Annotated in this window: 440 protein-coding genes, 2 tRNA genes, 1 other RNA gene and 1 riboswitch (2 of these 444 only partly in view); of the genes, 239 read left to right on the top strand and 204 right to left on the bottom strand. The window is 64.1% G+C overall.

Going from position 1 to position 446,222, the window contains the following annotated elements; all coding sequences use genetic code 11:
* Nucleotides 1–147: the 5' end (the start) of a quinone-dependent dihydroorotate dehydrogenase gene (locus BLQ85_RS03540; protein WP_074574819.1), read on the bottom strand. The gene continues 906 nt to the left of window position 1, outside the view; 147 of the gene's 1,053 nt are visible here — the first part of the coding sequence; it begins with the start codon at nt 145–147; the stop codon falls past the left edge of the window.
* Nucleotides 148–256: 109 nt separating this feature from the next.
* Between BLQ85_RS03540 and rpiA the strand changes: the two genes are divergently transcribed.
* On the top strand, nt 257–928 hold the full coding sequence (rpiA, locus tag BLQ85_RS03535) for a ribose-5-phosphate isomerase RpiA (RefSeq protein WP_074574818.1): 672 nt from the start codon (nt 257–259) through the stop codon (nt 926–928).
* Between the two features lie 69 nt (nt 929–997).
* On the opposite strand, the gene BLQ85_RS03530 is transcribed toward rpiA, so the two are convergent.
* The 3 genes from BLQ85_RS03530 to BLQ85_RS03520 form a co-directional block, all read right to left on the bottom strand.
* Nucleotides 998–1,672, bottom strand: coding sequence for a glutaredoxin family protein (locus tag BLQ85_RS03530; protein ID WP_074574816.1), 675 nt, complete (start codon nt 1,670–1,672; stop codon nt 998–1,000).
* A gap of 107 nt (nt 1,673–1,779) precedes the next feature.
* Nucleotides 1,780–3,840, bottom strand: a complete 2,061-nt coding sequence (locus BLQ85_RS03525) for a M3 family metallopeptidase (protein ID WP_074574815.1) — start codon at nt 3,838–3,840, stop codon at nt 1,780–1,782.
* Between the two features lie 118 nt (nt 3,841–3,958).
* The gene (locus BLQ85_RS03520; protein ID WP_074574813.1) at nt 3,959–4,435 is read right to left on the bottom strand and encodes a YhbY family RNA-binding protein; all 477 of its coding nucleotides are present in this window, start codon (nt 4,433–4,435) and stop codon (nt 3,959–3,961) included.
* 42 nt (nt 4,436–4,477) lie between these two features.
* On the opposite strand from BLQ85_RS03520, the gene BLQ85_RS03515 reads away from it, so the two are divergent.
* The 4 genes from BLQ85_RS03515 to glmM all read left to right on the top strand — a co-directional run bounded on the left by BLQ85_RS03515 (nt 4,478) and on the right by glmM (nt 9,645).
* A complete protein-coding gene (locus BLQ85_RS03515; RefSeq protein ID WP_083336721.1) occupies nt 4,478–5,233 on the top strand; it encodes an RlmE family RNA methyltransferase in 756 nt (251 codons plus the stop codon).
* 122 nt (nt 5,234–5,355) lie between these two features.
* Nucleotides 5,356–7,278 carry an ATP-dependent zinc metalloprotease FtsH gene (ftsH, locus tag BLQ85_RS03510; protein WP_074574812.1) on the top strand — a complete coding sequence of 641 codons (1,923 nt, stop codon included), beginning with the start codon at nt 5,356–5,358 and terminating at the stop codon, nt 7,276–7,278.
* 84 nt (nt 7,279–7,362) lie between these two features.
* Nucleotides 7,363–8,220, top strand: a complete 858-nt coding sequence (folP, locus tag BLQ85_RS03505; RefSeq protein ID WP_074574810.1) for a dihydropteroate synthase — start codon at nt 7,363–7,365, stop codon at nt 8,218–8,220.
* A gap of 93 nt (nt 8,221–8,313) precedes the next feature.
* Nucleotides 8,314–9,645 carry a phosphoglucosamine mutase gene (glmM, locus tag BLQ85_RS03500; protein WP_074574809.1) on the top strand — a complete coding sequence of 444 codons (1,332 nt, stop codon included), beginning with the start codon at nt 8,314–8,316 and terminating at the stop codon, nt 9,643–9,645.
* 266 nt (nt 9,646–9,911) lie between these two features.
* Here the strand turns inward: glmM and BLQ85_RS03495 are convergent, their stop codons facing one another.
* Both BLQ85_RS03495 and BLQ85_RS03490 read right to left on the bottom strand, forming a co-directional pair.
* Entirely contained in the window at nt 9,912–10,508 is a 597-nt protein-coding gene (locus BLQ85_RS03495) for a DUF6151 family protein (protein WP_074574806.1), read from the bottom strand.
* Nucleotides 10,509–10,585: 77 nt separating this feature from the next.
* Nucleotides 10,586–11,065: a MarR family winged helix-turn-helix transcriptional regulator gene (locus BLQ85_RS03490; RefSeq protein ID WP_083336720.1), complete on the bottom strand. Its 480-nt coding sequence runs from the start codon at nt 11,063–11,065 to the stop codon at nt 10,586–10,588.
* A 291-nt stretch (nt 11,066–11,356) separates the two neighbouring features.
* Here BLQ85_RS03490 and BLQ85_RS03485 point away from each other — a divergent pair, with 291 nt between their 5' ends.
* Nucleotides 11,357–12,247, top strand: coding sequence for an alpha/beta fold hydrolase (locus BLQ85_RS03485; RefSeq protein WP_074575153.1), 891 nt, complete (start codon nt 11,357–11,359; stop codon nt 12,245–12,247).
* A 92-nt stretch (nt 12,248–12,339) separates the two neighbouring features.
* A complete protein-coding gene (locus BLQ85_RS03480; RefSeq protein ID WP_074574804.1) occupies nt 12,340–13,332 on the top strand; it encodes a Bug family tripartite tricarboxylate transporter substrate binding protein in 993 nt (330 codons plus the stop codon).
* Between the two features lie 58 nt (nt 13,333–13,390).
* Here the strand turns inward: BLQ85_RS03480 and BLQ85_RS03475 are convergent, their stop codons facing one another.
* Together BLQ85_RS03475 and BLQ85_RS03470 are read right to left on the bottom strand one after the other, a co-directional pair.
* Nucleotides 13,391–13,945 carry a hypothetical protein gene (locus tag BLQ85_RS03475; RefSeq protein ID WP_139200875.1) on the bottom strand — a complete coding sequence of 185 codons (555 nt, stop codon included), beginning with the start codon at nt 13,943–13,945 and terminating at the stop codon, nt 13,391–13,393.
* Nucleotides 13,946–14,017: 72 nt separating this feature from the next.
* Entirely contained in the window at nt 14,018–14,449 is a 432-nt protein-coding gene (locus BLQ85_RS03470) for a hypothetical protein (protein ID WP_074574801.1), read from the bottom strand.
* Nucleotides 14,450–14,677: 228 nt separating this feature from the next.
* Between BLQ85_RS03470 and BLQ85_RS03465 the strand changes: the two genes are divergently transcribed.
* Nucleotides 14,678–15,991 (top strand): glycosyltransferase, encoded by a 1,314-nt coding sequence (locus tag BLQ85_RS03465; RefSeq protein ID WP_254779675.1) that lies wholly within the window; start codon nt 14,678–14,680, stop codon nt 15,989–15,991.
* Here the strand turns inward: BLQ85_RS03465 and BLQ85_RS03460 are convergent.
* The 7 genes from BLQ85_RS03460 to BLQ85_RS03430 form a co-directional block, all read right to left on the bottom strand.
* On the bottom strand, nt 15,976–17,427 hold the full coding sequence (locus tag BLQ85_RS03460) for an aldehyde dehydrogenase family protein (RefSeq protein ID WP_074574799.1): 1,452 nt from the start codon (nt 17,425–17,427) through the stop codon (nt 15,976–15,978). The genes BLQ85_RS03465 and BLQ85_RS03460 overlap by 16 nt on opposite strands.
* An 82-nt stretch (nt 17,428–17,509) precedes the next feature.
* A complete protein-coding gene (locus tag BLQ85_RS03455) occupies nt 17,510–18,433 on the bottom strand; it encodes an amidohydrolase family protein (protein ID WP_074574798.1) in 924 nt (307 codons plus the stop codon).
* 4 nt (nt 18,434–18,437) lie between these two features.
* Nucleotides 18,438–19,382 carry a YncE family protein gene (locus BLQ85_RS03450; RefSeq protein WP_074574797.1) on the bottom strand — a complete coding sequence of 315 codons (945 nt, stop codon included), beginning with the start codon at nt 19,380–19,382 and terminating at the stop codon, nt 18,438–18,440.
* Nucleotides 19,383–19,448: 66 nt separating this feature from the next.
* The gene (locus tag BLQ85_RS03445; RefSeq protein ID WP_074575151.1) at nt 19,449–20,366 is read right to left on the bottom strand and encodes a dihydrodipicolinate synthase family protein; all 918 of its coding nucleotides are present in this window, start codon (nt 20,364–20,366) and stop codon (nt 19,449–19,451) included.
* Between the two features lie 5 nt (nt 20,367–20,371).
* Nucleotides 20,372–21,544, bottom strand: a complete 1,173-nt coding sequence (locus tag BLQ85_RS03440; RefSeq protein WP_074574794.1) for an L-rhamnonate dehydratase — start codon at nt 21,542–21,544, stop codon at nt 20,372–20,374.
* A 30-nt stretch (nt 21,545–21,574) separates the two neighbouring features.
* Nucleotides 21,575–22,603, bottom strand: coding sequence for a 4-hydroxythreonine-4-phosphate dehydrogenase PdxA (locus BLQ85_RS03435; RefSeq protein WP_074574792.1), 1,029 nt, complete (start codon nt 22,601–22,603; stop codon nt 21,575–21,577).
* 12 nt (nt 22,604–22,615) lie between these two features.
* Nucleotides 22,616–23,596, bottom strand: a complete 981-nt coding sequence (locus BLQ85_RS03430) for a Bug family tripartite tricarboxylate transporter substrate binding protein (RefSeq protein WP_139200874.1) — start codon at nt 23,594–23,596, stop codon at nt 22,616–22,618.
* Nucleotides 23,597–23,745: 149 nt separating this feature from the next.
* Here BLQ85_RS03430 and BLQ85_RS03425 point away from each other — a divergent pair, with 149 nt between their 5' ends.
* Nucleotides 23,746–24,711, top strand: coding sequence for a LysR family transcriptional regulator (locus tag BLQ85_RS03425; RefSeq protein WP_074574790.1), 966 nt, complete (start codon nt 23,746–23,748; stop codon nt 24,709–24,711).
* Nucleotides 24,712–24,818: 107 nt separating this feature from the next.
* Nucleotides 24,819–25,316 carry a hemerythrin domain-containing protein gene (locus tag BLQ85_RS03420; protein WP_074574787.1) on the top strand — a complete coding sequence of 166 codons (498 nt, stop codon included), beginning with the start codon at nt 24,819–24,821 and terminating at the stop codon, nt 25,314–25,316.
* Between the two features lie 37 nt (nt 25,317–25,353).
* Here the strand turns inward: BLQ85_RS03420 and BLQ85_RS03415 are convergent, their stop codons facing one another.
* The 11 genes from BLQ85_RS03415 to BLQ85_RS03365 all read right to left on the bottom strand — a co-directional run bounded on the left by BLQ85_RS03415 (nt 25,354) and on the right by BLQ85_RS03365 (nt 41,174).
* Nucleotides 25,354–26,784 carry an efflux transporter outer membrane subunit gene (locus tag BLQ85_RS03415; protein WP_074575149.1) on the bottom strand — a complete coding sequence of 477 codons (1,431 nt, stop codon included), beginning with the start codon at nt 26,782–26,784 and terminating at the stop codon, nt 25,354–25,356.
* 11 nt (nt 26,785–26,795) lie between these two features.
* The gene (locus BLQ85_RS03410; RefSeq protein ID WP_074574785.1) at nt 26,796–30,143 is read right to left on the bottom strand and encodes an efflux RND transporter permease subunit; all 3,348 of its coding nucleotides are present in this window, start codon (nt 30,141–30,143) and stop codon (nt 26,796–26,798) included.
* Between the two features lie 334 nt (nt 30,144–30,477).
* Nucleotides 30,478–33,567: an efflux RND transporter permease subunit gene (locus BLQ85_RS03405; RefSeq protein WP_074574783.1), complete on the bottom strand. Its 3,090-nt coding sequence runs from the start codon at nt 33,565–33,567 to the stop codon at nt 30,478–30,480.
* A gap of 12 nt (nt 33,568–33,579) precedes the next feature.
* A complete protein-coding gene (locus BLQ85_RS03400; RefSeq protein WP_074575148.1) occupies nt 33,580–35,070 on the bottom strand; it encodes an efflux RND transporter periplasmic adaptor subunit in 1,491 nt (496 codons plus the stop codon).
* 216 nt (nt 35,071–35,286) lie between these two features.
* Nucleotides 35,287–36,198 (bottom strand): ribokinase, encoded by a 912-nt coding sequence (locus tag BLQ85_RS03395; RefSeq protein ID WP_074574781.1) that lies wholly within the window; start codon nt 36,196–36,198, stop codon nt 35,287–35,289.
* Nucleotides 36,199–36,206: 8 nt separating this feature from the next.
* Nucleotides 36,207–37,505 carry a TRAP transporter large permease gene (locus tag BLQ85_RS03390; RefSeq protein WP_074574779.1) on the bottom strand — a complete coding sequence of 433 codons (1,299 nt, stop codon included), beginning with the start codon at nt 37,503–37,505 and terminating at the stop codon, nt 36,207–36,209.
* Complete coding sequence (locus tag BLQ85_RS03385; RefSeq protein WP_074574777.1) at nt 37,502–37,981, bottom strand: TRAP transporter small permease; 480 nt, start codon at nt 37,979–37,981, stop codon at nt 37,502–37,504. The genes BLQ85_RS03390 and BLQ85_RS03385 overlap by 4 nt, the downstream gene beginning before the upstream one ends.
* Nucleotides 37,982–38,007: 26 nt before the next feature.
* The gene (locus tag BLQ85_RS03380; protein WP_074574775.1) at nt 38,008–39,024 is read right to left on the bottom strand and encodes a sialic acid TRAP transporter substrate-binding protein SiaP; all 1,017 of its coding nucleotides are present in this window, start codon (nt 39,022–39,024) and stop codon (nt 38,008–38,010) included.
* A gap of 62 nt (nt 39,025–39,086) precedes the next feature.
* Nucleotides 39,087–40,019 carry a dihydrodipicolinate synthase family protein gene (locus BLQ85_RS03375; RefSeq protein WP_074574773.1) on the bottom strand — a complete coding sequence of 311 codons (933 nt, stop codon included), beginning with the start codon at nt 40,017–40,019 and terminating at the stop codon, nt 39,087–39,089.
* Nucleotides 40,016–40,723, bottom strand: a complete 708-nt coding sequence (locus tag BLQ85_RS03370) for a GntR family transcriptional regulator (RefSeq protein ID WP_074574767.1) — start codon at nt 40,721–40,723, stop codon at nt 40,016–40,018. Before BLQ85_RS03370 ends, BLQ85_RS03375 begins: the two co-directional genes overlap by 4 nt.
* A 4-nt stretch (nt 40,724–40,727) precedes the next feature.
* Nucleotides 40,728–41,174, bottom strand: a complete 447-nt coding sequence (locus BLQ85_RS03365) for an RbsD/FucU family protein (protein WP_074574765.1) — start codon at nt 41,172–41,174, stop codon at nt 40,728–40,730.
* Nucleotides 41,175–41,305: 131 nt separating this feature from the next.
* Here BLQ85_RS03365 and BLQ85_RS03360 point away from each other — a divergent pair, with 131 nt between their 5' ends.
* Genes BLQ85_RS03360 through BLQ85_RS03350 form a run of 3 tightly spaced genes read left to right on the top strand, consistent with a single transcriptional unit; the run spans nt 41,306 to nt 43,700 of the window.
* On the top strand, nt 41,306–42,325 hold the full coding sequence (locus BLQ85_RS03360) for an aldo/keto reductase (RefSeq protein WP_217631796.1): 1,020 nt from the start codon (nt 41,306–41,308) through the stop codon (nt 42,323–42,325).
* Nucleotides 42,322–43,188: an amidohydrolase family protein gene (locus BLQ85_RS03355; protein ID WP_074574763.1), complete on the top strand. Its 867-nt coding sequence runs from the start codon at nt 42,322–42,324 to the stop codon at nt 43,186–43,188. Before BLQ85_RS03360 ends, BLQ85_RS03355 begins: the two co-directional genes overlap by 4 nt.
* A complete protein-coding gene (locus tag BLQ85_RS03350; protein ID WP_074574761.1) occupies nt 43,185–43,700 on the top strand; it encodes a GNAT family N-acetyltransferase in 516 nt (171 codons plus the stop codon). The genes BLQ85_RS03355 and BLQ85_RS03350 overlap by 4 nt, the downstream gene beginning before the upstream one ends.
* Before the next feature lie 37 nt (nt 43,701–43,737).
* On the opposite strand, the gene BLQ85_RS03345 is transcribed toward BLQ85_RS03350, so the two are convergent.
* From BLQ85_RS03345 to BLQ85_RS03325, 5 genes are all read right to left on the bottom strand, one after another.
* Nucleotides 43,738–44,457 (bottom strand): TetR/AcrR family transcriptional regulator, encoded by a 720-nt coding sequence (locus BLQ85_RS03345; RefSeq protein WP_083336718.1) that lies wholly within the window; start codon nt 44,455–44,457, stop codon nt 43,738–43,740.
* 94 nt (nt 44,458–44,551) lie between these two features.
* The gene (locus BLQ85_RS03340; protein ID WP_074574758.1) at nt 44,552–45,763 is read right to left on the bottom strand and encodes an MFS transporter; all 1,212 of its coding nucleotides are present in this window, start codon (nt 45,761–45,763) and stop codon (nt 44,552–44,554) included.
* Nucleotides 45,764–45,795: 32 nt separating this feature from the next.
* Nucleotides 45,796–46,506, bottom strand: coding sequence for an aquaporin (locus BLQ85_RS03335; RefSeq protein ID WP_074575145.1), 711 nt, complete (start codon nt 46,504–46,506; stop codon nt 45,796–45,798).
* A complete protein-coding gene (locus tag BLQ85_RS03330) occupies nt 46,500–46,958 on the bottom strand; it encodes an ArsI/CadI family heavy metal resistance metalloenzyme (protein ID WP_074574756.1) in 459 nt (152 codons plus the stop codon). The genes BLQ85_RS03335 and BLQ85_RS03330 overlap by 7 nt, the downstream gene beginning before the upstream one ends.
* 45 nt (nt 46,959–47,003) lie before the next feature.
* Nucleotides 47,004–47,354, bottom strand: a complete 351-nt coding sequence (locus BLQ85_RS03325; protein WP_074574754.1) for an ArsR/SmtB family transcription factor — start codon at nt 47,352–47,354, stop codon at nt 47,004–47,006.
* Nucleotides 47,355–47,474: 120 nt separating this feature from the next.
* Between BLQ85_RS03325 and arsC the strand changes: the two genes are divergently transcribed.
* The 7 genes from arsC (at nt 47,475) to BLQ85_RS03290 (ending at nt 54,058) form a co-directional block, all read left to right on the top strand.
* A complete protein-coding gene (arsC, locus tag BLQ85_RS03320; RefSeq protein WP_074574751.1) occupies nt 47,475–47,909 on the top strand; it encodes an arsenate reductase (glutaredoxin) in 435 nt (144 codons plus the stop codon).
* 184 nt (nt 47,910–48,093) lie between these two features.
* Nucleotides 48,094–48,369 (top strand): hypothetical protein, encoded by a 276-nt coding sequence (locus BLQ85_RS03315; RefSeq protein ID WP_074574749.1) that lies wholly within the window; start codon nt 48,094–48,096, stop codon nt 48,367–48,369.
* Between the two features lie 111 nt (nt 48,370–48,480).
* Nucleotides 48,481–49,347, top strand: coding sequence for a GNAT family N-acetyltransferase (locus BLQ85_RS03310; protein WP_074574746.1), 867 nt, complete (start codon nt 48,481–48,483; stop codon nt 49,345–49,347).
* A complete protein-coding gene (locus tag BLQ85_RS03305; RefSeq protein WP_254779673.1) occupies nt 49,347–50,333 on the top strand; it encodes a UDP-2,3-diacylglucosamine diphosphatase in 987 nt (328 codons plus the stop codon). The genes BLQ85_RS03310 and BLQ85_RS03305 overlap by 1 nt, the downstream gene beginning before the upstream one ends.
* A complete protein-coding gene (locus BLQ85_RS03300) occupies nt 50,330–51,436 on the top strand; it encodes a glycosyltransferase family 4 protein (RefSeq protein WP_074574744.1) in 1,107 nt (368 codons plus the stop codon). The genes BLQ85_RS03305 and BLQ85_RS03300 overlap by 4 nt, the downstream gene beginning before the upstream one ends.
* 50 nt (nt 51,437–51,486) lie before the next feature.
* The gene (gene ppk1 / locus BLQ85_RS03295; protein WP_074574742.1) at nt 51,487–53,583 is read left to right on the top strand and encodes a polyphosphate kinase 1; all 2,097 of its coding nucleotides are present in this window, start codon (nt 51,487–51,489) and stop codon (nt 53,581–53,583) included.
* Between the two features lies 1 nt (nt 53,584).
* On the top strand, nt 53,585–54,058 hold the full coding sequence (locus BLQ85_RS03290) for a SixA phosphatase family protein (protein WP_074574741.1): 474 nt from the start codon (nt 53,585–53,587) through the stop codon (nt 54,056–54,058).
* A gap of 439 nt (nt 54,059–54,497) precedes the next feature.
* Here BLQ85_RS03290 and BLQ85_RS24105 read toward each other — a convergent pair whose 3' ends face one another.
* Nucleotides 54,498–54,776 carry a hypothetical protein gene (locus tag BLQ85_RS24105; protein ID WP_139200872.1) on the bottom strand — a complete coding sequence of 93 codons (279 nt, stop codon included), beginning with the start codon at nt 54,774–54,776 and terminating at the stop codon, nt 54,498–54,500.
* 13 nt (nt 54,777–54,789) lie between these two features.
* Here BLQ85_RS24105 and BLQ85_RS24515 point away from each other — a divergent pair, with 13 nt between their 5' ends.
* The 8 genes from BLQ85_RS24515 to BLQ85_RS03255 all read left to right on the top strand — a co-directional run bounded on the left by BLQ85_RS24515 (nt 54,790) and on the right by BLQ85_RS03255 (nt 60,770).
* Complete coding sequence (locus tag BLQ85_RS24515) at nt 54,790–55,194, top strand: hypothetical protein (protein ID WP_175456036.1); 405 nt, start codon at nt 54,790–54,792, stop codon at nt 55,192–55,194.
* Nucleotides 55,175–55,903, top strand: coding sequence for a TonB C-terminal domain-containing protein (locus BLQ85_RS03280; RefSeq protein WP_175456035.1), 729 nt, complete (start codon nt 55,175–55,177; stop codon nt 55,901–55,903). Before BLQ85_RS24515 ends, BLQ85_RS03280 begins: the two co-directional genes overlap by 20 nt.
* Nucleotides 55,904–56,529: 626 nt before the next feature.
* Entirely contained in the window at nt 56,530–56,940 is a 411-nt protein-coding gene (locus tag BLQ85_RS24100) for a hypothetical protein (protein ID WP_139200871.1), read from the top strand.
* A 138-nt stretch (nt 56,941–57,078) separates the two neighbouring features.
* Nucleotides 57,079–57,474, top strand: a complete 396-nt coding sequence (locus BLQ85_RS03275) for a hypothetical protein (RefSeq protein WP_074574736.1) — start codon at nt 57,079–57,081, stop codon at nt 57,472–57,474.
* Nucleotides 57,475–58,547: 1,073 nt separating this feature from the next.
* A complete protein-coding gene (locus BLQ85_RS03270; RefSeq protein ID WP_074574735.1) occupies nt 58,548–58,910 on the top strand; it encodes a hypothetical protein in 363 nt (120 codons plus the stop codon).
* A 1-nt stretch (nt 58,911) separates the two neighbouring features.
* Nucleotides 58,912–59,298: a hypothetical protein gene (locus BLQ85_RS03265; protein ID WP_074574733.1), complete on the top strand. Its 387-nt coding sequence runs from the start codon at nt 58,912–58,914 to the stop codon at nt 59,296–59,298.
* Between the two features lie 24 nt (nt 59,299–59,322).
* On the top strand, nt 59,323–59,859 hold the full coding sequence (locus tag BLQ85_RS03260) for an SLOG cluster 4 domain-containing protein (RefSeq protein ID WP_074574731.1): 537 nt from the start codon (nt 59,323–59,325) through the stop codon (nt 59,857–59,859).
* Between the two features lie 68 nt (nt 59,860–59,927).
* Nucleotides 59,928–60,770, top strand: coding sequence for a dienelactone hydrolase family protein (locus BLQ85_RS03255; protein WP_074574729.1), 843 nt, complete (start codon nt 59,928–59,930; stop codon nt 60,768–60,770).
* Between the two features lie 126 nt (nt 60,771–60,896).
* Here the strand turns inward: BLQ85_RS03255 and BLQ85_RS03250 are convergent, their stop codons facing one another.
* The 4 genes from BLQ85_RS03250 to BLQ85_RS03235 form a co-directional block, all read right to left on the bottom strand.
* On the bottom strand, nt 60,897–61,349 hold the full coding sequence (locus BLQ85_RS03250; RefSeq protein WP_074574727.1) for a hypothetical protein: 453 nt from the start codon (nt 61,347–61,349) through the stop codon (nt 60,897–60,899).
* Nucleotides 61,350–61,473: 124 nt separating this feature from the next.
* Nucleotides 61,474–62,973, bottom strand: a complete 1,500-nt coding sequence (gene ppx / locus BLQ85_RS03245) for an exopolyphosphatase (RefSeq protein ID WP_074574726.1) — start codon at nt 62,971–62,973, stop codon at nt 61,474–61,476.
* 57 nt (nt 62,974–63,030) lie between these two features.
* Nucleotides 63,031–64,173, bottom strand: a complete 1,143-nt coding sequence (locus tag BLQ85_RS03240; protein WP_074575144.1) for an ABC transporter substrate-binding protein — start codon at nt 64,171–64,173, stop codon at nt 63,031–63,033.
* 136 nt (nt 64,174–64,309) lie between these two features.
* Nucleotides 64,310–64,792, bottom strand: a complete 483-nt coding sequence (locus BLQ85_RS03235; RefSeq protein ID WP_074574724.1) for a fasciclin domain-containing protein — start codon at nt 64,790–64,792, stop codon at nt 64,310–64,312.
* A gap of 324 nt (nt 64,793–65,116) precedes the next feature.
* On the opposite strand from BLQ85_RS03235, the gene pstS reads away from it, so the two are divergent.
* The 7 genes from pstS to phoR all read left to right on the top strand — a co-directional run bounded on the left by pstS (nt 65,117) and on the right by phoR (nt 71,698).
* Nucleotides 65,117–66,124 (top strand): phosphate ABC transporter substrate-binding protein PstS, encoded by a 1,008-nt coding sequence (gene pstS / locus BLQ85_RS03230; protein WP_139200890.1) that lies wholly within the window; start codon nt 65,117–65,119, stop codon nt 66,122–66,124.
* Between the two features lie 118 nt (nt 66,125–66,242).
* On the top strand, nt 66,243–67,208 hold the full coding sequence (gene pstC, locus BLQ85_RS03225; protein WP_074574721.1) for a phosphate ABC transporter permease subunit PstC: 966 nt from the start codon (nt 66,243–66,245) through the stop codon (nt 67,206–67,208).
* Nucleotides 67,205–68,089: a phosphate ABC transporter permease PstA gene (pstA, locus tag BLQ85_RS03220; RefSeq protein WP_074574719.1), complete on the top strand. Its 885-nt coding sequence runs from the start codon at nt 67,205–67,207 to the stop codon at nt 68,087–68,089. Before pstC ends, pstA begins: the two co-directional genes overlap by 4 nt.
* 11 nt (nt 68,090–68,100) lie before the next feature.
* Nucleotides 68,101–68,883, top strand: coding sequence for a phosphate ABC transporter ATP-binding protein PstB (gene pstB / locus BLQ85_RS03215; RefSeq protein WP_074574717.1), 783 nt, complete (start codon nt 68,101–68,103; stop codon nt 68,881–68,883).
* A 19-nt stretch (nt 68,884–68,902) separates the two neighbouring features.
* Nucleotides 68,903–69,604 (top strand): phosphate signaling complex protein PhoU, encoded by a 702-nt coding sequence (phoU, locus tag BLQ85_RS03210; protein WP_074574716.1) that lies wholly within the window; start codon nt 68,903–68,905, stop codon nt 69,602–69,604.
* A gap of 7 nt (nt 69,605–69,611) precedes the next feature.
* Nucleotides 69,612–70,337, top strand: coding sequence for a phosphate regulon transcriptional regulator PhoB (gene phoB, locus BLQ85_RS03205; RefSeq protein ID WP_074574714.1), 726 nt, complete (start codon nt 69,612–69,614; stop codon nt 70,335–70,337).
* Nucleotides 70,334–71,698, top strand: a complete 1,365-nt coding sequence (phoR, locus tag BLQ85_RS03200; protein WP_175456034.1) for a phosphate regulon sensor histidine kinase PhoR — start codon at nt 70,334–70,336, stop codon at nt 71,696–71,698. The genes phoB and phoR overlap by 4 nt, the downstream gene beginning before the upstream one ends.
* Here the strand turns inward: phoR and BLQ85_RS03195 are convergent.
* The 5 genes from BLQ85_RS03195 to trxA form a co-directional block, all read right to left on the bottom strand.
* Entirely contained in the window at nt 71,686–73,041 is a 1,356-nt protein-coding gene (locus tag BLQ85_RS03195; RefSeq protein ID WP_074574712.1) for an MATE family efflux transporter, read from the bottom strand. The genes phoR and BLQ85_RS03195 overlap by 13 nt on opposite strands.
* Complete coding sequence (locus tag BLQ85_RS03190; RefSeq protein ID WP_074574711.1) at nt 73,038–74,819, bottom strand: hypothetical protein; 1,782 nt, start codon at nt 74,817–74,819, stop codon at nt 73,038–73,040. Before BLQ85_RS03190 ends, BLQ85_RS03195 begins: the two co-directional genes overlap by 4 nt.
* 183 nt (nt 74,820–75,002) lie before the next feature.
* Entirely contained in the window at nt 75,003–75,290 is a 288-nt protein-coding gene (locus tag BLQ85_RS03185) for a type B 50S ribosomal protein L31 (RefSeq protein ID WP_074574709.1), read from the bottom strand.
* Between the two features lie 267 nt (nt 75,291–75,557).
* Nucleotides 75,558–76,820 (bottom strand): transcription termination factor Rho, encoded by a 1,263-nt coding sequence (rho, locus tag BLQ85_RS03180; protein WP_007875125.1) that lies wholly within the window; start codon nt 76,818–76,820, stop codon nt 75,558–75,560.
* A gap of 247 nt (nt 76,821–77,067) precedes the next feature.
* Complete coding sequence (gene trxA, locus BLQ85_RS03175; RefSeq protein WP_007875124.1) at nt 77,068–77,400, bottom strand: thioredoxin TrxA; 333 nt, start codon at nt 77,398–77,400, stop codon at nt 77,068–77,070.
* Nucleotides 77,401–77,579: 179 nt separating this feature from the next.
* Between trxA and BLQ85_RS03170 the strand changes: the two genes are divergently transcribed.
* The 8 genes from BLQ85_RS03170 (at nt 77,580) to BLQ85_RS03135 (ending at nt 88,474) form a co-directional block, all read left to right on the top strand.
* Nucleotides 77,580–80,180 (top strand): PD-(D/E)XK nuclease family protein, encoded by a 2,601-nt coding sequence (locus tag BLQ85_RS03170; RefSeq protein WP_083336716.1) that lies wholly within the window; start codon nt 77,580–77,582, stop codon nt 80,178–80,180.
* Nucleotides 80,177–83,476: a UvrD-helicase domain-containing protein gene (locus tag BLQ85_RS03165; protein ID WP_074574707.1), complete on the top strand. Its 3,300-nt coding sequence runs from the start codon at nt 80,177–80,179 to the stop codon at nt 83,474–83,476. The genes BLQ85_RS03170 and BLQ85_RS03165 overlap by 4 nt, the downstream gene beginning before the upstream one ends.
* 58 nt (nt 83,477–83,534) lie before the next feature.
* The gene (locus BLQ85_RS03160; protein WP_083336715.1) at nt 83,535–84,167 is read left to right on the top strand and encodes a hypothetical protein; all 633 of its coding nucleotides are present in this window, start codon (nt 83,535–83,537) and stop codon (nt 84,165–84,167) included.
* 163 nt (nt 84,168–84,330) lie between these two features.
* Nucleotides 84,331–85,734, top strand: a complete 1,404-nt coding sequence (locus BLQ85_RS03155; RefSeq protein WP_256375419.1) for a TIGR03862 family flavoprotein — start codon at nt 84,331–84,333, stop codon at nt 85,732–85,734.
* A 15-nt stretch (nt 85,735–85,749) separates the two neighbouring features.
* The gene (locus BLQ85_RS03150; protein WP_074574703.1) at nt 85,750–86,031 is read left to right on the top strand and encodes a hypothetical protein; all 282 of its coding nucleotides are present in this window, start codon (nt 85,750–85,752) and stop codon (nt 86,029–86,031) included.
* 150 nt (nt 86,032–86,181) lie between these two features.
* Entirely contained in the window at nt 86,182–86,898 is a 717-nt protein-coding gene (locus BLQ85_RS03145) for a Crp/Fnr family transcriptional regulator (RefSeq protein WP_074575140.1), read from the top strand.
* A gap of 148 nt (nt 86,899–87,046) precedes the next feature.
* Entirely contained in the window at nt 87,047–87,739 is a 693-nt protein-coding gene (locus BLQ85_RS03140) for a Crp/Fnr family transcriptional regulator (RefSeq protein WP_074574702.1), read from the top strand.
* Between the two features lie 198 nt (nt 87,740–87,937).
* Entirely contained in the window at nt 87,938–88,474 is a 537-nt protein-coding gene (locus BLQ85_RS03135) for a hypothetical protein (RefSeq protein ID WP_074574700.1), read from the top strand.
* On the opposite strand, the gene BLQ85_RS03130 is transcribed toward BLQ85_RS03135, so the two are convergent.
* Nucleotides 88,460–88,732, bottom strand: coding sequence for a hypothetical protein (locus BLQ85_RS03130; protein WP_074574698.1), 273 nt, complete (start codon nt 88,730–88,732; stop codon nt 88,460–88,462). The two genes, BLQ85_RS03135 and BLQ85_RS03130, sit on opposite strands and share 15 nt — an antisense overlap.
* 178 nt (nt 88,733–88,910) lie before the next feature.
* On the opposite strand from BLQ85_RS03130, the gene BLQ85_RS03125 reads away from it, so the two are divergent.
* On the top strand, nt 88,911–89,387 hold the full coding sequence (locus BLQ85_RS03125; protein ID WP_074574697.1) for a low molecular weight protein-tyrosine-phosphatase: 477 nt from the start codon (nt 88,911–88,913) through the stop codon (nt 89,385–89,387).
* A gap of 106 nt (nt 89,388–89,493) precedes the next feature.
* On the top strand, nt 89,494–90,669 hold the full coding sequence (locus BLQ85_RS24095) for a hypothetical protein (protein WP_139200870.1): 1,176 nt from the start codon (nt 89,494–89,496) through the stop codon (nt 90,667–90,669).
* Between the two features lie 309 nt (nt 90,670–90,978).
* Here BLQ85_RS24095 and ffs read toward each other — a convergent pair.
* Nucleotides 90,979–91,075: signal recognition particle sRNA small type (ffs, locus tag BLQ85_RS03115), an RNA gene on the bottom strand.
* Nucleotides 91,076–91,178: 103 nt separating this feature from the next.
* Here ffs and dnaX point away from each other — a divergent pair.
* From dnaX to BLQ85_RS03075, 8 genes are all read left to right on the top strand, one after another.
* Nucleotides 91,179–93,035, top strand: a complete 1,857-nt coding sequence (gene dnaX / locus BLQ85_RS03110) for a DNA polymerase III subunit gamma/tau (protein ID WP_074574693.1) — start codon at nt 91,179–91,181, stop codon at nt 93,033–93,035.
* A 72-nt stretch (nt 93,036–93,107) separates the two neighbouring features.
* Nucleotides 93,108–93,431 carry a YbaB/EbfC family nucleoid-associated protein gene (locus BLQ85_RS03105; RefSeq protein ID WP_074574691.1) on the top strand — a complete coding sequence of 108 codons (324 nt, stop codon included), beginning with the start codon at nt 93,108–93,110 and terminating at the stop codon, nt 93,429–93,431.
* 117 nt (nt 93,432–93,548) lie between these two features.
* Nucleotides 93,549–94,175 (top strand): recombination mediator RecR, encoded by a 627-nt coding sequence (gene recR, locus BLQ85_RS03100; protein WP_074574689.1) that lies wholly within the window; start codon nt 93,549–93,551, stop codon nt 94,173–94,175.
* A 44-nt stretch (nt 94,176–94,219) separates the two neighbouring features.
* Nucleotides 94,220–94,633 carry an MAPEG family protein gene (locus BLQ85_RS03095; RefSeq protein WP_074574687.1) on the top strand — a complete coding sequence of 138 codons (414 nt, stop codon included), beginning with the start codon at nt 94,220–94,222 and terminating at the stop codon, nt 94,631–94,633.
* Between the two features lie 138 nt (nt 94,634–94,771).
* Entirely contained in the window at nt 94,772–95,821 is a 1,050-nt protein-coding gene (locus BLQ85_RS03090) for an ABC transporter substrate-binding protein (protein WP_254779671.1), read from the top strand.
* Nucleotides 95,822–96,045: 224 nt separating this feature from the next.
* Nucleotides 96,046–96,873, top strand: coding sequence for an ABC transporter ATP-binding protein (locus BLQ85_RS03085; RefSeq protein WP_074574685.1), 828 nt, complete (start codon nt 96,046–96,048; stop codon nt 96,871–96,873).
* 2 nt (nt 96,874–96,875) lie between these two features.
* Nucleotides 96,876–97,715, top strand: a complete 840-nt coding sequence (locus tag BLQ85_RS03080) for an ABC transporter permease (protein WP_074574684.1) — start codon at nt 96,876–96,878, stop codon at nt 97,713–97,715.
* Between the two features lie 165 nt (nt 97,716–97,880).
* Nucleotides 97,881–98,033: a DUF3096 domain-containing protein gene (locus BLQ85_RS03075; RefSeq protein ID WP_007871478.1), complete on the top strand. Its 153-nt coding sequence runs from the start codon at nt 97,881–97,883 to the stop codon at nt 98,031–98,033.
* Between the two features lie 25 nt (nt 98,034–98,058).
* Here BLQ85_RS03075 and BLQ85_RS03070 read toward each other — a convergent pair whose 3' ends face one another.
* Nucleotides 98,059–99,633 (bottom strand): transglycosylase SLT domain-containing protein, encoded by a 1,575-nt coding sequence (locus BLQ85_RS03070; protein WP_083336714.1) that lies wholly within the window; start codon nt 99,631–99,633, stop codon nt 98,059–98,061.
* Entirely contained in the window at nt 99,630–100,400 is a 771-nt protein-coding gene (gene gloB / locus BLQ85_RS03065) for a hydroxyacylglutathione hydrolase (protein WP_074574682.1), read from the bottom strand. The genes BLQ85_RS03070 and gloB overlap by 4 nt, the downstream gene beginning before the upstream one ends.
* A gap of 31 nt (nt 100,401–100,431) precedes the next feature.
* Here gloB and BLQ85_RS03060 point away from each other — a divergent pair, with 31 nt between their 5' ends.
* From BLQ85_RS03060 to BLQ85_RS03040, 5 genes are all read left to right on the top strand, one after another.
* Complete coding sequence (locus tag BLQ85_RS03060; RefSeq protein ID WP_175456033.1) at nt 100,432–101,250, top strand: class I SAM-dependent methyltransferase; 819 nt, start codon at nt 100,432–100,434, stop codon at nt 101,248–101,250.
* A 75-nt stretch (nt 101,251–101,325) separates the two neighbouring features.
* Nucleotides 101,326–101,808 (top strand): ribonuclease HI, encoded by a 483-nt coding sequence (gene rnhA, locus BLQ85_RS03055; RefSeq protein ID WP_074574680.1) that lies wholly within the window; start codon nt 101,326–101,328, stop codon nt 101,806–101,808.
* Between the two features lie 264 nt (nt 101,809–102,072).
* Nucleotides 102,073–103,455, top strand: a complete 1,383-nt coding sequence (locus BLQ85_RS03050) for an efflux RND transporter periplasmic adaptor subunit (protein WP_074574678.1) — start codon at nt 102,073–102,075, stop codon at nt 103,453–103,455.
* A 28-nt stretch (nt 103,456–103,483) separates the two neighbouring features.
* Nucleotides 103,484–106,657 carry an efflux RND transporter permease subunit gene (locus BLQ85_RS03045; RefSeq protein WP_074574676.1) on the top strand — a complete coding sequence of 1,058 codons (3,174 nt, stop codon included), beginning with the start codon at nt 103,484–103,486 and terminating at the stop codon, nt 106,655–106,657.
* 228 nt (nt 106,658–106,885) lie between these two features.
* Nucleotides 106,886–107,953: a hypothetical protein gene (locus BLQ85_RS03040; protein ID WP_139200868.1), complete on the top strand. Its 1,068-nt coding sequence runs from the start codon at nt 106,886–106,888 to the stop codon at nt 107,951–107,953.
* A 28-nt stretch (nt 107,954–107,981) separates the two neighbouring features.
* Here BLQ85_RS03040 and glp read toward each other — a convergent pair whose 3' ends face one another.
* The 5 genes from glp to BLQ85_RS03015 all read right to left on the bottom strand — a co-directional run bounded on the left by glp (nt 107,982) and on the right by BLQ85_RS03015 (nt 113,460).
* The gene (gene glp, locus BLQ85_RS03035; protein WP_074574671.1) at nt 107,982–109,286 is read right to left on the bottom strand and encodes a molybdopterin molybdotransferase MoeA; all 1,305 of its coding nucleotides are present in this window, start codon (nt 109,284–109,286) and stop codon (nt 107,982–107,984) included.
* Nucleotides 109,283–109,930: a molybdenum cofactor guanylyltransferase MobA gene (mobA, locus tag BLQ85_RS03030; RefSeq protein WP_074574669.1), complete on the bottom strand. Its 648-nt coding sequence runs from the start codon at nt 109,928–109,930 to the stop codon at nt 109,283–109,285. Before mobA ends, glp begins: the two co-directional genes overlap by 4 nt.
* Before the next feature lies 1 nt (nt 109,931).
* Entirely contained in the window at nt 109,932–111,059 is a 1,128-nt protein-coding gene (moaA, locus tag BLQ85_RS03025; RefSeq protein WP_074574668.1) for a GTP 3',8-cyclase MoaA, read from the bottom strand.
* Between the two features lie 104 nt (nt 111,060–111,163).
* Nucleotides 111,164–111,925 carry an SDR family oxidoreductase gene (locus BLQ85_RS03020; RefSeq protein WP_074574666.1) on the bottom strand — a complete coding sequence of 254 codons (762 nt, stop codon included), beginning with the start codon at nt 111,923–111,925 and terminating at the stop codon, nt 111,164–111,166.
* 101 nt (nt 111,926–112,026) lie between these two features.
* Nucleotides 112,027–113,460, bottom strand: coding sequence for an aldehyde dehydrogenase family protein (locus tag BLQ85_RS03015; RefSeq protein WP_074574664.1), 1,434 nt, complete (start codon nt 113,458–113,460; stop codon nt 112,027–112,029).
* Between the two features lie 284 nt (nt 113,461–113,744).
* Between BLQ85_RS03015 and BLQ85_RS03010 the strand changes: the two genes are divergently transcribed.
* Entirely contained in the window at nt 113,745–115,889 is a 2,145-nt protein-coding gene (locus BLQ85_RS03010; protein WP_074574663.1) for an AAA family ATPase, read from the top strand.
* Between the two features lie 88 nt (nt 115,890–115,977).
* Here the strand turns inward: BLQ85_RS03010 and BLQ85_RS03005 are convergent, their stop codons facing one another.
* Nucleotides 115,978–118,209 carry a sodium-translocating pyrophosphatase gene (locus tag BLQ85_RS03005; RefSeq protein WP_074574660.1) on the bottom strand — a complete coding sequence of 744 codons (2,232 nt, stop codon included), beginning with the start codon at nt 118,207–118,209 and terminating at the stop codon, nt 115,978–115,980.
* Nucleotides 118,210–118,517: 308 nt separating this feature from the next.
* Here BLQ85_RS03005 and ppa point away from each other — a divergent pair, with 308 nt between their 5' ends.
* Nucleotides 118,518–119,051, top strand: a complete 534-nt coding sequence (gene ppa, locus BLQ85_RS03000; protein WP_074574658.1) for an inorganic diphosphatase — start codon at nt 118,518–118,520, stop codon at nt 119,049–119,051.
* Between the two features lie 69 nt (nt 119,052–119,120).
* Here the strand turns inward: ppa and BLQ85_RS02995 are convergent, their stop codons facing one another.
* The 6 genes from BLQ85_RS02995 to BLQ85_RS02970 all read right to left on the bottom strand — a co-directional run bounded on the left by BLQ85_RS02995 (nt 119,121) and on the right by BLQ85_RS02970 (nt 124,924).
* Nucleotides 119,121–119,957, bottom strand: a complete 837-nt coding sequence (locus BLQ85_RS02995; protein ID WP_083336739.1) for a lipase family protein — start codon at nt 119,955–119,957, stop codon at nt 119,121–119,123.
* 91 nt (nt 119,958–120,048) lie between these two features.
* A complete protein-coding gene (locus BLQ85_RS02990; RefSeq protein ID WP_074574657.1) occupies nt 120,049–121,647 on the bottom strand; it encodes a wax ester/triacylglycerol synthase family O-acyltransferase in 1,599 nt (532 codons plus the stop codon).
* A 111-nt stretch (nt 121,648–121,758) separates the two neighbouring features.
* Nucleotides 121,759–122,565, bottom strand: coding sequence for a hypothetical protein (locus BLQ85_RS02985; protein ID WP_083336713.1), 807 nt, complete (start codon nt 122,563–122,565; stop codon nt 121,759–121,761).
* A 26-nt stretch (nt 122,566–122,591) separates the two neighbouring features.
* On the bottom strand, nt 122,592–122,900 hold the full coding sequence (locus BLQ85_RS02980; protein WP_074574655.1) for a hypothetical protein: 309 nt from the start codon (nt 122,898–122,900) through the stop codon (nt 122,592–122,594).
* Nucleotides 122,901–122,994: 94 nt separating this feature from the next.
* The gene (locus BLQ85_RS02975) at nt 122,995–123,591 is read right to left on the bottom strand and encodes an outer membrane beta-barrel protein (protein WP_074574652.1); all 597 of its coding nucleotides are present in this window, start codon (nt 123,589–123,591) and stop codon (nt 122,995–122,997) included.
* 115 nt (nt 123,592–123,706) lie between these two features.
* The gene (locus tag BLQ85_RS02970) at nt 123,707–124,924 is read right to left on the bottom strand and encodes a GNAT family N-acetyltransferase (RefSeq protein WP_074574650.1); all 1,218 of its coding nucleotides are present in this window, start codon (nt 124,922–124,924) and stop codon (nt 123,707–123,709) included.
* Between the two features lie 24 nt (nt 124,925–124,948).
* On the opposite strand from BLQ85_RS02970, the gene BLQ85_RS02965 reads away from it, so the two are divergent.
* Together BLQ85_RS02965 and BLQ85_RS02960 are read left to right on the top strand one after the other, a co-directional pair.
* Entirely contained in the window at nt 124,949–126,637 is a 1,689-nt protein-coding gene (locus tag BLQ85_RS02965) for an NAD+ synthase (protein WP_074575134.1), read from the top strand.
* Between the two features lie 147 nt (nt 126,638–126,784).
* Nucleotides 126,785–127,123 carry a P-II family nitrogen regulator gene (locus BLQ85_RS02960; RefSeq protein ID WP_007869659.1) on the top strand — a complete coding sequence of 113 codons (339 nt, stop codon included), beginning with the start codon at nt 126,785–126,787 and terminating at the stop codon, nt 127,121–127,123.
* Nucleotides 127,124–127,138: 15 nt separating this feature from the next.
* Here the strand turns inward: BLQ85_RS02960 and BLQ85_RS02955 are convergent, their stop codons facing one another.
* The 6 genes from BLQ85_RS02955 to BLQ85_RS02930 all read right to left on the bottom strand — a co-directional run bounded on the left by BLQ85_RS02955 (nt 127,139) and on the right by BLQ85_RS02930 (nt 130,597).
* Nucleotides 127,139–127,759, bottom strand: coding sequence for an LOG family protein (locus tag BLQ85_RS02955; RefSeq protein WP_074574649.1), 621 nt, complete (start codon nt 127,757–127,759; stop codon nt 127,139–127,141).
* Nucleotides 127,756–128,208 (bottom strand): diacylglycerol kinase, encoded by a 453-nt coding sequence (locus BLQ85_RS02950; protein ID WP_254779669.1) that lies wholly within the window; start codon nt 128,206–128,208, stop codon nt 127,756–127,758. Before BLQ85_RS02950 ends, BLQ85_RS02955 begins: the two co-directional genes overlap by 4 nt.
* 36 nt (nt 128,209–128,244) lie before the next feature.
* A complete protein-coding gene (locus BLQ85_RS02945; RefSeq protein ID WP_074574646.1) occupies nt 128,245–128,784 on the bottom strand; it encodes an RDD family protein in 540 nt (179 codons plus the stop codon).
* 78 nt (nt 128,785–128,862) lie between these two features.
* Entirely contained in the window at nt 128,863–129,534 is a 672-nt protein-coding gene (locus BLQ85_RS02940; RefSeq protein WP_254779667.1) for a DUF3106 domain-containing protein, read from the bottom strand.
* 53 nt (nt 129,535–129,587) lie between these two features.
* On the bottom strand, nt 129,588–130,034 hold the full coding sequence (locus BLQ85_RS02935) for a DUF3619 family protein (RefSeq protein ID WP_074574643.1): 447 nt from the start codon (nt 130,032–130,034) through the stop codon (nt 129,588–129,590).
* Entirely contained in the window at nt 130,031–130,597 is a 567-nt protein-coding gene (locus tag BLQ85_RS02930) for an RNA polymerase sigma factor (protein WP_074575132.1), read from the bottom strand. The genes BLQ85_RS02935 and BLQ85_RS02930 overlap by 4 nt, the downstream gene beginning before the upstream one ends.
* A 323-nt stretch (nt 130,598–130,920) precedes the next feature.
* Between BLQ85_RS02930 and BLQ85_RS02925 the strand changes: the two genes are divergently transcribed.
* The 7 genes from BLQ85_RS02925 to pbpG all read left to right on the top strand — a co-directional run bounded on the left by BLQ85_RS02925 (nt 130,921) and on the right by pbpG (nt 140,211).
* On the top strand, nt 130,921–132,699 hold the full coding sequence (locus BLQ85_RS02925) for an acetolactate synthase 3 catalytic subunit (RefSeq protein WP_074574641.1): 1,779 nt from the start codon (nt 130,921–130,923) through the stop codon (nt 132,697–132,699).
* A 111-nt stretch (nt 132,700–132,810) separates the two neighbouring features.
* A complete protein-coding gene (gene ilvN, locus BLQ85_RS02920; protein ID WP_007869681.1) occupies nt 132,811–133,302 on the top strand; it encodes an acetolactate synthase small subunit in 492 nt (163 codons plus the stop codon).
* Nucleotides 133,303–133,429: 127 nt separating this feature from the next.
* The gene (ilvC, locus tag BLQ85_RS02915) at nt 133,430–134,446 is read left to right on the top strand and encodes a ketol-acid reductoisomerase (protein WP_074574639.1); all 1,017 of its coding nucleotides are present in this window, start codon (nt 133,430–133,432) and stop codon (nt 134,444–134,446) included.
* Between the two features lie 245 nt (nt 134,447–134,691).
* Nucleotides 134,692–135,504 (top strand): CDP-diacylglycerol--serine O-phosphatidyltransferase, encoded by an 813-nt coding sequence (gene pssA, locus BLQ85_RS02910; protein WP_074574637.1) that lies wholly within the window; start codon nt 134,692–134,694, stop codon nt 135,502–135,504.
* Nucleotides 135,505–135,676: 172 nt separating this feature from the next.
* Nucleotides 135,677–137,377 (top strand): 2-isopropylmalate synthase, encoded by a 1,701-nt coding sequence (leuA, locus tag BLQ85_RS02905; RefSeq protein WP_074574635.1) that lies wholly within the window; start codon nt 135,677–135,679, stop codon nt 137,375–137,377.
* 27 nt (nt 137,378–137,404) lie between these two features.
* Nucleotides 137,405–138,943, top strand: a complete 1,539-nt coding sequence (locus tag BLQ85_RS02900) for a 2-isopropylmalate synthase (protein WP_074574633.1) — start codon at nt 137,405–137,407, stop codon at nt 138,941–138,943.
* 203 nt (nt 138,944–139,146) lie between these two features.
* Nucleotides 139,147–140,211 carry a D-alanyl-D-alanine endopeptidase gene (gene pbpG / locus BLQ85_RS02895; protein WP_074574631.1) on the top strand — a complete coding sequence of 355 codons (1,065 nt, stop codon included), beginning with the start codon at nt 139,147–139,149 and terminating at the stop codon, nt 140,209–140,211.
* Between the two features lie 54 nt (nt 140,212–140,265).
* Here the strand turns inward: pbpG and BLQ85_RS02890 are convergent, their stop codons facing one another.
* From BLQ85_RS02890 to BLQ85_RS02875, 4 genes are all read right to left on the bottom strand, one after another.
* On the bottom strand, nt 140,266–141,045 hold the full coding sequence (locus BLQ85_RS02890; protein WP_007869695.1) for an IclR family transcriptional regulator: 780 nt from the start codon (nt 141,043–141,045) through the stop codon (nt 140,266–140,268).
* Nucleotides 141,046–141,118: 73 nt separating this feature from the next.
* Nucleotides 141,119–141,904, bottom strand: a complete 786-nt coding sequence (locus tag BLQ85_RS02885; protein WP_074574629.1) for an arginyltransferase — start codon at nt 141,902–141,904, stop codon at nt 141,119–141,121.
* Entirely contained in the window at nt 141,901–142,668 is a 768-nt protein-coding gene (gene aat, locus BLQ85_RS02880) for a leucyl/phenylalanyl-tRNA--protein transferase (RefSeq protein ID WP_074574627.1), read from the bottom strand. The genes BLQ85_RS02885 and aat overlap by 4 nt, the downstream gene beginning before the upstream one ends.
* A 186-nt stretch (nt 142,669–142,854) precedes the next feature.
* Nucleotides 142,855–142,930, bottom strand: a tRNA-Asn gene (locus BLQ85_RS02875).
* A gap of 207 nt (nt 142,931–143,137) precedes the next feature.
* Here BLQ85_RS02875 and BLQ85_RS02870 point away from each other — a divergent pair.
* Nucleotides 143,138–144,181, top strand: coding sequence for a glycosyltransferase (locus BLQ85_RS02870; RefSeq protein ID WP_083336710.1), 1,044 nt, complete (start codon nt 143,138–143,140; stop codon nt 144,179–144,181).
* A 33-nt stretch (nt 144,182–144,214) separates the two neighbouring features.
* On the opposite strand, the gene BLQ85_RS02865 is transcribed toward BLQ85_RS02870, so the two are convergent.
* The gene (locus tag BLQ85_RS02865) at nt 144,215–144,976 is read right to left on the bottom strand and encodes a class I SAM-dependent methyltransferase (protein ID WP_083336709.1); all 762 of its coding nucleotides are present in this window, start codon (nt 144,974–144,976) and stop codon (nt 144,215–144,217) included.
* A 213-nt stretch (nt 144,977–145,189) separates the two neighbouring features.
* Here BLQ85_RS02865 and thiM point away from each other — a divergent pair, with 213 nt between their 5' ends.
* The 3 genes from thiM to thiD are packed head-to-tail and all read left to right on the top strand — an operon-like array spanning nt 145,190 to nt 147,536.
* Nucleotides 145,190–146,023, top strand: a complete 834-nt coding sequence (thiM, locus tag BLQ85_RS02860; RefSeq protein ID WP_074574621.1) for a hydroxyethylthiazole kinase — start codon at nt 145,190–145,192, stop codon at nt 146,021–146,023.
* A gap of 11 nt (nt 146,024–146,034) precedes the next feature.
* Complete coding sequence (gene thiE, locus BLQ85_RS02855) at nt 146,035–146,694, top strand: thiamine phosphate synthase (RefSeq protein ID WP_074574619.1); 660 nt, start codon at nt 146,035–146,037, stop codon at nt 146,692–146,694.
* Complete coding sequence (thiD, locus tag BLQ85_RS02850; RefSeq protein WP_074574616.1) at nt 146,691–147,536, top strand: bifunctional hydroxymethylpyrimidine kinase/phosphomethylpyrimidine kinase; 846 nt, start codon at nt 146,691–146,693, stop codon at nt 147,534–147,536. The genes thiE and thiD overlap by 4 nt, the downstream gene beginning before the upstream one ends.
* Here the strand turns inward: thiD and BLQ85_RS02845 are convergent.
* The 9 genes from BLQ85_RS02845 to BLQ85_RS02805 all read right to left on the bottom strand — a co-directional run bounded on the left by BLQ85_RS02845 (nt 147,520) and on the right by BLQ85_RS02805 (nt 156,720).
* Complete coding sequence (locus tag BLQ85_RS02845) at nt 147,520–148,833, bottom strand: purine-cytosine permease family protein (protein ID WP_074574614.1); 1,314 nt, start codon at nt 148,831–148,833, stop codon at nt 147,520–147,522. The two genes, thiD and BLQ85_RS02845, sit on opposite strands and share 17 nt — an antisense overlap.
* Before the next feature lie 56 nt (nt 148,834–148,889).
* Nucleotides 148,890–149,003: riboswitch (TPP riboswitch) on the bottom strand.
* A gap of 107 nt (nt 149,004–149,110) precedes the next feature.
* The gene (locus tag BLQ85_RS02840) at nt 149,111–150,214 is read right to left on the bottom strand and encodes an NAD(P)/FAD-dependent oxidoreductase (protein ID WP_074574612.1); all 1,104 of its coding nucleotides are present in this window, start codon (nt 150,212–150,214) and stop codon (nt 149,111–149,113) included.
* A 72-nt stretch (nt 150,215–150,286) separates the two neighbouring features.
* Nucleotides 150,287–150,616, bottom strand: coding sequence for a ferredoxin FdxA (gene fdxA / locus BLQ85_RS02835; RefSeq protein ID WP_007869720.1), 330 nt, complete (start codon nt 150,614–150,616; stop codon nt 150,287–150,289).
* 103 nt (nt 150,617–150,719) lie between these two features.
* Nucleotides 150,720–152,030, bottom strand: a complete 1,311-nt coding sequence (locus BLQ85_RS02830) for a sulfate adenylyltransferase subunit 1 (protein WP_074574610.1) — start codon at nt 152,028–152,030, stop codon at nt 150,720–150,722.
* Nucleotides 152,030–152,986 carry a sulfate adenylyltransferase subunit CysD gene (gene cysD, locus BLQ85_RS02825; protein ID WP_074574607.1) on the bottom strand — a complete coding sequence of 319 codons (957 nt, stop codon included), beginning with the start codon at nt 152,984–152,986 and terminating at the stop codon, nt 152,030–152,032. The genes BLQ85_RS02830 and cysD overlap by 1 nt, the downstream gene beginning before the upstream one ends.
* Before the next feature lie 42 nt (nt 152,987–153,028).
* Nucleotides 153,029–153,649 (bottom strand): phosphoadenosine phosphosulfate reductase domain-containing protein, encoded by a 621-nt coding sequence (locus tag BLQ85_RS02820; protein WP_007869726.1) that lies wholly within the window; start codon nt 153,647–153,649, stop codon nt 153,029–153,031.
* Nucleotides 153,650–153,654: 5 nt separating this feature from the next.
* Nucleotides 153,655–154,050 (bottom strand): DUF934 domain-containing protein, encoded by a 396-nt coding sequence (locus tag BLQ85_RS02815; RefSeq protein ID WP_074575131.1) that lies wholly within the window; start codon nt 154,048–154,050, stop codon nt 153,655–153,657.
* 11 nt (nt 154,051–154,061) lie between these two features.
* Nucleotides 154,062–155,873, bottom strand: a complete 1,812-nt coding sequence (locus tag BLQ85_RS02810; RefSeq protein ID WP_074574605.1) for a nitrite/sulfite reductase — start codon at nt 155,871–155,873, stop codon at nt 154,062–154,064.
* 55 nt (nt 155,874–155,928) lie between these two features.
* A complete protein-coding gene (locus BLQ85_RS02805; protein ID WP_074574603.1) occupies nt 155,929–156,720 on the bottom strand; it encodes a sulfite exporter TauE/SafE family protein in 792 nt (263 codons plus the stop codon).
* Between the two features lie 255 nt (nt 156,721–156,975).
* Between BLQ85_RS02805 and BLQ85_RS02800 the strand changes: the two genes are divergently transcribed.
* Nucleotides 156,976–158,196, top strand: coding sequence for an ABC transporter substrate-binding protein (locus BLQ85_RS02800; RefSeq protein WP_074575130.1), 1,221 nt, complete (start codon nt 156,976–156,978; stop codon nt 158,194–158,196).
* Between the two features lie 129 nt (nt 158,197–158,325).
* Nucleotides 158,326–159,111: a response regulator transcription factor gene (locus tag BLQ85_RS02795; protein ID WP_254779665.1), complete on the top strand. Its 786-nt coding sequence runs from the start codon at nt 158,326–158,328 to the stop codon at nt 159,109–159,111.
* A gap of 3 nt (nt 159,112–159,114) precedes the next feature.
* Here the strand turns inward: BLQ85_RS02795 and mnmC are convergent, their stop codons facing one another.
* Together mnmC and BLQ85_RS02785 are read right to left on the bottom strand one after the other, a co-directional pair.
* Nucleotides 159,115–161,007 (bottom strand): bifunctional tRNA (5-methylaminomethyl-2-thiouridine)(34)-methyltransferase MnmC2/FAD-dependent 5-carboxymethylaminomethyl-2-thiouridine(34) oxidoreductase MnmC1, encoded by a 1,893-nt coding sequence (gene mnmC, locus BLQ85_RS02790; RefSeq protein WP_074574599.1) that lies wholly within the window; start codon nt 161,005–161,007, stop codon nt 159,115–159,117.
* Nucleotides 161,008–161,016: 9 nt separating this feature from the next.
* On the bottom strand, nt 161,017–161,289 hold the full coding sequence (locus BLQ85_RS02785) for an oxidative damage protection protein (RefSeq protein WP_074574597.1): 273 nt from the start codon (nt 161,287–161,289) through the stop codon (nt 161,017–161,019).
* 178 nt (nt 161,290–161,467) lie between these two features.
* Between BLQ85_RS02785 and BLQ85_RS02780 the strand changes: the two genes are divergently transcribed.
* From BLQ85_RS02780 to BLQ85_RS02745, 8 genes are all read left to right on the top strand, one after another.
* The gene (locus tag BLQ85_RS02780; protein WP_139200867.1) at nt 161,468–162,517 is read left to right on the top strand and encodes a sulfate ABC transporter substrate-binding protein; all 1,050 of its coding nucleotides are present in this window, start codon (nt 161,468–161,470) and stop codon (nt 162,515–162,517) included.
* Between the two features lie 140 nt (nt 162,518–162,657).
* Nucleotides 162,658–163,257, top strand: a complete 600-nt coding sequence (ssuE, locus tag BLQ85_RS02775; protein ID WP_074574595.1) for an NADPH-dependent FMN reductase — start codon at nt 162,658–162,660, stop codon at nt 163,255–163,257.
* A 144-nt stretch (nt 163,258–163,401) separates the two neighbouring features.
* Nucleotides 163,402–164,421: a sulfonate ABC transporter substrate-binding protein gene (locus BLQ85_RS02770; RefSeq protein WP_083336708.1), complete on the top strand. Its 1,020-nt coding sequence runs from the start codon at nt 163,402–163,404 to the stop codon at nt 164,419–164,421.
* Nucleotides 164,422–164,438: 17 nt separating this feature from the next.
* Entirely contained in the window at nt 164,439–165,449 is a 1,011-nt protein-coding gene (locus BLQ85_RS02765) for a sulfonate ABC transporter substrate-binding protein (RefSeq protein ID WP_074574593.1), read from the top strand.
* 36 nt (nt 165,450–165,485) lie between these two features.
* Nucleotides 165,486–166,649, top strand: a complete 1,164-nt coding sequence (gene ssuD, locus BLQ85_RS02760; protein WP_074574591.1) for an FMNH2-dependent alkanesulfonate monooxygenase — start codon at nt 165,486–165,488, stop codon at nt 166,647–166,649.
* 15 nt (nt 166,650–166,664) lie between these two features.
* Complete coding sequence (gene ssuC, locus BLQ85_RS02755; RefSeq protein ID WP_074574589.1) at nt 166,665–167,561, top strand: aliphatic sulfonate ABC transporter permease SsuC; 897 nt, start codon at nt 166,665–166,667, stop codon at nt 167,559–167,561.
* Nucleotides 167,562–167,580: 19 nt separating this feature from the next.
* Complete coding sequence (locus BLQ85_RS02750; protein ID WP_083336707.1) at nt 167,581–168,480, top strand: ATP-binding cassette domain-containing protein; 900 nt, start codon at nt 167,581–167,583, stop codon at nt 168,478–168,480.
* Between the two features lie 47 nt (nt 168,481–168,527).
* Nucleotides 168,528–168,743, top strand: coding sequence for a TOBE domain-containing protein (locus BLQ85_RS02745; RefSeq protein WP_074574586.1), 216 nt, complete (start codon nt 168,528–168,530; stop codon nt 168,741–168,743).
* 2 nt (nt 168,744–168,745) lie between these two features.
* Here the strand turns inward: BLQ85_RS02745 and BLQ85_RS02740 are convergent, their stop codons facing one another.
* From BLQ85_RS02740 to BLQ85_RS02730, 3 genes are read right to left on the bottom strand one after another with little or no spacing between them, the layout of a single operon-like run.
* Nucleotides 168,746–169,765 carry a tripartite tricarboxylate transporter substrate binding protein gene (locus BLQ85_RS02740; RefSeq protein ID WP_074574584.1) on the bottom strand — a complete coding sequence of 340 codons (1,020 nt, stop codon included), beginning with the start codon at nt 169,763–169,765 and terminating at the stop codon, nt 168,746–168,748.
* A gap of 41 nt (nt 169,766–169,806) precedes the next feature.
* Nucleotides 169,807–171,015, bottom strand: a complete 1,209-nt coding sequence (locus BLQ85_RS02735) for a CaiB/BaiF CoA transferase family protein (protein WP_074574582.1) — start codon at nt 171,013–171,015, stop codon at nt 169,807–169,809.
* Between the two features lie 52 nt (nt 171,016–171,067).
* A complete protein-coding gene (locus tag BLQ85_RS02730) occupies nt 171,068–172,030 on the bottom strand; it encodes a hydroxymethylglutaryl-CoA lyase (RefSeq protein WP_175456044.1) in 963 nt (320 codons plus the stop codon).
* Between the two features lie 124 nt (nt 172,031–172,154).
* Between BLQ85_RS02730 and BLQ85_RS02725 the strand changes: the two genes are divergently transcribed.
* From BLQ85_RS02725 to BLQ85_RS02710, 4 genes are all read left to right on the top strand, one after another.
* Nucleotides 172,155–173,057 carry a LysR family transcriptional regulator gene (locus tag BLQ85_RS02725; RefSeq protein WP_074574580.1) on the top strand — a complete coding sequence of 301 codons (903 nt, stop codon included), beginning with the start codon at nt 172,155–172,157 and terminating at the stop codon, nt 173,055–173,057.
* 240 nt (nt 173,058–173,297) lie between these two features.
* Nucleotides 173,298–173,663: a hypothetical protein gene (locus tag BLQ85_RS02720; RefSeq protein ID WP_074574578.1), complete on the top strand. Its 366-nt coding sequence runs from the start codon at nt 173,298–173,300 to the stop codon at nt 173,661–173,663.
* Complete coding sequence (locus BLQ85_RS02715; RefSeq protein ID WP_074574576.1) at nt 173,650–173,898, top strand: hypothetical protein; 249 nt, start codon at nt 173,650–173,652, stop codon at nt 173,896–173,898. Before BLQ85_RS02720 ends, BLQ85_RS02715 begins: the two co-directional genes overlap by 14 nt.
* 117 nt (nt 173,899–174,015) lie before the next feature.
* Nucleotides 174,016–174,564, top strand: coding sequence for a DsbA family protein (locus BLQ85_RS02710; protein WP_074574574.1), 549 nt, complete (start codon nt 174,016–174,018; stop codon nt 174,562–174,564).
* Nucleotides 174,565–174,573: 9 nt separating this feature from the next.
* Here the strand turns inward: BLQ85_RS02710 and BLQ85_RS02705 are convergent, their stop codons facing one another.
* A complete protein-coding gene (locus BLQ85_RS02705) occupies nt 174,574–175,095 on the bottom strand; it encodes a GNAT family N-acetyltransferase (RefSeq protein ID WP_074574571.1) in 522 nt (173 codons plus the stop codon).
* A 97-nt stretch (nt 175,096–175,192) separates the two neighbouring features.
* Here BLQ85_RS02705 and BLQ85_RS02700 point away from each other — a divergent pair, with 97 nt between their 5' ends.
* Entirely contained in the window at nt 175,193–175,750 is a 558-nt protein-coding gene (locus BLQ85_RS02700) for a helix-turn-helix domain-containing protein (protein WP_074574569.1), read from the top strand.
* A 28-nt stretch (nt 175,751–175,778) separates the two neighbouring features.
* On the opposite strand, the gene BLQ85_RS02695 is transcribed toward BLQ85_RS02700, so the two are convergent.
* Nucleotides 175,779–176,303, bottom strand: coding sequence for a hypothetical protein (locus BLQ85_RS02695; RefSeq protein WP_074574566.1), 525 nt, complete (start codon nt 176,301–176,303; stop codon nt 175,779–175,781).
* A gap of 194 nt (nt 176,304–176,497) precedes the next feature.
* Here BLQ85_RS02695 and BLQ85_RS02690 point away from each other — a divergent pair, with 194 nt between their 5' ends.
* The 5 genes from BLQ85_RS02690 (at nt 176,498) to BLQ85_RS02675 (ending at nt 179,258) form a co-directional block, all read left to right on the top strand.
* A complete protein-coding gene (locus tag BLQ85_RS02690; RefSeq protein ID WP_074574564.1) occupies nt 176,498–176,821 on the top strand; it encodes a DUF6172 family protein in 324 nt (107 codons plus the stop codon).
* A gap of 32 nt (nt 176,822–176,853) precedes the next feature.
* Nucleotides 176,854–177,354, top strand: coding sequence for a PDDEXK-like family protein (locus BLQ85_RS02685; RefSeq protein WP_074574562.1), 501 nt, complete (start codon nt 176,854–176,856; stop codon nt 177,352–177,354).
* A gap of 61 nt (nt 177,355–177,415) precedes the next feature.
* Nucleotides 177,416–178,105 (top strand): hypothetical protein, encoded by a 690-nt coding sequence (locus tag BLQ85_RS24085; protein WP_139200866.1) that lies wholly within the window; start codon nt 177,416–177,418, stop codon nt 178,103–178,105.
* 94 nt (nt 178,106–178,199) lie between these two features.
* On the top strand, nt 178,200–178,595 hold the full coding sequence (locus BLQ85_RS02680; RefSeq protein ID WP_074575125.1) for a type II toxin-antitoxin system PemK/MazF family toxin: 396 nt from the start codon (nt 178,200–178,202) through the stop codon (nt 178,593–178,595).
* Nucleotides 178,596–178,664: 69 nt separating this feature from the next.
* On the top strand, nt 178,665–179,258 hold the full coding sequence (locus BLQ85_RS02675; protein WP_074574559.1) for a CcdC protein domain-containing protein: 594 nt from the start codon (nt 178,665–178,667) through the stop codon (nt 179,256–179,258).
* 89 nt (nt 179,259–179,347) lie between these two features.
* Here BLQ85_RS02675 and BLQ85_RS02670 read toward each other — a convergent pair whose 3' ends face one another.
* The 3 genes from BLQ85_RS02670 to BLQ85_RS02660 form a co-directional block, all read right to left on the bottom strand.
* Nucleotides 179,348–180,934, bottom strand: coding sequence for an ATP-dependent nuclease (locus BLQ85_RS02670; protein ID WP_083336706.1), 1,587 nt, complete (start codon nt 180,932–180,934; stop codon nt 179,348–179,350).
* A 109-nt stretch (nt 180,935–181,043) separates the two neighbouring features.
* The gene (locus BLQ85_RS02665; protein ID WP_074574554.1) at nt 181,044–182,321 is read right to left on the bottom strand and encodes a DEAD/DEAH box helicase; all 1,278 of its coding nucleotides are present in this window, start codon (nt 182,319–182,321) and stop codon (nt 181,044–181,046) included.
* A 79-nt stretch (nt 182,322–182,400) separates the two neighbouring features.
* Nucleotides 182,401–183,876, bottom strand: a complete 1,476-nt coding sequence (locus tag BLQ85_RS02660) for a DHA2 family efflux MFS transporter permease subunit (protein ID WP_074574552.1) — start codon at nt 183,874–183,876, stop codon at nt 182,401–182,403.
* 76 nt (nt 183,877–183,952) lie between these two features.
* On the opposite strand from BLQ85_RS02660, the gene BLQ85_RS02655 reads away from it, so the two are divergent.
* The 4 genes from BLQ85_RS02655 (at nt 183,953) to BLQ85_RS02640 (ending at nt 188,248) form a co-directional block, all read left to right on the top strand.
* Nucleotides 183,953–184,996, top strand: coding sequence for an ornithine cyclodeaminase family protein (locus tag BLQ85_RS02655; RefSeq protein ID WP_254779661.1), 1,044 nt, complete (start codon nt 183,953–183,955; stop codon nt 184,994–184,996).
* Nucleotides 184,997–185,031: 35 nt separating this feature from the next.
* On the top strand, nt 185,032–186,183 hold the full coding sequence (locus BLQ85_RS02650; protein ID WP_074574549.1) for a DSD1 family PLP-dependent enzyme: 1,152 nt from the start codon (nt 185,032–185,034) through the stop codon (nt 186,181–186,183).
* Nucleotides 186,184–186,269: 86 nt separating this feature from the next.
* Nucleotides 186,270–187,976 carry an FAD-dependent oxidoreductase gene (locus tag BLQ85_RS02645; RefSeq protein ID WP_074575123.1) on the top strand — a complete coding sequence of 569 codons (1,707 nt, stop codon included), beginning with the start codon at nt 186,270–186,272 and terminating at the stop codon, nt 187,974–187,976.
* A gap of 11 nt (nt 187,977–187,987) precedes the next feature.
* Nucleotides 187,988–188,248 carry a UBP-type zinc finger domain-containing protein gene (locus BLQ85_RS02640; protein ID WP_083336705.1) on the top strand — a complete coding sequence of 87 codons (261 nt, stop codon included), beginning with the start codon at nt 187,988–187,990 and terminating at the stop codon, nt 188,246–188,248.
* A 113-nt stretch (nt 188,249–188,361) separates the two neighbouring features.
* On the opposite strand, the gene BLQ85_RS02635 is transcribed toward BLQ85_RS02640, so the two are convergent.
* From BLQ85_RS02635 to BLQ85_RS02620, 4 genes are all read right to left on the bottom strand, one after another.
* Nucleotides 188,362–188,619 (bottom strand): hypothetical protein, encoded by a 258-nt coding sequence (locus tag BLQ85_RS02635; protein WP_074574547.1) that lies wholly within the window; start codon nt 188,617–188,619, stop codon nt 188,362–188,364.
* A 98-nt stretch (nt 188,620–188,717) separates the two neighbouring features.
* The gene (locus BLQ85_RS02630; RefSeq protein WP_074574544.1) at nt 188,718–189,500 is read right to left on the bottom strand and encodes a hypothetical protein; all 783 of its coding nucleotides are present in this window, start codon (nt 189,498–189,500) and stop codon (nt 188,718–188,720) included.
* On the bottom strand, nt 189,497–190,141 hold the full coding sequence (locus BLQ85_RS02625; RefSeq protein ID WP_074574542.1) for a glutathione S-transferase: 645 nt from the start codon (nt 190,139–190,141) through the stop codon (nt 189,497–189,499). The genes BLQ85_RS02630 and BLQ85_RS02625 overlap by 4 nt, the downstream gene beginning before the upstream one ends.
* A gap of 26 nt (nt 190,142–190,167) precedes the next feature.
* On the bottom strand, nt 190,168–190,632 hold the full coding sequence (locus BLQ85_RS02620; RefSeq protein WP_074574540.1) for a hypothetical protein: 465 nt from the start codon (nt 190,630–190,632) through the stop codon (nt 190,168–190,170).
* A 193-nt stretch (nt 190,633–190,825) separates the two neighbouring features.
* On the opposite strand from BLQ85_RS02620, the gene BLQ85_RS02615 reads away from it, so the two are divergent.
* Nucleotides 190,826–192,148: an OmpA family protein gene (locus BLQ85_RS02615; protein ID WP_074574538.1), complete on the top strand. Its 1,323-nt coding sequence runs from the start codon at nt 190,826–190,828 to the stop codon at nt 192,146–192,148.
* Nucleotides 192,149–192,177: 29 nt separating this feature from the next.
* Here the strand turns inward: BLQ85_RS02615 and BLQ85_RS02610 are convergent, their stop codons facing one another.
* Entirely contained in the window at nt 192,178–193,281 is a 1,104-nt protein-coding gene (locus tag BLQ85_RS02610; protein WP_074574535.1) for an acyltransferase family protein, read from the bottom strand.
* Nucleotides 193,282–193,609: 328 nt separating this feature from the next.
* On the opposite strand from BLQ85_RS02610, the gene BLQ85_RS02605 reads away from it, so the two are divergent.
* Nucleotides 193,610–194,029, top strand: coding sequence for a hypothetical protein (locus tag BLQ85_RS02605; protein ID WP_074574532.1), 420 nt, complete (start codon nt 193,610–193,612; stop codon nt 194,027–194,029).
* Nucleotides 194,030–194,056: 27 nt separating this feature from the next.
* On the opposite strand, the gene BLQ85_RS02600 is transcribed toward BLQ85_RS02605, so the two are convergent.
* A complete protein-coding gene (locus BLQ85_RS02600; protein ID WP_074574530.1) occupies nt 194,057–195,430 on the bottom strand; it encodes an MATE family efflux transporter in 1,374 nt (457 codons plus the stop codon).
* A complete protein-coding gene (locus tag BLQ85_RS02595) occupies nt 195,427–196,014 on the bottom strand; it encodes a DUF2239 family protein (protein ID WP_139200865.1) in 588 nt (195 codons plus the stop codon). Before BLQ85_RS02595 ends, BLQ85_RS02600 begins: the two co-directional genes overlap by 4 nt.
* A gap of 257 nt (nt 196,015–196,271) precedes the next feature.
* On the opposite strand from BLQ85_RS02595, the gene BLQ85_RS02590 reads away from it, so the two are divergent.
* The 6 genes from BLQ85_RS02590 (at nt 196,272) to BLQ85_RS02565 (ending at nt 203,053) form a co-directional block, all read left to right on the top strand.
* Nucleotides 196,272–197,339 carry a methionine ABC transporter ATP-binding protein gene (locus BLQ85_RS02590; RefSeq protein ID WP_074574528.1) on the top strand — a complete coding sequence of 356 codons (1,068 nt, stop codon included), beginning with the start codon at nt 196,272–196,274 and terminating at the stop codon, nt 197,337–197,339.
* The gene (locus tag BLQ85_RS02585) at nt 197,329–197,994 is read left to right on the top strand and encodes a methionine ABC transporter permease (protein ID WP_074574525.1); all 666 of its coding nucleotides are present in this window, start codon (nt 197,329–197,331) and stop codon (nt 197,992–197,994) included. The genes BLQ85_RS02590 and BLQ85_RS02585 overlap by 11 nt, the downstream gene beginning before the upstream one ends.
* A gap of 104 nt (nt 197,995–198,098) precedes the next feature.
* Nucleotides 198,099–198,893, top strand: a complete 795-nt coding sequence (locus BLQ85_RS02580) for a MetQ/NlpA family ABC transporter substrate-binding protein (protein ID WP_074574522.1) — start codon at nt 198,099–198,101, stop codon at nt 198,891–198,893.
* A gap of 29 nt (nt 198,894–198,922) precedes the next feature.
* Complete coding sequence (locus BLQ85_RS02575) at nt 198,923–200,056, top strand: sigma-54 interaction domain-containing protein (RefSeq protein ID WP_074574520.1); 1,134 nt, start codon at nt 198,923–198,925, stop codon at nt 200,054–200,056.
* A gap of 226 nt (nt 200,057–200,282) precedes the next feature.
* Entirely contained in the window at nt 200,283–202,073 is a 1,791-nt protein-coding gene (locus BLQ85_RS02570) for a phosphatase PAP2 family protein (protein ID WP_074574518.1), read from the top strand.
* Nucleotides 202,074–202,123: 50 nt separating this feature from the next.
* The gene (locus tag BLQ85_RS02565; RefSeq protein WP_074574516.1) at nt 202,124–203,053 is read left to right on the top strand and encodes a TauD/TfdA dioxygenase family protein; all 930 of its coding nucleotides are present in this window, start codon (nt 202,124–202,126) and stop codon (nt 203,051–203,053) included.
* Between the two features lie 89 nt (nt 203,054–203,142).
* Here the strand turns inward: BLQ85_RS02565 and BLQ85_RS02560 are convergent, their stop codons facing one another.
* Genes BLQ85_RS02560 through BLQ85_RS02545 form a run of 4 tightly spaced genes read right to left on the bottom strand, consistent with a single transcriptional unit; the run spans nt 203,143 to nt 207,242 of the window.
* On the bottom strand, nt 203,143–204,495 hold the full coding sequence (locus BLQ85_RS02560; protein ID WP_074574514.1) for an LLM class flavin-dependent oxidoreductase: 1,353 nt from the start codon (nt 204,493–204,495) through the stop codon (nt 203,143–203,145).
* 23 nt (nt 204,496–204,518) lie between these two features.
* The gene (locus tag BLQ85_RS02555) at nt 204,519–205,379 is read right to left on the bottom strand and encodes an ABC transporter permease (protein WP_083336703.1); all 861 of its coding nucleotides are present in this window, start codon (nt 205,377–205,379) and stop codon (nt 204,519–204,521) included.
* Nucleotides 205,372–206,226, bottom strand: a complete 855-nt coding sequence (locus BLQ85_RS02550) for an ABC transporter ATP-binding protein (RefSeq protein WP_074574512.1) — start codon at nt 206,224–206,226, stop codon at nt 205,372–205,374. Before BLQ85_RS02550 ends, BLQ85_RS02555 begins: the two co-directional genes overlap by 8 nt.
* Entirely contained in the window at nt 206,223–207,242 is a 1,020-nt protein-coding gene (locus BLQ85_RS02545) for an ABC transporter substrate-binding protein (protein WP_074574510.1), read from the bottom strand. The genes BLQ85_RS02550 and BLQ85_RS02545 overlap by 4 nt, the downstream gene beginning before the upstream one ends.
* A 326-nt stretch (nt 207,243–207,568) precedes the next feature.
* Here BLQ85_RS02545 and BLQ85_RS02540 point away from each other — a divergent pair, with 326 nt between their 5' ends.
* The 6 genes from BLQ85_RS02540 to BLQ85_RS02515 all read left to right on the top strand — a co-directional run bounded on the left by BLQ85_RS02540 (nt 207,569) and on the right by BLQ85_RS02515 (nt 212,935).
* Nucleotides 207,569–208,039, top strand: a complete 471-nt coding sequence (locus BLQ85_RS02540; RefSeq protein WP_074574508.1) for a rhodanese-like domain-containing protein — start codon at nt 207,569–207,571, stop codon at nt 208,037–208,039.
* A gap of 11 nt (nt 208,040–208,050) precedes the next feature.
* Nucleotides 208,051–208,992, top strand: coding sequence for a serine O-acetyltransferase EpsC (epsC, locus tag BLQ85_RS02535; protein ID WP_074574505.1), 942 nt, complete (start codon nt 208,051–208,053; stop codon nt 208,990–208,992).
* On the top strand, nt 208,989–209,258 hold the full coding sequence (locus BLQ85_RS02530; protein ID WP_074574503.1) for a helix-turn-helix domain-containing protein: 270 nt from the start codon (nt 208,989–208,991) through the stop codon (nt 209,256–209,258). Before epsC ends, BLQ85_RS02530 begins: the two co-directional genes overlap by 4 nt.
* An 86-nt stretch (nt 209,259–209,344) precedes the next feature.
* Nucleotides 209,345–210,277: a family 2A encapsulin nanocompartment shell protein gene (locus tag BLQ85_RS02525; RefSeq protein ID WP_074574500.1), complete on the top strand. Its 933-nt coding sequence runs from the start codon at nt 209,345–209,347 to the stop codon at nt 210,275–210,277.
* Between the two features lie 12 nt (nt 210,278–210,289).
* Nucleotides 210,290–212,233, top strand: a complete 1,944-nt coding sequence (locus BLQ85_RS02520; RefSeq protein WP_139200864.1) for a family 2A encapsulin nanocompartment cargo protein cysteine desulfurase — start codon at nt 210,290–210,292, stop codon at nt 212,231–212,233.
* Nucleotides 212,234–212,386: 153 nt separating this feature from the next.
* Entirely contained in the window at nt 212,387–212,935 is a 549-nt protein-coding gene (locus tag BLQ85_RS02515; RefSeq protein WP_074574498.1) for an NADPH-dependent FMN reductase, read from the top strand.
* A gap of 322 nt (nt 212,936–213,257) precedes the next feature.
* Here BLQ85_RS02515 and BLQ85_RS02510 read toward each other — a convergent pair whose 3' ends face one another.
* Nucleotides 213,258–214,181 carry a TauD/TfdA dioxygenase family protein gene (locus tag BLQ85_RS02510; RefSeq protein ID WP_074574496.1) on the bottom strand — a complete coding sequence of 308 codons (924 nt, stop codon included), beginning with the start codon at nt 214,179–214,181 and terminating at the stop codon, nt 213,258–213,260.
* A gap of 153 nt (nt 214,182–214,334) precedes the next feature.
* A complete protein-coding gene (locus BLQ85_RS02505) occupies nt 214,335–214,988 on the bottom strand; it encodes an FMN-dependent NADH-azoreductase (RefSeq protein ID WP_007873448.1) in 654 nt (217 codons plus the stop codon).
* Between the two features lie 193 nt (nt 214,989–215,181).
* Here BLQ85_RS02505 and BLQ85_RS02500 point away from each other — a divergent pair, with 193 nt between their 5' ends.
* The 7 genes from BLQ85_RS02500 to BLQ85_RS02470 all read left to right on the top strand — a co-directional run bounded on the left by BLQ85_RS02500 (nt 215,182) and on the right by BLQ85_RS02470 (nt 222,053).
* Entirely contained in the window at nt 215,182–216,087 is a 906-nt protein-coding gene (locus BLQ85_RS02500; protein WP_074574494.1) for a LysR substrate-binding domain-containing protein, read from the top strand.
* Nucleotides 216,088–216,853: 766 nt separating this feature from the next.
* On the top strand, nt 216,854–217,504 hold the full coding sequence (locus tag BLQ85_RS02495; protein ID WP_074574492.1) for a peroxiredoxin: 651 nt from the start codon (nt 216,854–216,856) through the stop codon (nt 217,502–217,504).
* A 20-nt stretch (nt 217,505–217,524) separates the two neighbouring features.
* Entirely contained in the window at nt 217,525–218,124 is a 600-nt protein-coding gene (locus BLQ85_RS02490; RefSeq protein WP_074574490.1) for an RBBP9/YdeN family alpha/beta hydrolase, read from the top strand.
* On the top strand, nt 218,121–219,116 hold the full coding sequence (locus BLQ85_RS02485) for a sulfate ABC transporter substrate-binding protein (protein ID WP_074574489.1): 996 nt from the start codon (nt 218,121–218,123) through the stop codon (nt 219,114–219,116). Before BLQ85_RS02490 ends, BLQ85_RS02485 begins: the two co-directional genes overlap by 4 nt.
* An 8-nt stretch (nt 219,117–219,124) precedes the next feature.
* Complete coding sequence (gene cysT, locus BLQ85_RS02480) at nt 219,125–220,018, top strand: sulfate ABC transporter permease subunit CysT (RefSeq protein WP_074574487.1); 894 nt, start codon at nt 219,125–219,127, stop codon at nt 220,016–220,018.
* Complete coding sequence (cysW, locus tag BLQ85_RS02475) at nt 220,015–220,923, top strand: sulfate ABC transporter permease subunit CysW (RefSeq protein WP_074574485.1); 909 nt, start codon at nt 220,015–220,017, stop codon at nt 220,921–220,923. The genes cysT and cysW overlap by 4 nt, the downstream gene beginning before the upstream one ends.
* 11 nt (nt 220,924–220,934) lie before the next feature.
* Entirely contained in the window at nt 220,935–222,053 is a 1,119-nt protein-coding gene (locus BLQ85_RS02470) for a sulfate/molybdate ABC transporter ATP-binding protein (protein WP_074574484.1), read from the top strand.
* On the opposite strand, the gene BLQ85_RS02465 is transcribed toward BLQ85_RS02470, so the two are convergent.
* Nucleotides 222,039–222,326 (bottom strand): DUF2277 domain-containing protein, encoded by a 288-nt coding sequence (locus BLQ85_RS02465; protein ID WP_074574483.1) that lies wholly within the window; start codon nt 222,324–222,326, stop codon nt 222,039–222,041. The genes BLQ85_RS02470 and BLQ85_RS02465 overlap by 15 nt on opposite strands.
* Before the next feature lie 47 nt (nt 222,327–222,373).
* The gene (locus BLQ85_RS02460) at nt 222,374–222,784 is read right to left on the bottom strand and encodes a VOC family protein (protein ID WP_007865284.1); all 411 of its coding nucleotides are present in this window, start codon (nt 222,782–222,784) and stop codon (nt 222,374–222,376) included.
* A gap of 231 nt (nt 222,785–223,015) precedes the next feature.
* On the opposite strand from BLQ85_RS02460, the gene BLQ85_RS02455 reads away from it, so the two are divergent.
* Entirely contained in the window at nt 223,016–223,522 is a 507-nt protein-coding gene (locus tag BLQ85_RS02455) for a disulfide bond formation protein B (protein ID WP_074574481.1), read from the top strand.
* 51 nt (nt 223,523–223,573) lie between these two features.
* On the opposite strand, the gene BLQ85_RS02450 is transcribed toward BLQ85_RS02455, so the two are convergent.
* Nucleotides 223,574–224,587, bottom strand: a complete 1,014-nt coding sequence (locus tag BLQ85_RS02450) for a Bug family tripartite tricarboxylate transporter substrate binding protein (protein ID WP_254779659.1) — start codon at nt 224,585–224,587, stop codon at nt 223,574–223,576.
* Between the two features lie 181 nt (nt 224,588–224,768).
* On the opposite strand from BLQ85_RS02450, the gene BLQ85_RS02445 reads away from it, so the two are divergent.
* The 5 genes from BLQ85_RS02445 (at nt 224,769) to BLQ85_RS02425 (ending at nt 232,321) form a co-directional block, all read left to right on the top strand.
* Entirely contained in the window at nt 224,769–225,452 is a 684-nt protein-coding gene (locus BLQ85_RS02445; RefSeq protein WP_254779657.1) for an IclR family transcriptional regulator, read from the top strand.
* A gap of 93 nt (nt 225,453–225,545) precedes the next feature.
* A complete protein-coding gene (locus tag BLQ85_RS02440) occupies nt 225,546–226,760 on the top strand; it encodes an alpha-hydroxy acid oxidase (protein ID WP_074574477.1) in 1,215 nt (404 codons plus the stop codon).
* Nucleotides 226,761–226,888: 128 nt separating this feature from the next.
* Nucleotides 226,889–227,713, top strand: coding sequence for a translesion DNA synthesis-associated protein ImuA (gene imuA / locus BLQ85_RS02435; RefSeq protein WP_074574475.1), 825 nt, complete (start codon nt 226,889–226,891; stop codon nt 227,711–227,713).
* Nucleotides 227,673–229,136, top strand: a complete 1,464-nt coding sequence (locus BLQ85_RS02430) for a Y-family DNA polymerase (protein ID WP_074574474.1) — start codon at nt 227,673–227,675, stop codon at nt 229,134–229,136. Before imuA ends, BLQ85_RS02430 begins: the two co-directional genes overlap by 41 nt.
* An 11-nt stretch (nt 229,137–229,147) precedes the next feature.
* Complete coding sequence (locus BLQ85_RS02425) at nt 229,148–232,321, top strand: error-prone DNA polymerase (RefSeq protein ID WP_074574472.1); 3,174 nt, start codon at nt 229,148–229,150, stop codon at nt 232,319–232,321.
* Here BLQ85_RS02425 and BLQ85_RS02420 read toward each other — a convergent pair.
* The 6 genes from BLQ85_RS02420 to argA form a co-directional block, all read right to left on the bottom strand.
* The gene (locus tag BLQ85_RS02420; RefSeq protein WP_074574470.1) at nt 232,315–232,989 is read right to left on the bottom strand and encodes a phosphoribosyltransferase; all 675 of its coding nucleotides are present in this window, start codon (nt 232,987–232,989) and stop codon (nt 232,315–232,317) included. The two genes, BLQ85_RS02425 and BLQ85_RS02420, sit on opposite strands and share 7 nt — an antisense overlap.
* A gap of 118 nt (nt 232,990–233,107) precedes the next feature.
* Nucleotides 233,108–233,587, bottom strand: a complete 480-nt coding sequence (locus BLQ85_RS02415; protein ID WP_074574469.1) for a response regulator — start codon at nt 233,585–233,587, stop codon at nt 233,108–233,110.
* On the bottom strand, nt 233,584–235,290 hold the full coding sequence (locus BLQ85_RS02410) for a PAS domain-containing hybrid sensor histidine kinase/response regulator (RefSeq protein WP_083336701.1): 1,707 nt from the start codon (nt 235,288–235,290) through the stop codon (nt 233,584–233,586). Before BLQ85_RS02410 ends, BLQ85_RS02415 begins: the two co-directional genes overlap by 4 nt.
* 177 nt (nt 235,291–235,467) lie before the next feature.
* A complete protein-coding gene (locus tag BLQ85_RS02405; RefSeq protein WP_074574466.1) occupies nt 235,468–236,100 on the bottom strand; it encodes a LysE family translocator in 633 nt (210 codons plus the stop codon).
* Complete coding sequence (locus tag BLQ85_RS02400; protein WP_074574465.1) at nt 236,097–236,345, bottom strand: DUF1272 domain-containing protein; 249 nt, start codon at nt 236,343–236,345, stop codon at nt 236,097–236,099. Before BLQ85_RS02400 ends, BLQ85_RS02405 begins: the two co-directional genes overlap by 4 nt.
* A gap of 72 nt (nt 236,346–236,417) precedes the next feature.
* Nucleotides 236,418–237,767, bottom strand: coding sequence for an amino-acid N-acetyltransferase (argA, locus tag BLQ85_RS02395; RefSeq protein WP_007865306.1), 1,350 nt, complete (start codon nt 237,765–237,767; stop codon nt 236,418–236,420).
* A 215-nt stretch (nt 237,768–237,982) separates the two neighbouring features.
* Here argA and BLQ85_RS02390 point away from each other — a divergent pair, with 215 nt between their 5' ends.
* Entirely contained in the window at nt 237,983–239,203 is a 1,221-nt protein-coding gene (locus BLQ85_RS02390) for a GGDEF domain-containing protein (protein ID WP_074574463.1), read from the top strand.
* 101 nt (nt 239,204–239,304) lie between these two features.
* On the top strand, nt 239,305–243,192 hold the full coding sequence (gene hrpA, locus BLQ85_RS02385) for an ATP-dependent RNA helicase HrpA (RefSeq protein ID WP_074574462.1): 3,888 nt from the start codon (nt 239,305–239,307) through the stop codon (nt 243,190–243,192).
* Nucleotides 243,193–243,347: 155 nt separating this feature from the next.
* Here the strand turns inward: hrpA and BLQ85_RS02380 are convergent, their stop codons facing one another.
* From BLQ85_RS02380 to lptF, 6 genes are all read right to left on the bottom strand, one after another.
* A complete protein-coding gene (locus BLQ85_RS02380; RefSeq protein WP_007856361.1) occupies nt 243,348–243,506 on the bottom strand; it encodes a DUF3309 family protein in 159 nt (52 codons plus the stop codon).
* A gap of 104 nt (nt 243,507–243,610) precedes the next feature.
* Complete coding sequence (locus BLQ85_RS02375; RefSeq protein WP_074574461.1) at nt 243,611–244,786, bottom strand: pyridoxal phosphate-dependent aminotransferase; 1,176 nt, start codon at nt 244,784–244,786, stop codon at nt 243,611–243,613.
* A 26-nt stretch (nt 244,787–244,812) separates the two neighbouring features.
* Nucleotides 244,813–245,757 (bottom strand): CysB family HTH-type transcriptional regulator, encoded by a 945-nt coding sequence (locus BLQ85_RS02370; RefSeq protein ID WP_074574459.1) that lies wholly within the window; start codon nt 245,755–245,757, stop codon nt 244,813–244,815.
* A gap of 79 nt (nt 245,758–245,836) precedes the next feature.
* Entirely contained in the window at nt 245,837–246,214 is a 378-nt protein-coding gene (locus BLQ85_RS02365; RefSeq protein ID WP_074574457.1) for a sirohydrochlorin chelatase, read from the bottom strand.
* Nucleotides 246,215–246,232: 18 nt separating this feature from the next.
* Nucleotides 246,233–247,372, bottom strand: coding sequence for an LPS export ABC transporter permease LptG (gene lptG, locus BLQ85_RS02360; protein ID WP_074574456.1), 1,140 nt, complete (start codon nt 247,370–247,372; stop codon nt 246,233–246,235).
* Nucleotides 247,369–248,496 carry an LPS export ABC transporter permease LptF gene (lptF, locus tag BLQ85_RS02355; protein ID WP_074574455.1) on the bottom strand — a complete coding sequence of 376 codons (1,128 nt, stop codon included), beginning with the start codon at nt 248,494–248,496 and terminating at the stop codon, nt 247,369–247,371. Before lptF ends, lptG begins: the two co-directional genes overlap by 4 nt.
* A 65-nt stretch (nt 248,497–248,561) precedes the next feature.
* Here lptF and BLQ85_RS02350 point away from each other — a divergent pair, with 65 nt between their 5' ends.
* The 5 genes from BLQ85_RS02350 (at nt 248,562) to BLQ85_RS02330 (ending at nt 252,862) form a co-directional block, all read left to right on the top strand.
* Nucleotides 248,562–250,070, top strand: coding sequence for a leucyl aminopeptidase (locus BLQ85_RS02350; protein WP_074574453.1), 1,509 nt, complete (start codon nt 248,562–248,564; stop codon nt 250,068–250,070).
* Entirely contained in the window at nt 250,067–250,504 is a 438-nt protein-coding gene (locus tag BLQ85_RS02345) for a DNA polymerase III subunit chi (protein WP_074574452.1), read from the top strand. Before BLQ85_RS02350 ends, BLQ85_RS02345 begins: the two co-directional genes overlap by 4 nt.
* Nucleotides 250,501–250,854, top strand: a complete 354-nt coding sequence (locus BLQ85_RS02340) for a hypothetical protein (RefSeq protein ID WP_074574450.1) — start codon at nt 250,501–250,503, stop codon at nt 250,852–250,854. The genes BLQ85_RS02345 and BLQ85_RS02340 overlap by 4 nt, the downstream gene beginning before the upstream one ends.
* A gap of 235 nt (nt 250,855–251,089) precedes the next feature.
* Nucleotides 251,090–252,220, top strand: coding sequence for a branched-chain amino acid ABC transporter substrate-binding protein (locus BLQ85_RS02335; protein ID WP_074575116.1), 1,131 nt, complete (start codon nt 251,090–251,092; stop codon nt 252,218–252,220).
* Nucleotides 252,221–252,472: 252 nt separating this feature from the next.
* Complete coding sequence (locus tag BLQ85_RS02330) at nt 252,473–252,862, top strand: hypothetical protein (protein WP_074574449.1); 390 nt, start codon at nt 252,473–252,475, stop codon at nt 252,860–252,862.
* Nucleotides 252,863–252,943: 81 nt separating this feature from the next.
* Here BLQ85_RS02330 and BLQ85_RS02325 read toward each other — a convergent pair.
* The 4 genes from BLQ85_RS02325 to BLQ85_RS02310 all read right to left on the bottom strand — a co-directional run bounded on the left by BLQ85_RS02325 (nt 252,944) and on the right by BLQ85_RS02310 (nt 254,853).
* Nucleotides 252,944–253,033 (bottom strand) — tRNA-Ser (locus BLQ85_RS02325).
* 66 nt (nt 253,034–253,099) lie between these two features.
* Nucleotides 253,100–253,474, bottom strand: coding sequence for a DUF2237 family protein (locus BLQ85_RS02320; RefSeq protein WP_074574448.1), 375 nt, complete (start codon nt 253,472–253,474; stop codon nt 253,100–253,102).
* Between the two features lie 25 nt (nt 253,475–253,499).
* Nucleotides 253,500–254,417: an SPFH domain-containing protein gene (locus tag BLQ85_RS02315; RefSeq protein WP_007865341.1), complete on the bottom strand. Its 918-nt coding sequence runs from the start codon at nt 254,415–254,417 to the stop codon at nt 253,500–253,502.
* A 10-nt stretch (nt 254,418–254,427) separates the two neighbouring features.
* Nucleotides 254,428–254,853: an NfeD family protein gene (locus tag BLQ85_RS02310; protein WP_074574446.1), complete on the bottom strand. Its 426-nt coding sequence runs from the start codon at nt 254,851–254,853 to the stop codon at nt 254,428–254,430.
* Between the two features lie 201 nt (nt 254,854–255,054).
* Here BLQ85_RS02310 and BLQ85_RS02305 point away from each other — a divergent pair, with 201 nt between their 5' ends.
* On the top strand, nt 255,055–257,343 hold the full coding sequence (locus tag BLQ85_RS02305; RefSeq protein ID WP_007865348.1) for an arginine/lysine/ornithine decarboxylase: 2,289 nt from the start codon (nt 255,055–255,057) through the stop codon (nt 257,341–257,343).
* 24 nt (nt 257,344–257,367) lie between these two features.
* Here BLQ85_RS02305 and BLQ85_RS02300 read toward each other — a convergent pair whose 3' ends face one another.
* Nucleotides 257,368–258,261 (bottom strand): DNA ligase, encoded by an 894-nt coding sequence (locus BLQ85_RS02300; protein WP_254779655.1) that lies wholly within the window; start codon nt 258,259–258,261, stop codon nt 257,368–257,370.
* Nucleotides 258,262–258,450: 189 nt separating this feature from the next.
* Between BLQ85_RS02300 and BLQ85_RS02295 the strand changes: the two genes are divergently transcribed.
* Both BLQ85_RS02295 and BLQ85_RS02290 read left to right on the top strand, forming a co-directional pair.
* Nucleotides 258,451–258,798, top strand: a complete 348-nt coding sequence (locus BLQ85_RS02295; protein ID WP_074575115.1) for a GFA family protein — start codon at nt 258,451–258,453, stop codon at nt 258,796–258,798.
* Nucleotides 258,795–259,535, top strand: coding sequence for a GNAT family N-acetyltransferase (locus tag BLQ85_RS02290; protein ID WP_074574443.1), 741 nt, complete (start codon nt 258,795–258,797; stop codon nt 259,533–259,535). Before BLQ85_RS02295 ends, BLQ85_RS02290 begins: the two co-directional genes overlap by 4 nt.
* Before the next feature lie 14 nt (nt 259,536–259,549).
* Here BLQ85_RS02290 and fabI read toward each other — a convergent pair whose 3' ends face one another.
* Nucleotides 259,550–260,359 carry an enoyl-ACP reductase FabI gene (gene fabI / locus BLQ85_RS02285; protein ID WP_007865360.1) on the bottom strand — a complete coding sequence of 270 codons (810 nt, stop codon included), beginning with the start codon at nt 260,357–260,359 and terminating at the stop codon, nt 259,550–259,552.
* Between the two features lie 96 nt (nt 260,360–260,455).
* On the opposite strand from fabI, the gene BLQ85_RS02280 reads away from it, so the two are divergent.
* From BLQ85_RS02280 to BLQ85_RS02225, 12 genes are all read left to right on the top strand, one after another.
* On the top strand, nt 260,456–262,255 hold the full coding sequence (locus tag BLQ85_RS02280; RefSeq protein ID WP_074574440.1) for an extracellular solute-binding protein: 1,800 nt from the start codon (nt 260,456–260,458) through the stop codon (nt 262,253–262,255).
* Between the two features lie 129 nt (nt 262,256–262,384).
* Nucleotides 262,385–263,413, top strand: a complete 1,029-nt coding sequence (locus BLQ85_RS02275) for a microcin C ABC transporter permease YejB (RefSeq protein ID WP_074574438.1) — start codon at nt 262,385–262,387, stop codon at nt 263,411–263,413.
* Complete coding sequence (locus BLQ85_RS02270; RefSeq protein ID WP_074574437.1) at nt 263,379–264,533, top strand: ABC transporter permease; 1,155 nt, start codon at nt 263,379–263,381, stop codon at nt 264,531–264,533. The genes BLQ85_RS02275 and BLQ85_RS02270 overlap by 35 nt, the downstream gene beginning before the upstream one ends.
* Nucleotides 264,533–266,173, top strand: a complete 1,641-nt coding sequence (locus BLQ85_RS02265; protein WP_074574435.1) for an ABC transporter ATP-binding protein — start codon at nt 264,533–264,535, stop codon at nt 266,171–266,173. Before BLQ85_RS02270 ends, BLQ85_RS02265 begins: the two co-directional genes overlap by 1 nt.
* 370 nt (nt 266,174–266,543) lie before the next feature.
* Entirely contained in the window at nt 266,544–267,131 is a 588-nt protein-coding gene (gene rimP / locus BLQ85_RS02260) for a ribosome maturation factor RimP (RefSeq protein WP_074574433.1), read from the top strand.
* 33 nt (nt 267,132–267,164) lie between these two features.
* Nucleotides 267,165–268,691 (top strand): transcription termination factor NusA, encoded by a 1,527-nt coding sequence (nusA, locus tag BLQ85_RS02255; protein WP_007865395.1) that lies wholly within the window; start codon nt 267,165–267,167, stop codon nt 268,689–268,691.
* Nucleotides 268,692–268,719: 28 nt separating this feature from the next.
* Nucleotides 268,720–271,620: a translation initiation factor IF-2 gene (gene infB / locus BLQ85_RS02250; RefSeq protein ID WP_074575114.1), complete on the top strand. Its 2,901-nt coding sequence runs from the start codon at nt 268,720–268,722 to the stop codon at nt 271,618–271,620.
* A 69-nt stretch (nt 271,621–271,689) separates the two neighbouring features.
* Entirely contained in the window at nt 271,690–272,058 is a 369-nt protein-coding gene (gene rbfA, locus BLQ85_RS02245) for a 30S ribosome-binding factor RbfA (protein WP_007865402.1), read from the top strand.
* A gap of 90 nt (nt 272,059–272,148) precedes the next feature.
* On the top strand, nt 272,149–273,183 hold the full coding sequence (gene truB / locus BLQ85_RS02240) for a tRNA pseudouridine(55) synthase TruB (RefSeq protein WP_074574430.1): 1,035 nt from the start codon (nt 272,149–272,151) through the stop codon (nt 273,181–273,183).
* 47 nt (nt 273,184–273,230) lie between these two features.
* Entirely contained in the window at nt 273,231–275,057 is a 1,827-nt protein-coding gene (gene typA, locus BLQ85_RS02235) for a translational GTPase TypA (RefSeq protein WP_074574429.1), read from the top strand.
* Between the two features lie 190 nt (nt 275,058–275,247).
* Entirely contained in the window at nt 275,248–276,123 is an 876-nt protein-coding gene (locus BLQ85_RS02230) for a DMT family transporter (protein ID WP_074574427.1), read from the top strand.
* Entirely contained in the window at nt 276,120–277,247 is a 1,128-nt protein-coding gene (locus BLQ85_RS02225; protein WP_083336736.1) for an enoyl-CoA hydratase/isomerase family protein, read from the top strand. The genes BLQ85_RS02230 and BLQ85_RS02225 overlap by 4 nt, the downstream gene beginning before the upstream one ends.
* A 12-nt stretch (nt 277,248–277,259) precedes the next feature.
* Here BLQ85_RS02225 and BLQ85_RS02220 read toward each other — a convergent pair whose 3' ends face one another.
* From BLQ85_RS02220 to smpB, 4 genes are all read right to left on the bottom strand, one after another.
* On the bottom strand, nt 277,260–278,093 hold the full coding sequence (locus BLQ85_RS02220) for an anti-sigma factor family protein (RefSeq protein WP_074574425.1): 834 nt from the start codon (nt 278,091–278,093) through the stop codon (nt 277,260–277,262).
* A gap of 13 nt (nt 278,094–278,106) precedes the next feature.
* Nucleotides 278,107–278,631: an RNA polymerase sigma factor gene (locus tag BLQ85_RS02215; protein WP_074574423.1), complete on the bottom strand. Its 525-nt coding sequence runs from the start codon at nt 278,629–278,631 to the stop codon at nt 278,107–278,109.
* 69 nt (nt 278,632–278,700) lie between these two features.
* A complete protein-coding gene (locus tag BLQ85_RS02210) occupies nt 278,701–279,075 on the bottom strand; it encodes a COG4315 family predicted lipoprotein (protein ID WP_074574421.1) in 375 nt (124 codons plus the stop codon).
* Between the two features lie 123 nt (nt 279,076–279,198).
* The gene (gene smpB / locus BLQ85_RS02205; RefSeq protein ID WP_254779651.1) at nt 279,199–279,732 is read right to left on the bottom strand and encodes an SsrA-binding protein SmpB; all 534 of its coding nucleotides are present in this window, start codon (nt 279,730–279,732) and stop codon (nt 279,199–279,201) included.
* 56 nt (nt 279,733–279,788) lie between these two features.
* On the opposite strand from smpB, the gene BLQ85_RS02200 reads away from it, so the two are divergent.
* Both BLQ85_RS02200 and BLQ85_RS02195 read left to right on the top strand, forming a co-directional pair.
* Nucleotides 279,789–280,235 (top strand): type II toxin-antitoxin system RatA family toxin, encoded by a 447-nt coding sequence (locus BLQ85_RS02200; protein WP_074574418.1) that lies wholly within the window; start codon nt 279,789–279,791, stop codon nt 280,233–280,235.
* Nucleotides 280,222–280,578, top strand: a complete 357-nt coding sequence (locus tag BLQ85_RS02195) for an RnfH family protein (protein WP_074574417.1) — start codon at nt 280,222–280,224, stop codon at nt 280,576–280,578. Before BLQ85_RS02200 ends, BLQ85_RS02195 begins: the two co-directional genes overlap by 14 nt.
* Nucleotides 280,579–280,613: 35 nt before the next feature.
* Here the strand turns inward: BLQ85_RS02195 and BLQ85_RS02190 are convergent, their stop codons facing one another.
* A complete protein-coding gene (locus BLQ85_RS02190) occupies nt 280,614–281,150 on the bottom strand; it encodes a DUF4124 domain-containing protein (protein WP_074574415.1) in 537 nt (178 codons plus the stop codon).
* Nucleotides 281,151–281,339: 189 nt separating this feature from the next.
* Between BLQ85_RS02190 and guaB the strand changes: the two genes are divergently transcribed.
* From guaB to tadA, 6 genes are all read left to right on the top strand, one after another.
* On the top strand, nt 281,340–282,809 hold the full coding sequence (gene guaB / locus BLQ85_RS02185) for an IMP dehydrogenase (RefSeq protein WP_074574413.1): 1,470 nt from the start codon (nt 281,340–281,342) through the stop codon (nt 282,807–282,809).
* 67 nt (nt 282,810–282,876) lie between these two features.
* Entirely contained in the window at nt 282,877–284,496 is a 1,620-nt protein-coding gene (gene guaA, locus BLQ85_RS02180) for a glutamine-hydrolyzing GMP synthase (protein WP_074575112.1), read from the top strand.
* A gap of 20 nt (nt 284,497–284,516) precedes the next feature.
* Nucleotides 284,517–285,101, top strand: coding sequence for a 2'-5' RNA ligase family protein (locus BLQ85_RS02175; protein WP_074574410.1), 585 nt, complete (start codon nt 284,517–284,519; stop codon nt 285,099–285,101).
* Nucleotides 285,102–285,165: 64 nt separating this feature from the next.
* Nucleotides 285,166–285,804 carry an FMN-binding negative transcriptional regulator gene (locus BLQ85_RS02170; protein ID WP_074574408.1) on the top strand — a complete coding sequence of 213 codons (639 nt, stop codon included), beginning with the start codon at nt 285,166–285,168 and terminating at the stop codon, nt 285,802–285,804.
* A gap of 1 nt (nt 285,805) precedes the next feature.
* Nucleotides 285,806–286,033 carry a hypothetical protein gene (locus BLQ85_RS02165; RefSeq protein ID WP_074574406.1) on the top strand — a complete coding sequence of 76 codons (228 nt, stop codon included), beginning with the start codon at nt 285,806–285,808 and terminating at the stop codon, nt 286,031–286,033.
* Nucleotides 286,034–286,059: 26 nt separating this feature from the next.
* On the top strand, nt 286,060–287,451 hold the full coding sequence (gene tadA, locus BLQ85_RS02160) for a tRNA adenosine(34) deaminase TadA (protein ID WP_074574403.1): 1,392 nt from the start codon (nt 286,060–286,062) through the stop codon (nt 287,449–287,451).
* On the opposite strand, the gene BLQ85_RS02155 is transcribed toward tadA, so the two are convergent.
* Nucleotides 287,435–288,070 carry a trimeric intracellular cation channel family protein gene (locus BLQ85_RS02155; RefSeq protein ID WP_371327255.1) on the bottom strand — a complete coding sequence of 212 codons (636 nt, stop codon included), beginning with the start codon at nt 288,068–288,070 and terminating at the stop codon, nt 287,435–287,437. The genes tadA and BLQ85_RS02155 overlap by 17 nt on opposite strands.
* Nucleotides 288,071–288,112: 42 nt before the next feature.
* Here BLQ85_RS02155 and BLQ85_RS02150 point away from each other — a divergent pair, with 42 nt between their 5' ends.
* Entirely contained in the window at nt 288,113–289,036 is a 924-nt protein-coding gene (locus BLQ85_RS02150; protein ID WP_074574401.1) for an LD-carboxypeptidase, read from the top strand.
* A 143-nt stretch (nt 289,037–289,179) separates the two neighbouring features.
* On the opposite strand, the gene BLQ85_RS02145 is transcribed toward BLQ85_RS02150, so the two are convergent.
* Entirely contained in the window at nt 289,180–289,521 is a 342-nt protein-coding gene (locus BLQ85_RS02145; RefSeq protein ID WP_074574400.1) for a hypothetical protein, read from the bottom strand.
* A gap of 305 nt (nt 289,522–289,826) precedes the next feature.
* On the opposite strand from BLQ85_RS02145, the gene BLQ85_RS02140 reads away from it, so the two are divergent.
* From BLQ85_RS02140 to BLQ85_RS02130, 3 genes are all read left to right on the top strand, one after another.
* The gene (locus BLQ85_RS02140; protein ID WP_083336699.1) at nt 289,827–291,266 is read left to right on the top strand and encodes an aldehyde dehydrogenase family protein; all 1,440 of its coding nucleotides are present in this window, start codon (nt 289,827–289,829) and stop codon (nt 291,264–291,266) included.
* Nucleotides 291,267–291,400: 134 nt separating this feature from the next.
* Nucleotides 291,401–292,336, top strand: coding sequence for an adenylate/guanylate cyclase domain-containing protein (locus BLQ85_RS02135; RefSeq protein WP_074574398.1), 936 nt, complete (start codon nt 291,401–291,403; stop codon nt 292,334–292,336).
* Nucleotides 292,337–292,435: 99 nt separating this feature from the next.
* Entirely contained in the window at nt 292,436–294,943 is a 2,508-nt protein-coding gene (locus BLQ85_RS02130) for a penicillin acylase family protein (protein ID WP_175456032.1), read from the top strand.
* Between the two features lie 13 nt (nt 294,944–294,956).
* Here the strand turns inward: BLQ85_RS02130 and BLQ85_RS02125 are convergent, their stop codons facing one another.
* Both BLQ85_RS02125 and BLQ85_RS02120 read right to left on the bottom strand, forming a co-directional pair.
* A complete protein-coding gene (locus tag BLQ85_RS02125; protein ID WP_074575109.1) occupies nt 294,957–297,131 on the bottom strand; it encodes a catalase in 2,175 nt (724 codons plus the stop codon).
* A gap of 110 nt (nt 297,132–297,241) precedes the next feature.
* The gene (locus tag BLQ85_RS02120; protein WP_007865479.1) at nt 297,242–297,511 is read right to left on the bottom strand and encodes a hypothetical protein; all 270 of its coding nucleotides are present in this window, start codon (nt 297,509–297,511) and stop codon (nt 297,242–297,244) included.
* 349 nt (nt 297,512–297,860) lie between these two features.
* Here BLQ85_RS02120 and BLQ85_RS02115 point away from each other — a divergent pair, with 349 nt between their 5' ends.
* The 3 genes from BLQ85_RS02115 to BLQ85_RS02105 are packed head-to-tail and all read left to right on the top strand — an operon-like array spanning nt 297,861 to nt 298,904.
* Nucleotides 297,861–298,295 carry a response regulator gene (locus BLQ85_RS02115; RefSeq protein ID WP_074574397.1) on the top strand — a complete coding sequence of 145 codons (435 nt, stop codon included), beginning with the start codon at nt 297,861–297,863 and terminating at the stop codon, nt 298,293–298,295.
* A gap of 31 nt (nt 298,296–298,326) precedes the next feature.
* Nucleotides 298,327–298,662, top strand: a complete 336-nt coding sequence (locus BLQ85_RS02110) for a hypothetical protein (protein ID WP_139200862.1) — start codon at nt 298,327–298,329, stop codon at nt 298,660–298,662.
* Nucleotides 298,663–298,694: 32 nt separating this feature from the next.
* Nucleotides 298,695–298,904 (top strand): hypothetical protein, encoded by a 210-nt coding sequence (locus BLQ85_RS02105; RefSeq protein WP_139200861.1) that lies wholly within the window; start codon nt 298,695–298,697, stop codon nt 298,902–298,904.
* 22 nt (nt 298,905–298,926) lie between these two features.
* On the opposite strand, the gene BLQ85_RS02100 is transcribed toward BLQ85_RS02105, so the two are convergent.
* Nucleotides 298,927–299,838, bottom strand: a complete 912-nt coding sequence (locus BLQ85_RS02100; protein ID WP_254779647.1) for a hypothetical protein — start codon at nt 299,836–299,838, stop codon at nt 298,927–298,929.
* A 90-nt stretch (nt 299,839–299,928) separates the two neighbouring features.
* Nucleotides 299,929–300,657, bottom strand: a complete 729-nt coding sequence (locus tag BLQ85_RS02095) for a hypothetical protein (protein ID WP_074574393.1) — start codon at nt 300,655–300,657, stop codon at nt 299,929–299,931.
* Nucleotides 300,658–300,952: 295 nt separating this feature from the next.
* Here BLQ85_RS02095 and BLQ85_RS02090 point away from each other — a divergent pair, with 295 nt between their 5' ends.
* Nucleotides 300,953–306,985, top strand: a complete 6,033-nt coding sequence (locus tag BLQ85_RS02090; protein ID WP_083336735.1) for a hybrid sensor histidine kinase/response regulator — start codon at nt 300,953–300,955, stop codon at nt 306,983–306,985.
* The gene (locus tag BLQ85_RS02085) at nt 306,982–309,153 is read left to right on the top strand and encodes a hybrid sensor histidine kinase/response regulator (RefSeq protein ID WP_254779646.1); all 2,172 of its coding nucleotides are present in this window, start codon (nt 306,982–306,984) and stop codon (nt 309,151–309,153) included. The genes BLQ85_RS02090 and BLQ85_RS02085 overlap by 4 nt, the downstream gene beginning before the upstream one ends.
* Before the next feature lie 658 nt (nt 309,154–309,811).
* Here BLQ85_RS02085 and BLQ85_RS02080 read toward each other — a convergent pair.
* On the bottom strand, nt 309,812–310,738 hold the full coding sequence (locus BLQ85_RS02080) for a LysR family transcriptional regulator (protein ID WP_074574392.1): 927 nt from the start codon (nt 310,736–310,738) through the stop codon (nt 309,812–309,814).
* Between the two features lie 126 nt (nt 310,739–310,864).
* Here BLQ85_RS02080 and BLQ85_RS02075 point away from each other — a divergent pair, with 126 nt between their 5' ends.
* From BLQ85_RS02075 to BLQ85_RS02060, 4 genes are all read left to right on the top strand, one after another.
* Complete coding sequence (locus BLQ85_RS02075) at nt 310,865–311,449, top strand: NADPH-dependent FMN reductase (protein WP_074574391.1); 585 nt, start codon at nt 310,865–310,867, stop codon at nt 311,447–311,449.
* Nucleotides 311,446–312,300 (top strand): pirin family protein, encoded by an 855-nt coding sequence (locus BLQ85_RS02070; protein WP_074574390.1) that lies wholly within the window; start codon nt 311,446–311,448, stop codon nt 312,298–312,300. Before BLQ85_RS02075 ends, BLQ85_RS02070 begins: the two co-directional genes overlap by 4 nt.
* A gap of 199 nt (nt 312,301–312,499) precedes the next feature.
* Nucleotides 312,500–312,907 carry a BLUF domain-containing protein gene (locus BLQ85_RS02065; protein ID WP_074574389.1) on the top strand — a complete coding sequence of 136 codons (408 nt, stop codon included), beginning with the start codon at nt 312,500–312,502 and terminating at the stop codon, nt 312,905–312,907.
* A gap of 302 nt (nt 312,908–313,209) precedes the next feature.
* Nucleotides 313,210–314,022: a hypothetical protein gene (locus BLQ85_RS02060; protein WP_217631795.1), complete on the top strand. Its 813-nt coding sequence runs from the start codon at nt 313,210–313,212 to the stop codon at nt 314,020–314,022.
* Nucleotides 314,023–314,091: 69 nt separating this feature from the next.
* Here BLQ85_RS02060 and BLQ85_RS02055 read toward each other — a convergent pair whose 3' ends face one another.
* The 6 genes from BLQ85_RS02055 to BLQ85_RS24075 all read right to left on the bottom strand — a co-directional run bounded on the left by BLQ85_RS02055 (nt 314,092) and on the right by BLQ85_RS24075 (nt 317,049).
* On the bottom strand, nt 314,092–314,616 hold the full coding sequence (locus BLQ85_RS02055) for an SRPBCC family protein (protein WP_074574387.1): 525 nt from the start codon (nt 314,614–314,616) through the stop codon (nt 314,092–314,094).
* 4 nt (nt 314,617–314,620) lie between these two features.
* The gene (locus tag BLQ85_RS02050) at nt 314,621–315,271 is read right to left on the bottom strand and encodes a methyltransferase family protein (protein WP_074574386.1); all 651 of its coding nucleotides are present in this window, start codon (nt 315,269–315,271) and stop codon (nt 314,621–314,623) included.
* Nucleotides 315,268–315,564, bottom strand: coding sequence for a DUF2933 domain-containing protein (locus BLQ85_RS02045; protein WP_074574385.1), 297 nt, complete (start codon nt 315,562–315,564; stop codon nt 315,268–315,270). Before BLQ85_RS02045 ends, BLQ85_RS02050 begins: the two co-directional genes overlap by 4 nt.
* 63 nt (nt 315,565–315,627) lie before the next feature.
* Entirely contained in the window at nt 315,628–316,122 is a 495-nt protein-coding gene (locus BLQ85_RS02040) for a hypothetical protein (RefSeq protein WP_074574384.1), read from the bottom strand.
* Between the two features lie 138 nt (nt 316,123–316,260).
* Nucleotides 316,261–316,668, bottom strand: a complete 408-nt coding sequence (locus BLQ85_RS02035; protein WP_074574383.1) for a hypothetical protein — start codon at nt 316,666–316,668, stop codon at nt 316,261–316,263.
* An 84-nt stretch (nt 316,669–316,752) separates the two neighbouring features.
* Nucleotides 316,753–317,049, bottom strand: coding sequence for a hypothetical protein (locus BLQ85_RS24075; RefSeq protein ID WP_139200859.1), 297 nt, complete (start codon nt 317,047–317,049; stop codon nt 316,753–316,755).
* A gap of 33 nt (nt 317,050–317,082) precedes the next feature.
* Here BLQ85_RS24075 and BLQ85_RS02030 point away from each other — a divergent pair, with 33 nt between their 5' ends.
* On the top strand, nt 317,083–317,328 hold the full coding sequence (locus BLQ85_RS02030) for a hypothetical protein (protein WP_074574382.1): 246 nt from the start codon (nt 317,083–317,085) through the stop codon (nt 317,326–317,328).
* A gap of 59 nt (nt 317,329–317,387) precedes the next feature.
* Here BLQ85_RS02030 and BLQ85_RS02025 read toward each other — a convergent pair whose 3' ends face one another.
* Complete coding sequence (locus tag BLQ85_RS02025) at nt 317,388–317,735, bottom strand: hypothetical protein (protein WP_074574381.1); 348 nt, start codon at nt 317,733–317,735, stop codon at nt 317,388–317,390.
* A 521-nt stretch (nt 317,736–318,256) separates the two neighbouring features.
* On the opposite strand from BLQ85_RS02025, the gene BLQ85_RS24740 reads away from it, so the two are divergent.
* The 3 genes from BLQ85_RS24740 (at nt 318,257) to BLQ85_RS02005 (ending at nt 320,550) form a co-directional block, all read left to right on the top strand.
* Nucleotides 318,257–318,673, top strand: a complete 417-nt coding sequence (locus BLQ85_RS24740) for a toll/interleukin-1 receptor domain-containing protein (protein WP_254779644.1) — start codon at nt 318,257–318,259, stop codon at nt 318,671–318,673.
* Nucleotides 318,674–318,822: 149 nt separating this feature from the next.
* On the top strand, nt 318,823–319,125 hold the full coding sequence (locus BLQ85_RS24070; protein ID WP_139200858.1) for a hypothetical protein: 303 nt from the start codon (nt 318,823–318,825) through the stop codon (nt 319,123–319,125).
* 633 nt (nt 319,126–319,758) lie between these two features.
* Complete coding sequence (locus BLQ85_RS02005) at nt 319,759–320,550, top strand: endonuclease NucS domain-containing protein (RefSeq protein WP_074574378.1); 792 nt, start codon at nt 319,759–319,761, stop codon at nt 320,548–320,550.
* A gap of 72 nt (nt 320,551–320,622) precedes the next feature.
* Here BLQ85_RS02005 and BLQ85_RS02000 read toward each other — a convergent pair whose 3' ends face one another.
* From BLQ85_RS02000 to BLQ85_RS01975, 6 genes are all read right to left on the bottom strand, one after another.
* Nucleotides 320,623–321,096 (bottom strand): universal stress protein, encoded by a 474-nt coding sequence (locus BLQ85_RS02000; RefSeq protein ID WP_074574377.1) that lies wholly within the window; start codon nt 321,094–321,096, stop codon nt 320,623–320,625.
* A gap of 72 nt (nt 321,097–321,168) precedes the next feature.
* Complete coding sequence (locus BLQ85_RS01995) at nt 321,169–322,530, bottom strand: MBL fold metallo-hydrolase RNA specificity domain-containing protein (protein ID WP_074574376.1); 1,362 nt, start codon at nt 322,528–322,530, stop codon at nt 321,169–321,171.
* A 59-nt stretch (nt 322,531–322,589) separates the two neighbouring features.
* Nucleotides 322,590–323,495, bottom strand: a complete 906-nt coding sequence (locus BLQ85_RS01990; protein ID WP_074574375.1) for a ribose-phosphate pyrophosphokinase — start codon at nt 323,493–323,495, stop codon at nt 322,590–322,592.
* The gene (locus BLQ85_RS01985; protein ID WP_074574374.1) at nt 323,492–325,021 is read right to left on the bottom strand and encodes a thymidine phosphorylase family protein; all 1,530 of its coding nucleotides are present in this window, start codon (nt 325,019–325,021) and stop codon (nt 323,492–323,494) included. The genes BLQ85_RS01990 and BLQ85_RS01985 overlap by 4 nt, the downstream gene beginning before the upstream one ends.
* 49 nt (nt 325,022–325,070) lie before the next feature.
* Nucleotides 325,071–325,550 carry a universal stress protein gene (locus BLQ85_RS01980; protein WP_074574373.1) on the bottom strand — a complete coding sequence of 160 codons (480 nt, stop codon included), beginning with the start codon at nt 325,548–325,550 and terminating at the stop codon, nt 325,071–325,073.
* Between the two features lie 82 nt (nt 325,551–325,632).
* Complete coding sequence (locus BLQ85_RS01975) at nt 325,633–326,007, bottom strand: TraR/DksA family transcriptional regulator (protein WP_074574372.1); 375 nt, start codon at nt 326,005–326,007, stop codon at nt 325,633–325,635.
* Nucleotides 326,008–326,196: 189 nt separating this feature from the next.
* Here BLQ85_RS01975 and BLQ85_RS24065 point away from each other — a divergent pair, with 189 nt between their 5' ends.
* The 4 genes from BLQ85_RS24065 (at nt 326,197) to BLQ85_RS01955 (ending at nt 330,461) form a co-directional block, all read left to right on the top strand.
* A complete protein-coding gene (locus BLQ85_RS24065; RefSeq protein WP_139200857.1) occupies nt 326,197–326,802 on the top strand; it encodes a hypothetical protein in 606 nt (201 codons plus the stop codon).
* 33 nt (nt 326,803–326,835) lie between these two features.
* Nucleotides 326,836–329,361 (top strand): cation-translocating P-type ATPase, encoded by a 2,526-nt coding sequence (locus BLQ85_RS01965; protein ID WP_074574370.1) that lies wholly within the window; start codon nt 326,836–326,838, stop codon nt 329,359–329,361.
* Between the two features lie 115 nt (nt 329,362–329,476).
* Nucleotides 329,477–330,007 (top strand): flavodoxin family protein, encoded by a 531-nt coding sequence (locus BLQ85_RS01960; protein ID WP_074574369.1) that lies wholly within the window; start codon nt 329,477–329,479, stop codon nt 330,005–330,007.
* A 4-nt stretch (nt 330,008–330,011) separates the two neighbouring features.
* On the top strand, nt 330,012–330,461 hold the full coding sequence (locus BLQ85_RS01955) for a universal stress protein (RefSeq protein WP_074574368.1): 450 nt from the start codon (nt 330,012–330,014) through the stop codon (nt 330,459–330,461).
* Between the two features lie 29 nt (nt 330,462–330,490).
* On the opposite strand, the gene BLQ85_RS01950 is transcribed toward BLQ85_RS01955, so the two are convergent.
* From BLQ85_RS01950 to BLQ85_RS01920, 7 genes are all read right to left on the bottom strand, one after another.
* Nucleotides 330,491–331,144, bottom strand: coding sequence for a BON domain-containing protein (locus BLQ85_RS01950; RefSeq protein ID WP_074574367.1), 654 nt, complete (start codon nt 331,142–331,144; stop codon nt 330,491–330,493).
* Between the two features lie 149 nt (nt 331,145–331,293).
* A complete protein-coding gene (gene arcC, locus BLQ85_RS01945; protein ID WP_074574366.1) occupies nt 331,294–332,220 on the bottom strand; it encodes a carbamate kinase in 927 nt (308 codons plus the stop codon).
* Entirely contained in the window at nt 332,217–333,215 is a 999-nt protein-coding gene (argF, locus tag BLQ85_RS01940) for an ornithine carbamoyltransferase (protein WP_074574365.1), read from the bottom strand. Before argF ends, arcC begins: the two co-directional genes overlap by 4 nt.
* 32 nt (nt 333,216–333,247) lie before the next feature.
* Complete coding sequence (locus BLQ85_RS01935) at nt 333,248–334,456, bottom strand: arginine deiminase (protein ID WP_074574364.1); 1,209 nt, start codon at nt 334,454–334,456, stop codon at nt 333,248–333,250.
* Nucleotides 334,456–335,925 carry an arginine-ornithine antiporter gene (gene arcD / locus BLQ85_RS01930; protein WP_074574363.1) on the bottom strand — a complete coding sequence of 490 codons (1,470 nt, stop codon included), beginning with the start codon at nt 335,923–335,925 and terminating at the stop codon, nt 334,456–334,458. The genes BLQ85_RS01935 and arcD overlap by 1 nt, the downstream gene beginning before the upstream one ends.
* 22 nt (nt 335,926–335,947) lie before the next feature.
* Nucleotides 335,948–336,370 (bottom strand): universal stress protein, encoded by a 423-nt coding sequence (locus BLQ85_RS01925; protein WP_074574362.1) that lies wholly within the window; start codon nt 336,368–336,370, stop codon nt 335,948–335,950.
* A gap of 38 nt (nt 336,371–336,408) precedes the next feature.
* On the bottom strand, nt 336,409–336,852 hold the full coding sequence (locus BLQ85_RS01920; protein ID WP_074574361.1) for a universal stress protein: 444 nt from the start codon (nt 336,850–336,852) through the stop codon (nt 336,409–336,411).
* 320 nt (nt 336,853–337,172) lie between these two features.
* Between BLQ85_RS01920 and BLQ85_RS01915 the strand changes: the two genes are divergently transcribed.
* The 11 genes from BLQ85_RS01915 (at nt 337,173) to BLQ85_RS01865 (ending at nt 346,938) form a co-directional block, all read left to right on the top strand.
* Nucleotides 337,173–339,488 carry a heavy metal translocating P-type ATPase gene (locus BLQ85_RS01915; RefSeq protein WP_074574360.1) on the top strand — a complete coding sequence of 772 codons (2,316 nt, stop codon included), beginning with the start codon at nt 337,173–337,175 and terminating at the stop codon, nt 339,486–339,488.
* Entirely contained in the window at nt 339,489–339,626 is a 138-nt protein-coding gene (ccoS, locus tag BLQ85_RS01910) for a cbb3-type cytochrome oxidase assembly protein CcoS (RefSeq protein WP_074574359.1), read from the top strand.
* A gap of 65 nt (nt 339,627–339,691) precedes the next feature.
* A complete protein-coding gene (gene ccoN, locus BLQ85_RS01905; protein ID WP_074574358.1) occupies nt 339,692–341,125 on the top strand; it encodes a cytochrome-c oxidase, cbb3-type subunit I in 1,434 nt (477 codons plus the stop codon).
* An 18-nt stretch (nt 341,126–341,143) separates the two neighbouring features.
* On the top strand, nt 341,144–341,773 hold the full coding sequence (ccoO, locus tag BLQ85_RS01900) for a cytochrome-c oxidase, cbb3-type subunit II (RefSeq protein WP_074574357.1): 630 nt from the start codon (nt 341,144–341,146) through the stop codon (nt 341,771–341,773).
* 11 nt (nt 341,774–341,784) lie between these two features.
* The gene (locus tag BLQ85_RS01895) at nt 341,785–341,922 is read left to right on the top strand and encodes a CcoQ/FixQ family Cbb3-type cytochrome c oxidase assembly chaperone (RefSeq protein ID WP_074574356.1); all 138 of its coding nucleotides are present in this window, start codon (nt 341,785–341,787) and stop codon (nt 341,920–341,922) included.
* Between the two features lie 66 nt (nt 341,923–341,988).
* The gene (gene ccoP / locus BLQ85_RS01890; protein WP_074574355.1) at nt 341,989–342,906 is read left to right on the top strand and encodes a cytochrome-c oxidase, cbb3-type subunit III; all 918 of its coding nucleotides are present in this window, start codon (nt 341,989–341,991) and stop codon (nt 342,904–342,906) included.
* Between the two features lie 7 nt (nt 342,907–342,913).
* The gene (gene ccoG / locus BLQ85_RS01885) at nt 342,914–344,341 is read left to right on the top strand and encodes a cytochrome c oxidase accessory protein CcoG (RefSeq protein WP_074574354.1); all 1,428 of its coding nucleotides are present in this window, start codon (nt 342,914–342,916) and stop codon (nt 344,339–344,341) included.
* 20 nt (nt 344,342–344,361) lie between these two features.
* The gene (locus tag BLQ85_RS01880; RefSeq protein WP_074575105.1) at nt 344,362–344,619 is read left to right on the top strand and encodes a nitrogen fixation protein FixH; all 258 of its coding nucleotides are present in this window, start codon (nt 344,362–344,364) and stop codon (nt 344,617–344,619) included.
* 57 nt (nt 344,620–344,676) lie between these two features.
* Entirely contained in the window at nt 344,677–344,964 is a 288-nt protein-coding gene (locus BLQ85_RS01875; protein ID WP_074574353.1) for a hypothetical protein, read from the top strand.
* Nucleotides 344,965–345,016: 52 nt separating this feature from the next.
* Nucleotides 345,017–346,306, top strand: coding sequence for a PAS domain-containing sensor histidine kinase (locus tag BLQ85_RS01870; protein ID WP_074574352.1), 1,290 nt, complete (start codon nt 345,017–345,019; stop codon nt 346,304–346,306).
* The gene (locus tag BLQ85_RS01865; RefSeq protein ID WP_074574351.1) at nt 346,303–346,938 is read left to right on the top strand and encodes a response regulator; all 636 of its coding nucleotides are present in this window, start codon (nt 346,303–346,305) and stop codon (nt 346,936–346,938) included. Before BLQ85_RS01870 ends, BLQ85_RS01865 begins: the two co-directional genes overlap by 4 nt.
* A gap of 25 nt (nt 346,939–346,963) precedes the next feature.
* Here BLQ85_RS01865 and BLQ85_RS01860 read toward each other — a convergent pair whose 3' ends face one another.
* The 4 genes from BLQ85_RS01860 to BLQ85_RS01845 all read right to left on the bottom strand — a co-directional run bounded on the left by BLQ85_RS01860 (nt 346,964) and on the right by BLQ85_RS01845 (nt 351,575).
* Complete coding sequence (locus BLQ85_RS01860; RefSeq protein WP_254779698.1) at nt 346,964–347,908, bottom strand: Bug family tripartite tricarboxylate transporter substrate binding protein; 945 nt, start codon at nt 347,906–347,908, stop codon at nt 346,964–346,966.
* Between the two features lie 68 nt (nt 347,909–347,976).
* Nucleotides 347,977–349,161: a tricarballylate utilization 4Fe-4S protein TcuB gene (gene tcuB, locus BLQ85_RS01855; RefSeq protein ID WP_074574349.1), complete on the bottom strand. Its 1,185-nt coding sequence runs from the start codon at nt 349,159–349,161 to the stop codon at nt 347,977–347,979.
* On the bottom strand, nt 349,148–350,572 hold the full coding sequence (tcuA, locus tag BLQ85_RS01850) for an FAD-dependent tricarballylate dehydrogenase TcuA (protein WP_074574348.1): 1,425 nt from the start codon (nt 350,570–350,572) through the stop codon (nt 349,148–349,150). The genes tcuB and tcuA overlap by 14 nt, the downstream gene beginning before the upstream one ends.
* Nucleotides 350,573–350,648: 76 nt before the next feature.
* Complete coding sequence (locus tag BLQ85_RS01845; RefSeq protein WP_074574347.1) at nt 350,649–351,575, bottom strand: LysR family transcriptional regulator; 927 nt, start codon at nt 351,573–351,575, stop codon at nt 350,649–350,651.
* 172 nt (nt 351,576–351,747) lie between these two features.
* Between BLQ85_RS01845 and BLQ85_RS01840 the strand changes: the two genes are divergently transcribed.
* The 3 genes from BLQ85_RS01840 to BLQ85_RS01830 all read left to right on the top strand — a co-directional run bounded on the left by BLQ85_RS01840 (nt 351,748) and on the right by BLQ85_RS01830 (nt 353,868).
* Entirely contained in the window at nt 351,748–352,581 is an 834-nt protein-coding gene (locus BLQ85_RS01840) for a universal stress protein (RefSeq protein WP_074574346.1), read from the top strand.
* 112 nt (nt 352,582–352,693) lie between these two features.
* On the top strand, nt 352,694–353,098 hold the full coding sequence (locus BLQ85_RS01835; RefSeq protein ID WP_254779640.1) for a response regulator: 405 nt from the start codon (nt 352,694–352,696) through the stop codon (nt 353,096–353,098).
* 14 nt (nt 353,099–353,112) lie between these two features.
* Nucleotides 353,113–353,868: a helix-turn-helix domain-containing protein gene (locus BLQ85_RS01830; protein WP_074574344.1), complete on the top strand. Its 756-nt coding sequence runs from the start codon at nt 353,113–353,115 to the stop codon at nt 353,866–353,868.
* Nucleotides 353,869–354,016: 148 nt separating this feature from the next.
* Here the strand turns inward: BLQ85_RS01830 and BLQ85_RS01825 are convergent, their stop codons facing one another.
* From BLQ85_RS01825 to BLQ85_RS01805, 4 genes are all read right to left on the bottom strand, one after another.
* Nucleotides 354,017–354,952, bottom strand: a complete 936-nt coding sequence (locus BLQ85_RS01825; RefSeq protein WP_139200856.1) for a hypothetical protein — start codon at nt 354,950–354,952, stop codon at nt 354,017–354,019.
* A complete protein-coding gene (locus BLQ85_RS01820) occupies nt 354,949–355,869 on the bottom strand; it encodes an S-4TM family putative pore-forming effector (RefSeq protein WP_074574342.1) in 921 nt (306 codons plus the stop codon). Before BLQ85_RS01820 ends, BLQ85_RS01825 begins: the two co-directional genes overlap by 4 nt.
* A gap of 7 nt (nt 355,870–355,876) precedes the next feature.
* Complete coding sequence (locus tag BLQ85_RS01815; protein WP_175456031.1) at nt 355,877–356,761, bottom strand: nucleotidyltransferase domain-containing protein; 885 nt, start codon at nt 356,759–356,761, stop codon at nt 355,877–355,879.
* A gap of 846 nt (nt 356,762–357,607) precedes the next feature.
* Nucleotides 357,608–358,876: a nucleotidyltransferase domain-containing protein gene (locus tag BLQ85_RS01805; protein ID WP_074574339.1), complete on the bottom strand. Its 1,269-nt coding sequence runs from the start codon at nt 358,874–358,876 to the stop codon at nt 357,608–357,610.
* Nucleotides 358,877–359,179: 303 nt separating this feature from the next.
* Between BLQ85_RS01805 and BLQ85_RS01800 the strand changes: the two genes are divergently transcribed.
* Entirely contained in the window at nt 359,180–359,680 is a 501-nt protein-coding gene (locus BLQ85_RS01800; protein WP_074574338.1) for a hypothetical protein, read from the top strand.
* 170 nt (nt 359,681–359,850) lie between these two features.
* Here the strand turns inward: BLQ85_RS01800 and BLQ85_RS01795 are convergent, their stop codons facing one another.
* Nucleotides 359,851–360,939: a fatty acid desaturase gene (locus tag BLQ85_RS01795; protein ID WP_074574337.1), complete on the bottom strand. Its 1,089-nt coding sequence runs from the start codon at nt 360,937–360,939 to the stop codon at nt 359,851–359,853.
* A 211-nt stretch (nt 360,940–361,150) separates the two neighbouring features.
* Here BLQ85_RS01795 and hemN point away from each other — a divergent pair, with 211 nt between their 5' ends.
* The 6 genes from hemN to BLQ85_RS01765 all read left to right on the top strand — a co-directional run bounded on the left by hemN (nt 361,151) and on the right by BLQ85_RS01765 (nt 364,972).
* Nucleotides 361,151–362,533, top strand: a complete 1,383-nt coding sequence (gene hemN, locus BLQ85_RS01790; protein ID WP_074574336.1) for an oxygen-independent coproporphyrinogen III oxidase — start codon at nt 361,151–361,153, stop codon at nt 362,531–362,533.
* A 6-nt stretch (nt 362,534–362,539) separates the two neighbouring features.
* Nucleotides 362,540–363,220 (top strand): sulfite exporter TauE/SafE family protein, encoded by a 681-nt coding sequence (locus tag BLQ85_RS01785; protein ID WP_074574335.1) that lies wholly within the window; start codon nt 362,540–362,542, stop codon nt 363,218–363,220.
* A gap of 114 nt (nt 363,221–363,334) precedes the next feature.
* Nucleotides 363,335–363,658: an ArsR/SmtB family transcription factor gene (locus tag BLQ85_RS01780; protein WP_074575104.1), complete on the top strand. Its 324-nt coding sequence runs from the start codon at nt 363,335–363,337 to the stop codon at nt 363,656–363,658.
* Nucleotides 363,655–364,071 (top strand): SRPBCC family protein, encoded by a 417-nt coding sequence (locus BLQ85_RS01775; protein WP_074574334.1) that lies wholly within the window; start codon nt 363,655–363,657, stop codon nt 364,069–364,071. Before BLQ85_RS01780 ends, BLQ85_RS01775 begins: the two co-directional genes overlap by 4 nt.
* A 30-nt stretch (nt 364,072–364,101) precedes the next feature.
* Nucleotides 364,102–364,533 carry a DUF1801 domain-containing protein gene (locus BLQ85_RS01770; RefSeq protein ID WP_074574333.1) on the top strand — a complete coding sequence of 144 codons (432 nt, stop codon included), beginning with the start codon at nt 364,102–364,104 and terminating at the stop codon, nt 364,531–364,533.
* Between the two features lie 34 nt (nt 364,534–364,567).
* Complete coding sequence (locus BLQ85_RS01765; RefSeq protein ID WP_074574332.1) at nt 364,568–364,972, top strand: DUF1801 domain-containing protein; 405 nt, start codon at nt 364,568–364,570, stop codon at nt 364,970–364,972.
* On the opposite strand, the gene BLQ85_RS01760 is transcribed toward BLQ85_RS01765, so the two are convergent.
* The gene (locus tag BLQ85_RS01760; protein WP_074574331.1) at nt 364,969–365,868 is read right to left on the bottom strand and encodes a LysR family transcriptional regulator; all 900 of its coding nucleotides are present in this window, start codon (nt 365,866–365,868) and stop codon (nt 364,969–364,971) included. The genes BLQ85_RS01765 and BLQ85_RS01760 overlap by 4 nt on opposite strands.
* Nucleotides 365,869–365,935: 67 nt before the next feature.
* Here BLQ85_RS01760 and BLQ85_RS01755 point away from each other — a divergent pair, with 67 nt between their 5' ends.
* From BLQ85_RS01755 to BLQ85_RS01725, 7 genes are all read left to right on the top strand, one after another.
* Nucleotides 365,936–366,634 carry an RraA family protein gene (locus tag BLQ85_RS01755; protein ID WP_074574330.1) on the top strand — a complete coding sequence of 233 codons (699 nt, stop codon included), beginning with the start codon at nt 365,936–365,938 and terminating at the stop codon, nt 366,632–366,634.
* 26 nt (nt 366,635–366,660) lie between these two features.
* Nucleotides 366,661–367,638, top strand: a complete 978-nt coding sequence (locus BLQ85_RS01750; RefSeq protein ID WP_074574329.1) for a Bug family tripartite tricarboxylate transporter substrate binding protein — start codon at nt 366,661–366,663, stop codon at nt 367,636–367,638.
* A 2-nt stretch (nt 367,639–367,640) separates the two neighbouring features.
* Complete coding sequence (locus BLQ85_RS01745; protein WP_074574328.1) at nt 367,641–368,312, top strand: RraA family protein; 672 nt, start codon at nt 367,641–367,643, stop codon at nt 368,310–368,312.
* Nucleotides 368,313–368,316: 4 nt separating this feature from the next.
* Nucleotides 368,317–368,979 carry an RraA family protein gene (locus BLQ85_RS01740; protein ID WP_074574327.1) on the top strand — a complete coding sequence of 221 codons (663 nt, stop codon included), beginning with the start codon at nt 368,317–368,319 and terminating at the stop codon, nt 368,977–368,979.
* Nucleotides 368,976–370,196, top strand: coding sequence for a pyridoxal phosphate-dependent aminotransferase (locus tag BLQ85_RS01735; RefSeq protein ID WP_074574326.1), 1,221 nt, complete (start codon nt 368,976–368,978; stop codon nt 370,194–370,196). Before BLQ85_RS01740 ends, BLQ85_RS01735 begins: the two co-directional genes overlap by 4 nt.
* A gap of 160 nt (nt 370,197–370,356) precedes the next feature.
* Nucleotides 370,357–370,563, top strand: a complete 207-nt coding sequence (locus BLQ85_RS01730) for a DUF3606 domain-containing protein (RefSeq protein WP_074574325.1) — start codon at nt 370,357–370,359, stop codon at nt 370,561–370,563.
* 83 nt (nt 370,564–370,646) lie between these two features.
* Nucleotides 370,647–370,838: a hypothetical protein gene (locus BLQ85_RS01725; RefSeq protein WP_074574324.1), complete on the top strand. Its 192-nt coding sequence runs from the start codon at nt 370,647–370,649 to the stop codon at nt 370,836–370,838.
* Nucleotides 370,839–370,860: 22 nt separating this feature from the next.
* On the opposite strand, the gene BLQ85_RS01720 is transcribed toward BLQ85_RS01725, so the two are convergent.
* A complete protein-coding gene (locus BLQ85_RS01720; RefSeq protein ID WP_074574323.1) occupies nt 370,861–371,739 on the bottom strand; it encodes a LysR family transcriptional regulator in 879 nt (292 codons plus the stop codon).
* A 113-nt stretch (nt 371,740–371,852) separates the two neighbouring features.
* On the opposite strand from BLQ85_RS01720, the gene BLQ85_RS01715 reads away from it, so the two are divergent.
* From BLQ85_RS01715 to BLQ85_RS23895, 5 genes are all read left to right on the top strand, one after another.
* Complete coding sequence (locus BLQ85_RS01715) at nt 371,853–372,302, top strand: VOC family protein (RefSeq protein ID WP_074574322.1); 450 nt, start codon at nt 371,853–371,855, stop codon at nt 372,300–372,302.
* Nucleotide 372,303: 1 nt separating this feature from the next.
* Nucleotides 372,304–372,906, top strand: coding sequence for a flavin reductase family protein (locus BLQ85_RS01710; RefSeq protein WP_074574321.1), 603 nt, complete (start codon nt 372,304–372,306; stop codon nt 372,904–372,906).
* A gap of 234 nt (nt 372,907–373,140) precedes the next feature.
* A complete protein-coding gene (gene cysC / locus BLQ85_RS01705; RefSeq protein WP_254779637.1) occupies nt 373,141–373,818 on the top strand; it encodes an adenylyl-sulfate kinase in 678 nt (225 codons plus the stop codon).
* 107 nt (nt 373,819–373,925) lie between these two features.
* The gene (locus BLQ85_RS01700) at nt 373,926–375,038 is read left to right on the top strand and encodes a sulfotransferase family protein (protein ID WP_083336695.1); all 1,113 of its coding nucleotides are present in this window, start codon (nt 373,926–373,928) and stop codon (nt 375,036–375,038) included.
* 52 nt (nt 375,039–375,090) lie between these two features.
* Nucleotides 375,091–377,673, top strand: coding sequence for an ATP-binding protein (locus tag BLQ85_RS23895; protein WP_083336694.1), 2,583 nt, complete (start codon nt 375,091–375,093; stop codon nt 377,671–377,673).
* A gap of 126 nt (nt 377,674–377,799) precedes the next feature.
* Here BLQ85_RS23895 and BLQ85_RS01685 read toward each other — a convergent pair whose 3' ends face one another.
* Genes BLQ85_RS01685 through BLQ85_RS01675 form a run of 3 tightly spaced genes read right to left on the bottom strand, consistent with a single transcriptional unit; the run spans nt 377,800 to nt 380,801 of the window.
* A complete protein-coding gene (locus BLQ85_RS01685) occupies nt 377,800–378,774 on the bottom strand; it encodes a Bug family tripartite tricarboxylate transporter substrate binding protein (RefSeq protein WP_074575102.1) in 975 nt (324 codons plus the stop codon).
* Between the two features lie 43 nt (nt 378,775–378,817).
* Nucleotides 378,818–379,792 (bottom strand): Bug family tripartite tricarboxylate transporter substrate binding protein, encoded by a 975-nt coding sequence (locus BLQ85_RS01680; protein ID WP_074574319.1) that lies wholly within the window; start codon nt 379,790–379,792, stop codon nt 378,818–378,820.
* A gap of 55 nt (nt 379,793–379,847) precedes the next feature.
* Nucleotides 379,848–380,801 (bottom strand): 2-hydroxyacid dehydrogenase, encoded by a 954-nt coding sequence (locus BLQ85_RS01675; RefSeq protein ID WP_074574318.1) that lies wholly within the window; start codon nt 380,799–380,801, stop codon nt 379,848–379,850.
* 108 nt (nt 380,802–380,909) lie between these two features.
* Between BLQ85_RS01675 and BLQ85_RS01670 the strand changes: the two genes are divergently transcribed.
* Nucleotides 380,910–382,079 (top strand): citrate synthase family protein, encoded by a 1,170-nt coding sequence (locus tag BLQ85_RS01670; protein WP_074574317.1) that lies wholly within the window; start codon nt 380,910–380,912, stop codon nt 382,077–382,079.
* Here BLQ85_RS01670 and BLQ85_RS01665 read toward each other — a convergent pair.
* Nucleotides 382,068–383,507 carry a MocR-like pyridoxine biosynthesis transcription factor PdxR gene (locus tag BLQ85_RS01665; protein ID WP_074574316.1) on the bottom strand — a complete coding sequence of 480 codons (1,440 nt, stop codon included), beginning with the start codon at nt 383,505–383,507 and terminating at the stop codon, nt 382,068–382,070. The genes BLQ85_RS01670 and BLQ85_RS01665 overlap by 12 nt on opposite strands.
* A 115-nt stretch (nt 383,508–383,622) precedes the next feature.
* Here BLQ85_RS01665 and BLQ85_RS01660 point away from each other — a divergent pair, with 115 nt between their 5' ends.
* The gene (locus BLQ85_RS01660; RefSeq protein WP_074574315.1) at nt 383,623–384,240 is read left to right on the top strand and encodes a LysE family transporter; all 618 of its coding nucleotides are present in this window, start codon (nt 383,623–383,625) and stop codon (nt 384,238–384,240) included.
* 28 nt (nt 384,241–384,268) lie between these two features.
* On the opposite strand, the gene BLQ85_RS01655 is transcribed toward BLQ85_RS01660, so the two are convergent.
* Nucleotides 384,269–384,754, bottom strand: coding sequence for a hypothetical protein (locus BLQ85_RS01655; RefSeq protein ID WP_139200854.1), 486 nt, complete (start codon nt 384,752–384,754; stop codon nt 384,269–384,271).
* 762 nt (nt 384,755–385,516) lie between these two features.
* On the opposite strand from BLQ85_RS01655, the gene BLQ85_RS01645 reads away from it, so the two are divergent.
* Both BLQ85_RS01645 and BLQ85_RS01640 read left to right on the top strand, forming a co-directional pair.
* Nucleotides 385,517–386,605: a competence protein CoiA family protein gene (locus tag BLQ85_RS01645; RefSeq protein WP_139200853.1), complete on the top strand. Its 1,089-nt coding sequence runs from the start codon at nt 385,517–385,519 to the stop codon at nt 386,603–386,605.
* A 12-nt stretch (nt 386,606–386,617) separates the two neighbouring features.
* Entirely contained in the window at nt 386,618–386,971 is a 354-nt protein-coding gene (locus tag BLQ85_RS01640) for a hypothetical protein (protein WP_074574311.1), read from the top strand.
* Here the strand turns inward: BLQ85_RS01640 and BLQ85_RS01635 are convergent.
* The 3 genes from BLQ85_RS01635 to BLQ85_RS01630 form a co-directional block, all read right to left on the bottom strand.
* Entirely contained in the window at nt 386,963–387,748 is a 786-nt protein-coding gene (locus BLQ85_RS01635) for an endonuclease NucS domain-containing protein (protein WP_074574310.1), read from the bottom strand. The genes BLQ85_RS01640 and BLQ85_RS01635 overlap by 9 nt on opposite strands.
* 39 nt (nt 387,749–387,787) lie before the next feature.
* A complete protein-coding gene (locus BLQ85_RS24060; RefSeq protein ID WP_175456029.1) occupies nt 387,788–388,360 on the bottom strand; it encodes a hypothetical protein in 573 nt (190 codons plus the stop codon).
* Nucleotides 388,361–388,425: 65 nt separating this feature from the next.
* Nucleotides 388,426–388,917 (bottom strand): hypothetical protein, encoded by a 492-nt coding sequence (locus BLQ85_RS01630; protein WP_074574309.1) that lies wholly within the window; start codon nt 388,915–388,917, stop codon nt 388,426–388,428.
* 223 nt (nt 388,918–389,140) lie between these two features.
* Here BLQ85_RS01630 and BLQ85_RS24055 point away from each other — a divergent pair, with 223 nt between their 5' ends.
* The gene (locus BLQ85_RS24055; RefSeq protein ID WP_139200851.1) at nt 389,141–389,428 is read left to right on the top strand and encodes a hypothetical protein; all 288 of its coding nucleotides are present in this window, start codon (nt 389,141–389,143) and stop codon (nt 389,426–389,428) included.
* 145 nt (nt 389,429–389,573) lie between these two features.
* Here the strand turns inward: BLQ85_RS24055 and BLQ85_RS01620 are convergent, their stop codons facing one another.
* Both BLQ85_RS01620 and BLQ85_RS01615 read right to left on the bottom strand, forming a co-directional pair.
* A complete protein-coding gene (locus BLQ85_RS01620; protein ID WP_175456027.1) occupies nt 389,574–391,004 on the bottom strand; it encodes a hypothetical protein in 1,431 nt (476 codons plus the stop codon).
* A gap of 171 nt (nt 391,005–391,175) precedes the next feature.
* Nucleotides 391,176–392,123 carry a WYL domain-containing transcriptional regulator gene (locus tag BLQ85_RS01615; protein ID WP_074575101.1) on the bottom strand — a complete coding sequence of 316 codons (948 nt, stop codon included), beginning with the start codon at nt 392,121–392,123 and terminating at the stop codon, nt 391,176–391,178.
* A 171-nt stretch (nt 392,124–392,294) separates the two neighbouring features.
* Here BLQ85_RS01615 and BLQ85_RS01610 point away from each other — a divergent pair, with 171 nt between their 5' ends.
* Genes BLQ85_RS01610 through BLQ85_RS01590 form a run of 5 tightly spaced genes read left to right on the top strand, consistent with a single transcriptional unit; the run spans nt 392,295 to nt 398,103 of the window.
* Entirely contained in the window at nt 392,295–393,341 is a 1,047-nt protein-coding gene (locus BLQ85_RS01610) for a CBASS cGAMP-activated phospholipase (protein WP_074574306.1), read from the top strand.
* Between the two features lie 2 nt (nt 393,342–393,343).
* Complete coding sequence (locus tag BLQ85_RS01605; protein WP_074574305.1) at nt 393,344–394,516, top strand: CBASS cGAMP synthase; 1,173 nt, start codon at nt 393,344–393,346, stop codon at nt 394,514–394,516.
* A 9-nt stretch (nt 394,517–394,525) separates the two neighbouring features.
* A complete protein-coding gene (locus BLQ85_RS01600; RefSeq protein ID WP_083336691.1) occupies nt 394,526–396,193 on the top strand; it encodes a ThiF family adenylyltransferase in 1,668 nt (555 codons plus the stop codon).
* Nucleotides 396,190–396,654: a Mov34/MPN/PAD-1 family protein gene (locus BLQ85_RS01595; protein WP_074574303.1), complete on the top strand. Its 465-nt coding sequence runs from the start codon at nt 396,190–396,192 to the stop codon at nt 396,652–396,654. Before BLQ85_RS01600 ends, BLQ85_RS01595 begins: the two co-directional genes overlap by 4 nt.
* Nucleotides 396,655–396,684: 30 nt before the next feature.
* Complete coding sequence (locus BLQ85_RS01590) at nt 396,685–398,103, top strand: CBASS cGAMP synthase (RefSeq protein WP_074574302.1); 1,419 nt, start codon at nt 396,685–396,687, stop codon at nt 398,101–398,103.
* A gap of 50 nt (nt 398,104–398,153) precedes the next feature.
* Here the strand turns inward: BLQ85_RS01590 and BLQ85_RS01585 are convergent, their stop codons facing one another.
* The 4 genes from BLQ85_RS01585 to BLQ85_RS01575 form a co-directional block, all read right to left on the bottom strand.
* Nucleotides 398,154–398,651 carry a hypothetical protein gene (locus BLQ85_RS01585; RefSeq protein WP_074574301.1) on the bottom strand — a complete coding sequence of 166 codons (498 nt, stop codon included), beginning with the start codon at nt 398,649–398,651 and terminating at the stop codon, nt 398,154–398,156.
* Nucleotides 398,652–398,675: 24 nt separating this feature from the next.
* Nucleotides 398,676–399,356, bottom strand: a complete 681-nt coding sequence (locus BLQ85_RS01580; RefSeq protein ID WP_217631794.1) for a Cap15 family cyclic dinucleotide receptor domain-containing protein — start codon at nt 399,354–399,356, stop codon at nt 398,676–398,678.
* A 13-nt stretch (nt 399,357–399,369) separates the two neighbouring features.
* Nucleotides 399,370–399,837, bottom strand: a complete 468-nt coding sequence (locus BLQ85_RS24050; protein ID WP_139200849.1) for a hypothetical protein — start codon at nt 399,835–399,837, stop codon at nt 399,370–399,372.
* Nucleotides 399,838–399,912: 75 nt separating this feature from the next.
* A complete protein-coding gene (locus BLQ85_RS01575) occupies nt 399,913–400,836 on the bottom strand; it encodes a DNA-binding protein (RefSeq protein ID WP_074574299.1) in 924 nt (307 codons plus the stop codon).
* Nucleotides 400,837–400,960: 124 nt separating this feature from the next.
* Here BLQ85_RS01575 and BLQ85_RS01570 point away from each other — a divergent pair, with 124 nt between their 5' ends.
* The 9 genes from BLQ85_RS01570 to BLQ85_RS01530 all read left to right on the top strand — a co-directional run bounded on the left by BLQ85_RS01570 (nt 400,961) and on the right by BLQ85_RS01530 (nt 410,865).
* Nucleotides 400,961–402,019 carry a site-specific integrase gene (locus BLQ85_RS01570; protein ID WP_074574298.1) on the top strand — a complete coding sequence of 353 codons (1,059 nt, stop codon included), beginning with the start codon at nt 400,961–400,963 and terminating at the stop codon, nt 402,017–402,019.
* Nucleotides 402,020–402,138: 119 nt separating this feature from the next.
* Nucleotides 402,139–402,402: a helix-turn-helix domain-containing protein gene (locus BLQ85_RS01565; RefSeq protein ID WP_074574297.1), complete on the top strand. Its 264-nt coding sequence runs from the start codon at nt 402,139–402,141 to the stop codon at nt 402,400–402,402.
* Between the two features lie 7 nt (nt 402,403–402,409).
* The gene (locus BLQ85_RS01560) at nt 402,410–402,790 is read left to right on the top strand and encodes a hypothetical protein (protein WP_074574296.1); all 381 of its coding nucleotides are present in this window, start codon (nt 402,410–402,412) and stop codon (nt 402,788–402,790) included.
* 119 nt (nt 402,791–402,909) lie between these two features.
* Nucleotides 402,910–403,308, top strand: a complete 399-nt coding sequence (locus BLQ85_RS01555) for a hypothetical protein (RefSeq protein WP_074574295.1) — start codon at nt 402,910–402,912, stop codon at nt 403,306–403,308.
* Between the two features lie 76 nt (nt 403,309–403,384).
* Nucleotides 403,385–404,671: a TolC family protein gene (locus BLQ85_RS01550; RefSeq protein WP_074574294.1), complete on the top strand. Its 1,287-nt coding sequence runs from the start codon at nt 403,385–403,387 to the stop codon at nt 404,669–404,671.
* Nucleotides 404,668–406,299: an efflux RND transporter periplasmic adaptor subunit gene (locus BLQ85_RS01545; protein ID WP_074574293.1), complete on the top strand. Its 1,632-nt coding sequence runs from the start codon at nt 404,668–404,670 to the stop codon at nt 406,297–406,299. The genes BLQ85_RS01550 and BLQ85_RS01545 overlap by 4 nt, the downstream gene beginning before the upstream one ends.
* Nucleotides 406,296–409,466, top strand: coding sequence for an efflux RND transporter permease subunit (locus tag BLQ85_RS01540; protein WP_074574292.1), 3,171 nt, complete (start codon nt 406,296–406,298; stop codon nt 409,464–409,466). Before BLQ85_RS01545 ends, BLQ85_RS01540 begins: the two co-directional genes overlap by 4 nt.
* Nucleotides 409,467–409,512: 46 nt before the next feature.
* A complete protein-coding gene (locus tag BLQ85_RS01535; protein WP_074574291.1) occupies nt 409,513–409,851 on the top strand; it encodes a copper-binding protein in 339 nt (112 codons plus the stop codon).
* Between the two features lie 219 nt (nt 409,852–410,070).
* The gene (locus BLQ85_RS01530) at nt 410,071–410,865 is read left to right on the top strand and encodes a hypothetical protein (protein ID WP_139200848.1); all 795 of its coding nucleotides are present in this window, start codon (nt 410,071–410,073) and stop codon (nt 410,863–410,865) included.
* A gap of 70 nt (nt 410,866–410,935) precedes the next feature.
* Here the strand turns inward: BLQ85_RS01530 and BLQ85_RS24045 are convergent, their stop codons facing one another.
* The 11 genes from BLQ85_RS24045 to mltG form a co-directional block, all read right to left on the bottom strand.
* Complete coding sequence (locus BLQ85_RS24045; RefSeq protein ID WP_139200847.1) at nt 410,936–412,459, bottom strand: hypothetical protein; 1,524 nt, start codon at nt 412,457–412,459, stop codon at nt 410,936–410,938.
* A gap of 4 nt (nt 412,460–412,463) precedes the next feature.
* Nucleotides 412,464–413,453 carry an ATP-binding protein gene (locus tag BLQ85_RS01520; RefSeq protein WP_074574288.1) on the bottom strand — a complete coding sequence of 330 codons (990 nt, stop codon included), beginning with the start codon at nt 413,451–413,453 and terminating at the stop codon, nt 412,464–412,466.
* Nucleotides 413,450–415,411, bottom strand: coding sequence for a hypothetical protein (locus BLQ85_RS01515; protein WP_139200846.1), 1,962 nt, complete (start codon nt 415,409–415,411; stop codon nt 413,450–413,452). Before BLQ85_RS01515 ends, BLQ85_RS01520 begins: the two co-directional genes overlap by 4 nt.
* Nucleotides 415,408–416,121 (bottom strand): PDDEXK family nuclease, encoded by a 714-nt coding sequence (locus BLQ85_RS01510; RefSeq protein WP_074574286.1) that lies wholly within the window; start codon nt 416,119–416,121, stop codon nt 415,408–415,410. The genes BLQ85_RS01515 and BLQ85_RS01510 overlap by 4 nt, the downstream gene beginning before the upstream one ends.
* A gap of 589 nt (nt 416,122–416,710) precedes the next feature.
* Complete coding sequence (locus BLQ85_RS01505; protein WP_074574285.1) at nt 416,711–416,980, bottom strand: hypothetical protein; 270 nt, start codon at nt 416,978–416,980, stop codon at nt 416,711–416,713.
* A 31-nt stretch (nt 416,981–417,011) separates the two neighbouring features.
* Complete coding sequence (locus BLQ85_RS01500; protein ID WP_074574284.1) at nt 417,012–417,680, bottom strand: ankyrin repeat domain-containing protein; 669 nt, start codon at nt 417,678–417,680, stop codon at nt 417,012–417,014.
* Nucleotides 417,680–418,477: a TatD family hydrolase gene (locus BLQ85_RS01495; protein WP_074574283.1), complete on the bottom strand. Its 798-nt coding sequence runs from the start codon at nt 418,475–418,477 to the stop codon at nt 417,680–417,682. The genes BLQ85_RS01500 and BLQ85_RS01495 overlap by 1 nt, the downstream gene beginning before the upstream one ends.
* A gap of 116 nt (nt 418,478–418,593) precedes the next feature.
* Nucleotides 418,594–418,974, bottom strand: a complete 381-nt coding sequence (locus BLQ85_RS01490) for a PilZ domain-containing protein (protein ID WP_007874426.1) — start codon at nt 418,972–418,974, stop codon at nt 418,594–418,596.
* Between the two features lie 62 nt (nt 418,975–419,036).
* Nucleotides 419,037–420,140, bottom strand: a complete 1,104-nt coding sequence (locus tag BLQ85_RS01485) for a DNA polymerase III subunit delta' (protein ID WP_074574282.1) — start codon at nt 420,138–420,140, stop codon at nt 419,037–419,039.
* Nucleotides 420,137–420,832, bottom strand: coding sequence for a dTMP kinase (tmk, locus tag BLQ85_RS01480; RefSeq protein WP_074574281.1), 696 nt, complete (start codon nt 420,830–420,832; stop codon nt 420,137–420,139). Before tmk ends, BLQ85_RS01485 begins: the two co-directional genes overlap by 4 nt.
* Nucleotides 420,833–420,834: 2 nt before the next feature.
* Nucleotides 420,835–421,842, bottom strand: a complete 1,008-nt coding sequence (mltG, locus tag BLQ85_RS01475; RefSeq protein ID WP_074574280.1) for an endolytic transglycosylase MltG — start codon at nt 421,840–421,842, stop codon at nt 420,835–420,837.
* Between the two features lie 85 nt (nt 421,843–421,927).
* Between mltG and BLQ85_RS01470 the strand changes: the two genes are divergently transcribed.
* Together BLQ85_RS01470 and BLQ85_RS01465 are read left to right on the top strand one after the other, a co-directional pair.
* Nucleotides 421,928–422,866, top strand: coding sequence for a CAF17-like 4Fe-4S cluster assembly/insertion protein YgfZ (locus BLQ85_RS01470; protein WP_074574279.1), 939 nt, complete (start codon nt 421,928–421,930; stop codon nt 422,864–422,866).
* A 2-nt stretch (nt 422,867–422,868) separates the two neighbouring features.
* Nucleotides 422,869–423,687 (top strand): NRDE family protein, encoded by an 819-nt coding sequence (locus BLQ85_RS01465; RefSeq protein WP_074574278.1) that lies wholly within the window; start codon nt 422,869–422,871, stop codon nt 423,685–423,687.
* Here BLQ85_RS01465 and BLQ85_RS01460 read toward each other — a convergent pair.
* The gene (locus BLQ85_RS01460) at nt 423,674–424,531 is read right to left on the bottom strand and encodes a YbgC/FadM family acyl-CoA thioesterase (protein WP_074574277.1); all 858 of its coding nucleotides are present in this window, start codon (nt 424,529–424,531) and stop codon (nt 423,674–423,676) included. The genes BLQ85_RS01465 and BLQ85_RS01460 overlap by 14 nt on opposite strands.
* Nucleotides 424,532–424,544: 13 nt before the next feature.
* Nucleotides 424,545–425,501: an alpha/beta hydrolase gene (locus tag BLQ85_RS01455; protein WP_074574276.1), complete on the bottom strand. Its 957-nt coding sequence runs from the start codon at nt 425,499–425,501 to the stop codon at nt 424,545–424,547.
* 157 nt (nt 425,502–425,658) lie between these two features.
* Here BLQ85_RS01455 and BLQ85_RS01450 point away from each other — a divergent pair, with 157 nt between their 5' ends.
* The gene (locus tag BLQ85_RS01450; RefSeq protein WP_074574275.1) at nt 425,659–426,795 is read left to right on the top strand and encodes an iron-containing alcohol dehydrogenase; all 1,137 of its coding nucleotides are present in this window, start codon (nt 425,659–425,661) and stop codon (nt 426,793–426,795) included.
* A gap of 255 nt (nt 426,796–427,050) precedes the next feature.
* Complete coding sequence (locus tag BLQ85_RS01445; protein ID WP_074574274.1) at nt 427,051–428,157, top strand: porin; 1,107 nt, start codon at nt 427,051–427,053, stop codon at nt 428,155–428,157.
* A gap of 6 nt (nt 428,158–428,163) precedes the next feature.
* On the opposite strand, the gene BLQ85_RS01440 is transcribed toward BLQ85_RS01445, so the two are convergent.
* Together BLQ85_RS01440 and BLQ85_RS01435 are read right to left on the bottom strand one after the other, a co-directional pair.
* On the bottom strand, nt 428,164–429,249 hold the full coding sequence (locus tag BLQ85_RS01440; protein WP_074574273.1) for a patatin-like phospholipase family protein: 1,086 nt from the start codon (nt 429,247–429,249) through the stop codon (nt 428,164–428,166).
* An 88-nt stretch (nt 429,250–429,337) separates the two neighbouring features.
* Nucleotides 429,338–431,713, bottom strand: a complete 2,376-nt coding sequence (locus BLQ85_RS01435) for a Tex family protein (RefSeq protein WP_074574272.1) — start codon at nt 431,711–431,713, stop codon at nt 429,338–429,340.
* A 195-nt stretch (nt 431,714–431,908) separates the two neighbouring features.
* On the opposite strand from BLQ85_RS01435, the gene BLQ85_RS01430 reads away from it, so the two are divergent.
* The 8 genes from BLQ85_RS01430 (at nt 431,909) to BLQ85_RS01395 (ending at nt 437,151) form a co-directional block, all read left to right on the top strand.
* Nucleotides 431,909–432,427, top strand: coding sequence for a hypothetical protein (locus tag BLQ85_RS01430; protein WP_074574271.1), 519 nt, complete (start codon nt 431,909–431,911; stop codon nt 432,425–432,427).
* Between the two features lie 97 nt (nt 432,428–432,524).
* On the top strand, nt 432,525–433,268 hold the full coding sequence (locus BLQ85_RS01425) for a DUF1223 domain-containing protein (protein WP_074575100.1): 744 nt from the start codon (nt 432,525–432,527) through the stop codon (nt 433,266–433,268).
* A 41-nt stretch (nt 433,269–433,309) separates the two neighbouring features.
* Entirely contained in the window at nt 433,310–433,807 is a 498-nt protein-coding gene (locus BLQ85_RS01420; RefSeq protein ID WP_083336690.1) for a GNAT family N-acetyltransferase, read from the top strand.
* Nucleotides 433,808–433,876: 69 nt separating this feature from the next.
* Nucleotides 433,877–434,227 carry a GlpM family protein gene (locus BLQ85_RS01415; RefSeq protein WP_074574270.1) on the top strand — a complete coding sequence of 117 codons (351 nt, stop codon included), beginning with the start codon at nt 433,877–433,879 and terminating at the stop codon, nt 434,225–434,227.
* A gap of 12 nt (nt 434,228–434,239) precedes the next feature.
* Entirely contained in the window at nt 434,240–434,758 is a 519-nt protein-coding gene (locus BLQ85_RS01410; protein ID WP_074574269.1) for a hypothetical protein, read from the top strand.
* 23 nt (nt 434,759–434,781) lie between these two features.
* Nucleotides 434,782–435,267, top strand: a complete 486-nt coding sequence (locus BLQ85_RS01405; RefSeq protein WP_074574268.1) for a rod shape-determining protein — start codon at nt 434,782–434,784, stop codon at nt 435,265–435,267.
* A 69-nt stretch (nt 435,268–435,336) separates the two neighbouring features.
* A complete protein-coding gene (gene serA / locus BLQ85_RS01400) occupies nt 435,337–436,566 on the top strand; it encodes a phosphoglycerate dehydrogenase (protein WP_074574267.1) in 1,230 nt (409 codons plus the stop codon).
* 240 nt (nt 436,567–436,806) lie between these two features.
* A complete protein-coding gene (locus BLQ85_RS01395; protein WP_074574266.1) occupies nt 436,807–437,151 on the top strand; it encodes a hypothetical protein in 345 nt (114 codons plus the stop codon).
* 42 nt (nt 437,152–437,193) lie between these two features.
* On the opposite strand, the gene BLQ85_RS01390 is transcribed toward BLQ85_RS01395, so the two are convergent.
* From BLQ85_RS01390 to BLQ85_RS01340, 11 genes are all read right to left on the bottom strand, one after another.
* Nucleotides 437,194–437,787, bottom strand: coding sequence for a DsbC family protein (locus tag BLQ85_RS01390; protein WP_074574265.1), 594 nt, complete (start codon nt 437,785–437,787; stop codon nt 437,194–437,196).
* Between the two features lie 46 nt (nt 437,788–437,833).
* A complete protein-coding gene (locus BLQ85_RS01385) occupies nt 437,834–438,673 on the bottom strand; it encodes an alpha/beta hydrolase family protein (RefSeq protein WP_074574264.1) in 840 nt (279 codons plus the stop codon).
* On the bottom strand, nt 438,673–439,578 hold the full coding sequence (locus BLQ85_RS01380) for an SDR family oxidoreductase (protein ID WP_074574263.1): 906 nt from the start codon (nt 439,576–439,578) through the stop codon (nt 438,673–438,675). The genes BLQ85_RS01385 and BLQ85_RS01380 overlap by 1 nt, the downstream gene beginning before the upstream one ends.
* Before the next feature lie 92 nt (nt 439,579–439,670).
* Entirely contained in the window at nt 439,671–440,129 is a 459-nt protein-coding gene (locus BLQ85_RS01375) for a GNAT family N-acetyltransferase (RefSeq protein WP_074574262.1), read from the bottom strand.
* The gene (locus BLQ85_RS01370; RefSeq protein WP_074574261.1) at nt 440,126–441,064 is read right to left on the bottom strand and encodes a glutathione S-transferase family protein; all 939 of its coding nucleotides are present in this window, start codon (nt 441,062–441,064) and stop codon (nt 440,126–440,128) included. The genes BLQ85_RS01375 and BLQ85_RS01370 overlap by 4 nt, the downstream gene beginning before the upstream one ends.
* Before the next feature lie 26 nt (nt 441,065–441,090).
* A complete protein-coding gene (locus tag BLQ85_RS01365) occupies nt 441,091–442,731 on the bottom strand; it encodes an isovaleryl-CoA dehydrogenase (protein ID WP_074574260.1) in 1,641 nt (546 codons plus the stop codon).
* A gap of 24 nt (nt 442,732–442,755) precedes the next feature.
* Complete coding sequence (locus BLQ85_RS01360) at nt 442,756–443,772, bottom strand: NADP-dependent oxidoreductase (RefSeq protein WP_074574259.1); 1,017 nt, start codon at nt 443,770–443,772, stop codon at nt 442,756–442,758.
* Nucleotides 443,773–443,820: 48 nt separating this feature from the next.
* Nucleotides 443,821–444,258: a PaaI family thioesterase gene (locus BLQ85_RS01355; protein WP_074575098.1), complete on the bottom strand. Its 438-nt coding sequence runs from the start codon at nt 444,256–444,258 to the stop codon at nt 443,821–443,823.
* Nucleotides 444,259–444,283: 25 nt separating this feature from the next.
* Complete coding sequence (locus tag BLQ85_RS01350; RefSeq protein ID WP_074574258.1) at nt 444,284–445,075, bottom strand: SDR family oxidoreductase; 792 nt, start codon at nt 445,073–445,075, stop codon at nt 444,284–444,286.
* A 199-nt stretch (nt 445,076–445,274) separates the two neighbouring features.
* Nucleotides 445,275–445,505, bottom strand: a complete 231-nt coding sequence (locus tag BLQ85_RS01345; RefSeq protein ID WP_007874487.1) for a hypothetical protein — start codon at nt 445,503–445,505, stop codon at nt 445,275–445,277.
* Nucleotides 445,505–446,222 carry the 3' end of an acyl-CoA dehydrogenase gene (locus BLQ85_RS01340; RefSeq protein WP_074574257.1) on the bottom strand. The gene runs 1,106 nt beyond the window's last position, so the window shows 718 of its 1,824 coding nt (coding positions 1,107–1,824); the start codon falls outside the window, past its right edge; it ends in the stop codon at nt 445,505–445,507. The genes BLQ85_RS01345 and BLQ85_RS01340 overlap by 1 nt, the downstream gene beginning before the upstream one ends.

The following is a 446,222-nucleotide window of genomic DNA, read 5'->3' as shown; positions in this document are numbered from 1 at the left end:
CGGGTCGCTGACCCGGCTGGACAGGTAGGCCAGGGCCAGCGGCGTGCCCTGGGTGCGCGCCAGCGAGGCCATGGTCAGCTCGTGGGCGGTTTCGGGATCCAGCCCAAATAAAAAGGGGCGGGCCAGGGCGTAGGGGAGCAGGGACATTGGATAATTCGGTGCAGATGGCTGTGAATGGCCCGGTGTGCCCGGGCAAGAGCACCGATTGTCGCAAAAACCCGTTTCACCCTCCCGATTCATCCCTCCCAACACTCCCATGACCCAAGACGAACTCAAAACCCTGGTCGGCCAGGCGGCCCTGCACTACGTGGAAGAAGGCAGCATTGTCGGTGTCGGCACCGGCTCCACCGTCAACAAATTCATAGACGCGCTGGCCACCATGAAGGACCGCATCGCGGGTGCGGTGTCCAGCTCTGTGGCCTCCACCGAGCGCCTGCAAGCCCTGGGCATCAAGGTCTTCGACGCGACCGAGGTCGATGAGCTGGGCGTCTACATCGACGGCGCCGATGAAATCGATCACGCCGGTTATATGGTCAAGGGCGGTGGCGCGGCGCTCACGCGCGAAAAAATCGTGGCCGCGCAGTCGCGCAAGTTTGTCTGCATCGCCGATGAGTCCAAGCTGGTGGCGGCCCTGGGCAGCTTCCCGCTGCCGGTCGAGGTGATTCCCATGGCCGCCAAACGCATCGCGCGGCAGTTCGAAGCCCTGGGCGGCACGGCGGCGCTGCGCCTGAAGGACGGCAAGCCGCTGGTGACCGACAACGGCCAGCACATCCTGGACGTGACCGGCCTGAAGATCACCGATCCGCTGGCTTTTGAGTCCCAGGTCAGCCAGTGGCCTGGCGTGGTGACGGTGGGGGTGTTCGCCTTCCAGAAAGCCCATGTGTGCCTGCTGGGCACGCCGGGCGGCGTCAAGACGTTGGTGTTCTGAGCTTCCGGCCCCGTCCGGAAAGCAAAACGCCGGGTGGAAACCCGGCGTTTTTGTTTCAGGCAGGCCTGCTTAGAACTTGATGCCGGCCGGGTTGTCTGCCGTCGGCGGTGGCGGAGCCGTGGGTGCGGGCGCAGGGGCTGCGGCGGTGCGAGCTGCGCCGCCGTTGGCGGCCGGTGGCGCGGTGACGGCCACCAGGGGTGTGGCAGCCGGCGGGCGGTAGCTGGACGGCAGCACCGAGGCGGCGGGGTAGCCGGCGGCATTCAGGAACTGGGTCCATTCCACGTCGGAAAAGCCCTTGAGCTGCTGGCTGCCTATGGTGGCGAAGGGCAGGGAGGTGTCGCCGCTGAGGCGCTGCAGCGCCTTGAAATCTTCACTGGTGATGACGGTGCGCTCGGAAAAAGGAATGCCGCGGTTGACCAGCATGGACTTGGCGGTGGCGCAGGGGCCGCAGTCGTTGCCGGAATACAGGGTCACCGGGTATTTGCTGGCGATTTGCCGCAGTTCGAAAGGAAGGCCGGTGGGCGCCGCGCCGCCCGCGCCCGCGCCGGGGGTGGCTGCGCTGACCTTGGCGCCGGCGGCCGCGGCGGCGGGCGGCGGCTGGTCGGAGAAGGTCACCTTGCCGTCAGGCCCGATGATGCGGTAGACCTGCTGGGCTTGCGCCAGGGGCGAAAAAAGACCGCCCGCGGCGAGTGCCAGGGCCAGCAGGGCATGGGGCGCGAGGGATTTCACGGCATTTGTGTTCATGGGTGTTCCAGTCGTCTCAGGTACGGGGTGGCGGAAAGAGCAAGCTCAAAAGGCAAGCTTAACGCAGGCCCTGGAAGTCTCACAACGTTTTAGGTGTTTTGACGGCGTCAGGCCATACCCTGATGACGCAGCAAAGCATCAATCGAAGGTTCGCGGCCCCGAAAGGCCTTGAAGGACTCCATGGCCGGGCGGCTCCCGCCGGCCTCCAGGATGGCTTTGCGGTATTTGCGGCCGGTTTCCACCGTGACCGTGGTCTTGCCGCCATCGTCGCCCGACGGCGAGGGCGCGGCTGTAGCCGTTTCCTCGAAGGCGGCGTAGGCGTCGGCCGACAGGACTTCCGCCCATTTGTAGCTGTAATACCCGGCGGCGTAACCACCCGAAAATATGTGGCTGAAAGTATGCGCGGTGCGGCTGTAGGGCGGCGAGGGGATGACCGCCACTTCGCGGCGCACCTCGTTCAACAGGCCCATCAGGTCGTCGGCCGGCTTGTGCGAGGTGTGCAGCAGCATGTCGAACAGCGAGAACTCGACCTGGCGCAGGGTCTGCATGCCGCTCTGGAAGTTCTTGGCGGCCAGCATCTTGTCGAACAGCGCGCGCGGCAGCGGCGCGCCGGTCTCGACATGCGCCGTCATGTGCTTGAGCACGTCCCACTCCCAGCAGAAGTTTTCCATGAACTGGCTGGGCAGCTCGACCGCGTCCCACTCGACGCCGCTGATGCCGGAAACGTCGCGTTCATTGACCTGGGTCAGCATGTGGTGCAGGCCGTGGCCGAATTCGTGGAACAGCGTGGTCACGTCGTCGTGGGTGAGCAGCGCGGGCTTGCCGCCCACGCCCTCGGCGAAGTTGCAGACCAGGTGCGCCACCGGGGTTTGCAGCTTGCCGGTGTCGGGGCGCAGCCAGCGGGCGCGCACGTCGTCCATCCAGGCGCCGCCGCGCTTGCCGGTGCGGGCCGGCTGGTCGAGGTAGAACTGGCCGACGAGTTCGCCGTTGCGTTCAATGCGATAGAACTCCACGCCGGGTTTCCACACCGGGGCCGAGTCCTTGCGGATGGCGACTTCAAACAGGGTCTCGACGATCTTGAACAGGCCCGCCAGCACCTTGGGCGCGGTGAAGTACTGCTTGACCTCCTGCTCGCTGAAGGCGTAGCGCGCTTCCTTGAGTTTTTCGCCGACGTAGGCGTAGTCCCAGGGCTGGAGTTCGGCCAGGTTCAACTGGCCAGTGGCGAAGGCGCGCAGGTCGGCCACGTCTTTTTCGGCATAGGGGCGGGCGCGGCGGGCCAGGTCGCGCAAAAAGCCGATCACTTCGTCGGGCGATTGGGCCATCTTGGCCACCACCGAGACCTCGCCGAAATTGCGGTAACCCAGCAGCTGGGCTTCTTCGAGACGCAGCGCGAGGATCTCTTTCATGATGGCGCTGTTGTCAAACTTGCTGAACTCGGGCGCGGCCTGGTCGCTGGCGCGTGTGGTGTAAGCCTTGTAAAGGGTCTCGCGCAGCTTGCCGCTGGTGGCGAACTGCATGACGGGCAGGTAGCTCGGCATCTTCAGGCTCAGGCGGTAGCCGGCCTTGCCTTCGGCCTCGGCCTGGGCACGCGCCGTCTGCAGCACGTCGGCCGGGATGCCGGCGACTTCGGCATCGGTGGCGTAGTAGGCGAAGGCGTCGGTCGCGTCCAGGGCGTTTTCGCTGAACTTCTGGCTCAGCTCGGCCTGGCGCTCCTGGATTTGCGCGAAGCGCTCACGGGCCGTGCCCTGCAGTTCGGCGCCCGAGAGCACAAAGTTGCGGATCGCATTCTTGTGAGCCTGGCGCTGCTCGGCGTTCAGGGTGGCGACGTCGATGGCCTTGTACTTGGCGTAGAGGCGCTCGTCGGCGCCCAGGCGGGTCCAGAACTCGGTCACGCGCGGCAGGGCGGCGTTGTAGGCGGCGCGCAGCTCGGGCGTGTCGGCTACGCTGTTGAGGTGGCTCACGGCGCCCCAGGCGCGGCCCAGGTTCTCGGTGGCGACGTCCAGCACGCGGGCGATGCCGGTCCAGGTGGCCGGGAAATCAGGGGCGGTGACGGTTTCCAGGGCCGTATCGGCCTTGGCCATCAGGTCGTCGACCGCGGGACCCACATGTTCGGGCTGGATGCGGTCAAACAGGGGGAGGTCGGAGAAGTCGAGGAGGGGATTGGTCATGGCGTGTAGCTGTGGGCGGAAGCCTTAAATCTAAAGGCCGCTCCGCGCGGCCGGCAAGAAGAATGTCGCTATCGGGGTGATTGGCCCGGGGCCGCCGGCCGGCGGCCCGCGGCAGGGCTCAGCCTTGCGCGCTTTTCTTGACGCTTTTGAGCTGGGGTTTCTTGGCCCGCTTCACGGTGCCGCCCGGCGTGAGGCGCTGGTTGCCCAGCACGCGCAGGGTTTTGACCTCGGGCCGCTGGCCGTGGCGCGAGCTGTTCTTGAGCACCTTGACGTCGCGCGGACCGGTCATGCGGTCTTCGTTGACCTTTTTTTCCTTGGGCGGCATGGGGCGCCAGAGCACCAGCAGCTTGCCGATGTGCTGGATGGGCGCGGCATTGAGTTCGTCGGCCAGGGTCTGGAAGATCTCCTCGCGGCCGGCGCGGTCGTCCGACAGCACCCGCACCTTGATGAGCCCGTGGGCCTTGAGCGCCGCGTCGGTTTCCTTCTTGACGGCGGGAGTCAGCCCGTCGGAACCTATCATCACGACTGCGTTCAGGTGGTGGGCATCGGCGCGGTGGTCCTTGCGCTGGGCGGGGGTAAGTTGTATTTGAGCCATGGCCCAATTATCGGGCGAGTCCGGGAGAGGACAATAGACCCCATGAAAGTAAATGCCAAGACCGGTTTCAAGCCCGGCGTCCAGACCGATGCCAAGGCCGCCGCCAAGGCGGCCGGCAAAACCGCCGTGAAGGCCGGCGGCAAGGGAAAAGTCAACAAGGCCTGGCTGCACGAGCACATCAACGATCCCTATGTGAAGCTCGCCCAGAAAGAGGGCTACCGGGCCCGCGCCGCTTACAAATTGAAGGAAATCGACGAAACCTTCGGCCTGGTCAAGCCCGGCGACTGCGTGGTCGACCTGGGCAGCACACCCGGCGCCTGGAGCCAGTATGTGCGGCGCAAGCTGTCTCCCGCGGGCGCGGCGGCCGGCACGCTCAACGGCCGCATCATCGGGCTGGACCTGCTGCCCATGGAGCCGATTGAGGGCGTGACTTTTATCCAGGGCGATTTCCGCGAGGCCGAGGTGCTGCAGCAGCTGGAAGACACCCTGGCCGGTCCCGACGGCCAGGTCCAGGTGGACCTGGTGATTTCGGACATGGCGCCCAATCTCTCGGGCATCGAGTCGGCCGACGCGGCCCGTATCGCCCATTTGATCGAGCTGGCCGTGGAATTCGCCCAGAACCGCATGAAACCGGACGGCACGCTGGTGGTCAAGCTGTTCCACGGCAGCGGCTACGACCAGCTGGTCAAGCTGTTCCGCGATACCTTCAAGGTCGTCAAGCCGCTCAAGCCCAAGGCCTCGCGCCCGGGCTCGTCGGAGACCTTTTTGATAGGGCGGGGGCTGAAAAAGCGTGTCTAAAGCCACGGACTTTCCCTTAATCCCGCTTTAAACCAGGGGCCGGGACCGGGTTAAGCTGTTTTGGCCCTTGAAAGGCCTAAAATCAGGCGCATGTGACTTTTGTTCTTACACCGGAGTAGTCCTTGAACAATCAGTGGTTTTCCAAAATTGCAATCTGGCTGGTGATCGCCATGGTGCTGTTCACCGTATTCAAGCAATTTGATACACGTGGCGGCGCCGGTTCCAACTACCTGGGTTACTCCGAGTTCCTGGAAGAAGTGCGCGGCAAGCGCATCAAGCAGGCGACCATCGCCGAAGGCCAGGGCGGCACCGAGATCTCGGCCACCACCGTGGACGACCGCAAGGTCCGCACCACGGCCACCTACCTGGACCGCGGCCTGGTCGGCGACCTGATCGCCAACGACGTCAAGTTCGACGTCAAGCCCCGCGAAGAAACCTCTCTCCTCACCTCGCTGCTGATCAGCTGGGGCCCCATGCTGCTGCTGATAGGCGTGTGGATCTACTTCATGCGGCAGATGCAGGGTGGCGGCAAGGGCGGGGCTTTCAGCTTCGGCAAGTCCAAGGCGCGCATGCTGGACGAGTCCACCAACCCGGTCACTTTCGCCGACGTCGCGGGCTGCGACGAGGCCAAGGAAGAAGTCAAGGAAGTTGTCGACTTCCTGAAAGACCCGCAGAAATTCCAGAAGCTGGGCGGCCGCATTCCGCGCGGCCTGCTGCTGGTCGGCCCCCCGGGCACCGGCAAGACGCTGCTGGCCAAGGGCATCGCCGGCGAGGCCAAAGTGCCTTTCTTCTCGATTTCCGGCTCCGACTTCGTTGAAATGTTCGTCGGCGTGGGCGCGGCCCGCGTGCGCGACATGTTCGAGAACGCCAAGAAAAACGCCCCCTGCATCATCTTCATCGATGAAATCGACGCAGTCGGCCGCCAGCGCGGCGCCGGCCTGGGCGGCGGCAACGACGAACGCGAGCAGACCCTGAACCAGATGCTGGTCGAGATGGACGGCTTTGAAACCAATGTCGGCGTGATCGTGGTGGCCGCCACCAACCGCCCCGACATCCTGGACGCCGCCTTGCTGCGCCCCGGCCGCTTCGACCGCCAGGTTTATGTGACGCTGCCCGACATCCGCGGCCGCGAGCAGATCCTCAATGTGCACATGCGCAAGGTCCCGCTGGGCCAGGACGTGAACGCCAGCGTGATCGCGCGCGGCACGCCCGGCATGTCCGGCGCCGACCTCGCCAACCTCTGCAACGAAGCCGCCCTGATGGCCGCGCGCCGCAATGCGCGCACCGTCGAGATGCAGGACTTCGAAAAAGCCAAGGACAAGATCCTCATGGGCCCCGAGCGCAAGAGCATGGTCATGCCCGAGGAAGAGCGCCGCAACACGGCCTACCACGAGTCCGGCCACGCGCTGCTCGGCAAGATGCTGCCCAAGTGCGACCCGGTCCACAAGGTCACCATCATTCCGCGCGGCCGCGCGCTGGGCGTGACCATGAGCCTGCCCGCGCAGGACCGTTACAGCTACGACCGCGAGTACATGCTGAGCCAGATCAGCATGCTGTTCGGCGGCCGCATCGCCGAGGAAGTCTTCATGAACCAGATGACGACCGGTGCCAGCAACGACTTTGAGCGCGCCACCGCGCTGGCCCGCGACATGGTCACGCGCTACGGCATGACGGAAGCCCTGGGCCCGATGGTCTACGCCGAGAACGAAGGCGAAGTCTTCCTGGGCCGCTCGGTCACCAAGACCAACAATATGAGCGAGTCGACCCTGCAAAAGGTCGACGGCGAAGTGCGCCGCATCATCGACCAGCAATACGCCCTGGCGCGCAGGCTGATCGAAGAGAACCAGGACAAGATGCACGCCATGGCCAAGGCCTTGCTCGAATGGGAAACCATAGACGGCGACCAGCTCGACGACATCATGGCCGGCAAGGAGCCGCGCCCGCCCAAGGACTGGACGCCGCGCAACTCTTCCGTCGGCGGTGGCGGCGGCCCCTCGGGCGGCACGCCGGCCGTCAGCACCGACCCGGCGCCCACCGTGGCCTGAAGCCGCGTGATGAACACAAGGTGACTGCCGGGCAGTCAACACAACCGGGGCCAGTCCCCGGTTTTTTATTTCCGAGGACACACCATGATCTGGCAAACCTCCCGCTTCCAAATCGACCTCGCCAGGCCCCGCGTCATGGGCATCGTCAACGTCACGCCCGACTCCTTTTCTGACGGCGGCAAGTACTTCAGCGAAGGCAGCGGTTTTGCCGGCGTGTTCGCCCATTGCGAAAAACTGCTCAAGGACGGCGCCGAGCTGCTGGACATAGGCGGTGAGTCCACGCGCCCCGGCGCACCGCCCGTGCCGCTGGAGGAAGAACTCGCGCGCGTGCTGCCCGTGGTGCGCCATGCGGCCACGCTGGGCGTGCCGCTGTCCGTGGACACCTACAAACCCGAGGTCATGCAGGCCGTGCTGGACCTGGGCGCCGACGTCATCAACGACATCTGGGCCTTGCGCAAACCCGGCGCGGCCGAAGTGGTGGCCGCGCACCCCAATTGCGGCGTCTGCCTCATGCACATGCACCGCGAGCCGCAGACCATGCAAGTCGCGCCCATGGAGGGCGATGTGGTGCCGCAGGTGCGCGACTTCCTCGAAGCCGCCGCGGCCGGCCTGCTGGCCGCCGGAGTCGCCAGGCCCCGCATTGTGCTCGACGTGGGTATAGGCTTCGGCAAGACCGTGGCGCAGAACTTCGCGCTGCTGGCGCGCCAGCAGGAATTCCTCGCCGTCGGCTACCCGCTGCTGGCGGCCTGGTCGCGCAAGTCGTCACTGGCCGCCGTCACCAGCACCTCGCTGGCCGCCGTGGCCCAGCTCGATGTGGCCGACCGCATGGTGCCCAGCGTCGCGGCGGCCCTGCTGGCCGTGGACCGCGGCGCGCGCATCGTGCGTGTGCACGACGTCAAGGAAACCGTGCAGGCCTTGAAAGTCTGGACGGCTGCCACCTGATTCTTCAGCTTTTGGCTGACAGGCGGGCAGGGCGAGCCCGCCTAAAATAGCCCCACATTTGCAGAACAACAAGCTCCACAGGGACAAAACGCCATGACCAGAAAATATTTCGGCACCGACGGTATTCGCGGCACGGTGGGCCAGCCGCCCATCACCCCCGACTTCGTGCTGCGCCTGGCCCACGCCGTGGGCCGCGTGCTGCGCAAGACCGAAACCCGCCCCACGGTGCTGATCGGCAAGGACACGCGCATCTCGGGCTATATGCTCGAAAGCGCGCTCGAGTCGGGCTTTAACTCGGCCGGCGTCGACGTGGTGCTGCTGGGCCCCTTGCCCACACCGGGTGTGGCCTACCTCACGCGCGCGCAGCGCGCCAGCCTGGGTGTGGTCATCAGCGCCAGCCACAACGCCTACCCCGACAACGGCATCAAGTTCTTCAGTGCCCAGGGCACCAAGCTCGACGACGCCTGGGAGCTGGCCGTGGAGGCTGCACTCGACGAGCCGCCCGTCTGGGCCGACTCGGCCACCCTGGGCAAGGCGCGCCGCCTGGACGACGCGGCCGGCCGCTACACCGAATTCTGCAAAAGCACTTTTGCCAACGACCTGACGCTCAAGGGCCTGAAGATCGTGGTCGACGGCGCCCACGGCGCGGCGTACCACATCGCGCCCATGGTGTTCCATGAACTGGGTGCCGAGGTCATCGCCATAGGCTGCGCACCCGACGGCCTGAACATCAACCACGAGGTCGGCGCCACGCATCCCGAGGCGTTGATCAAGGCCGTGAAGGCCAACAAGGCCCATTACGGCATCGCGCTCGACGGCGACGCCGACCGCCTGCAGATGGTGGACGCCGACGGCCGCCTTTTCAATGGCGACGAAGTGCTCTTCCTGATGGTCAACGAGCGCCTGGCGCGCGGCGAAAAAGTGCCCGGCACCGTCGGTACCCTGATGACCAATATGGCCGTGGAAGTCGCGCTCAGGAAGAAGGGCGTGGAGTTTGTGCGCGCCAAGGTCGGCGACCGTTATGTGCTGGAGGAACTCGACAAGCGCGGCTGGCTGCTGGGCGGTGAGGGCTCCGGTCATCTGCTCGCGCTCGACAAGCACACCACCGGCGACGGCCTGATCAGCGCCCTGCAGGTGCTGCAGGCCTGCGTGCGCAGCGGCAAGACCATCGCCCAGCTGCTCGGCGAGGTCGTGCTGTTCCCGCAGACCTTGATCAATGTGCGCCTCAAGCCCGGCCAGGATTGGAAAAGCAGCAAGCCCCTGGCCGACATGAGCAAAACCGTGGAAGCCGAACTCGGCGACACCGGCCGCCTGTTGATACGTGCCAGCGGCACCGAGCCGCTGCTGCGCGTGATGGTCGAGGCCCGGGACGCGGCCCAGGCCAAACGCTGCGCCGAGCGCGTGGCGGATACGGTGCGGTCTTAGAACCTGTTCACGGTCTAAACGGGGCCGCGCAAGCACCTTCTCGGGATGGGATGCAAGGCGTGGTGCGACGCCCATAGTTCATCTATGGGCTAGCGCCGCAACGCCGCAGACCGCCCGAGAAGGCGCTTGCCCTCCGGGTTGGGGTGAACTCGGGCGATTGAGCCACCCAGGCCCTTGCATGGGCATTAGCCCATGCGGCGTGCCCGGTCGGCCCACTCATCCCGATTGCACCCCAACGCGATCCCGTTTAGACCGTGAACAGGTTCTTAAGCGGCCGTCATCAGGCGGGCGCGCTCATCGGGCGTGAGCACTTTGGGCGATACCCGTGGCGTTCCCGTCTCCGGGTCAAAGAAGGGCGTTTTCGTGTAGCTGCCATCCAGCCTGGCGCGCAGCAGCCTGGCCATGAACTGGAGGATGGCCACCGTGGTGCTGAGCGCCATGGCCTTGGGTGTGCCCTTGGCACTCTTCATGCCGACCCGCATGCGCACCGGACCGAAAGCGCTGTCCAGGCTGGTCGAAGAATCCCGCAGGCAGTTGTGCAGCAAGCCGACATGCGAGACCTTGAAGTCGCGCGAGGTGTTGCCGATGGGCGTGTTGCAGCAGCTCGCATACCAGCGCAGCATGCCTTTGTCGCTCAGCGACATACAGCTCAGCCTCTCCACACCTTGCGTGAAAGTGACATGCTGGGGAAGCGTGGCGACCACGTCCGAGCCACCCATCTCATCGAGAATTTCGTCCGCCTTGCCCAGGAAGTGCGCATAAGCCTGGCAGTCTTTGCAGTAGCAAACGCCGCGGCATACGGATTCGGTGTGGCTGACGTGGCCGCGTAGGGTGCCGCATTGGCAGCGCAGGGGATGGTTCATGACGGGAGCTTACTGCATGCTGGATTGCGAGCAGGTGTGCGAAGTGTTGCCACATGCCCCTGGTTTTTCCGGCCGTTTCACACGTGTTCCTCATCCCTCCAGGCCGGTGCATGCGCACAGAGCTTGGTCAGCAGGTGCTTGAGTTGCTCTTGCTCGCTGCAGGACAGGCATTCCATCATGACCTTTTCCCGCTCCACCAGGCCCGGCATGAATTTGTTGTGCATCCGACGGCCGCTGGCTGTGATGTAGATCACCTGGCGGCGCTGGTCTTCCTTGCTGGTTTCGCGGCGGACCAGTCCCTTGTTCTCCAGCGCGGTGATGGCCCTGCTGATGTTGTTCTTGAGGTGTCCCGAGAAGTCGCAGATGTCCGATGCCGAGACACCGTCTCTGTAGTGGAGAAGGATGAGCGACAGTATCTCCGGACGGGTCAGGCCGTACTTGAGCTCGATGGATCGAAACGAGGGCTCACGGTAGTTGTTGATCATGTACCCCAGCTTGTAGGCATAGGGGATCGAAACATCATGAAGGATGTCGCTCAAGGGTTGGTGGCGGGTCATTTTTGGTTTGATGGATGTGTCTGTGGAGCGACAAAGGCCTGGTTTGCCTTGTAAGTTGTAAATGGTACCAATCGAAGCCAGGCGATGCCAGGGTGCCGGAAGCCGGGGTGGGCACCATCGACACCGGCTAGGGAAAATACCATGTCCCAATTGGTTCCATATGGAACCAATTGGGATTAGACTCGCATCAAACCAAATCGCGGCCTTCGCTCTCTGGTTAATTGTTTGATGAAAGCGCACATGTCCTTTTGCCCAGCCATTGCCGAGACGCGAAACACCAGGGCGGAACCCATGGGCCTGCGGCTGGGTACGGCGAGCCATCCTATCCACGTCGCCCATGTGCCTGCCGTGCCGAATGCGTGCAGGCGGTTGCCGGTTGTCATGATTCACGGAGGCTTCCACACCGGTGAGGGCTACCTGCAAACGCCCGACGGCAGGGACGGCTGGGCTTGGCTGTTTGCCGCACGTGGGCATGAGGTCTACGTGCCGGATTGGCCTTGCCACGGGTATTCACCGGGTGCCGGGAACATCGTTCAACTGACAACGCTGGACATCGCCGCTGCCCTCGGGACGCTGCTTGAAGCGGTAGGGCCGGCGATTGTCATCGCCCATTCGGCGGGCGGTCCGCCGGCGTGGTGGATGGCCGAAACACTGCCGGACAAAGTGGGTGCGGTGATCGGCGTCGCGCCGGGGGCGCCGGCCAATCTGGTCGATGTACTGCCTGACGATCCGGCGCTGGTGGGATCGCTGGCGCAGGACAAAGAGGCTGGCTGCCCGGTGTATGCACCACGGGACAGTCCCGTCGTGGCTCATCGGGCCTTCATTCGGGATTTTTGGGCCAATGCGCCTCGCTTCCCCCAAGCCGCTTTTGATGCCTATGCGGCGACAGTGGTTGCCGAGAGCCCGAATGTCCTGAACGAGCGATTCAACATCGGCGGCCAAGGCTTGGCCATCCGTGAACCATCGGTGGTCGCCCAAAGGCCGCTCCTGGTCGTCACCGGTGAGCACGACCCGCGCCACCCCAGGTCAATCGACCAGAAACTGGCCGACTACCTGGCAGCCGATTTCATCTGGCTTCCGGACCTGGGCATCAAGGGCAACGGGCACATGCTCATGATCGAGGACAACAGCGATGACATTGCACAGGTGCTGTTTGGTTGGCTGCAGAGCAAAGGACTGTGAGGTGATCGTCTGCACACGGACTGCGTCGCCCTATCTCAATCGCGTTATGAAAAACCAGCTGGCATTGACCAGCGCCCTATCAAGGAGACATCATGAAGAACGAAATGAATCGCAGGGCAGCCCTGTTCGGGCTCGGGGGCTTGGCAGCGGCGGCAACACCGCTGGCAGCCCTGGCCCAAGCGCAGGCCTATCCTTCGCGCCCGGTCAAGATCATCATGCCGTGGGCGGCTGGAGGCGGCGGCGATGCCTTGGTGAGGGCGATGGCGCCTTCGCTTGCGCAGCGACTGGGACAGCCTGTCATTGTCGACAACAAGCCCGGCGCCATCGGGACCATAGGCAGCCTTGCCGCCGCCCGGAGCGCCCCCGATGGATACACGCTGGTCTATGGAACCGCGGACTCTCATTCGATTGCACCCCACATCCTGAAGACGCCGCCTTACGACGCAAAGAAGGAATTCGTGGCGGTGGCACCCATTGGCTTCACGCCGCTGGCTCTTGTTGTCCACGCTTCAAACTCGGCTCGAAGTTTCGCCCAGTTTCTGCAGACGGCCAAGGAGGCGAAAGAGCCGCTGACATTCGGGTCCTGGGGGCTGGGAAGTTCAGGCCAGATCATCATGGAGGCCTTGAAGCAGAAGTCCAAAGTGAACCTGCTGCATATACCCTATAACAGTACAGCGCCTCTGATGCAGGCGCAATTGGCCAACCAGGTGGATTGCTCCATTGTTCCCGTGCTGGTGGCCGATCAGCACGTCAAGGCCGGAACGGTTCGAATCCTGGCCATCACCGCGCGCGAGCGGCTACCGGGCTTTCCCGACACACCCCTGCTCAAGGAATTTGGCGTTGAAATCGACATGGGCCCCTGGCTGGGATTCCTGGCGCCCTCGGGCACGCCGACGGACATCGTGAATAAGCTGAACGCGGCCATCACAGCCACGATTGCCGAGCCGCAAGTGGCGGAAGTGATGAAAAAAATGACGATGGTGATCGAACAGATGTCACCCGCGGCCTACCAGCGTTTCTACAACAGCGAATATGACCGGTGGGGCAGTTATATCCGGACCGCCAAGGTGACACTTGACCAATGACGCGGTCTGGCTGCATCCCGAGAAAAACGGGGAGAGCGGTGCAACAAAGGCCAGGGAGCTAGGGCTCGGCTGGAATGGTGTCCGGGAAAGATTTCCCATGCGGCTGCACTTCATCCACCGGGATGTCAATTCGTTCCCTTGCCTCGCGCCTTGCCAGCCATCGTTGCCGCGCGACATACGCAGGCGTAAAGAAGCGACGGTACATCGATCTTGTGCCGATGTAGAGGGCAAAGGGCAGCACGATGGGTGCTGCATCCTGCGCCTGGAAATAGGTGGTGATGGACGCCAGGTCTTCCTCCAGCGCAAATGCCGAGGTTGCCAAATGCCATGCACCAAGGACGGCGCTGGCGATTGACGTAAGTATTGCCCACCTTGGGAGCGCTTGCAGGGAAAGGCCGCCAAAGACGATGGGGCCAAGAAGTGCCGCGGGGACGACAAGGAGGAAAACGCAGCCCAGGAGGGCGCTGTCGATCCGATGCCGTACGGCTTGCCGCTTACCGAAAGGCGCCTCTTCGGCCGACGCGTTTGCAGGGTCGACTGTTCGCTTAAGCACTTTCAGCCTGTGATGGATAAAGATGCTGGCAAAACCGTCATTGATGCACGAGCCGGTCATCTACATACGCTGCAGGTTTTGGCAGACAACCTTCAAAACAATCATCCACATCTACAAAAACGATCTGTGAAGTCATGGCTGTTGAATCCGCACTTTATTGCGGAGCATATGTGATGCCAGCAGCCACAGCGCCACCGGCAGCAATAGCGAGGCGGCAGCTACCTCCGAAAGAATCGTGACATTGGCCATCAAGGGATGCAGTGCTATAGGCGCCACCGCATAGTGGCCCAGACCGTCAAAACCCATCGCCGCGTACACGGCCACCAGCAGCAGACCTGTGGCCATGAATCTCCTGCGCATCAACAGCAAGCCTAGCGCGCCCACGGAGGTAATGGCGGCCCACACCGCATAGACCTGCGCGCGGGTGAGCCAGGCCGGTAGGTTCGGGTATTCGCAGATGAATTCGGCGTTGTGGCTGAAGTGGCCCAGGCTGGTGAGGAAGTAGGCCGCTGTCAGGACGAGCAGCAGTTTGTGGAAATGGCTGGAGGTGCGAAAGGTGTGCATGGTTGATGCCTGGGCTTGAGCGACGGGCGTCGCAGGTGTTTGCCTGGTACCGGCTGGCAGTCTAACCACCTGTGGAGGCCAAGCGGGCTCCTCCGTACGCAGGCTCGCCTGCGAGTTGTTTCTAAATGTTCGATGCCTAGAGTGGGTTGTTCAAGGCTTGAGCGGGGTTTTCATACCCGTCGTGCCGCATGCAATAACCCGGCTTTCCGGTGGAAAGCCCTCACCGCGATGGACCTTATGAAGCCCAAGACGCCCATTTTGGAAAGTGCCGGCACCGCACCCTGTGAACCATCCCAGGCGCCGCGCCGCCGTTACCTGTTTATCCACCAGAACTTCCCGGGGCAGTTTGTCCATGTGGCCAAGGCCCTGGCGGCACAGGGGCACGAGGTGCTGGCGCTGGGCATCACGCCGCGACCGGTGGAAGGTGTGCAGCTCTTGCGCTATCAACTTCCCACCTTCAAGGCACCTAGCCAGCTGGCGTTGGTCCGCAATTTTGAGGTCAAGGCCTTGCACGGCCAGGTATGCGCACAGGCCATGCAAGGGCTTGCCGATCAGGGGTTCAGTCCCGACCTCATCGTGGCGCATCCCGGCTGGGGCGAAGCGCTTTTCTGCAAGGATGTCTGGCCGGGCGCCAGGCTCATGGTGTTTTCCGAGTTCTACTATTGTGCGCAGGGCCGCGATTATGGGTTCGACCCGGAGTTTTACCGTGAAAGCCTGTTGGCGCATTGCGCCTTGCGCTTGAAGAACACCACGCTGCTGCATGCCTTGAGCACGGCGGATACCGCGTACGCGCCCACCGAGTGGCAGCGCCGGCAGGTGCCGGATGAATACCGCAGCAAAGTCCGGGTCATCCACGACGGCATAGACACCAACGTGGCCAAGCCCGATCCTGGCGCCCGGTTTTCCCCGGCCGGCAAAGGCCTGGAGTTCAAGCCCGGCGATGAAGTCCTGACTTTTATCAGCCGCAACCTGGAGCCTTACCGCGGCTTCCATATTTTCATGCGGGCTTTGCCGGCCATCCTGAAAGCCCGGCCGCATGCGCATTGTGTGCTGGTGGGTGGCGACGAGGTGAGCTACGGCACCAAACCTGCTGGCGGCGGAACATGGCGCGAGGTCCTGCTCAAGGAAGTCGGCGGGCAGTTACCGATGGACCGCGTGCATTTTGTCGGGACACTGCCTTATGCCCGCTACCTTCAGCTAGTACAGGTGTCGCGCTGCCATGTGTACCTCACATATCCCTTTGTGCTTTCATGGAGCTGCCTGGAGGCCATGAGCGCGGGCTGTGTGGTGGTCGCCAGCCGTACCGCGCCTGTCGAGGAGGTCATGGAGCACGAGGTCAACGGCCTGCTGTTTGATTTTTTTGACGTGCGGGCATTGGCCGAAACCGTGGCGGCCGTTCTGGCCGATCCGGCCGCTCATGCGCACCTGGGGCAGGCGGCGCGCCAAGCCGTGGTGGCGCGCTTTGATCTCGCCACCCGCTGCCTGCCCGATCTGCTGGCGCTCGTCGAGCAGGCTGGGCGGCAGGATCAAGCCAGCGTGTAGGCTGTCTTCACCGTCGTGAAAAACTCCTGCGCGTACTTGCCCTGCTCGCGTGGGCCGTAGCTGGAGCCCTTGCGGCCGCCGAAGGGCACGTGGTAGTCCACGCCCGCGGTGGGCAGGTTGACCATGACCATGCCGGCCTGGCTGTGGCGCTTGAAGTGAGTCGCGTATTTGAGGCTGGTGGTGGCGATGCCGGCTGACAGGCCGAAGGGCGTGTCGTTGGCGGTGGCCAGGGCCGCTTCGTAGTCTTTCACGCGGATGATGCTGGCGACCGGGCCGAAGATTTCCTCGCGGTTGATGCGCATGCCGGCCGTGCTTTCGCTGAAGAGGGCCGGCTGCATGTAATAACCTTCGGCGCCGCTGCCGGTGTGGCAGGGAATGCGCGCGCCGCCAAAGGCCAGGGTCGCGCCTTCGGCCTTGCCGATCTCGATGTAGCTCAAGTCCTGCTCAAGCTGCGCCTGCGAGGACACCGGGCCCACGTCGGTGCCGGCGGTGAGGGCGTCGCCCACCTTGATGCGGGCCATGCGTTCCTGCAGGGCTTTGACAAAAGCCGGGTAGATGCCTTCGGTCACGATCAGGCGGCTCGACGCCGTGCAGCGCTGGCCGGTGGAGTAGAAGGCGCTCTGCGCGCTGAGCTCGACGGCTTGCGCGAGGTCGGCGTCGTCGAGGATGACTTGCGGGTTCTTGCCGCCCATTTCGAGCTGCACTTTTTTGAGGTTTTTCGCGCAGGACTCGGCGATGCGGCTGCCCACGCCGACCGAGCCGGTGAAGCTGATGGCGTTGACGCCGGGGTGGTTGACCAACGCGTCGCCGATCACGCGGCCCGGGCCCATGACCAGGTTGAACACGCCGGCCGGGATACCGGAGCGCGAGATGATCTCGGCCAGCGCCCAGGCGCTGCCGGGCACCAGGTCGGCGGGTTTCAAAACCACGCAGTTGCCGAAGGCCAGCGCGGGCGCGATCTTCCAGGCCGGGATGGCGATGGGGAAGTTCCAGGGGGTGATCAGGCCGACCACGCCCACGGGCTCGCGCGTGATCTCCACGCCTATGCCGGGGCGCACCGAGGGGATGGTCTCGCCCGACAGGCGCAGGCATTCACCGGCGAAGAACTTGAAGATATGGCCGGCGCGCGTGGCCTCGCCTATGCCTTCGGGTTTGGTCTTGCCTTCCTCGCGCGAGAGCAGGGTGCCCAGCTCTTCGCGGCGCGCGAGGATTTCCGTGCCTATCTTGTCCAGCGCGTCCGAGCGTGCCTGTATGCCCGATGTCGACCAGGCCGGGAAAGCCGCTTGCGCGGCCTTCACCGCCGCGTCCAGCCCGGCCGCATCGGCCTGCGTGTATTCGCCGATCACGTCGGCCAGGTTGCTGGGGTTGAGGTTAGGGCTGTAGCTGTTGCCGGCCAGCCATTGGCCGTTGATGAGGTTGTCGTGTTTTGTGGTCATGGGTGTGCTTCCAGGAGTTGAACTTGATTCATGAATGACAAAAGGACGAGGTGGGCGCGCGGGCCGTTTCACAAAAGCGGTCTCACAAGGGCGGCGTCACATCAATCGCATAAAAACGCAGGGCGTTGGCGCACATCATCGCATGTTGCTGGTGGCCCGGCAGGTGGGTCAGCATACCGGCCACACTGCCAACCAGGTCCGGGTAGCTGATACGCAGGCCGGCCACCGGGAAGTTGCTGGCGAACATGCAGCGCTGCCATCCAAAAATTGCAATCGTTTCATACACAATTCGCGCGTTCTCCTGGAGATCCCAAGGCCGGCCGCGCAGGCCGAACTCCGAGAGTTTGACGTGCACATTCTCCTGCCGGGCCAAGGTCTCCATCCAGCCGCGCCAGCGTTTCAGGCCTTCTTCGCTGCGGTCCCAGGCAAAGCCGTGGTGGTTAAGGACAATCGGCACCTTGGGAAACAGGGCCGCCACCTCGGCCGCTTCGGGTAAATGCCAGGCCGGCACGCGAAGGTCCCAGCGCAGGCCGTATTTCTCCAGCAGCGAAAAGCCGCGCAGCCAGGCCTCGTCCTGCATGGTGCCGGCCTGGCCTTTGACGCTGTGGTCCGGCGATGCCGAGGTCACCGGCTTGCTGCGTATGCCGCGCACCAGCGGAAAGCGCGATTGCGCGAGCAGCTGTTCCTCGCTGTCCGGCCGGTCAAACCAGGCATGGGCGACCACGGCATTCGGGAATCCGTGCTGCGCGTGCACCTCGTGCAGCCAGGCGGTTTCGGCGAGCTGTTGGTCGCGGCTGCGCTCGGCCTCCACGTGCACGGTGGCCACGACCTCGCAAGGCCCCGCGGCAGTGCGGTAGTCGGTCGCGAGAAAGTCCCGGCAAATGGCGCGATAGTCGCCCAGGAAAAAGGCCTCGGGGTCATACGCCTCCTGCAGCCAGGGGTAGTGGCCGCGCGACAGGTCCCACAGGTGGTGGTGCGCATCGACGATGGGCAGCGCCGGCGTCATGGCCTCAATGCCGCCAGACGTAGGATGAATCGGGTTCGCGCAGGGTCTTGATCTGCTGGCCAAATTCAAAGCTGTCCAGGTCCAGGCGGCGCACCGTGTCGTCCTGGAAGGAGATATACACCGCGCGCTCCACCGGGTGGAAGGATAGGGCCAGCGGGTTGCTGGGCAGGGCGAAGCAGCGCTGCTCCTGCAGGTCGGTGCCGAAGACCGAGAGCGAATGTTCGCCCGAGTTGGTGGTGAGCAGCAGCTCATCACCCTGGGCACCCTTGATGCGGTAGACGCGGTTGGGGTCACGCCGCGTCTTGCCCCGTGCCACGATTTTCATGGTCTCCGTGTCCACGGCCACAATGCTGTCGTCGCCGCGGTTGGCCACATACAGCAGCGATTCGTCGGCCGACAGCACATTGCCCTCGGGCACCGGGCCTGGCACCATGGCGACCGGCGCAAAGGTCGGGTCGTTGGGTTTGATCTTGGTCACGGTGTTGGACAGCAGGTTCAGCGCATAAGCCGTCTGCGCATCCCGGCTCAGCGCGAACAAATGCGTCTTGTAGCCGCCCGAAGGCACGGCCAGGTCCGGCACATGGACTGTCGCCGGGTCCGAAAAACGCAGCAGCACGTTGTGCGCCTCCGACATTACAAACAAACGCCCCTGGCCATCCACCGCCAAGCCGTGCGGCCGGTAGTAAGGCCACAGGTTTAGCGTGGCCACATGTTTTTGCTGCGCGAGGTCGATCACAAACACCGAGTGCCCGCCCATGTCTCCCAGGTGGCTGGCCGTCTCTATGCCGTAATGGCCCACATAGGCCAGGCCGCGCGCCGCATCCACCGTGAACTCATGCGGAAAATTCGGTAGCACGATGTGTTTTTGCGCCAGGCCCGTGGCCAGGTCGTAAAAGCTGAAGGTATGGGCGCATTTTTGCACCAGCAAGAGTGTTTCCCGAAACGGCATGGATATCCTGAAAATGGGGGGAGCCTGTAAGGAAACGAAGCCTGCGCCGGCAGGCGGCTGAAGCGCCTATTTGCCCCAGCGCAGCACCAGCGGGTCCAGCCGGCGCGCGGTGGCCAGCAAGCCCTTGCGCACCTCGGGGTGCATGGCGGGGAAGGGATGGCGCGGCGCCTCGCAGGCGATCACGCCGCCTTCCTTCATCAGCGCCTTGGCCGTGAGGATGCCACCCTGGCGGTTTTCGTAATTGATCAGTGGCAGCCAGCGCGCGTATTCGGCGGCGGCCTCTTCGCGCCGGCCGGCCGTCCAGGCATCCATGATTTTGCGTATGCCGTCCGGGTAGCCGCCGCCTGTCATCGCGCCGGTCGCACCGGCCTCCAGGTCGGGCAGCAGGGTGATGGCTTCCTCACCGTCCCAGGGGCCTTCAATCGCGTCGCCGCCCAGGCGCAGCAGCTCGCGCAGCTTGGAGGCCGCGCCCGGTGTTTCGATCTTGAAATAGGCGACGTTGCGTATTTCCTTGGCCATGCGCGCCAGAAAGGCGGCCGACAGCGGCGTGCCGCTGACGGGCGCGTCCTGGATCATGATGGGAATGTCGATGGCGGCCGACAGCGTGGCGAAGAACTCGTAGATCTTTTCTTCCGTCACGCGTATCGTCGCGCCATGGTAGGGCGGCATCACCATGACCATGGCCGCGCCCAGGTCCTGTGCGCGGCGGCTGCGCTCGGCGCAGACCTTGGTGCCGAAGTGCGTGGTGGTCACAATCACCGGCACGCGGCCCGCCACATGTTTGAGGATGGCCGCGGTCAGCACCTCGCGCTCCTCGTCAGACAGCACAAACTGCTCGGAGAAGTTGGCGAGTATGCACAGGCCGGTCGATCCCGCGTCAATCATGAAATCGACGCAGCGCTTCTGGCTCGCGAGGTCCAGCTCGCCCGCGTCGGTGAAGGTGGTGGGCACCACCGGAAACACGCCCTGGTACCTGGCAGCCATGGCGCTCATTCGACGATGTTGAAGTCTTTGAGGAACTCGGTCTTCATGGTCAGGCCCAGGCCGGGCTTGTTGTCGTCGAGCTGCAAAAAGCCGTTTTCGGCCACGGGCTCGCCGTCGAAGATGTAATAAAACAGCTCGTTGCCGACTTCCACGTCGAACATCGGGAAATATTCGCTCATGGGCGAGGCCAGGGTGCTCATGGTCAGGTGGTAGTTGTGCATCTGGCCGGCATGCGGCACCACCGGCACGCTGTAGGCTTCGCACAGCGCGTTGATCTTGTGCGCGGCCGTGATGCCGCCCACGCGGTTGGTGTCGTACTGCACGACGGACACGGCTTTTTTGTCGAGCAGCTGCTTGAAGCCGTAGAGGCTGAACTCATGCTCGCCGCCCGAGATCGGGATGCTGGTGAGCTGGTTGAGTTCGGCATAGCCGTCGATGTCGTCGGCAATGACGGGTTCCTCAACCCAGCGCGGCTGGAATTTTTCGAGCTTGGGCAGCATGCGCTTGGCGTATTCGAGGTTCCAGCCCATGTAGCACTCGAGCATCAGGTCCTTGTCGTAGCCGATCACTTCGCGCAACGCCTCGACGGCTTTCAGGTTTTCCGCCACGCCCCTGGTGCCATGCGCCGGGCCGTAGCCGAAGCGCGACTTGAACATGGTGAAGCCCTGGTCCAGGTATTTTTGCGCTTCGTCCTGCATGGCCTTGATGTCGGTGCGGTAGAGCTTGGAGTAATAGCAGGGAATTTTTTCCTTGGTGCGGCCGCCCAGCAGCTTGAACACCGGCTTGCCCACCGACTTGCCCAGGATGTCCCAGATGGCGATGTCCACCGCCGAGATCGCGGCCATGGCCACGCCTTTGCGGCCCCAGGCATGGGTGGCGCGGTACATGCGCTGCCACAGGTATTCATAGTCCCAGGGGTCCTGGCCCAGCACCAGCGGCGTGAGGTACTGGTCGATGATGGCTTTGGCGATGTGCGGCGCCAGCGCCACGTTGCCCAGGCCGACGATGCCGTCATCGGTTTCGATCTCCACCACCGTCCAGGAATGGAAGCGGAAGGTGCTCATGGTCTCGGTGTTGGAGTAGACCAGGTCCATGGCGTTGGAGCAGAAATTGCCCTGAGGTGGAACGGTCTTGCCTTTCCATTCGAACACGCGTGCGCGGACTGATTTGATTTTCATAGGAGTTCTCTAAGGTAAAAAAGAAAAAGTTCAGGCGTTTGCCAACAAACGCGCCGCACCCATACGCTGCGCAATCTTGAAAGCATTGAGCGTGGCATTGACGTCACCCACACCTCGGCCCGCAATGTCATAGGCCGTGCCATGGGCCGGCGTGGTGATGGGTATCGGCAGGCCGCCTTGCACCGTTACGCCCTTGCTGAAACCCATGAGCTTGATCGCGATCTGGCCCTGGTCGTGGTACATGGTGACGATGGCCTGGTAGAGGCCGTCGCGTGCTTTCAAAAAGATGGTGTCGGCCGGGAAGGGGCCGTCCACCGGCACGCCGGCCGCGCGCAGCTCGGCCACGGCCGGCTCGATGATGTCGATCTCTTCGCGCCCGCAAACACCGCCGTCGCCGCCATGCGGGTTAAACGCCGCCACCGCGACCTTGGGACTGGCGTTGCCGCTGGCCTTGAGCGAGGCGTAGATCAGCCGCGCCGCATCGACGATCCGCTGTTTGCTCAGCATGGCCGCTGCATCTTTGAGCGGAATGTGGGACGAGACGCGCGAGGTCCACAAATCGCCCAGGGTGTTGAACTCGCAGAAGTAGCCGGTCACGCCCAGGTATTCGGCGAAGTGGTGGAGTTCGTCTTCGTGCTTCAGGCCGCCCAGCTTCATGGCCTGTTTGTTGAGCGGGGCGAAGCAGATGGCATCGACCTCGCCGCGCTTGGCGCCGTCCATGCAGAGGTTGAGCACCTGCAGCACGGCCGCGCCGCAGGCGGCCTGCGCCTGGCCGCGCTGTACCTGTGCCGCTTGAATCGTGTCTGTGGCCAGGAAAGCCGGCAGATGGGTGTCGGTGCGGCCGCGCACATCGGCCAGGCTGGTGACGGCTTGTGTCGCCACAGCCTGTTTGGCTGTGGCCTGGCCTTGCTGCCAGAGCCAGTCGTCACCCACCAGCACGATGTTGGCGCCGGCCGTGATGCCGGGCTGGGCCAGCAGCCGGGCAACCAGTTCCGGGCCTATGCCGGCCGCATCGCCCAGCGTGAGGGCGATCACAGGCAGCGTTTTTTTGTTGTTCATGGATTGATTCCGTCAATCGAGTTTGATGTTTTTCCGGGCGATCAGCTCACCATAACGCTTGTTTTCATCGGCGTGGAACTGCGCGAATTGGGCCTGCGTCATCGGCGTCAGGTCCGCGCCTATGGCGCCCAGCCGGGTTTGCGTTTCGGGCATGGCCAGCACCTTGCTCACTTCGGTGTAAACGCGCTCCTGCACCGCCTTGGGTGTGGAAGCCGGCATGTAGATGCCGTACCAGGCGCTCATCTCCACGCCCTTGAGGCCGGCTTCGGCCATGGTGGGCACATTGGGCAATTGCGGGTTGCGTTTGGCGCTGGCTACCGCCAGGGGCTTGATGCGGCCGTTCTTGATCTGGCCGATGACCGAGGGCATGGTGTCAAAACTCAGCTGCACCTGGCCGGCCACCAGGTCTATCAGCGCCGGGCCGCTGCCGCGGTAGGGAATGTGGGTGATAAAGACGCCGGCCTGGTCCTTGAAGAGTTCGGCCGCGATGTGCTGGGTGCTGCCCGAGCCGCTGGTCGCGTAGTTGAGCTGGCCGGGCTTGCTTTTGGCCAGCTTGACCAGTGCCTGCACCGAGTCGACCGGCAGCGCGTTGTTGACCACCAGCACATTGGGCACCGCGCCCACAAAGACCACGGGCACCAGGTCCTTGTTGTTGTCATAGCCCAGCTTGAGCAGGTGCGGCGCGATCGCATGCGCGGTCGAGACACCCATCAGCAGGGTGTGGCCGTCGGTGGACTTGGCCGTGAGGTCGGCGGCCAGGGTGTTGGAGGCGCCGGGGCGGTTCTCGACCACCACGGGCTGCTTGAGCAGCGGGCCCAGCCGGTCGGCCACGGCGCGCGCCATGGCATCGGTGCCGCCGCCCGGGGCAGAGCCCACCAGGATGCGCAGCGGCTTGGCGGGCCAATCCTGCGCCATGACGGGTGAGGCCATGCTGAAGGCGCAGATGGCCGCCAGCAGGGCAGGGAGGAATTGCAGGGATTTCAGGCGAGGCATTGTCTTTGTCTCCGGGTCATTGTTGTAAGGGGAACGCTGGAACGAATGCCCTGATGGTAGGGAGCATGACACTTAACGTAAATTGAAAATCCCTGATTATTTGATAACCTAGGGTGATCAATTGAAATTAGCGGCCCCGGAGACCCACCATGCCTGCCACACCCCGCAGCTCCTCATCGATCCCCCAACTGCTGAATCGCCTGCGCATGCGCCAGGTCGCGCTGATCCTCGCCGTGGGCGAACACGGCACCCTGCGCAAGGCCTCGGCCGAACTCGGCATGACGCAGCCGGCCGCCACCAAGATGATCCAGGAGCTGGAGTCCGCGCTGGGCCAGCGCCTGTTCGAGCGCGTGGGCCGCGGGCAAAAACTCACGCCGGCCGGCGCCAGCGTGCTGCGCTACTTCCGCGGCATGCGCGGCTCGGTCGAATCGATGACGCGCGAACTCGCCGAACTGGAGCAGGGCGGCTCGGGCCGCGTCTCGGTCGGCAGCATCATGGCGCCTTCGCCCAACCTGCTCACGCAGGCCATCATCGCGCTCAAGAAGGCCTATCCGCTGCTGTCCGTCGACGTGACCATGGACACCAGCGACCGCCTGTTTGAACTGCTGCGTGAAGGTGTGCTCGACGTCGCCATAGGCCGCATACGCGACGAACACCGCGCCGACTACGCCTTCACCCCGCTCGAGAACGAAGCCCTGGCCCTGGTCGCGGGCGTGAAGCACCCGCTGGCCAAAAAGAAAACCGTCAAGTTCGCCGACCTGCTGGGCTACGGCTGGATTTTGCAACCCCACGGCAGCCCCATGCGCGAGGTGCTGGAGCAGGAATTCCGCATGCTGCAGGCGCCGTCGCCCAAGGGCCTGATAGAGACTGCCTCCATCCTCACCACCACCAACCTGATCGCCGAAACCGACATGGTCGGCGTCATGCCCGAATCGATTGCCGGCACCTATGCGCGCCACGGCCTGCTCGTCATCCTGCCCTGCTTTATCCGCCACAAGATGGAAGCCTTCGGCAGCATCACACGCAAGGACAGGCCGCTGAGCGAGGCGGCGCGGTTTTTCCTGGCGGCCTTGCACCAGAGCAAACTGCCGGTGCGCGATGGGAAACCGCACTAGCGCCAAAACACGGCTTGCCACCGTGAATGCGCGATCCATGACATGGATCAAGTCTGTGCGACATGCCCTGGCTTACGCTGGGGCATTGCAATGCTGGAAGCACACACATGCCGAATCTTCAATGGTCTGACGCCCTGGTGCTCGGACTGCCCACCATGGATGACACGCACCGGGAGTTTGTCGAGTTGCTGGCGCAGGTGGAAAGCGCGGCGGACGATGCGCTGGCCGGCCACTGGTGCACGCTGGTGGAGCACACCGACGAGCACTTCAGCCGCGAAGATCGCTGGATGCTGGACACGCGGTTTTCATCCACCAATTGCCATACCGTGCAGCACAAGGTGGTGCTGCAGGTCATGCGCGAAGGCCTGTTGATGGCCCAGGCCGGGGACTTCGCGTCCGTGCGCCACATGGCCAGGGAACTGGCCCTGTGGTTTCCGCAGCATGCGCAGACCATGGATGCCGCGCTGGCGCTGCACCTGCGCGGCATCGGCTACGACCCGGAGACGGGTGTGGTGAGCATGCCGCAAGCGCTGCCCAGGGACGCCATTCAGGGTTGCGGCGGCCTTGGCTGTTCCGGCAGCCCGGCGCTTGAGCCCGCTGCATAGTGCGGCTTGCACTACCGGGGCCTTGGTGCGCCGCAGCCTATTGTTTGGCTTGCCAACCCCCACCCAGCGCCTGGATCAGCGCCACGGCGGTCGTCTGGCGGTCGGCCATGGCCTGCACCAGGGCGCGGCGCGCGCTCAGGGCTGTGGCCTGGGCGGTGATGACTTCGGTGTAGCCAACCTGGCCGCTGCGGTAGCGGTTGAGCACTTGCTGCTCGACCTGGTCGGCCGCTTCCGAGGCCTGGCGGCGCAGTTCCTGCTGTGTGGCCAGCACGCGGGTCGCGGAGAGCTGGTCTTCCACATCCTGGAAGGCGACCAGCACGGTCTGGCGGTAGCGGGCCACGGCCTGTTCGTGACCAGCCCGCGCGCCGTCCACGCGTGCGCCGGTGGCGCCGGCGTCAAAAATCAGTTGTGCGGCCGACAGGCCCAGGGACCAGACGCTGCTCGACGCCTTGAACAAATCGGCCACGCGGCTGGCGCCGGTGCCGGCCGAGGCGCTCAGCGACAGGCTGGGGAAGTAGGCGCTTTTGGCGATGCCTATCTGTTCGTTGGCCGAGGCCACTCGGCGTTCGGCCGCGGCAATGTCGGGCCGGCGCTGCAGCAAGGCTGAAGGCACGCCTAGCGGTACCTCGGGCACCAGCGGGTTCCAGGCGGCGGGCGGCAGGCTGAAATTGGCGGGTGCTTCGCCGACCAGCACGGCGATCGCGTGCTCAAGCTGGGCGCGCTGGCGCACCAGGCCGGCATTGTCGGCCTGGGCGTTGGCGAGCTGGGTTTGCGCCTGCAGCACGTCGGTCTTGGCGGCGATGCCGGCCTTGTAGCGGTTTTGCGTAATTTCGAGCGCGCGCTGGTAGCCGGCCAGCGTGGTCTCCAGCAAGGCCTTCTGCGCGTCGGTCTGGCGCAGCGAAAAATAGTTGGCGGCGAGCTCGCCCTGGGCCGAGAGCTTGGCCGAGGCCAGATCGGCGGCGCTGGCCTGTTCGCCGGCCGTGGCGCTGTCCACCGCGCGGCCCAGGCGGCCCCAGACGTCGGGCTCCCAGCTGCCGCCTATGCTGAGCTGGTAGTTGTTGCCGACGCGGCCGGTGCTGTTGGTCGCGACATTGCCGCTGGCGCGCGAACGCGTGGCGCCGGCGTCCAGCGTGACCGTGGGAAACAGCGAGGCGCGCTGCTCGCGTACCAGCGCGCGCGCCTGGGCATAGGCGGCCACGGCCAGCGCGACGTTCTGGTTGGAGACATCGACGCGCGACTGCAGCTGGTCCAGCACCGGGTCCTTGAACAAACTCCACCATGGGCCTCGCTCCAGCGCATCGGCCGGCGCGGCCGGCACCCAGCCTTCGGCTTCCTTGAAGTTGCTGACCTCGGCGGTGGTGGGCCGCTTGTAGTCTGGGCCGACGGCGCAGCCGGTAGCGAGCAAGGCCAGCAGGGCGGCGGCGATGAGCCGGCGTTCAAAACAGGGCGTGTGGGAGAGGTTCTTCATGGTCTTGTCCATCATGGCGTTTGCGGCGCCGCATCGGTTTCGCCGGGATGGCGGCTGAGCTGGCGCTCAAGAGGGCTGCGGCGGCGCAGCTTGTCCATCAACACGTAGACCACCGGCGTGGTCAGCAGCGTGAGCAGCTGGCTGGCGATCAGCCCGCCGATGATGGCGATGCCCAGCGGCCGGCGCAACTCGGCCCCTTCACCGAAGCCTATGGCCAGCGGCAGCGCGCCCAGGATGGCGGCCAGCGTGGTCATCAGGATGGGACGGAAACGCAGCAAACAGGCTTCACGCACCGCTTCCAGCGCCGAAATGCCGCGCGCGCGTTCGGCCTCCAGCGCGAAGTCGATGATCAGGATGGCGTTTTTCTTGACGATGCCGATCAGCAGGAAGATGCCTATCAGCGCGATGATGGAGAAGTCCAGCTTGAACATCAGCAGCGCCAGCACCGCGCCCACGCCGGCCGAGGGCAGGGTAGAGAGCACGGTGATGGGGTGGATCAGGCTTTCATACAGGATGCCCAGCACGATGTAGATCACCACCAGCGCGGCCAGGATCAGCAGCGGCTGCTGGCCTTGCGATTGCTGCGCGCTGAGTGCCGTGCCGGAAAAACTGCCACGCACATTGGTGGGCAAGCGTATGTCGGCCTCGGACTGGCGCACCGCCGCCTCGGCGTCGCTCAGCGTGAATCCCTCGGCCAGGTTGTAGGAGATGGTGGTCGAGAGTTCGCCGTCCTCATGGCTGATGGAGGCCGCCGTGGGGTTCTCGCTGAAACGCGCGATCGCCGACAGCGGGACCATGGTGCTGGGAGAGGTGCTCAGCACATTGCCGCTCGAGGAATCGCGCAGGCCGGGATTGGCACTGATGGTGGGCGTGGTGCTGCTTGTTGTGCTGCTTGTGGTGGCGGCCGAACTGCCGGATGTGCCCGTGCTGCCGGCCGTGCCTGAAGTGGACCCGGTGGCGGCCGTCGTGGTGCTTGTGGCGCTTGTTGTGCTGGTACTGGTGGCGCTGCCCGTGCCGCCCCCGGCATTTTTGGCCGGCACATAGATGTCCTTGAGCGACTCGGGGCTGCGCGTGTAGCGCGGCGCGACCTCCATGATCACGTGGTACTGGTTGAGTTCGGCGTAAATCGTGGCGACCTGTCGCTGGCCGAAGCCGTCGTAGAGCGCGTTGTCCACGTCGCGTGAGCTGATGCCCAGGCGCGCGGCGCTGTCCTTGTCGACGGTGACCATGGTTTCCACGCCGTTTTCCTGCTGGTCGGTGTCCACGTCGGTCAGCGCTTCCTGGGTTTTCATGCGCTCGGCCAGGCGCGTGGCCCACTGGCTCAGGTCGGCCGCGTTGTCGCTCTTGAGCGTGTACTGGTAGGTTGAATTGGTCTGGCGCCCGCCGCCACGCAGGTCCTGCACGGTGTTGAGGAAGAGGCTCACGCCCGTCACCTGCGCGAGCTGCGGGCGCAGCCGCGTGATCACGGCCTGGCCGCCTTCCTTGCGCTGGCCGACCGGCTTGAGGTTGATGAACATGAAGCCGCCGCCCGCGCGCGAGCCGCCGGTAAATCCGACCACGGTGTCCACCGCCGGGTCGGCGCGGATGATTTCGACCAGCTGCCTGAGCTTGCCCTGCAGCGCCTGGAAGGAGATGCTGCGGTCGGCGCGCAGGCCGCCGTTGATCTGGCCGGTGTCCTGCTGCGGGAAAAAGCCCTTGGGTGCTTTCACGTAAAGGTAGACGTTCAAGCCCACCACGGCCGCCAGGATCAGCATCACCAGCAGCTTGCTGTGCAGCGCCCAGTCCAGGCTGGTTTCATAGCTGCGGTGCACACGCTTGAAGGCGCTTTCAAACCAGCGCGCAATGCGGCCCGGGGGGGTGCTGTGCGCGTCGGGCTTGAGCAGCCAGGCGCACATCATGGGCGTGGTGGTCAGCGAGATCAGCAGCGAGATCAGCACGGCCGCCGACAGCGTGACGGCGAACTCGCGGAACAGCCGGCCTATCTGCCCGCCCATGAAGAGCAGGGGGATGAACACCGCCACCAGCGACAGGCTGATGGACAACACGGTAAAACCGACCTCGCGCGCGCCCAGCAGCGCGGCCTTGAAGCGGTCCATGCCGGCCTCGATGTGGCGGCTGGTGTTCTCCAGCACCACGATGGCGTCGTCGACCACAAAGCCGGTGGCCACCGTGAGCGCCATCAGGCTCAGGTTGTTGAGGGAAAAACCCATCAGGTACATCACGCCGAAGGTGCCCAGCAACGAGGCCACGGTGGCCACCGCCGGGATGATGGTGGCGCGCGCGCTGCGCAAAAAGGCGCTGACGACCAGTACCACCAGCACGATGGAGATGATCAGCGTGAGCTCGATTTCATGCAGCGAGGAGCGTATCGAGTTGGTGCTGTCGGAGGCGACCTGCAGGCGCACGTCCTGCGGCAGCTGGGCCTGCAGTTCGGGCAGCAGGTCGCGCACGCCGTCCACGGTTTCAATCACGTTGGCGGCCGGCTGGCGCGTGACCAGCACGATCACGGCCGGCTCGCCGTTGAACAGGCCCAGCGTGTTGGTGTTCTCCACGCCGTCCTGCACCTCGGCCACGTCGCGCAGGCGTATGGCCGCGTTGTTGCGCCAGGCGACGACCAGGTCCTGGTAGTCGGCGGCGCGGCGCCCGCCGCTGGCGGTGTTGGCGCCGGTGTAGATCTGGAAGCGCTGGCCGTTGCCCTCGATGGCACCGCGCGGCCGGTTGGCGTTGGAGGCCTGCAGCGCCGCGCGCACGTCTTCCGCGGCCACGCCGTAGCGGTTCAGTGCGAAGGGATTGAGCTCCACCCGCACCGCGGGCAGCGAACCGCCGCCGAGCTCGACGTCGCCCACGCCCGGCACCTGGGCGATTTTTTGCTGCACCAGGTTGGAGACTTCGTCATAGATCTGGCCCGGCGAACGCGTCTTGGAGGTCAGCGCCAGGATGATGACGGGCGCCGAGGCCGGGTTGGCCTTGCGGTAGGTCGGGTTGCTGCGCAGGCTGGCCGGCAGGTCGGCCCGCGAGGCATTGATGGCGGCCTGCACCTCGCGCGCGGCCGAATCGATTTTGCGGTTGAGGTCGAACTGCAGGCTGATGCGCGTCGAGCCGCTGCCGCTCGAGGAGGTCATTTCATTGACACCCGCGATGATGCCCAGTCGCCGCTCCAGCGGCGTCGCCACGCTGCTGGCCATGGTCGAGGGGCTGGCACCCGGCAAGGTGGCGCTGACCGAGATCACGGGAAAGTCCACCTGCGGGAGGGGGGAGACCGGCAGGACGAAGAAGGCGCCTATGCCGGCCAGAGCCAGGCCGATGGTTAGCAGAACGGTCGCGACGGGCCTCCGGACGAACGGCTCTGAGAGATTCATGGCCTGACTCCCTCGATCGAGCCAGGCCTGTCTTGGGCTGTTTGGTATTCGGTATTGGTATTCCTCTCCCCACCCCTTGTGGATGCGCCGAGGAGCGCAGGGCCAGACGGATCAGGGCAAAAACTTGTTTGAGCGAAGCGAGTTGTTTTTGACCCCGTCTGGACCGAGCACCGCAGGTTGCCCCGGAGCGAAGCGCAGGGGACGCAGGAACCAGGGTCGCCTTTCTTTTGCTTACTTTTCTTTGGCGAAGCAAAGAAAAGTGAGTTGCCGCCGGGCAACCCCCGGCCAGCAGAACTCGGCAGAGTGCACCCGGCTGGCAAGCAAAAAGAGGCTTTCACGCAAGAACCTCTTTCTTGCGCCCAAACCTCCGCCCCAACCGGTCAAACCCCAGATAGATGACGGGCGTGGTAAACAGCGTGAGCATCTGGCTCACAATCAGCCCGCCAAAAATCGACAAGCCCAGCGGCTGCCGCAGCTCGGCGCCCTCACCAAACCCCAGCATCAGCGGCACGGCGGCGAAGAGGGCGGCCAGGGTGGTCATGAGGATGGGGCGGAAGCGCAGCAGGGCCGCCTGGTGGATCGCTTCCTGGGGGGACTTGCCTTCGTTGCGTTCGGCATCAATCGCGAAGTCGATCATCATGATGGCGTTTTTCTTCACGATGCCTATCAGCAGGATGATGCCTATGATGCCTATGACCCCCAGGTCGGAGCCGCTGAGCATGAGGGCCAGCAGGGCGCCCACGCCGGCCGAGGGCAGGGTGGAGAGAATCGTCAGCGGGTGGATATAACTTTCGTAGAGCACGCCCAGCACGATGTAGACGCAGATCACGGCGGCGAGGATCAGCCACAGCTGGTTGGACAGTGAGGCCTGGTAGGCGCCGGCCGCGCCGAGGAAGCTCAGGGTCACGCTGCCGGGCAGGCCCACGTCCTTGGCGGCCTGGCGGATTTCGTCGACGGCGCGACCCAGGGAGGTGCCGGGCGCGGTGTCAAAGCCCAGGGTCGTGGCCGGGTACTGGGCCACGCGGGTGATCTGTAGCGGCGCGGGCTGCTCGCGTATGGTGGCGATCGCCGACAGCGGCGTGGTGCTGCCCGAGCTGGTCTTGAGCCGCAGCGCGCCCAGCGAGGCGGGCGTGGCCAGCGGGTCGGGCATGGCTTCGAGGATCACGCGGTACTGGTTGGTCTCGGTGAAGATGGTGGAGACGATGCGCTGGCCGAAGGCGCTGTACAGCGCGTCGTCGATAGCCGAAGTGGTGACGGCAAGGCGCGAGGCGGTGTCGCGGTCCACGTTGATATAGGCCGAGGCGCCGCTGGAGCCGGCGTCGGAGGCGACGTTGCGTACGCCGGGCAGCTGGCGCATGCGCTCGGCGAGCTTGTTGGCCCAGAGCACCACGGTGGCATTGTCCGAGCCCTCAAGCGAGACGCGGAACTGCGTGGGGCCGGTCTCGGCGTCAATCGTCAAGTCCTGGGTGGGCTGCAAATACAACGTCACGCCGGCCACCTGGCCGACGCGCTCCTTGAGCCTGTCCATGGTCTCCTGCTGGCTGCCGCTGCGGCTGGACTTGAGGTTGATCAGCATGCGGCCGGTGTGCAGCATGGTGTTGTTGGCCGCGTCCACGCCTATGAATGAACTCAGCGTTGCAACGTCCGGATCCTCGAGGATGGCCTTGGCGGCTGCCTGCTGCAGCCCGGCCATGCGGGCGTAGGACACGGACTGCGCGGTCTCGATGCGGGCCTGCAGCTGGCCGGTATCCTGCGTGGGGAACAGGCCCTTGGGGATCAGCACATACAACAGCACCGTGAGCAGCAGCGTGGCCAGCGCCACCAGCAGGGTCAGGCCCTGGCGCTTGAGCACCCAGGTCAGCCAGCGGTCGTAGTGGTGGATGACCTTGTCGAAAAAGCGCTGCATGGCCTGGCCGAAGCGACCGCCTTCGACCTCGCCCTCGGGGTGGCGCGTGAGCCAGCGCGCCGACATCATGGGCACCAGGGTCAGCGAGACCACCGCGGAGATCAGGATGGTGATGGCCAGCGTGACGGCGAACTCGCGGAACAGCCGGCCCACCACGTCGCCCATGAAGAGCAGCGGGATCAGCACCGCGATCAGCGAGACCGTTAGCGAGATGATGGTGAAGCCGATCTGCGTCGCGCCCTTGAGGGCCGCGGCCATGGGGTCCTCGCCTTCCTCGATGTAGCGCGAGATGTTTTCTATCATCACGATGGCGTCGTCGACCACAAAGCCGGTGGCGATCGTCAAGGCCATCAGGCTCAGGTTGTTCAGGCTGTAGCCCAGCAGGTACATCGCACCGCAGGTGCCGACCAGCGAAATCGGCACGGCCAGGCTGGCGATCACGGTGGCGCGCAGGCTGTGCAAAAACGCAAAAATCACCAGCACCACCAGCAGCACGGCCAGCACCAGCTCGATTTCGACATGCAGCACCGAGGCGCGTATGCCGGTGGTGCGGTCGCTGAGCACGTCGACATTGAGCGCGGTGGGCAGGCCGGCCTGCAGCTCGGGCAGGCGCGCCTTGATGGCGTCCACCGTGGCGATCACGTTCGCGCCGGGCTGGCGCTGCACGTTGAGGATGATGGCCGGTTTGAGGCCTGACCAGGCACCGAGCTTGATGTTCTCGGCGCTGTCGACCACCTGCGCGACGTCGGACACACGAATCGCCGCGCCGTTACGGTAGGCGATGACCAGGCGCTGGTAGTCGCTGGCGGCGACCAGCTGGTCGTTGGAATTGATGGAGTAGGAGCGTGTGGGTCCGTCAATGCTGCCCTTGGCGCCGTTGGCATTGGCGGCGCTGATGGCGGTGCGCAGCGAATCCAGGCCCAGGCCGTAGGAGGCCAGGGCGCGCGTGTCGGCCTGTATGCGCACGGCGGGGCGCTGCCCGCCGCTCAGCGAGACCAGGCCCACGCCGTTGACCTGGCTGATCTTGAGCGCCAGCCGCGTGTTGACGATGTTCTGTACCTCGGTGAGCGGCAGGGTGTCGGAGGTGATGGCCAGCGTGAGCACAGGCGCGTCGGCCGGGTTGACCTTGGCATACACGGGCGGGGCGGGCAGGTCGGCCGGCAGCAGCGAGCCGCCTGCATTGATGGCCGCCTGCACTTCCTGCTCGGCCACGTCCAGCGTCAGCCCCAGGCCGAACTGCAGCGTGACGATGGAGACGCCGGCCGCGCTGGTGGAGCTCAGCCGCTGCAGCCCGGACATCTGGCCGAACTGGCGCTCCAGCGGCGCGGTCACGGTCTGGGCCATGACCTCGGGGCTGGCGCCGGGATAGAGCGTCTGCACCTGGATGGTCGGGTAGTCGACCTGCGGCAGGGCCGACAGCGGCAAAAACTTGAAACCCACGAGGCCGGCCAGCACGATGGCCACCATCAGCAGCGAGGTGGCGACCGGGCGCAGGATAAACGGGCGTGAGGGACTCATGCGGCGAGACCCCTATTTTTCACTGCGCGACCCGCCGCCCTGGCGCTTTTCCCTCATGCCGCGCCAGCGTTCGAGCGCGGCGGGGTCGCCGGCGTCTATGGCCGCGAGAAAGCGCTGGCGGCGTTCCAGGGCCTCCGGGTCGTCCTTGACCTGGTCCAGCATGCGCTTGCGCTGTTCCGGGGTTGGGCCTTCAGCTGCGGCTGTGACCGGGGCTGAGGCACTTGCCGCGGGCGCGGAAGCCCCGGCGCCGGGCGCGGAGGCCGCGCCGCGCTGGCGCTTGCCGCCGCCGCCGGGCGGATCGCCGGGCAGGACCACGGACGCGCCATCCTTGAGCCGGTCCGCGCCTTCGGTGATCACACGCTCGCCCACCTCCAGGCCGGAGGCGATCACGACTTTGTCGACGGTGGCCTGGCCGCGCTTGATGGGCCTGAGCGAGACGGTGCGCTCCTTGGCGTTGACCACATAAACATACTCGCCGCTGCTGCCCATGCGCACGGCCGTGACCGGCACCACGATGGCGTTGTCGATGGTGCGCACCTGCAGGCGCACATTGACGAACTGGCTGGGGTAGAGCTTGAACTCGCTGTTGGCAAAGCGGGCCTTGGCCTTCACCGTGCCGGTGGTGATGTCGACCTGGTTGTCCAGCGAGGCGAAGCTGCCGGTGTCCAGCGTGACGGCGCGCGTCCTGTCGAGCGCGGTGACCTGCATGGCGATGCCCTTGGCGGCGTTTTGCTGCAGCTCGCCGACCTGGTCCTGCGGAATCGCGAAGACGACGTCTATGGGCGTGATCTGGGTGATCAGCGCGATTCCGTTGGCGTCGCCACTGCTCACCACATTGCCCACGTCCACGGCGCGCAGGCCGACGCGGCCGCTCACGGGCGCGACCACACGCGTGTAGCCGAGGTTGAGCCGTGCCGTGCCTTCGTTGGCCTTGTCGACAACCACGGTGCCTTCGAGCTGCTTGACCAGCGCGGCCTGGGTGTCGACATCCTGGCGGGCGATGGAGTCCTGCTCCAGCAGGGTTTTGTAGCGCTGCAGCTGCACGCGCGCGCTGTCGAGCTGGGCCTCGTCGCGCTGGCGCTGGCCGGTGGCCTGCATCAGCGCCATTTCAAACTGGCGCGGGTCTATGGTGGCCAGCAGCTCGCCGGCCTTGACCATCTGGCCTTCCTTGAACAGCACTTTCTGCATCACGCCCGAGACCTGGGGCGTGACCCTGACGCTGGCCTGCGGCGTGACGGTGCCCAGGGCCTCAAGAACAATCGGGATGCTGGCGCGTTCGGCGGTGGCCACGCCGACCGTGGTGGCCGGCGCGCCGCGCCGGCCGCCGGCAAAACCGCCGGCGGCGGCGTCGGCGGAAGGGTGGGTCAAATGCCAGGCCAGCCAGCCTATGCCGGCCAGGGCGACCACGGCGATCACGCTGCCTATGATGGACGTGCGGCGGCTGATGCGCTTGCGGGAAGGGGTTTGGGCGCCGGGCTGCGGCGTTTCGGCTTTCGGGTCCATCGGCTGTCCTTGGGTGCCCGCCGCGCCCACGGGTGGATGCGGCATTTTTTTGTATTGAATGAGGCTGTCGGCCAAGCCCGAGGGCCCGCTCGCACAGCGCTCAGGAATTATCACTGCTAGCCCATGGGCGCAGGTATACGCCCCGAAAGAGGCGCGTAAATATCCGGTAAAGCGGCCTTGGGCCTACACGGCGACGGGCAAAAAGGCCGTGTGGTTTCAGCCGAGCAGCGCGGCCACATCCGCCAGCCGCGGAATGCCGTCTATGGCACCGTGGCGCGTCACCGAGAGCGCGGCCGCCGCATTGGCCCATTGCATGGCGGCGGGCAGTGCTTCGCCGCGTGCCAGCGTGGCCGCGAGCGCGCCGGTAAAAGTGTCGCCCGCGCCTATGGTGTCGCGCACGGCCATGGTGCGGCCCGGTATCGATTGCGGCGCCTGGCCGGCCTGGTAGAGGCGGCAGCCGGCCGCGCCCAGCGTGACCAGCACGGCGCGTGCACCGCGCTCCAGCAGGCGCGCGGCGGCCTGGTCGGTCGAGCCGGCGTGCGCCTGGCCGGCCAATAGAAGGAGTTCGCTCTCGTTGGGCGTGAGCACGTCGACCAGCGCGAGCATCTCGTCGCCCAGCGGCCGCGCGGGCGCGGGATTGAGCACGGTCAACGCGCCGGCCGCGCGGGCCAGGGCAAAGGCCTGCAGCGCGGCCTCGGCCGGCACTTCGCAGGAAGCCATCACGACGCGGCAGCCCGCCAGCAGCGTGGCCGCGGCCTGTGCATGGCGCGCGCCCAGGCCGCTGCCGGCGCCGGGGTAGACGGCAATGCTGTTGTCGCCGTCTTCATAGACCAGGATTTGCGCGACGCCGCTGCGCTCGCCGGCCACCTGCTCGACATGCGAGGTGTCTATGCCTTCGGCATGCCAGAGCGCCATGCCCATGCGGCCGAAGTCGTCCTCGCCTATGCGGGCCAGCAGCGCCACGCGCGCGCCCTGGCGCGCGGCGGCCACCGCGGCATTGCTGCCCTTGCCGCCCGGGCTGATGCTGAAGTCGCTGGCCATCAGCGTTTCGCCGCGGGCAATAGGCCGCGCCACCTTGGAGATCAGGTCGGCGTTCCAGCTTGCGACGCAGACGACGTCGGCATTCATACGGGGAGTCACTTCGCTCCGTAACCCATGGTTTGGGGCAGCCAGAGCACGATCTGCGGGAAGCAGGTCATGGCCAGCAGCAACAGCAGGAGCATGACCAGGAAAGGCCAGCCTTCCTTCATCATCTCGCCGATGGGAATGCCGGTCAGCGCCTTGGTCACGAACAGCAGCATGCCGAAGGGCGGGTGGATCAGGCCGATCATCATGTTGAGCACCACCAGCACGCCGAAGTGCACCAGGTCCACGCCCAGCAGCTTGGCCGCGGGCAGCAGCATGGGCACAAAGACCAGCAGCAGCACCGAAACATCGAGGAAGCAGCCCAGCACCAGGAACATGACGTTCACCATCAGCAAGAAGCCGATCTGCGAGAAATGCATGCTGTCGACCCACATGGCCATGGCCTGCGGCACGCCTTCGGCGGTGAAGGCGTAGTTGAGCATGAAGGAGCCGGCCAGGATCATGGTGATCACGGCGCTGGCGCGCGTGGATTCCATCACCACGCCCCAGAAACTGCGCCAGGTCAGAGCCCGGAACACCAGGGCCGCGAGGATGAGCGCATGCAGGGCCGCCACGGCGGCCGCTTCGGTCGGCGTGAAGATGCCCGAGTAAATACCGCCGAGCAGCACGATGGGCATGGACAGCGGCAGCGCGCCGCGAAAGATCAGGCCGGCCCATTCCGAGCGCGGCACGGGCTCGTCGCGCGGCATGTTGCGCTTCTTGGCGATGATCGCGACCACGCCCATCATGAGGCCGGCCATCAGAAAGCCCGGTACGACGCCGCCCAGGAACAGCGCGCCCACCGAGGCGCCCGAGACCAGCGCGTAGATCACCATGGGGATCGACGGCGGGATGATGGGGCCCAGCGTGGCGCTGGCCACCACCACGGCACCGGCAAAACCGCGCGTGTACTCGGGCTTCTTGAGCATCTGGCGAATCGTGACCAGGCCGGGGCCGGCGGCGTCGGCGATCGCGCTACCGCTCATGCCCGAGAAGATCACGCTGACCAGGATGTCCACCTGTGCCAGCCCGCCGCGCATGCGGCCCACCAGGATGCGGCAGAAGTCGAAGATCCGTTCACTGACCGTGCCCGCGTTCATGATGTTGGCGGCGAACACAAACAGCGGCACGGCCAGCAGCACATAGCTGTTGTACAGGCCGTTGCCGATCTGCTCGGCCACCAGGCCCACGTCCTGGCCCTTGGCCACGAGATAGCCTATGCCGGCCGCGATCATCGAAAAACCGATGGGCATGCGCAGCAGCATGCCGCCCGCCAGCACCGCAACCAATATCCAGATTCCGCTTGTCATATACGCAGCTCCGCTTCAAGACCCTTGCCACGGATCGCGTTCCAGATCGCCCAGGCCGAGCGAACCGCCAGGGCGGCGAGCAGCAGCACAAAAGGCATGAAAACCCACTGGAAAGACACGCCCAGCACGGGCGTTCCCTCGCGGGCCATGAAGTGCACATAGTCCCAGCAGCCCGGGATGCCCCAGGCCGCAAGGCCGCCGATCAGCAGGTTGCCGACAATGGCCATGGCCTGGCGCGCGCGATAGGGCACGCTGTTCCAGACCAGGTCGAAGACCACGTGCTCGCGCTCGGGCACGACCACGGCGGCGGCCCACAGGATGACCCAGACATACAGGATCACGGCGGCCTCGTCGGTCCAGGCCAGGGGCTTGCCGAAGAAAAAGCGCGCCGTGATCTGGATCACGAACACGATGAACAGGGTCAGAAAGAGTCCGCCGCCAATCAGGTTGGCGGCCTTTTGGGGCCAGCTTTTCATGGGCGTTGTGGTGTTTGCCGCGGGACTTATTTGGTCGCGTTGATGCGCTCAAGCAGGCCCTTGGGCCAGACCTTGGCGTACTCGGAGTTCAGATAGGTGGTCTGCACCGTCTTGCGGAAGGCGTCCACGTCGGGTGTGGTGACCTGCAGGCCTTCCTTCTTGAAGAAGTCGACCAGCTGGCCTTCTTCCTTGATGCGGTTTTCGTTGTTGTAGACCGCCGCCGCCTGGGCCGCCGCCTTGACCTTGGTCTTTTGCGCCGGGCTCATGGCGTTCCAGGCCTTGTTGGAAATCGAGATGAAGATGCCGTCCACCAGGTGGCTGGTCATGACGATCTGTTTGGTGACTTCATAGAACTTGGCGGCGCGCACCGAGGGCAGGGGATTGTCCTGGCCGTCTATGGTGCCGGTTTTGAGGCCCAGGTAGACCTCGCCGAAAGCCAGTGGCGTGGGCGTGGCGCCCAGCGCCTCGCCGAGGAACAGCCATTCCTTGGAGCCCGGCATGCGCAGCTTGATGCCCTTGAGGTCGGCCGGCACCTTGACGTTATGGGCCTCGCGCAGGTTGACCTGGCGCGTGCCGAGGTAGACGGTGGACAGCGGGGTCACCTCCATCTTCTCCGAGACGGTCTTGAACATCTCGGTGCCAATGGGGCCGGAAAACACCTTTTGCTGGTGGTCCGGGTCACGCACGATGTAGCCGGCGGTGAAGATGGAGAACTCGGGCACCAGCTTGGCGATGTCGAAGGCCGAGATCGAGGAGAGCTCGAGGTTGCCGCGCGCCATGGCGGTCGGCTCGGTACCCTGCTTGAACAGCGAGGCGTTCAGGTTGATCTGCACGTCGAATTCGCCGGGCGCGCTTTTTTCGAGGTTGTCCTTGAAGACCGTCCACATCTTGGCGTGCCAGTCGTCGGGCACGGCCGGGGTAGAGACGCGCAGCACCATCTTGCTCTGGGCCTGGGCCGCGGGCAGCAGCGTGCCCATCAGCAAGGTGGCGGAGGCCGCGGCTAAAAGGGTGCGGCGAAGGGTGGACGAGAGGGAAGTCTTCATGGTTGTCTCCTTTTTTAGGTCAATCGTTGTTGGGCTCATGCCCCGGGGTCGGCGTTCGGCAGTCACTCGGATTTTGTATCAATCCCGAAAGCGCTGATGGTTTTTTCCAGCGCCTTGTATTCGTCGGCGGTCAAAGCCACCAGCGGCGCGCGCACGCGCAGCCAGGCGGCATCGCCGCTCAGCATGGCCATGATGCCCTTGAGCGCGGGCATCAGCGAGTAGCCGTCCAGCAGGCCTATCAGCTTGATCACGCGCTCGCGTTCGGCGGGTGTCGCCGGCGCGGCGGGTTCGGTCACCAGGCGTTTGACCAGGCGCGGCATGAAGTTGGCCACGCCGCTGATGGCGCCGGTGCTGCCGCGCTTGCCCATCTCGGGCAGGTCGGGTTCAAAACCGACGTAAACCGTCATGTCCTTCATGAAGGCATTGGCCAGGCCCACCGAGTGTTCGGTGCTGCAGGCGCTGTCCTTGATGCCGACGATGGTGTCCGGGTATTGCTTCTTAAGCGTGGCGATCACGTGGTGCGACAGCGGCACGCCCGTGACTTGGGGGATGTGGTACAGGTAAAGCTTGAAGGGCGTGCCGGCCATGCCGTCGATGACGTAGCGGTAGCTGTCGATGATGCCCTGGTCGGACACGCCCTTGAGGAAAAACGGCGGCAACATCAGGCAGCCGTGCACGCCGGCTTTCACGGCGTGGCGCGTGAGCTCCAGCGTCTCGGGCAGGGCGGCGCAGCTGGTCGAGACCATGATCTGCCTGGCGGGAATGCCGTTCTTGATGAGCTGCTCTATCGCCTCCTTGCGTTCGGCCAGCGAAAAGGACGGGCCTTCGCCCGTGGTGCCGAAAGCCGTCACGCCGGGGCAGCCGCTGGCGATCAGCGCCTTGCAGTGGGCGGCGAACTTGGCGTGGTCTATGTCCAGGCCGGCCGTCAGCGGCGTCAGCAGGGCGGGCCAGATGCCGCGAAAGGAATTTTCGGCGGCGGGAAAGGAACTCGTCATTCAGGGATCTCCAGAGACCACGGCATTGCGGGCCGCGGCAGGCCGAGCACGCGTCGGTGCGCGCTCTCGATGTGATGGCCCAGGCGGTCGACCACGGCTTGCGGGTCGCGCCGCTTGAGGGCATCGATGAACCAGAGGTGCTCTTCCATCGCGGGAATCAGCACATCCGGGGAAAGGGAGGAGGCTTCGAGCTTGATCAGGCGCACCCGCAGGCTGTTGATGCGGTAGACCTCGGAAATCAGCTCGTTGCCCAGCGTGTCTATCATCAAGTCGTGCAGGCCCCAGTCCACCGTGGTGGCGTCTTCGAGCAGCGCGTCGTCGATGGCCTTTTTGCGCGCGCGCTTCACGATGTTGAGGTGCGCCTGTTCAATCGCGGCCAGGTCGGCGTCGGACACCGTGGTGACGAAGCGGCTGGCGGCCTCGCGCTCGAGCAGGCCGCGCAGCTGGAAGGCGTTGTTGATCAGCTTGAGGTCCACATGGGCCACCTGCAGGCCACGCTGCGGCACGGTCTTGACCAGGCCCTCGGCTTCCAGCCGCGGGATCAGTTCGCGCACCGCGCCCAGCGGCATGCCCAGCAGCTGCATGAGTTCGCGCTGCGAGACGAACTGCCCGGGCCGTATGTTGGCGTCGACGATTTGCTGCTGGAAACTTTCATAAGCCTGCGCGCGCAGGCTGATGGGGGCGGGGGGTGTGGGGTTGCTCATCAGCTCAGCCGTGGTCGCTCGCGATGACGCCCTTGCGCAGCAGGATGTTGCCGTACTTGCGCTGCTCGCCGGTCTGAAGAATCAGGAAGGCCGATTGCGCGCGTTCGTAAAACGCAAAACGCTCCAGCGAGGCGGCCGGGCGCTCGCCGGCCTGGTGCAGCACGGTGGTAAATTCGGCCACCGGCGCGGGAACGGCCTCGGGGTCGCCCACCACCTGCATGGTCCAGGCGGCTTCGGGCACGAAGTCGTCCAGCGGCAGCAAACGCAGCACGGCGGCCAGCGCCTGCGGGGCGGTGGCGCCGGCCAGTTGCACCAGCCGGGCGCCGCTTTTGCGCGCCACCTGGGCGGCCGGGAAATTGGCATCCACAATCGCCAGGTCATCGCCATGGCCCATGCTGGCCAGGGCATGCAGGGCGTCGGGCGTGAGCAGCGGTGGAATGTTCTTGAGCATGGGAGCAAGCGGTCTTGGCAGGGAGGCCCGGTTTTTGTGAAAACCTCGGGATTTCCCGCTGTCGATAACTGACATGTTAGTCATAACATAACTGAACTTTTATTAGGATTAACCCTGAAACTGGTTTCTACATGACGACTTTGGACATGGCCCCTGTGTTTTCCGCCTGTAAAGAAAGCGGCCTGCGGCTGGGCCTGGGCGGCGCGCCGCTGGGCAACCTGTTTGCCGCCGTGAGCGATGCCGAGGCCAGGGCGCTGGTCGACGCGGCCTGGGCCGACGGCTGCCGCACTTTCGACACCGCGCCGCATTACGGCCACGGCCTGTCGGAGCGGCGGCTGGGCGACGCGCTGCGCGGCCACCCGCGGGACAGCTATGTGCTGTCGAGCAAGGTGGGCCGGCTGCTGGTGCCAGACAAAAACGCGGCGCGCGCCCAGCACGGTTATGTGGACATCCTGCCCTTTAACCAAGTGTGGGACTTCAGCGCCGCGGGCACCCGCCGCAGCGTGGAAGACAGCCTGCAGCGCCTGGGCCTGCCGCGGCTGGACGTGGTCTATGTGCACGACCCGGACGCAGCCTCGCACGGCGAGCGGGCACCGGCCGTGCTGCGCCAGCTGCTGGATGAAACCCTGCCCACGCTGCGCGCGATGAAGCACGAAGGTTTGATACGCGCCATCGGCCTGGGCACCAATGATGTGGAAGTGGTGCTGCAGGTGCTGCGCGAAGCTGGGCTGGACGTGCTGATGCTGGCCGGGCGCTACAGCCTGCTGGACCACAGCGCGCTGCCGGCGCTGCTGCCGCAGTGCGCGGCGCGCGGCGTGCGCATCGCGCTGGGCGGCGTGTTCAATTCGGGCATCCTGGCGACCGGCGCGCGCGGCGGCACCGCCAGCTTCAACTACGCGCCGGCCGCCCGCGAATGGCTGGAGCGCACGGCCCGCATCGAGTCGGTTTGCGCGGCGCACGGCGTGCCGCTGCGCGCGGCAGCCCTGCAGTTTCCGCTGGCCCATCCGGCCGTCGACATCGTGATGCTGGGTGCTCGCCGGGTCGCCGAGTGGGCCGATGCGGCGGCCATGATGCGGCACCCGATTCCCGCGGTTTTCTGGGCGGATCTGCGCGCCCAGGGCCTGTTGCCTGTGGAGGCACCGACACCATGAAGATCATTGATGCGCACTTTCACTGCTGGCAATTGGCGCGCGGCGACTACGGCTGGCTCACGCCGGCGCTGGCGCCTCTTTACCGCGATGTGGCCGTGGCCGACTGGCAGGCGCAGTCGCGGCCGCACGGTGTGCGCGGCGGCGTGCTGGTGCAGGCCGCGCCCACCGAGGCGGAAACACAGTTCCTGCTGGACCAGGCCGACGCCAACCCGGCGGTGCTGGGCGTGGTCGGCTGGGTCGACATGCTGGCGGCCGACGCGCCGCGCCGCATAGAGGTGCTGGCGCGGCACCCGCGGCTCAAGGGCTTGCGGCCCATGCTGCAGGATATCGCCGACCCTCAATGGATATTGCAGCCCGCGCTTGCCCCGGCCCTGCATGCGATGGTTGATTGCGGCCTGGTGTTCGACGCGCTGGTCAAGCCCGTGCACCTGCCGCACATCCTGACCCTGGCCGGCCGCCACCCCGGGCTGCGCATGGTGATAGACCACGGCGCCAAGCCCGATATCGCGGTGGGCCAATGGCAGCCCTGGGCCGAGGGCATCGCGCACATCGCAAAAGAAACGCAGGCCATGTGCAAACTCTCGGGCCTGCTGACCGAAGCCGGTCCGCGCCCCGCGCCGGGCGCGGTGCGGCGCTGGGCCGAGCATGTGCTGCAGAGCTTTGGCACGGACCGTGTGGTCTGGGGTAGCGACTGGCCGGTGCTGGAGCTGGCCGCTCCTTACGCGCTGTGGTGGGCGGTATCGCGGCAATTGCTGGAAGGCCTGGACATGGAAAGCCAGGCGGCGGTGATGGGCGGCAACGCGATAAGGCTTTATGGGCTTCACATTCCCCAAAAAAGTGGCGTCCCTAAAATCGCCGTATGACCGAAACCGCTGCCTCTTCTTTTTCTCCTTCCCTGCGCGTCTGCCGCGCCGACTATGCCGACCCGGTGCACGCGCGTGCCCTGGTGCAACTGCTCGACAGTTATGCGCAGGACCCGGCCGGCGGCGGCAAGCCGCTCAGTGATTTCGCCAAAACCCATCTCGCGCGGGAACTCGCGGCGCGCCCGCAGGCCTTCAGCGTGCTCGCGTTCGACGGCGACGAGGCCGTGGGCCTGGTCAACTGCATCGAAGGTTTTTCCACGTTTGCCTGCCGCCCGCTGGTCAACATCCACGACGTGGCCGTGCTGCCCGACCACCGCGGCCGGCGCATCGCCGAGAAAATGCTGGCGCTGGTGGATGAGATCTCGCGCGAGCGCGGCGCCTGCAAGCTGACGCTGGAAGTGCTGCAGGGCAACCTGGGCGCGGTCAGGCTGTATGAGCGCGTGGGCTTTGCGGGCTACCAGCTGGACCCGGCCATGGGCCAGGCGCGGTTTTTCCAGAAGTGGCTGGACTGAGCGCTACGGCCAACCAGGCTTTGAGCCGTTCGCGGGCTCAAGCCTTGGGTTGCTTGGAGCCTGCGCTGCGAGAGGAAGCGCCGGCGCGCGCGACCAGACGCTCCAGGTAGCTTTCAAACAGGTCCCGGGACGCTTGTTTGAACATGCGTATCTGCCCTGTGTGGCTGAGCACCAGCAGCCCGACCGTGTGCGTGAACAAGGCCGTGATTTCGGCAAGCGCCTCGGCGGCGGGCATGCCAAGCGCCTCAAGCGCCTCCTGGGTGGGCAGCAGCGCATCGCGCAGCCGCTGCTTCAGGCGCTCGTCCAGCTCAGGTGCCAGCCCCCGCGGCTGCATGCCCTGGAACAGGTAAAAACCGAGGTCCAGGTCGCGCGGGTTGTCGCGGTAGAAATCAAAAAACGCGGCTGCCGTGGTGCGGCCCACCGCCGCCGCTTCGCCAAGGGATTGCGCGCGCGCGGCCAGGACCTTTTCGTTCAGGCGCTCCAGCGATTCGCCGAGCAGGGCTGCGTAAACCTCTTCCTTGCTCGCGAAGTAGCTGTAGATCGCGCCCGGCGTGTAGCCCGCGCGCTGGGCGATCTCACGGATGCTGGTGCCTTCGAGCCCATGCTCGAAAAATACGGCGCGCGCCGCATCGAGCACCAGGGAGCGCCGGACATCCGTGAGCGCTTGCCGGCGGACGTCCCGGGCCACGGAAGGCCTCTGCACCGTGCGCGCACGGCCAGGTTTGCCGGGGCTGCCGGTTTTGGAGGGTTTGATCATTGGGGAACACTTTAACGCCTTGAGAAGTTGGTTAAACAGTGTTTAATTAAAAAAACCACTGTCCAGCTTCCAGCTGGGCACGCTTGCGCGCGGCTCAATCCCGGTGCGGGGCGGTCGCGGACGGGTCGTGCAGCAGCATCAAGGCCGCGAAAGCCAGCAACCCGAGCGCCGCTGAAAACCACAGCGCCTGGGCGCCAAAGCGGTCAATCGCCAGGCCGAACAGCCAGGGCGCGGTGGCCTGCGCAAAGCGCGCCGGCACCATCAAGAGGCCCTGGCGCGCGCCATAGTCGCGCACGCCGAACAGCACCAGCGGCAGCGTGCCTTTGGCAATCGTCAGCACACCGTTGCCGGCGCCGTGCAGCACGGTGAAGACCGCGCCAGCGGGTACGCCGAAAAACAGGAAAGCCGCCGCGCCCAGCGTGTGCAGGCTGCCGGCCACGCGCGCCGAGACCAGCGGGTGGATGTTGCGCAGCAGGCCGTATTCGAGCAGCCGGCCGGCCACCTGCGCGGGGCCGACCAGCCCGGCGAAGACCAGCGCGGTGGCCAGCGGCACGCCATGGGCCTGCAGCAGGCGCGGCAAATGTGAGGCCATGGCCGTGCTGATAAACCAGGTCACCGCAAATACCAGCGCCAGCAGCACCGCCGTGCGCGTGCCGCTGCCGGATGTGGTTGATGTGGCGGATGCGGCCGCTTCGGGCGGGGCTGGGTCCGCAGGTGTTGCGGCATGAAGGTCTGATGCAGGCGAAGCCGGCAGCCGCCAGTTCAGCGGCAGGCCCAGCAGCAGGTGCAGCGCCGCCCAGGCCAGGCAGGTGGCGCGCCAGCCCCATTCCAGCTCCAGCCAGGCCGACAGCGGCCAGCCCACGGTGCTGGCAAAACCGGCGAACAGCGTGATGCCGGTGATGGCGCCGCGCGCATCCTTGCCGTACAGGTGCACCAGCGCGGCAAAGCCTGCTTCGTAAAGGCCTGCGGCCATAGCCACGCCAAGGATCACCCAGCCGGCAAACAGGCCCACCGGCCCCTGTGCCAGAGCCAGCACAACGAGGCCCGCGGCAAACACCAGGCTGTTGGCGCTGAGTACCGGCCGGCCGCCATGGCGGTCTATGGCCTTGCCCGCGGCCGGCCCCAGCAGGGCGGAGACCACCAGCGCGGCTGAGAAAGCGGCGAACACGGTGGGTGTGCTGACGCCCAGCTCGCGCGCCATGGGCACGGCCAGGATGGCGGGCACGTAGTAGCTGGAGGCCCAGGCCAGGGTCTGGGCAATGCCCAGCTGGACGATGGTGGCGGCGCGGCTGCTTGTTCGACTCACGGCTGCAAGGGTAGCAAGAAAGGCCGCGGACCTCAGCCCTGGCCGGCGCTTGCCTGTTGCCCGCCCAGCGCCCGATGCAGCGCCACGCCCACCAACGCACCTGCGGCTTGGGCCAGCACAAAGCCGGGGGCACTGGCCGGCGCAATGCCGGCAAAGCTGTCCGAGAGCATGCGGCCCAGCACGGCCGCCGGGTTGGCGAAGGAGGTGCTCGCTGTGAACCAGTAGGCCGCGCCTATGTAGCAGGCAACCATGGCCGGCGCCTTGGCCGCGGGCGCGCGCAGCACGACGAGAATCAGTCCGGCGGTCGCGACGGCCTCGGCCAGCCACTGGCCTGCGCCGCTGCGGGCTTTGCCGCTGAACTGAAGCAGGCTCATGTCAAACATTGCATGGGCCAGCCAGGCGCCGGCGACCGCGCCCAGCAGCTGGCTGGTGATCAACAAAAGGGTTCTTGGCGTGCGCTCGCCGGAGGCCGCTGCTTTGGGCCCGAGCACCAAGGTCACCAGCGGGTTGAAGTGCGCGCCGCTGACCGGGCCCAGCAATTCAATCAGCACATAAAGCGCGAACACCGTGGCCAGGGTATTGGCCAGCAGGGCCACGCCCATGTTGCCGGCCGAAAGCCGCTCGGCCATGATGCCCGAGCCTATGACGGCGCAGAGCAGGGCGGCCGTGCCTGTGAACTCGGCGACAAGCTGGTATGTAAGGCGGGGCTCCTGGCTTTGGGGGGCCGCTGCAGGCTTTAACAGCACGCCGCAGCCGCGCCCGATGGTTTGCTCTGCGCCGCGGCGCAGCAGGCCGAAGCGGCGGCCGGCTTCACCTCACTGAACACCGGGATGCTGCCCAGCGTGTGGAACTGTTCCCAGGCAATGCCTTGCGGATCGGTGAGCCAGTATTTGTCGCTGCGGGCGTAGCAGCAGGTGGTGGGGCCTTCGTCGAGCAAGGTCATGTCGGCCCGGGTCGCGTTGGCCTTCAGCGCCTCCAGCTCTTCAGCCTGGTCGACCTGTATGCCCAGGTGGTCCACACCGGGCGCATCACCGCGTGTGGAGATCGCGAAGTTGACCGGCGGGTCGCTGAGCATCCACTTGGCGTAGTCGGCTTCGGTGCGCGCGGGCTGCTGGTCGAACATGGCTGAATAAAAGGCGATGTTTTTTTCGAGGTCTTTGACGTGGACGTGGACGTGGACGTGGAAGCGTTTCATGGTGCTCTCCTGGGGTGGTGGGATGGTGGGGTGAGGGGGACGGGATCAGCAGGTGGCGCAGCCGGCCTGCGGGCCGACTTCGCAGGCGCCGCCTTCGCAGCAGTGCTCGGTCAAATAGCCGAGCAGGGCGTTCATCTGGCCGAAATTGGCGCGGTAGATCAGGTTGCGGCCGCGCGCCTCGCTACTAACCAGGCCCGAATGCGAGAGTTCCTTGAGGTGGAAAGACAGCGCGCTGGCGGCAATGCCCAGTTGTTCGGCGATGGTGCCCGGCGTCAGTCCCTCGGGGCCGGCCACCACCAGGGCGCGAAAGGCGCGCAGGCGCTGGGCCTGGGCCAGGGCGGCCAGCGCCTTGACGGCGGCGCTTTCATCGAGGACGGCCGATGGCTGGGTTTGCATTAAAGATTCCATGATTCAAATATAATTGAATTATTGAATCGATGCAACTTGCCGTATTCTCAGCCCCTCTCGTTTCTCCCTTCTCTTTCTCAACCCGTCCACTTCCAGGAGCGAAACCGCATGTCAGCCGTCCCCAAGGTCACGATTTACCACAACCCAAAATGCGGCACTTCGCGCAATGTGCTGGGGCTGATACGCAATGCCGGCATAGAGCCCGAAATCATCGAATACCTCAAGACGCCGCCCACGCGCGAGAAGCTGCGGGAACTGATTGTGCAGATGGGCGTGCCCGTGGGTGACGTGGTCCGGCAAAAAGAAGCCATCTACCAGGAGCTGGGCCTGGGCGGGCAGGACGACGAGGCGCTGCTGGATGTCATGCTGGCCCATCCCGTGCTGATCAACCGGCCCATCGTGGTCACGCCGCTGGCCACGCGGCTGTGCCGGCCCTCGGAAGCCGTGCTCGACATCCTGCCCTTGCCGCAGCGCGGCGCCTTCGCCAAAGAGGACGGCGAGCAGGTCATCAATGAGCGCGGCGAGCGCGTGGCCAAGCCTTAAGTCCCGCCGTATTGTTTTTATCCCGGCGCGCGAACCCGCGCGCTGCGGTCTCCCCCGCGGATTTCTACTCCGCCTTCTCCCGGCCTGTGGCTTTCCAGCCACTCCTTCAGGCTCGCCGCGCCGTGTCACACAACTGCCATTGAACTGACACGAACGCGTCACCCCCCACTCCCAGAATCACGTCATGACCAGCATGACTGAGCACCCGATGGGACTCTCTTCACATGACAGGCAGGACACAGGCGCCGCCCGCGGCCTGGGCGCCGGCATACAGGACTTGAACAAGCAGTGCCTGCGCATCCTGCGCTGCACGGCCCAGGCCCTGGCCAACAGTCCCGGCGGCCTGCGCTTCAAGGCCGGCACCCGGCCCTGGCTGGAAGGTTTGTCGAACGCGCGGCCGGCGCTGATGGCCGGCCTGGGGCGGCCCGGCAAGGCGGTTTCGCTGTCCGCTGGTGATTGAGTGTCCAAGCCCCTTTATGGGGCTTTTTTACAGGCGGCGAAGAAATGCCGCGCGTCAGTGAGCTTGCCGAAGTTGTTGAGACACAAGGAAACAAGGAACAAGGAGTTAGCCATGAAAGAACTGCCCAATCCCACTTTTGCATTGTCGCCCGTCGCAATGCCACGGGGGTCACTTCATCAAAGCGGTCATGCTGTCAGTCCAGCCCCTGTTCAAAGGGCTCCCGTGGGCAAAATCTCGGTCAGCTGGGCCCGGCACCAGGACGAGGTTCGGCAGGCGCAGCGCCTGAGGTACCAGGTCTTCGCGCTCGAGATGGGCGCCACGCTGTCCAAGACGCTGCCCGGCCACGACGTGGACCTGTTTGACGATTATTGCGAGCACTTGCTGGTGCGCGACGCCGACAGCCTGGAAGTGATTGGCACCTACCGCGTGCTCACGCCCACCCAGGCCAAGCGCGTGGGCAGCACCTACAGCGACACCGAATTCGACCTGACCCGCCTGCGCGCGCTGCGCGAGCGCATGGTTGAGCTGGGCCGCAGCTGCGTGCATGCCGACCACCGCCACGGCGGCGTGATCCTGGCGCTGTGGGGCGCGTTGGCCGAATTCATGTCGCGCAACCAGCTCGACACCATGATTGGCTGCGCCAGCATCCCGATGCAGCACAACGGCGTGTCCAACGGCCACGCGGCCGCCAGCATCTGGCGCCAGGTGCGCCAGACGCATCTGGCCCCTATCGAATACCGCGTCACGCCGCGCCTGGCGCTGCCCGTCGAGAAGCTCGACGACACGCTGGACGTGGAGCCGCCCGCGCTGATCAAGGGCTATTTGCGCCTGGGCGCCAAGGTGCTGGGCGCGCCGGCCTGGGACCCGGATTTCAATTCGGCCGACCTGCCCATGATGATGCGCATCGCTGACCTGCCGCCACGCTACCTCAAGCATTTTTCCGGCAAACCGGTGCCGGGCAACGCCACGGAGGCCTGATGCGCAACATGTTTGACGCCATGGGGGCGCTGGGCAACGGCTTCGACGGGGGCGGGGACGAGCACGACGATGACGATTTGCTGCGCAAGCGTTACCGAACCATCTTCATCTCCGACATCCACCTGGGCACACCGGGCTGCCAGGCGGCGGCCCTGCTGGATTTTCTCAAGGCCCACCCCAGCGACAACCTGTACCTGGTCGGCGACATCGTGGACGGCTGGCAGCTGCGCCGTCGCTGGTACTGGCCGCAGTCGCACAACGACGTGGTGCAAAAGCTGCTGCGCCGCGCCCGCAAGGGCTGCCGCGTGGTGTATGTACCAGGCAACCATGATGAGTTTGCGCGTGAATTTATCGGCAACCAGTTCGGCGGCATCGAGGTCATCGATGAAGCCGTGCACACCACCGCCGACGGCCGCCAGTTGTGGATCATCCACGGCGACTACTTCGATGCGGTGGTGCAGTGCGCCAAGTGGCTCGCCTACGTGGGCGACAACCTGTATGAATTCACGCTCAAACTCAACCGCTACCTGAACGGCCTGCGCGCCCGCATGGGCCTGCCTTACTGGTCGCTATCGGCCTACCTGAAACAAAAGGTCAAGAGCGCGCTCAATTACGTCACCGATTTCGAGGTGGCGGTGGCCAACGAAGCGCGCCGGCGCGGCCACCAGGGTGTGGTCTGCGGCCACATCCACCGCGCCGAGATGCGCGAGATCAACGGCGTGCTTTACTGCAACGACGGCGACTGGGTGGAAAGCCGCACCGCGCTGGTTGAGAACTATGACGGCACGCTGGAGCTGGTGCACTGGGCTCCCTCGAACGAAAACCGTCGCCGGGAGCCGCTGCAAAACGTGGGCGGTGCAGAGGACTCTCCTCTTTTCGAGCCGGGGCCGCGGAACTGGCTTGGCCAGGCCGCAGGCGCAGCGGCCCCCTCGGGGGGCAGGACGCTACACGAAGTGAGCAACCGTAGGGGCGAGGTGCAGGCATGAGGATCGCCCTGGTCACCGACGCCTGGCAGCCGCAGGTCAACGGCGTCGTCACCACACTGGTGGAACTGGTACGTGAACTCGCGGAGCTGGGCCACCAGGTGGAAGTCATCCACCCGAATCTCTTCAAGACGCGGCCTTGCCCCGGTTATGCCGGCATAGACCTGGCGGTGCGGCCCAAGCGCGGGCTGACCGACAAGCTGGATGCCTTCCAGCCCGAAGCCATCCACATCGCCACCGAAGGCCCGCTCGGCTGGGCGGCGCGTGGCTACTGCCTCAAGCGCGGCCTGCGCTTTACCACGGCCTTTCACACCAAGTTCCCCGAGATCCTGCATGCGGCGCTCAAAATCCCGCTGTCCTGGGGTTATGCGCTGTTCCGCCATTTCCACAGGCCTTCGTCGGGCGTGATGGTGCCCACCCAGGGCGTGCTGCGCATGCTGGAGCAGCGCGGCTTTCAGAACCTGCGCGGCTGGACGCATGGCGTGGACACAGCGCTTTTCGGCTTCGAGTCGCAGCCGCGCCCGCACCCGCCCATGGGCACGCTGCTGCGCCCGGTGTCGCTGTTTGTGGGCCGGGTGTCGTACGAAAAAAATATCGAATCCTTCCTCAAGCTGGACATCCCCGGCACCAAGGTGGTCTGCGGCGTGGGGCCGCTGGAAGAGTCCCTTCAGCAGCGTTACCCCCAGGTTCGCTGGATGGGCGTGCTGGCCCGCGACGAGCTGGCCAAGGTCTATGCCGCGGCCGACGTCTTTGTGTTCCCGAGCCGCTCGGAAACCTTCGGCCTGGTGATGCTCGAAGCCATGGCCACCGGCACGCCGGTGGCGGCCTATCCGGTCGACGGCCCGCTGGAAGTGCTAGGCAAAGGCGACGGAAGCTGTCACGGCGGTGTCATGAACGAAGATTTGCAACAGGCTTGTTACGGTGCGCTGGCCGTGCCGCGCCATGAAGCACGCCAACGCGCGCTGGACTTCAGCTGGGGCCATGCGGCGCAGCTTTTTGAGTCTTTCCTCGTAGCCGCTGGACACAACAAGGTCATGGGCAGCACTTGCCAGCCTTTTCAGGCCGGTGCACCATCAGTCAAAAGTACTGTCACGCCATTGTCATGAAACACGTCAACACTGTGACTTGTTACTAATGACACGTAAATGCCTTGTTGATGCCCACTTCACCCGCTTCGGTGGCCGCTGCCGCGCCCCCCGTCCAGTTCCTGGACCGCGACCACAGCATTCTTGCCTTTAATGAGCGGGTGCTGGACTGGGCCAAGCGCCCGGATGTGCCGCTGCTGGAACGGCTGAGGTTTTTGTGCATTGTGTCGTCCAACCTGGACGAGTTTTTTGAGGTCCGCACCGCGCCCCACCTGACGGCGGCCCAGGCCAATGAACAGAAAGCGCCGTATTCGGTGCAGTCCTTCAAGGCTTTGTCGTCCGCCGCGCACGACATGGTGGCGCGCCAGTATTCGCTTTACAACGACGACCTGCTGCCGGCCTTTGAGCGCCAGGGCATACGCATCGTCTCGCACGGCGAGCGCAACACCGCCCAGCGGCGCTGGGTCAAGGAGTATTTCGAGCGGGAAGTGCGGCCGCTGCTGATCCCGGTCGGGCTGGACCCGTCCCACCCCTTTCCGCAGGTGGCCAACAAGTCGCTGAACTTCATCGTGCGGCTGGGCGGCCATGACGCCTTCGGCCGCGAGAACGACATCGCCATCGTCAAGGTGCCGCGCGTGTTGCCGCGGCTGATCCACATGCCGGCGCGCGGCCACCACAAGGAGGACAGGCTGTTCGTCTCGCTCTCCAGCGTGATCCGCGCCCACCTGGCCGAGCTGTTTCCCGGCCGCGAGATGGGCCAGTTTTCGCAGTTCCGTGTCACCCGCCATTCGGATCTCGCGGTGGACGAGGACGACGTCAAGAACCTGCGCACCGCCTTGCGCCAGGGGCTGGAGCAGCGCCACTACGGCCAGGCCGTTCGCCTGGAGGTGTCGGCCGGCTGTTCGGAATACCTGGCCAACTTCCTGCTCAAGCAGTTCAACCTGCCGGCGCCGTCGCTGTACCGCGTTCACGGCCCGGTGAACCTGGTGCGTCTCACGCAGCTGGTGGACCTGGTCAACGACCCCAAGCTGCTGTTCCCCAGCTACCGCCCCTGCTACCCGACACAGCTGCAGCCCGGCCAGTCTTTTTTCGAGCGGCTCAAGGAAGGCGACGTGTCCATCCACCAGCCCTTCGAGAGCTTTGACGGCGTGCTCGCCTTCCTGCGCGAGGCCGTCAACGACCCGCAGGTGCTGGCCATCAAGCAGACGATTTACCGCACCGGCGCTGACTCGGAGTTGATGGTGCTGCTGCGCGAGGCCGTGCGGCGCGGCAAGGAAGTCACCGTGGTGGTGGAGCTCAAGGCGCGCTTTGACGAAGAGGCCAACATCAACTGGGCGGAAATGCTGGAATCCATAGGCGCGCAGGTGGTGTACGGCGTGGTGGGCCTGAAGACCCATGCCAAGATGCTGCTGGTGACGCGCCGCGAAGGCCGGCAGCTGGCGCGTTACGCCCACCTGTCCACCGGCAACTACAACCCACGCACGGCGCGGCTCTACACCGACATCAGCTACCTCACGGCGGATCCGCTGATGACGGCCGACATCGACAACGTGTTTGTGCACCTGGCCAGCCAGAGCCGCCTGCCCAAGCTGCACCATTTGCTGCTCGCGCCCTTCCAGCTGCACCACAAGCTGATCGAAAAAATCGATGCGCTGGGCGAGGCTGCCCTGCAGGGCAAGGACACGCGCCTGGTGGCCAAGATGAATGCGCTGACCGATGAAGACCTGATGCTGGCGCTGGTGAGGGCAGGGCGCTGCGGCGTGAAGATCGACCTGATCGTGCGCGGCGCCTGCATGCTGCCGGCCCAGGTGCCGGGCGTGACCGACAACATCCGGGTGCGCTCCATCATCGGCCGCTTCCTCGAGCATTCGCGCGTCTTCTACTTCCGCTGCGCCGAAGAGGAGACCCTGCTGCTCTCCAGCGCCGACTGGATGAACCGCAACATGCTGCGCCGGGTCGAGCTGGCCTGGCCGGTGACCGACCCGGTGATTCGCCAGCGCATCATCGACGAATGCCTGGTGGCCTACCTGCACGATGGGCGCGACGCCTGGGACTTGCAGCCCGACGGCAGCTACCTTCGGGTGGGCTCCCAGGGCGAATTGCCGCGCCACGGCGCGCAGGCCGCCCTGATGGCCCGCTATTCGGCCCCCCAACACCAGGACAAATGACATGGACCTCATCTTGTGGCGTCATGCGGAAGCGGAAGACTGGCCAGAAGGTGATCCCCAAGGTGGCAGCGACCTCGAGCGCTCGCTCACGGCGCGCGGCGAGAAGCAGGCGGCCCGCATGGCCAACTGGCTGGACCGCCAGCTGCCCGAAGGCGCGCGCATTTTTGTGAGCCCGGCGCGCCGCTGCGAGCAGACCGCGTTGGCACTGGGACGCAAGTACAAGATCAGGAACGAACTGGCGCCCGATGCCACGGCCGCGCAGCTGCTGGAGCTGGTGCAATGGCCCTCGGCCAAGTCGCCCATCCTGGTGGTGGGCCACCAGCCCATACTCGGTGAAACCATCGCCCAGCTGCTGGGCCTGCAGGCCAGCGATTGCCCCGTCAAGAAGGGCGCGCTCTGGTGGCTGCGCAGCCGCGACCGCGAAGGCCACAACCAGACCGTGGTGGTGACGGTGCAGTCGCCTGAGGTGCTTTGAGCTGCGTTTGCTGGCACGGCCCCGCTCGTTCTCCGGTATCGGGCGAAAGGCTTGTACCTCGTGTCTCATTTCCCGTGAATACGGCATCTGGCCGTTGCGCCTGTGCCGATGGACAAAAACGCACCTAGTACAAGCGAGTTTGGTGCTGAATTTATGGTGCAAATTTACCGAACCCTGCTTCGGAATTTGATCAGGGAGGCGGGTAGACTGCAGGGGAGGGCGTGGGGCTTCATAGAGCTTTTATGGCGGTGTGAATTTGCTGCGCATTGCTTTGAAATTCAGCACACAAGCGAACCACGGGAGATTTGAATGTCCAGATTAGATTGCAAGAGCCAGGTTGTGGCGGGAGTTTTACGACATACATTACGTTAGGCCTCTCGCGCAGAGCACCATGCGACACAATCCATTCGAGGATCGGCATTTTGCCCACGGACAGGTCTCAGGCTGCGTAACGCAGGAATTGTTTGCCGTCTTGCTTGAACGAGTAGGGCTCCGCATTAGTGAGCGCAAGTACAGCATCGCGGTCCTCGAATGCGAGTCGTTCACCTTTGAGTTCGATCAGAACACTGAAGACGAGGCAACCATCGAAGGTACCGCTGCCACAGCGGTAGTGCTTCGAGCAAATGCGCACCGCATTCATGATGTTCTTCTGAGCGGGGGAGTGAGGCATTGGATCGAGATCACAGATGCCGTTCAGAATCGCCTTGAATACCTGCACTGTGAGTGGCCTGATGAATAGTCCAGACCTGCCTCGGTGTCTCACTTCGGACGTACAGTTCAAACACAAGGCGGAAGTTCTCTCTGCCTTGCAGGCTGGTGCAACCATTCGCCGTGACGACCGAGTCATTTCCGCGGAGGTCCATTACGCCACCTACTGCATTCGGCTAGACATCGCCAAAGACGCTCGTATTACAAAAGGGTATGAGCAAGAAGCGGTGTCGGCAGTCAAAGACATAGAGCTTTTCCTTTCCAAGCTGCGGCAAGATCTCGCTACCCCCACGAGGGCGTGGCATATAAGCGCAACCGGAGGCCAGCGCTTTACCATCGTTGAAAATGATGCAACGTTTGAGGTCCTTGGCTGCCTTCGTGGGCATGTTCAGGGCAAGGCTGCATGCCATGGCAAAACCGTTGCCTAACCCTTCCATCGAGAGAATCCACCCCGGGAAGCTGGGTCAGACCTCTCGTGTCAAACGTTGGACGTCACCGATGAAGCAGTGCCGAATTTGGACGCTGTCGCTGGCGGTCGCGCTTGCCCCCATAGGGACCGCCCTTGCGCACGCTGAGACCGCGGCACCAAACGTAGAGCAGAAGATCCAGCGCATGGAGAAGGACCAAGAAGCCCTTCTGCGAAAGCTACAGCGGGACATCCAGAGCATGGAAGATTCCCCGCGCAAGGAGGAATTGAAGGCGAGGCTCAACGAGATAGAACGCCGTATTCGCGCGCCGCAGGACCTGTACGTTTCGCCGAATTCGAAGTTCACACCGCTGATGGCCGCGTATTACGAGCGGATGAAGCGTCGGCTGGAGGATTGCGGTACGAGGCATTTCCCGATGCGCAATGCGCAGAAGCTGCATGGGAGGGCGACCGCAGCAATTACACTGGACCGTCGCGGGAGGCTTGTGAAGACCGACATTGTCGACTCCTCGGGTGAACGTCTCATTGATAGACATATTCCGAAGCTCGTTGCCGCGTCTGCGCCGTTCGGTGACCTCCCTGCTGAAATCGTCGTTGACCGGTCCAGGCCTTATCGGAACCTAATCGTTGTGACACAGTTTGCCTTCACTCGCGACGAAAAGCCCCTTCCTGATGACCTACCGGAGGCAGAAAGATGCAGATGGCCATGACGTCTAACAAATCAATTGACATGGACGTCGTTGCGGCGGGCTTCGTCCGCCTATGCACCGCCGGTCATTTCAGACGTTATGCCGCAAGGGGACGCCATGTCGAAAGTTCATAGTTGGCTCGTAGTTCGAGGTCGAGTTTCAATTTGGAGTGAATCCTCAAGGGTTTTACTTGAACTTGATCCGGAGGGCTCTGCTTATTGCGTCCTTTCCGCACAGGATGCAAAGGAGATTGCTGGAATTATTGCGGACGAAGCTCGTTCAATCTGGGACGTATCCGAAAAGCAGGTTGCGGAGCCAGCCCGTGTCGAGGGGGATGTGCGTCAATCGTGCAAACTTTGGACCGAGGCGGAGATACTTCAGCTAATGGCTCATGAGACTGAGCCGCTTGTGGCGCTTGCACTGGATGCGGGGTCGCGTTGTAGCCTGGACGTCACTCGTGCCGTCGCTCTCGTGCAGATTCTCGAGTACATGTCCGAGGCCTTGAACCAGAGAGTAGCACCGAATGCATAACGTTTTGCTCGACACGGAAACACAACTGAGGGCTGTGGCTTCGCTGCGTTGGTTGCGTTCGGGTCAGCGTCGACGCTAAGTGGCAAAATTGTTAACTCTACCCTCCAACTCAACACATGCTGCGATCACTCATTTCAGTCTTTGTCGTTCTCTCAGCTTTCCTGCTCGCCGGCTGTGCGGCCACGTCCGTATACAAGAGCCCCGATCTTCCGCAGGGCGGCCCAGACGCCATTGCCGTTTTGGAGCACGAACACTTTGGCGGCGCCAAGTTCTTCATTACTGACATTGACGGCCAGCCTCGGGGCTTTGGCTGGTTCAGCCGATTTGAACTGACTCCCGGGCGTCGTTCGGTCACTGCTGGGATCAACTCTAGCAGCTTCAAAGGAGCTGGTATCACACGCTATTTCAATGCGGAACCAGGGAAGACCTACACCTTTGCTGTCCAAGATGATCCCAAAGCAATGCGATGGAGTTTTTCCATCGTCGAGAAGAATAGCGGCACAAGAGTCGACTCCGGGACACCATGATGAATCGAAGCCTCCAGCCGCCTAACCCCTCCGTCAAGGGGACGTCTTGCGGCAAGCCGCGAGCCGCCCCTTACGTCCAACGTTAGCCATGTCGGTCGACATCGAGCACCAACTTTGGACATTTTTACGTTAGAACGCATGGCAATGCTGTCTGCCGATCATGCGATCGCCGAAGTCCTTGCACAAGGGTTGCGTGAAAAAGCGGCTATCAGGACGGCTCGCTGGATTGCCAACGCGCTGGGATCCATTTCTTGCATCACCAGCATCGTCGGATGGGCCATTCTCGCTGTGACCTACGTTCGGCTCCAGTCAGTTCTCGATGCGCCTGGCCCTAACGGCCTGAGCCGGAACTTGCATACTCTGATTGGCGCCGGTTACTTTTTCCTTCTAATGCAAGCGGTGAGCGCTGTGTTCCTGCTCCTTGCACTGATTCCGAGCCGCGACAGGCTGCGAACATTGCTTTATGGATTCCCGATCGCGGCATTCGCTTTGCTGCTTTGCGTTCCACGGATTTTGGGGCTCTTCAGGTCATGAAACAGTCTGCGCTGCGGTCTAACAGGTCGACCCACGCGGACACGCAAGATCAGGCTACGGCTTTGCCGGGTATGTTGTGCGCTGGCGGCTTTCAACGTTAGGTCTCACTATGCGCATAGTATTGCTTTTTGCGATGCTTCTTCAAACCTTTCTGGCAACCTCTGCTTTTGCGATAACACCACGGATGGTGACAGGGGCAATTGATTTTCGGTTCGCTAGAAATGCAGTGGCTCTGCCGGCTCCTGCCAGAGAGCGTCTCTACGCAAAGCTTTTGGAACTCAAGAGCGCTGGCCTTTGCGTTCTTGAGTATGTTGTGATTGTCGGGCACGGCGACGGTCCTTCGGGAACTGGTCATAGCGGCAGCATCGGAGCAGAGCGCGCCGAGTACGTCCGAACACTGGTTCTGAAAGCAGGTATACCTCCGCATGCTGTGCATGTGGAGTCACCGAGTAAGGGTGCAACATCCCTCAGTCTTGGGTTAGTTGAACTTGACATTAGGGGATATTGGAATGAACCGGGTTGCGAATTGCGATAAGTTTCTCCGGTTCACGAAAAAAATGAGACTTAACATGCCGCTGAACACAGGCCCGCAACTGCACCAGGCGGCTCTGCCGCGAATGTTGCAGCCCGGTCAGTTCCAACGCTAGACAACACAATGCAACGACTCATCAAGATCGTGGGCTACGCTTGAAACTCGGCAAGGTTCCCCCTGGCGCTCACCTGATGCGCGCGCTTGTCCAGTCCATACCGCTAAAGCTCGTACCGCCTGATCTGCGAAAGCCCAACAGCAAATTCATCCTGCTTGTTCACGATGCCCACGAGGTTGTTGGCATTGAACTAGCCCCTGCTACTGCGCGACGGAGCACTGACGCCTGCCCCTTCGCTCGTCGGCCAGGACTTACACCCTGCCTTACCAGCAGAACGAGAAAGGCACGAAGAGTTGAAGTCACTCATCGGTAATCCATTAGTGGTGACGGTCCAGTCGCCTGAGGTGCTCTGAATTAGCTGGCAACTCCTTGGGTTATGCTGCGGGCTTTGCGGCATTCGCGATCTTTAAGCACAGGGGGATATAGATGCGTCAGGCCTTTTTTGTGGTTCTTGCCTGTCTTTCGTTCGGGGCTCACGCGCAGCCCGCGCCCGCCGGGATCAAGGAGATGATTGTGACCGGGGGGCTCTCCAGCGGAAAGACTTACCAGGTCGCCGAGCACTGCGGCGCGCCGGCGGAGACGCTCAAGGCCTACAAGGTGCGGTTTGATGCCGATACCAAGGGCGGAGAGCAGCTCTACGCCAGCCTAGGGATCAATATCGAGCAGGTCTTTCTTCAAGGGCGGAAAGAGGGCGACGCTTTTTATGCGAGCATCAAGGCCGCGCCGAATCGCGACGTGGTTTGTTCGCAAACGCTGGCGCTGGTCAAGAGCCAGGGCGCGAGGCACTGAGATGCGCTCCAGCCCATTCATCGCCAGGCCTCAGTCCAACAAGGCCATCGCCCGGCTCAATCTTGGCTTCGCGTGGTTTAACGCGGCCGTATTCATCTTTGCCGCTGTATGGGGAACGCTGGATGGACTGGGCGCCATTCCATTGGCGGGACTCCGGCGTATTTCGGCGGATATCTCGATCGCCTGGCCTTTGGCTTTTTTTGCCTCCCTGGTGGCGGTGCAGCTCTCCGTAGCGCGGCTGCGCATCCGGGAATGGCTGTTCTTTACCTCGGGCGCCCTGGCATGCGTATGGTTTGTCATGGTCATGTATGTCGCCCCTGGTCCGGCGATCGGCCTTGCCATTCTGGCGGGCTCGCTCTATCGCCAGGGCGCATCAGCAGAGGCATGACACCGCAGTCGACAGGGCCCCACCATGATTGCATCCCATCGAAAACCCCAGGTTTGTGTACTCGGCAGCGCCGAGCCCGGCTCCCGCGCCTATGAACTCGCCGGTGAGGCGGGTGAAGCGCTGGCCAGACTGGGTATCACCGCGGTGAGCGGGTGCGGCAGTCCCGCAACCAGGGTTGCTGCCGAGCGCGCGATTCAGGCAAACGGCCTGGTGCTCAGCATCGTGCCGCCAGACCAAATGCCCGCGCCGGATTGGCCCGCCACAGTCGTACTGCCTTGCGGCATGGGAGATGCCCGTAACCTCCTGATGGCCCTTGCGGGCGATGCCTGCATCGTCATCGGTGGGCGCGCGGGTACCAAATCCGAGGTGCATCTGGCGTGGCTCCACAAACGGCCTTTGCTTCCGCTGGTCGGCTGCGGCGGGTGGTCTGATGAACTGCCGTCCCATCCTCCCGACGAGCGGGAAAACTCCCCCATCTTGCCTTGGAGCACCATCGCCGAGTTGGAGGCGAATCTGCGCAGTCTTGGCTTGGTCAAGAGCGCGGCCCCAGTGCTATATTGAAAATATCGAAAGAGTTGCCTTGTTTTTTTTGGGTATAAGCTGTTTCGCGAACGCTTTTTGAGAACCACATGCAACAACAACCGGAACTGATTCGCGGCTGGATCATGGTGCTGCTGTCGTTTGCGCTCAGCACATTCGTACACGCGCAAGACATTCGCGACACCCTCCGAAAGAGGACACAAGGCCAAAAGCCTGTGAGCATGGAGACGGAGGTCAAGGGTTCAATCGACGCGTTCAGCCGGCTGTCGAACTACACATTCAAGCCGTCTGGCGAAGGCCCATTTCCTGCCGTCGTTCTCATGCACACCTGCGGCGGAATTGCGAACGCGCACATGCGGATTCATGGCCGCGAATTGCTTGAGAGCGGCTATGTGGTGCTCATGCTTGACAGCTTCGGTCCCCGGGGAATCAGCAGTTGCCAGACACGCCCAATAGCCAGTTCTGTAGGTGCCATGGACGCCTACGCCGCGCTTGACTTCCTGGCGAAGCAGCCCTTCGTTGACAAATCGCGTATCTATCAGTCGGGTTATAGCTGGGGAGCTGCGACGGCGATGCTCTTGGCTTCGCCACAGAGCGCCGAGGTCCTGGATTCGGCGCTACGGTTTCGCGCCACGGTGTCAAACTATTCGACATGCGTTTTTGGCGGAAGATACCCGGCCGTCACGCGCGATACGGATCGGCCTCTCCTGATGCTGTTTGGTGAGCTTGACCAGGAACTTCCGCTCACATCGTGCTTTCCGCTCCTTGAAGAAATGAAGGCTGCGGGCGCGCCGGTCCAGTGGCATGTGTACCCAGGGGCAACGCACGGGTGGGATAAGCAGGGCGAGGGCCGCAACGGCTACGTCTATGACGAGGCAACGGCCAAAGACGCCACTAGGCGCATGCTGGAGTTCTTTGCACAGAACAAATGAGCGCACCGCTCATCGAACTGTGTGATTCGTGGGCGGGCGCGTGAATGTTCCGTGCCGACACGGCGTTTGCGTCACCGAAGCGCCGGTCGCTACAAGCGGCAGGCAAGCTGCCGCAAGCGTGATGGTTTAAGAATCAAGCGTAGGCCGGCCGGTCTTGATCGCGGGAACCTGCTCCAGCGCCGTCAGGAAAGCGGCATCAGAGAGGCCGGCCAGCAGCTTGATGCCGGCGCGCAGCAATTCGCTTTTCTTCGCCGGGCGGGTCAGCCTGGCCGCGCGTTGCTTGAGGTCGTCGAGCACCACGTATTCGGCCTTGGGAATCGTGAAGCTGTCGCGCACCAGTTTTGGCTTTTTGGTTTTCTCTGGCTTGGCGGCCTTCACAGGTTTGGCGCTTGCCTGGGGCTTGGCGGCAGGCTTCTTGGCGCCGGCCTTTTTCACGATGGCTTTCTTGACCGTGCCTTTGCCGGCAGGCGCCTTGGTGGTGGTCGCTTTTTTCGGGGCGGGTTTGGCCGCGGGTTTCACGGGAGCCTTGGGCTTTGCCGGTGCGGCGGGTTTCGCAGTTGCTTTTTTGCTGGTAGCCATGGATTGATCCTTTTTGGGTGCGGTCGAATAAACCGTATATACAGTTTATACGGTTTATTCAAAAACGGTCAAGCCGCGCCGGGTGGTGCCCATGCGCTTGAAGGGCGGGGCGGCAAGGAATGGATCAGGGATTTGGGACCACGAGGGTCCACGGCGTCTTCTGCCAGGCCAGCACTTCTTCCTGCAGCAGGTGGGCCGATTGCGGGAAGGCCTGCGCCCAGCCGGTGCGGCAGTTCAGCACAAAAATCCGGCCGGGCTGCTCGCCGCATTCGAGCTGCAGGCCTTTGAGGTCGGGGTCGCGCCGCGCATGGCACAGGATGACGGCCAGGCGCAGGCACAGCAACTGCTGGATGAACACCCGGTCCTCGAAGTCGATTTCGAGCTTGCGCAGCTTGCCGCGGTGGCCCAGCACCAGCAGGCTGATGCGGTGCAGCTCGGGGAGGGCAAAACCCGGCGCGTCGGCGTTGTCCAGGATATAGGCGCCGTGCTTGTGGTAGTCGCTGTGCGAGATCTGGCTGCCGATTTCATGCAATTGCGCGGCCCATTCGAGCTTGCGCTGGAAACGCGCGGAATCGGCTGGGGCCAGGCCGGCGCCGGCCATCGCGAACAGGTGGCGCGCCACCTTGCTCACGCGCTGGGCCTGCACCGGGTCGGCGCTGAATTTGTTGGCCAGGCGCTGCACGGTAGTGGAGCGCAGGTCCGTCAGGTCGTGTTCGCGGTCCAGCAGGTCGTAAAGCACGCCGTGGCGCAGGGCGCCCTGGGCGGCTTCCATGTGCGAAATGCCCAGCAGCTCGAACACCGCGCGCAACACGCTGACGCCGCCGCCTATGACAGCGCGCCTGTCGTCCTTCATGCCGTCGAGTTTCAGGCGGTCGGCGCTTTGCGCCTTGAGCAGGCGGTCCAGCAGCCAATCGAGGCCCTCGCGCGTGACCTGGCCCGCGGGCCAGCCCGCGGCCGTGAGCACGTCGCTGACGGCGCCTATGGTGCCCGAGGAACCGTAGGCCGTGTCCCAGGTATCGGCGCGGTAGGCATTGACGGCCTCATCGAGCACCGCCTTGGCGGCCACCTCGGCAGTCGTGAAGGCGCGCGCGGTGAACTGTCCCTCGGGGAAATACTTCATGGACCAGGCCACGCTGCCGACGCGGTAGGACTCCATGGTGCGCGCATCCAGGCCCCTGCCAAGGATCATTTCGGTGGAGCGGCCGCCAATGTCGACCACCAGTCGGCGCTCGTTGGATTGCGGCAGCAAATGCGCCACGCCCTGGTAAATCAGGCGGGCTTCCTCGCGGCCGGGGATGACGTCGATGGGAAAACCCAGGATTTTGTGGGCGCGCGCGAGGAACTCCTCCCGGTTGCGCGCCTCGCGCAGGGTCTGGGTGGCGACCGCGCGGACCTGGTGTTTCTTGAAGCCCGCCAGCCGTTCGCCGAAACGCGCCAGGCAGTCCCAGCCGCGCTGCATGGCTTCCGGTGTCAGGTTGCGGTCGGCGTCCAGCCCGTTGCCCTGGCGGACGGTTTCCTTGATGTATTCGGTGCGGTGTATGCGGCCGTGGTCAAAGCGGCCGATTTCGAGGCGAAAGCTGTTGGATCCCAGGTCCACAGCCGCGAGCAGCGTTCCATTTTGCATGCCTGAGTTTAAGGGCTGTGCATAGCTATCGCGCGGGACCCGCATGAGCATTTCGGCCTAACCGATGAGCCGGCCGTCGACCGTCATCATGCTCTGGGTCACGTAGGTGCTGCTGCGGCGCTGGGGGTTGAAGCTCACGCTGAAGCCGCCCATGTTCATGGCACCGCGGCGCTGGAAGGCGGCCAGCACATTCTGGCGGTTCAGCGGGCCGTCCACCTCATTGAGCACTTCATAGGTGTAGCGCGCGGCGATAAATCCGGCCAGGCTCAGGGCCGCGGGCGGCTCGTCAAACAGGCGCGCCAGGGTTTCGCGGTAGCTCCTGACAATCGGCAGGCTGGCGTTGACCAGGGGCACGGGCTGGGTGGCGATCACGGGGGTGTTGCGCGCCGCGCCCATCTGCAGCATGGTCGTCAGGTTGACGTCCGCCAGGGCCACGATGTAGCGCTGGCGGGACTGCTTTTCCAGGCCCTGCGTGAATTCGGCCAGTTCGGGCGTTCCGCCCACGAACAGCAGCACGGCGGGCGTGCGCGGCGTGAGCTTCTGGCCCAGGGCGCGCAGGTCGCCCGCGCCCTTGAACGGCAGCAACTTGAGCTGCAGGGCTGCGGCGATGCGTTCCACGTCGGCGTGGTAGGCGCTGTAATCCTGTGCCGTGGCGTAGATCGCGCCCAGTTCCTTGAGGCCCATGGTGGAGAGGCTTTTGAGCGCGTAGGCCATCTGTTCCTGGCGCGCCGCAAAGATCGGGAAGGTCTTGTCGTCAATCTCGACACTGGAGTTCTGCAGCCAGGGCGCCACGTGCGCCATCGGCAACCCACCCTTGTGGGAGAGATCCACGAGCTGGCCGGCGACAAGGTCACCGACGCTGCCGGACAGGGCCACGCAGGCGGGGTTGTCCCTGACGGAATCGAGTGCGACCTTGAGGCCGGCCGGCGTGCCGTCGGTTTCCAGCGTCAGGTGCTCGATGCGGCGCCCGCGAATGCCGCCTTTGGCATTGATGTCCTGCCAGGCGGCGCGCGAGCCGATCAGGAAGTCCTTGGAGACATCCTGTTGCGACTGGGAAAAATCCACCACCTGTGCCACGGTGAGGCTGCGCGATGCGGATTTTCCGGGCTGCGCCCATGCGGGCGCGGCAACGCCGGCCGCCAGCAGGCCGGCGTGCTGCAACAGGCGGCGGCGGGGGAGGAGGGGATTGGGCGGGAGCATGGTGAATTCCTGGTGTTTGTCGCCGTCAGATGTCAGACGAGGCATGGCAAAACTGTGAAGGCCCCTGCTTTCCGGGGAAAACAGGGGCCTGACGTGGGCAAAAGCCGAGGCAAGGCGCACGGCCTTGGCGGAAGGGTTATTTGCGGACTGGCGGGATCAGGACGGCGTCCACGAGATGCACCACGCCGTTGGTGGCGGAGATGTCCGCGGTCTGCACCATGGCGTCCTCGACGATGACGAATTCGCCGGCCTTGGACAGGGCCACATTGGCGCCGTTGACGGTTTTGCTGTTGCCGTTCTTCACGTCGGCGGCCATGAGCTTGCCGGGGATCAGGTGGTAATTCAGCACGGCCTTGAGTTTGGCCGGGTCCTTGGCCAGTTCGTCCATGGTCTTGGCGGGCACTTTGGCAAAGGCGTCGTTGGTGGGGGCGAACACGGTGTAGGGGCCGGCACCCTTGAGCGTGTCCGTCAGGCCGGCCTTGGCCACCAGGTCGTTGAGCGTGCTCAGCTGGGACTGGGAAGCGATGGTGTCGGCCACGGAAACCGGGGTGGAGGAGGTGGCGCAGCCGGTGAGGGCGGCGACGGCGGCGGCAATGGCCAGAAAACGGCGGTTCAGCATGGAATTTCTCCTGATTAAGAACAGGGCCAAGCGTAGGAGCCGCCGGTGACAGATTCGTGACGGAAATTTAAAGGTTTTGTGACACCGAGAGGGGTGGAGGTGGCTCAGGGCACTGTCATATTTGTCACAAGCTTGTCACACAAGATTCCTACAGTCGACGCATCACCTGGTGCAGCCCGGATCCACCCAGACTGTTTCCCGACTTGTGCTTTAACTGTTTCTAACCGTTTTCTGACCGCTTCTAACTGCTCTAACTGTTCCCAACTATTCCCAACCAGAGGTATTCTGATGAACCTGACTTACAAAGCATCCCTGACGGCCGCGATGGGCCTCGCCTTCGCCTCTTTTGCAACCCTGGCCACCGCCCAGGACGTGACCGGCGCCGGCGCCAGCTTCCCGGCTCCCCTGTATTCCAAATGGGCTGCCGACTACAACAAGGCCACCGGCGTCAAGATCAATTACCAGTCCGTCGGTTCCGGCGCCGGCATCAAGCAGATCGAAGCCAAGACCGTGGACTTCGGTGCTTCGGATGCACCCCTGAAGGACGAAGAACTCAAGGCCAAAAACCTGGTGCAGTTCCCCACCGTGATTGGTGGCGTGGTGCCCGTGGTCAACATCAAGGGCATCGCCCCCGGCCAGATGAAGCTCAACGGCCAGCTGCTGGGCGATATCTACCTGGGCAAGATCACCAACTGGAACGATGCGGCCATCAAGGCGCTGAACCCCGGCCTGGCCCTGCCTGACGCCGCCATCGCACCGGTTCGCCGCGCCGATGGTTCCGGCACCAGCTTTGCATTCACCAACTACCTGAGCCAGGTCAACGCCGAATGGAAGGCCAAGGTCGGTGAAGGCACCGCGGTGAACTGGCCGGTGGGCGCAGGTGGCAAGGGCAATGAAGGCGTCGCCGCGTTCGTCGGCCGCCTGCCCAACTCGATCGGTTATCTCGAGTACGCCTACGTCAAGCAGAACAAGATGACCTACGTGCAGATGCAAAACCAGAGCGGCAGCTTCGTCTCTCCCGACGACGAAACCTTCAAGGCTGCAGCCGCCGGAGCCGACTGGACCAAGACCTTCTACCAGATCCTGAACAACAAGCCAGGCAAGGATTCGTGGCCCATCACGACCGCCACCTACATCATGATGCAAAAGAGCCAGGACAAGCCTGCCCAGGCCGCTGCCGCCCTGAAGTTCTTCGAGTGGGTCTACAAGGGTGGCGACAAGACCGCAACCGACCTGGACTATGTGCCCATGCCTGCGAGCGTCAAGACGCTGATCGAAAAGTCCTGGGCTGATATCAAGGACACCTCCGGCAAGGCCGTTGCGTACAAATAAGACGGCAATTCCATTGCTGCCCATATTGTCCAGAACATAGGGGTTTTCCAACGTGTCCTCTACACTTCCCGCGAGCCGGGCCGATTTTGACCACCCGGTCAAATCGTCCGGACGCGATATGGCTACACCACCCCCCAACAACCCAGTGCGCAGAAGCCCGCTGGCAGACCGGCTCTTCGGCTGGGCTGCCCAGGGAGCGGCGCTCCTGACCCTGGGTCTGCTGTTTGGCATCCTGATCTCGCTGCTCATCGGCGCATGGCCGGCGATCAGCAAATACGGGCTCGGCTTCCTGACCAGCAGCGTATGGGATCCGGTCAAGAACGAGTACGGCGGCCTGGTGATGATCTACGGGACGCTGGCAACCTCTCTCATTGCGCTGGTGATCGCCGTTCCGGTGAGTTTTGGGATCGCCCTGTTCCTGACCGAGTTGTCGCCGGCCTGGCTCAAGCGCCCGCTGGGCACGGCCATCGAACTGCTGGCGGCGGTGCCTTCCATCGTCTACGGCATGTGGGGCCTGCTGGTTTTCGGTCCGATTCTGGCCACCTATGTGCAGCAGCCGCTGCAGGGCATGCTCAAGGGTGTGCCTTACCTGGGCGCCCTGGTCTCCGGCCCGCCGGTGGGCATCGGCATCCTGTCTGCCGGCATCATCCTGGCGATCATGATCATTCCCTTCATCGCCTCGGTGATGCGGGACGTGTTCGAAGTGACGCCGCCGCTGTTGAAAGAGTCCGCCTATGGGCTGGGTGCGACGACCTGGGAAGTGGTCGGCAAGGTCGTGCTGCCCTATACCAAGGCCGGCGTTATCGGCGGGATCATGCTGGGTCTGGGCCGCGCGCTGGGCGAGACGATGGCTGTCACTTTTGTGATCGGCAACGCCAACCAGCTTGCCTCGCTATCGGTGTTCGAGGCGGCCAACAGCATCACGTCCGTCCTTGCAAACGAGTTCGCCGAGGCCAGCAGCGACATGCACAGGGCGGCGCTTTTGTACCTCGCACTGGTGCTGTTTTTCATTACCTTTGTGGTGCTCACGCTGTCCAAGCTGCTGCTTAGCCGCATGAAGAAGAGTGAAGGGAAAAAATCATGAGTACTGGCAAAGCCCTGCTGGACGCCAAGACGCTGGCCGAAACGCGCCAGGCCAGGTTTGCGGCTCGCGACCGCGTTAACAAGATCGCCCTGGCGCTGTCATTTGCTGCGATGGCATTCGGTGTGTTCTGGCTTGTCTGGATTCTCTGGGAAACGCTGCGCCTTGGCGTGAGCGGGCTGTCGCTGTCCATCTTCACGCAAATGACGCCCGCACCTGGCGATGAGGGCGGCTTGCTCAATGCCATCGCGGGGTCGCTGGTGATGGTGGGCATTGCCACCTTTATCGGGACACCGATCGGCATCATGGCCGGCATTTACCTGGCGGAATACAACCCGCGCGGCTGGCTGTCGTCCGTGGTCCGGTTTGTGAACGACATCCTGCTGTCGGCGCCATCGATTGTGATCGGCCTGTTCGTCTATGCCCTTGTGGTCGCGCGGTTCCAGAGTTACTCCGGCCTTGCCGGTGCGCTGGCTTTGTCGCTGATTACCATCCCCGTCGTCATTCGCACCACCGAGAACATGTTGCAACTGGTGCCTCCTGGTTTGCGGGAAGCGGCTTACGCGCTGGGCACGCCCAAGTGGAAAGTCATTCTGGCAATCACCTTGCGTGCGGCGCGTGCCGGTGTGGTGACAGGCGTGCTGCTGGCGGTCGCCCGCATTGCCGGTGAAACCGCTCCACTGCTTTTCACGGCCTTGAACAACCAGTTCTGGTCCTCCGACCTGACGTCTCCCATGGCCAGCCTGCCCGTCACGATTTTCAAGTTCGCGATGAACATCGATCCAAACCTGCAGAAGCTCGCCTGGGCTGGTGTGTTCCTGATCACTGTCGCCGTGTTGGCACTTAACATCTTCGCGCGCATTTTGACGCGGAGCAAGAATTAAAGGGAAATCAAATGGTTGCAACAGTTGCTACCCAGGCGCCCCGCGCCAAGATTGCGGTGAAGGACCTGAACTTCTACTACGGCAAGTTCCACGCCCTCAAGAGCATCAACCTCGACATCCCCGAGAACAAGGTCACGGCCTTCATCGGGCCCTCGGGCTGCGGCAAGTCGACGCTGCTGCGCACCTTCAATCGCATGTTCGAACTCTATCCCGAGCAGCGCGCCGAGGGCACGATCGCACTCGATGGCGAGAACCTGCTGACCAGCAAGCAGGACGTCGCCCTGATCCGCGCCAAGGTCGGCATGGTGTTCCAGAAACCGACGCCTTTCCCGATGTCGATCTACGACAACATCGCTTTCGGCGTGAAGCTGTTCGAAAGCCTGAACGCCTCCGACATGGACGAGCGCGTGGAATGGGCGCTGCGCAAGGCCGCGCTGTGGACCGAAGTCAAGGACAAGCTCAACCAGAGCGGCTCCAGCCTCTCGGGCGGCCAGCAGCAGCGCCTGTGCATCGCCCGCGGCATTGCCATCAAGCCTGAAGTGCTGCTGCTGGACGAACCCTGCTCCGCACTGGACCCTATCTCCACCGCCAAGGTGGAAGAGCTGATCGCCGAACTGAAGAACGATTACACGGTGGTCATCGTGACGCACAACATGCAGCAGGCCGCCCGCTGCAGCGATTACACGGCCTATATGTACCTGGGCGACCTCGTTGAATTCGGTGCGACGGAAGACCTGTTCTTCAAACCGAAACGCAAAGAAACCGAAGACTACATCACCGGCCGTTTCGGCTGATACGGACTAGGGAGCACACATGCCTGATAAACACCTCTCGACCCAGTTTGACAGCGAACTCAACGGCGTCTCTTCGCGCGTCATGGAGCTGGGCGGCCTGGTCGAATCGCAGATTCGCCTGGCGATCTACGCCTTGTCCCAGTTCAGCGCCGAAAGCGCCAACCAGGTCATCGAAACCGAAGCGCGCGTCAATGCGATGGAAATCGACATCGACCGCGAGCTGTCGTCCATCATCGCGCGGCGCCAGCCCACGGCCCGCGACCTGCGCCTGCTGATCGCGATTTCCAAGACCACGGCCAACCTGGAGCGCGCCGGCGACGAAGCCGAGAAGATCGCGCGCATGGTCAAGTCCATCATCGAGAGCGGCTCGGCCCGGGCCCTGCCTTCGTCCGACCTGCGCATCGCCGCGGAGCTTGCCTCCGGCCTGCTGCGCAAGGCGCTGGACGCTTTTGCCCGGCTGGACACCTCGGTGGCGGTCTCCATCCTCAAGGAAGACGACCAGATCGACCAGGAATTCGACGGCTTTGTGCGCAAGCTCATCACTTACATGATGGAAGACCCGCGCACGATTTCGCCCAGCCTGGACCTGCTGTTCGTGGCCAAGGCCATAGAGCGCGTGGGCGACCACGCCAAGAACATCGCGGAATTCATCATTTACATCGTCAAGGGTGCGGACGTGCGGCACACCCCTATGGAACAGATCGAGTCTGCAGTAAAGTAAAGACGGAATGAAACACCTGCCACGCATTCTGATTGTTGAAGACGAGCCGGCCATCGCCGAGTTGATTGCCGTCAACCTGCGGCATGGCGGCTTTGACCCCGTGGTGGCGGAAGACAGTGTGTCGGCCCAGCGCGAACTCGACGCCGTGCTGCCCGACGCCATCCTGCTGGACTGGATGCTGCCGGGCCAAAGCGGCCTGGCCCTGGCGCGCCACTGGCGCAAGCAGGCGCGCACCAAAAGCATTCCCATCCTGATGCTGACGGCGCGCGGCGACGAACCCGACAAGGTCGCCGGGCTGGACGCCGGCGCCGACGACTACATCACCAAGCCCTTTTCCACCCAGGAGCTGCTGGCGCGCATACGCGCCGTGCTGCGCCGCCGCGCGCCCGAGTCGGTGAACGACAGCGTGACGGTGGGCGGGCTGGTGCTGGACGCCGCGACGCACCGCATTGCCTACCTGGGCCAGGAGCTCAAGCTGGGCCCGACCGAGTTCAAGCTGCTGCACTACCTGATGAAGCACGCCGAGCGCGTGCACAGCCGCAGCTCCCTGCTCGACAAGGTCTGGGGCGACCACGTCTTTATCGAAGAGCGCACCGTCGACGTCCACGTCAAGCGCCTGCGCGAGGCCCTGGGCTCGGCGGGCACCATGGTGGAAACCGTGCGCGGCGCCGGCTACCGGCTGACCGCGATGGCCGCCAACAGCCCGGTGGCTGCTGCACAATCCAGCGCATGATCAACCGGTGGATTGTTTTCGCCGTCTGCATGCTTGTGGGCGGCGGTTTGGGCTTTTGGGCGCGCACCGTCAACGGCCTGAGCTTCGGGCTGGGCATAGGGCTGGCGGTGGGCGCCCTGGTCTGGCTGGTGATCGACAGCTTCTTCATCAACCGGCTGCTGCGCTGGCTGCGTGCCGAGCAGAACAACGACACGCCCGCCGTGATGGCCGGCAGCGCGCCCAGCCTGCCCGGCGTCTGGGGCGAGGTCGCCGACCGGACCCGCCGGCTGCTCAAGAACCGCGACCAGCAATACCAGGAAAGCCAGGCGCGCCTCGACGAGTTCCTGGCGGCCATGCAGGCCTCGCCCAGCGGCGTGGTACTGCTGGACGCGCAGGGCCGCATCGAGTGGTGCAACCAGATGGCCAGCCAGCATTTCGGCTTCGACGCCCAGCGCGACGTGATGCAGCACATCGCCAACCTGGTGCGCGACCCGGCCTTCAAGGCCTATATGGCGACCGGCAATTTCACGCACGACGTGGTCATTCCGGGCAGCGCCAGCACGCCGGCGCGGCCGGTGAAGCTGTCGGTCCATGTGCATTCCTACGGCAAGGACCGCAAGCTGCTGCTGTCCCGCGACATCACGGCCGTGGAGCTGGCCGAAGCCATGCGCCGCGATTTCGTGGCCAATGTGTCGCATGAGATCCGCACGCCGCTGACGGTGCTGTCCGGCTTTATCGAAACCCTGCAGACCCTGCCGCTCAAGGAGCCCGAGCGGGCCCGCTACCTGGCCCTGATGTCGCAGCAATCGCAGCGCATGCAGACCCTGGTCAGCGATTTGCTGACCCTGTCGCGCCTGGAGGGCAGCCCTTTCCCGGGTGCCAATGACTGGATGACGCTGGGCGCGCTGCTGGCCCAGTGCGAGCAGGAGGCCAGGGCCCTGTCGGCGGTGATCGCGCCGCAGGGGCACCGCCTGGAGTTCGAGTCCGGCCCGGTCTCGGAAATCGCCGGCGTGCAGACCGAGCTTTACAGCGCCATGTCCAACCTCGTGACCAACGCGGTGCGCTACACGCCCGAGGGCGGACTGGTGCGCGTGAGCTGGACGCTGCTGGAAGACGGCCGCGGCGAGTTCAAGGTCAAGGACAGCGGCCCCGGCATCGCGCCCGAACACCTGCCGCGGCTGACCGAGCGCTTCTACCGCATAGACCGCAGCCGCTCACGCGAGACCGGTGGCACCGGCCTGGGCCTGGCCATCGTCAAGCACGTGGCACAGCGCCACGGTGCCGAACTGCAGATCGAGAGCGAGCCGGGGCAGGGTTCCTGCTTTTCCATCGTCTTTCCGGCCGCGCGCGTGCGCCGGGTGCAGCTGGCTCAGGCCGCCTGAGCCACCCGCAGGCTGCGCCTGACGGCGTGCCACAGCAAACCCAGGAAGCAGACCGCCACCAGTGCGATGGCCACCGTGCTGGCGGCCCAGAAGCTGGCGGCCGACTGGGTGGCCGCATGGCCCGCGATGCCTTCGTAGGCCAGGCGGTAGCCGCCCAGCAAACCCAGTCCCCACAGCAGCACGCCGTACAGCGCCAGCGGCATGATGGTGATGCGGTAGCAGCGCAGCAAAAACGCGGTCAGGGCCTGGGTCGCGTCGGCCACATGGTAGAAGGCCACCCACACCAGCAGCGAGGAAGCCAGCGCGATGATTTCCGGGCTGCCCGAATACCAGCGCGCCAGCAAGGGCCCGGCCATGGCCACAAAACCCCCCAGCGTGAGCGCCGCCAGCCCGGTGAGCTTGAGCCCCAGCAGCACCACGCGCCTGGCGTAGTCCGGCCGGCCGGCGCCCATCCAGAAGGACACGCGCGCACTGCAGGCAATCGCCATCGACAGCGGCATCATGTAGAGCACCGCCGCCACACTCGAAGCAATCTGGTGGCTGGCCGAGGCGACCGTGCCCAGGCGGGCGATAAAAAGGGCCATCAGCGTGAACGAGGTCACCTCCACCAGGTAGGCCAGCCCGCCAGGGATGCCCAGGCGCGCGAAATTGCCGATCTGCGACCAGTCGGGCCGTTCCATGTGCTGCCAGATGCGGTAAGGGAGGTACATGGGCCGGGTGCGCAGCATCAGCAGGGCCAGCGCCAGCAGCAGGTAGTTCACGACCAGCGTGGCCCAGGCGCAGCCCACGGCCCCCATGGGCTCAACGCCGGCACCACCGGCCACCAGCCAGATGGACAGCGGAATCTTCACCAGCAGGGCGCCGACCTGCAGCCAGGTGACCAGCAGCGGTTTGCCCAGCGACTGGTTGAAGGTGCTGTAGATACGAAACAGCAGCGAGGGCGCGAAGGCAAAAGCCAGCACCGCGAGGTAATGCTGGACCTCGCCGCGCATCAGCTCGGGCACCTCGGCCCAGCGCAGCAGCGGGCCGGGAAACAGCATGGCCGCCATGCCCGCCGCCACGATGAAGCCGCACAGGTACATGCTTTGCCGCAGCGAGGCCCCCACCGCCTCATGGCGCCGCGCGCCCAGCATCTCGGACCAGATGGGCAGCAGCGCCTGCACGATGCCGATCAGGCCGACATACACGCTGACATAAAGGGCTGAACCCACCGACAGCGCGGCCAGCGCCTCGTCGCTGTAGCGGCCCGCGATCACGGTGTCGGCCACGCCGAAGGCCATGACGGCCAGTTGCCCGACCAGCACCGTGCCCGCGTGCCGGCTGATGACCTTGAGCTCGCTCAAGGCTTGGCTTTGCCGTTGGCGCGGCGGGACGGGGTGGGAGGTTTGGCCGGGCTGTCCTGGCTGACCCGCTTGTACAGCAGCACGTTTTCGGTCTTGTCCGTGGGGCGGCGCACCGTCGCCTGGAAAGCCCAGTCGGGCAGGTTGACCCTGCTGCTGAGCGTGGGCTGGGCTTCGACGTCGACGATCAGGTAGGGGCAGCTGGCCTGCGCGCCGGCCTGGCGCAGCTCAAGCCGGCCGTGGTATTGCAAGGCGGCGGCCTGGGCACTGCCTATGCCGTAGATTTCGACGCAGGCGTTTTTGTCCACCAGGCTGGCGATCTGGCGCGACATGGGCGCGAAGCTGCGCGCGTAGTCGAGCAGCGGCAGCCAGAGTGTCATCAGCAGCAGCCAGCACAAGGTGGCGCCGCCGGCCGGCAGCACCAGCGACTTCCAGACGGCCGCGCGTTGCGCGCCGGCCCGCCATTTGACAAGCCAGGTCCAGGCCAGGGTGGCGGCCAGCGCAAACACAAAGGCCAGCCAGGAGAAGCTGGGTTCGAAGCCGGGCGCGAGCTTGGCCACGTTGGCGGCAGGCTGGCGCGGCACACCGGTCTGCATGGCGATCCAGACCACCCAGATGATGATGCCGCAGCCGGTGAAAAACAGCAGCGTGAACCAGTCGATCAGCGAGGCCACGCTGCGCTTGAGCGTGGGCAGCGCGAAAGCGGCCAGCGCGGCCAGCGGCGGCAGGCTCAGCAGCAGGCTGCGGTCCGAGGCCGTGGTGGTCAGCGTGGCGGCCACGGCCATGGCGGCAAACCACAGCGGCAGGGCGACATGGCGGCTGGCCAGCTGCCGGCGCCAGCGGTAAAGCGTCCACATCGCCAGCGGCCAGGCCGGCCAGGTGAACCACAGCAGCAAACGTCCCAGGCTGCGCCAGTCCTTCCATGCGGAGGCATCGTCGGTACCTGGCAGGTGGATGCGCCAGCGCCAGAGGTCCAGGCTGTAGGCCAGCAGCGCGACCCCCAGCGTGATGCCGGTGATCAACAGCACCCAGTGCCAGGACTGCTGCCTGGCAGCAGGGTCGGTCTGGTCCGTGCCCCAGTGCATGTGCATCCATTCCACCAGCGCGCCGCCCACGCCCAGCAGCAGCGCCAGCGTGGGCGCGCCGCTCAGGGTGAGCCCGGCCAGGCCGATCAGCAGGCCGAAGGCGGGCCCCAGGATTTTGGTGGCGCGGCGGTAAGGGCTGGCCGCCATGGCGTAAAAGGCCAGCGCGGTAAAACCCAGTTGCGCCAGCGCCGGCGTGGTTTCGTGGGACAGCTGCGCCAGGCCCAGGCTGGCGATCAGCGCCAGCAGGCCGGCGTCGGCGATGGCCCGGGCATAGTCCACCGGGCTGGCTTCGCCGCCGAAGGCGAAGGCGACCGGTTGGGCCAGTGGGCTGCGCGCCAGGTAATAAACGGCATACCAGGTGGCCAGCAGTGTCAGCACCAGCAGCCCCACAAACGGCACCCGCACCGCCAGGGCCGGGTCCAGGAAGGGCAGCCATTTGATCGCGAGCGCGCCCAGCCAGTAGGGCGCCAGCGCGTCGAACTCGGTGGCCCGGCCCAGCAGCTGCGGCTGCAGCCAGTTGGCCACCGTGGAGGCCAGCTCGCGCATCACGCCAAAGGCCGCGATGTCCTCGTTTTTCCAGGGCCCGCGCCCCAGGAAGCCCGGCAACACATAGGCTGCACAGAACAGCAGCAGCGCAAGCCGCGGCAGGCGGCGCACGGCGGACTGGGCAATGATGGCGGGTGAAGGTTTGTTCAAAACGGTTGGAGTCGGGAAAGTGCGGGGAAGGGCCGGCAGAGCTGCCGGGCCGCCATCCCGGGCCACCGGTGATTTTGCGTCAAAGCGGGCCGCCAGGTTTTGCGTTTGCCGGCAAATTTTGCCGAAAAAAAAGCAGCCTGAAATTCAGGCTGCTTTTTGCAGGCTGGCGAAAGGATTCGCAGCTTACTTCGCAGCTTCGGGCGCGGCCTCTTTGGCGGCGGCGGTGGTTTTGCCGAAACGGTTGCGGAATTTCTCGACGCGGCCGCCCATGTTGTCCACGGATTTTTGCGTGCCGGTGTAGAAGGGGTGCGATTCGCTGGACGTATCGAGCTTGTACAGGGGCAGTTCGCGGCCGTCTTCCATGGTCACCATTTCTTTGGTGTTCACGCAGGAGCGGGTGACGAACTTGAAGTTGTTGGACAGGTCCAGGAAACAAACTTCGCGGTAGTTGGGGTGAATGCCTTCTTTCATGATCTTTCCTTGTTCGATGCGGGAGCCACACAAGCCAGTCCTGGGCACTTTCCGCTAAGCCCGCTATTATGCCATGAAAAATCAAACACTTACAGCGGTTTTAGGCTTCGTGAGAGGCGATTTTGTGCCCAAGACGGCACTGAGAGGGGTAAAGAACCGGGCCTAACCCAGCCGGGGCCGCGGAACCGGCTTTGCCGGGCCGCAGGCGCAGCGCCCCCTCGGGGGGGCAGCGCATTACACGAAGTGAAAAGCGTGGGGGCCCTATTTCTAGCCGCCTCGCCTCATCATGTCGAAGAATTCGTGGTTGTTTTTAGTCGCCTTCATGTTCTTGAGCATGAGCTCCATGGACTCGATTTCATCCATGTTGTACATGAATTGGCGCAAAATCCGCGATTTTTGGAGGATTTCGGGTGCGAGCAGCAGTTCTTCCTTGCGGGTGCCGCTGCGGTTGAGGTGGATGGCCGGGAACACGCGCTTTTCGTAGAGGCGGCGGTCCAGGTGGATTTCGCAGTTGCCGGTGCCCTTGAATTCCTCAAAGATCACCTCGTCCATGCGGCTGCCGGTGTCAACCAGGGCCGTACCGATGATGGTCAGGCTGCCGCCTTCTTCAATATTGCGGGCCGCGCCGAAAAAGCGCTTGGGGCGCTGCAGCGCATTGGCGTCGACGCCGCCAGTCAGCACCTTGCCGGAGGAGGGCAGCACATTGTTGTAGGCGCGGGCCAGGCGGGTGATGGAGTCCAGCAGGATGACCACGTCCTTGCCGAGCTCGACCAGGCGCTTGGCGCGTTCGATCACCATTTCGGCCACATGCACGTGGCGCGCGGCGGGTTCGTCGAAGGTCGAAGAAATCACCTCGCCGCGCACGCTGCGCTGCATTTCGGTCACTTCCTCGGGGCGCTCGTCCACCAGCAGCACCATCATGACCACTTCGGGGTAGTTGGCGGTGATGGCGTGGGCGATGTTCTGCATCATCACGGTCTTGCCGGACTTGGGCGGCGCCACCAGCAGGGCGCGCTGGCCTTTGCCGATGGGCGAGACGATGTCGATGATGCGGCTGGTCAGGTTCTCTTCGCCCTTGATGTCGCGCTCGAGCTTGAACTGCTCGCGCGGGAACAGCGGCGTCAAGTTCTCGAACATGACCTTGTGTTTGTTGTCTTCGGGCAGGCCGTCGTTGACCTTGTCGAGCTTGTTCAGCGCGAAGTAGCGTTCGCCGTCCTTGGGGGTGCGCACTTCGCCTTCGATCATGTCGCCGGTGTGCAGGTTGAAGCGGCGGATCTGGCTGGGGCTGATGTAGATGTCGTCGGTGGACGCGGTGTAGCTCGAATCAGGGGCTCGCAGGAAGCCGAAACCGTCGGGCAGCACTTCCAGCACGCCGTCGGCCACGATGGTCTCGCCGGTTTTTGCACGTTTTTTGATGATGGCGAACATCAGCTCCTGCTTGCGCATGCGGCCGACGTTTTCGATCTCAAGGGCTTCGGCCTGCTTGAGGACTTCAGACACGTGCAGTGCCTTGAGTTCGTTTAAGTGCATGGAATTACTCCTTGCGGAGTTCATTGATGGAAAACGGGGGAGGTTTGAAAAGAAGCCGCAGAAGGTGGCTTACAAACCGGCAACTCGAACCGGGCGGCGCGGGCCGTACCGGTGAATAAGGCACATTATGACAGGAAATTCAGACGGGAAACGGGGGCTAATTTCATGCGTGCGGGGCGGGTGCCCGGGGGAGGGGCGCCGGTCAGGAAGCGGCAGGGCGCCGTGCTTCCTTTTCCGGCGCGAAGCTTCAGGCCAGTTGCTGGTCGATGAAGGCGGTCAATTGGGCCTTGCTCATGGCGCCGACCTTGGTGGCGGCCAGCTGGCCGTCCTTGAACAGCATCAGCGTGGGGATGCCGCGGATGCCGAACTTGGCGGGGATGTCGCGGTTTTCGTCCACGTTCATCTTGGCAATCTGCAGCTTGCCGTCGTAGCCGGTCGCCACTTCATCCAGGATCGGAGCGATCATCTTGCACGGACCGCACCATTCGGCCCAGTAGTCCACCAGCACGGGTTTGGAGGATTGCAGCACATCGGCTTCGAAGGTGGCATCAGTGGTATGTTTGATCAGTTCGCTCGCCATGGCGGCTCCTTTGTCTTGGTTAGGATGGTTACGATACGTAGGGCTAAAGTTGCAGTCATTGTGGCAGAAAGCAAGTGGCCGGGTCGGGCAGGCAGGGGCTATCACCCTGATAGCCATCCGCTCAATTCGCTTGCGGCCCGTCCCAAGTTGCCCCCTGTCGCCCGTCGCAAACCCTATTCATGCCACCAGCCTCCATCGCCGACCTTGCCGACACCGCCGCCCCGCCTGATGCGCGGTGCTGGCGCCAGGCCATGGCCGCGTTGGCCACGGCCATCGAGGCGCGCGGCGTGCACCCGGCCGAATGTGTGGTGCTGCTGCCCTATGCCCAGCTGATCCAGCAGGCGCGCCAGGCCTGGGCCGCGCAGGCCGGCGACACCTTTTTTGTCCCGCGTTTTGAAACCACCATGAACTGGGCCGGCGGCCTGGGCGGCACGCTGGGCCTGTTCACGCCCTCGGGCGACGATTTGCGCATGGACGTGGCCGTCGACATGCTCACCGCCGCCTCGCTGCTGGAGCGCGCCGGGCTGGGCAGCCAGCAGGACGCGCTGGCCGGCCGCCTGGTCGAGGCCGCCTGGAGCCTGGCCGGCGTGGCCGCCGCCGTCATGCCGGCCAGGCGCCGCGCCTGGAGCGAAGGGCTGGCCCAGACCCTGGGCGCGGGCCTGGATTCCCCGGTGCTGGCGCTCGAAGCCGCCGTGGGCCGCATCGCGCTGGCCTGGGCCGCGGCCTCGGCCTACCCGACGGATCGCCTGTTCCAGGCCCGGCCCCTGCTGTTCGCCGTGCTCGAAGGCTTCCAGGCCGACCCGCTGACCGAGGCGCTCAAGGCCCATTTCGGCGAACTGTCCCTGTTCATCCCCTTGTGCATTCCCCTGGAAGCCGGCCCGCCGCCCGCCTTGCATGTCGCCCAGGACGCCGAGGACGAAGCCGGCCGTGCCGCCGCCTGCGTGCTGGCCCACCTGGCGCAGGGGCGCAACCCGGTCGCCCTGATCGCGCAGGACCGCCAGCTCACGCGCCGCGTGGGCGCCATGCTGGCCGAGCGCGGCATCGCCATGCGCGACGAAACCGGCTGGAAGCTGTCCACCACGCGCGCCGCCGCCGGCCTCATGAGCTTGCTGCGCGCCTTGCCCTGGGATGCTTCGACAGACGCCGTGCTCGACTGGCTCAAGAACGCGCCCGCCTTTGAGCCCATGCTGGTGACCGCCGCCGAAACCGAGCTGCGCCGCGTCGGCGTGCGCGCCTGGCGCGACCTGCCGGAATTTGCCGCTGAAGACATCGTGCTGCCGGCCTTTATGGCCACCCAGCCGCTGGCCCTGCAGGCCAACGCGCTGCGTGCGCCCCTGGCCCGCGCCCGCCCGCTGGCCGTGTGGCTGCGCGATTTGCGCGCCGCGCTGCAGGCGGCCGGCCAGTGGGAGGCCTTGGCCGAAGACGAAGCCGGCCAGGCCGTGCTCGAGGTGCTGCGCCTGTACGAGGGCGCCGAGATTGAATTCCAGGCCTCGCCGGTCATGCGCCTGCATGATTTCACCCAATGGGCCAATCAGGCGCTGGAAGGCGGCAAGTTCGCGCCGCCGCACCCGGCGGCCGAGCAGGTCGTGATCCTGCCGCTGCCCCAGCTGCTGGGTCGGCCCATGCGCGCCGTGGTGCTGCCCGGCTGCGACGAGATCCGCCTGCCGGTCTCGCCCGAACCGGCCGGCCCCTGGACACCCGCCCAGCGCGAGCTGCTGGGCCTGCCCTCGCGCGAGACCCTGGCCGCCGCAGCCCGCCAGGCCTGGCATTACGCCCTGCAGGCGCCGCGGGTCGACGTGCTGTGGCGCAGCAGCGAAGCCGGCGAGCACCTGATCCCCAGCGGTTTTGTGCAGGAACTGCTGCTGGCGCAGGACGACGCCCCCCAAGAGGCCCAAGCCGCCGCCGACCCGCGCAGCCTGCGCGCCGTGGACATCCAGCCCACGCCGCACCCCTTTCCGACCGGTGAGGCCTTGCCCCTCACGCGGCTGTCAGCGAGTGCCTATGAAGACCTGCGCCGCTGCCCTTACCGCTTCTTCGCGCTGCGCCAGCTCAAGCTGCAGGAGCCCGAGGAGCTTGAAAGCGAACTCGGCAAACGCGACTTCGGCAACTGGCTGCACGGCCTGCTGCGGCATTTCCATGAGGCATTGAAAGCGCAGCCTACCGACGACCCGGCCGTCCGCGCCACCATGATGGATGCGGCGGCGGACCGCGCCGCCCAGGAACTGGCACTGACCGAAAGCGAATTCCTGCCCTTTGCCGCCGCCTGGCCCGGCGTGCGCGAAGGCTACCTGGCCTGGCTGGCTGATCATGAAGCGAGCGGCGCCACTTTTGACGAAGCCGAGGTCTGGCGCGAAATGCCGCTGGGCGAACTGACTTTGCTCGGCAAGCTGGACCGCATAGACCGCCAGGCCGACGGCCATGCGCTGCTGATCGACTACAAGACCGAGCCGCGCGCCACCACCGCCGAACGCATCAAGGGCGGCCAGGAAGACACCCAGCTCGCCTTTTACGCCGCGCTCATGAGCGACGACACCCTGGCCGCGGCCTACGTCAACCTCGGCGAAAAAGAGCCGACCAAAACCTATGAGCAGCCCGAGATCGTCGGCCTGCGCGATGAACTGATAGACAGCATCCTGACCGACATGGCCCGCATCGCACGCGGCGCGGCCCTGCCGGCGCTGGGCGAGGGCAAGGCCTGCGACTACTGTGCCGCGCGTGGTTTATGCCGCAAGGACTTCTGGAGCCTGGACGAGGATGCCGCCGGGGAGGAGGGCGCATGACACCACCGGCCAACACCCTGGTCGCCCACACCGCCGCCTACGAATGCAACGGCGAGCCGGTCTCGGCCGAGGCCTTTTATGCGATTGCCTGCGACCCGCGGCGCAGCGTTGCGGTCGAGGCCTGCGCCGGCGCCGGCAAAACCTGGATGCTGGTCTCACGCATCGTTCGCGCCCTGCTGGACGGTGCCACGGCCGCGCCCGGCCAGCAGGTCTTGCCGCATGAGATCCTGGCCATCACCTTCACCAAAAAAGCCGCCGGGGAAATGCGCGAGCGCCTGGACGACTGGCTCAAGGCCTTTGCCCATGCCGACGACGCCACCTTGCAGCGCGAGCTCGAAATGCGCGGCGTACAGCTGGACCTGGCTGGCGCCAAGGGCCGGCAGGCCGCGCAGCAGCTGCGCGAGCAGCTGTCCAATCTCTACCGTTCCATCCTGGCCAGCGGGCGCTCCGTGCAGATACGCACCTTCCACAGTTGGTTCGCGGCCTTGCTGCGCAGCGCGCCGGTCGCGGTGCTGCAGCGGCTGGAGCTGCCCGTCAATTACGAGCTGCTCGAAGACGACGCGCCCGCGCGCGCCTTGGTCTGGCGGCGCTTTTACGCGGCGGTCGCGGCCGACGCCGCGCTCAAGGCCGACTTCGAGGCCGTGGTGCTCACCCACGGCCGCTTCCAGGCCGACAAGGCCTTGCAGGCCTCGCTCGACAAACGTACCGAGTTCACACTGGCCGACGAAAAAGGCGTGATTGCCGCCTCGGTGCAGCCCTTTGCGGCGCAGTTCACCGAATTCGGCGGGCTTGATGAGCCGGAAGAACTGCTCAGCACCAATCGCTTTCACCGGCAGACCCTGAGGGACGCCGCCATGGCGCTGGGCCGCGCCAGCGCGCCGACTTTTTCGGCCAAGGGGGTGGAACTGGAGCAGGCGCTGACCGCCGGCGACTTCCCGGCGGCCATCGCGGCCCTGCTGACCGAAAAAGGCACGCCGCGCAAGTTCGGCGAAAAAATCATCGGCATCGAGCAGGTGCGCATTGCCCAGGACCTGGTGCTGCGTGTGGTCGCGGCCCGCCAGCAGCACGACGCCTGGCAACACCAGCAGCGCATGGCGCGCCTGAGCCGCGTGCTGATCGCGCAGTTCACCGCCCTCAAGCGTGAACGCGGCTGGGTCGACATGAACGACGTGGAGCGCGCCGCGCTGCTGATGCTGGCCGACCCCGTGCTCTCGGGCTGGGTGCAGGAGCGCCTGGATGCGCGCATACGCCACCTGATGATCGACGAGTTCCAGGACACCAACCCGCTGCAGTGGCAGGCCCTGTACGCGTGGCTGATCGGCTATTCGGGCGCGGGCACGGCGCCCAGCGTCTTCCTGGTGGGCGACCCCAAACAAAGCATTTACCGCTTCCGCCGCGCCGAGCCGCAGGTCTTTCGCGCCGCGCAGGCTTTTGTGGTGCACGGCCTGGGCGGCGATCTGCTCAGTTGCGACCACACGCGCCGCAATGCCGAGGCCGTGATAGACACCGTCAACGCCGCCATGGTGACGGCGCGCGAAGCCGACGCCTATGACGGCTTTCGCGAGCACACCACAGCCTCGGGCCTGGCCGGCGCCGTGGGCCGCCTGCCGCCCATTCCGCGCAACAAGGACGAGGAAGAGGCCTCGCCGCTGGCCGCCGGCTGGCGCGACAGCCTCACCACGCCGCGCGAACTGCCCGAGGAAACCTTGCGCACGCGCGAGGCCCGACAGGCCGCCGCATGGATATCCCAGCAGATCGCCGGTGGGCTGCGACCCCAGGACGTGATGGTGTTGTCGCGCAAACGCGCAGGCCTGCTGCCGCTGCAGGATGAGCTGCGCGCCCTGCACATTCCCGCCCAGGTCGGCGAAAAAACCGAGCTCATTGACTGCTGCGAAGTGCTGGACCTGGTCGCCTTGCTCGACGTGCTGGTCTCGCCGCAGCATGACTTGTCCCTGGCGCGCGCGCTGCGTTCGCCGCTCTTCGGCCTGGCTGACGACGCCTTGGTGCAACTGGCCCTGCTGCAGCGCGAACACGGCAAGCCCTGGTATGAGTTGCTGCAAAAAGAAGAGCTGCTGACGCCCGAGCTGCAAGGCCTGGGCGCAACGCTGGCGCGCTGGAAAAGCTGGCTCGACAGCCTGCCGCCGCACGACGCGCTGCAGGGCATTTACGACGACGGCGACGTGCTCGCGCGTTTTGGCGCCGCGGCGCCCACGGCCCAGCGCGGCGCGGTGCTGGCCAATTTGCGCGCGCTGCTGGGCGTTTCGCTGGAACTGGACGGCGGCCGCTACGCCACGCCTTATGGTTTTGTGCGTGCCCTCAAGGCCGGCGGCACGCAGGCGCCGGCCACTGTCAGCGGCGAAGCGGTGCGCCTGCTGACCATTCACGGCGCCAAGGGCCTGGAGGCCGAGGCCGTGCTGCTGCTGGACACCGACACCGTCGAGCGCAACGCCGACAGCATGGGCGTGCTGGTCGACTGGCCCGGCGAGGCCACCGAGCCGCGCAAGTTTGTCTTCCTCGTCAGCGAAAGCCGGCCGCCCGCCTGCGCCGCCGACACCCTGGCCGCCGAGCAGGCCGCCCGCAAGCGCGAAGAGCTTAATGCGCTCTATGTGGCGCTCACACGCGCGCGCCACACCCTGGTGATTTCCTCGATTGAGCCGCACCGCGTGACCACCGAAAGCTGGTGGCAGCGCCTGCAGGGCCTGCTGGGTGAACTGCCCGCACCTGTGGCCGACGAAACGGCGGGCCAACGCCCTGACGCAGCCGATGCCGGTGTGTTCTACCTGCCTGAATTGCCCGAGCTGCCCCAGGCCCTGGTCGAGCCGCCGGCCGTGGAGAGCCTCGATGAAGACTCCCTCAAGGCCCGCATAGGCAAGGCCATGCACCGTTTGCTGGAATGGGGCGGCGCCTTGTTGCCCGAACAGGTGGCGGCCGCGGCGCGTGAGTTCCGCCTGAGCCCGGCCCAGGCCGCGCAGTCGGCCGCGCTGGCCGGCCGCATCCTGGCCGGCGAGGGCGCCTGGGCCTGGCGGCCCGAGGTGCTGGCCTGGCAGGGCAATGAAGTCGACCTGGTCTATGCCGGCCAGGCACTGCGGCTGGACCGCCTGGTGCAGCGCAAGGACGCCGGCCACGAAGGCCACTGGTGGGTGCTGGACTACAAATCGGCCACCGCCCCGCAGCGCCAGCCCGCGCTGGTCGCGCAACTGCAGGCTTACCGCGCGGCGGTGCAGCGCATCTACCCGGGCGCTCCGGTCAAAGCGGCTTTTCTGACGGGGCAGGGAACTGTGGTCCTGGTGGACTGATCACACCGGGCCTGTCCGGCGCCATTCCTTCCACTCCATGCCGGCTGAAAGGATTCCCATGTTCAAGCATTTCCTCGCCACCCTAACCCTGGCGGCCACCTTGCCGCTGGCCCTGGCGCAAAGCCCCGCGCCGGCCAACCCCACCGTGCGCCTGCGCGCCACGATTGAAAAAATCGATGCCTCCAGCCTCACCGTCAGGGAGCGCAGCGGCGAAGTCATCACGCTGGTGCGGCCCGCCGCGATGGATGTCTCGGAAGTCTTTCCGCTGGCGCTGGCCGACATCAAGCCCGGCAGCTATATAGGTACGGCCGCCATGCCGCAGGCCGACGGCAGCCAGCTGGCGCTGGAGGTGGTGGTGTTTCCCGAAGCCGCGCGCGGCACCGGCGAAGGCCACCGCCCCTGGGACTTGCGGCCCGAAAGCACCATGACCAACGCCACCGTGGCCGACCTGGCCGCCGCGCCTTCGACGGTGCCCGGCGGGCAAAAGCTCACGCTGCGCTACAAGGACGGCGAAAAAACCGTCATCGTGCCGCCCGATGCGCCCGTGGTCTCCTTCAAACCCGGAAAGGCCGATGAAAACACCTTGCTGGTGCCCGGCGCGAAAGTGATGATCACCGCCCAGGAGCAGGGCGGCAAGCCGACCGCGCTGCGCGTGATCGTCGGGCGCAATGGGTTTGCGCCGCCCATGTAAGGGCCAAGGGCCGGCGGCCGGCCGCTATCCCAGCGGCCTCTCCCTGTAATAATCGGGCCATCCTGTTCCGCCGAACCGCGCCCGTTTGAGGCGCTTTGTGTTCGCGACCGCGAACCTTCCGATTTTTCCTGTTTAACCTGTGGCCGCCGCGCGCGGAACCCCCTTGACACCTGGCGCATCCCCTCTTGAATCCACCCCGGCCGCCGCATTGCGCGTGGCCGTCATAGGCGGCGGGCCCGCCGGCCTGATGGCCGCCGAAGCCCTGGCCGGTGCCGGTGCGGCCCTGAGGGTGGAGGTCTACGACGCCATGCCCTCGGTGGGCCGCAAGTTTTTGCTGGCCGGCATAGGCGGGCTCAACCTCACGCATTCCGAAGCGCCGCAGGCCTTTGTGGGCCGTTACGGCGAGCGCGCCGCGCAGTTGCAGCCGCTGCTGGCCGCCTTCGGCCCCACCGAGCTGCGCGCCTGGGCCGAAGCCCTGGGCGTGGAAACCTTTATCGGCAGCTCGGGCCGCGTGTTTCCCAAGGACATGAAGGCCGCGCCGCTGCTGCGCGCCTGGTTGCAGCGCCTGCGCCAGGCTGGCGTGAAGTTTTCCATGCGGCACCGCTGGCTGGGCTGGGCCGAAGATGGCGCGTTGAAATTCGCAACACCCGCCGGCGAAGTGCAGGTGCAGGCCGATGCCGTGGTGCTGGCGCTGGGCGGCGGCAGCTGGGCACGGCTGGGCTCCGACGGCGCCTGGGTGCCGCTGCTGGCCGCGCGCGGCGTCGCGCTCGCGCTGCTGCAGCCTTCGAACTGCGGCTTTGATGTCGCTGCCCGGCCTGACAGTCCGGCCCAATTGCAGGAAGCCATCGCCGATACCGGCGAAACCCGCCGCGAGTTTTTGCAGGAGCTCATAGGCAAAAGCCCGAAACCCCACACCGGCTGGACCGACCATTTCGCCAGCCGCTTCGCCGGCCAGCCCTTCAAGTCTGTCGCCATCCATTTCACCGATTCGCGCGGCCGCAGCTTCAGCCGCAAGGGCGAGTTCATCGCCACCGCCACCGGCGTTGAAGGCAGCCTGGTGTATGCCGCCTCCAATTTGCTGCGCGACGAGATCGCCGCCCACGGCAGCGCCACCTTCATGCTCGATTTGCTGCCGGACAAATCAGCCGAACAGGTGCTGGTCGAGGTGCGGCACCCGCGCGGCTCGCGTTCTCTGTCCAGCCACCTCAAAAGCCGCCTCAACCTGGACGGCATCAAGGCCGCCATGCTGTATGAACTGCTGGGCAAGGACGCGATTGCCGACCCGGTGCGCCTGGCCGCCGGCATCAAGGCCCTGCCGGTGCGCGTGACCGCCACCCGGCCGATGGACGAAGCCATCAGCACCGCGGGCGGCGTGATGTTCGAAGCCATGAGCCCGCAACTGCAACTGCAAAACCTCAAGGGCCCCGGCCAGCCCGTGTTCTGCGCTGGCGAGATGCTGGACTGGGAAGCGCCCACCGGCGGCTATTTGCTGACCGCCTGTTTTGCCAGCGGCCGTGTAGCGGGGCAGGGCGTTCTCGCGCACTTCGGTGTGTCATCAGGAATCTGAAGAGAAGGGGAAGCCATGATTGTCCGTTTCCACATCGAACCCATGATGCAGGACGAGTTTGAATACCGCGTGAGCTACGAAGGCGAAGACCTCTATGGCGACGCCGGCCTGGACAGCGTCGAGGCCTGCATCATCGCCGCCACCGAAGGCCTGGGCCAGGACGCTATTGGGGCCGAAGTCGCCTACAAGGGCATCATCAGCGGCACGTATGCGCTGGCCTCGCTGGCCCTGGCCTCGGCGCAGATCGCCCAGCATGCGCTGCAGACCACTGAGGCGATTGAAGAGGCGGCCAGGTAGGCCGGGATACCTCCCGCAAGCCCGGAACCGGTTTTCCTTTGTTTGTGCGCTAGCGTACATACCGGAACACCTTTACTGCCTATACTTCGAAGGTGGTGCGAGACCTCTGCCAGAGGCCTGCTCGCAACCAGGCCCGCTTCGGAGTCCGCAATCAGCCTTTCCCCCGATCCCAAAAAAAACCAGCTGCTGGCCGCCTTGCCGGAGGCAGAGTGGCAGCGCTGGGCGCCGCAACTGGAGTGGGTCGACATGCCGCTGGGCCAGGTGCTCTACGAATCGGGCAGCACGCTGGACCATGTGTACTTTCCCGCCACGGCCATCGTCTCCCTGCTCTATGTGATGGAGAACGGCGCCTCGGCCGAGATCGCGGTGGTCGGCCATGAAGGCGTGGTCGGCATCTCGCTCTTTATGGGCGGCGAATCCACTACCAGCCGCGCCGTCGTGCAAAGCGCCGGCCAGGGTTTTCGCCTCAAGGCCGACGTGATCAAGGAAGAGTTCAAGCGCGCGCCGGTGCTGCACCTGCTGCTGCGCTACACCCAGGCTTTGATCACGCAAATGGCGCAGACCGCCGTGTGCAACCGCCACCATTCGCTGGACCAGCAGCTGTGCCGCTGGCTGCTGCTGAGCCTTGACCGCCTGCAGGGCAATGAACTCGTCATGACACAGGAGCTCATCGCCAACATGCTGGGCGTGCGCCGCGAGGGCGTCACCGAAGGCGCGCTCAAGCTGCAAAACCTCGGGCTGATCCGCTATTCGCGCGGCCGCATCACGGTGCTGGACCGGCCGGGCCTGGAGCGCCGCACCTGCGAGTGTTATGCCGTGGTCAAGAAGGAATACGACCGGCTGCTGCCCGACAAGCTCGCGGTCTAGGCGGCCCGCTTGGGGCTGTGTGCGCTGGCACACGGTGCGATGTGCGGCGCATCGTGCATACTGGGGAACCGAATTGAACTGACGACAGTAGCGCGGCCTTGTCCATGACCCGGCACATCCGGGAGCCGTCCTACCCTGGAGAGCCATCTTGGCCCCTGTCGAAAACCACCTCATCGAGCTCCTTCCCCGCAAGGACCGCCTGCGCCTGCTGGCCGTCTGCGAGCCGGTAGAACTCGTGCTGGCCGAAGTGCTCTGCGAGCCGGGCAAACCCACGCGCCACGTCTATTTCCCCGTCGACAGCTTCATCTCGCTGGTGGCCCTGGTCGAGGGCAGCCCCGGCGTCGAAGTCGGCATGGTGGGCCGCGAAGGCATGCTGGGCGCGCAACTCGCGCTGGGTGTCGTCACCGCGCCGCTGCATGCGGTGGTGCAGGGAGGCGGGGCCTCCTGGCGAATCGGCACGCCGGCCTTCCGGCTCGAGCTGGCGCGCAGCCTGCCGTTGCAGCGCGGCATGAACCGTTACCTCTATGTGCTGATGGCGCAGCAGGCCGCCTCGGCCGCCTGCCTGCGCTTTCACCAGACCACCGAACGCCTGGCCCGCTGGTTGCTGATGAGCCAGGACCGCGCGCATTCCGACCACTTCCACGTGACGCACGAATTCCTGGCCTATATGCTGGGCATGCGCCGCGTCGGCATCACGGCCGCCGCCAATGCCTTGCAGCGCGGCGGCCTCATCGAGTACCACCGCGGCGACGTGACGGTGCTGGACCGTTCCGGCCTGGAAGCCGCGACCTGCAGCTGCTACGCGACCGACCGTCAGACTTACGCCCAGCTGCTGCACTGACGCCTGTACTGAGAAAGGCCGCCTTCTGGCACAGCCCTCAATATGTTGACCGCCGCATGTGCGGCAGCGCACCGACGGGCAGCCTCAGACCTCCTACAAAGGACAAAGGTGATCGCCCAGCCCAACCCAACCCAACCGGTCGCATCGCCTGCCTCTTGCCGCGGCGCCATGCGGCACCCCTGCTTCGCGAGGTTTGTCATGATCCGACTTGCTTCCTCTCCAGCCCCCAACCCCAAGCTGCTGGCACGCTCGGCCCTGGCCATGCTGAATTCCGCCGAGTTCACCCAGGAGCCCCGGCGCGAGTTGCCCGGCGCCAGCGCCGCTGTGCTGGACATCCTGCGCGACTGGGCCGCGGGCGACGGCGAGCGCGGCCACGATGCCCCTCTTGCTTCGCGCCCCATGCGGCCGTTCGAGGCGCGCCTGCCCGACTACCCACTGGACATCGCAATCACCGACTGGGACCTGCTGTTTCGCGCCGTCATGGTCAGGCTCATGCTCAGCGTCGGTGAAAAGCTCGCGGCCCCGCCCAGGTCGCAGGCCGGCGAGCCCGCGGAAATGGTCCAGTCCATCGTGCTGGATTGCGTGGACGCCTTGCACCAGCTGCACCTGGCGCTGATGCAGGAACGCGCCGAACGCGACCACCCCGCGGCAGCGGTGCCGGGGATGCATGCCAGCCGGCCGTCGGCGCTCGATGGGTCTTTCTTGCCGGGTGCGGGTGCGTCAGGCAGGCTTTGACGCGACCGGCAACAACCGGGGTCGAAAGCTTTCCAGGTGGCTGATGATCAGGTCCGTCACCTCCATGCCGCTCAGCGAACTTAGCGCAAAGAAGGCCGTGGAGCCCACGTTGCCCGTTTGCGGGTCGTAGTGCTGCAAGGGCACCTGCCGCAAATATCGCGCGCGCGGCTTGCCATCCTGCACCTCATACACCCGGGCATTGTCGGCAAGTCCCACTTGCAGCCCGTGAAGCGGGCCCCCTATGCAGGTCATCAGCATGGCATTGTTGTCTCCGTTCAGTGGACTGTATACGCATGGGGTGGCTGTGACTATGGCCCTTTCGGTGGGCCCAGCGGCTCGGGTGGACGCGGGGCAGGGCGGAAAACCCGAAACCGCTCTGGTAGATTAAGGCCGCAGGGCAGGCCTCGCGGGGCAGTTTTCGGCCCACACTCCTCAGATGAAACCCTATTCCGTCCTCTTTGTCTGCATGGGCAATATCTGCCGCAGCCCCACGGCCCATGGCGTGTTCCAGCGCAAAGTTATGGAGCGAGGCCTCGGCAAGCAAGTGCAGGTCGATTCGGCCAGCACCCACAACTACCACCCCGGCAACCCGCCCGATGAGCGCTCCCAGGCGCATGCGGCCAGGCGGGGTTATGACCTCTCAGGCTTGAGGGCCCGGCAGATCTCGAACGTGGATTTTGAGCGCCACGACTTGATTCTGGCCATGGACTGGGACAACCTGGCTTTGGTCCAGGACGAGTGTCCCGCTGAGCATCTTCACAAAGTGCGCAGGCTCACGGAGTTCTGTTTGACGCACGATAGCCCGGTGGTGCCTGATCCTTACTATGGTGGCAAGGATGACTTTGAGCAGGTGCTGGATCTCGTGGAGGATGCCTGCGAGGGGTTGATGCGGTATGTTGAGTTGCGGCTGTAGAGGGGTAGAGCCCTCGTCAGTCTTCCGCACTTTGACCATCTACTCTATATAGACGATGCTCCGTCTCGAGCTAAAGTGCAGACTTAGGATGAGGGAGAGATAAAAAATGATGTTTAGCATTAAGCCTGCAAAGAAGCTTTGGATTACGGTGGGTGACAGGTACAGGATGTCTTTCGCGTCTATTTTTGGATTGCTAGGGTTAACCTTGAGCAGCCTGGTTCTTGCGCAAACAGCGCAACGAAAATGGGTTGAGCCGTTTGAGTTCACCGCCGATGAGCGTGTCCAGTTCACCGAAGCGTTGGATAAATATCCCAAGCGTTGGATGCCCGATGGAATACGTCCAACATCTATTAGCGCCATGCGATGGCTAGATAACAGGCGCCTTGTTCTCTCGGTGCGGGAAATTCCGGGTTGGAAGGCGCGATCTGATGAGACCTCCCAAATTATCGTGGTCAACACAGATACTGTCTCAATAGACCCTAGCCCTTATAGAGGCGAGCTTCAGTGTTTGAGTCATCAAGGCAGACTGATAATTCGCGTACCCAGCCGAGGCGAAATTCAAGGCCCGCGGGAAGCAGATGATGTTTGGCAAAAAGGGGAGTGGGACCAGCCTCTGGCCTCGGTTGAGTGGAAGAAAGGTCATTTCATTCCTACTTATCTTTGTGAGTTTTCTCCCTATGGGAGCGATCTTTACAGCCCCGATGCGTTGTCACGCGATCCAAAGGGATATCGGGATATTCCCCTGCTTCCTCAGCATGGTTTTTTGCGGGAGACACTCGGGCGTGATGAAAGAGGTGCCTGGGTTCGGCCGATAGCGCTACACGATTCTTCGGGAAAAATCACTCCATTAGATGGAGATCCGCCGTTGCGTAACTACGTGCGATATCAGCCTTGGAGTGACACGTATTTCCAAAGTGGAACAAGCCTAAGTGGGCCTACAAGAATTCTTGATCCGAAGGGCAAAAGTGTTTTACTCCCCCCTCCTCCTTTACTAATAGCCTTGGGAAGGAGGAACGTCGGATCCGCTCTAAGCCACGGTGTCGCAGTAGGGGTTTTGTGGGCCGTGTACGCGAATACAGGTTACTGGCGAAAGCAAGGCATGTATCTGGAAACCCCTGCCGGCCTTCAGCGTATTGATGAAGGAGGGAATGGCACGGAGATTGAGATTTCTCCTGACGGATGCAGGGTTGCCAGTTACAACCGGAAGGGGGATCCGTCAGCTCGAGGAGGCCCCTCGCCTCGGATATTGGTAATCGATTTATGTTCCGCCGAAAGAAAATAATGTGAATTATTTCAACTGCTAGCGCAACATCACTCCAATCTCAACGAATTGCTGTACCCGGGATGGTCAGCGATAGAGCGAACTGGCTATGGTCCAGCTTGGGCAGAGCTGACTCATGTCCGTTCTGGGCAAAAGTGACCCATCATCTTGGCCCTATGCCATCACGTTTAAAAAGCCCTGGTAGCTTGGCCATCGTCGTTCGATCAAGTCAACTTGCTGAGAAGTGACACATCAAACTGACACAGAACAAAGAAATCGGGACTTTAGAGAGCCCGGGAGCCGCTTAGATACTGGCTTCGGTTTGAATAAGGTGACGAGCCTTGACCCCGGCACTGGCTCCACAGTTAGGGCTGCTTGGTTCCCCACCTGACCCGGTTGGCCGCTTCACCATGCGGGAAGGCCCGTCACCCACGATTGTAAGGGACTTGGGAATGACCCTTGTGTCCTGGGGAACATAGTCCGGCAAATGCCCCCGAAACACTGCCGTGGGCAATTTAGAATGCCTGGATATGTCCTATCTCGTTCTCGCCCGCAAATACCGCCCCAAAAATTTCTCTGAAATGGTGGGGCAGTCGCATGTGGTGCAGGCTTTGGGCAATGCGCTGGCGACGCAGCGTTTGCACCATGCTTACCTGTTTACCGGCACGCGGGGTGTGGGCAAGACGACGATTTCGCGCATCCTGGCCAAGTCGCTGAACTGCCTGGGCCCGGACGGGCAGGGCGGCATTACCGCCACGCCCTGCGGTGTGTGCCAGGCTTGCACCGACATCGACAGCGGGCGTTTTGTGGACTACACCGAGCTGGACGCCGCCTCGAACCGCGGTGTCGATGAAATCGCGCAGCTGCTGGAGCAGGCGGTTTACAAACCCGTGGTGGGCCGCTTCAAGGTCTTCATGATCGACGAAGTCCACATGCTCACGAACACGGCCTTCAACGCCATGCTCAAGACGCTGGAGGAGCCGCCCGAATACCTGAAGTTTGTGCTGGCCACGACCGACCCGCAGAAGGTGCCGGCCACGGTGCTGTCACGCTGCCTGCAGTTCAACCTGCGGCCCATGGCGCCCGAGACGGTGCTCGAACATTTGACCCAGGTGCTGGGCGTGGAAAACGTGCCGGCCGAGCCGCAGGCCCTGCGCCTCTTGGCGCGTGCGGCACGCGGTTCCATGCGCGATGCGCTGTCGCTGACCGACCAGGCGATTGCCTTTGGCTCGGGCTCGCTCGAGGAAGCCAGCGTGCGCACCATGCTGGGCAGTGTGGACCGCAGCTATGTCTACCGCCTGCTGGACGCGCTGGCGCGCGGCGACGGCAAGACGGTGGTGGAAACCTCGGAGGCGCTGCGGCTCAACGGCCTGAGTGCGGCCTCCACGCTGGAAGAAATGACGACGGTGCTGCAGCGCATGGCGGTGCTGCAGGCCGTGCCCGAGATGGGGGAGGGCGGCGACGATGCCGACCCGGACATCGCCGAGACAGCGCGGCTGGCGCGCGTGCTGCCGGCCGACGAAACCCAGTTGCTTTACAGCCTGTGCCTGCACGGCCGCGGCGAGCTGGGCCTGGCGCCCGACGAATACGCGGGCCTGACCATGGTGCTGCTGCGCCTGCTGGCCTTCAAGCCCTCGGCTTCGGCCGCCCCCAGCCATGCGGGGGGTGCCGCCGAGCCCGGAAAAAAGCCTCAGCCTGAGCTGACGCGGGCCGTAGCGCCCGCGCCGGCCCCCATGCCTGTGGCTGCCGCCGCCGCGCCGGCCGCATCGGTTGCGCCGGCTGTCGAAAGAAGGCCGCCTGTGGCGCCTCCAGCGCCCGTCGCGCAAGCCGAGCGCGCGCAGCCCGCACCCCATTTCAGCGCCAGCGCTCCGGCCATGCCCGAGCCTGCGCCGGTGCAGGCTGCACCGCCACAGCCACAGCCACAGCCACAGCCACGCCCACCGGCCAGCGCGCCTTCCACCACACCGCCGCCGCTGGTGCCCGTGCCGCTGGGCGAAGCCTGGGGCCAGACGGTCAACCAGCTGGTCGCGGCCGAGGCCGTGGCGGCGCTGACGCGCGAGCTGGGCCTGCAGTCGGAGCTGCGCAGCCAGGACGGCAGCCTGTGGACGCTGCGTGTGGAGCGCGAATCGCTGAACCAGGCGGCCGCGCGCGAAAAGCTGCAGGTAGCGCTGCAAACCCATGTGGGCGACCCGGCCCTCAAGCTCGTGGTGGAGGTCGGCCCGGTCACCGACACCCCGGCGCGCCGCAATGGCGCCGCGGCCGCCGAGCGCCAGCGCGCGGCCGAAGAAATGATCCAGAACGACCCGCTGGTGCAGGACATGATGCGCGACTGGGGAGCGAAAATTGTCCCCGGCAGCATACGGCCGCTGGCGGCTAAATCGATATGATCAAAGACAGCTTGTAAGCACGCATTCCAACACCCGACATTCCCCGGTTTCACGATTCAAAAGGAAGATCCCATGTTTAACAAAGGACAACTCGCAGGCCTCATGAAGCAGGCGCAGGCCATGCAGGACAACATCAAGAAAGCCCAGGACGAACTGGCTTTTGTGGAAGTGACGGCCGAGGCCGGCGCCGGCCTGGTGAAGGTCACCATGACCTGCAAGCACGACGTCAAGCGCATCGAGATCGACCCCAGCCTGCTGGCCGACGACAAAGACATGCTGGAAGACCTGGTGGCCGCGGCTTTTAACGCCGCCGTGCGCAAGGCCGAGGAAGTCAGCCAGGAAAAAATGGGCAAGCTCACGGCCGGCCTGCCATCTGGAATGAAACTCCCCTTCTAACTTTGGTCTACGCATTCGCAAGCAGGGGCCGCGGGACTGGCTTTGCCAGACCGCAGGCGCAGCGCCCCCTGAGGGGGCAGAGAGCTACACGCAGTGAGCGAACGTGGGGGCTGATATATGGCTGACTCCAATGCTCTTGAAGGCCTGACCCAGGCGCTGCGCAAGCTGCCGGGCGTGGGCGCCAAGTCGGCCGCGCGCATGGCTTTTCACCTGTTGCAGCATGACAAGCCGGGCGCCTTGCAGATCGCGCGCGCGCTCGAGCATGCGGTGGGCAGCGTGCGGCACTGCAGCCTGTGCAACACGCTGACCGAGCAGGAGCTTTGCAGCACCTGCGCGAACCCGCAGCGCGACCGCAGCAAGCTCTGCGTGGTCGAGACCCCGGCCGACCAGGCGGCGCTGGAGCGCACGCTGGCCTACAAGGGCCTGTACTTTGTGCTCATGGGCAAGCTGAGCCCGCTGGACGGCATAGGCCCGAATGACATAGGCCTGCAAAAGCTGTTCGACCGCGTGGTGCCCAAGGACGCGCGCGGCGAGGCGTTGCCACCGGCCTCACGCGAGGTGCAGGAGGTGATCCTGGCGACCAACTTCACGGCCGAGGGCGAGGCCACGGCGCATGTGATCGCCCAGGCGCTCAAAAGCCGCGGCGTGCAGGTCACGCGCCTGGCGCGCGGCGTGCCGGTGGGCAGCGAACTTGAATACGTGGACCTGGGCACGATTGCCCATGCGCTGGTGGACAGGCGCTGAGGGGCGCCCGCGACAACACAACAACATACGGAAGGAAACCCAACATGACATTCGCACGTTTCACCATTGCCTACTGGTGTGTGCTGATCGCGGCGCTGTTGCCGATCGCCTGCGCGGCGCTCGCCAAGTACGGCATGATGAGCACGCCCCGGCGCGACGGCGGCTTTGACAACCACAACCCGCGCGGCTGGCTGGCCAAGCAGACCGACTGGCGCGGCCGCGCCAACGCGGCGCAGCAGAATACGTTTGAAGCGCTGCCGTTTTTCTTCGCGGCCGTCATCATCGCGCACATACTTCAGGCCGCGCAGACGCGGCTGGACATCATGGCGCTGCTGTTCGTCTTCCTGCGCATCGCCTACATCATGATGTACGTGGCCGACCTGGCCAAGGCGCGCTCGGCAGTCTGGGCCGTCGCGCTCTTCGTCAACATCCTGATTCTTCTTTCGGCTTACCGTTGAAGCAGCGCCGCGGCGCGTGCCGTAACCTTTAGTAACCACAGCGCCGTATTTTTGGTAAAAACCCGCACGGGATGATACCGATGCGGGCTTTTTTACGTCTCGATAAGCTTGTGCCATCCACAAGAAAAGAGGCTTTGCATGAACCGCCCACCCCTGATTTCGCGCCGCAGCTTTGCCGGCGGCGCCGCGCTGGCCGCGGCGACGCTGGCCATCCCGTCGCTGCGGGCCCAGCCCAAACTCGAAAAAAGCAAGATCGCGATTGCCGTCGGCGGCAAGGCCGCGTTTTATTACCTGCCGCTCACGATTTCCGAACAATTGGGCTACTTCAAGGCCGAGGGCCTGGACATAGAGATCAGCGATTTCGCGGGCGGCGCGCGCGCGCTGCAGGCCGTGGTCGGCGGCTCGGCCGACGTGTGCTCGGGCGCGTTTGAGCACACCATCAACCTGCAGGCCAAGAACCAGATGTTCCAGGCCTTTGTGCTGCAGGGCAGAGCGCCGCAGATCGCCTTCGGCATCTCGACCAAAAACATGCCCAACTACAAGAGCGTGGCCGACCTCAAGGGAAAGAAGATTGGCGTGTCGGCGCCGGGCTCGTCGACCAATATGATGGCCAACCTGGTGCTTTCGCGCGCCGGCCTCAAGCCCAGCGACGTGAGTTTTATCGGCGTGGGCACGGCCGCCGGCGCGCTGACCGCGCTGCGCTCGGGCCAGATTGACGCCATGAGCAACACCGACCCGGTGATGACCATGCTGGAGCAAAAAGGCGAGGTCAAGATCATCAGCGACACGCGCACCCTCAAGGGCACGACGGAGGTGTTCGGCGGCTCCATGCCGGCGGGCTGCCTCTATGCGCCGCTGGAGTTTGTGCAAAAGCATCCCAACACCTGCCAGGCCATGGCCAATGCCATCGTGCATGGCCTCAAGTGGCTGCAGACCGCCGGGCCGGGCGACATCATCAAGACCGTGCCCGAAAGTTATTTGCTGGGCGACCGCGCGCTCTACCTGGCGTCCTTCAACAAGGTGCGCGAGTCGATCTCGCTGGACGGCATCATTCCCGACGACGGCGCGCGCACCGCGCTCAAGGCGCTGGCCAGTTTTGACCCCAGCATCAGGGCCGACAAGATAGACATCGCCAAGACCTATACCAACGAGTTTGCAAAACGGGCCAAAGAGCGATTCAAAGCCTAGCCCCGCCCCTGCTGGTGGTCGAGGCCGCCCGTGCTGATGTCGAAAATACACGAAGCGAAAAGTTTGGGGCCCGTCTTTGCCAGCAGGGGCCGCGGGACTGGCTTTGCCAGACCGCAGGCGCAGCGCCCCCTTGGGGGGGGGGCAGCGCATTACACGAAGCCGAAGGCGAAGTGAAAAGCGTGGGGGCCTATCTCCGCGCAGGCAGCTTGCTGTAAGCTCCCGCCATGCCCGAACCCGACAACGCCTGTGCCCTCGAGCTGATCGATATCAGCTGCACCTTCCGCTCACGCGACGATGCGGCCCAGCGTTATACCGCCGTCAGCAACACCACCTTGCGCATCAACGCAGGTGAGTTCGTCTCGGTCGTGGGGCCCACGGGCTGCGGCAAGTCCACGCTGCTCAATATAGGCGCCGGCCTGCTGCAGGCCTCGTCGGGCGAGGTCAAAGTCTTTGGCGCGCCGCTGGCCGGCATCAACACCCGCGCCGGTTATATGTTCCAGACCGAGGCCTTGATGCCCTGGCGCAGCGCGCTGGCCAATGTGATGATGGGCCTGCAATACCGCGGGGTTCCGGATGCGGAGGCACGCCGCCAGGCCCAGGGCTGGCTGGAGCGTGTGGGCCTGGCCGAGTTCGGCGACCGCTACCCGCACCAGCTTTCGGGCGGCATGCGCAAGCGCACCGCGCTGGCCCAGGTGCTGGCGCTGGACCCGGACATCATCCTGATGGACGAGCCCTTTAGCGCGCTCGATATCCAGACGCGCCAGCTCATGGAAAACGAAGTGCTGGCGCTCTGGGCCGCCAAAAAGAAGGCCGTGCTTTTTATCACCCATGACCTTGACGAAGCCATCGCCATGAGCGACCGCGTGGTCGTGCTCTCGGCCGGCCCGGGCACGCATCCCATAGGCGAGTTCGCGATAGACCTGCCGCGCCCGCGCGACGTGGCGGAGGTGCGCCACCACCCGCGTTTTGTCGAGCTGCACACGCAGATCTGGAATGTGTTGCGCGACGAGGTGCTCAAGGGTTATGCGCAGCAATTGAAGAAGGCCGCCTGAGTATGTGGTCTTCCCTGAAACCTTCCGAAAAAAACCTGCGCGCCTGGCAAGTGGGTTTGCTGGTCGTCATCCTGCTGGTCTGGCACGCCGCTTCGCGCAACCAGAAGACCGCGTTTTTCCTGGGCGAACCGATCAAGGTGGCGGGCCGGGTCTGGAGCTGGTTCATGCCTTTCGGCTTCGGCCCCAGTGCGCTGTTTCCCGAAGGACTGTCCGGCAATGCCGACATTTACCTGCACCTGGGCACCACCTTGCTGGAGACGGTGCTGGCCTTCGGCATAGGCACGGTGCTGGGCCTGGCCTGCGGCCTGTGGCTGGCGCTGGCGCCCACGGCCAGCGCCATCCTGGACCCTTACATCAAGGCCGCCAATTCGATGCCGCGCGTGATCCTCGCGCCCATCTTTTCACTGTGGCTGGGCCTGGGCATCTGGAGCAAGGTGGCGCTGGCCGTCACGCTGGTGTTCTTTATCGTGTTCTTCAACGTCTACCAGGGCGTGAAGGAGGTCAGCCCGGTGGTGCTGGCCAATGCCCGCATGCTGGGCGCCAACCAGCGCCAGCTGCTGCGCACGGTTTACCTGCCCAGCGCCACCAGCTGGGTGTTCTCCAGCCTGCACACCTCGGTGGGCCTGGCCTTTGTGGGCGCGGTGGTCGGTGAATACCTGGGCTCGGCGCGTGGCGTGGGCTACCTGATTTTGCAGGCCGAGGGCACCTTCGACGTCAACACCGTGTTCGCCGGCATTGTGGTGCTGACGGCCTTTGCGCTGGTGCTGGACGGCATTGTGGGCCGGCTCGAAAAGCGCCTCATGAAGTGGCAGCCGCGCAGCGGCGAGACGGAAAAGCTCTAGGAGCAGCTTCTAAGGCTTTCCGTGCACGGCAATTCTTCCTGCCGTCCTACAGCGCCGGGCGGGGCGTTTCCCTAGAGTCAAAACCGGGCTTGCACCGTTCCACGCCCTGGCCGCCGCGCCAGGGGCGGCGGGCAAGCCGGCATCCAAAACTCCAAGGAAAACGCCATGAACCTCTCGCTCAGCATAGGGCCGTTGATGTCCCTGATCGCCGGCATCCTGATCCTGATCATTCCGCGCCTGCTCAACTACATCGTGGCCATCTACCTGATCGTCATCGGCCTGGTGGGCCTGTTCGGCGTGGGCACGCTCAAGCTTTAGCCGCCCGGGGCGTGAAGGCGTCGCCTTAACGCTTTTTGGCTTTCACCACAGGCTTGGCCGAGCCGCGCTTGACGGCCTTGACGCCGGCCTTGCCGCGGCCGTGGCTGGCCGAGGCGGCATGGCTTTTGACCGGCAGGAAGACCACCACCGGGTGGCCCAGCTTGAAGGCGCTGGAGGCGCTGACATGGTTCCACTCGGCCACATTGGCGGCGCTCAGGCCGTAGCGCTTGGCGATGGTTGCCACCGATTCGCCCTTGCGGGCTTTCACGGTGGTGCGGCGCGTGACGACTTCGGGCGCGAAGGACACCTGGGCGGTGTCGGCCACATGCGAGGTGACGTCGGTCTCAACCTTGGCCGAGCGCGGCACCAGCAGGGTGGAGCCGGCCTTGATCAGCATGCGCGGCGGGATGTTGTTGACGCCGCGCAGGTCGGTCTCGCTCATGCCGGTGCGGCGCGCCGCCTCGCCCGGGCTCATGGTGCTGGGCGCGGTCCAGGCCGTCCAGCTCGCGTACTGGCCCTGGCTGTAGGCCTCGAAGTTGCGCTGGAACACCGTGGCGTTGTCCCAGGGCAGCAGGATTTGCGGCGTGCCGGCGGCGATGATGACGGGGCGGTGCGCCGAAGGGTTCAGTGCCTTGAAGTCCTCGATCTTGACGTCGGCCAGGCGCGCGGCCAGGGCCACGTCGATGTCGCGCGTGATCAGCACCTGCTGGAAGTAGGGATGGTTCTCGATCAGCGGCAGCTCGGTGCGGAAAGCCTGCGGGTTGGCGACGATGTTCTTGACGGCCTGCAGCTTGGGCACATAGAGCCGGGTTTCGGCCGGCATGTTGAGGTCGGCGTAGCTGGTGCCAAGGCCGGCCCGCTGGTTTTTGGCGATGGCGCGGGCCACGCTGCCTTCACCCCAGTTGTAGGCGGCCAGCGCCAGGTGCCAGTCGCCGAACATGCCGTAGAGTTTTTGCAGGTAGTCCAGCGCGGCGCGGGTGGAGGCCAGCACGTCGCGGCGGTCGTCGCGGAAGGCGTTTTGCTTGAGGTCGAAATACTTGCCGGTGGCCGGCATGAACTGCCACATGCCGGCGGCCTTGGCGCTGGAGACGGCCTGCGGGTTGAAGGCGCTTTCGATGAAGGGCAGCAGGGCCAGCTCGGTGGGCATCTGGCGGCGCTCGAGCTCCTCAACAATGTGGAACAGGTATTTACTGGAACGCTCGGTCATGCGCTGGATGTAGTCGGGCCGGCTGGCATACCACTGCTCGCGGTCGGTCACCAGCTCGTTTTGCAGGTCGGGCATGGCAAAGCCGCGGCGTATGCGGTCCCAGAGCTCCTTGGGCGGCTCGGTCGAAGCGATCTGGCGCGAGCCGGCCTGGCCCGGCGTGATGGCCTGCAGCGGGCCGCTGGGCAGCAGCGGCTTGGCGGCCGGTGCGCCGCCGGTGGTCAGCACCGGGTCGCTGGGCAGGCCTGGCGCCTGCGTGGCGCAGCCCGCGAGCAGCGATGCCGCCAGCAGCAAGGCCAGCGAAGCAAGGCGAAAAAGTGAGGAGGAGAAAGGATTCGAAGGGCCGGAAAAGCTCGAAAGGCTGGCAACTGCAGTGGTGCGGGGGTGTGGCGTCATTTGAATTGGTTTTTCCACTGCCGGATGGCGGCAAATACGGTGGTGTCGTCATGGGCCGACGCATCAAAGTGCCGGGCAGCCTGCATGATAGTGGCTTGCCGGGTTCGTAAAAAGGGGTTAACCAGCAGTTCCTGCTCGATCGAGCTCGGCAGGGTCGGTTGTCCTTGCTCACGCAGGCGTATGCATTTCGCCTGGTAGGCCGCCAGTTCCGCGTTGCCGGGCTCCACGGCCATGGCAAAGCGCAGGTTGGACAGCGTGTATTCGTGGGTGCAGCAGACCACGGTGTTGCCGGGCAGGGCGGCGAGCTTGTCGAGCGAGGCCAGCATTTGCGCGGGCGTGCCTTCAAACAAACGCCCGCAGCCGCCCGAGAACAGCGTGTCGCCGCAGAACAGCAAGGGCTTGCCGTTCACCTCGGGTGCGTAATAAGCGATGTGGCCCGCTGTGTGGCCCGGCACGTCAATCACCTGGAATTCAAGCCCGAGGGCGCGCGCGGTGTCGCCGCCCTTGAGGTGCGTATAAGGCTGCGGAATGCGCTCGGTGGCCGGGCCCCAGACCTGGGCACCCGTGGCTTCGCGAAGGGCGTCCACACCGCCCGTGTGGTCCGCATGGTGGTGCGTGACTAGAATCGACTCCAGTTGCAATGCGTGCTCATCCAGGGCGCGCTGCACCGGCCCGGCATCTCCCGGGTCCACGACCAGGGCGCGCTTGCCGTCATGCAACAACCAGAGGTAGTTGTCGTTGAAGGCGGGGATGGGGATCAAATACATGCGGTGGTTTCGATGAACATGCGGTATCTCGATGAGCTCTGAAATTATAGGTTTGACGGACTGGCTGGCGACGCCGCCTGGCGCTTACCTGCTGGACTGGGAGCGCGCGCATTTCGACCAGGCCGTCAGCGACGTCTTCGGCTACCACGCGCTGCAGCTGGGCCTGCCGGAACTCGATGCGCTGCAGGCCAACCGCATGCCGCACAAATGGCTGGCATTAGAGTCGGCGCCTTCCTTGCCCGCGCACGCTGATGGTGCGACCGGCGCCCCTGCGGCAAGTTCCCGGCGCGCGGCCTTGCTGACCGACTCGGGCGCGCTGCCGTTTCCGGAAAGCAGCCTGGACCTGGTGGTGCTGCCGCACACACTGGAGCTCAGCCGAGACCCGCATGCCACCCTGCGCGAGGTCAGCCGGGTGCTGGTGCCAGAGGGCCGCGTGGTCATCAGCGGGCTCAATCCCACCAGCCTCTGGGGCCTGCGCCAGCGGCGCGGCCACCTGTACCAGCGCTGGGGCTACGACAGCCTGTTCCTGCCCAAGACGGGAGAATTCATCGGCTACTGGCGGCTGCGCGACTGGCTCAGGCTGCTGGACTTTGAGGTAGAGTCGGGGCGCTTCGGTTGCTACCGCCCGGCGCTGACCAGCCAGGCCTGGCTGGACCGCTTCGAATGGATGGACGCGGCAGGCGCGCGCTGGTGGCCTATCTTCGGCGCCGTGTACTTTCTCGCGGCGATCAAGCGTGTGCGTGGCGTGCGGCTGCTGGAGCCCGCGTGGAAGGCGCGCAAGGCCCCGGCCGCGGCGCCGGCCGCGGTGGCCAACAAGGAGCCGGCTGTGCGGCTGCGGCCGCCGGCCTGAGCCGGTCTTTTTTTCTTTCTTTCAACTGCCGGGTGCCGTAGGGCCCGGTGTTTTTTCATAAGCAGCAAGCAACGCATGACCGACTTATCCACCAGCCCCGCCGCCGCATCCCAGCCCGTCGTGATCTACACCGACGGCGCATGTAAGGGTAATCCCGGGCCTGGCGGCTGGGGTGTGCTGCTGACCCAGGGCGGCACCCAGAAAGAACTGTTCGGCGGCGAGCTGGGCACCACCAACAACCGCATGGAAATGACGGCCGTCATCGAGGCCCTGGCGGCGCTCAAGCGGCCCTGCAGTGTGACCTTGTACCTCGACAGCGAGTACGTGCGCAAGGGCATCACCGAGTGGATCCACGGCTGGAAGGCCAGGGGCTGGCGCACGGCGGCAAAGGCCCCCGTCAAGAACGTGGACCTGTGGCAGCGCCTGGACGCGCTGGTGAGCAGCAGCGGCCACAAGATCGACTGGCGCTGGGTCAAGGGCCACGCCGGCGACCCCGGCAACGAGCGCGCCGACGCGCTGGCCAACAAGGGCGTGGAGCGCGCGCTGGGCCGCTTGTAACAAGCGCCCGGGTGGGCCGCGGGCGGCGGCGGGAACATGCGCTAAAAAACGCGACCCAAGCAGGAACGGCCGGCGCCGATGTCCGCGCGCCGGCATGCACCATAAGCGTACGTAGCATCCGGCCCACGGCGGCCGCCGGCCTTTGGTAAAGCCGTTGTAAAGCTACCGCGCTTGCCCCTGGCAAGGGCGAGAAAAGGCTGCGCGCGCCATGGTGTCCTGCTACATTGGAAGTTTGTATCTCTTTGTATTACAAGTTCCTTCCCCATGGCATCCAAAGCAATCTATACAGCTGTCGCCGTCGCGGGCATTGCGGTCGCATCGGGCGCCGCCTGGTGGCTCCAGAAACCCAAGGCGCCGGATGCCGCAAACGCCACACCTTCAGCAGCCGGTAACGGCAATGGCGCCAATTCGGGGAAACCGGTCACGGTGGAAGCCGCCAAAGTGGAACTGGCCCGGCTGTCGGACGACACGCAAGCCGTGGGCAGCCTGCGTTCACGCCGCGGCGTGGTCTTGCGGCCCGAGGTCAGCGGGCGCATCACCCAGCTCAATTTCACCGACGGCCAGCGCGTGCGCAAAGGCCAGGTGCTGGTGCAGTTCGACGACCAGCTGCCGCTGGCCCAGGTGCAGCAAAGCCAGGCGGAACTCTCCATCGCCCGGGCCAACCAGAAGCGCAACCAGGAACTGGTGGCGCAAAACTTCATCAGCCAGCGCTCCCTCGATGAAAGCGCGGCCAACCTGCAGGTGGCAGAAGCCAAGCTCTCGCTGGCCAAGGCCACGGCGGCGCGCCTGAAAATCGTCGCGCCTTTTGACGGCATCGCCGGCATACGCCTGGTCAACGTGGGCGACTACCTCAAGGACGGCGCGGATATCGTCAACATCGAGGACATCGAGGCGATTTTTGTCGACTTCCGCCTGCCCGAGCGTTTCCAGAACAAGGTCAAGCGCGGACAGACGGCCGTGCTCGACATCGACGCCTTGCCCGGCCGCAAGTACAACGCGCAGATCCAGGCCATAGATCCCCTGATCGACGCCAACGGCCGCTCCATAGGCGTGCGCGGCTGCATAGACAACCGCCAGCTGCAGCTGCGCCCCGGCATGTTCGCCCGCGTCAACACCGTTTTCGGTGTGCGCGAAAACGCCCGTGTGGTGCCCGAGGAGGCCATTGTTCCGCAGGGCGGACGGCAGTTCGTCATCAAGCTGCTGGAAGGCCCGAACGAGCAGACCCGCACGACCAAGCGCGTGGAGGTCAAGGTCGGCCTGCGCAGCCCGGGCAAGGTCGAGATTCTTGAAGGCCTGGAGGCCGGCGACACCGTGGTCGCGGCCGGCCAGCAGCGCGTGCAGCGCGACGGCACGCTGGTCACCGTGGTGGACCTGGCAGCGGGTGCTTCGGCCCGCGCGGGCAATGCAAAAGCCGCCGCTCCGGTCGCGGGCGCTTCGGCCCCTGCGGCCGCTACGCCTGCCGCCGCCAGCGCAGCACCCGCCCCGGTGAAAGCCGCTGCCGCGGAGCCCGCGGCCCAGGCGCCGCTGTCCGGCCCCAACCCCTGCGGCGTCGTTGTGTCCGAGGCCCCGCGGGGCCTGGTGCCGGTGCGCAGCCTGAGCCCGGCCGAGCGCATTCCCGCGGGCCCGCCGGCGCGCGACCCCACCTGAGCGGCCGGCCCGGTTTCCATAGATTCCCATGCAACTCGCTGAAGTCTCCATACGCCGCCCGGTCTTTGCCACCGTGCTGTCCCTGCTGATCGTGCTCATCGGGGCGGTCAGTTTCAACCGCCTGGCCGTGCGCGAGTACCCCAAGATCGACGAACCCGTGGTGACCGTCAGCGTGCGCTACGCCGGCGCGTCGGCCGAGGTGATCGAGTCGCAGGTCACCAAGCCGCTGGAAGACTCCATCGCCGGCATCGACGCGGTGGACGTGATCACCTCCATCAGCCGGGCCGACCAGGCGCAGATCAGCGTGCGCTTTCGCCTTGAGAAAGACGCCGATTCGGCCGCCGCCGAGGTGCGTGACCGCACCTCGCGCGTGCGCAACCGCCTGCCGCAGGCGATTGAAGAGCCGGTGATTGCCAAAGTCGAGGCCGACGCCTTCCCGGTCATCCAGGTGGCTTTTTCCAGCGATTCGCTGACGCCGCTGCAGATCAACGACCTGGTCAACCGCATTGTCAAGCCGCGCCTGCAGACCGTGACCGGCGTGGCCGACGTGCGCATCTTCGGCGAGCGCAAGTACGCCATGCGCATCTGGCTGGACACCGACAAGCTCGCCTCCTACAAGCTGACCACGCAGGACGTGGAGGACGCCATCAGCCGCAGCAACCTGGAGCTGCCGGCCGGCCGCATCGAGTCGCAGCAGCGCGAATTCAGCGTGACCTCGCAGACCGACCTGGTCAGGCCCGCGCAGTTCCGCGAGATCGTCATCAAGAACGTCAACGGCTTTTCCGTCAAGGTGCGCGACGTCGCGCGCGTGGAGGAGGGCGCGGCCGACGAACGCACGGCGGTCAGGCTCAACGGCCGCTCGGCGGTGGCGGTCGGCGTCATCCGCCAGGCTACGGCCAACCCGCTGGACCTGTCCAAGGGCGTGCGGGAGGTCTTTCCCAAGCTCAAGGCCGACCTGCCGGCCGACATGCTGATCGACGTCGCCAACGACAACTCGGTGTTCATCGACCGCTCGGTCAACAATGTGTACCACACCATCGCCGAGGCCATCGTGCTGGTGGCCCTGGTGATTTTTGTGTTCCTGCGCACGCTGCGCGCCTCCATCATCCCCATCGTCACCATTCCGGTGAGCCTGATAGGCACCTTCGCCATGATGGCCCTGGCGGGCTTCACCATCAACACGCTGACCCTGCTGGCGCTGGTGCTGGCCATCGGCCTGGTGGTGGACGACGCCATCGTGATGCTGGAGAACATCTTCCGCCACATCGAGGAGGGCATGGACCCGTTCTCGGCCGGCATCAAGGGCGCGCGCGAGATCGGTTTTGCGGTGGTCACCATGACGGCCACGCTGGTGGCCGTGTACGCGCCGCTGGCCTTCACGCCGGGCCGCACCGGCCGCCTTTTTGTAGAGTTCGCGCTGGCGCTGGCCGGCGCGGTGGTGGTGTCGGGCTTTGTCGCGCTCACGTTGACGCCCATGATGTGCACCCAGCTGCTCAAGCACAACCCCAAGCCCAACCGTTTTGACCGCTACATGGAGCGGGCCCTGACCGCGATTTCCGACCGTTACGGCGCGGTGCTGCGCTGGGTGGTCACCACGCGCTATGTGCCGGAGGTGGAAGAGGGCAGCCGGCCCTCGCTGGCCCAGCGGCTCAAGGGCATGGCGTTGCAGGCGCGCTGGATCGTCATCGGCGTGATGCTGCTCAGCGCACTGGCCATCGCGCTGGTGTTCCCGAGCATGAAGCAGGAGCTTTCGCCGATCGAGGACCGCGGCGTGATCCTGGCCAACGTCAATGCGCCGGACGGCGCGACGCTGGACTACACCAACCGCTATGCGAAGGCGCTCGAGAAGATGGGCGAGCCCTTCCCCGAGTTCGACCGGATTTTCGCCAACGTCGGCAACCCCACGGTGGCCCAGGCCAGCGTGGTCTACCGCACGGTCGACTGGGACAAGCGCTCGCGCTCCACCCTGGACATGGCGCGCGAGCTGCAGCCCAAATTCAACGCACTGCCGGGGGTTACCGCCTTTCCGATCACGCCGCCTTCGCTGGGCCAGGGCTTTCGCGAACGGCCGCTCAATTTTGTGATCCAGACCTCCGACAGCTACCAGAACCTGAACACCGTGGTGCGCCAGATGCTGGACGAGATCGCCAAAAACCCCGGCATCGTCTCGCCCGACGTGGACCTGCGGCTGAACAAGCCCGAGCTGCGCATCGAGGTCGAGCGCGACAAGGCGGCCGACCTGGGCGTGAGCGTGCAGGTGGTCGCCAAGGCTATCGAGACCCTGCTGGGCGGGCGCAATGTGACGCGCTACAAGCGCGATGCCGAGCAGTACGACGTGATCGTGCAGACCGAGGCCAGCGGCCGCATCACGCCCGAGAGCATAGACCGCATTTACGTGCGCGGCCGTAACGACGCCATGATCCCGCTGTCGGCGCTGGTCAAGGTGCGTGAAAGCGTCTCGCCGCGGGAGCTCAACCACTTCGGCCAGCGCCGCTCGGTCTCCATCACGGCCAGCCTGGCCAGCGACTATTCGCTGGGCGAGGCGCTCAAGTTCATGGACCAGACCGCCGCCAAGGTGCTCAAGACCGGCTACAGCACCGACCTCAACGGCACCTCGCGCGAGTTCCGAAGTTCCCAGGGCGCGCTGGCCATCGTCTTTGTGCTCGCGCTGCTGTTTATTTTCCTGGTGCTGTCGGCGCAGTTCGAGAGCTTTATCGACCCCCTGGTCATCATGCTCTCGGTGCCGCTGTCCATGATCGGGGCCTTGCTCGCGCTCAAATGGTCGGGCGGCTCGCTCAATGTGTATTCGCAGATCGGCCTGATCACGCTGGTGGGCCTGATCACCAAGCACGGCATCCTGATCGTCGAATTCACCAACCAGCTGCGCGGCCAGGGGCTGGAGATGATAGACGCGCTGGTCAAGGCGTCGGCGCAGCGCCTGCGCCCCATCATGATGACCACCGGCGCCATGGTGCTGGGCGCCTTGCCGCTGGCCCTGGCCAAGGGCGCGGGCGCCGAAAGCCGCATCCAGATCGGCTGGGTCATCGTCGGCGGCATGTCCCTGGGCACCTTGCTCACTGTGTTTGTGGTGCCCACCATGTACACCCTGTTTGCGCGCAAGGCCATTCCGGGCGCGAACAAGGCGGTCGCGAAAGAAGAGCCGGATGCTCACCATGAACATCCGGAGTACGTGGCGAAATGACCGGAAGGCGCCGCGTATTCCAGGCCGGGTTGCTGGCATGGTGGTGAGACCGCTGTTTTGACCGCGACCCTCACGGGCCGGATCCGTATAACTGCTTCTTTCCTGATTGCGCTCCTGCTTGCGGCGGCCCATACGGCTTTCGCGCAAGCCCAGGAGGCGCCGGAGGCCGGGAGCTATGGTGTGCGCTTCTTCTGCTCACCATCCCAGCTGGAGCAGCTCAGCCCCAACATGTTTCATTACCTCCAGCGGCTCGGCATTCCGGCCCGCCTGGTGAAGGAGACCGTCGATAAGCCCCGGGGGGCCATGACCTATTCCCTGCTGGGGTCGGGCACGACTGTGAGCACCCTGCTTCTGGCGCAACGCACTGAGCTGGCGATCAAGGACGAGGTGCTGCTGATGCCGGTGAAAAACAACAAGATGCGCAAACTCCGGACAGTCTCCCAAAAAGAGATCCTGTTGGCCTTGCTGCACCCGGGCCGCTTGACCGAATTCAGGGGAAGGGCCTGCGATGTGCAGGCCCTGGCCGACCATGTCGGCATTCGCCAGAACACCGTGGCCTGGGCCGAGGTGCTGGAATGGGGCTGGCCCGAGGGCGGCCCCGCCAAATGGAATGCCCGCTACTGGGCCAATGGAACGCCCAGGCTACATACCCCTTTGCACAAAGCCCTGAATGACATGTTTTTTGAGCAGGGGAAGTACGACATAGGCTGTTACGCCGCGACCAAAGTGGTCTTTGCGCAAGGGGCGCTGGATTACTTTCGCCGTGTCAAAAGGGATGCCGGCAAGGCACGCGTCGTGGAGCGGCGCTTGCTGGCCGATGGGGAGCCTCTGGTGGACCTGGAGCCCGGCCGCATGTGGAGCTTCGAAGTGGATTTTGATCCCCTGGAGCTTGAGCGGCCTGGCAAGGTCTTGCGCATGGTGGGCGATGTTGCCCCCGGCAACTTTGTTCCGGGCGATTGGGTGTATTTCCTGAACACCGATGTACGCACCAACCAGAAAACGGGGTATGAGGGTTCCAACGCCATCTACCTGGGAGGCAACCGGTTTGACGACTATTACAACGACAACGATCACCACTATTCCTACCAGGAAAAACTCAGTGAGGTCTACCAGTGGCGCCATGATGTTTTCAGCCGGCACCGCGATGCCGAAAAAATACAGCCCCTGGCCGCGCAGGACTATGAGCGCCTGAACGCCGCGCCGGAAAACGGCGGCTTGCTGATGGGTTTTCGGGTCGTACCCTATTTTTTCGGCTACGAAGACTTGCTCCCGCTACCAGTTCCTCGCAACGACTAGGCCCTGTCGGCGCCGCGCGTCTGATGGATTACAGGGCGCCGTCAAACATCAGCACATCGACTTCATCGCCCACGGCTACATTGCCTTGCGCGTGGTGCAGCACGATCAAGCCGTTGGCCTCGGCCATGGAGCGCAGCACGCCCGAGCCCTGGCTGCCTGTGGTCTTGACCTGCAGTGAACCATCGGCCGCGGTGGAAACCCAGCCGCGCTGGTATTCGGTGCGCCCGGCTTTTTTGCGCATGGGCTCCAGGCTGCGGGCCTTGAGCAGCGGCGGCTGCGCGGCGCCGGCGCCCATCATCTGCAGCAGCGCGGGGCGCACAAAGGCCAGAAAGGTCACCATCACGGCGACCGGGTTGCCGGGCAGTCCGAACAGGATCGCGCCGTTGGGGTTGTTGGCTCTGCCCTGCGCGGCAGGGGGTATACGCCCCACAGCCATGGGCCGGCCGGGCCGCATGGCGATGCGCCAGAAAGCGACGTCGCCGAGTTTTTTCATCATGGCCTTGGTGAAATCGGCCTCGCCCACGCTGACGCCACCCGAGGTGATGATGGCATCGGCCCGTGCGGCGGCCTCGGTGAAAGCGGCTTCGAGCAGGGCCGGCTCGTCGCGCACCACGCCCATGTCGATGACTTCGCAGCCGAGCCGGCGCAGCATGCCGAAGACGGTGTAGCGACTGCTGTCGTAGACCGCGCCTTCGCGCGGCGCTTCGCCGAGCGAGAGGATTTCATCGCCGGTGGAAAAGTAGGCCACACGCAATGGCCGCCAGACGGGCAGGGTGGGCAGGCCCAGGGAGGCCGCCAGGCCCAGCCGGGCCGGCGTGAGGACCTCGCCCCTGCGCAGCGCCGGCAGCCCTTGCGTCAGGTCCTCACCGCGCAGGCGGCGGTTGTCACCGGCGCGCAGCAGGCCGGGCGGGACGCTGATGCTGCCGTCCGGGTGCTGCTTGACGAATTCCTGCGGCACCACGGTGTCCAGGCCGGCGGGCATGATGGCGCCTGTCATGATCTTCACGCACTGGCCGGTTTGCATGCTGCCTTGCCAGGCTTTGCCGGCCAGCGCCGTGCCGTCCGCGACCCGCAGTTCCAGCGCCGTGCCGGCGGCCAGCTGGCTGCCGTCAAAGGCAAAGCCGTCCATGGCCGAGTTGTCATGGGGCGGTACGTCAAAGGGCGAGACCACGTCCTCGGCCAGCACGCGGCCCAGGGCTTCAAACAGCGGCAGCTTGATCGCGTCCTGGACCGGCGCCACCAGGCGCGAGAGGAAATCCAGCACCTGGCCGGCCGACAGGGCTTGCGGGTCGTAGCCCTGCAGTTCGGCCGCGATCTGGTCCAGCGTCTTCACGGCAGGCGCGATTCGAGCTGATGCAGCTCGGCCAGGGTGTTGGCGTTGAAAAAACCGTGCGCGTCGTCGCCGGGCCGGTCAAAGGGCACGGACACGGTTTTGTGCTGCGTTGTCCAGGCGTCTATCTTGCGGCCGCCGCCATGGGTGAAGCGCACCAGGCTTTCGAGCATGTGGGTGCCCATCAGGCAAAACACCGGCTGCGGCCTGAGCTGGCCGTCTTCCTCGGGCGCGGCGGCCACGGCGAAGTCGGCCCCTTCGCGCACATAGGCTTCGGCCAGGCGCGCCACCAGGTCGTCAGGGAACAGCGGCGTGTCGCAGGGCACGGTGAGCAGGTAGGGCGTTTCACAGCGCTCCAGGCCGGTGAGGAAACCCGCCAGCGGCCCGGCGAATTCGCCCAGGCCGGTGCTGTCGGGCCAGACCGGCACGCCGAAAGCCTCATAGGCGGCCAGGTTGCGGTTGGCATTGATCATGACCTCGCCGACCTGGGGCGAGAGCCGCATCAGCGTGTGCAGGGCCAGCGGCACGCCGTTGAAATTCTGCAGGCCCTTGTCGACGCCACCCATGCGCGAACCGCGCCCGCCGGCCAGGATCAGGCCGGTGATGGCTTCGGCGTGCAGCGAGGTGTTGTGGCTGTTGCTTGTCATGCTAGCCACCGATGTAGCTCATCTCGACGCGTTTGGCCTGGCTGTCGGGCATGCTGGTGTCGGCCGGCAGCGCGGCACGCAGCTCAGAATAGCGGTCATCGCGCCCCTGCCAGATATGAGCCACGGCCGCCGCGATCTGCTCGTCGGCATAACCGCCGCGCAGCAGGGCACGCAAATCCTGGCCCTGGCTGGCGAACAGGCAGAGAAAGAGCTTGCCTTCGGTGGACAGGCGCGCCCGGTTGCAGTCGCTGCAAAAAGCCTGGGTCACGCTGCTGATCACGCCGATCTCGCCCGCGCCGTCGGCATAGCGCCAGCGCTCGGCAGTCTCGCCGCTGTAGTTGGGGTTGATGGCTGTGAGCGGAAATTCAGCGTTCAGGCGCTCCACCACCTGGGCCGAGGGCAGCACCTCGTCCATGCGCCAGCCGTTGGTGGCGCCTACGTCCATGTATTCGATGAAGCGCAGCACCGCGCCGGTATGGCGGAAATGCCGGGCCATGGGCAGGATTTCCGCGTCATTGGTGCCGCGCTTGACCACCATGTTGACCTTGAGCGGCGCCAGGCCCACTTTTTGCGCGGCTTCTATGCCCTTGAGCACGTCGGCGACCGGGAAATCCACGTCGTTCATGCGGCGGAAGGTGGCGTCGTCCAGCGCGTCCAGGCTCACGGTGACGCGTTGCAGGCCGGCGTCCTTGAGCGACTGGGCTTTTTTGGCGAGCAGCGAGGCGTTGGTGGTCAGCGTGATGTCCAGCGGCTTGCCCTGCGGCGTCTGCAGCCTGGCCAGCATTTCAACCAGCACCTCCAGGTGCTTGCGCAGCAGTGGTTCGCCACCGGTCAGCCGGATTTTTTCCACCCCATGCGCCACGAAGATCTTGGCCAGGCGGGTGATTTCCTCAAAGCTCAGCAGCGAGCTTTGCGGCAGGAAGGCGTAATCCTTGTCGAAGACCTCGCGCGGCATGCAGTAGCTGCAGCGGAAATTGCAGCGGTCGGTCACGCTGATGCGCAAGTCCCGCAGCGGCCGGCCCCGCGTGTCGCTCAAGAGGCCCGTGGGCGCCGTGACCCGGGCAGGGATGTGCGGCACGCGGCTTGCGTAGCGGATATCTGCCAGCGGAATGATTTTTTCGGTCGTCATCGTGAGGGGCCCAAAGGGAGAATTTACTCCATTGGTCCTTCCAAGGCGTTAAAAAGAGGCCTTATCCCCAAAGGATGCACGTCATCCCGGGGATACCACCGGGGTCAGACGCAGCGGGCTCCATCTACTTCAAGACATATGCCGCTGATGAAATCCGCCTCATCGCTGGCCAGGTAAAGGACAGCATTAGCCACATCCAGCGCGGTCGAAAAGCGCCCCAGCGGGATGCTGGCGCGAAAACGGGCCTTGCGCTCCTCGTCCAGCGGGCCGCCGGCGAATTCGGCCGAAAGTCCGGTGTCGGGGTTGAACACCGGATTGACGCAGTTGACGCGGATGTTGTCGGGACCGAGTTCGGCTGCCAGCGATTTGGAGGTGGTGATGACGGCGCCCTTGGAGCCGTTGTACCAGGTCAGGCCCGGGCGCGGGCGCACGCCGGCCGTGGAAGCGATGTTGATGAAGCTGCCGCCCCCCAGGCGGCGGAACACCGGCGTGGCGTGGAGGGTGGCCAGGTAAATGCTTTTGACGTTGATGGCGTAGCACTTGTCGAAATCCTCTTCACTGACGTCCAGCGCGGGCTGGTTGCGGTGCGTCCAGCCGGCGTTGCTGACCATCACGTCGAGCCGGCCGTAGCGCTGCACGGCGGCGTCGACCAGGGCCTTGACCTCGGCGGACTTCGTCACGTCGGCCGCGAAGAAGGAGGCCGTGCCGCCGGCCTTGGTGATGGCGGCCACGACTTTTTCGCCCAGGGCGATGTTGATGTCGTTGACGATGACCTTGGCGCCCTCGGCCGCCAGCCGCCGGGCGATGCCTTCACCGATACCGCCTCCGGAGCCGGTGACGATGATGGACTTGTCTTTGACCCGCATGGGTTTGTCTCCAGGTATTTTGAATTTATCGAACTGATACGTGAGCTTATTACATCCCGGCCCCGGGGCCGCGGCGGGTATTGGGACCGGATGCGGCGCGTTCAGCCATGCCGCACTGCCACGGTCTTCAGCGTGGTGAAGCCGTACAGCGCTTCAAAGCCTTTTTCGCGCCCGTAGCCCGAGGACTTCACGCCGCCGAAAGGCAGCTCCACGCCGCCGCCGGCGCCGTAGTTGTTGATGAAGACCTGGCCGCTCCTGACGCGCCTGGCCATGCGGAACTGGCGCGCGCCGTCGCGCGTCCAGATGCCGGCAACCAGTCCGAACTGGGTGGCGTTGGCGAGTTCCACGGCGTGGTTCTCGTCCTTGAAGCTCATGGCGCACAGCACCGGGCCGAAGACTTCTTCCTGGGCCAGCCGGTGCGTGGCCGGCACGTCGCGCAGCAGGGTGGGGGCCTGGTAAAAGCCGGTGTCGGGCGCTTCATCGACGATCTGGCCCTGGGCCACCATGGCGATGTTGGCGACCTGCGCGTCGCTCAAAAAATCCCAGACGCGCTGTTGCTGGCTTTGCCGGATCAGGGGGCCGACGTCAAGGTCCATGGCGGCGGGGCCGACGCGCAGGTTTTCAAAGGCGTGGCCCAGGCGCTGCAGCAGCGGCTCGTAAATCGCCTGCTCCACCAGCAGGCGGGAACCCGCCGAGCAGGTCTGGCCGGCGTTCTGCACGATGGCATTGATGATGGCGGGAATCGCGGCGTCCAGGTCGGCGTCGGCAAAGACGATTTGCGGGCTTTTGCCGCCCAGCTCCAGCGTGACCGGGCAATGGCGCTCGGCCGCCGCTTGCTGGATCAGCGTGCCTACCGCGGGGCTGCCGGTGAAGCTGATGTGGTCTATGCCCTTGTGGCGCGCCAGCGCGTCGCCCACTTCATGGCCGTAACCGGTCACGATGTTGATGGCGCCGGCCGGAAAGCCGACTTCGGCGGCCAGCTGCGCCACGCGGATCAGCGACAGGCAGGCGTCCTCGGCCGGCTTGACCACGCAGACATTGCCCGCGGCGAGCGCGCCGCCCACGCTGCGGCCGAAGATCTGCATGGGGTAGTTCCAGGGGATGACATGGCCGGTAACGCCGTGTGGCTCGCGCCAGGTCATCACGCTGTAGCCGTCCAGGTAGGGAATGGTGTCGCCGTGCAGCTTGTCGCAGGCGCCGGCATAGAACTCGAAGTAGCGCGCCAGGGCCGCCGCGTCGGCGCGCGCCTGTTTGGTGGGCTTGCCGCAGTCGCGCTGCTCCAGCTGGGCCAGTTCCTCGGCATGCTCGGCCACCTTGGCCGACAGACGCATCAGCAGGCGCCCGCGCTCGGCGGCGTTGAAGCGGCTCCACACCAGTTCCAGGCATTCGCGCGCGCTGCGCACGGCGGTGTCGATGTCGTGCGCGTTGCTGCGCTGGATCTCGTCAAACACCTGGCCGTCGGACGGGTCTATGACGGGAATGGTCTTGCCGGAGACGGAGGGGAGGGAGGCGTTGGCGATGTAATTGAGCTGCATCGCCTGATTTTGCTTGAAAGCGGCTGCAACGGTGGCGGCGGACCCGCGCCGCCGGGCCCCGCGTAACGGTCTCAAAAAGCGTGCGTTTTTCACGCCCTGGTGTGGCGTGGCGAGGTGCCGTTTACAACATTTTTGCTGTGTGGGAATCGTACTTTCTGTAGGATCAAACCTACACACGCACCTCGCCAATTCCTACAAATGGAAGGGTGCCCTCATTGCGCCCGGCGGGCGCTGACAGCGGCAGCAGCCGGCAACTGCGGTCCGCACTCTGGACACATACAGCGATGAGCGACCCCACCCCATGCGCGAACGATGCAGCTTCCACCGGCGAGGCACCCGCGGCCGGCTCCGGCACGCGGGCCTGGTTTAAAGCCACCGCGGCGCGCTTGCGCGACTGGCTGGCCATTCAGACGCCGGGCATGAAACTCGCGGTGCTGGGCGTGGCGCTGATGATTCCCGCCAGCGCGTACTACGCCTGGTCCACTCTGCAACGCCAGGAGAAACTGAGCCTGGAGGTCAAGGCAATGGCGGCGGGGCAAGGCGCCGAAGCGGCCTGGGCCTACAACACCGCGCTGCCGGTCGTCTTCGGCAGCGGCTCGGTGCTGAGTTTTCTCGAGACCCACCCGGTCGCGCGCATCACCATTATTTACCGTCCGATTCTCTGGACCGTTTCCGAGCGCTTTGTGCTGGTGGAGTCGCAAGGCCGGCAGTACGCGTATTACCCCTCGGACATGGAGACCAAGATACTGGCCGACAAGGCCGTGACGGCACCCTGGGGCGGCAAGCTGACTTTTGTGCCCCAGGCCGCGCTTGACGGCGCCAGCAAGGACATGCTGGCGCGGCTTGAACAGCGTTTCGGCGAGGCGCGTCCGCAATCCGAGCAGGACGCCTGGAAAGGCGGCGCCAGCGCGCTGGTGTCCGCCACCCTGACCCTGGGCCTGCTGGCCTTCCTCTGGTACCAGGTCGGCGGCCAGCGCAAGTCGCTGAAGTTCATCTCGCCGCAGCAGATCAGCGGCGACATCGACGACCTGGTCGGCATGGACGACATCAAGGCCGAGGTCGCGCAGATCCGCGACCAGTACGAGCGCCGCCTCGAATACGCCGCCTACGGCGTGAACAAGCCGTTCAACGTGATGTTCAGCGGCCCGGCGGGCACCGGCAAGACCAAGCTGGCCAGCTACCTGGCCAAGGAGCTGAACCTGCCGATTCTTTTTCATTCGGCCGCCAACCTGGAAACCGGCTATGTCGCCGGGGGCTCCAACACCCTGTCGCGCATTCTCTCGCTGGCCACGCGGCGCAAGCGCTGCATCGTGTTCCTCGACGAGGCGCAGGACCTCTTCATGCGGCGTGGCGGCAACCGGAAATACGACGACGACACGCAGAACATGCTGCTGGCCATCCTGGACGGCGTGCGCACCAAGTCGGACGCGGAAATCATCTGGATCGTGGCGTCCAATTTCAATTCGGCCAACCTGCAGATGGACGAGGCCATGCTGCGCCGCTTCCAGATGAAGGTCGACTTCCGCATGCCCAACCAGCAGGAGCGACTGGCGATTACCGGCCACTACCTGCGCCAGCGTGTCGACAAGGTCCTGCCGGACCTGGACCTGCGCCATTTTGTCGAACTGACCGAGGGCTGCAGCCCGGCGGACCTGGAAACCATGGTCAACCAGGCGGGCATACTCGCGGTGCAGTCGGGCCAGATGATAGGCGCGCACACCCTGATGCAGGCCGCCGAGCGCGTGCTGGTCGGCAACGTTAACGACCACACCACCAAGGAGCGCGAGCGGGACCGGCGCATCATCGCCGTGCACGAGTGGGGCCACTTCCTGATGGACTTTCACCACCAGCGCAAGCTGGCAGGCGGCAGCTGGGATGCCCTGCAAGCCGACATGAACACCATCAAGATTTCACTCAAAGCCAATCCGCGCAACAACGCGCTGGGCTTTGTGCTGCACAAACAGGACAGCAACCTCCTCAAGACAAAAGGCGACATGGAGCATGAAGTGCGCGTGCTGCTGGGCGGCATGGCCAATGAAGAGCTTTTCTTCGGAGAGGACGGCACCACGGGCGGCGCCCACAACGACATCACGCGCGTGACCCGGCTGCTGCACCATGCGGTGGCGGAAATGGGCATGTACCGCAAGACCCGGCTGAACTATGCGGCGCTCGTCAAGGACGGCGGCACGGCGCCGCCGGACGAGGAAACGCGCAACATCATGGAGGCCCAGAGCGAACGGCTTTACAGCGAAACCAAGGCTGTCCTGGCGCAATACACCGGCCTGACGGAGCACCTGACCGGGTGCCTGATGCGATCCGGTGAGATGACGCTCAGCGAAGCGCTGAGCGAGATTCGCCGCTTTGAATTCCTCGCGGCGCCGGCGTTGCTGGCGGTTGGCCAAGAGGCGGGCCAACTGATGCCGGCTTGACCGGCCGGCGGCCACGCCGCTGCAGCCTTGCTGTGTGCGTACAAAAAAAAGCCCTGCAGTGCAGGGCTTTTTGCATGGCTGTCGCGGTTTAGCGTGATGCTGCCGAGGCCGGTGCGGCCGGCGTCGGCGTGGCCGCCGCGTTGGGCGCCTGCGTGGGGGCCGGGGCGGGCATGGCGGGCGCCGTCGGGGTGGCGGCCGGTGCGCTCACGGCGGCGGGTTCCGCCATGGGCGCGCTGGGCGCGGCTTGCGCGGGACCGCCGTGGAATTTCATCACCAGCGGCACGATCAGCAGCGCCACGATGTTGATGATCTTGATCAGCGGATTCACGGCCGGGCCGGCCGTGTCCTTGTAGGGGTCGCCCACGGTGTCGCCGGTCACGGCGGCCTTGTGCGCCTCCGAGCCCTTGCCGCCGTGGTTGCCGTCTTCAATGTATTTTTTGGCGTTGTCCCAGGCGCCGCCGCCGGTGCACATGGAGATCGCGACAAACAGGCCGGTCACGATGGTGCCCATCAGCAGGCCGCCCAGTGCCTGGGGCCCGAGCGCCAGGCCGACCACGATGGGAACCACCACGGGCAGCAGCGAGGGAATCATCATTTCCTTGATGGCGGCCGTGGTCAGCATGTCGACCGCGGTGTCGTACTCGGGCTTGCCCGTGCCGTCCATGATGCCCTTGATGTCGCGGAACTGGCGGCGCACTTCGACCACCACGGCGCCGGCGGCGCGGCCCACGGCCTCCATGGCCATGGCGCCGAAGAGGTAGGGAATCAGCCCGCCGATGAAGAGGCCGATGATGACGTAGGGCTTGCTCAGGTCGAAGCTGATGGCGTTGCCGTAGGCCTCGAGCTTGTGCGTGTAGTCGGCGAACAGCACCAGCGCGGCCAGGCCGGCCGAGCCGATGGCATAGCCCTTGGTCACGGCCTTGGTGGTATTGCCCACGGCGTCCAGCGGGTCGGTGATGTCGCGCACGCTGCTGGGCAGCTCGGCCATCTCGGCGATGCCGCCGGCGTTGTCGGTGATGGGGCCGTAGGCGTCCAGCGCGACCACGATGCCGGCCATGCTCAGCATGGAGGTCGCCGCGATCGCGATGCCGTAGAGGCCCGCCAGTTTGAAGGCGACCAGGATCGCGATGCAGACAAACACCACGGGCCAGGCGGTGGAGCGCATGGACACGCCCAGGCCGGCGATGATGTTGGTGCCGTGGCCGGTGGTCGAGGCCTGCGCGATGTGGCGCACGGGCTTGTACTGCGTGCCGGTGTAGTACTCGGTGACCCAGCAGAGCGCGCCGGTCAGGACCAGACCGACCGCGCAGGCGCCGAACAGGCGCATCTGCGTGCCAGTGGCCGTCACGGCGTTGTCGGGCATCAGCCACACGGTGACGAAGTAGAAGGCGATGAGCGACAGCACGCCGGCAATCGCCAGGCCCTTGTAGAGGGCTGGCATCACGTTCTTCATGCCGGGCGAGGCCTTGACGAAGAAGCAGCCGATGATGGAGGCGATGATGGACACGCCGCCCAGCGCCAGCGGATAGACCGCGGCGGTGGCGCCGGCGCTGGACAGCAGCAGGGCGCCCAGCACCATGGTGGCGATCAGCGTCACCGCATAGGTTTCAAACAGGTCGGCGGCCATGCCCGCGCAGTCGCCCACGTTGTCGCCGACGTTGTCGGCAATCACGGCCGGATTGCGCGGGTCGTCTTCGGGGATGCCGGCTTCGACCTTGCCCACCAGGTCGGCGCCGACGTCGGCGCCCTTGGTGAAGATGCCGCCGCCCAGCCGGGCGAAGATGGAGATCAGCGAGGAGCCGAAGGCAAAGCCGATCAGCGGGTTGAGCAGGTTGGCCAGCTTGAGGTCGGGCGTGTAGTTGCCGTTGCCCACCAGGAACCAGTAAAAACCGCTCACGCCCAGCAGGCCCAGGCCCACGACCAGCATGCCGGTGATGGCGCCGCCGCGGAAAGCGACGTCCAGGGCCGGGCCAATGCCTCTGGTGGCGGCCTGCGCGGTGCGCACGTTGGCGCGCACCGAGACGTTCATGCCGATAAAGCCGCAGGCGCCCGAGAGCACCGCGCCGACCACAAAGCCGACGGCGGTCTTGCCGTCCAGAAAGAAGCCGATGAGTACCGCGAGGACGACACCGACGATGGCGATGGTTTTGTATTGCCGCGCGAGGTAGGCGGCGGCGCCTGTCTGGATCGCGGCCGCGATTTCCTGCATGCGCGCATTGCCTGCGTCCTGGGAAAGAATCCAGCTGCGTGCCCAGATACCGTACCCGACGGCGATCAGTCCGCAGACCAGCGCAAGAATGAGCGCCGAGTTGCCTGTCATAGCTGACATTGAAATTCTCCTACGTTGTTTTTCGCTTGGAGGGGGTGCCACGCGAGCGGTGCCCCCGCTGCGTTGCTTCCTCGTTGCTTGTGCCACGTATGGAGACAAGTCGATTGGCCAACTCGCGAAATTTAACGTGAAAACATGACAAGTTCGCGATGCGTAAGCCCCGAATCAGTAAAATGAGGGTAAATACCGAGCTGCCGGTAGCCGCAGAGTATTAACTTCCGCGCCCTTTGCGCGGTCGCCCATGCGGGCTGAAGCCTTTCATTTCATCTCTTTCCCTTCAACACACACTTCAAGCGACCATGTCCCTCGATAAAGTTTCCCCCGGTAAAAACGTGCCCGAATCCTTTAACGTGATCATCGAAATCCCGATGAACGCCGACCCGGTGAAGTACGAGGTGGACAAGGAGTCCGGCGCGATTTTTGTGGACCGCTTCATGAGCACGTCCATGCACTACCCGACCAACTACGGCTATGTGCCCAAGACCATCAGCGGCGACGGCGACCCGGTCGACGTGCTGGTGATCACGCCGGTGCCGCTGATCCCCGGCGTGGTGGTGACCTGCCGCGCCATCGGCATCCTGAAGATGCAGGACGAAGCCGGCGAAGACGGCAAGGTGCTGGCCGTGCCGGTGGACAAGAAATGCTCGCTGTACACCCAGTGGCAAAAACCTGAAGACATGAACCCGCTGCGGCTGAAAACCATTTCCCATTTCTTTGAACACTACAAAGACCTGGAAGAAGGCAAGTGGGTCAAGGTGTTGGGCTGGGAAGGCCCCGATGCGGCCAAGAAGGAAATCACCGACGGCATCGCCAACTACGCCAAGGCCGCCTGATTTCGGGTTCTCACAAAAAAAGCGCCTGCAGGAAAACCTGCAGGCGCTTTTTTCATGCCTGGCGCGGTTTTAAGCTGCTTGCGCGGGCACCGGGTAGACCAGGCCGTGCAGCCGGCCCTTGTCCTCGCGCGAGAAGGGTTTCCACTGGCCTTCGGGCTGGGCCAGCCGGTCGGCTACCGCCCACCAGGCGCTGGGGTTCACGCCCATGCCGATATGGCTGGCCAGCACTTCGATGTTTTCGGTCTGCGGGTTGCTTGCGCTGGGCGCCTGGATGCTGGCCTGCCAGGCCACCACGCCGTCGCTGCGCGAATAAATGCTGGTGGTCGGCACGGGCGGGGCGGCGGGCAGGTCGTAGTTTTCGGACTCACGTTCCACGCTGCGCCCGCTGGTGAGTTCATAGACACGCCAGGCATTGGTGGCCTTGTGCGAGCCCGCGAAAGGCGTGCCCAGCGTGATCACGCAGCGGACCTTGTCCGGCATTTCCTTGGCCAGTTCGCGCGCATAGACGCCGCCCAGGCTCCAGCCGATCAGGCTGACCTTGCGGCCCGTGGCCTCGAAGGTGCGGATGAGGCTGTCGCGGGCTTCTTCGAGCACACCGGCACGCGGGCCGAAGTTAAAGCCTTGTTCCCAGCCCCAGGGTTTGTAATTGAGCGACTGCAGGTACTGGCGCAACGGCACGGTGGTGGCGTCGTTGGCCGACAGGCCCGGGAACACCATCACGGCATGGCCGTCGCCGCGCGGCGCGCGGGCCAGCAGGGGCCAGGCGGGCAGCAGGGCGCCGAATTCCCAGAATGCACGCAACTCGAGTGCGAGCAGCCAGGCGCTGGGCGGGACATCGTGCGGAGCCGGTTTTGAGGGATTCTGGGAGGAGGAAGACGGATTTCGCTTGGATGACGGGCTTGCCATGGCTTGCAGCATTGGATACTTTTGTGTTGGTTCCAGACAGGAACAGTATGGAGGCGCTTACAGGTTTTTACAGAGGGAGGCGCCTCTAACTTCATTGCTTCGCCGCGGTTTTCGTCGCCTTCGTGACAGCGGCCTTTCGGGTTTTTACCGGGGCGGCTTTCACCGCGGCCTTTTTCGCGGCGGGCTTGGCGGTCTTGCGGGGCGCGGGTACGGCCGGTGCTGGGGCAGCCATCAGCGCTTGCGCCTCCACAAAGGCCTCTTCAATGGCCTTGGCCAGGTCCCTGGCATGCGGCAGCGCTTTTTTGTCGGCAATGATGCCGAAGTCCACATGGCCGGCGTAGGTCTGTATGGTGATGTTGAGCGCCAGGCCGTGCAGGATGATGGACAGGGGATGGAAGGTCAGGAATTTCGCGCCGGCCAGGTACAGAGGCACCGGCGGGCCCGGCACGTTGGAAATCGCCAGGTTGGCCACCATGGGCAGGCGGCTGGCCATGCCGCTTTTGCCATAGGCATTGAGCGCCATCTTGGCGGCACCGCCGACCAGCCAGGGCGCCAGCAGCGAAGGGTAATCGGTCGGCAGCAGGCCTTTGAGGCTTTGCATGGAAGTCTTGACCTTGGCGGTGGAGGCCATGATGGCGTTCATGCGCTTGAGCGGGTGCACCAGGTGGGTGCCCAGCTCGACCAGGCTCATGCTGACCTGGTTGCCCAGGTTGCTGGCATCGGTGGCGCCGGCTTCGCGCAGCGACACCGGCATGGCGGCCACCAGCGATTTTTTCGGCAGGCTGTGGTGCTGCGTGAGGTAGTTGCGCAGCGCGGTCGAGCAGATCCACAGCACCATGTCGTTGAACGAACCTCCCACCGCCTTGCCCATGGCCTTGGTTTCCGCCAGCGGAATGGTGGCGGTGACAAACACGCGGCCCGTGCCTATGCCCGCGTTGAAAGGTGTGGGCGGCGCCAGCTTCATCGGCATCTTGGGTTTGACGCCGGTGGCCGAACTGCCCATGGACTGTTTGGCCAGCGTGCTGCCGAAGGTGCTGGCCGCGGCGGGCAGCGACTTGGCGACCTTGGCCAGCTGGCCCAGCGAGCTGGAGAACACCGAGCCGATCATCTTGCCCAGCTTGAGGTCGGCCTCCAGCTTGCGGCGCCTGTCGGGGTCGGGCGGCGCGACCTCACGCGGCTCGGGGCTCAGGTCCAGCATGGCATTGGCCAGCATCACGCCGCCTTTGCCGTCGAGCGCGGCATGGTGGATCTTGGAGAAAAAGCCCGCCACGATGCCGCCACCCTGGGATTCGGGCAGCTGGATACGGTCGAAAATGTAAAACTCCCAGAGCGGGAAGTCGCGGTCTATGACCTCGCCGTGCAGCTGGGCGCAGAGCTTGTGCACCTCGGCCAGCGTCATGGGCGCCGCGCCTTTTTTGCTGGGGTCGGCGCGGCGGATATGGAAGTCGATGTCCACCGAATCGGCCTCCACCCACAGCGGGTGGCCCAGGTCCAGCGGCATGAACACCAGCTTGCGGCTGAACACCGGCGCCAGGTGCATGCGCTTGGCGATGTGGTTTTTGACGGCCTTGTGAAAGCTGCCCTTGAAGCCGGCCGGCAGTTCGCAGAGGTTGAGCGAGCCCACGTGCATGGGCATTTCAGGGGTTTCGAGGTAAAGAAAGGTCGCGTCCAGGCCGGTCAGGGATTTCATGGTTGTGTTGTCTCCGTGGGGAGACCTTAACCGAGCGGGCCGGGCCGCGGCACTAGGGTTTGCCGTAGCCGCGGCTGTCGCGCCGGGCTCAGCGCGCGGCCATGATCGCGTTCAAGCTTCGCAGTCGCCCAGCATGCCTTGCTCATCGTCATTGAGCCCGGCCACCGGTGTTGCCTTGGCCAGCGCCATCCAGACACCCAGCGGCAAGGCCTGGCGCGAGCGCCGTGGCGCCGCGCGGGCCACGACGAGGCGCCGGCCTTCCATCAGCATCACGCCGCATTCGGCCGGCACTTCATCGGCCGCGCCTATAGGCCGTCCCTTGGCATCGCAACCCAGCACGTACCAGCATTCGCCGCCCAGGTCCAGGTAGGCGGCGCGCTTTTCGGGGCGGCGCAGGTCGCCCAGCAGATCGGAGCGGTGCACCTTGATCTCGTGGACGATGGGGTCCACGTATTCCTGCACCGTGGTGTTGCGAATGGAAAACACGTCGGGCCTGGCGATGCACCAGCGGGCCTTGCCGCCTTCGGTGTCCGGTGGCAGCTGGGCGCGTAGCCCCAGGCCGCGCCAGGTGATGCGGCCGGCGCGCACCATCTCGCCGGCCACCTGCTCGACCAGGGCTTCATGCTTGGACAGGGCCGAGCGGTTGCGCAGCAGCGTGGCCGCCAGGTAGGCAATGCCAGCGTCAGTGACGCGCAGGGTTTCGTGGCCAGCGGGTCCGGCCACACGCTGCAGCATGCCGGTGGCGAGCAGTTCGATTTCCAGCAGGTCCTGGCAGGGCCAGCCGGCGGAGCGGTAGACCTCGCGCAGGCGCCGGGCATGGGGGCGGCCCAGCGGCGGCGTTGTTCCCAGCGCGCTGTCGTTGGCGGCCGGCGCGGTGGATGCCGGGACGCTGGCAAGTGGGAGGGCGGCGCTGCTCATGGTGTGGACTCCGGCACCTGGGGTATTCAGAGCGGAAGAATCTCGAAGCGCGCGTTGTCCAGGTTGTCACCCAGCGGCCGCATGGCGGCCAGGATGGCGTCGGTCTCGGCGTTTTGCCACAGTGCGATGACCTGCTCTTCGGCCTGCGAAGCGCCTTGCAGCGGCAGGCCTTCGCTCAGGGTCTGCGCCAGCATGTAAGCCTGAAGAGAGGGCAGCACATACTCCGGCCCACCCACCGCGAATTCAAGCGCCATGCGAAAGCGCAATTCCGCGGCTGCGCGCTGCTCGGCGCTGAGAGTGGGGCATTCAACCAGGTTGACCTTGTAGGCGGCCATTTGGATTCCTCGCATAACGTGAAGGATGAGGGGCGGCTGGATTAAAAAAGCCGGGACGAGCCCGGCTTTTGGTCAGGTCAGCAAGATTATCAGATCAGAATGCGTATTGCAGGCTGAGACCGAAGTTGTTGGCGCGAATCGCACCGCCGCTTGCGCCGCCGTCATTGGAGAACTTGCCGAAGTCTTCGTACTCGAGGCGAACGGCGAGTTTCGGGGTGACGTTATAAAGGGCGCCCACACCGATCAAGGGGGAAGTCTTGCTGCCGCGGTCGGAGATGCCAGCGGCGCTGATTTTTCCATGGTTGCTGGAGATGCCCAGCTTGCCAAACAGCGAGAAGTTGTTGGCCAGTGGCAGCGTGCCGGTCCCGGCAATGCTGAACTGCGTTGCTTTCAGGCTACCCGTGGCGAGCGGAACGCCGGCACCGTTGCGGATCGCGAAATCGCGGTTGCCGAGGTCGGCGTATTGAGCTTCGACGCCCCAGTTAGGGGTGATCTGGTAGCCGCCATAAATCTTGACGGAAGCTTTGTTGGAGTCAGCGCCGGTGAGCGTGAGTGGAGGAGTCGTGGGCGCGGTGCCGTCTGCGCCAGTGACTTTGGACGATCCGACGCCGCCACCGATGTACCACTGGGCCGAAGCCGGCATCGCCACGAACGCTGCGGCGATTGCGCCAGCCAGGAAAACCTTTTTCATCGAAATTCTTTCAGAAGGGTGAAACATGAGAAACCGGCGCCAAGCATACCTGTGTTTGTAACACCCTGTATGTCGATTCCGAATAAATTGACTTGATGGCTATGTTGCAAGTCCTCTATTTAGGGGATGCCTTGAACGGGTTGCGCCGTTCCAAGTCGTCCATATAACTCTGGATGCCGGCGCCTTCACGCTCCAGGAAACGTTCTACCGCGTCGGCGAAGGAAGGATGGGCCAGCCAGTGGGCGCTGGTGGTCTTGACGGGCAGCAGGGCGCGCGCCATTTTGTGCTCTCCCTGGGCGCCGCCTTCAAAGCGCTGGTAGCCGTGCTCTATGCACCACTGCAGCGGCTGGTAGTAGCAGGCTTCGAAGTGCAGGCAGTCGACACGGGCCAGGGCGCCCCAGTAGCGGCCGTAGGCGGCCAGCGGGGGAGCGGCCGCGCCCGGCGATGAAGGCGGGGCGTTGACCGCGATGAGGCTGGCCGCGATGGGCCGGCGTTCGCCGCCTGGCGTGCCTTCTGCCACAAACAGCAGCCAGTTTTCCGGCATGGTGTCCTGCATGCGCCGGAAGAAGTCGCGACTCAGATAGGGCGCGTTGCCGTGCTCATGGTAGGTGCGCTCGTAGCAGCGGTAAAAGAAGTCCCAGTCGGCCTGGCTGATGTCCTTGCCCAGCGACCAGCGAAAGTGGATGCCGGCATCGTGCACCTTGCGGCGCTCCTGGCGGATTTTTTTGCGCTTTTCCTGGTTGAGCGACATCAGGAAGTCGTCGAAGTCACGGTAGCCGGCGGGCGGTGCAGTCCAGTGGAACTGGACTGTGTGGCGCAGCATGAGGCCGGCTTCTTCGCAGGCCGCGACATCTTCATCGGCCGTAAACAGCAGGTGCAGCGACGACAGCTTTTCATCGCCGCACCAGGCAAGCAGCGCCTTGACCAGCAAGGTGCGCTCTGCGGCGGTGCGCGCCAGCAGCCGGGCGCCCGGCACGGGCGTGAAGGGCACAGCGGCCAAGGCCTTGGGGTAGTAGTGGAGGCCGTGCTGCTGGTAGGCATTGGCCCAGGCCCAGTCGAAGACGTATTCGCCGTAGGAGTGGGCCTTGAGGTATAGCGGGCAGGCCCCGGCCAGGGTCTTGCCCTGCCAGAGGGTGATAAAGCGCGGCGTCCAGCCGGTTTCGGGGGTGGCGCTGCCGCTTTCGTGCAGTGCCGCCAGGTACTCGTGGCGCATAAAGGGGTTGGCGGCTTCGCCAGGGCTTTGCGCCGCCAGCAGGGCGTTCCACTCGGAGGCATTCACCTTCAGCGGCGAATCCAGCACGCGGATGACATAATCGTTTGAGTCTTTTTTCACGTGTTTTTGGGGTTTTACTTCTACATGCCACTCAAAATCTGCGTTGCCCAACTGAACTACTGCGTGGGAGACATGCCCGGCAATGCGCAAAAGATCATCGAGGCCGCCCGCGTCGCCTACCAGGATGGTGTGCGGCTGGTGCTGACACCGGAACTGGCGATTTGCGGCTATGCGGCTGAAGACCTGTTTTTACGCCCCTCTTTCATCCAGGCCTGTGATGATGCCGTGAATCAAGTGGCCCGCGAGCTGGCCGGGTTAAAAGGCCTGACGGTGGTGGTGGGCACGCCCACCCACGGCGACAACGGCAAGGGCCTGCGCACCAAAAGTGTGGAGGTGCAGCAGCGGCACAACGCGGCCCGGGTGCTGCGCGAAGGCCGCGTCATCGAAAGCTACGCCAAGCGCGAGCTGCCCAATTACCAGGTGTTTGACGAACGACGCTACTTCACGCCGGGCCAGGGAAGCTGTGTGTTCCAGGCCGGCGAGGGTGATGAGGCCATCAGCATAGGCCTGCTGATCTGCGAAGACGCCTGGTTTGAAGAGCCTGCGCGGCTGGCCAGGGAAGCCGGCGCCGAGCTGCTGGTGGTCATCAATGCCTCGCCTTTCCATGTGGGCAAGGGCGGCGAGCGCGAGCAGATGATGCAAAACCGCTGCCTGGCCACCGGGTTGCCGCTGGTTTATGCCCACCTGGTGGGAGGGCAGGACGAAATCGTGTTTGAAGGACGCTCTTTTGCGCTGCAGGCTGACGGCACGCTGGCCGGGCGGGCCGAGAGTTTCAAGGAAAAGCTGTTTGCCATCCGCGCCGGGCGCGCGGGGCGCGCGGTTGTATTGGCGGCGGATACGGCGCCCGAGCGCAGTCCCGAGGCCGATTTGTGGGACGCGCTGGTGCTGGGTGTGCGCGACTACCTGGGAAAAAACGGGTTTCCGGGCGCCATCCTGGGCCTGTCGGGCGGCATCGACTCGGCCCTGGTGCTGGCGATCGCGGTGGATGCGCTGGGTGCGGACAAGGTGCGTGCGGTGATGATGCCTTCGCCCTATACCGCCGATATCTCGTGGATAGACGCGCGAGAGATGGCCGAGCGGGTGAAGGTGCGTTACGACGAGATCTCCATCGTGCCCGAGTTCGAGGCCTTCAAGGCCTCGCTGGCCGGCGAGTTCAAAGGCCTGAAGGAAGACACGACCGAGGAAAACATCCAGGCGCGCATACGCGGCGTGTTTTTGATGGCGCTGTCCAACAAGTTCGGCTCCATCGTGCTGACCACCGGCAACAAGAGCGAGATGGCCACCGGCTATTGCACGCTGTATGGCGACATGGCCGGCGGCTTCGCGGTGATCAAGGACGTGCTCAAGACCTCGGTGTTCCGGCTGGCGCGCTGGCGCAATGCCAACGACCCTTACGGCACCGGCAGCAACCCGATTCCCGAGCGCATCATCACGCGTCCGCCCAGCGCCGAGCTGCGCCCCGACCAGACCGACCAGGACAGCTTGCCGCCTTACGAAGTGCTCGATGCCATCCTGGAGCGGTACATGGAGAACGACCAGGGCGTGGACGCCATCGTCGCTGCCGGGTTTGACCGCGCATTGGTCGTGCGCGTCGCCCAGCTGATCCGGATCAATGAGTACAAGCGGCGACAGGCGCCGGTGGGCATCAGGGTCACCCACAGGAGCTTTGGCAAGGATTGGCGCTATCCTATTACGAGCAAATTTAGACAGTAGAAAAGCACGGGATGCCTCCTCCCATACCAGCATGAGCCGCGGAACCGGCTTTGCCGGGCCGCAGGCGGGCGGCCCCCTCGGGGGGGCAGCGAACCACACGCAGTGGGGAGCGTGGGGGCCTTATTTTTTAACTACCGGAGATATTCAGTGAAACAAATTACCGCCGTCCTCAAGCCTTTCAAACTCGAAGAAGTCCGCGAGGCTTTGGCCGAATGCGGCGTGACCGGGCTGACCGTCACTGAAGTCAAGGGTTTCGGCCGCCAGAAGGGCCATACCGAGCTCTATCGCGGCGCCGAGTACGTGGTCGACTTCCTGCCCAAGGTCAAGGTCGAAGTCGTCGTGAAAACCGAGGATGTGGAGCGTTGCGTGGACGCCATCGTGCGCGCCGCGCGCACCGGCAAGATCGGCGACGGCAAGATTTTCATCACCAGCGTGGAGCGCGTGGTGCGTATTCGCACGGGTGAGGAAGACGAAGCGGCGGTCTGAGAGCCGCTTCGCCGCTTAAATCTGGTCGAGGCGGGTGGCGGCGGGTGTCATGCCGGCGGTCTGCACCAGGGTTTCGAGCAGCGGCTCCGCCTCGCTGCCGGTGCGTATCAGGTCCATCAGCCAGTCGTTCATGAAGCCGGCCTTTACCGATGAGGCCAGGAAGGCCAACAGGCTGTCGTAGTAGCCGCCCATGTTGAGCAGGCCGACCGGCTTGTCGTGGTAGCCCAGCTGGCGCCAGGTCCAGACTTCAAAAAATTCTTCCAGCGTGCCTATGCCGCCGGGCAGGGCCAGAAAGGCGTCGGCATGCTCGGCCATGATGCGTTTGCGCTCGTGCATGTTTTCCACGATGTGCAACTCGGTGCAGCCGGTATGGGCCCATTCCTTTTCGACCAGCGCCTTGGGGATCACACCCACGACCCGCGCACCCGCGGCGAGCGCCGCGTCGGCCAGTATGCCCATGAGGCCGTTGCGGCCGCCGCCGTAGACCAGTTGGCCGCCATGCTGGCCTATCCAGGTGCCGACGAGGGCGGCGATCGCTGCGAATTCAGGCTGGGCGCCCGTGCGTGAGCCGCAGTAGACGCAAAGGGAGAAAGCGGGTTTGGAGGTATCTGTCACTTCGGTGTTGTCGTTGTTCATGCTGCAAAGCGTTGCCAGAGCGCCATGGCCCAGGTGCCCGCGCACAGCAGCAGGCTGAGCAGGACGGCGGCGCTGCCCATGTCCTTGGCGCGCTTGGAAAGGTCATGCCATTCGGGGCCTATGCGGTCTATGGCGGTTTCGATGCCGGTGTTGAGCAGTTCCACGATCATGATGAGGATCACGGTGCCGGCCAGCAGCACGGTTTCCACCCAGCTGCGGCCCAGCCAGAAGGCGGCGGGTATCAGCACAATGGAGGCGATGGCCTCCTGGCGGAAGGCGGTTTCATGCCAGCCGGCACGCAGGCCGGCGATGGAGTAGCCCGTGGCATGCCAGACGCGGCTCAGGCCCTTGCGGTGTTTTTGGGGATTGACCGGCCCATCGAGGGGCGCGGCGCAGGCGGTGCTGATGGAAGCTGGCGCGGAGGCGGAAAGCGGAACTTGTTCGGGCATGGGGCGATTGTCGCGCAGCTTTATGGCATGTTGATGTTATGCACCCGCGCCTGTCATGCCTTTGTCCTTGCGGCGGGGTTTTTCGGGCGCTACCCAGGTGATCAGCCGGGTGCCCGCCCAGACGTCGTGCCAGAACTGCTTTTGCGGATGAAAGCGCGCCAGGATGGCCCAGATGGCCACCCATCCCAGCGTCAGCACGGCGCCTTCGCGGCCGGGCAATGCCAGCAGCCAGCTGACGGCCAGCGGCGGCAGGAACCACAGCCAGCTCAGCATATAGCGCAGCAGGGCGCGTTTCTGGGTGATGGGCGCGCCGTGGGCGTCGACCACGCGGATGTTCCAGGTTTTCATCGCCAGCGTCTGGCCCTTGGCCCAGAACCACACAAAGTAGATGCCGAAAACCACAAACACAAAAGCCTGCAACGCATGGCGGTTGTCCAGCGCGTTGCGGGTCTGGCTCAATGTGCTGAAGAGGTAGCCGGCCAGAAAAACCACGCCGAACATCAGCATGCCTTCGTACATCCAGCAGGCCATGCGCCGGGGGATGGACGGTATTGAGGGGGGGGCGGTGGCTGTCAAATGAGTCGCTCTTCAATGCTCGCGGGCAGAAACTGCCGGAGCGGCCAATAAGTCCGGCCTGCTGCCGCCGGCGGCGTGTCAACGCTGGGGCGTGGCGCCTGGGGCACTGGCGGGCAGTGCTGCGGGCGTGGCGGCGGCTGCCGGTTGTGAAGCATTGATTTTAGGCGCAGCCTTGCTGCTGGCCTTGACCGGGTGCGGCGGAACAGGCGCCAATTTTTGCGGGGCAACCGGCTTGACGGCGGTTGCGGCCCCTGTGGGCTTGGGGCTGGCCTTGGCCGCCAGCTTTTGTTTTTCCTCCGGGCTCAGGGCCTGGTAGGTTTCCCATTTGGCTTTTTTCTCTTCAGGCGTGAGCTGCTTGGAGAGTTCTTTGGTCTTGCCGAAATTCAACCGAGCCTGGGCGCGCTGCTGGGGGCTCAGGGTGACCCATTCGTTCATGCGGCTGTGCAGGTTAGCCTGGCCTTCAGGAGGCAGCGAAGGGTAGTTTTTGGAGATTTCCAGCCATTTGCGCTTTTGCTGCTCGCTGATGTCGTGCCAGCTCGAAGCCAGGGGCGCGAGCGCCTGCTGCTGCATGGGGCTGAGTTCCGCCCAGGTGGGCTTGGAAACGACCGTTTTGGCGGGCGCACTTGCAGCTGGCTTTGCGGCAGGCGCGCTGGCGGGAGCTGCCGGTTTGGGAGCCTGGGCGAAACCCAAGGCCGGCGCGGCGAGCAGGGCGGCCGCCACGAGCCCGAACGACAGCCATAGCAGTTTCAAGCGGCTTGAAGGTTCAAGAGGCAGGGGAAGGCGCCGGGCGCCTGCAGGACGGGTCATTGGACCGTGGGGGCTTGGCGCGTCACTTTGAGATACTGGACAAAACCGGGATCGGCAAAGGCCGCGGGCGGGAGTTCGTCGGTAAGCAGCGCCACGTCGACTTCGGCCAGTTCCTGGGCACGGTTGTCGTTCTGGATGGAATTGATGACCAGCAGGCCCACAACCAGGGCCACCAGGGGCAGGACCGAGCCAATCCGGGCCCACCAGCTCAGGCCGTCGTCGGAGCCCCAGGTCAGGGCGGCGCTGCCGCCATTGCCCACAATGCCGCCGGCGGTTTGGGCTTTTGCCACTTTACGGTTAGAGACGGCCTGGAAGCGCGCAGCGCGCAGGCGCTCCGAAATGTCGTAAGGCAAGTCTGCCGCGCCTGCGGACAGGTAGGAGGCGGTTTTCAGGCCAAAGCGGTCCTGCAGGATATCGGCTCTTTTTTGTAGTGAATTAGTCATAGTTTTATACCTTTGGCGCTCAGGGCTTTGCTGAGAGCGTGAACCGCGCGCGAACAGTGCGTTTTGACACTACCCTCCGAACAGCCCATGGCGGCTGCTGTTTCAGCGACGTCCATTTCCTCCCAGTAACGCATCAGAAAGGCTTCCCGTTGACGGCCCGGCAACTCCTTTACCTGTAGTTCGATCTCATGCAATATCTGAGCCCGCTCCGTCGCATCCTGGGCGCTCTCTGTACCTTCTGAGTTGGTCAAGGTCTCTAAAGTTTCCAGAAGGTCGAAATCTCCGTCTTCCCCGGGCGACTCGAAGTCGCTCATGTTGGAAAACAGCGCGTTTCGGGTCTTGCGGCGGCGGAACCAGTCCAGCGTGGTATTGGCCAGGATGCGCTGGAACAGCATGGGCAGCTCCGCGGCGGGCTTGTCGCCGTAGTGCTGCGCCAGCTTCATCATGCTGTCCTGAACGATGTCGAGCGCAGCTTCTTCGTCCCTGACGTGGTAAATGCTGCGCTTGAAAGCCCGTTTTTCAACGTTTTTCAGGAAATCCGAGAGTTCTTGTTCAGTTGCCAACGGTATGGGGTTCCGGTTCGTCCAGTGCTGCGGGGATGGCCCGCGGTCGCCGCGGGGCCTGTGCCGATCAGCATGCATCCTTGGGATGCCGCTGGAAAATTATCGCATCACGGCCGGCCCTGGCCGGCCCTTTTTCGGGGCCTGCGGCCATTGCGCAACGCGAAATGTCATAATATGCCCTGCAATTCAAAAGGCAAACGGGTCATGGCTCGGCGGTTTATGTTTCCGCTTATGGTTCTGGCCTCAAGTCTCGACGCCGCTTCACAAGAGTGGGCGAAGAGGCACCCAAGGTATTTCGTTAGAGAAATTCACAAAGGTTCATCATGGAAATCTCCAAGGCGGAAATCGCTTCCGCGGCAGCAGCGTCTGCACACACAAATTCCCAGGAGCTCCGCGGCGCGGAAATCCTCATCAAGTCGCTTCAGGCTGAAGGTGTCAAGTACGTTTGGGGCTATCCCGGCGGCGCGGTCCTTCACATTTACGACGCCTTCTACAAGCAGGACTCGATCCAGCACATCCTGGTGCGCCACGAGCAGGCGGCCGTGCACGCGGCGGACGGCTATGCCCGCGCCACGGGCGACGTGGGCGTGGCCCTGGTCACCTCGGGCCCTGGCGTGACCAATGCGGTGACCGGCATCGCGACGGCCTATATGGACAGCATCCCGATGGTCATCATCACGGGCCAAGTCCCCACCCACGCCATCGGCCTGGATGCCTTCCAGGAGTGCGACACCGTCGGCATCACCCGGCCCATCGTGAAGCACAACTTCCTGGTCAAGGATGCGCGGCAGATGGCCGAGACCCTGAAAAAGGCCTTTCACATCGCCCGCAGCGGCCGCCCCGGCCCCGTGGTGGTGGACATCCCCAAGGACGTGTCCTTCAACAAGGTACCCTATAGCGGCTATCCGCAAACCGTGGAGATGCGTTCCTACAATCCGGTTCGCAAAGGCCACGGCGGGCAGATCCGCAAGGCCCTGCAACTGCTGCTTTCGGCCAAGCGGCCCTACATCTATACCGGCGGCGGCGTGCTGCTCAGCAATGCCTCGCAAGAGCTGCGCACCCTGGTCGACATGCTGGGCTACCCCTGCACCAACACCCTGATGGGCCTGGGCGCCTACCCGGCCACCGACAAAAAATTCCTCGGCATGCTGGGCATGCACGGCACCATCGAAGCCAACAACGCGATGCAGAACTGCGACGTGCTGCTGGCCGTCGGTGCCCGCTTTGACGACCGCGTGATCGGCAACCCCAAGCATTTCGCTCAGAACGAGCGCAAGATCATCCACATCGACATCGACCCTTCGAGCATCTCCAAGCGCGTGCGGGTCGACATCCCCATCGTGGGCGACGTGAAGGACGTGCTCACCGAGCTGATCAGCATGATCAAGGAGTCCGGCCTCAAGCCCGATGCCAACGCGCTGGGCGGCTGGTGGGACACGATCGAAGGCTGGCGCAAGCGCGACTGCATGAAATACAGCATGGGCAAGGGCGACGTCATCAAGCCCCAGCATGTGGTCGAAACCCTCTGGAACCTGACCAAGGACGCCGACACCTACATCACGTCGGACGTGGGCCAGCACCAGATGTGGGCCGCGCAATACTACAAGTTCAACGAACCGCGCCGCTGGATCAACTCGGGCGGCCTGGGCACCATGGGCGTCGGTATTCCCTACGCCATGGGCATCAAGCTGGCCAAGCCTGACTCCGAGGTGTTCTGCATCACAGGCGAAGGCTCGGTCCAGATGTGCATCCAGGAACTCTCTACCTGCCTGCAGTACAACACGCCTATCAAGATCGTGTCGTTGAACAACCGCTACCTGGGCATGGTGCGCCAGTGGCAGGAAGTGGAATACGCCGGGCGCTACAGCAGCAGCTACATGGACGCGCTGCCCAATTTCGTCAAGCTGGCCGAGGCCTACGGCCACGTCGGCATGCTGATTGAAAAGCCGCAGGACGTGGAGCCCGCGCTGCGCGAAGCCCGCAAGCTCAAGGACCGCACGGTGTTCATGGATTTCCGCACGGACCCGACCGAAAACGTGTTCCCGATGGTGCAGGCCGGCAAGGGCATTACCGAGATGCTGCTGGGGTCGGAAGACCTCTAAGCCTCAAGCCGCCACACACCCATTCATTCACCGTCACCTGACGAATCTATTGTCTGCCGAGCCTGCGTATTACCGTGCGCAGGGGAGGGCAGCGAAAAGAGGAATCTTCTTATGAAACACATCATTGCAGTTTTGCTGGAAAACGAGCCGGGCGCTCTTTCCCGCGTGGTCGGCCTGTTTTCAGCGCGCGGTTACAACATCGAAAGCCTGACCGTCGCCCCTACCGAGGACCCGAGCCTGTCGCGCATGACGATACAGACCACGGGCTCCGACGACGTCATCGAGCAGATCACCAAGCACCTGAACCGTCTGATCGAGGTGGTCAAGGTGGTTGACCTGACCGAGGGCGCCTACACCGAACGTGAGCTCATGATGGTCAAAGTGCGCGCGGTCGGCAAGGAGCGCGAGGAGATGAAGCGCATGGCTGATATATTCCGCGGGCGAATCATCGACGTCACGGAGAAGAGCTACACCATCGAGCTGACCGGCGACCAGTCCAAGAACGATGCCTTCCTGGAAGCCATAGACCGCAGTGCCATCCTGGAGACGGTGCGAACCGGCTCCAGCGGCATAGGCCGCGGCGAGCGGATTTTGCGGGTTTGATTTAAGTCGTCCGTGCGCGCGTTTCGACAGGCTCAACGCGAACGGATTTTGAGTGGCGATATGCGTTTACCGTTCGCCCTGAGCCTGTCGAAGGGCATTTTCGCCAATACCTATTCTGGAGAGAAAAATGAAAGTTTTTTACGACAAAGATTGTGATTTGAGCCTGATCAAGGGCAAGACGGTCGCCATCATCGGCTACGGCAGCCAGGGCCATGCCCACGCGCAAAACCTGAACGACAGCGGCGTCAAAGTGGTCGTCGGCCTGCGCAAGGGCGGCGCTTCCTGGCCCAAGGTCGAAAAAGCCGGCCTGAAGGTCGCTGAAGTCGCGGAGGCGGTCAAGGCTGCCGACGTGGTCATGATTCTGCTGCCCGACGAGCAGATCGGCGCGGTCTACAAGAACGACGTGGCCCCCAACATCAAGCAGGGCGCTTCCCTGGTGTTTGCCCACGGTTTCAACGTGCACTACGGCGCCGTGATTCCGCGCGCCGACCTCGACGTCTGGATGGTCGCCCCCAAGGCGCCCGGCCACACGGTGCGCAACACCTACACCCAGGGCGGCGGCGTGCCTCACCTGGTGGCGGTGCACCAGGACAAGTCCGGCAAGGCCCGCGACCTGGCCCTGAGCTACGCCATGGCCAATGGCGGCGGCAAGGCCGGCATCATTGAAACCAATTTCCGCGAAGAGACCGAAACCGATCTGTTCGGCGAGCAGGCCGTTCTGTGCGGCGGCACCGTCGAACTGATCAAGGCCGGCTTCGAAACGCTGGTGGAAGCCGGCTATGCGCCCGAAATGGCCTACTTCGAATGCCTGCACGAGCTCAAGCTGATCGTCGACCTGATCTATGAAGGCGGCATCGCCAACATGAACTACTCGATCTCGAACAACGCCGAATACGGCGAATATGTGACGGGCCCCAACATCGTGACTTCGGCCACGAAGGACGCCATGCGCAAGTGCCTGAAGGACATCCAGACGGGCGAGTACGCCAAGAGCTTCCTGCTGGAAAACCAGGCGGGCGCGCCAACCCTGCTGAGCCGCCGCCGCCTCAATGCCGAACACCAGATCGAAGTGGTGGGCGAAAAGCTGCGCGCGATGATGCCCTGGATCGCCAAAAACAAGCTGGTCGACCAGACCCGCAACTGATGGGGAAGGCCCGCCAGGGCCTTGTCCTGCAAAAAGCCGCGCAAAGTTCCTGCGCGGCTTTTTTTCTGGGAAGCTCAAACTCGGGCGTGTTCCGGAAATTTATGGGTTGCCGATCTTGGTATCCTTGGCGCCTTGGACCGGCAATTGAAAGCCCCTGGCGGGCGGGCCGGCTTCCCTGTGGTGTCCTCGGATGCTATGATTTTGATAGCTATTTGCGCGCACCAGCTGTGCTTCAGGAGTTTTTTATGCATGATGGCGAAGAATCCGCGGGTAACGACCAGGAGGTCGTGATACGCAAGCGCCGCAAGGGCATTTACATATTGCCCAACCTTTTCACGCTGGCCGCCTTGTTTGGCGGCTTTTACGCCATCGTCATGGCGATGAACGGGCGCTTCGACCAGGCCGCCATCGGCGTGTTTTGCGCCATGGTGCTCGACAGCCTGGACGGGCGCGTCGCCCGCATGACCAATACGCAGAGTGCTTTTGGCGAGCAGATGGATTCGCTCTCGGACATGGTGTCTTTCGGCGCCGCTCCGGCCCTGATTGCCTATGTCTGGGCTTTAACCAGCTTGGGTCGCTGGGGCTGGATAGGCGCGTTTGTGTACTGTGCCTGCGCCGCGCTGCGCCTGGCTCGTTTTAACGTGAACACGGCGGTGGTCGACAAGCGCTTCTTCCAGGGCCTGCCGTCGCCGGCCGCCGCGGCCCTGGTGGCCGGCTTTATCTGGCTGATGACTGATGCCGGCATCAGTGGGATGGAAGTGCGCTGGGTCACTTTCGGCCTCACGCTTTACGCGGGCCTGACCATGGTCACCAATGTGCCGTTCTACAGCTTCAAGGACGTGCAGATGAAGCGCAGCGTGCCTTTCGCGGCTATCGTGCTGATTGCCCTGGGGATCGCCGTGATCAATATCCACCCGCCTACCGTGATGTTCGGCCTGTTCGTGCTTTATGGCCTTTCGGGCTATGTGCTGTACGGCTGGCGCAAGGCCAAGGGCCTGCAGACCAGCGTGATCTCGACGTCCACCGACGAACCGGACGAACGCGGCCTCCACAAATAATTGTGGTACATTGACCAGATGAAACAAATTTCGCTAGCACTACTGCTATCTGCCAACGGGCGGAGACGGTAGCGCACGCGTACACCTGATTCAACGGCCCGTTTGCACCAGCAACGGGCCGTTTTTCTTTGGGTTGCTGGTTCTTGATTTCGGATTTCGAGAGAGGAAAACCATGTTGAAGCAACCTGCCAGCAAATATGCCGCCTTCGCACCCATTGGCTTGCGCGACCGTACCTGGCCCGACGCTGTCCTTACACAAGCACCCGTTTGGCTCAGCACCGACCTGCGTGACGGCAACCAGGCGCTGATTGAGCCCATGGACATAGCACGCAAGCTGCGGATGTATGGGCAGCTGCTGCGGATCGGCTTCAAGGAAATTGAGGTCGGTTTTCCGGCCGCGTCGCAGGTTGAGTTCGATTTTGTCCGCCACCTGATCGACAACAACATGGTTCCCGACGATGTCACCCTCCAGGTGATGACGCCCGCCAAAGAGCCCTTGATACGCCGCACCATGGAAGCGGTGGCCGGCGCCAAACGAGTGATCGTGCACCTGTACAACGCCACCTCGCCCTTGATGCGCGAAGTGGTCCTGGGCATGGATCCGGACCAGATCGTGGAATTGGCGACCAGCCATGCGCGGCTGATTCAGGATCTGGCGCGCACCCAGCCCGATACGCAGTGGATTTTCCAGTATTCGCCCGAGCATTTCTCTGGCACCGAATTGGCGTTTTCCAAGCGTGTGGTCGATGCGGTCACCGAGGTGTGGCAGCCCACGGCCGAACGTCCCTGCATCATCAACCTGCCGACCACGGTGGAGCATTCGACCCCCAACGTTTTCGCCGACATGATCGAGTGGATGCACCGCCACATCGCCAGGCGAGACGCGGTGGTGTTGTCGGTGCACCCGCACAACGATCGCGGTACTGGTGTGGCGGCCGCCGAATTGGCCTTGATGGCCGGCGCGCAGCGGGTTGAAGGCTGTTTGTTCGGCAACGGTGAGCGCACCGGCAACCTCGATATCGTCAATGTGGCGCTCAATCTGTACACCCAGGGCGTTCCGCCCAATCTCGATTTCTCCAGCATCGACGAGATACGCCGCACGGTGGAGCATTGCAACCAGCTGCCGGTGCATCCGCGCCACCCCTATGTCGGTGAGCTGGTCTACACCTCGTTCTCCGGCACCCACCAGGACGCCATCAAAAAAGCCTTCGCCGTTCAAAAAGAAGGCGCCGCCTGGGCCGTTCCCTACCTGCCCATAGACCCGAAGGACTTGGGACGCAGCTACGAGGCGGTGATTCGCGTCAACAGCCAGTCGGGCAAGGGCGGCATCGCGTATTTGCTGGAAAGCGAATACGGCCTCGAATTGCCGCGCCGGCTGCAGATCGAATTCAGCCAGGCCGTGCAGTCAGTGATGGACAGCGAGGGCAAGGAATTGACGGCGCAAGATCTCTGGCAGTTGTTTCAGGACGAATACGGCATGGCCGGCGCCGCGGCGCCGCAGGTCCAGCAAAGTGTGTCGGCGGACGGCGTGGCTTTGACGGCCCAGGTGCAAATCGCCGGCCAGACGCGACAGATTGCGGGGCAGGGCGCCGGGCCTATCGAGGCCTTCGTCAACGGCTTGAACGCCGCGCTGGGCACCACGGTGCGCGTGCTGGACTACCATGAGCACGCCCTCGGCTCCGGTGCCGATGCCCGCGCCGTGGCCTACCTGGAATTGCGCGTCGACGAACGGCATACGGTGTTTGGCGTCGGCATGGACGCGAATATCGTCTCGGCGTCCTTGAAGGCCATCCTGTCCGGATGGCAACGCGCGCAAATGCGCAAGGCTTCGAGCGAAAATACGTCTTGCGCCGCTTTGGCCTCGTCCAACTAAAAAATCTTCAGCTTCAGGAGCCTCACCATGACCGACAAACTCATTATTTTCGACACCACCTTGCGCGACGGCGAGCAGTCGCCCGGCGCCTCCATGACCCGGGACGAAAAGCTGCGCATCGCCCGCCAGTTGGAGCGCCTGAAGGTCGACGTGATCGAAGCCGGCTTTGCCGCCAGCTCCAACGGCGACTTCGAGTGCGTCAAGGCAATCGCGGAAGTCGTCAAGGACTCCACGGTCTGCTCGCTGGCGCGCGCCAATGACAGGGACATTTCCCGTGCCGCCGAGGCCTTGAAACCGGCCGCTTCCGGGCGCCTGCACCTGTTCCTGGCGACCAGCCCGCTGCACATGGAAAAGAAGCTGCGCATGACGCCCGACCAGGTGTTCGAGCAGGCCAAACTCTCGGTGCGTTTTGCCAAAAACCTGATGGGCGATATCGAGTTCAGCCCTGAAGACGGCTATCGCTCCGAGCCCGATTTTCTGTGCCGCGTGCTGGAAGCCGTGATCAAGGAGGGCGCGACCACCATCAACGTGCCCGACACCGTGGGCTACGCCATCCCCGAGCTTTACGGCAACTTCATCAAGAACCTGCGCGAGCGCATTCCCAACAGCGACAAGGCCGTCTGGTCCGTGCACTGCCACAACGACCTGGGCATGGCCGTAGCCAACTCGCTGGCTGGCGTGAAAATCGGCGGCGCGCGGCAAGTGGAATGCACCATCAACGGCCTGGGCGAGCGCGCCGGCAACTGCTCGCTCGAAGAAGTGGTGATGGCCGTCAAGACCCGCAAGGACTATTTCGGCCTGGAGCTGGGTATAGACACCCAGCACATCCTCGCGGCCAGCCGCATGGTGAGTCAGACCACCGGCTTTGTGGTGCAGCCGAACAAGGCTGTAGTCGGCGCCAACGCGTTTGCGCACGCCTCGGGCATCCACCAGGACGGCGTGCTCAAGGCGCGCGACACCTATGAAATCATGCGCGCCGAAGACGTGGGCTGGAGCGCCAACAAGATCGTGCTGGGCAAGCTGAGCGGGCGCAACGCCTTCAAGCAGCGATTGCTCGAGCTCGGCGTCGCCATGGAGAGCGAGGCCGACATCAACAACGCCTTTGCCAAATTCAAGGAACTCGCCGACCGCAAGAGCGAAATTTTCGACGAAGACATCCTGGCGCTGGCCAGCGATGAAAGCGCTTCCCACGACAACGAGCAGTATGGCTTTGTGTCCCTGTCGCAGCACAGTGAAACCGGCGAACGCCCCCAGGCCTGCGTCGTGTTCACGGTGGCCGGCAAGGAAGTCAAAGGCGAGTCGGACGGCAACGGCCCCGTGGACGCTTCCCTCAAGGCCATCGAATCACACGTCAAAAGCGGTGCCGAGATGGTGCTTTACTCTGTGAACGCCATCAGCGGGTCGACGGAAAGCCAGGGGGAAGTGACGGTACGCCTGCAGAACAGCGGTCGGGTTGTCAATGGGGTAGGCGCCGATCCGGACATCGTGGTGGCCTCGGCCAAGGCCTATCTGAGCGCCCTGAACAAGCTCCAAAGTAAAGCTGATCGGGTGGCCGCGCAGGGTTGATGTAACAATTCGGAAAATAAAGTCGTTTAAATTCAACGACTTGGCGCCGAGTCTGGGTGCAAATCGGGAGGCTAGGCGGAAAAATCGCACGAATTGAGTGTATTTTTAGGAAAGTCACGCAAGTTTTTGATATTGCGTGACTTTTTCTATTTGTATACACTCCAGCCATCCCATCATTGCAATCCACGCAGGCAATATTCACCATGTCTCATCAGATTTTCAATCGCGCATTAAAAATCGTTGGATTCGTGGCTTTGATAGCCGCCTTTGCAGTGCCCGCCGCCAATGCGGCGACCGCCAAAAATACCATTGTCAAAAAGCAGCATGCCTCTTCGAAGGCGTCGGCTTCCAAAAAAGTTGTCTCCACGCGCAAGAGCGTACGTTTTGTTGCAGCTACCAAGCGCCGCGGCATCATCCGCGCTTCGGTGCCGGCGAAACCGTCTTTCGGGCAGATCGCCGGCTTGCACAGCGCGCAGGATCCACTCGAACTCAAGTCCAGCGTGGCACTGGTGATTGACCAGGACACGCGCGAAGTGCTGTTCAGCAAGAACGACCATGCGGTGCTGCCTATCGCGTCCCTCACCAAACTGATGACCGGCGTCATCATCAGCGGCGCCAAGCTGCCCATGGACGAGATGATCACCGTGACGCAGGATGACGTGGACACCGAAAAGGGCAGCAGCTCGCGCCTGAAGGTCGGCACCACGCTGACCCGCGGCGAACTGCTGCACCTGGCTCTGATGTCTAGCGAAAACCGCGCGGCGCATGCCCTGGGCCGCACCTATCCCGGCGGTATGGCCACCTTCGTGAGCCTGATGAACGCCAAGGCCAAGATGCTGGGCATGACCGACACCAGCTACGTGGAGCCCACGGGCCTGTCCAGCCGCAATCAGTCCAGCGCGCAAGACCTGGCAACGCTGGTCAATGCCGCCCACGGCGACCCCATGCTGCGTGAACTGTCGACCTCCACCGGCTACCAGGTCGCCGTCGGCAGCCGCACGCTGCAGTACAACAATACCAACCGCCTCGTGAAGAACCCCGATTGGGACATTGGCCTGCAGAAAACCGGCTACATCTCCGAAGCCGGCCAGTGCCTGGTCATGCAGACCAAAATTGCGGGCCGCAAGCTGATCATGGTGTTCCTGGATTCCGCCGGCAAGCTGAGCCGCCTGGGCGATGCCGAGCGCGTGCGCCGCTGGGTGGAGTCCAATCCGGTGACCGAGCCCAAGGTCAACGTCAGCGCTTCGGCCAAACAAGCCAACGGCTGAGTATTTTCGCCGCGGGCAACGCCAAAGGCGGCTCTCTTTCTTCTGTCTTCTTTCTTATTTGGGCCTGTAGCCCAGCGCCGCTGAAATCTCATTGGCCGTTGCCTGCAGTTTGGGCAGCCAATGCTCGTCGAGCCGGTCCGCCGGCGCCGAGATCGACAAACCCGCCACCAGCTTGTTCTGGTCGTCATAAATGCCGGCGGCCATGCAGCGCACCCCCAATTCCAGCTCCTCATTGTCGCGCGCGATGCCGTACTGGCGCGCCTTGGAGAGTTCGCGCTCGAGCACCGGCAACTGGGTGATGCTGTTGCGCGTCTGTCCCGACAGCCCGGTACGCGTCGCATAGGTGCGCAGGCGCTGGGGATCGTCAAAGGCCAGGAACAACTTGCCCACGGAGGTTAGATGCAGCGGCGCGCGGCCGCCTATGGCGCGCACCACCTGCATGCCGGAGCGTTCGCTGTAGGCGCGCTCCACGTACACGATTTCGTCACCCTGGCGCATGCTCAGATTCACCGGCTGCTGCGTGATCTTGTGCAACTCGCGCATGGGGATCAGTGCCGCTTCGCGCACATCCAGGCGCGCCTTCACGAGGTTGCCCAGTTCGAGCAGGCGCATGCCCAGCCGGTAGCTGCCCGCCGCGGGGCGGTCGACAAAACGTCCGGTGGCCAGGTCGTTCAGGATGCGGTGGGCCGTGGAGGGGTGCAGGCCTGATTTTTCGCTGATTTCCTTGAGCGACAAGGCCTCCTCGCGGTTTGCCAGGATTTCGAGCAAGGTGAACATTCTCTCGATGACCTGAACGGTCGGTGTGGCGGAAGGGGCGGAGTCGGGCTTTTTCATGTGCAGGCTTTCTGCTGCAAATTTTACCCTGTGAAATGCAGATGCGTCTGGTGACGCATGCGGGGCGGCGGGCTCAGGCCGGGTCGGGATGTTCGCTGGCGCCCGGGCTGGCAGCTGCAGGTGTTGTGGAGAGCACCCAGCGGCCGCTCAGCAGTACTTCGTTGGGTTTGAACCCCGCCTTGTAGTTCATCTTGGGGCTCTCGGCGATCCAGTAACCCAGGTAGACATAGGGCAGCTCCAGGCGCCGTGCCTGCTCGATCTGCCAGAGCACGCTGTAGTTGCCGTAGCTCGCGCGGGCGTCAGGCTCATAAAAAGTGTAGACCGCCGAAATGCCGTCTTCCAGCACGTCCAGGATGGACACCATCTTGAGCGCGCCCGGCTCGCCGTTGGGCAGGGTTTCGCGGAACTCCACCAGACGTGAATTGACGCGGCTTTGCAGCAGGAACTGGGTGTACTGGTCGATGCTGTCATGGTCCATGCCGCCGCCGGCGTGGCGGCCGTTCTGGTAGCGCAGGTAGAGCTGGTAGTGCTCGGGCATGAAGCACAGCTTGAGGATGCGGGCGTGCAGCGCATGGTGCCGCTTCCAGGCGCGGCGCTGGCTGCGGTCCGGGCTGAAGAGCTTGACGGGCACCCGCAGCGGCACGCAGGCCTGGCAGCCGTCGCAGTAGGGGCGGTAGGTGAACATGCCGCTGCGCCTGAAGCCGTTGGTCACCAGGTCCGAATAGGCGTCGTTGTGGATCAGGTGGCTGGGCGTTGCGACCTGCGAACGGGCCTGCTTGCCTGGCAGGTAGCTGCAGGGGTAGGGCGCCGTTGCATAGAACTGCAAGGTTTGCAGGGGCAAGTCTTTGAGGTGCGTCACGGTAGGTCTGTCATTCCCGTCGTCAGAAGCTGATTCCAGTATACGGGTTTGAACTCCCAGAGGGGTGCGGTTTTGTTCACGTTTGCGGCGAGATGGGAGACAAATTCCGCGCGGCTGATTTCACCCGCGCCAAGCGAGGCCAAGTGCCGGGTGTTTTGCTGGCAGTCGATCATGGCCATCTCGCGGGCGCGGCAAAAAGCTACCAGCGCTGCCAGCGCGATCTTGGAGGCGTCGGTCTGGTGGGCGAACATCGATTCGCCGAACACCATGAGGCCCAGGTTGACGCAGTAAAGGCCGCCGGCCAGCTCGCCGTCCACCCAGGTTTCCACGCTATGGGCATGGCCGGCCCGGTGAAGGCAGGTGTAGGCCTGCACCATGTCCGGGACAATCCAGGTGCCCGGCTGGCCCTCGCGGGGTTTGCTCGCGCAGGCATGGATAACCTGCTCAAAAGCGCTGTCAAAACGAATCTCGCAGCCGGTCTGCGCCTGGAAGCGGGTCAGCGTTTTGCGCAGCGAACGATGCAGCCTGAAATGTCGCGTCTGCAAGACCATGCGCGGATCGGGGCTCCACCACAGCGGTGGCTGACCCAGGCTGAACCACGGAAATATGCCTTGCGAATAGGCCTGTACCAGCGTGGGCACATCCAGCGCGGCGCCTGCAGCCAGCAGGCCGGGGGCGGGGTCGTGATGTCCCCAGGCTTGTTCAAGCGGCGGAAAGCTTTCTCCGGCGGCAAGCCAGGGGACAGGGCGCGGGAGTTTTCCCATGGCTTAAAAGCGCATGGGCATGAAACCGCGGAAACAGCAGGCCGGGAAGGGCATGCGCACATGGTAGCTGAGTGGGGTGCGGCGGCAAGGCCTGCAGGCGATGGCGCTGTGTGCGCGCCGAGCGTGCGGATTTGTACCGCGGAAAAAGAAATGGGCACCGCAAGGGTGCCCATTTCGGAAATTCACTGGCTCCTCAACCTGGGCTCGAACCAGGGACCTACGGATTAACAGTCCGGCGCTCTACCAACTGAGCTATTGAGGAATGAAGCCTTAAATTATAGCGTCAATTTTTGAACTTTTTAAGCCCCAGTTATTTATCAGGTGACTTCTTTGCGTTGGGGCATACAGACCCTCGTAGCGAGAGTGTGCTTTGCTATTTTATTGATAGCATTTTAGTTTCGCCAAAAGGGTTGGGCTTGCAAGTCACGTTGATCGTGCCTTTAGGCATGGTCGCGCGACGCGGTGTTCCATGCGGAAAGCCAACTCCTGGCCGGTGATAACCTACGCCAATATGCAGTCTTTCCAAACAAATCCTCCAGCCCGCAGCTGGGTAATCCGCAGAATCATTTTTAGAATTTTTTGGGCGTGCTGCGCTATCGCACTGGTCTCATGTTTGCTGTGGCAGAAGTATCTGCCGGCTGCGCTCATTTTCGCGGTGCTCTTGCTTACGGGGCTGATTTACCGTACTGCCGCGCGTTTTGCGGAAATTCCTCAGAATCTGGTCGACCCTGGTGTTGGTGCCAATGAAGCGGAGAAAAAGGACTCGTTGGTATCCGTCATCATCTGCAGCATTGATCCGGTCAAGTATGAGCTGGTGTGCGGCAACTTAAGAGAGCGTTTCGGTGATTCACCGTACGAAGTCATTGGCATACATGATGCCAAATCGCTGTGCGAGGGGTACAACAGAGGCATCGAGAAAAGCCGGGGCGATATTCTGGTTTTTTGCCATGACGACATAGAGATCATTTCGCCGAGTTTTTCCAGCTTGCTTCGCACGCATTTGCAAACCTTCGATGTCATAGGGTGCGCCGGTACGAGCCGGCTCAAGGATAGCAAGTGGATGAGCAGCGGTGACCCTTATGTCCATGGCGTGCTCGCCTATCCGGCCGCCAACACCTGGCCCAGTGATCTTTTTCATGTTTCGGTATGGGGCGGGGCAGAGCTGACGCAGATCAAGGGCATACAGGCACTAGACGGATTTTTTATCGCTGCCAATCGCCGTGTCGTCGATTCAGTGAGATTCGATGAGGAAACTTTTGATGGTTTTCACGGGTATGACACGGACTTCACTTACGCGGCTTTTTTGCGCGGCTTTGAAGTGGCGGTATGCAAGGACATCCTGATTGCCCATAAATCAACTGTCGGAGATTTTGAGGGTGTCTATAAAACCTACGCGAGCAGATTCCGGGAAAAATACAAAGATCGTTTGCCAAAAGAGGCAAGCGACGGCATGACCGAACAGGTGGATTTTCCCTATGTAAGCCATGCCCAGATGTTGAAGGTCTGGTTTTAACCCTTTATGGATTTGGCGAGGCAGGCCTGAGCGTTATCGGGGCTCGGCCCTGACAACATACTGAATGGGTATCGCATCCTCCGCCGCGGTTTTCGGATCCGCGCCTGCCAACCTCGCAAGCTGTTCGATGGCTGGAAGGAATTGATCCCTCGCGGGTTCGGGAAAAATAATTCTGGGGATGAATTCCGTGACCGTGAATCCCGTGTCATTAAACATTTCCAGGATGGTTTGCCTAGTGAAAAACCGCAAATGGGTTTTGTCCAGCAAGCCGCTTTCCTCGTAGCGGAAATCCCCCATGCTTAACCGGGCCTGGAGGGACCAATGCTGCGCGTTCGGAATGCAGGCTGCGATGCTGGCCCCCGGCGGCATGGCCGCGCGTACTTTGCGCAGGATATTCCAGGGATTTCTCAGGTGCTCAAGGCAGTCGCCGAAGATCCAGCAATCCCTGTCCGCGTGCTTGCTCCAGAATGCGTCGTCGGCATTCTCGATGTCCATGACCAGGGTTTCGTTGCAGTAGCGGTCCGCCAACTTGGCGTAATCAGGGTCTATCTCTACCCCGAAATAGTGGCAGCCCGGCGCTATTTTCTTGAACTCTCTTGCCAGGGCGCCGGAACTGCAACCCACCTCAATCAATTTTTTGGATCCCCAGGGGATGACCTCCAGAAGTTCCTGATTATGAAATTCGTGAATTGGGGTTTGGCTCATGGGTTTGGGCTTTGGAGTGAGATGTTCCTGCCGGGATGGCTTTTCGGAATTGATTTCGAAAAGCATAACGCAGGGCGTGCCGAAAATCATTCTAGGCGCCTCGTGCCGGTTTTAGGGGCGGGGGCTTCTGTGCCGGCAAAAAAACTGAAGCTGGAAACCTTGTAGCGTGAATTAGGCGCGGCTTATCCTGCGGCGAGGCGGCATCCGTGATAATTGCCTGACACGGCCCCGCAACCTTGGCGCGGGCCGAAGCCATCCTCGGCATTGCGCCGCCCGTCAGCATCGTTATCAGAGCAAGCGCACATGGCTTCCCATCTTTCTGTTGCAGATCTCTGGTCCGACCTCGCGTCGGTTCGCGAGCATTCGCCGCTGGTGCACTGCATCACCAACTTGGTGGTGATCAATTTCAACGCCAATGTACTGCTGGCCGCGGGCGCCTCGCCCGTCATGGCGCATGCCCATGAAGAGGTGCGCGACATGGCTGGCATCGCCCAGGCGCTGGTGCTGAACATCGGCACGCTGGACCCCTACTGGGTCGAGAGCATGAAGCTGGCCTTGGCGGCCGCCTCGGCGCGCGGGATTCCCTGCGTGCTCGACCCGGTCGGCGCGGGCGCCACGCCTTACCGCAACGCCGCGCTGGAGGCCCTCCTGGCCGTCGCCGCGCCCACGGTGGTTCGCGGCAACGGCTCTGAAATCATGAGCATGGCCGGCACCGCCGTGAAAACGCGCGGCGTCGACAGCGGGGCCGCGGCCGGCGATGCGCTGGATGCCGCGCGGGCATTGGCCGCCCGCACCGAGGGCGTGGTCTGCGTGAGCGGCGAGACCGACCATGTCCTGGATGCCGGCCGCCGCTGGGCCCGGCTTTCCAACGGCCATCCCTGGATGACCCGCATCACCGGTGTCGGCTGCTCAGCCACAGCCCTTATTGGCGCGTTTTGCGCGGTGCAGCCGGATGCCTGGCGCGCCACCACGGCGGCGATGGCCTTCCTGGGCCTTGCCGGCGAAGTGGCGGCGGAAAAAACCCAGGCGCGCGGCCTGGGCGTGGGCAGCATGGCCGTGCAACTGCTCGATGAACTGCAATTACTGGACAAGGCCACCTTCACTGCCCGCCTGAAGCTGGACGTGGCGAACGATTGAGGGACGAGGGCATGGCGCGGCTAAACCCAGAAGTCCTGCGGCTTTACCTGGTGACCGACCAGGCGCTGATGCGCGGCCGGCCCCTGGCCGACGTGGTGGCCGAGGCCGTGCAAGGCGGGGTCAGCTGCGTGCAACTGCGCGAAAAGCAGCTGGGCACGCGCGAATTCCTGGCCCAGGCCCTGATCCTGAAAGCACTGCTCGCACCCCAAGGCATACCGCTGGTCATCAACGACCGCATCGACATTGCCCTGGCTTGCGGCGCTGACGGCGTGCACCTGGGGCAGAACGACCTGCCGGCCGACGAGGCGCGCAAGCTGCTGCCGCCCAGCGTGTTCATAGGCTGGTCGGTCGAGTCCATGGACGACGTGCGGCAAAGCGCGGCGCTGCCGGTCGATTACCTGGGCGTGAGCCCGGTGTTTTCGACCCCCACCAAAACCGATACCAAAGACCCCTGGGGCCTGGAAGGGCTGGCCGTTGTACGGGCCGCCACCCGCCTGCCGCTGGTGGTCATAGGCGGCATCCATGCCGGCAACGCACGCGAGGTGCTGCGCGCGGGTGCCGACGGCCTGGCCGTGGTGAGCGCGCTGTGCGCCGCCGACGACGCGCGCGCGGCGGCGGCCGCGCTGAGGTCGCTGTGCGACCATGCCCCAGAACCACGGATAAGCCAATGACTGACACTCTCTTTGACCATGAATATCCCCGCGTCCTGAGCATCGCGGGTTCCGACAGCGGCGGCGGGGCCGGCATCCAGGCTGACCTTAAAACCTTCGCCGCGCTGGGCTGCTACGGCATGACGGCCATCACCGCCCTGACGGCGCAGAACACGCGCGGGGTGCGCGCCATCCACGGCGTGCCGCCGCAGATGCTGGGCGAGCAGATCGACGCCGTCATCGAAGACATAGGCGCGGACGCGGTGAAGATAGGCATGCTGCACGCGCCCGACATCGTGCAGACCGTGGCTGAAGCCATAGACCGCCACGCGCTGCCGAACGTGGTGCTGGACCCGGTCATGGTCGCCACCAGCGGCGCGGTGCTGATCGACAATCCGGCCATCGCGATGCTGGTGCGTGAGCTGTTTCCGCGCGCGATGGTCGTCACGCCCAACCTCGATGAAGCGGCGCTGCTGGTCGGCCGGCCGCTGGCCGATGAAGAAGCCATGCAGGCGGCGGCGCAGGAACTGCTGGCCCAAGGCGCGCGCGCCGTGCTGCTCAAGGGCGGGCATTTGCCCGGCGATGTGGTGAGCGACCTGCTGGCCACCCAAAGCGGCGAGCTGCACTGGATGCGCGGGCCGCGTATTCCCAGCCCCAACACCCACGGCACCGGCTGCACGCTGTCATCTGCAATCGCCGCCCACCTGGCCCTGGGCCAACCCCTGCTGGGGGCCGTGCAGCTGGCGCGCGCCTATGTGCGCGCGGCGCTGCAGGCCGGTGCCCGGGTGCGCACAGGCGAGGGCAGCGGGCCGCTGAACCACAGCCACGCACCCCTCGCGATGCGGCTCAAGCCGCTGCGCTAGCGCCGGAAGCGCCGGAGGAGTCGGAAGAGCCGGCGCGCGTGAGCCGCGCCAGGGTAAAGGTCAGCACCAGCGTCGGCAGCGCGGCGCCCCAGTCGGGCGCCAGCTTGGCGCACAGGTGGTAGCAGGCAATGCCCAGCAGCCAGATCGCGACGGCGCTGGGGTTTACCTTGCGTACGGCCACCAGCGAGGCGATATGGGGCGTGCCGGCCAGCCGAGCCAGGATCACGCCGTACAAGGGCACAAACACCGAACTGAGCATCAGCAAAAACGGCTCCAGGCTGTGCATGGGCAGCACCAGCGCCAGCGCGGTGCACAGCAGGGCCAGGCCCACGCCCCAGCGGCGCACGCTCCAAGCCGGCTTCAGGCTGTGGCCGGCCACCGAGCCCGAGTACAGGTCGCCGTAAGCGTTGTCGACTTCGTCGATCAGGATCAGCCCCAGCGCGAGCAGCCCGCCCTGCGCCAGCAGCAGCGCGGCGACCAGGTCGGTGCTGGGCGTCGTGACGGCCACCAGCACGCCCAGCGCGTAGCACCAGATGTTGGCAATCGCATAACCCAGCCAGGTGCCGCGCAGGGCGCTGTTGCCGTCGCGCCCATGGCGCGCGAAATCGGCCACCAGCGGCAGCCAGGAAACCGGCATCGCGATCACCAGGTCTAGCGCCGACAGCGTGCCCATGCCGCCCTCGCCGGGGCGGCTCCACAGCGCGGCCAGGCCCTGGCTGTTGGCCTTGGCCAGGAACTGCCAGCTCAGCCACAGCAGCGAGGCGATGACCAGCGGCAGCCCCCAGCGGCCTATGAATTTGCGCACCAGCCTGACCATGGAGCCCGACAGCAGCGCCAGCAGCACCGCGCCCCAGAGCAGGGTGGCCAGCAGGGGCCACACGGCGCCCGCAAAGCTGCCGGACTGGCGCGCGATGGCGATGGTGCCGTCGCGCATCACCACCAACTCGAAGGTGGTCCAGCCTATCAGTTGCACGATGTTGAGCAGCACCGGCAGGCGCGCGAAGCTGCTGCCGTAGGTCGCATGCATCAGCCCGGCGCTCGAAAGCCCGCTGTCGCAGCCGATCTTGGCGGTCCAGGCCAGCAGGCCCGCACCCAGGATGGAGCCGCAGACGATCACCGCCAGCGCTGTTTGTGTTCCCAGGGCCGGCACCAGGTAGGCGCCTATCTGCATGACCAGCAGGCCCACGCCCAGGCTGAGCCAGAGCGCGGCATGGTCGTTCCAGCCGAACAGGCGCTCGCCTGTAGGCAGTGGCGTGAGCGCGGTGTTGCCGGTGGCGGAGGTCGAGGGCGTGGTCATCAGCAGTTCCGATCTTCAATGCCAGGTCGGCCTGCTTGAAGCCCGCAAGCGCTGCGGACATCCGGAACATGCTTCCCTGCGCGAGGATTACCTCAAATCAGGTTCAAAGGGACTTTCTCAGCCGCCGCCGTTCGCAATCACGAACCGCGGCAACACCCCCAGCGAAAGCGCCCTTGCGGGCACAGCGCAAATTGTAGGATGGATTCGGGCTTGATTCGGGCCGCAGCAAAAAGCCCGCGCATGGCGGGCTCTTGGAGGGCACAGGGGCTGTCCCGGCTCAGTCGTCGAACACCGGCGACTCGACGCCCAGCACCTTGTGCAGTTTCGGGCTGGTCGTGGTGTATTGCAGGTGGATTTTTTTATCCGGGAAGATGAAGGGCGCCGCACCAAAGGCCGCCAGCGCGCACTCGTGGAAGCCGCTGAGGATCAGCTTTTTCTTGCCAGGGTAGGTGTTGATGTCGCCCACCGCGAAGATGCCCGGAATGTTGGTGGAGAACTTCTCTGTATCCACCTTGAGCTGTTTGCGTTCGATGTCCAGGCCCCAGTCGGCGATCGGCCCCAGCTTGGGCGACAGGCCGAAGAACACCAGCAGCAGGTCCAGCGGCACCACGCGCGTGATGCCGTCGGAGCCGGTGACCTTGGCGCCGGTGAGCCGGCCTTGCTTTTCTTCGTAGCCCGTGACCTGGCCCACGATGAACTGCATCTCGTAGGCGTCGCAGAGTTCACGCATTTTGGCCACGCTGGCGGGCGCGGCCTGGAAGCCGTCGCGCCGGTGGACCAGGATCACGCTCTCGGCCTTGTTCGGGCCCTCGGCCGCGAAATTCAGCGCCCAGTCCAGCGCGGAGTCGCCGCCGCCCACGATCACCAGGTTTTTGCCGGCAAAGTCGGGCGGGTTCTTGACACGGTAGAACAGCTGGCTGCCGTCAAACTGCTCCAGGCCGTCGACGCGCAGCAGCTTGGGCTGGAAGGCGCCTACCCCCGCCGCGATAAAGATGGTTTTGGTCAGGAAGCGCGTGCCCTTGGAGGTCTCGACAAAAAAGCGGCCGTCCTGCTGCCGTTCGACCGTACTGACTTCCTGGCCGAAATGAAAGGTCGCACCGAAAGGCTCGATCTGCTTGAGCAGGTTATCGGTCAGTTCCTTGCCGGTGCACATGGGCACGGCGGGAATGTCGTAAATCGGCTTGTCGGGGTAGAGCTCTATGCACTGGCCGCCGGGGTAGGCCAGCGAGTCGATCACATGCGCCTTGATCTCCAACAGGCCCAGCTCGAACACCTGGAACAGTCCCACGGGCCCGGCGCCCACGATCACCGCATCGGTTTCGATGGGGCCGTCGTGCTCGGCTGCGGTGTTGATCACTTCTTGGTTCAGTTGGGGTTCCATGGTTCCTGGGGCGCCCGGCAAGGCGCATGGCGGGGCCCGGCAAGGGCCTGGGGCCGGCGGCCCCGGGTCGGCTTAGCGGATCAATTCGGACAGTTTGCCCGTCTTGTCTTTCCATTCCTCGGCGTCGGGCAGGGCGTCCTTGCGCTTGGTAATGCTTTTCCAGCCCTCGGCGCGGCTCAATTCCACATTGAGCTTGATGAAGGCGATCTGGTCCGCCGGCACGTCTTCCTCGGCGTAGATGGCGTTCACGGGGCATTCGGGGATGCAGACGGCGCAGTCAATGCACTCGTCCGGATCGATCACCAGCATGTTGGGGCCTTCGCGGAAGCAGTCCACGGGGCAGACATCCACACAGTCGGTGTATTTGCAGCGGATGCAGGATTCGGAGACGATGTGGGTCATGTTTTTTCTAGGCTAGTCGGTGGAAACCCTCGATTTTAAGAGGTTTCCGCCAACAGGGTTATCAAAGAACGCGAAGCGCGGGCTGCTTCGCGTGAAGGCCGGCTCAAAGGACCAGCGCCGCGCCCGAGGTTCTGTGCGAGGCCGTGTCCACCAGCACCAGCGAGCCCAGGATGCGCGAACGCGCATAGGGCAGGGTGGCCAGCGGCTCCTGCAGGCTCAGCTCGATGTGGCCGATGGCGTTGGGTGGCAGCTCGCCGGCGTCTTCCTCGGCCAGGGTGTTTACGTCGAGCTTGTGCACGATGCGCTTGACCTTGGCCTTGACCCAGCGGTGGCCATGCAGCGTCCAGTAGACGCGGCCCGCGACCAGCGGCTCGTCGTCCATCCAGGCCACGGTGGCCGAGATTTCGCGCGAGGGCTCGAAGCTGTCCACGGCCAGCAGCCAGTCGCCGCGCGACACGTCGACTTCGTGGTCCAGCACGATGCCCGCGCTGTGGCCGGCCAGTATGGTCTTGGGCTGGCGCGTGTGGTCCAGCACCTGGGCCACCACCGCCGTCTTGCCGCTGGGAAGGATGGTCACGCTCTGGCCAGGCTGCACGCCGCCGGTGGCGACACGGCCCCAGAAAACGCGGCGGCCCTGCGAGGTGTCCGACGAGGACGAGAATTTTTCGACCCATTGCACCGGAAACGAAAAGGCTTCGGTGCTTTCGGCGGCCGTGACGGGCAGGTGTTCCAGCAGCTGCAGCAGCGACAGGCCTTCATAACCGCACCAGCCGGGCTTGGCGTCGACCACGTTGTAGCCCTTGAGGGCCGACACCGGCACGGTTGCCTTGACCGGGATGCGCGCGGCCTTGGCGAAGGCCGCCAGGGCGGCGGTTATGTTTTTGAAGGCCAGTGCCGGGTCTTCCACGGCGTCCAGCTTGTTCACCGCGAACACGATGGAGGGCACGCGCAGCAGGTTGACCAGCAGCGAATGGCGGCGGGTTTGCTGCAGCAGCTCCAGCGAGGGGTTTTTCCAGTGCAGCTTGGTGGCGTCGACCAGCACCACCGCGGCGTCGGCGCTGGAGGCGGCCGTCACCATGTTGCGGGTGTACTGCTCATGGCCGGGCGCGTCGCCAATGATGAACTTGCGGCTTTCGGTGGCGAAGTAGCGGTAGGCCACGTCGATGGTGATGCCTTGCTCGCGCTCGGCCGACAGGCCGTCAGTCAGCAGGGCCAGGTCGGTCTCGCCGCCGCGCTGCACGCCGGCCAGGTGGTCCTGCAGCACCGCGCGGCTGTCCACCAGCAGGCGGCCTATCAAGGTGCTTTTGCCGTCGTCGACCGAGCCGCAGGTGATGAATTTCAGCGCCGGCTTGAGGTCGTTCTGGCCGGGGGGCGCGAGTTTCACGTCGCCGGCGGTCAAATCAGTCGTGCTCATCAGAAATACCCGTCTTTCTTGCGCTTTTCCATGGAGGCGTCGGAGGTCTTGTCGTCCATGCGCGTGGCGCCGCGCTCGCTCACGTCGGCGGCCAGTGTTTCAATCACGATCTCGGCGGCCGTGGCGGCCGGGCTGTCCACCGGGCAGGTGCAGGTGATGTCGCCCACAGTGCGAAAACGCACGGTTTTTTCCACCACCTGTTCGCCGTCGCGCGCGGGGGTCAGCTCGGTCACCGGCACCAAGAGGCCCTTGCGCTCGACCACCTTGCGCTGGTGCGCGTAGTACAGCGAGGGTAACGCGATTTTTTCGCGTTCGATGTACTGCCACACGTCGAGCTCGGTCCAGTTGGAGATCGGGAACACGCGGAAATGCTCGCCGGGCTGCAGCCGGGTGTTGAACAGCGTCCAGAGCTCGGGGCGCTGCGCCTTGGGCTGCCACTGGCCGAAGCTGTCGCGGTGGGAAAAAATGCGCTCCTTGGCGCGGGCCTTTTCCTCGTCGCGGCGTGCGCCGCCTATCAGCGCGTCAAAGCGGAATTCGTCGATCGCCTCCAGCAGCGTGACCGACTGGTGCACATTGCGCGACTCGCCCGGATGGGCCAGGCGCACGGTGCCGCGTTTCATCGAGTCCTCGACATTGCGCACGATCAGCTCGGCGCCCAGTTCCTTGGCGCGGAAATCGCGGAAATCGGTCACTTCATGGAAGTTGTGGCCGGTGTCAATCATCAAGAGCGGGTAGGGGATGCGGCCCACGCCAAAGGCCTTTTCGGCGCACTTGAGCATCACCAGCGAGTCCTTGCCGCCCGAAAACAGCAGGGCCGGGCGCTCGAAAGCCGCGGCCACTTCGCGCAGGATGAAGATGGTTTCTTCTTCCAGCGCATCGAGGTGGGAGTTTGACAGCCGCGCGATGGAGGTCGCCGGGTCGGCTGGCAGCAGATGGGAGGGTGTGCGGGCGTTCATAGGTCTGCGGGGTGGGGCATGGGGGGCATCGGGAAGGGGCTGTCAGTGCGCAAGGTGCAGGCCGCACTCGCGGTTGTCTTCGCCCTTGGTGGGGTCCACATAGTCGAAGTTGTTGGGCAGGCCGTTGATTTCGCAGTACTGGTAAAGGTCCTTGGAAGACCAGTGCAGCAGCGGCGCAACCTTGATCAGGCCGTCGGGGTTGACGCTGACCGGGTCCATCTGGGCGCGCACCGCGGTGTCGGTGGCGCGCAGGGCCGTGAACCAGACCTGGGGGGCGGTTTCACGCAGGGCGCGGGCAAAGGGCTCGAGTTTCACCTCTTCAGTAAAGGCCGCGTGACGCGGATCGTCCAGCGCCGGGGTCGGGCCTTCCACGGCCTCGCGATGCGCGCGGGAGCGGCGCGGCAGGTAAATATGCAGGTCCAGCTTGAGCAGACGGGTCACTTCGTCGGCGAAGCGGTAGGTGGCCTCGGTGTTGTAGCCGTTGTCCATCCAGACCACGGGAACGCGGGGATTGGCGCGCGTCACCATGTGCAGTATCACCGCCTCGAAGGGGCGGAAATTGGTGGTGACGATGGCGGGCCGGCCCAGTCCCACGGCCCAGCCCACCAGGCCCTGCGCGTTGTGGCCGAGTTCCGCATTGATTTTTGCAAGGTCGAGACTCATGGTGTTCAGGCGGCAGCCGCTTCCTTGAAGTGGGGGGCAATGTGCACCGCGTCGCCCTGGTAGCGGCCTGCGCTGTAGCCGGGGTAGCTGGCCAGCACGCGCTGGGCGATGGCCATGTCCTGGTCGGCGCGCAGCACCGCGGTGTCAAAGCCGCTGCGCTCCATCTGCGCCAGCTGGTCCACCAGCACGTCGCCGGTGGCGCGGATCTCGCCCTTGAATTCACGGCGGCGGCGCAGCAAAAAGGCCTGGCTGTAGGCGCGGCCGTCGGTGAATTTCGGGAAGTGCAGGTCTATGCGCGCAACGCCGGCCAGCGAAACCTCGAAGGGATCGGCGTCGTTCGCGATGGCCAGGACACCGGCTTGTTCGGTGCCGCTGTGTTCGTTGAAAGGCAGCAGTTTCATCGTCATTCCTTTCAGTGCGCGACGGTGTTGGGGGCAAAGCGCGCGGCCTTGGCGGCGGCCTTGTAGGGCTCCATGCCGATGCGGCGCAGGGTCGCGATAAAGGTTTCACCGTCTTCGCGCAGCTGGCGGTAGGTGTCCAGCACCGCTTCAATCACTTCGGGAACTTCGGCGCCGGTGAACGAGGGGCCCACCACCTTGCCGGGCACCGAGGCGCCGCTCAGCGCGGAGCCGTCGGAGCCGCCCAGCGAGACCTGGTACCACTCCAGGCCGTCCTTGTCCACGCCCAGGATTCCGATGTGGCCGCTGTGGTGGTGGCCGCAGGAGTTGATGCAGCCGCTGATGTGCAGGTCGATCTCGCCCAGGTCGTGCAGCTCGTCCATGTCCTGGTAGCGCTCGGTGATGGCCTCGGCGATGGGGATGGAGCGCGCATTGGCCAGCGAGCAGAAGTCGCCGCCGGGGCAGGCGATCATGTCGGTCAGCAGGCGGACGTTGGGCTTGGCAAAACCGGCCTTGCGGGCGGCGCGCCAGAGTTCGGGCAGCTCGTCGCAGCGCACCCAGGGCAGCAGCAGGTTCTGGTCGTGCGTGACGCGCACCTCGCCGGCGCTGAACTGGTCGGCCAGGTCGGCGGCGATGTCGAGCTGGTCGGCCGTCGCGTCGCCCGGGGCCTGGCCCAGGCGCTTGAAGGACAGGGTCACGGCGCGCAGGTCGGGGTTCTGGTGCGGCGCCACGTTGCGCTGCAGCCAGCGGCCGAACTCGATGTCGTCCTCGGCGGCGGCGCGCAGGATGTTGGCGATCTTCACGTCGGCGCTCTTGCGGTCGCAGTTGAGCGTCGGCGGCACGAAGGAGGCCGTCACGCGGTCCAGTTCTTCCTGGGGGATGGTGTGCGGCGCGCCGTCGTGCTCGAGGATCTGCTTGTACTCGGCTTCGACCTCGTCGATGTAACGCTGGCCTTCGGCCTTCACCAGGATCTTGATGCGGGCCTTGTAGATGTTGTCGCGGCGGCCGTAGCGGTTGTACACGCGCACCACGGCTTCCAGGTAATTCATGATCTGGTTCCAGGGCAGGAACTCGCGTATCACCGTGCCTATGACAGGCGTGCGGCCCATGCCGCCGCCCACCAGCACCTTGAAGCCCAACTCGCCTTCGGCGTTGCGCACCAGGTGCAGGCCCACGTCGTGCCAGGCCGTGGCGGCGCGGTCTTCGCGGGCGCCGCTGATGGCGATCTTGAACTTGCGCGGCAGGAAGGCGAATTCGGGGTGCAGCGTGCTCCACTGGCGCAGGATCTCGCCGAAGGGCCGCGGGTCGGCGATCTCGTCGACGGCGATGCCGGCGCGCTCGTCGCTGGTGATGTTGCGTATGCAGTTGCCGCTGGTCTGGATGCCGTGCATGTTGACGCTGGCCAGCAGGTCCATCACGTCGGCCGATTTGTCCAGCGGAATCCAGTTGTACTGCACGTTCTGGCGCGTCGTGAAGTGGGCATAGCCGGTCGTCAGCTTGGAGCTGACCGACAGGCCGCTCTTGAGGTTGACGGGGCCCAGCTTGTCCTGTTTGGCCTGGGCGTCGTTGAACAGCGCCGCATTGGGCTGGTCGTATTCGCGGGCGATCTTCGCCAGCACGCGCACCTGCGCGCTCGACAGCTCGCCGTAGGGCACGGCCACACGCAGCATGGGCGCATAGCGCTGCACATACCAGCCGTTTTGCAGGCGCAGCGGGCGAAATTCGTCTTCCGGCAGCTTGCCGGCCTGCCAGCGGCTTAGCTGGTCGCGGTACTGGTTGGCGCGGGCTTGGACAAACTCGCGGTCAAATTCTGTGTATTGGTACATGGCTGTCGGGATTCAAACGTGGGATTTTTTTATAAAGAGAGCGGCCTGGAGCCGTTCAGATCGAGATCAGTTTCACGCCGGCATAGGCCAGCAGCACCGAGAGCAGCGAGCGGATCACACGGTCCGGCGTCTTGTGCACCAGGTGCGAGCCCAGCCAGATGCCGGGCAGGGAGCCGGCCAGCAGCTTGATCAGCAGCGACCAGTCGACCGAACCGATGGAGGCATGGCCCAGGCCCGCCACCAGGGTCAGCGGCACGGCATGGGCGATGTCGGCCGCCACGATGCGCGGCAGCGGCAGGGTGGGGTAGAGCAGCATCAGCACGATCACGCCAATGGCGCCCGCGCCCACGGACGTCAGGGTGACCAGGGTGCCTATGACCGCGCCGAACAGCAGCGGCAGCGACCAGTGGCGCGCGCGCGTGGCCTGGACGATGGCTTCGGGGGCGATGCTGGTGGGGGCGGCTTTTCCGCGCAGCACCTTGTAGAAGGTGGCGCCTGCCGTCAGCAGCAGCGCCAGGCCCAGGGTGGTGGTCATGATGGCCTGGGTCGCCGGATTGGCGGGGCCCAGGCGCTGCAGCATATAGAGCGTGGCCAGCGAGGCCGGGATACTGCCGGCGGCCGTCTGGCCGACGATTTTCCAGTCGACCGCGCGGGCGCGCGCCAGGCTCACGGTGCCGCCCATCTTGGTGAAGGCGGCAAACAGCAGGTCGGTGCCTATGGCCAGGTGCGGTTTGATGCCGAAAAAGAAGATCAGCAGCGGCGTCATCAGCGAGCCGCCGCCCACGCCGGTCAGGCCCACCACCAAACCCACGGCAAAGCCGGCAAATACAAAGGCAAATTCATGCATGCCGGAAAATGTAAGTGTGCAGCTTATAAAAACAAACTACACATTTGTTCTGCCGTTATCTGGATAAGCTTATTCGCGAGCAAATATGCGGATTTCCGGGCGATTCAGGCCGCTGTCTGCTTAAAGAAAATCCACAACCGAGCATCCGGGCATCCCACGTCCACAATGCACTGGTACAGTCCCTGCTTTTCCCGGCCGGCTGCCCCCCCCGTGCGCCGGCTCGATGGAACGAATCGCTTACTTTTGGAGAAAACCGTGAAATTTGCAAAATCCGCCCTGCTGGGCGGTTTGTTTCTGGCGTCGGCGGCCGGCCTGGCGCTGGCGCAGGGCGGCTCGAAAACGCCCGTCAAGATCGGCGAAATCAACAGCTATTCGACCATCCCCCAGTTCACACAGCCCTACCGCCAGGGCTGGCAGCTCGCCGTGGAAGAAATCAACGTCACCGGCGGCCTGCTGGGCCGCAAGGTCGAGGTCATCGCCCGCGACGATGCCGGCAAGCCCGAAGAGGCCTTGCGCCATGCGATCGAGCTGACGTCCAAGGAAAAGGTCGACGTGCTGGCCGGCGGTTTCCTGTCCAACGTCGGGCTGGCGCTGGCCGACCATGCCCAGAAGAACAAAAAGGTGTTTATCGCCAGCGAGCCGCTGACCGACGCGCTGATCTGGGACAAGGGCAACCGTTACACCTTCCGCCTGCGCCCCGGCACTTATATGCAGGCCGCCATGCTGGTCGAGGAGGCCGCCAAACTGCCGGCCAAGCGCTGGGCCGTGATCGCGCCCAATTATGAATACGGCACCAGCGCCGTGGCGGCCTTCAAGGAACTGCTCAAGGCCAGGCGTCCCGATGTGGAGTTCGTCGGCGAGCAGTGGCCGGCGCTCGGCAAGCTGGACGCCGGCACCACGCTGCAGGCCACCATGCAGAGCAAGCCCGACGCCATCTTCAACGTGACCTTCGGCGCCGACCTGGCCAAGCTGGTGCGCGAGGGCAACCAGCGCGGCATCTTCCCCAGGGTACCCGTGGTGTCGCTGCTGTCGGGTGAGCCCGAGTACCTGGATGTGCTCAAGGACGAAACGCCCAGGGGCTGGATCGTGACCGGCTACCCCTGGGACCAGATCGACTCGCGCGAGCACGCCAGCTTCGCCGCCAACTACTACCGCCGCTTCAACGAATACCCCAAGGTCGGCTCGGTCGTGGGTTATTCCACCATGCAGGCGATTTTCGCCGCCATCAAGAAGGCCAACTCCACCGACAGCGAGAAGCTGGTCGTGGCGCTGCGCGGCCTGAAGTTCTCCACTCCCTTCGGCCCGGCCGAGTTCCGCGCCATCGACCACCAGTCCACCATGGGCGCCTATGTGGGCAAACTGGACCTGCGCGGCAACAAGGGCACCATGGTGCAATGGCGCTATGCCGACGGCAAGGCCTATCTGCCGCCGGACGACTATGTCAAGGCCCGCCGACCGTCTGCGGCCATGAAGTGACCTTTTGGCAACGAGCGCCAATTTCATGGAGAAAGGCCTGCCGAATCCCCGCATAATCGGGCCCACATGACGAATACGGGTGGTGAGGCTGTCAAGCGGATATTTGTAAAAGTGTTCGGGTTTGATGACGTGGAACGTCACGCCCTGAACACGGTGTTTCGCCTGTCCGAAACACGGCCCACGGCCTACGCGCTGTGGACCGCGGCCGCACCCGAAGAAGCCGAGCTGGCCCTGATAGACGGCGACAGCTGGGAGGCCGCGATCGAGCTGGCCAACCCCGCCCATGACGATCTCAACCTGGTCTGGATAGGCGACAACGCGCCGTCCCGGGCCCGCCTCGCGATCAAGCGCCCGCTGCAATGGGCGGCCGTGATTGAAGGCATGGACGCCTTGCTGGAGGCCGAGCACCCCCAAGCCGCCGGCAAGCCGGCGGAAGCCGAACTCGACCTGGACCTGCTGTCCGAGTCAGGCGCCGTGCTGGACCTGGACCTCGACTTTGATTCCCAAGCCCCCACCGCGCCCGCGCCGCTGGAAGAACCCGCAGCCGAAGCCCAGCAGGCCCAGGTGCTGGTGGTGGACGCCGACCGCGATGCGCGCCTCTACCTGCGCGCCCGCCTGGCCATGGCCGGCCGGCTGGTCGTGGACGAGGCCGCCAGCGGCGCCGAAGCGCTCAAGCTCATGGACACACGGCTTTACAAACTCGTGATCCTCGACATGGACCTGCCCGACATCGATGGCTGGGAGATGGTCAAACGCGTCGAGGCCTCGCGCCCGCCCGTCGAATTCCTGATCCTGACCGGCAGCAAGCTGACCCCGCTGGACGCGGTGCGCGGCTGGTTTGCCGGCGCGCGGGGCAGCCTGCGCAAACCCCTGCATCCCGGAAAACTCAAGTACCTGCTGCGCAGCCTGAGCTGAGCTTCAGGCGGCTGGTGCGCGTTGCGGCGCCAGCGCATCGGCCAGGCGCTGCTCCAGCGGCAGCGGTTCGGCGTGCAGCCGGGCCGCCAGTAACTCCCCGCTCAGCGCGGCAAAACTCAGCCCACGCGAACCCATGCCGCAGCAAACCCACAAGCCGGCCGCCAGCGGCCCCAGCATGGGCAGGCGGCTGGGCGTCGCGCAGCGCACGCCGGCCCAGCTTTGAACATTCCCGGCCTCGAACTGCGCGGCCAGCGCGCGTGCCGTTTCGGGCAGCAGGCTTTGCAGCCGGCTGAAGTTGTGGCGGTCGTCCTCGGGGCGTATTTCGGCCTCGGGGTTGTCTCGTTCAAAGCTCGAACCCATGACCCAGGCCAGGCCGCCGGCCTCGCCGGCCAGGGGCACGGCGGGCGCCAGGCTGCCGTGGCCGTTCACCGGGAAAGCGGGCAGGGCGCCGGCCGTGCCGGGCTCATGCCGGCCCCAGCTGACCTGGCCGCGTATGGCCTGCAGCGCGAGCTCGCTGGTATTTTCTGTCTCGGCGCCAGCGGCCAGCGCGCGGCTCGCATACCCAGCCGCGAGCACCACGAGTTCGGCACGCGCCAGCTCCCGGCCCTGCGCATCCCAAAGCTGCCACTGGCCGGAGGCATGGCTCAGCCGGGCCACCGCCGACCGGCCCTGCGATAACACGCCCGGCGTGGCCAGCCAGGCATCGACCAGGCCAGCCGGCCGTATCCAGCCGGCGCGTGCATGCCACAGCGCGGGCGCATCCGGCGGCAGGCCGCAGTCCGCGAGCTGGGCGGCCTCGGCCGGGCGGCTCCAGTCGCCCGCCGCGTCTGCCCAGTCCGCCTGCCAGGCCTCGGGCCGTTTGCGCGGGTGTTCCACCGTGTGTTCCAGCACGCCGGTGCGACCCCAGTCGCCGGCTTGCAGCAGAGTTTCGGCCTGCTGCAGCGTGGCGCGTATACCGTGGCGCGACAGGCGCGAGAGCGGGTTGTCGTCGGGCGAGACATGCGGCGCCAGCAAACCGGCCGGCAGGCCGGAGGCACCGGCGGCCGGTTCTTCGGCCGCGTCCAGCACCGTGACCTGCCAGCCGCGGCGCGCCAGGCTGGCTGCCACGGCCGCGCCGGCCAGGCCCGCGCCCACCACCACACAGCTGCCCGGGGCGCGGCGCGCCGGCGGCGGCTGGGCTTTTTTGGGTTCCCAGGCCGGGTTGAACTCGCCCTGCAGGTTGTCGCGCTTGGGCGGTATGCCCGGCACTTTTTTGACGACAAAGCCGGATTGGGCCAGCGCATCGCGCACGCTGCGCGCGATGGTCCAGGTCGCCACCCGTGTGCCGCGCCGGCAGCAGCGCGCCACCGCCTTGAAGGTGTGCACATCCCAGATGTCAGGGTTGCGCTGCGGGCTGAAGCCGTCCAGGTAGACCGAATCGGCCTCGAAAGATTGCTCGCGCAGCATGGCTTTGGCATCGCCTATGCACAGCGTCAGCAAGACCCGGCCGCCTTCAAACACCAGGCGGTGAAAGCCCGGCAGCAGGCCCCAAAGCTGGGCCTGCAACTGCTCGGCCAAGGGGACCAGTTCAGGATGGGTCTGGGCGCTGCGCAGCACGTCGGCCGCGCTGGCCGGGAAGGCCTCGGTCGAGACGAAATGCAGCAGGCGGGGGCGGTCCGGGTCGGCCTTCCAGGCGGCCCAGGTCACAAGAAAGTTCAGGCCCAGGCCGAAACCGGTCTCCAGCACCGTCCATTGCGGCTGGCCGGCCCAGGCCGCAGGCAGGCCGCAGCCCTTGAGAAAGACTTCTTTGGCCTGGTCCAGGCCACCCAGTTCGCTGCGGTAGCGGTCGCCGAAACGCGGGCTGAAGGGGCTTCCGCCGGCCGTGCCGTCGTCCAGCCACTCAATGCGTTCGGGCATGCCGCCGTATCAGGGGGTGGGAGGCACGTAGCCTTGCACCGCGTCGGCGCCCTCGCCGAAGAAGTGTTTCTCCATCTGGCGCGCCAGGTACTGGCGGGCGCGGGCGTCGGCCAGGTTCAGCCGGTTTTCATTGACCAGCATGGTCTGCTGCTTCATCCAGTCCGCCCAGGCTTCCTTGCTGACTTCTTCCCAGATGCGTTTGCCCAGGGCGCCGGGGTAGGGGGGGAAGTCCAGGCCTTCGGCTTCTTTACCGAGCTTGATGCATTTGACGAGGCGTGCCATGGCGAGGGTTCTTTCGTGTATCGGGGGGATCTAAAAGGGTGATCCGAGGGCCCAAAAGGGAGTCCAAGGATAAATACAGAATAAAGAACTGAGTTTTTATTCGTTCCGGTTTTCTAAGGCTGCTTCCAGAATCCATTTTGTCTGCATTTACACGCATTTTCTGGAAAAGAGAGCAACCATGACTTCACGCCGCAACTTTATCAATGTTTCCATCCGCACGGCCGCCGCCCTGGGTTTGGGTTTGACGCTGGCAGGGTCACTGCTGACGGCCCAGGCCCAGCAGCCGCCCAAGCCGCCCGTCACGCTGCTCAATGTGTCCTACGACCCGACGCGCGAGCTTTACGTCGAGTACAACGCCGCCTTCATCAAATACTGGAAGGCCAAGACCGGCCAGGACGTGACCATCAAGCAGTCGCACGGCGGCTCGGGCAAGCAGGCGCGCTCCATCATTGACGGCCTGGACGCCGACGTCGCCACGCTGGCCCTGGCCGGCGACACCGACGCACTGGTGAAAAACGGCGGCTGGCTGTCGGCCGACTGGCAGAAAAAGCTGCCGCACAACTCCTCGCCCTATACCTCCACCATCGTGCTGGCTGTGCGCCAGGGCAATCCCAAGGGCATCAAGGACTGGGATGACCTCGTCAAGCCCGGCATCAATGTGATCACGCCCAACCCCAAGACCTCGGGCGGCGCCCGCTGGAATTACCTGGCGGCCTGGGAATTCGCCAAGCGCAAATACGGCAGCGACGCCAAGGCCAAGGAGTTTGTCGCCAAGCTCTATGGCAACGTCTCGGTGCTGGATACCGGCGCCCGCGGCTCCACCATCACCTTTGCCCAGCGTGCCCAGGGCGACGTGCTGATCGCCTGGGAAAACGAGGCTTACCTGCTGGAAAGAGAATTCGGCGCCAAGTTCGACGTGGTCGCGCCCTCGCTGAGCATCCTGGCCGAACCGGCCGTCGCCGTGGTCGACAAGAACGTGGACAAAAAGGGCACACGCGCCGTGGCCGAGGAATACCTGAAGTACCTCTACTCCGAAGAAGGCCAGGACATTGCCGGCAAGAACTTCTACCGCCCGGCCGTCTCGCAAAAAGCCATTGCCAAGTACGCCAAGCAGTTCCCCAAGCTGAACCTGTTCACCATAGACCAGGCTTTTGGCGGCTGGACCAAGGCCGACAAGGAGCACTTCGCCGACGGCGGCTCCTTCGACCAGATTTATACAAGAAAGTAACCCCCGAGGCGGCCTCCGGCCGCCTCCCCCCAGGGGGCGCCCGCTGCGGCCCGGCTGAGCCGGTTCCGCGCCGGCACTGGAATTGAAGAGCTGTCACACCACGCTTGGCCACACAGGCACATCAGGGAAAACTTTCAACAATGTCCGCGCAACAATCCGTCCTGCTGATCGCCGGCAGCCCCTCCGAGCAGTCGCGCTCCTCAGCGCTGCTCGACTCGGTCAGCCACAGGCTGGCCCTGCGCGGCGGGCTGGTGGTGGACAGGCTCAATATCCGCGAGCTGCCGGCCCAGGCGCTGCTGCTGGCCGAATGGGGCCATCCGGCCATCGTCAAAGCCATAGCGCAGATCGCCAGGGCGCGCGCTGTCGTCGTGGCCACGCCGGTTTACAAGGCGGCCTACAGCGGCTTGCTCAAGGTGCTGCTCGATGTGCTGCCGCAGACCGCGCTGAAAGAAAAAACCGTGCTGCCGCTGGCCACGGGCGGTAGCCCGCACCACATGCTGGCGCTGGACTATGCGCTGCGCCCGGTGCTGCAGGCGCTGGCCGCGCGCCACATCCTGCCCGGTGTTTACGCCACCGATTCACAGGTGCCGCAGTCGGCCGACAAGCGCTACGAGGTCGGCCCCGACATCGCCGTGCGGCTGGACGACGCGGTGCTGACCCTGCTGGCCGAAAGCTTTCGCCAGCCGGCCACGGCCGGTTTTGAGCCGGTGCATTTTTCCCGGGTGCGATGTAGCGTCTGACGCCGCGCCGGGGCGCGCCGGCTGATCGTTCAGCCGTCGCCCCGAATTCCCACGACGCCACTTTAAAACCGCCAGGCAGGCGGCCGGGCGGAGCTTTGCCTCCTGCGGCCGCGCACCCGGAAGACTTTTGACAAGGACATCACCATGAGCACCACCGCCGCCGGCACGCCCGGCACTTCCCCACAACCCTCCAGGGCGCGCATCTGGCTCGACTTCAGTTTGAGCCTGCTGCTGGCTGCCCTGATCGCGGGCGTCATCACCCTGCTGACGCTGCCCGTGGCGCACGCACAGGACAAGGTCGAGCTGCGTATCGGCTACCAGAAAGCCGCCAGCCTGTTTGTGCTGCAGAAAGCCCAGGGCACGCTTGAAAAGCGTTTGTTGCCCTTGAACGCCACGGTCAAATGGGTGGAGTTCCCGGCCGGTCCGCAACTGCTCGAAGGCCTGAACCTGGGCTCGGTCGACGTGGGTTATGTCGGCGAGGCGCCTCCCATCTTCGCCCAGGCCGCCGGTGCCAAATTTGCCTACATAGGCTACGACCCGGCCGCGCCCGAGGCCGAAGCCATCCTGGTGCCCAAGGATTCGGCCATCAAATCCGTGGCCGAACTCAAGGGCAAGAAGGTCGCCCTCAACAAGGGCAGCAATGTGCACTACCTGCTGGTCAAGCTGCTCGAGAAAAACCATCTCAAGCTCAGCGACATCCAGCCCGTCTACCTGCCGCCGGCCGATGCGCGCGCCGCCTTTGAAAGCAAAAGTGTGGACGCCTGGGTGATCTGGGACCCGTTTACCGCCGCGGCCGAAAAAGCCATAGGTGCGCGCGTGCTGGCTGACGGCAAGGGCGTGGTCAACAACTACCAGTACTACCTGGCCGAGCGCGGCTTTGTCGCCAGGAACCCCAAGGTCATCCAGGCCCTGTTTGACGACTCGGTGGAACGCGGCGCCTGGCTCAAGGCCAACCTCAAAAAGGCCGCCGAGCTGATCGCGCCGCTGCAAGGCCTGCCGGTCGACGTGGTCGAGCTCAGCCTCAAGCGCTACGAGTTCAAGGTCCAGCCCGTGCCCGCCAGCGTGATCGCCGACCAGCAAAAACTGGCTGACACCTTCTTCGAGCTCAAGCTGATTCCCAAGGCCATTGCCGTCAGCGAAGCCGCTTACAAACCGGCTCCCTGACACAAGGAGACCGCACCATGAACACCCTCACACCGCTACAACTGCGCCGCCGCTTCCTGAAGATCGTCGCCACCACGGCTTCGCTGTGGGGCCTGGGCCTGCAGGGCGTAAAAGCACAGTCTGCCGCCAAGGCGGAAAAAGCCCCCGAGCAGCTGCGCATCGGCTACCAGAAATCCGCCGTCAACCTGGTCATCCTCAAGCAGAAAAGCGTGCTCGAAAAACGCTTTCCCAACACCAGAATCACCTGGGCCGAATTCCCGGCCGGGCCGCAGCTGCTGGAAGCGCTGTCGGTGGGCAGCCTGGAGTTCGGCCTGACCGGCGATTCGCCGCCCGTGTTCGCCCAGGCCGCCGGCAAGGAGTTGGTCTACGTCGGCGTCGAGCCGCCCAAGCCCGACAGCTCGGCCGTCCTGGTGCTGGGTGACTCGCCGATCCGCAACCTGGCCGGCCTCAAGGGCAAAAAGATCGCACTGCAAAAAGGCTCCAGCGCCCACTACCTGCTGGTGCGCGCGGTCGACAAGGCCGGCCTGAAATGGGACGACATCCAGCCCATCTACCTGGCACCCGCCGACGCGCGCGCCGCTTTCGAGCGCAAAAGCGTGGACGCCTGGGCCATCTGGGACCCGTTTTACGCCGCGATCGAACTCGCCATCAAGCCGCGCGTGCTGGCCACGGGGCGTGAGCTGTCGAGCAACAACTCCTTTTACCTGGCCTCGCGCCCCTTTGCCAGCCAGCATGGGCAGACCCTGGCGGCGCTGTTTGAGGAATTGAGCCGTGCCGATGCGCTGGTGCAAAGCAACCGGTCCGAGGCCATCAAGCTGGTGTCCGATTTCAGCGGCCTGGACGCTGGCGTGGTGAGCCTGTTTATCCAGCGCCGTCCCGTGTCGCCCGTCGGCCCGCTCAATGCTGCCGCCATCGCGGACCAGCAGCGTGTGGCCGATGCCTTTTTGCGGCTGGGCCTGATTCCGCGCGCGGTCAAGGTGGCCGACATCGTATGGCGGCCCGAAGCCACCCAGGTCGCGCGCAAATAAGCGCAACGCCAAGCACTCAGTATTCAAGGAGTTTTTATGCAGGTTTTCTGGTTTATTCCCACCCACGGCGACAGCCGCTACCTGGGCACGGGCGAAGGCGCGCGCGAGGTCAACCATGACTATTTGAAGCAGGTCGCCACGGCCGCCGACACCCTGGGTTATGAAGGTGTGCTGATTCCCACCGGCCGCTCCTGCGAAGACCCCTGGGTGGTGGCCGCCAGCCTGCTGCCTGTCACCAAAAACCTCAAGTTCCTGGTGGCGGTGCGGCCCGGCCTGCACCAGCCCAGCCTGGCCGCGCGCATGGCCGCCACCTTTGACCGGCTCTCGGGCGGGCGCCTGCTGATCAACCTGGTCACAGGCGGCGACCAGGCCGAGCTCGAAGGCGACGGCGTCTACCTGGACCACACGCAGCGCTATGAACAGTCGGCCGAATTCATACGCATCTGGCGCGAGATCCTGGCGCGCAGCCACGCCGGTGAAAGTTTTGATTTCCAGGGCCAGCACCTGAGCGTCAAAGGCGCCAAGCTGCTGTACCCGCCGGTGCAAAAACCGCATCCGCCCGTGTATTTCGGCGGCTCCTCGGCGCCGGCCCATGCGCTGGCCGCCGAGCAGGTCGACACCTACCTGACCTGGGGCGAGCCGCCCGCCGAAGTCTCCAAAAAAGTCGCCGACGTGCGGGCCCGCGCCGAGAGGCTGGGCCGCAAGGTCAAGTTCGGCATACGCCTGCACGTCATCGTGCGCGAGACCGAGGACGAGGCCTGGCGCGCCGCCGAAAGCCTGATCAGCCGGCTCGACGACGACACCGTGGGCCGCGCCCAGGCAGCCTTCTCACGCATGGATTCCGAAGGCCAGCGCCGCATGGCTGCGCTGCATGCGGGCGGTGGCAAGCGAACCAGGGCGGAGCTCGAAATCAGCCCCAATCTCTGGGCCGGTGTGGGCCTGGTGCGCGGCGGCGCCGGCACGGCACTGGTGGGCGACCCCAAGACGGTGGCCGCGCGCATAGAGGAATACGCGGCCCTGGGCCTGGACACCTTTGTGCTCTCGGGCTATCCGCACCTGGAGGAGGCTTACCGCTTCGCCGAACTGGTCTTCCCGCTGCTGCCGCGCAGGCTGCGCCAGAAGCTGCCTGGCCAGGTGTTGAACGGGCCTTTTGGTGAGGTCGTGGCCAATGACTACCTGCCGCGCGTCTCGCAAAGCTGAACCCGGAGCACAGCCATGACAGACTCTGTTCGTGAACTCCAGGTGACCCCGGTGCCCGACACCGTGGATGCTCCCGGCCTGGGCTTCTTGCCGCTGGCCCCGGGCTTCTCATTGCCGCGCCTGCAAATTGCCGCCGTGCTGCGCGACCTCGGCCAGCGCCTGCTGCCCTGGGTGGTGCCTGTGGGCTTGATCGCGCTCTGGCAAATTGCCTCTTCACTGGGCTGGTTGTCTACCCGCGTGCTGCCGGCGCCCTCGGAAGTCATCAAGGCCACCTGGACGCTGTCGGCCTCGGGCGAGCTGTGGACCCATGTGAAGGTCAGCGCGGGCAGGGCGCTCGCGGGCCTGGCCGTGGGCGGCGGTCTGGGCCTGGCCTTGGGCCTGCTGACCGGCTCGGTCAAGTTTTTTGAAACCCTGCTGGATTCAACCATACAGATGGTGCGGAACATCCCGGCGCTGGCGCTGATTCCACTGGTGATTTTGTGGTTCGGCATCGATGAAACCGCCAAGCTGTTCCTGATCGCGGTGTCGGTTTTCTTCCCGATCTACATCAACACCTTCCACGGCATACGCAATGTGGACCCGGGGCTGGTCGAGATGGGCCGCACCTACGGCCTCACGCGCTGGCAGCTCTACCGAGAGGTCATCCTGCCCGGCGCGCTTTCGTCCATCCTGGTGGGCTTGCGGTTTTCGCTGGGCCTGATGTGGGTAATTTTGATCGTGGCCGAAACCATTTCAGCCCAGGCCGGCATTGGCTACCTGACCATGAACGCCCGAGAGTTTTTGCAGACCGATGTGGTGCTGGTCGGCATCCTGCTGTATGCCTTGCTGGGCAAGCTGGCCGATGTGTTCGCGCGCGGGCTGGAGCGCTACTGGCTGCGCTGGCATCCCGGTTACCAGAGTGCGGCGGCCTGAATGGGCACGAGGAAACACCATGCTGCATCCCCATATCTCTTTTGAATCTTCGCAAACCTGGCTCGCGGCGGAACTTGGGCGCGATGCCGGAGCTGACACGCTGCCGCCGCAAGCGCCGCTTTCATCACAGGAGCGCGGCGTGCGCCTGGAAATCCGCGGGCTCTCCAAACGCTACGGCAAACGCCAGGTGCTGCAGCACACCGAACTCGTGATCGAACCCGGCGAGTTTGTCGCCATCGTGGGCCGCAGCGGCTGCGGCAAATCCACCCTGCTGCGCCTGGTGGCCGGGCTGGAGGCCGCCACGCAAGGCAGCATACGCCTGGACGGCCAGGACGTCAGCGGCTTGCGCGAAGACACCCGCATCATGTTCCAGGATTCGCGCCTGCTGCCCTGGCGCCGCGTGATCGACAACGTGGCCTTGGGCCTGCCGCCCGGCGGCCATGCGGCCGCCGCCGACGTGCTGGCCCAGGTCGGCCTGGCCGACCGCCAGCCCGACTGGCCGGCGCGCCTGTCGGGCGGCCAGCGCCAGCGCGTCTCGCTGGCCCGGGCCCTGGTGCACAACCCGCGCCTTTTGTTGCTCGACGAACCGCTGGGCGCACTGGACGCGCTGACCCGCATAGAGATGCACCAGCTCATAGAAGGCCTGTGGCAGCGCAACGGCTTTACCGCCTTGCTGGTCACGCACGACGTGCAGGAGGCCGTGGCGCTGGCCGACCGCGTGATCCTGATCGAGGACGGCCGCATCGCGCTCGACGAACGCGTGCGCATCGCCCGCCCGCGCGAACGCAGCGAGCCGCTGTTCGGCCAGATCGAGAAAAAGATCCTGGACCGCGTGCTGCAACAGCCCGGCGAGGCGATCTCGCCCAGCGAACCGCTATGGCCCAACACGCCGGTGCACGGTGTGCGCTGGGCGGTCTGAGCTTTACTTATTCAACGATTCTTTAACCCAGTTCCAGGAGAACCTTTATGTCCATCCAAGCCATCAATGTCCGCAACCAGTTCCGCGGCAAGGTCAAGGAAATCATCCGCGGCGACGTGGTGTCCGAAATCGACGTCGAAACCCCCTGGGGCATCGTCACCTCGGTGATCACCACGCGCTCGGTCGACCAGCTCGAGCTCGGTGTCGGCAGCGAGGTGGTCGCCCTGGTCAAGTCGACCGAGGTATCCATCGCCAAGCTGTAAAGCTATTGCAGTTCTACGCCCGCTTTTTTAACCAAGCGGGCGTACTTCACCATCTCGCTGCGAAAAAACAGCGCGGCCGCCTCGGGCGTGCCGGGGTTGATGGTGTTGCCCTGTTTGGCCATGGCTTCCTTGACCTCGGGTGTCGCGTAGGCGGCGGCCACGGCGGCCTGTATGCGCCGGGCTTCGGCCATGGGTAGTTTGGCCGGGCCGACCACGGCAAACCAGCCTTCGATGTTGTAGTTGGGCAGGCCTTGCTCGGCAATCGTCGGGATATCCGGCGCGGCCGCCACGCGCGCCGCGCTGCCCACGCCGATGGCGCGCAGCGCGCCGCTCTTGAGGTGGGCCTGCACCGCGGGCAGGGCCAGCACGCCCAGCTCGACCTGGCCGCCTATCAAGTCGGTCACCATGGGCCCCACGCCCTTGTAGGGGATGTGTTTGACCTTGACCTGGGCTTCATCCATGAACATCTCGGCCGCCAGGTGCAAGATGGTGCCGTTGCCCGATGAGGCGTAGTTGTAGGCCTCGGGTTTGGCCTTGAGCAGGGCCACCAGTTCCTTCACATTGGTCGCCGCCACCTTGACCGGGTTGACCACCAGCACAAACGGCGTGCTTCCCAGCACGCAGATCGGCGTGATGTCGTTGATCGGGTCGAAGGGCAGCGTTTTGTAGACGCTGGGGTAGACCACGTGGTTGTTGGACACCACACCCAGCGTCATGCCGTCGGGTGCCGCTTTCACGAGTGCCGAGGTGCCGACGATGCCGCCCGCGCCGGGCTGGTTTTCAATCACCACCGGGTGGCCCAGCGTCTTGCCCAGGGCCGCGGCGGCGGCACGGACGATGGTGTCCACGCCCGAGCCCGCGCCCACCGGCAGGATAAACCGCACCGCACGCTCCGTGGCCTGCGCCAGCACACGGCGCGGTGCCCAGGCCAGGCCGCCGCCCAGCAGCAGGGCGCCCAGGCCTTGCAGCGCGTGTCGGCGGTCAAGTTGAAAAGCGATGGGATTTTTTGTTGTGTTGCGCATGTCTTGTCTCCTTTGTCGTGAATCGTGGGGCGTTTAACGCATCATGACACCGCTGCTTTACGGTGCAGCCGTTCTATGTCTTCGTCGCCGTAACCCAGGCCGGCCAGCAGCTCGCGCGTGTGTTCGCCCAGCCTGGGCGGGTTCATGCGCACCTTGAGGCGCTCGCCGTCCATGGTCAGCGGCAGCAGCGTGGTCTTGGCGGTCTGGCCGGCGCGTTCGCCGTCGGGCAATGTGATGTCGGCCAGCCCGCCGGTGGCCAGCAGGTGTTCGTCGTCGTAGAGTTCCTCGGGCTTGCGTATGGGCGCAAAAGGCAGGCCGGCCGCCTCAAACAGCGCTACCAGCTCGCTGGCGCTGCGCAGCGCCAGGCGTTCGCGCAGCAGCGGCAGCAGGGTTGGGCGTTCGGTGACGCGCTGGTTGTTGCCGGCATACCGCGCGTCGGCCTTGAGGTCGGCAAAACCCAGCGCATCGCAAAACGCGGCCCATTGCGCATCGCTGACGGCCGCCAGGAAGATCTGCTCGCCGTCCTTGACGCTGAACACGTCGTACACGCCCCAGGCCGAGATGCGGTCCGGCATGGGCGCGGCCGGCTGGCCGGTGATGGCGTACTGCAGCATGTGCTGGCCGACCAGGAAGACGTTGTTCTCGAACAGGGCCGATTGCACCTCCATGCCCTTGCCGCTGATGCCGCGCTGTATCAGCGCGCCCAGCACGCCGATGGCGCCGAACATGCCGCCCATGATGTCGTTGACGCTGCTGCCGGCGCGCAGCGGGTCGCCGGGCCGGCCCGTCATATAGGCCAGGCCCCCCATCATCTGCACGACTTCGTCGAGCGCGGTACGCTGGTCGTAGGGGCCAGGCAGAAAGCCCTTGTGGCTGGCGTAAATCAGGCGCGGGTTGGCCGCGCTCAGCGCGGCGTAGTCCAGGCCGTACTTGGCCATGGTGCCGGGCTTGAAGTTCTCGGCCACCACGTCGGCGCTGGCGCACAGCCTGCGCGCCACCTCGGCGCCGGCCGGATCGCGCAGGTCTATGCCTATGCTTTTTTTGTTGCGGTTGAACAGCGGGAAAAAGCCCGCGCCCGCGCCCAGCAGGTGGCGTGTGCGGTCGCCGTCTATCGGTTCGACCTTGATGACCTCGGCGCCCATGTCGGCCAGCAGCATGCCGCAGGTCGGGCCCATGACCATGTGGGTGAACTCCACGACGCGCAGGCCGGCCAGCGGCTGGGGTGGGGTGGAAGAAGCGTTGTTTTGCATGTAGGTATCAGGAAGGATGAAGCGGCGCCGGCCAGGCTCGCCTGCAAGGAGTTTAGGCCGTCGCGGCGGCGGGCCGCATGGTTTTGGGCAGGCCCGCGCGCCACAGCGTGCCGTGCAGGCTTTCGCCCTCCAGCCAGCCCGCCACCTGGCCGCGCAAGGCCATCAATTTGTCGAAGTCAATGCCGGTCTGTATGCCCATGCTCGCGAACATATAGGCCAAGTCTTCGCTGGCCACATTACCGCTGGCGCCGGGCGCATGCGGGCAGCCGCCTATGCCGGCCAGGCAGGCGTCAAAACGCGTCATGCCGGTCAGCAGTGCGGCATACACATTGGCCATGCCCATTCCGCGCGTGTCATGGAAATGGCCGCAGGCCAGCTTGTCGCCCACCAGCGCAAAAGCCGCCTCGAACAAGTCGCGCACCATGGCCGGGTCGGCATAACCCACGGTGTCGGCCAGGCTCACGCGGTCTGCGCCCGCGTCCAGCACGGCCTGCAAGAGGCGCAATACCTCGGCCGGTTCGACCCGGCCCTGCAGCGTGCAGCCAAAAGCCGTGCTCATGCCGACCTCGAGCACCATGCGCGAACCCGAAGCATCGCGCGCGGCGCGTATGCGGCCGATTTCTTCCACGACCTCATCAGGCGTCTTGCGCAAATTGGCCAGGCTGTGGGCATGGCTGGCCGATAGCGGCAGCAGCATCAGGTCGGCGCCCGATTCGATGGCGCGCTCAGCGCCTTTGAGGTTGGGCACCAGTACGGAGGTGCTAAGACCCGGCAAGGTCTTGGCATAGGCGACCAGCTCGGCCGTGTCGGCCAGCTGCGGCAGCAGGCGCGCCGGCACAAAAGAGCCGACCTCGATTTCACGCTGGCCCGCCGCATGGGCCTGGCGCAGCCATTCGAGCTTGTGGGCGGTCGGCATCACGGCGGCAATGCTTTGCAGGCCGTCGCGCAGGCCGACCTCGCGGATGATGGCCTGGGCGGGCAGGGCGGGGGCGGTGCTTGCGGGGTGGGTGGCCAGGGTCACGGGGTTTGTCTCCGAAATTCCGAGTCCCCAGTTTAGAATTTCCTAAATCGTTTGGTTTATCAATTTTGGAAGCTATGGTGTTCCAATCGGGAATACCTAAGGCTTTGAGGAGGCAAGCATGAGAGACCTGGACCTGACCACGCTGCGCCTGTTCGCCGCCGTCTGCGATGCACGCAGCATTGCCCGCGCAGCCGAGCAGGCCAACATCGTCGGCTCGGCCGTCAGCAAGCGCCTGGCCCAGCTCGAAGACACGGTGGGCACGCCCCTGCTGCTGCGCAGGCGGCGCGGCGTCGAGCCCACGCCGGCCGGCGAAAGCCTGCTGGAGCATGCGCGCGCCATGTTGGCCAGCGCCGAGCAGATTGAGCGCGACATGGGCGACTATGCGCTGGGCGTGCGCGGCCAGGTGCGCATCCTGGCCACGGCCTCGGTCATGGCCGAATCGCTGGCCGACGACGTCGCCGGCTTTTTGCAGGTGCCAGCCCACCACGACATCCGCATCAGCATGGAAGAGCGCGTGAGCCCCGAGGTGATACGCGGCATCAAGGAGGGCGTGGCCTCGGTCGGCATCTGCTGGGATGCGGCCGACCTGTCCAGCCTGCAGTCGCGCGGCTACCGCCACGACCACCTGGCCATCGTGGCCCATGCCTCGCACCCGCTGGCGGTGCATGAGACCTTGAGTTTTGAGCAGACGCTGGGCTATGAACACGTGAGCCTGCCGGCGCAAAGCGCGGTGCAGGTGCTGCTGCAGCGCGCCGCCGCGCTCCAGGGCAAGGCCATCGTGCACCGTGTCATCGTCTCCAACTTCGAGGCCGCGCTGCGCGTGGTGCGCGCCAACCTGGCCATCAGCGTGGTGCCGCGCGAGGTGGCCGATCCCTATGCGCGCACCTTCGGCCTGCGCGTGATGCCGCTGACGGACGCCTGGGCCAGGCGCCGTTTTGCGATCTGTTTCAGGGACGAGGCCGGCCTGTCGGCCGCGGCCAGGCTGCTGGTCAAACACCTGGCGGGCAGCTCGCCCGCCTGATGCGGCGCGGCCCGCCATGGCCCCTTAAAACCCCCTGCCTGGCACGGTGAAAGCGGCCTGCGCGCTTTTGCGGTAAAATAATGCTCCAACCCACGGCAGACAAGCGTCATCAGCTATAGAAAATATAGCGTGCCAGGCTGATCCAGGCTAGGCCCAATCGGGTCCGGCAGCCGCCGCAAGGCCGGCGTCCTGGCCGGCCACGGCGCTTGATTTTGGGGAAGGAAGCCCCAAATTCACTGCATGAACGCCACCCAACCCCATCCCCACAAAACCGACCTCACGGTCACCCACGTGCTGGCCGAGTTGCTGGAGCGCCTGGAGCACAGCGCGGTGCCTGTGGGCGCCGAGCAATACCGCTCCGTCGTGCTGCACCTCGTCAGCGAACTGGGCGACGTGGAGCCGGGTGTGGCGCTAGGCGCGCTGCTGGACACCCATCCGGCCGCCGCCGAGTTGTATGAAAACGTGAACTACCAGTACGCGGGCCTGTGCCGGTCCGCGCTGGACGCCTCGCTCGCCGCCGAGCAGCAGGCCAAAGAGGCCATCGAAAAGGCCATGAAACCTTCAACCCCCCAAACCAAGGAAGATCCAAACCATGGCAAGAGCTGACGCCAAAACCGCTGTCCTCGCAGACGGCCTGCGCTACAAGTCCAAGGTCTCGGGCTCCCCGTTCGCCGCCACCACCTCCTTCGGCGCGGCCACCATGTCCTGCTTTATGTGCGGCAAGCACCGCGCCCGTTCCCTGATGGGCACGCGCAAGGTGCTGGGCAAGTCCCAGGCCGTGTGCTCGCCTTCGTGCAAGGCGCTGGACGAAGCCCTCGAGAACGCGGCCAACCAGGGCTGATTCGCACAGACTGTTTCACCGCTTCCCGCGCTCTGGCTGCCCGGCGTCTTGATCACGTCACGGCCCAGGGCGCATACTGTCTCCACGACCCGTTGAACAGTTGAAGAAAGGTGAACCATGCCCACGCCGGACCCCCAGCTTGAACCTGACGAGGCCATAGACCACATACGTGGCCGCTCGTCGGCCCCGGTCACGCTGCTCGAGTACGGCGACTTCGAGTGCCCCTCCTGCTTCCAGGCCTACGGCGCTTTAAAAGTCATGCTGCCGCACTTCGGCCCGCAGCTGCGTTTTGTTTACCGGCACTTCCCGTTGCGCGAGGTGCACCCCCATGCCGAACTCGCCGCCGAAGCGGCCGAGGCCGCCGGCGCCCAGGGCAAGTTCTGGCCCATGCACGAGCTGCTCTTCACCCACCAGCAGCACCTCAAGGACAAACACCTGCTCGAGTACGCCGCCCAGGCCGGCCTGGACATGGCGCGCTACCAGAATGAAATGAACGACCATGTCTACCTGCAGCGTGTGCAGGAGCACATGCAAAGCGGCCGCCACCTGGGCGTGCGCTCAACACCCACCTTCTATGTCAACGGCGTGGTCTGCGACGTGTCTTTCGGCCTGCAGCATTTGCATGAGGCTATCGACAAGGCGCTGGCCCAATCGGGCCAGGCCTAGAACAGCTTCTTAGCCGTCCACAGGCTGCAAGGGCGTCACCAGCGTCTTCTGCAAAAACGCCAAATCCAGCCAGCGGCCGAACTTGAAGGCCGCCTGTTTGATGGTGCCGCAGTGCTCAAAGCCCAGGCGCTTGTGCAGCTCCATGCTCACGCTGTTCTCCAGGTCGACGGCACCCACCAGCACATGCATGCCTTGCGCCTCGGCCTTGGCGACGACGGCCTCCAGCAGCTTGCGCCCCAGCCCCTGGCCGCGGCAGCTTTTCTCCACATAGACTGAATGTTCGACCGTGTACTTGTAGGCCGGGAATGCGCGGAAGGTGCCGTAGCTCGCAAAGCCCAGCAGCTTGCCAGCGTCGTCCTCCAGTCCTATCACCGGAAAGCCGTTCGCACGTTTGGTAGCGAACCAGCTGACCATGCTTTCGGGCGTGCGCGGTTTGTAGTCGTACAGCGCGGTTGAATTGGCGATGGCCTCGTTGAAGATGGCCAGGATCTGGCCGGCATGGCGTTCTTCGGTGCACAGCACGGGATGCATGGGGAACTCCTTTCGGAAGAGGTATCAGAATTCGTCTACTATAAGATATTATTTGTCCCTTATGATAGACGCATCTTCTTTTCCCTGAAAGCAAGCCATGACGATTGACACCCTGATCGCCTCCCGGCTGCTGGCCCTGCGCCAGGCCAAGGGCCTGAGCCTGGCCGAGCTGGCCGAACTGTCCGGCGTCAGCAAGGCCATGATCTCCAAGGTCGAGCGCGTCGAGAGCAGCCCCACCGCCATGATTCTGGGCCGGCTCGCCGCCGGCCTGGGCGTGCCGCTGGCCCAATTGCTCATCGAAGAAGACAAGCAAGCCGGCCGCCGCCTGCGCAAAAAAGCCGACCAGGAAGTCTGGCGCGACCCCGAAGCCGGCTATTTGCGCCGCCAGGTGGCCGAACGCGGCAGCGAGGGCGGCGCCGAGATGGTCGAGGTCGAGCTGCCGCGCGCCACCCGCGTCGCCTACCCAAGGTGGACGGGCCAGCCCTATCGCCAGCGCTTGTGGCTGGTCGAGGGCGGCCTGCGCATTGAGTATGGCGACGAGGCCTTTGAACTCGCGCCCGGCGACTGCCTGGACTTTGGCGTGGACCGCCCGCTGGTATTTAAAACCCTGGGGCGTAGCGGCTGCCGTTACCTCTTAGTCATAAGTCCAGGCTGAGAGAGTCGTTCACAAAGTTTTGAGCGGCTCAGGCCGCAGCCGAGCCGGGCAGCGGCACAGCCTGCGCCGCATTGCGCGCGCGTATGCGCCTCACCTGCAGCGCCGCGCCAATGAGGTAAAGCAGCAGCAACACACCCGTGGCCACCTTGAGCTCAGGCGCATCGGCATTGGGCAGCAGCGGCGCGCCCAGCGGCAGGCGCGTGGAGGTCTCGGTGATCGCCGGGATCAGGTGGAACACAAAGGTGATCGAATAACTGAGCGTCTCCACATAAGGCGAGGCACGGCCCAGCACCTTGGTGGTGCCCGCGACCCAGGCAATGCCCAGCACCAGCAGCGTGATGATGCCCAGCGCATGCGGCTTGCCGAAACCGCCATGCTGGAAGATGCCAAAGCCCGTGAGGCAGGTCAGCACCGTGGTCCAGATATAGACCCGGCCCAGGGTGGACGCGGCAATGATTTCCTTGTCGCGGAAAAAAGCGATCAGCGCCGCCGCAACGGCTACCAGGCTGATGGCGGTGTGGATCACACCGAGGTAAGTCAATCCATAGATCATCGGAAACTCCTTGAGTCTTTGAAGGGACGATAGGCGGCTTGCACGTTGGCGTATAGCTCAAGCAAACGCCATGCCGCGCAAATTGTGGCCCGCCGCACCGCTTTTGCCCATGGTTTTGCAGGCCCATGCGGCCGCGGCCCGATAATCGGTAGCAAGCGTGGCCACAACAGGCTACGCACTGACACCAAAGTACTATGAAAAAAACATTCCAGCTCAAAGTCGAAGGCAAAAACCGCGAGCGCCTGCTCGAAGCCGCCAAACACGACATCCGCAAATACTTCAAACGCGAACGCGCCAAGGCCCTGCCCAAGGGCGTGGACTTCTGGGACTTTGATTGCAAGTCAGGCTATAGCGAAGCCTCGGCGGCTGTTGTGCCGGAAGCCGGCCTCATCAAGTCGATTGACGAAATCGTCAAGGATGGCGGCGAGCAGTTTTATGTCGAGGTGCTGGCCAAGCCTGGGGTCAAGGTGGCGCGGGTGAGGAATGAGGGTGAGGATGATTTGATGGATGGCGAGTAAAAGTTGTGGCGCGCAGTACGTGAGGCCGATGAATGAAAAATTCCTGGCAAGTCGCAACCGCCGCTGAAGCGTTTGCTGCCGCACAGTTCGCCCGCTGCGGTTGGGATGTATCGGTTCAGTACGGTGCCAATCAGCCTGAGTACGATCTTGTCGCTCTTGACGGAGAGCGGGTATTGAAGGTTTCTGTCAAGGGCAGCAGAGATGGCGGTTGGGGCCTTACACAGTCATATATTGCGAACGCTGACTATCACTCTGCAGCGGATGCCTGGCTTAAGAAGCACTCTTCGAAGACTGTGTTTTGCCTTGTTCAGTTCAAAGGCACGCTAATAACCGAGCTTCCTCGCATGTATCTTGCAAGACCAGCTGAAATTGCAGCTTGGCTTAAAGCTGCGGCGGCAGGGCGTGGAGATACCATCCTTTACGAGCGTCATGAATGGTCAGAACGAGCGAAGGCTACTGGAATAACGGACCTCATTCCAGGGGCTTGGAAATTTACTGAATTAAGACTCAATGACATCGCAGCAGGGGCCTAGTCCTTGATCACACCGGATTCGTCCTCGGCGAGCCAATAGACTCAAATGCTGGAGGTGTGGCGTGACTTCTCAAACGTGGCGGCAGGCTTGGGTAAGAGAGAAATGCGGCATCGCGACTCGGTTGTCTCAGGGGAATGCCGGTGCCAGCTATGCCGAAGCGGTCATTCTGGTCTGTGCAGTTCTGAGCGCTCTTGCCGCGGAGTTATGGAAAGGTCGAAGAATTGATCGAGCACGTTTCGTTGAGATGCTGGTTCGCCTCGGTTCTCCCACGGAAATATGGGCCACCATCAGCACTCCACTTTTGGTGCAGTATCTCGATGCTAACTCGCATAAAGTGGAAGCGGCGCTCGTGAGGAAGGCTTTTGGATTGCCCACTTCCGCGCGTATTCTGACTGGTGCTGATGTGGATAAATCTATGGCGGACGTCACGACAATTTGCCCGAGCCTGAACGCGAAAGAGTTACGCCGATTCTCTTATGCGTCCCTTCTTTATCAAGACGTTAGGTCGTCATACGCTCACGAGTACAGACCAGGAAAAGATGCTGACTCGTGGCCAGCAACTATGTTGCAGAACCAAAATGTGAGCTACATCAATCGAATAAGCGACGAGTCTGCGGAGATGAGGCGACTTATTCATTTTCATTTTGACTGGCTCGCGAACGTCGCAATTCAGCTAGCAATGGCTGTAGATGACTTCTCGTTGGAATTGCCCAGATCGAATCCGAAGGTCTGGTGGATTGACGGAGGCTAGGGAAGGGCTCTTCACCAATCTGTAAGTCGGCAACCGCATTTGCTTGTTTTCATTTGTCGAGGGTGCTGGTCCCTGCGATGAGAAAATGCAGCCTATGGACAGAGACCCAGAAGCCCCAACAGGCCCATTCCCCGACACCTTCAAGCAGGGCGACGTGTTCTGGATAGAAGCAGACCCCTCACGCGGCTCCATCCCAGGCTCCCCGCATCCCCATGTCATCGTGCAGGACGACGTCTTTAACCGCTCCCGCATCAGCACTGTCATTGTTTGCGCGCTGACCTCCAACCTGAACCGCGCGACCGAGCCCGGCAATGTCTTGCTGGAGCCCGGCGAGGGCAAGCTGCAGAAGCAAAGCGTGGTGGTCGTGTCGCAGGTCTCTTCGGTTTACAAGACACGCCTGGGTGAGCACATAGGGACCTTGTCGGGGGAACGGGTTCAGCAGATACTGGCGGGCATGCGATTTTTGCAGGCGTCGTTTCTCCATCGATAGCCGCAGGCGTACCGCTTCAGGCAATGCCCGCCGCCTGTACCCATTCTTCGCCACCTGAAGGCCCACACCATGCCAGCGCCCAGTCCCTCCACCCTCACCTTGCTAGTGCTTCTTCCGCTGATCACATGGCGCGTTTACGCACGCTTTCGCCGCATGGTGGGGCGCCAGCGCCTGTCGCGGATCAGGCCCTGGATCACGCTGGTGATATTTCCGGTCCTGATAGTCCTGCTGGGTTTTGCCGCGCGCGAGCACCTGGATCGCCTCTGCTGGCTGGCCGGCGGCCTGGGCCTGGGCGCCTGGCTGGGCGTCTTCGGGCTGGGCAAGACGCGCTTCGAGCCGACGCCCCAAGGCCTGTTCTACACGCCCAATGCGCACCTGGGTATCGCGCTGTCACTGCTGTTTGTCGCGCGCATTGTGTATCGCCTGGTCGAGGTCTACCTCATCGCGCCGGGGATGCCCAACGGCCTCGGTGACTTCGCGCGCAGCCCGCTCACACTGGCTGTTTTTGGCCTGCTAGCAGGCTACTACATCAGCTATGCCTTCGGCCTTGTGCGATGGCGCTTTCGTGTTCTGCGGGCGAAGAGGGAGCGTGAGGCGCTGAAAGGGGATGCTGAGTTTTCCGTTGATAGAGCCGGGGCTGACAAGCCTCATCAAGTCGATTAATGAGATCGTGAAAGACGGTGGCAAACAGTTTTACGTGAAAGTGGTGGCCAAGGGTGCGCAGCAGACGTCGCGGCTGAAGGAAAAGGGATTCATGCAGATTTTCGAGGGGGCAGAAAGGGCAGCAAGGCTGCTTCTAAAGCCGCGTTCAATGCCGCAAATGCGGGCTCAGTCGAACCCAAGCCCGTTTTGACCAGCTCGCAGTATCGCTCCTTGGAAATGCCTAAGCTCGCAGCGGCTGGTCCGATAAGGGGCTTACCTGGCAGCACACGCAAAAAATCTGCGGGATCATTCGAGTTAACGGCGGAGTCAACGACGTGAGCTTCTTCGGTCCATATCTGAGTTGGCTTGGTCACAGGCAAGGTAGCGGGGATATACGCGGTCAATGCTGTCTCCAAAGCGGTCCGGTCACTAAAGTCTGACGTGCCACCGAAACTGCGCTCTAAAAGCATCATTGACTTAGCCTTGAAGCGCTCGCTGATAAGTTTGTTGGAAAGTACACCATTCACTTGCCGCTTCCACCCTTGATGCGCCTCTGCATAGGTTTGCTCCGCTCTGGTTGATAGCCCCAGATGAGCTGCAATCGCAAGATAGACCGATTTGAGTACGTACAGACTTTCGACTTCGTGCACGGGCAATACGTGAAGTCCCGATATATTGGAGAGAAGATCGTCTGGCCAGTGATCGCGGTCGATTATTCCAACGGCCTCAAAACCGCTAACAATTGAAGTCGTTTGAAAGGCGGCGGTGCATCGCTTTACGTTTTCGCAGCCGCCGACGGGCACTAATGCGGTACCTTTTTCATTGAACCATGCCCGAAGCAATTCCTGATCAAGGCTTTTTTCTTCGCGACCTTCGCAAAATACCAGCCTCTTCGCGTAGACGGAAAAAGATGCTGCCCCAAGAATAGAGGCAACATCGTCAGCAGGAAGAGACTCGCCAGCGGCTATTAGCTCTGGTGCCTGATTTGGTCGAGTCAGGATTATGCTGGCGTCTTTCCTTGATAACGCGAAATTTAGATCATGCGTCACATACACAAACCGCTTGTCACTGCACATTGACTCAAGCGCGTCCCAGAACCGTACGGCCAGCCTTGAGTGAAAGTGGGTTTCGGGTTCATCGATTACGACGAACTGATGAGCTGAGTCGAGAATCCTTGCGGCGATATAGAGCCCGGTCCGCTCGCCGTCACTCATGTGCTTCGCGGTATAGGTAGCCGAACCCAGATACTCGTTCGAAACAGTGGCCTTGAAGTCCTTAAACGCGATGGTCCTTCCAGGAAAAACAGTTTTCCAGAGCCCTCGAGTTTTGTTGAGTACGGTTTCAGGAAGATCTGTCGGCGTCTCTCCATCTTGAAGCTGATCGTAAATTCGCATCGCTTCGACTGCATGCGAACTCCAGAGCTTTCCAAATAGCGCCTCTATGTCGGGTATTAGTTCCCAGTAGGAATTACGCCTCTGATTTGTGCGATTGGTTAGCTCATTCGTGGCCGTTTGCAAAGTCCAGTTTGGGATCTCATCTGGAAGTGCGATCTGTCGCACTGCGCCTATAAATTCGGCATTTCCCTGCTGGGTCATTTGAACGGCTAAGCGGGTTTTTCCAGAGCCGTTGGCGCCGAGTATGACGATGGGCGTCGCCCCGGGTATGGGTGTAGGTAGACCGGGAATTGAAATGTCCATCTGGGGCCTTCTGTCAGCTGATAGTGCCCGTGTAGATGATACGGGGGACTATAAATACAAAGCACCGATGGTATGTATTTTGTTACGGGTAGTCTCTCCCACAAACAGACTAGACCTTAGCCCGCCCACCATTTGCAGAGCCAGCCGCAGCCCGCAACTTATCCTTCTTGCTAGGCCGCTTCCCCTTGACCCCACCTGTCCCCGCAGGGTCCACCGGGTTCATCACCGCCACCTCCACGCGCTCAAAACCCACGACCTGCTCGCGCGGCACTTTGAGGCCCAGGCGCTTTTCAATGAGTTTGAAATGCGCCTCGGTGTCCACACTCACAAAACTCACCGCCACACCGGATTCACCGGCGCGCCCGGTGCGGCCTATGCGGTGGGTGTAGTCGGTGACGGAGCGCGGCAGGTCGTAGTTGACGACCACGGGCAGCTGCGCAATGTCTATGCCGCGCGCGGCGACGTCGGTGGCGACCACGACTTGCACGGCCTTGATCTTGAAGTCTTGCAGCACCTGGGTGCGTTTGCCCTGGCTCAGTTCGCCGTGGAAGGGTTCGGCCTGGATGTCCACTTTGCGCAGCTTGTCGGCGACGATTTCGGCTGCGTGTTTGGTGGCGACAAAGACCAGCACACGCTCCCATTTTTCGGTCTGGACCAGGTGGCGCAGCAACTGGGTGCGGCGGGGGGCGTCGACTTCAATCGCGCGCTGGGCGATGTCGGGCACGGCTTGCACGATGGGCGCGACTTCCACGCGCAAGGGGTTGCGCAGCAGGCTGGCGGCCAGGGCTTCAATCGCGGGTGGGAAGGTCGCGGAGAAAAACAAGGTCTGGCGCTTGGCCGGCAGCAGGGCCAGGATGCGGTTCAGTTCTTCGCCAAAGCCCAGGTCCAGCAGGCGGTCGGCTTCGTCGAGCACCAGGCTGCTGGTATTCGCCAGGCTCAGGGCGTTGTGGTCCACCAGGTCCAGCAGGCGGCCCGGTGTGGCGACCACAATGTCGGCGCCGCCGCGCAGATTCATCATTTGCGGGTTGATGGAGACACCGCCAAACACCACCGCGACTTTCATGCGCTGCGGCAAATACCTGGCAAAGCTGACGATGGCCTCGCCGACCTGTGCGGCCAGCTCGCGTGTAGGCACCAGGATGAGCGCGCGCACGGGCCGGTGGCCGCTGGGCGTGGCGCTGGTCGCCAGGCGCTGCAGCAGCGGCAGCGCAAAGGCGGCAGTCTTGCCCGAGCCCGTCTGGGCCGAGGCCACCAGGTCGCGGCCTTCCAGGACGGCCGGGATGGCGGCCTGCTGTATGGGCGTGGGGGCGGTATAGCCTTTTTCGTCGAGGGCGCGCAGCAGCAGGGGCAGCAGCGCGGGCGAAAAGCCCAGTGAGGAAAATGGCATGGGTGGTGTGGAGGAGGGTGGGAGGACGCGGTGTTGGCCGCGTGGAGCGAGCCCGGTTAGGCCGCCTGAAGCCTCAAGTTTAAGGCCGCGTGCTTTTAGCCCCGACCGGCGCCAGAAACAGCAGCGCGCAGGCCGATGCGCCCAGCGCGCACAGCACACAGCCCAGCACCACCCAGCGAAAGGCCGCGACCAGCAACTCGGGCGGGGCCGACTGCACCGGGCCCTGGAGCGCGGCGGCAAACACCACGCCCAGCAGCGCCACGGCCAGCAGGCCGGCCACACGCGCGACGGCGTTGTTGATGCCCGAGGCAATGCCGGCATGGGCGGCGGGCACGGCGTTCATGACGGTGGTGGTCAGCGGCGCGACGGCAATCGTCATGCCCAGGCCCAGCACCACCATGGCCGGGAAGAAACCGGCCCAGTAAGGCCAGCCCACACCGGGCAGGGCCAGCAGCGCAAAACCCGCGGCGGCCACGGCCGGCCCGGCCATCAGCATGGTGCGTGCGCCAAAACGTTCGGTGAGTCTGGCGGTGGCGGGTGACAGAAAGCCCAGCAGCAGCGAGAAGGGCAGCAAGGTGGCGCCCGCGGCGGTGGCCGAGTAGTGGAAGGCGCCAATCAGCACAAAGGGCAAAAAGAACAGCGCGCCGCTGAGCGCGAAGTACAGCAGCAGCGTGAGCAAATTGGTGCCCACAAAGTCGCGCGACTGGAACAGGCCCAGCGGCATCATGGGTGCGCGCGTGCGGGCCTGCACAAACACAAAGGCCAGCAGCAGCACGGCGCCCAGCGCGATCGGGCCCAGCACCTCGGCCACCTGCCAGCCGCGCTCGGGCGCCAGGGTCAGGCCATAGGTCAAGCCGCCCAGGCCGCTGGCCACCAGCAGCACGCCGGGCCAGTCCAGCTGTTTTGGCGCGTCGGGGTCGCGGCTGTCGGGCACGGCATACAGGGCCAGCCATACGGTGGCCACCGCCATGGGTACATTCAAAAAGAAGATGGAGCGCCAGGACACCGCATCAACCAGCCAGCCGCCCAGCACAGGCCCGGCCGCGCCGGTAATCGCCGCCCAGGCGGCCCAGGTGCCTATGGCCTTGCCGCGGGCCTCGCCTTCAAACACATTGCCGATGATGGCCAGGCTGGCCGGCACCAGCAGCGCCGCGCCCACGCCCTGCAGGGCACGCGCCGCGATCAGCGCCAGCGGCCCGGGCGCCAGGCCGCAGGCGATAGAGGCGGCGGTAAACAGCGCGATGCCCATGATAAAAATCTTGCGTCGGCCAAAGCGGTCGCCCAGCGAGCCGCCCACCAGCACCAGCGAGCCCAGCAAGAGCAGGTAGGCATTGATGACCCATTGCATCTCGGCCAGCCCGGAGGCCGAGCCGCCGGCCAGGTCGCGCTGGATGGCGGGCAGGGCGATGTTGACGACCGAGCCGTCGATAAAAGCCATGGAGGAACCGAGCACCGTGGCGGCTAGCGCCAGTCTGGGATGGGCTGTGGGGCCGCAGTCGCCGGCCTGGGCGCGGATGATGCCTTCGTCACAAGGGGCGTGCGGGTTGCCGGGCATGGAGTCTCCTGCAATGGACGGGTGAAGGTGAAGCGGCTTGTTTGACAAATTGTCTAATAATGGATAATATTTCCAGATGTTGAACAAACCCCCAACACCCGGCCTCAAGCCCCATCCTGCCAGCTTTGGCCACGACGCGCCAAACGCCACACTTCCGGCCGAGGCGCAACTGCTGCTGCTGGACAAACATGCTGTCGAGGCCCTGCTGCTGCCCGCTGACGTGCTGAAAGCTACGCGCGAGGCCTTTGTGCTGCACAGCCAGGGTGAAGGCCGGGTGTTCTCACTGGTACGTGAAAAGCTGGCCACCGGCGGCGTGTTCGGCATCAAGTCGGGCGATGTGGGCGCGCAGTCGCTGCTGGGTTTCAAGGCGGCCGGTTTCTGGCCCGGCAACCCCGCGCGGGGTGCCGACGCCCACCAGGCCACCATCATGCTGATCGACCCCGCCACCGGCCGGCCCACCTGTTTGATAGACGGCAACGCCGTCACCACCGAGCGCACCGGCGCCGCCGGCGGCCTGGGCTTGCAGCTGGCGCGGCCCGACAGCCGCACGGTCTGCGTCTTTGGCACCGGCGTGCAGGCGCAAGCACAGCTGCGTTTTGCCATTCGCCAGCTGCCCGGGCTGCGCCAGGTGTTTTATGCCACGGCCGACGGCCATCCCAAGCCCGCGTTTGAAGCCCTGTTTGCCGGGCAGTGTGCCATCGCGCATGCGGCCGACGTGAATGCCGCCGTGGCCCAGAGCGATGTCGTGATCACGGCCACCACCGGCAAGGGCCCGCTGTTCGCGCTGGAAGCTGTGCAGCCCGGCACGCACATCAATGCGGTGGGCTGCGACACCAAGGGCAAACGCGAGCTGCCCGAAGGTTTGCTGGCCGGGGCGCGCGTGTTTGTGGACGACGCCGCCCAGTCGCGCGGCATAGGTGAACTGCAATGGGCGCCCGACACCGCGTGCACCGAAATCGGCGATGTGCTGTCGGGCAAGGCCGCCTTTGCGCGCGGCGCCGGCGACATTACCGTGTTCGACATGACCGGCATCGCCTTGCAAGACCTCACGGTTGCGCGCATGCTGGAGCAGCGCGCACGCCTTGCCGGCAAGGGCCAAAGCATCAGCTGGCCCTGGTAACTTGATTGATTCCCACATAGCCCCCGGAGATTCCCTTGACCGCCACCACCCAGTCCCATCCCCTGGCTGCCCTGGACACACCCGCCGCCGTGATCGACCTGGCGCGCATGCAGCGCAACATTGAGCGCATGCAGCAGCGCATGAACGCGCTGGGCGTGCGTTTCCGGCCGCATGTCAAGACCAGCAAATGCACGCCGGTGGCGCGCGCGCAGCTCAGGGCCGGGGCGGAAGGCATCACGGTGTCCACGCTCAAGGAGGCCGCGCAGTTTTATGCCGACGGTTTTAACGACATCCTTTATGCGGTCGGCATGGTGCCGGCCAAGCTGCCGCAGGCGCTGGCGCTGCGGCGCCAGGGCTGCGACTTGAAAATCATCACCGACAGCGTGGCCTCGGCCGCGGCGATTGCCGCCTTCGGCCGCGAGCACGGCGAAAAATTCGAGGTCTGGATAGAAATCGACAGCGACGGCCACCGCTCGGGCATCAAGCCCGGCGAGGCCGCCTTGCTGGACGTGGCACGCGCGCTGCACCAGGGCGGCATGGTGTTGGGCGGCGTGATGACGCATGCCGGATCGAGCTACGACCTCAATACCCCCGAGGCCCTGGCCGCCATGGCCGAGCAGGAGCGCGCCGCCTGCGTGCGGGCCGCCGAACGTGTGCGCGAGGCGGGCTTGCCGTGCCCGGTGGTCAGCGTGGGCTCCACGCCCACGGCGCTGTCGGCGGCGCAGCTTGACGGCGTGACCGAGGTGCGCGCCGGGGTGTACGTGTTCTTTGACCTGGTGATGCACAACATCGGCGTTTGCACCACCGACGACATCGCGCTCAGCGTGCTGACCACGGTGATAGGCCACCAGGTGGAAAAAGGCTGGGCGATTGTGGACGCCGGCTGGATGGCCATGAGCCGCGACCGCGGCACGCAAAAGCAGGCGCACGACTTCGGCTACGGCCAGGTCTGTGATGCCGAGGGCGAGGTGCTGGCCGGTTATGTGATCAGCGGCGCCAACCAGGAGCACGGCATTCTTTCGCGCGAGGGCGCGCCCGATACCGATATCGCGAAGCGTTTCCCGGTCGGCACGCAGCTGCGCATCTTGCCCAACCATGCCTGCGCCACCGGCGCGCAGCACCCTGAGTACCATGCGCTGGCCGAGAACGGCGAAGTCGCGACCTGGCGACGTTTGTACGGCTGGTAACCCGTGCCCTGGTGCACATAGTGAGCTAATCAGTCATCATGGCGGCCTGGGCGCTGCGCGGCAGGGCCTGCCGACCGGAGTTTTTGATGGCTGACGACCCGACCCCCACACCCCCGCCGCTGGCCGAGAGCCGGCGCCACCAGATGTTCCCGGTGCTGAGCCCGGCGGAGATCGCGCGCATACGCCGCTTCGGCACCGTGCTGCATTTCAAAAGAGGCGACAGGCTGTTCGCCGCCGGCGAGCCCGGCCCCGGCATGTTTGTGCTGCTCAAGGGCTCGGTCACCATCACCCAGCGCGACGGCCTGGGCCATGTGGTGCCCATCGTCACGCAGGGGCCGGGCCAGTTCCTGGCCGAGGTGGGCCAGCTGTCGGGCGCGCCGGCGCTGGTGGACGGCCATGCCGAGGACGAGGTGGACGCCTTGCTGGTGCCGCCCAGCCAGCTGCGTGCCCTCATCATTGCCGAGGCCGACCTGGGCGAGCGTGTGGTGCGCGCATTGATATTGCGGCGTGTCGCGCTGATCGAAGCCGGCGCCAGCGGTCCGGTGCTGATAGGCCGGCCGCAGTCGGCCGCCGTGGTGCGGCTGCAAAGCTTTTTGAACCGCAATGGCGAACCCCACCATGTGGTCGATATTGCCGAGGATGCCGATGCCGCCGCGCTGATGGTGGAGTACGGCGCCGCCGCCGGCGACGTGCTGGCGGTCTGCCCCGACGGCTCGGTGCTGGTCAACCCCGGCGAAAACCAGCTGGCCCGCTGCATGGGCATGGTGGACACCGCCGAGCGCAGCGAGCTGTTTGACGTGATCGTGGTGGGCGGCGGGCCCGCCGGCCTGGCGACGGCGGTGTATGCGGCCTCCGAGGGCCTGCAAGTCATCGTGCTGGACTGCCGCGCCTACGGCGGCCAGGCCGGCGCGAGCGCGCGCATCGAGAACTACCTGGGTTTCCCGACCGGCATCTCGGGCCAGGCCCTGGCCGGCCGCGCTTATGTGCAGGCGCAGAAATTCGGCGTGGAGATGCTGATCCCCGCGCAGGCCCAGTCGCTGGACTGCGCGGCCAAGGCCATCAAGGGCGAGCTGCATGTGAAGCTGACCGACGGCCGCGTGCTGCGCGCCAAGACCGTGGTGGTGGCCAGCGGCGCGCGCTACCGCCGCCCCGAGGTGCCGCGCCTGGCCGAGTTTGAGGGCCGCGGCGTCTGGTACTGGGCCTCGGCACTGGAAGCCAAGATGTGCAGCCAGACCGAGGTGGTGCTGGTGGGCGGCGGCAATTCGGCCGGGCAGGCGGCCGTGTTTTTGTCGCAGCACGCGGCCAAGGTCAACATGCTGGTGCGCGGCCCCAGCCTGGCGGCCAGCATGTCGCGCTACCTGATAGACCGCATAGACGCCACGCCGAATATCGAACTGCTGCCGCAGACCGAGGTGGTCAAGCTGCACGGCGACGGCAACGCGGGCCTGAACGCCGTGACCTGGCGCAACCGCCAGCGCGGCACCGAGCATGACGCCGAGGTGCGCAATGTGTTCCTGTTTGTCGGCGCGGACCCGGAAACCGCCTGGCTGGACAGCTGCGGCGTGGCCCTGGACGCGCACGGTTTTGTGCGCACCGGCGAAAGCGTGACCTGCAAACACTCCGACTACAAACCCGCGCCGCTCGAAACCAACATCCCGGGCCTGTTCGCCGTGGGCGACGTGCGCAGCGGATCCGTCAAGCGTGTGGGCGGCGCGATAGGCGAGGGCGCGGCGGCGGTCGCGATGATTCACCAGCACCTGGCGGCGATGGAGCGCGCCACGGCCACTGCCTGAGGAGATTCTTGATGCGTATCAAACCCTGCGACCATGTCCCGGCAGAACTCCATTCACCGAATGCCAAAGGCTGCGAAGAGTGCCTCAAGATGGGCGGAACCTGGGTGCACCTGAGGTTGTGCGTGCACTGCGGCCATATCGGATGCTGCGACGACTCCATCAACCAGCATGCAAGCAAACACCATGAGGCCACAGGCCATGCGGTGATTCAGTCGTTTGAGCCCGGCGAAAGCTGGATGTGGTGTTATGAGCACCAGCTGCAGGTGGGCTAGGGGAGCCGTTCAAAAAAACCTCCTGGCGTTGTTGCGGCCGCCTTGCCGTGCTGGTGCACTGTCTGCGGCGTCGCGCCTAGCCAGGACCGCTTCGCTGGGTTTTGTGAACGGCTCTAAGGATCGGCGGGCGGTGGCGCCGCCTTGGTCGCCTTGGTGAACTCCGTCGTGGCCACCATCACCGGGCTGGATTTGGGGCTGCGCTGCCAGTGCTCGTCGGCGGCCTTTTGCACCGCTTCCTTGTCGTAATGGCCTTTGGACAGGTCGGCCCAGACATGCACATAGGCCCGGCACCAGGCATCGTGGGCTTCGTTGATCTTTTCCCCGGAAAGCTCGGGGCTGGATTCCGGATGGGGGATGGGGTCGGGGACCATGTGTCCATCCTAGCGGGCCGGGGCGGGCCAGTCCACCCCGGTGGTCGCCAGGGCGTGATGGCGCCGGCGAGCGCGGAGTCGCCTGCCGTGAAGCATCGCTATTTGGGCTGAAGCTCTTCGATATAGACGCCCCAGACCGAGACCCGGCCGCGCACCGACAGTGAATCGCCTTGCCTGGGGGGCTTGGAGATACGGCCATCAAGGCAAATGCTCGCGTCATTGGCCAGGACTTGCAGTCTTGCCAGCTGCTTGCACCCGCGTGAACTGCTGGAGGCCTCACCGACCGACAGAACCCTGGCTTCCAGCGTGGTGGAGTCCTTGCCCGTTGCCCAGCCCATGAACGCGGCCCAGCCCAAGGGGGCCATGGCGATCATCGCCGCCCCCAGCAGGCTGACGAGGGGAAACATGAGCAGCCACCGAACGCCCCAGGTCGGGTAGCGGTCCTTCAGTATCGAGTCCTTGCGCTCCCGGGTGTAAACGGTGAATCCGATCACCGGCAGCAATAGGACGACGATCCATGGCATCGCCGCACGGTAGGCATTGGCGTGGGCAAAAATAAAACCTTTTCCGATGCCCATTTCAATCAGGGGACTGACAAACACCAGGAATAGAAAAACCAGAAAAGGGATGACAGACCTTTTTGGGAGTGCGGGGCGTTTACGCTGCGCCATCGCGGCTTCGAAATCCGCCTGGGCTTGCTCCGCCCTCTGGCTGATTCTCGCGAGCTGCGCCTCGACCCGGGCATCAAAGCCGGCAATCGCCGCCTCATCCAGCTTGCCCTGCTGCTCCAGCGCCTTCATCTCCTTGAGTATTTTTTCGTTCTCCAGCCGGTCCAGGGTTTCCGGTGCCAGGTCATCAGAGGGCGTGGGTACGCGTGTCATGGCGCTTGATAGACCTTGTCGCTGTGCGGCGCCGCCGCGAATTCGGGCAAGCGCTCGGCCCGCGCCGAGAACTCGCGCAGGGCCGGGAAGTCCGCCGCGTTCAGCACCTCGGGCAGCATGGCCTGCGTGAAATGCCAGCTGATGCCCACGGTCACGCCGTCCTGGCCCATGGTGTCGCTGCCCACGGCCAGGGGTTTGCGCTGCAGCTCGGCCTCAAGCTCGCCGTAGGCCGCCAGCAGCTGGCTGGTCACGCGCGACACCCAGGGCTGGTGCAGCTTCTCGGCGGGGCGCAGCATGCGCTCGTAAATGATCTGCACGCTTTTTTCACAGGCGGCCAGGGCCAGGCCGATGACGCGTAGCGCCTGCTGGCGCTCGGCCAGGGTGGAGGGCATCAAGCTCCTGCCGGCCGGCGCCTGCGCCGCCAGCGCTTCGGCGTAGTCGATGATCAGCGTGGAATCCATCAACACCGTGCCGTCGTCGCAAACCAGCGAGGGTGCTTTCACGACGGGGTTGATGGCGCGGAATTTCTCAAAGGTGCTGAACACCGAAACCGACTGGTGCTCAAAACGCAGGCCCAGAAGCTGCAGGGAAATGGCTACGCGGCGGACGTAAGGGGAGTCCAACATTCCGATGAGTTGCATGGGGTTTCCTGTTCAGGGTTGACCAGTCACGACGGATTTATCTTTATGGGGCGGACCAGTTCGCTCAATTTTTCAACTTGCCACGCGAACTCTGCTTCAAAAGCCGACGGATCGGTGACCGCATAACCGCCATAACCATAGACGGCGGCGTAAGCCGCGTAGCCCGCGGCGTCCAGGGCCCGGCCGGCAAGGGCATTGGCCACGGCGTAGGTGGCGGATACGGCTGCGTGGGCCGAGCCGTCAATGGAGTTGGATCCCCTGTGGCTGTTGGCCACCCCGGCAATTTCCTGTGCCGCCTGCGCCAGGGCGGGCCGGTCTGATGTGCCTTCCACAAAAGATCTAAGCACCCCCAGGCAACGGATGGCCTCCGGGCTTTCGAGCAGGTGTTCCGTGCGTTGCGCGCAGGCCAGGCCAAAGGCAAAGCGAAGCGGTTCGCACTGCGGCTCATTCATGTGGATCGCGGTGGCCAGACGTGAGAGTTCCTCGTTCATGACACATCTCCTGGGGGAAGCCATCGTAACGCTGAAATCCGGTTGGCGCCTGGAGGCTGTCGGCATGAATCGTTCACCTGGTTTGCCCTTTGGTTACTTCGAGTTACTTTGGAGTATCGCGATTGACAGTCAACAGCGCCGTACCGCACATTACGGACTGGCATCACAACAGCAAGAACCATTTGGGAGGCTTATGACAATCACAAAACAACTTGTGCTGCTGGGCATGGCTGCAGGCCTGGGCCTCACACTGGCCGGCTGCGGCAAAAAAGACGAGGCTCCCCGACCGGCGGCAACTGCGATGCCGGCGGCGGTGGCAGTACCTGCCGCAACGCCTTCGGCGCCTGCGCCTGCTGCCTCCACGGCACCCGCCGCGACCGTTGCGATGGCGCCTGCCGCATCCACCGATCCCGACAGCCCGACGCCCTTGCCCGCGAAAGAGATCAAGGGCGTGGGCATCAAGCAGAAGCTGACCTACTACTACGCGTTGAACGGCGGCCCCGGTGCTATCAAGATCACCGCCACGGCCAAGAACTCGCCCAGCGGCGCGACCCAGGCGCTGGCCTTTGGGCTGTATGACCTCAAGGCCAACAAGCTGTGCTCCGAGTCACACGGCAACACCAATGCCGACAAGACCCTCGTGATCAACTGTCAGGTCGAAAAAGCCCAGCCGCTGATCTTGCGGCTGGACCTCAGCGAAGAGACGATTGATTACGCGGTGGCGCTGGAAGGCCCCATCGAGCTGCCGGCGCCCCAGGCCGCTGGTGCGGCCCCGGTGCTGGCGGGTGCGGGCTCCACCGACATCGATGAGCCGACCCGGCTCAAGGGCAACCGCATCAAGGGCGAGGGCATCAAAAAGGCCGTGTCGTATTACTACGCCTTCAATGCCGGGCCGGGTGAGCTGGTCGTGACGGGCGACGGCAAAAACACCTCGGCCGCCACGAGCAATGCGCTCGCGGTGAGCTTGTACACCTTGCGCTCCGAACGGCTGTGCGAGCTTTCCCTGGGCAACACCACGCTGGACAAGCGCGGCGTGATGAGCTGCAAGATCGACAAACGCCAGCCGGTGATTCTGCGGTTGGACCTGTCGGCGGAGACGGTGGACTTTCGCGCCAAATTTGACGGCCCCTACGACTTCGACGCCTTCACGCCGCCCAAGGCGGTCACCATCGCGCTCGATTCGGCCGTGCTCTTCGACACCGGCAAGGCGGTGCTCAAGCCCGAAGCGCGGCAGACACTGCATGAGGCGGCCGACCGGGTGAAGAAGTTCGCCGATGCGGCAGTGATGGTCTCGGGCCATACCGACAACGTCGGCAATGAGGCCGCCAACCAGGCGCTTTCAGACAAGCGGGCCGCCGCGGTGAAGGACTATTTTGTGTCGCAGGAAGGCGTGCCTGCGGCGGGCCTCGCTGTGAAGGGTTATGGCAAGTCGCAGCCTGTGGCCGACAACACCACCGAGGAGGGCCGGGCCCGCAACCGGCGCGTGGATGTGGTGATCACGCCCAAAGGCAAATAAGACAACAACCGGGCAAGCGGCGGCCCGGCTCACGGCGATTTGCCGGGGGCGTTTTGCGGCAAGGCGGGGCCGGCCTTTCTCGGTGGCGTTGTCGGCAACAGCAGCAGCGCCAGGTACCTTTGCCGCCGCACCAGCTCCAGCAAAACCAGGGGCAGCGCCACCCCGGCGGCCAGGCTGGCCGCGCCCACAAGCACCTCATTGCGGCTGACGTGGGACAGCATCAGAAAAACCCGTCCCTGCACAACGTAGTGAAACAGCAGGATCAACAGGCTGGCCGACCCGATATAAGCCAGTGGGCGCCGCGCTAGCGCATAGCGTTGCAACAGCGCGGAAACACTGAGTACCAGGTAGATGCCAAGCCCCGCCTGCAAGGTGGAGATAAAGGGATCGCCGTACACCCGCAGGTTCAGGTCCATGGTTTCGCCGGAATACGTATGCAGCGCGGCGAAGGCAAGGGCTGCGGCCGCAAACCCCGGGAGGCTGAAACGCATGGACGCCACAGCTTTGCCGAGCAGATGGCCGAACAGCATAAAGGGCGTGCTGACCAGGAGCAGGTCCAGGCTCCAAGGCAGGCCGGGCAATTGCTCCAGGCCCATGAAGCGCAGCGCCTCCCCGGTGTCGGTTTGCCAGAACCAGTCTATGCAGCCCACGCCGGCCGCCAGCAGGGCGCAGGCGAGCAGCCACAGCGCGGTGCTGCGCCTGGGAAGATTCCGGGTGGCGCGCAGCAAAGCCGTGGCCAGGATCGAGGCGACAAACAGATGCGGCAAGAACCACAGCGGCGTCCAGGCAATGGTGGGCGCGGTGCCATAGAGCACGCCTGAGACATACGCGAGCGGCGTGGTGCCGGCAACCGGCACGGCCTGCGGGGCCAGCATCTCGCCGATGCCCAGCAGCAGCAACACGGCGAAGTAGGGTTTGAGCAGCGCATCGGCGCGCGACAGCGCAAAGCTTCTGAGGCTGCCGGCATCTTTCAGGAACAGGCCCGAGAGGAAAAAGAAGAGCGGCAGGTGAAAGGAATAAATCACCCGGAAGAGCTCGCCTCTTTCCTGCAGCACCGTCCAGTTATGCCCGAGCACCACGAGGATGATGCCTATGCCCCTGGCGATGTCGATGGCGGGGTTGCGGCGGTTCATGGTGGGGGAGGTCATCGATGCCGGCGCTGTGCCGGCGGCGGGCGCGGGGCCCTGGTGATGGCGGGAGAGCACCCATGGTAGCAAGGCTTTGTAAGGGCTTTGAAACAGCTCTTAACAGGTGGTGAAGAGGCACTGAACAAGCCTTGAGCAGGCTTGGTGTTCATGGGCACCGAATGCCTGGCGGCGACTATCCCACTTCAAATTTCCAGCTACGGACAATTCGCCGCGGTGGGGGCCGGGAAATCGAATATGGTCCGGCAATCAGCGACCGCCGGGGGCTACTCCACCCCCGTTTTCGACGCCCGCCAGCCCCTCACAGGAGACCACCATGGCATTCGTGATCCAACCCGTTGCCCGGGATGTTTTTGATTCATTCTGGACACCCGCCCTCAAGCGCAAGATCCGCAAGTTCGTCCACTCCGCGGACGCCAAATCCCGGGAGCTCCAGCACCAGACCTGGGCCATCGATGAAGGCGTCAAGGCCTGTTTGCTGCCGGTTTCCCTGGCCGGCAGGACGGATGCCGCCTGGTGTTACGCCTTTGTGATGGACGGCGAGTTTGCCGTGGTGCGGCATGAAAGCTACTGCGTCTATTCCTTTGTGGGCATCTCGCCCGGCCTGGCCGACAAGCTTGACGGCGTGAAACGCCTGATCGCGGAGGCGCTTCGTGTGGGCGGGGAGTTCCTGGACGGAAAGTCCGGCGACGACGGGCTGTTCGCCGTGCCGGACGCGCAGTTCATGCGCCACTGAAGCGGCGCCGGCGCTTGGGGGCTGTTCCTATATCAACCGCCGTATCGTTTTTTTCTTCCACGCCAGCCGGTAATAGGCGGTCTGCAGGCCCAGCATGGCGACAAAGGTGACGGGGTAGGCGATCCAGATGCCGTTGATGCCTATGCGGTGGCTGAGTATCCAGGCCGTGGGCACCTCGATCAGCGCGATGCAGAAAATCGAAATGCCCATGGGCACCCAGACTGTGCCGCTGGCGCGCATGACGCCGGAGACCACGCCCTGCATGCCGAAGACCACGCTGCTCCACAGCATGATGTGCAGCAGGGTTTGCGACAGCTCGATCACCGGCTCGCTGGTGATGAAGAGGGCCATCAGGTGGCGCGAGAACAGGTAACCCAGCAAGACCAGCACGCCGGTCAGCGCCAGGTTCATCTGCAGCCCGGTGCGCGTGATCATGCCCAGCCTGTCGGTGCGGCCCGCGCCTATGGCCTGCGCGCCCAGGATGGAGGCGGTGATGGCGATGGAAATGGCCGGGAACTGCACATAGGCCACCACCTGGTTCACCGCGCCATAGGCCGCCGTAGCGCTGGAGCCATAGCCGTTGACCAGTGAGAGCAGGGCGATCTCGGCGAGCGAGATGACGACCAGCTGCACCCCGGTGGGCACGCCGACCCTGAGCACGGTCTTGAGGATGGCGGGGTTCACGCGCAGCTGGCGCCTGAATTCGGCGTCGGGCGCCAGCGGGCTCTTGATGGCATGCAGGCGCCGGGCCAGCCAGGCGGTCGAGACCAGGAAGGACAGGATGGTGGCCACCGCGCTGCTGGCCACGCCGAGCTTGGGCAGGCCGCCCCAGCCCAGGATGAGCGCGGGCGTCACCACCAGGCCGCAAGCGGTGGAAATGCACAGCGTGTACAGCGAGCTCACCGTGTCGCCCACGCCGCGCAGCATGGAGGTCGACAGCAGGAAGACAAACAGCCCCGGCATGGCTATCAGCATGATGCGGGCATACAGCGTGGCATCGGCCAGGATGTCGGGCGGTGTGCCCAGGGCCTTGAGCAGCGGTGCGGTGAAGGCGCCGCCAAAAACGGCGACCGCGAGGCCGAATCCCGCGCCCACCGCCAGGGTGGTGCCGGCGACGGCCTTGACCTTGCCGGTGTCGCGCGCGCCCCAGGCCTGGCCGATCAGCACCGACGCGCCCGCGCCCAGCCCGATGGTGAAGGCAATGAGGAAAAACATGAGGGGGAAAAAGCTGGTCACGGCCGCCAGCGCCCCTACACCGATCATCTGGCCGATGTAGATGTTGTTGATCGTGCCGGAGAGCGATTGCAGGATGTTGCTGAGCAGCATGGGGCCCAGAAAGGCCGCGAAGGTTTTCCACATCGGCACGCCTTCACCCAGTGTTTTGGCGGTGGGCGGCGTCATTCGGCGCTCCAGCCGGCTGCCGCCAGCTTCGCCAGCTGCAGGCGCACGTCTTGCGGCCATGGCGCGACCAGGCCTTCAAACTTGGGCTTGTCGCCCGCGAACAGCGCGCGGCTGGCTTCTTCAAAGCCCGCCAAGTCGCCAGCCATTTCGCTCATGAAGCGGTAGGCGTTTTCGCGCGAGGTGCGTACGCTGATCCGGCCTTCGCTGGCCTTGCGCGATTCATCAATCAGGCGGCGCAGCGTGACCGAGGCGCCGCCGGGCTGGCTGCCCAGCCATTCCCAGTGCCGCGGCAACAGCGTGACTTCACGCGCGACCACGCCGAGTTTGGGCCGGCCCACGGGGCGCGCGGCGGAGCTTGGCGGCGCTTCAGCGGTGGCGGGCGAGAGCGGCAAATCCGCCTCGGGGCGCAAGTCCAGGTCTATGCGTTCGCCGGTGGCGTCGTTGAAAACACGCAGCAGCTCTTCGGTGGCAGACAGCTTTCGCAGCGCGCTGAGGACCTGCGCGTGGTCGCCGGCGGCGACTTGCCGGAAGCCTGAGAAGGCGACCAGGCGAGGGGACATGTCGGAGGAGGGCTGGGAGGGCATGGCAACAGGCTCGATAAGGTCAAGAAAAAGGACTAATTTAATCCGGATGAATTAATTCTATAACACCCGGGTATAAATTGTCCATCCCTATTGATGCCGGGTGCAATTATTTACATAGAATGAATTTCATCTAATTAACCTATTTAATATTCTTTTGAGTTTGAGTTTTAGGCTTCTACATTCTCTGTCTGTTCAAAAAAAAGCGCCTCGCGGTTTTCCACAAGAAACGCGAAGGCGGCAAAAGTCAGCGGGATTTCATGATCGAACTCAAAGGTATTGTTCAAACTTACCAGGGCCCCACGGGCCCGGTCGAAGCACTCAGGGGTGTCGACCTTCACATCCGGCCGGGCGAGGTCTACGGCATCATCGGCCGCAGCGGTGCCGGCAAAAGTTCTCTGGTGCGGGTCATCAACCTGCTGAACCGGCCCTCCGCCGGGCAGGTGGTGGTGGGCGGTCGCGAGCTGAGCTCGCTGGGCGGCGACGCGCTGCGTGTGGCGCGCCGCGACATCGGCATCATCTTCCAGCACTTCAACTTGCTCTCGTCGCGCACGGTCTACGGCAACGTGGCCTTGCCGCTGGAAATCGCCGGGCTGCCGGCCGATGAGATCAAGGCGCGCGTAGGGCCGCTACTGGACCTGGTGGGCCTGAGCGCCCTGGCGGACCGCTACCCGGCGCAGATCAGCGGTGGGCAAAAGCAGCGCGTGGGCATTGCGCGCGCGCTGGCCAACCGGCCCAAGGTGCTGCTGTCGGACGAGGCCACCTCGGCGCTGGACCCGGAAACCACGCGCTCCATCCTGGGCCTGCTGCGGCAGATCAACAAGGAGTTCGGCCTGACCATCGTGCTGATCACCCACCAGATGCAGGTCATCAAGCAGGTGGCCGACCGCGTCGCGGTGATAGATGCCGGCCGTATCGTGGAAAGCGGGCCGGTGATAGACGTCTTCACGCGCCCGCAACATGAAACCACACGCAGCCTGATCGCCGAGATCGTGCCGCAGGAGTTGCCCGACAGTGTGCTTGCGCGCATACGCACGCTGATGAGTGCCGAGCATGCCGAAGAAGGCCAACTGCTGCGCCTGGCGTTTGCGGGCGATGAATCGGACCGGCCGCTGCTGTCGGATGTGATTCGCCGCTTCGGCATAGATCTCTCTATCGTGCACGGCCAGGTCGATGAAATCCAGGGCAAGCCTTTCGGCTCGCTCGCGGTGTTCGCGCGCGGCGCGCGTGCGCAGCTCAGCGCGGCGGTGGCGCATTTGCGCGGTGCCGGTGTGCATGTCGATGAAGTCGGCGCGGATTTGACCGGGAGGCTCGCCAGTGTTCAGTAATTTTTCGCAAGCCCTGCTGGAGCTGTTTGTGAGCTCGCTGTGGGAGACCATCGTGATGGTCGGCATCTCGGGCCTGGTCGGCGCGCTGATAGGGATTCCGCTGGGCGTGTTTTTGCGCCTGACTGATGAGGGCGGTGTGCTGCGCAACGCGGGTGTGAACCGCGTGGTGGGCGGCCTGGTGAACGCCGTGCGCTCCACGCCTTTCATCATCCTGCTGGTGGCCATCATCCCGCTCACGCGCTTTTTGACCGGCTCGTCCATAGGCACGGCGGCCGCCGTGGTGCCGCTCACGATTGCGGCTGCGCCCTTTATCGCGCGCCTGGTGGAGGCCTCGCTGCGCGAGGTGGATCACGGCCTGATCGAAGCCGCGCAGGCCATGGGCGCGACCACGCGGCAGATTGTGCTCAAGGTGCTGCTGCCCGAGGCGCTGCCCGGCATTGTCGCCGGCCTGACCATCACCTTTGTGAGCCTGACCGGTTATTCGGCCATGGCCGGCGCGATTGGCGGCGGTGGCCTGGGCGACCTCGGTATCCGCTACGGCTACCAGCGCTTTTTGCCCGAAGTCATGCTGGCGGTGGTGCTGGTGCTGATCCTGTTTGTGCAGGCGGTGCAAAGCCTGGGGGACTGGGCTGTGCGCAGGCTGAGCCATAAATGAGCGAAACCTTTATCACCCATCAACGGCGATGTTGACTCCCTGAATTTCTCTCTCTCCCAGGGGAGGAGGGGACAAGATTTTTTAATTCATCCAAAGGAAACACCATGAACAAACGCACTCTCATCCAATCCGCCATCGCACTCGCGCTGGCCGCCTCTTTCTCCTCCGCCGCGCTGGCACAGGACAAGCCTCTCAAGATAGGCGTCACCGCCGGCCCGCACGCGCAGATTTTTGAGCAGGTCAAAAAGATCGCCGAAAAAGACGGCCTCAAAATCCAGGTCGTCGAGTTCAGCGACTACATCCAGCCCAACGCCGCGCTCGCCGCTGGCGACCTGGACGCCAACAGCTACCAGCACAAGCCCTTCCTGGACCAGCAGGTCAAGGACCGCGGCTACAAGATTGTGAATGTGGGCTATACCGTCAACTTCCCGATCGGCCTGTATTCCAAGAAAGTCAAAAGCCTGGCCGAGCTGAAAGAAGGCGCGCGCTTCGGCATCCCCAACGACCCGACCAATGGCGGGCGCGTGCTGCTGGTGCTGCAGGACAAGGGCCTGATCAAGCTCAAGCCCGACGCCGGCCTCAAGGCCACGCCGCTGGATGTGGTCGAGAACCCCAAGAAACTCAAGTTTGTGGAACTCGACGCCGCGCAGCTGCCGCGCTCGCTGGACGACCTGGACGCCTCGGCCGTCAACACCAATTACGCGCTGTCGGCAGGCCTCAACCCCAAGGACGCGATCGCGCAGGAAGCGGCCAAGTCGCCTTACGTCAACCTGCTGGCCGTGCGTGAGCAGGACAAGGACAAGCCCTGGGTCGCCAAGCTCGTGAAGGCCTACCACTCGGAAGAAATCCGCAAGTTTGTGCAGGCCGAGTTCAAGGGCGCGGTGCTGGCCGGCTTCTGAAGCAAACCCCCCAGGCCTGAGGCGCGCGCATGTCGCAGCTGCTGACGCTTCCTGATGCCGGCGCTTTGTCCATACGCGCCAAGGCGCTGGTGTTCGAGGACCCGGGCTCGGTCGCGCTGCTGGCGCGCGTCGAGCAGGTCGCGCCCACGGACGCCACGGTGCTGGTCATCGGCGAGACCGGCACCGGCAAGGAATTGCTGGCGCGCCGCGTGCACCAGGGCAGCGGGCGGCGCGGACCTTTCCTGGCGGTCAACTGCGGCGCCTTCAGCGAAGCGCTGATCGATGCCGAGCTGTTCGGCCACGAAAGCGGCGCCTTCACCGGCGCCTCGCAGGCGCGCGCGGGCTGGTTCGAGGCCGCCAACGGCGGCACGCTCTTTCTTGACGAGATCGGTGACCTGCCGCTGGCCCTGCAGGTCAAGCTGCTGCGTGTGCTGCAGGAGCGCCAGGTGGTGCGCCTGGGCTCGCGCAAGCCCATCGCGCTGGATGTGCGGCTGATTGCCGCGACCAATGTCGACCTGCGCAACGCGGTGGCCGCCGGCCACTTCCGCGCCGACCTTTATTACCGCATCAGCGTGGCCACGCTGGAGTTGCGCCCGCTGTATGAGCGCCCCGGCGACATCCTGCCGCTGGCGCGGCACTTCCTGGCCAGTTATTCGCAGCGCCTGGGCGTCACAGGCGCCAGGCTGTCGCCCGACGCCGAGCAGGCCCTGCTGGCGCACGACTGGCCGGGCAATATCCGCGAGCTGGAAAACGTCGTGCATTACGCGCTCATTGTGGCGCCCAACAGCGTCCTGACGGCGGTGGACCTGCAGGTGATACAGCGCTCGGTCGCCGGCGCATCGCGCGGCCGCAAGCCGGCACCGGCGGTAGCGCAGGGCGAAGACACCGCCGTTGATCTTGTTCCTGCTCCCCCATCCGATGCGCTGCGCGAAGTACTGCTGCAGCGCATGAACGCCGAGCAGCCTGAGCTGTTCAACCAGGTCGAGGAAACCCTGGTCAGGACCGCGTATGAACTGTGCGGCGGCAACCAGGTGCACACCGCGCGCCGGCTGGGCCTGTCGCGCAATGTGCTGCGAACCCTGCTCAAGCGTCATGGCCTGCTCGATGCAGCGCATGAGGTTTCTGAGCCGGCGGCATCGTTGGCATCGGCGACCGCAGGCTGAGCCACTCGCGGCCCGGCGGCTGCCCAAGCTGCTGCGTTTTGCGCAGGGCAATGAGCGCTGTGCTGCATTCGTCGCGGCGCTGTTTGTTTTCCAGCAGCCGGGACGCCAAATTCCCCCTCCACAGGCCGGTTTTGCTGGCATGGCTTCTGCAGTAACTGGGCGGCATGCCACAGCCTCGCTGTTGGCATGCCGGCTGTCACACCTTCATTCTTTTTTCAAGGTCTTCATGTCCCAGCACATCCCAAGCACCCTCAGCGATTCCAGCGGCGCGCCGCAGAACCTCCCGCGGCGCGGCTTTCTTGGCCAGGCCGGCGCCGGCCTCGCCGGCCTGGCCGCCACGGCGGCGGCTCCGGCCCTGTTAACCGCGCTGCCCGCGGCGGCGCAGGGCAGCGCCACGGCGGAGCATGCCTATGACGAACACTTTCGCCAGCGCGCATCGGCCTTGCGTACCGGCCTGGCCAAGGCGAATGCCGAGCTGCCCATCCCGCCGCATCCCACCAATGGCGATGAGGACCGCTACCCGAACAGGATAGGTTCGGATAGCCGTGCCTTGCCGCACAATGCCCGCGGCGAAGTGGACCCGGCTGCATGGAAACTGGCCACCGCGGCATTCGCCTCGCGCGAGCCGGCCGACTTCGAGAAGATCCCGCTGGGCGGCACGCGCAAGCTGCTCAACCCGGTGGGCACGCTGGCGGTCAGCCTCGACGGGCTGAACGCCGGGCAATTCAGCTTGCCGCCAGCGCCGGCATTGGCCAGCGCGGCGCGCGCTGGTGAAGCCATCGAGCTGTATTGGAAATCGCTGTTGCGCGACGTGCCCTTGAGCGAATACCGCGACGGCACCAGCCACAAGGACGTGTTGCTGGCCGCCGAAGAGATCAGCCGCGCGCCTGATTTTCACGGCCCGAAAATCAACGGCCGCGTGACGCCGCAGACCTTGTTTCGCGGCGCGGCGTTGTATGTTGATGCGAAAGACCCCAGCGGCCGCACGGGCCGCTGGGTCACGCCGCCCGGCGTTGTGGACGGCCCGGTGATTTCGCAGTTCTTCTACCGCGACGTGCCCTTCGGGCCGCAGAGCCTGTCCGCCCGCATTCGCGGCTACGCCCCGGCCAGCGAGTTTCTGACGGCCTACGATGAATGGCTGCATGTGCAAAACGGCAATGCGCCGCGCGGACGGATCACCCAGGACCCGACCCTGCGTTATATCGCCACCGGCCGCGACCTGGCCGCCTACGCGCATGCCCCTGCTGCCTTCACCGTCATCGGCAACCAGCTGCTCAGCACGCCCGCGTCCACCGCCGACCCCGGCTACGGCGGGCTCTACCCGGGTGCGCAGATACCGCTGGCGCCCAACAATCCCTACCTGAGGTCGAAGACGCAGGGCGGCGCCTCCGGCACCTTTGGCGCGGCCTACTTCCAGTCCATTCTTTCGCTGGCTGCCTCGCTGGGAATCCGCATCAACTATTACCAGAAGTGGTATGCCCAGCGCGTGCTGCGGCCCGAGGCGTTTGGCGGCCTGGTGCACCACCGGCTGGCCAATGGTGCCAGCGACTACCCGATCCACGCGGCGCTGCTGGATTCCCAGGCACTGGAGCGCAGCCGCGCAAAGAACGGCAGCTTCCTGCTCTCGCAGGTGTATCCAGAAGGCGCGCCCATCCATTCCTCGTACCCGGGCGGCGCGGCCATCATAGGCGCGGTCACGGCCACGCTGCTCAAGGCCTTTTACGACGAATCCCAGCCGTTTCCCAACCCGGTGCAGCCCGACCCGGCCGACCCGACCCGGCTGATTCCTTACCAGGGGCCACCGCTGACCCTGGGCGGCGAGCTCAACAAGCTGGCGCTGAACTACGGCTCCGGGCGGTGCTGGGCCGGCATCCACTGGCGGTCCGACGCGGCGGCCTCTTATGCCCAGGGCGAGGCCCTTGTCATCAGCCTGCTGCGCGAACAGAAGGCCAGTTTTCGCGAGCCCTTCGAAGGTTTTTCCTTCACGCGGTTCGACGGTACGCGGGCCGTTGTCTGAGTATCCGGTCCCGCGATTTCCCCCTATTGCACACCCCAGAAAGGCATTCCATGACCCAGCTCCATTCCCCATCACATCCCATCCTCGACATCACGCCGGTGGCCGGCCGCATAGGCGCGGAGGTGCGCGGCCTGCGGCTGTCGGCGGACATTTCCGGCGACACCGTGGTGGCGCTCAACCAGGCGCTGCTCAGGCACAAGGTGCTGTTCCTGCGCGGCCAGCAGCACCTTGATGACGCCGCCCAGGAAGCCTTTGCCCAGCGCCTGGGCGACCCGGTGGCGCACCCGACGGTGCCCACACGCGAGGGCACGGGGTTTATCCTGGAGCTCGACTCGGCGCACGGTGGGCGCGCCAACTCCTGGCACACCGACGTGACCTTCGCGGTCGCACCGCCCAAGATCTCGGTGCTGCGCGGCGTGGTGATCCCGCCCTGGGGCGGCGACACCGTCTGGGCCAACACGGCCGCGGCCTACCAGGGGCTGCCGCCGGCGCTGCGCGAGCTGGCCGACAAGCTCTGGGCCGTGCACGGCAACGATTACGACTATGCCGCGCATCGCCCGGAAAAAGACATCTCGGACGAGGGCGCGAGGCACTACCGCGAGGTCTTCACCCGCACCCTGCATGAGGCCGAACATCCCGTCGTGCGCGTGCACCCGGAAACACGCGAACGCGCGCTGGTGCTAGGCCATTTCGTCAAAAAGCTGGTGGGCTACTCGAGCGCCGATTCGCAGCACCTGCTGTCGGTGCTGCAGGAGCACATCGTCCGCCTGGAGAACACCGTGCGCTGGCGCTGGACGCAGGGTGACGTGGTGATCTGGGACAACCGCGCGACCCAGCACTACGCCATCAACGACTACGGCGACCAGCATCGCGTGGTGCGCCGCGTGACCCTGGCGGGCGATGTGCCGGTCAGCGTGGACGGCCGGCGCTCGACGCCGCATGCAAAGGCCGCCGCGCCTGCTGTGGCTGTTGCCGCCTGAAGCTGGCATAAAAAAAGGCCTGCGGTGCGAAACCGCAGGCCCTGAAAATCCCACCCACTGGGACCTGATGAATGTGAGCTAAATGAGGGCTAGGCCACCTTTTGCGCCTTGACGCTGAACTGGTTGGCCGGCCGGTCCAGGCCCAGGTTTTCGCGCAGGGTGCGGCCTTCGTATTCGGTGCGAAAGAGGCCGCGCCGCTGCAGCTCGGGCACCACCAGCTCGACAAAATCATTGAGCGATTCGGGCAGCACCGGCGGCATCACGTTAAAGCCGTCGGCCGCGCCGTTTTCAAACCATTCCTGCATCCTGTCGGCGATGGTCTGCGGCGTGCCCACCACCACCCAGTGGCCGCGCGCGCCGGCCAGGTATTCATAGAGCTGACGCACCGTGAGCTTGTCGCGCCTGGCCAGTTCCAGCACCACATGGGCGCGGCTGTTCTGCCCGGGCGGCGGCTCGGGGATGTAGGGCGGCGGCGCGTCCAGGTTCCACTTCGTCAGGTCCTCGCCGGGCCAGAAGGTGTGCAGCGTGTTCAGGCCCACGCTGGGATGGATCAGCTTTTGCAGCTCGGCCCACTTGGCCTCGGCTTCCTGCTGCGTGCGGCCGATTACCGGGGAGATGCCCGGCAGCACCAGCAGTTGTTCAGGCCGGCGGCCGTATTTGACCAGGCGACCCTTGACGTCGCGGTAGAAAGCCTGGGCCTCGGCCAGGCTGGTCCAGGCGGTGAAGATGGCTTCGGCCGAGGCCGCGGCCAGCTCGCGGCCGGGCTCGGACGAGCCGGCCTGCACGATCACCGGGTAGCCCTGCGGCGGGCGCTCCAGGTTCAACGGGCCGCTGACCTTGAAGTACTTGCCCACGTGGTTGAGCGCATGCAGCTTGGCCGGGTCGAAGTATTTGCCCGACGCCGGGTTGCGCTGGAAGGCATCGTCTTCAAAGCTGTCCCACAGGCCCTTGACCACGTCGATGAACTCGTGCGCCTGTTCGTAGCGCACGGCGGGCTCGGGGTGCTTGTCCAGGCCGAAATTGCCGTAGACGTTGTCGGCGCCCGTGGTCACCACATTCCAGGCGGCACGGCCCTTGCTGAGGTGGTCCAGCGAGGCGAACTTGCGCGCCAGCAAAAAGGGGTCTTCATAGGTAGTGGAGGCCGTCGCCACAAAGCCTATATGTTTGGTGACGGCCGACAGGGCCGCCCACAGCGTCACCGGTTCGAAATAGGACACCCGACCCTGGCGGCTGAAGGCCTCGTCGTCGCCGTGGAAGGCCATGCCCGGGCTGTCGGCGACAAACACCTGGTCGAACAGGCCGCGTTCGGCGGTTTTGGCCACCTCGATGTAATGGTCGATGTTGACGCCCGAATCGACCTGCGAGCCGGGATGGCGCCAGGCAGCGATGTGGTGGCCTGTGGCCATGATGAAAGCGCCCAGGCGCAGTTTGCGTTGAGTCATGAGATGTCTTTCTGCTTGGTGGGTCAATGGCGGGCGGGAGCCGGCTTCCAGGCCGTGAAGTGGCGCTCCAGTCTTTCGAGTACAAAGTTCACGGTGACGCCTATCGCGGTGATGGCGATGATCCCGAAGTACATGTCGGCGATCAGGAAGCTGAACTGGGCGTAGATGATCAGGTAGCCCAGGCCGGCCTTGGCGCCCACCATCTCGGCCGCGATCAGTACCAGCATGGCCGAGGCCGCGGCCAGGCGTATGCCCACAAAGATGGTGGGAACGGACGCCGGCAGGATCACTTTGAGGAAGAGCTGGCGCGATGAAGCCCCCATGGTGCGCGCCGATTTCACCAGCAGCGGGTCGACCTGGCGCACCGCCGAGATGGTGTTGAGCAGCAGCGGCCAGGCGCAGGCATAGACCACGATGGAGAGCTTGGACACTTCGCCTATGCCCAGCAACAGCAGGAACACCGGCAGCAGGGCCAGCGGCGCGGTATTGCGCAGCAGCTCGATGAGTGGATTCAGGGCATTGCCCAGGCGCTGGTACCAGCCTATGGCCAGGCCCAGCGGGATGGCCAGCACGATGGACAGCAACAAGCCGCCCAGCGAGCGCGCCAGGCTGATGGAGGTATGTTCCCAGAGCTGGCCGTTCAGCGCCAGCGCCCAGCCGGCGGCCAGCACCTCGGTCAGCGGCGGCAAAAAGGTGGGGTCGGTCAGGCCCAGGCGCGGCGCCAGTTCCCAGAGCAGGGCCAGCGCCACGACCAGGCCGGAACGCCAGGTGGCGTTGGCGAGCTGGTGGTAGAGCCGTAGCCACACCGGCGGTGTTTTCAGGGCCAGCGATGCTTGCGCCGGCTGCGCTGCATGGGTGACCGGGTTCAGGGCAATGTCAGACATGGGTGGTTTCCTTGATTTGAGGCTGGGAGGCGATGCGCGCACGGCGCTCCTGGCGCGCCGAGGCGACCTCGTCATGCAGCAGCGACCAGATCTCGTGGCGCAACTCGCCGAACAGCGGCAGCGAGCGCACGTCCTGGGTGCCGGCCCGCAGAGAGTCGGGGATGTCCACGACCTGCTTGATCCGGCCGGGGCGCGTGGTCATCACCGCCACGCGCTGGCCCAGCACCACGGCTTCGTCGATGCCGTGGGTGATGAACACAATCGTCTTGCCGGTGCGCTGCCAGATCTCCACGAGTTCTTCCTGCAGCGTTTCACGCGTCTGCGCGTCCAGCGCGGCAAAAGGCTCGTCCATCAGCAGCACCTGGGGTTCGTAGGCCAGGCTGCGCGCGATGGCCACACGCTGCTTCATGCCGCCCGAGAGTTCGTGCGGAAAGCGGTTGGCGAAGTCCGTGAGGCCCACCAGTTCCAGGTAGTGCGCGGCCTTCTCGCGCCGGGCGCGCTTGCCCTGGCCCGCGACTTCCAGCCCGAAGGCCACGTTGTCCAGCGCGCTGAGCCAGGGGAAGAGGGCGTATTGCTGGAATACCACGCCGCGGTCGCGTGCCGGGCCGGCCACGGGCTGGCCGTCTATCAGCACGCGGCCGCTGGTGGGCAGGGCCAGGCCGGCCAGCAGGTCCAGCAGCGTGGATTTGCCGCAGCCGCTGGGCCCGACCAGCACCAGGAATTCGCCGGGCTTCACGTCCAGCGTGACATCGTGCACCGCGACAAAGCGCCGTGCGGCGCCGTCATCGTCGGCGCGCACGCTGAACTCCTTGCTGACGTTTTCAAAGCGGATCTTGGCGGCGCTCATTTGGCGGCCGCCAGTTTGTCGGCGTTGGTGAAGTAAGGGTTAAAGGCGTTGGTGTACAGGTCTGCCGGCTTGACCTGGCCGGGCTTGAGCAAGCCGTCTTTGACGAGCCAGTCGATCCATATCTTCAGCTCGGCGTCCTTGATCACGCCGCCGGTTCCCGCCACGCCGGTGCTCTTCCAGTACTGGATGCTGTCGGCGCTCTCGGCGCGTTTGCGCGCTTCAATGATCTTGACGAAACGCGCCCGCACCTCGGCGACCGGTGTGTTGCGCGCCCACTCGATGGAGCGCGCCAGCGCCGACACCAGGTGGCGGGTGGTGTTGGGGTTCTGTTCGATGAATTTGTTGTGCAGGACGATGGTGCCCGCGGTGAAATTGCCGTACAGGGCGCGGTCGGTGAAGAGAGGGCGTATGCCGCCGCGCTCCAGCGCCTTGTCGCGCAGCACGCCGCCCAGTGTGGTGACCTCCACATGTCCCTGGCGCAGCGCCTGCTCGCCGGTCACCGGTGGCGTCACCACCAGGGTCACCTGCTTGGCCTCGGCCTCGCTGAGTTTGGCGCGCTCCAGGTATTCGCGCACCATGAACTCGTGGTGCGCGCCCAGCGTGTTCACGGCGATTTTTTTGCCTATCAGGTCGCGCGCGGACTTGATCGGGCTGTCTTCCTTGACGTAGTAGCCGCTGTAGGTGTTTTCGTCGACGCCGTAATACCCCAGCACCGCCTTGATGGGCGCCTTCTTGGCCAGCAGCTTGACGACTGCGCCGTTGAAGGCGCCGCCGAAGTCCACATCGCCGGTGACCACGCTCTGGATGTCTTGCGGGCCGCTGATGGTGTTGCCCACCCACTTGGCCTTGAGCGGCGCGAGGTAGCCCAGGTCTTCGGCGAGTTCTATCCAGGTCACCTGGCCGACCCAGCCCTGGTAGCGGATCTCGGTTTTTTCCAGCGGCGGGGCGGCATGGCCCTGGGTGGCCAGCAGGCCTAAAGACAAAGCGGCAAGGCCGAGTAAGCGTGTGATGTTCATGGCGTGAGGAGTGAGTGGTTGACGCGCTCCACAACGCAGCATCCATGCCAGTGATTCAGTGCCGATTTCGGCGGTTTTCGCGGGATTTGGACAGCCAGCTGTTGCTTCTCCAACAGTTGGCTGGTGATCGGCTTACAGGGCCTGCACGGTTTGGCGCAGGCGAGAGGCCCAAGGACGATTTCAGTTTTAGGAATCTCGTTTTTGTTCTTTGGCGTTTTGCGCTGCGGCACCTAGAGTTCGGTTCATCGACCCCGGCTGCTGGCCATCCCCATCGAAATGGCGGCTGATCCGGGCTGTGTTGAACGACTGCCGAGGAAACAACGACGATGCCTTCAGAAACATCCGAACTGGTTTTGCCCCAAGCCCTTGAAGAAGCGCGCGAGGCCGCCCAGCAGGCCGGCCTGCCTTATGCGGGGGGTGTGCCGCCGCAGCTCGCGTGGCAGCTGTTCTCTTCGGGCGAAGCCCTGCTGGTGGACGTGCGCTCGGGCGAGGAGCGCAAGTTTGTCGGCCATGTGCCGGACAGCTTGCACGTGGCCTGGGCGACGGGAACCTCGCTGACGCGCAACCCGCGTTTTGTGCGCGAGCTGGAAGCCAGGGTGGGCGGCAAGGAGGCCGTGGTGCTCTTGCTGTGCCGCAGCGGCAAGCGCTCGGCGCTGGCGGCGGAGGCGGCCGCCAAGGCCGGCTTCACGCAGGTCTACAACGTGCTCGAAGGCTTTGAAGGCGAGATCGATGCGCTGCAGCATCGCGGCGTGGCCGATGGCTGGCGTTTCCGGGGCCTGCCCTGGGTCCAGGATTGAGGCGTCCCGCGATGGCTGTGTTTGATGTCAACCACATTGTGGGAGAGCTGCATGCGCTGCGGCAGGGCTGGCGTGAATCGCAAAAGCGTTCACGCGAGCCGGGCGGGCGCGAGTTTCCCTCGCGTGACGCGCTAGCCGAAGTGGTCGAGGCGCTCAAGGGCGCGCTCTTTCCGATGCGGCTGGGCCCGCCCGACCTGCGCCAGGAGAGCGAGGATTTTTATGTCGGCCATACGCTGGACTCGGCGCTGCACGGGCTGCTCGCGCAGGTCCGGCTGGAACTGACCTACAGCGCGCGCCACCAGGGCCGGGGCGATGCCGACGTTGAGGCCGAAGCGCTGGAGGCCACGCGCAGCTTTGCCATCGCCTTGCCGGCCATCCGCCAGCTGCTCGACAGCGATGTGCTGGCGGCCTATCACGGCGACCCAGCCGCGCGCAGCGTGGACGAAGTGCTGCTGTGCTACCCGGGTGTGCTGGCCATGATCCACCACCGCCTGGCGCACCAGCTGTACCGGCTGGGCCTGCCGCTGCTGGCGCGCATTGTGGCCGAACTCGCGCATGCGCAGACCGGCATAGACATCCACCCGGGTGCGCAGATAGGGGCGGGCTTTTTCATCGACCACGGCACCGGCGTCGTCATTGGCGAGACCGCCGTGATCGGCCAGCGCGTGCGCCTGTACCAGGCGGTGACGCTGGGCGCCAAGCGTTTTCCGAAAGACCTGGACGGCAAGCTGCAAAAAGGCCTGCCGCGCCACCCGGTGGTGGAAGACGACGTGGTGATCTACGCCGGCGCCACCATACTGGGCCGGGTGACCCTGGGCAAGGGTGCGGTCATAGGCGGCAATGTCTGGCTGACCTACGACGTGCCGGCGGGCGGCAACGTCACGCAGGCTGTCTCGCGTGAGGTGGCCGGTGCGGAGGCCGCGCCTCAGGCCCTGGGGAGCGCGCTGATATGACCGCGCTGGTCGAAAGCTTCGGCATCGCGGTGCGCCAGTCGCGCGAAGCCCAGGGCTGGTCGCAGGAAGGGCTGGCCGAGCGCTCGGACCTGAACCGATCCTATGTCGGCGAGATAGAGCGAGGCAGGGCCATCGCTTCCCTTGTCACCGTCGAAAAGCTCGCGGTGGCGCTGGGCGTCACGCCGTCCACGCTGGTCACGCGCGGCGAGGCCATCAGCCACGCCAACCTGGTGCGCGGCATCAACTTGATGGCTATAGCATGTTGAAGCCTGCCCACAGGCCCTCGACACTGCAGCCCATTGCTTCTTTTTTGCGGTTTTCTTTTTTCATTTTTTAACGAGGGAGTTTTTACATGTCGGCAACAGTGGGCGGAACCACCGCACTCGGCGATAACGCCGCGCGGCAACTAGCCAATGCAACCAAGACCACGGCGCAGCTCGAGACCATCTCGCCGCGCTGGCTCACCCATCTGCTGCAATGGGTGCCTGTGGAGGCCGGCATCTACCGCCTCAACAAGGTGAAGAACCCGGAGTCCATCAAGGTCAAGTGCACCGCGCGCGAGGAAGAAAACCAGCTGCCGCGCACTTTTGTCGATTACGAAGAAGCGCCACGCGAGTATTTCCTGAATGCCGTCAGCACCGTGCTGGACGTGCATACACGCATCTCCGACCTCTACAGCAGCCCGCACGACCAGATCAAAGAGCAGCTGCGCCTGACGATTGAGACCATCAAGGAGAACCAGGAAAGCGAGCTCATCAACAACCCCGACTACGGCCTGCTGGCGCAGGTCGCGGAAGAGCAGCGCATCTTCCCGCTCACCGGCGCGCCCACGCCTGATGACCTGGACGAACTGCTGGCCAAGGTCTGGAAGGAGCCCGCGTTTTTCCTCACACACCCGCTGGCCATCGCCGCCTTCGGCCGCGAGGCCACGCGCCGCGGCACGCCGCCGCCCACGGTGAGCCTGTTCGGCTCGCAGTTCATCACCTGGCGCGGCATTCCGCTGATCCCTTCCAACAAGGTGCCGGTGGCCGACGGCAAGAGCAAGATCCTGCTGCTGCGCGTGGGCGACAAGCGCCAGGGCGTGGTCGGCCTGTTCCAGCCCGGCCTTCCGGGCGAACAAAGCCCGGGCCTGTCGGTGCGCTTCATGGGCATCAACAACCACGCCATCTCGTCCTACCTGATCTCGCTGTATTGCTCGCTTGCGGTGCTGACCACCGACGCGCTGGCGGTGCTGGACGACGTGGAGATCGGCAAATACCACGACTACCCTGACACCTATAAATAAAGCGCGGTGAACATGCTCGCTTCCACTCCCCAGGCCGTGCAGCCTGAGTCGCCGATCGACACGGCGCTGCTCTCTCGCATGGCCACCGCCTTGTTTGCGGCTTTGCCGGGCGAAGCGCCCACGCTGCCTGCTTCGCCCGTGCCGGGCGTGCAGGGCCCTTTGCACCTGGCGCCGCCGGGCTCGCCCCTGGCCAGCCCGGCGGGCTTTGGCCCGGGCGTTCCGGGCACGCCAATCCCGCAAGGGCAGGTTCCCGGCGCCAACCTGCTTCCGGCTTCACCGGCGCAGCTGCCTTCGCTGGCCAATCGTGCACCGGCTTTGCTGCCGCATGCGGTGGCGGGCAACGGTGTGCCCGATACGGCCGTCAGTGTGCTGCCGGCGTATGAGCCGCGCATTGGCGGCGCTGCGCTGGGTGTGCCCGAGGCCGCCGCTGCGGCGCAGCCGCCGGCCGGCGCCGCGCCGTTTTACTTTCTCGGTGACCGGCATGGCCAGCCCAGTGCGGGTGGGCATGATGCCAGCCTGGACGGCCTGGCGAGCTTGCCTTTCAGTCAGCCTGGTGTGCCATCTGCTTACGCACCGGCCCAAGCCGCGCAGGCCCCTCATTCCCTTGACGCCGCACCCGCCGAGCCGAAGTTCTATTTCGTCGATTCGGTGGTGCTGCCCAGCGGCTATGTGACGCTAGCCAAGCCCGCACCGCATGCGACGGTGCCGCTCGCGGGCCAGCCGGCGCATCCGGCGTTTGACGTGCAGGCCGTGCGCCGCGACTTTCCCATCCTGCAGGAGCGCGTCAACGGCCGGCAGCTGGTCTGGTTCGACAACGCCGCCACCACACACAAGCCGCAGTCGGTGATAGACCGGATCTCGCACTTCTACGAACACGAGAACTCCAACATCCACCGCGCGGCGCATGAGCTGGCCGCGCGCGCGACCGACGCCTACGAGGGCGCGCGCGAACGCGTGAAAAAATTCATCAACGCGCCCGACGTCAACGAAGTCATCTTTGTGCGCGGCACCACCGAGGCCATCAACCTGGTGGCCAAGAGCTGGGGCGGCCAGCATGTGGGCGAGGGCGACGAGATCATCGTCAGCAACCTCGAGCACCACGCCAACATCGTGCCTTGGCAGCAGTTGGCCGCCGCCAAGGGGGCCAAGCTGCGTGTCATCCCGGTCGACGATTCGGGCCAGGTGCTGCTGGACGAATACCGAAAACTGCTCAACGACCGCACCAAGATCGTGGCCGTCACCCAGGTCTCCAATGCGCTGGGCACCGTGGTGCCCGTGAAAGAGATCGTCGAAATGGCCCACCGTGCCGGCGCCAAGGCGCTGGTCGACGGCGCACAGTCGGTCTCGCACATGCGGGTGGACGTGCAGGCGCTGGGCGCGGACTTTTTTGTGTTCTCGGGCCACAAGGTTTTCGGCCCCACCGGCATAGGCGTGGTCTGGGGCAAACGCGAGGTGCTGGAAGACATGCCGCCCTGGCAGGGCGGCGGCAACATGATCGCCGACGTGACGTTTGAAAAAACCGTGTTCCAGCCGATTCCCAACAAGTTCGAAGCCGGCACCGGCAATATTGCCGATGCCGTGGGCCTGGGCGCGGCCATCGACTATGTGAACCGCATCGGCATTGAAAACATCGCGCGTTATGAGCACGACCTGCTGGCCTACGGCATGCGGGAGCTGGGCGCCATAGCCGGCGTGCGCCTGATAGGCACGGCGGCCGACAAAGCCAGCGTGATGTCCTTTGTGCTGGCCGGCTACAGCACAGAAGAAGTCGGCCATGCGCTCAATGAAGAGGGCATCGCCGTGCGCACCGGTCACCACTGCGCGCAGCCCATACTGCGGCGCTTTGGCGTGGAAACCACGGTGCGGCCTTCGCTGGCCTTTTACAACACCTTTGGTGAAATAGACCGGCTGGTGGCGGTGGTCAAACGCCTGGCCGGGCAAAGGCGCGCGGCCTGAGCGGTGAATGAGGTCTGGGACGTTTTGTGTCCTGGAGTCCTACAGCAGGGATTGCCGAATTGGTTTACAAAGTGGGAGGCCTGACGCGTATGCGCCGTTCAGGCTCCCCTTTTTTTTCATCCCCATCCCATCCACCACTTCCTGGAGAACCTCATGGCCCAATTCAACATTGCTGTCGTCGTCGGCAGCATTCGCAAGGACTCGTTCAACAAAAAGCTCGCCCGCGCGCTTGAGAAGTTGTTCCCCGCGGACTTCAGTTTTACCCATGTGCGCATCGACGACCTGCCGCCTTACAACCAGGACGATGACGGCAACCCGGCCCCGCAGGTGGTCAGGCTCAAGGGCGAGATCAAGGCCGCGCAAGGCCTGCTGTTTGTCACGCCCGAGTACAACCGCTCGATTCCCGGCGTGCTCAAAAACGCGATTGACCATGCCTCGCGCCCTTACGGCCAGAGCGCCTGGGACGGCAAGCCGGCCGGTGTGATTGGCGCTTCGGTGGGGGCCATAGGGACTGCGCTTTCGCAGCAGCATTTGCGCAATATCCTGGCTTACCTGAATGTACCTACGCTGGGGCAGCCTGAGGCTTTCATCCATAACAAAGAAGGCTTGTACGAGGCTGATGGCAGCCTCAGTGAGGGGAGCCGTAAGTTTTTGCAAACCTGGGTTGATGCTTATGTGGGGTGGGTTAAGAAGCATGCCTGAGGGTTGTGGCCGGTCTTGCTCGGGCCTTTGCGCTTTTTGCATAGGCTTGCTGGCCGGGGGTAGCCCGGCAGCTACTCACTTTTCTTTTGCTTCGCCAAAAGAAAAGTAAGCAAAAGAAAAGGCGACCCGCAGTCTGGGTCCCCTCCGCTGCGCTGCGGGGCAACCTGCGGTGCTCGAGCCAAGCGGGGTCTGGCTAAACTCGCTGCGTTTCACTCCGCTCAAACAACGCCAGCCCTGATCCGCTTGTCTCTGCGCTCCTCGGCCCAGCCAGGACGGGGAAAGCGGGAACGGATACGGGGGCGGGAACCGAATACCCAAGGCCTCAAAACGGCGCGTCACCCTCAATCGTCGTGCGGTACAGCTTGCGGCGCAGGTGGTCGGGGGTGCCGGCTGCCAGGTGGGTGACTGAGCGGTTGTCCCAGAACACCATGTCGTGCGGCTGCCACTGGTGGCGGTAGATGAGTTCAGGGCGGGCGCTGTGTTCAAACAGTTCGCCCAGCAGGGCTTTGCTTTCGTCTTCGGGGATGTCGAGGATGCGGGTGGTGAAATGTTCGCTGACGAACAGGGCCTTGCGGCCGTTTTCGGGGTGGGTGCGTACCACCGGGTGGACCACCGGTTTGACTTCGTCGACCTGTTCCTGGGTGAGCTTGGGCCGCCAGGGGCTGCGGCTGCGCAGTTCTTCGTATTTGGCGAGGTAGGTGTGTTCGGCGCGCAGGCCTTGCACGGCGGTCTTGAGGGCCAGGGGCAGGGTGTCCCAGGCGGTGTGCTGGTTGGCGAACAGGGTGTCGCCGCCTTCAGCGGGCAGTTCCTGCGCGTGCAGCAGCGAGCCCAGGCTGGGTTTGTCCTTGTACGACAGGTCGGAGTGCCAGAAGTGGCCGGCGTCGCCCAGGCCTATGGGTTCGCCGTTTTCCTTGATGTTGGAGACGATCAGGATTTCCGGGTGGTTTTGCAGCTGGAAGTTTTTGAGCACATGGATTTGCAGCGGGCCGAAGCGGCGGCTGAAGTCCACATGCTGCCGCGGCGTGATGCGCTGGTCGCGGAATACCAGCACGTGGTGGTCCAGGTGGGCGCGGTGTATGCGGCTGAAGTCGGCCGTGGAAAGCGGTTGGGAAAGATCCAGGCCCAGCACCTCGGCGCCCAGCGGGGCGTCAAAAGGGCGGATCTCAAGAACGGAGGGGGAGGGTGCGGCGGCCGTCGCTGCTGTCGCTGTTGCCGCTTGCCCGCTGGGAGCCAAAGTCGCTGTCATCGTTACCTTTGTGATCTGTGCCCCTTGGCGGGGCCAGCGCTGAATATAGGGACGCGCCGGCCCAAAGTGAACAATCGATTTGTCATTTGGTAATTACCTCGCCATAAAAAAAAGCCCGCGGATGCGGGCTTTTTTCTAGGCGGAACGCCGGGTTCAGGCGGCGACGGCGGCCCGGTCCTGGTTGGCGGCGGGTGCCTGCGTGTGCGTGACGATCTCAATCTGCGCGGCAGCCAGGGCGGCCTCCTTGGCGGCTTCTCCCATGGCCAGGCCTTCGGCGCGCACAAAACGCACGTCGGTGATGCCGAAGAAACCGAACACCACCTTGAGGTAGCTCTCCTGGTGTTCCAGGGCGGTCATGGCTTCGCTGGTCGAATAGACGCCGCCACGGGCCGAAGCCACGATCACGGTCTTGCCGCCGGCCAGGCCCACGGGGCCTTTTTCGGTGTACTTGAAGGTGCGGCCGACCTGGGCGACGCGGTCAATCCAGGCCTTGAGCTGGCTGGGGATGGCGAAGTTGTACAGGGGCGCGCCCACCACGATCACATCGGCTGCCAGGAATTGCGTCACCAGGGCTTCGGACACGGCGTTTTCGCGCTTTTGCACTTCGCTCAGGTCGCTGCCGGCGGGCATGCGGAAACCCAGCGATTCGGCCGAGAGGTGGGAAGGCGTGTCGACGGCCAGGTCCAGGTAGCTGACTTCGGTGCCGGGGTGGCCGGCGCGCCAGGAAGCCACGATTTGGGCGGTGAGCTGGCGGGAAACCGAGTTGCCGCCCAGGATGCTGGAGTCGATGTGAAGAAGCTTGCTCATGATGGGGTTCCTAAACAGAGTGGTGGTTGAATCGGGTTTTCAGGCCGTATTCACCTTGAATCGCAGCCATGGATAGATTGTGCGGATGGGTCGATTGATTGATAAGTCGGTAAAATTGCGATAGATCGTCCTGTATTTGGGACAATCAATCGGGAATGAGGGCCGAATCCGGTCGTGAAGAAAGGACGGTTTTATGCAAGACCTCAATGACATGCTGTATTTCGCCGAGGTGGTGGAGCGCGGCGGCTTTGCTGCGGCCGGGCGGGCGCTGGGCCTGCCCAAGTCACGCTTGTCACGCCGCGTGGCCGAGCTGGAGTCCAGGCTGGGCGTGCGGCTCTTGCAGCGCACCACACGCAAGCTCTCGCTGACGGAAGTCGGTGAAATCTATTTGCGCCACTGCGGCGCCATGCGCGACGAAGCCCTGGCCGCATCGGAAGCCGTGGCGCAAATGCAGGTCGAGCCGCGCGGCACCTTGCGCATCACCTGCCCGGTGACGCTGGCGCAGGGCTCGGTGGGCTACCTGGTGCCGCGCTATATGGAGATGTACCCGCAGGTGCGCATAGACATGCGCGTGACCAACCGCGTGATCGACCTGGTGGAGGAGGGCATAGACATCGCGCTGCGCGTGCGCCCCACGCTGGAAGACAGTGGCAGCCTGGTGATCAAGAACCTGGGCTCCAGTGGCGGCCAGCTGCTGGCCAGCCCGGCCCTGCTGCAGCGCCAGGGCCGGCCCGAAAAGCCCGAAGACCTGCTCAGGCTCGACACGGTGTCCATGTCCTGGGCCGACGGGCGCTCGTCCTGGCGGCTGCTGGGGCCGGGCGGCAAGGAGTTTGTGCTGCAGCACCAGCCGCGCTATGTCGCCGACGACCTGCAGACCCTGAAACTCGCGGTGCTGGCCGGCACCGGCATGAGTTTTTTACCCGACTCCATGAGCGCGGCCGAACGGCAGGCCCAGCTGCTGGTGCCCGTGCTGCCGGGCTGGGCGCTTCCCTCCGGCGTGGCGCACGCGGTGTTCCCGTCGCGGCGCGGGCAGGTGCCGGCGGTGAGGAGCTTTCTGGATTTTTTGGGGGAGAGGATGAGAGGGGATTCTTTGGCTTGAGGTTTTGGCCTCAAAGGCCAGCTTTGGTTCTTCATTGTTCTAATGGTTGGGGTCTTTGCTGAGGCTTGCTGGCCGGGAGTGGCCCGGCGGCCAGTAACTTTCTTTTGCTTCGCCAAAAGAAAGTCACCAAAGAAAAGGCGACCCGCAGTCTGGGTCCCTCCGCTTCGCTACGGGCAACCTGCGGTGCTCGAGCCAAGCGGGGTCTGGCTAAACTCGCTACGTTTCACTTCGCTCAGACAACGCCAGCCCTGATCCGCTTGTCTCTGCGCTCCTCGGCCCAGCCAGGACGGGGAAGTCCGAATACAAAAAAACCAATACCAATACAAACCAGGACACGCCAAGGCGTGTCCTGGTTTCTTCAGGTATTCGGTATTTTGGTTCCCACCCCTTGTGTATGCGCCGAGGAGCGCAGGTTCAGGCGGATAAGGGATCGCGTTGTCTGAGCGAAGCGCAGCGTAGCGAGTTTAGCGAGACCCCGCCTGAACCGAGCACCGCAGGTTGCCCGCAGCGAAGCGGAGGGACGCAGACACCAGGGTCGCCTTTCTTTTGCTTACTTTTCTTTGGCGAAGCAAAGAAAAGTGAGTTGCCGCCGGGCAACCCCGGCCAGCAGTCCTCAGCAGAGGGCGAGGCGCGCATGCTGGCGCAAGACCCAGCTCAAGCCTCTTCGTTATGTACAAATCCGGATAAATTAAGAGCAATATATTCTTTTGCGTTTTAACGCTTGCTCCCCACAATGCTTTGATCAAGCAACCTCAAGGAGCAACCCATGGCCACTCTCAGACTCGGCGACACCGCCCCCGACTTCACGCAAGACTCCACTGCGGGCAAGATTTCCTTTCATGAATGGGCCGGTGATTCCTGGGTGGTGCTGTTTTCACACCCCGCCGACTTCACCCCCGTCTGCACCACCGAACTCGGCAAGACGGCCGCGCTGAGTGGCGAGTTCGCCAAGCGCAATGTCAAGCCCATCGCGGTCAGCGTCGATCCGCTGGACTCCCACAGCAAGTGGGTCAACGACATCAACGAGACGCAGAACACCACGGTGAATTTCCCCATCCTGGCCGATGCGGACCGCAAGGTGGCCGGGCTTTACGACATGATCCATCCGAACGCCCTGAGCACCGGCCCCACGGCCACTGTGCGCAGCGTGTTCATCATCGACCCGAAGAAGGCCATTCGCACCACCTTCACCTATCCCGCGAGCACGGGCCGCAATTTCGACGAAATCCTGCGCGTCATCGACTCGCTGCAGCTGACCGATGGCTACAAGGTGGCCACGCCGGTGAACTGGAAGGACGGCGACGACGTGATCATCGTGCCCAGTCTGCAGGACCCGGCCGAAATCGCCCAGCGCTTCCCCAAGGGATTCAAGGCCATCAAGCCTTACCTGCGCGTCACGCCGCAACCGAACAAATAAGACACACGGGTTCACGCAGCGTGCGCTTCATCATCGTCCCCGGCTGGCGCGACTCCGGCCCCGGCCACTGGCAAAGCCTGTGGGCCGAGCGCCTGAGCAATGCGGTGCGTGTGCGGCAGGACGACTGGATCACGCCTTCGCGCAAGGCCTGGGTGGCATCGCTGGCCAACACCATCCTGCTGCAGAACGAGCCGGTGGTGGTGGTGGCGCACAGCCTGGGCTGCATCGCGACGGCGCATTTGCCGCCCGAGGCGGCCGAACGCATACAGGGCGCCTTGCTGGTGGCGCCGGCCGACCCGGAACGCCGCGCTGTCTTGAGCGATTTCGCCCCCGTGCCTTACCAGAAGCTGCCTTACCGCAGCGTGCTGGTGGCCAGCAGCAACGACCCTTTCTGTCCGGTGCGCCTGGCCGGCGCCTATGCCCGCGCCTGGGGCAGCGAGTTTGTGCGCCTGCAGGATGCGGGCCACATCAACATCGAATCGGGCCACGGCGAATGGCCGCTGGGCATTGCCCTGCTGCAGTCGCTGGCCGGCGATGCTTCGCTTTCGGCGCCGCGACTTGATTTTTCTTCTCCGCGAACTTCTTCCTCTTCTTCTTTCGGATCCCTGGAAACGGCATGACTTCCCCACAATTCAAAATCGCTCTTGCCGCCCTGGCTTTGGCAACGAGCGGTATGACTTCGGCGCAAACGCTGCTCAACGGCTCTTACGACGTGGCGCGCGAGTTCTACAAGGACTACAACGCGGCCTTTATCGCCCACTACAAAAAGACCATCGGCAAGGACGTCAAAGTGGACCAGTCGCACGGCGGTTCCAGCGCCATTGCGCGTTCGGTGGCCGACGGCCTGGACGCCGATGTGGTCACCATGAACACCTCGACCGATGTGGACTTCCTGGCCAATGCCGGTGTGGTCGCCAAGGACTGGGTGAAAAAATTCCCGGACAACGCCTCGCCCACCACCTCGACCATGCTGTTCCTGGTGCGCAACGGCAATCCCAAGGGCATCAAGGACTGGGATGACCTGGTCAAGCCCGGCATCCAGGTCGTCGTGGTGAACCCCAAGACCGGCGGCAACGGCCGCTACGCCTATCTGGCGGCCTGGGGTTATGCCAAGAAGAAGGGCGGCACCGACGCGCAGGCCGCAGAGTTCGTCGGCAAGCTCTACAAAAACGTGCCGGTGCTGGGCAAGGGCGGGCGCGATGCGACCACCGTCTTCCTGCAGCGCAACATCGGTGACGTGCTGATCACCTTTGAGTCCGAAGTGTTGTCGGTGAACCGGGAGTTCGGCGAGGGCAAGGTGGACGCGGTGTACCCGTCCATCAGCATCCTGGCGGAAAACCCGGTGGCGGTGGTGGAGCGCACCGTCGCCAAGAAGGGTACGGCGGACCTCGCCAAGGCCTACCTCAATTACCTCTATTCGGACGAGGGCCAGGAAATCGCCGCGCGCCATGCGCTGCGCCCGCGCTCGCAGGCCGTGCTCAAGAAATACGCGAGCACCTTCAAGCCGCTGCAGCTGTTCACGGTGCAGGACGTGTTCGGCAGCCTCGTTGAAGCGCAAAAAGTGCACTTCAACGACGGCGGGCAGTTCGACAAGCTCTACACCGTCAAGTAAGCCAAGCCATGACTGCCTTGTCTTCTGTGGCGCCGCCTTCCGCGGTGGCGCCGGGCATCCCTGCGGGTGGCAAAAGGGCCGCCAGGCGCGTGCTGCCGGGCTTTCGGCTCACGCTGGGCTATACGGTGCTGTACCTGAGCCTGATCGTGCTGATCCCGATCTCGGCGCTGTTCTTCAAGACCTTCACGATGAGCTGGGAGCAGTTCGTCACCGCGGTGACCTCGCCGCGCGTGCTGGCCTCTTACCGGCTTACCTTCGGTGCCTCGCTGGTCGCCGCGCTGGTCAATCTGGTCTTTGGCCTGCTGCTGGCCTGGGTGCTGGTGCGCTACAAGTTCGCGGGCAAAAAGATTGTCGACGCGCTGGTCGATTTGCCTTTCGCGCTGCCCACGGCCGTGGCCGGCATTTCGCTGACGGCCTTGCTGGCCGGCAACGGCTGGATAGGCCAGTACCTGGAGCCCATGGGCATCAAGCTGGCCTTTACGCCGGCCGGCGTGGTGATCGCGCTGATCTTTATCGGCCTGCCGTTTGTGGTGCGCACGGTGCAGCCGGTGCTGGAAGACGCCGAGAAAGAGCTTGAGGAAGCCGCGACCTCGCTGGGTGCCACGCGCCTGCAGATTTTCACCAAAGTGATCTTGCCGCACATCACGCCGGCCTTGCTGACCGGCTTTGCCATGGCTTTTGCGCGCGCGATCGGCGAATACGGCTCGGTCATCTTTATCGCCGGCAACATGCCCATGATTTCCGAGATCACGCCACTCATCATCATCGGCAAGCTCGAGCAGTACGACTATGCCGGCGCCACCGCCGTGGCCGTGGTGATGCTGCTGGTGTCCTTTGTGCTGCTGCTGGTCATCAACGGCTTGCAGGCCTGGCAGCGCCGCAACGCAGGGGCCCCAGCATGAGCACCCAAGCCAATCGCCGCGTTCGCGCTGGCACCACCGAGGCCCCCTGGGTCCGCTACACGCTGACCACCGTGGCGCTGCTGTTTGTGCTGCTGTTCCTGGTGCTGCCGCTGGCGGCCGTGTTTACCGAGGCCTTGCGAAAAGGCTTTGGCGCCTACCTGGCCGCGCTGCGCGAGCCCGACGCCTGGTCGGCCATCCAGCTGACCTTGATCGCGGCCGTGATCGCTGTGCCGCTGAACCTGGTGTTCGGCGTGGCCGCCGCCTGGGCGATTGCCAAGTACGAGTTCCGCGGCAAGTCGGTCTTGACGACGCTGGTCGACCTGCCGTTTTCGGTCTCGCCTGTGGTGGCCGGCCTGATTTATGTGCTGATCTTCGGTGCCCAGGGCTGGTTCGGGCCCTGGCTGCTGGCGCACGACATCAAGATCATTTTTGCCGTGCCCGGCATTGTGCTGGCGACCGTGTTCGTGACCTTTCCTTTCATCGCGCGCGAGCTGATCCCGCTGATGCAGGCCCAGGGCAATGACGAGGAGCAGGCCGCCATCGTGCTGGGCGCGACCGGCTGGCAAACCTTCTGGCATGTCACGCTGCCCAACATCAAGTGGGGCCTGATCTACGGCGTCATTTTGTGCAACGCGCGGGCCATGGGCGAGTTCGGCGCGGTGTCGGTGGTATCCGGCCACATACGCGGGCAGACCAACACGCTGCCGCTGCACGTCGAAATCCTCTACAACGAATACCAGTCGGTGGCCGCGTTTGCCGTGGCCTCGCTGCTGGCCATCCTGGCGCTGGTCACGCTGGCCATCAAGTCGGTAGCCGAATGGCGCCACGAAGCTGACATGAAAGCCGCGGCAGATTTGCCGCCTGAACGCCCGAGGGCTGTTGCAGGCGCTGTCGCCGCCCGCTAAAGGAACACACCATGAGCATAGAAATCCGCAACGTCAGCAAACATTTTGGCGACTTCCAGGCCCTGGGCGACGTCAGCCTGGACATTGAATCGGGCGAGCTGGTTGCCTTGCTGGGCCCCTCGGGCTGCGGCAAGACTACCTTGCTGCGCATCATCGCCGGCCTGGAAACCGCCGACCGGGGCAGCATTCTTTTCAGCGGTGAGGACACCACCGACGTGCATGTGCGTGAGCGCCAGGTGGGTTTTGTGTTCCAGCACTACGCGCTGTTCCGCCACATGACGGTGTTCGAGAACGTGGCCTTCGGCCTGCGCGTCAAGCCGCGTGGCCTGCGGCCTAGCGAGGCGCAGATCAAGGAAAAAGTGCATTCGCTGCTCAACCTGGTGCAGCTCGACTGGCTGGCCGACCGCTTTCCCTCGCAGCTGTCGGGCGGGCAGCGCCAGCGCATCGCCCTGGCACGCGCGCTGGCGGTGGAGCCCAAGGTGCTGCTGCTCGACGAGCCCTTCGGCGCGCTGGACGCCAAGGTACGCAAGGAACTGCGCCGCTGGCTGCGCCGCCTGCACGACGACCTGCACGTGACCAGTATTTTTGTGACGCACGACCAGGAAGAGGCCCTGGAAGTGGCCGACCGTGTGGTGCTGATGAACGCCGGCAAGGTCGAGCAGATAGGCTCGCCCCAGCAGGTCTGGGACCACCCGGCCAGCCCGTTCGTCTACGGCTTCCTGGGCGACGTCAATTTGTTCCACGGCCGTGCCCACGAGGGCGAGGTGCAGCTCGAGGGCCTGCGCCTTAATTCACCGGAACATGCCGGCGCGCAGGACGCCAAGGCCTTTGCCTATGTGCGCCCGCACGACCTGGACGTGCAGCGCTATGCGCCCGGCGCCGAAGGCATCGTCGCCCACCTGGAGCGCGCCATCGTCATAGGCCCCATCGCGCGGCTGGAACTGGTCCCCGCCGAGGGCTACGAGCAAAAAGGCAATGTCCCGGGCGACGCCATCATCGAAGCCCAGATGCCCTCGCAGCAGTTCCAGGACATGGGCCTGCGCGAAGGCGACATGCTGGTGGTGACGCCGCGCAAGGCGAGGGTGTTTGTGGAGGCCGGGGAAGGGACCCGAGGGTCAGTTCCCCGTTGATTGGCTCGTGCCAAACCTCAGTGCCGACCTGGCCCGTGCCCGTTCGGCTTCCACCTCCCGGTTGCGCGGTTCGGCGTTGGTGACCAATGTGCGGATGAGAATCCGCGCAGAGGCCGCAACCTCTTCCACCGCACGGTCAAACGCGGCCTCATTGGCCTTGGACGGCACGTTGAAGCCGCTGAGCTTTCTCACAAACTGCAACGAGGCGTCACGGATTTCCAGCTCGGTGGCGGGCGGCTCGAAGTTGAACAAGGTCTTGATGTTGCGGCACATGCCGGCTCCTTGAGGCGAAGGCTTCGCGTTGAAATCCCAGGCTCTGCCTAGCCGGCAGGCTTGATCACCACCGACTCGGCCGAAGCCACAAAAGGCCCATGGTAGACCGCCTCGATGTTGTTGCCGTCCGGATCCAGCACAAAGGCGCCGTAGTAGCCCGGGTGGTATTTTCGCTCGCCCGGCGCGCCGTTGTCGGTGCCGCCCGCGGCCAGCGCCGCTTCATAAAAGGCTTTGACGGCCGCCTGGTCTTTGGCCTGGAACGCCAGGTGGACGTGCGAGGTCGCGCCGTCGGCCTGGTCTATCCACAGCTCGTCGGCCGAGAAATGGCTGTCGGCTTCCTGGATGGCGCCGGCCTTGCCCAGCGACTGCAGCACGGCGCGGTAAAAGCGCTTGCTGGCCGCCAGGTCATGGGCGCGCAGGTGGATGTGGTCGACGAGGCGGCCGCGGTGGAATTCCATCTTGGGGTCCTTTCTGTTTCGTGGCAAGCCGCTTGCCGCGGCTTGCGGAAGTGGATGATCCCGAAAATCTACGCCCGCCGCAGCGGCCCATCTGTAGGACAAATACGGGCCTGTACGCTTGAAAGAGGGCGAAAAATCCGCGCGCCATGAATTGCAGTCGGGAACTTATGCCGGTCCAAACGCCCGAACCCCTGGACCATTCATAATCCACCCAGAAAAAGAGGGACCCTGATGTTTTTGACCTATTTCGATGCCATGCCGCGCCGCGTGCTGGTGCTGGTGGCCGCGGCCTGTGTGGCCATGCTGGCTTTTGGCCTTTACCTGCAGCATGTGGTAGGCCTGGAGCCGTGCCCCATGTGCATCGTGCAGCGTTACGCGCTGGTGCTGGTGGCGCTGGTGGCGGGCGTGACGGCCATCGCCAAAAGCCGCGGCCTTTTGATGGCCGGTTCGGGCCTGATGGTGCTGCTGGCCGGTTTCGGCGCTTTTGTCGCGGCGCGCCAGAGTTTTTTGCAGTGGTACCCGCCGGAGATCGCCTCCTGCGGCCGCGATTTTTACGGAATGATCGAGACCTTCCCGCTCAAGCGCGCCATTCCCATGATCTTCAAGGGCAGCGGTGACTGCACCAAGATTGACTGGACCTTTCTGGGCGGCTCGATCGCCAACTGGTCTTTCATCTGCTTTGTGGTGATCACGCTGGTGGGCTTGTTGCTGGTGGCTCGCCTGGCGCGCAAGCGTTAAGTTTTCCCGGTCGGTATCGATTTTCTGTGCGCAAATGCAGTTAGCAACTCTCTAGTTCAGCTCAATTCGCGCGTCACGGATCACTTTCTCCCAGATGGCCGATTCTTTGCGCACAAGGGTGCGCATCTCATCCGGCCCGGACATCGCAATGTCCACCCCTTGCTCATCGAAGCGCTGGAGCAATGCGGGGTTCCTGGCTGCAGCCTGCATCGCCGCAAAGAGCTTGTTGGTCACAAGCGCAGGTGTGCGCGCGGGCGCAAAAATGGCGTTCCAGGAACTGTAGGCAAACCCGGGCACAGCCTGCGAAATCAAAGGCAGTCCTTTGAGCGGGCTGGACTTGCTGGGGGCAGTGATCCCTATGCCCCGGATCGCGCCCTTTTCAATCATGGCGGTGAATGAGGGCATGGTCCCGAAGATGGCCTGCACCTGGCCGGAAATGAGGTCGGTCATGACCTGGGCCGCGCCCTTGTAAGGGACATGCGTCACCTGGATGCCGGCGCTTCGCGCGAACAGCTCCGTCCCCAGATGGGCGAGGCCGCCTATGCCTGCGGAAGCGAAATTCACCTCGCCCGGGTGGGCCTTGGCATAGGCAATCAGCTCTGCGACGGATTTGAAGGGCGCCTTCGCACTCACCACCAGCACATGGGGCGCCGAAGCGATCATGCCCACGGGCGTGACCTGGGTGAGGATGTCCACACGGTTCTTGCTCAGCAAGGGCTGCGCAGTGATGTTGCCGGAGGCACAAAACAGCACGGTGTAACCGTCGGCTGCCGAGCGCGCCACCGCATTGAGCGCCGGGACCCCGGCACCGCCGCCGATGTTCTCGATCACAAAGGCTTTCCCGAGGCTGGGCGCCATGGCCTGTCCAAGATCGCGTCCCAGCACATCGGTTGCGCCTCCCGCCGCGAACGGAATGATCATCCGGATGGGTTTGCTCGGGTAGTCGTCCTGCGCCTTGGCAGCGAAAGGCAATAGTGTGGCCGCGCCGAGAAGGCGGCGGCGGCCGGAGTTCATGGGAATCGGCATGGTCTTGTCTCGCTCCAGGTGTTTGAATGCGGGCATCATGGTTCGGCGTGGAAGCAAAAACAACGTGTTACGCTCTGCGTAACAATCATCCTCACCCATGGCCCCTAGAGCATCCGCACCGAGCACTGGTGCCTCGACTCCGAAGCGTTCTTCTTCAAGAGGCCCCGCGGACATCGAGCAGGCCCCGGGACGGGACCATGTCCACGCGGTTGTCCGGGCCATGTCCTTGCTCAAGGCCTTCGACGATGGCGACAAGGTGTTCCTGTCGCTGACGGAACTGGCGCGCCGCACCGGCATGCACAAGCCCACCGCCCTGCGGCTGGCGCGCACGCTTGCGCTGTCCCGCTTCATGGTACAGCGCGACGACGGTGCATGGCGACTGGGGCCCGCGGCCGGATGGCTGGGCTCGCGCTACCAGGCTCAATTCGACGTCGGATCCGTCATCGAACCCATCCTGGTTCGGCTGGCCGCGGACACCGGTGAAAGTGCTTCTTTCTACATCCACGAAGGTAATCTTCGCAGCTGCCTGATGCGTTGCGACGGCCCCAATGCCAGGCCCGACCATCCCCGCTCCGGCGAACTGCTGCCCCTGGAGCTGGGAGCGCCGGGCCGGGCAATTCTGGCGGCCCTTGGTGAGCCCGGCGACCTCTACGAACGTATTCGCCGGCGCGGCCACCACTGGGCGCGCGCAGAACGCTCAACAGGCGCGGCCGCCGTGGCCGCCGCCGTACGCGGCGAAAAGGGCACGGTACTCGGGGCCGTCAGCACCTCGGGGCCTGTCGAGCGATTGACACCGGCCGTTCTCCGAGGGCTGGCTCCCGTCACCATGGCCGCCGCGCGGCAACTGGGCTTGGCGTTGGGCGGTGTTTCAACGACGGCACTGCGCGCTACATGGCATCCATGATGTTACGCATTGCGTAACCCATTGCCCGTCACCTGTCGTCTGGATTCCAATTCACGCAGGCCTGGATCGCTGCAGGCATCCGAAGGAATTCCGATGACAACAACTCCACATCGACAGCAGTTGGGCCTCGCACCGAACGCCCGGCGCGAGCTGCCTTCCCGGCTTCGAAGCATTCTTTCGCTGGGTGACCTGGAGCCCGCGGCACGCCGCGTCCTGCCTCGTCCGATCTTCGGCTACCTGCAAGGCGGTGTTGAAGACAACGTGACGTTGCGGGCGAACGGTGCGGCGTTCAGGAAATGGATGTTCCGCACCAATGTGTTGGTGAATGTCTCATCGCGCGAACAGCACACCACGTTGATGGGCCAGAACTACAGCGCACCCTTCGGTGTGGCACCTATGGGCCTTTGTGCGCTGTTTGCCTTCGATGGCGATGTGGCGATCGCCCGCGCCGCCGAAGCTGCTGGCATCCCTTTTGTCCTGAGCGGCGCGGCACTGACCCGCATGGAACGCGTGGCGCAAGCCGCCCCCACCTGCGGCTGGTTTCAGGCCTACATTCCGGGAGAGGCCGGGCACATCGAAGGACTGGTGAATCGCGTGGAGGCGGCCGGTTTCAAGACCCTGGTGGTGACGGTGGACACGGCGACGCTGGCGAATCGGGAAAACAACGTCCGCGCCGGCTTCTCCACACCTCTGCGGCCAAGCCTGCGCCTGGCCTGGGACGGCATGGTACGCCCACGCTGGCTTGTGGGCACCCTGGTCCGCACTCTGGTCGAGCATGGAATGCCCCACTTCGAGAATGCGGGGACAGGGCGCGGCGCGCCCATCATCTCCGGCAACGTCGTCCGGCAATTTGGCATGCGCGACCACCTGAACTGGGAACACCTGGCGCTGATCCGCCGGCATTGGCGGGGCAAGCTGGTCATCAAAGGCTTGACGTCCGCGGCCGATGTCCAGCGCGCGGAGCAGGCGGGGGCTGACGGTGTGATCCTGTCCAACCACGGAGGACGCCAGCTGGATGGAACCGTGCCCCCGATGCTGGTGCTTCAAGAGGCTGCCAAGGTGAAGGGGGGTATGGCGTTGATGGTCGACAGCGGTATCCGCCGCGGCACTGATGTCTTGAAAGCACTGGCGCTCGGGGCCGACCATGTATTCGTGGGGCGCCCCATGGCCTATGCCGCCGCAGTGGGTGGCCAGGCAGGTGTCAGCCATGCTATCGGGCTGCTGAGGGACGAAGTTCACAGGGACATGGCACTTCTTGGCGTAAAGACTTTGAAGGAATTGGGCCAAGGGCACTTGGTGGCGGTGTAGAGCAATGCCAAGGCCGGTGCATCCCATCTCGACGTCCGACATGGGAACTTGGTTTTAGGGCTGACACGGGATGGGTTTCATGGTACTGTATGCATGTACAGTATTTTGCCTTGACTTGACCTCCCGCCATGCTTTCGCCAATCCCCGCAGCCCGCGCCTTGCCGGACTTCGCCAACGCCCATGTCTGGCGCGCCGGCGAGCTTGGCGGCGCGAGTGTGCAAACCGTCGCCACGGGCTATGCGGCGCTGGACGCCGTGTTGCCCGGCGGTGGCTGGCCGCGCGGGGCCTTGATCGAGCTCTTGCAGCCCCAGGCCGGTGTACATGAATGGGGTTTGGTGGCGCCGGCGCTGGCAGCCTTGCAGGCCCAGGGCCGTGAATTGACGGTGCTGGTGGGCGCGCCCTGGTTGCCATTCGGCCCGGCGCTGGGCGCGCGGTCCCTGGACATGCGGCGTCTGCTCAGCATAGACGGCCAGCCCGGCGATGCGCCCTCGCTGCTGTGGGCCACGCGCGAAGCCCTGCAATGCGCCGACGTGCACAGCGTGCTGGCTTGGCTGCCCGATGCGCGCAGCGCCCACCTGCGCCGCCTGCAGATCGCCGCCCATGCGCACCACAAGCTGCTGTTTGTGTTCCGGCCCCTGCGGGCGCAACAGGAGTCCTCGCCCGCGCCGCTGCGTTTGCGGCTGGAGGGCGCGGCCCAGGAGGCGGGCACCTTGCGGGTCGATGTGTTCAAGCGGCGCGGCCCGCCGCTGGCCGCGCCGCTGCTGCTGGACACCCGGCCGGCCCGTCTGGCCGCATTGCTGGCAGCCAGCCGCGAAAGGGCGCGGCGCCAGCGCGAGGAAGCCGGCGTCCTGGCGCCCTTGCTGCTGCCGTCGCGCGTGGCTCTTCCTCTCAACTCACCTCAGAGTCCCATCCATGCGCTGCTGGATCGCATTGCGCATCTCGACCACCACTGAGGCGGGCCAGCCGGCTTGCCCCATGGATGCCGCCATGCTGCAGCAGGCGGCGGCCAGCCTGGCGCTGGGCCTGACGCCGCGCGTGGCGCTGGTCGACGAAGCCGTGCTGATGGACGTGACGGCCAGCCTGCGCCTCTTTGGCGGGCTGGCGCGGCTGATGCAGCTGCTGGTGCAGCGCCTGGAGGTTTTTTTGGGCGAGAACGGGCTGCGGGCCGAAGTCCAGCGCGCGCAGGGCGCGACTTCGCTGATCGCGCTGGGCCGCTTGCGTGTGCTGGGCGAGGGTGGGGCCGCCGTCAAAAAACGCGTGGCCGAGCTGCCCATGCACACGCTGACGGCCGCCTGCCCGCACCTGGGCGTGCTCGAGCGCATAGGCTGCCGTACCTGGGACGACCTGCTGCGCCTGCCGCGCGATGGCGTGGCGCGGCGCTTCGGCGCGGAACTGCTGCAGGCGCTGGACCGCGCCCGCGGCAGTGCACCCGACGACTACGAGTGGCTGCTGTTGCCCGAGCACTTCGAGGAAAAACTCGAACTCAACGCGCTGGTGACCCACGCTCCCGCGCTGATGGCCGGTGTGGAACGGCTGCTGGTGCAATTGCACGCCTGGCTGCTGGGCCGGCAAAGCGGGCTGAGCGCGCTGAAAATCACCTGGCACCTGGACAAGCGCCGCGACGTGCCGCCCACGGGCGAGCTCGAAGTGCGCACGGCCCAGCCCGCGCAAGACCTGCGCCATGTGGCGCGCCTGATCGCCGAGCACCTGGCGCAGCAAAAGCTGCCCGCGCCCGTGCACAGTCTGACGTTGCAATCGCTGGCCACCGAGCTGCTGGCCGACGCGGCCGCCGCCACCGGAAGCCTGCTGATGGAGGCGCGCCAACAGGGCGACAGCGTGGTGGAACTGGTCGAGCGCCTGAGCGCCCGCCTGGGCGATGCGCGGGTGCGGGCCTGGCAGCCTTGCGCCGACCACAGGCCCGAGCTGATGCAGCGCTGGGTGCCGGCCAGGGGCATGATTGCATCGATCAGCGCGCAGCTTGTTCCCGCCCGGCCCGGCCGCACGCCTTCAAAGGGTTCCAAGGCAGCTTCCAGCAGCACGCCCCCGGAGGCCAGGACCGAAGCCCTGTACCCGGCCTGGCTGCTGCCCGAACCGATCAAGCTGGCCGCCGCCGGCAACAACCCGGTTTACCAGGGCCCGCTGCGCCGCCTGGCCGGGCCGCAGCGCCTGGAGGCCGCCGAATGGCTGCTGGCGGGCAGCGAGGCCGCGCGCCAGCAGCCATTCAGCGGCCTCAGCGCAAAGCCGTGGGCGCTGCGCGACTACTTCATTTACCGGACCCAGCAGGGCGGCCTGCTCTGGATATACAGCGAGCGCCTGGGCGCGACGCCCGAGGGCGCGCGGCAGCGCGCCTGGTATTTGCACGGCTTTTTTGCCTGAGGCCAGCCGCCATGTCCGCCCACGCGCTGCCCGATTACGCCGAGCTGCATGCCCTGAGCAACTTCAGCTTCCAGCGCGGTGCCTCGCATGCCGACGAGCTGGCCGAGCGGGCCGCCGAGCTGGGCTACAAGGCGCTGGCCGTCACCGACGAATGTTCGGTCGCCGGTGTCGTGAAGGCGCATGAGGCGGCCCGGGCGCACGGGCTCAAGCTGCTGCCGGGGGCCGAGTTCCTGGTGCAGGCCGCTGGTGCCTTCAGGCTGGTGGTGCTGCCCCATAACGCGGCGGGCTGGGGCAACCTCTGCGAGTTCATCACCGAGGCGCGCCGGGCCGGCGACGCGATCGAGAAGGGCAGCTACCGCGTCACGCTGGCCGAGACCGATTTTTCGCGGCTGGCCGATTGTGAAATCCTGCTGTCGCCCCTGCCAGAGGCCCTCCCTGTGCAGGCGCTGTGCGCGCACGCCGCCTGGGCGCTGCGGCTGTTCGGCGCGGCCGCCTGGCTGGCCGTCGAGCTGCAGCAGGGGCTGGACGACGCGCTGCGCCTGCAGCAGCTGCAGGAGGTGGCGGCGCACACCGGCATAGGCCTGGTGGCGGCCGGCAATGTGCTGATGCACAAGCGCTCGCGCAAGCCGCTGCACGACGTGATGACGGCCATCAAGCTGGGCCGGCCGGTGCATGAGTGCGGCTTTGCGCTGCAGGCCAATGCCGAGGCGCATCTGCGCCCGCGTATGCGGCTGGCCGGCATCTACCCGGCCGCGCTGCTGCGCGCCACGCTGGTGGTGGCGGCGCGCTGCAACTTCAGCCTCGACGAGATCCGCGACCTCTACCGCTACCCCCGGGACGACATGGTGCCGCCGGCCGAAACGCCGGCGCGCTGGCTCAGGCGGTTGAGCTGGCAAGGGGCCCATACACGCTATCCGCAGGGCATTCCGCGCAAGGTCAGGAAGCAGCTGGGTTTTGAGCTGGCGCTGATCGAAGAGCTGGAATACGAGATGTTCTTCATCACCGTGCACGACATCGTACGCTTTGCAAGGCAGGAAGGCATCCTGTGCCAGGGGCGCGGCTCGGCGGCCAATTCGGTGGTGTGTTTCTGCCTGGGCGTCACGGCCGTCAACCCGGCGGAAAGCAAGCTGCTGTTCGAGCGCTTCATCAGCCGCGAACGCCGCGAGCCGCCCGACATCGACGTGGACTTCGAGCACGAGCGGCGCGAGGAGGTCATCCAGTACATCTACGGCAAATACGGCCACGACCGCGCCGCGATCGCCGCCACCATCATCAGCTACCGCCCGCGCAGCGCGATCCGCGACGTCGGCAAGGCGCTGGCCATGGAGCCTGAGCTGATAGACCAGTTCGCCAAGGAGCATTTCTGGTTTGACGGCAGCGAGGTGCTGCGGGAAAAAATCCGCCAGGCCGGCCTGGCGGGCAGGGAAGAGCCGGTGCTGCAGTGGCTGGACCTGTCGGCGCAGCTGATCGGTTTTCCGCGCCACCTGAGCCAGCACGTGGGCGGCTTTGTGCTGACGCAGGGCAAGCTCACGCGGCTGGTGCCGGTGCAGCCGGCCTCCATGGAAGACCGCCGCATCATCCAGTGGGACAAGGACGACCTCGAGGCCATGGGCCTGCTCAAGGTCGACGTGCTGGCGCTGGGCATGCTGTCGGCCATACGGCGCTGCCTGGCGCTGGTGAACCAGACCCGGGGCACCCAGCTGCAGATGCACCAGGTCAAGCCCGACGAGAAGACCTACGACATGATCTGCGCGGCCGACACGGTGGGCGTGTTCCAGATTGAAAGCCGCGCCCAGATGTCCATGCTGCCGCGGCTGCAGCCGCGCAGCTACTACGACCTGGTGGTCGAGGTCGCCATCGTGCGGCCCGGGCCCATACAGGGCGGCATGGTGCACCCCTACCTGAAGAACCGCGAAGCCCAGAGGCGCGGTGAAACCATCACCCCCGAATACCCGGCGCTCAACCCGGCCCTGGAGCGCACGCTGGGCATCCCGATTTTCCAGGAGCAGGTGATGCAGATCGCGATGATCGCCGCCGACTTCACGCCCGGCGAGGCCGACGACCTGCGCCGCTCCATGGCGGCCTGGAAGCGCAAGGGTGGGGTGGAGCGTTTCCACGGCCGACTGGTCCAGGCCATGGTCAAAAACGGCTACAGCACTGAATTCGCCGAACGCATCTTCAGCCAGATCCTCGGCTTCGGCGACTACGGCTTTCCCGAAAGCCATGCCGCCAGCTTCGCCAAGCTGGTCTATGTGAGCTGCTGGTTCAAGTGCCATGAGCCGGCCTGTTTCCTGGCGGCCATGGTCAATTCCCAGCCCATGGGTTTTTACACGCCCTCGCAGCTGGTGCAGGACGCCATCCGCCACGGCGTGGAGGTGCGCGCCGTGGATGTGATGCACAGCCACTGGGACTGCACGCTGGAGCCGCAGGGCGTGCTGCCGGCCGGCACGCAGCCGGCGGTGCGCCTGGGCCTGCGCCTGGTGGCCGGCCTGCGCGAGGACGCGGCCCTGCGCCTGGTGGCGGCGCGGGCGCAAGCGCCTTTCAGTTCAACCGAAGACCTGGTGTCGCGCGCCCAGCTGGGCACGCTGGAAGTCAACGCGCTGGCCGCCGCCGATGCCTTGCTGCCGCTGTCGGGCCACAGGCGCCAACAGGTGTGGGAGGCCTCGGCCATCAAGCCGGCACCGCGCCTGCTCAAGTCCGTGCCCACGCATGAGACGCCGCTGGTGCTGCCCGATACGCCCGAAGGCGAAAACATTCTGTTCGACTACCAGGCTACAGGCCTCACGCTGCGGCGCCACCCGGTCGCGCTGCTGCGCGAGCGGCTGGCGCGCAAAGGCCTGCTGAGCGCCAGCGAACTCAATGCCTTGCCCGACGGCGAAGAGGCAGCCGGCTGCGGCATCGTCACCGTGCGCCAGCAGCCGCAAACCGCCAAGGGCACCATCTTTGTTACGCTGGAGGACGAAACCGGGCCGGTCAATGTGATCGTCTGGAAGTCGCTGCGCGAAGCCCAGCGCGCCGAGCTGCTGCATTCACGCCTGCTGGCGGTCTACGGGGTGTGGCAGCGCAGCGAGGAAAGCGGCACCGCCAAGGGCTATGGCGCGGTGCGCAACCTGGTGGCGCGGCGGCTGGAAGACCTGACGCCGCTGCTGGGGCGGCTGGGCACCTCCAGCCGCGACTTTCATTGAGGCCGGCTGGCTTGCCGCGCGTGTTCCCGCTGCGCATCGTCCAGCAACTGGCGCACCTCTTCGTCGGTGGCCTGGGGAAAGTCCACATACCACTGGCTGACGGCGCCGAAATATTCCAGGCGGGCCGGGCAGACGACTTCCGTGCCCTGGTCTTCCAGTTCCCGGCATCCCTGCGCGGAACCGACCGGCACGGCCACTACCAGCTGCTCAGGCTGCTGCTGCCGTATCGCCAGCACGGCCGCGCGCATCGTGGCGCCGGTGGCCAGCCCGTCGTCCACCACGATGACGCTGCGGCCCGTGATGCCAGGCGCCGGGCGCTGCTGGCGGTAGAGCTGTTCCCGGCGCAGCAATTCGGCTTCTTCCCGGGCCAGCACGGCGGCCACCGCCTGCGGCGCCGCACCCGGCGGCGGGTCCCTCATCACCCGCACACCGCCGCTGGCAATGGCGCCCATGGCGTATTCCTCATGCCCTGGATAACCGAGCTTGCGCACCACCAAGACGTCCAGCGGCGCCTCAAGTGCCCGGGCCACCTCACGCCCCACGGCCACGCCGCCGCGCGGCAAGGCCAGCACCAGCAGGCCGGGGCGGCCGCGGTAAGCCGCCAGGGCGCCGGCCAACAGGCGCCCGGCATGGACGCGGTCACGGTAGGGCAGTGCGAGGTCTGTCATGCGCAGGCTCCTGGCAGGCTTTCAGAGCCGGCAAAGCGGGCCCGGCCGCCTTGCCGGAACAGCCTGATTTTCCCGCGGGAATGCCGCGGCCTGCAAGAGGACGCCGGCGTGAGGCAGCTCAGTGCTGCCGTGCTTCGCCGGTTTCCACGCTGCCCTGCTGCAGGGCATGCTCCAGCAGTTTGCTGTAGTTTTCCAGCTTTCTGTACAGCAGGCGCACTTCCAGCATGTTGTGGATGCGCGTCTTGACTTCCACCAGGTCAAAGGGCTTGCTGATGAAGTCCTTGGCGCCGGTTTCCAGGGCGCGCAGCTTGTGGCCCGGCTCCGCGGTCAGCACGATGACGGGCAGGTAGTTGTCGCGGCTGTTCTTCTTGAGTTCCTGCATGACCTGGAAGCCGTCCATGCCCGGCATTTTCAGGTCCAGCAGGATCAGGTCGTAATGGTGCTCGGCGTGCAGCCCGGCAACTTCCAGCGGATCCATGGTGGCGCTGACGCGGGTGTAACCGGTCTCGCCGAGCAGTTGCCTGAGCAACTGCACGTTCACAAGCTGGTCGTCCACCACCAGGATGCTTGCATGGAGGATGTCGAATTCAGTGTTCATGGCGTGGTTTCCCCGGCCGCAAGGCGGTCGGTCCTGGCTTTGGCCAGGGAGAGCATCAAGTCCAACGTTTCCATGAACTCGTTGATCTTGATGGGTTTGGTGAGGTAACGAAAGAAGCCGGCCTGCAGGCCTTTTTCGATGTCGCGGGGCATGGCATTGGCACTGAGGGCCACGACCGGGATGTGTTTCGTCAAAGGGTCTTCCGACAGGATCTTCATGGCCGTGATGCCGCTGATGCCGGGAAGGTTGATGTCCATCAGGATGAAGTCGGGCAACGCGGCCTTGGCGATGGCGATGCCGCTGATGCCGTCGCGCGCGGACAGCAGCCGGAAGTCCGGGCGCCTGGCGATCAGGTCCTCCACCAGCATCAGGTTGGCCGGGTTGTCCTCGACGTACAGCACGGTGCAGGTTTGCGGGTCCGCGGGCGCGGGTGCGGCAAGCCCGAGCGCGAGATTGAGCAGCTCCGGTGAAAATTTCTGCTCGGTGGTGACGTTCATTTCGATCCAGAACACGCTGCCCTTGCCGACCGTGCTTTCCACGCCGATCACACCGCCCATCAGCTCGACCAGCCGCTTGGTCATGACCAGGCCTATGCCCGTGCCCTGTTCGGTGCTGGCTTCCTGCCCGAGGCGGTTAAAGGGCTGGAAGAGCTGCTCTATCTTCTCGGGCAGCAGGCCTTCGCCGGTGTCTTCCACGCAGATGCGTATGCGCCCGGGCGGGATGTCGACGCACCTGAGGGTCACCTTGCCGCGTTCGGTGTTGTACTTGATGGCGTTGGTCAGCAGGTTGATCAGCACCTGCTTGAGCCGCGTGCGGTCCGCATTGACGAAGAGGGGAGAGGTGAACGCCGGAAAGCTCACACGGATGCCGCGCTTTTCGGCCTGCGACTCGATCATGGTCTCGCACTCGTGCATGACTTCGGCCAGCGACACCGGCTCCAGCGACAGCGACAGCTTGCCGGACTCGATCAGCGCCAGGTCCAGGATCTCGTTGATCAGGTCCAGCAAATACCAGCCGGCCTGCAGGATCTGGTCCACGCTGCGCTTTTGCGAGGGCGTGGGCACCGGCGTGCCGGACTCTATCAGCTGCGCGAAACCCAGGATGGCGCTGAGCGGCGTGCGCAGCTCGTGGCTCATGCTGGAGAGGAAGTCCGATTTGGCGAGGTTGGCCTTCTCGGCCACCGCCATGGCCTCGTTCAGCGCGATCTCGACCTGCTTGCGCACCGAATTGTCGGTGCCTATCAGCAGGTAGCCGATGATGGTGCCGAAGTCGTCGCGCAAGGCGGTGATGGACACGATGGCCGGAAAGCGGCTGCCGTCCTTGCAGATGTAGGTCAACTCGTAAATGTCTTCGATGCCGCGCGAAGCCTTGAAGGCCAGGGCTTCAAAGCCCGGCGTGATGGGGGTGGCGAGCTCCAGGCTCAGCGCCTGCGCCCTGGCCATCACTTCCTGCGGGTCGTGGATGTCGCTGGGATTGATCTTGTTGACGACCTCGGCCGCCATATAGCCCAGCATGCGCTCGGCGCCGACGTTAAAGAGCTGGATGATGCCTTTTTCGTCGGTCGCGATGATGGAGAAATTTTCGCTCGTCAGGATGGCCGTTTGCAGCGCGCCCGTCTTGAGCAGCGCTTCCTGGCGCCGGACCTCTATGCCGTCGGCTTTGGCGAGCGCCTCAAGGGCGCTCAGGCTGGTAAGGGGTGACATGGGCCATGTTTCTGTGAAAGTAACGACGATGCCGCGAGGCGCCAGCCGTGAGGCGGCGCGTCCAGGATCCTGGCCGGGGAGGGGGTGAAGTCTTTGGAAAGACTCCGAAAGTATGCGGGCTCGGGCCTTGAGCGGTCTGTTCGGCAGCGCACATAGGCGCCGCCCGGCCCGCAATGGCTAGCTGTTCGCCCGCCGGTAAAAGGCCAGCGAGCCGGCCAGTGCCAGCAGCGCGCCGCCGCAGGCGCGGTCCATCCAGCGCGTGGCCGAGGCCTTGAGCAGGCGTATCGCGCGCGCGCCCACAAAGGCGTAGGCGAACATGACGGAAAAATCGATGCCCGCGAACACCAGCGCAATCGCGAGGTACTGCGGCGCCTGGGCGGCGGCCGGGTCTATGAACTGCGGCAGCAGGGCCGAGCAGAACAGGTAGCCCTTGGGATTGGTCACCGCCACCAGGAAGGACTTCATGAAGATCGCGCGGCTGCCGTGCTGTGTGCCGGCCGCGCCTTCGGCGGGAATCTCAAAGCCGCCGCGCGAACGCAGCAGGCGAATGCCCAGCCAGGCCAGGTAGGCCGCGCCGGCCCATTTGAGCACCGAAAACCAGAACTCGGAGGCGGCCAGCAGCGCGCCCAGGCCCAGGGCTACCGCGCCGACCAGCACAAAATCGGAAACCACCGCGCCTAGCATGCCAGGCACGGAGCGGCGCACGCCGTAGCGCGAGCCGTTGGCCAGCGCCAGCAGCACGGTGGGGCCGGGCGTGGCGATGGCCACCAGCGCGACGACGGAAAACAGCAGCAAGGTGGTGGTGTTCATGCGGCGGCTCCGCAGCCCTGGGGTTTGTAGACGCGCTCGGTCGAGGGCGGGTATTTCGCGAGAAGGCGCTCGGGGCGGCTGGGCCGCGTGGTGAAACCGCCGCCGCAGTTGGGGCAGACGCCCTTGAGCCGGGTGTCGGCGCAGTCGGCGCAAAACGTGCATTCAAAGGTGCAGATGCGTGCCTCGGCCGACTCGTTGGGCAAGTCCTTGTTGCAGCATTCGCAGTTGGGGCGCATTTGGAGCATGTGAGATCCTGTTGGATGTGGGGATTGACCCGATGCTAAAGAAAAACCCCTGCGAGGGAAACCCCGGCCGGGTCAGGACAGCTTCTTGACCAGCACCTGGCTCTTGCGATCCCAGTTGTATTTGCGTTTGCGGCCTTCGGGCAGCCAGTCGGGATCCACTTGCACAAAACCGCGCTTGATGAACCAGTGCATGGTGCGGGTGGTCAGCACAAAAATGCTTTGCAGGCCGGCGGCGCGGGCGCGCTGCTCTATGCGTTTCAAGATTTTTTCGCCGTCGCCCTGGCCCTGGCTTTGCGGCGAGACGGTGAGCGCCGCCATTTCAGCCGTTTTGGCTTCGGGGTAGGGATAGAGCGCCGCGCAGGCGAAGATCACGCCGTCGTGCTCGATGATGCTGTAGTTGGCGGCGTCGCGCTCGATCTCGGTGCGGCTGCGCTTGACCAGGGTGCCGTCGTTTTCAAAAGGCTCTATCAGCTGCAGAATGCCGCCCACGTCGTCCCCGGTGGCTTCGCGCAGCTCTTCGAGCTTTTCATCGACCACCATGGTGCCTATGCCGTCGTGCACATAGATTTCCAGCAGCAGCGAGCCGTCTACCGCAAAGGGCAGGATGTGGCTGCGCTCCACGCCGGCCTTGCAGGCCTTGACGCAGTGCTGCAGGTAAAAGCCGGTATCGGTGGGGCGCTCGCCGTTGGGCAGGGTGGCCAGCAGCTTTTCGGCGGCGGCCAGCGGCAGCTCGGTGTCTATGGGGTTGTCCTCGCTCTCGGGCTGGTCGTGGTGTATGCGTATGCCCGGAATCTCGGTCAGGAAGATCAGCTTGTCGGCCTGCATGGCGATCGCCACCGAGGTGGCGACCTCTTCCATGGTCAGGTTGAAGGCCTCGCCGGTGGGCGAGAAGCCGAAAGGCGACAGCAGCACCATGGCGCCGAAGTCCAGCACCCGGCCTATGGCGGCGGTGTCCACCTTGCGCACCAGGCCGGAATGCTTGAAGTCCACGCCGTCCAGGATGCCGACCGGGCGCGCGGTGATGAAGTTGCCCGAAATCACCCGCACCGTGGAGCCGGCCATGGGGGTGTTGGGCAAGCCCTGGCTGAAAGCCGCCTCGATTTCATAACGCAGCTGGCCGGCGGCTTCCTGGGCGCTGTCCAGGGCAACTTCGTCGGTGATGCGCATGCCGTGTGAATACTTGGCCGTGTGGCCCTTGGCCTTGAGCTGTTCGTTGACCTGCGGGCGAAAGCCGTGCACCAGCACGATTTTCACGCCCATGCTCTGGATCAGCGCCAGGTCCTGGGCGATGTGCTGCAGCTTGCCGGCGGCGATGGCCTCGCCGGCCAGGCCCACCACAAAGGTCTTGCCACGGTGCGTGTGGATGTAGGGCGCGACCGAGCGGAACCAGGGCACAAAGGTGAAATTGAAGACGGCGGACATGGGCGCGCTTTCGGGTCGTAAAGGGCAGGGCGTAAGCAGCCGGGGGCGGGGCGGTCGGAGGTGAAACCGGGCCTCCTGGCACCGCTGTCCCCGGCAAACGGAAAAAGTCCAGTGAGTGTAAGGGAGACAGGGCGCCGCATGAAGGCGCAGCCCCGGGCGGCCTACGCCTTTTGGTGCTTGGCGAAACCGGGTCCGGCGGGTATGGTCAGGGGGTTATGGATAAATATGCGATCGGGTTCTGGGGCTGCTACTTCGGGTCGGCCGGCCTGATGCTGGCCGGTTCGGTGTTTGCCTATATCCGGTCCCTGCGGCGTATTGCCGTCAATGCCGCCGCCTCGGCCTTGGCCTCGACCTTTTTTGTGATCGCCTTTCTGGGTGCCCTACCCATAGGCGACGCCGACACGCTGGACCGCTTCCTGGCCCATGTGGCCAGCCTGGTGTCGGTTCTGCTGGCCTACCTGCTGTTCTCCATCCTGGGCATTTTGCGCAGCCCCTCGTCCCAGCGGCGCGCCTTGCTGCTGCTGGCGGGCGTCGCCGCATTGGTCATCGCGCTGGGCTGGGCCCTGAGCCCGCAGCAGTCCCTGATGCTGAGCCTGGCCGGGGCCGCGCTGATGGGCTTTGTGGCGCTGGCCCTGAGCCTGCGCAGTGCCCTGCGCGGCGACCGCCTGGCCTGGGTGGCGGTGGCGGGCGTGGTTTTTATGCTGGTGGCCATCGTGGGCCTGAGCTGGGCGGCGCTGGACCGTGCCCACGTGCCCTGGCAGGCCCATGCCGTCGCCGCGCTGGCGGGCACGGCCTATCTGGCCACCATGGCGTCGGTGTTGTGGATACGCTATTCCTATCTCATCGAGCTGAACCAGGCCATGGCCTACGGCCCCAGCTACGACCCCGTCACCCGCATGCGCTCCAACAGCGAAACCAACAATATGGTGAACGGGGCTTTCAGGGATTACCGCGACAAGCCCGTGCCGCTGGGCGTGATCGTTGTCTCCATCGCCAACCTCTACGTGCTCGAAAAACTCTACGGCCTGGCGGCCGTCAACCATGCGCTGTTTGTCTGCGCCGGGCGGCTGCGGCGCACCGTGCCGGCCCATGTGGAGATGGGGCGACTGGGCGAGGACGGCTTTTTGCTGCTGATGCGCAACTGCCACGACAGCGGCGACCTGATCCATCTGGCGCGCCGCGTCCAGGCCGCCCTGACGCGCACCGTGGCGCTCAACACCAGCCTGGAAGCCGGCACGGCGCCCGGCCAGCAGACGCCCTGGGCGGCGGAGGTCGGCCTGGGCGTGCTGCGGGTGTCCAAAACCGATGCGCGCGCCTCCTCGGCGGTGGGCCTGGGGCGCGGCATGTCGCGCGCGGCGCTGGGCTATCCGAGCCGCATTGCCTGGTTTGACGAGGGCAGCGGGGAGATCGTCGACATGCCGGTGCTGGCGGCCTGAGCCGGTGCAGCCTCCCCCGGCGCGCGGGGGCTTTGCGGAAGCGCCGATAATTGGCGGCTTTGGCCGTCCCGGCCCGCCGGCCTTCTTTCAGACCTCTCCCTTTGTCCCCAGTTTTGACTCCCCTGACCATCACTTTTCCCGAATCGCTGCCCGTCTCCGGCAGGCGCGATGAAATCACCGCCGCGATGGCGGCCCACCAGGTCGTCATCGTCTGCGGCGAAACCGGCTCGGGCAAGACCACACAACTGCCCAAGATCGCGCTGGCCATGGGGCGCGGCAAGCTCAACTACCCCCCGGGGCAGGGCCGGCTCATAGGCCACACCCAGCCGCGCCGTATCGCCGCCTCCAGCGTGGCCAAGCGCATCGCCGAGGAGCTGAAAACACCGCTGGGCGAGGTGGTGGGCTACAAGGTGCGCTTCCAGGACAGGCTCTCGCGCGACGCCTCGGTCAAGCTGATGACCGACGGCATTTTGCTGGCCGAGACACAGACCGACCCACTGCTCAAGGCCTACGACACCCTTATCATCGATGAGGCCCACGAGCGCAGCCTGAACATCGACTTCCTGCTGGGCTATCTGCGCCAGCTGCTGCCGCGCCGGCCCGACCTCAAGGTGGTCATCACCTCGGCGACGATTGATGCGCAGCGCTTTGCCGATTACTTTGCCTCGGCCAAAGGGCCGGCGCCCGTCATCATGGTGTCCGGGCGCATGTTTCCCGTCGAGCAGCGCTACCGGCCCTTTGAAGAGTCGCGCGAGCACGACCTCAACGACGCGATCGCCGACGCCGTCGACGAACTCTGGCTGAGCCCGCACAGCGCGGGCGACATCCTGGTGTTCTTGCCGGGCGAGCGCGAAATCCGCGAGGCGGCCGACCATTTGCGCAAGCACCTGGCGCACCAGCCGCTGACGCGCAACGCCGAGGTGCTGCCGCTGTTCGCGCGCCTGAGCCAGGCCGAGCAGGACCGTATTTTCGACGGCCACAGCGGCCGGCGCATCGTGCTGGCCACCAATGTGGCCGAAACCTCGCTGACCGTGCCCGGCATCCGTTATGTGATCGATGCCGGCACTGCCCGTGTCAAGCGCTACAGCTTTCGCAACAAGGTCGAGCAGCTCATGGTGGAGCCGGTGTCGCAGGCCGCGGCCAACCAGCGCGCCGGCCGCTGCGGCCGCGTGGCCGACGGCATCTGCATACGGCTGTATGACGAGAAGGATTTCCAGGGCCGCCAGCCCTTTACCGACCCGGAAATCCTGCGCAGCTCGCTGGCCTCGGTGATCTTGCGCATGAAGGCGCTGCACCTGGGCAATGTCGAGGAGTTTGCCTTCATCGAACCGCCGCAGCGCCGCGCGATTGCCGACGGCTACCAGCTGCTGGCCGAGCTGGGCGCGGTGGACGAGGACAACGAACTCACGCCCGTGGGCCGCACACTGGCCAAGCTGCCGCTGGACCCGCGCGTGGGCCGCATGATTTTGGAGGCCAGGGACCGCCATGCGCTGGACGAGGTGCTGGTGATCGCCAGCGCGCTCAGCGTGCAGGATGTGCGCGACCGCCCCATGGACAAGCAGGCCCAGGCCGACCAGCAGCACGCCAAGTTCGACGACGAAAAAAGCGAATTCAGCGGCTACCTCAAGCTCTGGAAATGGCTGGGCGACGCGCGCGGCGGCCACGGCACGGACCACAAGCTCTCCAACCGCCAGTATGAAAACCTGCTGCGCGAGAACTACGTCAACGTGCGCCGCGTGCGTGAATGGCGCGACATCCATTCGCAGCTGCATACCGTAGTGGGTGAGCAGAAGTGGGTTCTGAACGACAAGCCCGCGAGCTACGAGCAGCTGCATTTGTCCATGCTCTGCGGCCTGCTTGGAAACATCGGCTGCAAGAGCGACGAGGAAGACTGGTACCTGGGCGCGCGCGGCATCAAGTTCTACCGCCATCCCGGCGCGCGCCTGAGCAAAAAGCCGGGCCGCTGGATTGTGGCGGCCGAGCTGGTGGAAACCACGCGCCTGTTCGGCCGCGGCATCGCCAACATAGACCCGGCCTGGATAGAGCAGGTGGCCGGCCATTTGCTCAGCAAACAATTGCTGGACCCGCACTGGGAGAAAAAAGCCGCCCAGGTCACGGCGCTGGAGCGCGCCACGCTGTATGGCCTGGTCGTTTACAACGGCCGGCGCGTCAACTTCGGCCGGGTCGACCCGGTCACGGCGCGCGAGATCTTCATCCGTGAAGCGCTGGTGGCTGGCAACTGGGACACCAAGCTGCCTTTCCTGGCGGCCAACCAGAAGCTGATCCAGCAGGTGCAGGACCTGGAACACAAAGCCAGGCGGCAGGACGTGCTGGTCGATGAAGAGCTGATTTACGCCTTTTACGACCAGCAACTGCCGGCCGACGTGCACAGCGGCGCGGGCTGCGAGCACTGGTACAAGGAAGAATCGAAAAAGCAGCCGCAGCTCTTGCTGCTGACGCGCGAAGAGCTGATGCGCCACGAGGCGGCCGGTATTACCACCCAGTCCTTTCCCAAGACCCTGCGCATGGGCGGCGTGGACTGCTTGGTGACCTACCTGCACGAGCCCGGCGACGCGCGCGACGGCGTGACCGTCGAGGTACCGCTGTTCGCGCTCAACCAGGTCAACGAGGAGCGCTGCGAGTGGCTGGTGCCCGGCATGCTCAAGGACAAGGTGCAGGCGCTGATCAAGACTCTGCACCAGCGCCCGCGCTCGCGCCTGGTGCCGCTGCCCGAGACCGCCGCCCGCATGACCGAGCAGCTGCTGCAGCCCGAGGTCTTCGGCAGCGGCTCGCTGACCGACGCGGTGCTCAAGCTGGTGCGCGACGCGACCTCGCTGGACATCAAGCGCAACGACATGAAGCTGGACATGCTGCCGCCGCACCTGTTCATGAACTTTCGCGTGGTCGACGAGCACGGCCGCCAGCTGGGCGCGGGCCGCAACCTGGGCGCGCTCAAGGGCGAGCTGGGCTCGCAGGCGCGCGGCGCTTTCCAGGCACTGGCCGGGCTCAAGAATCTGGCGAAAGCGCCCGAGCCGGCCGCCAATCCAGGCAAGACTCCCGCTGCCGGCAAGCCTGGCGCTCCGGCGGCGCCGGAAAAACCGGCGGTCAAGGTCGCGGAGCGTTACACGGGCTGGAGTTTTGGCGAACTGCCCGAGCTGATGGAAATCCGCAAGGGCTCCCAGACGCTGATCGGTTTCCCGGCGCTGATTGACCTGGGCGACGCGGTCACCATAGAGGTGTTTGACGAACCCGATGCGGCGGCTGCCAAACACCGTGCCGGTTTGCGCCGGCTGTTTGCGCTGCAGATCAAGGACGCGCTCAAATACCTCGAAAAAAACCTGCCCGAGCTGCAGAAGATGGCCACGGCCTACATGCTGGTGGGCCGCGCGGCCGACAACTCCGGCGGCGGCACGCTGGAAGAGCTGCGCGAGCAGATCATCGAAGTCGCGCTGGACCGCGCCTTCCTGCTCGATCCGTTGCCCACCAGCGAGGGTGAATTCAAGAAGCGCATCGAAGACGGCCGGGGCCGCCTGACCCTGATCGCCAGCGAGGTGGCCCGGCTGGCCGCGGGCATACTCACCGAATTCGCCGTGGCCCAGCGCAAGATCAAGGACAGCAAAAACGCCGCCGAAGCCGCGGCCGACGCCGCCCAGCAACTGCAGCGCCTGGTGCCCAAGCGCTTTCTGGCAGTCACGCCTTATGCACAGCTGCAGCATTTCGCGCGCTACCTCAAAGCCATCACCTTGCGCCTGGAAAAATGGCGCGCCGACCCGGCACGCGACGCCGCACGCCTGGCTGAGCTGCGGCCGCAGGAACAACGCTACTGGCGCCTGGTGGCCGAACGCAAGGGCGCGGTCGACGCGCGCATGCAGGAGTTCCGATGGTTGCTGGAGGAGTTGCGTGTGAGCTTTTTTGCGCAGGAATTGCGCACGCCGCAGCCGGTGAGCGTCAAACGATTGGAAAAGGCCTGGGCTCAACTGAATAGTTGAGCCCAGCCTTTTAGCGAAGGCTAACAACTGCCGAAGGCTTGTTATGCCGTAGCTAAAAAGCGTGGCAGCAACTGAATAGTTGATGCCGGGTTTTGAAGCGCGCATAAAAAATGGCCTTGCAATGCAAGGCCATTTTTCCTGGTGAGACCGTGTGGCTAGATGCGGCCCATCAGCAGCAGGATCACGAGGATCAGCACCACGAGGCCGATACCGCCGCTGGGCCCGTAGCCCCAGCTTCGGCTGTGGCCCCAGGTGGGCAGGGCGCCGACCAGGATCAGGATCAGGACAATCAGCAGGATGAGCGAGAGGGACATGAAAGCACTCCTTGTTTTATGTGCCTTGATTCTTGCCCGGGCCCAGGCACGGTCAAGCAGGAGGGGGGCCTGTCCAACCGTCGGTCAACGCTGACAGCCTTGGCCTACAGCCTGGCCAGGCGCTGCAGCGCCGTGTTCAGGGTCTCATCCTTCTTGGCGAAGCAAAAGCGCACCACACGCTGGTCGAAGCCGTTGCCGTAGAAAGCCGACAGCGGAATGGCCGCGACGCCGATTTCGGTGGTCAGCCATTTGCAGAATTCGGCTTCATCGAGGTCGCTCACCTCCGAAATGTCCACGCACTGGAAGTAGCTGCCTTCGCTGGGCAGCAGCTTGAAACGGGTTTTGGCCAGGCCGTCCCGGAACAGGTCGCGCTTGCGCTGGTAAAAGGCCGGCAGACCCAAATAGGGCTGCTCGTCGGCCATATAGGCGGCCAGGCCGTGCTGCACCGGCGTGTTGACCGTGAAGACGTTGAACTGGTGCACCTTGCGGAATTCGGCCGTCAGCGCGGCAGGTGCGGCCACGTAGCCAACTTTCCAGCCGGTGACGTGGTAGGTCTTGCCGAAGCTGCTCACGATAAAGGCGCGCGCGGCCAGGCCCGGAAAGCGCGCCGCGCTCTGGTGGAGGCGGCCCTGGGCCGCGTCGAAGACCATGTGCTCGTAGACCTCGTCGCTGATCAGGAGCACGTCGGTGGGCGCCAGCAAGTCCTGCAGCGCGAGCATGTCGGCCTCGCTCCAGACCGTGGCGCTGGGGTTGTGCGGCGAGTTGACGATGATGGCGCGCGTGCGCGGCGTGAGGGCCGCGGCGATTTTGCCGAAGTCGGGGCGGAAGGTGCCCGGCGTGAGCGGCACGCGAACCACCTTGCCGCCGGCCAGTTCGATGTTGGGCACGTAACTGTCGTAGCAGGGCTCCAGCACGATGACTTCATCGCCGGGATGGACCACGGCCAGGATGACGGTGATGATGGCCTGCGTCGCGCCCGCCGTGATGGTGATCTCGCTGTTGGCGTCGTAGCGGTGGCCGTAGAGCCTGGCCACCTTGGCCGAGATGGCCTCGCGCAGCACCGGCACGCCCGTCATGGGCGGGTACTGGTTCAGGCCCCGGGTCATGGCGTCGGTGACGGCATTGACCAGTTGCGGGTCGCATTCAAAATCAGGGAAACCCTGGCCCAGGTTGACCGCGCCTTTTTCGGCGGCCAAGGTGGACATCACCGTAAAGATGGTGGTGCCGACGGCGGGCAGTTTGGTGGTCAGCGTGGGGGTGCGTTCGAGAGTGGTGGTCATGGCTGCAGGGGCGCTTCAGGGGTGGGTCAAATCTCGTAGTCATTCACACGGCCGGCCATGGCCTTGGTGATCAGCGCACGGTCCAGCTTGTCGCTGAGCAATTCGGCGAATTTGTAGACAAAGTTGCGCAGGTAGGCGCTGCGCTTGAAGGCCACGCGGGCCACGTTGATGCCGAACAGCGGCCCGGCCGGGATGGCGATCAGGTCGCTGTTGGTGCCGTCTTCCTTGATGGCCATTTCGGCCACGATGCCCACGCCCAGGCCCAGGCGCACATAGGTCTTGATGACGTCGGAGTCTATGGCCTCCAGCGCGATGCGCGGCTGCAGGCGCTTGGCGGCAAAAGCCAGGTCTATCTTGGTGCGGCCGGTGAAGGACGGGTGGTAGGTGATCAGCGGTTCCTCGGCCAGGTCTTCCAGCGAAATGTTTTCTTTTTTCGCCAGCGGGTGGTCCACCGGGATCACCAGCATGTGTTGCCATTCATAGCAAGGCAGGGTGACGAGGTCGTCGTACTGCGTCAGCGACTCGGTGGCGATGCCGATTTCGGCGACCTCGTCGAGCACCATGCGCGCCACCTGGTCGGGCGAGCCCTGGTGCAGGCTGACGTTGACCTTGGGGAATGCCTCACGCAGCTTGGCCACCGGCTGCGGCAGCACATAGCGGGCCTGGGTGTGCGTGGTGGCGATGGAGAGGGTGCCGCTGTCCTGGGCCGAGAACTGCTCGCCGATGCGGCGCAGGTTGCCGACCTCGCGCATGATGAGTTCGATGCTTTTGAGCACATGCTCGCCGGGCTCGGTGACGCGCTTGAGGCGTTTGCCGTGCCGCGCGAAGATTTCCACGCCCAGTTCTTCCTCAAGTTCGATGATGGCCTTGGAAACGCCGGGCTGCGAGGTGTGCAGGGCCTTGGCGGTTTCGGTGAGGTTCAGGTTGCGCCGTATGGCCTCCTGGACAAAGCGGAATTGGTGAAGGTTCATATCGAATTCAGGCTAATTATTCACTTTATTATGCCCGTATTGCGCTAAAGAAGCGGCCGGCCGCCGCGCCGCCCTGGCCTCAGCCCAGCGCAATGCCGGCCATCAGGGCCGTGAGTTCGGGATACTCGCCAGCCGTGGGCAGCAGTTCCACGGCGACGCCGGGATGGCTGGCCTGGATTTGCCCGACCAGCCGCGGCAAGTCCTCGCGGGCATGTTTGCCCACGCCGAAGAACAGCGGAAACACCCGGATGGCGCGCGCGCCGCCGGCGGCGAGTTCGGCCGCGGCTTCAGGCAGGGTGGGTGGGCACAGCTCCAGGTAGGCGCAGAGCACCGGGGTGCCGGGCGCGCTGGCGCGCACCTGCGCGGCCACGGCTTCAATGGGCGCGCGCCACAGCGGGTCGCGCGAGCCGTGGGCCAGCAGGATGATGCCGCGGGGCTGTGCTGCCGTGGTCGCCATGGTCGTTTGTGTAGCTGCCTAGCGCCGCAGCACCAGCCAGCCGAAAGCGCCCAGCGAGACGGCCATGTAAAGCATGCCGGGCGTGGCGGCCGCCAGCCAGGGCATCCAGTTGCGCAGGTTGCCGATGTAGCCGAAGACGTTGTTGAGCAGGAAGAAGCTGATGCCTATCATGACCCCGGCAAACACATAACCCGCGATGCCGCCGGAGCGGAAATGCAGGTAGGCGAAGGGCAGGGCCAGGATCACCATCACCAGGCAGCTGAGCGGGTAAAACACCTTTTTCCAGAACTCGATTTCATAGCGCTGGGCCGTCTGTCCGTTGGCGTCCAGGTGGCGCACGTAGTTGAACAGGTCTATGGTGCCCATGCGCTCAGGTTTGAGCAGCGCCACCGACACCATTTCGGCGCTGATTTCGGTGGGCCAGCGAAAGCTCTCCAGCACCATGCGGTTGACTTTGGCGCTTTCCTGGGGCCTGGCGGCGCTGGGCGCGCCGCTGACATCGAATTCCGCGCGCGTGGCCTGCTGCAGCTGCCAGGCATCACCGGCGGCAAAAGTCGCCAGCGGCGCCTGGGTGGTGGAGACGATCAGCCCCTTGTTGTTGAACTCGAACACCTGCACGCCCTGCATCTCGTTGTCGGGGGTGAGGGCCTTCACATTGACCACATAGGTGTTGTAGGCCTGTTTTTCCTTGAGCCAGGCGCCGGTCTGGCCTATGGTGATCTTGCTCTGGTAGCGCGCCTTGAGCAGTTGCGCGGCGCGATCACTGGCCGGCGCCACGTAGTCGCCCACCACGAAGCTGAAGACCACAAACAGCGCGCCCAGCACCAGCAGCAACTTGAGCGCGCGCCACGGGCCCAGGCCGCTGGTCCGCAAAATGGTGTATTCCGAACTTTGGGCCAGCCGCGCCATGACAAAAATCGTGCCTATCAGCACCGAGATGGGCAGCAACTCGTACAGGTGGTTGGGCACCAGCAGGCCCACATACAGCAGCGCATGGCGGATCTGGTAAATCTCGCCGGCGTTGATGCCGTTGCTTTTGCCGAGGTACTGCAGTTCGTCGACCAGGTCGAAAAAGAAGAACAAGGCCAGGAAGCCCAGGGCCACCAGGGCAATGGCGGCCAGCACTTCCCCGTAAATCAGGCGGCGTATGGTTTTCATGCTTGCTGGCTTTCGGTGTTGCGCACGGCCATGGGCTGGCGCTTGATGCGCCGGGCGGGCCTGAGCACCCAGTTGAACTGCCGCTTGGAGAGCCAGACCAGGCCCAGCAGCAGCACGCCGCCGTGCAGGGCCAGCAGGAAGTTGCTGAAGCTGATGAGGCCCACAAAAATCCAGCTCTGCCCGAGGTTGACCAGGTTGTTGTAGACCACGAAGGTCAGCAGCACAAAAATCATGTTGCCGCTACGCCCGCCGCGCGGGTTCACGCTGGCCAGGGCCACGGCCAGCACGACGAAGTTGATGGACGCCAGCGCCAGCCCGATGCGCCAGGCCAGTTCGCTGAGGTTGCCGCGCGTGGGCGCCTTGATGAGCGAGCGGGTGGACAGCAGCTTGGCTTCGGGCGTGTTTTCAGCGAGCGGATTGGAGTCGCCGGTCTTGGTGCCGTACTCCTCGAAGTCGCTGATCTTGAGCGCCGGCTGGCCGATCACGTTTTCCAGGCGCTGCCCGTTTTCGAGCATCAGGAACTGGGCGTCGTTCAGCACCTCGATGCGGCCGGAACGCGCGGTGGTGATGGAGCTTTTGCCTTTTTCCGTGGCGGCGATGAACACATTGTTGCTGGCCCGCGCGCCCGCCAGCTCGCGGTCTATGAAGAACACCCGGTTGCCGCTGGAGGACTCCTGGAACTGGCCGGGGGCGATGCGGTCGATGTCGCCGCGCTGCTCGTAGCGGCTTTGCATGTCCTTGGTCTGCTGGTTGGTCCAGGGCCAGACAAACAGCGCCATCAGCGTGATCACCAGCAGCACCGGCCAGGAAAAACGGAAAAGCGGCCGCAGAAAGCCGGCCAGCCCCTGGCCGCTGGTGAACCACACCACCATCTCGCTGTCGCGGTACATGCGGGACAGGGTGCTGACCATGGCGATGAAAAGCGACAGCGTGAGGATGGTCGGCAGGCGGCCCAGCGCGGAGTAGGCCATGAAGAGCATGACGTCCTGCGGATTGATGAAACCGCGCGAGGCCTGGCCCAGCGTACGGATCAGCACAATGGTCATCACGATGGTGACCAGCACCACCAGCGTGGCCCCGAAACTGCGGGCCAGCTCTTTGCGAATCGAAGATTGGAATAACATTGACTGAAATATCTGCGTTTGTTTTATTTTTGTTTTACTTTGGTTTACCCACCAGACCCTGAATTATGGACTTTGAACTCAAAACACTGACCCGCGCCCGCATTTGCAGTGAAAAAACCGACGCACTGCTGGTGCTGGTCCCCCAGGGCCGGGACGCCGGCAGCGACCCGCTTTCGGCGCTCACGGCGCTGGCCATCAAGTCCGGGGACTTCGAAGCCAAGCCGGGCAAGCTGCTGGCCGCCTACCGGGCGCCCGGCATCGCCGCCACGCGCCTGGTGCTGGCGGGGGTGGGCGATGCCAGCCCCAAAAACATCCGCACAGCCGTGGCCGCGGCCCTGGGCGCCGTGAAGAACGGCAACACGCAGCGCCTGGTGCTGTGCCTGGACTTGCTGGACGGGCTGCAGGCCGAGGCCGTGCGCGCCGCCGTGACGGCCTGCAGCGAGGCGGCTTACGTCTACACCACCACCAAATCCAAGGCCAGCCCTTCGAAGCTGCAGCGCGTGCTGCTGGCCGTGGGCGACGCCGCGAACGCCAAGGCGGCCAAGGCCGGCCTGGACAAGGGCGTGGCGCTGGTCAAAGGCCTGGAGTTCGCCAAGGAATGGGCGAATCGGCCTTCCAACCACGCCACGCCAACCTTGCTGGCCGGCGCCGCCAGGGAGCTGGGCAAGCTGCGCAACATCAAGGTCGAGGTGCTGGGCCCTAAAGAGGTCGCCAAACTGGGCATGGGCTCCTTCATGGCCGTGGCCCAGGGCACGGCCGAGCCGCTGCGCTTCATCGTGCTGCGCTACGACGGCGCGGCCAAGTCCGCGGCGCCCGTGGTGCTGGTCGGCAAAGGCATCACGTTTGACACCGGCGGCATCTCCATCAAGCCCGCCGCCGAGATGGACGAGATGAAATTCGACATGTGCGGCGCCGCGAGCGTGCTGGGCACCTTCCGGGCCCTGGCTGAATTGCAGCCCACGCTGAATGTGGTGGGCCTGATCCCGGCCTGCGAAAACATGCCGGGCGGGCGCGCCATCAAGCCTGGCGACGTGGTCACCAGCATGAGCGGCCAGACCATAGAGATTCTCAACACCGACGCCGAGGGCCGCCTGGTGCTCTGCGACGCCTTGACCTACGCCGAGCGCTTCAAGCCCAGGGCCGTGGTTGACATCGCTACGCTGACCGGCGCCTGCGTGATCGCGCTGGGCGGCGTGCGCAGCGGGATGTTTTCCACCGACGATGCGCTGGCCGAGGCGCTGGCGCAAGCCGGCGAGTCGTCCATGGACCTGTGCTGGCGCATGCCGCTGGACGAGGACTACGCCGATGGCCTGAAGACCAATTTTGCCGACGTCGCCAATGTGGCCGGCAGGGCCGGCGGCGCGATCACGGCCGCCAAGTTCCTCCAGCGCTTTGCGGCCAGCTTCCCCTGGGCGCACCTGGACATCGCCGGCACCGCCTGGAAAGGCGGCGCCGCCAAGGGGGCCACCGGCCGGCCCGTGCCGCTGCTGCTGGATTACCTGCTGGGCCAGGTAGCCTCCGCCAAGCCCAAGGCATCGGGCAAACCCAAGGCCGCCGCCAGAACACGGGCATGACCGAAATCGCTTTTCACTTCAACGTGCCCGACAAGCTGGCCTACAGCTGCCGCTTGCTACGAAAGGCTTACCTCAGCGGCGCCAGCGTGGTGGTGACGGGCGAGCCGGCGGTATTGGCTGAACTGGACCAGTTGATGTGGAGTTTTTCGCCGGCTGAGTTTGTGCCGCACTGCCGGGCGGGCTCGGCCGGGCACACCCTGGCGGCGTCGCCCGTGGTGCTGGCCGAATCGCTGCAGGACTGCCCGCATTACGGCGTGCTGGTCAACCTGGGGCAGGGCATTCCGCCCGAGTTTGAGCGCTTTGAACGGTTTATCGAAGTGGTGGCGCGCGAGGATGAAGACCGCCTCGCCGCGCGCAGCCGCTGGAAGCACTACACCGACAGGGGCTATGCGATGAAGCGGCATGACCTGGCCACGGCCGGGGCGGGCGCATGAACCGTCCGCCGCCCGCGCCGCCGCGCTTTGTGCCGACACTGACGGAGGTCGTGCGGCCTGTTGCGGCCCCCATGCCGGCTACGGGCCCGGCCGCCGCGGCTCCCGCCTCGCCCGCAAAGCCGGCAGCGCTGGCGGCTTCGCCGGACTTGCAGGAGCAGATGGTGCAGCGTGTGCTGCAGCGTGTGGACCTGATGCTGGACCGGCGTTTGCGCGAGGTGGTGGGCCAGCTCATTCTTGAGCACACGCAAAGCCTGGCGCCGCGTCTTCGCGAGGAAATCGAGGACGTTGTTCGCCAGTCCGTGAGCCAGGCTTTCGCGAATGAAACCACGCCGCCGGCCGCCGGCGGATAGGTCGCCTGGGTGACTGTTTGGGTTCGTGTGTTTTGTGCTCGCGGCGCCGTCGCGGGCGCTGCTGAAACACACCCTCACATAAGCCGGCCTGCTCCCCGGGTAAACCCCCTTATCAGAAATTAACCTAGGGACGTTGCTATGGTGCGGGCCCGGAAATTGCGTTATGTTCGGCCCCGTTGAGTAAAAAAATTCGTTCTCAACCTTTAACGGTAATTTCCTAATCGGAGTGTTTTTTATGCAAATGAAATTAAAACTGACAGTAGTGGCTGCCCTCGCTGCGGTGGCGGGTTTTGCTTCTGCCCAAGACGCAGTCGTCAAAATCGGTCACGTCGCGCCGCTGTCCGGCTCGCAGGCCCATTACGGCAAAGACAATGAGAACGGCGTGCGCATGGCCATTGAAGACCTGAACGCGCAAAACGTGGTCATCGGCGGCAAAAAGGTCAAGTTTGAAATTGTTGCTGAAGATGATGCTGCTGATCCAAAACAGGGCACGGCAGCCGCACAAAAACTGTGCGACTCCAAAGTCGCTGGCGTGGTCGGCCACCTGAATTCCGGCACGACGATTCCCGCTTCCAAGGTCTACAACGACTGCGGCATTCCCCACGTCACGGGCGCTGCAACCAACCCCAACCTGACCAAGCCAGGCTACAAGACCACCTACCGTATCATCGCCAACGACAACGCCCTGGGCGCTGGCCTGGCTTTCTATGCCGCCGACGCGCTGAAGCTGAAGAAAGTCGCGATCATCGACGACCGTACCGCTTACGGCCAAGGCGTTGCTGAAGTGTTCAAGAAGACGGCCCTGGCAAAAGGCATGACCGTTGTTGACGAACAGTTCACGACCGATAAAGCCACCGACTTCATGGCCATCCTGACCGCGGTCAAGGCCAAGGCTCCTGACGCCATCTTCTTCGGCGGCATGGACCCACAAGGCGGCCCCATGCTGCGCCAAATGGAACAGCTCGGCATGAGCAACGTCAAGTACTTCGGCGGTGACGGCATCTGCACGGCCGAACTGGCCAAGCTGGCAGCCGGCGCCAAGACCATCGGCAACGTGGTCTGCGCTGAAGGCGGCGCTTCCCTGGCAAAAATGCCTGGCGGCGAAGCCTGGAAAAAGCGTTACGACGCCAAGTACCCCAACCAGTTCCAGGTTTACAGCCCGTACACCTATGACGCGACTTTCGTCCTGGTTGACGCCATGAAGCGCGCCGGTTCCTGGGATCCAAAGGTTTACACCCCTGAGCTGATCAAGACCAACTTCAAGGGCGTGACCACCACGATCTCTTTTGAACCCAATGGCGAACTGAAGAACCCCGCCATCACTCTGTACGTCTACAAGGACGGCAAGAAGTCCGCTCTGAACTGATCGTTCACCGCGAACAAAAAAAGCCACCGCAAGGTGGCTTTTTTTTTGCCCTTTTCCCGTGCGCCTTGCCGCTCCGGGCAGGACAGGAAATCGTGGAAACATTGTTCGCCAAAAGACAATGTCCTCCAGCTCCCTGCGTTCATCCACCCAGAATGTCCCCAGGCGGGTTGTTGAGTTTGCGGCAGGAAAAAGCCGGTGATGACCCGCCTGAAACGCGCTCATTGGGTCAACCTTCTTCCTGGAGACATAAAAATGGCTAAACCGCAAACACGCCTGGACAGTCAGGCCGCACCCGGCGTCATGGGCGCCGCGGCCGACGAGGTCGTGGTACTCACCGACATCCTGGGACGTAAACTGAAAATCAAGCCCATCGACATCCTCTACGAGAGCCAGCTCACCCGGATATTCGGCACCGAAGCGGCGGCCAACCTGCCTTACATGATGGGCTTTGTGTATCCCGCCGCCTCGGTGTGCGAAATCGATGGGGTGGCGTATCCGCGCCCCACCAGCCAGCAGGAAGTCGACGAGGCCATCCAGCGCTTGGGCCGTGAAGGTTTTGCCGCATTCCTGCAGCACATGCAATCGGAAATGGAAAAGCTCAAGCAGGTTGCCGAAAGCGGCGCGGAGGCAAAACCGGAATAGGTCCCGGGTCTCGCAGCTGAGCCGGCATCTGGCGACGCTAAATGAAAAACGGGGCACAAGGCCCCGTTTTTACTGACTCACTGGCGGAAGAGGCGGGATTCGAACCCGCGGTAGGTTTAACCCTACGCACGCTTTCCAGGCGTGTGACTTAAACCACTCATCCACCCTTCCGCGAAGCCTTTGATTATAGCAGTGCCTCGGCCTGCCGGGCTGAAAAACGCGCCACAAATGGGAGTACTAGTGAACGGCGCCCTGGAAACGGTGCTTTTCCAGCTGGGCCATGGTGACGAATTCCAGTGCCTTGCTGTGGGTGGATTCCAGCACGACGGGCGGCGCCTGGCCGGCCTCCAGCGCCTCTCGCCAGCGGTTGGCGCACAGGCACCAGCGGTCGCCCGGCTTGAGTCCGGCAAAACGGTGGGCGGGCCGCGGTGTGCTCAGGTCATTGCCGCGCAAGGCGGAAAACGCCAGAAATTCGGCGGTCACCCGCACGCAGACCAGGTGGGAGCCCAGGTCCGAGGCGTCCGTGTTGCAGCAGCCGTCCCGGAAATAGCCGGTGAGCGGGTCGTAGGAGCAGGGCACCAGGTCCGTGCCCAGGACGTTTTTTGCGGTCATGGCGTGTATCCCCGGCAGGCCTGTGTCATGCCTTGTTGGCCTGCACCATTTTCATGGCCGAGCCGATGAGGGCGCCGACCTCGGTCATGTTGCTGGGCACGATCAGGGTGGTGGTGGCGTCCTTGGCGACCTTGGAATAGGCGTCCACCGCCTGCTGGGCGACCTTGAGCTGCACGGCCTGCTCGCCGCCGGGCTGGCGGATGGCGGCCGCCACCATCTCGATGGCCTTGGCATTGGCGTCGGCAACGGCCATGATGGCAGCCGCTTCGCCTTGGGCGTTGTTGATGGCGGCCAGTTTTTCGCCTTCGGAGCGGGCGATGAAGGCCTCGCGCTCGCCGGTGGCGATGTTGATCTGCTCCTGGCGGCGGCCTTCCGATGCCGCGATCAGCGCGCGCTTTTCCCGTTCGGCGGTGATCTGCGACTGCATGGCATGCAGGATTTCCTTGGGCGGCGTCAGGTCCTTGATTTCATAGCGCAGCACCTTCACGCCCCAGTTCAGCGCCGCCTCGTCGATGGCGGCAACGACCTGCGCGTTGATGATGTCGCGCTCCTCAAAGGTTTTGTCGAGCTCCAGCTTGCCGATGACGGAGCGCAGCGAGGTCTGGGCCAGCTGCGTGACGGCCACGATGTAGTTGGACGAGCCGTAGCTGGCGCGCATCGGGTCGGTCACCTGGAAGTACAGGATGCCATCCACCTGCAGCTGGGTGTTGTCGCGCGTGATGCAGACCTGGCTGGGCACATCCAGCGGGATTTCCTTGAGGCTGTGCTTGTAGGCGACGCGGTCGACAAAGGGGATCAGCCAGTTCAGGCCGGGAGTCAGGGTTCCCGCATATTTCCCGAGGCGCTCCTTGACCCAGGCATTCTGCTGGGGCACGACCTTGATGGCGCGGATGACAAAAATCATCGCGACGATAAAAACGATAAGTGCTACATAAGACGACATGGTGATTCCCTCAGATTTTTTCTACGACCAGTTTGCTGCCAATGACTTCCCGGATGCGGTGCAGGCCCGCGGAGGGCACTGCGCCAGCCGCCTGGACAACCGCCCACTGCGCGCCGCGGTAGCGCACCAGCGCCGTGCCGTCGGCTTGCCAGTCGTCGACCTGCACGGTTTCGCCGATATCCATGTTGACGTCCGGATTGGTCCCGGGCGGTAAAGCTTCGGGACCCCGGCTCCGGACGAAATGGGCAATGCCGACGGTGGCCGAACCCACCACGGCCGCGGTAATGAGCTGCACGGACATTGAGGCGCCCAGGTGGGCGGCAAGGGCCGCGGCCGCCAGCCCTATGGCCACCATCAGCAGGTAAAACGTTCCCGTCGCCAGTTCCACCGCGACCGCCACGCCGGCCAGCAGCCACCAGATCGTCGATTCACTCATGCTTCCTCCTTTTTGTCGGTCATCCGCTACATTTTGGGGCAATTAGACCCCAAGACAAGCGTAGCGCAACAATATGTCCTTACACTTCGCTGCTTGGAAAAAGCTTCATTCCCGCCGCTCAGGCTCAACCTGTCTATGCCTTTTGAGCGTTCCCCATGCCCTCCGACAGGTTCAGGGCGCCCTTGAACTGCTCTCCCCGCCATGAAATTCCGCTTTCCCATCGTCATCATTGACGAAGATTTCCGTTCCGAAAATACCTCCGGCCTGGGTATTCGCGCGCTGGCGCAGGCCATCGAGAGCGAAGGCTTCGAGGTGCTGGGCGTCACCAGTTACGGCGACCTCTCGCAGTTCGCGCAGCAGCAAAGCCGGGCCAGCGCCTTTATCCTGTCGATCGACGACGAGGAGTTTTCGCCCGGCCCCGACCTCGATCCCGCCGTGCTGAACCTGCGCACTTTTATCGAGGAGGTGCGCCGCAAGAACCTGGACGTGCCGATTTACGTCTATGGCGAGACCAAGACCTCGCGCCATATTCCCAACGACATCCTGCGCGAGCTGCACGGCTTCATTCACATGTTCGAGGACACGCCCGAGTTCGTCGCGCGCCACATCCTGCGCGAAGCCAAGAGCTACCTGGAAGGCGTGCAGCCGCCGTTTTTCAAGGCCTTGCTGGACTATGCCGAGGACGGTTCCTACTCCTGGCACTGTCCCGGCCATTCCGGCGGCGTGGCTTTTCTCAAAAGCCCGGTCGGGCAGATGTTCCACCAGTTTTTCGGTGAGAACATGCTGCGCGCCGACGTCTGCAACGCGGTGGAGGAACTCGGTCAGTTGCTGGACCACGACGGCGCGATAGGCGCCAGCGAACGCAACGCGGCGCGCATTTTCAACGCCGACCACTGCTTCTTCGTGACCAACGGCACCTCCACCAGCAACAAGATGGTCTGGCACCACACGGTGGCGCCCGGCGACGTGGTGGTGGTCGACCGCAACTGCCACAAGTCCATCCTGCACTCCATCATCATGACCGGCGCGATCCCGGTATTCCTGAAGCCGACGCGCAACCACTTCGGCATCATCGGCCCGATTCCGCAGAGCGAATTCGAGCCGGACGCCATACGCGCCAAGATAGACGCCAACCCGCTGCTCAAGGGCGTGGACAGCAGCAAGGTCAGGCCGCGCGTGCTGACGCTGACGCAGTCGACCTATGACGGCGTGCTCTACAACACCGAAACCATCAAGGGCATGCTGGACGGCTACATCGACAACCTGCACTTCGACGAAGCCTGGCTGCCGCACGCCGCCTTCCACCCCTTCTATGGCGCCTACCACGCCATGGGCAAAAACCGCGTTCGGCCGAAAAACGCCGTGGTGTATGCCACGCAGTCCATCCACAAGCTGCTGGCCGGCATCAGCCAGGCCAGCCACGTGCTGGTGCAGGACTCGCAGGACGTGAAGCTCGACAGGCACCTCTTCAACGAGGCCTACCTGATGCACACCTCGACCTCGCCGCAGTACAGCATCATCGCCAGCTGCGACGTGGCCGCGGCCATGATGGAGCCGCCCGGCGGCACCGCGCTGGTCGAGGAAAGCATCGCCGAGTCACTGGACTTTCGCCGCGCCATGCGCAAGATCGACGAGGAGTACGGCGACGACTGGTGGTTCAAGGTCTGGGGGCCGGACAAGCTGGTCGAAGAGGGCATAGGCGAGGCCCAGGACTGGATCATCAAGGGCGAATCCCGCAGCGCCAAGATGGCGAAAAACGGCGCCAACAACTGGCACGGCTTCGGCCAGATGGCCACCGGCTTCAACATGCTGGACCCGATCAAGTCCACCATCGTCACGCCCGGCCTGGACCTGAACGGCAAGTTCGCCAAAACCGGCATCCCGGCCAGCATCGTGACCAAGTTCCTGGCCGAACACGGCGTGATCGTCGAAAAGACCGGCCTCTACAGCTTCTTCATCATGTTCACCATCGGCATCACCAAGGGCCGCTGGAACACGCTGCTGACGGCGCTGCAGCAGTTCAAGGACGATTACGACAAGAACCAGCCGATGTGGCGCATCCTGCCCGAGTTCTGCCAGAAGTACCCCAAGTACGAGCGCATGGGCCTGGCCGACCTGTGCCAGCACATCCATACCCTGTACGCCAAGTACGACATCGCGCGGCTGACGACCGAGGTCTACCTGAGCGACCTGGCGCCCGCCATGAAGCCCAGCGACGCCTATGCCCACATCGCCCACCGCACGACGGAGCGCGTCGAGATCGACCAGCTGGAAGGCCGCATCACCGTGGGCCTGGTGACGCCTTACCCGCCCGGCATCCCGCTGCTGATCCCCGGCGAGGTGTTCAACAAGCGCATCGTGGACTACCTGAAGTTCTCGCGTGAATTCAACGCGCAGTGCCCGGGTTTTGAGACCGACATCCACGGCCTGGTGGAAGAGGTCGACGCCAAGGGCAAGACCCGCTACTACGCGGACTGCGTCAAGAAGTAAGCAGGCCCAGCAGCCTCGGCCGCCTTAAACGGCGGCGTCCCGCACCCGCATGAAACTGGCAAAGCGCGGGATGCCGCTGTCATTCAGGCCGCGGAAACGGTAGCTCACGGTGCTGCCCACGGGCGGCGGGTTCTGGCGCAGCTCGTCGCTCAGGCCGCTGCCCAGCTTGAAGCGCCGTCCGGGCTTGCCGTCCACGGCCGGCATCTCCACCAGCAGCGCGCCCACCATGCCCGTGTATTTACCCTGGCCGGGAATGTGCGCCACCACGCGGGCTTCGTCATCCTCATGCGGTTTGGCCTTGAGCAGGTCGTCGCTGCGCTGGCCGCTGTAAAGCGAGGCCCCGCGGTGCAGCATCAGGCCTTCGCCGCCGTGCTTGACGGTGGTGGTGAGCAGCGCCTGCAGGGCCGCATGGCTGGCCACCTTGGATTGCGCCACGGCCTGCACCCAGGGCTGGTCGATGCGGCTCACCACGCCGTTCAGGGCCGGAATGCGTTCGCTGAAGCGGCCGCCCTGCGCGGGCAGGTCGAACACCATGAAACGCATGGCCCGCCAGGCTGCGGCGTCCGGGCTTTGCTGGCGCACCGTGGACATCGCGCGGGCGAACTGCCCGTGGCCTGCCCATAACTCGCCGTCCAGCGGCACCTTGGGCCAGCCGGCCGTGAACCAGGCCGGCGCCGCGATGCGTTCCCCGTTGCGGGTCAGTAGTTTCTCGCCGTCCCAGTAGCCGCGTATGCCGTCGTATTTTTCGCTGACCCAGTAGTCAGCCAGGGGAATGCCCGGGCGGTAGGCCTTGGCCAGCATGAGCTGTGGCGCCTGGGGGGCGGCCGTGGCGGCAAAGGCCGCGCTGGGCAGGGTGGGCGTGAGCAGGCCCGCGACGAGCAGCAGCAGGTGCAGGGCTTTGAGGCGAAAAACCGCCATGGAGGCTGAAGCGCGGGAAGAGGGTGTGGGTGTTGGGTGCGGTGCCATATTTTTTTGACTTTTGGCTGTATGAATGTACAGTCTATAGTCCCACGCAGGGCGCGGCAAGCCTTGCGCCAGGAAACTGTCGAGGGCGCGCCACACGCGTCTGGGTCCCCAACAAATCATTGAGAAAAAAGGATGCAAAACATGAGCCACCAAGGAAGCTGCCACTGCGGAAGGATTGCCTTTGAGGTCGAAGGCGAGCCCACCGGCGCGCTGGCCTGCAACTGCTCCATGTGCTCGCGCAAGGGCTCGCTGCTCTGGTTTGTCCCGCGCGAGCAGTTGCGCCTGCTGACGCCGGATGAGAACGCCAGTACCTATCTGTTCAACAAGCACCTTATCCAGCACCGGTTTTGCCCTACTTGCGGCATCCACCCCTATGGCGAGGGCACGGGTCCGGACGGCAAGCGCATGGCCGCCATCAACCTGCGCTGCGTGCAGGACCTGGACCTTGCCGCCATCCCCGTCCAGCATTTCAACGGGCGGGCCGCATGACCCCCAGCGATATCGAATCCATAGAGCGGGCCACCCTGGCCGCGGTGTCTCCCGAAGCCGTCGAGGAATTCCAGGGCTGGATGCTGCCCTATGACAGCGGCACGGTCAGCCGGGCCCACAGCGCCGTGCCGCTGCGCCATGTGCCGGCGGGCGAGGGCATGGTCGATCAGATAGAGGCGCGCTACCGGGCGCGCGGCCTGCGCACGGTGTTCCGCCTGGCCAATGAAGCCTGCTTCGACGGCCTGCGGCAGGAACTGGCGCGGCGCGGCTACCAGGCGGGAAAGCCGGTGCTGGTTCAGGTGGCGCCGGTGCAGGCCATGCGCGCGGCCAGTGCGGCAGCGCCCGCCGAAACCGCCGATGTGCCCGATGCGGCCTGGGCCGCGCTGTTCCTGGCCGAAGGTTTTGACCCGGTGGACGGCGCGAGCCGCGTCAAGGCCTTGAGCCGCGCCCGCGGTTCGGTTTATGCCAGCGTGCGCGAAAACGGCAAAACCGTGGCGGCGGGCGCCGGCGCCTTCAGCCATGGCTGGTCCAGCGTGCACGGCATGCGCACCGACCAGGCCTTCAGGGGCAGAGGACTGGCCGGGCGCGTGCTGGCCGGCATCGCCGCCGTGGCCGAGCAGCGCGGCATCGCGCGGGCGTTTTTGCAGGTGGAAGACGTCAACACCCCGGCGCTGGCGCTATACCGGCGCGCGGGTTTCGAGACCGTCTGGAGTTACGACTACTGGCGGCAACCCTAGGCGGCTGCCCAGGCTCAGGCCGCTTCGGCCGGCTCGGCGATCCCACCCACGACGTGGCTGAAGCCGCCGTCGACATAGGTGATTTCGGCGCTCACGCCGCCGGCCAGGTCGCTCAGCAGGAAGGCCGCCACATTGCCCACGTCCTCGATCGTCACATTGCGGCGAATCGGCGAGGCCTCGGCGACCACGCTCAAAATCTTGCCGAAGCCCTTGATGCCGCTGGCGGCCAGGGTCTTGATGGGGCCGGCGCTGATACCGTTGACGCGCATGCCCTTGGGGCCCAGCGATTCGGCCAGGTAGCGCACCGAGGCTTCCAGGCTGGCCTTGGCCAGGCCCATGGTGTTGTAGTTGGGCACGGTGCGCACCGCGCCCAGGTAGGTCAGCGTGAGCAGCGCCGATTTTGGGTTCAGGTAGGGCAGGGCGGCCTTGGCCATGGCCGGAAAGCTGTAGGCGCTGATGTCGTGGGCGATCTTGAAGCCCTCGCGCGACAGGCCGTCGAGGAAGTCGCCGGCAATAGCCTCGCGCGGCGCATAACCGATGCTGTGCACAAAGCCGTCAAATGTCGGCCAGGTTTGCGACAGGTCGGAAAACAGCTTGGCGATCTGCGCGTCGTCGCCCACGTCGCAGTCAAAAATCAGTTTCGAATCGAAGTCGGCGGCAAATTCCGTGATGCGGTCCTTGAAGCGCTCTCCGACGTAGCTGAAAGCCAGCTCGGCACCCTGCGCGTGGCAGGCCTTGGCGATGCCGTAGGCGATGGATCGGTTGGACAGCACGCCCGTGATCAACAGTTTTTTGCCAGTGAGGAATCCGGTGTGTGTCGCCATGCAGGTGCTCCAGTAAATGTGCGGAAGATATGCCGGCAAGGGGCGCGAGGTTGGCGCGCCGGAAATTTGCCGACCTAAGTAGGGCAGAATTGTCGCATGCGAAGTTTGCTGGTCTGGGTCCTGCTGGGAGTTTGCGCGCCGTCATGGGCCGCGCACGGCTATGCGCTCTGGGGCGACCTCAAGTACCCCGCGGGCTTTGCCCATTTCGATTACGTCAATCCCGCCGCGCCCAAAGGCGGCGACCTGCGCCTGGTCAGCAACCTGCGCTATTCGACCTTCGACAAATACAACCCCTTCACCGTCAAGGGTTCGGCGCCGGCCTACCTGTCCGACTTCATCTTTGATTCGCTGCTGGCCGGGGCGATGGACGAAACCGCCTCGGGCTACGGCCTGCTGGCTGAGGACGTTGCCGTCTCCCCCGACGGGCTGGCGGCCACCTTCCGCCTGCGCAAGGAGGCGCGCTTTCACAATGGCGATCCGGTGCTGGCTGCCGACGTCAAGCACAGCTTCGACACTCTGATGGGGCCGCATACCTCGCCGGGCTACAAAACCCTGCTTGAAGACGTCGCGGCCTGCGAAGTCGTCGATGAGCGGACGGTGCGCTTTCGCTTCAAGAAGCCGAACCGCGAGCTGCCATTGACTGTGGGTGGCCTGCCCGTGTTCAGCCGCAAGTGGGGTATGGATGCCACCGGCAAGGCCAAGCCCTTCAATGAGGTCGTCACGGACATCCCGATCGGCAGCGGGCCTTACCGCATAGGCCCCGTGGTTTTCGGCCGCGATATCACTTATGTGCGCGACAAAGCTTACTGGGGCGAAAAACTCAATGTCCGGGTCGGAACCGAGAATTTCGACAATGTCACCGTCAAGATCTACAAGGACAATACCGCCAGGCTGGAGGCGCTCAAGGCCGGCGAGTTCGACATCATGCGGTTTTTCTCGGCCGGCGACTGGGCCCGGCGCCTGGGCGGCAAGCGTTTTGACAGCGGCGAACTCGTCAAGGGCGAGTTCAGGCACCGCCTGCCTTCGGGCTTCCAGAGCTATGTGCTCAACACCCGGCGCGAAAAACTCAGCGACCCGCGCGTGCGCGAGGCGCTGGGCCTGGCGATTGACTACGAATGGATGAACCGCCAGCTGTTCTACAACGCCTACCAGCGGGTCAGCGGCCTGTTCGGCAACACCGACTGCCAGGCCGTCGGGCTGCCGACACCCGAAGAGCTGGCCCTGATGGAGCCCTGGCGCAAGCAGATTCCGGCCGCGGCTTTCGGCCCCATGTATGTACCGGCGCGCACCGACGGCGATTCTTCGCTGCGCGCCAACCTGCGCCGCGCCCAGGCCCTGCTCAAGGAAGCCGGCTGGGAGGTCCGGGACGGCAAGCTGCGCAATGCCAAGGGCGAGCCCATGGTGCTGGAATACCTGGACAGCAACGAGGGGGGCGTGCGCACGATCTCGCCCTGGATGCGCGCGCTCGAAAAACTGGGTATCCAGCTCAATTTTCGCCAGGTGGACTTCGCGCTTTACCAGCAGCGCCTGGACAAATTCGAGTTCGACATCATCTCCATCGCTTATCCCGGCACCAACAATCCGGGCCAGGAGTTCTCCGACCTGTTCGGCAGCAAGGCCGCCGGGGTGGAGAGCTCAGGTAATTTCAGCGGCGCTGCCAACCCGGCCATTGATGCCATGATCACCAAGATGACGGGCGCCAAAACCAAGGCCGAATTGCTGCCGGCCTGCCATGCGCTGGAGCGCATCGTGGCGCACAGCCATTACCTGTTGCCGCAGTGGACGGCCGGCACCCACCGCGTGGTTTACAACGCGCGCCGGCTTGCCATGCCTGGCCAGATGCCGCCATATGCGCCCGGCGAAGCGTGGATTATCAACACCTGGTGGAAAAAATGAACACCCCTGTCGGACGTTCGCTTCGCGTAACGCCTTACCCCCTTGCAGGGAGCGGCGCCTGTGGCCTGGCGGAGCCAGTTCCACGGCGCCTGCTGGGTTGGACGGGTATTTGACGGGGCTCTGATCATCATGTTTGCCTACATCCTCAAACGCTGTCTTTTGATGATCCCGACCTTGTTCGGCGTGCTGCTGATCACTTTTGTGGTGACGCAATTCGTTCCGGGCGGCCCGGTCGAGCAGTACATGGCGGAGGCCAAGGCCGGCGCCGGCCGGGGTGCCGAGGGCGGCGGCCTGAGCTACCGCGGGGGGCAGGGCGTGGACCCCAAGCGCGTCGAGCAGATCAAGGCGCTCTATGGTTTCGACAAGCCGGCGCCCGAGCGCTTTTATTTGATGCTCAAGCAGTTCCTGAGCTTTGACCTCGGCAAGAGTTTTTTCCAGAACAAGGACGTCTGGCAGCTGGTCAAGGAAAAACTGCCGGTTTCCATCAGCCTGGGCTTGTGGACCTTTTTTATCAGCTACCTGGTCGCCGTCCCGTTGGGCGTCGCCAAGGCGGTGCGCGCGGGCTCGCGTTTTGATTTCATCACCACCTTGCTGGTGCTGACCGGCTACGCGATTCCCGGCTTTGTGCTGGGCGTCGCGCTGCTGGTGATCTTTGGCGGCCAGTTGCAATGGTTTCCGCTGCGCGGGCTGACCTCCTCCAGCTGGGAAACCCTGGGCTGGGGCGCGCGTATCACCGATTACCTCTGGCACATCGCCATGCCGGTCACGGCCATGGTGCTGGGCAGCTTTGCCGTCACGGCCATGCTGACCAAGAACTCCTTCCTGGAGGAAATCCGCAAGCAATACGTGCTGACGGCACGCGCCAAGGGACTGGGCGAGCGCCAGGTGCTCTGGAAGCATGTGTTCCGCAATGCGCTGCTTCCCATCATCACCGGCTTTCCGGCGGCGTTTATCGGCGCGTTTTTTACCGGCGCGCTGCTGATCGAAACCCTGTTCTCGCTGGACGGCATGGGGCTGCTCAGCTATGAAAGCATCATCCGGCGAGACTACCCGGTGGTGCTGGGCACGCTCTACCTGTTTACCTTGATCGGCCTGGTTACCAAGCTGATTTCCGATTTGTCTTATGTCTTGGTGGATCCGCGTGTACGGTTTGACTGACCCCCCCGAAGCGGCCTCCGGCCACCTTCCCCCCGAGGGGACGCCTCCGGCAGACGGGCAAAGCCCGGTTGGCGGCGGCACTGGCCAGGAAAAGTACGTTTCCAACTCGCCTGCGCGCCGCGCGTGGAGGCGGTTCAGGCGCAACAAACTCGGGTTCTATAGCCTGGTGCTGTTTTGTGCCTTGGTGGCGCTGAGCCTGTGTGCGGAGCTGATCTCGAACGACAGGCCGCTGCTGGTGCGTTACGAGGGCGGCTATTACTTTCCCATGGTCAAGGACTACAGCGAGAAAACCTTTGGCGGTGATTTCGACACGCGGACCGACTACCTCGATCCATATATCCAGGAGCGGTTGTCGCGCGGCGGCAATTTCGCGATCTACACGCTCAACCCTTATGGGCCCAACACACTCAACTATTTCGCGAAAGAGCCCAACCCGTCTCGCCCGACACGCGACAACTTGCTGGGCACCGACGACCGGGGCCGCGACCTGCTGGCCCAGCTGATTTACGGCTTCCGGGTCAGCGTGCTGTTCGCGCTGGCGCTGACGGTCACCGGCGTGCTGCTGGGCATGCTGACAGGGGCGCTGCAGGGTTATTTCGGCGGCAAGACCGATTTGCTGTTCCAGCGTTTCATGGAAATCTGGGGCTCCATGCCCGAGCTCTACCTGCTGATCATTTTCAGCGCCATCTTCGCGCCCAGCGTGGCTTTGCTGCTGATTCTGCTCAGCCTGTTCGGTTGGATGGGGCTGTCGGACTATGTGCGCGCCGAATTCCTGCGCAACCGGCAGATGGACTATGTGCGCGCCGCCCGCGCGCTGGGCGTGGGCAACCTGCAGATCATCTGGCGCCATATCCTGCCCAACAGCCTGACCCCGGTCGTGACTTTCCTGCCGTTTCGCATGAGCGGCGCCATCCTGGCGCTGACTTCACTGGATTTTCTGGGCCTGGGCGTGCCGCCCGGCACACCTTCGCTCGGCGAACTGCTGTCCCAAGGCAAGAACAGCATAGACGCCTGGTGGATATCTCTGTCCACCTTTGCGGTGCTGGTCATGACATTGCTGCTGCTCACCTTCATGGGCGACGCCTTGCGCGACGCCATGGACCCTCGGAAGGCCGACTGATGGCAACGCCGCTGCTCGACGTCCAAAACCTGCGGATCTCGTTTGCGGGCAAATCCGTGGTTCACGGCATTGATTTTTCCATCGCTCCCGGCGAAAAGCTGGCGCTGGTGGGCGAGTCCGGTTCGGGCAAGACCGTGACCGCTCTCAGCCTGCTGGGGCTGGTGCAAAACGCTGCGGTGAGCGGAAAAGCCGTTTTTGCCGGCGTGGATGCGGCCGAACGCGCGGCCAGCGGGGCACCGCCCAAGGCACCCGTTGATTTGCTGTCCCTGCCGGAGTCTTCCCTGCGCGGAATACGCGGCCGCGACATCGCGATGATCTTCCAGGAGCCCATGACGGCGCTCAATCCGCTCTACAGCGTGGGCGACCAGATAGCCGAAGTGCTGGAGCTCCACAAAAACCTGTCCCGCGCCGAAGCGATGCAGGGCGCGATCCAGCTGCTGGCCGACACCGGTATTCCCGAGCCCGCGCGCCGCGCCAGAGCTTTTCCGCACCAGCTCTCGGGCGGGCAGCGGCAGCGGGCCATGATCGCCATGGCGCTGGCCTGCCAGCCCCGGCTGCTGCTGGCCGACGAGCCCACCACGGCGCTGGACGTCACCTTGCGCGGCCAGATCCTGGACCTGCTGGGTGAGCTGCAGCAGCGCAACGGCATGGCTGTGCTGCTGATCACCCACGACCTCAACTTGGTGCGCAAGTTCGCCGACCGGGTTGCGGTGATGGAAAACGGCCGTATCGTGGAGCAGGGCACTGTGTCGGAGGTGTTTGCCCGGCCCCAGCACCCCTATACCCGCAAGCTGATCGACAGCAAGCCGCGGCGCGACGGGCTGGCGGCGGCCGATGCCGCGGCGGATGCCGCGATCACGATGAAAGCCGAGGGGTTGCGCGTGAGCTATCCGGTGCCGGTTCCCGGCATACGCGGGTGGTTCCGGCGCGGTGAATTTGTCGCGGTGAAAGAGGCCAGCTTCCAGATTCCGGCCGGGAGAACCTTAGGTGTGATTGGCGAATCGGGCTCCGGCAAGTCCACCCTGGCGCTGGCCAGCCTGGGCCTGTTGCCTTTTTCAGGGCAGCTGCAGGCGGCCGGCCAGGCCTGGGGCCGCGAGGCCGCGCGTGACAAAGCCATGCGCCGGGCGGTCCAGGTGGTGTTCCAGGACCCGTTTTCCTCGCTGTCGCCGCGCATGAGCGTCGAGGCCATCGTGGAGGAGGGCCTGCGCGTGCACGAGCCCGGCCTGGCTCCTCCTGCCCGGCGCGAGCGGGCCATACAGGCGCTGGTCGATGTCGGTATGACGGAAGCCCAGTTTCCGGGCCTGCTGCAGCGTTACCCGCACGAGTTCTCGGGCGGGCAGCGCCAGCGCCTGGCGATTGCCCGGGCGCTCATCATCAATCCCAGCCTGCTGGTGCTGGACGAACCGACCAGCGCACTGGACGTGACCATCCAGAAGCAGGTGCTGGGCCTGCTGCAAAAACTCCAGCGCGAGCGCGGCCTCAGCTATTTGCTGATCACGCACGACGTGGACGTGATACGCGCCATGGCGCATGACGTCATGGTGATGAAGGACGGCGATGTGCTGGAGTCCGGCTCGCTCAGCGAGGTGCTGGATTCGCCGCGTCATCCCTATACGCGTGTGCTTGTAACGGCTGTATAGGCCCGTAGTTTTGAGGATTTACTTTAAATAATCGAAAAATCTCAATGATTTTATTGAGAATTTTTATATTTGCCTGTGGACGTCGTTGAAAAGCAGCACGAGGCGCCTATCTTTGTTTCTACCGGTCCCGCCACAAGCTGGCAATCCATGAATGACGGTGTGATGGCTTAACAAAAAGGGTTAAGGCGGGCTGCTCCCGCCGGAGTTTTGAGCGGCGACTCTCGTTTCAGGCACGGAAATTGTTTGCATCGAGGGGCGCAGCGCGTTACAATAAGAGCTTCACGACCAAATGGGCGGGTTTTCACCGCCCATTTTTTTTGGGCGTTTGTTTTTGAACTATTGAACTAATAGAGCGGGTTTTAGAGACTGAATGGCATTGCAAGAGACGATTGAGCAAACTGTGACGGGGCTGGGCTACGAGCTGGTCGAGATCGAGCGCACCGGCGGCGGTTTGCTGCGTGTCACGATCGACATGCCTTACGTCCAGGGCGCCGAGCAGTTCATCAATGCCGAGGACTGCGAAAAAGTCACCCGCCAGCTGCAGTTTGTGCTGGAAGTCGAGGGCGTCGAGTACGCCCGGCTGGAGGTCAGTTCCCCCGGCATCGACAGGCTTTTGCGCAGCGAAAAGGATTTTGAGCGTTTTGCCGGCGAGCTGGTCGACATCACGCTGAAGGCGCCGATTGGCGTGGCGGCCAGCGCCGGTTCGACGGTGACGGCCAGCCGCAAGAAGTTTCGCGGCACGCTGGAGCGCGCCGAGGCCGGCTGGCAGGTCGTCTGGAGTGACGAGCCTCCCGCCAAACCCGGCCAGAAAATTAGCAAGAAGAGGATTCCCGCACCGCTGCAGGCGCTGGGTTTCACGCTCGACGAGCTTCACCAGGCGCGGCTTGCGCCCGTGGTGGACTTCAAGGGCCGCAAACCCAGATCGGCCCCCGGTGCCGCATCCTCCACAGAGAATTAAATTTCAAGAAATGAAGAAAGGCAGGCTTGTGAAATGAATCGCGAACTGTTGATGTTGGTTGACGCCATCTCGCGTGAAAAAAATGTGGAGCGCGACGTCGTGTTCGGCGCTGTTGAGCTCGCGCTCGCCTCGGCCACCAAAAAAGTGTACGAAGGCGAAGTGGACATCCGCGTGGTGATCGACCGTGACAGCGGCAACTACGAGACTTTCCGCCGCTGGCTGGTGGTGCCGGACGAAGCCGGCCTGCAAAACCCCGAAGCCGAAGAGCTGGTGAGCGACGCGCGCGACGAAATCCCCGACATCGAAGAGGGCGACTACATCGAAAAGCCGGTTGAAAGCCTGCCCATAGGCCGTATCGGCGCGCAAGCCGCCAAACAGGTCATCCTGCAAAAAATCCGTGATGCCGAGCGCGAAATGCTGCTGAACGACTTCATGTCGCGCGGCGACAAGATTTTTGTCGGTACCGTCAAGCGCATGGACAAGGGCGACATCATCGTCGAGTCCGGCCGCGTCGAGGGCCGTTTGCGCCGCGGCGACATGATCCCCAAGGAAAACCTGCGCTCCGGCGACCGCGTCCGCGCCATGATCATGGAAGTCGACACCACCCTGCGCGGCGCGCCCATCATCCTCTCGCGTACTGCGCCCGAGTACATGATCGAGCTGTTCCGCCAGGAAGTGCCTGAAATCGAGCAGGGCCTGCTGGAGATCAAATCCTGCGCTCGCGACCCCGGTTCGCGCGCCAAGATCGCCGTGCTGTCGCACGACAAGCGCGTCGACCCCATAGGCACTTGCGTCGGCGTGCGCGGCACCCGTGTCAACGGCGTGACCAACGAGCTCGCCGGCGAACGCGTCGACATCGTGCTCTGGAGCGAAGACCCTGCCCAGTTCGTCATCGGCGCGCTGGCCCCGGCCAATGTGTCATCCATCGTGGTTGACGAAGAGCGCCATGCCATGGACGTCGTCGTCGACGAGGAAAACCTGGCCATCTCCATCGGCCGCGGCGGCCAGAACGTGCGCCTTGCCGCCGAACTGACCGGCTGGAAGATCAACATCATGACGGCCGACGAGTCCGCCCAGAAGCAGGCCAGCGAAACCGACACCAGCCGCAAGCTTTTCATGGAAAAGCTCGACGTGGACGAGGAAATCGCCGACATCCTGATCTCCGAAGGCTTCACCAGCCTCGAAGAGGTGGCTTATGTGCCGCTGCAGGAAATGCTGGAGATCGAATCCTTCGACGAAGACACCGTCAATGAGCTGCGCACCCGCGCCAAAGACGCGCTGCTGACGATGGAAATCGCCAAGGAAGAAAATGCCGAGGGCGTTTCGCAGAACCTGCGCGACGTCCAAGGCCTCACGCCAGAGCTGATCGCCAAATTGACCGAAGCGGGCATCACCACCCGCGACGACCTGGCCGACCTGGCTGTGGACGAACTCACCGATATCACCGGCCAGTCTGCGGACGAGGCCAAAGCCCTGATCATGACCGCTCGCGCGCATTGGTTTACCGATGAGCCCGCTGCCGCTGACACCCCTGCACCCGCAGCGGCCCAAGAGCAATGATCATGAAAGGCCTGCAGGAAAAAAACATATGTCCAGTACCACCACCGTCGCTGAATTCGCAGCTGAACTCAATAAATCCCCCGCCACGCTGATCGAGCAATTGACCAGCGCGGGCGTCGCCAAGGCGCAGCCCAGCGACCCCCTGTCCGAGGCGGACAAGCAAAAGCTCCTGGGCTATTTGCAGGCCAGCCATGGCACTGTCACGGCCGAGCGCAAAAAAATCACGCTGGTGAAAAAATCCACCAGCGAAATCAAGCAGGCCGACGCCACCGGTAAGGCCCGCACCATCCAGGTCGAAGTCCGCAAAAAGCGCACCTTCATCAAACGCGACGAAGGCTCGGACCAGCCCGCCGAAGAAGTGCAGCCCGAAGTGGCCGCACCGCCGCCAGCGCCCGTCATCGATGACGCCGAGTTGATCCGCCGCGAGGAAGAAGCCCGCCGCCACGCCGAGTTGCTGCGCCGCCAGGAGCAGGAACTCGCCGAAAAACGCCGCCTGCGTGAAGAGCAGGACGCGAAGGACGCCGCGCGCGAACAGGAACGCCTGGCCGCCGAGCAGACCGCCCAGGCCGTCGCTGCAGCTGCTGCCGTCGCCGACGCGAAGAAGGCCAAGCCTGCCGCAGGCAAGGCCAAGGAAGCCGCCGCGCCGACGGCCGCCGCCTCCAAGGCCGCTGAAACCGCCGCCGCCGAGCAGGCCACCAAGTCCGCTGATGCAGCGGCCGCGGCCGCCGCCGCCAAGGCCAAGGCCACCGCTGAATTCCAGGCCGACGCCGCCAAGGCGCAGGAGCTGCAGGAACGCCGCCGCAAGGCTGAGGCCGAAGCCGCGGGGATCCGCGCCATGATGTCCGCGCCCAAGCGCGTGCTGGTGCCGCACGTCGACCCCAAGGCCGCTATCAAGGGCACGCTGCACAAGCCGGCCGGTGCGCCGGGCGCCGCGCCCAAGCCGGGTGCTCCCGCGGCCGCCGCCGCGCCGGGCGCTGCGGGCAAGAAGGAAGTCAAATCCGAGAACCTGTCCTCGACCTGGAAGGACGACGCCGCCAAGAAGAAGGGCATCCCGAGCCGTGGCGCGCCCGTCGTGCCCGGACGCGGCAACTTCCGCAGCGGCCCGCGCGGCCGCCGCAGCAACGACCGCGAAGCACGCCCCGAGTCCACTTTTGTGGCGCCGACCGAGTTCAAGGTCATCGAGGTGCACGTGCCTGAAACCATCACCGTGGCGGAACTGGCGCACAAGATGAGCGTCAAGTCCTCCGAGGTGATCAAGCACCTGATGAAGCTCGGCCAGATGGTCACCATCAACCAGCCGCTGGACCAGGACACCGCCATGATCGTGGTGGAAGAAATGGGCCACAAGGCGGTCACCGCCGCGCTGGACGATCCGGAAGCCTTCACCGACGACGACGTGCAGGGCCAGCAGGCTGAACTGCTGCCGCGCGCGCCCGTGGTCACCGTCATGGGCCACGTCGACCACGGCAAGACCTCGCTGCTCGACTACATCCGCCGCGCCAAAGTGGCCGCGGGCGAAGCCGGCGGCATTACCCAGCACATCGGCGCCTACCACGTGGAAACCCCGCGCGGCATGGTGTCCTTCCTGGACACCCCGGGCCACGAGGCCTTCACCGCCATGCGTGCCCGTGGCGCCCAGGCCACCGACATCGTGATCCTGGTGGTGGCAGCCGACGACGGCGTGATGCCGCAGACCAAGGAAGCCATCAAGCATGCCAAGGCGGCCGGCGTTCCCATCGTGGTGGCGATCAACAAGATCGACAAGCCCGATGCCAACCTGGACCGCGTCAAGGGCGAACTGGTCACCGAGGAAGTGATTCCCGAGGAATTTGGCGGCGAGTCGCCTTTCGTGCCGGTTTCCGCCCGCACGGGCGCCGGTATCGACCAGCTGCTCGAGCAGGTGCTGCTGCAGGCCGAAGTGCTGGAACTGCGCGCGCCGGTTGACGCCATGGCCAAGGGCCTGGTCATTGAAGCCCAGCTCGACAAGGGCCGCGGCCCGGTCGCGACCGTGCTGATCCAGTCCGGCACGCTCAAGGCCGGCGACGTGGTGCTGGCCGGTTCGACCTACGGCCGCGTGCGCGCCATGCTGGACGAAAACGGCAAGCCGATCAAATCGGCGGGCCCCTCCATCCCCGTGGAAATCCAGGGCCTGACCGAAGTGCCGCAGGCGGGCGACGAGTTCATGGTGATGACCGACGAGCGCCGCGCCCGTGAAATCGCCACCTACCGCGCCGGCAAGTTCCGCAATACCAAGCTGGCCAAGCAGCAGGCCGCCAAGCTGGAGAACATGTTCTCCGACATCTCGGCGGGCGAGGTCAAGATGCTGCCCATCATCATCAAGGCCGACGTGCAGGGCTCGCAGGAAGCGCTGGCCCAGTCGCTGCTCAAGCTCTCGACCGACGAGGTCAAGGTGCAGCTGGTGTACTCCGGCGTCGGCGGCATTTCCGAGTCCGATGTCAACCTGGCGATCGCCTCCAAGGCCGTGCTGATCGGGTTCAACACCCGCGCGGACGCCCAGGCGCGCAAGCAGGCCGAGAACAACGGCATCGACATTCGTTACTACAACATCATTTATGACGCTGTGGACGAACTCAAGGCCGCCATGTCCGGCATGCTCACGCCCGACAAGAAAGAAGAAGTCATCGGCAATGCCGAGATTCGCCAGGTGTTCAAGGTCAGCAAGATCGGCTCCATCGCCGGCTGTATGGTCACCGCCGGTGTGGTTCGCCGCAGCGCGCGCCTGCGCCTGCTGCGCGAGAACGTGGTCATCTTCACGGGTGAACTCGACTCGCTCAAGCGCTTCAAGGACGACGTGCGCGAAGTCAAGGAAGGTTTCGAGTGCGGCCTGAATATCAAGAACTACAACGATATTCAAGAAGGCGACATTCTCGAATTCTTCGAGATCAAGGAAGTGGCGCGTACCTTGTAAAACGGGCCGGCCCGCCGCCTTACCGCGGCGGGCCCTCCAGACAAGACAAGACTCCGCCCCATTCAGCCCATGCGTAAAAAGTCATCCACCCCCAACCGCGGCTTTCGTGTCGCCGATCAGATCCAGCGCGACCTGACGGAGCTGATCGCGCGCGAACTGAAAGACCCGCGGGTCGGGATGGTGACCATCCAGGCCGTCGAGGTGACGGCCGACTACGCGCACGCCAAGGTGTTCTTCAGCGTGCTCGTCGGCGACCCGAAAGAGTGCGAGGAAGCGCTCAACCAGGCCGCCGGCTTTCTGCGCAACGGCCTGTTCAAGCGCCTGATGACGCACACGGTGCCGACCCTGCATTTCCACTTCGACCGCACCACCGAGCGCGCGGCCGACATGAACGCCTTGATTGCCAAGGCGGTCTCTTCCCGCGCGCACGACGACTGAGTTCGCGCCGTTCCCCTTGATGACAGGTTCAGGGACAACGGCGCCAACGAAGCGCCGGGCTTGTCCCGTGCGCCGAGCCTGTCGGAATTTATGACGCAAACCTCTTCTCATCGCCAGAAAATCCAGCGACGTCCCGTGCACGGCGTGCTGCTGCTCGACAAGCCGCTGGGCCTGTCGAGCAACCAGGCCTTGCAGAAGGCCAAATGGCTGCTGCGCGCCGACAAGGCCGGCCACACCGGCACGCTGGATCCGCTGGCCACCGGCGTGCTGCCGCTGTGTTTTGGCGCGGCCACCAAGTTCAGCCAGATCCAGCTCGATGCCGACAAAACCTACGAGGCCGTCCTGCTGCTGGGCAAAAAGACCAGCACGGCCGACGCCGAAGGCGAAGTCATAGAGACCCGGCCCGTGCCCGAGATCACGCCGGCCTTGCTGCGGGACCTGACCGTGCGTTTCACCGGCCCGCTGGCGCAGGTGCCGCCCATGTATTCGGCGCTCAAGAAAGACGGCAAGGCCCTCTACGAATACGCCCGCAAGGGCCAGGAGGTCGAGCGGGAAGCCCGCCACATCACCATCTTCAAGCTGGAAATGGCCCAGGTCCACGACGAACGCGCACCGGCCGCCATCAAGATCACCGTGACCTGCAGCAAGGGCACCTATATCCGCACGCTGGGCGAAGACATCGGCGAGGCCATAGGCTGCGGCGCCCACCTGGGCTCGCTCAGGCGGCTGGAGACCGGCGGCTACACCACGCAGCAGTGCGTGAGCCTGCCGGCCCTGGAAGCCATGACCGAGCCCGAGCGCGAAGCCTGCCTGCTGCCGGCCCAGTCCCTGGTGGCCGCGTACCCGTCTGTCACATTGGACGCCGACAATGCGGGGCGGTTTTTAAGCGGCCTGCGCCGCCGGGGCGAGCCCGGCCAGTGGGGCGCCGACGCGCCGCTGGTGCAGGTCTATGGTCCCGCGGCGGGGCAGGGCGGCGACGCCCCGGCCTTCCTGGGCTCGGCCCACATCACGGCGGACGAGCTGATTCCGCAGCGCCTGCTGAGCCCGATAGAGATCCAGGACATTCTGAATGCCGCGCACAGTCTCGGCGGCGCCGCGCCCGCGGCGGCCCTTGTTCACCATTGACAGTTTTTGCCAGTTTTTGACGTTTTAAAGTTCCCAGAAAGCCAACCATGAGCCACAAACAGATCCGCAATATCGCCATCATCGCCCACGTTGACCATGGCAAAACCACCATGGTCGACCAGCTGCTGCGCCAGTCCGGCACCTTCGCCGAACACGAAAAGGTGGTCGACACCGTGATGGACAACAACGCCATCGAAAAAGAACGCGGCATCACCATCCTGGCCAAGAACTGCGCCGTGACCTGGGAAGGCACGCACATCAACATCGTCGACACCCCGGGCCACGCCGACTTCGGCGGTGAAGTCGAGCGCGCGCTGTCCATGGTCGACGGCGTGGTGCTGCTGATCGACGCGCAAGAAGGCCCCATGCCCCAGACGCGCTTTGTGACCAAGAAGGCGCTGGCCCTGGGCCTGAAGCCCATCGTCGTGGTCAACAAGGTCGACAAGCCGGGCGCCAATCCCGACAAGGTGGTCAACGCCGCCTTCGACCTGTTCGACAAGCTGGGCGCGACCGACGAGCAGCTGGACTTCCCCGTGGTGTACGCCTCCGGCATCAACGGCTGGTCCTCGCTCGAGGAAGGCCCGCCCAACGAACAGTGGGGCCCCGACATGTCGGCCCTGTTCAACACCATCCTCAAGCATGTGCCGTCCCAGAAGGGCGACCCGGCGGCGCCGCTGCAACTGCAGATCTCCGCGCTCGACTTTTCGACCTTCGTCGGCCGCATCGGCGTGGGCCGCATCAGCCAGGGCACCATCAAGCCCATGATGGACGTGGTCGTCATGGAAGGCCCGGACGGCAAGGCTGTCAAGGGCCGTATCAACCAGGTACTGACCTTCCAGGGCCTGGAGCGCGTGCAGGCTACCGAAGCCGGCCCCGGCGAGATCGTGCTGATCAACGGCATTGCCGACATCGGTATCGGCGTGACCATCACCGACCCGGCCAACCCCGCGCCGCTGCCCATGCTCAAGGTCGACGAGCCGACCCTGACCATGAACTTCTGCGTCAACACCAGCCCGCTGGCCGGCCGCGAAGGCAAGTACGTCACCAGCCGTCAGATCTGGGACCGCCTGCAGAAAGAGCTGCAGCACAACGTGGCCCTGCGCGTCAAGGAAACCGACGAAGAGGGCATTTTTGAAGTCATGGGCCGCGGCGAGCTGCACCTGACCATCCTGCTGGAAAACATGCGCCGCGAAGGCTATGAGCTGGCCGTCTCCAAGCCGCGCGTGGTGTTCAAGGATGTCAACGGCGAGAAGCACGAGCCTATCGAGCTGGTCACCGCCGACATCGAAGACCAGCACCAGGGCGGCGTGATGCAGGCCCTGGGCGAGCGCAAGGGCGAACTGGTGAACATGGAGCCGGACGGCCGCGGCCGTGTGCGCCTCGAGTACCGCATCCCGGCGCGCGGCCTGATCGGCTTTACCAACGAGTTCCTGAACCTGACGCGCGGCTCGGGCCTGATCTCCAACATCTTCGACAGCTACGAGCCGCACAAGGGCGACATCGGCGGCCGCAAGAACGGCGTGCTGATCTCCATGGACGACGGTGAAATCTTCACCTACGCCCTGGGCAAGCTGGACGACCGCGGCCGCATGTTCGTGCGCGCCAACGACCCGGTGTACGAAGGCATGATCGTCGGCATCCACAGCCGCGACAACGACCTGGTGGTCAACGCCACGCGTACCAAGCAGCTGACCAACTTCCGCGTCAGCGGCAAGGAAGACGCGATCAAGATCACGCCGCCGATTGAATGCACGCTGGAATACGGCGTGGAATTCATCGAGGACGACGAGCTGGTCGAAATCACGCCCAAGTCCATCCGCCTGCGCAAGCGCCACCTCAAGGAAAGCGACCGCAAGCGCGCTGGTCGGTCTTGATGCCCCCACGGTCGCTCACTTCGTGTAGCTCCCTGCCCCCCGAGGGGGCCGCCCGCCTGTGGCCCGGCAAAGCCGGTTCCACGGCTCATGCTGGTCGAAGAGGGAACCGCTAAAAATCAGGCCGCTGCGCGTAAGCTCCAGCGGCCTTTGCATTTATGTTCGTACAACAACCCGAACCATTGCCTATCCCATGAAACTCACGCATTCCCGCGCCGTTTTCCTGATGATCCTGGTGACCATGATGTGGTCCATCGCCGGTGTGGTGACCCGCCACCTGGAATCGGCCCGCAGCTTTGAGGTCACCTTCTGGCGCAGTTTTTTTACGGTGGTGTCGCTGCTGGTCATCCTGCCGTTTTTCCAGGGCAGGGCGGTGTTCAGCAAGATCCGCAACGGCGGCTCGGCCTTCTGGCTGTCGGGTGTCTGCTGGAGCGTGATGTTCACGGCTTTCATGGTCGCGCTCACGCTGACCACCGTGGCCAATGTGCTGGTGACCATGGCGGTCAGCCCCTTCATCACGGCCCTGCTGGCGCGCGCCTTCATCGGCCACAAGATTCCGGCACGCACCTGGCTGGCCATCGCCATGGCAGGCGCCGGCATTGCCTGGATGTACGGCGGGCAGATGGACCTTTCCAGCCACATCGGCGGAACCCTGGTGGCCTTGATGGTGCCGCTGGCCAGCGCCAGCAACTGGACGGTGGTGCAGCACAGCCGCGCCCACGGCAAGAATGTCGACCTCGTGCCCGCGGTGCTGCTGGGCGCGGCGATTTCGACGCTGGCGACCTTGCCGCTGTCGCTGCCGTTTTCCGCCACGGCGCATGACGTCGGCCTGCTGGCGCTGCTGGGCCTGGTGCAACTGGCGATTCCCTGCGTGCTGTCGGTGATGTGCGCCGGTGTGCTCAAGGCGCCGGAAGTCGCCCTGCTGGCGCTGCTGGAAGTGATTTTCGGCATTCTGCTGGCCTGGTTCGGCGCGGGCGAGGTGCCCGGCGCCAGCGTGCTGACGGGGGGCGCGCTGGTCATAGGCGCGCTGGTGGTCAATGAACTGATTGGATGGAGGCAGCGGCCATGAGCGGCATGAACACCGAGACCCGGCCCGAGGTGCTGGTCGAGCGCCGCGGCAACGCCGGGCTCATCACCCTGAACCGCCCCAAGGCGCTCAATGCGCTGTCCCTGGGCATGATCCGGGCCTTGTCCGCCGCCTTGCTGGCCTGGCGCGACGACCCGGCGGTTCATGTCGTGGCCATACGCGGCAGCAACAAAAAAGGCCAGCCCGGCACACCGGAGAGCCTGTTCGGCGGCTTTTGCGCGGGCGGCGACATCCGCTTTTTTCACCAGGCGGTGTTTGCCGGCGATTCCGCACTCGGGGACTTCTTCACCGAGGAATACGCCCTCAACCACCTGATCCATACCTACCCCAAGCCCTATGTCGCCTTCATGGACGGCGTGGTCATGGGCGGCGGCATGGGAATCAGCCAGGGTGCCAAATTACGGATCGTGACCGAGCACACCAAGATGGCCATGCCCGAGACCAACATCGGCCTGTTTCCCGATGTGGGCGGCGGTTATTTCCTGAGCCGTTGCCCCGGCCACGCGGGTGAATACCTGGCGCTGACGGGGGATGTCATTGGTGCGCAAGAGGCGCTGGACTATGGGCTGGCCGACATCCAGGTCGAGGCGGCCCGCCTGCCTGAGTTGTGGGATGCATTGGGTCGCCAGGCCTTTGCTTCGGCCGCAGCGGCTGAGGCCTGGATAACGGCGCAATGGACCGCGGGCCAGACCCGGCCGGCTAAGGCCGACAGCCGGATCGACGGCTATTTTTCCCTGCAGCGCGTGAAACATATCGTCGACGCGCTGGAAGCCTCGCCGGACCCATGGGCGGCCAAAACCGCCGCCACCTTGCGTAAACGCTCGCCGCTGATGCTGCATGTGACGCTGGAGCAGATTCGCCGCGCGCGCGGCATGGGCCTGGCCGACGACCTGCGCATGGAGCGCGACATGGTGCACCACTGCTTTCACCTGCGCCCAGGCGCGGCGAGCGAGACCGTCGAAGGCATACGCGCGCTGGCGATTGACAAGGACTACAAGCCGCAGTGGAACCCGGTGCGCATCGAAGACGTTAAGCCCGGCATGGCGGAGGCTTTTTTTGCCAGTCCCTGGACGCCTGAGACGCATCCCCTGCGCGGGCTGAAGTAAACGGGCCGAGGTTTAGAGCTGCTGGTACACCCGCTGCGCCAGCTTCATCAGTTCATCGCGCGAGACGGCGCCGCTCAGCGCATAGCCAAAGCCCTGGTCCACCCAGTAAAACGAGGGCACGGGGCCTTCGCCGCTGTAGCGGAAAGCGGTTTCCTGTGCGGCCTGGGACTGCGGCAGGGCGGCCGCATCGATGGCGCCCAGGTATAGCGTCAGGCGCAGGCCGGCCGCGTTCTGGAACATGAATTGCGCGCGGGCGCCACCGTCACCGGACAGCAGCCTGCCGCCAACCAGCTCATAACCCTCGGCCGCCAGCACTGGCACTTTCAGCGGCCGGCCCACGCGCTTGGACAGCCACTGCACCAGGTGTTCCTGCTGCGCGGCGGTGACCTCGACGGGATGGCGCACCTCGGGCGAAAATACCGCATGCGCCAGCGAAGCCTGGTGCACAAAGGATTGCGCCGAGCGCGCAGCGGCGAATTGTTGCGGCGCCGGGCCGCCCAGCTGCCCATGCGACAGCCAGCCCACGCCAAAGGCCAGCACCACGGCGGCGGCCATGCCGCCCCAGCGCCGCCATTGCTCAATTTGCCGCTTGCCCGCCTGGCCGCGGCGCGCGGCGGCCAGCAGGGCGTCAGGGATGGCTTCGTCCAGCAAGGGACGATGCAGGGTACGCAAGGCCTCGCGCTGGGCCCTCCAGGCCCGCAGGGTCTCGCGTGCGGCGGTGTCTTCGCCCAGTTGCGCTTCGAGCTCGGCCTGCCGGGCCGGTGGCAAGCGGCCGTCGACCAGGGCGTTGATCCGGTCGTGCAGGACTTCACTTTGGGCGTGCGATGTGTCGTGGGATTTTTCCATGGGATTGCTGCCTTTACTTCAGGCGCCTGAGCTGGGCCGGTGCGGTGGCGGCTACCGGAGCCGGGCCGTCCATCAATTCGCGCAATCGGCTGCGCGCGCGGGACAGCCGGGACATGACCGTCCCGACCGGCACGCCGGTGATCCTGGCGACTTCCTCATAGCTGAGGTCTTCGAGGCTGACCAGCAGCAGCACGGCCCGCTGGTCTTCGGGCAGGCGCAGCAGGCAGCGCTGCAGGTCCAGCGACTGGGCGGTGCCGGCCTCCGGCGCCGCAAGCTCGTTCTCGACCTCGTCGACATTGACCATCGTGCCCGCGGCCGCCTGCCGCAGGGAGCGGCGGACCTGGTTGACAAAGATGTTGTGCATCAGCGTGAACAGCCAGGCACGCAGGTCGCTGCCCGCCACCCACAGCCGCCATTTGGAGCAGGCGCGCTCCAGCGTGTCCTGCACCAGGTCGTCGGCCGTCCAGGCGTCGCCCGTCAGCGCGCGCGCATAGCGGCGCAGGCTGGGGATATGGTCGGTCAGCGGAAAGTGGGTCATGCGTGGTGCAAAGCCTGCTGCGATCGTAACCAGGCCGGGCTGGGCGGGGCAGGCAGCAGCGGCGCGGCGTCAGGGTTTGGCGACGTGCCAGACGGTCCCCACGTTGTCGCCGGTCTTGTCGCCCGGCTTGCTGTCCTTGGCCCAGTAATACAGCGGCTTGCCCTTCATGGCCCATTGTTTCTTGCCATCGTCGCGGGTGATCACCGTGTAGTCGCCGGCCGCTTTGTCGGCATCGCTGGCCATCAGGGGCGGCCAGTTGGTGGCGCAGGGGCCGTTGCAGACGGATTTGCCGCTGTTGGCGGCGTCGCGGTCGAAGACGTACAGCGTCATGCCGTTGGGACCGACCAGCACGCCGTCGGCAACGCCGGCCGGGGCGGGGGTGGTCATGGAGGCGCAGCCGCCAAGCAGGGCAGCCGCCAAAAGGGCGGTGGACAGCAGTTTCATGGAATTCTCCGGTGTGGTGTTGTGGGCGTTTTCGCTTGCGCAGCACGCATGTGCATGCGGCTGCACAGGGATAAACACCGGCCGGGGCCGGTTTATTCCATCGCAGGAGAAAAAAAGCCGCCGTCAGCGGTTGCGGGACTTCATGGCGCGTTCAACCTCGCGTTTGCCCTCGCGATCCTTGATGGTGTCGCGCTTGTCGTGCTCGCCCTTGCCCTTGGCCAGGCCGATCTCGCATTTGACCTTGCCGGCCTTCCAGTGCATGTTCAGCGGCACCAGGGTGAAGCCTTTTTGCTCGACCTTGCCGACCAGCCTGCGGATTTCTTCCTTGTGCATCAGCAGCTTTTTGGTCCGCACCGAATCGGGCCGCACATGCGTGGAGGCCGTGCCCAGCGGGTTGATCTGGCAGCCGATGATGAACAGCTCGCCGCCGCGCACCACCACATAGCCGTCGGTGAGCTGCACCTTGCCTTCGCGCAGGGACTTCACCTCCCAGCCTTCGAGCACCATGCCGGCTTCAAAGCGCTCCTCGATGTGGTAATTGAAGAGGGCTTTTTTGTTGTCGGCAATGCGCACGGCCGCGGCAGCGGCTTTGGGGGACAGCTTGGCGGAAGGCGTTGCGGCCGGTTTTTTGGAGGAGGATGCTTCTTTGGTGGCCATGGATAAGAGATAGGGGCGAAAACCGGAAAGTACAATTGCGCCCAGCCTTCCATTGTATGAAAACCGTTCACAAGTCCGTTTTAATCTGGTACAGCGCCGCCGAGATGTATGCCCTGGTCACCGACGTCGCCCGTTATCCCGAGTTTTTGCCCTGGTGCGACCAGGCCTCGGTGCTGGAGGAGGGTGCGCACGGGATGACGGCAAAAATCGGCCTCTCCATCGCCGGCCTCTCGCAGAGCTTCACCACACGCAACACCCACGAAAAAGACCGCAAGGTCAGCCTCAAGCTGGTCGACGGCCCTTTTTCAAAGCTGGACGGCCACTGGGATTTCACGCCGGTGGGCAAGGGCGGCGAAAGAGCCTGCAAGGTCGAGTTCAGCCTGCGCTATGACTTCGACAATGCCGCGCTGGCGGCGCTGGTCGGTCCCGTGTTCGACAAGATCGCGGGCAGCCTCGTCGATGCTTTTGTCAAACGAGCCTCGGACGTCTATGGCGAGCCCTGAGGGCGGCACTCCGCTGCTCATCACCCTGGCTTATTCTCCCGCGCCGCGGCAGGTGCGGGAATGGACGCTGGAGCTGGCGGCCGGCGCGACGGTGGCCCAGGCCTTGGCGGCCAGCGGAATATTCAACGAATTTCCCGAGCTGCGGACCGCCCGCCTGGTGCTGGGCATCTGGGGCCGCAAAACCACGCCGGGACATGTGCTGCACAGGCAGGACAGGGTGGAAATCTACCGCGGCCTGCGTGTGGACCCCAAGGTGGCGCGCCGGGAGAGGTTCAACCGCCAGGGCGCCAAACGGGCCGGGCTGTTTGCCAAAACCCGGGCCGGCGCGAAGGCCGGCTATTGAGATGAAGAGCAGAGGCCAGGCCCGCGGCCCCCTGCTTATTTGCAGTCGCTGCTCACGATACCCTGGGTACGCTTGATTTCTGCGGCCCTGGCGTTGTCATCCATATAGTCGCGTTCACCCTTGGCATTGGTGATGGGAACCCGTTGGCCCGACTGCAGGCCGGCCAGCGTCTTTTTCGCCCGTTCGCAGTTCTCAGCCTTGGCTTTGGAGACTTGCTCCTCTTGCGCCTGCTTTTTCGCGGCTGCTTCGTCTTCCGCCTGCTTTTTCTTGGCTTCGAGCTGTGCGTCCTTGCCGGTCAACTTCGGTGCATTGGGATCGCTCTTGGGCGCTGAGGCGGCGGCTGCGGAAGCCGTCGCCGTGTTGTCAGGCACCTCTACCATCCCGGATTTGCCCTTGCCGCCACGCGGCATCTTGAGGATGTTTTTTTCCGGGATGTCGGAGGGCGGTGAGCGGTCGCTGTAGACCTTGCGGCCGTCCTTGTCTATCCATTGCCACTGCGCCAATGCGGTCAGTGAAAATGCGCCGCCGGCGACGGCCAGTATGAGTGTTCTTGAGACGAGTTTGAGGTCCATTTCGCCAGTGTAGCGCTGTGCGGTAAGGTTTTTGGCTTATTCCAGAGCAAAGCGCCGGCAAAGCGGCCTTTTTACAACCCGGGCGCAACAGCGGCGACACCTGTGCCGGGGGGCTGCGGCGGGAGGGCAAGGGTTAGTACCGACGGGTTTTTGCGACAAGGGTACAATCGTGTTTTTGGAGCCATCCCTATGCGCCTACTCGGCAAAGCGCTCACCTTCGACGACGTATTGTTGGTGCCAGCGTTCTCCCAGGTCCTGCCCAAGGACACCTCACTTTCCACCCAATTCTCCCGAAACATCCGACTGAACCTGCCGCTCGTGTCGGCGGCCATGGACACGGTCACCGAAGCCCGGCTGGCCATCGCCATCGCCCAGGAAGGCGGCATAGGCATCGTCCACAAAAACCTCACGGCCCAGCAGCAGGCCGCTGAAGTCGCCAAGGTCAAGCGCTACGAAAGCGGCGTCCTGCGCGACCCGGTCGTCATCACCCCCACCCACACCGTGCGCCAGGTCATGGCGCTGAGCGAGCAGCTCGGCATTTCCGGCTTCCCCGTCATCGATGGCGGCCGCGTCGTCGGCATCGTGACGGGACGCGACATGCGCTTCGAATCGCGCATGGACGTGCCGGTCAGCACCATCATGACGCCGCGCGAGCGACTGATCACCATTTCCGAAACCGCCTCGCTGTCCGACGCCAAGGCGTTGCTGAACAAGCACCGCCTGGAGCGCGTGCTGCTGGTCAACGACAACTTCGAGCTCAAGGGCCTGATCACCGTCAAGGACATCACCAAGCAGACCACCTTCCCGAACGCCGCGCGCGACTCGCACGGCCAGTTGCGCGTGGGCGCCGCCGTCGGGGTGGGCGAGGGCACCGAAGAGCGCGTTGAAGCCCTGGTCAAGGCCGGCGTCGACGCTATCGTGGTCGATACCGCCCACGGCCACAGCAAGGGCGTGCTCGACCGGGTGCGCTGGGTCAAGCAAAACTATCCCCAGGTCGACGTCATAGGCGGCAACATCGCCACCGGCGCGGCGGCGCTGGCGCTGGTCGAAGCCGGCGCCGACGGCGTCAAGGTCGGCATAGGCCCCGGCAGCATCTGCACCACCCGCATCGTCGCCGGTGTCGGCGTGCCGCAGATCATGGCCATCGACAACGTCGCCACCGCGCTGCGCGGTACCGGCGTTCCGCTGATCGGCGACGGCGGTATCCGCTACAGCGGCGACATCGCCAAAGCCATCGCGGCCGGCGCCAACACCGTGATGATGGGCGGCATGTTTGCCGGCACCGAGGAAGCCCCGGGCGAGGTCATCCTGTTCCAGGGCCGCAGCTACAAGAGCTACCGCGGCATGGGCAGCATTGGCGCCATGCAGCAGGGCAGCGCCGACCGCTACTTCCAGGAATCGAGCACCGGCAACCCGAATGCCGACAAGCTGGTGCCCGAAGGCATCGAAGGCCGGGTGCCTTACAAGGGCTCCATGGTCGCCATCGTGTTCCAGATGGCCGGCGGCCTGCGGGCCAGCATGGGTTACTGCGGCTGCGCCACCATCGAGGACATGCGCGACAAGGCCGAGTTCGTCGAAATCACCTCGGCGGGCATTCGCGAAAGCCATGTCCACGACGTGCAGATCACGAAAGAAGCGCCAAACTACCGCGCCGATTGAGTTTGACCCAGCCGGCCAGGGCGTCTTGAAAGACGCCCTTTCTTTTTTTGCCTTGAAGAAGCCCCTCATGCAACACCAGAAAATCCTCATCCTCGATTTCGGCTCCCAGGTCACCCAGCTGATCGCGCGCCGCGTGCGCGACGCCCATGTGTTCTGCGAAGTCCATCCCTGCGACGTCAGCGACGACTGGGTTCGCGAGTACGCCAAGGACGGCACGCTCAAGGGCGTGATCCTCTCCGGCAGCCACGCCAGCATCTACGAAGAAACCACCGACAAGGCCCCGCAAGCCGTCTTTGAACTGGGCTTGCCGGTGCTGGGCATCTGCTACGGCATGCAGGCCATGGCGCACCAGCTGGGCGGCAAGGTCGAGGGCGGCCACAAGCGCGAGTTCGGCTCCGCCGACGTGCGCGCCCGCGGCCATACGGCGCTGCTCAAGGACATCGCCGACTACACCACGCCCGAAGGCCAGGGCATGCTCGACGTCTGGATGAGCCACGGCGACAAGGTCACTGAAATGCCGCCCGGCTTCAAGCTCATGGCTTCCACCGATTCCTGCCCCATCGCCGGCATGGCCGATGAGGAGCGCCGCTTCTACGCGGTGCAGTTCCACCCCGAGGTCACGCACACCAAGCAGGGCAATGCCATCCTCAAGCGTTTTGTGCTCGATATCTGCGGCACGCGCCAGGACTGGGTCATGGGCGACTACATCAGCGAAGCCGTCGAGAAAATCCGCCAGCAGGTCGGTGAAGAGGAAGTCATCCTGGGCCTGTCGGGCGGTGTCGATTCCTCAGTGGCCGCGGCCCTGATCCACCGCGCAATCGGCGACCAGCTGACCTGCGTGTTTGTCGACCACGGCCTGCTGCGCCTGAACGAGGGCGACATGGTGATGGACATGTTTGTCGGCAAGCTGCACGCCAAGGTGGTTCGCGTCGATGCGAGCGCGCAGTTCCTCGGCCACCTGGCCGGTGTGAGCGAGCCCGAGGCCAAGCGCAAGATCATAGGCCGCGAGTTCGTCGAAGTGTTCAAGGCCGAAGCCGCCAGGCTCAAGGCCGGCGACGGCGGCCACAAGGGCGCCAAGTGGCTGGCCCAGGGCACGATTTACCCCGACGTCATCGAGTCCGGCGGCGCCAAGAGCAAAAAAGCCGTCACCATCAAAAGCCACCACAACGTGGGCGGCCTGCCCGAGCAACTGGGCCTGAAGCTGCTGGAGCCGCTGCGCGAGCTGTTCAAGGACGAAGTCCGCGAGCTCGGCGTGGCCTTGGGCCTGCCGCACGACATGGTCTACCGCCACCCCTTCCCGGGCCCCGGCCTGGGCGTGCGCATCCTGGGCGAAGTCAAAAAGGAATACGCCGACCTGCTGCGCCGCGCCGACGCGATCTTCATCGAGGAACTGCGCAACTTCAAGGATGCGGCCAGCGGCAAGACCTGGTACGAACTCACGAGCCAGGCCTTCACCGTGTTCCTGCCGGTCAAGAGCGTGGGCGTGATGGGCGACGGCCGCACCTACGACTACGTCGTGGCCCTGCGCGCGGTGCAGACCAGCGACTTCATGACCGCCGACTGGGCCGAGCTGCCTTATGCGCTGCTCAAAAAGGTCTCGGGCCGCATCATCAACGAGGTGCGCGGCATCAACCGCGTGACCTACGACGTCAGCAGCAAGCCGCCGGCGACCATCGAGTGGGAGTGACCGGAGTGGATGCCTGAACCATGGCCGGGCAATCCTCCCTATTTGGCTTTGAGGAAGACGCAAAGCCGACGGACAGGCTGTTTTTCGCGCTCTTTCCCGACGCGGAAACTGCGGAACACATTGCCGAGTGCGCTCGTCAGCTGCGCGTGCAGCACGGCCTGCACGGCGCGCCGCTGAAAACCGAGCGCTTTCACATCACGCTGCACCACTTGGGCGACTATCCCGGTCTGGACCAGGGTATCGTCGACATGGCGAGCCGGGCCGCGGCCGCGGTCAAGGCAGCACCGTTTTCGGTCACCTTCGACCGGGCCGTGAGTTTTTCGAATTCCCCGCGCAACCGGCCCTTTGTGCTGCGCGGCGACGCCGGCCTGGCCGAGCTGATGGTGTTCCAACGGGCATTGGGCCTTGAGATGACAAAGGCCGGGCTGGGGCGCTGGGCGAAACCGGCTTACACGCCGCACGTCACCTTGCTCTACGACGACCGCGCGGTGGCCGAACAGGCGATAACACCCATCCGCTGGACGGCCGGCGAGTTTGTCCTGGTGCGCAGCCTGATCGGCCAGACCCTGCATATTCCACTGGCGCGCTGGCCCCTGCGGCCCTGAGCCTTTGGCCGGCCGTGCCGGCGGGCCCGGGAAATTCCCGGCGTTTTGGCCTATGCTTCAGCCCATGTACCTGCCACCCCAATTCAAAGGTGACAGCGCCCAGGCCGCGGCGCTGATCCATGAGCATCCCTTCGCCAGCCTGATCAGCGTCGACGACGCGGGCCTGCCTTATGTGACCCATTTGCCGCTGCATCTTGAAATGCGGGGCGAGCAGATGGTCTTGCTGGGCCATGTGGCCAAGCCCAACCCGCACTGGCGCCACCTGCAGGCACGGCCCCAGGCCGTCGCGACATTCCTTGGGCCGCATGCCTACCTGTCGCCCAAGGTGTACCCCGACCTGGCGCGGGTGCCGACCTGGAACTACCTGGCCGTGCACTGCACCGTGCAAGCCACACTGCTTGAAGACCCGCTGGCCAAGGACCGCCTGCTCAAAAAACTCATAGGCGACCACGAGCCGCCTTTTGCCCAGCAGTGGCGTGACCAGGGCGAGGAGTTCGCCCACAAGATGCTGGCCGGCATTGTGGGTTTCGAGCTGCAGGTGACAGAGCTGCAATGCAAGCTCAAGATCAACCAGCACAGGCGCGAGGCCCATGCCGCGATGAAAACCATTTACGCCGCCGGCAATGAAAACGAACGCGCCCTGGCCGGCTGGATGGACCGCCTGGGCATGGCCGCCGGCAACGACACCCCCAAGGAGGCTTGATATGCGCGGTATTTTCAGCATCGTGGGCCTGCTGGTCGTTTTGGCCATCGTCGGTTTGCTGGTCAAAAAGCAGTTGAGCACCCAGGTGGCGGTCCCGGCGGCGCCCGGCATGCCCGCCGTCTCCCCCAACGCCCCGCCGCAAGTGCAAAGCCAGCAAGCGCAGCAGCAGGTCAAACAGGCTGTGGAGGGCGCCCTGCAGCAGGCGCGCCCCATGCCGGAAGAGAAATAAGGCCGGCAGCCGCCGCTGCCATTTCCATGAGCGACGAGATATTCATGCAACAGGCGCTTGCCCAGGCGCGCCAGGCCGCCGCCGCGGGCGAAGTGCCCGTGGGCGCGGTGGTGGTGCGGCGCGGCGAGGTCATCGCGACCGGCCGCAATGCGCCCGTCGATGGCCATGACCCGACGGCGCATGCCGAGATCGTGGCCCTGCGCGCCGCGGCGCAGGCACTGGGCAACTACCGGCTTGACGACTGCGAACTCTTTGTCACGCTGGAACCGTGCGCCATGTGCAGCGGCGCCATGCTGCATGCGCGGCTGCGGCGTGTGGTCTTCGGCGCGGCGGATCCCAAAACCGGTGCGGCCGGCTCGGTGCTGAACCTGTTTGAGCAGCCTCAACTGAATCACCAGACCGCGCTGCAAGGCGGCGTTCTGGCGCGGGAGTGCGGTGACCTGCTGCAGGCCTTCTTCCGCCAGCGGCGCGCTGACAAGCGCGAAGAGGCTCGCCTGGCCCATCCGCTGCGCGAGGACGCGCTGCGCACGCCCGACGCGGCTTTTGACAGGCTACCGGGCTATCCCTGGCAACCCCGGTATGTCAGCGAGCTGCCGGCGCTGGGTGGGCTTCGCATGCATTACCTCTACGAAGGTGAAGCAGGCGAGGGCGGCCTGACCTGGTTGTGCCTGCACGGCAATCCGGCCTGGAGCTACCTCTACCGCAAGATGATTCCCGTGCTGCTGGAGGCCGGCCATCGTGTGGTCGCGCCTGACTTGATCGGTTTCGGCAAAAGCGACAAACCCAAGAAAGACAGCTTCCACAGCTTCAGCACCCACCGCCAGATACTGCTGGAACTGGTCGAAAGCCTGGACCTGCAAAACGTGGTGCTGGTGGTGCAGGACTGGGGCGGCCTGCTGGGCCTGACGCTGCCCATGGCGGCGCCGCGGCGCTACCAGGGCTTGCTGGTCATGAACACCACGCTGGGCACCGGCGATGCGCCGCTGCCCGCGGGCTTTCTGGCCTGGCGTGAGATGTGCGCGAAAAACCCCGAGTTCGACGTGGCACGCCTGTTCGCCCGCGGCAACCCGCAGATGAGCGCTGCCGAGTGTGCGGCCTACAGCGCGCCCTTCCCGGACAAAGGCCACCGCGCGGCCTTGCGCGCCTTCCCACCCATGGTGCCCGACAGCCCCGATGCTGACGGCGCCGCCATTTCACGGCAGGCGCGCGGCTTCTGGCAAAACGACTGGACGGGCCGCAGCCTGATGGTGGTGGGCGCGCAGGACCCGGTGCTGGGCCCGCCTGTCATGCGCGGCTTGCAGGCACTGATCCGTGGTTGCGGCGAGCCCGTGGTGCTGGCGCAAGCCGGGCATTTTGTGCAGGAGCATGGCGAGCCGGTCGCGCGCCAGGCCCTGGCGTTTTTCAGCCCGGCAGCTTGAAGACCGGCAAGTGCCAGCCCATGAAGATGGCGCAGATGCGCAGCGCCGCCACGGCGACCAGGCCCGCGCCGAAGGCCCATGAGGGCTTGAGCCCCAGCGCCTTGAGCAGCAGGTAAAGCGTGATCCCGGCGATCGCGGCGCTGGCGTAAATATCCTGGCGCAGCAGCAGCGGCACCTGGTTGCTGCAGATGTCGCGCATCAGGCCGCCCGCCACGCCCGTCATGGTGCCCATCACCACCACGATGATGGGCGACAGCCGCGCCGCTTCGGCCAGTTGCGCGCCCGAGAGCGCGAACAGCGCCAGCCCGAGCGCGTCGGCCACCAGCAGGGCTTGCGACGGAATCGGCAGCAGTCGCACATACAGCATGGTGCCCAGGGCCGCCGCGGCAATCACCAGCAGGTAGGCCGGCCTGGCCATCCAGAACACCGGATGGCGGTTCATCAGCAGGTCGCGCAGGGTGCCGCCGCCTATGGCGGTCAGCGCCGCCAGCACCAGCACGCCCAGCAGGTCGAGCTGCAGCCGCCCGGCTGCCAGCGCGCCGCTCACGGCAAAGACGGCGACTCCCAGCAGGTCCAGCACATACAGCATCATGGTGGCCCTGTTTATACCCGCTGCCATGCCGGCGGGGAAAGCTGCGGCGGCAGTGGGATACTTGCAGCCGTGAAAAAACATATCTACATCTACTCCCCCTCCAGCGCCGTGCGCGACAAAGCCGCTTTCAAGCGCGGCGTGCAGCGCCTCACCGCCCTGGGCCATGAAGTTGAAGTCGACGCCGATGCACTGGCCCGCCACCAGCGTTTTGCCGGCGACGACGACACCCGGCTGGCGGCCATACACCGCGCGGCCGCCAGCGGCGCCGACGTGGCCCTGATCTCACGCGGCGGCTACGGCCTCTCGCGCATCCTGCCGAGCATCTCCTACAAGGCCATCGCCAAGGCCATCGCGGGCGGCACCCGTTTTGTGGGCCTGAGCGACTTCACGGCCTTCCAGATGGCGGTGATGGCCAAGACCGGCGCGGTGACCTGGGCCGGCCCGGCGCTGGGCGAGGATTTCGGGGCTGAGGCGCCGGACGAGATCACCGAAGCCTGTTTTGACGACCTGATCACGGGGCAGGGCGAGGGCACGGGCTGGCAATTGCCCAAACCCGCGGCCGACGCCAAGCCGGCCGCCGATTTCATGGTCAAGGACGCCGTACTCTGGGGCGGCAACCTGGCCATGCTGTCCTCGCTGGTGGGCACGCCCTACCTGCCCACCGTCAAGGGCGGCATCCTGTTCATCGAAGACGTCGCCGAGCATCCCTACCGCGTGGAACGCATGCTGACCCAGCTGCTGCATGCCGGCGTGCTGGGACAGCAAAAAGCCATCATCTTCGGGCAGTTCACGAATTACGCGCTGGTGCCGCACGACAAGGGTTTCAAGCTGGCGACGGTGATTGCCTGGCTGCAAAGCAAGGTCAAGGCGCGTGTGCTGACGGGATTGCCTTTTGGCCATGTGCCGACCAAGGTGGTGCTGCCGGTAGGCCTGAAAACCACCCTGGCGGTGGAGGGGCGCGATGCCTTTGTGCTTTGGGGCCATTTGCACTGAGCGGGCAGGCCGGTGCGCGGGGCGCCGGCTGCGAGCGGACAAAAATAAACCAGCTAGAAGCTGGTTTAAAAAGTGCCTTGGAGGCCAGGAAGAAACTGGAGAAACTGAAAAAGAACTAACGAAGGAAAAGCAAGAAAAAGGGTTCAGGTAGTGAGCGGGCTGGACCGCGAACTCAGTCCGCGGGGCAGCATGCCCTTGAATTTGTCGCTGATGCGGCTGACTTTCTCACGGGCGATGGTCTCACCGTGCACGGCCGCCAGCACCGCCATCACGTCGCCGCGGGTGTACCACAGGCTCTGCACGTCCTGGGCGTAGCGCACGCGGCGGGTAATCTTGGGATAGTGTTTTTCGCCAAATTCGCCGAGCTCGTCGAGAATGAACTGGCGGATGTCCTCGGTGCGGTCTTCCAGCACCGACGGAGTCACCTCTCCAGAGCCCAGCAAGGCCATGAAGCTGCTTTTCAGATTCGGTTTTAACCAGCGCATGTGGATCACAACTTTCTACCGGAACATCCCTGGGGTATTTTTCTGCGTTCCCACGGAACGGCGTCTTCTGTTAGATTAAGACGACATCTAAGGATATGCAAGGTGTTTTGTGTGAAATGGTTAACGCAAAACAACAAATGAATCAAGGAGTTAGTAACCAGATGTCAAGTTGATTCTGGTTTTGAACACTGTTTAAATCTTTAGGCCTACAGAGGGATTTTCCCTGTGAGTCGAAAGTCCCTCATCTTTTTTTGGGCATTATTCACCAATTTTCAGGCCTTCCCCAGGCCTTTTCCGGACCCGCCATGAGCACACAAATGACCGTATATCCCGCGCATTACATCAACGGCCAATGGGTCAAGGCCCAGTCTCCCGAAACCCTGCCCGTCCATGATTCCAGCACCGAGGCGCTGATGGCGACGGTGCCAGCCGGCACCGCGGCGGAGGCCGAAGCCGCCGTGCTGGCGGCCCGCGCGGCCTTTGAGGGCTGGGCGGCCTTGCCGGTCGAGACGCGCGCGGCCTACCTCGACAAGGTGGCGGCCGGCGTCAAGGCCCGCACCGAAGACCTGGCCATCGCCATTGCCCGTGAAGTCGGCATGCCCCTGAAAATGGCCCGCGCCGTCCAGGTGGGCGGCCCGGCCTGGCACTGGGGCAATTTCGCCAAGGTGGCGCGCCAGTTCCAGTGGGAAAAAACCGTCGGCAACTCGCTGGTGGTGCGCGAGGCGATCGGCGTGGTGGGCTGCATCACCCCCTGGAATTTCCCGCTGAGCCAGATCACGCTGAAGATCGCCCCAGCCATGGTGGCCGGCTGCACCGTGGTGCTCAAGCCCAGCGAAATCGCGCCGGTCAACGCCATGATCCTGGCCGAAATCATCCACGAGGCGGGCCTGCCCCCCGGCGTGTTCAACCTGGTCAACGGCATGGGCCCGGTGGTGGGCGAGGTGCTGGCCACCCACCCGGAAGTCGACATGGTGAGCTTCACCGGCTCCACCCGTGCCGGCAAGCGCGTCGGTGAACTGGCCAGCCAGACCATCAAGCGCGTGGCGCTGGAACTGGGCGGCAAGTCGGCCAGCGTGGTGCTCGACGACGCCAATTTCGAGGCCGCCGTCAAGGGCACGGTCTCGGCCTGCATGCTCAACAGCGGGCAGACCTGCTCGGCCCACACCCGCCTGCTGGTGCCGGCCGGGCGCTACGAAGAGGTCAAGGCCCTGGCCCAGGCCGCCATCGCCAAATTCAGCATAGGCCCCAGCCTGGAGGAGGGCAGCAAGCTGGGCCCCCTGGTCAGCGCTGGCCAGCGCGACCGCGTGCTGGGATTCATCCGCACCGGCATCGAGGAGGGTGCGGACGTGATCGCCGGCGGCGCCGAGGCGCCCGCCTTCGACAAGGGCTATTTTGTCCAGCCCACCATTTTGGGCATCAAGGCGACGGACACGCTGGCCCAGGAGGAAATCTTCGGCCCGGTGCTGGTGGTCATTCCCTACAAGGACGAAGAGGACGCGGTGGCGATCGCCAACAGCACCATTTACGGCCTGGGCGGCGCCGTCTGGAGCGGCACCGACGAGCACGCCATGAAAGTCGCGCGCCGCCTGCGCACGGGCCAGGTCGACATCAATGGCGGGCCCTTCAACGGCCAGGCACCCTTCGGCGGCTACAAACAGTCAGGAAACGGCCGTGAAAACGGCATCTACGGCTTTGAGGAATTCCTGGAATTCAAGGCCATGCAGCTCAAGCCCAGCGCGAGCTGAGTTTTCGCGCCCCGGCCCCGGCTCCGTCTGGCCGGGCAGGTGGCCAGGGCAACGCGCCGGTACGCCTTTGTCATAAGTTCTATGTGCTACTTATGTTTTAATGGCGTCAAAACTACAAGCAGTTACATCGATTTATGGCAGAAGTTACCGTCGTTTTTGCCGATCTCACAGGAAGCACCGGGGTTTTTGAATCACTGGGCAATGCCAAGGCCACACAGGCCATCACGCGACTGACCCAGTGGATAGGCAAGGTCTGCCATGCCTACCGCGGCCACGTCGTGAAATACCTCGGCGACGGCGTGCTGGTGGTGTTTCCCGACAATGCGGACGCCGTCGACGCGGTAACCGAACTGCAGCGGGTTCACCGCGACCGCATCCGCAACTGGCCCGAGCAGCTCAAGATGCGCCTGCAAGTGGGCGTGGCGCGCGGTGAAATCGTCGAGCAGGACGGCGACTGCTTCGGCGACGCCGTCAACCTGGCCTCGCGCCTGAGCGACCTGTCGGGCCCCGACCAGATCCTGGCCACCGACGCCGTCATCCGGCACTTACCATCTGACACACTCGTGCGCTCCCGAAGCCTGGGCGCACTGGAAATCCGCGGCCGCAGCGAGGCCTGCCTGGTGCACCGCATCGAATGGCAGGCCGAGGTCATGTCGGAGTCCTTTACGGTGCCGGCCAGCCTGACGGTGCCGCCGGCGACGCCGCCGGCCGCCGTCCTGGCGTCGATCGAGCTGTGCTGGCTGGACATCAACACCGCCTTCGCCTCGACCGAGCTGCCCATCTTCCTGGGCCGCGACCAGGATGCGCATTTTGTGGTGCAGGATCCGCGCGTGTCTCGCCGGCATGCCCGGATTGAATACCGCGCCGGCAAGTTTTTCCTCGAAGACGTCAGCAGCTACGGCACCTGGGTGCGCTTTTCCGACAATGCGGCGGTGGTGGCGCTGCGCCGGCAGGAGTGCGTCCTGCTGCTCGAAGGCGAGATCGCGCTGGGCGCCCCCTTTGAAGATTTCACCGTTCCCACCGTCAGTTTCAAGTTTGCCGACGGCAAAATGCACTTGCAGAAAAAATAGGCCGGCGCCATCCTGCGGAATGCGGGACGCCAAAAAAGGCCCGCCACGCACCGTGGCACTGCCGCCGGGTGACCTTCATCCGGCGAACTTACAGGGAACATGATCTTGGTCTGGTTCAAACGGATTTTTGCCGCCTTGGCCGCCTTGCTGCTGCTTGCCGCGGCGGCCGCGGGCATCTATGTGTACCGGGCCAGTCCCGCGCTGGACGGCGAACTGCGGGCCGCCGGCCTGCGGGATCGCGTGACCCTGGCGCGCGACCCGGCCGACGTCACCCACATCAAGGCCCAATCGCCGCGCGACGCTTGGTTTGCCCTCGGCTATGTGCACGCCCAGGAACGCGGCTGGCAGCTCGAGTTCAACCGGCGCGCGATGCACGGCGAACTCTCCGAGGTGTTCGGGCCGGCCACACTGGACACCGACAAGCTGCTGCGCACCCTGGGCGTGGTGCGCGCCGCCGAGCGCCAGTGGCAGGGCCTGCCCGCCGAGGGACGCGAGGCCATGCAGGCCTACAGCGATGGCATCAATGCCTTTTACGCCAGCTCGCCGCAGGCCTTGTCCCCCGAGTTCCACCTCCTGGGCGTCAAGCCCAGCGGCAATTCCGGCACGGCCTGGTCGCCCACCGACAGCCTGGCCTGGTCGCTGATGATGGCGCTGGACCTGGGCGGCAACTGGGGCACCGAATTCGCGCGCCTGTCGGCCGCCCGGGTGCTCAAGACCCCCGAACTCTGGCAGCTCTTCCCGCCTTATCCCGGCGAAGAGCCGGCGTCCAAGGTGGACTTCAGCAAGCTCTACGCCGAGCTCGGCGTCTACCGGGCGGCGCTGCCCGCCACCCAAAAGGTCTCCAGCGGCGGCCCGGGCCCCGGGGCGCTGGCCATGGCGCAAGGCATCAACAACTGGGCCGAGGCGCTGGGCGAGGTCGACGGCAAGGGTTCCAACAACTGGGTGGTGGCGGGCGCGCACAGCACAAGCGGCAAACCCCTGCTGGCCAACGACCCGCACCTGGGCCTGTCGGCGCCGGCCATCTGGTACTTCGCGCGCCTGCAGGCACCCGCCGGCGGTGGCGATCCCGGGCTGGACGTCATAGGCGCGACCTTGCCCGGCCTGCCTTTTGTGGTCCTGGGCCGCACCGAAAAAATGGCCTGGGGATTCACCAACACCGCGCCCGACGTGCAGGACCTGTACCTGGAGCAGATCAATCCCGCCAACCCCGGCCAATATCGCATCCCGGCTGCCGGGGGCACCGCCTGGGCCGACTTCCAGACCCGCCGCGAAACCATCAAGGTCAAGGGCCAGCCCGATGTGCTGCTGGACGTGCGCGAAACCCGCCACGGTCCGGTGCTCAGCGACGTGCAGAAATCGCACGCCGAGCTGCTGGACACCCGCAAATACGTCATCGCGTTGCGCTGGAGTGCGCTGGATGCCGACAACCAGACGGTGCTCGCGGGCCTGCGCATCAACCGCGCCCAGTCCGTGCAGCAACTGGTGGACGCCTTCGCGGCGCATCACTCGCCCATGCAAAACGTCGTGGCGGCGGACGTCGCGGGCGGCTTGGCCTTTAAAGCCGCCGGCAAGGTGCCGCTGCGCCGGCCCGACAACGACATTCGCGGCATCGCGCCATCGCCCGGTTGGGACGCCCGCTACGACTGGGCCGGCTGGCTGCCTTACGCGCAAACGCCCGAGGCCGGCCGCGCCGCCATCGAGGCCAAAGGCTGGTGGGCCACGGCCAACCAGCGCATCACGCCGCCGGCCTATCCCTTCTTCATGGGCCAGGACTGGACCGTGCCTTACCGCTACGATCGGATCGAGCAGCTGCTGGCGGCCGTGCCACAGCACGATGTGGCCTCCATGCAAAAAATCCAGGCCGACCTGCTGTCGCCCGCGACGCTCAAGCTGCTGCCTTTCCTGCAGAAAACCCTGGCGCAGCCGGTCAAGCACCCGTTGGCCGAAGCCGCGCGCAAAGCCCTGGCCGGTTTTGACGGCACCATGCGCGCCGACCAGGCCGCGCCGCTGGTGTTTGCCGCCTGGGCCGATGAGCTCACGCGCGGCATCCTGGGCGGCAAGCTGGGCGAGGAAACCTTCAGGCCGCTTTACGGCAAGCGCCATTTCAGGGCTGCGCTGGAAGATATCCTCGAGCGCCAGGACGGCAACTGGTGCGGCGCGGCCGGTTGCCAGGCGCAGTCCGCGGCGGCGCTGGCCCGGGCGCTGGCCCGCCTGCAGGCGGCTTACGGCGCCGACGTCGCCAGCTGGACCTGGGGCAGGGCGCATCCGGCCCTGTCGGCGCACAAGCCCTTCGGCAACGTCGCCTGGCTTGCGCCCTGGTTTGACGTGCGTGTGCCCACGGGCGGCGACCCGTTCACCGTCAACGTCGGCCAGTACTGGGCCACGGGCGACGCCACGCCCTTTGCCAACCGGCAGGCCGCCTCGCTGCGCGCGGTCTACGACATGGGCGATCCCGAAAAATCCCTCTTTATCTACCAGACCGGGCAGAGCGGCCTGGTGTTCTCCAGCCGCTACCGCGACATGAAGGGCAGCTGGGCCGCCGTGCAATACCGGCCCCTGCAGATGAACCCGCCGGCCTTCGCGCACCAGCTCACGCTGACACCCTGAAGGCCCTGAGGCTTCAGGCCGGGATCGCGTCCACGTTGAGCCGGTCCCAGTGGCGGTGCTGCGCGATCGCCGCCAGCAAATCCTGCGACACCTGGCCGTCCGTCACCTTGCGCGCATCGGCAATGATGACGCCCGGCGTGGGCTCGCTGACGGTTTCCGGGTCTTTGCCCAGGCTGAAACCCAGGGTGGACAGCAGCTGCGCGCCGTCATTCACCGCGCAAATCGTCTTGCAGTGCTTGTAGGCCTCCAGCACAAAGTGCACCGCTTCGCCCATGGCGCCCAGCGTGGCGGCGCTCTCGCTGCCGCCGGGTATCAGCACCGCGTCGAACATCACCGAGGGCATGTTGGTGAAGGTGTGGTCCACCGCCAGCTGCCGGCCCGACGAGGTGCTCACGGTGCCCAGGTGCGGCGCCACCAGCTTGCACTGGGCGCCGGCGTCCAGCAGGTCCTGCTGCAGGCGCTTGAGCGCCGCGGCCTCCACGCCGTCGGCCACCAGGATGGCCACCTTGCGCGTCCTTGCGCTGCCGCCGGGGCGGCCCACCATGCGCAGGGCCGGGTCTTCCTCCACCTTGCTAGTGATGCGGTGCTCGCGAAAACCTAGCCGGCCGGCCGCGGCCTTGGGGTCGGGCGGCTTGATGCCCAGGGGCGCGGCCACGCGCGTGGCCAGCTTCAGGTCCACATGGGCCAGGTTGTCCACCATGCGCTGGCGGATCTCGGGCACTTCCACTTTGGAAAGCTCAAAACGAAAGGCCGCCACGATATGGTCTTTCTCCGGCAGGCTCTGGCTGTTCCAGAACAGCGCGGCCTGGGAAAAATGGTCGTCAAAGGAAGGGCTGCGGCGCCGCAGTTTCGGTGGCTCCAGTTGCTCCGCATAAGACTGGAAGCCTTGCGCGCCGCCGTCCACCCTGAACTCGGTGCCGCTGCCCAGCGTGTTGGGCTCGTAGGCAACCCGGCCCTTGGCAATGGCCTGGCGGTGCATGCCGTCGCGCTGGAAGTTATGCATGGGGCAGACCGCGCGGTTGATCGGGATTTCATGGAAGTTGGCGCCGCCCAGGCGCGACAGCTGGGTGTCGGTGTACGAGAACAGCCTGCCCTGCAGCAGCGGGTCGTTGGAAAAATCGATGCCCGGCACCAGGTGGCCCGGGTGGAAGGCCACCTGCTCGGTTTCAGCGAAAAAGTTGTCCGGGTTGCGGTTCAGCACCATCTTGCCTATGGGTTGCACCGGCACCTGCGCCTCGGGAATCAGCTTGGTCGGGTCGAGGATGTCAAAGCCCAGTTCGGCCTCCTTGCCCTCGTCGACGATCTGCACGCCCAGCTCCCACTCCGGGAAGTTGCCGCTTTCAATTGCCTCCCACAGGTCGCGCCTGTGGAAATCGGGGTCCTTGCCGGCGATCTTCTGCGCCTCGTCCCAGGCCAGGCCGTGCACGCCCAGCTTGGGTTTCCAGTGGAACTTCACGAAGAAGGCGCCGCCCCGGGCATTGATGAAACGAAAGGCGTGCACCCCAAAGCCCTCCATCATGCGAAAGCTGCGCGGCAGGGCGCGGTCCGACATGGCCCACATCAGCATGTGGGTGGACTCGGGCATCAGCGAGGCGAAGTCCCAGAAGGTGTCATGGGCGCTGGCCGCCTGCGGCATTTCGTTGTGGGGTTCGGGCTTGACCGCATGGACCAGGTCCGGGAACTTGATGGCGTCCTGGATGAAGAACACCGGGATGTTGTTGCCCACCAGGTCGTAATTGCCCTCGGCGGTGTAGAACTTCACCGCGAAGCCGCGCACATCGCGCACCGTGTCGGCCGAACCCCGGGAGCCGGCCACGGTGGAAAAGCGCACGAAGACCGGTGTTTCCACCTCCGGGTCCTGCAAAAAACCGGCGCTGGTGTACTGCACCATGGACTTGTAAGGCTTGAAATAGCCGTGCGCGCCCGCGCCCCGGGCATGCACCGCGCGCTCCGGAATGCGCTCGTGGTCGAAGTGGGTGATTTTTTCGCGGAGGATGAAGTCCTCCAGGAGCGTCGGGCCGCGCACGCCGGCTTTCAGCGAGTTGTGGTTGTCCGGGATCTGCAGGCCCTGGTTGGTCGTCAGCACCGGCGTACTGCCCGCGGTGAAGCTCTCCAGCTGGGTCTTCTTGTCTTTGGCGCCGTCCGTGTTCCGGTGAGGGCTGGCAGTGTTGCGCTTGGAGGGCGGCATGAGCATCCTTGTGTAAAAAAAGGGGGACTCCGCCCGGGGCTGGTGGCCTACAGGCGGATGCGGGAGGGAAGGTGCGCAAACATCGGCCAGGCACCGGCGCCGCGCGGCGGTCAGTTGTCGAGCAGGCCTTCCAGCACTTTGACCGTGGCCAGCAGGCCCAGCGCGGCAATCGTGCCCGCCAGGCACCAGGCCATGAATTCCTGCAGGACTTGCGCGATGCTGTCCGGCAGGGCCATGGACACCAGGAACAGGCCCGCCGCGCAGACCAGCACCGTCAGGAAAGCGTGGAGCAGGTCGATATTGCGAGGGTCGGCATGGACCCGCCAGGCGGTCAGCAGCCCCGCGGCCATGCCTGTCAAAAGTCCGGCCATCAGCTTCATGGTGATGTTTCCTGTGCTTGGGTGATCGTCACTGGGTGGTGCATGGACATTACGGGCTCGCGGCCGGCCGGGTGGTAGCCCGACATCGGCGCGCCATGTAAGGGCTTTCTGCTCCTCGCGTAAGACATGGCTTACCAGTGCGCCAAGGATGGGTGGGGGCGCGCCTCCTTCCCCGGTCCCGTGGTTTTTGAAGAAGCCCGTGGCGCCGCGTGGCCTTTTCTCCTACAAGGCCATGCTCACCCCTCCGGCACAAAGCCGCGGGCCGCACACGTAAATTCAGGGGCATGAAAACCGGCATGAGCCCACCCCACCTCCTTTGCTTGCCTTTGTTGCGGATCGGCACCCCACCATGAAAATGCGAACCTACCTCGTGGAAGACAACCCGACCATCCGCGACAACCTCATCAGCACGCTGGAAGAACTGGCGCCCGTGCAGTCGGTCGGCAGCTGCGAAACCGAAGACGAGGGCACCGAATGGCTGACCCACCATGAAGGCCAGTGGGACCTTGCCATCGTCGACCTGTTCCTCAAGCAGGGCAGCGGCCTCAGGATCCTGCAAGCCTGCCGCGAGCGCAGCCCCCTGCAGAAGATCGTGGTCTTCAGCAACTACGCCACGCGCGAAATGCGCATGCGTTGCGCCGAGCTGGGCGTGGACGCGGTGTTCGATAAGTCCACCGAAATCGATTGCCTGCTGGCCTACTGCCTCACGCAGAGCCGCAAGCTGGAAACCGCCGCCAATGACGACTCCAGGAACTCGCTGGATTCAAGGCTGCAGTCCGCCTGAAGCCGAACCCGCAGCACAGCGAGCCCGGACCATGAGCACACCTGCGGCCTCACTCGCCGATATGCCCATGGAGCTGCCGCCCTATAGCGGGCCCAGGCGGCTGGACGACGATGTGTTCCAGACGGCGGAAGAAGCCGTGCTGGTTGAAGGGCAGGGCAGTGCCGCCGCGCTGCCGCTGCCGCCATCCGGTCCCGCCGCCACAGGCAGCCGTGGTTTTCCGTTCATGCAGGCCGTTCGCGCACATGTCGCGGCCCGACCCTGCCAGTCAGCCCTGCTGGCCGCCGCGGCGGGCGCGCTGGCCATGCTGGCCTTGCGTTCGCAACTGCGCGGCCGCCTGCAGCTGCCGCGCCGGTCTCGCTTGCGATGATGCCGGGCGCATCCCTGAGCCAAGGAAATTCCATGCCGCTGCATCTTCATGTTCCCCAGCCGCCGCCCGGCACACCGGGCATCCATATCCCCGAGGAGGTCCCGCCGTTGATCGTGCCGCCCGAACCGGGCATGCCGCCAGAGATCACCGACCCGCCGCCGCCCGAGCCCACGCTGCCGATTCGCGAGCCGGGTACCAATGTCCCGCCCCAGGCCAGGCCGGCCAGGACTTCCGACTTCTAGCCTTTGGCCTTTTGCTGGCGGCTCAGGAGGCCTGCTGGCGCTGGTATTCAGCCCGCTTCATGCTGAGATAGCTTTCCTTGTCCACTTCGTGCAGCTGTCGGGCGTACTGCTCGGTGGCGTCGAACCAGTGCTGCAGGCGCGCCTCCAATTGCTGGGCCGGCGGCTTGTCCAGCGAGGCCAGGTAGGCCTCTATCGCCAGGTAGTAGCGCATGGTGTTGCGCTCCACCGTGCCGCGCATGCCGTCCACCAAGGCGGTGGCGCCGCCGCGTTGCACCCGCGTGAAGCCGACCTTGCCGCTGCCGGCCGTGGCCAGGTAGCCCTGCATGGCCAGGCGGCCGGCGACGCCGTAGCCGTAGGAATAGCGCAGGTGCATAAAGGTCTTGCCGCCGGGAAGCGGCACCGCCTGCAGCTCGATGCGGTAGTTGCTGGTGCCCAAGGGGCCTTTGTCCGACCTCAGGTTCGCCGCCAGATAGTCCGGTGAGCTGGCGGCCAGCCGGTAGCTGAACTGCAGCGCAAAAGCGTCTTCCAGTGGCTGCTCGGTCTTTTTGCCGATATGCATGTTCAGCAGGCTCGGGCTTTCGTCCGCGCTCGCATGGCAGTACTTGGTGTTGATGTGCAGTATCAGCATCTCGCACCAGCGCCTGGGGCTTTTGAAGGCGCCGCTGACCGTGGCGAAGGGCGAATTCAGCACCGCATAGGCGCTGCCCGTCACGGCATTGGGATTCTCGGTTGATTCCAGAAACAGCGGCCTGCGGTAGGCATTCTGCGCAAGCTGCCCGGCCAGTTCCGCGTGCTTTTCGAGCAGGGCCGGCGCGCCGGATTCCGCGTTCGCGGCGCTTGCCTGCGGCGCTTGCGCGTGAGCCGGGAACTGGGCGGCGCAAAGCAGCCAGCCGCACAGCAGGGCATGGCGCCCCAGGCGTCGAAGAGGACTCATGGCTTCAGTGTGCCAGCGCGAACGGGGCGTGTGGTGCATACGCTCCCTCGTCCTACATGGAGTCGCCGCGAGCGTGAAGGCCGCGGCCGTTCAGGCTTGCGCCGTCTCCGCCCGCGCATGCGAATCCGCAGCGGCGACGGCTTCGAACTGCAGCGTGAGCCGGTTCTTCCCGTGAACCAGTTGCACGGATTCCTGCTCGGCCAGTATCTGCACATCGCGCCACTCCAGCAGGCGGTAGGGCAGCTTGTCCGCCGCGCGCATGGGCTCGGCGCTGTCGTGGGGCTTGAGCTCGATGTGAAGGGTAAGAAGGTCCTGCGCGAATTCCGCCCCTATGAGCACCTTGCCGGGCGCGGCGGCCGTATCGGTCAGCGCGATGAGGGCGGCGGTCAGCACGGTGCGAAGCGCGGACTGGGGCAGTTGCACAAGGGGGCCGCCGGTGTTGTCGACCACCGAAAAACCTTTGAACGACAGCTGCGTCGCCACCATGCCCAGGCATTCCGCGATGCCCGCGCCGGCTGTGATCAAGCGCTTTTCCTTGGGGGCCAGCCAGCTCATCAGGTCCACGCAGGATGCGGCCGCTTCCTTGGTCAGCGCCACGATGTCGCGCGCGTTTCTCAGCAGGGCTTCCGGGTCCGTGTCGGCTTTTTGCAAGCGCCGCTCCAGCATGGCCGCCACCATGGCAATCGGCTGCAGCGTTCCCGCCATGTTGTGGCGTATCACCGGGGCCAGCCGGCGCAGCAGCGCGTAATGCGCCGCTTCGGCCTCGCAGCTTTGCAGTCCGCTTGCCTGTGTTGCCGTGCTGCTGGATGGAACGCTCATGGTGCTGCCGCCGATGGTGGTTTCACAAAAACTGCAGGCGAATCTGCAGGGCCCACGCCGTGCAGCAACACACATCCGGCTGCGATATTTTTCAAGGCGTAACTACAAAATGTACAGCGGTCAAATCGAAGTTCATGTAAGCCAAAGCCTACAGTTTGGCCGCTGTGACAGGCTTGCCGCACATAGTTTTCACCCTTAGGAAAATAGTGTGCGATTTGATTGTCATTCTGTATCTTCGCGAGTAATCTCGGCACCCGTTTCTACAAAAAGTTACCCTCAATACAGGATGAACGATATGGAAGCTTTGACCAAGCTTTCGGTGGTGGAGCGCGACACCGAATTGAAGTCCATTCTCAAATCCCTGAGCGCGCTCAGGCGTGGAGAGGCGGGCGTCACACTTCCAACGGAGTGGGAGGGCGTCTATGGAAAGATCGCCGCCGAATTCAACCAGCTCTCGGCCATGACGACGGCGACCACCAGCCGCTGCAAAGGCCTGGCCTCCAAGTCCCGCCTGGCAACACGTGCCAGCCGGCGCCTGCCCGAGGACAAACTCTCGGGCTTTTGGTTGCAGAACGCGATGGCCATCAACACCGTGCTCGATGAAGCCGAGACGGTGACGGAGCAAACCAAGGTAGTGCTCACCGCCTTGACCGACCTCAAAAAAGGCGATGCGCGCGCTTCGCTGCCGCAAGACTGGACCGGCGTGCCCGGCAAGGTGGCCGATGCCTTTAACGACGTGGTCTCTGAAAACGTGCGCATGGCGCGCGAACTCGAACGCCTGAGCCGCGTGGTCGGCAAGCAGGGACGCCTCAAGGAGCGCGCCTTTGTGCCGGACGCTTCGGGTTTCTGGCGCGACTCCGCGGAGTCCATCAACTCGCTGATCGCCGACCTGGTGCACCCGACCAGCGAAGTGGCGCGCGTGATAGGCGCCGTGGCGCAAGGCGACCTGTCCAAGAGCATGGCGCTGGAGGCCGAGGGCAAGGCGCTTGAAGGCGAGTTCCTGCGAACCGCCATGATCATCAACAAGATGGTGGAGCAACTGGGTACCTTCTCGGCCGAGGTGACGCGTGTGGCGCGCGAGGTGGGTACCGAGGGCAAGCTGGGCGGCCAGGCCGATGTGCAAGGCGTGGCCGGTACCTGGAAGGACTTGACGGATTCGGTCAACTCCATGGGCTCCAACCTGACAGCCCAGGTGCGCAATATCGCCGAAGTGACGACCGCCGTGGCGGCCGGTGACCTTTCGAAGAAGATCACGGTGGACGTCAAGGGCGAGATTCTCGAGCTCAAGAACACCATCAACACCATGGTGGACCAGCTGCGGTCCTTCGCTTCGGAAGTGACACGCGTGGCGCGCGAGGTGGGCACCGAGGGCAAGCTGGGCGGCCAGGCCGATGTGCAGGGTGTGGCCGGCACCTGGAAGGACTTGACCGACAACGTGAACTTCATGGCCGGTAATTTGACCTCCCAGGTGCGCAACATCGCCGACGTGACCAAGGCCGTGGCGGCCGGCGACCTGTCCAAAAAGATCACGGTGGACGTGAAGGGCGAGATCCTGGAACTCAAGAACACCATCAACACCATGGTGGACCAGCTCTCCTCATTCGCGTCGGAAGTGACGCGCGTGGCGCGCGAGGTGGGCACCGAGGGCAAGCTGGGTGGCCAGGCCGATGTGCAAGGCGTGGCCGGTACCTGGAAGGACTTGACCGACTCGGTCAACTCCATGGGCTCCAACCTCACGGGCCAGGTGCGCAACATCGCCGAGGTGACGACGGCCGTGGCGGCCGGCGACCTCTCCAAAAAGATCACGGTGGACGTCAAGGGCGAAATCCTGGAACTCAAGAACACCATCAACACCATGGTGGACCAGCTGTCCTCTTTCGCGTCGGAAGTGACGCGGGTGGCGCGCGAAGTGGGCACCGAGGGCAAGCTGGGCGGCCAGGCCGATGTGCAGGGTGTGGCCGGCACCTGGAAGGATTTGACCGACTCGGTCAACTCCATGGGCTCCAACCTCACGGGCCAGGTGCGCAATATCGCCGAGGTGACCAAAGCCGTGGCGGCCGGTGACCTCTCCAAAAAGATCACGGTGGACGTCAAGGGCGAAATCCTGGAACTCAAGGCCACCATCAACACCATGGTGGACCAGCTGCGCTCCTTCGCTTCAGAAGTGACACGGGTGGCGCGCGAAGTGGGCACCGAAGGCAAGCTGGGCGGCCAGGCCGATGTGCAGGGCGTGGCCGGTACCTGGAAGGATTTGACCGATTCGGTCAATTCCATGGGCTCCAATTTGACGGGCCAGGTGCGCAATATCGCTGAGGTGACGACGGCCGTGGCGGCCGGCGACCTGTCCAAAAAGATCACAGTGGACGTGAAAGGTGAGATTCTTGAACTCAAGAACACCATCAACACCATGGTGGACCAGCTGCGCTCCTTCGCGTCGGAAGTGACGCGTGTGGCGCGCGAGGTGGGCACCGAGGGCAAGCTGGGCGGGCAGGCCGATGTGCAGGGCGTGGCCGGTACCTGGAAGGACTTGACCGACTCGGTCAACTCCATGGGCTCCAACCTGACAGCCCAGGTGCGCAACATCGCTGAGGTGACGACGGCCGTGGCGGCTGGTGACCTTTCGAAGAAGATCACCGTGGACGTCAAGGGCGAGATTCTTGAACTCAAGAACACCATCAACACCATGGTGGACCAGTTGCGCTCCTTTGCCTCTGAAGTGACGCGTGTGGCGCGTGAAGTGGGTACCGAGGGCAAACTGGGCGGGCAGGCCGATGTGCAGGGCGTGGCCGGTACCTGGAAGGATTTGACCGACAACGTGAACTTCATGGCCGGTAATTTGACCTCCCAGGTGCGCAACATCGCCGACGTGACCAAGGCCGTGGCGGCCGGCGACCTGTCCAAAAAGATCACGGTGGACGTCAAGGGCGAGATCCTGGAACTCAAGAACACCATCAACACCATGGTGGACCAGCTGCGGTCTTTTGCCTCTGAAGTGACGCGGGTTGCCCGAGAGGTGGGCACCGAAGGCAAGCTGGGCGGCCAGGCCGACGTGCAGGGCGTGGCCGGCACCTGGAAGGACTTGACCGACAACGTGAACTTCATGGCCGGCAACCTGACCAGCCAAGTGCGCGGCATTGCGCGCGTGGTGACGGCCGTGGCCAACGGTGACCTGGAGCGCAAGCTGACCGTGGAGGCCAAGGGCGAGATCGCCGCGCTGGCCGACACCATCAACGGCATGACCGACACGCTGGCCACCTTCGCCGACCAGGTGACCTCGGTGGCGCGCGAGGTGGGGGTGGAGGGCAAGCTGGGCGGCCAGGCCAAGGTGCCGGGCGCGGCGGGTACCTGGAAAGGCCTGACCGAAAACGTCAACCAGCTGGCCGCCAACCTGACGACCCAGGTGCGCGCCATTGCCGAGGTGGCGACCGCCGTGACCCAGGGCGACTTGACGCGCTCCATCACGGTGGAAGCGCTGGGCGAGGTGGCCGCGCTGAAAGACACCATCAATGAAATGATCCGCAACCTCAAGGACACCACCCAGGTCAACACCGAGCAGGACTGGCTCAAGACCAACCTGGCCAAGTTCAGCCGCATGCTGCAGGGCCAGAAGGACCTGGTGGCCGTGGGCCATTTGATCCTCTCGGAACTCGCGCCCGTGGTGGGCGCCCAGCAGGCCGAGTTTTATGTGCTGAGCTACACCCAGGAAAGACCGCGCCTGCGCTTGATGGCCAGTTATGCCTCCGACGGGCAGGGTGCCTACGGCAAGGAAATCGACCTGGGCCAGGGCCTGATTGGCCAGTGCGCCTTCGACAAGCAGAAGATCCTGCTGACCTCCTCCATGCCGCAGGGACTGAAGATATCCTCGGGCCTCACGGAAGTGGCGCCCATGGACATCCTGGTGCTGCCCATCATCTTTGAGGGCCAGGTCAGGGGCGTGGTGGAACTCGCCTCGGTCGAGCGCTTCAACCCCACGCACCAGGCCTTCCTGGACCAGCTCACGGAAAGTATCGGCATCGTGATCAACACGATCGAGGCCAATATGCGCACCGAAGACCTGCTGACCCAGTCGCAGTCCCTGGCGCAGGAGCTGCAAAGCCGGCAGGAGGAACTGCAGCAGACCAACGAGGAGCTGCAGGAAAAAGCCCACCTGCTGGTGCAGCAGAACGACGAGGTGGAGCGCAAGAACCAGGAGGTCGAGCAGGCCCGCCAGGCGCTCGAGGAAAAAGCCAAGCAGCTGTCGCTGACCTCCAAGTACAAGTCGGAGTTCCTGGCCAATATGTCGCACGAGCTGCGCACGCCGCTCAACAGCCTGCTGATCCTGTCCGACCAGCTGTGCAAGAACTCCGAAGGCAACCTGACGGCCAAGCAGGTGGAGTTTTCCAAGACCATCCATTCATCGGGCAACGACCTGCTGATGCTGATCAACGACATCCTGGACCTGTCCAAGATCGAGTCGGGCACGGTGGTCGTGGACGTCAACGAACTGCGGCTGTCCGACCTGCAGATGTATGTGGAGCGCACCTTCCGCCACGTGGCCGAGGCCAAGAACGTGGACTTCCTGATCACCACCGGGCTGCAGCTGCCGGTGTCCATGGTGACCGACGTCAAGCGCCTGCAGCAAATCCTCAAGAACCTGCTGTCCAACGCCTTCAAGTTCACCCACCAGGGCCACGTGGCCCTGGCCATCGAGGAGGCCTTTACCGGCTGGAGTACTGACCACGAAGAACTCAACCGCGCCCAGCAGGTGCTGGCGTTTTCCGTCACCGACACCGGCATAGGCATTTCCGCCGACAAGCAGCAGATCATTTTTGAGGCCTTCCAGCAGGCCGACGGCTCGACCTCCCGCAAATACGGCGGTACCGGCCTGGGCCTGGCCATCAGCCGCGAACTCTCGCGACTGCTGGGCGGCGAGATACGGCTGTCCAGCGCGCCGGGTGAGGGCAGCAGCTTTGTGCTCTACCTGCCGCTGACCTATTCCTCGTGGCGCGGCGCGCGCAAGCCCGGCGGCAGTGCCGAACAACGCATCGAAACCGCCGTGCCCATCAGCCGCTTGGGTTTTGAAAAGCAGGACAGCAGCTTCGACGACGCCGCCCTGTCCCTGGACGCGCCCGCGCCGGCCGACGAAGCCGCGGACGACAGGCACAACATTCAGCCTGGCGACTTCGTGCTGCTGATCGTCGAGAACGACCTGGCTTTCGCCAGCTTTTTGCTCGATGCCGCGCGCGCCAAGGGCTTCAAGGGCCTGGTGACCTCGCTGGGCGCCGGCGCGCTGACGCTGGCCGCCGAATTCAAGCCCTCGGCCATCACCCTGGACATGCACCTGCCCGACATGGAAGGCTGGCGCGTGCTGGAGCGCATCAAGCAGGACTTCAGCGTGCGCCACATCCCGGTCTGCGTCATTTCCACCGACGACTCCCAGGAGCGCGCCTACCGCAGCGGCGCCATGGCCTTCATCGCCAAGCCCATCCCCGCCAAGGAAGTGCTCGACGAGATGCTGGACCAGCTGCACCGCTATGTCTCGCGCCCGGTGCGGCATGTGCTGGTCGCCCTGCAGGACGAGGCCTTGCGCGCCGAGGTCACCGGCCTGCTGGGCCACAGCCACATCCTGTGCCAGACGGTGGCCTCGCTGGCCGAGGTCAAGCCCGAGGACTTCGCGCGCTTTGAATGCGCCATCACCGATGAGCCTTCGCTGGAGGACGGTTTCGAGCAGCTGCGCCATACCTTGCCGGCCCCGTCGGTGCTGGGGCCGCTGCCGGTGGTGGTCTGGCGCGAAGGCCCGATAGACGCGCTGCACCAGCCCGCCTGGCAGGCCCGCGACGGCTACCTGTTCCGGGAGGCCAGGTCCGTCCCGCGTGTACTGGACCTGGCCCTGCACGCCCTGCATGTGAACGAGGCGCGCATGACGGAGCGGCAGCGCGGCACCCTGAGGACCCTGCACGACGCCAACAAGTCGCTTGCCGGCAAGCGGGTGCTGATCGTTGACGACGACATGCGCAACATCTTCGCGCTGGCCACCGTGCTCGAGGAAGAGGGCATGGACATCGTCTGGGCCGACAACGGCCATGACGCCATCGCCAAGGTTGCCTCCGACCCGCGGCTCAGCGTGGTGCTGATGGACATCATGATGCCGGTGATGGACGGCCTGGTCACCATGCAGGAAATCCGCAAGCTGCCGGCCGGCAAGACCCTGCCCATGATCGCGGTCACGGCCAAGGCCATGAAGGGCGACCGCGAGAAATGCATAGAGGCGGGCGCCTGGGATTACCTGTCCAAACCCGTCAACACGGAGAACCTGCTCGCCGTGCTGCGCGCCTGGTTGCCGCGATGAGCGCCGTCCTCGCCATGCCGCAGGAGCCGGCAAGCATGCTCAACCCGGACCCGGTCAACATCCTGATCGTCGACGACCTGCCTGAAAAGCACGTCGTCATGGGCAGCATCCTCGAGGAGCTGGGGCAGAACCTCGTCAGCGCCCGTTCGGGCCGGGAGGCCCTGCGCCTGATCCTGGAGATGGAGTTCGCCGCCATCCTGCTGGACGTGAACATGCCCGACATCGACGGCCTGGAAACCGCCAGCCTGATACGGCAGTACAAAAAGAGCTCGCAGACCCCCATCCTGTTCATCACTGCCTATGTCGACGAGGCCCAGGCCGCCAAGGGCTATGCGCTGGGCGCGGTGGACTACATCTCGTCCCCGGTCGTGCCCGGCGTGCTGCGCTCCAAGGTCAAGGTGTTTGTCGACCTGCACCGCATGAACCGGCAGCTGCAGCAGCAGGCCGTACAGCGCGAGGCGCTGGCGCGCTCCGAGGCGGCGCGCACCGCGGCGGAAGACGCCACGCGCCGCGCCGCCTATCTGGCCGAGGCCAGCCAGCGGCTTTCGATGTCCCTGCATATCGACGCCACCGCCCACGCGCTGGCGGACATCGCGGTGCCCGGCCTGGGCGACATGGCGGCCGTTGCCCTGCTCGATGGCCATGGCGATCTGCACTGCCGCTGCCTCAAGATTTCGGGCAGCGCCGATCCCTCAGTGGGCCCGGTGCTGCTGGAATGCCAGCGCGACCTGAGCCCCTCCATGGCGGCGCTGGTGCGTAATGCCATGCTCACGCGGGAAATCGCCTTCCTGCCCGCGACCGAGCTGTGTGCGGCGCAGCCCGCGGCCACGCCGCCCGCCGAGTGGCCGGAATTGCCGGCCGACCATGAAGAGATGGCCGTCTGCCCGCTGGTGGCCGGCGAACAGCAGCTGGGCGCGCTGATCCTCTTCGGCAGGGCCGGCGGCTTCGCGCAGGCCGATGCGGCCTTGCTCAGTGAAGTCGTGGGCCGGGCCTCCATCGCCATGGAGAACGCCAGGCTTTACACCCTGGTGCAGGAAGCCGACCGCCGCAAGAACGAGTTCCTCGCCATGCTGGCGCATGAGCTGCGCAACCCGCTGGCGCCCATACGCAATGCGGTGCACATCATCCACGGGGCCCAGGTCGCCGACCCGACCGTGGCCTGGGCGCGCGACGTGATCGCCCGCCAGGTGGACCATATGTCCAGGATGGTCGACGACCTGCTGGACGTCTCGCGCATCGTCCGCGGCAAGGTCACCGTGCACATGGAGGCGGTGCGGCTGTCCACCCTGTGCGAGCGCGCCGTCGAGGCCAGCAACCCCTTGCTGGCCGCCAGGCAGCAGGAGCTCATCGTTGACATCCCTGGTGAGGCAATCGTCGTGCAGGGCGACCTGGTGCGCCTGTCGCAGGTGCTGTCCAACCTGCTCAACAACGCCTCCAAGTTCACCGACCCGGGGGGAAAGATCAGCCTGGGCGCTTCGCTCCAGGGCGATGAGCTGTGCATCACCGTCTCGGACAGCGGCCAGGGCATAGAGGCCGAATTCATGCCGCATATCTTTGACCTGTTCGCCCAGGGCGACCAGGCGCTGGACCGCGCCCAGGGCGGCCTGGGCATAGGCCTCACGCTGGTCAAGCACCTGGTGCAGTTGCACCAGGGCAGGGTGGAGGCGCACAGCGAGGGACGCGGCAAGGGCTGCCGCATCTCCGTGTACTTCCCGGCCCGCGTGATGGCCGAGGGAGCCGCCCCGCCCGCCGCACCGGCACCCAAGCCCGCAAGGCCGGCGCCGGCCGCTTCCCGCAAAATCCTGGTCGTCGACGACCTGCCGGCATCGGCCGACACGCTCAAGGTCCTGCTCGAACTCGAAGGTTATGTGGTCAGGATCGCGAATGACGGCGCGGCAGCACTCACCATGGCCCGGGAGTTCGCGCCCGACGTGCTCATCCTCGACATCGGCCTGCCCGGCATGGACGGTTTTGAAGTGGCCCGCCAGCTGCGCAGCAGCCCAGAGTCCAGGGATGCGTTGATGATCGCGTTGACGGGCTACGGCGAGGCCGAGAGCCGCCAGCGCTCGCAGCATGCGGGCTTTGACCATCATGTGGTCAAGCCGGCAGACATTGATTACCTGCTGTCGCTTGTGAGTGAACCGCTGGTGGTTCGGAAGGGGCTTTAGCCGGGTCTTGCTCCGGCGAACGCGCTCTCCCTCCTCATCCTCTTTCCTTCTTAGTTCAGCTGGCCGGGTCTCGCCCCGGCGGGCGAGGCACTTTTCTTTGCTTCGCCAAAGAAAAGTACCCAAAAGAAAGGCGACCCGCAGTCTGGGTCCCTTCGCTGCGCTACGGGCAACCTGCGGTGCTCGAGCCAAGCGGGGTCCGGCTAAACTCGCTTCGCTCAGACAACGCCGGCCCTGATCCGCTTGTCTCTGCGCTCCTCGGCCCAGCCAGGACGGGGCAATCGGGAACGGGGACAGAAGACAGAAAACCAAGAAGACAAATACAAACAAGGACACGCCATGGCGTGTCCTTGTGGTTTTCGGTATTCAGGGTTTTGTCTTCGGCTGTTTGGTATTCCTGTTCCCACCCCTTCTGGATGCGCCGAGGAGCGCAGGGCCAGACGGATCAGGGATCGCGTTGTTTGAGCGAAGCGCAGCGGAGCGAGTTTAGCGAGACCCCGGCTGGACCGAGCACCGCAGGTTGCCCGCAGCGCAGCGGAGGGACGCAGCAAGTAGGGTCGCCTTTTCTTTTGCTTACTTTTCTTTTGGCGAAGCAAAAGAAAAGTGAGTAGCTGCCGGGCTACCCCCGGCTCCGGAACTCAAAACAAAAGGGGGAGTCGGGTCACCCCCCGACACGAAATATCTCCGGAAGCGTCTCCACTTCACTGAGCTTCTCCATCACCAACGCAATAAAAGCCGACACCGCCAGCGGCAACTGCCGCCGGCTAGGGTAAAGCACACTGAGCCCGTGGCCCGTGCGCTGGTACTGCGGCAGCACGGGGACCAGCCGCCCGGCCTGCACGTCCAGCCTGGCCATGGCGGGCGGCAGCAGTGCGATGCCCAGGCCGGCCAGGGTGGCTTTGCGCAGGGCCTGGGCGGTGTTGCCGCTGAAGCGTCCCGCGACCTGCACTTCTTCATCCACACCACCGGGGCCTGCCAGCCGCCAGGTGGTGCGGCCGCTGGGGTGGGGTGAGGTCACGCAGTCGTGCTCCAGCAAATCCTGCAGCGTGGCCGGCGCGCCGCGCGCGGCGATGTAGGCCGGGCTGGCGACCATGCCATCGCTGCGCGCGCCCAGCAACTGGCGGCCCACATAGCCCGAGTCACGCATCGGGCCGCCACGGAAGGCCACGTCGATCTGCTCGGCAATCAGGTCGGCGTGGGCGTCGCTGAGCACAAAATCCAGCCGCACGCGCGGGTGCGCGGCCAGGAACTCGGTCACCCATTCCATGGGGAAAAAATCAAAAAAATCGGCGGTCGCCGCCACGCGCACCAGGCCGCTGGGCTCCTGGCTGCCCGTCACCAGTTCCTGGCCGGCCTCGGTCAGCCCGTCAACCGCGCCCGCGCAGCGCTCATAAAAAGCCTGGCCCGCGCTGGTCAAGGTGAGCTTGCGCGTGGAGCGCTGCATCAGCCGTGTGCCTAGCCGGCTTTCCAGCTGCTGGACGCGCCGGCTCAAGGTATTGGCCGGCAGGCCCAGGCGCCGCGCCGCCTCGGCAAAACTGCCGCAGCGCACCACCTGCACAAACAGGGCGATGTCGTTGAGGTCCAGCATGGCTTATTCCTTCTTTGAGTGGATCAGTGCAATCCGATTCTGCCATCTAGTCAATGAATGAGTGCAGCCCTAATCTTCAGTCCATGGGCCGCCCAGGCCTCCCACCTTGTTTTCCAGGACCATCCCATGAACTCAAACACACCCCGCATCGGCATCGTCATCGGCTCCACCCGCGAAGGCCGCTTCGGCGACAAGCCCGCGCAATGGATACACAGCCTTGCCCAGCAGCGCACAGACCTGGCCTTTGAGCTGATAGACTTGCGCGACCACCCCATGCCTTTCTTCGCCGAGCCCATGTCGCCGGCCTGGGCGCCCGTCAAAAACGAGGCCGCGCAGCGCTGGGCCGCCAAGCTCGCCACGCTGGACGGCCTGATCGTCGTCACGCCCGAATACAACCACGGCCCCAGCGCCGTGCTCAAAAACGCGCTGGACTATGCCTACAAGGAATTCATCCGCAAACCCATAGGTTTTGTCGGCTACGGCGGCGTGGGCGCTGCGCGTGCCGTCGAGCAGTTGCGCCTGGTCGCCACCGAGCTGCAGATGGCGCCCGTGCGCAATGCGGTGCACATCGGCATGGTGGAGTTCATGGGCATCTGGAAGCAGGGCAAAAGCTTTGAGGACTTCCCGCACCTGGCCCAGGCCGCCACCGGCCTGCTGGACGACATGGCCTGGTGGGCGAGGGCGCTCAAGACCGCCAGGGAGGCTGTATGAGCAGCGCCGCGGTTGCAAGCGCCGCCCGCGCCATCGTGTACCGCACACGCGGCAGCGCCCATGGGCCCATCACGCGGCTGGTCAGCCCCGGCGACCTGGGTGAGTTCCTCAAGCCGTTTGTGTTCCTGGACCTGTTCGGTTTCAAGCCGGCGGCCGGCCACAAAGGCTTCGGCATGCACCCGCATTCAGGCATCGCCACGCTGACTTATATGGTCGAAGGCCAGGTCAGCTACGAAGACACGACCGGCAAAAAAGGCGTGCTGCCGGCCGGCGGCGTCGAATGGATGCGCGCCGGCAATGGCGTCTGGCACACAGGCGCGCCCGTCAGCGATTCACCGGTCCAGGGCTTCCAGCTCTGGGTCGCGCTGCCCGCGGCCGAAGAAAACGCGCCGGCCGAAAGCCTTTACCTTTCGCCCGAACAGTTGCCGCAAGAAGGCCCGGCGCGTGTGCTGCTGGGCCGCTATGGCGCGGCGCAAAGCCTGATTCCCGCGCCGGCCCAGATGAATTACCTGGCTGTCAAGCTCAAGGACGGCGAGCAGTGGCGCTACACACCGCCCGAAGGCCACACCGTGGGCTGGGTCGCGGTTAACCAGGGACGGCTGGATACGGGCGACGACAGCGGCGGCCCCATAGCCACCGGCGAACTCGCGGTGTTCGAAGAGTCCGGCGAGGCCATAGCCTTCACGGCCCAGGGCGACACGGCCTTTGTGCTGGGCTCGGCCGTCAAACATCCGCATGAACTGGTCATGGGTTATTACTCGGTGCACACCAGCCGGGCGGCGCTGGCCCAGGGGGAGGCGGAGATCCAGCGGATTGGAGCGCGGCTGCGGCAAGAAGGGCGCCTGGGCTAGCCTTTGCCCGGTACCTGCGCGGAGAACGCCGATCTCCGTACTGGCCAACAAACCCTCCCCTGAGCGGAGGGTTTTTTTCTGCCTGAACGGCTCACCTGTTCAATAAGCTGGAATAAGGGGATGATGGGGTTCAGACCAGGCAGGCAAGCCAGCTCTTGCATATCCGGGTACTGCAAATCCAGTTCAGGGGGCACGCATCATGATCAGACTGCTCTACATCAGCGACGCCCATGAAGGCATCAACGAAGAAGCCGTGAACGGCGTCCTGAAAAGCGCGGCCAAAAACAACCCGCCCCTGGGCATCACCGGCCTGCTGGTTTTTGGGGGCGGCGTGTTCGCCCAGATCCTGGAAGGCCCGGAGCAGGCGGTGCTGAGGAAGTACGTCCAGATCGCGACCGACATGCGCCACCACAACTGCCGCATCGTCTACATCACGACCACCCAGGAACGCATCTTCAAGGACATCTCCATGGCGGCGCTTGAGGCACAGCCCATGGAGATGGAGCACATCGCCGAACTGGACGCCCGCCGGCACGAAACCGTTCCGGCGGATGCGTTCACGGACCTGATGCATGTGTTTTTTTCAAGAATACAGGCGCTGCCTTGATAGGGGGAGCTCGGGTGCCGGAGTGTCAAACTGTAGAACTGATGGCTACGCTTTCAGCCTAATACTCGGGTCAACCCGCAGTAAAAAGTTAGCATTTTCAGCCAGGGCGTCAGTATGATGGCCCAAAGCGTGCTTGTGACGTTTGGTTACCAATTCGGGTAGCCACAGCCCAGTTATCTCAACGCCAAACGCCACTGCTTCGGGAGCCCAACATGCGTTATCTGTCCCTCATTTCCTTTTCACTGGCCGCCGCCTGCCTGTCACCGGCCGCCCAGGCACAAAACTGCGAGGGAGGGGCCTATATGAACCCCCAGCTCTTCCGCGGTGAGGCCGCCTACCAAAGCGCCGTGGCCGAACAGGAAATGCATGCCTTCATAGGCCGCGCCGGCCTGCCGCAGGCGCCGCTGTATGCCATCAAGAAAGTGGACGACATCACCGCCTCGGGGCGTACACCTTATTGCTGGGTCTACACCAACCAGGTCACCGGCCTGATGAGCGGTTACAAGCTCGCGGTATTCAACAATGAAGTGGTCCAGCCCGCCGTGCTGGCCATCACCACTGCCGGCAAGGCCGCCACCGATGCGGGCGCCGTGGCGCTGAAAACCCTGCCGCCGGCGGAGCAGAAAGCCGTGCTGGACCAGCTTCAGCGCTCCAAATGTTTTGGCACCGCCGCCGGCGTGGAAGCGGCCATCGCCAAAGCCGAAGGCCTGTGCGGCAATGTGGAGGACGTCGCACCGCAAGCCACCGTCGGCCAGCAGGGCCTGATTGCCAAAGCCGTCTTTGCGTGGGAGGAGCAGTCCTGGGCAGGCGTCGTCACCCGCGAGCCCGCCGCGCTGGGCGTCAGCCTCAAGGGCCTTGCCGGGCGCTCCGAAAAGGTGCACCAGGCACGCCTCGTGGTGGTTCCAACCAAGGCCACGAGCGTCGGCTTTGGCCTCTACCTGCATGCCAGCGTGCCCGATGCCGCCGCCAAAAAGGCCGTTGCCGCCTTCCAGGGCCTGACGGCACCGTCCAAGCCACTCGCCGTCGCCATGGACCTGGGCCCGCAATTCTCCTTTGTGGTGCCGACGGCGGAGCAGCTGGAGAAGATGCGCGCGGCAATCGGGCTGGGCAAATAAAGCCCTGCGGCGCCTGTTTTTTTTCAAGGATACAGGCGCCGCCTTGGTTCAAGGTGTTTAGCCAGGCAGCTAAGGCCCCCTGGCTTCTTCTTTCAAAAATGCACGCGCTGCGTCGGTCGCCATGCGTTGCACACACCAGTCGGCATAGATTCGCCCCAAAAGTTTCCCGGGCAAGCGCGCCCATGGTCCCGCGGGCAAGTCGTAATCAATCCACACACGCAGCCGTGACCACTCCTGCGACGACCCGGCGTCCGGCGCAAGCACAAAACCCATCCGATAGGCGCCCACGACCAGGAGATGCGTTTGGCCGAAGGTTTCCCACGACTTGCGCAGCGGCGGCGCATAGTCAGTCACTTTCTCCGACACCGACAGGGCCATGCCGAGCATCCGTCCTTTGATGGTGATCACCGAACCGAGCGCTTTGCCCTTGTTGCCGTCGGTCTCGATCTTCATGGCGGCTCCCGCCATCATCAGCGAGGGCTTCTCCATGTGCGCCGCCAGCCGTTGAGGGTCGTCCAGCAGCGCGAATACCGCCTGGGGACTCGCCGCCACCTGAACCGTGGCCTCACGGTGAAACGGGTACTGCGAATTCATGGGCTCAAGCCGCCGAGGCCGGCTGTCCGAAGCGCGGAAAGAACCGGGGCGTGCGCCTCGCGTAGCTGTCGAATTCAGCGCCGAACCGGGCGCGCATCTCCGCTTCCTCAGCCAAGGCCAGCCGCCCGTACATCAGCAGCAGGACCGGAAACATCAGCAAGGTCAGCAGGGTAGGCCACTGGATCAGAAAACCCAGCAGGATCAGGACAAATGCCGCGTACTGCGGATGCCGAATCCGGGCATAAGGCCCGGCGGTCGCCAGGGCGTGCCTGCGCTGTGCGTGGTACAGCACATTCCAGGCCTTGGACAGCAGGTAGAAGCCGGAGCCCAGCAATACATAGCTTGCGATATGCAAGGGCCCGAAATGGGGATCGCCTTTCTCTCCCATCAGCGTGCTCCACAGGTGGCCGGCATCATGCGTCAGGATGTCCAGGCCCGGGTACCTGGTTTGCAGCCATCCGGACAGAAGGTAGATGGTGAGCGGGAAGCCGTACATCTCCACAAACAAGGCCACGATGAATGCCGAGAATGCGCTGAAAGTTCGCCAGTCCCTGGCCGTGGCTGGTTTAAAAAAGCTGTAGGCAAACATGATGAAGATCGCCGAATTGAAGATCACCAGCGTCCACAGGCCGTAGGCGGGTTGGTCCTGGCTCATGATGCGCCTCCGCCTTGGGATGGGTTTGGCTTGCCGGCATCAGGAGGGGGCGGAAGGTCGCCATGGTGATGGCTTCCGTGGCCGTGATGCATGAACACGTGCATCAATGGGCAGGCCAGCAGCAACAGCAGCGGGAGCAAACCCACCACATGTGCCAGATGCTCGGTCAGTAAAAAGTAGGCTGCGATGGCGCCAAACACCAGAAATCCCGCGCCGTAGCGTGTTCGCCAGAACGGCGTCGGAGACGTGTGTGGGGGCGTGTGTTGGGGCGGATTCCCGTGGGTATCGTTCATTTGAAACTCCTTTGTGCCTGGGTGCGAAGGGCCAGGCGTTCAGACTCAGGCGGCTTGCTGGAACTATTGAGCGGGGGCTGAGGGCAATCGATCCATCATCATCCGCATCATGGTGGTCATCATTTCCATGCGCTTTTGCATCGCCTCGTGGGAGGCCATCATGTTCATGGGCATACCGCCTTTCATGGTGCCTGGTCCCTTGCCGGTCCCCTTCATATCGCCCATCTCCGGCATGCCCCCCGTGGAGTCCATTTTTTCCATCATGGACATGCCGTCCTGCATGGTTTTCATGTGATCGGCCATCAGCGCTTTGCGCTCTTCAGGCGTCTTCGCGGCCATCATTTTTTCGTGCATCTCACGCATGGCCTTGATCGTTCCATCCATCGCCCGCATCGATTCCCGGGGCATGGAAGGTGATTTGGCCGCTGGAGCCGTGAGGGCCCTTTTTGCGGCTTCGGGTGCATGGTGTTGTGTGTGTTCCGCATCGGTCTGTGAAAAGGCACCGAAGGATGCTGCTGCCATTGCAATGGCCAGAACGGTATGGCGAGGCGTAGTCATAAAGACTCCTTTGGAAAATAAGGAACAAGGCTGGATGGGAGGAGGTTCCGACAGGGCCGGTCAGGGCGTCGGAACAGATGAAGCAGGCGCAATCCCCAGCGCCTGCGCGCTGAGCCACCACGCCCGGGGAGCGAGGATTTAAAGGGTGAGCCGCAGGAAGCGGATAGACACCGGCGGCTCGCGCCAGGTCTCAGCTTTCAAGGGTGCGGATCGATCATCAAGATCGACAAGCGCAACGGTCAGCGCAGGCGCCCACGCAACGAGCGCCAGTTGCGAATCAGCGGCATTGTCAAAAGGCTTGACTTTGATGGCGGCTGTTTGTTCCGCAGCGCACACCGTCAGGCAAATCGCCTCGTCGGGGTCCTGTGCGTGTTCGTCTGCCTCGACGTGCGCGGTCGCTTGAAGCTGTTGCACTGACCCGGGATGGCCGTGCCCATCGCTCAGCAGGCATGCATTGGCAATGCCTGCACCCAAAGTGATCAGCCAGGCGAATAGCATCACGATAGCGGTGTAGCGTGTGTTCCGGCGGCTGAAGAGGGTCTTCATGGCTTGAATGCAGAAAAATTGCTGTTGCAGCGTCTGTAATTTAGAGGCTGCAGCGATTCGGGTATTGATCTATGTCAACATGGACTATCCGCGGGAAAGAATCGCCCAGCCAACTAAGCCAACAGCGGCGACCAATAGCACCACATAGCCCAAAACCCGTTCACTTCTATACTGCTTTTTTGTACAAGGCAGGCAATAGAGAAAGGTATCCCCTTTGTAGTGCGGAACGGGCAACAAATACCCGCCGGAATCGCAGGCATAGCAGCGCATGGCCAGGTTGCGTTTTTTTCCACGTGAGTCGCGGTATACCTGCACAACCAGCGCTATGACCGGGAAGACACCCAGGACTGTGATCAAGAAAGAAGCGGCGGCTATCTCCATGCGCCTATTAGAACCGCGTTAAAGAGGATTCTTATGAGAGATATTGTTGTCATCGGTGGACTGTTTGCGTGGCTGATTTTGGGCCTTGCCTGGATCACACCCCTAAAACTCAAGCTGATCAAGTTGCATGGCTCCGACAAGTCCAGCAAATTTTTCATCGAGCTGGCCAGGCAAGGGGATGCCCTGGCAAAGACCGTGGTGTTCCGCACCAAGGTTTTTATGGGGGTGGGAATTGCCGGGGTGTTTCTTTTGTGCTTCCTCAAAGTTTTGCGTCCTTGAAGAAGGTGAGGGCTCCCAATGGAAGGCGCTTACCTCTTGTAATTGGTTTTTTTGACGATTTAGTGACCGCCTAGCTTGCGTACGTCATCCATCAACAGATCGAACGTAAGCGCCTCAACTTCAGGTTTGCCTGGTACGTAATTTTCGTCTCGCTCATCGGGCGGTGTAAAGGCGTTCTCAATACAGGAAAGACACATCCTCAGCGAGGATGTAGATGCCTTATTCCCAATCGCAATGTTTCGACCTAACGCTGCGATAGCACCGCCAAACTGATGTTTCTCCCAATAACCGAATTCTTCACGCTTCTGATTCATGGACTCAACAATGAGATCTGCGATGTCACGCCTGATCCCATCAATGTCATCACCTTGATCCAAGCGCGTAAAAAGTTCTTCAACTTTTTCCATGGCAGCAACCTTTGTAGCGTGAATAGACGAACAACCACCCATCAATCCATCAGCTTGTTCTTTTTGTCCCGGTTTTATATCGGATTCGGCCAGTCAGCCATGCGCCCAAGAATTCTCCCGAACAGAGGGTTTTTTCGCGTCCAGCCCCATCTATTCAGAGGAGGCGCAATGTGACAAAAAGCCTACCATGTGGCGGTTCAAGACACCATCGTCCCATAAACAGCTAGGAACCACCAATGGCTAGATGCACAGCACCAGTACAGGGTCATCGCACAGCAAGCGGTCGGGCAGACTGCCCTGCATGCGGTGGTGGCGGCTATAACCGCTACGGCGGCTACGGGTCGTACCCGTCCTACTCCCCGCCGAGGAGCAGCGGGGGTGGCTATAGCAGCAGCGGCGGCGGTGGTGGATCCAGCGGCAGTTCAAGGCCGCGCTGGTCGAGAGCGGGGTCGCCCGTGTCGTACACGCCTGCCGAAGTACGGTCACTCACGCCGGTCCGCGACAGCTTCGAGAAGCGAGCGGTGCTGCCTGACCTTCGAGATGTCTTCCTGTGCCACGCGTGGGACGACCGGCAGGGGGCCGCCAAGGATCTGCACGATCTGCTCGAGTCGCTCGGTGTCACAGTCTGGTTTAGCGAAAAGGACGTCGCTCTCGGCACGTCGTTGCTGCGTGAGATCGACAAGGGACTGGCGAAGTCGCGAGTCGGGATCGTACTGGTGACCCCTGCGCTGCTGCGCCGCGTCCAGGGAGAGGGCATCGCCGACAAAGAGCTTTCGGTACTCCTAGCGCGTGACCTGCTCGTTCCTATCGTGCACGACACGACGTATGAAGCTCTCCGCGAAGTCAGCCCACTGCTCGGCTCGCGAAGCGGCCTGAGCACTGCAGAAGAGGCGATGGCAAACGTCGCAGCGAAGATCGCTGAACTAGTCGCCCTCTAGCTCTATTGCCGGGGTGGCCGGCCCGACGTCGCAGAACGACAACTTACGAGAACCAACAAACACAAGGGATAAGAATGAGAGTAGGGAACAAAACTGTACTAGCATTCACCACTATATTCATAGGCGATGGTGAAACCGCTGAGCTAGATGTGCCGATCACTTCCACCGAAGTTCTACATCTCAAGTTAACTACTGCCCCCTTGAAAGATTATCGAGAGAAAGAAGCACCAATAATTCGGCATGAGTGGATTGGCAACGTCGTTGAAATGTCATTCGCGAATTTCAACGAGCCTCTCGGCGCAGTTACCAACAAGCCCACCCGCTTCGCACAGTCAAAGACAGGCTCACCAATCTATTATTTGGCCATCGTATATCGGCTAAGCAATTACACCAAGATTGAGCTGCAAATCATGATGGGTGGCGGGCTCATGATGGGGGGCCTCTTGTCATGAACAATATTCCTCCAATCGGAGAGAACTCAGGAATAGCGATCGTAGAAGACCACAACAACACTTCGCAAAAGCTAATTAGGATTACTGAAGACAAACTGCGACTAAGACTGCTGGAATACCTTGGAAAATGGACTTCTACTCAAGCATGGCAAGTACCTCTAGGCCTTTTCATCACAATTGTTTTAGTGTTCTGCTCCGCAGAATTTAAGGCTGCCTGGAGTCTGTCCGCTGACACGTGGCGAGCAATCTTCGTAATTGGTGCAATCGTTTGCTTCATATGGCTTGTAACTAGCCTGATGAGGCTGCGCAAAGCACCATCAATTGATGACCTCATCGAATCCATAAAGAGCGAAGTCAAGTAACAAGCTACTACTTCCACTCCGTTATTCTTGTATCGGTTCTGTGTTCAACACCCAACGGTCACCGAATTGTTGAGCCAGTGACAAGCTACACGGTGGCTGGAAGTCCAGGCGGCCCAGATCGTCACGGATGGTGTGAAGCATCAGGGTCGCTTTTATTAACTCGGCAGTGTCTCGATTAAACATCCAATAAATCCTTCTACGGCTGGGAATGGATGAGATACCCTTGAGTTATCTTTGCCATGCGGCCGGGAGCTTTGTTTTTGGAGTTGACATGGCAAGACAACACTACGACAAACCAACCCGGGCGCTGCTAAAGGACATGCTTCTTACCTGGGGCCTGAAACCGGGCCAGGTGTTTACGACCTCGCGCGCAGTTGAATGGTTCGCCAAGAATTACCCCTTGTTAAAGCCGGGTAGCATCCGCGCGCATCTGGTCCAGGCGGCGACGAATGACCGCAGCCGGCTGCACCACTCAGCCACAAATGAAACCGATGACCTCTTATTCAAGGTGGATTCGGGTCAGTACCGCCTTTATGAACCTGGGAAGGATCCTGCGCCAATTCATGAAATGGTCGTCGGCGATGTGGCGCGCCAGGAGGCAGACGCGGCCGTCGATGAGGAGCAAGAAGACGAAGAGGCAGCACCTGGCTCGTCGGAATTTCTCCTTGAGAAAGATCTGCAGCGCTACCTTGCTGAAAACCTTGAGTGCATCGAGCCTGGGTTGCGGCTCTATGAGGACGAAGGCATCCGTGGGATCGAGTTCGAGGCCGGCGGCGGTCGGCGCATCGATATTCTGGCTCTGGACCAGTCCAACGCCTTTGTTGTCCTTGAGCTGAAAGTCTCTCGCGGTTATGACCGCGTAGTTGGCCAGTTGCTACGGTACATGAACTGGGTTCGCAGGGAACTGGCCGAACCTAGGCAGCGCGTGCGCGGCATCATCGTTTGCCGCCTCATATCTGAGGACCTGAAACTGGCCTGCGCCAGCATCAGGGATGTTGAACTCTGTGAGTACAAGCTGTCCGTTACCGTCTATAAAGTGCCGCAACTCGAGCTCCCAAACTAATTTCATTCCCACACAAAATACGCCTTGCCAGTACCCGGCGTGAGTGAGCGTAGTAGGTGCGGCCACCTCCTATTAGGCTTTGCCCGCGGCCTGGCCGCCACCTTGCGCAGCCGCATCCCGAACCACCAGCACAGGCACTGGCGCCAGTCGCAAAATCTCTTCCGCGCCGCTGCCCAGCAGCACACGCCCCAGGCCGCGCCGGCCGTGGGAGCCGACGACCACGAGGTCGGCGCCCCAGAGTTTGGCGGCCTCGGCCACGACTTCGCCCAGGCGTTTGCCGAGTTCTTCGCACAGGCTCTGGTCGGCCGCCACGCCGGCCGACTGCGCGATGGCCGTGGCATCGGACAGCACTTTGGCGCCGCCTTCGCGCAGCATGCCGGCCACGTCGCCGGAGTAAGTGCCATCGGCAGCCATGGCGCCCAGTTCATTGATGGCATGCAGCAGCCGCACGCTGGCGCTGGTTTCGCGTGCCATGCGCAGGCCGGCGACCAGGGCCTTATTGGCGGTTTCGCTGCCGTCCACGGGGATCAGGATTCGTTTGAACATGGTGACTGCCTCGATCTGGAATTGCAATACGCACAGTATTGGCCGGTTTGGGGGCGGCGATCTTGACCTGCATCAAGCCAGCGCCGCAGTCTCCAGGTAACAGGGGATTTTGCAGGGCCAGTGCAGCTCGCGTTCTATGCGCTGGCGCATGGCGTCGGCCGCGGCCGGCTCGCCGTGGGTGATGAAGGTCTGCCGGGGCGCGGACTTGAAGCCGCGCAGCCAGCCCATGATCTCGGCGGCATCGGAATGGGCCGACAGGTCGTCCAGCATGGCCACTTCGGCGCGCACCGGCACCTCCTGGCCGTGGATGCGCACCGTGGGCGCACCGCCGGCGATGAGGGCGCCGCGCGTGCCGCCGGGCTGGAAGCCGGCAAACACAATGGTGTTGCGTTTGTCGGGCGCGAAGGCTTTGAGGTGGTGGACCACACGCCCGCCCGTGGCCATGCCGCTGGCGGCAATGATGACCATGGGGCCGTGTTTGGCATTGAGCAGGCGCGACTCTTCCGGTGATTCAACGATGTGGGCCGTATGGGCCATGGCTTCGCACTCCGCCGACGTCAGCCGCAGCTCGGCCTTGTGCTTGAGGTAGACCTGGGTGGCCTTGGCCGCCATGGGGCTGTTGAGGTAGACCGGCAGGCTGCGCGGTATGACGCCCTGGGTCTTGAGCACCTCGATGCAGTGCAACAGGCTTTGCGCGCGCCCCACGGCGAAGGCCGGGATCACCACCACGCCGCCGCGCGCGGCCGTGCGCTGGATCACCTGGCCCAGCGCGAGCAGGGGGTCGGAGTCCTTGTGCAGGCGGTCGCCATAGGTGGATTCCACCACCAGGTAATCGGCGCCGTCCATGGGGGAGGGCGGCTTGAGCACCAGGTCGTTGGGCCGGCCTATGTCGCCGGAAAACAGCAAGGAGCGCGAGCCGTTGTCCAGCCGCACGAAGGACGAGCCCACCATATGGCCCGAGGGCGTCAGGCTGGCGTTCAGGCCCGGCGCCGGATGCCAGGGTTTGCCGGCGGGCACCGGGTGCAGCAGCTTGAGGCAGCGCAGCGCATCCTCGCGCGTGTACAGGGGCAGGGCCGGCGCGTGCTTTGAAAAGCCGTGCCGGTTGGCGTATTCGGCTTCTTCCTCCTGCAGGTGGCCGGCGTCGGGCAACAGGATGCGGCACAGGTCGGCCGTCGCCGGGGTGCAGAACACCTTGCCCTTGAAACCCTGGCGCGCCAGCAGCGGCAGGTAGCCGCTGTGGTCGATGTGGGCATGGGTCAGGATCACCGCATCGATGCCGGCTGGATCCATCGGCAGCGGCGACCAATTGCGCAAGCGCAGCGGCTTGTAGCCCTGGAACAGGCCGCAATCGACCAGCAGGGTGGATTTGACATGCCGGACCAGGTATTTGGAGCCGGTGACGGTGTCGGTGGCGCCCAGGAATTGGATCTTCATGGCGCCAGCTTAGGCGCGCCGCAAACCGCTGTATTTGATATAGCGCAGAAAGGAGGCATTCAGCCCTTGGCGGCGCCGATCCGGCGCACGGCGCGCGCCAGCGAGGGCGCCATGCGGATGGCATTGGAAGGATGGGCGACCGTGTCGCAGCTCAGAACGCGCGCCACCCCTGCTTCGAGCAAACGGCGCTGGGCTTCCACGTTAAACAGCGCATGCACGGCGATGCAAATGGGAGCGCCCAGCCGGTTTTTTTTCAGCAGGCTTGCCGCGGCGAGCATGGTTTCGCCTGTGGAAACAATGTCGTCCAGCAGCACCGGCGCGTGCCCCGGCCAGCGTTCGGGGCTTGCCAGCCTGACACCCACGTCCCGGTCGCCGCGCCGCGTTTTGCGCAGCACGCTCCAGGGCGCGCCGGCCAGCCTGGCGACTTCGGCGACCCACTGCGCGCTTTCCTCGTCGGGCCCGATCAGCCAGGGCGACGCGACATGGCCGCGCAGCCAGCGGGCAATCAGGGGAGCGGCCGGCACGACCTGCGTGCGCAGGGAATAGATTTCGTCCAGCCTGTGCACGCGGTGCAGGTGCGGGTCGACGGTCACCAGGAAGTCCAGCGACGCGGACAGCAGCCGCGCGTAGCTGCGCGAGGTGACGGCTTCGCCGGGATGAAAACGCTTGTCCTGCCGCATATAGGCCAGGTAGGGCGCGACCAGGCCGACCTGCGAGGCGCCCAGCTCGCGCGCCGCGTCCGCCGCAAAAATCAGCGGCAGTGTCTTGGCGTCCGGCTGGTCCAGGCTGCCGGCCAGCACGACGCGGCAGCCCTGGACCGGCGCGGCGATGAGCACGCCGGTTTCGCCGTCCGGAAAGCGGTGCAGCGCCAGCTCGCTCCAGCCGCAGCGCAGGCTGCGCGCCAGCGCCGCGGCCAGCGGCGCGCCGCCGGGCAGGGCGAGGACCACTATCGGTTCGCGCTTCATCGCGCGTCCTCCATCACATGCACGGCTTCGGCCTGCGTGGTGGCGTATTCCAGTGCATAGGACAGCTCGCCCGGCGAGGCCGCGTGCAGCGTGAACAAGGGCTGGCCGCGCTCCACGACCGCGCCCAGTTGCACATTCATGTCGATGCCGGCGCAGGCCGAGGTGGGCGCCCCCGCGAGTTTGGCGATGCGGGCCAGACGCCGGTTGTCGATGGCAATCACGGTGCCGGCGCGTGGTGAGGGCACGGGCTGCCTGCAGGCGGCTACCGGCGGTTCGCGCAGGCCGCCTTGCGCTTCGCAGATCTCCTGGAATTTTTTCCAGGCGCGCCCGTCCTCGAGCACGGCGGTGGCCAGCGCGATGCCGCCGCCGGCCGGCGCGGCGCCGCCGAATTCAAGAATCCGCCCGGCCAGGTACAGGGAGCGCTGCGCGAGATCGGCCGGCGCGCCATCCTCGCGGCGCAGCACCGCCAGCACGTCGCGCGCCTCCAGCGCGGGGCCTATGCCGCGGCCCACAGGTGCCACGCCGTCGGTCTGCACCACCTGCGTGCGCAGGCCCAGGGCCTGGCCGACCTGTTCGAGCTGCCGCGCAAGTTGGCCGGCGGCATGCGCGCTGCGAACCTTGGCGGTCAGCCCGACGGGCATGTCGATCAGCACATGCGTGGCACCGGCCGCGGCCTTCTTCGACAGGATGGACGCGACAAGCTGCCCCTGGCTGTCCAGGTCCAGCGGGCGTTCGACGCGGATCAGCACATCGTCGGCCGGGCTGAGCCGCACGGCGCCGCCCCAGACGATGCAGCCGCCGGTGCGCTCGACCGTGCGGCGTATCTGCGCCACGTCCAGGTCCACCGGGGCCAGCGTCTCCATGGTGTCGGCCGTCCCGGCGGGTGAGGTGATGGCGCGCGACGAGGTTTTGGGCATGCGCAGCCCGCAGGCCGCGATGATGGGCACGATGACCATGGTGGTGCGGTTGCCGGGCAGGCCGCCCACGCAATGTTTGTCCATGACCGGCCCTTCGCCCCAGTGCATGCGTTCGCCGGCGTTGACCATGGCGCGCGTGAGCGCGATGGTTTCGTCCGTGTCCAGGTGCTCGCCCGCGCAGGCGGTCACAAAAGCCGCCAGCTGCAGGTCCGAATAGCGGCCCGCCGCGACGTCCCCGATCACGGCATCAATGGCCGCCTGGCCCAGGCGCTTGCCGTAGACCTTCGCGCGCACATGGCCCAGCGATTCGAGCGGCGCGGGGTGGTGCAGCGAAATTTCCCCGCCGGGCCGCGCGTCGAGAAGGCGCCAGGCGGCCTCGGACAGGCCGGCTTCTTGCGGCGACAGGAAATCGCCGCTGACCACATTGAGCGTCGCGACGATGGTGCGGCCGTCCATCCGCAGCTCCACCCGCGACTGCGCCTCGAAGCCTTCCGAACGGCAGACGGGGCAGTCGCGGTGCATGTACAGCACCGGTTCCTGGTAGGTGTCTATGCCCAGCCTGCGCAGGCGCAAGCGGTTGGCGACGGGCGTGTGGGGAGTTTCTTGCATGGCGATCTATGCGTGGCCATCGCACCGGGGGGAGGTCTGCCTCGCAGGCTCAATCTACCGGGTGCTCGCCGCCTTCTGCCGGTGCGGCGCCGCGAATCACCAGCACAGGCACAGGTGCCAGCCGCAAAATCTGTTCCGCACCGCTGCCCATCAGCACACGCCCAATGCCGCGCCGGCCGTGCGAGCCGACCACCACGAGGTCGGCCCCCCATTGCCTGGCCGCCGTGGCCACGGCCTCGCCAAGACGGTTTCCGGGCTCTTCGAGCAGGACCTGGCTGACCTCCACGCTCGCCGACTGGGCCACGGCCATGGCATCGGCCAGCACCTTGGCGCCGCCTTCGCGCATCATGCCGGCCAGGTCGGCCGAGTAGCTGCCATAGGGGTCTATGCCGCTCAGGTAGGCCATCTCGTTGACGAAATGCACCAGGCGCACGCTGGCGCCGGTCTCGCGCGCCATCTGCAGGCCGGCGACCAGGGCCTTGGTGGAGGTGTCGCTGCCGTCCACCGGGATCAGGATTCGCTTGAACATGGTGAATGCCTCTTTGGGATTGGGACACCATGACTATGGGCGATTCCCGGGAATGGACGCTTGATGCGGATCAAGTTCCGTGTCATTGGCGCGGCGGTTTTTCGCCGGCAGCCTGGCAGGCCAGGCAGAACGCCGCTTCCGGCAGTGCCTCCAGGCGGCGCAGGTCTATCGGCTGGCCGCATTCCAGGCACTGGCCGAAACTGCCGTCCCGCAGGCGGTGGCCAGCCATAAGCACCTGGGACAGCTCGTTCATGGCGTGCGCCGCCTCCAGGGCCGCAATGCCGTGTTGCGACTCCCGGTCGGCCAGGTCCTTGAAGTCCTGCACCTCCGAGTCGTCGGGCTGGTCGGCCGCAAGTTCTTTGCTGTAGCCCGTGTCCAGGGTGGCCCTTAACTCGGCTTCGCGCGCGGCCAGGAGCTTGCCGAAGTGTGCTGCCATTGAATGGTCGTAATGCTTCATGGGAGGGCCTTTGAGTTGTGGGGTGGATGTCTTTGCATTGGCGGATGTGCCGGATTTTCGGGAAAGTCCGCTTGCCCGCATTGATCTGGCGCAAGCGGAGGTGAAGGGGCTCGTCCCTTGCGCTACGTCAAATCCCGGGCTGCCCGTTCTGGCCATCATGGGTGCCCGAACTTTGTCGAAAGGCAGACCATGAACGCCAGGACTCTCATGATCGCCGCGGCCTTCGCCACCTGCGCCGCGAGCTACGCGGCCGGCGATGCCATGGCGCAGGCCCCGGAAAAAGCCCAGCCAGCGGCGGGAGCCTCCAGCGCGCCTTCGAGCGCGGCCGCGCGCTCGAAGGCCGTCGCGCAGAAAGCCGCGGAGGAAGCGGCCGATTCCGCTCGCGCGGCGGCCGACCTGGTCAAGCTCACGCTGCAGCTGGCCGAAACCGCCGCCCAGGATCTGTCAAAGCGGGCTGCCGCGAATATCCGGGAGCAGGCGCTCAAGGCGGACGAGGCCGCCAGAAAGGCCCGCGAGAAAGCTGAGCGGGCCGCCGCGACGGCCACCGACGACATGAAAAAGCTGGCGGCGAAGGCGGCCGAAGCGGCCAGGCGGGCCGCATCCGCCGTGCGCGCGGCCTCGGGGCGCGCGGAGGACGCCCTGCGCAAGGCCGGCCGGCCCGACGAGGCGCAAACGCGCAAAGCCATGAAGGCAACACAGGATGCCCTGAGGAGCGCGGAAAAAGCCGCGCAGGAATCGGCCGAGGCCGGCCGGCAAGCGGCGGACAAGGGCGCGGATTCCGGCGCCAAAAAATAGGTGGTGGACCCGCTTGCCGGTCCCGCCGGAAAAATGAGCGCCACATCCCAGGCCCCGGGGCTCAGTGACGAGGAAGCCGCCGCGCGGCTGCGGGCGGACGGCCCCAACCTGTTGCCCGGCAGCGAGCGGCAAAGCTTCTGGCGAACGGCCCTGGGCGTGGTGAAGGAGCCCATGTTCCTCATGCTGCTCGCGGCGGGTGGGGGTTACCTGCTGCTGGGAGACACGGCCGAGGCCGCGTTCTTGCTGGCCTCGGTCTTGCTGATCGTGGCGTTGACGCTGTTCCAGGAACGCAAGACACAGCGCGCGCTGCAAGCCTTGCGCGAACTGTCGGCGCCTCGCGCGCTGGTCCTGCGCGAGGGCAGGGAGCTTCGCATCGCCTGCCGCGACGTGGTCCGCGGTGATCTCCTGGTGTTGCGCGAGGGCGACCGCATCGCCGCCGATGCCGACTTGCAGGAAGGGGCCCTGGAGGCCGATGAATCGCTGCTGACCGGCGAATCCGTGCCCAGGCCCAAGCTGCCGCATCCGCAGGCCGGGCGCGGCGACGAGCCCGACGGCGAAAGCGGCGCGGCGCTTTACGCCGGCACCGTGGTCACGCAGGGAAGGGGACTCGCCCGGGTGCAGGCCACCGCGGGCCGGACCGCGATGGGCCGCATCGGCGTGGCGCTGGCGACGACACAGGCCCCGGCCTCGAGGCTGTACCGGCAGTCACGGCGCATTGTGCGGGGTTTCGCCGCCGCCGGGCTGGCGGTGGCCGCGCTGCTGGTCCTGCTGGGCTGGCTCAGGGACGGGCAGGGCTTTGTCGCCAGCCTGCTGCCGGCGATCGCTTTTGCGATGGCGGTGTTGCCGGAAGAGATTCCCGTCGTTCTCGCGGTGTTCCTGGCGCTGGCGGCCTGGCGTTTGTCGCGGCAAAAAATCCTCACGCGCCGGGTCGACGCCATCGAGGTGCTGGGCGCCATCACGGTGCTGGCGGTGGACAAGACCGGCACCCTGACCCTGAATCGCATGGAACTGGTCGAACTGGCGGGCGTGAACACTGTGTTCAGGGCCGGCAGCGATGCGCCGCTTCCCCAGGCGCTCACAGAGCTGGCCGAATGCGCCATGCTGGCCACGCCGCTCAAGCCTTTTGACCCCATGGAAAAAGCCATACGGGCATTCGGAAACACCCGCCTGCCCCAGGATTCCAGGGCACGCCTGGGGGTTGAGCCGGTGCGGCAATATCCGCTCACGCCGCAGCTCCTGGCTGTCACCCATGCCTATGACTGCGGCGCGCCCGGGCGGTATTTCCTGGCCTGCAAGGGGGCGCCGGAAGCCGTCATGGGCCTGTGCCGCCTTGAGGCGCACAGGCGTGAGGCCGTGCAACAGCAGGTGCAGGACATGGCCGCCAGGGGCTTGCGCGTGCTCGGCGTGGCATGCGGCGATTGGGTGGGGGCCGGCTTGCCCGCGGGCCAGCAGCAGCTCAGCCTGCGCTTTGTCGGCTTGCTGGGCCTGGCCGATCCGCTGCGGCCCACGGTGCCGCAAGCGGTCCGGGATTGCGGCGAGGCGGGCATTCGCGTGATCATGATGACGGGCGACCATCCCGTGACGGCCAGCGCGATTGCCCGCCAGGCAGGCCTGCCCAATCCCTGCGATGTGCTCACGGGCGCGGACATCGATGCGCTCGATGACGCCGCGCTGCGGACCCGCCTGAGGAGTGCAGCCATCTGCGCGCGGCTGCGGCCCGAACAGAAGCTGCGGCTGGTGCGCGCACTGCAGGCCGACGGCGGCACGGTGGGCATGACGGGCGACGGCGTCAACGACGCGCCCGCGCTCAAGGCCGCCGATGCCGGGATCGCCATGGGCGAGCGCGGGACCGACGTGGCCCGTGAAGCCGCCGCCCTGGTGCTGCTGGACGACAGCTTTTCCAGCATCGCGACGGCCATACGCCAGGGCCGCCATGTCGACGACAACATCCGCAGCGCCGTGCGCTTCATCTTTGCGGTGCACGCGCCCATCGTGGCGCTGGCCCTGGTTCCGGCCTTGCTGCGCTGGCCGGCGCTGCTGTTGCCGGCGCAAATCGTGCTGCTGGAACTGATCATCGACCCGGCCTGCTCCATCCTGTTTGAGGCGCAACCGGCGGATCCCGAATTGATGCGCCACCCGCCCAGGCCGGCCGCGGATTCGCCCTTCGCCTTGCGCAACATGCGCTACGGCCTGCTGCAAGGCCTCGGCCTGGCGCTGGCCTTGCTCGCGGCCAACAGCTTGATGCTGGGGCAGGGCTGGCCCGCGGCCGAGATACGCACGACGCTGTTCCTGGGCCTGGTCGCGGGCCTGTTTCTCCTGGTGCTGGTTCATCGCCATGCGGTGAACATCTTCAGGAATCCCTGGTTGCCGCGCCTGGCCGCGGCGGTTGCCCTGGTTCTTTCGCTGGTGCTGTGGCAGCCCTGGCTGCGCGGGGTCATGGGTTTTGTCCTGCCGTCCGTACGCGGCGGCGCTTGGCTGTTGCTGATCCTGGGCGCCATGACGCTGTGGCTGCTGGCCTTGCGCCGGGTTTCAGCGGCCTTGCAAGGCCGCCGCCCTTGATTTAGCTCAAGGGCCGGGCCGGCCGTTCGCCATACCCTTTGCCGGTGGCCGATGCCCGCGCAGCGACCGGCCGACCGCAGCTTTGTTTGCGCGCAACCCTCCAAGGAGCAGAACCATGTCCGAGCGAACCCTCATTGTTTGTTATTCCAACACCGGGACATCGCGCCGCGTGGCCGATCTCCTGTCGAGCAAATTCAAGTGGCCCTGCGGCCAGGTCAGCGAGGCGCGATCGCGCACCGGCGCCGCGGGCATGCTGCGCTGCGTGATGGATTCGCTGTTCAAGCGCCATCCCGCGATTCGTTATGAAGGGCCGGACCCGCGGGGTTTTGAAACGGTTGTGCTGATCGCGCCCATCTGGCTTGCCGAACTGGCGGCGCCCATGCGCAGTTTTGTGCGGGACCATGCACGAGGCCTCAAGTACGTGGCGGTCATCTCGGTGATGGGTGGGCAGGGCGCGACCAATGCCTTCGCTGAAATCGACCGGATTCTGGGCCGGCCGCCGATCCTGTCGACCTCCTTCACCGCGCGCGCGGTGGACGACGGCAGCTATTCGTCCGCCCTGGAGGTGTTCGGCAGCGCGGTCCGCGACAGCGCAAAGAGCGAGGAAACGGTGCGCCCGACGACTTTGTCGCCCAGCGCCGTTTGATCGCATGGCCTCGATACACCAACTGTTGGTGCCGGTTGACGGCAGCCCGACCTCCACCAGGGCGCTGGATACCGCCATTGAACTGGCGCGCCTGAATGGCGCGCATATCAGGCTTTTTCATGTGATCGACGAGCTGGACCATGTCAACGGCTTTGAGACCCCCAAGGCGTATCGCGAGGACCTGCTCCCGCTGATGCGCGCCGGCGGTGAAAAAATGCTGGCGCAAATGCGGCGCCGCGCCACCGAACAGGGCCTGGTGTGCGACAGCGTGCTGGTGGAGTCGGGCGCCGGCCGTGTCTGCGAGCAGGTCGCCGAGGAGGCCCGCCTGGCCCATGCCGACATGATTGTGCTGGGCTCGCATGGGCGGCGCGGCCTTGCGCGCATGCTGATGGGCAGCGATGCCGAGCAGATCGTGCGGCATGCACCGGTCCCGGTGCTGGTGGTGAAAGGCTGACACCGGCCGCCATGGGCCACCGCGCCGTTTTACGCGCCGACTTCGAGCTTGTTGACGATGCGCGTCACGCCCCTGGCAGCAAAGGCCGCGCCGGCGGCCGCTTCGCGCTCGGCCAGGGAATGCACCTTGCCGTGCAGGGTGACCTCACCGCCCTCCACGTCGATCTGGATATGCCGGGCTTCGCGGTCGGCCTGGCGTGCCAGCGCCGCGGCAATCTCCGCCGCGACGTCGCGCGTGCTGACGGTGGGTTTCACCACAACGTTGTTGGACAGGCCGCGCACGCCGACCAGCCCGCGCACGCATTTCTCGGCGGTTCTGCACTGGTAGGCCCAGTCGACGTCGCCCGTGAGGGTGAGCCAGCCTTTTTCCACCTCGACCCTGATCCGCTCGGGCGGCAGCAGCACGCTCCAGCGCAGCGCGGAGGCGGCCACCGAGGCAATTTCAGAGTCGCTGCGCTGATGCGCCGCCACCAACTTCACGTCCAGCTCGATGGCCAGCCCGCGCACACCGGCCACACGGCGAACAGCCCGCTCCGCCGCGACTTTTTCGGCAAAGCTGTTCAGGTGCCCCGTGAGCGTCACGACACCGTCATTGACGAGAACGCCTATGCCGGCTGAATTGACGGCGGGTTCCCAGGCCAGTTCGGCGGTGACATCAGCCTTGAGCTGAAAATCGGTTTTCATGGTTTGTTCCTTGGATGAAGTGGTCACCACCACAAGGTGGTGATGCCACTGTAGGCAGGCGAGGCAGTGCCTGTCTTGATATTCCTCAAGCGATGGCCTGTTGCGCAAGCCCTGCGCGATGCGGCGGGGCGGGGCCCTTCCACGCCGGCTTATGCCGCCGGGCCGCCGCCGGGACTGACTTCGGTGCCGGCGCGGCCCGCCAGCATGTCCTCGATCTGGGCCAGCGAACCTATCAGCGCCTTCTTGCCGGTCTTTGACACAAAACCGGTGGCAGCCTGTACCTTGGGGCCCATGGAGCCCGCGGGGAAGCTGTGCGCCAGCAGCTCCTGCGGCCTGACCTTGCCGAGGGCGCGCTGCGTCGGCTGCCCCCAGTCGAGGTAGACGGCGTCCACGTCGGTGGCGATCACCAGGCAGTCGGCACCCAGCTCCAGCGCGAGCAAGGCGCTGGTCAGGTCCTTGTCAATCACGGCATCCACGCCTTCCAGGGGCCGCCCGCCGGCCGTGCGCGCCACCGGGATGCCGCCACCGCCCGCGGCGATGACCACGGCCTGGTGTTGCAGCAGCCAGCGCAGCGGGTCCGCGCTCAGCACACGCAGGGGCAGGGGCGAAGCCACAACGCGCCTGAAGCTTGCGCCGTCGGGCGCGACATGCCAGTGCATGGCTTGCGCAAGCCGCTGCGCTTCCTCCTGGGTGTAGACAGGCCCTATGGGTTTGGTGGGCCGACCGAAAGCCGGGTCATTGAGATCGACTTCCACGCGCGTGAGCAGGGTGACCACAGGGCGGTTGGGGGCAAGCTGGTTGGCGAGTTCCTGCTCCAGCAGGTAGCCGATCATGCCCTCGGTCTGTGCTCCCAGCATGTCGAGCGGGTAGGGCGCCACCGCCGCGTAGGCCGAGTTCTGAAGGGCCAGCAGGCCTATCTGCGGCCCGTTGCCGTGCGTCACCACAAGCTCATGGTGCAGCGCGACGCGCGCCAGCTGGGCCGCCACGCTCTGGATGTTTTCGAGCAGGTGCTGCGCGCTGGGCGACTGGCCCCGGCGCAGCAAGGCGTTGCCGCCCAGCGCCACGACCAGCCTCATGCCAGCGTGGCCACGAGCACGGCCTTGATGGTGTGCATGCGGTTTTCCGCCTGCGTAAACACGATGGACGCGTCGGATTCGAAAACCTCGTCGGTCACCTCGATTTCGCTGAGGCCGTAGCGCTCGTGGATCTGGCGCCCCACTTCGGTGTCCAGGTTGTGGAAGGCCGGCAGGCAGTGCATGAAGCGTGTGCGCGGCTTGCCGGTGGCCTTCATCAAGGCACTGTTGACCTGGAAGGGCAGCAGCTGCGCTATGCGCTGCTTCCAGGCCTCCTCGGGCTCGCCCATGGAAACCCAGACGTCGGTGTAAAGGAAATCCGCGCCCTTGACGGCTTCGGCGGGATCGCTGCTGAGAGTGATGCGCGCGCCTGTCGTTTTCGCCAGCTCGCGCATTTCAGCGACCAGCGCGGGCGGCGGCATCAGCGCCGCGGGCGCGGCGATGCGCACGTCCATACCCATCTGCGTGCCGCCCACCAGCAAGGAGCAGCCCATGTTGAAGCGGGCGTCGCCCAGGTAGCAAAAAGACAGCTCATGCAGCGGCTTTTCGCCAAACTCCTGCATGGTCAGCAGGTCGGCCAGCACCTGGGTCGGGTGCGACTCATCGGTGAGCCCGTTCCACACCGGGACGTGCGAAAAGCGCGCGATCTCCTCCACCACCGTCTGGTGAAAGCCGCGGTACTCGATGCCGTCGTACAGCCGGCCCAGCACCCGCGCCGTGTCTTTCAGGGATTCCTTGTGGCCCAGCTGCGAGCTGACCGGGTCGATGTAAGTGACATGGCCGCCCTGGTCGTGCACCGCGACTTCGAAGGCGCAGCGCGTGCGGGTGGAGGCTTTCTCGAAAATCAGCGCGATGTTTTTCCCCTTCAGGCGCGCCAGTTCATTGCCCGCGTATTTGGAGCGCTTGAGCTCGGCGGCCAGGTCCAGCAGGAAACGGATGTCCCGCGGGGAAAAATCCTTGAGGTCCAGCAGGCTGCGGTTGTGAAGGTTAAAGCTCATGGGGCCGTCTTTCGTTGTGTCGCAATGACGGCTCAGGCGGCGTCGCGCTCGATGGGGCAGGACATGCAGTGGCTGCCGCCGCGGCCGCGCCCCAGTTCGCCGCTGGGGATGGTGATGACTTCGACGCCGGCTTTGCGCAGCAGGGTGTTGGTATGGGTGTTGCGGTTGTAGGCCATGACGACGCCGGGCGACAGCGCCAGCACGTTGTTGCCGTCGTCCCACTGCTCGCGCTCGGCTTCGTAGGCATTGCCGCCGGTGGCGACGACGCGCAACTTGGGCAAGCCCAGTGCCTGCGCGAGCACCTCCAGAAGAGGTTCCGCCTCGGCCCTGACGTCCAGCTCACCCGGTTTCTCGCCGGGGCGCAGGCTGAACACGCGGATAGCCTGCACGATTTCCGGGAACACCGTCACCAGGTCGCGGTCGCAAAAGGTCAGCACCGTGTCCAGGTGCATGGCGCCGCGCGACTTGGGCAACTGGGCCGCCAGCACCCGGGTCGCGGCGCCGCGGGCAAACAGGCTGCGCGCGAGCTGGGTCACGGCCTGCGGCGAGGTCCGCTCGCCCATGCCGACCAGCACCAGGCCCTTGCCCAGCGGCATGACGTCGCCGCCTTCGAGCGAGGCCTGCGCGTGCGGCTGCCCCGGGTCGCCCCACCATTCGGTGACCTTGCCCGCGAACGCCGGGTGGGAGCGGTAGATGGTCGCCATGAGCAGGCTTTCCCGCCGGCGCGCGGGCCAGTACATGGAGCCCAGTGCCACGCCGTCGCCTATCCAGCAGCTGCTGTCGCGCGTGAACAGGGTGTTGGGCAGGGCGGGCAGCAGCAGGTCCGAGGGGCTGGCGCAGGCGGCCGTGAGGCCGGGCAGCTTGAAGGGCAGGTCCGCCGGCGTCAGCCCGCCGATCAGGAATTCGGCCAGCCGGGCCGGCGGCAGTTCCTGCAGCCAGGGCCGCAGCACAGCCGCGGCTTCAAAGTCGGTGCCGGCCAGTTCGCGGTCCAGCAACCGGTCGCGCGTCATCGGGTTGCCGACCGTGACCGCGAGAAGGTCGTGCAGCTCCAGCACTTCCACGCCGTGCTCCGTCATGGCGCTGGTAAAGGCATAGTGGTCGTTTTTGGCCTGGGCGACCCACATCACGTCGTCGAACAGCAACTCCCGGCAGTTCGCGGGCGTCAGGCGCGTGTGCGCCAGGCCGGGCCTGCAGACCAGCACCTTGCGCAGCCGGCCCGTCTCTGAATGGACGCCGGCCATCACAGGCTCAACTTTCCGGCGGCCAGCATCCAGCCCGCGACCACCGCGAGTGCGAGCACCGCGGCGAGCATGGCTTTTTCGCCCGCGCTGAAGGCCTGCTTGCGAGCCTGCCGCTTGGCGATGGCGTAAAGGACGGCGCCGGGCGCATAGAGCAGGGCGCTCAGCAACAGGTATTTGGCGCCGGCGGCATACAGCAGCCAGAGGCAGTACACCGAGGCGAGCGCGGCCACGGGCAGGTCCAGCGCGCCGCTGGCCGGGCCCGCCCCCTCACCGCGCGCGGCCAGCTTGAGGCCGTAGAGCGCGCTGAACAGGTAGGGCAGCAGGATCATGGCGGTCGACAGCGAGATCAGCGCCAGGTAGGACGCCTTGGACACCAGCGTGACGATGAGGAAGAGCTGCACCATGGCGCTGCTCAGCCACAAGGCATTGGCCGGCGCGCCCTTGCCGCTCTGGCGGCCCAGCCATTCGGGCATCACGCCGCTGTTGGCCGGCGTGAACAGCGATTCGGCGGCCAGCAATGTCCAGGCCAGGAAGCCGCCGCCCACGGAAACAATCAGGCCTATATAGATAAGCACGGCGCCCCAGGTGCCCACGGCTTTTTCCAGCACGCCGGCCATGGAGGGGTTCTTCAGCCCGGCCAGTTCCGGCTGCGTGAAGATGCCCAGTGACAGCAGCGAGACGGCCATCAGCAAGGCCAGGCAGATCAAAAAGCCGATGACCGTGGCCTTGCCGACGTCCTTGCGCTGGCGCGCGCGCGCCGAATAGACGCTGGCGCCCTCAATGCCGATAAACACCCATACCGTCACCAGCATGGTGCTCTTGACCTGCTCCAGCACGGAGCCCAGCTTGGCACCGCCCCAGAAATCCAGGCTGAAGGTGGGCGCCTGGAACGCGGCCGCGGCCAGCACGATGAACAGCAGCAGCGGAATGACCTTGGCCACCGTGACCACGGCATTGACCCAGGCGGCGGTGTTGATGCCGCGCAGCACCAGCGCATGGACCACCCACAAGACCACCGACGCGCCGGCGACGGCCGCGGGGGTGTTGCCTTCACCGAAAGCCGGGAAGAAGTAGCCGAGCGCGCCGAACGCGGCCACCAGGTAGCCGACGTTGCCTATCCAGGCGCTGATCCAGTAACCCCAGGCGGAGTTAAAGCCTATGTACTCGCCCGAGAGCGCATGGGCATAGGCGTAGACGCCGTTGTCCAGTTCGGGCTTGCGCAGCGCCAGCATCTGGTAGACCCGCGCCAGCACCAGCATGCCCACGCCGGTGACCAGCCAGCCGATCAGGATGGCGCCGGCACCGGCGCCGGCCGCCATGTTTTGCGGCAGGCCGAAGATGCCGCTGCCGATGATGGAGCCCGTCACCAGCGCAACCAGCAGGCCCAGGCCCAGCGTGCCCTGGGACTCCCGTGTGGTGGGAATGCTGCGCGGCGCTGGCGAAGAGGAGGTCGTAGAGAGGGTGTTCATGGCAGGCTTTCAGGATGGGCGGCTACTGGACCAGCAGCACCGGCACGTCGACATCGGCCACCACGCGCTGGGCGACGCTGCCGAGCAGGGCGCGGCCCAGCAGGCCATGGCCGTGGGTGCCCATGACCACCATGTGGGCCTTCTCGCGTTTGGCCGCCTGCACGATCTGCGTGGCCGGTATGCCGGCGACCCAGGAGGCGCGGAAGGGGATGCCGTGGCGTTTGAGGAAACGCTCTATGGGCTCCAGCACTTTCTGGGCTTCGTCGCGGTGGTAGGCATGCACCGTGGCGGCGCCCAGCATGGTCTTGACGCGCGGGGAGACGGCCATCTGCACGTTGAGCACGATGAGTTCCGCGTCGGCGCCCATCAAGGCTTCGTGGGTGACCAGGAAGGCCAGGGCTTTTTTGGTGAACTTGCTGCCGTCAACGGCCAGAAGGACTCTCATGTTGCTCTCCGGAAAAAAGGAAATGAAACGGCGCGCGCTCAGCGCAGGACCAGGACGGGAATGCTGCTGTGCGTGAGCACCTGCTGGGTCTCGCTGCCGAGCAGGATGCGCGAGATGCCCTTGCGGCCGTGCGAGGCCATCACGATGAGGTCGCACTTGTTCTTTTTGGCCGTGGCCAGGATGGAGGCCGCGACAAGGTCGGACTTGACGGTCGCGGCCTTGGCCTTGACGCCCGCGGCTTCGGCGGTCTTGCACACCGCGTCGACGATGGCCTGGCCCCTGTCGGCCCAGTCCTTTTCGACGCGCCCGACTTCCTGCGGCGACACGGTGGCGCCGCCCTCGAAGTAGCTCACGGGATAACGCGGCACGACGTTGAGCGCCACCAGGCCGGCCTCCAGGGATGCGGCCAGGGTGATGGCTTCCTTGACGGCTTTTTTGGAAAGTGTGGATCCGTCGGTGGCAACAAGAATGCGTTTGTACATGATGGTTCTCCTGTGTTGATGTGCCGCAGTCTAGAAGCGCCGTCCGGGCCCTGGCTTGATCCAGGTCAAGGGCGCGGCACATGATCTCTAGCCTCTGTTCCGCGGTTTTGATGGGGTCTTTCGATGCGTGAAAAAACGCATCGGCCCGGAAGATGTCCGATGCCACGAGGTGACTGTGCGCGCGGCGTGGGGAGGTGTCTGTTCGCCACCAGACTTAAGCCACAGCGCCAGACACCCGGCTGACACCCGCGAAAGAGCCCATGGCCCTTGGATTGATCCATGTCAAGGGCAGGGCACTCTGCGCTGGCTAAGCTTTCGCCATGCAAACCGCCCCCTCCTTGCCGCTGCTTTCCGCCGGCCCCGTGCCGCCTGCCGCGGGCAGCGCCACGCCATGGGCCGCGCTGGATGAACCGGCCGAATGGGAGGGTTTCAGCCGGCCGGCCGCCGGGCGCGAGGGCTGGTGGGAGTCCTGCCTGGCGATCGAAGGCATGCATTGCGCGGCCTGCGCGCTCACCGTCGAGTCGGTTTTGCGCAAGCTGCCCGGCGTGGATGCGGTGCAGGTCAACGGCGTCGCGGCCGTGGCGCGGCTTCAGTGGCAGCCGCAGGCCACGCGGCCTTCCGCCTGGATGGCCGCGCTGCGCCAGGCCGGCTACGGTGCCTTGCCGGCCGGCGACCTGCTGCTGGCTGGCAACCGGCAGCGGGCCCAGCGCCTGATGCTGTGGCGCTGGCTGGTGGCCGGCTTTTGCATGATGCAGGTCATGATGTATGCGGCGCCGGCCTACCTGGCGCCGGCCGGCGAGATCACGCCCGACATCCGGGCGCTGCTGGGCTGGGCCTCCTGGGTGCTGACCCTGCCGGTGCTGCTGTTTTCCTGCTGGCCTTTTTTTGCGGCGGCGCTGCGCGACCTGCGCCACCTGCGCATAGGCATGGACGTGCCGGTGGCGCTGGGCGTGCTGATCGCCTTCGGGGCCAGCACGGCCGCCACTTTTGACCCGGCCAGCCCCTGGGGCGAGCATGCCTCCTACGACTCGGTGCCCATGTTTGTGTTTTTCCTGCTGTCGGGCCGGCTGCTGGAGCAGCGCCTGCGCGACCGCACCGCCGGCGCGCTGGAGGCGCTGATGCGCCGCCTGCCGGACAGCGTGGAGCGGCAGGAGGCCGACGGCAGTTTCCGCGCGGTGGCCGTGCGCCGGCTGGTCCCGGGCAACCTGGTCCGTGTGCTGCCGGGCCAGGCCTTTCCCGCCGACGGCGACGTGGAAAGCGGCGAGAGCCGGGTCGACCAGTCGCTGCTGACCGGTGAATCCAAACCCTTGCTGCGGCGCGCCGGCGACGGCGTCATTGCGGGCAGCCACAACCTCACCAGCTTGCTGCTGGTGCGCGTGCGGCGGGTCGGCGCGCAAACCCGTTACGCCGAAATCGTCGCGCTGATGGAGCAGGCCTCGCTCGAAAAACCCGGCCTGGTGCAACTGGTGGACCGCATCGCCAGCCCTTTCCTGGCGGCCGTGCTGCTGGCCGCCGCCGCTGCCGCCTGGTGGTGGTGGCCTTTCGGCCAGGCGCATGCGATGGCCGTCGCGGTGTCTGTGCTGATCGTGACCTGCCCCTGCGCCTTGTCGCTGGCCACGCCGGCGGCCATGCTGGCCGGCGCGGGCGCGCTGGCGCGGCGCGGCGTGCTGGTGCGCAGACTGCAGGCGCTTGAAAGCTGCGCGGCCGTGGACACCGTGATCTTCGACAAGACCGGCACGCTGACAGAAGACCGCATGGATGTGGTCATGGCCTACACGCCCGCCGGCGTGGACCGGGACGAAGTGTGCGAAAGGGCGGGCGCGCTGGCCAGGCAGTCGCTGCATCCGGTTTCGCGCGCCATCGCCGCGCGCTTTCCCGTGAATGCTTCTGCGCCGGGCTGGGTGGCCAGCGAGGTGGAGGAGGTCGCCGGCCACGGCCTGCGCGGCAAGGTCGCCAGGCCGGACGGCAGCGATGCGCGCTACCTCTACCTGGGCTCGGCCTCTTTTTGCCGCGCGCCTGTGCCGGGCCGTGATGCCCCGGTCCCGCAGGCGCATCTGTCCGACGGCGAGCATTACCTCGCAGGCTTCGAACTGGACGAGGCGATCAGGCCCGATGCGGCGCAGGCCGTGGCGGCCTTGCTCCAACTCGGTGTCCGCGTGCAGCTGCTGTCGGGCGATACCGGCCAGGCCGTGGCCCACCTGGCGCGCCGCGCCGGCATCGAGTGGTGCTTCGGCGAATGCACGCCGGAGATGAAACTGGAACATGTGCGCAGGCTGCAGCGCGAAGGCCACCGCGTGATGATGGTGGGCGACGGCATGAACGACGGGCCGGTGCTGGCCGCAGCCGATGTGTCCATGGCCATGGGCCAGGCCGTGCCGCTGGCCCAGGCCAGGGCGGATTTCATCATGACCGGCAACCGGCTTGCCAGCGTGGCGGCGCTGCTGGCGCAGGCGCGGCGAACCAGGAGGGTGGTGCGCCAGAACCTGCTGTGGGCCGCGCTGTACAACGCGGCCTGCGTGCCGCTGGCCATCGCGGGCCTGATGCCGACCTGGCTGGCCGGCTTTGGCATGGCGGCGAGTTCGCTGCTGGTGGTGGCCAATTCGGCCCGGCTGGCGCGTTATCCACGAGAGAACTGAATGGACATCCTGTTTTTGCTGATACCGCTGTCCGTCGTGCTGGCGCTGCTCATCATTGGCGCGCTGGGCTGGGCCGTATGGCGTGGGCAATTCGAGGCACTCGAGCAGGAAGCCGAACGCATTCTTCACGGTGATTGACCTGTATCAAGTGCCGCGCCGCCGCCCGCGCCGACACTTTGAAGCATCTAGACAAAAGGTGCTTCATGAACCAAGAAACAACGCAAGGGATCGCCTATCACGACACGGTGGTGCGCCAGTTCTCGCTGGCGGCGGTGCTCTGGGGTGTGGTGGGCATGGCGGTGGGCCTGTTCATCGCGGCCCAGCTGGCCTGGCCTGAACTGAACTTCGGCATCCCCTGGCTCAGCTATGGCCGGTTGCGGCCGCTGCACACCAATGCGGTGATTTTTGCCTTTGGCGGCTGCGCGCTCATAGGCAGCAGCTACTACGTGGTCCAGCGCACCAGCGGCGTGCCGCTGTTCGCACCGCGCCTGGCGGCTTTCACCTTCTGGGGCTGGCAGCTGGTCATCGTGGCCGCGGCCGTCAGCCTGCCGCTGGGCTACACCACCGGCAAGGAATATGCCGAGCTCGAATGGCCCATAGACATCCTGATCACCCTGGTCTGGGTGGCTTACGCGGTGGTGTTCTTCGGCACCCTGGGCGTGCGCAAGGTCAGGCATATCTATGTGGCCAACTGGTTTTACGGCGCCTTCATCCTGGCGGTGGCGGTGCTGCATGTGGTCAACAGCGCCGAGGTGCCGGCCGGCTGGATGAAGTCTTATTCGGCCTACGCCGGCGTGCAGGACGCCATGGTGCAGTGGTGGTACGGCCACAACGCCGTCGGCTTTTTCCTGACCGCGGGCTTCCTGGGCATGATGTATTACTTCATCCCCAAGCAGGCCGAGCGGCCGGTCTATAGCTACCGCCTGTCCATCGTCCACTTCTGGGCGCTGATCTTCACCTATATGTGGGCGGGCCCGCACCACCTGCACTACACGGCCTTGCCCGACTGGACGCAATCGGTGGGCATGGTGTTCTCGCTGATCCTGCTGGCGCCCAGCTGGGGCGGCATGATCAACGGCGTGATGACGCTGTCGGGCGCCTGGCACAAGCTGCGCGAAGACCCCATCCTGCGTTTCCTGATCGTCTCGCTGTCTTTTTACGGCATGAGCACCTTCGAGGGTCCGCTGATGTCCATCAAGACCGTCAACGCGCTGTCGCATTACACGGACTGGACCGTGGGCCATGTGCATTCGGGCGCGCTGGGCTGGGTGGGCCTGATCTCCATGGGCACGCTGTACTACATGATCCCGCGCCTCTTCGGGCAAAAGCGGATGTACTCGGTGCGCGCCATCGAGGTGCATTTCTGGGTGGCCACCGTGGGCATCGTGCTTTACATCGCGGCCATGTGGATTGCCGGCGTGATGCAGGGCCTGATGTGGCGCGCCCTGAACGCCGACGGCACCCTGACCTACACCTTTGTGGAGTCGGTGAAAGCCACCTATCCCTTCTACGTGGTGCGCTTCTTCGGCGGGGTGCTGTACCTGGGCGGCATGGGGGTCATGGCCTGGAACGTCTGCATGACGGTGGCCCGGGGACGCCCCATCCGGGTGCCGGTACCGGCGCTGGCCCACGCATAAACACAGAAAGCACATTCCATGAAAGACGACAACACAAGCACCGCCGGCTTCTCGCACGAGAAGATTGAGACCAACAACTTCCTGATGATCATCCTGATCCTGCTGGTGATTGCCGTGGGCGGCCTGGTCGAGATCGTGCCGCTGTTTTTCCAGAAGTCGACCACCGCACCCATAGAAGGCGTCAAGCCCTATGGCGCGCTGCAGCTGGCCGGCCGCGACATCTACCTGCGCGAGGGTTGCTACAACTGCCACTCGCAGATGATCCGGCCCTTCCGCGCCGAGACACTGCGCTACGGCCACTATTCGGTGGCCGGCGAGTTTGTCTACGACCATCCCTTCCAGTGGGGCAGCAAGCGCACCGGCCCCGACCTGCAGCGTGTGGGCGGCAAGTACACGGACGAGTGGCACCGCATACACCTGAACAACCCGCGCGATGTGGTGCCTGAATCGAATATGCCGGCCTACAGCTGGCTTGAGAAGGCCAGCGTCAACCCGGCCGACATGGCGCCGCGCATGAAGGCGCTGCGCACGGTGGGCGTGCCTTACAGCGACGCGGAAATCGCTGAAGCCGCCGCCGTGGTGAAGGACAAGACGGAAATGGACGCCCTGGTGGCCTATCTGCAAGTCATGGGCAAGGCCCTGAAATAAAGGAGGACGCCATGGACGTTAATACGCTGCGCATCATCGCCACCCTGCTGTGCTTTGCCACCTTCATCGGCCTGCTGGTGTGGGCCTATTCGGGCCGCAACCGCCAGCGCTTTGAAGAGGACGCAAAAATCCCCTTCCTGCAGGATTAGGACCCGCGCCATGCAAAGCCTCTTCACCGGCATTTTCCTCACTGAACAACACATCGGGTGTGACGTATGAGCGATTTCACAAACAACTTCTGGTCCTGGTATGTGGCCGCGCTGACCCTGGTCGGCATCATTGGCGCCCTGGTGCTGCTGTGGGCCACGGCCCGCAAGAAAATGCCCGAGCGCAGCGACAACACCACGGGCCATGTCTGGGACGAGGACCTGCGTGAGGCCAACAACCCCATGCCGCGCTGGTGGATGTGGCTGTTCGTCTTCACCGTGATCTATTCGCTGCTCTACCTGGTTGCCTACCCTGGCCTGGGCGCTTATCCGGGCGAGATGGGCTGGAGCACGCGCGGCGAATACGACAGCGCGATGGTCAAGGCGGACAAGGAGCTTGCGCCGCTGTATGCCCAGTTCAGCGCCAAAAGCCCCGAACAGCTCGCGGGCGACGCCAATGCGATGGCCGTGGGCGAGCGCCTCTTCATGAACAACTGCGCCCAGTGCCACGGCTCGGACGCACGCGGCAGCAAGGGTTTTCCCAACCTCGCCGACAGCGACTGGCTGCACGGCGGTTCGGCCGAAAAGATCAAGGAAACCCTGACCCAGGGCCGCAAGGGGCAGATGCCGCCCATGGCCGCGGCGGTAGGCTCGCCCGAGGACGTCAAGAACGTGGCGCAGTACGTGCTGAGCCTGTCGGGCGGCCCGCATGATTCGGTGCGCGCCCAGCTCGGCAAGTCCAAATTCACCGCCTGCGCGGCCTGCCACGGCGTGGACGGCAAGGGCAACACGACCATAGGCGCGCCCAACCTGACGGACGACATCTGGCTGCACGGCTGGGGCGAGCAGGCCATCGTCGACATCGTCAACAAGGGCAAGACCAACGAGATGCCCGCGCAGGCCGGCAAGCTCACGGAAGCGCAGATCCACGTGCTGACGGCCTACATCTGGGGGCTGTCCAACAAGGCCCCCGCGGCCAAGCTTTGAGGCGACAGTGACACAACCGGCTTTGCGCAAAATCATCCCCATCGTGCCGGTGAACGAGCCGGCAGGCGGATCCCTGTACGAGGCGCAAAAAAAGATCTACCCGCGCTCGGTCAGCGGACGTTTCGCGCGCTGGCGCTGGGTTTTTGTGGCCCTGACCCAGTTGGTGTTTTACGGCCTGCCGTGGCTGCAGTGGGGGCAGCGCCAGGCGGTGCTCTTCGACCTGGAGGCCAGGCGCTTTTACCTCTTCGGTTATGTGCTCTACCCGCAGGACTTCATCTACCTGACCGGCCTGCTGGTGGCCAGCGCCTTGTCGCTGTTCCTGTTCACGGCGGTGGCGGGCCGCCTGTGGTGCGGTTTTACCTGCCCGCAGACGGTGTACACCGAAATCTTCCTCTGGATAGAACGCAAGGTGGAGGGCGACCGCACGGCCAGGCTTCGCCTGGACGGTGCGCCGTTTTCGCTGGAAAAGCTGGTCAAGAAATGGTTCAAGCACATCCTCTGGATAGGCGTGGCCATGTGGACGGGCTTTACCTTTGTCGCCTACTTCGTGCCGGCGCGCGAGCTGATCCTGCAGTTCCTGCAGACCAAGATGGGCGGCTGGGAAATTTTCTGGGTGCTGTTCTACGGCTTTGCCACCTACGGCAACGCCGGCTTCCTGCGCGAGCAGGTGTGCAAATACATGTGCCCCTATGCGCGCTTTCAGAGCGCGATGTTCGACAAGGACACGCTGATCGTGAGCTACGACCCGGCGCGCGGCGAGCCGCGCGGTGCGCGCTCGCGCCATGCCGACATCGCGGCCTTGTCCCTGGGCGCCTGCGTCGATTGCACGCTGTGCGTGCAGGTCTGCCCGACCGGCATAGACATCCGCGAGGGCCTGCAGTACGAGTGCATAGGCTGCGCGGCCTGCGTGGACGTCTGCGACGGCGTGATGGACAAAATGGGCTATGCGCGCGGCCTGATCCGTTTCACCACCCAGAATGCGCTGGCGGGGAAGTGGACCGCGCGGCACATGCTGCGCCGCGTGCTGCGCCCACGTGTGCTGGTTTACACCGCGCTGCTGGGCGTGCTGTGCCTGGCGCTGCTGTGGAGCCTGGTGGCGCGCATGCCGCTCAAGGTGGACGTGGTGCGCGACCGCGCGGCGCTGTCCCGCATCGCGGCCGGCGGAAAGCTGGAAAACGTCTACCGCCTGCAGGTCATGAACGCCACGGAGCAGCCGCAGCGCTATCGCATCATGGCGTCCGGGCTTGAAGGCCTGGCGGTCGCCTCGGAGGCCGAGGTCAAGGTCGGCCCCACGGAATCACGCTGGGTGGCGGTGCGGCTGCAGATCCCCTACGGGTCGGCCGAGGCCGGCTCGCACCCCATCCTCTTCCGCGTCGCCGACGAGAGCGGCCACGCCCATGTCGAAGAAAAATCCGTGTTCCTTGTTCCGCGATGAAGCGCGATGAAAGGCCTTTCATGACTACTATTCCCACCCAAACCGCCCCCTGGTGGAAACATGGCCATGTCTGGCTGGTGGTGTCCGGGCCCGCGCTGGTGGTCGTGGCCGGCATCGTGACGGTTTTCCTGGCCGTCAAACACCCGGATGCCGTCATAGGCGGGCAGGAGCCGGCACGGGCCGCGCGCAGCGGCGGCCCGCCGCAGGCCAGGGCCCTGGCGCCGGCCCTGGAAGGGCGCAACCACGCGGCCACGCCCGACCAGGCCACACGCCGCTGATAGACCTGATCATCCCGACAACCCGCAAGCGCAGATAACAACAGGAGGCAATGTGTGATGTCAGCCAACAAGATACTGGGCATTGCCTGGCCGGCTTTCCTGGCGGCCTGCCTGCTGGAGCTGCTGCTGTTCGGGCTGTTTGACCCCAAAGAGATGCTCAGGGACGGGCAGCCGGCCGGGCTTTCGCGGCTGGCTTTCCAGACCGCCGTGTTTTTTGTTTTCTGGTTTGCCTGCGCGGCTTCCAGCGCGCTGAGCGTGCTGCTGACCGGGCCCGCGCCGGATACGGGGCAGGCGGCTTCACGCCGGACGCGGGCGGATACGGTGCATGCGGTGGATGAGGACTGAAGCCGGTGCGGGGCAGGGCGGTAAGATCGGGCTCCCACTCCCGAACCGTGCCATGTCCCAGTTCCCCCATGTAGGCGATGCGCTGCCCAAACGCCGGCGCTCCACGGCCATTGTGCTGGCCGTATTGGCAACCCTGACGCTGCTGGCCGCCGTCCACCTCGCGACGCGCCCGCAGTCACCGGGCCTGCCGCTTGCGCTGGCCCTGGCCGCCGCGACCTGCGGCATGGCCTGGCTGCTGGCCGTGCGCGACGCGGCGCGCGAGCGCATCGGCAAGCAGGCGCTTGAAGGCGCCGACGCCAGGCTGGCGGGCCTGCTGGACTCGGCCATGGACGCCATCATCACCGTGGACAGCGAGCAAAACGTGATCCTCTACAACAAGGCCGCCGAAAGAATCTTCGGCTGGCCCACGCGCGAGATGCTGGGCCAGCCGCTCACGCGCCTGATCCCGCAGCGCCACCAGGCTGCGCACGGCGGGCAGGTCCGGCGTTTCGGCCAGACCGGCACGACATCGCGGCGCATGGGGGACGGCACGGTGCTCTATGGCCTCCGGGCCAGCGGCGAGGAGTTCCCGCTGGAGGCTTCGATCTCGCAGCTGGACACCGCGCAGGGCAAGCTTTACACCGTGATCCTGCGCGACGTGACCGAGCGCGTGCGCGCCGCCGAGGAACTGAGCGCCTTTGCCTCGGCGGCCCATGCCATCCGTGAAAGCGAAAAAACCCGCATCGCGCGCGAACTGCATGACGAGCTCGCGCAGTCGCTGACGGCGATCAAAATGGACGCCACCTGGGTCCGGGAAGCCTTGCCCCGCGATGCGGATGCCGTGCGGGCCAAGCTCGACGACATGCTGGGCCTGCTGGACACCACCGTCGCCGCCACGCGCCGCATCTCCTCGGACCTGCGGCCGCTGCTGCTGGACGACCTGGGCCTGGTGCCGGCCATCGAGTGGCTGACCCACAACTTCAGCCAGCGCCACGGCGTGCCCTGCAGGCTGTCGCTGGATGAGGACGTGGAGCTCGGCGAGCCCTATGCCACGGCGGTGTTCCGCATCGTGCAGGAGTCGCTGGTGAACGTGGCCAAGCATGCGGGCGCGTCGCGGGTCGATGTGCGCGTCGAGAGGACCGGCGCGGCCGTGATCCTTGAAGTGGCCGATGACGGCGCAGGCTTCGCGCTGGACGCACCGCGCAAGGCCAGTTCGCTGGGCCTCATGGGCCTGCGCGAACGGGCGCGGCTGCTGCAGGGGACGGTGGAGATTGACACGGCGCCGGGCCGCGGCACCCGCATACGGGTCGCCATCCCGGTACCCGAAACGGCCGAGGCCGCGGAAACAGGAGACATCACGTGATCAGGATTGTGATTGCCGACGACCACGCCATCGTGCGCGAGGGGCTCAAGCGCATCGTGTCGTCCATCGCCGACATGGAGGTCGCGGGCGAGGCCGGCAACGGCACGGAAGTCATGCAGCGTGTGCGCGAGCTGGCCTTCGACGTGCTGGTGCTGGACCTGTCCATGCCCGGGCGCAGCGGCATGGAGCTGATCAAGCTGGCCCGCGCCGAAAAACCGCAGCTGCGCATCCTGGTACTGAGCATGCACCAGGAGCTGCAGTACGCGGTGCGCGCCATCAAGAACGGCGCCAGCGGCTACCTGACCAAGGAAAGCGCGCCGGCCCAGCTGGAGCAGGCGCTGCGCAAGGTCGCCTCAGGCGGCGCCTTCATCAGCGCCGAAGTGGCCGAGCAGCTCGCGCTGGGCGCCATGCCCGGCAGCGAGGCGGTGCCGCACGAAAGTCTGTCCAACCGCGAGTTCGAGGTGCTGCAGTTGCTGGTGGCCGGCGTTTCGCTGACCGACATCGGGACCAAGCTGAACCTCTCGGTCAAGACCGTCAGCACCCACAAGACCAACCTCATGCAAAAAATGGGGCTGCAAAACCAGAACGATCTGATCCGCTACGCCATCAAGCACGGCCTGGCCGAGCCCTGAGGAGGTTTGGCAGGATTTCACCCCATCAGTTTGCGGTGATCTTTCGCTCGCGCACGATGGCGCCCCACTTGGCATCTTCCTTTCGCATGAAGTCGCTGAACTGGGCGCGGGTAGTCGGCTGCGGCGTCAGGCCGTGCTTGTTAAGGGCCTCTTTCACGCCGGGGTCGGCCAACACCTTGACGATGGCCTGGTTCCAGCGCTCAAGGATGGCCACGGACGTCTTGCCGGGTGCCAGGAAGGCGTACCAGTTAAGAGCCTCGAACCCGGGGTAGCCCGATTCAGCCACCGTCGGGATGTTGGGCATGTAGGCAGGGCGGGTGAGGCCGGTGGTAGCCAGCGGAACCAGCTTGCCGGCTTCGACGTGCGGCATCGCGGTGGGCGGTGCCGAAAAATAGGAGGCGACGCGTTCCCCCAGTAGATCCTGCAGGGCCGGAGCGCCGCCTTTGTACGGGACGTGCACCATGTCAATGCCGGCGCGCTGGTTAAACAGCTCCCCGGCCAGGTGTGAAGCCGAGCCGGCGCCGGTAGAGGCGAAGTCGATGCTGCCGGGCTTCTTTTTGGCCAGCGCAACGAATTCGGACAGGGTCTTCACGCCCAGGCCCTTGTGCACCACCAGCATATTAGGGAAGCTCACCCCGCCAGAGATCGCGGCCAGGTCCTTGAAGGGGTCGTAGCTGACCTTCATGACATGAGGTGCAATGGTCAGCGGTCCGATGGAGCCGAACAACAGCATCGAGCCGTCGGTTGGCCCGTTCGCCACATACTGGTGAGCGATGTTTCCGCCAGCACCGGCCTTGTTGTCCACGATCACTGTTTGGCCGATGTCCTCGCCAAGTTTCCTTGCGATCAGGCGCGCCGCGGCATCGGCTGCCCCGCCAGGGGCAAAGCCCACCACAAGCGTGATGGATTTCTTGGGAGGGAAGTCTTGAGCCGGTACATGGCCGGTTGCGCAAAGCGCAGCCACCGCCATCGTGGTGGTGCGCAGAAATTTTCGTTTGTTCATGGGGGTCTCCTTGGGGTGCTTGTGTCTTGCGGTTCTCAATCGGCGCCAAGGCCAATCGGATTGGGAAGGCGTTTCTCGACGGCATGGCGCAGCAGCGCGGCGCCGCGGAAGATGCCGTGGCCGAACTTGCCGTAGGGCAGGGTGGCGAACAGGGCCATGACGGCGCCCAGGTGCAGGCACAGCAGCAGGGCCAGGGCGGGTGTGCCACGCCCTAGCCACAGGACCAGGCCGCTGGCACTGGTGAGGAACAGGAGGGCGATGAAGCCCAGGTCCATTGGTTTTTGCGCCAGGTCGCCATGCATGGGATGGCGCTTGCGGTTCAAGTGCCACAGGCCGGCGGTGCCGAGCACCAGGCTGATGCCACCGGCGACGCCGAGCAGCTTGGGCAGGCTGGGCAGGGCGTAGGGTGCCACCCAGCCGAAGGCGTAGTGGTAGAGCGTGGCGACGCTGGTGGCGGCGAAGCACAGCATGAAGCCGTAGAAGGTGAGGTGATGAAAGCGCCGGCGCGACAGTGTGTAGGCATCGTCTTCGTTGTGGCAGCCGTCGCCGTGGCCGCCATCGAGGTATTTGAGGCGCAGCACCGCATCGGCGGCTTCGGCGGCGGCGGGCGCGTTCAGCGGCGCGCCGCTGGTGGCGGGCGTGATGTCGCGCCAGAAGCGCCGCACGCCCATGGCCAGCGCCAATGTGGCAAACAGGAACACGGGGGCGAACAGGCTCACCAGCAGGTTGTGGGGAAACACACTGTAGAAGGTGTCGCCTGGCGCGGTGCCCCACAGGCTGCCCTTCATCGCCACGGCCATTGCCAGGAACAGCACCAGCGCTGCGGCCAGGGCCAGTGACAGCGTGAGCCCGTTGCGCTGGTAGAGCACGCCGAGGGCGGGCGGCCAGGCGTAGTCCACATAGGTTTGGCCGCGTACCTGCGCCATGGCCTGAGGCACGTTCACGGCAAACTCATGCGGCGGCGCGTATTGGCAGGCGTGCAGGCAGGCGCCGCAGTTGTGGCAGAGGTTCGCCAAAAAGTGGATGTCGGCCTTGCCGAATTCGAGCCGTCGGGTCATGGCCGGGAACACGGCGCAGAAGCCCTCGCAATAGCGGCAGGCATTGCAGATCTGCATCTGCCGGCCGACCTCGGTCTCGGCGGTGGAAAGAATGGGAATGACGCGGCGCGGACCGTCCGCGAGCGAAACGGCCTCGCGTGCCAGGGCTTCAAGCGTTTGCATGGTGGGACTCTTTCTGCTTCAGGGCGGCGGCTGCGGCCTGGGTGCCCGCGATGCGGCCGAAGGCGGTGCCGATGCTCATGCCGACACCGGCGGTGTAGCCTTTGCCGAGCACGTTGCCGGCCATCATTTCGCCAGCCACGAAGAGGTTGGGACTGGGCCGTCCGCCGAAGCGCACGGCGGCGGTGTCGTCCACCTTCAGGCCCAGGTAGGTGAAGGTGATGCCGGGGCGCAGCGGGTAGGCGTAGAAGGGCGCGGTGTCAATGGGCCGGGCCCAGTGGGTCTTGGCGGGCGCCAGGCCTTCGGTGCGGCAGTCGTCCAGCGCGGTGTGGTCGAAGCGGCCGACGCGGCAGGCGGCGTTGTAGTCGGCAATGGTGCGCAGGAAGCTGGGCTCGTCCAGGCCGAGCTGCTGTGCCAGCCCTTGCAGCGTGTCGGCGGTGGTGCCGGGAAACACCGGCGGCATGAAGCGGCCCACGGCCTTCTGGTCGATGATGGAATAGGCCACCTGGGCGGGCTGCTGGGCTACCAGCCGGCCCCAGATGGCGTAACGCTTGGGCCAGAAGTCCTCGCCCTCGTCGTAGAAACGCCGGGCCTCGCGGTTGACCACCACGCCCAGCGACACACAGTCGATGCGGGTGCAGATACCGCCATCAAAGAGCGGGGCGCGGGCGTCGATAGCCACCATGTGGCCCTGCGAGGGGTCGCCGATGGCGTCGGCACCGGCCTTGATCATCTGCTTGAGCAGCACGCCCTGGTTGAAGCGGGTGCCGCGGATCAGGAAGTTGTCGGCCAGCCATTCGCCGCGCTCGTTCTGGCCCCAGGCCTCGCGCAGCCAGGCGCGGTTGGACTCGAAGCCGCCGGCGGCGAGCACGCAGCTTCTGGCGGTGATGCGTTCGCCGGCTTCGGTGTGTACCGCGGTGAAGCGCTCGCCGTCGAGCTCCACCGAAGCCACCGGCGTCTCGTAGCGGATTTGCACGCCCAGTCGTTCGGCGCTGCGGTAATAGGCGTTCACCAGCGCCTTGCCCCCGCCCATGAAGAATGCGTTGGTGCGCGCTACATGCAGTGCCCCCGAGAGCGGCGGCTGGAAGTGCACCCCGTGGCGGCGCATCCAGTCGCGGCAGTTCGACGAGGCGCGGATGACGAGCCGGGCCAGGTGTTCGTCGGTCAGGCCGCCGGTCACTTTCAGCAGGTCTTGCCAGTATTCTTCCTCAGGGTAGGCTTCTACCAGCACGTCCTGCGGCGCGTCGTGCATGCAGCGCAGGTTGCGCGTGTGCTGCGAATTGCCGCCGCGCCAGGCCTTGGGCGCGGCTTCGAGAAGCAGCACGCTGGCGCCGGCCTCACGCGCCATCAGCGCGGCGCAGAGTGCGGCATTGCCGCCACCTATGACCAGTACATCGACCTGCTCATCGCTCACTTCTTGTCTCCTTGTGGGTCAGGAGACTTTAGGCCGGCGGCCCTTCCTGCGAAAGGCCGGATCGGGCAACAGGTGTTCAGTTTTCGAGAAGGCTTGCGCCGGCCCAGCGGCCTTCGCGCACCAAGGTGCGCGCCGTGTCGGCCATTACCACCCGCGTGGCCAGCGCGGCTGGCGATAGTTCGTCGTCCGACAGGCTAACCAGCAGGTTGCGCCGGCTCACATGCGCGTCGGTGATCTGGCTGCTGAGCACGTCCTTCGTTGACTGCCGCGCAACGGCGGCGCCCGGTTGGATGGTGGCACCCAGGCCGGCGCGGACCGCATCCATCAGCAGCGCCAGGCCGTCGATCTCGGCCACCACGTCGGGCTCGATGCGCGCGCGGGCAAAGGCGGCGGTGAGGGTGGCGCGCAGGCCGTGGCCGGCGCTGGGCATGATCAGCGGCACGTCGGCAAGCTGGGCCAGCCGCACCTTGAGGCCGGAAGGGCGCTGAACCAAACCGGCGGCGGCCAGGACGAACAGCTTTTCGTCGAGCAGGGGCTCGATGCTCCAGCGGCGCGGCGTGGTGGGCTCGAACAGCACGGCCAGATCGAGTTGGCGCGCCTGCAGCATGCTGGCCAGGTGGCCCGACAGCGACTCCACCAGGTGCAGCCGTACATCGGGGTAACGCGCACGCATGGCCTGCATCAGCGGCAGGCCGAGCACCGAGGCCGTGGTCGGCGCCAGGCCCACGCTCACATGGCCCGAAAGGCGCGCCTGCTGGGCCGCGCGCACCGCCTCTTCCGCGTGGCGCAGCGTAAGCTGGGCCTGCTGCAAGAACGCCACGCCCGCGTCGGTGGGACTCACGCCGGTACTGCCACGCTGAAGCAATCGGGTGCTGAGCTCGCTCTCCAAACGGCTTATCTGCTGACTCAGCGCAGATGTCACCACGCCGAGTTCGATGGCGGCTCGGCCCATGCTGCGCAGTTCGCAGACTTTCACGAAATAGCGGAGTTGGCGGAGTTCCATAAGGGTCCAGGAGTGAATGACGCTATCGTATTCCCGTTCATCTGCAGGTGAACGCCTGCCGATGCTCCTAAGGGCCTGCGATCAAATAACGGCGTGTTGACCGGGATCAACACAGCCCGGGGTGCAACTACCTACAGTCGGGGTATTGAAACTCTGAGCCTGGGGGTGTTCCATGAGTGATGAACTCAAACAGCTGCTGGTCCATGCCGATGCCTCGCCGCAATTCGCGCAGCGCCTTGAATTTGCCGGCCGGCTTGCGGCCCGGCACGGCGCCGGCATCACGGCGCTGTATGCCTCGCCTTCGGCTTCGGAGGCGCTTCCGGTGGCCGCCGGCATTCCCGGCCTGGCCGTGCAGCGCGACAACACACAGGACACCGAACTGGCGCGGGCGCGCTCGGTGTTCGAGCAGCTCAAGTCCGCGGGATTGCGGGCAAGCTGGGCGGAAGTCCATGAGTTTCCGCTGGCCCCGGCTTTTGCGCAGCAGGCGCTGTATGCCGACCTGCTGGTGCTGGGCCAGCACGGACCGGGCGAAGGCTGGTCCACCTTGATGCCCGCGGATTTCCCCGAAACCGTGATCGCGCTCAGCGGACGGCCGGCGCTGGTGCTGCCCTATACCTCGGCCAGGCCCGGCTTGCCCGGCAAGGTGGTGATCGCCTGGAAACCCACCCGCGGGTCGGCGCGCGCCGTGGCGGCGGCGCTGCCCTTGCTGCGCAAGGCCGGCTCGGTGCATGTGCTGAGCTGGGGTGCCGACGCTGCGGCAGCCGCCGGTGAAGGCTCGAATATCCTTTCCTACCTGCAGGCCCACGGCGTGCAGGCGCAATGGCAGCACGAAGCGGTTGAGCCCGACAAACTGGGCGAGTTGCTGCTGTCGCGTGCCTTCGACCTGCAGGCGGACCTGCTGGTGATGGGCTGTTACGGCCATACCCGCGCCCATGAATGGGTGCTGGGCGGCGCGTCCCGCACCGTGCTCAAGAGCATGACGCTGCCAGTGCTGATGGCCCACTAGGAAAATTCCGAGCCGGGCTAGGAGGGCCGGCGCCGGCAAACCAGCTTTATCCGAGCCGGGCTTTCAGCAAAGCCCGATGTCCTGAATGCACCGCCTGCGCGACAGTAGGAGCATGCAAGACAGCACTTCCCCCACCCAGGTTTTCCTGGCTGACGACTCCGCGCTGAGCCGGCGCCGCGTGGCCGAGATGCTCACGGCCCAGGGCATGGTGGTCGCGGGCCAGGCTGATACGCCCGAGTCGGCGATATCCGGCATCCTGGCCGTGCGGCCCGACGCGGTGGTGCTCGATGTGCAATTCGAAAAAGGCACCGGCCTGCAGGTGCTGCGGGCCGTGCTCAAGGCCGCGCCGGGCATCCCCTTCATCATCCTGAGCAACCATGCCGAGCCGGCTTACCGCGCGCGCTACCTCGCCGAGGGCGCCGCCTGCTTTCTCGACAAACACACCGAGTTCTACCAGCTCGCCGGCCAGGTGAAAGCCCTGGCCGGGCTTGCTGCTCAACCCGTTTCTTCCCTTTAACCCAAGGAGTCATCATGTCCTTAGCCTGTTCATCCGCCAGTGACGCTTCAACGACCGCCATCCCGCCACTGAAGACCCACTGCTCGAATTGCAACCTGCGCGACCTGTGCCTGCCCTGCGGCATGAAACCCTCCGACGTGGGCGGGCTGGACGAGCTCCACTTCACCCGCACCAAGGTCAAGGCGGGGCAGGCGCTCTACCATGAGGGGCAACCCTTCCGCAACATTTACGCGGTGCGCATGGGCACCTTCAAATCCAGCCTGACGATGGCCGACGGCCGCGAACAAGTCAGCGGCTTCCAGATGGCCGGTGAACTGATGGGCCTGGACGGCATCGCCAACGGCGCCTATGCCAGCAACTCCACCGCGCTTGAAGACACCGAGGTCTGCACCATTCCCTACGACCAGATCAGCAGCCTGGCCGCGGCCAGCGCCAGCATGCAGCAGGCCGTGAGCCGCCTCATGAGCCGCGAAATCGTCAGGGAACACAGCTTGATGATGCTGCTGGGCAGCATGAATGCCGAGGAGCGGCTGGCCGCCTTTTTGCTCAACCTGTCGCAGCGGCTCAAGCTGCGCGGCTACTCGGCCAGTGAATTCCATTTGCGCATGTCGCGCGCCGAAATCGGCAGCTACCTGGGCATGAAGCTGGAGACCGTGAGCCGCACCTTCTCGGCCTTCCAGCAGCAGGGCATCCTCGAAGTCGACAAGCGCCACATCCGCATCCTCGATGCCGAGGCGCTCAAGCGCATCTTCGAGACGCGCGTTCATTAAGAACTCGTTCACGGCCCAAACGGGGCGCCGCAAGAGATGTCGACGACCTCAGTGAATTCGTGAAGGCCACTAATCTTTTCTGGCAGGAATTGGTGGCGACCTTGGCATCAATCGACTGAAAAAGAACGGTTACCAGAGGTGCACCTCACTATTTAGGATCTACTGTCCTCATCTGCAGTAGAGAGCCAACAGGTGACGCTTTTGCCTCAGCGAACGCCGATCCATCGTCCATATTCAAACTGAGGGCTACATAATTGAGGAGAGAAATGGCGCGTAGGCTATTTTCTTTGGTGTCGTGATCAAGAGACTCTCCGTGCATCACAGCATGACGATTCAGCAGATCAAGTCCAACAGCGGCTCGTTTCGACATCTGTACCCGAATAGGTAATTTCTCGGCGAGCGCCATGTGGACGATGCGTTCTATCGGATTCTCCCCGAAGGTTGCCGCATACTCAGCTGCTTCCGGTAGGCGCGTATATTTGTCGACTAGGAAAAAATGTCCTCCGCGGAGCTCTTTGCAAACACCATCGGCTTGAGACAAGAACGCCAGAATAGACAAATCGTATTCACCTCGGCGGTGTGCCGCAAACCCGGACTTGAACTTTGAAGCACGATGCGGCAAAGCGGAAGATAGCTCGTCTTCGATCTCATCCAGGCGAGACTCGAAGTGTTCAGCCATCAACTGATCAGCTTCAACTACATTCCCCAAAACAATCATGTTGTGGATCACCCACCATTGAGAAAGCGGCATGTTGGGATCAAAAAACCACCCGCGGTGCATTAACGTAAAAACGGCCTCCTGCAGGGCCGCAGGTAGTTTTGATATTGCCTCGGCCACAAAACGCAGCGCAGTTCCAAAAGCTTTTAGCGCGGGCATGAGCGGCGCAAGAAATTCACCTACCTTACGTGCAAAGCTCTCGAGAACTCGTTTAACCTCTGGGTCCTCTAATGCCTTAGAAATCTCCGCCGCCCAAAAGTCAGCTGTTGCGTGTCTAGATTGTGTTTTCTCCGCACCAATCGCCGACGAGTGATGCTCGTTTTCGGAGGAAGCCACCGGAAGTGGCTGCTGGATGAATTGAGTCATATTAACGCCGTGCGAGCCTCTTCAATCAGTCGTTTGGCTGCTGCGCCTGCTTCGTCTTCGCTTTTCGAGCGCATGCGCTGATAGAAGCAGTCGGTAATCAAAGTGGTGTTCCCACGATGCTGAAAAATCGCATCCTGTAGACGGCGCGACCCCTGCGAAAGCTCGTCGGGCATTGCGCCATCGAGTGCGCGAGCCCAAAGCCGGTCGAACTCACTGCGCAGCTTCTCGAGCTGCGATGTTGCCTCGACGTTTTTGCGAAGGTCACGAGCGACCCAATTCAGTACAGGCAGTAGTGAACTGATCAAGGATACCGTGGCCTCCAAACTCATTCCCAGTGTCAGACATGCAATCAATAGCCCGCCCATGAGCGGCAGTACCGCCTGCAGCACTCGTGCCGCATAACTTGTTCGTAGCCTTGCGTCATAGTTGATGTTTGTTCGCTGACATATCAGTCGGCCGATTGCCAGCGGTACCTGACCAACCTGCGGCTCATACCAGTTATGCAGCTGCCGTTCTCGGTCGGCGTGAAGGAGCTCGGCCGAATACCTGCGCACATCTTCTGGCGCCACCGGACGATCCGCAATGAACTGGTTTCTCGACAAATTCAGCACCTTGATGTCAAATTCTTCGCCCAACTGGGCTCCCAGCTTGCAAAGTCTCTTGATATGCGACTCCAGGTAAATCACGTCAGTTAGCAGCGCAAAGATACCGAGCAAACCAAAAATCGGCTTATGGTCAGCAGAGACGACAGAACCCAAGACACCAATTACTATCATCACCAGCACGAAAACACCTTGCAATATCTTGGCGTACCCATAGACGCGATCGCGGGCCCGCAATAGATCAATGGCCTCGGGACGGACTTGGTCAATGGCGATGTTGTTTGTTTGAGGCGAAGAGGCTTGGACAGGTGTCATATATGAGTCAATACGCCTCGTTGAAAACCAAACTCCACTGGCGATTCGCTTCGGGGAAGTCACGCCGCTGCTCAGCCGCAATCGCGGCATGTGCGTGTTGATGAGCGTAAACAGCCGCCCTATTTAACGTGTCGTGTTGCGCCTGGCTGTCGTTAGCGGAGATTCGTCCGGCGATGCCGCAGGGATCCAGCACCGGTCGACACTCGGTGGCCACCAACAGCTCGAAGAAGTCCTTTAGACAAGTCCCATACGTCTTACCGACGCCTACGCCGACATCGCCGCTACACAGCAGCATATCGATATAGAAACTTCGAATCGGGAGAGGGTTTTCACGCGCATGCTTCCACCACTTGAGAAGTTGTGAAACCTTTCGTAGCTTATTACCGCTACGCGTCTGCTGAACTTGGAACTGACGATCATGCGTAGCAGGACTCGTGCGTAACCAGCCGCCATCGCCATCAGGGATCAGGTAGACCGGCCGACCTCCTACAAACTCATGAAATTTCGCTGGTACCACATCTAGACTCTGGCCAGAGCTACCGAAGCCGAGTGATGCCGCAAGAATGTCGCGCTTGACGGTGGACGAAGGATAGCGCTCTCGCAGATCGTCGATAACCCGATTCAGCACCGTGTCCGAAGAAACCATGCGGTCACCGTGGTAGAACTCCTCTTTGCGCAACACAACCATGAAGTCTAGATCGCTGAAGCGGTGCACAGCTGTTTCGCGTGCATGGCTTCCTATTGCAAGTGCATTCGCAACGGCGAATGACTTGGTCAGACGCGTGCGTACGGACATCCGATGAGATCGTGCTGCGCGAAGACCAGCGTCCTGCGGCTGGATGCGAGACGCCAACGCGATCAAGTTCAGTTGGGGCGGGGCCTGGGATCTCATCGTGTGCTCGGGTGAAGGTCGTACGTAGGCGTATTTAACGTTTGCGGTTCGATTGCGACACCACTGAACCAGCTAAAGTTTGAGTCACTTTGGCCGATCGCGGATTGTCTAAGGCGCGGGAGGCCGTTCCTTCAACCTTTGCGCCTGTCTGCGCAGGTGTTCCAGCTTGCCGCAGTGCTGAACCAGCGATGGAGCGCTGAGTGACGCTAGAGGACGGCGAGCGCAGCGTCTTGCTTGCGACCGAAGCTACGCGCGGGGATGTTTGCTTGTTGTTCACTGGCATTTTCGACTCCTGGCCTCAAGTTGCCGCAGCGAGCCTGAGGCCGGGCTCGTCGCAGATGGTGATCGGTCGGCTCTGGGCGCTATCCAGAGATGCTGTCTCGCGACACTTGCCCGGACTCCATCGGCGCGGCACCCGTAAAGGGTGCGCTCCCCCGGCGAGCCATTTGCCGCATTTCAGCCACTCTTCGTAGTACCAAAGCCACTCGGCGGTCCAAGGGATGTAGCTGTCAGTCAGCTTGTGACGCGGATCCCACTCACAGTTCTTTGGCCACCAGAGACACAGAAGCGAACCTGGCCCGTCATGATCGTAGAGATGCGGAGGACGCTTACCGGCGGCAAGCTCGATCAAATTCGGACGTATCACAAACATCCGCGGTGCCCGTTCTCCTTGAAGCACAGTCAATATGCAGTCATAAAGGCGGCCATAGCGCCCAGGCGAGATACTGAAGTAGTAACGCAGCATCGTCCCCGCGATTATTTCAATCCTGGCGCCCGCCAGATTTAGCCGACGCAACTCTAACGCCCGCTGTGCGAGTAGCGGGGGAGGTGGCTTGTACTGCGGCTTCAATCTGGTGATCCAAAGTTGGTATTGGCCCGTGCAGGCAGACTCGCCATCGCACCCGCCGCGGTCCCAAAAACAACTGACCGACCAGCATGACTGGTCGGTGCTTTTGGGGCGGAGTCTTCACGCACGGCGCTCGCAGCGCGCGGGCCAAAAGCCTTTTCCACCAACGCCTCGGTAACTCCCGAGCCGGAACGTTGCTCAATACTTTCCAGAAGCTCACCAATATCCCGGCAGAACCGGGTATGCCATTGGAAGAACGCTGCCTGCTTTTGTGGGGTGTTCATGCACGCAGCAAGGTCATCGCCAGGAGCCCAGGGGTTAGGCAACGCCCAGATTTCGTCCCCGTGAGGACGCCTCTCGCGCTGGAAGCACATCGGCATGGTCTCAAACACGTCCAGCAGCAAATCCAAGGGCGTTTCGTGAGGTTGGGGCGCCTTCAAGGTGTAGGAGATTGCGGCAAGAGTGGTGATAAAAATAGATGCCGGTGAAAGGTCTTCACTGTCATTTTTTGGGGCACCAAAACAAATGTTTCGATGCACCTTCATCAGCTGAACGAAGATGCTTAGCAAACGTTTTGAGACTACGTCTGGATCGGGTAGCGGCGCTACATCCGCGCGCGTCGCGTAATCCAGGACCTGCGCTTCCTTCAAGACGCGGGTAAAAATCGCTTGAATCTTGGCTGCCGTATTAAAACCTTGTTCTAGGCCGCGCGGATTAGTGGGTGCATAGCGCTCGAGGAGGCGATCCGGAATCAGTGCGTGGGTTTCGCCGGAAGGGATCGACACCAGCGGATCTTCGATGACCGGCGCAACATCGACTCTCACTCCATCTACATAGACCAAGGTAACGCACCGATCCCATTTCTCGATTCCCAGGCGGTGGTGGTCGGCATAACGCTTCAGGACTCGGTGTAGGTCATTGATCAAGCGCCGCGCGCCTTCTGCACCGCCATACCGCAGCATGGCAGCTCGTTTGAGCAATAGCACAGCGTCCACGTCAAAGCCAATTTCACGAACGTGAAGAGGGCGAACAAGAGTGCCGATCTGACGCGAACCATGGCCGTGCACTTCGATGGTCAGCTCACGAAACTCTTCACTTTCCGTCAAGTAGCTACCAATGGAAAGATAGGAGCCATCGAGGGTTTCCAGCTGCTTGTGCGTTGGCACGAAAACGCTGGCCACGACGCTGGAAAGGTGGAAAAACTGTCCTGAGGCGCGCTCGGAGTGACTCCGGCGCGGAACAGATAAATGGATGCTGTCGCGTTGCATGCACTAATTCCTAGATATGGACGCCCGATCAGTAGTGAAAACCCGCGGTCTGTATCGACTGCCGGCTAATGTTGGGCTTCCAAACCACCATTGGCGTCTATTTTTGGTGGTTCTTTTAAAGCTTGCACAAACCTGACAGACACTATACCTGTGGTCTAAATGGTCCGCAAGACACCAGATGTAGTGATTTTTATTCTATTTGCCTTCAAAATTCAAGAACCCTCATCGATATCCTCGATTTGCGACTTTTAATAACAGTATTGCGGATAATTTACGCAGATTTGCAGAGAAATCTCGCGGAAAATGGGCAAACTGCTAATGCAATTGAGCTTGAGGACCAACGTGCCACGACGATTAACCGCAACTGATGTGTGCACTGTGACCGGCTACAGCCGAGACGAACTGCACGCGATTTTGAAAGTGCTTTGGCCCTACAACGAAGAAAAGGGGTTGCCTCGAGTGGCCAGGGAATTCACTGCCCGTGACTTAGTGGTGCTGAGCGTCACACAAACGCTGGAGCGTCGCTTCGGCCTAAAGCGAACCGCTCTTGGCAATATTGGTCAGCACCTGCGCAATGCGCTTTCTGGACCAAAAGAAGTGAGCAAAAAAGCGCGTCTCGCTATTTCCATCGATCCGCCATCTGTCGAATACATCAGTACGTCAATCACCGAGCGGGATGGCGTGGTTGTAGCCTTGGGTCCCATCTTCGAGAAAGTGGACGGATATCTCACCTTCGACGTGCAAGGGGTTCTTCCTCTGGGAGCTGACATCGTTTCTGCGAGAGCGAAGACCGGGCCGGGTTGAGTCGATAATCACGCTGCCGTGCTGCGCGGGTTTCATTCGAGTTAAATCCCTGTCGCCCCTCACCCGGGCCCTTGCATGGGCATCAGCCCATGCGGCGTGCCGGGGCGGCCCACTCATCCCGATTGCACACCAACACGACCCGTTTAGGCCGCGAACAGGTTCTAACCTGCTTAAAGAAAGTTCATGGCCGGCTGCGAGGTCGGCCTGCCGGAAAAATCCGTCCACTGCCGCCGCTCGAAGTCATACAGCTTGCAGCGGCGCGCCGTGCCGAAGTACCAGCGCCAGGAAAAGGGCTGCACCACGATGTGGCCCGGCAGCTTTTCTTCCAGCACGGCCTGGGCCTGTTTCAAGCGGTACAGCGGCACACCCATGTCCACGTGGTGGGCGGTGTGCTCCATGATGTGGTGCAGCGCCGCGCCGAAAAAGCCGTTGAAGCGCAGGTGCACGGTGGTCGAGACAAAGGGGTTGGCGGCCGACCAGTCTTTTTTGTTGTCGTACCAGGCGATGCGGGTGTGCGTGTGGTGCACATAGACCACAAACCCCATCAAGGCCTTCCACACCAGCAAGGGCAGGAAAAAACCGACGGCGAGCAACCAGGCAGCGGATTGGCCGGTGGCCGGCGCAGCCATCACCAGGCCGGCGACCCAGGCCGCGGCGACGGCGGTAACCAGCAAGCTGTCTGCGACAAAAATGCCGCGCCGGGTGGGCATCACGGCCTTGGACGGAAAGTAAAGCCGCTTCCACCAGATCTCCACCGCGTAATACAACCAGGGCGCCCAGCCGCTGCGGTAGGCGCGCTCCAGCCCTTGTTTCCAGGCGGGCATGCGCTCATAGGCCTCAAGCGTCGCGGGCTGCCAGACGAAGTCAAAACCGCTGAGGTTGGTGTAGCCGTGGTGCACGACGTTGTGCCCCACGTCCCATAGGCTGTAGGGCGTGAGCGAAGGCAGGAACAGCAGCCGGCCCAGCCAGCGGTTGAGCCGGCGGTGCGGCGTGAAGCTCTGGTGGCAGGCGTCGTGGCCCAGGATAAACAGCCTGGCGATCATGAAGCCGGCAGCCAGGCCCATGAGCACCTGCAGCGCGGGATGGCGCGCGAGCACCGCGCCGGCCATGCAGGCGGCGAACAGGGCAAAGTCCGCCACGGACAGCGCCAGGGCGATGCCGGTGTTTTTGGCCGAGATGGGGGCCAGCCAGGAACGCAGGATTTTTCGGTGGGGAAGGGGCGTTGCGGGGGGCGGTGAGAGGGTTTGGGTGGTGGGCATGAGGGATGAAGGTGTGGCGCAAAGAGTGTTCGGCCACGGGCAATGGGGAAGTCCGCAGCTTAGGGGGCCCTCCCTGCCCGCGCTTTGACGCAGGTCAAGCACCCCACATACCGCCTGCGTGCCGGTGCGAACCATGACCGCCGTTGATCCACATCAACGCGGCCGTGGCGCGCCGGCGGCACAGTGGAGGCCTCACTTCCTGAAACATCCCATGTCCGCTGTATTACCCCAGGCCCTCAAGCGTTTTGATATCTCGGGTCCGCGCTACACCTCCTTTCCCACAGCGGACCGTTTTGTCGAGGCCTTCAGTGCCGCCGACCACGGCCGCGCGCTGGACGACAGGCGCTCGCGGGCCGAGGCATCGGCCGCGCCGCTGTCGCTCTATGTGCACATCCCGTTTTGCGAATCGCTGTGCTACTACTGCGCCTGCAACAAGATCATCACCAAGCAGCATGCGCGCTCGGCCGTCTACCTGGGCTACCTGGAGCGCGAAGTTGCGCTGTATACGGCGCGCCTGGGCCACGGCCAGCCCGTCAGCCAGCTGCACCTGGGCGGCGGCACGCCGACCTTTTTCTCCGACGCGGAACTGGCCCAGCTGATGGGCATGCTCAGGCGCAATTTCGACATCGTGGCCGGCGCGGAGATGTCCATAGAGGTGGACCCGCGCACCGTGGACAAGGCCCGGCTGGCCGCCCTGGCTGCCCTGGGTTTTAACCGCCTGAGCTTTGGCGTGCAGGACTTCGATCCCGACGTGCAGAAAGCCGTGCACCGGGTCCAGCCGGCCGCGCAGGTGTTCGCGCTGGTGGCCGAGGCGCGCTTGCTCGGTTTTGAATCCATCAATGTGGACCTGATCTATGGCCTGCCGCGGCAGACGCAGACCTCGTTTGCACGCACCATTGGCCAGATTGAGGAACTCAGGCCGGACCGCATCGCGCTTTATGCCTATGCCCATTTGCCGGAGCGCTTCAAGCCCCAGCGCCACATCCCGGTGACGCTGCTGCCGGCGGCCGAGGACAAGGCCGCCATGCTGGCCGAGGCCATGGCGCGTTTGCAGGGCGCGGGCTACCAGTACATCGGCATGGACCATTTCGCGCTGGCCGGCGACGCCCTGGCCGTGGCCGGCCGCGAGGGCCGGCTGCACCGAAACTTCCAGGGTTACAGCACCCAGCCCGACCGCGACCTGGTGGGCCTGGGCGTGTCGGCCATAGGCGCGGTGGGCGCCACGTACAGCCAGAACGCCAAAACCATGGAGGAGTACTGCGACCTGCTGGACCAGGGGCGTTTCCCCGTCACGCGCGGCCTGGCGCTGAGCCGGGACGACCTGGCGCGGCGCGCGGTGATCATGGCCATCATGTGCCAGGGCCAGGTGTGGTTCGAGTCGGTGGAACTGGCCTGGATGCTGGACTTCAAGCGCTATTTCGCCGCCGAACTCGAGCGCCTGCGCGAACTCGAAGACGCCGGCCTGGTCGTGCTGTCGGACAGCGGCTTTCGCGTCACGCCTGAAGGCCGCTTCGTGTTGAGGGCGGTGGCCATGGTGTTTGACCGCTACCTGCAGTCCGACCTCAACCGCAGCCGCTTCTCGCGCATTATTTAGGCGCCCATGAGCTACGCGCTTGCCACCACCGCCTTGCTGATGGGCCTGGCCGGCGGCCCGCATTGCGCCGTGATGTGCGGCGCGGCCTGCGGCGGCTTGCGGCGCATGGACCCAAAGCGGCGGCCGCAGTCGCCGCTGCTGTTCCAGGCCGGGCGGCTGGTGGGCTATTCCGCCGCGGGCACGGCCGCCGCCGCGGCGGTGCAAAGCCTGGCCTGGATGGCGGAACACGCCGCTGCGTTCAAGCCGGTATGGATGCTGTTTCACCTGGCCGTGCTGGGCTGGGGCCTGGTGCTGGTGGTGAATGCCAGCCAGCCGGCCTGGGCCGACCGGGCAGGGCGATCGGCCTGGTCCCGGGTGGGTACGGTGGCCGCGTCGCGGGGCGGCATGTTCTCGGTGGGCATGCTCTGGGCTTTTATGCCCTGCAGCCTGCTGTATTCGGCGCTGCTGGTGGCCTCGCTGGGCGGCGGGCCGCTGCAGGGCGCATTCGCCATGGCGGCTTTTGCGCTGGGCAGCGGCGTCTCCTTGTGGCTCGCGCCGCGCATGCTCGCCGGGCTGCGGCAGGCCGGCAACCGCCTGGGCGGGCAGCTTGGCGTGCGCGCGGGCGGTGCCGTGCTGGTGCTGGCCGCCCTCTTGGGTTTGTGGGGCGACATGACCCACCGCATCGCCCAGTGGTGCGGCCTGGCCTGAGGCGCCGGCCGCCTTTCTCTTTTACCTTTCCCTGGCCCCCTTGCACACCGCCGGCATGGAAGCGGCCAGGGCAGCGCTTGACGAATCAATAACCATCGGGTTATGATTCCGGCCATGCAAGCCCTCGCAAACGAAGTTTTCAAAGCCCTGGCCGACCCGACGCGCCGGGCGATCTTTGAACGCCTGGCGCGCGACGGGGAGCAGACCGTGCGCGCCTTGACCGACCGCGCCGGTGTGTCGCAGCCCGCGGTGTCCAAACACCTGCGCGTGCTCAAACAGGCAAAACTCGTGAACGACAGGCAGCAGGGCCGCGAGACGCATTACAGCGCCCAGCCGCTGGCGCTCGCGCCGCTGCGCGACTGGGTGAGCACCTATGGCGCGTTCTGGAATGAACGCTTCGATGACCTTGAATCACTGTTAAAAAGGATGGACCAATGACCCAAGCCCAAGCCGTTACCGAAACCCGCTCCGTTGTTGTCGAGCGCGAGATCCCCCACCCGCCGGCAAAAATCTGGCGCGCGCTCACGCAGCCGCACCTGATCGCCGAATGGCTCATGAAGAATGACTTCCAGCCCGTCGTGGGCCGCGGCTTCAAGCTCAGCGCCGACTGGGGCTCCGTCGACTGCGAGGTGAAGACCGTCGAAGCCGAGAAAACCCTGTCCTACACCTGGGCCGCCTACGGCCTGGAAAGCGTGGTCACCTGGACGCTCACGCCCACAGGCACAGGCACGCGTTTGCGCATGGAACAGGCGGGCTTTCGCACCGACCAGGAACAGGCTTACCAGGGCGCGAAACACGGCTGGCAGCAGTTCTTTGGCCAGCTGGAGCAGGTGCTGGCGCGGGCGGATTGAGGCCCGCATTCTTCGCAAGAAGGCCCGGAGATGAAAACAACGGACAACAAGACCCGCGCGAAGCCGGCGCTGCTCGCGGGCGGCAACCCGCAAATCCCCAAAGGCGAGGGCGATGCCCCGGTGCAAGCCTATATCGCGGCCATGCCGGGCTGGAAAAGCGATGTGGGTCGGCGCCTGGACGCGCTGGTCACACGCACCGTGCCCGGTGTGCACAAGGCCGTCAAGTGGAACTCGCCGTTTTACGGTGTGGCGGGCCAGGGCTGGTTCCTGAGCTTTCATTGCTTCACGCACTACGTCAAGCTAGCCTTCTTTCGCGGCTTGTCACTAAGCCCCGTGCCACCGGTTGAATCCAAAAGCCAGGACACGCGTTATGTCCACATCCTGGAGGACGGCCGGTTCGACGAGGCCCAGTTGGCCGCCTGGATCCGGCAGGCCAGCGAACTGCCCGGCGAAAAAATGTGAGCGGCGAACACCTTAAGAGAAAGCAGCATCCACCATGAAAAAAGCAGCAAGCAGCGACGCGAAAGCCAGTGAAGGCGGCTCCGCCTCCGCGCAGATAGACCTGAAGATCCGCGAGCTCGGTGACTGGCGCGGCGAGACATTGGCCCGCATCCGCAAGATCATCCAGCAAGCAGTTCCCGAGGTGGTGGAGGAGATCAAGTGGCGCGGCGTCCCGGTCTGGTCGCACGGCGGCATCATCTGCACCGGCGAGACCTACAAGAGCGCCGTGAAAATGACCTTCGCCAAGGGCGCCAAGCTTGAGGACCCGGCAGGCCTCTTTAACTCCAGCCTCGAAGGCAACACCCGCCGCGCTATCGATATCCACGAAGGTGACGAGATCGATGAAAAAGCCTTGAAGGCACTGGTGCGCGCCGCCGCGGCGCTGAACAGCAAGGCTTAGTCGCGGCCTGGCACCTGCTCGCGCAGCTTGTCCAGAAAGGCTTCTACCAGCGCATTTACGGGACCGGCTTTGCGGACCGCGAGAACCTTGCTGCCGACGGACAGGTCGGCAATCGGCACAAAGCGGATGTCGCCGCGGTTGTTCGTGGCGACACTGCGGCCCACCACCGTCGCGCCCAGGCCCGCGGCCACCAGTCCCAGCGCCGTGTTGATTTCTTTGGCCTCATGGCCGACCTGGACCTTTGCGCCGGCCTGCTCGAGGATGTTCAGCACCTGTCGGGAAAAGTGCGCGTTGGCCACCTTGGGATAACTCACATAGGGCAGGGCGTTCAGCTCCGCGGCCCGCAGGCTGGCCTGCGCCGCCAGCGGATGCTGCGCGGGAAGGGCGACGACCAGCGGGTCGTCGAAGAGTTCGGTGTAGTGCAGGTCGGGTTCGCGCGTGAACGCCCCCAGGGTGCGCGCGATGGCCAGGTGGATGGCGCCGCTGCGCAAGGCGGCCGGTTGTTCCTCGGTAAGGATTTCCTCCAGGTCGATGCGCACGTCGGGCAAGGCCGACTGCATGGCGCGCACGGCCTCGGGCAGGATGGAAAAAATCGTGGAGCGCGTAAAACCTATGCCCAGCCAGCCCAACCTGCCCGCAGCCATGCCTTTGGCCTCGACTTCCAGCCGGCCGCTGGCCGACAGCAGTTCCGTGCCCTTGGAGTAAACAAACTGGCCCAGCGGCGTCAGGCCCATGGGCCGGGTTGCCCTGTCAAACAGGGCGCCACCCAGCAAGGCCTCCAGCTGGCTGATCTGCATGCTGATGGCCGTCGGCGCGACGAACAGTTTGTCGGCCGCGGCGCGGGCATTTCCGGCGTCCACGGTTTCGCAAAAGTATCTGACTTGCTTTAAGTTCATTATTTTTGAATATTAATTCAAAAATCGGCGATTGCATTCAGATATTCACTGCTTGATGATGCGATCCATGAGCAACGACACCTCCCAAGACATCAGCCAGGCTGCCTGGTTCCAGCAGGCCAAAGCCCTGTCCACCGCCGAAATTTCCGATGCGCTGGACGCGCTGAAGCTGCCCGGCAGCGCTTTGGGCATACGCCCTGTGGCCGGCCCGGCCAAGCTGTTCGGCTTCGCCTTCACCGTGCGCTTTGCGCCCATTGACCGGTCTTCGCCCGGAACCGTGGGCGACTTCATCGACACGCTCAAACCCGGCATCGTCGCCGTCCTCGACAACGGCGGCCGCCTGGACTGCACGGTGTGGGGCGGCATCCTTAGCCGGCTCGCCGCGCACAAGGGACTGGCCGGCACGGTCATCCATGGCGTCTGCCGCGACACGGCGGAGGCCGATGAAGTGGCCTACCCGCTGTATGCCCACGGTCGCTTCATGCGCACCGGCAAGGACCGCGTGCAGGTCGAGGCCTATGAGCAGCCGGTGACGCTGGGCGACGTGCGGGTCTGCCCGGGCGACTTGGTCGTCGGGGATGCGGACGGCATTGTGGTGGTGCCGCGAGCCCGCCTGCAGGACGTGCTGGCCAAGGCACTCGAAACCCGGGTCGTTGAAGAGCAAATCCTCGCCGCCGCCCTGGCCGGCATGCCGCTGGCCGAGGCCCGCAAGCAGTTCAACTACCACACGCTGCAGCGCGCGGCCGATTCGCCGCTGGCGGCCTGAAGCCCTGATTTCCGGAGACAAACACCATGAATCCCAAACGCCTTCTTTCCACCCTTGCCGCATTCACGGCCCTCGCCATCGCATCGGGCGCGGCCTGCGCGCAAGCCGCCTACCCTTGCCCCGCGGTCAAGCTCGTGTCGCCCTATCCGCCCGGCGGCACCACCGACCTGCTGGCACGCCTGATCCAGCCCGGCTTGATGAAGGAACTCGGGACCCCCGTCATCGTCGAGAACAAGGCCGGCGCCAGCAGCAATATCGGCATTGAGTTTGTGGCCACCGCCGCGCCGGACGGATGCACGCTTTTGCTGGGCAGCAACACCGGCATCGTGATCAACCGGAACCTCTACAAGCTGCGCGTGGACCCGGTCAAGGGACTTGCGCCGATCGGCCAGGTCGCCTCCGTGCCCCTGGTGCTGTATGTCAGCGCGGGCGTGCCGGCCACCAGCCTTGCCCAATTGGTGGAACTCGCCAAAAAGAACCCGGGCAAGCTCAGCTATGCATCGGCCGGCAGCGGCAGCCCGCAGCATTTGATGGGCGAGTTGCTCAAGTTGGAGCAAAAGATATCCCTGGCCCACATCCCCTACAAAGGCTCGGGGCCGGCGATCCAGGATGTGGTGGCGGGGCAGGTGGAAATGTCTTTCGAGGCCATGAGCGTGATCGTGCCGCAGCTCGCGTCGGGCCGCATACGTGCCCTCGCCACGACGGGCGCGGCCCGCTCAGCCGGCTTGCCGAATGTACCGACCATGAAGGAGCAGGGCATGCCCGGCTTTGTGACCGAGAACTGGTACGGCCTGTTCGCGCCGGCCGGCACGCCCGCGGCGCTGGTGAAGCGGCTGAACGGCGCGCTCAACACCGTGCTCGACTCCAAGGAGGCGCGCATAAGCCTGGACAAAATGGGATCGGCCGACGTCAAGGGCACACCCGAAGCCTTCGCCAAATTCATCGCCTCGGAGCTGCCCCTGTGGGAGTCCGTGGTCAAGCGCTCGGGCGCGAAAGTGGATTGAGCATGACGGCATTCAATGGAATCGAGATCCACCCCCGGGTGAAAGAAGACGCCGCCGCGCTGGACGCCCTGCGCGGCCTGCCCAGCTCGGTGATCGGCGATGTCATGGGCGGGCGCCTCGTCGGCACCACCGCGCTGCGGCCCGTCAACCGCTCCCTGGTCAGTTGCTGCGGCAACGCCTTCACGGTGCGGGTGCGGGCCGGCGACAACCTGCTGATCCACAAGGCCCTGGACATGCTGCGGGCCGGCGATGTGCTGGTGGTGGACGGGGAGGGGGACATCTCTCGCGCGCTGGTGGGCGAGATCATGATGACGACGGCGCGCATGCGCGGTGCCGCGGCCTTTGTGATGGACGGTGCCATCCGAGACGTCGACGCCTTCGAGGCGCAGCGCTTTCCGTGCTGGGCCAGGGGCGTGAGCCTGCGCGGCCCTTACAAGGACGGCCCGGGGAGCATCAATGTGCCCGTCGCCGTGGGCGGCATGCGGGTCCAGCCGGGCGACGTCATTGTTGGCGACTCGGACGGCCTTGTCGCGGTGCCCGTCGCGCTCGCGGCTGAGGTCGCGGAAAAAGCCCGTGCCAAGGTGCGGGACGAGCAGGCCACCATCGCCGCGATCCTCGCGGGTACATACTCATCGGCCTGGGTGGATGCCACCCTGAGCCAGAAAGGCGTTTGACACCATGGACAAGCCGACTTTGCAGCGCCTCGCGGCGCTGGACAGCAACACCGTTTCCGACGCGCTGGATTTCCTGGGGCTGCCCGGCGCCACCTACGGGCTGCGGCCGCTCTGGGACTGCCCCAGGATTGTGGGCCGGGCCAGCACGGTGCTGCTGGGGCCCAAGACCGAAGCCAAGCCCACGGTCCACCTGATCTCGCCCGTGATCGACGCGGTCACGACGGACGACAGGGTGCTCGTAATCTCGGGTGGCATAGATGGCATTTCGTGCTGGGGCGACATCCTGGCCAATGCGGCCGCGGCCAAAAAAGTCCGCGGCACGGTGATTGACGGCTGCAGCCGCGACATCGAGGGCAGCGAGTCCATCGCCTACCCGGTGTACGGCAAGGGCATCACCATGGTCAGCGCGCGCAACCGCGTGGTCCAGCTCGACGCCGGCAAACCGGTGCAAATGGCCGGTGTGACCGTGCGCGAAAACGACTACGTCATCGCGGACCGCTGCGGCACCGTCTTTATCCCGCAAGAAAAGATAGAGGAAGTGCTGGCCCTGGGGGAAAAGATCAACCGCCGCCAGGAGGGCATGGTCGCCGCGGTCAGGGCAGGGCGCTCCGTCGCCGACGTGATGCACGACAAGGAGTTTGAAGCCATTGCCGTGGAGCGCAAATGACGCGCGCCCACAGCCTGCTGAACACCCGCCTCGCCGCCGCGCAGCCCTCCGCGACCTACCGCATGATGGACCGCGCCGCGCTGCGCAAGGCGGCCGGGCACCCGGTGGTCTCGCTGACCGCCGGGGAGCCCGACTTCGACACGCCGCCCCATGTGCGCGAGGCGGGCATCACCGCCATTGGGGCGGGGCACACACGCTACACACCGGTGGCCGGCTTGCGGGCCTTGCGCGAGGCGGTGGCCGCGAAGTACCAGCGCGAGAACGGGCTCGACGTAGCGTGGCAGGACACCATCGTTTGCTCGGGCGGCAAGCAGGTGCTGTACAACGCCCTGGCCGCCACGCTCAACGAGGGCGATGAGGTGGTCATTCCGTCGCCATACTGGGTCAGCTACCCGGAGATGGTGCAGATTTGCGGCGGCCTGTCGGTCATCGTGCCGTGCACTGCGGCAACCGGCTTCAAGCTGACGCCCGCCGCCCTCGAAGCCGCGATCACGCCCAGGACCAGGTGGCTGATCCTGAACTCCCCGTCAAACCCCACAGGCGCGGTCTATAGCCGCGAAGAGCTGGTGGCACTCGGGCGCACGCTGCTGGCGCACCCGCATGTGCTCATCCTGTCCGACGATATCTACGAGCACCTGATCTTCGACGGCGCGGCGTTTTGCACCCTGGCCCAGGCCGTGCCGGAACTGCGGGAACGCACGCTGACCATGAACGGCGTGTCCAAGGCCTACGCGATGACGGGCTGGCGCATAGGCTTTGGCACCGGGCCCCGCTGGCTGCTGGAGGCCATGGAAAAACTTCAGGGGCAGCAGACCTCGGGCGCCTGCTCGATCTCGCAACATGCCGCCCTCGCGGCGCTCAACGGCCCCAAGGATTTCATCGCGCAAAGCCGCGCCCAGTTCCAGCGGCGGCGCGACCTGCTGGTCGGGCAACTGAACCAGGCCCCGGGACTGCGCTGCGAGACGCCCGCCGGCGCGTTTTATGCGTTTGCTTCCTGTGCCGGACTGATAGGCAGGCGTAGCGCGGGCGGCGCGCTGCTCGATTCCGACGAAGCCGTGGCGGTCGCGCTGCTCGAGGAAGCGAACGTGGGTGTGGTGCATGGCTCGGCTTTCGGCCTGGCGCATCACCTGCGCTTCGCCTATGCGATCGATGAGGCCTCCCTGCGACAGGCAGGCACGGCTGTGCGGGACTTCTGCGCCCTGGCCGGCCCGGCCTGAATCTCCTGAATTCGTAAGCTCGCGTATCCACATATCTCCCCTAATTGGGGGATGCGCTATAGACCAAAAGGTAGCAGAGTCATGTAGCAGGATGTATCCGGGCCGGAAACGGCCTGGGCATCTTCCGTCTCCATGAAATGTCCCACCTGAAGGGAGAACCATGATGGCTTCGCGAGCGCCCCCAACCGCCGAGGCGATTGACCGCATCACCCTGCTAGACCCGCAGGTCGTGCAGACTTGGTGCACTGAACTGCAATGCACCGAGCACGAACTGCGCGCGGCCGTTTACGCCGTGGGCAGCGATCCTGAGCAGGTCCGCCGTTATTTCCGCCGCCGCAAGGAAACGCCGGAATTGCTGGAGGACTGAGGGTTTCCCTGTAGGTTTTCCACCGAGCCCGAGACACGGCGTCACCCGACCCCCTGAATGATTTTGTTTGCGGATGATGCGGCATGAACACCTTCATCCACCCCCCTGTGATCGAGGCCCCCACGCCCGGGGAAGAGCAAGAAAAAACCTCCAGCACCACCGAGCTCCTGTTCGGCCTGGCGCTCGGTATCTGCGCGCTCGCGGCGGTGCATTTGGCGGGCTACGCGGTGCTCCTCATCGCGCCCGTGCTGAGAGAACTTCTCGACCAGTTCTGAAGCACAGGCCCTGCATGGGCTGCTAGGCCGGCAAGGGCGGTATCGCCTCGCGAAGATGCTTTTCCAGGGCCAGCACAACGGGCCGCCGCGAGCCCAGGCCTTTGCGCAGGATGCCGATCTCGCGGTAAAAAGTCTTGTCGCCCAGGTCAATCGCGCGCACGCCCGGCGGCAGGGGCAGGTAGGCCTCGACCATGGGCACCAGCGCGACCCCCAGGCCTTCGGCGACCAGCTTCATAAGGCCGGCGATTTCGTCGAGTTCGATGGCGTCCTGCGCGCTGAGCTTGTTGTCGCGCAGGAAGCGCGTCACCAGCCTCCCGCCAAAAGAGGTGCGCTCATAGCGCAAAAAGGGCTGGGTTTCGAGCAGTTTGCGCCAGTCCCGGCCCTTGCTGTCTTTGGGGGCCAGCAGCTTGAAGGGCTCGCGCATCAGAGGCTGCCAACTCATCTCGGGCAGGATGCCGAAGGGCGGCCGGATCATGATGGCCGCGTCGATCTCGGCGCTGTCGAGTTGGTCCATCAGCTTCATCGAAACACCGGGGATGATGTTGACGAGCAGCCTGGGATTGTCTTTGCGCAGCGAAGCCAACGCGCGCGGCAACACCGAGGATTGCACCGAGGCAATGGCGCCTATGCGCAAGGTGCCGGCGAGCTCTTCATCGCCGCCCGCATCGCCCAGTTTTGAGTACAGCGCCACAATCTCTTCGGCGCGCGCGAGCACCCTGGCGCCGGCTTCATTGAGCGCGGCGGAACGCCGCGTGCGGTCGAAAAGCGCGAAGCCCAGCGATTCTTCCAGCCGCTGGATCTGGCTGCTCACGGCGGACTGGGTCAGGCCTATCTGTTCGCCGGCCGCGGAAAAACCGCCGTGGCGCACGACCGCGATCAGGGTTTTGAGCTCGGTGATCATGGGGGAGGGTTTTAATTCATCGAAAATACCGATTCTCAGGCTGAATATATATCGTTTTTCAAACTCCATGAATCGCCCTAAAGTAGGGCTTTCACGATTCCACAAGGCTCACGATGACCGCACCCCACACCGCCGCCCCCGCCAAAGTTCTTCCGCCGTTCCACCTGGCCTTCCCCGTCCACGACCTGGCCGTGGCGCGCCGGTTTTATGGCGAACTGCTGGGCTGCTCCGAAGGCCGCAGCTCCAATGAATGGGTGGATTTCAATTTCTACGGCCACCAGATCGTGGCACACCTGGCGCCCGAAGAATGCGGACACCGCCAGACCAGCGCGGTGGACGGCCACAACGTTCCGGTGCGCCATTTCGGCGCGATTCTGTCGCTGCCCGAGTGGGACGCGCTGGCGGCACGCCTGAAGGCGGCCGGCACGAAATTCGTCATCGAGCCCTACGTGCGCTTCAAGGGCGAGCCGGGCGAGCAGGCCACCATGTTTTTCCTGGACCCCTCCGGCAACGCCATCGAGTTCAAGGCCTTCGCCAGCCTGGACAATCTTTTTGCCAAGTGACATGGGCCATTTCAGGGAAGTCGCCCTGCAGCACGCGAGCCGGCTGATCAACCACGGCCCCACGGTGCTGGTGACCAGCGCGCACGGCGGAGCCCGCAATGTGATGGCCGCCGCCTGGTCCATGCCGGTGGAGTTCGTGCCGCCGCGCATTTCCGTGGTGATCGACAAGAAAACCTACACGCGTGAGCTCATCATGGCCAGCGGCGGCTTCGGCATCTGCATCCCGGGCAGCACCCTGGCCGCCTTGACGCATGCGGTGGGCAGCGAGTCCGGGCGCGATATCGACAAGTTCGCGCACTACGGCCTGAAGGCCCGCAGCGGTCCGGTCCTGGGCCTTCCCCTGCTGGAAGAGGGCTGCGCGGCCTGGCTGGAGTGCCGGCTGATCCCCGAGCCGCACACCGAGGACGCCTACGACACCTGCTTCGCGGAAGTCGTGGCCGCGGCCGCCGATGAACGTGTGTTCCAGAATGGGCACTGGCGCTTCGGTGACGACAACCGCGCGCTGCAGACCATTCACCACCTGGGCGGCGGCAATTTTGTCAGGTCGGGCAAGATGTTTTATGCGGGTGACGCCGCGACGGCGCGGCCTTCAGGCTCGCAGTAAACATGGGCGTTTGAATCAGGACTGGGCCTTCAGCGCGAAGGTAATATTGCCCAATAACGTCCATATAGACGAAGGTAGTATTGACTAATAGTCCCCGCAGAGTATCTTGTGCTTTGCCTTTTGTGCGCTTTGCGCGCTTCTGCCTGATACTGACCTGCCGATACTACGCTTGCGCAACATCCAGACTGGTGGATGAGCGCATCCAAGCGAGGAACTCCCAGCATGAGAACGTCTATGCGTATGCTCGATGTGGCGAAGGACTCCGCGACTGACATTGCCGCAGTGGTCGTACAGCCTTCTGAGCGGGGCGGCAGCTTGCCTGGCACAGATGTTTTCTACCATGCCGGTGCGGTCACCGAGCAATGCCGGCAAGCCTTGCTCGGGCACGCCCCGGCCACGATTTGGTTGACCGGATTGAGCGGTGCGGGAAAGTCCACGCTCGCGTACGCACTGGAAGCCATGCTGCTGGATCTCGCCCACCCTTGTTTCGTTCTGGACGGGGACAACCTCCGGCATGGACTGAGCAAAGACCTGGGATTTTCTGCGCCAGACCGGCGTGAGAATATTCGACGCACGGCCGAAGTCGCGCGCATCATGAATGAAGCCGGATTGATCGTGATCACAGCCTTGATTTCGCCGTTCCGGGACGACCGGAAAATGGCGCGAGCCATCATCGGCGATGCGCGATTTGTTGAAGTCCATGTCAGCACGCTGGCAACCGTCTGTGAACAGCGCGACCCGAAAGGGCTGTATGTGCGGGCACGCGCCGGACAGCTAGCGGAATTCACCGGCATCTCGTCTCCCTACGAAATACCGCTCATACCTGATTTGGTGCTCGACACCGGCGCATTGCCCTTGAAAGATTCGACCCAGACCTTGCTCGACCTTGTTGCGGAACGTTGCTTCAAATGAGCCGCAACACAAAGCGGCCCTCATGACCGACGGGCCGAAAATTTCTTTAGCCCTTGTGCGCTGAATATTTCAGCTGACTCAATGTAAGCAACAACAGGAGCAGGCCTATGGAGGTAGCGGAAGCAAAGGATGCCGGCGCCCTTGTGCGCTCTCGCCCACGGCCCGTGCTGATGATCCCGCTGCGGCGCTGCGGCAGCCATGCGCTGCGCTTGCGCCTGAGCTTCAATCCAGACTTTTACTCGCCCTATCCCTTGCACATCGTGGATTTCATGCCCTTGGTGCCGCTCTATGGCGATCTTTCCGATGACCGGGCGTATTTCCGCCTGGTGGTGGACGTGGTGGGTTTGCAGGCGGCAAGCCCGGTCAAGTGGTCAAACGTGGTGTTTGATCCGAGGCAGGTATTTGAGGCGATACGCCTCGAGAGGCGCAGCGTGCATCGCGTCGTCTGGGAATTGCTGCTGCGCGCCGGGGAGCTGCATGGTGCGAGCATCGTCATGGATAAATCACTTGACAGCGTGCACTACGCGGACGAGCTGATGAGCCTGTTTCCGCAACTGCTGTTCCTCAATGTCGTGCGGGATCCGCGCGCGCAGGTGGCATCCATGACCCGCGCCATCATCCACGATTTCGATGCCGCCCTGAACGCGAAGGCATGGGTTGATGCGTATCGTGTGGCGCGGTCACTGGCGGAGCGCTACCCGGAACGGGTGCTTACCGTGCGTTATGAGGACTTTCTTGCCGATCAGGAGAGCACCTTACGCCAGATCTGCCGCTTCTTCGGCATCGAGTACCTGCCGCAAATGCTGGATGTCACGCGTTCGCACGAGGCGCAGCAGCTCTCCCATATGTCGGCGCTCTGGGCTTCGAATTGTTTCGCGCCGATAGCCGCCAACACGGACAAGTTCAAAACGCAGCTTTCGCTGAAGGAAATCGAAGTGATCGAGACCTTGGCGCGCGACTACATGGCGCTTTATGGCTATGAACTGATGACGGATGCGCAGGCAGAGATCAGCGACAGCATGATGGCGCGCTCCCGCGAACGTTCCGAGATAGCGAAGCGGCGCGCCTGGCAGGATCTGGAGCAGGGCGATTACCGGGATTTCATTTTGCGCCGTTTCCGGTCAGACTACCTGCAGCAGGTACGCAATCGCCTGGACGATTTGCCGATGGCCGTTGCGGGCAAGGCAGGCAACGCAGGCGATGCGGCTCGCATGGCGTGAAATTTTTCAATAGCGAACGTGGCGAAATTGCATACGGAACGAAAAGACTTCGATGAAACATTGGCAATTCGGCGGCATCAAAGGAAAACTCCTCGTTGGCCTGGGTTCCATGCTGGGATTCACCGCGTTGGTCGCCATCACGGGCGTGTGGTGGATCATGAAGCTGGAGCGCGTCAACGACGAGGCGGTTGACGCGGGACTGACGGTGGAGCGGCAGATCAAGGAATGGCACCGCTTGACGCGGGCCAATACCTTGCGGACGCTGCTTTTGCTCAAAACCAATGACCCGGTACTGGAAAAGGAAGTTCGCGTCGAGATCGACGAAACGGTCAAAAAAGTCAACGGCATCCTGCGCAAACTGGATGCGGCCTTGCACGATGACCCGATTGTGGAAACCTTTTCCGCGGCAACCGAGCGGCGCCTGCAATACCAGAAGATCCGCGCCGACGCATTCCAGGCCAAAAAGGCCGGCGACGAGCGCGAAGTCAGCCGCATCATCGAGCAGGAACTGATGTATGCGCAGAACAGCTTTCAGGCCGCGGTGCAACAGCTGTCCGACGAGCAGGTCGCGCATATGCAGGAACTGGTCGCGAGCAACAATGCGCAATCGGAACGGGCGCGATTCATTGTTGCAGTCTCCACGTCCATCGCGTTCGTCCTGGCGCTGCTGTTCTGGCTGGTGGCGCACAAACGCTCCAGGGAGGTTGAGCGCTCGCTGAACCACCAGCTGTCGGAAAGCACGGAACTGCAGCAGGCCATCCTGGATAGCGCCAATTTCTCCATCATCTCGACGGATATCAACGGAGTGATCCGCCTGTTCAACAATGGGGCGCATCGCATGCTGGGTTATTCAGCCAGCGAGCTCTTCGCCCGGCATACACCCGACTTGCTGCACGACGAAACCGAAATGGCGGAGCGCGCGCGGCAGCTAAGCCTTGAACTGGGACAACCGGTCAAAGCCGGTTTTGAAGCGCTCGTTGCCAGGGCGCGCGGCGGCTTGGCGGACGAGCGGGAATGGACTTATATCCGCAAGGACGGCAGCCGTTTACCTGTCATGGTATCGGTCACAGCGCTGAGGGATGAGCAGCTCGCGCTGACGGGTTTTCTTTGCGTTGCCTACGACCTGATAGAGCGCAAGAGGGTCGAAAACATGAAAAATGAATTCATTTCGACGGTCTCGCACGAATTGAGAACCCCGCTCACCTCCATTCGCGGCTCGCTCGGGCTGATCTTTGGCGGCGTGGGCGGCGAGTTGCCCGAGGCCGTGAAGAACTTGGTGGGCATCGCCAAGAGCAACTGTGAGCGCCTGATCCGGCTGATCAACGACATGCTGGACAGCGAGAAGATCGAGTCCGGCAAGATGCGCCTGGACCTGCAGGTCATCGATCTCAGGCCGCTGATCCAGCAGGTGCTGGCCGCCAACGAGGGTTTCGCGGGCCAATACGGCGCGACCTTGCGGCTGCTGGCGCCCGATGCGCCGCTGCAGGTGCGCATTGACGGAGACCGCATGATCCAGGTGCTGACCAACCTGCTGTCCAATGCGGTGAAATTTACGCCAGCGGGCGGGGTCGTGGAGGTGCGGGTGTCGCGCGTGGCCCAGGGTGTGCGAGTCGAAGTGGTGGACAGCGGCCCCGGTATTCCGCAGGAGTTTCGCGGCCGCATCTTCCAGAAATTTTCGCAAGCGGATTCTTCCGACACCCGGCAAAAAGGCGGGACCGGTCTCGGTCTCAACATTTCCAAGGCGCTCATCGAGAAGATGGGCGGCAGCATAGGCTTTAACAGTACGCTGGGCACGGGCACCACCTTCTTCTTCGAGATACCCGAATGGCAGAGTCCGGTGCCGCAGCTGCAGCCGTTCCGGGCCAAGGCTGATTCTTTCCAGCCGCGCATCCTGGTTTGCGAGGACGACCCCGACGTGGCCAGGCTCATCAGCATGATGCTGGCCAAGGCGGGATTTGAGGCCGAGATGGCCTACAGCGCTGAACAGGCTTTGGCCTGCCTCGCGCAGGGCAGCTACGATGCAGTGACCGTGGACCTGAAGCTGCCCGGCCAGAACGGTATCGCCTTCATCAGTGCGCTGCGCGACAACGAAAGCACTCGCAAGCTGCCGGTCGTGGTGGTCTCAGCCCTGGCCGAGGAAGGGCGGCTGGAGTTCAACCACAAACCCCTCACGGTTTCGGACTGGCTGCAAAAGCCGATTGATGAAGATCTGTTGGTCCTCAGCGTACGCCGGGCCGTCGCCGGCATACAGGCCGGCAAGCCGCGCATACTGCATGTGCAAGCCGATCTCGATATCCAGCGCATCGTGGCCGCGGTGGCCCAGGATTTCGCCAACTTCACATCTGCCGCCACGCTGCACGAAGCCCGCGCCCTGCTGCGGGAGCAGCCCTTTGACCTGGTGCTGCTGGACCTGGGGCCGGGCAAGGAGTCAAGCTGGGACCTGGTCGAGGATATTGACGCGCTCGATCCGCGGCCCCCGGTGATTGTGTTTTCGCCCAGCGACACGGAGCTGACGGAAGATAAGCGTGCCGAGGCGGTCCTGCTCAAGGCCCGTACCTCCAGCATGGAGCTGTTAAGCACCATCCAGCGTATTTTGCAGATTCCCGCAGACCCTCCCGTCGTCCCCAACCCCTGAGCAGCCCCCTGCGAACACCGCCGCGAGACGAGCCGGACAAAAAAATCCCGCAGTTCTCATGCGGGATGAAGTTGTCACCACCAAAGTGACAGGAGAGACAACCGGGAGAAATTCAGCGGGCCGTGCTCAATCCGCCTGAATGTTCGCGGCCTTGACAACCTTGGCCCATTTGGCGAGGTCGGACTTGATCAATGCGGCGTATTCCTGGGGTGTGCCGCCCTGGATTTCTATGCCGGCGGCCTCGAGCTTGGCTTTGACGTCGGGCAATTTGAGCGCCGCGTTGATCTCGGCATTGAGCCGGGTGACGACGGCCGGCGGCGTGCCGGCCGGCGCGAGGAAACCGCCGTTGGTGTTGGCGTCATAGCCCTTGAGTCCCTGCTCGTCGGCCGTCGGGACGTCCGGCAGCGACAGGGTTCGTTTGCGTGTCGACACGGCGAGCGCCCGGACATTGCCGGCCTTGACCTGCGACTGGATGGCGCTGATGGTGTCTATGTACAGCGCGGTGCGGCCCGCCAGCAAATCCGGGTGGGCGGCCGAAGAACCTTTGTAGGGCACCAGCAGCATCTGCGCGCCACTGGCCATGCGGAACATCTCGGCCGCCATTTCCTGGGCGCTGCCGCGGCCCGAGGTGGCCACCTTGGCCTGCTCGGGGTTGGCTTTCATCCAGGCGACGAACTCGGGCAGGGTCCTGGCCGGAATCTGCGGGTACATGGCAAACACCAGCGGAACCTCGTGGGTGTAGACGATGGGCTCAAAGCTTTTTTCCGGGTCCCAGCCGAGGTTTTTGAACAGGAATTTGTTGGTGTTGTGGCTGCCGCCCACGATGCCTATGGTGTAGCCGTCTGGCGCTGACTTGGCGAGGACTTCGGTGCCCAGGTTGTTGGAGGCGCCGGGCCGGTTGTCGACGATCACCGGCTGCCCCATGGAGGCCGCCATCTTGTCGCCGACGACCCGGGCAATGGTGTCTATGGCGCCGCCGGGCGGCGCGGGCACGATGATCTTGATGGCGCGCGTGGGGTAGGCCTGGGCGATGGCCAGGGCCGGGACCAGCGCCAGCGAGGCCGAAACGGCAAAGGCCTTGATGAGTGTCGTGCGTTGCATGTTTGTCTCCTTGTATGTGGGGGGCATCCGCTCAGCCTTCACCTTATTGCGTGGTGATCTTGCGGCTGCGGATGATCTGGGCGTAGCGGTTTTTATCCGCTGCAATCAGTTTGGAGAATTCCTGCGGCGAGGTGGTGCGCGGCACGGCCCCCAGCGAGGCGAAACGCGCCTTGACCGCTTCGTCGGCCATGACGGCGCGCACGTCGGCGGCGATCTTCTCCACCAGATCGGGCGGCGTGCCCGCGGGCGCCAGCAAACCTATCCATGAAATCGCGTTAAAGCCCGGGAGCGCGCTTTCGGCAAGGGTGGGCACATCGGGCAGGGCGGCGACGCGCTTGTCGCCGGTCACGGCCAGGGCGCGAAGTTTGCCGGCCTTGATGTGGCCCGAAGCTTCCAGCACGGTCATAAAAGACAGCTGCACATGGCCCGCGATGAGGTCGGCGATGGCTGGCCCGCCGCCGCGGTAGGGCACGTGCAGGATGAAAGTGCCGGTCTGGTCCTTGAACATCTCGGCCGCGAGGTGCGGGGCGCCGCCGGCGCCTGAGCTGCTGTAGGTCAGTTGGCCGGGTCGGGACTTGGCCTGCGCAATGAATTCGGCGGCCGTCTTCGCGGGCACCGCCGGGTTGACCATCATGGCCAGCGGCAGTTCGGCCACCAGCGACACCGGGGCAAAGGCGCTGTCCGGGTCATAGGGCAGCTTGGGGTACAGCGAGGGGTTGATGGCCTGGGTGCCGATATTGCCCAGCAGCAAGGTGTAGCCGTCGCGTGGCGCCTTGGCCACGAAGTCGGCGCCAATCTGCCCGGCCGCGCCGCCCTTGTTGTCGACGATCACGGGCTGGCCCCAGCGTTTGGTCAGCTGCTCGGCAATGATGCGGCCGCCCGTGTCGCTGCCGCCGCCGGGCGGGAAGGGCACCACCAGCGTGACCGGCCGTGTGGGAAAGCTCTGCGCGCCGGCGCCGGTGCAGGCGAGGGCGGCCACGGCGAAAGCCATGGCAAGGGCGAGGGGTCTGTTGATCATTTGTTGTCTCCATCATTTGTTTTTAGCTTAGGTCTGCAGAAGGCGAATGCGGGGCCTAGGTCGTCAGGCTCATGGCCGGCCGCTGCCCCGCCAGGGCCTGGGCAATGCTGTCCAGCACCATTTCGCCCATGGCGGTCCGGGTTTCCCAGGTGGCGCTGGCGCGGTGGGCCTGCAGCGTCACGGCGTCGGATTGGCGCAGTGCCAGGGGCACGCGGGGTTCGTCGACAAAGACATCCAGGCCTGCGCCGGCGATGCGGCCGGCGGCCAGGGCTTCTGTCAGGTCGGCTTCGTTGACCAGCCGGCCGCGCGCGATATTGACCAGGAAGCCGCGCGGACCCAGCGCATCGAGCACGGCGGCGTTGACGATGCCTTCGGCCTTGTCGGCCGCGGCGCAGAGCACCAGCGCATCGGAGCCGCGCGCCAGCGCCAGCAGGTCCGGCTCATAAGGATGGGCAACGCCGTTGATGGGCTGCAGGTCGGTATAGCTGACAGGGCAGGCAAAGGCCGCGGCCCGCTGCGCGACGGCGCGCCCGACCCGGCCCATGCCGACAATGCCCACACGCATGCCGCTGAAGCGGCGGGCCAGCGGCAGGGCGCTGGGCTGGGGATGCAGCTCCCATTGGCCTTCGCGCACAAAGCGGTCGCCCGCGCACAGCTTGCGGCAAGTGGCGATCAGCAGGCCTATGGCCAGGTCGGCGACGTCTTCGGTCAGCGCGCCCAGGGTCGCGGTGACGGGCAGGCCGCGGGCCCGGCAGTAGGCCAGGTCGACCGCGTCGGTGCCGACGCCGTTGACGGCCACCACCTTGAGCCCGGGCAGCTGCTCGAGCATGGCCCGCGAAATGCCGGTATGCCCGCCGGTGATGGCGGCGTCCATGGACGCGCCATGTTCCCGCAGCCAGGCTTGCGGGTCGGCCAGCTCAAACAGCTTGTGCACGGTGTAAAGGGAGGCCAGCTTGTCGTTGATGGCGGGAATCAGGATGGGGTTGAGTTGGAGGATCCGGGGTTTCATGGAGAGGGTTCAGTTCATGGGGCGAGGTGAAGCGCATGGTATGAATGAATTGATGAGATCGTCAATATTGATGTATAAAATCAATATAAATTCACTCTTCCCATCACCATGGCTTCCTGGATTTCAATGAACGAGGCTTGCGAGCTTCTCGGTGTGCGGCCGCAGACGATTTACGCCTATGTCAGCCGCGGCAAGCTCGAGGTCGCGCCCGACCCGGCCGACACGCGGCGCAGCCTGTACCGCGCCGAAGACGTGGCGGCCCTGGCCAAACGCAAACAGGCCGGCCGCAAGCACGAGACCGTGGCCGCCAACACGCTGTTCGGCGCGGAGCCCAGCATCCCGACAGCCCTGACAGCCTTCTTCCGCGGGCGCCCGTACTACCGGGGGCGGGACGTGATCAGCCTGTCGGCCTCCGCCACCCTGGAGGACGTGGCGCAGCTCTTGTGGAATGCCGAACAGGCGGTTGATTTTTCGTCACCTGAAGCGGCTCCCGGCAAGCCGGGGAGGGCCCTGGCCTTCACCGCCCTGGCCGGCCTGGCGGCCGAAGGGCATTCGACGCGCGGGCGCCTGACGCGGGTGCTGCACGGCGAGGGGCAGCGCCTGGTGGGCTTGGTGGCCAATGCCTTTGGCGCCCGGCAAGGGAGCAAGCCGCTGCATGTGCGCCTCGCGCAAGGCTGGAAACAGCCACCCGAGGTGGCCGGGCTGCTGCGCACGGCCATGGTCTTGCTGGCCGACCACGAGCTCACCGGCTCGGCTTTCGCCGCGCGCATTGCGGCCTCGACAGGCGCCTCATTGCCGGCCTGCCTGCTGGCGGGATTGACCACGCTCTCGGGCCCGCTGCACGGCGATGCCTCCGGCCGTGTCCAGGCCCTGTTTGGCGAGGTGGAGCGGCTCGGTGAAGACAAGGCCATAGACCATTACCTGTCGACCGGCCTGGCCTTGCCGGGGTTCGGCCACCATATCTACCCGGACGGCGACCCGCGCGCGGCCGCGCTGCTGGCCTTGTTTGAGCCCTCGAAAATGATCACGCGTTTTATCGAACAGGCCACGCAGCTGACCGGCCTGCAGCCCAATATCGACGTGGCCCTGGCCGCGCTGGTCGCCCACCACCAGCTGCCGGCCGACGCGGCCTTTGCCCTGTTCGCGACAGCCCGCAGCGTGGGCCTGCTGGCGCACAGCCTGGAGCAGCTGGGCGTTGCCCAGGTGATCCGGCCGCGCGGGCGGTATGTGGGCGTCATGCCGGACATGCCGCAGGGCAGGGCGGGCTCAGCCCAATAGTTTGACCAGGGCCCGCAAACCCGCCGTCACCTCGTCGTCACCGATCAAGCCCAGCCCAAAGGTCAGGCCGTTGTAGCGCAGCCGCCGCAGCCCGGAGCGGTCCAGCGCCTCCACCGCGATACCCGCCTCGGCGGCCGCGCGCGCCACCTTGTACGCCTCGAACTGCGGCGCCAGCATGGCGCTCACATGCAGCCCGGCGGCCGACGGCAGCGGTATCAGCAGCCCTTCCGCGTGCTGCTCCATCGCCTGCAGCAGGGCCTCGCGCCGCCCCGCATAGACACGGCGCATGCGCCGCACATGGCGGGCGAGATGCCCTTCGCGGATAAAGGCGGCCAGCGCCAATTGCGTCAACAGGGGCGGCGCACCGTGGGTGGCATGCAGCGCCGCCGCGAGCCGCTCGCGCGCCCAGGCCGGTGCCACCACAAAGCCGGCGCGCAGGGCAGGGAACATCACCTTCGAAAAAGTGCCGACATAAAACACCAGGCCGCTGTCGTCCAGCGAATGCAGCGCGTCCAGCGGACCGCCGCCGTAACGGAACTCGCCGTCGTAGTCGTCCTCGATCACGACGGCCTGGTGTTGCCGCGCGAATTCCAGCAGCTGCGAGCGGCGGTTCAAGGACATTGCCGTGCCGACCGGGAACTGGTGCGAGGGCGTCACGCAGATCACCTTGGCCTCTGGCGGCAGGCGGTCCACGCGCAGGCCTTCCTTGTCGAGCGGCACACGATGCAGTTGCGCGCCGCGAAACGCCAAGGCCGCGTGCAAGGGCGCATAACCCGGGTCCTCGACGGCCACCACCGTGGCCTGCGGCGTGACCAGCAGCTCGGCCAGCAGGGCAAAGGCGTGCTGCGCGCCCGAGGTGATGAACACGTCGCTGGCGCTGCAGGCCACCGCGCGTGACAGGGACACATGGCCGGCAATCGCTTCGCGCAGCAGGGGGTCGCCGGCGGGGTCGGTGTAGGCCCTGGGCGCGCGCGCGAAGTCGTGCTGGGCGCGGGCGCACAGGCGCCGCCAGCTATCCCAGGGAAACTGGGCGTGGTCCGGCAGGCCGACCCGAAAGTCAAAATGCGGCCCCGGCCGCATGGCCTCGGCGGACCAGGGCGCCACGCGCCGCCATGCGTCGGGCAGGTCGACGCGTGGCGGGCCGGCTGGGCTTGATGGCGCCGCCGCAGGGCCGCGCGGCGGCAGGGTCGCCGCGACAAAAGTGCCGGCGCGCTGGCGCGGCAGCAGATAGCCTTCGGCCGCCAGGTGGTCATACGCGGCCAGCACGGTGTTGCGCGAAACACCCAGCCTGTCCGCGAGTTCACGCGTGGTCGGCAGCCGCACTCCCGCGGCCAGACGCCCGTCGATGATCGCCGCCCGGATCTGGCGATGCAGGGCGGCGAAGCGCTCCCGCGAGCCGGCCGCGGGCATGTCGATATGAAATTCCATGCCGGTTATGGCCCTTATGAATTAGCAAATTGTGGAGCTTCAAAGGTACCAGATGGCATGCCATCCTGCGGGCCGGAAACATGAAATAAAACCTGAAACAAAGGGTGATGCCCCCATGGATACCGCACTCGTCCTGCTCTCGCTGTTCCTGATCGACAGCCTGGCCATCGTCAGCCCGGGCCCCAACATTTTGCTGGTGGTGCATGCGGCCGCCGAGCGAGACCGGCGCGGTGCCTTGCTGATTGCCGTGGGGCTGGCCGCCGCCGGCGCCATGTGGGCACTGATCGCGGTCACCGGCCTGACGGCGGTTTTTGAGCTCATGCCTTCGCTGCAGACGGCGATCCGCATCGCCGGCGCGGCCTATCTTTTGTACATTGCCGTTCGCCTGTGGCGCTCACATGCGGGGCCCAAGCCCACGGTAGCCGTCTCCGAACGGGCGGCGCAGCCGGCGCGCCAGGCGCTGCTGCGCGGCCTGGCCACCGGCCTGCTGAACCCCAAATCGCTGGCTTACTTCGGAAGCATCTTTGTGCTGCTGGTGCCGGCCGATGCCGGCTGGCCGCTTCGCGCCGCGGCGGTCGGGCTGGTGCTTTTCGACGCCTTGCTCTGGTACGGCCTGGCCGCCTGCCTGTTCTCGACGCCGCGCGTGATCGAAGGTTATATGACGCTGCGCCGGCCTATAGACCGGGCCTGCGCGGCGCTGATGGCGGCCTTCGGCGTCAAGCTGATGCTGTGAGCTGTGAGGACGGGGTAGCGGGGCCCGCTCACTCGAAGAACACGGTGCAGACCGACCAGTTCACCACTTCCGGGGCAGAGGCCGGGGCGGAGGAGCCCGGCGCCGGCGTGCTGACCAATGAAGTCAGATGCAACACAGGCCACTTCGAGTCGGGAAGCGCCTGCCCGTGTAGCTTTGTCACCCGCATCCATCGCTTGCCGAGGTCGTCGCCAGCAGTCGTTTCGTTGTAGTCCAAGCGGCCAACGGCGCGGGAATCCGAAGACGGGCCTGCCGGGCGCCGGAGTTGCCGAGGCATGCTCCTGTCAGGGCCTGCATCGTAGCTGGACGAGCGTCCGTGCTCCAGAAGATGTCCGGCGAGGCGCAGATCGCCAGGCTCGCGCATCAGCGGCCTGGAATCCACAAGCCAGAGATCCTTGGGCGCATCGCGCAAGACGTTGGTCAGGGAATTCGGCGAGGCCGCGTGCAGCCTGAACACGCCCTGTGCCTTTCCGGCATAGCTCACGGTGAATGGCATGCGGCGGATCGTGACTGACGCTCCGTTGGACTCCACGAGACGGTCGTTCTGGCTTAGCTGAAGATCACCGCAGCGCGTGTTGACTGGGGTGGGGCGATCAGAGGCGCAACCGGCAACGAGCACAGCGCAGATAGCGATCAGGCTAGCCGTCCTGTCAAGAGACACGGCCATCTTTGAGGCCCTGGCTGAAGTGCAAATAGTACTTAACATAATATACATCGTGGAATGTATTTGAAATCGAAAAGGCCGGATCAAGGACCTGATGGGCGCTCTGGTCTGGAAGCAGCCTTAGTAATCTTCTATACGTTTGTGTCACAACCTTCTATACGCACCTCTACGCTTCATTGCTGTTGTCAGTGGCTTTTCAAACCGTCATAGTCTGAACAACCCAGGTCAGATAACTACGCCAAGTGCATGGAGAGTGCCAGAGATGAGCATGAGGAAAAATAAGCGTCGGATCAACCGGCTGCGTAACCGCCAGACGCCCCAGAAAGTCTGGTTTAGGTCCGCGGAAGAGCAAGCCTGGCTCGACGTGGCCCCCGTCGGTCGGGAGTTTGGCAGTCCAGACTATGAGCGCCTTCAGATTTTGGACCTATACGCCCTGGGGACGATATCCAGCGATGATGCCTTGCAACGACTTGGAATTGACAGTCTGGATGAATTAAATCAGCAAATGAGGCGGCGGTAAGTCTCCGACGAAAGCTTCCATTGCACCCATCCGCCCCTAATGACCGTGTTCATATGTTTCTGGGATCTTGAGCGATGACTGAGCTTTTTGCAGGCGTCACGGCCGAAGGCGAAACGCGGTTCATCGGTGAGGTTGCACGGGGAGCCGCCTGCGGCTGCTTTTGTCCGTCCTGCAATAGTCCCCTGGTGGCGAAACACGGAGAAGTCAACGAGTGGCACTTTGGCCACCTGGCAATGCAGGAGCGGCCCGAATGCGAGGTTGGTGCCCATAACCTGCTGCGCCGGCTGGGTGTTCAATACCTCCACGACCTTCCCCAGCTCATCCTTCCGCCCTACCGACAAGTGCTAACCAGGCAGGGGCGATTCGGGCAAATACACGAAGTCGCCGAGTGGCAATCCGAAGCGGTCAAGGTCACGGATTGGAATCTAGCTGCAGCCAGAGGGCAACCCATTGGGGTGCTGAAACTGCAGGATGGCTCCAACGTCGACATGTTCATTGACATCGGCAATCAACGGCCAAGCCATCAAAGCCACCTTAGTCACGGCAAGATCGTCTTCTATTGCCCGTTGCCGGACCCTGAATCGCTACGCACCCAAGACAAGGCAAGGGAGTGGCTGAGATATCAAGGAGAGTTCGTATGGATCTACCAGCCGGACGTAAATGGGCATGTAGCAAGCGCGAACCAGCGCCTGATCGACCGATTCCAGCAAATGGAGGGTGCCCTACACCCGCTGGAGATTCGCGCCGTGGAAAGAGGAATGAAACTCCACCACAGCCGCCAATGGATGGGTGACGCCTATCTTGAGAGAAAACAGGCTCAACTTGAGGCGCCAGCCGCTCCCGCGGTGCAGCCTGCGCAGCAGCGAGGCCACGAAATACCCTGGGCCGGCCAGGTCAAGCCAATGTCAATGCTCTTCTTTTGGCGTCTGAAGTCCGGGGAGGCCTGGGTGATGTATGACCGAATTGATCATTTGCGATGCATCGCGCCATGGCCCGAAACCGTGGAGGGCTGGGACGAAGCTCTTCCTGAAACCGTTGGATTTCCCGACCTCACGCTTGCTGCATACAAAGTCAAAGACTTGGCCAATGCCATGATCTGGATGAATGCCAGGGCTGCAACGTCGAGGAACACATCCAACATCGAAGAATTATTCAGGTACTAACGGAGGGGAAAAATGGACTATACAGAAATCATCAAACTGTCTGAATCACTGAGCTACCGCGATAAATTGCGCCTTGCGCAACATCTCCTCCAGGTAGGCCGCAAAGAGGAGGAAGAGGTTCATCCAGACAACCGCAAGGCCGAAATGGCATTGCAGCCGGATCCAGAGCTAATCACTTATGTTGCGGACCGTTTGCAAAAGCTCAAGCCAACCAAGAAAGCAACTGTTCTAAACGCCATAGGCGCCATGTTTCAGTTCCGCGGGGCAATTTCAGATGAAGACAAGGAGAAGATGTTTCAGCAACTGGTTAAAAAAGGACACCTTAAAGTCACAGCGACCGGTAAGGTCGAGTTTCCCTCAGGGTAAAACCAGCTGCGGTACCTTCGAGACAGTAACGGAGAGCTTGTATTCGCACAGTTCCACGTCCCTAATGCTGGCGCAAGCCAGCCTCAAGTCGTCAGAAATTACGCGGCAAACGATGATGCCGCGCACACGTTGGCCAGGTTCAGCCAGTTCTTTTCGAACCCAGTTGATGTATCTGAGCAGCTGACCGATAACGCGGTCGTAACCGCGCGAGACCTTCAGCTCCAGGACAACAAAGGCGCCGGACTTGTCCAGCGCCAGGATGTCAATCCGCCGGCCGCCGCCGGCCTCGTATTCGATGCCGCGAATGTCTTCATCTTCATAGAGCCGCAGGCCTGGCTCAATGCATTCGAGGTTTTCAGCCAGGTAGCGCTGCAGGTCTCTTTCCAGGAGAAATTCCGAAGAGCCAGGCGCCGCCTCTTCGCCCTCCTCCTCCTCGACCAGGCCAGACTCCTCTTGACGTGTCACGTCGCCGGCGACCATTTCGTGAATTGGGGCAGGATCCTTCCCTGGCTCATAAAGCCGGTATTGACCGGAATCCACCTTGAACAGAATGTCATCGGTCTCATTCGTAGCCGGGTGGTGAAGCCGGCTGCGGTCATTCGTCGCCGCCTGGACCAGGTGTGCACGAATGCTGCCCGGTTTCAGCTTGGGATAATTTTTGTCAAACCACTCCACCGCTCGTGCGATTGTGAAAACCTGGCCTGGCTTCAGCTCCCATGCCTTCAGCATGTCCTTGAGCAGCGCCCTGGTGGGTTTGTCGTAAATTGTTCTTGCCATAGGTCGATCCAGGTGAGATGAACTTTTAAATCAAGAGTGCTAGAGGTGATCTGTCGGCAGCAATTTCGTAGGTGCAGGCGTTTTCCAATAGGCCGTCCTTTCGCACCACTCCTTGTAGTCAGTGCGAAGCGCTGGAAGCAATGCTTTCATGCCCGGGATCTCATGTCGTTTGCCTAGCGAATCCTCTATCCATATCCGCTCAAAGTCAAAAGAATCATCGTCGCCATCAAAGCCCACTGGCTCGAATTCATCTTTTTCTCGTTTCAGACCGATCACACTCAAAATCTTGAATTCGTGTTCATTGAGCTTGATCCCTGGGCCACCATAGTCCAGTGGGCGCCCAGTGCTATTCCCGCATGCCCCTCGTCCCCAAAGCATGGTCAGGTAAATTGGTCTTCGCCCCGAATTCATGATTTTCACTTCGATGTAGCCCAATGCGTTACAAGACCAATCGGAGCCATAACGCCGGGCCTCGATCTTCAGGCGCGGGCTGTCGCGCCGAAAAGTAAGCCAGGAAAATACAAAGCTCGCCATCGAAACTGCCAAGGCTGCAATGGCAATCCAGTTTGTCGGGTTGAGCCCTTGTAAAAAAATCCAAATAGCATCGATCATGTTCACAAGGGTATCAAAGTCCTACAGTCACGACCGACAACTCAAGCTGAATCAGCGACGGCAGCTTAAGTTCCGAGTTGCAGAAGTTCTTTCACTCGCGCGCCGTCGATTTTTCTCGCAGCAAGCAGCTCGCTCACTACGTTCTTCATCCTCGAAAAGTGCTGCTCGACGATCGGTGCAGCGATCTGTATGGCGTGGTGCATGAACTCTTCGTCTTCTTGTTTCGTGAAATCATTGTCTTCAGTAACTGTGCGTCCTGCGAAATCCTGGCGGTCGCTCCAAGCATTGCTAAAAACGATTGCGCTGATCCCCTGTAGGTCAACCCAGTCAACGTAGCCGGCTTGCAATAAGTAAAACTCAGCGGCGAATCCACCACATGCCACACTCCGTTCCATGTCCGGCATTACATCGCAGCAGTGCGCAACCGCGAAGGCTCGCGCATTCCCTTCAAGAAACTCGATACCATCCAGGCCACCCCCCAGATGCAAGCAAACGGTGGCGTGGCCGACCTCATGCCAAGCCCTGAACTCATCGCTATTGACACTAATCTTCATCATGCCGGCCCGTGTTCACGACCTAAATTGCGCAAAAATTCGTTGCACTCGGGCAACGGCTGCCAAATATTTTCCGTGAAAACTCGGGCAAGGCAATGACCTGGCGTGATTGCAAATGATTTAGCGTGACTAGCCCGGGCAAATTCCCTATATCCGCCCGGGCCACATTTTTTTGTCGTGACGACATGATCTCTTTCGGCGCGCTGTTGCGTCTGAAGGAAGTTAAATGTTGTTTGCCCTTGAAACCCGTACCAGGGACGAAATCGCCCTGGAAATTCTGCGACTAGCTCGCCGCGACGAACGTATGACTGGGCTTTGGCCGAAAACTGAACCCGTGATCATGGTTGACCAGCTGGCGGGCGGGCACAGCTTGGAAAAGAACTGGCGCCTGATAATCCCTTACGGGTGTGGTGAGGAGCTGGCGGCATCACTGCAAGACGCAGCGGCCGCGGTGCAAGCCAAATGGCGGCTGCAGCTGCCTTTTCTGGGCTCCAGCGCCTTTTATTTGCGCTAATCGGGTTTCCTCTGTGCCTTACGTTTGTGACCCTTAGCGTGCTAGGTGCGATCCAGAATTCACTTGACCCGGAGATCACTCTCGGTGGGAAGGAAGTCGCACGCAATGCTAGACGGGCTAAATGGGGGCATGATTTGTGTCTCTACTAACCGAAGAAATCTTCCGACGTTCCGAATGCATGTGCGAGCCGACGCTGGGATTCTTTACGCGCCGAGTCAAGTAGCTCCGTCATGCCCCAACTCTTTACGTATTTGCCAAAAAAATCTTCGAATAGTATTGCAGATGTAGAAGGGTCTTTATTTTTTGAGACTGCTTCTTTCAACAGCAGAGGTAGCACGACCGCACCCGATGCTACTGCAACACTCAAGCGTTCATAGGTCTCGACGGACAAAATGAATACGTTGTGCAGTGGCATATTGCTGCGGCACTCTTCATCAGGGTAATTAAACTTGTCTGCCGGATACAGCCGCAGGAGTTTTTGTCCGTCGCCCAGGAAAAGCTCACGGCTTGTCACCACCAGGAGAAAGTCCTCCGCAGCGCGGGTGCACTGTGAGAATCGGCTCGCGGGAAGTCGAACAGATTTTCCTACCTTCCAAGCTTGCTTAATGCCGTCGCGAACTCGCTTGGTTTTCTGATACGCCTGCATTTCATTGTCAGTTAAAAGCACATCATCACCGAAAAGTGCCATCTTCGCCTCGACAAAGACGTTGCACTCACCACAAGGAATGATCGCTTCAACGACGGGAGCCCTCTCCCCTTCTATCTTGCAGTATTCGTCTTCGATGATGGTGTTACTACTCATGGTCTGAGCCAGTTGCCACACGTATTGTTCGAATAGTCGGCTGAATGGCTCCGTATAGCCGCCCTGCAGCGGAGTGAGCTTGAGATGCACGATTTCCTCGAGTGACCTTGCCAATAGAAGTGGGTGCCATGTGCCGTAGTGCCCGTTGCGCATCTTGAACAAGGGATACCGCTTCAGATATGGCGCCTCGTAGAGTTCCTGGCGAAGCGGCAACTGCTGCATCTGCCCTTCACGGAGCAGGTCAGCGCGCAGACCCGGCAGGTCACGAGCAACAAGATTCCAAAACGCATCGATGCTTGCCCCATAAGCCGGACGTAGCTGCGCGAACCAGTTGGGTGAAAGGGGGAATGCACGAGACATTCCCGCGGCGAGGGCACCGAAGGCGAGGTCCATAAAATGCTCAGGGGGTAGCCCAAGGTACTCCAGAAACTGCCGCTGAGAAGGCTTTGATCTCGACTCGCGTGCAATCAATGCTGGCCATCGGAAGACACCCCAACCTTCAGGACGTTGGAAATCGAATTGCTGGAAATGCGACCGCATCATCAGATGAAGGTTTTGCGGCGGGTGTTCGCGGTATTCGCTGCCAACCAGTTCTTGCACACCTCGACGTAAATTGTCGAACTCCTGTGGGGTGATTCGCCGACCGATGCGCAGCCGGACTTGCGGATCGCGTAAGGCCCACTTTACGAGCAGCAGGATATGCCACGGAGCGGTTTGTAAGGCCTCAAGCCGATTCGGGTACTCCGCCCACAGAAGACGCAATGCCGCATCCACGACAGACGCAGCACTATACCTGCGTATTTCGCGAAGAATGGCTTTCTGCAGATCATTTTCGCTTAGCGCTGGGGCCAAAAGCGGAGAGCTATGGTGGTATGTCGGAATCATCCGGAACTAAGCTCCCATAAACCCGATTTAAAGCGAACACCATACTTAGTCAATGCGAGTTCATACGCCCATATTCCCACTAAACAATCTTCCTTGTTGGCCTTCGAAGCTGGCACCTAGCATCCGTAGATATGGTTCGATCTCTTCTTCATTGAAAAGAGCAATTTGCTGAACGGCAGGGACGCTTCGCTCATACATCAAGCCGAGCCGAATCAAGGTGTACAACAGCATGGCATGTCGACATTTGACTTCAAGTCTCCCGTCAGTCATCGCGTAATCGATCTCCAGCGCCCTTCTGCTGGCATGAGGAAGTGCTGGATGTGGAGTTAGCACGAGCATGAGGATCGTGTGCCATTCCTGATCTTCTGCAACCGGTATAGCGCTCTGTCCTCCAACTTGAACGGTACTAAGACGTGCAATCACAAAGTCGCGGAATTTGTTGCGAGTGTGGCAATAGGCTCGTACGTGCCAACGTTGTCCATCATGAGCAATCGCATGTGGCGAGAGGATTCGGTGGGTGGCTTCTTCTTTGCCCATGGTTTGGTATTGCACATTGATCATCCGTCCCTCGCGAATGGCATTCAAGAGAAGCATCAACACAGCGCCATCTACCTCTCTGCCTGGCGTTGGGACGGTTGCCATAGGCGGAGACCATCGCACAAAACTCGACGCCGCTTCCATCGTGCCAGCGTCCAAAGCAAGCAACTCATTGAGATAGGTCTTTGATGCGCTTCTCTGGTAGATGGGGTGGAAGTACTCGGTCCGGATATAGGCCTTCGCCTTTGGGTCGTATTTGAGGTTGTCAGGAGCAGTTTCTGTGTACTTGGACAGGTCTACCGATGCCTGCGGCAGCGATATGTTGAAGAACTCGACCAAGTCGGATCGATTCACTCGCCCCTCCCACCGCAGCCGAAAGTCGATGAATTTGAGCCTCCGGTCCTGGCTCCAGCTCAGCGGTTCAGGCTGATCGCCTGGAGGGCCATAGACGGATTCGAAATGTGTTTCCATACAGGTTATGATTATATTAGTTATGACGATCACAGTAAATATGACCTAGAATATCCCAAGCTTAGCAAAATTCGCGATTTGCGCTGTTACTGCTGGCAACGGAGGTTTTGTGGCAGATTCTGTTCAAAAATGCTCTTTAGGGGTGGTAAGCCACCCTGCGGAGTGGTCTTTATGACTACGTCAAGCCTGAATCCCCTGGAAAATGTCCAGGAGCCTAGAAGCGGTCGCTTTCAAATTCTGGCGCTTTCCGGTGGTGGCTACAGAGGTTTGTATACGGCCAAGATCCTGGCTGACCTAGAAGCCGAGATGGGTGGAACCCCCATTGGTCGGCGATTTGACCTCGTCACGGGCACTTCTATCGGTGGGATCTTGGCCCTCGCCATAGCGATGGAAATTCCAGCCCAGCGCATGGTTGACCTCTTTGTCGAGCATGGTGAGGAAATTTTCAAGAAGCGGCGATCCTTCTGGGGCGTATGGCGTGCGCCCTATTCGCCCGTCCCTCTCAATCGACTGCTTGCCGACAAGGACGTGTTCGGCGAGCAGTTGCTTGGCCAGTGCCAACACCCCGTCATTGTCCCGTCGATCAACTATTCGACGGGTATGCCTGTGGTTTTCAAAACCCCTCACCATCCTGATTTCAAGCGTGACCATTTGCATCGGCTTGTCGACGTCGGGATGGCGACAAGCGCCGCGCCGGCCTATTTCCCCCGCCACTGCTTCGGTAATAGCCAGTATGTGGACGGCGGGCTCTTCGCCAACGCACCAGGCTTACTGGGGGTTCACGAAGCCCAGACATTCTTTGCCCGCGATGTCAAAGACGTGTGGATGCTCTCGATTGGCACCCTGTCGTCCCGCTTCACGGTCGATCCGCGTGCGAACCGGCGGGGCGGGACGATGGACTGGGGCGGGCTCAGTCCGGCGGAGACGCCAAAACGGCTCTTTGGGCTTGCGATTTCGGTCCAGGAGTCACTGACAGATTTCATCGTCAAGCACATGCTCGGTGAGCACTACGTCCATCTGGACGATGAACTGACGGACAAGCGGGCGGGCGCCGTGGCTCTCGACAAGGCGAACGCAGCTGCTCGTGAGGTCTTGCTTGGATCAGGCGCGGAGCGTTCGAAGGCCGCGATCAGCAATTCGAAGATTCAGCAATTCCTCTCCCACGCGCCGGCACGCGCGATCTTCCACTACGGCGCAAATGCCGCTCCCAAGGTGTAATCATGCTCAAACTCAACAAGTTGTTGTATCTGTCGACCGACCGTCAAGTTTTCAGCGATGAAATCGAGCCCACGCCCGATCAGCGCGACGAGCTGGCGCAAGCGAAAAATGACATACGGGATCACCTGCGATCGGGCATCGCTGCCGCCACAGTTTCATTGCTAGGCATGCCGCGGCAAGTCGAACCGCGCTTTCGCACGCAAGGCTCGTGGTCATACAAAACCTGCGTGCAGCCACCCTACATGCCTCCACAGGAGATGGATTGGGACTTCGGTGTTTACCTGCCTGTCGAGGTATGGGAGGAAAAAGGGCCACCTCACGCCATGGCCAAAGCCTATTTTCTTTTAGTCGAAGGCCTTCTAAAAAAACTGTGCGAAGAAAAAAAGTGGGCGCTGCTGCCTGGCAAAGCTACTTGCATCCGCGTCAAGATCGCGTCGTGGGGCCATATCGATGTACCGCTCTATGCAGCACCGGCAGAGCAGTTCGCCCAGATCAGGGAGAGGGCGATGAACAAGTCCTGGAGCAGTAGCGTTCATGATTCCGCCGCGCTGTCTGAAAGCGTCGAGTTCGGTGAGCTTCCACAGCAGCTCTGGGAGGACCTTGACTGCGTGATGCTAGCCACCCGGTCGGGCGAGTGGATTCCCTCGGACCCAGAGCACGTGTCGCGCTGGTTTAACGACCGTGTTGAACAACATAGCGAGCAGTTGCGTCGCATCTGCCGGTATGCCAAGGCATGGCGCGACCATCGCTGGCCTAATGGTGGAGGACCAACATCTGTCGCGATCATGATCGCGATAGCCCAGAAATTTATCCCTCAACCTGGCCGTGACGACATCGCATTCGAAAATTCAATGCGCTTGTTCTCTGAGGCCATAAAAACCGATATTCGGGAAGCCGGCATCGACCAGGGCAAGGAGGCATTCAATCGATTGTCTCCTCAGGAGCGCGAGGATGTTTCGAGTAAAGCTGCGCTATGTGCGGCTGCCATCGAGCAGGCCCGAAATCGTGCCGACTATCAAAAACAGTTGGCAATCGCGGACATGCGTGACCACCTCGGCGACCGCATTCCTACCGATGAGGAGCTCGTTGATACTGAAACAGCGGTGGCGGCCATCCTGGCAGTAGCGCCCAAATTGGTGGTCCCGCCGGTGGTGCGGGCAACGAGTGCGGGGTAATGGCTGGTCATGCCTGCGAATGAACGACTTGGCAGCGCTCTGCGTGAGCTTGCTGCCCGAGGCTTCGTTGACCGCGGTATGGTCAAAGGGTGGCGCCTCTACAAAGGAAGTCTAACCCTCTCGGCTGGGGACCTTCCTATCTTGTTCTTTATCAAGGATTGGAATTTTTTCGACTATCCTGAGATTCAAGTGGTCGACGGACTTCAGAAGTTTCCACGTCTGCGGCCTCATCTGAACAATGACGGTGGGCTGTGCTACTTTGCACCAAAGAGTGTGGTGCTTGACCGATACGACCCAGCCACGGCGATTGCGCAGTGTCTGGAACAAGCCCAGTCTGTACTCGAAAAGGTCTTGAAGGACGAGGCGTACCGGCTCGGCGATCTTCAGATCGAATTTCTGGTGCACTGGGGCAAGGAAGACCCGCAGCCCATTCGGGTGTACATGGGAAGTTCCACGCGCGGCGTGCAGTCGGCATCTATCAATTTCCTCACAAAAGACAGCGGAAGAGTGGCGGTCATTGCCGACACGAGTGAAGACGCGAAGGTATTGGCCAATTCCATGGCACTCGGTGAGTTGCTGCCTAGTTCAAACCGTTGCTGGATTTTTCGGTCTACCCGCCTGCCACCGGTTCCGGCCCAGTTCCCCCGCACGGTGGCCCAGTTGTTTGAATGGCTCCGCGAGTGGGACATGAAAATGTATAACGAGATTCAGCATCTTCTGGGGCAAACGACAGCGTATGGCTTCAAGATGTTGCCAATGGCCATCCATAGCCCAGTTGGATGGATTGGTTTTATGTTCGAAGTGGAGAGCGCCATGAAAGGCGCTACCAAGCCCTCCGAATGCAAGAAGCGCCTGCACGATCATGGGAAATCCATTGACATTCACCGGCTCTCATTCACGGACATCAGCCCGGGATTCGTGCACAGCCGTAATCTGAGTTTCCGAGATCTTAGTGGCAAGCGCATCACGCTGGTCGGATGCGGGGCGATTGGTTCCCATCTGGCTGCGGCGCTTGTTAGGCTGGGTGCAGGCTCTGAAGGCGGACTGTTGCGGTTGCTAGATAACGACATCTTGGGTCCAGAGAACTTGGGACGTCACTACCTCGGCTATGACTCGTTGGCACAGGCAAAGGCCCGCAAGCTACGCACCGATTTGCTTAGGCAGTTTCCGCTTGCGAATATAGAAGCCGTTAGTGCGGATGTGGTGGACTGCCCTTCCCTATTCGCCACTGATCTGGTCATCGATGCTACCGGCGAGGAAGCAGTAAGTGAGTACCTCAACGAAGCCTGGCTTGACGCCGGGAGCAAAGTTCCTGTGCTGTACGTCTGGATCAAAGGCAACGGCGAATGCGTTCAGTGTTTGTGGACCGACAAGGAGGAACTGGCCTGCTTTCGATGCCTGAAGGAGGTCAACCCTGCCGTCCATCGGCAGGACCGCTTCCCGATCCTCAAGCGGCCGCCTACCAGTAAAGTGCTCGGTTGCCACTCCTTTACACCGTATGCGGTGTCCGCGCCGATGCACGCGACGGCCCTTGCCGCGGACATCATCTGCGACTGGCTGAAGGGTAATCCCAGTCCACGGTTTCGGACCCGCAAAAGCGAGAATGCCGACCTGTTTGCCGTGGAAAATCATAACCCACTGCGTCTGGCCGGCTGCCCGGCCTGCCTGACGCCATGATGCTGCAGCACCCGCTCATCTCCACGGCCCGGCTGCTCATTGATGATGCTGTCTTGGAAGTGGTAATGGGGAATCGCCAGCTGAAAAGCACCGATGCTGAATCAGGAGGAATTCTTCTAGGCCTCCGGCGTGACGACCATCTGCACGTGACGGGCTTGACCACGCCCTACCCCGATGACAAGCGCTCTCGCACGAGTTTCCAGCGAAAGGATAAGGGTCACCAGGCCAGAGCCCTTGCCGGCTGGCTAAATTCCGGCGGCGTCGTGGACTATATCGGGGAGTGGCATTCCCATCCCGAACGACACCCGTCACCTTCGCCAATCGACAGCCGCGAGTGGAATTCCATCTGCCTGTTTCAGCGCAAGCCCATGGTGTTTCTGATCGCTGGAACGCTCGCGCAATTGTGGTTGGGCGTGGGCCACAACCGTGACATCCGCCAGGCACTCCCGCTTTTGGCTTGACACCGCTTCATACAACAGGAGGAGACTCAAATGGGTAAAGCTTCGCGACTTTTCAATGGCCAGGCCGAACATACGCTGTACGAGCGTGTTACCCCCACGACCGAGCAGCGAGAGTTTTTGCAGCAGCAGTGGAATGAACTCGCTGACTACCTCAAAGCCGAGTTGACCGGGTACGGTTATCCCATCACTACGTGGCTGCAGGGCTCCTACAAATACGGTACTTTGATCAAACCGGTTCATCGAGACGAAGAATACGATGTGGACTTGGGAATCTATTTCGATTGGGATCCCAAGGCAGTGGAGATTGCACCGACGGCGCAGCAACTACGGACATGGGTGCAACGGGAACTGCTGACATTTAAATTGGGACATCCCGCAGTCAAGGACGTGGCTGACCCGCCCAAGGAGCGTTGTTCCAGGGCAATCTATGCGAAACGTTTCCACATCGACACCCCGACCTATCATCTTGACTCCAAGAGGGAAAAACGTGAGCTGGCCACCCTGTCCGGTCAATGGGAAGACAGTGATCCTAAGGCCATTTATAAATGGTTTAAAGGTGTGGTGAGTGGAGACGAGCGAGAGCAACTCAGGCGTTTGATTCGGTACCTGAAGGCGTGGGCTGCAATTGCATTCGAGACCGCACCGGACTCGCGCCCCTCCTCCATCGTGCTTACCGTCTTGGTGGCTAACATCTACAGCGACGATATGTGGCTACAGCGGCTCATCACGATGGATGATGACGATGCACTTATTACCGTGATCAAGGAAATGCACAAACGCTTGAACAAAAACCGCGATGTGCTTAACCCTGTGAACACCAAGGAGTCCTTGAATCGGATTCCCTCCGAGGCATGGGGTGCGTTCCTGACACGCCTGCAACTGCTTTATGAAGCAGCTGAGTCCGCAGAAGCGGCGGAAGATGAAGTGGCAGCGGCATTAGCTTGGAGCGAAGCTCTTACCTATCTCATGCCCCTGCCCGAGACGGACGTCGTTGAGGTAAGCGATCCAGCTTCGACAACAGCCCTAATGCAGATTCCAGAAGTGAAAATTGAGGTCGCGACTGACTGGAGCTTCAAGAATATTTTGCAGACTCACCGCAATGAGGTACCTGGCGTCGCTAAAGGCCAGTGCTTGCGATTTACCATCATCAACCCTCAAATCATCCCAGCGATGGCCATGATTGAATGGACAGTACGCAATGAAGGGGAAGATGCTGACTATCTCGGTGATCTAGGGCACACCAGAGGTGGAATGCAGATGTTTACCGTCGAGGAAGGCACAAAATATGCCGGCAAACAATACATGGATCTTACTGTCCGTTGCAACGGATCGGTTTATGCCGTGAGACGGATTTCGGTGTTGATTGAAGATCGACCCGTGCTGTCAAAGCCAAAAGCAACGCCACGCGCCTGGACCACATTGCGCTCCCGTAAAGGTCGTCGGCGTTGACGTGCGAGTGATGAAGCGGCTTACACCGGCCGCTCAGCCAATCGCAATAGCTAAGCCTGGCAGCTTGGCGGTAGCGGAACCACTGCCAAGACCCTCGCCAGGCGTGGCTCTACCCGGGCTTTCAGTTCTGGCGACGTACTACACGCCTCCATGAAGTTGGAAAGTGCTGAAACGACGTCGTTCAAGAACGAGGCCGACCCAATCATCACCAGTCGTGGGTCGACTTCTGGGTTATGCATGTGCATGCCTCCATCGTGGTAGCCAAACAGTAAGGCCTCACCATAGCGGTCATGAAATTGGGCTGCAGACCCAAACGAATGGAGCATCGCGCACCGGGCGCCATAGACGTCGATCCCCCGATACTGATATGGTTGATCAGGGTGCCCCTTCAGATAGGCATCCACCCAGTTTATAAAATCCATTCGGCCTTGCGCCTCAACTCCGGCGGGGAGTGAGAGGAATGTCATGGTATCTATGCTGATGAACGCCATTGCGAGGGCGGCCGCAGTAGCGCCGGCGGCCTCGCAGCGGCGAATTTCTTCAGCCATACCTGGAATGCAGCGCCACATCGTTTAATTCTCGTTCTGCGTCACTGCAGAGCTTGGGCCTTGGAGCGAAATTCGTTCAGCAGGGAAGCGTCTCTCTGCTACCTCATAGCAGTCAACTCCCTCGCAATCACGGGACATCAGCTTAAGCCTGAGTTCCCCATGTGTTGGAGTATTTGTCCAATAGGAGCCGCGCAGAACAGTATTGTCGTCTTGCAGGCGTAGCTGTCCGGCGCCAATGGTTAGTTTGTTTTCGCTGCCGTAGTAACGCTTTAGCTCAAAAACATAGCTAAGCCGTGTCGATTCTGTTCGCGTATTTCGTATCAGTGCTTCAAGCTTTGATTCCCCTTCTTGCGAATTTGTGAAAGATTCAATGGACAGTGTCAGGTAGGTCTGCCGGATGACGAAGATGATCGGGATTTCGAGTGGGTTTTCCTTGCTCCTCTTGTAGTCCGAAAGAAGCACTCCGCGCCATACGCCGTGAACAATCGGACGCCCCATCCATCTGGCGATGAGAGAGGATTTCCACGCCAGCTTGTAAAAGGCGCCGAACACAAAAGTGATGATCGTCAATGCAGCAGTGAAGGAGCGCCACCCTGCTGTGATCGGGTCTGTTCCCATTAGTTGCCATTGGGAGAGGAAGATAAGCGCCCAAGCGAGCACTGTCAGCGTTGCAAACACCTTATGCAATCGCTGAAACTCGGTCAACGTCAAACTCAGGTTATTCATACTGGTTACCCAAAAGCATATGTAGCATTCCATCAGAATAAAAGCTAGCCTCACCGGCAGCCGAGAGCAGGGCCACCGAAATAACGCATGGAAGCCTTGAAGTCAATAGCGCTGTCATTTGACGCGCACCGGCCGGCTGATCATCGGCAGCGATCTCCGGTACATGGTCTAGGGGTGGTGCGATAAATTGTGCGATGTGGGTTAACGCAAGAGACTGAGCGTCAACTAGGTGAAAGCCATCGTGCCAGGGGGATGCTCTATCCGACACAGACGCGAGCGTTGTGGCAATTTCGTGCATGCCATGAATTGGCAGAGGAGGTTTTGTCGTGCCGGACCTTCCCAAAGGAGCAATTGGCAACTTTAACGGTGGTTTGTAAAACACCACGCCTATGCCTGCAAAGCCTGGCGTGCGAAGGCACTTGAGTTCCCTCAGTACTTCAATTGCTATGTTGTCCACCATGCTTCGCGCATTTAACACCGGAAGTCTGCCTTTAAGAAGCTATGGAGTAAAGAATCTTACGCCTGGAGCGTTCGACTATGAGCGTTTTGAAGACGCCGCTCCGCGCGTCGCAGTTGCTTTACCATGCAATCCTTTTTTCTTGGCGACTCCTGAGGTCTGATTAGCATGAGCGGCTTTGCGCAATTCAATAACTAGCGATTCGCTGGCTTGTATTCGTTCTCGCAGTGTTGCCAAATCGATGTCCGCGCGATGAACCCTCTCCTCCAGCTTAGTCTGCGTAGCATCCAATTCTTGGCGGCTGGCCTCGTGGCGCTCAATGGTTTCTTTGAGCATCCGTGCCGAGTATTTCGCCTCCTGACGAGCGCGATCCACCTCTTCCAGAAGGCGCTTTTCGTTAGCCGACGCCCGCTGCTCGATGCGCTGGCGCTCCTCAGCTAGCGCGCGAAGCTGTTCGTCGAACTGCCGCCTGCCCGCATCGCGCTCCTGAATCAGATTGGCGAGGCTGCTGCGGGCTTGCGCCAGGTCGCGGCCAGCCTTTTGAAGCTGAGCGGCCTGGTCTCGCAACTGGGACTTAGCCAACTCCAGGGCATGTTCTAAGGCGATACCCCGTTCGGTGAGCGCAGCTTCCCGCTGTAGGAGCTCCTGACGCGCGATATCCAGTTTCAGGCCTTGTTGGGCAAGCCTGTCGCGCTCGGGCTCGAGCGCCCTATCCGCTTCGTCACGCGCGGACGCAAGAGTTGCGGCCCAGATTTTGTCCAGCGCCTGGCGTAGTTCTTTGGGCGCGCCCTCCTCTACCTGGGCGCCTGCTAGCGCAACCCCGAGCCGGGGCCCCAGAGTGGCAAACCACGTCTCCAGCATGGGACTAACGGTATTTGGTGAGCCACGGCCGATCTTGAGGCGCACTCGCTCAATCGTTGGCCGTTCGCCGGCGGCGATCAAGGCATCAGCTGCGGCCCACACTTCGTCCTGCTGAACACCTCTCGTACTTTTCGATTGCATGACCTGGCTCCAGTGGGTATATTTACCAGCGATAAGAGATTGTTATCGTGATCTATTTGGTAATTGTGTAATACATCATACATAGCATGTATGAGATTAATCAAAAATCCGCCCTTAGCCGAACATGCGCCTGCCAGCCCTCCAAAAAGTCCCGGCCCTGCAGCCGACGGAGCTCAGCGACGTCACGCGGCGTGCGGTCGAGGATCTGCTGCGCGAGGGTGAGTCGAAAAACACCATGGCCAGCTACAAAAGTGCCCTGCGCTATTGGGCCGCTTGGTACGGCATTCGTTATGGCGGCCAGATTCAGCTGCCAGTGCCCTCCCCTTGTGTGCTGCAGTTCATCGTCGACCATGCCGAACGCACGACGGACAAGGGCTTGGTGTCCGAGCTGCCGGCCCTGATCGACCAGACGCTGGTCCAGGCCGGCTACAAGGGCAAACTGGGCGCGCTGGCCCACAACACCCTGGTCCACCGGATTGCCGTGCTGTCCAAGGCGCACCAGGTGCGCGAACTAAAAAATCCCTGCCAGGACCCCACGGTACGAGAGCTGCTGTCACGCACGCGCAAGGCCTACGCCAAGCGCGGCGCCCTCCCTCAGAAGAAAGAGGCGCTGACCAAGGATCCCCTGCAGGCCATCCTGGCCACCTGCAACGACTCGCTGCGCGGCAAGCGAGACCGCGCCCTGCTGCTGTTTGCCTGGGCCAGCGGCGGGCGCCGGCGCTCCGAGGTCACGGGAGCGGACATGCAATTCCTCAAACCGATCCCCGAGGGCTTTGTCTACAACCTGGCGTATTCCAAGACCAACCAGGCGGGCGTGGACCTGCCAGAGAACAACAAGCCGCTGCTCGGAGCGGCGGCCGCGGCGCTGACGGCCTGGCTGCAGGCTAGCGGGATTGAGGCGGGGGCGATTTTTCGGAGCGTGCGCAAAGGCGGGCACCTAGGTGAGGCGCTCTCCCCCGCCGCGGTTCGGGCCATCGTCAAGGAGCGATGTGAACTCGCGGGAGTCGCCGGTAGTTATTCAGCGCACTCGTTGCGATCGGGTTTTGTGACCGAAGCTGGACGGCAACAAGTGACGCTGGCCGACACCATGGCCATGACGGGACACCATAGCGTGGCGACGGTGATGGGATATTTTCGCGCCGATGCCTCTGTGAAGACTGCCGCAGCGAACCTCCTACCGTAGTACGACACCGAGGGCCATTTGCCCAAGTTCAGCTTCTGCGCCGTCAGTCTTGAAAAAAGCTCTTGACGGTTGGGTGTCATGTAACTAAGCTATAGCTTAATCTTTAGCTGTACTCCAAAGTGACACCACTGTCCATCGCCACCCTCCGAAAGAACATGAATCTGTCGCAGGCTGAATTCGCCCAGCTGTTCGGCGCGCATTTCATGACGATCTCGAAGTGGGAGCGGGGCATCGTGGCACCGAGCGCTTATCAGGAGGCATTGCTTCAGCAGTTTGAGCGCGCTGTGGAGGCCAAGCAAAAGCAAGCAGCCGAGGAAATCAAGAGGTTGTTAGTGGGAGCAGGAGTTGTCGCCGCTTTGGCGTGGTTGTTCACAGTAAAGTGAGGAAGTCATGTTCGGATTCAATGTTTCAAAGATGTTCGTCATCCGGCGGCGCAAGTTCCAGGGCCTGGTGTGGCATTACGGTCTGTTGCTTCCCGAAGGCCTGGTCGCGGAGTTTAGTGAGGGGGGCGTTCGGCTCATCCCGGTCAATATGTTCAGCGCCGGCATGGACGTAGAAACGATGCAAGAGCTATCACCTTCAACGCACTTCGATGTCCGTGCACGTCTTGATGCGGCAAGAAGGAACCCACGACAGTATGACCTTTTGCAATGGAACTGTGAGACGTTCATCAATTGGTTGATCGGTGAAGAGCCGCGCAGTGTGCAAGTGCGTTGGGTCGCATTTGTCGCAGCGGTGGCAGGCTTGGTATTCGCATTTTCCCGCTCTTAAATGCTTCGAAAGGCGCGCTGTCGAATCCAGTGCGATAACGGCGTGAATCTTTGATGTCTTGTCCGTGGTGGAACTTTTCCTTGCACTACCAGTCACAACATGTCCGTTAAACTTAAACCATGATCCGAAACCGTCGCCACCGCCTGATCACAGTGCTCCTCGCACTGGTCAGCCTGCTGTTCATGCAGCTGGCGGTGGCGGGCTACATTTGCCCCGGTTCCGGCTCAAAAATCGCCGAGGCGGCCGCGATGGCCGAAGCAGGCATGCCCTGCGCCGAGTCCATGCCACTCAGCATGGACGACCAGCAACCCAACCTGTGCCAAGCACACTGTCAGGCCGGTCAACAGTCTGCCGATAAGCACGAACTGCCCTCCCCTGTTTCCATTGGTGCCTTGCCTGCCGACTTCAGTTTGCAGGTCGCCATCCCGGCGTTTTCTGAAGCGCCGCTACAGGCGCCTCATCTACAGCGCACCACCGCGCCCCCTGTCTCTATCCGGAACTGCTGCTTCCGCCTCTGACCTCCCAGGCCGCCTAGCTCCTGTCTGATGCATTTTTTGTGCATCGACAGGTCGTTATTCGTGCTCTGGAGGTTTTATGTTTTTTCCCTTTCCGATTTATCGGACTGCCGCTGCTGCCTTGATGGTGGCCATGGCGTCCGCGTCGTGGGCCGCTGACCCTTTGACCCTGATCGAGGCGCAGCGCGTCGCCGTCGGCCGGTCCCAGCAATTGGCCGCCCAAGGGGCGCTGACTGCCGCTGCTCGTGAGCAGGCCGTCGCGGCCGGCCAGCTCCCTGACCCTGTGCTCAAATTCGGCATCGACAACCTGCCGGCCGACGGCGCGGACCGCGGCAGCCTGACACGCGACTTCATGACCATGCGCCGCATCGGCGTCATGCAGGAAATCACCCGCTCCGAGAAGCGCCAGCTGCGATCAGAACGGTTTGAACGCGACGCGCAGCGGGTACAGGCGCAGCGCCAGTTGACCCTGGCCAACCTGCAGCGCGACACCGCGCTGGCCTGGCTGGACCGCTATTACGTGCAGGCAATGCGGGAGTTAGTGCAACAACAGGTCGAAGAAGGCCGGCTGCAGGTGCAGGCGGCCGACATCGCGTTTCGGAATGGCCGGGGCAGTCAGGCCGATGTGTTCGCCGCCCGCAGCGCGGTGATCCAGCTGGAGGATAGGCTCAGCCAGATCGACCGGCAGTCACGCAGCGCCGGCTTGATGCTGGCCCGCTGGGTGGGCACGCCGGATGCGGAGCGCCCTCTCTCGGGCTCACCGCCCTGGCAAACCACAGCGCTGCAGAGTGAGGTTTCAAGCGAACACCTCAAGCAGCATCCTGACCTGCTGGCCATGAGTGCAGAGGTTGATGCAGTGGAAACCGACGCCAGGCTGGCGCAAGCGAACAAGCAGGCCGACTGGAGCATTGAGGCCAGCTACGCCCAGCGCGGCCCGGCGTACTCCAACATGCTCTCCATCGGCGTCTCCATCCCATTGCAATGGGACCAGAAGAACCGCCAAAGCCGCGAACTGGCCGCCAAGCTAGCCCTGGTGGACGAAGCCAAGGCCCGCTACGAGGACATGCTGCGTAGCCATGAAGCCGAAGTCCGTGGTTGGCTGAACGACTGGCAAACGGGCAAGGACCGGCTAACCCGGTACCGCAACGAGCTGATCCCCACAGCCCGTCAGCGCACCGAGGCCGCATTGACCAGCTACCGCACGGGCAAGAGCGACCTGAGCGGCGCGCTCGCAGCACGCCGCGATGAGATTGACATCCGTATGCAGGCCCTGACGCTCGAAATGGAAACCGCGCGCTCCTGGGCCCAGCTCAACTTTCTCGTCCCCGAACACAACATGCCGTCGCAACCCAAGGAACAGCCATGAACAAAAAATACCTCGTTGCCGCGCTGATCGCTGCCGGCGTTCTCGGCGCCGGAGGTTTCGGCCTGTACACCTTGGGCATAAAAAACGGCAGCAGCATGGCTACCGTCGCCACACCGGGTGGAGCACCGCCAACCCCGGCGGCCGCGCCCACAGCTGGACCCCAAAGCATCGCCGAGGGCGAAGAAGCCACCCGCCGCCACATCAGCGCGGGCCTCAAGGCCGGCGATACCGATCCGGCCAGTGGCCGCAAGATCCTGTACTACCAGGACCCCATGGTGCCGGGCAACAAGTTGGACAAGCCTGCCAAGTCGCCGTTCATGGACATGATGCTGGTGCCGGTTTATGCCGACAGCGATTCCGACCAGGGCAAAGTCACCGTCAGTCCACGAATTCAGCAGAACCTCGGGGTGCGCACCGCGGCTGTCACCGAAGGCACGCTGTCCCCTCAAGTCTCCGCGGTCGGCAACATTGCGTTCAACGAACGCGACCAGGCCACCGTGCAGGCCCGGGCGACCGGCTATGTCGAGCGCCTTCACGTGCGCGCCACGCTGGATGCTGTGGCCAAGGGCCAGCCCTTGGTGGACCTGTATGTTCCAGACTGGGTGGCAGCGCAGGAAGAGTTTCTCTCCCTCAAACGCATGCAAGGCAATGACCTGGGATCGCTGGTCGACGGCGCGCGCCAGCGCATGCGCCAGGCTGGTATGAGTGACGAGCAGATTCGCCTGGTGGAGGTCAGCGGCAAGACGCAGGCTCGAACGACGATCACGGCACCATTGGGCGGCGTGGTGGTGGAACTGCTGGCCCGCGAGGGCATGACGGTGTCCACGGGGATGACGCTGTTCCGCATCAATGGGCTTTCCACGGTCTGGGCCAACGCCGAGGTGCCCGAGAGTCAGGCGGCGCTGCTGCGCCCGGGCGCCAAGGTACAAGCCCGCAGCCCGGCTGTGCCTGGCACGATCTTCGAAGGCAAGGTGCAAGCCATCCTGCCGGACGTCAATGCGGCAACGCGCACGCTCAAAGCCCGGCTGGAACTGGCCAACCCCGGTTCACGCCTGGTGCCGGGCATGTTTGTGACCATGCAGTTCATGGACATGCGGGCCGAGAAGGCCTTGCTGGTTCCCACCGAAGCCGTGATCCAGACCGGCAAACGCACGGTCGTGATGCTGACCGAGGAGAACGGCCGCTTCCGGCCCGTCGATGTTCAAGCCGGCATTGAAAGCGGCGGCCAAACGGAAATCAAGCGCGGCCTACAGGCAGGCCAGCGTGTGGTGGTGTCCTCGCAGTTCCTGATTGACTCGGAAGCCAGCCTCAAGGGCGTGGAGGCCCGGCTCAACAGCGAGGCCGCCCCGCCACTGGCCCGGCACCCTGGTGAAGCGCAGGTGATCGCCATCGACAAGGACAGCGCCCTGCTGGCCCACGGCCCGCTTCCCACGGCCGGCATGGGCGCCATGACCATGGAGTTCAAGGCGCCGGCCGGCGGCATGCCGCGCAATGTGGCCAAGGGGGACAGGGTCCAGTTCGAGTTTGTGATGCCCAAGGACGGCGAGCCGACCTTGACCTCCATCACGCCTGTGGCGCCTGTTTCATCGCAGCTTCCCAAAACCTCCGCGTCGGGAGCCCAACGATGATGGCCCGCCTGATTCGCTGGTCTATCGCCAACCGTTTCCTGGTGCTGCTGGCTACGCTGATGATCGCGGCCTGGGGCATGTACTCGGTGATGAGAACGCCGCTGGACGCCCTACCCGACCTGTCGGATGTACAGGTCATCATCCGGACTACCTACCCCGGCCAGGCACCGCGCATTGTCGAGAACCAGGTCACCTACCCACTTACCACGACCATGCTGTCGGTGCCCGGGGCCAAGACGGTGCGCGGGTATTCCTTCTTTGGCGACTCCTATGTCTACGTGTTGTTCGAGGACGGCACCGACCTCTACTGGGCGCGCTCCCGCGTGCTGGAGTACCTGAACCAAGTGCAGTCGCGCCTGCCGGCGGCGGCCAAGGCTTCGCTGGGGCCGGACGCCACCGGGGTGGGCTGGATTTACCAATACTCCCTAATCGATCGCAGCGGCACGCAGGACGCGGGGCAACTACGCGCCCTGCAGGACTGGTTTCTCAAGTACGAGCTCAAAACCGTGCCCAACGTGGCCGAGGTTGCCTCGGTCGGCGGCATGGTGCGCCAGTACCAGATCGTGCTGGACCCGGACAAGCTCGCCGCCTATGCAATTCCGCATACCAAGGTGGTCGAAGCCATCCAGAAGGCCAACCAGGAAGCCGGCGGCTCGGTGCTGGAACTTGGTGAGGCCGAATACATGGTGCGGGCCTCTGGCTATCTGCAAAGCCTGGACGACTTCCGCTCGGTTCCGCTCATGACTTCGGCGACCGGCATCCCCGTGCGACTGGGCGATGTGGCCCGCATCCAGATCGGCCCGGAGATGCGCCGCGGCATTGGCGAACTGGACGGCGAAGGTGAGGCCGCCGGCGGTGTGATCATCATGCGCTCCGGCAAGAATGCGCTGGAGACCATCGCCGCCGTCAAAGCAAAAATCCAGACGCTGCAATCCAGTTTGCCCAAGGGCGTTGAAATCGTGCCGACCTACGACCGCTCGGGCCTGATCGAGCGCGCCGTGGACAACCTTACGCACAAGCTGCTGGAGGAATTCCTGGTCGTGGCGGTGGTGTGCTTCATTTTCCTGTTCCACCTCCGCTCGGCGTTTGTCGCCATCATCTCGCTGCCGCTGGGCATCCTGGCCGCTTTTATCGTGATGCACTACCAGGGCGTCAATGCCAACATCATGTCGCTGGGCGGCATCGCGATTGCCATTGGCGCCATGGTGGACGCGGCCGTGGTGATGATCGAGAACGCCCACAAACACCTGGAGCACTGGGGGCACGATCACCCAGGCGAGACGCTGGAGGGCGAAGCGCGCTGGCGGGTCATAGGCGACGCGGCGGCCGAAGTCGGGCCAGCGCTGTTCTTCTCTCTGCTGATCATCACCTTGTCGTTTATACCGGTGTTCACTCTGGAGGCCCAGGAAGGACGCTTGTTCTCACCGCTGGCATTTACCAAAACCTACGCCATGGCGGCTGCGGCCGGGTTGTCGGTGACCTTGATACCGGTGCTGATGGGCTACTTGATTCGAGGCCGGATTCCCGATGAGAAGTCCAACCCCTTGAACCGCGTGCTGATCGCCCTCTACCGGCCGATGCTGGAGGTGGTGCTGCGCGCGCCCAAGCTCACCTTGCTGGTTGCCGGCATCGTTCTAGTCATCAGTCTCTGGCCGCTGCAGCATATAGGCGGTGAGTTCATGCCGAGGCTGGATGAAGGTGATCTGCTCTATATGCCATCCGCACTGCCAGGCCTATCGGCCGGCAAAGCCAGCGAGCTGCTGCAGCAGACCGACCGGCTGATCAAGACCGTACCTGAGGTCGCCAGCGTCTATGGCAAGGCCGGGCGTGCCGAAACCGCAACCGACCCGGCGCCCATGGAGATGTTTGAGACCACCATCCAGTTCAAGCCGCGCGAACAATGGCGCACGGGTATGACCCAGGAAAAGCTGGTGGAGGAGCTGGACCGCATCGTCAAGGTGCCCGGCCTATCCAATATCTGGGTGCCGCCCATCCGCAACCGCATCGACATGCTGGCCACCGGCATCAAGAGCCCGGTGGGCGTCAAGGTGGCGGGGACCGACCTGATCACGATAGACCGGCTGACCGGCGAGATCGAACGGGCACTCAAAGATGTTCCCGGTGTCACCAGCGCCTTGGCCGAACGCTTGACCGGCGGACGCTACATAGACGTCAATATCAAGCGCGACGCGGCATCCCGCTTTGGCCTGAACATTGCCGACGTGCAATCGGTCATCAGTTCCGCCGTGGGCGGCGAAAACATCGGCGAGACGGTCGAAGGCCTGCAGCGCTTTCCGATCAATATGCGCTATCCCAGGGAAATCCGGGACTCGCTGGAGAAGCTGCGCAGCCTGCCCTTTGTGACGGAGCGCGGCCAGCGCCTGGTGCTCTCGGACGTGGCCGACACCCGCATCACCGACGGCCCACCCATGCTGCGCAGCGAAAACGCCCGCCTCTCGGGTTGGGTTTATGTGGACATCCGGGGTCGTGATTTGCGCTCGGCCGTCAAGGACATGCAAAGCGCTGTGGCGAACAAGGTCAAGCTGCCGCCGGGCTATTCCATCTCCTGGTCCGGCCAATTCGAGTTCCTGGAGCGCGCCACGGCCAAACTCAAGGTGGTGGTGCCGTTCACGCTGCTGATCATCTTTGTGCTGCTGTACCTGACCTTCAAGCGCTTTGACGAGGCCTTGCTGATCATGGCCACGCTGCCGTTCGCCCTGGTGGGCGGCATCTGGCTGCTGTACCTGCTGAGCTACAACCTGTCGGTCGCCGGCGCCGTCGGCTTCATCGCCCTCGCCGGGGTTTCTGCTGAGTTCGGTGTGATCATGCTGCTCTACCTAAAGACCGCCTGGGACGACCGGCTTGCCCAGGGCAAGACCACGGCGGCCGACCTGCTCGATGCGATCCAGGAAGGTGCGGTGCTGCGCGTACGACCCAAGGCGATGACCGTGGCAGTCATTCTGGCGGGCCTCTTCCCCATCATGTGGGGCACGGGAACCGGTTCCGAGGTCATGCAACGCATTGCAGCGCCCATGGTGGGCGGCATGATCACCGCCCCTTTGCTGTCCATGTTTGTGATTCCCGCCGTGTATCTGCTCATGCGAAGGCCTCGCGAACGCCGGGCCGCAGGCAGGCCTTTCTGGGCACGACGCCATCCCGTCGCTTGAGCTTGTTTTTCGTTAGTTTTATCAACCACTCTCAAAGGAGTTCTTCATGAAGAAAATCGTAATCGCTTCTCTCGTTTTTATCGCAGCGTCCGCCGGTTTCGCCCAGTCAAAGATGGGCGATATGAAGGGCATGGACATTGCGAAGAAGCCCGCTGCTGACGCCAAGGCCGCACATGAAGCGAACGGCACCATCAAGAAGATTGATACCAAAACAGGCAGCGTCGTAATCTCTCACGGTCCCGTCAGCAGCCTCAACTGGCCGCCGATGACCATGAGTTTTAAGGTCAAGGACAAGGCCTTACTTGGCAAGCTGGCCGTCGACAAGAAAGTTGACTTCGGGTTTGTCAAAGAAGGCGACGACTACGTTGTGACGACCGTGAAATAAATCTCCGACGGTCAGTCGCCACTCAGGATAATCCCGGCGCCAAACTCTTGGACCTGAGTTAATCCTTCCTATTTAAGCTGCCGTCGTCGTGGTCGAGCGATAAAAGCCACTGCACAGAAATGCTCGCGATTCCGCGGGGATCGAGTCACAATCGCTGGGCTTAAAACTGGTTCCCACTCCAGCGGGCGGTACTATTTAAGGAGGCATATGAATAATTACATGAAAATCGCAGCAGATTACTTCGAGGAATTTGAAGGTTGGCATTTATATCCGGGCTTGAAAAACAAGTATTTTTTATTCACGGTTGCCGCTGGTTTCTTCTGGCTGCTTTCTATTTGGTGGTTTTTGGCTTCCGCTGTAGAAAAAGAATCGCTGGTCTGGCAGACGCTTGCTGTTTTGGGATTTCAAATGTCGTGGATGCTATTGCTCGACGAACTTAAAAAACTGAAAAACACGGAAGTGTTGCGCCTTTCAGTAAACAAATACCAGCAATCGTTCAACAGCATCGATGATTGCAAATCATTTGTTCTCACTCGTGTTTTGAGGCTTGAGCAGGCGAAATTTCTGGCGGTAGCCAAAGAATGCCAGGACCTCCTAAGTCTCAAGAAGGCGTTCAAAGTTCGTCCCGAATGGAGCATGAATTTTCTTTGGCGAAAAATTTATGATCCTGAGTCCAAAGCCCGGCTTCTGGGCATTGTTCTGGCCTCCATTTCTGTACTGGCGGCACTGACTGTGCGCTCAATACCCGTTGAAATAGATGTATTTGAAATACTCTCCGATCGGATGATTCAAAGCCTCATCCTCTTTTTGGTACTAGCAGCAGCCTTGGCCTACTTCGTTCTAGTTGGCGTGCTTGCCGCCCTGCAATTCCTTGTCGAGGGTGCCACGATGTGGTTTGTTCGACTAGGCATTGACAAGGGAAAACACCTCACCCCTCTTTATTACTTCATAGGTGATTTGGTCCAACTACATGTCCACGCGACGACCGTTCCCGTGAAAATCAGGACTTTCTAATTTCGGAGGAGGCCATCACGGCCAGGGGCGCTGAATTTGAAACCAGCCTTGCGACGCCATCGAAAGCGATTTAAAGGCCAAATTGCGGCCAATGTAAGAACATAGCGAGCCTGGAAAGCTCCTCATGCCATATGCCGCTGCCACGATAAGTATGCCTTGTCACATAGTCGATCTCCGTTCCCGGCAACTTTGTCAGCCAGATCAAGATATCGCGAACAAGCGTCCTTTGAAGGGTGACGTGCCCCACGCCCGCCGTTGACATCGCCGTCCAGGCATCGTGTCCTTCGAGAACCCAAGGTCTTCCCTTGTGCCTGTAAATTTGCGCTGGTGATTCATCTAACAAGCAATGAAAACTGTCTCGCAGCTGATTAAATCCGTCGTGGGCATTGGCATACCTCAGGGCCACCACTGCAAACGCAGCATAGGAGGCAGCTGCGCTGAAATTGAGCTCTTTCAATCGCTGAGCAAGCACTTCAGCCTCAATCGGGCGTCCATCTTCGATCTTTAACTCCATGCGCCTCATGATTGCAAAAAATAGGCATTGCTCGGCGCGCCACATGGATAAGACGGCGCAGCAGTGACAGTGAGTGGGTGAAACCATCAGGTAATAGCGGCGCTCGCGATTGTCCGGGTCTTGTCCAAAAGCTGGACGTAATGCTCTGGAATGACCACAGATACTGTTTAACAATCGTTGGAAGTAACGCCCTATTGCCTTGATTTCGGCCGCGACGGTTCGAAATCTTCCGATAATTTCGTCAACACTTTGATTGGCTTTGAATGACATGCCTTGACCGTGTCTACTCAACAAGCAAGTAAAGATGCCGGACGGAGCACCGTAACGCGCCAGATTGGGACGCGGATTATTCGCGACCAACAGCATCTCCAGGGTGCGCCTTTTAATGAGATTTCTGTTCTGTGATTGATTGAGTAATTCGAACTCGTATTTGTTCTTGAGTTGCCATTGGAGACAAGCAGATTGAACCTCTTGAGTTGCCGAATTCAATTCGGTGATGATGGGCAAGAGTGATGGGCTTGTCAAAAACAAGCCATCCAGAGACAGGAGTTTTTTGCTAAGCGGGTTGTTGCAGTTCAGGCAATTCAAAGAACCCTCATAAGCAGGGAGCTGGGTGAACCCCCGCATGGGTTTATGGCATTGCCTGCAGACGTCCAACAGCGGCAGTCTATGAAACGGACACACCTGTACACCACATACCTGAAAAAGCGATGAATGAAACCATTGATCCATGCACTCGGGGCAATATCGAATCCGATCCAGTTCACAGATCCAGTCAACATTCATCCCAAACAAGTCGTCCAGGCTTGGCACCCTCAGCATGTCAGGCGTCACGATCGCGCGGTCAAGCTCAACAGGGCCGGTTTTGGTTTTTCGAGAGACTGACTTTCGGGCAGACGCAGTGAACTCTGAGTCTGGCCTTCGCAAGCTCTCTCGTAAGGCGGCCCGCAATGCTTTTGCGCTGGGCCCGTTCAAGTAGGCAAACTTTTGGGCTACCAGCCAGATGCTTTCATGCAACAACCGGGGCGAGCGGTTATCAATCCAATGCGCGCGCAAATCACGTGGGTTTTGCTGATTCACGGACTCACCCCAACATGTCTAAGTTAGCCACCTGCTGAATAGTCGCTGTCCACTGCTCTCTGTTTGATGGCAACAGCGGCTGGGATGCTAGACAGTCGGTTAAAAAATGATGAACGGCATCGGTTATCCAGGTCATTCGGAAGCCGTTACCTTTCGCACCTCCCTGGGCCACTAAATTGAGTGCCTCCCAAAAGGCCACCGTTTCATCTACAAGCCTCCAGCCCGCATCATACGAAGCGTGTGCGAAGAACCGGGAGTAAGACCAATCCTTCTGTTGATCGGGGAAAAACAACTCGTCATCGTATTGGCGCAACAAGTTTCTCAACTCCGCCTGTGTTTTGACGGCGAGGAATGGGTAGTCTTTTACGAAAAAGCGCCCTTTAACTTCCTCGTAATCAGCTTCTTCTGATGACCCTAGAAGTGCCTTGAGCTCTGGTTGTCCGATTAAGACCGTGCAAAGCTGGTAGCCCTCTCTTCGCATCAAATTCCAGATCTCTATCAAGTAGCTGAATTCCTTGATCGTCATGCATTGGGCTTCATCCACGATCAGGAGAACGCTGCGATTACCTCTGTTCATACACTGCGTAATCAAGTACCGGCTAAAGATCTGCTGAAAGGATGCATTTCTGGACGAGGATTGGACGGGAAAGCGCCAACGTTCCAGTTGCCGCATGAAATACTTTTCCTTCCGCTCATTCAAGGCTCTCTCTGCGGACATATAAAGCACAGGTAGATGAGGGGCATCGCGCGACAGTCGTTCAATGATCCGGTAGCAGGCATAGGTTTTCCCGTTGCGCTGTCGTCCCGTGAACACGAGTCCGCTTTTTCGAAGCATTGCCCATTCGAAAATCAGGCCATACGCATGCTCGATAACATCTGTGTCCAACACATAGTTTCGATCCAGCATGGGATGCATTGGGAGCATCGCCTGTCGATCGGATATTCTGGAGATATCGCATTCGACAAAATTCTCTGCGCCTAAGAAGGTAGTCATTGCGGCTCCTTCGGTGATTTGGAGAAAGCCTGTTGCCACTTATGAAGTGAGTGTGGTGGTGTGTATCCCCGTGTATTACCTGGTGCATTCAGCTCAGTTTTTGGTGCGACCATCTGCGCAATAAACTGTTTTTCGTCGGCAAATCTCACCGATTCCAGGAGTCGATTTGATTCCCTCGTGATTTTGTTTTTCCGACCTTTTTCTCTCGCCTTCATGGCAAGGCGTACGTTGTAGGCAGCGACTGGGTCTTGTGATTGATCGAACTTGAGCTCCCCCTCACGGTGAAGCCGGTTAATCTCCGTGCGCATTGATCGGGTGTGTGGAGACATACTCCAATGCCCAATGACACGAAGTGGCAAGTACTCTTCTCCGTTTTCCTTGAAAGCTCTCAGCGTTCGAAAATCACCCCGGACTAGTACAGTGAGTTTTTTTCCAATCATTCCCCACGAGTCGCGGAGAAGATCATTCGTGTAATGAGCCGTATCCAGTTCGATGTACGGACGGCGGCCGTTGGCCGCGCTACCCCTGACTACGCAACTGAAGACCTCCTCCGGTAAGTGGGGTCTTTCCATAAATTCGGCACTCAGTGCAGGAATGACTGACCCGGGGCCGTTGTTCTCATAGTGGCGGCGCAAGCGCTCCAACGGCGTCTTGTTGAAGAGCTCCGCCCTCGGTGTTGCGTTGTAGTTCGCCAATGCGACTTCTACGATCTCTTCGAGTTCATGAAACTCAATTTGGTAGCGAATCGCCTTACCAACAGGATCGCTAACAGCTCGGTCTGCCGGACCGCTTCCGGTAGTGGACGGCAGCTGCCGGAAATGGCGTTTCTGGATTTCCCCGAATACCCTCTCTCCGGTAATTCGGGTGATCCATCGCCTGACTTTCCCGTATTGAACGGCATATCCGGTTTTTTCAACCATGAAGCCCACGACTGAATTGGCATAGTGAGTGAGGTCGTTATCCATTTTCACAAGGCCAATGCGTCTGCCCAAAAAACCGTCAACTACCCCGGATGGGAATCCGGCGCCTTCACGGTACTTAAGGCCGTCGACAGTGAGTTCTTTTGGCGTCCAAGGCCTCAGCAGATGCTCTACAGCCGAAAGCATGTCACCCGCACATATCCGCCGACGGGTCGAAATGAAATACCCAAGCGCAGCACTGCTGTGCTCATCCACAATGAGACAGAGGCTGCAACGTTGAAGCGGTACGTCAACCTCCTCGTCCCCAATGTAGGTCTTTAGAATCCCGATGAACGGAAGAGCTTGCTCGTCATAGCAGACCAGGTCCAAAGGCGCTGCAGCGTTTAGCCAACCAGTTTGCCCCATCCCAGCGATTTGAGCGTCAATTGCTACATCACCGAATCTGGCGCGCATGACTGCGCTATCGCCCTGATTCATTAAGTTTCGTATATAGCGGCAGAGGGAGATGTAGCCACTAGAAGTCGTGTTGAATGGATACTCGTCCGCCTTCACGCCAGTGTCCCGAAGCTCTTGCAACATGGCTTGGTGAATCGTCCTCACATGGAGGCCGGCGGCTTTGAGTGAGCGCCCTGTCCGTCCACCCACAGCCTTTCGAATGATCCGCACTATTTTTGGGTACTCCGCTAGAAGTTTGACAAATGCGCCCGCGCAACCGTACCCATCACTATTGACGTTGATAACCTCCTTTTTACGTTGATAGCTCTTAACGTGTGCTTGGCCTACTAGTGCCCTATAGCCCATCGGCCTGCCATCCGAATGCTCGGCAGTGCAGCGCTGCAGGTAATAAAAAATCTCTTGCCTGGTGACGCCATGAATTTTCTTAATTTGTCCGGGCGTGGAACCATTCAAATACATCTGAAGTGCAGCCCTCAACGTTTCGAATCGTTTTCTTCGTTCAGGAAGAATGAGTGCACTATCAACATCCGGCCATGCGCTTAGCTCCAAGGCCGAGCCAAATTTACTGCGAGGAAAAGTCATTTTTTCCTCCTAAGAGCAAGCGGTGTGCGCCACGTTAAGGGGCCACTTGAAAGGTCGATATCCAGACGTCCACGCTGAAACAGGCGAAAGATGGCCACGAAACTCAGCCGCCATTCGCAACCCATAGCAACGTTCAGTTGCGCTAGGTCAACATGAGGCCGGTCCTTCAGCCACGCGCAAATGGTTTTTTCCAATGGCTCCGTATGGTGACTTTTGGCTTCCCTGAGTGCCCCACCAATCCGCAACCAGTTCATGATTCGGCAGTAGTTCGCCTTTGCATCGGCCTCCGTATAGTGGCGCCACTGGAAGCCGCACTTCCTTGCGGCTTCACGTTGAACTTCCGCCTGGTGTTGTGCGCGCAGGTCTGTATCGATGTCTTTCTGATATTTGACCTCTCGCATCTCCTCCATCCCACTGAAATACGTCACCAGCGCGTCCGGTTTGGAACCTTGGTAGCCTTCAGAACCCAGCTGCGCAATGACGCGATCTGTATTGAGGTTGTAGGTCTTTACTGAGCTGTCGGACTCAAGATCGAGAAAATTTGCAAGCTCCAGGTCACTGACAAGTGTCCAGTTGGATTGGGTCTTTTCCCCGTAGACATAGCAGATGTTGCCGGCGTGCTTGCCGCGCTTTGCAGCCGCCGCACGTACAGCCGAGGCAGGCCGAAGCGGCTTGCGGCCTCTTGCCGAAAGTATTTGTGACGCGTCCATAGCAATGCCACCGATGGCACTTTTGCATCGCGACAACTGCGATCGAAGAAAAAGCTTGAAAAAAAGCCTTCCCCCCGCTATATTTCAAACGTCAATTGAGCAATTGTCGAAATGGAATGCAGAAAGCCGTTTGTGTCGAGCAAGCGGCTTTTCTCTTTTGTAGAGTGCTTTTCGGTGTTTGTTCTCCGTGGTCAAGTTAATAGACCTTCTATTGAGACACGAAATAAAAGCACCGTCAGCAGCTACGCGAGGCATGCGGAGCGTCAAATCTCGACACCTTTTTGACCAAAACCATAAGCTTTGTTGAACAAAGTTTGTGTTCTGTATTTGCTCACCTCTGAAGCCATCGAGGTTTGAGCTTTCCCGCCGCCTTCAAAAAATATTTGCACAATTTCCGAGCCCCGTTGCGCTTGCGCAACGGGAGAATTTCGCCTGTTCACAGGACGTACAGAAGCACTGTGAAAAATGGCGGGACGTATAGAAGTTTGTGAAAAGCCAGGCTCGAAAACGCCGCTACGGACGCGTCGTAGACCATGACATTTCCCAATGACACGCCCTCAAAGGTCTTTGGGCGGCGTACAGAAGGTTATTAAGGCTGCTTTCTGGCTGGCTGGGCGCTGCCTCGCCTGGCCGCACGAATCGCCGCAACCCGCTTACGGATGGAATGCCGGCATGCCAAAACGCCCAGCACGGCGAGAATGAACTGAAACCAGAAAGCGAACCAAAACCAGCCGGGGTCGTCGGCGAGCCGGATGATCCTGGTAGCGCGGCCAAAACGGATCTCCGCGGTCAGCAGCGAGTTCAGGCATGCGTAGCCCAGCCAGAGTACCAATGCAAGCGCGAGCAAATCGCCCAGCATTGCCAGGGACTGCCGCCACCTCACCGGATGCTTACCATTGCCCAGCCGGCCGCTTCTTCCGGATCGCGGTGGCGATCGCTTCGACGGCATCCGGGCGGTTGGCGCGTTCGGCGAACTGCAAGGCGGTCAAGCCTTGCTGGTTCTTGAGCTGGGGGTCGGCGCCTTCCTCCAGCAGCAGCTTGACGGCCGCCGGCGTGCCGTACATGGCGGCCATCATCAGCGGCGTCGTGCCGTTGGGCGACTCGGCGTCGATATAGGCGTTGTTCTCCAGCAGCAGGCTGATGATGGCCATGTTGCCGTTGCTGGCGGCATAGTGCAGCGGCGTCCAGCCGGTCTTGTTGACGTCGGCGCCCTTTTTGATCAGCTTTTCGGCCAGTGCCTCGTGGTTCTTGAGCGCGGCCAGCATCAGGGCGCTTTCGTCCTTGCTGTTGAGGATGTTGACGTCGGTCTTGGGCCAGGCGATCAGCACCTCGGCGACCTTGGGCGAAGGCTCGCGCAAGGCCAGGTACAAGCCGGTCAGGCCCGCCGGGTTCAGGGTGTTGGGGTCAAAACCGCGCCGCAGCAGGTTCTGGATGACGGCGGGATTGTCCTGCCGTATAGCCGCGAAAAAGTCTTCGTAGGAGCCGGCATTCGCTAAAGAAAATCCAGTAATGACAATAAGATAAATTACCTTCTTAAAGTATTGGGTGAGGTTTTTCATCAGGCGTTGACCCCACTGAAAAGCTGCTCGAAATTGCGGCTGGTGGCCTCGGCGATGGTTTGCAGCGGTTGCTGCGTCAGCTCGGCGATCTGCTTGGCCACGAAAGGGACGTAAGACGGGTTGTTGGTTTTTCCGCGGTAGGGCATGGGCGCCAGGTAGGGGCTGTCGGTCTCTATCAGCATGCGGTCCAGCGGCACGAATTGCGCCACTTCGCGCAGATCGGCCGCGTTTTTGAAGGTCAAGATGCCGGAAAACGAGATGTAAAAGCCGAGGTCCAGCGCCGCCCGGGCCACGGCCAGGGTTTCGGTGAAACAGTGGAAAACACCGGTGGCAGCACCGGCCTGCCCCGCGCTACCGCCCTCTTCTTTCAGGATGGCAATCGTGTCGTCGGAGGCGCTGCGGGTGTGGATGACCAGCGGCTTGCCGGTCCGGCGGGCCGCGCGTATATGCACCCGGAAACGCTCGCGCTGCCATTCCATGTCGGCCACGGTGCGCTCGCCCAGGCGGTAGTAGTCCAGCCCGGTTTCGCCTATGCCGACCACCTTGGGCAGCGCGGCGCGCTGCAGCAGGTCGTCCAGGCTGGGCTCGCGCACGTCCTCGTTGTCGGGGTGCACACCCACGGTGGCCCAGAAATTGTCATAACCCGTGGCCAGGCCGTGGACGGTCTCGAACTCTTCCAGCGTGGTGCAGATGCACAGCGCCCGGTCGACCTGGGCGTCCCGCATGGCCTGGCGGATTTGCGGCAGCTGGGCCTGGAGCTCGGGAAAGCTTAGGTGGCAGTGGGAGTCGGTAAACATGGCGCAAGGGCTCTGGAGGGGTGCCCCTGTCCCACTATCTATATAGATACAGGGAAGGACGAGAGGCGAAAGGCATGGAAAGCGGGGCGGCCGGCGTGGCCGCCGCTTCGCTTAAATTAAATCGTCTGGGTGGGCCGGTCGGAGGCCAGGTGCGCGCCCAGGATTTCCTCGATCTTGATCTTGAGCAGGCGGGATTTTTCGTCGGACGGGAAACGCACGCCCACGCCCTGGGTGCGGTTGCCGGCCGCCCTGCCCGGCGTGACCCAGGCCACCTTGCCGGCCACCGGGTAGCGCTGCGTGTCTTCGGGCAGCGTCAGCAGCACGTAGACGTCGTCGCCGAGCTTGTAGTCGCGTGCCGTGGGAATAAAAACGCCGCCTTCCTTGAACAGCGGGATGTAGGCGGCGTACAGCGCCGCTTTTTCCTTGATGGCCAGCTGGACGACGCTGGGCCGGGCGCCGGCGGCTGCGGGGGAACTGGCGGGGGGCGTTGTGCTCATGGCGCTAGTTTATCGGTTTGAAGGCGGCGGTGTCCGCAATTGCGCGATGAATGGCGGGCTTTTTATTTGGCATTGAGCGCCAGCCGGGCGCGGCTGACCAGCGATTCCAGCATCAGGCCCGGGTTGTAGGGATGCTCCACGGTGCGGGCGATGGCCGCCAGCTCGCGCGACCAGCTGACCAGCGCATACAAGCCGCCACCCGCCTTGCCGGCCGCAGCGGACAGGTCGGCGGCACTGAAAAAGCGCGGCGCAGCGCCCATGCGCACGGCCAGCACATCGTGGCAGAGCTTTTGCAGCGCGTCGACCGCCTGCGCCGGCGCCCAGTCCGACAGGGCGCTCACGTCGCCGCGCGCCATGGCCTTGGGCAGGGCCTGCCAGTGCTGGGCCGCTTCGCCGGGCGGTGCATCCTGGGCCCAGGCCAGCGCATCGGCCGGGCGCCCGCCCGAGGCGACCAGCAGGGTTTGCAGGTCGGCCGGTTTGGGCACGGGCGCGGCTTTTTTGGTGCTGCCGCCCTCGCCCGCCTGGCTGGTTTCCCGCTGCAGCCAGCCCAGCGCGAGTTCAAAATCCGGCCAGACCATGGTGTGACCCAGGCAGCGGCTGCGTATGGTGGGCAGCAGCTGGTGCGCCGCATCGGTGGCCAGGATGAATTTGACGGCCCCGGGCGGCTCTTCGAGCGTCTTGAGCAGGGTGTTGGCCGTCACGTTGTTCATGCGCTCGGCCGGGAACACCAGCACCACCTTGGTCGTGCCGCGTGAGCGCGTGAACTGGGTGAAGGACACGGCTTCGCGCGCCGCGTCGACCTTGATTTCCTTGCTGGGCTTGCGTTTTTTGCTGTCGAGTTCGTCCTGGGTTTTTTCGTCCAGCGGCCAGCCCAGTGCCAGCGACAGGGTCTCGGGCATCAGCATGCAGAGGTCGGCATGGGTGTGCACGTCGACCGCATGGCAGCTGCCGCAGTGCCCGCAAGCGCCTCGCGGCGTGGGCTCTTCGCAAAGCCAGGCACGGGCCAGCGCCAGCGCCAGCTCAAACTGGCCCAGGCCGGACGGTCCGCTGAGCAGCCAGGCGTGGCCGCGCTGGACCAGCAGGCTTTCGAGCTGGGTCTGCAGCCAGGGCGCCAGCGGCGGGTTGTTGGATACGGCTGGGCCGTCCACGGTTTCGGTGTCGCTCATGGCAGCCAGCCCTTGTCCATAAACACCTGGCGCACCGCCTGCCAGACTTCGTCGCGGGACTTGGCGGCGTCTATGCGGGCAAAACGCTCGGGGTGGTTTTTCTGCCGGTCGGCATAACCCTGCGCCACACGGCGGAAAAACTCCAGCGGCTGGGCTTCAAACTTGTCGGGCACGCGCGCGCCGGCCAGGCGCTGCGCGGCTTCCTCGGGCGCCAGGTCGAACCAGACCGTCAGGTGCGGCTCGATCACGGTTTCGACGCCGGGCTTCATGGGCGTGTTGCCGGCCGGGTCGCCCAGCAGGCCTTCGTCGGACTGCACCCATTGCTCCAGCGTGGCCAGCAGCTTGAGGTCAAAGCCGCGGCCCGCGCCCTGGTAGGCAAAGGTGGCGTCGGTGAAACGGTCGCACAGCACCACATCGCCGCGCAGCAGCGCCGGGGCGATCACATTGACGATGTGGTCGCGCCGGGCCGCGAAGATCAGCAAGGCCTCTGTTAGCGGGTCCATGGCGTCGTTAAGCACCATGGCACGCAGCTTTTCGGCCAGCGGCGTGCCGCCGGGCTCGCGCGTCAGCGTCACCGCCCTGCCCTGGTCTTTAAAAGCCTCGGCCAGGCCGGCGATGTGCGTGGACTTGCCGGCGCCGTCTATGCCTTCGAAGCTGATGAAAAGGCCATGCACGGGATGTTTCGAATGCATGGCTACTGACCCCGGATGTATTTGTTGACGGCGCGGTTGTGCTCATCGAGGCTGCTGCTGAACTGGCTGCTGCCGTCGCCGCGCGCCACAAAATAGATGGCCTTGGTGGGCGCCGGCTGCACCGCCGCGAGCAGCGCGGCCCGGCCCGGCATGGCGATAGGCGTGGGCGGCAGGCCGGCGCGGGTGTAGGTGTTGTAAGGGGTGTCGGCCAGCAGGTCGCGCTTGCGCAGGTTGCCGTCGAACTTGCTGCCCAGCCCGTAGATCACCGTCGGGTCGGTTTGCAGCAGCATGCCCAGGCGCAGCCGGTTGCTGAAAACGCCGCCTATCTGCGGCCGGTCCGAGGGCTTGCCGGTCTCTTTTTCGACAATGCTGGCCAGGATCAGTGCCTCATCCGCAGTTTTGAGCGGGGTGTCCGGGTTGCGCAGCGACCAGGCGGCGTCCAGGCGCTTGTCCATGGCGCGCGCCGCGCGCTTGAGCACGGCCAGGTCGCTGGAGCCCTTGGCATAGGTGTAGGTGTCGGGGAAAAAGCGGCCTTCGGGGTGCACGCCCGGCTTGCCCAGTTTTTCCATGATGGCTTCGGGCGCCAGGTTCAGCGTGTCGGGCGAGAGCTGCTCGGCTTTTTGCAGGGCCGCGCGCACCTGGTTGAAGGTCCAGCCTTCGACCAGCGTCACGCTTTTGAGGGCTTGATCACCCCGCACCAGCATGCTGAGCAGCTTTTGCGGCGTGGTGCCGGGCGCCAGTTCATAGCTGCCGGCCTTGATCAGCCGACCCTGACCCGAAAAGCGAAACCAGGCATGGAGCAAGACCGCCGGCACGTCTGCGCCGCTGGCGACTATGACGTCGGCGACGCCGCTGGCGGGCGTGCCGGGCTCGATTTCCAGGTCCACCACCTGGCTGCCGGGCGCCAGGCGCAGCGGAATCGGCTCGTGCAGCCACCACAAGCCCGCACCGAACAACAGCAGGGCGCCGGTAAATACCAGGATCAACAGACTTGTAAAGACACGACGCACAACCCAACTACCTTTTCTGTACAGAACGCAAAAGCTCAGGCCTATGATAATTCAGCCCATCTCCCCACCGACCGTGAAGACCCCCATGACCCTGCCCAGCACCGCCCACCCGATTTCCGGCACCACCGAACTGACGCACCTGGGCGTCATCCGCGTCACGGGCGACGACGCCGTCACCTTTTTGCAGGGCCAGCTCACGCAGGACGTGGCGCTGATGGGTAACAACGAGGCACGCCTGGCCGCTTTTTGCAATGCCAAGGGCCGCATGCAGGCCAGCTTTGTGGTCTTCAAGCGCGGCGCGGACCTGCTCATGGTCTGCAGCCGCGACATCCTGCCCGCCACGCTCAAGCGCCTGTCCATGTTTGTGCTGCGCGCCAAGGCCAAACTGAGCGATGCCAGCGCGGAGTTCGCCCTGTACGGTGTCGCCGGCGCCGCCGTGGCGCAGCTTGCGGGCCGCGCCGGCGCCCTCTGGGAAAAAACCGAAATCGGCGAGGCCAGCCTGGTGTTTTTGCATCCCGGCGCCGGCCAGGCGCGCGCCCTGTGCTGCGTGCCGGCCGGCTCGCCCGCGCCCCAGGGCTCGCCCATCAGCCTGTCCGACTGGCAATGGCTGGGTGTGCGCTCCGGCATTGCGATGATCACCCAGCCCATCTTCGAGGCCTTTGTGCCGCAGATGCTCAATTACGAATCCGTGGGCGGCGTGAACTTCAAGAAAGGCTGCTACCCCGGCCAGGAAATCGTGGCGCGCAGCCAGTTCCGCGGCACGCTCAAACGGCGCGCTTATGTGGCCCACACCGCCGGAACGCCTGCGGTTGGCCAGGAGGTGTTCCACGCCTCCGATGCCTCCCAGCCATGCGGCCTGGTCGCCGCTGCCGCCCCCAACCCGGCCGGCGGTTTTGACGCCATTGTGTCCATGCAGACCTCCGCGGCGGCTGACGCGGCCGACGGTCGCCTGACTTTGGGAAGCGCTTCTGGTGAAGCCCTGACGCTGCTCCCCCTGCCCTACGCGCTGCTAGAAGACATTTAACGATGTGTCTGGTGGCTTTCGCCATAGGCGCTTCCGCACGCTGGCCGCTGCTGATCGCGGCCAACCGCGATGAATTCCTGGAGCGGCCCACCCTGCCCCTGGCGCGCTGGAACACCGCGTCCGGCCAGGAAATCATCTCGGGCCGCGACTTGCGCGCCGGCGGCACCTGGATGGGCATCACGCCCGCCGGCCGTATCGCTTTTTTGACCAATGTGCGCGAGGCCCAGCCCGAGGCCGCGCCGCGCTCGCGCGGGGAGCTGGTCACGCGCTGGCTCGAAAGCGCCGGTGACGCGGCGAGTTTTGTGGCGGCGCTCGAAGATAAAGGCGCGGCCTTTGGCGGCTTTAACCTGGTGCTGGGCGACTTGCGGCAAAAGGCCTGGACCTGGGTCACCAACAAATATGAAGGCGCGCCGGCCTTGCATGCCCAGGCTTTGGCGCCCGGCCTCTACGGCCTGTCCAACGCCGGGCTGGACACACCCTGGCCCAAAACCCTGGAACTCAAGCGCGTGCTGGCGGCCGCCTTGCAAAGCGGCGACGGCCCTGAGGGCCTGCAAAAGTTATGGACGGCGCTGGACAGCCGGCAGCGCGCCTTGCCCGCGGAGCTTCCGCATACCGGCGTGCCGCCCGAGCTTGAAGAAGCGCTCTCCAGCGCCTTTGTGGAAGTGCCGGGGCGCGGCTACGGCACGCGCTGCAGCACGGTGCTGCTGGCGACGGCCTCCGGCAGCGACTGGGATGTTGAACTGGAAGAGCGCACCCATGGCCGCGAAGGCCCGGCCGCCGTAGTGGTGCACCGCGAGCAATTCAGCATCAAGGCGCCTTGACCATCTCGATGTGCGGAATGCCGGCTTCCTCAAAGGGCTCGCCGCGCGGTGTAAAACCCAGGCGCTGGTAAAAACCCTCGGCGCTGCGCTGGGCATAGAGCATCACTTCGCGGTCGCCGCGTTCGCGCGCCGCATCCATCAGCGCCCGCAAGACGTCGCTGCCCACGCGCGAGCCGCGCAGCGCATGGTGCACCGCCATGCGGCCTATCTTGCTCACGCCCTCGGCCTGGCGCACCAGCCGACCGGTCGCGATGCCCTGCCCCAGGCCGTTGTAGGCCACGGCATGCAGGGCCGTGCTGTCGGCCTCGTCCCATTCCATCTCCATGGGAATGCCCTGCTCCAGCACAAAGACCGCCGTGCGCACCTTGCCGGCGTCGGCACCCAGCGCGGCCCAGCCGCCGGTCTTCAGCTGCAGCATGGCTTCGCCGGCTTCATACGCCGTCAGCACGCGGCGCAAGGCCTCGGGCACCGGTTTGGAGGTCTGCGAGGCCGGGTCGGCAAACACATAAACCAGCTCGCAGCTGATCAGCAGCGCGTCGCCGCGAAAGATCGCGCCCGTAAACGCCATCGACGAATTGCCGATGCGCGCGCACTTGAGCGCCACGTCGAGCCGCTCGTCAAAACGCGCCGAGCCGTGGTACTCCACGGTGGCCTTCTTGACGTAGAGGTCGCCGTCCAGCTGCACCATGGCTTCCTCATACGGCAAGGCCAGCGCGCGCCAGTAGTCGGTGATGGCCGTGTCGAAATACATCAGGTAGTGCGCGTTGAACACGATTTTTTGCATGTCCACCTCGGCCCAGCGCACGCGCAGGCGGTGGAAAAAGCGGAAGTCCTGTCGTTTCATCCGTTTCGTCTCCTTATCCGTCCAGCCCGAAGGCACCGCGCAGCGCGGCCGCCGCATCGGCATGGGCGCGCCTGGCCTCGGGAATGATGCGGCCCATCTTGATGAATTCATGGGTCACGCCGCGGTAAATCTCCAGATCCACCGCCACGCCGGCCGCGCGCAGCTTGTCGGCATACATCACGCCCTCGTCCACCAGTGGGTCGCATTCGGCCAATCCCACCCAGGCCGGCGCCACGCCGTCCACGTCGGGCGCGTTCAGCGGCGCAAAACGCCAGTCATCACGGTCCGCCGGGCCGTGCACATACTGGCTGAAGAACCAGCTGATGTCGGCTTCGCTGAGCACAAAACCCTCGGCAAAGGTCTTGTGCGACGCCGTGTCCTGGTGGGCAGTGCAGCCCGGGTAAATCAGGAGTTGCAGGGCCAGCGGCAGGCCGGCGTCGCGCGCCAGGACCGCGCACATGGCGGCCAGCGTGCCGCCCGCACTGTCGCCGCCCACGGCCAGGCGCGACGCATCCAGTCCCCGCGAAGCGGCGTTGGCGGCCAGCCACGGCAATGCATCCCAAGCGTCGTTGGCCGCTGTCGGGAATTTGTGCGCGGGCGCCAGGCGGTAGTCCAGCGAGACCACGGCAATGCCGGCCAGCAGGCTCAATTGGCGGCACAGGATGTCGTGCGTGGCGACGCTGCCCACCGTGAAACCACCGCCGTGGAAAAACAGCAGCACCGGCAGCGCCTGGTCCGACGGCGCGTACAGCCGCGCGCCCAGCAGCTCGCCGTCGCGCGCGGGGATCTGTAAATCCTCCACCCGGGCCAGCGCCGGTTTGGGGATCTCGAGCACGCCAGCGCCGGCCGCGTAGGCGGCGCGCGCCTGGTCGGGCGTCAGGGTGTGAAAGGCCGGGCGATTGGCGCGCGCGATGCGGCTCAGCACGTCGCGCATGGCGGGGGTCAACAGGGTTTGCGGATTCGGCGGCATCAGTGAAGGCGTGGGGCGGCGGCGCGGGCGCTATCACCCAGGTGACGGGAATAGGAGTCGGTGTGCGGGGTATCCAGGCAGAAGGCCTTGAAAGCCATTAAAGTCAGCGCAAGGACCCGCATAGCCCCACATCGTACAACGCAGAAAGACAGCCCGCATGGCCTTCATTTATTACGTCACCCAGATCCAGTTCGAGTTCGGCGCCGTGAAGCTGCTCAAGCAGGAATGCGAACGCGTGGGCATCACACGCCCGCTGATCGTGACCGACCCCGGCGTCAAGGCGGCCGGCATTTTGCAAAAAGCGCTGGACGCCCTGCCCGGCCTGCAGGTCACGGTGTTCGACCAGACACCTTCCAACCCAACCGAGGCCGCGGTGCGTGCCGCCGCCGAGCTCTACAAGGCCAGCGGCTGCGACGGCCTGGTCGCCGTGGGCGGCGGCTCGGCCATCGACTGCGCCAAGGGTGTGGCGATTGCCGCCACGCATGAAGGCCCGCTCACCACCTACGCCACCATAGAAGGCGGTTCCCTCAAGATTACCGACCGTGCCGCGCCGCTGATCGCCGTGCCCACCACCAGCGGCACCGGCAGCGAAGTCGCGCGCGGCGCCATCATCATCGTCGACGACCACCGCAAGCTGGGTTTCCATTCCTGGCACCTGGTGCCCAAGACTGCGATTTGCGACCCCGAGCTCACGCTGGGCCTGCCCGCCAAACTGACGGCCGCCACCGGCATGGACGCCATCGCGCATTGCATGGAAACCTTTATGTCGGCCGCCTTCAACCCGCCGGCCGACGGCATTGCGCTGGACGGCCTGGAGCGCGGCTGGGCGCACATCGAGCGCGCCACGCGCGACGGCAGCGACCGCGAAGCGCGCTTCAACCTGATGAGCGCATCGATGCAGGGCGCCATGGCCTTCCAGAAAGGCCTGGGCTGCGTTCACTCCTTAAGCCACAGCCTGGGCGGCGTGGACCCGCGCCTGCACCACGGCACGCTGAACGCGATGTTCCTGCCGGCCGTGGTGCGTTTTAACGCCGGGGCCGAGTCGGTGCAAAAAGACAAGCGCCTGGACCGCATGGCCCGCGCCATGGGCCTGGCCTCGGGCGGCGACATCGCCGAGGCGATACGCGACATGAACGCCCGGCTGGGCCTGCCAACCGGGCTGGCGGCCATGGGTGTTGAGCGCGGGCAGTTCGGGCAGATCATCACCGGCGCGCTGGCCGACCACTGCCACAAGACCAACCCACGCATTGCCAGCGCCGGCGAATACGAAGAGATGCTGGCGGCCTCGCTCTAGCGGCCTGCCCGGCCGGCACGCCTCGCGATGAAACCGACGAGGAGCGGAAAATCCGGAATATGGTTACGTTTCATAACCATAAACGGGCGACTTGGCAAGAGTCTATTTACTTATTATTTATAACCAAAATCCCGTTACGCTTCGGGTTGTGGTTAACGATTTCCGCGCAACCGGCCGCTGGCGGGTTGCTGGCGCACGGCCCTGCGGGGGCGCCAGGTCGCTGAGCACGCCAGATCAACAACATCAGGAGACATCATGAAGACCCAATTGTTCGCACTTTCGGTGCTGTCGGCCGCCAGCTGCGCGGTGCAAGCCCAGAGCTCCGTCACGGTGTATGGCGCGCTCGATTCCTACCTCGAGCTGGCCTCCGCAGGCAACGGCACGGTGACGCGCATCTCCAGCGGCGGCGCCATGGGCTCGCGCTTCGGCTTTCGCGGCACGGAAGACCTGGGCAGCGGCCTGAAGGCGAACTTCGTCCTGGAAGCCGGCATCTTGATGGACACGGGCGCCAGCACCGGCACCGCCACCATCCCGACCAGCACCGTCCCGACGGGCGCCGCCTATATGTTCCAGCGCCTGGCGACGGTGGGGCTGAGCGGCGACTTCGGCGCCGTCAACATAGGCCGGCAATACACGCCGCACTTCGGCACCATGGCGGCTTTTGACCCGGCCGGGTTCACCATGTCGGGCGCCTTGAATTACTATGCCGGCCCCGGCGTGGGCATCAACGGCGGCTCGCTGGCCGATGCCACCACGCGCCGCGACAACTCCATCCAGTACACCACGCCGACCTGGGGCGGCTTCAAGGCCAATCTGTTCTACGCCTTCGGTGAATCGAACGGCGCGGGCGGCCAGCCCAAATCCACCGGCAACACGCTCAACATCGCCGCCGGCTATAGCAGCAGCACGCTGTCGGCGCAAGCGAGCTACATGACGGAAAAAACCATTTACCTGGTCGGCAACACCGACAAGTACACAGTCCTGGCGGCGTCCTACGATTTCGGGGCGATCAAGCCTTCGGCCATTTTTGTGCGCCGCCGCGGCGACATGGCCGGCGCGCCCTCCCTCGACGCTTACCAGATCGGCGCCTCGGCCCCCGTGGGCGTCGGCAAGCTGATCGCCACCTACGGCCAGCTCAAAAACAAGACCACGGCGAATTCGGACTCCAAGGCCATTGGCGTGCGCTACGACTACCCGCTGTCCAAGCGCACCACGATTTACGGCGGCGCGACCAGGATCAGCAACCAGGCAGCGGCTGGCTACACCATCAGCGGCGGCGGCGGCAGCTCGCCAGGCCTGGCGCTCTCGGCCGTCGGCCAAAGCCCGAAATCGGTGTACGCGGGTATCGCGCATATGTTCTAAGCAGGATCAAAGCGCGCCCAGCTGTCCCAGGTCGGGCCGCGCCAGCCATTCCTGCCATTCCTCGGCCAGCTGCGCGCTGGCCGCGGTGGCCGCGCTCCAGGCCTTCACTCTGGCCTGCATATCCGGCCCGTAGCGCACAAAGTCCTGGCGGTCGGGCAGCTTGGCATTGGGCAGGGTTTTGACCCAGTCCGGGTCGGGCGCCAACAACACCATGTTGTCCAGGAAGTGGGTGGCCTTGTGGCGCCACTTGAGGCCTTTGTCCAGCCAGCCGGGCACCACCGATTTCTGGAAGTGCGGATACAGCACCAAGCACGCGCCGCCCGCCGCATCCTTGGCGCCGTAGTTCAGGTGCAGGTGGTAATCGGTGATGCCGCCATCCCAGTAAGCGCCGGGCGGCCCGCCCGGCACGTTGTGCACCGAACGCAGCACAAAGGGAATCGAGCAGCTGGCCTGCAGCGCGGGCTGGAAGTTGTCCTCGCTGAGGTCGACCTGGCGCGTGCGGTAGTCGCCGGTGGCGAAAGGCAGTTTCACACCGGGCGTGGAAAACACCACGCGCTCCAACCAGGCGCCCATGGCCTTGCGGTGCAGGCTGTTGGTCAAAAAGGCGCCCAGGTAGCCCAGCGGCGTGGCCAGCTTGTGCTCACGGCCCAGCATGTGGCGCCCGCGCGAGGTCACGATGTGCAGCTTGTAGCGCGGGTGTTGCAGCACTTCGTGCACACGGCCGCCGTAAAACGCCTTGAGGCTCTCGCCGAACTGCTCGCTCACCCTGTCCGCGGTCGGGCGCTTCTGGCCGGGCTGCAGTTCGTAATGCTGGTGGATGTAGTCGTCTTCCAGCCGCAAGAAACCTGCCGCCGGATCCTTGAGGCAAGCCGTGGCCATGCGCCAGGCGCCTATCGAGGCGCCCACCAGGTGCACCGGATGGTCGGTCTGCGCCAGCCACTCGCCAAAGATAAAGCGGTCCAGCGCGCCCAGGATCAGGCCCTTGGGGCCGCCGGCCGCGCCCGGCACCACGCCGATGTCCTTGGCCTGCAAGCCGTTTTGTTCAATGTGCCGGCGCGCCTTGGGGCCGGCGTAGATGCGAAGGGCTTTCATGGAAGAGGGTCGGTAGGGCTGCAGGCGTATTGGAGCACCAGGCGTGGATGCGCGGCTGTCCTTTGCGGGACGGCCGCGCCCTGCCCGCCTATTTCTTGAGCGCCGCCAGCTTGCTGAAGGCCGATTCCATGGCCGTGGCGGCCGCCGGTTGCGACGCGCCGCTGCGCCCGCCGCCGTAATTGCCACCGTAATTGCCGCCACGGCCCTGCCCGCCGGGCCGCGCGCTTTCAAAGCGATTGTCGCGCGGGCCGTCCCTGCGCGCCGGCGCGGCGTCCAGCTTCATGGTCAGGCCTATGCGCTTGCGCGCCACGTCGACCTCGGTCACGCGCACTTTGACGATGTCGCCGGTCTTGACGACCTCGCGCGCGTCATTGACGAACTTGTTGGCGAGCTGGCTCACATGGACCAGGCCGTCCTGGTGCACGCCGATATCGACAAAGGCGCCAAAAGCTGCGACGTTGCTGACCGTGCCTTCCAGCGTCATGCCTTCCTTGAGGTCCTTGATGTCTTCCACGCCCTCGTTAAAGCGCGCCACCTTGAAGTCGGGGCGCGGGTCGCGGCCGGGTTTTTCGAGTTCGGTCAGGATGTCCTTGACGGTGATCACGCCGAACTGCTCGTTCGCGAACAACTCGGGCTTCAGGGTCTTGAGCATCTCAGCCCGGCCCATGAGTTCGGCCACCGGCCTGCCGGTGTGGGCCATGATTTTTTCGACCACCGGGTAGGTTTCGGGGTGCACACCCGTCATGTCCAGCGGGTTGCTGCTGGTGCGCAGGCGCAAAAAGCCCGCGCTCTGTTCAAAGGTCTTGGCACCCAGGCCGGTCACCTTGAGCAAATCAGCGCGCGAGGCGAAAGCGCCGTTGGCGTCGCGCCAGCGCACCACCGATTTGGCCACGGTTTGCGACAGGCCCGAGACGCGTGCCAGCAAAGGCACGCTGGCGGTGTTCAGGTCCACGCCCACGCTGTTCACGCAGTCCTCGACCACGGTGTCCAGGCTGCGCGCCAGGTCGCTCTGGTTCACGTCGTGCTGGTACTGGCCCACGCCTATCGACTTGGGGTCAATCTTGACGAGTTCGGCGAGCGGGTCCTGCAGGCGGCGCGCGATGCTGGCCGCGCCGCGCAGGCTCACGTCCACGTCGGGCATTTCCTGCGAGGCAAATTCGCTGGCCGAGTAGACCGAGGCGCCGGCCTCGCTGACCACGACTTTTTCAATGACCTGTTCCACCTTGGCCATGCCCTTGATCAGGTCGGCGGCGAGCTTGTCGGTTTCGCGGCTGGCCGTGCCGTTGCCGATGGCGATCAGGTTCACGCCATGTTTTTCGCAAAGCTTGGCCAGGGTGTGCAGCGAACCGTCCCAGTCCTTGCGCGGCTCGTGCGGGTAGACGGTGGCGGTCTCCACCAGCTTGCCGGTGGCGTCGACCACCGCCACCTTGACGCCGGTGCGTATACCCGGGTCCAGGCCCATCACCACACGCGGGCCGGCGGGCGCGGCAAGCAGCAGGTCGCGCAGGTTGTCGGCAAACACCTTGATGGCGACTTTTTCGGCTTCCTCGCGCAGGCGGGTGAACAGGTCGCGCTCCAGCGACATGCTGAGCTTGACGCGCCAGGTCCAGGCCACGGCCTTGCGGATCAGGTCGTCGGCCGGGCGCGCCTTGTGGCTCCAGCCCAGGTGCAGCGCGATCTTGCCTTCGGCGATGCTGGGTTTGCCCGGCTCGGCCTGCTCGGGCAGCAGCAGCTTGGCGTCCAGGATCTCCAGCGTGCGGCCGCGGAACACCGCCAGCGCGCGGTGCGAAGGCACGCGGCCAATCGGCTCGTCATACTCGAAGTAGTCGCGGAATTTGCTGTTGTCGGCATTGTTCTCGTCCTTGCCGGCCACCAGCTTGGAACTGAACAGCCCTTCGCTCCACAGCCAGTTGCGCAGCGACTGCACCAGGCCCGCATCCTCGGCCCAGCGCTCGGAAAGAATGTCGCGCACGCCGTCCAGCACCGCCTGCACGGTGGTGAAGTCGTCGCCGCTTTCGTTTTTCTCGGCCTTCACAAAGGCCGCGGCCTCGTCGGCCGGCGCCAGCGAGGGGTCGGCAAACAGCTTGTCGGCCAGCGGCTCTATGCCGGCCTCACGCGCGATCTGGCCCTTGGTGCGGCGCTTGGGCTTGAAGGGCAGGTACAGGTCTTCCAGGTCCTGCTTGGTGGCGGCAAATTCAATGGCCGCGCGCAACTCGGGTGTGAGCTTGCCCTGCTCTTCGATGCTTTTGAGCACCGCCTCGCGGCGCTCTTCGAGCTCGCGCAGGTAACCCAGCCGGTATTCAAGTTCGCGCAGCTGGATGTCGTCCAGCCCGCCGGTGGCCTCCTTGCGGTAGCGCGCGATAAAGGGAACGGTGGCGCCGCCGTCGAGCAGCTCCACGGCTGCCTTGATCTGGTGTTCCTGGACTTTGATTTCTGCCGCGATCTGGCGGATGATTTTTTGCATATCGGAAAAAAGTGGCTGGAAAGGCTGAAGGGGATGAAACGGACAAACGGGATTGGGTGGCCGCAAGCGCGCTACTCGCGAACCCACAAACTGACGCCAAGGGTCGGCATTGTCCCACAGGAAAACCGGGGAGCCCCTTCCCATAATGGCCTGAGCTTGAAAAGCAATTTCTTACATTTTTCCGGGGAGACTGATATGCGAATTCGCACGATATTGCTGGTGGTGGGCATCCTGCTCCTGTCGGGTTTTGTCGCCCTCAACCTTGACGAGTTCACGCGCGTGAGCATGCTGAGCCTGGGCTTTACCACCGTGCAGGTGTCGCTGGGCCTGCTCATGCTGTTGCTGCTGGTGATCGCCACCGTGGTCTTCCTGGCCAGCACGCTCTATATACAAAGCACCCACCTGCTGGAAACCCGCAAGTACTCGCGCGAGCTCAACACCCAGCGCGAGCTCGCCGACAAGGCCGAGGCCTCGCGCTTCACCGAACTGCGCAGCTACCTGGAGGTGCAGGCGCTGGCCGCGCAGCACCGCGAGGCCGCCGCGGCCACCGTGCTGGCCGAACGCTTCGCCCAGCAGCAGCAGGCCTTGCTGGCCCGGCTGGAGCAGATCGACAACAGCGTGGCGGCCCATGTGGGTCAACTGGAAGATACGCTGGAACGGCGCAACGGCATGAACGGCCTGCAAAAAGACCACCTGACCATGCCGCTGGTATAGCGGTGTAAGAAAGCCCGGCGCCGCGCGACCAACGGCCATCAGCAGCCGCCTGCCCTTTTCGGGTGCGGCGCCTGCTCCAACGCCATTGGAGACGCCCATGCCCATCCCCACACCCTGGATCGCCGCCGCCTTGCTGCCGCTGAGCTGCGGCGTGTTCGCGGCACAAAACACCTGCAGCACCGCATCGGGACCAGCGGTCACCCCGGTGATGGAGCTCTACACCTCCGAAGGCTGCAGCTCCTGCCCGCCCGCCGACAAATGGCTGTCCTCGCTCAAGGGCTCGGGCATGGTGGTGCAGGCCTTCCACGTCGGTTATTGGGATTACATAGGCTGGGTGGACCGCTTCGCCGCGCCGGCCTACACCCGGCGCCAGCACGAGGTGGCCGCCCGCAACGGCCTGCGCAGCGTCTACACCCCGCAAGCCGTGCTCAACGGCAAGGACCTGCCCGCCTGGGGACCCAGGCCGCCCGGCGGCAAGGAGCCGGCGCGCGCGGCCATCGTGCTGACACAACTGGGCTCCGACCAGTTCGAAGCCGTGGTGACACCAGTGGCCGAGCGGCAGCTGTCGCCTTCGTGGGCGGCCTACTGGACCATCACCGAACACGGCCACAACTCCAAGGTGCAGGCCGGCGAAAACGCCGGCACCTTTCTCAAGCACGATTTTGTGGTGCGCCAGTACACCCCGGCGGGTGAATACCCCACCCAGGGCACGACGCCGCAAAAGCTGGTCTTTCGCAGCATTGCCGCCACCCCCGGCCACGAACGCCAGGTCAACCTCGTGGTGTTTGACCCCAAAACCGGCAAGACGCTGCAGGCGGTGAGTCTGCAGTGTCCGGCCTGAATCATGAACAGATTTCACAAAGCTTGCCGCAAAATGGCGGTATGGAGCCCCGGCCCGCGCCCTCCCCCTCTTTTCTGCCCCCCAGCCTGCGCACGCCGGAAGACGCCGACTACCTGGCGCTGGGCGACTGGGTCCGCGACGCCGAGGGCTGCGCGCGCTGGGCCGGTCCCAAGCTGAAGTTTCCGTTCAAGCCGGCGCGGCTTTCGCGCCTGCTGGCTGAGCCCGGCGCCAACAGCTTTGTGATGAGCCGCGGCCCGGCCGCCCCGGCCTTGGGTTTCGGCCAGTTCTGGGTGCGCGATCCCGGCGTGGCGCACCTGGCCCGCATCATCCTGGCGCCCGCGGCACGCGGCCAGGGCCTGGGGACCACGCTGTGCGAATTGCTGATGGCCGAGGCCGCGCGCGCCGTCGGCGCCAGCGCCTTCACGCTGCGCGTCTACCGCGACAACGACCCGGCGCTGGCCATTTACGAGCGCCTGGGTTTTGCCGTGGTGCCGGACCTGTCGGACGCGCGGGTGTTTGCCATGCGCAAGCAGGCCTGAAGCCCGCCGCCCGGCCTTCGCTAAACTCTGCCGCATGCCCTCTTGCCGCCCCGCACGCCTTTCTTTCGCATGATCTCGCTGTTCCTCAAATGCCTGCTGGGCGCGCTGGCCGTGCTGCTGATCGCCCTGCTGTCCCGCTCGCGCAACTTTGTCATTGCCGGCCTGGTGCCGCTGTTTCCCACCTTCGCGCTGATCGCGCACTACATGGTGGGCAGCGAGCGCAGCGCCGCCGACCTGCGCGCCACCGCGCTGTTCGGCCTGTGGTCGCTGATTCCTTATGCGACTTACCTACTTGCGGTGTACTGGCTCAGCATACGCGCCTCGCTCACGGTGACACTGGCCGCCGCCACCCTGGCCTGGGCCGTGGCGGCAGGTGCGCTGCTGCTGGGATGGAGCCGCGCCTATCCCTCGTCCTTCTGAGCCCAAGCCCGCGTGAACACCCTCAAAAAAATACTGCGAAGCCTGCTGCTGGCCCCCGTTGCCCTGTTCCTGCTGTTTGAGGAATGGGGCTGGGAACCGCTGGCCGCCGCCTTCGCGGCGCTGGGCCGGTTGCCCTGGTGGGGCAGGCTCGAGCGGTTCATCACCGGCTTGCCGCCCTGGGCCGCGCTGCTGGCCTTCGGTGTGCCCGTGCTCGCGCTGATTCCCATCAAGCTGCTGGCGCTGTACCTCTTCGGCCAGGGCCACATCACCATTGGTTTGGGCTTGATTCTTGCTGCGAAGATCGCGGGAACGGCGATGGCGGCACGCCTGTTCCAGCTGACACAACCGGCACTGATGCGCATGGCCTGGTTCGCGCGGCTCTACACACCCTGGAAGGCCTGGAAGGACAAGCTCATCGCGCAGGCCAGGGCTTCCTGGGCCTGGCGCGTGGCACGCCGCCTGAAGACGCGGCTCAAGCTGGCGGGCGCCAGGCTGCTGGCGGCGCTGAAAGCCGTTTTTTCTGAAGGCTGAATTTCACCGGGATTTTTCGCACCATGCTCGATCTTTTCCAGACACCCCTGTATATACGCCTGTCGCCTTCTCGCCTGACAGTGCGCAACGTCAAAACCGGCGCCTTTGTTTCCGAAGTGCCCGAAATTGCCATCTCGCGCGGGCCCAAGCCCAAGGTGCTGGGCGCCGGCGATGAAGCGGCCCCCTACAAGTCCAGCAGTTCGGCACTGGTGAGCAATCCTTTCAGCCACCCGCGCACCCTGGTGTCCGACTTCACGCTGGGCCAGCAGTTGCTCAAGGCCTTCATCAAGAAGCTGCCCAAAAGCCATCTCCTCGCCGCCGCGCCCCGCATGGTCTTCCATCCTCAGGGCGACCCGGCCGGCGGCTTCACCCAAATAGAGATACGGGCCTTGCATGAAATGGCCCTGGGCGCGGGAGCCTCGGAAGTCACGATCTGGCAGGGCCAGGACCTCACGGACGAGCAGGTGCTGTCGCGCGACTACCCTCCGACGGGCCGGGTACTGGAATGACGCAGCGCAGCATGGGTATTTGGCATGCGTCATACTGGGTGGCCATCCACTCATTGCCTGCCCGCCTCCATGAACAAAACCTCGGTCGACAAGCACAAAATCAAGTTCCTGCTGCTGGAGGGCATACACCCCTCCGCCGTGGAGGTTCTCAAGGCCGCAGGCTACTCCAATATTGAAAGCCTGTCCGGCGCACTGCCCGACGACGAGCTCAAGGCCAAGATCGCCGACGTGCATTTTGTCGGCATACGCTCGCGCACCCAGCTCACGGCCGAGGTCTTCGCCCAGGCATCCAAGCTGGCTGCTGTCGGCTGCTTCTGCATAGGCACCAACCAGGTTGACCTGGTCGCCGCCCGCGAGCGCGGCATCGCGGTGTTTAACGCGCCCTACTCCAACACCCGCTCGGTGGCCGAGCTGGTGCTGGCCGAGGCCATCCTGCTGCTGCGCGGCGTGCCCGAAAAAAGCGCGGTCGCGCACCGCGGCGGCTGGCTCAAGTCGGCCGAGAACGCGTATGAAATCCGCGGCAAGACTTTAGGCATCGTCGGCTACGGCTCCATTGGCACGCAGCTCTCGGTGCTGGCCGAGGCCCTGGGCATGCACGTGGTCTTCTTCGACGTGGTCACCAAGCTGCCCCTGGGCAATGCGCGCCAGGTGGCCCAGCTCAAGGATTTGCTGGCCCAGTCCGACGTCGTGAGCCTGCATGTACCCGAAACCCAGGCCACGCAGTGGATGATAGGCGCGGCCGAAATCGCCGCCATCAAACCCGGCGGCGTGCTGATCAATGCCTCGCGCGGCACGGTGGTGGAGATCGAGCCGCTGGCCCAGGCCCTGAAAAACAAACAGCTGCTGGGCGCCGCGATCGACGTCTTCCCCGTGGAGCCGCGCAGCAACAAGGACATCTTCGAGTCGCCCCTGCGCGGCCTGGACAACGTGATCCTGACGCCGCATGTGGGCGGCTCCACCATGGAAGCCCAGGAAAACATAGGCATAGAAGTCGCCGAAAAACTCGTGAAGTACAGCGACAACGGCACCTCGACCTCGTCCGTCAATTTCCCCGAAGTCGCGCTACCGGCCCACCCGGGCAAACACCGCCTTCTGCACATTCACCGCAACGTGCCCGGCGTGCTGTCGGAGATCAACAAGGTGTTCGCCAGCAACGGCATCAACATCGCCTCGCAGTACCTGCAGACCAATGAGGCCGTGGGCTATGTGGTGATCGACATCGACGCCGCGCACTCCGACATGGCGCTGGCCAAGCTGGCCGAGGTGCCGGGCACCATCCGCAGCCGCGTGTTGTTCTAAGGCAGGGGAAGCCCAGGCCGGGGGTCGCGCACGCCCGGCTTGAAGGTGAATATCACCCAAACTCCTAAACTCTGTCCGCCTACGGACAAAGAAGTAACGATAGCCCAGCAGGCGTGGCGCGCAGAGAATAAGCTCCGCAGCGGTCAAGCCGTCTTGCGTTGAAAAACCGCATATCGTCCCGGTGAAATCCCGGAAGGCCCGCAAGACATCCACGCCGTCAACCGCGAAGGAGTCCAGGAAATGCACGAACACCTGCTCAACAAAAACCTGCCTCACCCGGCCAACATGGCGGGCACCCAGTGGCGCCGCCAGGCGTTCAAGGGCGACGGCATGCCAGTGGCGGAACTACCCGGTGATGTTTTCCACACCGACCACCGCGGACAGCTCTGCTGCCGTGAACCCGCCAGATGGCCGAACGAGGACATCGAGGGCCACGACATCCTCAGCGCGATTCAGCAGGCGCATGAAGAGACCGTGGCTTTGTGGCTGGCCGGGTCATGGCGCTGCAATTTGGGAAGCAATGGGGCGAGCGCGCCACACGCAGAGCGGCCTGTCTCGCTCTTGTCTGGGAAAATCATTCGGTGAGCATGGACCTGGGTTGCGGCCACCAGTTGATACTGATCCACCCTACTGCGCTGGCACCTGCAAACCCAGCAACTCCGCCAGCGCAGCCGTAGGCAAGGCACCTTCTTGCGACACCACAGCGCCGGTCTGCGCATGGGTGCCGACGATGCTGGGGATGCCACTGAAACCCATGCGGGTCATCAGCGCGGTGTTTTTGGCGACGGCGTCTTTTTGCGGGTCTATGCTGCTGGCCGCGCTGATGCCGCCCCGCCCTGCTTTCATGGACGCTTCGTGTTCATCCATGGCCGCCACCGGGTCGCCGGCGGCCAGCAGGGTGGCGCCTTGCGAGGTGCTGGCGGCGTTGAGGATGCCGACGGGAATCCAGACAAACTTGGCCTGGGATTTGAGCGGCTTGGCGGCCTCCCACAGCACGGCGCAGTGCGGGCACTGCGCGTCGAAAAACACATAGACGGTGCGCTTGCTCATTTGCGAGCCGGCGATAAAACCCTTGGCCTCGGCCGCGATGGCTTCCACCGAGACGGGCGCGGCCGCCGCGGTTTTGGGGGTGGAAGCCTCGGGGGCGTCGTTGCAACCGGCCAGCAGCAAGGTGCAGGCCGTCAGCGCGGCGGCAAAAAACGAGAACAATGGTTTGGGCATGATGGCGGCCGTTGGTGAACGAAAGGCCAAGAATAGCCGAGCCCGCCTATTTCGACAGCGTTTCGGCCAATTCCCCCGCGAGCATGAAGAATTCGGGCGAGCGCAGCACCGACACATGGGTGGCGTTCATCGCATAGGTCACCCGGGTCTTGAGGCCGCGCGCCTGCACGGCCCTGGCGTAGCTTTCGCTGAACAGGGGCAAGGTATTTTCGTCCTTGTTGCCGACGACCAGGCTGATTAGCGTGGCGGGAGGCAGCTTGCCGGCTTCGGCCAGCGGTGACAGGCTGGTCCAGGCGCCCTTCTTGCCGGCCGAACCGGCCCGCCACTGCCGCCACGCGGGCACATCACAGGGGCATGCGGCCAGCAGGTAGGCGTCGGCGCTGCCGGGGAAACGGCCGGCCAGCAGCGCCGCGATGGCCGCGCCACCCGAATGGCCGACCAGCAGGATTTTTTTGGTGGGATTGAGGCTGCGCAACTGGGCCAGAGCCGCGGCGACGATCTCGATGTTCTGCGGCGTGTAGTCGTCATCGCCCGGGCTGGACTGGCCGTCGGACCGGCCCAGTTCGCTGCTATAGCCTGGCCTTTGCAGCGCTACCGTGACGACCTGGAGTTTCTCCGCGAGCATGGCGGCCGCGCCGCTGTCGGCCTTGAGTTCGGTGCGCCCGCCGTTGTCGCCATGCAGGAAGACGACCAGCACCTTGGGCGCAGTACGGGCCGAGGCCTGGCTGGGCGCCAGCGTGCGTATCACCAGGCAATGCCGGCTGTTCCCTGCCCGCTCCACACCGTCGGCCTTTTTGCCGTCAGGGCATGTGGCCTGCTGGGCCAGGGCGGCCCAGGGCAAACCGGCCAGCAGCAAGCCGGCCAGGGTCAGGCAGATGCGGCGCATCAAGCGCCGCGCAAGGCGGCCTTCAGTTGCTGGCCTATCTCGGGCTTGTCGGCAAAGGGGTCGGTCGGGTTGCGCGCCTGCAGCACGTCTTCCAGGCGCGTCTGCACCGAATGGATGGCCTTGGGGTGGCTGTAGATGTAGAACTGGTTGTTGGCAATGGCGTCAAACACCAGCTGCGCCACGTCGGCCGCAGTGACCTTGCCGGAACCCACGGCCTTGCCGGTCATGGCCTGCTGGATCATCTGGCTTTTGGTGGGCTTGCCGGCGGCGAGATCGGCCGGGCGGTTGCGGTGGCTCATGCCTATGCCGGTGGCCACAAAGAAGGGGCACAGCACCGAAGCGCCGACCTGGTCGGTCACCAGGCCCAGGTCCTGGTACAGGGTTTCGCTGAGAGCCACGACCGCGTGCTTGCTGACGTTGTAGACACCCATATTCGGCGGGTTCAGCAGGCCGGCCATGCTGGCGGTGTTGACGATGTGGCCTTGCCAGGACGGGTCCTTGGCGGCGGCTTCGAGCATCATGGGCGTGAAGATGCGCACGCCGTGCACCACGCCCATGACGTTGACGCCCATCACCCATTCCCAATCCTTGAGGCTGTTCTCCCAGATCAGGCCGCCTGCGCCCACGCCGGCGTTGTTGAAGACGAAGTGCGGCGCGCCGAAGCGCTCGAACACGGCCTTGCCCATGGCATCCATCTGGTCGGCACTGGAGACGTCGAGCTTGAAGGACAGCACCTGGGCGTCGGCGGCCTTCATTTCCGCCTCGGCCTTGTCCAACGCATCCTGCTGCACATCGACCAGCACCAGGTTCATGCCCAGCTTGGCGCCCAGGCGCGCGCATTCCAGGCCGAAGCCGGAGCCCGCGCCGGTCAGCACCGCAGTTTTGCCTTTGAAGTCCGTGATCATTGCGTGTCTTCCTTGATAGCTTGAATGGGAAAATTGTCCATGAGGCGCGCCCTTGCGCGTGTCACCCAGGGAACTCAGGTCGTTCGGGCCCCTCAGGCCGCCCGCGGCATCTCGATGTGCGGTATGCCGTCTTCGATATAGGGCTGGCCGTTCTGCACAAAGCCGTGCTGGTTGTAGAACTTTTCGAGCCTCGCCTGGGCGCCTATGCGTATGGCTTGCGGGCCCCAGTGCGCTTGCAGGCGATCAATGGCCTCTTTCATCAGCACATGGCCGATTCCGCCTCCGCGCGCCGAGGCATGGGTAACGACGCGGCCTATGCTGGCCTCGGCGAATTTCACGCCGGCGGCAAAACAGCGCGCATAAGCGGCCAAACGGCCGTCCCACACACCCAGCAAATGCATGGCCTCGCTGTCGGCGCCGTCCAGGTCCTGGAAGGCGCAGGCCTGTTCCAGCACAAAGACCTCGCTGCGCAGCTGCAGCAGTTCGTAAAGCTCCAGCGTGTTCAGCGCGCTGAAGGGCAGAAAACGCCAGGTGATGGTGCCCTGGCTCATGCCGGGGTGGCGGCTTTGAGCGAATAGCCTATGCGCGGGAAATGCACATGCACAGTGCCGGCGCGCGGGTCGCTGCGGCGCAGCGTGTAATGCATACGCGTGGCGGCGATCAGCTCGCCTTCGGTGGGCTCGGGGCCGAAGCTTTCGCTGGTGATCCGCACCACGGTGCCCAGCGGGATGCCATGCTCGTCCTGGAACAGCTCGTCGTGCAGCGGCGCGGGCGTGGCGGCGGCGGCCACGGCGATGGCGTCGGTGGAGCTGAGTTTTTCAGAGCTGCCTTGGCCTATGGCGGCCATGCGGTCCATCCAGTCCAGCACGGCCGGCGTGAGCTTGAGGATGCCGGCAAGCACCGGGGTTTGCACCCGCGTGAACCACAGCGGGTGGTACATCGCAAAATCGGCGATGCAGGGCACTTCACCCAGCAGGAAAGGCCTGTCGTCCAGCATGTCGGAGATGCGCCGCAGGTAGGACTTGTAGGCCGCCGCGGCATCGCCGGCACGCAGGCGCGGCATGCCGAAGCTCATGGCCTTACGGTCTTCGCCAAAGGCGCGCGCGGCTTCGGGCGGCGCTTTTTCGAAGATCTGCGCAATGCCCTTGGGCTGGCTGTTGTAGGCCATCGAGGTCCAGAACAGCGTGTTATCGGCCCAGTGCGCCAGCGTGCGCGCCAGGCCTTTGCTGGGTTCGGGGTAAACGCTGGGCGAGGGCTGCAGGTGCTCGAGCACGTCGCTGATCAGCGCGGTGTCGCAATAAATGTCGGCGCCTATCTGCAGTATGGGTGTCTTGCGGTAGCCGCCCGTGAGCGCCACCACGTCGGGCTTGGGCATGATCATCGGGATGATGACGGACTTCCAGGCCAGGTTTTTGTAGCCCAGCATCAGCCGCGTTTTTTCGGCAAAGGGCGATGTGGGGTAGTGGTGAAGAATCAGTTCGCTCATGGGTGTCTCCGGGATTTTTTGTGGAATTAACGAGGCATGGCCCGCGCGATGATGGCGTCGAAATCGGTGCCGGCGCCCAGCGTGCCGAAGGACTGGCCCCAGTTGCCGGCCAGGCGCGAATCACAAAAGGCGCCGAAGACGGCCACGGGTGCCGTCTGCAACAGCAGCGCGGCCTGTACCGCGAGCGCCACGTCCTGCGCGAGGCGGCGCGCCTCAATTTCGGTGGCCATCTCTTCGATGCGCGTGGGCAAGGCGGCGGCCAGCTTGTCCAGTGCCGGGTGCGCGCCCTTGGCGGTGGCAACTTCCTGCGCCAGCGCGGCCACGGCATCGGCCTTGCGCAAGGCGCGCAGCAAGTCCAGCGCCATGATGTTGCCCGCGCCTTCCCAAATCGAGTTGAGCGGCATTTCGCGGTAGACGCGCGCCATGATGCCTTCGCCGCCCTCCTCCACGTAACCGTTGCCACCCAGGCATTCCATGGCCTCCTGCGCGAAGTGGCTGCCGCGCTTGCAGATCCAGAACTTGGCAACCGGCGTCAAGAGGCGCGCCATGGCGGCCTCATGGGCATCGCCCGGGCGGTCGAAGGCCCGGGCCAGGCGAATCGCCAGCGCCGTGGCGGCTTCGGATTCGAGCGCCAGGTCGGCCAGCACATTGCGCATCAGCGGCTGCTCCACCAGCAGCTTGCCGAAGGCCTTGCGCTGGGAGGTATGGTTCAGCGCCAGGGCCAGCGCTTGCCGCATCAGGCCGCTGGTGCCCAGGGCGCAGTCCAGCCGCGTCATGGTGCCCATCTCCAGAATCTGCGGAATGCCGCGGCCTTCCTCACCGACCAGCCAGGCCTGGGCGCCTTCGAACTCCACTTCGGAGCTGGCGTTGGCCTTGTTGCCGAGTTTGTCCTTCAGGCGCTGGATGCGGATGGCGTTGAGACCGCCGTCGGGCAGCACGCGCGGCAGGAAAAAGCAGCTCAGGCCGCTTGGGGTCTGGGCCAGCACCAGGAAGGCGTCGCACATCGGCGCCGAGAAAAACCATTTGTGGCCGGTGATGGCATAACGTTCGCCCCAGCCGTCGCGGCCCGAGGGTTCGGCCCGCGTGGTATTGGCCCGCACGTCGGAGCCGCCCTGCTTTTCCGTCATGCCCATGCCCATGGTGAGGCCGGCCTTGGCCTGCCAGGGCTTGAGTTCGGGGTCGTAAGCGCGGCTGGCCAGCTTGGGGCCCCAGTCGGCGTAGATGGCGGTGTTGCCGCGCAGCGCGGGTGTGGCCGCGTAGCTCATGGAGATGGGGCACAGGATGGAGGGCTCGAGCTCGGTGAAGAGCATAAAGCCCGCCGCGCGCCGCACATGGGCGGACGGCTCTTCATCAGTCCACGGCGTGCCATGCAGGCCCGCACCCGTCGCCAGCTTCATGAGTGTGTGGTAGCTCGGATGAAACTCCACCTGGTCCACACGCCGCCCGAAGCGGTCGTGGCTGTGCAGCACCGGCCCATGCACATTGGCCAGGCGCGCATGGGTTTGCATGGCGCTGCTGCCCAGCGCGGCGCCCAGCTGGCCCAGTTCCGTGCTGTCCAGGCCGGGCGCGTTGAACTTCAGCGCGTCGCGCAGCGGCCGGTTGGTGGCCAGCAGGTTGTAGTCCGACAGCGGCGCGGGCTGGTTGAAGACTTCATGGGTGGGGTTCATGGCAAACCTCCTGCTGGGCCAGGCCTAGATCAATTTGACGAGCTGCTTGCCGAAGTTTTTCCCCTTGAGCAACCCGAGGAAGGCTTCAGGCGCCGACTCAATACCCTGCGCCACGCTTTCACGCGGGCGCAGCTTGCCGGTGCCGACCAGGGTGCCGAGTTCTTTCAGCGCTTCGGGCCAGACTTCCATGTGCTCGGCCACGATAAAACCTTCGAGCTTGAGGCGGCTGGTCAAAATCAGCGCCGGGTGGGCCAGCGGCAAGGGCCGGCCGTCGTAGCCGGCGATCACGCCGCACAGCGCGATGCGGCCGAAAGCGTTCATGCGCGGCAGCACGGCGTCCAGCACCATGCCGCCCACGTTCTCGAAATAGCCGTCTATGCCGTCGGGGCAGGCATCGCGCAAGGCCTTGGACAGCGAGGCCGCGTCGGCATGCAGCTTGTAGTCGATGCAGGCGTCAAAGCCGAGTTCATCGACCGCGTATTTGCATTTGTCGGGCCCGCCCGCGATGCCGACCGTGCGGCAGCCGCGCGCCTTGGACAGCGCGGCAAAGGCGCTGCCGACGGCGCCGGTGGCGGCGCTGACCACCATGGTCTGGCCGGCTTTGGGTTCTATGATTTTGACCAGGCCGTACCAGGCGGTGACACCGGGCATGCCGACCGCGCCCAGGTAGTGCGACAAAGGCACATGGGTGGTGTCCACCTTGCGCAGCGCGCCGGGCTGGTCGGCGTTGACCACGCTGTATTCCTGCCAGCCGCCCATGCCGACGACCTTGTCGCCGGGCTGGAACTTGGGCGAGCGGCTTTCGACCACTTCGCCGGCCGTGCCGCCAATCATGACCTGGCCCAGCGGCTGCGGCGCCGCATAACTTTTGCTGTCGTTCATGCGGCCGCGCATATACGGGTCCAGGCTCAGGTAGTGGTGGCGCACCAGCACCTGGCCGTCCTGCAGGGGCGGCGTGTCGCTGGAGACCAGCATGAAGTTGCTTGCGCTGGCCTCGCCGGTGGGACGGTTGTCGAGAAGGATTTGCTGGTTGATGGGCATGCTTGTCTCCTGTGAAGTGTGTGCCGCGTTCAGGTCGCGGCGGGGGCGTCAATCGGTGGAAATCGCGCCGCCGGGCGCGTCCGCCTGGCCGGCGGCGGGCTTGCGTTTGACGTATTTAAAGGTGCCGGTCGAATGCGCGCAGGCCTGGCCCAGCACATCGTATAACGTGGCTTCGGTGAACGCCATGCTGGCTGTACGGTGCATGAGCCGGCCCTTGGCCGTGAGCCGGCCGCCGTCGCCGGGCGCCGGCCGCATGAAGCTGGTCTTCATTTCAATGGTGACCACGCCCATGTCTTTTTGCACGCTGCGCGCGGCCGTGGCCATGGTCACGTCCAGCAGCGTCATGATGGCGCCGCCGTGCGTCACGGAAAAAGAGTTGAGGTGCTCGGGTTGGGGTGTATAGCCTATGGCCGAGGCGCCGCCCGTGAACAGCTCCAGCTCAAAGCCCAGATGGCTGACAAAAGGGATATCGGCGCCGAAGTCCATCAGTTCTTCCCAACCCTTCACCGGATCAACCCCCTGTTACTACTGATACACCGCCGTCGACGGCCAGCCACTGGCCGGTGATGTGCTTGCCGGCATCCGAGGCGTAGAGCACGCACAAGCCCTTCAGGTCCTCGTCGTCGCCCAGGCGGCCCAGCGGCGCATGCGAGGCGAGTTTTTCCTCGCCCAGTGCCTTGAGCGTGCCCACGGTCATCTTGCTCGGGAAAAAGCCCGGGCAGATGGCGTTGACGGTGATGTTGTACTTGCCCCATTCGCAGCCCAGCGCGCGCGTGAAATTGACGACGGCGCCCTTGGAGGTGTTGTAGGCCACGGTGGTCATCTCGCGCGGGTTGCCGCCCAGGCCGGCGATGGAGGCCACGTTGATGATGCGGCCGGACTTGCGCGCGATCATGCTGTGCTTGGCGATGTGCTGGCTCAGGATGAAATAGCCGCGGATGTTGAGGTTCATGACCTTGTCCCAGGCTTCGACCGGGTGGTCTTCGGCGGGCGCGCCCCAGGCGGCACCGGCGTTGTTGACCAGGATGTCGACATGGCCCAGGCGCTTGATGGCCTCGTCGGCCAGCGCGCGTATGTCTTCTTCTTTCGAGCAGTCGGCGGCGATCCAGTCGACGTCTATGCCGGCGGCCTTGAGTTCGGCGGCGGACTCGATCAGGTCCTCGGCCTTGCGCGAGCTCAGGATGACCTTGGCGCCGGCCTCGCCCAGTGCCTGGGCCAGTTGCAGGCCCAGGCCGCGCGAGCCGCCGGTCACGAGGGCGGTCTTGCCTTTGAGGTCAAACAGTTGCTGGATGGTACGGGTCATGGGGATCTCCTGTGTGTTGTTCATGCGTCCCTGTCAGGCGGCGCTTGCGGCCTGGTCGGGGTAAGGGATTGGGAATAAGGGTGGTGCTCAGGCAGCCACGGCTGCATTTTTTACTTGCTTGGGACTTTGCCATGTTGGCACAACATCGCGCGGCTTGCAGCCCATGCTGTCGTGGCGGCGACTTGCGGCCACACGCGGCTCAGGGCCCCACGTTGATGCGGGAGCGCACGTAGATCAGCACAAAACCCACCGCCGCGACCACGCCGCCGACGACCACCAGCGACCAGCCTATGGCGTCGTCCGTGCGCTGGACCGACAGGCCCAGCACCAGGGTCAGCAGCCCGCCGTAGATCAGGATCCAGATCAGGGCCTGCAGGCGCGCCACGTTCTTGTTGGAGACAGGGTCGGCCGACGGTTTGAAAAATGCCATTAAAAAGCCTCCTCGGGCAGATCGGCGCAGGTCAGGTCGCGGCTTTCAACCACCTTGAGCCAGGCATCGATCTTGGGTAACTCGTAATGATAAAAGTAGCGCATGGCCCCCATTCTTCCCGCATGCGGAGCATCCGCGGGCAATGAAAGGCTGGCCAGGGCCACGTCCAGCCACAGCCACGCCAGCACGGTGTGGCCGAAGGCCTGCATATAGGGTACCGCATTGGCCAGGGCCTCGCCGGGTTCGCCCGTGGCCCAGGCCGCCTTGGTGGCGCTGCCCACATGCTGCAGCGCCTTGCCCAGCGCGTTGGCGTGCACCGCCAACTCGGGCCGCTGTATGGCTTTTTCAATCGTGGTATTGATGCGGGCGGCCAGCAGCTGCAGTCCCCTGCCCCCTTCCATCAGCACCTTGCGGCCCAGCAGGTCCATGGCCTGGATGCCGTGTGTGCCCTCGTGAATCATGTTCAGGCGGTTGTCGCGCCAGTACTGCTCCACCGGGAAGTCGCGGGTGTAGCCGTAGCCGCCATGCACCTGGATGGCCAGGGAATTGGCCTCCAGGCACCATTCGCTGGGCCAGCTTTTGGCAATCGGCGTCAGCACCTCCAGCAGCAGGCGCGCATCGTCGGCGGCTTGCGCCTCGGCCGTGTGGTTCTCGTCGACCAGGCGCGCGCAGTACAGCTCCAGCGCCAGCGCGCCTTCACAGTAGGCTTTTTGCGCC

Source organism: Polaromonas sp. JS666 (assembly GCF_900103405.1).
Lineage (GTDB): Bacteria > Pseudomonadota > Gammaproteobacteria > Burkholderiales > Burkholderiaceae_C > Polaromonas.
This window is presented reverse-complemented; position numbering and strand designations above follow the sequence as displayed.

Bases quoted from the DNA above. Each gene is read 5' to 3' on its own strand.
- rpiA (WP_074574818.1), top strand. From the start codon at position 257: ATGACCCAAGACGAACTCAAAACCCTGGTCGGCCAGGCGGCCCTGCAC.
- BLQ85_RS03530 (WP_074574816.1), bottom strand. From the start codon at position 1,672: ATGAACACAAATGCCGTGAAATCCCTCGCGCCCCATGCCCTGCTGGCC.
- BLQ85_RS03525 (WP_074574815.1), bottom strand. From the start codon at position 3,840: ATGACCAATCCCCTCCTCGACTTCTCCGACCTCCCCCTGTTTGACCGC.
- BLQ85_RS03520 (WP_074574813.1), bottom strand. From the start codon at position 4,435: ATGGCTCAAATACAACTTACCCCCGCCCAGCGCAAGGACCACCGCGCC.
- BLQ85_RS03515 (WP_083336721.1), top strand. From the start codon at position 4,478: ATGAAAGTAAATGCCAAGACCGGTTTCAAGCCCGGCGTCCAGACCGAT.
- folP (WP_074574810.1), top strand. From the start codon at position 7,363: ATGATCTGGCAAACCTCCCGCTTCCAAATCGACCTCGCCAGGCCCCGC.
- glmM (WP_074574809.1), top strand. From the start codon at position 8,314: ATGACCAGAAAATATTTCGGCACCGACGGTATTCGCGGCACGGTGGGC.
- BLQ85_RS03495 (WP_074574806.1), bottom strand. From the start codon at position 10,508: ATGAACCATCCCCTGCGCTGCCAATGCGGCACCCTACGCGGCCACGTC.
- BLQ85_RS03490 (WP_083336720.1), bottom strand. From the start codon at position 11,065: ATGACCCGCCACCAACCCTTGAGCGACATCCTTCATGATGTTTCGATC.
- BLQ85_RS03485 (WP_074575153.1), top strand. From the start codon at position 11,357: ATGGGCCTGCGGCTGGGTACGGCGAGCCATCCTATCCACGTCGCCCAT.
- BLQ85_RS03480 (WP_074574804.1), top strand. From the start codon at position 12,340: ATGAAGAACGAAATGAATCGCAGGGCAGCCCTGTTCGGGCTCGGGGGC.
- BLQ85_RS03475 (WP_139200875.1), bottom strand. From the start codon at position 13,945: ATGACCGGCTCGTGCATCAATGACGGTTTTGCCAGCATCTTTATCCAT.
- BLQ85_RS03470 (WP_074574801.1), bottom strand. From the start codon at position 14,449: ATGCACACCTTTCGCACCTCCAGCCATTTCCACAAACTGCTGCTCGTC.
- BLQ85_RS03465 (WP_254779675.1), top strand. From the start codon at position 14,678: ATGGACCTTATGAAGCCCAAGACGCCCATTTTGGAAAGTGCCGGCACC.
- BLQ85_RS03460 (WP_074574799.1), bottom strand. From the start codon at position 17,427: ATGACCACAAAACACGACAACCTCATCAACGGCCAATGGCTGGCCGGC.
- BLQ85_RS03455 (WP_074574798.1), bottom strand. From the start codon at position 18,433: ATGACGCCGGCGCTGCCCATCGTCGATGCGCACCACCACCTGTGGGAC.
- BLQ85_RS03450 (WP_074574797.1), bottom strand. From the start codon at position 19,382: ATGCCGTTTCGGGAAACACTCTTGCTGGTGCAAAAATGCGCCCATACC.
- BLQ85_RS03445 (WP_074575151.1), bottom strand. From the start codon at position 20,366: ATGGCTGCCAGGTACCAGGGCGTGTTTCCGGTGGTGCCCACCACCTTC.
- BLQ85_RS03440 (WP_074574794.1), bottom strand. From the start codon at position 21,544: ATGAAAATCAAATCAGTCCGCGCACGCGTGTTCGAATGGAAAGGCAAG.
- BLQ85_RS03435 (WP_074574792.1), bottom strand. From the start codon at position 22,603: ATGAACAACAAAAAAACGCTGCCTGTGATCGCCCTCACGCTGGGCGAT.
- BLQ85_RS03430 (WP_139200874.1), bottom strand. From the start codon at position 23,596: ATGCCTCGCCTGAAATCCCTGCAATTCCTCCCTGCCCTGCTGGCGGCC.
- BLQ85_RS03425 (WP_074574790.1), top strand. From the start codon at position 23,746: ATGCCTGCCACACCCCGCAGCTCCTCATCGATCCCCCAACTGCTGAAT.
- BLQ85_RS03420 (WP_074574787.1), top strand. From the start codon at position 24,819: ATGCCGAATCTTCAATGGTCTGACGCCCTGGTGCTCGGACTGCCCACC.
- BLQ85_RS03415 (WP_074575149.1), bottom strand. From the start codon at position 26,784: ATGAAGAACCTCTCCCACACGCCCTGTTTTGAACGCCGGCTCATCGCC.
- BLQ85_RS03410 (WP_074574785.1), bottom strand. From the start codon at position 30,143: ATGAATCTCTCAGAGCCGTTCGTCCGGAGGCCCGTCGCGACCGTTCTG.
- BLQ85_RS03405 (WP_074574783.1), bottom strand. From the start codon at position 33,567: ATGAGTCCCTCACGCCCGTTTATCCTGCGCCCGGTCGCCACCTCGCTG.
- BLQ85_RS03400 (WP_074575148.1), bottom strand. From the start codon at position 35,070: ATGGACCCGAAAGCCGAAACGCCGCAGCCCGGCGCCCAAACCCCTTCC.
- BLQ85_RS03395 (WP_074574781.1), bottom strand. From the start codon at position 36,198: ATGAATGCCGACGTCGTCTGCGTCGCAAGCTGGAACGCCGACCTGATC.
- BLQ85_RS03390 (WP_074574779.1), bottom strand. From the start codon at position 37,505: ATGACAAGCGGAATCTGGATATTGGTTGCGGTGCTGGCGGGCGGCATG.
- BLQ85_RS03385 (WP_074574777.1), bottom strand. From the start codon at position 37,981: ATGAAAAGCTGGCCCCAAAAGGCCGCCAACCTGATTGGCGGCGGACTC.
- BLQ85_RS03380 (WP_074574775.1), bottom strand. From the start codon at position 39,024: ATGAAGACTTCCCTCTCGTCCACCCTTCGCCGCACCCTTTTAGCCGCG.
- BLQ85_RS03375 (WP_074574773.1), bottom strand. From the start codon at position 40,019: ATGACGAGTTCCTTTCCCGCCGCCGAAAATTCCTTTCGCGGCATCTGG.
- BLQ85_RS03370 (WP_074574767.1), bottom strand. From the start codon at position 40,723: ATGAGCAACCCCACACCCCCCGCCCCCATCAGCCTGCGCGCGCAGGCT.
- BLQ85_RS03365 (WP_074574765.1), bottom strand. From the start codon at position 41,174: ATGCTCAAGAACATTCCACCGCTGCTCACGCCCGACGCCCTGCATGCC.
- BLQ85_RS03360 (WP_217631796.1), top strand. From the start codon at position 41,306: ATGACGACTTTGGACATGGCCCCTGTGTTTTCCGCCTGTAAAGAAAGC.
- BLQ85_RS03355 (WP_074574763.1), top strand. From the start codon at position 42,322: ATGAAGATCATTGATGCGCACTTTCACTGCTGGCAATTGGCGCGCGGC.
- BLQ85_RS03350 (WP_074574761.1), top strand. From the start codon at position 43,185: ATGACCGAAACCGCTGCCTCTTCTTTTTCTCCTTCCCTGCGCGTCTGC.
- BLQ85_RS03345 (WP_083336718.1), bottom strand. From the start codon at position 44,457: ATGATCAAACCCTCCAAAACCGGCAGCCCCGGCAAACCTGGCCGTGCG.
- BLQ85_RS03330 (WP_074574756.1), bottom strand. From the start codon at position 46,958: ATGAAACGCTTCCACGTCCACGTCCACGTCCACGTCAAAGACCTCGAA.
- BLQ85_RS03325 (WP_074574754.1), bottom strand. From the start codon at position 47,354: ATGCAAACCCAGCCATCGGCCGTCCTCGATGAAAGCGCCGCCGTCAAG.
- arsC (WP_074574751.1), top strand. From the start codon at position 47,475: ATGTCAGCCGTCCCCAAGGTCACGATTTACCACAACCCAAAATGCGGC.
- BLQ85_RS03315 (WP_074574749.1), top strand. From the start codon at position 48,094: ATGACCAGCATGACTGAGCACCCGATGGGACTCTCTTCACATGACAGG.
- BLQ85_RS03310 (WP_074574746.1), top strand. From the start codon at position 48,481: ATGAAAGAACTGCCCAATCCCACTTTTGCATTGTCGCCCGTCGCAATG.
- BLQ85_RS03305 (WP_254779673.1), top strand. From the start codon at position 49,347: ATGCGCAACATGTTTGACGCCATGGGGGCGCTGGGCAACGGCTTCGAC.
- BLQ85_RS03300 (WP_074574744.1), top strand. From the start codon at position 50,330: ATGAGGATCGCCCTGGTCACCGACGCCTGGCAGCCGCAGGTCAACGGC.
- ppk1 (WP_074574742.1), top strand. From the start codon at position 51,487: ATGCCCACTTCACCCGCTTCGGTGGCCGCTGCCGCGCCCCCCGTCCAG.
- BLQ85_RS03290 (WP_074574741.1), top strand. From the start codon at position 53,585: ATGGACCTCATCTTGTGGCGTCATGCGGAAGCGGAAGACTGGCCAGAA.
- BLQ85_RS24515 (WP_175456036.1), top strand. From the start codon at position 54,790: ATGAATAGTCCAGACCTGCCTCGGTGTCTCACTTCGGACGTACAGTTC.
- BLQ85_RS03280 (WP_175456035.1), top strand. From the start codon at position 55,175: ATGGCAAAACCGTTGCCTAACCCTTCCATCGAGAGAATCCACCCCGGG.
- BLQ85_RS24100 (WP_139200871.1), top strand. From the start codon at position 56,530: ATGCTGCGATCACTCATTTCAGTCTTTGTCGTTCTCTCAGCTTTCCTG.
- BLQ85_RS03275 (WP_074574736.1), top strand. From the start codon at position 57,079: ATGGCAATGCTGTCTGCCGATCATGCGATCGCCGAAGTCCTTGCACAA.
- BLQ85_RS03270 (WP_074574735.1), top strand. From the start codon at position 58,548: ATGCGTCAGGCCTTTTTTGTGGTTCTTGCCTGTCTTTCGTTCGGGGCT.
- BLQ85_RS03265 (WP_074574733.1), top strand. From the start codon at position 58,912: ATGCGCTCCAGCCCATTCATCGCCAGGCCTCAGTCCAACAAGGCCATC.
- BLQ85_RS03260 (WP_074574731.1), top strand. From the start codon at position 59,323: ATGATTGCATCCCATCGAAAACCCCAGGTTTGTGTACTCGGCAGCGCC.
- BLQ85_RS03255 (WP_074574729.1), top strand. From the start codon at position 59,928: ATGCAACAACAACCGGAACTGATTCGCGGCTGGATCATGGTGCTGCTG.
- BLQ85_RS03250 (WP_074574727.1), bottom strand. From the start codon at position 61,349: ATGGCTACCAGCAAAAAAGCAACTGCGAAACCCGCCGCACCGGCAAAG.
- ppx (WP_074574726.1), bottom strand. From the start codon at position 62,973: ATGCAAAATGGAACGCTGCTCGCGGCTGTGGACCTGGGATCCAACAGC.
- BLQ85_RS03240 (WP_074575144.1), bottom strand. From the start codon at position 64,173: ATGCTCCCGCCCAATCCCCTCCTCCCCCGCCGCCGCCTGTTGCAGCAC.
- BLQ85_RS03235 (WP_074574724.1), bottom strand. From the start codon at position 64,792: ATGCTGAACCGCCGTTTTCTGGCCATTGCCGCCGCCGTCGCCGCCCTC.
- pstS (WP_139200890.1), top strand. From the start codon at position 65,117: ATGGGCCTCGCCTTCGCCTCTTTTGCAACCCTGGCCACCGCCCAGGAC.
- pstC (WP_074574721.1), top strand. From the start codon at position 66,243: ATGGCTACACCACCCCCCAACAACCCAGTGCGCAGAAGCCCGCTGGCA.
- pstA (WP_074574719.1), top strand. From the start codon at position 67,205: ATGAGTACTGGCAAAGCCCTGCTGGACGCCAAGACGCTGGCCGAAACG.
- pstB (WP_074574717.1), top strand. From the start codon at position 68,101: ATGGTTGCAACAGTTGCTACCCAGGCGCCCCGCGCCAAGATTGCGGTG.
- phoU (WP_074574716.1), top strand. From the start codon at position 68,903: ATGCCTGATAAACACCTCTCGACCCAGTTTGACAGCGAACTCAACGGC.
- phoB (WP_074574714.1), top strand. From the start codon at position 69,612: ATGAAACACCTGCCACGCATTCTGATTGTTGAAGACGAGCCGGCCATC.
- phoR (WP_175456034.1), top strand. From the start codon at position 70,334: ATGATCAACCGGTGGATTGTTTTCGCCGTCTGCATGCTTGTGGGCGGC.
- BLQ85_RS03185 (WP_074574709.1), bottom strand. From the start codon at position 75,290: ATGAAAGAAGGCATTCACCCCAACTACCGCGAAGTTTGTTTCCTGGAC.
- rho (WP_007875125.1), bottom strand. From the start codon at position 76,820: ATGCACTTAAACGAACTCAAGGCACTGCACGTGTCTGAAGTCCTCAAG.
- trxA (WP_007875124.1), bottom strand. From the start codon at position 77,400: ATGGCGAGCGAACTGATCAAACATACCACTGATGCCACCTTCGAAGCC.
- BLQ85_RS03170 (WP_083336716.1), top strand. From the start codon at position 77,580: ATGCCACCAGCCTCCATCGCCGACCTTGCCGACACCGCCGCCCCGCCT.
- BLQ85_RS03165 (WP_074574707.1), top strand. From the start codon at position 80,177: ATGACACCACCGGCCAACACCCTGGTCGCCCACACCGCCGCCTACGAA.
- BLQ85_RS03160 (WP_083336715.1), top strand. From the start codon at position 83,535: ATGTTCAAGCATTTCCTCGCCACCCTAACCCTGGCGGCCACCTTGCCG.
- BLQ85_RS03150 (WP_074574703.1), top strand. From the start codon at position 85,750: ATGATTGTCCGTTTCCACATCGAACCCATGATGCAGGACGAGTTTGAA.
- BLQ85_RS03135 (WP_074574700.1), top strand. From the start codon at position 87,938: ATGATCCGACTTGCTTCCTCTCCAGCCCCCAACCCCAAGCTGCTGGCA.
- BLQ85_RS03130 (WP_074574698.1), bottom strand. From the start codon at position 88,732: ATGCTGATGACCTGCATAGGGGGCCCGCTTCACGGGCTGCAAGTGGGA.
- BLQ85_RS03125 (WP_074574697.1), top strand. From the start codon at position 88,911: ATGAAACCCTATTCCGTCCTCTTTGTCTGCATGGGCAATATCTGCCGC.
- BLQ85_RS24095 (WP_139200870.1), top strand. From the start codon at position 89,494: ATGATGTTTAGCATTAAGCCTGCAAAGAAGCTTTGGATTACGGTGGGT.
- dnaX (WP_074574693.1), top strand. From the start codon at position 91,179: ATGTCCTATCTCGTTCTCGCCCGCAAATACCGCCCCAAAAATTTCTCT.
- BLQ85_RS03105 (WP_074574691.1), top strand. From the start codon at position 93,108: ATGTTTAACAAAGGACAACTCGCAGGCCTCATGAAGCAGGCGCAGGCC.
- recR (WP_074574689.1), top strand. From the start codon at position 93,549: ATGGCTGACTCCAATGCTCTTGAAGGCCTGACCCAGGCGCTGCGCAAG.
- BLQ85_RS03095 (WP_074574687.1), top strand. From the start codon at position 94,220: ATGACATTCGCACGTTTCACCATTGCCTACTGGTGTGTGCTGATCGCG.
- BLQ85_RS03090 (WP_254779671.1), top strand. From the start codon at position 94,772: ATGAACCGCCCACCCCTGATTTCGCGCCGCAGCTTTGCCGGCGGCGCC.
- BLQ85_RS03085 (WP_074574685.1), top strand. From the start codon at position 96,046: ATGCCCGAACCCGACAACGCCTGTGCCCTCGAGCTGATCGATATCAGC.
- BLQ85_RS03080 (WP_074574684.1), top strand. From the start codon at position 96,876: ATGTGGTCTTCCCTGAAACCTTCCGAAAAAAACCTGCGCGCCTGGCAA.
- BLQ85_RS03075 (WP_007871478.1), top strand. From the start codon at position 97,881: ATGAACCTCTCGCTCAGCATAGGGCCGTTGATGTCCCTGATCGCCGGC.
- BLQ85_RS03070 (WP_083336714.1), bottom strand. From the start codon at position 99,633: ATGACGCCACACCCCCGCACCACTGCAGTTGCCAGCCTTTCGAGCTTT.
- gloB (WP_074574682.1), bottom strand. From the start codon at position 100,400: ATGTATTTGATCCCCATCCCCGCCTTCAACGACAACTACCTCTGGTTG.
- BLQ85_RS03060 (WP_175456033.1), top strand. From the start codon at position 100,432: ATGAGCTCTGAAATTATAGGTTTGACGGACTGGCTGGCGACGCCGCCT.
- rnhA (WP_074574680.1), top strand. From the start codon at position 101,326: ATGACCGACTTATCCACCAGCCCCGCCGCCGCATCCCAGCCCGTCGTG.
- BLQ85_RS03050 (WP_074574678.1), top strand. From the start codon at position 102,073: ATGGCATCCAAAGCAATCTATACAGCTGTCGCCGTCGCGGGCATTGCG.
- BLQ85_RS03045 (WP_074574676.1), top strand. From the start codon at position 103,484: ATGCAACTCGCTGAAGTCTCCATACGCCGCCCGGTCTTTGCCACCGTG.
- BLQ85_RS03040 (WP_139200868.1), top strand. From the start codon at position 106,886: ATGTTTCATTACCTCCAGCGGCTCGGCATTCCGGCCCGCCTGGTGAAG.
- mobA (WP_074574669.1), bottom strand. From the start codon at position 109,930: ATGACAAGCAACAGCCACAACACCTCGCTGCACGCCGAAGCCATCACC.
- moaA (WP_074574668.1), bottom strand. From the start codon at position 111,059: ATGACGACCGAAAAAATCATTCCGCTGGCAGATATCCGCTACGCAAGC.
- BLQ85_RS03020 (WP_074574666.1), bottom strand. From the start codon at position 111,925: ATGCGGGTCAAAGACAAGTCCATCATCGTCACCGGCTCCGGAGGCGGT.
- BLQ85_RS03015 (WP_074574664.1), bottom strand. From the start codon at position 113,460: ATGCAGCTCAATTACATCGCCAACGCCTCCCTCCCCTCCGTCTCCGGC.
- BLQ85_RS03010 (WP_074574663.1), top strand. From the start codon at position 113,745: ATGAGCGACCCCACCCCATGCGCGAACGATGCAGCTTCCACCGGCGAG.
- BLQ85_RS03005 (WP_074574660.1), bottom strand. From the start codon at position 118,209: ATGACAGGCAACTCGGCGCTCATTCTTGCGCTGGTCTGCGGACTGATC.
- ppa (WP_074574658.1), top strand. From the start codon at position 118,518: ATGTCCCTCGATAAAGTTTCCCCCGGTAAAAACGTGCCCGAATCCTTT.
- BLQ85_RS02995 (WP_083336739.1), bottom strand. From the start codon at position 119,957: ATGGCAAGCCCGTCATCCAAGCGAAATCCGTCTTCCTCCTCCCAGAAT.
- BLQ85_RS02990 (WP_074574657.1), bottom strand. From the start codon at position 121,647: ATGAAATCCCTGACCGGCCTGGACGCGACCTTTCTTTACCTCGAAACC.
- BLQ85_RS02985 (WP_083336713.1), bottom strand. From the start codon at position 122,565: ATGAGCAGCGCCGCCCTCCCACTTGCCAGCGTCCCGGCATCCACCGCG.
- BLQ85_RS02980 (WP_074574655.1), bottom strand. From the start codon at position 122,900: ATGGCCGCCTACAAGGTCAACCTGGTTGAATGCCCCACTCTCAGCGCC.
- BLQ85_RS02975 (WP_074574652.1), bottom strand. From the start codon at position 123,591: ATGAAAAAGGTTTTCCTGGCTGGCGCAATCGCCGCAGCGTTCGTGGCG.
- BLQ85_RS02965 (WP_074575134.1), top strand. From the start codon at position 124,949: ATGCCACTCAAAATCTGCGTTGCCCAACTGAACTACTGCGTGGGAGAC.
- BLQ85_RS02955 (WP_074574649.1), bottom strand. From the start codon at position 127,759: ATGAACAACGACAACACCGAAGTGACAGATACCTCCAAACCCGCTTTC.
- BLQ85_RS02950 (WP_254779669.1), bottom strand. From the start codon at position 128,208: ATGCCCGAACAAGTTCCGCTTTCCGCCTCCGCGCCAGCTTCCATCAGC.
- BLQ85_RS02935 (WP_074574643.1), bottom strand. From the start codon at position 130,034: ATGACTAATTCACTACAAAAAAGAGCCGATATCCTGCAGGACCGCTTT.
- BLQ85_RS02925 (WP_074574641.1), top strand. From the start codon at position 130,921: ATGGAAATCTCCAAGGCGGAAATCGCTTCCGCGGCAGCAGCGTCTGCA.
- ilvN (WP_007869681.1), top strand. From the start codon at position 132,811: ATGAAACACATCATTGCAGTTTTGCTGGAAAACGAGCCGGGCGCTCTT.
- ilvC (WP_074574639.1), top strand. From the start codon at position 133,430: ATGAAAGTTTTTTACGACAAAGATTGTGATTTGAGCCTGATCAAGGGC.
- pssA (WP_074574637.1), top strand. From the start codon at position 134,692: ATGCATGATGGCGAAGAATCCGCGGGTAACGACCAGGAGGTCGTGATA.
- leuA (WP_074574635.1), top strand. From the start codon at position 135,677: ATGTTGAAGCAACCTGCCAGCAAATATGCCGCCTTCGCACCCATTGGC.
- BLQ85_RS02900 (WP_074574633.1), top strand. From the start codon at position 137,405: ATGACCGACAAACTCATTATTTTCGACACCACCTTGCGCGACGGCGAG.
- pbpG (WP_074574631.1), top strand. From the start codon at position 139,147: ATGTCTCATCAGATTTTCAATCGCGCATTAAAAATCGTTGGATTCGTG.
- BLQ85_RS02890 (WP_007869695.1), bottom strand. From the start codon at position 141,045: ATGAAAAAGCCCGACTCCGCCCCTTCCGCCACACCGACCGTTCAGGTC.
- aat (WP_074574627.1), bottom strand. From the start codon at position 142,668: ATGGGAAAACTCCCGCGCCCTGTCCCCTGGCTTGCCGCCGGAGAAAGC.
- BLQ85_RS02870 (WP_083336710.1), top strand. From the start codon at position 143,138: ATGCGGAAAGCCAACTCCTGGCCGGTGATAACCTACGCCAATATGCAG.
- BLQ85_RS02865 (WP_083336709.1), bottom strand. From the start codon at position 144,976: ATGATTTTCGGCACGCCCTGCGTTATGCTTTTCGAAATCAATTCCGAA.
- thiM (WP_074574621.1), top strand. From the start codon at position 145,190: ATGGCTTCCCATCTTTCTGTTGCAGATCTCTGGTCCGACCTCGCGTCG.
- thiE (WP_074574619.1), top strand. From the start codon at position 146,035: ATGGCGCGGCTAAACCCAGAAGTCCTGCGGCTTTACCTGGTGACCGAC.
- thiD (WP_074574616.1), top strand. From the start codon at position 146,691: ATGACTGACACTCTCTTTGACCATGAATATCCCCGCGTCCTGAGCATC.
- BLQ85_RS02845 (WP_074574614.1), bottom strand. From the start codon at position 148,833: ATGACCACGCCCTCGACCTCCGCCACCGGCAACACCGCGCTCACGCCA.
- BLQ85_RS02840 (WP_074574612.1), bottom strand. From the start codon at position 150,214: ATGGAACCCCAACTGAACCAAGAAGTGATCAACACCGCAGCCGAGCAC.
- fdxA (WP_007869720.1), bottom strand. From the start codon at position 150,616: ATGACCCACATCGTCTCCGAATCCTGCATCCGCTGCAAATACACCGAC.
- BLQ85_RS02830 (WP_074574610.1), bottom strand. From the start codon at position 152,030: ATGAGCACGACTGATTTGACCGCCGGCGACGTGAAACTCGCGCCCCCC.
- cysD (WP_074574607.1), bottom strand. From the start codon at position 152,986: ATGAACGCCCGCACACCCTCCCATCTGCTGCCAGCCGACCCGGCGACC.
- BLQ85_RS02820 (WP_007869726.1), bottom strand. From the start codon at position 153,649: ATGAGTCTCGACCTTGCAAAAATCAATGCGGAACTCGGCCACAACGCG.
- BLQ85_RS02815 (WP_074575131.1), bottom strand. From the start codon at position 154,050: ATGAAACTGCTGCCTTTCAACGAACACAGCGGCACCGAACAAGCCGGT.
- BLQ85_RS02810 (WP_074574605.1), bottom strand. From the start codon at position 155,873: ATGTACCAATACACAGAATTTGACCGCGAGTTTGTCCAAGCCCGCGCC.
- BLQ85_RS02805 (WP_074574603.1), bottom strand. From the start codon at position 156,720: ATGCATGAATTTGCCTTTGTATTTGCCGGCTTTGCCGTGGGTTTGGTG.
- mnmC (WP_074574599.1), bottom strand. From the start codon at position 161,007: ATGCCCGAACGCATTGAGTGGCTGGACGACGGCACGGCCGGCGGAAGC.
- BLQ85_RS02785 (WP_074574597.1), bottom strand. From the start codon at position 161,289: ATGGCACGCCTCGTCAAATGCATCAAGCTCGGTAAAGAAGCCGAAGGC.
- BLQ85_RS02780 (WP_139200867.1), top strand. From the start codon at position 161,468: ATGACTTCACGCCGCAACTTTATCAATGTTTCCATCCGCACGGCCGCC.
- ssuE (WP_074574595.1), top strand. From the start codon at position 162,658: ATGTCCGCGCAACAATCCGTCCTGCTGATCGCCGGCAGCCCCTCCGAG.
- BLQ85_RS02770 (WP_083336708.1), top strand. From the start codon at position 163,402: ATGAGCACCACCGCCGCCGGCACGCCCGGCACTTCCCCACAACCCTCC.
- BLQ85_RS02765 (WP_074574593.1), top strand. From the start codon at position 164,439: ATGAACACCCTCACACCGCTACAACTGCGCCGCCGCTTCCTGAAGATC.
- ssuD (WP_074574591.1), top strand. From the start codon at position 165,486: ATGCAGGTTTTCTGGTTTATTCCCACCCACGGCGACAGCCGCTACCTG.
- ssuC (WP_074574589.1), top strand. From the start codon at position 166,665: ATGACAGACTCTGTTCGTGAACTCCAGGTGACCCCGGTGCCCGACACC.
- BLQ85_RS02750 (WP_083336707.1), top strand. From the start codon at position 167,581: ATGCTGCATCCCCATATCTCTTTTGAATCTTCGCAAACCTGGCTCGCG.
- BLQ85_RS02745 (WP_074574586.1), top strand. From the start codon at position 168,528: ATGTCCATCCAAGCCATCAATGTCCGCAACCAGTTCCGCGGCAAGGTC.
- BLQ85_RS02740 (WP_074574584.1), bottom strand. From the start codon at position 169,765: ATGCGCAACACAACAAAAAATCCCATCGCTTTTCAACTTGACCGCCGA.
- BLQ85_RS02735 (WP_074574582.1), bottom strand. From the start codon at position 171,015: ATGCAAAACAACGCTTCTTCCACCCCACCCCAGCCGCTGGCCGGCCTG.
- BLQ85_RS02725 (WP_074574580.1), top strand. From the start codon at position 172,155: ATGAGAGACCTGGACCTGACCACGCTGCGCCTGTTCGCCGCCGTCTGC.
- BLQ85_RS02720 (WP_074574578.1), top strand. From the start codon at position 173,298: ATGAACGCCACCCAACCCCATCCCCACAAAACCGACCTCACGGTCACC.
- BLQ85_RS02715 (WP_074574576.1), top strand. From the start codon at position 173,650: ATGGCAAGAGCTGACGCCAAAACCGCTGTCCTCGCAGACGGCCTGCGC.
- BLQ85_RS02710 (WP_074574574.1), top strand. From the start codon at position 174,016: ATGCCCACGCCGGACCCCCAGCTTGAACCTGACGAGGCCATAGACCAC.
- BLQ85_RS02705 (WP_074574571.1), bottom strand. From the start codon at position 175,095: ATGCATCCCGTGCTGTGCACCGAAGAACGCCATGCCGGCCAGATCCTG.
- BLQ85_RS02700 (WP_074574569.1), top strand. From the start codon at position 175,193: ATGACGATTGACACCCTGATCGCCTCCCGGCTGCTGGCCCTGCGCCAG.
- BLQ85_RS02695 (WP_074574566.1), bottom strand. From the start codon at position 176,303: ATGATCTATGGATTGACTTACCTCGGTGTGATCCACACCGCCATCAGC.
- BLQ85_RS02690 (WP_074574564.1), top strand. From the start codon at position 176,498: ATGAAAAAAACATTCCAGCTCAAAGTCGAAGGCAAAAACCGCGAGCGC.
- BLQ85_RS02685 (WP_074574562.1), top strand. From the start codon at position 176,854: ATGAAAAATTCCTGGCAAGTCGCAACCGCCGCTGAAGCGTTTGCTGCC.
- BLQ85_RS02680 (WP_074575125.1), top strand. From the start codon at position 178,200: ATGGACAGAGACCCAGAAGCCCCAACAGGCCCATTCCCCGACACCTTC.
- BLQ85_RS02675 (WP_074574559.1), top strand. From the start codon at position 178,665: ATGCCAGCGCCCAGTCCCTCCACCCTCACCTTGCTAGTGCTTCTTCCG.
- BLQ85_RS02670 (WP_083336706.1), bottom strand. From the start codon at position 180,934: ATGGACATTTCAATTCCCGGTCTACCTACACCCATACCCGGGGCGACG.
- BLQ85_RS02665 (WP_074574554.1), bottom strand. From the start codon at position 182,321: ATGCCATTTTCCTCACTGGGCTTTTCGCCCGCGCTGCTGCCCCTGCTG.
- BLQ85_RS02660 (WP_074574552.1), bottom strand. From the start codon at position 183,876: ATGCCCGGCAACCCGCACGCCCCTTGTGACGAAGGCATCATCCGCGCC.
- BLQ85_RS02655 (WP_254779661.1), top strand. From the start codon at position 183,953: ATGTTGAACAAACCCCCAACACCCGGCCTCAAGCCCCATCCTGCCAGC.
- BLQ85_RS02645 (WP_074575123.1), top strand. From the start codon at position 186,270: ATGGCTGACGACCCGACCCCCACACCCCCGCCGCTGGCCGAGAGCCGG.
- BLQ85_RS02640 (WP_083336705.1), top strand. From the start codon at position 187,988: ATGCGTATCAAACCCTGCGACCATGTCCCGGCAGAACTCCATTCACCG.
- BLQ85_RS02635 (WP_074574547.1), bottom strand. From the start codon at position 188,619: ATGGTCCCCGACCCCATCCCCCATCCGGAATCCAGCCCCGAGCTTTCC.
- BLQ85_RS02630 (WP_074574544.1), bottom strand. From the start codon at position 189,500: ATGACACGCGTACCCACGCCCTCTGATGACCTGGCACCGGAAACCCTG.
- BLQ85_RS02625 (WP_074574542.1), bottom strand. From the start codon at position 190,141: ATGCAACTCATCGGAATGTTGGACTCCCCTTACGTCCGCCGCGTAGCC.
- BLQ85_RS02620 (WP_074574540.1), bottom strand. From the start codon at position 190,632: ATGAACGAGGAACTCTCACGTCTGGCCACCGCGATCCACATGAATGAG.
- BLQ85_RS02615 (WP_074574538.1), top strand. From the start codon at position 190,826: ATGACAATCACAAAACAACTTGTGCTGCTGGGCATGGCTGCAGGCCTG.
- BLQ85_RS02610 (WP_074574535.1), bottom strand. From the start codon at position 193,281: ATGAACCGCCGCAACCCCGCCATCGACATCGCCAGGGGCATAGGCATC.
- BLQ85_RS02605 (WP_074574532.1), top strand. From the start codon at position 193,610: ATGGCATTCGTGATCCAACCCGTTGCCCGGGATGTTTTTGATTCATTC.
- BLQ85_RS02600 (WP_074574530.1), bottom strand. From the start codon at position 195,430: ATGACGCCGCCCACCGCCAAAACACTGGGTGAAGGCGTGCCGATGTGG.
- BLQ85_RS02595 (WP_139200865.1), bottom strand. From the start codon at position 196,014: ATGCCCTCCCAGCCCTCCTCCGACATGTCCCCTCGCCTGGTCGCCTTC.
- BLQ85_RS02590 (WP_074574528.1), top strand. From the start codon at position 196,272: ATGATCGAACTCAAAGGTATTGTTCAAACTTACCAGGGCCCCACGGGC.
- BLQ85_RS02580 (WP_074574522.1), top strand. From the start codon at position 198,099: ATGAACAAACGCACTCTCATCCAATCCGCCATCGCACTCGCGCTGGCC.
- BLQ85_RS02575 (WP_074574520.1), top strand. From the start codon at position 198,923: ATGTCGCAGCTGCTGACGCTTCCTGATGCCGGCGCTTTGTCCATACGC.
- BLQ85_RS02570 (WP_074574518.1), top strand. From the start codon at position 200,283: ATGTCCCAGCACATCCCAAGCACCCTCAGCGATTCCAGCGGCGCGCCG.
- BLQ85_RS02565 (WP_074574516.1), top strand. From the start codon at position 202,124: ATGACCCAGCTCCATTCCCCATCACATCCCATCCTCGACATCACGCCG.
- BLQ85_RS02560 (WP_074574514.1), bottom strand. From the start codon at position 204,495: ATGACTCAACGCAAACTGCGCCTGGGCGCTTTCATCATGGCCACAGGC.
- BLQ85_RS02555 (WP_083336703.1), bottom strand. From the start codon at position 205,379: ATGTCTGACATTGCCCTGAACCCGGTCACCCATGCAGCGCAGCCGGCG.
- BLQ85_RS02550 (WP_074574512.1), bottom strand. From the start codon at position 206,226: ATGAGCGCCGCCAAGATCCGCTTTGAAAACGTCAGCAAGGAGTTCAGC.
- BLQ85_RS02545 (WP_074574510.1), bottom strand. From the start codon at position 207,242: ATGAACATCACACGCTTACTCGGCCTTGCCGCTTTGTCTTTAGGCCTG.
- BLQ85_RS02540 (WP_074574508.1), top strand. From the start codon at position 207,569: ATGCCTTCAGAAACATCCGAACTGGTTTTGCCCCAAGCCCTTGAAGAA.
- epsC (WP_074574505.1), top strand. From the start codon at position 208,051: ATGGCTGTGTTTGATGTCAACCACATTGTGGGAGAGCTGCATGCGCTG.
- BLQ85_RS02530 (WP_074574503.1), top strand. From the start codon at position 208,989: ATGACCGCGCTGGTCGAAAGCTTCGGCATCGCGGTGCGCCAGTCGCGC.
- BLQ85_RS02525 (WP_074574500.1), top strand. From the start codon at position 209,345: ATGTCGGCAACAGTGGGCGGAACCACCGCACTCGGCGATAACGCCGCG.
- BLQ85_RS02520 (WP_139200864.1), top strand. From the start codon at position 210,290: ATGCTCGCTTCCACTCCCCAGGCCGTGCAGCCTGAGTCGCCGATCGAC.
- BLQ85_RS02515 (WP_074574498.1), top strand. From the start codon at position 212,387: ATGGCCCAATTCAACATTGCTGTCGTCGTCGGCAGCATTCGCAAGGAC.
- BLQ85_RS02510 (WP_074574496.1), bottom strand. From the start codon at position 214,181: ATGACAGCGACTTTGGCTCCCAGCGGGCAAGCGGCAACAGCGACAGCA.
- BLQ85_RS02505 (WP_007873448.1), bottom strand. From the start codon at position 214,988: ATGAGCAAGCTTCTTCACATCGACTCCAGCATCCTGGGCGGCAACTCG.
- BLQ85_RS02500 (WP_074574494.1), top strand. From the start codon at position 215,182: ATGCAAGACCTCAATGACATGCTGTATTTCGCCGAGGTGGTGGAGCGC.
- BLQ85_RS02495 (WP_074574492.1), top strand. From the start codon at position 216,854: ATGGCCACTCTCAGACTCGGCGACACCGCCCCCGACTTCACGCAAGAC.
- BLQ85_RS02485 (WP_074574489.1), top strand. From the start codon at position 218,121: ATGACTTCCCCACAATTCAAAATCGCTCTTGCCGCCCTGGCTTTGGCA.
- cysT (WP_074574487.1), top strand. From the start codon at position 219,125: ATGACTGCCTTGTCTTCTGTGGCGCCGCCTTCCGCGGTGGCGCCGGGC.
- cysW (WP_074574485.1), top strand. From the start codon at position 220,015: ATGAGCACCCAAGCCAATCGCCGCGTTCGCGCTGGCACCACCGAGGCC.
- BLQ85_RS02470 (WP_074574484.1), top strand. From the start codon at position 220,935: ATGAGCATAGAAATCCGCAACGTCAGCAAACATTTTGGCGACTTCCAG.
- BLQ85_RS02465 (WP_074574483.1), bottom strand. From the start codon at position 222,326: ATGTGCCGCAACATCAAGACCTTGTTCAACTTCGAGCCGCCCGCCACC.
- BLQ85_RS02460 (WP_007865284.1), bottom strand. From the start codon at position 222,784: ATGGAATTCCACCGCGGCCGCCTCGTCGACCACATCCACCTGCGCGCC.
- BLQ85_RS02455 (WP_074574481.1), top strand. From the start codon at position 223,016: ATGTTTTTGACCTATTTCGATGCCATGCCGCGCCGCGTGCTGGTGCTG.
- BLQ85_RS02450 (WP_254779659.1), bottom strand. From the start codon at position 224,587: ATGATGCCCGCATTCAAACACCTGGAGCGAGACAAGACCATGCCGATT.
- BLQ85_RS02445 (WP_254779657.1), top strand. From the start codon at position 224,769: ATGTCCTTGCTCAAGGCCTTCGACGATGGCGACAAGGTGTTCCTGTCG.
- BLQ85_RS02440 (WP_074574477.1), top strand. From the start codon at position 225,546: ATGACAACAACTCCACATCGACAGCAGTTGGGCCTCGCACCGAACGCC.
- imuA (WP_074574475.1), top strand. From the start codon at position 226,889: ATGCTTTCGCCAATCCCCGCAGCCCGCGCCTTGCCGGACTTCGCCAAC.
- BLQ85_RS02430 (WP_074574474.1), top strand. From the start codon at position 227,673: ATGCGCTGCTGGATCGCATTGCGCATCTCGACCACCACTGAGGCGGGC.
- BLQ85_RS02425 (WP_074574472.1), top strand. From the start codon at position 229,148: ATGTCCGCCCACGCGCTGCCCGATTACGCCGAGCTGCATGCCCTGAGC.
- BLQ85_RS02420 (WP_074574470.1), bottom strand. From the start codon at position 232,989: ATGACAGACCTCGCACTGCCCTACCGTGACCGCGTCCATGCCGGGCGC.
- BLQ85_RS02415 (WP_074574469.1), bottom strand. From the start codon at position 233,587: ATGAACACTGAATTCGACATCCTCCATGCAAGCATCCTGGTGGTGGAC.
- BLQ85_RS02410 (WP_083336701.1), bottom strand. From the start codon at position 235,290: ATGTCACCCCTTACCAGCCTGAGCGCCCTTGAGGCGCTCGCCAAAGCC.
- BLQ85_RS02405 (WP_074574466.1), bottom strand. From the start codon at position 236,100: ATGAACACCACCACCTTGCTGCTGTTTTCCGTCGTCGCGCTGGTGGCC.
- BLQ85_RS02400 (WP_074574465.1), bottom strand. From the start codon at position 236,345: ATGCTCCAAATGCGCCCCAACTGCGAATGCTGCAACAAGGACTTGCCC.
- argA (WP_007865306.1), bottom strand. From the start codon at position 237,767: ATGTCCGCCGTCTTCAATTTCACCTTTGTGCCCTGGTTCCGCTCGGTC.
- BLQ85_RS02390 (WP_074574463.1), top strand. From the start codon at position 237,983: ATGGATAAATATGCGATCGGGTTCTGGGGCTGCTACTTCGGGTCGGCC.
- BLQ85_RS02380 (WP_007856361.1), bottom strand. From the start codon at position 243,506: ATGTCCCTCTCGCTCATCCTGCTGATTGTCCTGATCCTGATCCTGGTC.
- BLQ85_RS02375 (WP_074574461.1), bottom strand. From the start codon at position 244,786: ATGACCACCACTCTCGAACGCACCCCCACGCTGACCACCAAACTGCCC.
- BLQ85_RS02370 (WP_074574459.1), bottom strand. From the start codon at position 245,757: ATGAACCTTCACCAATTCCGCTTTGTCCAGGAGGCCATACGGCGCAAC.
- BLQ85_RS02365 (WP_074574457.1), bottom strand. From the start codon at position 246,214: ATGGCGACCACGGCAGCACAGCCCCGCGGCATCATCCTGCTGGCCCAC.
- lptG (WP_074574456.1), bottom strand. From the start codon at position 247,372: ATGAAAACCATACGCCGCCTGATTTACGGGGAAGTGCTGGCCGCCATT.
- lptF (WP_074574455.1), bottom strand. From the start codon at position 248,496: ATGTTATTCCAATCTTCGATTCGCAAAGAGCTGGCCCGCAGTTTCGGG.
- BLQ85_RS02350 (WP_074574453.1), top strand. From the start codon at position 248,562: ATGGACTTTGAACTCAAAACACTGACCCGCGCCCGCATTTGCAGTGAA.
- BLQ85_RS02345 (WP_074574452.1), top strand. From the start codon at position 250,067: ATGACCGAAATCGCTTTTCACTTCAACGTGCCCGACAAGCTGGCCTAC.
- BLQ85_RS02340 (WP_074574450.1), top strand. From the start codon at position 250,501: ATGAACCGTCCGCCGCCCGCGCCGCCGCGCTTTGTGCCGACACTGACG.
- BLQ85_RS02335 (WP_074575116.1), top strand. From the start codon at position 251,090: ATGCAAATGAAATTAAAACTGACAGTAGTGGCTGCCCTCGCTGCGGTG.
- BLQ85_RS02330 (WP_074574449.1), top strand. From the start codon at position 252,473: ATGGCTAAACCGCAAACACGCCTGGACAGTCAGGCCGCACCCGGCGTC.
- BLQ85_RS02320 (WP_074574448.1), bottom strand. From the start codon at position 253,474: ATGACCGCAAAAAACGTCCTGGGCACGGACCTGGTGCCCTGCTCCTAC.
- BLQ85_RS02315 (WP_007865341.1), bottom strand. From the start codon at position 254,417: ATGTCGTCTTATGTAGCACTTATCGTTTTTATCGTCGCGATGATTTTT.
- BLQ85_RS02310 (WP_074574446.1), bottom strand. From the start codon at position 254,853: ATGAGTGAATCGACGATCTGGTGGCTGCTGGCCGGCGTGGCGGTCGCG.
- BLQ85_RS02305 (WP_007865348.1), top strand. From the start codon at position 255,055: ATGAAATTCCGCTTTCCCATCGTCATCATTGACGAAGATTTCCGTTCC.
- BLQ85_RS02300 (WP_254779655.1), bottom strand. From the start codon at position 258,261: ATGGCGGTTTTTCGCCTCAAAGCCCTGCACCTGCTGCTGCTCGTCGCG.
- BLQ85_RS02295 (WP_074575115.1), top strand. From the start codon at position 258,451: ATGAGCCACCAAGGAAGCTGCCACTGCGGAAGGATTGCCTTTGAGGTC.
- BLQ85_RS02290 (WP_074574443.1), top strand. From the start codon at position 258,795: ATGACCCCCAGCGATATCGAATCCATAGAGCGGGCCACCCTGGCCGCG.
- fabI (WP_007865360.1), bottom strand. From the start codon at position 260,359: ATGGCGACACACACCGGATTCCTCACTGGCAAAAAACTGTTGATCACG.
- BLQ85_RS02280 (WP_074574440.1), top strand. From the start codon at position 260,456: ATGCGAAGTTTGCTGGTCTGGGTCCTGCTGGGAGTTTGCGCGCCGTCA.
- BLQ85_RS02275 (WP_074574438.1), top strand. From the start codon at position 262,385: ATGTTTGCCTACATCCTCAAACGCTGTCTTTTGATGATCCCGACCTTG.
- BLQ85_RS02270 (WP_074574437.1), top strand. From the start codon at position 263,379: ATGTCTTGGTGGATCCGCGTGTACGGTTTGACTGACCCCCCCGAAGCG.
- BLQ85_RS02265 (WP_074574435.1), top strand. From the start codon at position 264,533: ATGGCAACGCCGCTGCTCGACGTCCAAAACCTGCGGATCTCGTTTGCG.
- rimP (WP_074574433.1), top strand. From the start codon at position 266,544: ATGGCATTGCAAGAGACGATTGAGCAAACTGTGACGGGGCTGGGCTAC.
- nusA (WP_007865395.1), top strand. From the start codon at position 267,165: ATGAATCGCGAACTGTTGATGTTGGTTGACGCCATCTCGCGTGAAAAA.
- infB (WP_074575114.1), top strand. From the start codon at position 268,720: ATGTCCAGTACCACCACCGTCGCTGAATTCGCAGCTGAACTCAATAAA.
- rbfA (WP_007865402.1), top strand. From the start codon at position 271,690: ATGCGTAAAAAGTCATCCACCCCCAACCGCGGCTTTCGTGTCGCCGAT.
- truB (WP_074574430.1), top strand. From the start codon at position 272,149: ATGACGCAAACCTCTTCTCATCGCCAGAAAATCCAGCGACGTCCCGTG.
- typA (WP_074574429.1), top strand. From the start codon at position 273,231: ATGAGCCACAAACAGATCCGCAATATCGCCATCATCGCCCACGTTGAC.
- BLQ85_RS02230 (WP_074574427.1), top strand. From the start codon at position 275,248: ATGAAACTCACGCATTCCCGCGCCGTTTTCCTGATGATCCTGGTGACC.
- BLQ85_RS02225 (WP_083336736.1), top strand. From the start codon at position 276,120: ATGAGCGGCATGAACACCGAGACCCGGCCCGAGGTGCTGGTCGAGCGC.
- BLQ85_RS02220 (WP_074574425.1), bottom strand. From the start codon at position 278,093: ATGGAAAAATCCCACGACACATCGCACGCCCAAAGTGAAGTCCTGCAC.
- BLQ85_RS02215 (WP_074574423.1), bottom strand. From the start codon at position 278,631: ATGACCCACTTTCCGCTGACCGACCATATCCCCAGCCTGCGCCGCTAT.
- BLQ85_RS02210 (WP_074574421.1), bottom strand. From the start codon at position 279,075: ATGAAACTGCTGTCCACCGCCCTTTTGGCGGCTGCCCTGCTTGGCGGC.
- smpB (WP_254779651.1), bottom strand. From the start codon at position 279,732: ATGGCCACCAAAGAAGCATCCTCCTCCAAAAAACCGGCCGCAACGCCT.
- BLQ85_RS02200 (WP_074574418.1), top strand. From the start codon at position 279,789: ATGAAAACCGTTCACAAGTCCGTTTTAATCTGGTACAGCGCCGCCGAG.
- BLQ85_RS02195 (WP_074574417.1), top strand. From the start codon at position 280,222: ATGGCGAGCCCTGAGGGCGGCACTCCGCTGCTCATCACCCTGGCTTAT.
- BLQ85_RS02190 (WP_074574415.1), bottom strand. From the start codon at position 281,150: ATGGACCTCAAACTCGTCTCAAGAACACTCATACTGGCCGTCGCCGGC.
- guaB (WP_074574413.1), top strand. From the start codon at position 281,340: ATGCGCCTACTCGGCAAAGCGCTCACCTTCGACGACGTATTGTTGGTG.
- guaA (WP_074575112.1), top strand. From the start codon at position 282,877: ATGCAACACCAGAAAATCCTCATCCTCGATTTCGGCTCCCAGGTCACC.
- BLQ85_RS02175 (WP_074574410.1), top strand. From the start codon at position 284,517: ATGGCCGGGCAATCCTCCCTATTTGGCTTTGAGGAAGACGCAAAGCCG.
- BLQ85_RS02170 (WP_074574408.1), top strand. From the start codon at position 285,166: ATGTACCTGCCACCCCAATTCAAAGGTGACAGCGCCCAGGCCGCGGCG.
- BLQ85_RS02165 (WP_074574406.1), top strand. From the start codon at position 285,806: ATGCGCGGTATTTTCAGCATCGTGGGCCTGCTGGTCGTTTTGGCCATC.
- tadA (WP_074574403.1), top strand. From the start codon at position 286,060: ATGAGCGACGAGATATTCATGCAACAGGCGCTTGCCCAGGCGCGCCAG.
- BLQ85_RS02155 (WP_371327255.1), bottom strand. From the start codon at position 288,070: ATGGCAGCGGGTATAAACAGGGCCACCATGATGCTGTATGTGCTGGAC.
- BLQ85_RS02145 (WP_074574400.1), bottom strand. From the start codon at position 289,521: ATGCGCTGGTTAAAACCGAATCTGAAAAGCAGCTTCATGGCCTTGCTG.
- BLQ85_RS02140 (WP_083336699.1), top strand. From the start codon at position 289,827: ATGAGCACACAAATGACCGTATATCCCGCGCATTACATCAACGGCCAA.
- BLQ85_RS02135 (WP_074574398.1), top strand. From the start codon at position 291,401: ATGGCAGAAGTTACCGTCGTTTTTGCCGATCTCACAGGAAGCACCGGG.
- BLQ85_RS02130 (WP_175456032.1), top strand. From the start codon at position 292,436: ATGATCTTGGTCTGGTTCAAACGGATTTTTGCCGCCTTGGCCGCCTTG.
- BLQ85_RS02125 (WP_074575109.1), bottom strand. From the start codon at position 297,131: ATGCCGCCCTCCAAGCGCAACACTGCCAGCCCTCACCGGAACACGGAC.
- BLQ85_RS02120 (WP_007865479.1), bottom strand. From the start codon at position 297,511: ATGAAGCTGATGGCCGGACTTTTGACAGGCATGGCCGCGGGGCTGCTG.
- BLQ85_RS02115 (WP_074574397.1), top strand. From the start codon at position 297,861: ATGAAAATGCGAACCTACCTCGTGGAAGACAACCCGACCATCCGCGAC.
- BLQ85_RS02110 (WP_139200862.1), top strand. From the start codon at position 298,327: ATGAGCACACCTGCGGCCTCACTCGCCGATATGCCCATGGAGCTGCCG.
- BLQ85_RS02105 (WP_139200861.1), top strand. From the start codon at position 298,695: ATGCCGCTGCATCTTCATGTTCCCCAGCCGCCGCCCGGCACACCGGGC.
- BLQ85_RS02100 (WP_254779647.1), bottom strand. From the start codon at position 299,838: ATGAGTCCTCTTCGACGCCTGGGGCGCCATGCCCTGCTGTGCGGCTGG.
- BLQ85_RS02095 (WP_074574393.1), bottom strand. From the start codon at position 300,657: ATGAGCGTTCCATCCAGCAGCACGGCAACACAGGCAAGCGGACTGCAA.
- BLQ85_RS02090 (WP_083336735.1), top strand. From the start codon at position 300,953: ATGGAAGCTTTGACCAAGCTTTCGGTGGTGGAGCGCGACACCGAATTG.
- BLQ85_RS02085 (WP_254779646.1), top strand. From the start codon at position 306,982: ATGAGCGCCGTCCTCGCCATGCCGCAGGAGCCGGCAAGCATGCTCAAC.
- BLQ85_RS02080 (WP_074574392.1), bottom strand. From the start codon at position 310,738: ATGCTGGACCTCAACGACATCGCCCTGTTTGTGCAGGTGGTGCGCTGC.
- BLQ85_RS02075 (WP_074574391.1), top strand. From the start codon at position 310,865: ATGAACTCAAACACACCCCGCATCGGCATCGTCATCGGCTCCACCCGC.
- BLQ85_RS02070 (WP_074574390.1), top strand. From the start codon at position 311,446: ATGAGCAGCGCCGCGGTTGCAAGCGCCGCCCGCGCCATCGTGTACCGC.
- BLQ85_RS02065 (WP_074574389.1), top strand. From the start codon at position 312,500: ATGATCAGACTGCTCTACATCAGCGACGCCCATGAAGGCATCAACGAA.
- BLQ85_RS02060 (WP_217631795.1), top strand. From the start codon at position 313,210: ATGAACCCCCAGCTCTTCCGCGGTGAGGCCGCCTACCAAAGCGCCGTG.
- BLQ85_RS02055 (WP_074574387.1), bottom strand. From the start codon at position 314,616: ATGAATTCGCAGTACCCGTTTCACCGTGAGGCCACGGTTCAGGTGGCG.
- BLQ85_RS02050 (WP_074574386.1), bottom strand. From the start codon at position 315,271: ATGAGCCAGGACCAACCCGCCTACGGCCTGTGGACGCTGGTGATCTTC.
- BLQ85_RS02045 (WP_074574385.1), bottom strand. From the start codon at position 315,564: ATGAACGATACCCACGGGAATCCGCCCCAACACACGCCCCCACACACG.
- BLQ85_RS02040 (WP_074574384.1), bottom strand. From the start codon at position 316,122: ATGACTACGCCTCGCCATACCGTTCTGGCCATTGCAATGGCAGCAGCA.
- BLQ85_RS02035 (WP_074574383.1), bottom strand. From the start codon at position 316,668: ATGAAGACCCTCTTCAGCCGCCGGAACACACGCTACACCGCTATCGTG.
- BLQ85_RS24075 (WP_139200859.1), bottom strand. From the start codon at position 317,049: ATGGAGATAGCCGCCGCTTCTTTCTTGATCACAGTCCTGGGTGTCTTC.
- BLQ85_RS02030 (WP_074574382.1), top strand. From the start codon at position 317,083: ATGAGAGATATTGTTGTCATCGGTGGACTGTTTGCGTGGCTGATTTTG.
- BLQ85_RS02025 (WP_074574381.1), bottom strand. From the start codon at position 317,735: ATGGAAAAAGTTGAAGAACTTTTTACGCGCTTGGATCAAGGTGATGAC.
- BLQ85_RS02005 (WP_074574378.1), top strand. From the start codon at position 319,759: ATGGCAAGACAACACTACGACAAACCAACCCGGGCGCTGCTAAAGGAC.
- BLQ85_RS02000 (WP_074574377.1), bottom strand. From the start codon at position 321,096: ATGTTCAAACGAATCCTGATCCCCGTGGACGGCAGCGAAACCGCCAAT.
- BLQ85_RS01995 (WP_074574376.1), bottom strand. From the start codon at position 322,530: ATGAAGATCCAATTCCTGGGCGCCACCGACACCGTCACCGGCTCCAAA.
- BLQ85_RS01990 (WP_074574375.1), bottom strand. From the start codon at position 323,495: ATGAAGCGCGAACCGATAGTGGTCCTCGCCCTGCCCGGCGGCGCGCCG.
- BLQ85_RS01985 (WP_074574374.1), bottom strand. From the start codon at position 325,021: ATGCAAGAAACTCCCCACACGCCCGTCGCCAACCGCTTGCGCCTGCGC.
- BLQ85_RS01980 (WP_074574373.1), bottom strand. From the start codon at position 325,550: ATGTTCAAGCGAATCCTGATCCCGGTGGACGGCAGCGACACCTCCACC.
- BLQ85_RS01975 (WP_074574372.1), bottom strand. From the start codon at position 326,007: ATGAAGCATTACGACCATTCAATGGCAGCACACTTCGGCAAGCTCCTG.
- BLQ85_RS24065 (WP_139200857.1), top strand. From the start codon at position 326,197: ATGAACGCCAGGACTCTCATGATCGCCGCGGCCTTCGCCACCTGCGCC.
- BLQ85_RS01965 (WP_074574370.1), top strand. From the start codon at position 326,836: ATGAGCGCCACATCCCAGGCCCCGGGGCTCAGTGACGAGGAAGCCGCC.
- BLQ85_RS01960 (WP_074574369.1), top strand. From the start codon at position 329,477: ATGTCCGAGCGAACCCTCATTGTTTGTTATTCCAACACCGGGACATCG.
- BLQ85_RS01955 (WP_074574368.1), top strand. From the start codon at position 330,012: ATGGCCTCGATACACCAACTGTTGGTGCCGGTTGACGGCAGCCCGACC.
- BLQ85_RS01950 (WP_074574367.1), bottom strand. From the start codon at position 331,144: ATGAAAACCGATTTTCAGCTCAAGGCTGATGTCACCGCCGAACTGGCC.
- arcC (WP_074574366.1), bottom strand. From the start codon at position 332,220: ATGAGGCTGGTCGTGGCGCTGGGCGGCAACGCCTTGCTGCGCCGGGGC.
- argF (WP_074574365.1), bottom strand. From the start codon at position 333,215: ATGAGCTTTAACCTTCACAACCGCAGCCTGCTGGACCTCAAGGATTTT.
- BLQ85_RS01935 (WP_074574364.1), bottom strand. From the start codon at position 334,456: ATGGCCGGCGTCCATTCAGAGACGGGCCGGCTGCGCAAGGTGCTGGTC.
- arcD (WP_074574363.1), bottom strand. From the start codon at position 335,925: ATGAACACCCTCTCTACGACCTCCTCTTCGCCAGCGCCGCGCAGCATT.
- BLQ85_RS01925 (WP_074574362.1), bottom strand. From the start codon at position 336,370: ATGAGAGTCCTTCTGGCCGTTGACGGCAGCAAGTTCACCAAAAAAGCC.
- BLQ85_RS01920 (WP_074574361.1), bottom strand. From the start codon at position 336,852: ATGTACAAACGCATTCTTGTTGCCACCGACGGATCCACACTTTCCAAA.
- BLQ85_RS01915 (WP_074574360.1), top strand. From the start codon at position 337,173: ATGCAAACCGCCCCCTCCTTGCCGCTGCTTTCCGCCGGCCCCGTGCCG.
- ccoS (WP_074574359.1), top strand. From the start codon at position 339,489: ATGGACATCCTGTTTTTGCTGATACCGCTGTCCGTCGTGCTGGCGCTG.
- ccoN (WP_074574358.1), top strand. From the start codon at position 339,692: ATGAACCAAGAAACAACGCAAGGGATCGCCTATCACGACACGGTGGTG.
- ccoO (WP_074574357.1), top strand. From the start codon at position 341,144: ATGAAAGACGACAACACAAGCACCGCCGGCTTCTCGCACGAGAAGATT.
- BLQ85_RS01895 (WP_074574356.1), top strand. From the start codon at position 341,785: ATGGACGTTAATACGCTGCGCATCATCGCCACCCTGCTGTGCTTTGCC.
- ccoP (WP_074574355.1), top strand. From the start codon at position 341,989: ATGAGCGATTTCACAAACAACTTCTGGTCCTGGTATGTGGCCGCGCTG.
- BLQ85_RS01880 (WP_074575105.1), top strand. From the start codon at position 344,362: ATGACTACTATTCCCACCCAAACCGCCCCCTGGTGGAAACATGGCCAT.
- BLQ85_RS01875 (WP_074574353.1), top strand. From the start codon at position 344,677: ATGTCAGCCAACAAGATACTGGGCATTGCCTGGCCGGCTTTCCTGGCG.
- BLQ85_RS01870 (WP_074574352.1), top strand. From the start codon at position 345,017: ATGTCCCAGTTCCCCCATGTAGGCGATGCGCTGCCCAAACGCCGGCGC.
- BLQ85_RS01860 (WP_254779698.1), bottom strand. From the start codon at position 347,908: ATGGCGGTGGCTGCGCTTTGCGCAACCGGCCATGTACCGGCTCAAGAC.
- tcuB (WP_074574349.1), bottom strand. From the start codon at position 349,161: ATGCAAACGCTTGAAGCCCTGGCACGCGAGGCCGTTTCGCTCGCGGAC.
- BLQ85_RS01845 (WP_074574347.1), bottom strand. From the start codon at position 351,575: ATGGAACTCCGCCAACTCCGCTATTTCGTGAAAGTCTGCGAACTGCGC.
- BLQ85_RS01840 (WP_074574346.1), top strand. From the start codon at position 351,748: ATGAGTGATGAACTCAAACAGCTGCTGGTCCATGCCGATGCCTCGCCG.
- BLQ85_RS01835 (WP_254779640.1), top strand. From the start codon at position 352,694: ATGCAAGACAGCACTTCCCCCACCCAGGTTTTCCTGGCTGACGACTCC.
- BLQ85_RS01830 (WP_074574344.1), top strand. From the start codon at position 353,113: ATGTCCTTAGCCTGTTCATCCGCCAGTGACGCTTCAACGACCGCCATC.
- BLQ85_RS01825 (WP_139200856.1), bottom strand. From the start codon at position 354,952: ATGACTCAATTCATCCAGCAGCCACTTCCGGTGGCTTCCTCCGAAAAC.
- BLQ85_RS01820 (WP_074574342.1), bottom strand. From the start codon at position 355,869: ATGACACCTGTCCAAGCCTCTTCGCCTCAAACAAACAACATCGCCATT.
- BLQ85_RS01815 (WP_175456031.1), bottom strand. From the start codon at position 356,761: ATGAGATCCCAGGCCCCGCCCCAACTGAACTTGATCGCGTTGGCGTCT.
- BLQ85_RS01805 (WP_074574339.1), bottom strand. From the start codon at position 358,876: ATGCAACGCGACAGCATCCATTTATCTGTTCCGCGCCGGAGTCACTCC.
- BLQ85_RS01800 (WP_074574338.1), top strand. From the start codon at position 359,180: ATGGGCAAACTGCTAATGCAATTGAGCTTGAGGACCAACGTGCCACGA.
- BLQ85_RS01795 (WP_074574337.1), bottom strand. From the start codon at position 360,939: ATGCCCACCACCCAAACCCTCTCACCGCCCCCCGCAACGCCCCTTCCC.
- hemN (WP_074574336.1), top strand. From the start codon at position 361,151: ATGTCCGCTGTATTACCCCAGGCCCTCAAGCGTTTTGATATCTCGGGT.
- BLQ85_RS01785 (WP_074574335.1), top strand. From the start codon at position 362,540: ATGAGCTACGCGCTTGCCACCACCGCCTTGCTGATGGGCCTGGCCGGC.
- BLQ85_RS01780 (WP_074575104.1), top strand. From the start codon at position 363,335: ATGCAAGCCCTCGCAAACGAAGTTTTCAAAGCCCTGGCCGACCCGACG.
- BLQ85_RS01775 (WP_074574334.1), top strand. From the start codon at position 363,655: ATGACCCAAGCCCAAGCCGTTACCGAAACCCGCTCCGTTGTTGTCGAG.
- BLQ85_RS01770 (WP_074574333.1), top strand. From the start codon at position 364,102: ATGAAAACAACGGACAACAAGACCCGCGCGAAGCCGGCGCTGCTCGCG.
- BLQ85_RS01765 (WP_074574332.1), top strand. From the start codon at position 364,568: ATGAAAAAAGCAGCAAGCAGCGACGCGAAAGCCAGTGAAGGCGGCTCC.
- BLQ85_RS01760 (WP_074574331.1), bottom strand. From the start codon at position 365,868: ATGAACTTAAAGCAAGTCAGATACTTTTGCGAAACCGTGGACGCCGGA.
- BLQ85_RS01755 (WP_074574330.1), top strand. From the start codon at position 365,936: ATGAGCAACGACACCTCCCAAGACATCAGCCAGGCTGCCTGGTTCCAG.
- BLQ85_RS01750 (WP_074574329.1), top strand. From the start codon at position 366,661: ATGAATCCCAAACGCCTTCTTTCCACCCTTGCCGCATTCACGGCCCTC.
- BLQ85_RS01745 (WP_074574328.1), top strand. From the start codon at position 367,641: ATGACGGCATTCAATGGAATCGAGATCCACCCCCGGGTGAAAGAAGAC.
- BLQ85_RS01740 (WP_074574327.1), top strand. From the start codon at position 368,317: ATGGACAAGCCGACTTTGCAGCGCCTCGCGGCGCTGGACAGCAACACC.
- BLQ85_RS01735 (WP_074574326.1), top strand. From the start codon at position 368,976: ATGACGCGCGCCCACAGCCTGCTGAACACCCGCCTCGCCGCCGCGCAG.
- BLQ85_RS01730 (WP_074574325.1), top strand. From the start codon at position 370,357: ATGATGGCTTCGCGAGCGCCCCCAACCGCCGAGGCGATTGACCGCATC.
- BLQ85_RS01725 (WP_074574324.1), top strand. From the start codon at position 370,647: ATGAACACCTTCATCCACCCCCCTGTGATCGAGGCCCCCACGCCCGGG.
- BLQ85_RS01720 (WP_074574323.1), bottom strand. From the start codon at position 371,739: ATGATCACCGAGCTCAAAACCCTGATCGCGGTCGTGCGCCACGGCGGT.
- BLQ85_RS01715 (WP_074574322.1), top strand. From the start codon at position 371,853: ATGACCGCACCCCACACCGCCGCCCCCGCCAAAGTTCTTCCGCCGTTC.
- BLQ85_RS01710 (WP_074574321.1), top strand. From the start codon at position 372,304: ATGGGCCATTTCAGGGAAGTCGCCCTGCAGCACGCGAGCCGGCTGATC.
- cysC (WP_254779637.1), top strand. From the start codon at position 373,141: ATGCGTATGCTCGATGTGGCGAAGGACTCCGCGACTGACATTGCCGCA.
- BLQ85_RS01700 (WP_083336695.1), top strand. From the start codon at position 373,926: ATGGAGGTAGCGGAAGCAAAGGATGCCGGCGCCCTTGTGCGCTCTCGC.
- BLQ85_RS23895 (WP_083336694.1), top strand. From the start codon at position 375,091: ATGAAACATTGGCAATTCGGCGGCATCAAAGGAAAACTCCTCGTTGGC.
- BLQ85_RS01685 (WP_074575102.1), bottom strand. From the start codon at position 378,774: ATGCAACGCACGACACTCATCAAGGCCTTTGCCGTTTCGGCCTCGCTG.
- BLQ85_RS01680 (WP_074574319.1), bottom strand. From the start codon at position 379,792: ATGATCAACAGACCCCTCGCCCTTGCCATGGCTTTCGCCGTGGCCGCC.
- BLQ85_RS01675 (WP_074574318.1), bottom strand. From the start codon at position 380,801: ATGAAACCCCGGATCCTCCAACTCAACCCCATCCTGATTCCCGCCATC.
- BLQ85_RS01670 (WP_074574317.1), top strand. From the start codon at position 380,910: ATGGCTTCCTGGATTTCAATGAACGAGGCTTGCGAGCTTCTCGGTGTG.
- BLQ85_RS01665 (WP_074574316.1), bottom strand. From the start codon at position 383,507: ATGGAATTTCATATCGACATGCCCGCGGCCGGCTCGCGGGAGCGCTTC.
- BLQ85_RS01660 (WP_074574315.1), top strand. From the start codon at position 383,623: ATGGATACCGCACTCGTCCTGCTCTCGCTGTTCCTGATCGACAGCCTG.
- BLQ85_RS01655 (WP_139200854.1), bottom strand. From the start codon at position 384,754: ATGCCATTCACCGTGAGCTATGCCGGAAAGGCACAGGGCGTGTTCAGG.
- BLQ85_RS01645 (WP_139200853.1), top strand. From the start codon at position 385,517: ATGACTGAGCTTTTTGCAGGCGTCACGGCCGAAGGCGAAACGCGGTTC.
- BLQ85_RS01640 (WP_074574311.1), top strand. From the start codon at position 386,618: ATGGACTATACAGAAATCATCAAACTGTCTGAATCACTGAGCTACCGC.
- BLQ85_RS01635 (WP_074574310.1), bottom strand. From the start codon at position 387,748: ATGGCAAGAACAATTTACGACAAACCCACCAGGGCGCTGCTCAAGGAC.
- BLQ85_RS24060 (WP_175456029.1), bottom strand. From the start codon at position 388,360: ATGATCGATGCTATTTGGATTTTTTTACAAGGGCTCAACCCGACAAAC.
- BLQ85_RS01630 (WP_074574309.1), bottom strand. From the start codon at position 388,917: ATGATGAAGATTAGTGTCAATAGCGATGAGTTCAGGGCTTGGCATGAG.
- BLQ85_RS24055 (WP_139200851.1), top strand. From the start codon at position 389,141: ATGTTGTTTGCCCTTGAAACCCGTACCAGGGACGAAATCGCCCTGGAA.
- BLQ85_RS01615 (WP_074575101.1), bottom strand. From the start codon at position 392,123: ATGGAAACACATTTCGAATCCGTCTATGGCCCTCCAGGCGATCAGCCT.
- BLQ85_RS01610 (WP_074574306.1), top strand. From the start codon at position 392,295: ATGACTACGTCAAGCCTGAATCCCCTGGAAAATGTCCAGGAGCCTAGA.
- BLQ85_RS01605 (WP_074574305.1), top strand. From the start codon at position 393,344: ATGCTCAAACTCAACAAGTTGTTGTATCTGTCGACCGACCGTCAAGTT.
- BLQ85_RS01600 (WP_083336691.1), top strand. From the start codon at position 394,526: ATGCCTGCGAATGAACGACTTGGCAGCGCTCTGCGTGAGCTTGCTGCC.
- BLQ85_RS01595 (WP_074574303.1), top strand. From the start codon at position 396,190: ATGATGCTGCAGCACCCGCTCATCTCCACGGCCCGGCTGCTCATTGAT.
- BLQ85_RS01590 (WP_074574302.1), top strand. From the start codon at position 396,685: ATGGGTAAAGCTTCGCGACTTTTCAATGGCCAGGCCGAACATACGCTG.
- BLQ85_RS01585 (WP_074574301.1), bottom strand. From the start codon at position 398,651: ATGGCTGAAGAAATTCGCCGCTGCGAGGCCGCCGGCGCTACTGCGGCC.
- BLQ85_RS24050 (WP_139200849.1), bottom strand. From the start codon at position 399,837: ATGGTGGACAACATAGCAATTGAAGTACTGAGGGAACTCAAGTGCCTT.
- BLQ85_RS01575 (WP_074574299.1), bottom strand. From the start codon at position 400,836: ATGCAATCGAAAAGTACGAGAGGTGTTCAGCAGGACGAAGTGTGGGCC.
- BLQ85_RS01570 (WP_074574298.1), top strand. From the start codon at position 400,961: ATGCGCCTGCCAGCCCTCCAAAAAGTCCCGGCCCTGCAGCCGACGGAG.
- BLQ85_RS01560 (WP_074574296.1), top strand. From the start codon at position 402,410: ATGTTCGGATTCAATGTTTCAAAGATGTTCGTCATCCGGCGGCGCAAG.
- BLQ85_RS01555 (WP_074574295.1), top strand. From the start codon at position 402,910: ATGATCCGAAACCGTCGCCACCGCCTGATCACAGTGCTCCTCGCACTG.
- BLQ85_RS01550 (WP_074574294.1), top strand. From the start codon at position 403,385: ATGTTTTTTCCCTTTCCGATTTATCGGACTGCCGCTGCTGCCTTGATG.
- BLQ85_RS01545 (WP_074574293.1), top strand. From the start codon at position 404,668: ATGAACAAAAAATACCTCGTTGCCGCGCTGATCGCTGCCGGCGTTCTC.
- BLQ85_RS01540 (WP_074574292.1), top strand. From the start codon at position 406,296: ATGATGGCCCGCCTGATTCGCTGGTCTATCGCCAACCGTTTCCTGGTG.
- BLQ85_RS01535 (WP_074574291.1), top strand. From the start codon at position 409,513: ATGAAGAAAATCGTAATCGCTTCTCTCGTTTTTATCGCAGCGTCCGCC.
- BLQ85_RS01530 (WP_139200848.1), top strand. From the start codon at position 410,071: ATGAAAATCGCAGCAGATTACTTCGAGGAATTTGAAGGTTGGCATTTA.
- BLQ85_RS01520 (WP_074574288.1), bottom strand. From the start codon at position 413,453: ATGACTACCTTCTTAGGCGCAGAGAATTTTGTCGAATGCGATATCTCC.
- BLQ85_RS01515 (WP_139200846.1), bottom strand. From the start codon at position 415,411: ATGACTTTTCCTCGCAGTAAATTTGGCTCGGCCTTGGAGCTAAGCGCA.
- BLQ85_RS01510 (WP_074574286.1), bottom strand. From the start codon at position 416,121: ATGGACGCGTCACAAATACTTTCGGCAAGAGGCCGCAAGCCGCTTCGG.
- BLQ85_RS01505 (WP_074574285.1), bottom strand. From the start codon at position 416,980: ATGCTGGGCGATTTGCTCGCGCTTGCATTGGTACTCTGGCTGGGCTAC.
- BLQ85_RS01500 (WP_074574284.1), bottom strand. From the start codon at position 417,680: ATGAAAAACCTCACCCAATACTTTAAGAAGGTAATTTATCTTATTGTC.
- BLQ85_RS01495 (WP_074574283.1), bottom strand. From the start codon at position 418,477: ATGTTTACCGACTCCCACTGCCACCTAAGCTTTCCCGAGCTCCAGGCC.
- BLQ85_RS01490 (WP_007874426.1), bottom strand. From the start codon at position 418,974: ATGAGCACAACGCCCCCCGCCAGTTCCCCCGCAGCCGCCGGCGCCCGG.
- BLQ85_RS01485 (WP_074574282.1), bottom strand. From the start codon at position 420,140: ATGAGCGACACCGAAACCGTGGACGGCCCAGCCGTATCCAACAACCCG.
- tmk (WP_074574281.1), bottom strand. From the start codon at position 420,832: ATGCATTCGAAACATCCCGTGCATGGCCTTTTCATCAGCTTCGAAGGC.
- BLQ85_RS01470 (WP_074574279.1), top strand. From the start codon at position 421,928: ATGACCCTGCCCAGCACCGCCCACCCGATTTCCGGCACCACCGAACTG.
- BLQ85_RS01465 (WP_074574278.1), top strand. From the start codon at position 422,869: ATGTGTCTGGTGGCTTTCGCCATAGGCGCTTCCGCACGCTGGCCGCTG.
- BLQ85_RS01460 (WP_074574277.1), bottom strand. From the start codon at position 424,531: ATGAAACGACAGGACTTCCGCTTTTTCCACCGCCTGCGCGTGCGCTGG.
- BLQ85_RS01455 (WP_074574276.1), bottom strand. From the start codon at position 425,501: ATGCCGCCGAATCCGCAAACCCTGTTGACCCCCGCCATGCGCGACGTG.
- BLQ85_RS01450 (WP_074574275.1), top strand. From the start codon at position 425,659: ATGGCCTTCATTTATTACGTCACCCAGATCCAGTTCGAGTTCGGCGCC.
- BLQ85_RS01445 (WP_074574274.1), top strand. From the start codon at position 427,051: ATGAAGACCCAATTGTTCGCACTTTCGGTGCTGTCGGCCGCCAGCTGC.
- BLQ85_RS01440 (WP_074574273.1), bottom strand. From the start codon at position 429,249: ATGAAAGCCCTTCGCATCTACGCCGGCCCCAAGGCGCGCCGGCACATT.
- BLQ85_RS01435 (WP_074574272.1), bottom strand. From the start codon at position 431,713: ATGCAAAAAATCATCCGCCAGATCGCGGCAGAAATCAAAGTCCAGGAA.
- BLQ85_RS01430 (WP_074574271.1), top strand. From the start codon at position 431,909: ATGCGAATTCGCACGATATTGCTGGTGGTGGGCATCCTGCTCCTGTCG.
- BLQ85_RS01425 (WP_074575100.1), top strand. From the start codon at position 432,525: ATGCCCATCCCCACACCCTGGATCGCCGCCGCCTTGCTGCCGCTGAGC.
- BLQ85_RS01420 (WP_083336690.1), top strand. From the start codon at position 433,310: ATGGAGCCCCGGCCCGCGCCCTCCCCCTCTTTTCTGCCCCCCAGCCTG.
- BLQ85_RS01415 (WP_074574270.1), top strand. From the start codon at position 433,877: ATGATCTCGCTGTTCCTCAAATGCCTGCTGGGCGCGCTGGCCGTGCTG.
- BLQ85_RS01405 (WP_074574268.1), top strand. From the start codon at position 434,782: ATGCTCGATCTTTTCCAGACACCCCTGTATATACGCCTGTCGCCTTCT.
- serA (WP_074574267.1), top strand. From the start codon at position 435,337: ATGAACAAAACCTCGGTCGACAAGCACAAAATCAAGTTCCTGCTGCTG.
- BLQ85_RS01395 (WP_074574266.1), top strand. From the start codon at position 436,807: ATGCACGAACACCTGCTCAACAAAAACCTGCCTCACCCGGCCAACATG.
- BLQ85_RS01390 (WP_074574265.1), bottom strand. From the start codon at position 437,787: ATGCCCAAACCATTGTTCTCGTTTTTTGCCGCCGCGCTGACGGCCTGC.
- BLQ85_RS01385 (WP_074574264.1), bottom strand. From the start codon at position 438,673: ATGCGCCGCATCTGCCTGACCCTGGCCGGCTTGCTGCTGGCCGGTTTG.
- BLQ85_RS01380 (WP_074574263.1), bottom strand. From the start codon at position 439,578: ATGATCACGGACTTCAAAGGCAAAACTGCGGTGCTGACCGGCGCGGGC.
- BLQ85_RS01375 (WP_074574262.1), bottom strand. From the start codon at position 440,129: ATGAGCCAGGGCACCATCACCTGGCGTTTTCTGCCCTTCAGCGCGCTG.
- BLQ85_RS01370 (WP_074574261.1), bottom strand. From the start codon at position 441,064: ATGAGCGAACTGATTCTTCACCACTACCCCACATCGCCCTTTGCCGAA.
- BLQ85_RS01365 (WP_074574260.1), bottom strand. From the start codon at position 442,731: ATGAACCCCACCCATGAAGTCTTCAACCAGCCCGCGCCGCTGTCGGAC.
- BLQ85_RS01360 (WP_074574259.1), bottom strand. From the start codon at position 443,772: ATGCCCATCAACCAGCAAATCCTTCTCGACAACCGTCCCACCGGCGAG.
- BLQ85_RS01355 (WP_074575098.1), bottom strand. From the start codon at position 444,258: ATGGACTTCGGCGCCGATATCCCTTTTGTCAGCCATCTGGGCTTTGAG.
- BLQ85_RS01350 (WP_074574258.1), bottom strand. From the start codon at position 445,075: ATGACCCGTACCATCCAGCAACTGTTTGACCTCAAAGGCAAGACCGCC.
- BLQ85_RS01345 (WP_007874487.1), bottom strand. From the start codon at position 445,505: ATGGCATTTTTCAAACCGTCGGCCGACCCTGTCTCCAACAAGAACGTG.